Origin of the sequence: Inquilinus ginsengisoli (assembly GCF_050434925.1) — a bacterium.
Lineage (GTDB): Bacteria > Pseudomonadota > Alphaproteobacteria > DSM-16000 > Inquilinaceae > Inquilinus > Inquilinus ginsengisoli_B.
This window is the reverse complement of the sequence record NZ_JBNDJK010000001.1, coordinates 829,089-1,272,971: the sequence shown is the minus strand read 5'-3', so window position 1 is coordinate 1,272,971 and position 443,883 is coordinate 829,089. Positions and strand designations below refer to the sequence as shown.

435 protein-coding genes, 3 tRNA genes, 6 pseudogenes and 1 riboswitch (2 of these 445 running past the window's edge) are annotated in these 443,883 nt (G+C 69.5%); of the genes and pseudogenes, 229 read left to right on the top strand and 215 right to left on the bottom strand.

Annotated features, from left to right (window positions below; translation table 11 throughout):
• From QFZ27_RS06290 to QFZ27_RS06270, 5 genes are all read left to right on the top strand, one after another.
• Positions 1–152, top strand: the 3' portion of a protein-coding gene (locus QFZ27_RS06290) for a calcium-binding protein (RefSeq protein WP_429225236.1). The gene continues 1,567 nt to the left of window position 1, outside the view; the window shows 152 of its 1,719 coding nt (coding positions 1,568–1,719); its start codon lies off the left edge, out of view; it ends in the stop codon at positions 150–152.
• A 425-nt stretch (positions 153–577) separates the two neighbouring features.
• Positions 578–2,077 carry an L-asparagine permease gene (ansP, locus tag QFZ27_RS06285; RefSeq protein WP_429225235.1) on the top strand — a complete coding sequence of 500 codons (1,500 nt, stop codon included), beginning with the start codon at positions 578–580 and terminating at the stop codon, positions 2,075–2,077.
• Between the two features lie 78 nt (positions 2,078–2,155).
• The gene (locus QFZ27_RS06280) at positions 2,156–4,342 is read left to right on the top strand and encodes a heavy metal translocating P-type ATPase (RefSeq protein ID WP_429225234.1); all 2,187 of its coding nucleotides are present in this window, start codon (positions 2,156–2,158) and stop codon (positions 4,340–4,342) included.
• A gap of 87 nt (positions 4,343–4,429) precedes the next feature.
• Positions 4,430–4,849 (top strand): Cu(I)-responsive transcriptional regulator, encoded by a 420-nt coding sequence (gene cueR, locus QFZ27_RS06275; protein WP_429225233.1) that lies wholly within the window; start codon positions 4,430–4,432, stop codon positions 4,847–4,849.
• A gap of 264 nt (positions 4,850–5,113) precedes the next feature.
• Positions 5,114–6,016 (top strand): lipid kinase, encoded by a 903-nt coding sequence (locus tag QFZ27_RS06270; RefSeq protein WP_429225232.1) that lies wholly within the window; start codon positions 5,114–5,116, stop codon positions 6,014–6,016.
• Here the strand turns inward: QFZ27_RS06270 and nhaA are convergent.
• Entirely contained in the window at positions 5,970–7,202 is a 1,233-nt protein-coding gene (gene nhaA, locus QFZ27_RS06265) for a Na+/H+ antiporter NhaA (protein WP_429225231.1), read from the bottom strand. The genes QFZ27_RS06270 and nhaA overlap by 47 nt on opposite strands.
• Before the next feature lie 407 nt (positions 7,203–7,609).
• Here nhaA and QFZ27_RS06260 point away from each other — a divergent pair, with 407 nt between their 5' ends.
• The 7 genes from QFZ27_RS06260 (at position 7,610) to QFZ27_RS06230 (ending at position 15,626) form a co-directional block, all read left to right on the top strand.
• A complete protein-coding gene (locus QFZ27_RS06260; protein ID WP_429225230.1) occupies positions 7,610–8,173 on the top strand; it encodes a regulatory protein RecX in 564 nt (187 codons plus the stop codon).
• Between the two features lie 81 nt (positions 8,174–8,254).
• A complete protein-coding gene (glpK, locus tag QFZ27_RS06255; protein ID WP_429225229.1) occupies positions 8,255–9,751 on the top strand; it encodes a glycerol kinase GlpK in 1,497 nt (498 codons plus the stop codon).
• 134 nt (positions 9,752–9,885) lie between these two features.
• A complete protein-coding gene (gene ugpB / locus QFZ27_RS06250) occupies positions 9,886–11,187 on the top strand; it encodes a sn-glycerol-3-phosphate ABC transporter substrate-binding protein UgpB (RefSeq protein WP_429225228.1) in 1,302 nt (433 codons plus the stop codon).
• Positions 11,188–11,255: 68 nt separating this feature from the next.
• Positions 11,256–12,140, top strand: coding sequence for a sn-glycerol-3-phosphate ABC transporter permease UgpA (ugpA, locus tag QFZ27_RS06245; RefSeq protein ID WP_429225227.1), 885 nt, complete (start codon positions 11,256–11,258; stop codon positions 12,138–12,140).
• Complete coding sequence (gene ugpE, locus QFZ27_RS06240) at positions 12,137–12,985, top strand: sn-glycerol-3-phosphate ABC transporter permease UgpE (RefSeq protein ID WP_429225226.1); 849 nt, start codon at positions 12,137–12,139, stop codon at positions 12,983–12,985. The genes ugpA and ugpE overlap by 4 nt, the downstream gene beginning before the upstream one ends.
• Complete coding sequence (locus QFZ27_RS06235; RefSeq protein WP_429225225.1) at positions 12,985–14,067, top strand: sn-glycerol-3-phosphate import ATP-binding protein UgpC; 1,083 nt, start codon at positions 12,985–12,987, stop codon at positions 14,065–14,067. Before ugpE ends, QFZ27_RS06235 begins: the two co-directional genes overlap by 1 nt.
• A 212-nt stretch (positions 14,068–14,279) precedes the next feature.
• Positions 14,280–15,626: an IS4 family transposase gene (locus tag QFZ27_RS06230; protein ID WP_429225224.1), complete on the top strand. Its 1,347-nt coding sequence runs from the start codon at positions 14,280–14,282 to the stop codon at positions 15,624–15,626.
• A 195-nt stretch (positions 15,627–15,821) separates the two neighbouring features.
• Here the strand turns inward: QFZ27_RS06230 and QFZ27_RS06225 are convergent, their stop codons facing one another.
• The 3 genes from QFZ27_RS06225 to QFZ27_RS06215 form a co-directional block, all read right to left on the bottom strand.
• A complete protein-coding gene (locus QFZ27_RS06225; protein ID WP_429225223.1) occupies positions 15,822–17,420 on the bottom strand; it encodes a M28 family metallopeptidase in 1,599 nt (532 codons plus the stop codon).
• Between the two features lie 456 nt (positions 17,421–17,876).
• The gene (locus QFZ27_RS06220; protein WP_429225222.1) at positions 17,877–19,490 is read right to left on the bottom strand and encodes a M20/M25/M40 family metallo-hydrolase; all 1,614 of its coding nucleotides are present in this window, start codon (positions 19,488–19,490) and stop codon (positions 17,877–17,879) included.
• 272 nt (positions 19,491–19,762) lie between these two features.
• On the bottom strand, positions 19,763–20,377 hold the full coding sequence (locus QFZ27_RS06215; protein ID WP_429225221.1) for a glutathione S-transferase family protein: 615 nt from the start codon (positions 20,375–20,377) through the stop codon (positions 19,763–19,765).
• Positions 20,378–20,566: 189 nt separating this feature from the next.
• Between QFZ27_RS06215 and sucC the strand changes: the two genes are divergently transcribed.
• From sucC to QFZ27_RS06175, 8 genes are all read left to right on the top strand, one after another.
• Positions 20,567–21,763, top strand: a complete 1,197-nt coding sequence (gene sucC / locus QFZ27_RS06210) for an ADP-forming succinate--CoA ligase subunit beta (protein WP_429225220.1) — start codon at positions 20,567–20,569, stop codon at positions 21,761–21,763.
• The gene (gene sucD, locus QFZ27_RS06205; RefSeq protein WP_429232419.1) at positions 21,763–22,638 is read left to right on the top strand and encodes a succinate--CoA ligase subunit alpha; all 876 of its coding nucleotides are present in this window, start codon (positions 21,763–21,765) and stop codon (positions 22,636–22,638) included. Before sucC ends, sucD begins: the two co-directional genes overlap by 1 nt.
• 306 nt (positions 22,639–22,944) lie before the next feature.
• On the top strand, positions 22,945–25,854 hold the full coding sequence (locus QFZ27_RS06200; protein WP_429232418.1) for a 2-oxoglutarate dehydrogenase E1 component: 2,910 nt from the start codon (positions 22,945–22,947) through the stop codon (positions 25,852–25,854).
• Between the two features lie 46 nt (positions 25,855–25,900).
• A complete protein-coding gene (gene odhB / locus QFZ27_RS06195; RefSeq protein WP_429225219.1) occupies positions 25,901–27,151 on the top strand; it encodes a 2-oxoglutarate dehydrogenase complex dihydrolipoyllysine-residue succinyltransferase in 1,251 nt (416 codons plus the stop codon).
• Between the two features lie 51 nt (positions 27,152–27,202).
• On the top strand, positions 27,203–27,709 hold the full coding sequence (locus QFZ27_RS06190; protein WP_429225218.1) for a hypothetical protein: 507 nt from the start codon (positions 27,203–27,205) through the stop codon (positions 27,707–27,709).
• A gap of 440 nt (positions 27,710–28,149) precedes the next feature.
• On the top strand, positions 28,150–28,728 hold the full coding sequence (locus QFZ27_RS06185) for a TetR/AcrR family transcriptional regulator (RefSeq protein ID WP_429225217.1): 579 nt from the start codon (positions 28,150–28,152) through the stop codon (positions 28,726–28,728).
• Between the two features lie 128 nt (positions 28,729–28,856).
• Entirely contained in the window at positions 28,857–29,312 is a 456-nt protein-coding gene (locus tag QFZ27_RS06180; RefSeq protein ID WP_429225216.1) for a (2Fe-2S)-binding protein, read from the top strand.
• Positions 29,313–29,328: 16 nt separating this feature from the next.
• Positions 29,329–31,533, top strand: coding sequence for a xanthine dehydrogenase family protein molybdopterin-binding subunit (locus tag QFZ27_RS06175; RefSeq protein ID WP_429225215.1), 2,205 nt, complete (start codon positions 29,329–29,331; stop codon positions 31,531–31,533).
• Between the two features lie 286 nt (positions 31,534–31,819).
• On the opposite strand, the gene QFZ27_RS06170 is transcribed toward QFZ27_RS06175, so the two are convergent.
• Positions 31,820–32,764 carry a LysR family transcriptional regulator gene (locus QFZ27_RS06170; protein ID WP_429225214.1) on the bottom strand — a complete coding sequence of 315 codons (945 nt, stop codon included), beginning with the start codon at positions 32,762–32,764 and terminating at the stop codon, positions 31,820–31,822.
• 226 nt (positions 32,765–32,990) lie between these two features.
• Between QFZ27_RS06170 and QFZ27_RS06165 the strand changes: the two genes are divergently transcribed.
• The 4 genes from QFZ27_RS06165 (at position 32,991) to queC (ending at position 35,674) form a co-directional block, all read left to right on the top strand.
• Positions 32,991–33,848, top strand: coding sequence for an alpha/beta fold hydrolase (locus tag QFZ27_RS06165; RefSeq protein WP_429225213.1), 858 nt, complete (start codon positions 32,991–32,993; stop codon positions 33,846–33,848).
• Between the two features lie 95 nt (positions 33,849–33,943).
• On the top strand, positions 33,944–34,600 hold the full coding sequence (gene queE, locus QFZ27_RS06160; RefSeq protein ID WP_429225212.1) for a 7-carboxy-7-deazaguanine synthase: 657 nt from the start codon (positions 33,944–33,946) through the stop codon (positions 34,598–34,600).
• Positions 34,597–34,953 carry a 6-carboxytetrahydropterin synthase QueD gene (queD, locus tag QFZ27_RS06155; protein ID WP_429225211.1) on the top strand — a complete coding sequence of 119 codons (357 nt, stop codon included), beginning with the start codon at positions 34,597–34,599 and terminating at the stop codon, positions 34,951–34,953. The genes queE and queD overlap by 4 nt, the downstream gene beginning before the upstream one ends.
• Positions 34,943–35,674: a 7-cyano-7-deazaguanine synthase QueC gene (queC, locus tag QFZ27_RS06150; RefSeq protein WP_429225210.1), complete on the top strand. Its 732-nt coding sequence runs from the start codon at positions 34,943–34,945 to the stop codon at positions 35,672–35,674. Before queD ends, queC begins: the two co-directional genes overlap by 11 nt.
• Here queC and QFZ27_RS06145 read toward each other — a convergent pair.
• A complete protein-coding gene (locus QFZ27_RS06145) occupies positions 35,671–36,558 on the bottom strand; it encodes a choline sulfate utilization transcriptional regulator (RefSeq protein ID WP_429225209.1) in 888 nt (295 codons plus the stop codon). The genes queC and QFZ27_RS06145 overlap by 4 nt on opposite strands.
• 130 nt (positions 36,559–36,688) lie before the next feature.
• On the opposite strand from QFZ27_RS06145, the gene betC reads away from it, so the two are divergent.
• Positions 36,689–38,272, top strand: a complete 1,584-nt coding sequence (gene betC / locus QFZ27_RS06140) for a choline-sulfatase (protein ID WP_429225208.1) — start codon at positions 36,689–36,691, stop codon at positions 38,270–38,272.
• Positions 38,245–39,186, top strand: a complete 942-nt coding sequence (locus QFZ27_RS06135; protein WP_429225207.1) for a choline ABC transporter substrate-binding protein — start codon at positions 38,245–38,247, stop codon at positions 39,184–39,186. Before betC ends, QFZ27_RS06135 begins: the two co-directional genes overlap by 28 nt.
• A gap of 200 nt (positions 39,187–39,386) precedes the next feature.
• Here the strand turns inward: QFZ27_RS06135 and QFZ27_RS06130 are convergent, their stop codons facing one another.
• Entirely contained in the window at positions 39,387–40,226 is an 840-nt protein-coding gene (locus tag QFZ27_RS06130) for an alpha/beta fold hydrolase (RefSeq protein WP_429225206.1), read from the bottom strand.
• 316 nt (positions 40,227–40,542) lie between these two features.
• Here QFZ27_RS06130 and QFZ27_RS06125 point away from each other — a divergent pair, with 316 nt between their 5' ends.
• The 5 genes from QFZ27_RS06125 (at position 40,543) to QFZ27_RS06105 (ending at position 44,639) form a co-directional block, all read left to right on the top strand.
• Positions 40,543–41,001, top strand: a complete 459-nt coding sequence (locus QFZ27_RS06125; RefSeq protein WP_429225205.1) for a MarR family winged helix-turn-helix transcriptional regulator — start codon at positions 40,543–40,545, stop codon at positions 40,999–41,001.
• 103 nt (positions 41,002–41,104) lie between these two features.
• Positions 41,105–42,505, top strand: a complete 1,401-nt coding sequence (gene lpdA / locus QFZ27_RS06120; protein ID WP_429225204.1) for a dihydrolipoyl dehydrogenase — start codon at positions 41,105–41,107, stop codon at positions 42,503–42,505.
• Positions 42,506–42,671: 166 nt separating this feature from the next.
• Positions 42,672–43,631 (top strand): transcriptional regulator FtrA, encoded by a 960-nt coding sequence (gene ftrA / locus QFZ27_RS06115; RefSeq protein WP_429225203.1) that lies wholly within the window; start codon positions 42,672–42,674, stop codon positions 43,629–43,631.
• 13 nt (positions 43,632–43,644) lie between these two features.
• Positions 43,645–44,181 (top strand): RNA 2',3'-cyclic phosphodiesterase, encoded by a 537-nt coding sequence (gene thpR / locus QFZ27_RS06110; RefSeq protein ID WP_429225202.1) that lies wholly within the window; start codon positions 43,645–43,647, stop codon positions 44,179–44,181.
• 38 nt (positions 44,182–44,219) lie between these two features.
• Positions 44,220–44,639: a hypothetical protein gene (locus QFZ27_RS06105; RefSeq protein WP_429225201.1), complete on the top strand. Its 420-nt coding sequence runs from the start codon at positions 44,220–44,222 to the stop codon at positions 44,637–44,639.
• 18 nt (positions 44,640–44,657) lie between these two features.
• Here QFZ27_RS06105 and QFZ27_RS06100 read toward each other — a convergent pair whose 3' ends face one another.
• Entirely contained in the window at positions 44,658–45,887 is a 1,230-nt protein-coding gene (locus QFZ27_RS06100) for a UbiH/UbiF/VisC/COQ6 family ubiquinone biosynthesis hydroxylase (protein WP_429225200.1), read from the bottom strand.
• 504 nt (positions 45,888–46,391) lie between these two features.
• Here QFZ27_RS06100 and QFZ27_RS06095 point away from each other — a divergent pair.
• From QFZ27_RS06095 to QFZ27_RS06075, 5 genes and pseudogenes are all read left to right on the top strand, one after another.
• The gene (locus QFZ27_RS06095) at positions 46,392–47,612 is read left to right on the top strand and encodes an aminotransferase class I/II-fold pyridoxal phosphate-dependent enzyme (RefSeq protein WP_429225199.1); all 1,221 of its coding nucleotides are present in this window, start codon (positions 46,392–46,394) and stop codon (positions 47,610–47,612) included.
• A pseudogene (locus QFZ27_RS06090) lies at positions 47,609–48,136 on the top strand (DNA translocase FtsK 4TM domain-containing protein); the annotation flags it as partial. The gene QFZ27_RS06095 and the pseudogene QFZ27_RS06090, both read left to right, overlap by 4 nt.
• 304 nt (positions 48,137–48,440) lie before the next feature.
• A pseudogene (locus QFZ27_RS06085) lies at positions 48,441–50,261 on the top strand (DNA translocase FtsK); the annotation flags it as partial.
• Between the two features lie 242 nt (positions 50,262–50,503).
• On the top strand, positions 50,504–50,734 hold the full coding sequence (locus tag QFZ27_RS06080) for a hypothetical protein (protein ID WP_429225198.1): 231 nt from the start codon (positions 50,504–50,506) through the stop codon (positions 50,732–50,734).
• Positions 50,735–51,165: 431 nt separating this feature from the next.
• On the top strand, positions 51,166–51,618 hold the full coding sequence (locus QFZ27_RS06075) for a hypothetical protein (protein WP_429225197.1): 453 nt from the start codon (positions 51,166–51,168) through the stop codon (positions 51,616–51,618).
• Positions 51,619–51,672: 54 nt separating this feature from the next.
• On the opposite strand, the gene QFZ27_RS06070 is transcribed toward QFZ27_RS06075, so the two are convergent.
• Positions 51,673–52,587, bottom strand: coding sequence for a LysR family transcriptional regulator (locus QFZ27_RS06070; RefSeq protein WP_429225196.1), 915 nt, complete (start codon positions 52,585–52,587; stop codon positions 51,673–51,675).
• 106 nt (positions 52,588–52,693) lie between these two features.
• Between QFZ27_RS06070 and QFZ27_RS06065 the strand changes: the two genes are divergently transcribed.
• From QFZ27_RS06065 to QFZ27_RS06045, 5 genes are all read left to right on the top strand, one after another.
• Complete coding sequence (locus QFZ27_RS06065) at positions 52,694–53,983, top strand: CitMHS family transporter (RefSeq protein ID WP_429225195.1); 1,290 nt, start codon at positions 52,694–52,696, stop codon at positions 53,981–53,983.
• Positions 53,984–55,309 carry an acyclic terpene utilization AtuA family protein gene (locus tag QFZ27_RS06060; RefSeq protein WP_429225194.1) on the top strand — a complete coding sequence of 442 codons (1,326 nt, stop codon included), beginning with the start codon at positions 53,984–53,986 and terminating at the stop codon, positions 55,307–55,309. It abuts the gene before it with no gap.
• Positions 55,306–55,623, top strand: a complete 318-nt coding sequence (locus QFZ27_RS06055) for an AtuA-related protein (protein ID WP_429225193.1) — start codon at positions 55,306–55,308, stop codon at positions 55,621–55,623. The genes QFZ27_RS06060 and QFZ27_RS06055 overlap by 4 nt, the downstream gene beginning before the upstream one ends.
• A gap of 81 nt (positions 55,624–55,704) precedes the next feature.
• A complete protein-coding gene (locus QFZ27_RS06050; RefSeq protein WP_429225192.1) occupies positions 55,705–56,331 on the top strand; it encodes a LolA family protein in 627 nt (208 codons plus the stop codon).
• Between the two features lie 3 nt (positions 56,332–56,334).
• Positions 56,335–56,736, top strand: a complete 402-nt coding sequence (locus QFZ27_RS06045) for a GNAT family N-acetyltransferase (protein ID WP_429225191.1) — start codon at positions 56,335–56,337, stop codon at positions 56,734–56,736.
• A 117-nt stretch (positions 56,737–56,853) separates the two neighbouring features.
• On the opposite strand, the gene QFZ27_RS06040 is transcribed toward QFZ27_RS06045, so the two are convergent.
• The 3 genes from QFZ27_RS06040 to QFZ27_RS06030 form a co-directional block, all read right to left on the bottom strand.
• Positions 56,854–57,771: an MBL fold metallo-hydrolase gene (locus QFZ27_RS06040; protein WP_429225190.1), complete on the bottom strand. Its 918-nt coding sequence runs from the start codon at positions 57,769–57,771 to the stop codon at positions 56,854–56,856.
• A gap of 213 nt (positions 57,772–57,984) precedes the next feature.
• Entirely contained in the window at positions 57,985–58,479 is a 495-nt protein-coding gene (locus QFZ27_RS06035) for a GNAT family N-acetyltransferase (protein WP_429225189.1), read from the bottom strand.
• Positions 58,476–58,877, bottom strand: a complete 402-nt coding sequence (locus QFZ27_RS06030) for an SET domain-containing protein (protein ID WP_429225188.1) — start codon at positions 58,875–58,877, stop codon at positions 58,476–58,478. The genes QFZ27_RS06035 and QFZ27_RS06030 overlap by 4 nt, the downstream gene beginning before the upstream one ends.
• Before the next feature lie 198 nt (positions 58,878–59,075).
• Between QFZ27_RS06030 and QFZ27_RS06025 the strand changes: the two genes are divergently transcribed.
• Entirely contained in the window at positions 59,076–59,858 is a 783-nt protein-coding gene (locus QFZ27_RS06025) for a gamma-glutamyl-gamma-aminobutyrate hydrolase family protein (RefSeq protein ID WP_429225187.1), read from the top strand.
• Between the two features lie 49 nt (positions 59,859–59,907).
• Here QFZ27_RS06025 and QFZ27_RS06020 read toward each other — a convergent pair whose 3' ends face one another.
• Complete coding sequence (locus QFZ27_RS06020; RefSeq protein ID WP_429225186.1) at positions 59,908–61,728, bottom strand: chloride channel protein; 1,821 nt, start codon at positions 61,726–61,728, stop codon at positions 59,908–59,910.
• A gap of 245 nt (positions 61,729–61,973) precedes the next feature.
• Here QFZ27_RS06020 and QFZ27_RS06015 point away from each other — a divergent pair, with 245 nt between their 5' ends.
• The gene (locus QFZ27_RS06015) at positions 61,974–62,390 is read left to right on the top strand and encodes a MarR family winged helix-turn-helix transcriptional regulator (RefSeq protein WP_429225185.1); all 417 of its coding nucleotides are present in this window, start codon (positions 61,974–61,976) and stop codon (positions 62,388–62,390) included.
• Here QFZ27_RS06015 and QFZ27_RS06010 read toward each other — a convergent pair.
• Positions 62,387–62,926: a glutathione peroxidase gene (locus QFZ27_RS06010; protein ID WP_429225184.1), complete on the bottom strand. Its 540-nt coding sequence runs from the start codon at positions 62,924–62,926 to the stop codon at positions 62,387–62,389. The genes QFZ27_RS06015 and QFZ27_RS06010 overlap by 4 nt on opposite strands.
• A gap of 122 nt (positions 62,927–63,048) precedes the next feature.
• Here QFZ27_RS06010 and QFZ27_RS06005 point away from each other — a divergent pair, with 122 nt between their 5' ends.
• Positions 63,049–63,993, top strand: coding sequence for a 2-hydroxyacid dehydrogenase (locus tag QFZ27_RS06005; RefSeq protein ID WP_429225183.1), 945 nt, complete (start codon positions 63,049–63,051; stop codon positions 63,991–63,993).
• Positions 63,994–64,003: 10 nt separating this feature from the next.
• Here the strand turns inward: QFZ27_RS06005 and QFZ27_RS06000 are convergent, their stop codons facing one another.
• Both QFZ27_RS06000 and QFZ27_RS05995 read right to left on the bottom strand, forming a co-directional pair.
• On the bottom strand, positions 64,004–64,807 hold the full coding sequence (locus QFZ27_RS06000; RefSeq protein WP_429225182.1) for an SDR family oxidoreductase: 804 nt from the start codon (positions 64,805–64,807) through the stop codon (positions 64,004–64,006).
• A complete protein-coding gene (locus QFZ27_RS05995; RefSeq protein WP_429225181.1) occupies positions 64,804–65,133 on the bottom strand; it encodes a nuclear transport factor 2 family protein in 330 nt (109 codons plus the stop codon). The genes QFZ27_RS06000 and QFZ27_RS05995 overlap by 4 nt, the downstream gene beginning before the upstream one ends.
• 54 nt (positions 65,134–65,187) lie before the next feature.
• On the opposite strand from QFZ27_RS05995, the gene QFZ27_RS05990 reads away from it, so the two are divergent.
• Both QFZ27_RS05990 and QFZ27_RS05985 read left to right on the top strand, forming a co-directional pair.
• Complete coding sequence (locus QFZ27_RS05990) at positions 65,188–65,580, top strand: winged helix-turn-helix transcriptional regulator (RefSeq protein ID WP_429225180.1); 393 nt, start codon at positions 65,188–65,190, stop codon at positions 65,578–65,580.
• A 13-nt stretch (positions 65,581–65,593) separates the two neighbouring features.
• Positions 65,594–66,268, top strand: a complete 675-nt coding sequence (locus QFZ27_RS05985) for a haloacid dehalogenase type II (RefSeq protein WP_429225179.1) — start codon at positions 65,594–65,596, stop codon at positions 66,266–66,268.
• 7 nt (positions 66,269–66,275) lie between these two features.
• On the opposite strand, the gene QFZ27_RS05980 is transcribed toward QFZ27_RS05985, so the two are convergent.
• Both QFZ27_RS05980 and QFZ27_RS05975 read right to left on the bottom strand, forming a co-directional pair.
• Positions 66,276–66,587 carry a hypothetical protein gene (locus QFZ27_RS05980; RefSeq protein ID WP_429225178.1) on the bottom strand — a complete coding sequence of 104 codons (312 nt, stop codon included), beginning with the start codon at positions 66,585–66,587 and terminating at the stop codon, positions 66,276–66,278.
• Between the two features lie 96 nt (positions 66,588–66,683).
• Entirely contained in the window at positions 66,684–67,766 is a 1,083-nt protein-coding gene (locus QFZ27_RS05975; protein WP_429225177.1) for a LacI family DNA-binding transcriptional regulator, read from the bottom strand.
• 106 nt (positions 67,767–67,872) lie between these two features.
• Between QFZ27_RS05975 and QFZ27_RS05970 the strand changes: the two genes are divergently transcribed.
• On the top strand, positions 67,873–68,097 hold the full coding sequence (locus QFZ27_RS05970; protein ID WP_429225176.1) for a hypothetical protein: 225 nt from the start codon (positions 67,873–67,875) through the stop codon (positions 68,095–68,097).
• 19 nt (positions 68,098–68,116) lie between these two features.
• Here QFZ27_RS05970 and QFZ27_RS05965 read toward each other — a convergent pair whose 3' ends face one another.
• The 4 genes from QFZ27_RS05965 to QFZ27_RS05950 are packed head-to-tail and all read right to left on the bottom strand — an operon-like array spanning position 68,117 to position 73,060.
• A complete protein-coding gene (locus QFZ27_RS05965) occupies positions 68,117–69,163 on the bottom strand; it encodes an adenylate/guanylate cyclase domain-containing protein (RefSeq protein WP_429225175.1) in 1,047 nt (348 codons plus the stop codon).
• A complete protein-coding gene (locus QFZ27_RS05960) occupies positions 69,156–69,530 on the bottom strand; it encodes a response regulator (RefSeq protein ID WP_429225174.1) in 375 nt (124 codons plus the stop codon). Before QFZ27_RS05960 ends, QFZ27_RS05965 begins: the two co-directional genes overlap by 8 nt.
• A gap of 2 nt (positions 69,531–69,532) precedes the next feature.
• On the bottom strand, positions 69,533–72,292 hold the full coding sequence (locus QFZ27_RS05955; RefSeq protein ID WP_429225173.1) for an ATP-binding response regulator: 2,760 nt from the start codon (positions 72,290–72,292) through the stop codon (positions 69,533–69,535).
• Positions 72,293–72,331: 39 nt separating this feature from the next.
• Positions 72,332–73,060 carry a Tll0287-like domain-containing protein gene (locus QFZ27_RS05950; RefSeq protein ID WP_429225172.1) on the bottom strand — a complete coding sequence of 243 codons (729 nt, stop codon included), beginning with the start codon at positions 73,058–73,060 and terminating at the stop codon, positions 72,332–72,334.
• Positions 73,061–73,491: 431 nt separating this feature from the next.
• Between QFZ27_RS05950 and QFZ27_RS05945 the strand changes: the two genes are divergently transcribed.
• Together QFZ27_RS05945 and QFZ27_RS05940 are read left to right on the top strand one after the other, a co-directional pair.
• On the top strand, positions 73,492–74,712 hold the full coding sequence (locus QFZ27_RS05945) for an aminotransferase-like domain-containing protein (RefSeq protein WP_429225171.1): 1,221 nt from the start codon (positions 73,492–73,494) through the stop codon (positions 74,710–74,712).
• A gap of 89 nt (positions 74,713–74,801) precedes the next feature.
• Positions 74,802–75,215, top strand: a complete 414-nt coding sequence (locus QFZ27_RS05940) for a very short patch repair endonuclease (RefSeq protein ID WP_429225170.1) — start codon at positions 74,802–74,804, stop codon at positions 75,213–75,215.
• 25 nt (positions 75,216–75,240) lie between these two features.
• Here the strand turns inward: QFZ27_RS05940 and QFZ27_RS05935 are convergent, their stop codons facing one another.
• A complete protein-coding gene (locus tag QFZ27_RS05935) occupies positions 75,241–75,492 on the bottom strand; it encodes a DUF3297 family protein (RefSeq protein WP_429225169.1) in 252 nt (83 codons plus the stop codon).
• A 116-nt stretch (positions 75,493–75,608) separates the two neighbouring features.
• Between QFZ27_RS05935 and QFZ27_RS05930 the strand changes: the two genes are divergently transcribed.
• Complete coding sequence (locus tag QFZ27_RS05930; RefSeq protein ID WP_429225168.1) at positions 75,609–76,706, top strand: lactonase family protein; 1,098 nt, start codon at positions 75,609–75,611, stop codon at positions 76,704–76,706.
• Here the strand turns inward: QFZ27_RS05930 and QFZ27_RS05925 are convergent.
• Positions 76,703–77,695 (bottom strand): zinc-dependent alcohol dehydrogenase family protein, encoded by a 993-nt coding sequence (locus tag QFZ27_RS05925; protein WP_429225167.1) that lies wholly within the window; start codon positions 77,693–77,695, stop codon positions 76,703–76,705. The two genes, QFZ27_RS05930 and QFZ27_RS05925, sit on opposite strands and share 4 nt — an antisense overlap.
• 100 nt (positions 77,696–77,795) lie before the next feature.
• On the opposite strand from QFZ27_RS05925, the gene QFZ27_RS05920 reads away from it, so the two are divergent.
• The 3 genes from QFZ27_RS05920 (at position 77,796) to QFZ27_RS05910 (ending at position 80,570) form a co-directional block, all read left to right on the top strand.
• A complete protein-coding gene (locus QFZ27_RS05920; RefSeq protein WP_429225166.1) occupies positions 77,796–78,641 on the top strand; it encodes a LysR family transcriptional regulator in 846 nt (281 codons plus the stop codon).
• A 72-nt stretch (positions 78,642–78,713) separates the two neighbouring features.
• The gene (locus tag QFZ27_RS05915) at positions 78,714–79,640 is read left to right on the top strand and encodes an HNH endonuclease (protein ID WP_429225165.1); all 927 of its coding nucleotides are present in this window, start codon (positions 78,714–78,716) and stop codon (positions 79,638–79,640) included.
• 27 nt (positions 79,641–79,667) lie between these two features.
• Positions 79,668–80,570, top strand: a complete 903-nt coding sequence (locus QFZ27_RS05910; protein ID WP_429225164.1) for an HNH endonuclease — start codon at positions 79,668–79,670, stop codon at positions 80,568–80,570.
• A gap of 35 nt (positions 80,571–80,605) precedes the next feature.
• Here the strand turns inward: QFZ27_RS05910 and QFZ27_RS05905 are convergent, their stop codons facing one another.
• Positions 80,606–81,379, bottom strand: a complete 774-nt coding sequence (locus QFZ27_RS05905) for an SDR family NAD(P)-dependent oxidoreductase (protein WP_429225163.1) — start codon at positions 81,377–81,379, stop codon at positions 80,606–80,608.
• A gap of 132 nt (positions 81,380–81,511) precedes the next feature.
• Here QFZ27_RS05905 and QFZ27_RS05900 point away from each other — a divergent pair, with 132 nt between their 5' ends.
• The gene (locus tag QFZ27_RS05900; protein ID WP_429225162.1) at positions 81,512–82,090 is read left to right on the top strand and encodes a TetR/AcrR family transcriptional regulator; all 579 of its coding nucleotides are present in this window, start codon (positions 81,512–81,514) and stop codon (positions 82,088–82,090) included.
• Here QFZ27_RS05900 and QFZ27_RS05895 read toward each other — a convergent pair.
• Positions 82,050–83,057 (bottom strand): helix-turn-helix transcriptional regulator, encoded by a 1,008-nt coding sequence (locus QFZ27_RS05895; protein ID WP_429225161.1) that lies wholly within the window; start codon positions 83,055–83,057, stop codon positions 82,050–82,052. The two genes, QFZ27_RS05900 and QFZ27_RS05895, sit on opposite strands and share 41 nt — an antisense overlap.
• 164 nt (positions 83,058–83,221) lie before the next feature.
• Between QFZ27_RS05895 and QFZ27_RS05890 the strand changes: the two genes are divergently transcribed.
• From QFZ27_RS05890 to QFZ27_RS05880, 3 genes are read left to right on the top strand one after another with little or no spacing between them, the layout of a single operon-like run.
• Positions 83,222–84,319, top strand: a complete 1,098-nt coding sequence (locus QFZ27_RS05890) for a class II histone deacetylase (protein WP_429225160.1) — start codon at positions 83,222–83,224, stop codon at positions 84,317–84,319.
• A gap of 53 nt (positions 84,320–84,372) precedes the next feature.
• Positions 84,373–84,576 (top strand): hypothetical protein, encoded by a 204-nt coding sequence (locus tag QFZ27_RS05885; RefSeq protein WP_429225159.1) that lies wholly within the window; start codon positions 84,373–84,375, stop codon positions 84,574–84,576.
• 3 nt (positions 84,577–84,579) lie between these two features.
• Entirely contained in the window at positions 84,580–86,103 is a 1,524-nt protein-coding gene (locus QFZ27_RS05880; protein ID WP_429225158.1) for a sodium:solute symporter family protein, read from the top strand.
• Positions 86,104–86,118: 15 nt separating this feature from the next.
• Here QFZ27_RS05880 and QFZ27_RS05875 read toward each other — a convergent pair whose 3' ends face one another.
• On the bottom strand, positions 86,119–86,409 hold the full coding sequence (locus tag QFZ27_RS05875) for a BolA family protein (protein ID WP_429225157.1): 291 nt from the start codon (positions 86,407–86,409) through the stop codon (positions 86,119–86,121).
• A 218-nt stretch (positions 86,410–86,627) separates the two neighbouring features.
• Here QFZ27_RS05875 and QFZ27_RS05870 point away from each other — a divergent pair, with 218 nt between their 5' ends.
• The 7 genes from QFZ27_RS05870 (at position 86,628) to QFZ27_RS05840 (ending at position 94,835) form a co-directional block, all read left to right on the top strand.
• Positions 86,628–87,155 carry a J domain-containing protein gene (locus QFZ27_RS05870; RefSeq protein WP_429225156.1) on the top strand — a complete coding sequence of 176 codons (528 nt, stop codon included), beginning with the start codon at positions 86,628–86,630 and terminating at the stop codon, positions 87,153–87,155.
• Positions 87,156–87,188: 33 nt separating this feature from the next.
• A complete protein-coding gene (gene cobS / locus QFZ27_RS05865; RefSeq protein ID WP_429225155.1) occupies positions 87,189–88,169 on the top strand; it encodes a cobaltochelatase subunit CobS in 981 nt (326 codons plus the stop codon).
• A gap of 134 nt (positions 88,170–88,303) precedes the next feature.
• Complete coding sequence (cobT, locus tag QFZ27_RS05860) at positions 88,304–90,160, top strand: cobaltochelatase subunit CobT (RefSeq protein WP_429225154.1); 1,857 nt, start codon at positions 88,304–88,306, stop codon at positions 90,158–90,160.
• A 118-nt stretch (positions 90,161–90,278) separates the two neighbouring features.
• A complete protein-coding gene (locus QFZ27_RS05855) occupies positions 90,279–90,497 on the top strand; it encodes a hypothetical protein (RefSeq protein ID WP_429225153.1) in 219 nt (72 codons plus the stop codon).
• A complete protein-coding gene (locus tag QFZ27_RS05850) occupies positions 90,494–91,672 on the top strand; it encodes a helix-turn-helix transcriptional regulator (RefSeq protein ID WP_429225152.1) in 1,179 nt (392 codons plus the stop codon). Before QFZ27_RS05855 ends, QFZ27_RS05850 begins: the two co-directional genes overlap by 4 nt.
• A gap of 69 nt (positions 91,673–91,741) precedes the next feature.
• Entirely contained in the window at positions 91,742–92,311 is a 570-nt protein-coding gene (locus tag QFZ27_RS05845; RefSeq protein WP_429225151.1) for a GNAT family N-acetyltransferase, read from the top strand.
• Between the two features lie 58 nt (positions 92,312–92,369).
• The gene (locus QFZ27_RS05840; protein WP_429225150.1) at positions 92,370–94,835 is read left to right on the top strand and encodes a DEAD/DEAH box helicase; all 2,466 of its coding nucleotides are present in this window, start codon (positions 92,370–92,372) and stop codon (positions 94,833–94,835) included.
• 26 nt (positions 94,836–94,861) lie between these two features.
• On the opposite strand, the gene QFZ27_RS05835 is transcribed toward QFZ27_RS05840, so the two are convergent.
• Positions 94,862–95,347: a GNAT family N-acetyltransferase gene (locus tag QFZ27_RS05835; protein ID WP_429225149.1), complete on the bottom strand. Its 486-nt coding sequence runs from the start codon at positions 95,345–95,347 to the stop codon at positions 94,862–94,864.
• A gap of 160 nt (positions 95,348–95,507) precedes the next feature.
• The gene (locus QFZ27_RS05830; protein WP_429225148.1) at positions 95,508–96,011 is read right to left on the bottom strand and encodes a nucleoside/nucleotide kinase family protein; all 504 of its coding nucleotides are present in this window, start codon (positions 96,009–96,011) and stop codon (positions 95,508–95,510) included.
• A gap of 94 nt (positions 96,012–96,105) precedes the next feature.
• Between QFZ27_RS05830 and QFZ27_RS05825 the strand changes: the two genes are divergently transcribed.
• Positions 96,106–96,975, top strand: coding sequence for a glutamate racemase (locus QFZ27_RS05825; RefSeq protein WP_429225147.1), 870 nt, complete (start codon positions 96,106–96,108; stop codon positions 96,973–96,975).
• Between the two features lie 10 nt (positions 96,976–96,985).
• Here QFZ27_RS05825 and QFZ27_RS05820 read toward each other — a convergent pair whose 3' ends face one another.
• A complete protein-coding gene (locus QFZ27_RS05820) occupies positions 96,986–97,885 on the bottom strand; it encodes an SDR family oxidoreductase (protein ID WP_429225146.1) in 900 nt (299 codons plus the stop codon).
• A 28-nt stretch (positions 97,886–97,913) separates the two neighbouring features.
• Positions 97,914–98,654 (bottom strand): SDR family oxidoreductase, encoded by a 741-nt coding sequence (locus QFZ27_RS05815; RefSeq protein ID WP_429225145.1) that lies wholly within the window; start codon positions 98,652–98,654, stop codon positions 97,914–97,916.
• Positions 98,655–98,765: 111 nt separating this feature from the next.
• On the opposite strand from QFZ27_RS05815, the pseudogene QFZ27_RS05810 reads away from it, so the two are divergent.
• Positions 98,766–99,410, top strand: a pseudogene (locus tag QFZ27_RS05810) (LysR family transcriptional regulator); the annotation flags it as partial.
• A 61-nt stretch (positions 99,411–99,471) separates the two neighbouring features.
• A complete protein-coding gene (locus QFZ27_RS05805) occupies positions 99,472–99,675 on the top strand; it encodes a LysR substrate-binding domain-containing protein (protein WP_429225144.1) in 204 nt (67 codons plus the stop codon).
• Positions 99,676–99,692: 17 nt separating this feature from the next.
• Here QFZ27_RS05805 and QFZ27_RS05800 read toward each other — a convergent pair whose 3' ends face one another.
• The 4 genes from QFZ27_RS05800 to QFZ27_RS05785 all read right to left on the bottom strand — a co-directional run bounded on the left by QFZ27_RS05800 (position 99,693) and on the right by QFZ27_RS05785 (position 103,604).
• Positions 99,693–101,501: an ABC transporter ATP-binding protein gene (locus QFZ27_RS05800; RefSeq protein ID WP_429225143.1), complete on the bottom strand. Its 1,809-nt coding sequence runs from the start codon at positions 101,499–101,501 to the stop codon at positions 99,693–99,695.
• A gap of 431 nt (positions 101,502–101,932) precedes the next feature.
• Positions 101,933–102,553: a hypothetical protein gene (locus tag QFZ27_RS05795; protein WP_429225142.1), complete on the bottom strand. Its 621-nt coding sequence runs from the start codon at positions 102,551–102,553 to the stop codon at positions 101,933–101,935.
• Between the two features lie 142 nt (positions 102,554–102,695).
• Positions 102,696–102,941, bottom strand: coding sequence for a hypothetical protein (locus QFZ27_RS05790; protein ID WP_429225141.1), 246 nt, complete (start codon positions 102,939–102,941; stop codon positions 102,696–102,698).
• Positions 102,942–102,950: 9 nt separating this feature from the next.
• Positions 102,951–103,604: a peroxiredoxin gene (locus QFZ27_RS05785; RefSeq protein ID WP_429225140.1), complete on the bottom strand. Its 654-nt coding sequence runs from the start codon at positions 103,602–103,604 to the stop codon at positions 102,951–102,953.
• Between the two features lie 148 nt (positions 103,605–103,752).
• Between QFZ27_RS05785 and QFZ27_RS05780 the strand changes: the two genes are divergently transcribed.
• Complete coding sequence (locus tag QFZ27_RS05780; protein ID WP_429225139.1) at positions 103,753–104,313, top strand: ankyrin repeat domain-containing protein; 561 nt, start codon at positions 103,753–103,755, stop codon at positions 104,311–104,313.
• Between the two features lie 123 nt (positions 104,314–104,436).
• On the opposite strand, the gene QFZ27_RS05775 is transcribed toward QFZ27_RS05780, so the two are convergent.
• On the bottom strand, positions 104,437–107,583 hold the full coding sequence (locus tag QFZ27_RS05775) for an efflux RND transporter permease subunit (protein WP_429225138.1): 3,147 nt from the start codon (positions 107,581–107,583) through the stop codon (positions 104,437–104,439).
• Positions 107,580–108,746 (bottom strand): efflux RND transporter periplasmic adaptor subunit, encoded by a 1,167-nt coding sequence (locus QFZ27_RS05770; protein ID WP_429225137.1) that lies wholly within the window; start codon positions 108,744–108,746, stop codon positions 107,580–107,582. The genes QFZ27_RS05775 and QFZ27_RS05770 overlap by 4 nt, the downstream gene beginning before the upstream one ends.
• Before the next feature lie 444 nt (positions 108,747–109,190).
• On the opposite strand from QFZ27_RS05770, the gene QFZ27_RS05765 reads away from it, so the two are divergent.
• Positions 109,191–109,826, top strand: coding sequence for a TetR family transcriptional regulator (locus QFZ27_RS05765; protein WP_429225136.1), 636 nt, complete (start codon positions 109,191–109,193; stop codon positions 109,824–109,826).
• A gap of 19 nt (positions 109,827–109,845) precedes the next feature.
• Here QFZ27_RS05765 and QFZ27_RS05760 read toward each other — a convergent pair whose 3' ends face one another.
• The 4 genes and pseudogenes from QFZ27_RS05760 to QFZ27_RS05745 form a co-directional block, all read right to left on the bottom strand.
• Positions 109,846–110,961 (bottom strand): glycosyltransferase, encoded by a 1,116-nt coding sequence (locus QFZ27_RS05760; protein ID WP_429225135.1) that lies wholly within the window; start codon positions 110,959–110,961, stop codon positions 109,846–109,848.
• Positions 110,961–112,574: a glycosyltransferase family 39 protein gene (locus QFZ27_RS05755; RefSeq protein ID WP_429225134.1), complete on the bottom strand. Its 1,614-nt coding sequence runs from the start codon at positions 112,572–112,574 to the stop codon at positions 110,961–110,963. The genes QFZ27_RS05760 and QFZ27_RS05755 overlap by 1 nt, the downstream gene beginning before the upstream one ends.
• A 136-nt stretch (positions 112,575–112,710) precedes the next feature.
• A pseudogene (locus tag QFZ27_RS05750) lies at positions 112,711–113,575 on the bottom strand (4-(cytidine 5'-diphospho)-2-C-methyl-D-erythritol kinase).
• Entirely contained in the window at positions 113,572–115,278 is a 1,707-nt protein-coding gene (locus QFZ27_RS05745; protein WP_429225133.1) for a tetratricopeptide repeat protein, read from the bottom strand. The pseudogene QFZ27_RS05750 and the gene QFZ27_RS05745 overlap by 4 nt, the downstream one beginning before the upstream one ends.
• A 178-nt stretch (positions 115,279–115,456) precedes the next feature.
• Here QFZ27_RS05745 and fabA point away from each other — a divergent pair, with 178 nt between their 5' ends.
• From fabA to mug, 7 genes are all read left to right on the top strand, one after another.
• Complete coding sequence (gene fabA / locus QFZ27_RS05740; protein ID WP_429225132.1) at positions 115,457–115,993, top strand: 3-hydroxyacyl-[acyl-carrier-protein] dehydratase FabA; 537 nt, start codon at positions 115,457–115,459, stop codon at positions 115,991–115,993.
• Positions 115,994–116,012: 19 nt separating this feature from the next.
• On the top strand, positions 116,013–117,230 hold the full coding sequence (fabB, locus tag QFZ27_RS05735; protein WP_429225131.1) for a beta-ketoacyl-ACP synthase I: 1,218 nt from the start codon (positions 116,013–116,015) through the stop codon (positions 117,228–117,230).
• Positions 117,227–118,060 (top strand): enoyl-ACP reductase FabI, encoded by an 834-nt coding sequence (fabI, locus tag QFZ27_RS05730; protein WP_429225130.1) that lies wholly within the window; start codon positions 117,227–117,229, stop codon positions 118,058–118,060. The genes fabB and fabI overlap by 4 nt, the downstream gene beginning before the upstream one ends.
• Positions 118,061–118,090: 30 nt before the next feature.
• The gene (locus QFZ27_RS05725; RefSeq protein ID WP_429225129.1) at positions 118,091–118,666 is read left to right on the top strand and encodes a pyridoxamine 5'-phosphate oxidase family protein; all 576 of its coding nucleotides are present in this window, start codon (positions 118,091–118,093) and stop codon (positions 118,664–118,666) included.
• Between the two features lie 664 nt (positions 118,667–119,330).
• On the top strand, positions 119,331–120,497 hold the full coding sequence (locus tag QFZ27_RS05720) for an HlyD family secretion protein (protein ID WP_429225128.1): 1,167 nt from the start codon (positions 119,331–119,333) through the stop codon (positions 120,495–120,497).
• Positions 120,494–122,104 (top strand): MFS transporter, encoded by a 1,611-nt coding sequence (locus QFZ27_RS05715; RefSeq protein WP_429225127.1) that lies wholly within the window; start codon positions 120,494–120,496, stop codon positions 122,102–122,104. The genes QFZ27_RS05720 and QFZ27_RS05715 overlap by 4 nt, the downstream gene beginning before the upstream one ends.
• A gap of 6 nt (positions 122,105–122,110) precedes the next feature.
• Positions 122,111–122,656 carry a G/U mismatch-specific DNA glycosylase gene (gene mug / locus QFZ27_RS05710; protein WP_429225126.1) on the top strand — a complete coding sequence of 182 codons (546 nt, stop codon included), beginning with the start codon at positions 122,111–122,113 and terminating at the stop codon, positions 122,654–122,656.
• Positions 122,657–122,808: 152 nt separating this feature from the next.
• Here mug and QFZ27_RS05705 read toward each other — a convergent pair whose 3' ends face one another.
• Together QFZ27_RS05705 and QFZ27_RS05700 are read right to left on the bottom strand one after the other, a co-directional pair.
• On the bottom strand, positions 122,809–123,261 hold the full coding sequence (locus QFZ27_RS05705) for a chromate resistance protein ChrB domain-containing protein (RefSeq protein ID WP_429225125.1): 453 nt from the start codon (positions 123,259–123,261) through the stop codon (positions 122,809–122,811).
• A 2-nt stretch (positions 123,262–123,263) separates the two neighbouring features.
• Positions 123,264–124,223: a Fe-Mn family superoxide dismutase gene (locus QFZ27_RS05700; protein ID WP_429225124.1), complete on the bottom strand. Its 960-nt coding sequence runs from the start codon at positions 124,221–124,223 to the stop codon at positions 123,264–123,266.
• A gap of 96 nt (positions 124,224–124,319) precedes the next feature.
• Here QFZ27_RS05700 and QFZ27_RS05695 point away from each other — a divergent pair, with 96 nt between their 5' ends.
• The 3 genes from QFZ27_RS05695 to QFZ27_RS05685 all read left to right on the top strand — a co-directional run bounded on the left by QFZ27_RS05695 (position 124,320) and on the right by QFZ27_RS05685 (position 128,048).
• Positions 124,320–125,300 (top strand): chromate resistance protein ChrB domain-containing protein, encoded by a 981-nt coding sequence (locus QFZ27_RS05695; RefSeq protein ID WP_429225123.1) that lies wholly within the window; start codon positions 124,320–124,322, stop codon positions 125,298–125,300.
• A gap of 17 nt (positions 125,301–125,317) precedes the next feature.
• Positions 125,318–126,727, top strand: a complete 1,410-nt coding sequence (chrA, locus tag QFZ27_RS05690) for a chromate efflux transporter (protein ID WP_429225122.1) — start codon at positions 125,318–125,320, stop codon at positions 126,725–126,727.
• A gap of 139 nt (positions 126,728–126,866) precedes the next feature.
• Positions 126,867–128,048, top strand: coding sequence for an integrase core domain-containing protein (locus QFZ27_RS05685; RefSeq protein WP_429225121.1), 1,182 nt, complete (start codon positions 126,867–126,869; stop codon positions 128,046–128,048).
• A 434-nt stretch (positions 128,049–128,482) separates the two neighbouring features.
• On the opposite strand, the gene QFZ27_RS05680 is transcribed toward QFZ27_RS05685, so the two are convergent.
• From QFZ27_RS05680 to QFZ27_RS05670, 3 genes are read right to left on the bottom strand one after another with little or no spacing between them, the layout of a single operon-like run.
• Positions 128,483–130,750 carry a xanthine dehydrogenase family protein molybdopterin-binding subunit gene (locus QFZ27_RS05680; RefSeq protein WP_429225120.1) on the bottom strand — a complete coding sequence of 756 codons (2,268 nt, stop codon included), beginning with the start codon at positions 130,748–130,750 and terminating at the stop codon, positions 128,483–128,485.
• Positions 130,743–131,801: an FAD binding domain-containing protein gene (locus QFZ27_RS05675; RefSeq protein WP_429225119.1), complete on the bottom strand. Its 1,059-nt coding sequence runs from the start codon at positions 131,799–131,801 to the stop codon at positions 130,743–130,745. The genes QFZ27_RS05680 and QFZ27_RS05675 overlap by 8 nt, the downstream gene beginning before the upstream one ends.
• Positions 131,798–132,295, bottom strand: a complete 498-nt coding sequence (locus QFZ27_RS05670; RefSeq protein WP_429225118.1) for a (2Fe-2S)-binding protein — start codon at positions 132,293–132,295, stop codon at positions 131,798–131,800. Before QFZ27_RS05670 ends, QFZ27_RS05675 begins: the two co-directional genes overlap by 4 nt.
• Positions 132,296–132,498: 203 nt before the next feature.
• On the opposite strand from QFZ27_RS05670, the gene QFZ27_RS05665 reads away from it, so the two are divergent.
• Positions 132,499–133,131, top strand: a complete 633-nt coding sequence (locus tag QFZ27_RS05665; RefSeq protein WP_429225117.1) for a TetR/AcrR family transcriptional regulator — start codon at positions 132,499–132,501, stop codon at positions 133,129–133,131.
• 79 nt (positions 133,132–133,210) lie between these two features.
• Here QFZ27_RS05665 and QFZ27_RS05660 read toward each other — a convergent pair whose 3' ends face one another.
• The 12 genes from QFZ27_RS05660 to QFZ27_RS05605 form a co-directional block, all read right to left on the bottom strand.
• Positions 133,211–134,209 carry a quinone oxidoreductase family protein gene (locus tag QFZ27_RS05660; protein ID WP_429225116.1) on the bottom strand — a complete coding sequence of 333 codons (999 nt, stop codon included), beginning with the start codon at positions 134,207–134,209 and terminating at the stop codon, positions 133,211–133,213.
• Positions 134,210–134,426: 217 nt separating this feature from the next.
• Positions 134,427–134,936, bottom strand: coding sequence for a nuclear transport factor 2 family protein (locus tag QFZ27_RS05655; RefSeq protein WP_429225115.1), 510 nt, complete (start codon positions 134,934–134,936; stop codon positions 134,427–134,429).
• Positions 134,937–135,081: 145 nt separating this feature from the next.
• Positions 135,082–135,858 carry an SDR family NAD(P)-dependent oxidoreductase gene (locus QFZ27_RS05650; RefSeq protein ID WP_429225114.1) on the bottom strand — a complete coding sequence of 259 codons (777 nt, stop codon included), beginning with the start codon at positions 135,856–135,858 and terminating at the stop codon, positions 135,082–135,084.
• Between the two features lie 18 nt (positions 135,859–135,876).
• Entirely contained in the window at positions 135,877–136,770 is an 894-nt protein-coding gene (locus tag QFZ27_RS05645) for an NmrA family NAD(P)-binding protein (RefSeq protein WP_429225113.1), read from the bottom strand.
• Positions 136,771–136,894: 124 nt separating this feature from the next.
• Positions 136,895–137,863: an alpha/beta fold hydrolase gene (locus QFZ27_RS05640; RefSeq protein ID WP_429225112.1), complete on the bottom strand. Its 969-nt coding sequence runs from the start codon at positions 137,861–137,863 to the stop codon at positions 136,895–136,897.
• A gap of 104 nt (positions 137,864–137,967) precedes the next feature.
• Positions 137,968–138,654 (bottom strand): glutathione S-transferase, encoded by a 687-nt coding sequence (locus QFZ27_RS05635; protein ID WP_429225111.1) that lies wholly within the window; start codon positions 138,652–138,654, stop codon positions 137,968–137,970.
• A gap of 56 nt (positions 138,655–138,710) precedes the next feature.
• On the bottom strand, positions 138,711–141,881 hold the full coding sequence (locus tag QFZ27_RS05630; protein ID WP_429225110.1) for an efflux RND transporter permease subunit: 3,171 nt from the start codon (positions 141,879–141,881) through the stop codon (positions 138,711–138,713).
• A gap of 18 nt (positions 141,882–141,899) precedes the next feature.
• Positions 141,900–143,141: an efflux RND transporter periplasmic adaptor subunit gene (locus QFZ27_RS05625; protein ID WP_429225109.1), complete on the bottom strand. Its 1,242-nt coding sequence runs from the start codon at positions 143,139–143,141 to the stop codon at positions 141,900–141,902.
• Positions 143,142–143,430: 289 nt separating this feature from the next.
• On the bottom strand, positions 143,431–144,003 hold the full coding sequence (locus tag QFZ27_RS05620; RefSeq protein ID WP_429225108.1) for a TetR family transcriptional regulator: 573 nt from the start codon (positions 144,001–144,003) through the stop codon (positions 143,431–143,433).
• A gap of 188 nt (positions 144,004–144,191) precedes the next feature.
• The gene (locus QFZ27_RS05615) at positions 144,192–145,481 is read right to left on the bottom strand and encodes a cystathionine gamma-synthase family protein (protein ID WP_429225107.1); all 1,290 of its coding nucleotides are present in this window, start codon (positions 145,479–145,481) and stop codon (positions 144,192–144,194) included.
• Between the two features lie 76 nt (positions 145,482–145,557).
• Positions 145,558–146,586 (bottom strand): cytochrome d ubiquinol oxidase subunit II, encoded by a 1,029-nt coding sequence (gene cydB, locus QFZ27_RS05610; RefSeq protein ID WP_429225106.1) that lies wholly within the window; start codon positions 146,584–146,586, stop codon positions 145,558–145,560.
• A gap of 4 nt (positions 146,587–146,590) precedes the next feature.
• Positions 146,591–147,982: a cytochrome ubiquinol oxidase subunit I gene (locus tag QFZ27_RS05605; protein WP_429225105.1), complete on the bottom strand. Its 1,392-nt coding sequence runs from the start codon at positions 147,980–147,982 to the stop codon at positions 146,591–146,593.
• A gap of 202 nt (positions 147,983–148,184) precedes the next feature.
• Here QFZ27_RS05605 and QFZ27_RS05600 point away from each other — a divergent pair, with 202 nt between their 5' ends.
• Both QFZ27_RS05600 and QFZ27_RS05595 read left to right on the top strand, forming a co-directional pair.
• Entirely contained in the window at positions 148,185–148,979 is a 795-nt protein-coding gene (locus tag QFZ27_RS05600; protein ID WP_429225104.1) for a HesA/MoeB/ThiF family protein, read from the top strand.
• On the top strand, positions 148,972–149,379 hold the full coding sequence (locus tag QFZ27_RS05595; protein ID WP_429225103.1) for a DsrE/DsrF/DrsH-like family protein: 408 nt from the start codon (positions 148,972–148,974) through the stop codon (positions 149,377–149,379). Before QFZ27_RS05600 ends, QFZ27_RS05595 begins: the two co-directional genes overlap by 8 nt.
• An 11-nt stretch (positions 149,380–149,390) precedes the next feature.
• Here the strand turns inward: QFZ27_RS05595 and QFZ27_RS05590 are convergent, their stop codons facing one another.
• The gene (locus tag QFZ27_RS05590) at positions 149,391–150,011 is read right to left on the bottom strand and encodes a hypothetical protein (RefSeq protein WP_429225102.1); all 621 of its coding nucleotides are present in this window, start codon (positions 150,009–150,011) and stop codon (positions 149,391–149,393) included.
• Between the two features lie 293 nt (positions 150,012–150,304).
• Between QFZ27_RS05590 and QFZ27_RS05585 the strand changes: the two genes are divergently transcribed.
• Together QFZ27_RS05585 and QFZ27_RS05580 are read left to right on the top strand one after the other, a co-directional pair.
• Positions 150,305–151,360 (top strand): efflux RND transporter periplasmic adaptor subunit, encoded by a 1,056-nt coding sequence (locus QFZ27_RS05585; RefSeq protein WP_429225101.1) that lies wholly within the window; start codon positions 150,305–150,307, stop codon positions 151,358–151,360.
• A gap of 4 nt (positions 151,361–151,364) precedes the next feature.
• The gene (locus QFZ27_RS05580; protein ID WP_429225100.1) at positions 151,365–154,547 is read left to right on the top strand and encodes an efflux RND transporter permease subunit; all 3,183 of its coding nucleotides are present in this window, start codon (positions 151,365–151,367) and stop codon (positions 154,545–154,547) included.
• 41 nt (positions 154,548–154,588) lie between these two features.
• Here the strand turns inward: QFZ27_RS05580 and QFZ27_RS05575 are convergent, their stop codons facing one another.
• The 6 genes from QFZ27_RS05575 to QFZ27_RS05550 form a co-directional block, all read right to left on the bottom strand.
• Entirely contained in the window at positions 154,589–154,993 is a 405-nt protein-coding gene (locus QFZ27_RS05575; RefSeq protein WP_429225099.1) for an SH3 domain-containing protein, read from the bottom strand.
• 110 nt (positions 154,994–155,103) lie between these two features.
• Complete coding sequence (gene metZ / locus QFZ27_RS05570) at positions 155,104–156,312, bottom strand: O-succinylhomoserine sulfhydrylase (RefSeq protein ID WP_429225098.1); 1,209 nt, start codon at positions 156,310–156,312, stop codon at positions 155,104–155,106.
• Between the two features lie 42 nt (positions 156,313–156,354).
• Positions 156,355–156,431, bottom strand: a riboswitch (SAM riboswitch).
• Between the two features lie 70 nt (positions 156,432–156,501).
• A complete protein-coding gene (locus QFZ27_RS05565; protein WP_429225097.1) occupies positions 156,502–156,975 on the bottom strand; it encodes a GNAT family N-acetyltransferase in 474 nt (157 codons plus the stop codon).
• Between the two features lie 2 nt (positions 156,976–156,977).
• Positions 156,978–157,844: an ABC transporter permease gene (locus QFZ27_RS05560; protein WP_429225096.1), complete on the bottom strand. Its 867-nt coding sequence runs from the start codon at positions 157,842–157,844 to the stop codon at positions 156,978–156,980.
• Positions 157,841–158,791 (bottom strand): ABC transporter permease, encoded by a 951-nt coding sequence (locus tag QFZ27_RS05555; protein ID WP_429225095.1) that lies wholly within the window; start codon positions 158,789–158,791, stop codon positions 157,841–157,843. Before QFZ27_RS05555 ends, QFZ27_RS05560 begins: the two co-directional genes overlap by 4 nt.
• A gap of 156 nt (positions 158,792–158,947) precedes the next feature.
• Positions 158,948–160,459 (bottom strand): ABC transporter substrate-binding protein, encoded by a 1,512-nt coding sequence (locus QFZ27_RS05550; protein ID WP_429225094.1) that lies wholly within the window; start codon positions 160,457–160,459, stop codon positions 158,948–158,950.
• Positions 160,460–160,597: 138 nt separating this feature from the next.
• On the opposite strand from QFZ27_RS05550, the pseudogene QFZ27_RS05545 reads away from it, so the two are divergent.
• The 6 genes and pseudogenes from QFZ27_RS05545 to QFZ27_RS05520 form a co-directional block, all read left to right on the top strand.
• A pseudogene (locus tag QFZ27_RS05545) lies at positions 160,598–161,674 on the top strand (anhydro-N-acetylmuramic acid kinase); the annotation flags it as partial.
• A gap of 167 nt (positions 161,675–161,841) precedes the next feature.
• Positions 161,842–162,855, top strand: a complete 1,014-nt coding sequence (locus QFZ27_RS05540) for a serine hydrolase domain-containing protein (RefSeq protein ID WP_429225093.1) — start codon at positions 161,842–161,844, stop codon at positions 162,853–162,855.
• Positions 162,856–163,020: 165 nt separating this feature from the next.
• Positions 163,021–164,184 (top strand): GmrSD restriction endonuclease domain-containing protein, encoded by a 1,164-nt coding sequence (locus tag QFZ27_RS05535; protein ID WP_429225092.1) that lies wholly within the window; start codon positions 163,021–163,023, stop codon positions 164,182–164,184.
• Positions 164,181–165,314, top strand: a complete 1,134-nt coding sequence (locus QFZ27_RS05530; protein WP_429225091.1) for an AAA family ATPase — start codon at positions 164,181–164,183, stop codon at positions 165,312–165,314. Before QFZ27_RS05535 ends, QFZ27_RS05530 begins: the two co-directional genes overlap by 4 nt.
• A gap of 10 nt (positions 165,315–165,324) precedes the next feature.
• Positions 165,325–166,287: a hypothetical protein gene (locus QFZ27_RS05525; RefSeq protein ID WP_429225090.1), complete on the top strand. Its 963-nt coding sequence runs from the start codon at positions 165,325–165,327 to the stop codon at positions 166,285–166,287.
• Between the two features lie 261 nt (positions 166,288–166,548).
• On the top strand, positions 166,549–168,342 hold the full coding sequence (locus QFZ27_RS05520) for a M2 family metallopeptidase (protein ID WP_429225089.1): 1,794 nt from the start codon (positions 166,549–166,551) through the stop codon (positions 168,340–168,342).
• Positions 168,343–168,467: 125 nt separating this feature from the next.
• On the opposite strand, the gene QFZ27_RS05515 is transcribed toward QFZ27_RS05520, so the two are convergent.
• Both QFZ27_RS05515 and QFZ27_RS05510 read right to left on the bottom strand, forming a co-directional pair.
• A complete protein-coding gene (locus tag QFZ27_RS05515) occupies positions 168,468–169,829 on the bottom strand; it encodes a glutamine synthetase family protein (protein ID WP_429225088.1) in 1,362 nt (453 codons plus the stop codon).
• A gap of 111 nt (positions 169,830–169,940) precedes the next feature.
• Positions 169,941–170,014: transfer RNA gene (locus tag QFZ27_RS05510), tRNA-Gly, on the bottom strand.
• 139 nt (positions 170,015–170,153) lie between these two features.
• On the opposite strand from QFZ27_RS05510, the gene recR reads away from it, so the two are divergent.
• The gene (recR, locus tag QFZ27_RS05505; protein WP_429225087.1) at positions 170,154–170,744 is read left to right on the top strand and encodes a recombination mediator RecR; all 591 of its coding nucleotides are present in this window, start codon (positions 170,154–170,156) and stop codon (positions 170,742–170,744) included.
• 21 nt (positions 170,745–170,765) lie between these two features.
• Here the strand turns inward: recR and QFZ27_RS05500 are convergent, their stop codons facing one another.
• Entirely contained in the window at positions 170,766–171,230 is a 465-nt protein-coding gene (locus QFZ27_RS05500; RefSeq protein ID WP_429225086.1) for an Lrp/AsnC family transcriptional regulator, read from the bottom strand.
• Between the two features lie 99 nt (positions 171,231–171,329).
• Here QFZ27_RS05500 and QFZ27_RS05495 point away from each other — a divergent pair, with 99 nt between their 5' ends.
• The 3 genes from QFZ27_RS05495 (at position 171,330) to QFZ27_RS05485 (ending at position 177,167) form a co-directional block, all read left to right on the top strand.
• A complete protein-coding gene (locus tag QFZ27_RS05495) occupies positions 171,330–172,190 on the top strand; it encodes an EamA family transporter (RefSeq protein ID WP_429225085.1) in 861 nt (286 codons plus the stop codon).
• A 654-nt stretch (positions 172,191–172,844) separates the two neighbouring features.
• Complete coding sequence (locus tag QFZ27_RS05490) at positions 172,845–175,700, top strand: hypothetical protein (RefSeq protein WP_429225084.1); 2,856 nt, start codon at positions 172,845–172,847, stop codon at positions 175,698–175,700.
• Between the two features lie 63 nt (positions 175,701–175,763).
• Positions 175,764–177,167: a calcium-binding protein gene (locus tag QFZ27_RS05485; protein WP_429225083.1), complete on the top strand. Its 1,404-nt coding sequence runs from the start codon at positions 175,764–175,766 to the stop codon at positions 177,165–177,167.
• An 82-nt stretch (positions 177,168–177,249) separates the two neighbouring features.
• Here the strand turns inward: QFZ27_RS05485 and QFZ27_RS05480 are convergent, their stop codons facing one another.
• From QFZ27_RS05480 to QFZ27_RS05435, 10 genes are all read right to left on the bottom strand, one after another.
• Entirely contained in the window at positions 177,250–178,251 is a 1,002-nt protein-coding gene (locus QFZ27_RS05480) for an ABC transporter substrate-binding protein (protein ID WP_429225082.1), read from the bottom strand.
• A gap of 29 nt (positions 178,252–178,280) precedes the next feature.
• Positions 178,281–179,234, bottom strand: coding sequence for an ABC transporter permease (locus tag QFZ27_RS05475; RefSeq protein WP_429225081.1), 954 nt, complete (start codon positions 179,232–179,234; stop codon positions 178,281–178,283).
• A complete protein-coding gene (locus QFZ27_RS05470; protein WP_429225080.1) occupies positions 179,231–180,151 on the bottom strand; it encodes an ABC transporter permease in 921 nt (306 codons plus the stop codon). Before QFZ27_RS05470 ends, QFZ27_RS05475 begins: the two co-directional genes overlap by 4 nt.
• A gap of 13 nt (positions 180,152–180,164) precedes the next feature.
• On the bottom strand, positions 180,165–180,992 hold the full coding sequence (locus QFZ27_RS05465; protein ID WP_429225079.1) for an ABC transporter ATP-binding protein: 828 nt from the start codon (positions 180,990–180,992) through the stop codon (positions 180,165–180,167).
• A gap of 3 nt (positions 180,993–180,995) precedes the next feature.
• A complete protein-coding gene (locus QFZ27_RS05460) occupies positions 180,996–182,246 on the bottom strand; it encodes a Zn-dependent hydrolase (RefSeq protein ID WP_429225078.1) in 1,251 nt (416 codons plus the stop codon).
• 43 nt (positions 182,247–182,289) lie between these two features.
• Positions 182,290–182,811: a hypothetical protein gene (locus QFZ27_RS05455; RefSeq protein ID WP_429225077.1), complete on the bottom strand. Its 522-nt coding sequence runs from the start codon at positions 182,809–182,811 to the stop codon at positions 182,290–182,292.
• 98 nt (positions 182,812–182,909) lie between these two features.
• Positions 182,910–184,190 (bottom strand): NAD-dependent dihydropyrimidine dehydrogenase subunit PreA, encoded by a 1,281-nt coding sequence (gene preA / locus QFZ27_RS05450; RefSeq protein ID WP_429225076.1) that lies wholly within the window; start codon positions 184,188–184,190, stop codon positions 182,910–182,912.
• 67 nt (positions 184,191–184,257) lie between these two features.
• The gene (locus QFZ27_RS05445; protein WP_429225075.1) at positions 184,258–184,713 is read right to left on the bottom strand and encodes a PIN domain-containing protein; all 456 of its coding nucleotides are present in this window, start codon (positions 184,711–184,713) and stop codon (positions 184,258–184,260) included.
• A complete protein-coding gene (locus QFZ27_RS05440) occupies positions 184,710–185,018 on the bottom strand; it encodes a type II toxin-antitoxin system Phd/YefM family antitoxin (protein ID WP_429225074.1) in 309 nt (102 codons plus the stop codon). Before QFZ27_RS05440 ends, QFZ27_RS05445 begins: the two co-directional genes overlap by 4 nt.
• A gap of 38 nt (positions 185,019–185,056) precedes the next feature.
• The gene (locus QFZ27_RS05435) at positions 185,057–186,415 is read right to left on the bottom strand and encodes an NAD(P)-dependent oxidoreductase (protein WP_429225073.1); all 1,359 of its coding nucleotides are present in this window, start codon (positions 186,413–186,415) and stop codon (positions 185,057–185,059) included.
• Between the two features lie 253 nt (positions 186,416–186,668).
• Between QFZ27_RS05435 and QFZ27_RS05430 the strand changes: the two genes are divergently transcribed.
• Complete coding sequence (locus QFZ27_RS05430; RefSeq protein ID WP_429225072.1) at positions 186,669–187,235, top strand: putative glycolipid-binding domain-containing protein; 567 nt, start codon at positions 186,669–186,671, stop codon at positions 187,233–187,235.
• A 9-nt stretch (positions 187,236–187,244) separates the two neighbouring features.
• On the opposite strand, the gene QFZ27_RS05425 is transcribed toward QFZ27_RS05430, so the two are convergent.
• The gene (locus QFZ27_RS05425) at positions 187,245–187,826 is read right to left on the bottom strand and encodes a CGNR zinc finger domain-containing protein (RefSeq protein WP_429225071.1); all 582 of its coding nucleotides are present in this window, start codon (positions 187,824–187,826) and stop codon (positions 187,245–187,247) included.
• 76 nt (positions 187,827–187,902) lie between these two features.
• Here QFZ27_RS05425 and QFZ27_RS05420 point away from each other — a divergent pair, with 76 nt between their 5' ends.
• Both QFZ27_RS05420 and QFZ27_RS05415 read left to right on the top strand, forming a co-directional pair.
• A complete protein-coding gene (locus QFZ27_RS05420) occupies positions 187,903–188,784 on the top strand; it encodes a DMT family transporter (protein WP_429225070.1) in 882 nt (293 codons plus the stop codon).
• Positions 188,785–188,823: 39 nt separating this feature from the next.
• A complete protein-coding gene (locus QFZ27_RS05415; RefSeq protein WP_429225069.1) occupies positions 188,824–189,510 on the top strand; it encodes a TetR/AcrR family transcriptional regulator in 687 nt (228 codons plus the stop codon).
• Here QFZ27_RS05415 and QFZ27_RS05410 read toward each other — a convergent pair whose 3' ends face one another.
• Positions 189,511–189,768, bottom strand: coding sequence for a hypothetical protein (locus QFZ27_RS05410; RefSeq protein ID WP_429225068.1), 258 nt, complete (start codon positions 189,766–189,768; stop codon positions 189,511–189,513). It lies immediately after the preceding gene.
• Positions 189,769–189,862: 94 nt separating this feature from the next.
• Between QFZ27_RS05410 and QFZ27_RS05405 the strand changes: the two genes are divergently transcribed.
• Positions 189,863–190,468, top strand: coding sequence for a hypothetical protein (locus QFZ27_RS05405; RefSeq protein ID WP_429225067.1), 606 nt, complete (start codon positions 189,863–189,865; stop codon positions 190,466–190,468).
• Between the two features lie 13 nt (positions 190,469–190,481).
• On the opposite strand, the gene QFZ27_RS05400 is transcribed toward QFZ27_RS05405, so the two are convergent.
• The gene (locus QFZ27_RS05400) at positions 190,482–191,501 is read right to left on the bottom strand and encodes a S1C family serine protease (RefSeq protein ID WP_429225066.1); all 1,020 of its coding nucleotides are present in this window, start codon (positions 191,499–191,501) and stop codon (positions 190,482–190,484) included.
• 189 nt (positions 191,502–191,690) lie between these two features.
• Here QFZ27_RS05400 and QFZ27_RS05395 point away from each other — a divergent pair, with 189 nt between their 5' ends.
• From QFZ27_RS05395 to QFZ27_RS05385, 3 genes are all read left to right on the top strand, one after another.
• Positions 191,691–192,170: an Lrp/AsnC family transcriptional regulator gene (locus tag QFZ27_RS05395; RefSeq protein ID WP_429225065.1), complete on the top strand. Its 480-nt coding sequence runs from the start codon at positions 191,691–191,693 to the stop codon at positions 192,168–192,170.
• A gap of 55 nt (positions 192,171–192,225) precedes the next feature.
• On the top strand, positions 192,226–192,858 hold the full coding sequence (locus QFZ27_RS05390; protein WP_429225064.1) for a hypothetical protein: 633 nt from the start codon (positions 192,226–192,228) through the stop codon (positions 192,856–192,858).
• Between the two features lie 136 nt (positions 192,859–192,994).
• Positions 192,995–193,492, top strand: a complete 498-nt coding sequence (locus tag QFZ27_RS05385) for a peptidylprolyl isomerase (protein WP_429225063.1) — start codon at positions 192,995–192,997, stop codon at positions 193,490–193,492.
• 59 nt (positions 193,493–193,551) lie between these two features.
• Here the strand turns inward: QFZ27_RS05385 and QFZ27_RS05380 are convergent, their stop codons facing one another.
• The 4 genes from QFZ27_RS05380 to QFZ27_RS05365 form a co-directional block, all read right to left on the bottom strand.
• The gene (locus QFZ27_RS05380) at positions 193,552–194,253 is read right to left on the bottom strand and encodes a hypothetical protein (protein ID WP_429225062.1); all 702 of its coding nucleotides are present in this window, start codon (positions 194,251–194,253) and stop codon (positions 193,552–193,554) included.
• Positions 194,254–194,349: 96 nt separating this feature from the next.
• The gene (gene dmeF / locus QFZ27_RS05375; protein ID WP_429225061.1) at positions 194,350–195,339 is read right to left on the bottom strand and encodes a CDF family Co(II)/Ni(II) efflux transporter DmeF; all 990 of its coding nucleotides are present in this window, start codon (positions 195,337–195,339) and stop codon (positions 194,350–194,352) included.
• A 17-nt stretch (positions 195,340–195,356) separates the two neighbouring features.
• The gene (locus QFZ27_RS05370) at positions 195,357–195,542 is read right to left on the bottom strand and encodes a hypothetical protein (RefSeq protein ID WP_429225060.1); all 186 of its coding nucleotides are present in this window, start codon (positions 195,540–195,542) and stop codon (positions 195,357–195,359) included.
• Between the two features lie 16 nt (positions 195,543–195,558).
• Positions 195,559–195,822, bottom strand: a complete 264-nt coding sequence (locus QFZ27_RS05365) for a metal-sensing transcriptional repressor (RefSeq protein WP_088153075.1) — start codon at positions 195,820–195,822, stop codon at positions 195,559–195,561.
• Between the two features lie 228 nt (positions 195,823–196,050).
• Between QFZ27_RS05365 and QFZ27_RS05360 the strand changes: the two genes are divergently transcribed.
• From QFZ27_RS05360 to QFZ27_RS05350, 3 genes are read left to right on the top strand one after another with little or no spacing between them, the layout of a single operon-like run.
• Positions 196,051–196,746 (top strand): phosphatase PAP2 family protein, encoded by a 696-nt coding sequence (locus QFZ27_RS05360; RefSeq protein WP_429225059.1) that lies wholly within the window; start codon positions 196,051–196,053, stop codon positions 196,744–196,746.
• Positions 196,743–197,648, top strand: a complete 906-nt coding sequence (locus QFZ27_RS05355) for an AEC family transporter (RefSeq protein ID WP_429225058.1) — start codon at positions 196,743–196,745, stop codon at positions 197,646–197,648. Before QFZ27_RS05360 ends, QFZ27_RS05355 begins: the two co-directional genes overlap by 4 nt.
• 13 nt (positions 197,649–197,661) lie before the next feature.
• On the top strand, positions 197,662–198,288 hold the full coding sequence (locus tag QFZ27_RS05350) for a hypothetical protein (RefSeq protein WP_429225057.1): 627 nt from the start codon (positions 197,662–197,664) through the stop codon (positions 198,286–198,288).
• Positions 198,289–198,294: 6 nt separating this feature from the next.
• Here QFZ27_RS05350 and QFZ27_RS05345 read toward each other — a convergent pair whose 3' ends face one another.
• A complete protein-coding gene (locus tag QFZ27_RS05345) occupies positions 198,295–198,468 on the bottom strand; it encodes a hypothetical protein (protein WP_429225056.1) in 174 nt (57 codons plus the stop codon).
• 99 nt (positions 198,469–198,567) lie between these two features.
• Here QFZ27_RS05345 and QFZ27_RS05340 point away from each other — a divergent pair, with 99 nt between their 5' ends.
• The 8 genes from QFZ27_RS05340 to QFZ27_RS05305 all read left to right on the top strand — a co-directional run bounded on the left by QFZ27_RS05340 (position 198,568) and on the right by QFZ27_RS05305 (position 205,924).
• The gene (locus QFZ27_RS05340; RefSeq protein ID WP_429225055.1) at positions 198,568–199,164 is read left to right on the top strand and encodes an SCO family protein; all 597 of its coding nucleotides are present in this window, start codon (positions 198,568–198,570) and stop codon (positions 199,162–199,164) included.
• 78 nt (positions 199,165–199,242) lie between these two features.
• The gene (locus QFZ27_RS05335; protein ID WP_429225054.1) at positions 199,243–199,725 is read left to right on the top strand and encodes a hypothetical protein; all 483 of its coding nucleotides are present in this window, start codon (positions 199,243–199,245) and stop codon (positions 199,723–199,725) included.
• A gap of 171 nt (positions 199,726–199,896) precedes the next feature.
• The gene (locus QFZ27_RS05330) at positions 199,897–200,646 is read left to right on the top strand and encodes an electron transfer flavoprotein subunit beta/FixA family protein (protein ID WP_429225053.1); all 750 of its coding nucleotides are present in this window, start codon (positions 199,897–199,899) and stop codon (positions 200,644–200,646) included.
• Between the two features lie 17 nt (positions 200,647–200,663).
• Positions 200,664–201,602: an electron transfer flavoprotein subunit alpha/FixB family protein gene (locus tag QFZ27_RS05325; protein WP_429225052.1), complete on the top strand. Its 939-nt coding sequence runs from the start codon at positions 200,664–200,666 to the stop codon at positions 201,600–201,602.
• Between the two features lie 233 nt (positions 201,603–201,835).
• Positions 201,836–202,612, top strand: coding sequence for a GNAT family N-acetyltransferase (locus tag QFZ27_RS05320; protein WP_429225051.1), 777 nt, complete (start codon positions 201,836–201,838; stop codon positions 202,610–202,612).
• Positions 202,609–203,874 (top strand): aldo/keto reductase, encoded by a 1,266-nt coding sequence (locus QFZ27_RS05315; protein WP_429225050.1) that lies wholly within the window; start codon positions 202,609–202,611, stop codon positions 203,872–203,874. The genes QFZ27_RS05320 and QFZ27_RS05315 overlap by 4 nt, the downstream gene beginning before the upstream one ends.
• A complete protein-coding gene (locus tag QFZ27_RS05310; RefSeq protein ID WP_429225049.1) occupies positions 203,871–204,632 on the top strand; it encodes a cytidylyltransferase domain-containing protein in 762 nt (253 codons plus the stop codon). The genes QFZ27_RS05315 and QFZ27_RS05310 overlap by 4 nt, the downstream gene beginning before the upstream one ends.
• Positions 204,633–204,640: 8 nt before the next feature.
• Entirely contained in the window at positions 204,641–205,924 is a 1,284-nt protein-coding gene (locus QFZ27_RS05305) for an aminotransferase class III-fold pyridoxal phosphate-dependent enzyme (RefSeq protein ID WP_429225048.1), read from the top strand.
• A gap of 97 nt (positions 205,925–206,021) precedes the next feature.
• Here QFZ27_RS05305 and QFZ27_RS05300 read toward each other — a convergent pair whose 3' ends face one another.
• The 8 genes from QFZ27_RS05300 to QFZ27_RS05265 all read right to left on the bottom strand — a co-directional run bounded on the left by QFZ27_RS05300 (position 206,022) and on the right by QFZ27_RS05265 (position 216,141).
• Positions 206,022–206,543, bottom strand: a complete 522-nt coding sequence (locus QFZ27_RS05300) for a PRC-barrel domain-containing protein (protein WP_429225047.1) — start codon at positions 206,541–206,543, stop codon at positions 206,022–206,024.
• Between the two features lie 120 nt (positions 206,544–206,663).
• Positions 206,664–207,848 (bottom strand): DUF4167 domain-containing protein, encoded by a 1,185-nt coding sequence (locus tag QFZ27_RS05295; protein WP_429225046.1) that lies wholly within the window; start codon positions 207,846–207,848, stop codon positions 206,664–206,666.
• 147 nt (positions 207,849–207,995) lie between these two features.
• Positions 207,996–208,901 (bottom strand): peptide chain release factor N(5)-glutamine methyltransferase, encoded by a 906-nt coding sequence (gene prmC, locus QFZ27_RS05290; protein WP_429225045.1) that lies wholly within the window; start codon positions 208,899–208,901, stop codon positions 207,996–207,998.
• Positions 208,898–209,977 (bottom strand): peptide chain release factor 1, encoded by a 1,080-nt coding sequence (gene prfA, locus QFZ27_RS05285; protein WP_429225044.1) that lies wholly within the window; start codon positions 209,975–209,977, stop codon positions 208,898–208,900. The genes prmC and prfA overlap by 4 nt, the downstream gene beginning before the upstream one ends.
• 76 nt (positions 209,978–210,053) lie before the next feature.
• Positions 210,054–211,193 carry a flavodoxin-dependent (E)-4-hydroxy-3-methylbut-2-enyl-diphosphate synthase gene (ispG, locus tag QFZ27_RS05280; protein ID WP_429225043.1) on the bottom strand — a complete coding sequence of 380 codons (1,140 nt, stop codon included), beginning with the start codon at positions 211,191–211,193 and terminating at the stop codon, positions 210,054–210,056.
• A 106-nt stretch (positions 211,194–211,299) separates the two neighbouring features.
• Positions 211,300–212,472 carry a helix-turn-helix domain-containing protein gene (locus tag QFZ27_RS05275; protein ID WP_429225042.1) on the bottom strand — a complete coding sequence of 391 codons (1,173 nt, stop codon included), beginning with the start codon at positions 212,470–212,472 and terminating at the stop codon, positions 211,300–211,302.
• Positions 212,473–212,624: 152 nt separating this feature from the next.
• The gene (gene ptsP, locus QFZ27_RS05270; RefSeq protein WP_429225041.1) at positions 212,625–214,907 is read right to left on the bottom strand and encodes a phosphoenolpyruvate--protein phosphotransferase; all 2,283 of its coding nucleotides are present in this window, start codon (positions 214,905–214,907) and stop codon (positions 212,625–212,627) included.
• Positions 214,908–214,920: 13 nt separating this feature from the next.
• On the bottom strand, positions 214,921–216,141 hold the full coding sequence (locus tag QFZ27_RS05265; protein ID WP_429225040.1) for an aspartate kinase: 1,221 nt from the start codon (positions 216,139–216,141) through the stop codon (positions 214,921–214,923).
• Between the two features lie 161 nt (positions 216,142–216,302).
• On the opposite strand from QFZ27_RS05265, the gene ubiG reads away from it, so the two are divergent.
• The 4 genes from ubiG to QFZ27_RS05245 all read left to right on the top strand — a co-directional run bounded on the left by ubiG (position 216,303) and on the right by QFZ27_RS05245 (position 220,157).
• Complete coding sequence (ubiG, locus tag QFZ27_RS05260; protein ID WP_429225039.1) at positions 216,303–217,052, top strand: bifunctional 2-polyprenyl-6-hydroxyphenol methylase/3-demethylubiquinol 3-O-methyltransferase UbiG; 750 nt, start codon at positions 216,303–216,305, stop codon at positions 217,050–217,052.
• Entirely contained in the window at positions 217,049–217,951 is a 903-nt protein-coding gene (locus QFZ27_RS05255; protein WP_429225038.1) for an NAD-dependent epimerase/dehydratase family protein, read from the top strand. The genes ubiG and QFZ27_RS05255 overlap by 4 nt, the downstream gene beginning before the upstream one ends.
• A gap of 119 nt (positions 217,952–218,070) precedes the next feature.
• Positions 218,071–219,213 (top strand): glycosyltransferase family 4 protein, encoded by a 1,143-nt coding sequence (locus QFZ27_RS05250; RefSeq protein WP_429225037.1) that lies wholly within the window; start codon positions 218,071–218,073, stop codon positions 219,211–219,213.
• Positions 219,201–220,157 (top strand): NAD-dependent epimerase/dehydratase family protein, encoded by a 957-nt coding sequence (locus QFZ27_RS05245; protein ID WP_429225036.1) that lies wholly within the window; start codon positions 219,201–219,203, stop codon positions 220,155–220,157. Before QFZ27_RS05250 ends, QFZ27_RS05245 begins: the two co-directional genes overlap by 13 nt.
• Before the next feature lie 22 nt (positions 220,158–220,179).
• Here QFZ27_RS05245 and QFZ27_RS05240 read toward each other — a convergent pair whose 3' ends face one another.
• The 3 genes from QFZ27_RS05240 to QFZ27_RS05230 form a co-directional block, all read right to left on the bottom strand.
• Entirely contained in the window at positions 220,180–221,136 is a 957-nt protein-coding gene (locus QFZ27_RS05240) for a Wzz/FepE/Etk N-terminal domain-containing protein (RefSeq protein ID WP_429225035.1), read from the bottom strand.
• Positions 221,133–222,515, bottom strand: a complete 1,383-nt coding sequence (locus tag QFZ27_RS05235) for a hypothetical protein (RefSeq protein ID WP_429225034.1) — start codon at positions 222,513–222,515, stop codon at positions 221,133–221,135. The genes QFZ27_RS05240 and QFZ27_RS05235 overlap by 4 nt, the downstream gene beginning before the upstream one ends.
• A 218-nt stretch (positions 222,516–222,733) precedes the next feature.
• Positions 222,734–223,237 (bottom strand): DUF1178 family protein, encoded by a 504-nt coding sequence (locus QFZ27_RS05230; RefSeq protein ID WP_429225033.1) that lies wholly within the window; start codon positions 223,235–223,237, stop codon positions 222,734–222,736.
• Positions 223,238–223,262: 25 nt separating this feature from the next.
• Between QFZ27_RS05230 and QFZ27_RS05225 the strand changes: the two genes are divergently transcribed.
• The 4 genes from QFZ27_RS05225 (at position 223,263) to QFZ27_RS05210 (ending at position 226,429) form a co-directional block, all read left to right on the top strand.
• Positions 223,263–223,817, top strand: coding sequence for a class I SAM-dependent methyltransferase (locus tag QFZ27_RS05225; protein WP_429225032.1), 555 nt, complete (start codon positions 223,263–223,265; stop codon positions 223,815–223,817).
• Positions 223,818–223,880: 63 nt separating this feature from the next.
• The gene (locus QFZ27_RS05220; RefSeq protein ID WP_429225031.1) at positions 223,881–224,885 is read left to right on the top strand and encodes a Gfo/Idh/MocA family protein; all 1,005 of its coding nucleotides are present in this window, start codon (positions 223,881–223,883) and stop codon (positions 224,883–224,885) included.
• The gene (locus QFZ27_RS05215) at positions 224,882–225,577 is read left to right on the top strand and encodes a gamma-glutamylcyclotransferase (protein WP_429225030.1); all 696 of its coding nucleotides are present in this window, start codon (positions 224,882–224,884) and stop codon (positions 225,575–225,577) included. Before QFZ27_RS05220 ends, QFZ27_RS05215 begins: the two co-directional genes overlap by 4 nt.
• A 117-nt stretch (positions 225,578–225,694) precedes the next feature.
• A complete protein-coding gene (locus tag QFZ27_RS05210; RefSeq protein WP_429225029.1) occupies positions 225,695–226,429 on the top strand; it encodes a hypothetical protein in 735 nt (244 codons plus the stop codon).
• A gap of 66 nt (positions 226,430–226,495) precedes the next feature.
• On the opposite strand, the gene QFZ27_RS05205 is transcribed toward QFZ27_RS05210, so the two are convergent.
• From QFZ27_RS05205 to QFZ27_RS05170, 8 genes and pseudogenes are all read right to left on the bottom strand, one after another.
• On the bottom strand, positions 226,496–228,250 hold the full coding sequence (locus tag QFZ27_RS05205; protein WP_429225028.1) for an ABC transporter ATP-binding protein: 1,755 nt from the start codon (positions 228,248–228,250) through the stop codon (positions 226,496–226,498).
• 273 nt (positions 228,251–228,523) lie between these two features.
• The gene (locus QFZ27_RS05200; RefSeq protein ID WP_429225027.1) at positions 228,524–229,198 is read right to left on the bottom strand and encodes a DUF2278 family protein; all 675 of its coding nucleotides are present in this window, start codon (positions 229,196–229,198) and stop codon (positions 228,524–228,526) included.
• 9 nt (positions 229,199–229,207) lie between these two features.
• Positions 229,208–230,059 (bottom strand): carbon-nitrogen hydrolase family protein, encoded by an 852-nt coding sequence (locus QFZ27_RS05195; protein ID WP_429225026.1) that lies wholly within the window; start codon positions 230,057–230,059, stop codon positions 229,208–229,210.
• Between the two features lie 19 nt (positions 230,060–230,078).
• Positions 230,079–230,348, bottom strand: a complete 270-nt coding sequence (gene grxC, locus QFZ27_RS05190) for a glutaredoxin 3 (protein ID WP_429225025.1) — start codon at positions 230,346–230,348, stop codon at positions 230,079–230,081.
• 102 nt (positions 230,349–230,450) lie between these two features.
• Positions 230,451–231,209: a double zinc ribbon domain-containing protein gene (locus QFZ27_RS05185; protein WP_429225024.1), complete on the bottom strand. Its 759-nt coding sequence runs from the start codon at positions 231,207–231,209 to the stop codon at positions 230,451–230,453.
• 9 nt (positions 231,210–231,218) lie between these two features.
• On the bottom strand, positions 231,219–232,613 hold the full coding sequence (locus QFZ27_RS05180) for a gamma-glutamyltransferase family protein (protein WP_429225023.1): 1,395 nt from the start codon (positions 232,611–232,613) through the stop codon (positions 231,219–231,221).
• Positions 232,546–232,755: pseudogene (locus QFZ27_RS05175) on the bottom strand (gamma-glutamyltransferase); the annotation flags it as partial. The pseudogene QFZ27_RS05175 and the gene QFZ27_RS05180, both read right to left, overlap by 68 nt.
• A gap of 429 nt (positions 232,756–233,184) precedes the next feature.
• Positions 233,185–233,937, bottom strand: a complete 753-nt coding sequence (locus tag QFZ27_RS05170) for an SDR family NAD(P)-dependent oxidoreductase (RefSeq protein ID WP_429225022.1) — start codon at positions 233,935–233,937, stop codon at positions 233,185–233,187.
• 98 nt (positions 233,938–234,035) lie between these two features.
• On the opposite strand from QFZ27_RS05170, the gene QFZ27_RS05165 reads away from it, so the two are divergent.
• Complete coding sequence (locus QFZ27_RS05165) at positions 234,036–234,944, top strand: methyltransferase domain-containing protein (RefSeq protein ID WP_429225021.1); 909 nt, start codon at positions 234,036–234,038, stop codon at positions 234,942–234,944.
• 6 nt (positions 234,945–234,950) lie between these two features.
• On the opposite strand, the gene rimI is transcribed toward QFZ27_RS05165, so the two are convergent.
• Positions 234,951–235,418: a ribosomal protein S18-alanine N-acetyltransferase gene (gene rimI, locus QFZ27_RS05160; RefSeq protein WP_429225020.1), complete on the bottom strand. Its 468-nt coding sequence runs from the start codon at positions 235,416–235,418 to the stop codon at positions 234,951–234,953.
• Positions 235,415–236,086 (bottom strand): tRNA (adenosine(37)-N6)-threonylcarbamoyltransferase complex dimerization subunit type 1 TsaB, encoded by a 672-nt coding sequence (gene tsaB, locus QFZ27_RS05155; RefSeq protein WP_429225019.1) that lies wholly within the window; start codon positions 236,084–236,086, stop codon positions 235,415–235,417. Before tsaB ends, rimI begins: the two co-directional genes overlap by 4 nt.
• Positions 236,087–236,301: 215 nt before the next feature.
• Between tsaB and QFZ27_RS05150 the strand changes: the two genes are divergently transcribed.
• Both QFZ27_RS05150 and QFZ27_RS05145 read left to right on the top strand, forming a co-directional pair.
• A complete protein-coding gene (locus tag QFZ27_RS05150; protein ID WP_429225018.1) occupies positions 236,302–236,784 on the top strand; it encodes a hypothetical protein in 483 nt (160 codons plus the stop codon).
• A gap of 6 nt (positions 236,785–236,790) precedes the next feature.
• Positions 236,791–237,066 carry a type II toxin-antitoxin system RelE/ParE family toxin gene (locus tag QFZ27_RS05145; RefSeq protein ID WP_429225017.1) on the top strand — a complete coding sequence of 92 codons (276 nt, stop codon included), beginning with the start codon at positions 236,791–236,793 and terminating at the stop codon, positions 237,064–237,066.
• A gap of 4 nt (positions 237,067–237,070) precedes the next feature.
• On the opposite strand, the gene QFZ27_RS05140 is transcribed toward QFZ27_RS05145, so the two are convergent.
• The 4 genes from QFZ27_RS05140 to mutY form a co-directional block, all read right to left on the bottom strand.
• Entirely contained in the window at positions 237,071–237,658 is a 588-nt protein-coding gene (locus tag QFZ27_RS05140) for a malonic semialdehyde reductase (RefSeq protein WP_429225016.1), read from the bottom strand.
• A gap of 21 nt (positions 237,659–237,679) precedes the next feature.
• The gene (locus tag QFZ27_RS05135) at positions 237,680–238,627 is read right to left on the bottom strand and encodes a glucosaminidase domain-containing protein (RefSeq protein WP_429225015.1); all 948 of its coding nucleotides are present in this window, start codon (positions 238,625–238,627) and stop codon (positions 237,680–237,682) included.
• Positions 238,628–238,745: 118 nt separating this feature from the next.
• The gene (locus QFZ27_RS05130; RefSeq protein ID WP_429225014.1) at positions 238,746–239,297 is read right to left on the bottom strand and encodes a NifU family protein; all 552 of its coding nucleotides are present in this window, start codon (positions 239,295–239,297) and stop codon (positions 238,746–238,748) included.
• A gap of 210 nt (positions 239,298–239,507) precedes the next feature.
• Positions 239,508–240,587 carry an A/G-specific adenine glycosylase gene (mutY, locus tag QFZ27_RS05125; protein ID WP_429225013.1) on the bottom strand — a complete coding sequence of 360 codons (1,080 nt, stop codon included), beginning with the start codon at positions 240,585–240,587 and terminating at the stop codon, positions 239,508–239,510.
• An 84-nt stretch (positions 240,588–240,671) separates the two neighbouring features.
• On the opposite strand from mutY, the gene QFZ27_RS05120 reads away from it, so the two are divergent.
• Genes QFZ27_RS05120 through QFZ27_RS05110 form a run of 3 tightly spaced genes read left to right on the top strand, consistent with a single transcriptional unit; the run spans position 240,672 to position 245,323 of the window.
• Positions 240,672–241,136: a DUF721 domain-containing protein gene (locus QFZ27_RS05120; protein WP_429225012.1), complete on the top strand. Its 465-nt coding sequence runs from the start codon at positions 240,672–240,674 to the stop codon at positions 241,134–241,136.
• Between the two features lie 38 nt (positions 241,137–241,174).
• Complete coding sequence (locus QFZ27_RS05115) at positions 241,175–241,813, top strand: DsbA family protein (RefSeq protein ID WP_429225011.1); 639 nt, start codon at positions 241,175–241,177, stop codon at positions 241,811–241,813.
• 15 nt (positions 241,814–241,828) lie between these two features.
• Positions 241,829–245,323 (top strand): chromosome segregation SMC family protein, encoded by a 3,495-nt coding sequence (locus QFZ27_RS05110; RefSeq protein WP_429225010.1) that lies wholly within the window; start codon positions 241,829–241,831, stop codon positions 245,321–245,323.
• A gap of 168 nt (positions 245,324–245,491) precedes the next feature.
• Here QFZ27_RS05110 and QFZ27_RS05105 read toward each other — a convergent pair whose 3' ends face one another.
• From QFZ27_RS05105 to QFZ27_RS05090, 4 genes are all read right to left on the bottom strand, one after another.
• Positions 245,492–246,790 carry a hemolysin family protein gene (locus QFZ27_RS05105; protein ID WP_429225009.1) on the bottom strand — a complete coding sequence of 433 codons (1,299 nt, stop codon included), beginning with the start codon at positions 246,788–246,790 and terminating at the stop codon, positions 245,492–245,494.
• 160 nt (positions 246,791–246,950) lie between these two features.
• The gene (gene folE, locus QFZ27_RS05100; RefSeq protein ID WP_429225008.1) at positions 246,951–247,589 is read right to left on the bottom strand and encodes a GTP cyclohydrolase I FolE; all 639 of its coding nucleotides are present in this window, start codon (positions 247,587–247,589) and stop codon (positions 246,951–246,953) included.
• A gap of 66 nt (positions 247,590–247,655) precedes the next feature.
• Positions 247,656–248,048: a Co2+/Mg2+ efflux protein ApaG gene (apaG, locus tag QFZ27_RS05095; protein WP_429225007.1), complete on the bottom strand. Its 393-nt coding sequence runs from the start codon at positions 248,046–248,048 to the stop codon at positions 247,656–247,658.
• A 47-nt stretch (positions 248,049–248,095) separates the two neighbouring features.
• Positions 248,096–248,599 carry an OmpA family protein gene (locus tag QFZ27_RS05090; protein WP_429225006.1) on the bottom strand — a complete coding sequence of 168 codons (504 nt, stop codon included), beginning with the start codon at positions 248,597–248,599 and terminating at the stop codon, positions 248,096–248,098.
• Positions 248,600–248,752: 153 nt separating this feature from the next.
• Between QFZ27_RS05090 and QFZ27_RS05085 the strand changes: the two genes are divergently transcribed.
• The gene (locus tag QFZ27_RS05085; protein WP_429225005.1) at positions 248,753–250,132 is read left to right on the top strand and encodes an FAD/NAD(P)-binding protein; all 1,380 of its coding nucleotides are present in this window, start codon (positions 248,753–248,755) and stop codon (positions 250,130–250,132) included.
• Positions 250,133–250,269: 137 nt separating this feature from the next.
• On the opposite strand, the gene QFZ27_RS05080 is transcribed toward QFZ27_RS05085, so the two are convergent.
• The 7 genes from QFZ27_RS05080 to glpD all read right to left on the bottom strand — a co-directional run bounded on the left by QFZ27_RS05080 (position 250,270) and on the right by glpD (position 257,766).
• The gene (locus QFZ27_RS05080; RefSeq protein WP_429232417.1) at positions 250,270–251,967 is read right to left on the bottom strand and encodes an ABC transporter substrate-binding protein; all 1,698 of its coding nucleotides are present in this window, start codon (positions 251,965–251,967) and stop codon (positions 250,270–250,272) included.
• A 163-nt stretch (positions 251,968–252,130) separates the two neighbouring features.
• Positions 252,131–252,409, bottom strand: a complete 279-nt coding sequence (locus tag QFZ27_RS05075; RefSeq protein ID WP_429225004.1) for a DUF2160 domain-containing protein — start codon at positions 252,407–252,409, stop codon at positions 252,131–252,133.
• 10 nt (positions 252,410–252,419) lie between these two features.
• The gene (locus QFZ27_RS05070) at positions 252,420–253,223 is read right to left on the bottom strand and encodes a carbohydrate ABC transporter permease (protein ID WP_429225003.1); all 804 of its coding nucleotides are present in this window, start codon (positions 253,221–253,223) and stop codon (positions 252,420–252,422) included.
• Entirely contained in the window at positions 253,220–254,092 is an 873-nt protein-coding gene (locus tag QFZ27_RS05065) for a carbohydrate ABC transporter permease (protein WP_429225002.1), read from the bottom strand. Before QFZ27_RS05065 ends, QFZ27_RS05070 begins: the two co-directional genes overlap by 4 nt.
• A gap of 2 nt (positions 254,093–254,094) precedes the next feature.
• Entirely contained in the window at positions 254,095–255,168 is a 1,074-nt protein-coding gene (locus QFZ27_RS05060) for an ABC transporter ATP-binding protein (protein WP_429225001.1), read from the bottom strand.
• 4 nt (positions 255,169–255,172) lie between these two features.
• Positions 255,173–256,255, bottom strand: a complete 1,083-nt coding sequence (locus QFZ27_RS05055; RefSeq protein ID WP_429225000.1) for an ABC transporter ATP-binding protein — start codon at positions 256,253–256,255, stop codon at positions 255,173–255,175.
• The gene (glpD, locus tag QFZ27_RS05050) at positions 256,252–257,766 is read right to left on the bottom strand and encodes a glycerol-3-phosphate dehydrogenase (protein WP_429224999.1); all 1,515 of its coding nucleotides are present in this window, start codon (positions 257,764–257,766) and stop codon (positions 256,252–256,254) included. The genes QFZ27_RS05055 and glpD overlap by 4 nt, the downstream gene beginning before the upstream one ends.
• Positions 257,767–258,073: 307 nt before the next feature.
• Here glpD and QFZ27_RS05045 point away from each other — a divergent pair, with 307 nt between their 5' ends.
• From QFZ27_RS05045 to QFZ27_RS05030, 4 genes are read left to right on the top strand one after another with little or no spacing between them, the layout of a single operon-like run.
• Complete coding sequence (locus QFZ27_RS05045) at positions 258,074–259,078, top strand: sulfate ABC transporter substrate-binding protein (RefSeq protein WP_429224998.1); 1,005 nt, start codon at positions 258,074–258,076, stop codon at positions 259,076–259,078.
• Positions 259,079–259,112: 34 nt separating this feature from the next.
• The gene (gene cysT, locus QFZ27_RS05040; protein ID WP_429224997.1) at positions 259,113–259,916 is read left to right on the top strand and encodes a sulfate ABC transporter permease subunit CysT; all 804 of its coding nucleotides are present in this window, start codon (positions 259,113–259,115) and stop codon (positions 259,914–259,916) included.
• A complete protein-coding gene (gene cysW / locus QFZ27_RS05035; RefSeq protein ID WP_429224996.1) occupies positions 259,904–260,794 on the top strand; it encodes a sulfate ABC transporter permease subunit CysW in 891 nt (296 codons plus the stop codon). Before cysT ends, cysW begins: the two co-directional genes overlap by 13 nt.
• Positions 260,794–261,864, top strand: coding sequence for a sulfate/molybdate ABC transporter ATP-binding protein (locus QFZ27_RS05030; RefSeq protein ID WP_429224995.1), 1,071 nt, complete (start codon positions 260,794–260,796; stop codon positions 261,862–261,864). The genes cysW and QFZ27_RS05030 overlap by 1 nt, the downstream gene beginning before the upstream one ends.
• A 4-nt stretch (positions 261,865–261,868) precedes the next feature.
• Here the strand turns inward: QFZ27_RS05030 and QFZ27_RS05025 are convergent, their stop codons facing one another.
• Complete coding sequence (locus QFZ27_RS05025; protein ID WP_429224994.1) at positions 261,869–263,293, bottom strand: MFS transporter; 1,425 nt, start codon at positions 263,291–263,293, stop codon at positions 261,869–261,871.
• A gap of 222 nt (positions 263,294–263,515) precedes the next feature.
• Between QFZ27_RS05025 and QFZ27_RS05020 the strand changes: the two genes are divergently transcribed.
• Both QFZ27_RS05020 and QFZ27_RS05015 read left to right on the top strand, forming a co-directional pair.
• Complete coding sequence (locus tag QFZ27_RS05020) at positions 263,516–263,668, top strand: hypothetical protein (protein WP_429224993.1); 153 nt, start codon at positions 263,516–263,518, stop codon at positions 263,666–263,668.
• Positions 263,602–263,937: an ester cyclase gene (locus QFZ27_RS05015; RefSeq protein ID WP_429224992.1), complete on the top strand. Its 336-nt coding sequence runs from the start codon at positions 263,602–263,604 to the stop codon at positions 263,935–263,937. Before QFZ27_RS05020 ends, QFZ27_RS05015 begins: the two co-directional genes overlap by 67 nt.
• A gap of 152 nt (positions 263,938–264,089) precedes the next feature.
• Here QFZ27_RS05015 and QFZ27_RS05010 read toward each other — a convergent pair whose 3' ends face one another.
• From QFZ27_RS05010 to QFZ27_RS04975, 8 genes are all read right to left on the bottom strand, one after another.
• Positions 264,090–265,064 carry an MBL fold metallo-hydrolase gene (locus QFZ27_RS05010; RefSeq protein WP_429224991.1) on the bottom strand — a complete coding sequence of 325 codons (975 nt, stop codon included), beginning with the start codon at positions 265,062–265,064 and terminating at the stop codon, positions 264,090–264,092.
• Positions 265,065–265,154: 90 nt separating this feature from the next.
• On the bottom strand, positions 265,155–265,466 hold the full coding sequence (locus QFZ27_RS05005) for a hypothetical protein (RefSeq protein WP_429224990.1): 312 nt from the start codon (positions 265,464–265,466) through the stop codon (positions 265,155–265,157).
• Positions 265,467–265,553: 87 nt separating this feature from the next.
• Positions 265,554–267,362, bottom strand: a complete 1,809-nt coding sequence (gene lepA / locus QFZ27_RS05000) for a translation elongation factor 4 (RefSeq protein ID WP_429224989.1) — start codon at positions 267,360–267,362, stop codon at positions 265,554–265,556.
• 106 nt (positions 267,363–267,468) lie between these two features.
• The gene (locus QFZ27_RS04995) at positions 267,469–268,086 is read right to left on the bottom strand and encodes a F0F1 ATP synthase subunit B family protein (RefSeq protein WP_429224988.1); all 618 of its coding nucleotides are present in this window, start codon (positions 268,084–268,086) and stop codon (positions 267,469–267,471) included.
• A complete protein-coding gene (locus tag QFZ27_RS04990; protein WP_429224987.1) occupies positions 268,083–268,574 on the bottom strand; it encodes a F0F1 ATP synthase subunit B family protein in 492 nt (163 codons plus the stop codon). Before QFZ27_RS04990 ends, QFZ27_RS04995 begins: the two co-directional genes overlap by 4 nt.
• 68 nt (positions 268,575–268,642) lie before the next feature.
• Positions 268,643–268,867: a F0F1 ATP synthase subunit C gene (locus QFZ27_RS04985; protein WP_138885868.1), complete on the bottom strand. Its 225-nt coding sequence runs from the start codon at positions 268,865–268,867 to the stop codon at positions 268,643–268,645.
• A 65-nt stretch (positions 268,868–268,932) separates the two neighbouring features.
• A complete protein-coding gene (locus tag QFZ27_RS04980) occupies positions 268,933–269,655 on the bottom strand; it encodes a F0F1 ATP synthase subunit A (RefSeq protein WP_429224986.1) in 723 nt (240 codons plus the stop codon).
• A 3-nt stretch (positions 269,656–269,658) separates the two neighbouring features.
• Positions 269,659–270,042, bottom strand: coding sequence for an AtpZ/AtpI family protein (locus tag QFZ27_RS04975; RefSeq protein WP_429224985.1), 384 nt, complete (start codon positions 270,040–270,042; stop codon positions 269,659–269,661).
• Positions 270,043–270,220: 178 nt separating this feature from the next.
• Between QFZ27_RS04975 and QFZ27_RS04970 the strand changes: the two genes are divergently transcribed.
• Positions 270,221–271,501 (top strand): MFS transporter, encoded by a 1,281-nt coding sequence (locus tag QFZ27_RS04970; RefSeq protein WP_429224984.1) that lies wholly within the window; start codon positions 270,221–270,223, stop codon positions 271,499–271,501.
• 340 nt (positions 271,502–271,841) lie between these two features.
• Here QFZ27_RS04970 and QFZ27_RS04965 read toward each other — a convergent pair whose 3' ends face one another.
• Positions 271,842–272,396 (bottom strand): hypothetical protein, encoded by a 555-nt coding sequence (locus QFZ27_RS04965; RefSeq protein WP_429224983.1) that lies wholly within the window; start codon positions 272,394–272,396, stop codon positions 271,842–271,844.
• 239 nt (positions 272,397–272,635) lie between these two features.
• Between QFZ27_RS04965 and QFZ27_RS04960 the strand changes: the two genes are divergently transcribed.
• Positions 272,636–273,430, top strand: coding sequence for an exodeoxyribonuclease III (locus QFZ27_RS04960; protein ID WP_429224982.1), 795 nt, complete (start codon positions 272,636–272,638; stop codon positions 273,428–273,430).
• A gap of 331 nt (positions 273,431–273,761) precedes the next feature.
• Here the strand turns inward: QFZ27_RS04960 and QFZ27_RS04955 are convergent, their stop codons facing one another.
• Genes QFZ27_RS04955 through QFZ27_RS04945 form a run of 3 tightly spaced genes read right to left on the bottom strand, consistent with a single transcriptional unit; the run spans position 273,762 to position 277,375 of the window.
• On the bottom strand, positions 273,762–274,259 hold the full coding sequence (locus QFZ27_RS04955; RefSeq protein ID WP_429224981.1) for a class I SAM-dependent methyltransferase: 498 nt from the start codon (positions 274,257–274,259) through the stop codon (positions 273,762–273,764).
• Positions 274,260–274,267: 8 nt separating this feature from the next.
• Positions 274,268–274,717 (bottom strand): cyclic nucleotide-binding domain-containing protein, encoded by a 450-nt coding sequence (locus QFZ27_RS04950; RefSeq protein WP_429224980.1) that lies wholly within the window; start codon positions 274,715–274,717, stop codon positions 274,268–274,270.
• A 30-nt stretch (positions 274,718–274,747) separates the two neighbouring features.
• Positions 274,748–277,375 carry an ABC transporter transmembrane domain-containing protein gene (locus QFZ27_RS04945; RefSeq protein ID WP_429224979.1) on the bottom strand — a complete coding sequence of 876 codons (2,628 nt, stop codon included), beginning with the start codon at positions 277,373–277,375 and terminating at the stop codon, positions 274,748–274,750.
• 222 nt (positions 277,376–277,597) lie between these two features.
• Here QFZ27_RS04945 and QFZ27_RS04940 point away from each other — a divergent pair, with 222 nt between their 5' ends.
• From QFZ27_RS04940 to QFZ27_RS04880, 13 genes are all read left to right on the top strand, one after another.
• Positions 277,598–278,803 carry a glycosyltransferase family protein gene (locus tag QFZ27_RS04940; RefSeq protein ID WP_429224978.1) on the top strand — a complete coding sequence of 402 codons (1,206 nt, stop codon included), beginning with the start codon at positions 277,598–277,600 and terminating at the stop codon, positions 278,801–278,803.
• A gap of 7 nt (positions 278,804–278,810) precedes the next feature.
• Positions 278,811–280,061: a glycosyltransferase family 4 protein gene (locus tag QFZ27_RS04935; RefSeq protein WP_429224977.1), complete on the top strand. Its 1,251-nt coding sequence runs from the start codon at positions 278,811–278,813 to the stop codon at positions 280,059–280,061.
• Positions 280,058–281,167 carry a glycosyltransferase family 4 protein gene (locus QFZ27_RS04930; RefSeq protein WP_429224976.1) on the top strand — a complete coding sequence of 370 codons (1,110 nt, stop codon included), beginning with the start codon at positions 280,058–280,060 and terminating at the stop codon, positions 281,165–281,167. The genes QFZ27_RS04935 and QFZ27_RS04930 overlap by 4 nt, the downstream gene beginning before the upstream one ends.
• Positions 281,164–281,748, top strand: coding sequence for a histidine phosphatase family protein (locus tag QFZ27_RS04925; protein ID WP_429224975.1), 585 nt, complete (start codon positions 281,164–281,166; stop codon positions 281,746–281,748). The genes QFZ27_RS04930 and QFZ27_RS04925 overlap by 4 nt, the downstream gene beginning before the upstream one ends.
• The gene (locus QFZ27_RS04920; RefSeq protein ID WP_429224974.1) at positions 281,745–282,896 is read left to right on the top strand and encodes a glycosyltransferase family protein; all 1,152 of its coding nucleotides are present in this window, start codon (positions 281,745–281,747) and stop codon (positions 282,894–282,896) included. The genes QFZ27_RS04925 and QFZ27_RS04920 overlap by 4 nt, the downstream gene beginning before the upstream one ends.
• A 95-nt stretch (positions 282,897–282,991) precedes the next feature.
• Positions 282,992–283,774, top strand: a complete 783-nt coding sequence (locus QFZ27_RS04915; RefSeq protein WP_429224973.1) for a polysaccharide deacetylase family protein — start codon at positions 282,992–282,994, stop codon at positions 283,772–283,774.
• The gene (locus tag QFZ27_RS04910) at positions 283,771–284,337 is read left to right on the top strand and encodes a hypothetical protein (RefSeq protein ID WP_429224972.1); all 567 of its coding nucleotides are present in this window, start codon (positions 283,771–283,773) and stop codon (positions 284,335–284,337) included. Before QFZ27_RS04915 ends, QFZ27_RS04910 begins: the two co-directional genes overlap by 4 nt.
• A 13-nt stretch (positions 284,338–284,350) precedes the next feature.
• Entirely contained in the window at positions 284,351–286,240 is a 1,890-nt protein-coding gene (locus tag QFZ27_RS04905; protein ID WP_429224971.1) for an ABC transporter ATP-binding protein, read from the top strand.
• Positions 286,237–288,138, top strand: coding sequence for an ABC transporter substrate-binding protein (locus QFZ27_RS04900; protein WP_429224970.1), 1,902 nt, complete (start codon positions 286,237–286,239; stop codon positions 288,136–288,138). Before QFZ27_RS04905 ends, QFZ27_RS04900 begins: the two co-directional genes overlap by 4 nt.
• A gap of 34 nt (positions 288,139–288,172) precedes the next feature.
• Positions 288,173–289,171: an ABC transporter permease gene (locus QFZ27_RS04895; protein ID WP_429224969.1), complete on the top strand. Its 999-nt coding sequence runs from the start codon at positions 288,173–288,175 to the stop codon at positions 289,169–289,171.
• Positions 289,168–290,331 (top strand): ABC transporter permease, encoded by a 1,164-nt coding sequence (locus QFZ27_RS04890; protein ID WP_429224968.1) that lies wholly within the window; start codon positions 289,168–289,170, stop codon positions 290,329–290,331. The genes QFZ27_RS04895 and QFZ27_RS04890 overlap by 4 nt, the downstream gene beginning before the upstream one ends.
• A gap of 60 nt (positions 290,332–290,391) precedes the next feature.
• Positions 290,392–290,691, top strand: a complete 300-nt coding sequence (locus QFZ27_RS04885) for a type II toxin-antitoxin system TacA family antitoxin (protein WP_429224967.1) — start codon at positions 290,392–290,394, stop codon at positions 290,689–290,691.
• 3 nt (positions 290,692–290,694) lie between these two features.
• Positions 290,695–291,204: a GNAT family N-acetyltransferase gene (locus QFZ27_RS04880; RefSeq protein WP_429224966.1), complete on the top strand. Its 510-nt coding sequence runs from the start codon at positions 290,695–290,697 to the stop codon at positions 291,202–291,204.
• Positions 291,205–291,222: 18 nt separating this feature from the next.
• On the opposite strand, the gene QFZ27_RS04875 is transcribed toward QFZ27_RS04880, so the two are convergent.
• From QFZ27_RS04875 to QFZ27_RS04865, 3 genes are all read right to left on the bottom strand, one after another.
• Positions 291,223–292,113 carry a class I SAM-dependent methyltransferase gene (locus tag QFZ27_RS04875; protein WP_429224965.1) on the bottom strand — a complete coding sequence of 297 codons (891 nt, stop codon included), beginning with the start codon at positions 292,111–292,113 and terminating at the stop codon, positions 291,223–291,225.
• Positions 292,110–292,922, bottom strand: coding sequence for an MBL fold metallo-hydrolase (locus QFZ27_RS04870; protein ID WP_429224964.1), 813 nt, complete (start codon positions 292,920–292,922; stop codon positions 292,110–292,112). The genes QFZ27_RS04875 and QFZ27_RS04870 overlap by 4 nt, the downstream gene beginning before the upstream one ends.
• 204 nt (positions 292,923–293,126) lie before the next feature.
• On the bottom strand, positions 293,127–293,855 hold the full coding sequence (locus tag QFZ27_RS04865) for a winged helix-turn-helix domain-containing protein (protein ID WP_429224963.1): 729 nt from the start codon (positions 293,853–293,855) through the stop codon (positions 293,127–293,129).
• A gap of 54 nt (positions 293,856–293,909) precedes the next feature.
• Here QFZ27_RS04865 and QFZ27_RS04860 point away from each other — a divergent pair, with 54 nt between their 5' ends.
• Positions 293,910–294,410, top strand: coding sequence for a L,D-transpeptidase family protein (locus tag QFZ27_RS04860; protein ID WP_429224962.1), 501 nt, complete (start codon positions 293,910–293,912; stop codon positions 294,408–294,410).
• Here the strand turns inward: QFZ27_RS04860 and QFZ27_RS04855 are convergent.
• The gene (locus QFZ27_RS04855; protein WP_429224961.1) at positions 294,397–295,089 is read right to left on the bottom strand and encodes a YggS family pyridoxal phosphate-dependent enzyme; all 693 of its coding nucleotides are present in this window, start codon (positions 295,087–295,089) and stop codon (positions 294,397–294,399) included. The two genes, QFZ27_RS04860 and QFZ27_RS04855, sit on opposite strands and share 14 nt — an antisense overlap.
• A gap of 447 nt (positions 295,090–295,536) precedes the next feature.
• Between QFZ27_RS04855 and QFZ27_RS04850 the strand changes: the two genes are divergently transcribed.
• The 5 genes from QFZ27_RS04850 to holA all read left to right on the top strand — a co-directional run bounded on the left by QFZ27_RS04850 (position 295,537) and on the right by holA (position 301,535).
• Complete coding sequence (locus tag QFZ27_RS04850) at positions 295,537–296,712, top strand: porin (RefSeq protein WP_429224960.1); 1,176 nt, start codon at positions 295,537–295,539, stop codon at positions 296,710–296,712.
• Positions 296,713–296,787: 75 nt separating this feature from the next.
• The gene (locus QFZ27_RS04845) at positions 296,788–297,324 is read left to right on the top strand and encodes a DUF3576 domain-containing protein (protein ID WP_429224959.1); all 537 of its coding nucleotides are present in this window, start codon (positions 296,788–296,790) and stop codon (positions 297,322–297,324) included.
• A 107-nt stretch (positions 297,325–297,431) separates the two neighbouring features.
• A complete protein-coding gene (gene leuS, locus QFZ27_RS04840; RefSeq protein WP_429224958.1) occupies positions 297,432–300,011 on the top strand; it encodes a leucine--tRNA ligase in 2,580 nt (859 codons plus the stop codon).
• Entirely contained in the window at positions 299,998–300,513 is a 516-nt protein-coding gene (gene lptE, locus QFZ27_RS04835; RefSeq protein ID WP_429224957.1) for an LPS assembly lipoprotein LptE, read from the top strand. Before leuS ends, lptE begins: the two co-directional genes overlap by 14 nt.
• On the top strand, positions 300,510–301,535 hold the full coding sequence (gene holA / locus QFZ27_RS04830; protein ID WP_429224956.1) for a DNA polymerase III subunit delta: 1,026 nt from the start codon (positions 300,510–300,512) through the stop codon (positions 301,533–301,535). The genes lptE and holA overlap by 4 nt, the downstream gene beginning before the upstream one ends.
• 147 nt (positions 301,536–301,682) lie before the next feature.
• Here holA and QFZ27_RS04825 read toward each other — a convergent pair whose 3' ends face one another.
• The 4 genes from QFZ27_RS04825 to mnmG all read right to left on the bottom strand — a co-directional run bounded on the left by QFZ27_RS04825 (position 301,683) and on the right by mnmG (position 306,041).
• Complete coding sequence (locus tag QFZ27_RS04825) at positions 301,683–302,585, bottom strand: ParB/RepB/Spo0J family partition protein (RefSeq protein ID WP_429224955.1); 903 nt, start codon at positions 302,583–302,585, stop codon at positions 301,683–301,685.
• On the bottom strand, positions 302,582–303,388 hold the full coding sequence (locus QFZ27_RS04820; protein ID WP_429232416.1) for a ParA family protein: 807 nt from the start codon (positions 303,386–303,388) through the stop codon (positions 302,582–302,584). The genes QFZ27_RS04825 and QFZ27_RS04820 overlap by 4 nt, the downstream gene beginning before the upstream one ends.
• A gap of 19 nt (positions 303,389–303,407) precedes the next feature.
• Positions 303,408–304,034, bottom strand: a complete 627-nt coding sequence (gene rsmG, locus QFZ27_RS04815) for a 16S rRNA (guanine(527)-N(7))-methyltransferase RsmG (RefSeq protein ID WP_429224954.1) — start codon at positions 304,032–304,034, stop codon at positions 303,408–303,410.
• 135 nt (positions 304,035–304,169) lie between these two features.
• Positions 304,170–306,041 carry a tRNA uridine-5-carboxymethylaminomethyl(34) synthesis enzyme MnmG gene (gene mnmG / locus QFZ27_RS04810; protein ID WP_429224953.1) on the bottom strand — a complete coding sequence of 624 codons (1,872 nt, stop codon included), beginning with the start codon at positions 306,039–306,041 and terminating at the stop codon, positions 304,170–304,172.
• Positions 306,042–306,193: 152 nt separating this feature from the next.
• Here mnmG and QFZ27_RS04805 point away from each other — a divergent pair, with 152 nt between their 5' ends.
• The 4 genes from QFZ27_RS04805 (at position 306,194) to QFZ27_RS04790 (ending at position 307,966) form a co-directional block, all read left to right on the top strand.
• Complete coding sequence (locus QFZ27_RS04805) at positions 306,194–306,445, top strand: AbrB/MazE/SpoVT family DNA-binding domain-containing protein (RefSeq protein ID WP_429224952.1); 252 nt, start codon at positions 306,194–306,196, stop codon at positions 306,443–306,445.
• The gene (locus QFZ27_RS04800; protein WP_429224951.1) at positions 306,442–306,840 is read left to right on the top strand and encodes a type II toxin-antitoxin system VapC family toxin; all 399 of its coding nucleotides are present in this window, start codon (positions 306,442–306,444) and stop codon (positions 306,838–306,840) included. Before QFZ27_RS04805 ends, QFZ27_RS04800 begins: the two co-directional genes overlap by 4 nt.
• A gap of 67 nt (positions 306,841–306,907) precedes the next feature.
• Entirely contained in the window at positions 306,908–307,426 is a 519-nt protein-coding gene (locus QFZ27_RS04795) for a SecDF P1 head subdomain-containing protein (RefSeq protein WP_429224950.1), read from the top strand.
• A gap of 60 nt (positions 307,427–307,486) precedes the next feature.
• Positions 307,487–307,966, top strand: coding sequence for a preprotein translocase subunit SecD family protein (locus tag QFZ27_RS04790; protein ID WP_429224949.1), 480 nt, complete (start codon positions 307,487–307,489; stop codon positions 307,964–307,966).
• A 13-nt stretch (positions 307,967–307,979) separates the two neighbouring features.
• Here the strand turns inward: QFZ27_RS04790 and mnmE are convergent, their stop codons facing one another.
• Positions 307,980–309,299: a tRNA uridine-5-carboxymethylaminomethyl(34) synthesis GTPase MnmE gene (mnmE, locus tag QFZ27_RS04785; RefSeq protein WP_429224948.1), complete on the bottom strand. Its 1,320-nt coding sequence runs from the start codon at positions 309,297–309,299 to the stop codon at positions 307,980–307,982.
• A gap of 46 nt (positions 309,300–309,345) precedes the next feature.
• Positions 309,346–309,591: a DUF6489 family protein gene (locus tag QFZ27_RS04780; protein WP_429224947.1), complete on the bottom strand. Its 246-nt coding sequence runs from the start codon at positions 309,589–309,591 to the stop codon at positions 309,346–309,348.
• An 86-nt stretch (positions 309,592–309,677) separates the two neighbouring features.
• Between QFZ27_RS04780 and QFZ27_RS04775 the strand changes: the two genes are divergently transcribed.
• The 6 genes from QFZ27_RS04775 to QFZ27_RS04750 all read left to right on the top strand — a co-directional run bounded on the left by QFZ27_RS04775 (position 309,678) and on the right by QFZ27_RS04750 (position 316,943).
• Positions 309,678–311,690 carry a thioredoxin domain-containing protein gene (locus tag QFZ27_RS04775; protein WP_429224946.1) on the top strand — a complete coding sequence of 671 codons (2,013 nt, stop codon included), beginning with the start codon at positions 309,678–309,680 and terminating at the stop codon, positions 311,688–311,690.
• A complete protein-coding gene (locus QFZ27_RS04770; protein ID WP_429224945.1) occupies positions 311,687–312,190 on the top strand; it encodes a methylated-DNA--[protein]-cysteine S-methyltransferase in 504 nt (167 codons plus the stop codon). The genes QFZ27_RS04775 and QFZ27_RS04770 overlap by 4 nt, the downstream gene beginning before the upstream one ends.
• A 123-nt stretch (positions 312,191–312,313) precedes the next feature.
• Positions 312,314–313,009: a dienelactone hydrolase family protein gene (locus QFZ27_RS04765; protein WP_429224944.1), complete on the top strand. Its 696-nt coding sequence runs from the start codon at positions 312,314–312,316 to the stop codon at positions 313,007–313,009.
• A gap of 9 nt (positions 313,010–313,018) precedes the next feature.
• Positions 313,019–313,993 (top strand): quinone oxidoreductase family protein, encoded by a 975-nt coding sequence (locus QFZ27_RS04760; RefSeq protein ID WP_429224943.1) that lies wholly within the window; start codon positions 313,019–313,021, stop codon positions 313,991–313,993.
• A 274-nt stretch (positions 313,994–314,267) separates the two neighbouring features.
• Positions 314,268–315,611 carry a calcium-binding protein gene (locus QFZ27_RS04755; RefSeq protein ID WP_429224942.1) on the top strand — a complete coding sequence of 448 codons (1,344 nt, stop codon included), beginning with the start codon at positions 314,268–314,270 and terminating at the stop codon, positions 315,609–315,611.
• A 54-nt stretch (positions 315,612–315,665) separates the two neighbouring features.
• The gene (locus QFZ27_RS04750) at positions 315,666–316,943 is read left to right on the top strand and encodes a hypothetical protein (protein WP_429224941.1); all 1,278 of its coding nucleotides are present in this window, start codon (positions 315,666–315,668) and stop codon (positions 316,941–316,943) included.
• A 75-nt stretch (positions 316,944–317,018) separates the two neighbouring features.
• Here QFZ27_RS04750 and QFZ27_RS04745 read toward each other — a convergent pair whose 3' ends face one another.
• A complete protein-coding gene (locus tag QFZ27_RS04745) occupies positions 317,019–317,654 on the bottom strand; it encodes a TetR/AcrR family transcriptional regulator (protein ID WP_429224940.1) in 636 nt (211 codons plus the stop codon).
• Positions 317,655–317,774: 120 nt separating this feature from the next.
• Here QFZ27_RS04745 and QFZ27_RS04740 point away from each other — a divergent pair, with 120 nt between their 5' ends.
• Together QFZ27_RS04740 and QFZ27_RS04735 are read left to right on the top strand one after the other, a co-directional pair.
• Positions 317,775–318,863 (top strand): HlyD family secretion protein, encoded by a 1,089-nt coding sequence (locus QFZ27_RS04740; RefSeq protein ID WP_429224939.1) that lies wholly within the window; start codon positions 317,775–317,777, stop codon positions 318,861–318,863.
• Complete coding sequence (locus tag QFZ27_RS04735; RefSeq protein ID WP_429224938.1) at positions 318,860–320,458, top strand: DHA2 family efflux MFS transporter permease subunit; 1,599 nt, start codon at positions 318,860–318,862, stop codon at positions 320,456–320,458. Before QFZ27_RS04740 ends, QFZ27_RS04735 begins: the two co-directional genes overlap by 4 nt.
• A 15-nt stretch (positions 320,459–320,473) precedes the next feature.
• On the opposite strand, the gene QFZ27_RS04730 is transcribed toward QFZ27_RS04735, so the two are convergent.
• Positions 320,474–320,839: a hypothetical protein gene (locus QFZ27_RS04730; RefSeq protein ID WP_429224937.1), complete on the bottom strand. Its 366-nt coding sequence runs from the start codon at positions 320,837–320,839 to the stop codon at positions 320,474–320,476.
• Positions 320,840–320,981: 142 nt separating this feature from the next.
• The gene (gene rho / locus QFZ27_RS04725) at positions 320,982–322,238 is read right to left on the bottom strand and encodes a transcription termination factor Rho (protein WP_429224936.1); all 1,257 of its coding nucleotides are present in this window, start codon (positions 322,236–322,238) and stop codon (positions 320,982–320,984) included.
• Positions 322,239–322,515: 277 nt separating this feature from the next.
• Between rho and QFZ27_RS04720 the strand changes: the two genes are divergently transcribed.
• Complete coding sequence (locus tag QFZ27_RS04720; RefSeq protein WP_429224935.1) at positions 322,516–322,959, top strand: hypothetical protein; 444 nt, start codon at positions 322,516–322,518, stop codon at positions 322,957–322,959.
• A 12-nt stretch (positions 322,960–322,971) separates the two neighbouring features.
• Here QFZ27_RS04720 and hemJ read toward each other — a convergent pair whose 3' ends face one another.
• Genes hemJ through hemE form a run of 3 tightly spaced genes read right to left on the bottom strand, consistent with a single transcriptional unit; the run spans position 322,972 to position 325,528 of the window.
• On the bottom strand, positions 322,972–323,409 hold the full coding sequence (gene hemJ / locus QFZ27_RS04715) for a protoporphyrinogen oxidase HemJ (protein WP_429224934.1): 438 nt from the start codon (positions 323,407–323,409) through the stop codon (positions 322,972–322,974).
• 11 nt (positions 323,410–323,420) lie between these two features.
• Positions 323,421–324,458, bottom strand: a complete 1,038-nt coding sequence (gene hemH / locus QFZ27_RS04710) for a ferrochelatase (RefSeq protein ID WP_429224933.1) — start codon at positions 324,456–324,458, stop codon at positions 323,421–323,423.
• On the bottom strand, positions 324,455–325,528 hold the full coding sequence (hemE, locus tag QFZ27_RS04705) for a uroporphyrinogen decarboxylase (protein ID WP_429224932.1): 1,074 nt from the start codon (positions 325,526–325,528) through the stop codon (positions 324,455–324,457). The genes hemH and hemE overlap by 4 nt, the downstream gene beginning before the upstream one ends.
• Before the next feature lie 365 nt (positions 325,529–325,893).
• Here hemE and QFZ27_RS04700 point away from each other — a divergent pair, with 365 nt between their 5' ends.
• Genes QFZ27_RS04700 through dnaQ form a run of 5 tightly spaced genes read left to right on the top strand, consistent with a single transcriptional unit; the run spans position 325,894 to position 329,468 of the window.
• Positions 325,894–326,733 (top strand): pyruvate, water dikinase regulatory protein, encoded by an 840-nt coding sequence (locus QFZ27_RS04700; RefSeq protein ID WP_429224931.1) that lies wholly within the window; start codon positions 325,894–325,896, stop codon positions 326,731–326,733.
• Positions 326,730–327,326, top strand: coding sequence for a Maf family protein (locus tag QFZ27_RS04695; RefSeq protein ID WP_429224930.1), 597 nt, complete (start codon positions 326,730–326,732; stop codon positions 327,324–327,326). Before QFZ27_RS04700 ends, QFZ27_RS04695 begins: the two co-directional genes overlap by 4 nt.
• Positions 327,323–328,162 carry a shikimate dehydrogenase gene (locus QFZ27_RS04690; RefSeq protein ID WP_429224929.1) on the top strand — a complete coding sequence of 280 codons (840 nt, stop codon included), beginning with the start codon at positions 327,323–327,325 and terminating at the stop codon, positions 328,160–328,162. Before QFZ27_RS04695 ends, QFZ27_RS04690 begins: the two co-directional genes overlap by 4 nt.
• Positions 328,163–328,164: 2 nt before the next feature.
• Positions 328,165–328,791 (top strand): dephospho-CoA kinase, encoded by a 627-nt coding sequence (gene coaE, locus QFZ27_RS04685; RefSeq protein WP_429224928.1) that lies wholly within the window; start codon positions 328,165–328,167, stop codon positions 328,789–328,791.
• Positions 328,791–329,468, top strand: a complete 678-nt coding sequence (gene dnaQ / locus QFZ27_RS04680; protein WP_429224927.1) for a DNA polymerase III subunit epsilon — start codon at positions 328,791–328,793, stop codon at positions 329,466–329,468. Before coaE ends, dnaQ begins: the two co-directional genes overlap by 1 nt.
• Positions 329,469–329,582: 114 nt before the next feature.
• Here dnaQ and secB read toward each other — a convergent pair whose 3' ends face one another.
• Both secB and QFZ27_RS04670 read right to left on the bottom strand, forming a co-directional pair.
• Positions 329,583–330,080 carry a protein-export chaperone SecB gene (secB, locus tag QFZ27_RS04675; protein WP_429224926.1) on the bottom strand — a complete coding sequence of 166 codons (498 nt, stop codon included), beginning with the start codon at positions 330,078–330,080 and terminating at the stop codon, positions 329,583–329,585.
• Between the two features lie 242 nt (positions 330,081–330,322).
• Positions 330,323–330,847: an FxsA family protein gene (locus QFZ27_RS04670; RefSeq protein WP_429224925.1), complete on the bottom strand. Its 525-nt coding sequence runs from the start codon at positions 330,845–330,847 to the stop codon at positions 330,323–330,325.
• 201 nt (positions 330,848–331,048) lie between these two features.
• On the opposite strand from QFZ27_RS04670, the gene QFZ27_RS04665 reads away from it, so the two are divergent.
• Positions 331,049–331,714, top strand: a complete 666-nt coding sequence (locus QFZ27_RS04665; protein ID WP_429224924.1) for a Tim44/TimA family putative adaptor protein — start codon at positions 331,049–331,051, stop codon at positions 331,712–331,714.
• A gap of 262 nt (positions 331,715–331,976) precedes the next feature.
• Positions 331,977–332,366: a Smr/MutS family protein gene (locus tag QFZ27_RS04660; RefSeq protein ID WP_429224923.1), complete on the top strand. Its 390-nt coding sequence runs from the start codon at positions 331,977–331,979 to the stop codon at positions 332,364–332,366.
• Here the strand turns inward: QFZ27_RS04660 and QFZ27_RS04655 are convergent.
• On the bottom strand, positions 332,344–333,240 hold the full coding sequence (locus QFZ27_RS04655; protein WP_429224922.1) for a LysR substrate-binding domain-containing protein: 897 nt from the start codon (positions 333,238–333,240) through the stop codon (positions 332,344–332,346). The two genes, QFZ27_RS04660 and QFZ27_RS04655, sit on opposite strands and share 23 nt — an antisense overlap.
• A gap of 109 nt (positions 333,241–333,349) precedes the next feature.
• On the opposite strand from QFZ27_RS04655, the gene QFZ27_RS04650 reads away from it, so the two are divergent.
• From QFZ27_RS04650 to QFZ27_RS04640, 3 genes are all read left to right on the top strand, one after another.
• The gene (locus tag QFZ27_RS04650) at positions 333,350–334,006 is read left to right on the top strand and encodes an FMN-dependent NADH-azoreductase (RefSeq protein ID WP_429224921.1); all 657 of its coding nucleotides are present in this window, start codon (positions 333,350–333,352) and stop codon (positions 334,004–334,006) included.
• A 128-nt stretch (positions 334,007–334,134) separates the two neighbouring features.
• Positions 334,135–334,386, top strand: a complete 252-nt coding sequence (locus QFZ27_RS04645; RefSeq protein ID WP_429224920.1) for a hypothetical protein — start codon at positions 334,135–334,137, stop codon at positions 334,384–334,386.
• 89 nt (positions 334,387–334,475) lie between these two features.
• Positions 334,476–335,858 carry an esterase-like activity of phytase family protein gene (locus QFZ27_RS04640; RefSeq protein WP_429224919.1) on the top strand — a complete coding sequence of 461 codons (1,383 nt, stop codon included), beginning with the start codon at positions 334,476–334,478 and terminating at the stop codon, positions 335,856–335,858.
• Between the two features lie 136 nt (positions 335,859–335,994).
• On the opposite strand, the gene aidB is transcribed toward QFZ27_RS04640, so the two are convergent.
• The 4 genes from aidB to QFZ27_RS04620 all read right to left on the bottom strand — a co-directional run bounded on the left by aidB (position 335,995) and on the right by QFZ27_RS04620 (position 339,040).
• Positions 335,995–336,816, bottom strand: a complete 822-nt coding sequence (gene aidB, locus QFZ27_RS04635) for an AidB family quorum-quenching N-acyl homoserine lactonase (protein ID WP_429224918.1) — start codon at positions 336,814–336,816, stop codon at positions 335,995–335,997.
• A 23-nt stretch (positions 336,817–336,839) separates the two neighbouring features.
• On the bottom strand, positions 336,840–338,156 hold the full coding sequence (gene hslU / locus QFZ27_RS04630; protein ID WP_429224917.1) for an ATP-dependent protease ATPase subunit HslU: 1,317 nt from the start codon (positions 338,154–338,156) through the stop codon (positions 336,840–336,842).
• Between the two features lie 52 nt (positions 338,157–338,208).
• Positions 338,209–338,757 (bottom strand): ATP-dependent protease subunit HslV, encoded by a 549-nt coding sequence (gene hslV, locus QFZ27_RS04625; RefSeq protein ID WP_429224916.1) that lies wholly within the window; start codon positions 338,755–338,757, stop codon positions 338,209–338,211.
• A 106-nt stretch (positions 338,758–338,863) separates the two neighbouring features.
• Positions 338,864–339,040: a hypothetical protein gene (locus QFZ27_RS04620; protein WP_429224915.1), complete on the bottom strand. Its 177-nt coding sequence runs from the start codon at positions 339,038–339,040 to the stop codon at positions 338,864–338,866.
• A 165-nt stretch (positions 339,041–339,205) separates the two neighbouring features.
• Between QFZ27_RS04620 and hisB the strand changes: the two genes are divergently transcribed.
• The 9 genes from hisB to QFZ27_RS04575 all read left to right on the top strand — a co-directional run bounded on the left by hisB (position 339,206) and on the right by QFZ27_RS04575 (position 347,315).
• Positions 339,206–339,838, top strand: coding sequence for an imidazoleglycerol-phosphate dehydratase HisB (gene hisB, locus QFZ27_RS04615; protein WP_429224914.1), 633 nt, complete (start codon positions 339,206–339,208; stop codon positions 339,836–339,838).
• A gap of 15 nt (positions 339,839–339,853) precedes the next feature.
• Positions 339,854–340,492: an imidazole glycerol phosphate synthase subunit HisH gene (gene hisH, locus QFZ27_RS04610; protein WP_429224913.1), complete on the top strand. Its 639-nt coding sequence runs from the start codon at positions 339,854–339,856 to the stop codon at positions 340,490–340,492.
• On the top strand, positions 340,489–341,061 hold the full coding sequence (locus QFZ27_RS04605) for a GNAT family N-acetyltransferase (protein ID WP_429224912.1): 573 nt from the start codon (positions 340,489–340,491) through the stop codon (positions 341,059–341,061). The genes hisH and QFZ27_RS04605 overlap by 4 nt, the downstream gene beginning before the upstream one ends.
• Positions 341,058–341,801 (top strand): 1-(5-phosphoribosyl)-5-[(5-phosphoribosylamino)methylideneamino]imidazole-4-carboxamide isomerase, encoded by a 744-nt coding sequence (hisA, locus tag QFZ27_RS04600; protein WP_429224911.1) that lies wholly within the window; start codon positions 341,058–341,060, stop codon positions 341,799–341,801. Before QFZ27_RS04605 ends, hisA begins: the two co-directional genes overlap by 4 nt.
• A gap of 3 nt (positions 341,802–341,804) precedes the next feature.
• Positions 341,805–342,569 (top strand): imidazole glycerol phosphate synthase subunit HisF, encoded by a 765-nt coding sequence (gene hisF, locus QFZ27_RS04595; RefSeq protein WP_429224910.1) that lies wholly within the window; start codon positions 341,805–341,807, stop codon positions 342,567–342,569.
• Positions 342,566–342,907, top strand: a complete 342-nt coding sequence (locus QFZ27_RS04590) for a phosphoribosyl-ATP diphosphatase (RefSeq protein ID WP_429224909.1) — start codon at positions 342,566–342,568, stop codon at positions 342,905–342,907. The genes hisF and QFZ27_RS04590 overlap by 4 nt, the downstream gene beginning before the upstream one ends.
• 140 nt (positions 342,908–343,047) lie before the next feature.
• Positions 343,048–343,419, top strand: coding sequence for a histidine triad nucleotide-binding protein (locus tag QFZ27_RS04585; RefSeq protein ID WP_429224908.1), 372 nt, complete (start codon positions 343,048–343,050; stop codon positions 343,417–343,419).
• Complete coding sequence (locus QFZ27_RS04580; RefSeq protein ID WP_429224907.1) at positions 343,416–345,278, top strand: adenylate/guanylate cyclase domain-containing protein; 1,863 nt, start codon at positions 343,416–343,418, stop codon at positions 345,276–345,278. Before QFZ27_RS04585 ends, QFZ27_RS04580 begins: the two co-directional genes overlap by 4 nt.
• A gap of 75 nt (positions 345,279–345,353) precedes the next feature.
• Positions 345,354–347,315 carry an NAD(P)-binding protein gene (locus tag QFZ27_RS04575; protein WP_429224906.1) on the top strand — a complete coding sequence of 654 codons (1,962 nt, stop codon included), beginning with the start codon at positions 345,354–345,356 and terminating at the stop codon, positions 347,313–347,315.
• 1 nt (position 347,316) lies between these two features.
• Here QFZ27_RS04575 and QFZ27_RS04570 read toward each other — a convergent pair whose 3' ends face one another.
• Positions 347,317–348,237 (bottom strand): DMT family transporter, encoded by a 921-nt coding sequence (locus QFZ27_RS04570; RefSeq protein ID WP_429224905.1) that lies wholly within the window; start codon positions 348,235–348,237, stop codon positions 347,317–347,319.
• Positions 348,238–348,322: 85 nt separating this feature from the next.
• On the opposite strand from QFZ27_RS04570, the gene QFZ27_RS04565 reads away from it, so the two are divergent.
• On the top strand, positions 348,323–349,213 hold the full coding sequence (locus QFZ27_RS04565; RefSeq protein ID WP_429224904.1) for a LysR substrate-binding domain-containing protein: 891 nt from the start codon (positions 348,323–348,325) through the stop codon (positions 349,211–349,213).
• A 1-nt stretch (position 349,214) separates the two neighbouring features.
• Here the strand turns inward: QFZ27_RS04565 and QFZ27_RS04560 are convergent, their stop codons facing one another.
• The 3 genes from QFZ27_RS04560 to QFZ27_RS04550 form a co-directional block, all read right to left on the bottom strand.
• Positions 349,215–350,474, bottom strand: coding sequence for a lytic murein transglycosylase (locus QFZ27_RS04560; RefSeq protein WP_429224903.1), 1,260 nt, complete (start codon positions 350,472–350,474; stop codon positions 349,215–349,217).
• Between the two features lie 103 nt (positions 350,475–350,577).
• The gene (locus tag QFZ27_RS04555; RefSeq protein ID WP_429224902.1) at positions 350,578–351,495 is read right to left on the bottom strand and encodes an MBL fold metallo-hydrolase; all 918 of its coding nucleotides are present in this window, start codon (positions 351,493–351,495) and stop codon (positions 350,578–350,580) included.
• Between the two features lie 14 nt (positions 351,496–351,509).
• Entirely contained in the window at positions 351,510–352,178 is a 669-nt protein-coding gene (locus QFZ27_RS04550) for a peroxiredoxin (protein ID WP_429224901.1), read from the bottom strand.
• A 440-nt stretch (positions 352,179–352,618) separates the two neighbouring features.
• Here QFZ27_RS04550 and QFZ27_RS04545 point away from each other — a divergent pair, with 440 nt between their 5' ends.
• Both QFZ27_RS04545 and QFZ27_RS04540 read left to right on the top strand, forming a co-directional pair.
• Positions 352,619–353,098, top strand: coding sequence for a (2Fe-2S)-binding protein (locus QFZ27_RS04545; protein ID WP_429224900.1), 480 nt, complete (start codon positions 352,619–352,621; stop codon positions 353,096–353,098).
• Positions 353,098–355,305 (top strand): xanthine dehydrogenase family protein molybdopterin-binding subunit, encoded by a 2,208-nt coding sequence (locus tag QFZ27_RS04540; RefSeq protein WP_429224899.1) that lies wholly within the window; start codon positions 353,098–353,100, stop codon positions 355,303–355,305. The genes QFZ27_RS04545 and QFZ27_RS04540 overlap by 1 nt, the downstream gene beginning before the upstream one ends.
• A gap of 60 nt (positions 355,306–355,365) precedes the next feature.
• On the opposite strand, the gene pnp is transcribed toward QFZ27_RS04540, so the two are convergent.
• The 19 genes from pnp to QFZ27_RS04445 all read right to left on the bottom strand — a co-directional run bounded on the left by pnp (position 355,366) and on the right by QFZ27_RS04445 (position 375,564).
• Positions 355,366–357,501 (bottom strand): polyribonucleotide nucleotidyltransferase, encoded by a 2,136-nt coding sequence (pnp, locus tag QFZ27_RS04535; RefSeq protein ID WP_429224898.1) that lies wholly within the window; start codon positions 357,499–357,501, stop codon positions 355,366–355,368.
• A 246-nt stretch (positions 357,502–357,747) separates the two neighbouring features.
• Positions 357,748–358,017, bottom strand: coding sequence for a 30S ribosomal protein S15 (rpsO, locus tag QFZ27_RS04530; protein WP_395682772.1), 270 nt, complete (start codon positions 358,015–358,017; stop codon positions 357,748–357,750).
• A 14-nt stretch (positions 358,018–358,031) separates the two neighbouring features.
• Positions 358,032–358,988 (bottom strand): tRNA pseudouridine(55) synthase TruB, encoded by a 957-nt coding sequence (gene truB / locus QFZ27_RS04525; protein ID WP_429224897.1) that lies wholly within the window; start codon positions 358,986–358,988, stop codon positions 358,032–358,034.
• On the bottom strand, positions 358,978–359,409 hold the full coding sequence (gene rbfA / locus QFZ27_RS04520) for a 30S ribosome-binding factor RbfA (RefSeq protein WP_429224896.1): 432 nt from the start codon (positions 359,407–359,409) through the stop codon (positions 358,978–358,980). The genes truB and rbfA overlap by 11 nt, the downstream gene beginning before the upstream one ends.
• Positions 359,410–359,528: 119 nt before the next feature.
• Positions 359,529–362,219, bottom strand: a complete 2,691-nt coding sequence (gene infB, locus QFZ27_RS04515; protein ID WP_429224895.1) for a translation initiation factor IF-2 — start codon at positions 362,217–362,219, stop codon at positions 359,529–359,531.
• A 21-nt stretch (positions 362,220–362,240) separates the two neighbouring features.
• Positions 362,241–362,963 carry an RNA-binding protein gene (locus tag QFZ27_RS04510; protein WP_429224894.1) on the bottom strand — a complete coding sequence of 241 codons (723 nt, stop codon included), beginning with the start codon at positions 362,961–362,963 and terminating at the stop codon, positions 362,241–362,243.
• A complete protein-coding gene (gene nusA, locus QFZ27_RS04505; protein ID WP_429224893.1) occupies positions 362,936–364,426 on the bottom strand; it encodes a transcription termination factor NusA in 1,491 nt (496 codons plus the stop codon). The genes QFZ27_RS04510 and nusA overlap by 28 nt, the downstream gene beginning before the upstream one ends.
• 14 nt (positions 364,427–364,440) lie before the next feature.
• A complete protein-coding gene (gene rimP / locus QFZ27_RS04500; RefSeq protein ID WP_429224892.1) occupies positions 364,441–364,989 on the bottom strand; it encodes a ribosome maturation factor RimP in 549 nt (182 codons plus the stop codon).
• Between the two features lie 214 nt (positions 364,990–365,203).
• Positions 365,204–365,911, bottom strand: coding sequence for a tRNA (guanine(46)-N(7))-methyltransferase TrmB (gene trmB, locus QFZ27_RS04495; protein WP_429224891.1), 708 nt, complete (start codon positions 365,909–365,911; stop codon positions 365,204–365,206).
• Positions 365,912–365,915: 4 nt separating this feature from the next.
• Complete coding sequence (metK, locus tag QFZ27_RS04490; RefSeq protein ID WP_429224890.1) at positions 365,916–367,082, bottom strand: methionine adenosyltransferase; 1,167 nt, start codon at positions 367,080–367,082, stop codon at positions 365,916–365,918.
• Positions 367,083–367,182: 100 nt separating this feature from the next.
• Positions 367,183–367,656, bottom strand: coding sequence for a helix-turn-helix domain-containing protein (locus tag QFZ27_RS04485; protein WP_429224889.1), 474 nt, complete (start codon positions 367,654–367,656; stop codon positions 367,183–367,185).
• Positions 367,657–367,775: 119 nt separating this feature from the next.
• On the bottom strand, positions 367,776–369,407 hold the full coding sequence (gene lnt / locus QFZ27_RS04480) for an apolipoprotein N-acyltransferase (protein WP_429224888.1): 1,632 nt from the start codon (positions 369,405–369,407) through the stop codon (positions 367,776–367,778).
• Positions 369,343–370,248 (bottom strand): hemolysin family protein, encoded by a 906-nt coding sequence (locus QFZ27_RS04475; protein WP_429224887.1) that lies wholly within the window; start codon positions 370,246–370,248, stop codon positions 369,343–369,345. The genes lnt and QFZ27_RS04475 overlap by 65 nt, the downstream gene beginning before the upstream one ends.
• Positions 370,249–370,252: 4 nt before the next feature.
• Positions 370,253–370,777 carry an rRNA maturation RNase YbeY gene (ybeY, locus tag QFZ27_RS04470; protein WP_429224886.1) on the bottom strand — a complete coding sequence of 175 codons (525 nt, stop codon included), beginning with the start codon at positions 370,775–370,777 and terminating at the stop codon, positions 370,253–370,255.
• Positions 370,774–371,832 (bottom strand): PhoH family protein, encoded by a 1,059-nt coding sequence (locus tag QFZ27_RS04465; protein ID WP_429224885.1) that lies wholly within the window; start codon positions 371,830–371,832, stop codon positions 370,774–370,776. The genes ybeY and QFZ27_RS04465 overlap by 4 nt, the downstream gene beginning before the upstream one ends.
• Positions 371,829–373,196: a tRNA (N6-isopentenyl adenosine(37)-C2)-methylthiotransferase MiaB gene (miaB, locus tag QFZ27_RS04460; RefSeq protein ID WP_429224884.1), complete on the bottom strand. Its 1,368-nt coding sequence runs from the start codon at positions 373,194–373,196 to the stop codon at positions 371,829–371,831. The genes QFZ27_RS04465 and miaB overlap by 4 nt, the downstream gene beginning before the upstream one ends.
• 82 nt (positions 373,197–373,278) lie before the next feature.
• A complete protein-coding gene (locus QFZ27_RS04455) occupies positions 373,279–374,121 on the bottom strand; it encodes a lysophospholipid acyltransferase family protein (RefSeq protein ID WP_429224883.1) in 843 nt (280 codons plus the stop codon).
• Between the two features lie 8 nt (positions 374,122–374,129).
• A complete protein-coding gene (locus QFZ27_RS04450; protein WP_429224882.1) occupies positions 374,130–374,966 on the bottom strand; it encodes a GNAT family N-acetyltransferase in 837 nt (278 codons plus the stop codon).
• 187 nt (positions 374,967–375,153) lie between these two features.
• A complete protein-coding gene (locus QFZ27_RS04445) occupies positions 375,154–375,564 on the bottom strand; it encodes a Ros/MucR family transcriptional regulator (protein WP_429224881.1) in 411 nt (136 codons plus the stop codon).
• 89 nt (positions 375,565–375,653) lie between these two features.
• On the opposite strand from QFZ27_RS04445, the gene QFZ27_RS04440 reads away from it, so the two are divergent.
• From QFZ27_RS04440 to QFZ27_RS04410, 7 genes are all read left to right on the top strand, one after another.
• Positions 375,654–375,908: a sulfurtransferase TusA family protein gene (locus QFZ27_RS04440; RefSeq protein WP_429224880.1), complete on the top strand. Its 255-nt coding sequence runs from the start codon at positions 375,654–375,656 to the stop codon at positions 375,906–375,908.
• Between the two features lie 118 nt (positions 375,909–376,026).
• Positions 376,027–377,703 (top strand): ABC transporter substrate-binding protein, encoded by a 1,677-nt coding sequence (locus tag QFZ27_RS04435; protein ID WP_429224879.1) that lies wholly within the window; start codon positions 376,027–376,029, stop codon positions 377,701–377,703.
• 219 nt (positions 377,704–377,922) lie between these two features.
• On the top strand, positions 377,923–378,885 hold the full coding sequence (locus QFZ27_RS04430) for an ABC transporter permease (RefSeq protein WP_429224878.1): 963 nt from the start codon (positions 377,923–377,925) through the stop codon (positions 378,883–378,885).
• 2 nt (positions 378,886–378,887) lie between these two features.
• Entirely contained in the window at positions 378,888–379,841 is a 954-nt protein-coding gene (locus QFZ27_RS04425) for an ABC transporter permease (RefSeq protein ID WP_429224877.1), read from the top strand.
• A 4-nt stretch (positions 379,842–379,845) separates the two neighbouring features.
• Positions 379,846–380,817 (top strand): ABC transporter ATP-binding protein, encoded by a 972-nt coding sequence (locus tag QFZ27_RS04420; RefSeq protein ID WP_429224876.1) that lies wholly within the window; start codon positions 379,846–379,848, stop codon positions 380,815–380,817.
• Positions 380,814–381,782, top strand: a complete 969-nt coding sequence (locus QFZ27_RS04415; RefSeq protein ID WP_429224875.1) for an ABC transporter ATP-binding protein — start codon at positions 380,814–380,816, stop codon at positions 381,780–381,782. The genes QFZ27_RS04420 and QFZ27_RS04415 overlap by 4 nt, the downstream gene beginning before the upstream one ends.
• 81 nt (positions 381,783–381,863) lie before the next feature.
• Positions 381,864–382,241: a YciI family protein gene (locus QFZ27_RS04410; protein WP_429224874.1), complete on the top strand. Its 378-nt coding sequence runs from the start codon at positions 381,864–381,866 to the stop codon at positions 382,239–382,241.
• 2 nt (positions 382,242–382,243) lie between these two features.
• Here the strand turns inward: QFZ27_RS04410 and QFZ27_RS04405 are convergent, their stop codons facing one another.
• Entirely contained in the window at positions 382,244–383,146 is a 903-nt protein-coding gene (locus QFZ27_RS04405; protein WP_429224873.1) for a LysR substrate-binding domain-containing protein, read from the bottom strand.
• Positions 383,147–383,231: 85 nt separating this feature from the next.
• Between QFZ27_RS04405 and phnX the strand changes: the two genes are divergently transcribed.
• From phnX to QFZ27_RS04390, 3 genes are all read left to right on the top strand, one after another.
• A complete protein-coding gene (gene phnX, locus QFZ27_RS04400) occupies positions 383,232–384,062 on the top strand; it encodes a phosphonoacetaldehyde hydrolase (RefSeq protein ID WP_429224872.1) in 831 nt (276 codons plus the stop codon).
• The gene (locus QFZ27_RS04395; RefSeq protein WP_429224871.1) at positions 384,059–385,198 is read left to right on the top strand and encodes a TIGR03364 family FAD-dependent oxidoreductase; all 1,140 of its coding nucleotides are present in this window, start codon (positions 384,059–384,061) and stop codon (positions 385,196–385,198) included. The genes phnX and QFZ27_RS04395 overlap by 4 nt, the downstream gene beginning before the upstream one ends.
• Before the next feature lie 122 nt (positions 385,199–385,320).
• Complete coding sequence (locus QFZ27_RS04390) at positions 385,321–385,677, top strand: hypothetical protein (protein ID WP_429224870.1); 357 nt, start codon at positions 385,321–385,323, stop codon at positions 385,675–385,677.
• Positions 385,678–385,805: 128 nt separating this feature from the next.
• Here QFZ27_RS04390 and QFZ27_RS04385 read toward each other — a convergent pair.
• Positions 385,806–385,882, bottom strand: a tRNA-Arg gene (locus QFZ27_RS04385).
• Positions 385,883–386,005: 123 nt separating this feature from the next.
• Between QFZ27_RS04385 and QFZ27_RS04380 the strand changes: the two genes are divergently transcribed.
• Positions 386,006–386,758, top strand: coding sequence for a DUF1194 domain-containing protein (locus tag QFZ27_RS04380; RefSeq protein WP_429224869.1), 753 nt, complete (start codon positions 386,006–386,008; stop codon positions 386,756–386,758).
• Positions 386,759–386,815: 57 nt separating this feature from the next.
• A complete protein-coding gene (locus QFZ27_RS04375) occupies positions 386,816–387,235 on the top strand; it encodes an OsmC family protein (protein ID WP_429224868.1) in 420 nt (139 codons plus the stop codon).
• A gap of 20 nt (positions 387,236–387,255) precedes the next feature.
• Here QFZ27_RS04375 and QFZ27_RS04370 read toward each other — a convergent pair whose 3' ends face one another.
• The gene (locus QFZ27_RS04370; RefSeq protein WP_429224867.1) at positions 387,256–387,381 is read right to left on the bottom strand and encodes a hypothetical protein; all 126 of its coding nucleotides are present in this window, start codon (positions 387,379–387,381) and stop codon (positions 387,256–387,258) included.
• Positions 387,382–387,434: 53 nt separating this feature from the next.
• Here QFZ27_RS04370 and ade point away from each other — a divergent pair, with 53 nt between their 5' ends.
• A complete protein-coding gene (gene ade / locus QFZ27_RS04365) occupies positions 387,435–389,141 on the top strand; it encodes an adenine deaminase (RefSeq protein WP_429224866.1) in 1,707 nt (568 codons plus the stop codon).
• Positions 389,142–389,147: 6 nt separating this feature from the next.
• On the opposite strand, the gene QFZ27_RS04360 is transcribed toward ade, so the two are convergent.
• Together QFZ27_RS04360 and QFZ27_RS04355 are read right to left on the bottom strand one after the other, a co-directional pair.
• Complete coding sequence (locus QFZ27_RS04360; protein WP_429224865.1) at positions 389,148–389,471, bottom strand: cupin domain-containing protein; 324 nt, start codon at positions 389,469–389,471, stop codon at positions 389,148–389,150.
• Complete coding sequence (locus QFZ27_RS04355) at positions 389,468–390,610, bottom strand: DUF3095 domain-containing protein (RefSeq protein ID WP_429224864.1); 1,143 nt, start codon at positions 390,608–390,610, stop codon at positions 389,468–389,470. Before QFZ27_RS04355 ends, QFZ27_RS04360 begins: the two co-directional genes overlap by 4 nt.
• 105 nt (positions 390,611–390,715) lie before the next feature.
• On the opposite strand from QFZ27_RS04355, the gene QFZ27_RS04350 reads away from it, so the two are divergent.
• A complete protein-coding gene (locus QFZ27_RS04350; protein WP_429224863.1) occupies positions 390,716–390,940 on the top strand; it encodes a type II toxin-antitoxin system Phd/YefM family antitoxin in 225 nt (74 codons plus the stop codon).
• Positions 390,940–391,356, top strand: a complete 417-nt coding sequence (locus tag QFZ27_RS04345; RefSeq protein WP_429224862.1) for a secondary thiamine-phosphate synthase enzyme YjbQ — start codon at positions 390,940–390,942, stop codon at positions 391,354–391,356. Before QFZ27_RS04350 ends, QFZ27_RS04345 begins: the two co-directional genes overlap by 1 nt.
• Positions 391,357–391,365: 9 nt before the next feature.
• Here QFZ27_RS04345 and QFZ27_RS04340 read toward each other — a convergent pair whose 3' ends face one another.
• The 6 genes from QFZ27_RS04340 to QFZ27_RS04315 all read right to left on the bottom strand — a co-directional run bounded on the left by QFZ27_RS04340 (position 391,366) and on the right by QFZ27_RS04315 (position 396,779).
• On the bottom strand, positions 391,366–392,550 hold the full coding sequence (locus tag QFZ27_RS04340; protein ID WP_429224861.1) for an aminotransferase class V-fold PLP-dependent enzyme: 1,185 nt from the start codon (positions 392,548–392,550) through the stop codon (positions 391,366–391,368).
• Positions 392,550–393,500, bottom strand: coding sequence for a glucokinase (glk, locus tag QFZ27_RS04335; RefSeq protein ID WP_429224860.1), 951 nt, complete (start codon positions 393,498–393,500; stop codon positions 392,550–392,552). The genes QFZ27_RS04340 and glk overlap by 1 nt, the downstream gene beginning before the upstream one ends.
• Positions 393,501–394,001: 501 nt before the next feature.
• The gene (locus tag QFZ27_RS04330; RefSeq protein ID WP_429224859.1) at positions 394,002–394,550 is read right to left on the bottom strand and encodes a bactofilin family protein; all 549 of its coding nucleotides are present in this window, start codon (positions 394,548–394,550) and stop codon (positions 394,002–394,004) included.
• Positions 394,551–394,831: 281 nt separating this feature from the next.
• Complete coding sequence (locus QFZ27_RS04325) at positions 394,832–395,533, bottom strand: EI24 domain-containing protein (RefSeq protein ID WP_429224858.1); 702 nt, start codon at positions 395,531–395,533, stop codon at positions 394,832–394,834.
• 63 nt (positions 395,534–395,596) lie between these two features.
• Positions 395,597–396,034, bottom strand: coding sequence for a GFA family protein (locus QFZ27_RS04320; protein WP_429224857.1), 438 nt, complete (start codon positions 396,032–396,034; stop codon positions 395,597–395,599).
• A gap of 46 nt (positions 396,035–396,080) precedes the next feature.
• Entirely contained in the window at positions 396,081–396,779 is a 699-nt protein-coding gene (locus QFZ27_RS04315; protein WP_429224856.1) for an ArsR/SmtB family transcription factor, read from the bottom strand.
• Positions 396,780–396,862: 83 nt separating this feature from the next.
• Here QFZ27_RS04315 and QFZ27_RS04310 point away from each other — a divergent pair, with 83 nt between their 5' ends.
• Positions 396,863–397,615, top strand: a complete 753-nt coding sequence (locus QFZ27_RS04310; protein WP_429224855.1) for a DUF6058 family natural product biosynthesis protein — start codon at positions 396,863–396,865, stop codon at positions 397,613–397,615.
• 54 nt (positions 397,616–397,669) lie between these two features.
• On the top strand, positions 397,670–398,659 hold the full coding sequence (locus tag QFZ27_RS04305) for an adenosine kinase (RefSeq protein ID WP_429224854.1): 990 nt from the start codon (positions 397,670–397,672) through the stop codon (positions 398,657–398,659).
• A 42-nt stretch (positions 398,660–398,701) separates the two neighbouring features.
• Here the strand turns inward: QFZ27_RS04305 and QFZ27_RS04300 are convergent, their stop codons facing one another.
• Positions 398,702–399,994, bottom strand: coding sequence for a class I SAM-dependent RNA methyltransferase (locus QFZ27_RS04300; RefSeq protein ID WP_429224853.1), 1,293 nt, complete (start codon positions 399,992–399,994; stop codon positions 398,702–398,704).
• Positions 399,995–400,134: 140 nt separating this feature from the next.
• Between QFZ27_RS04300 and QFZ27_RS04295 the strand changes: the two genes are divergently transcribed.
• A complete protein-coding gene (locus QFZ27_RS04295; RefSeq protein WP_429224852.1) occupies positions 400,135–400,734 on the top strand; it encodes a YIP1 family protein in 600 nt (199 codons plus the stop codon).
• Positions 400,734–401,402: an SOS response-associated peptidase gene (locus QFZ27_RS04290; protein WP_429224851.1), complete on the top strand. Its 669-nt coding sequence runs from the start codon at positions 400,734–400,736 to the stop codon at positions 401,400–401,402. Before QFZ27_RS04295 ends, QFZ27_RS04290 begins: the two co-directional genes overlap by 1 nt.
• A 6-nt stretch (positions 401,403–401,408) precedes the next feature.
• On the opposite strand, the gene QFZ27_RS04285 is transcribed toward QFZ27_RS04290, so the two are convergent.
• From QFZ27_RS04285 to QFZ27_RS04260, 6 genes are all read right to left on the bottom strand, one after another.
• The gene (locus tag QFZ27_RS04285; protein ID WP_429224850.1) at positions 401,409–401,855 is read right to left on the bottom strand and encodes a PIN domain-containing protein; all 447 of its coding nucleotides are present in this window, start codon (positions 401,853–401,855) and stop codon (positions 401,409–401,411) included.
• On the bottom strand, positions 401,852–402,097 hold the full coding sequence (locus QFZ27_RS04280) for a type II toxin-antitoxin system Phd/YefM family antitoxin (RefSeq protein WP_429224849.1): 246 nt from the start codon (positions 402,095–402,097) through the stop codon (positions 401,852–401,854). Before QFZ27_RS04280 ends, QFZ27_RS04285 begins: the two co-directional genes overlap by 4 nt.
• Before the next feature lie 72 nt (positions 402,098–402,169).
• Complete coding sequence (locus QFZ27_RS04275) at positions 402,170–403,696, bottom strand: GH3 family acyl-acid amido synthetase (RefSeq protein WP_429224848.1); 1,527 nt, start codon at positions 403,694–403,696, stop codon at positions 402,170–402,172.
• A complete protein-coding gene (locus tag QFZ27_RS04270; protein ID WP_429232415.1) occupies positions 403,693–404,925 on the bottom strand; it encodes a penicillin acylase family protein in 1,233 nt (410 codons plus the stop codon). Before QFZ27_RS04270 ends, QFZ27_RS04275 begins: the two co-directional genes overlap by 4 nt.
• Positions 404,831–405,946 carry a penicillin acylase family protein gene (locus QFZ27_RS04265; RefSeq protein WP_429224847.1) on the bottom strand — a complete coding sequence of 372 codons (1,116 nt, stop codon included), beginning with the start codon at positions 405,944–405,946 and terminating at the stop codon, positions 404,831–404,833. The genes QFZ27_RS04270 and QFZ27_RS04265 overlap by 95 nt, the downstream gene beginning before the upstream one ends.
• On the bottom strand, positions 405,946–407,010 hold the full coding sequence (locus QFZ27_RS04260) for a dienelactone hydrolase family protein (protein ID WP_429224846.1): 1,065 nt from the start codon (positions 407,008–407,010) through the stop codon (positions 405,946–405,948). Before QFZ27_RS04260 ends, QFZ27_RS04265 begins: the two co-directional genes overlap by 1 nt.
• Before the next feature lie 465 nt (positions 407,011–407,475).
• On the opposite strand from QFZ27_RS04260, the gene QFZ27_RS04255 reads away from it, so the two are divergent.
• Complete coding sequence (locus tag QFZ27_RS04255) at positions 407,476–407,955, top strand: Ros/MucR family transcriptional regulator (protein ID WP_429224845.1); 480 nt, start codon at positions 407,476–407,478, stop codon at positions 407,953–407,955.
• 79 nt (positions 407,956–408,034) lie between these two features.
• Entirely contained in the window at positions 408,035–408,832 is a 798-nt protein-coding gene (gene ku, locus QFZ27_RS04250; protein ID WP_429224844.1) for a non-homologous end joining protein Ku, read from the top strand.
• A 231-nt stretch (positions 408,833–409,063) separates the two neighbouring features.
• Here ku (QFZ27_RS04250) and QFZ27_RS04245 read toward each other — a convergent pair whose 3' ends face one another.
• Both QFZ27_RS04245 and ku (QFZ27_RS04240) read right to left on the bottom strand, forming a co-directional pair.
• Positions 409,064–409,708 carry a hypothetical protein gene (locus QFZ27_RS04245; RefSeq protein ID WP_429224843.1) on the bottom strand — a complete coding sequence of 215 codons (645 nt, stop codon included), beginning with the start codon at positions 409,706–409,708 and terminating at the stop codon, positions 409,064–409,066.
• Positions 409,709–409,827: 119 nt separating this feature from the next.
• Positions 409,828–410,718 (bottom strand): non-homologous end joining protein Ku, encoded by an 891-nt coding sequence (gene ku / locus QFZ27_RS04240; RefSeq protein ID WP_429224842.1) that lies wholly within the window; start codon positions 410,716–410,718, stop codon positions 409,828–409,830.
• A gap of 90 nt (positions 410,719–410,808) precedes the next feature.
• Between ku (QFZ27_RS04240) and QFZ27_RS04235 the strand changes: the two genes are divergently transcribed.
• The 10 genes from QFZ27_RS04235 to rfaD all read left to right on the top strand — a co-directional run bounded on the left by QFZ27_RS04235 (position 410,809) and on the right by rfaD (position 425,192).
• Positions 410,809–411,507 (top strand): MgtC/SapB family protein, encoded by a 699-nt coding sequence (locus tag QFZ27_RS04235; RefSeq protein WP_429224841.1) that lies wholly within the window; start codon positions 410,809–410,811, stop codon positions 411,505–411,507.
• A 69-nt stretch (positions 411,508–411,576) separates the two neighbouring features.
• Positions 411,577–414,243, top strand: coding sequence for a DNA ligase D (gene ligD / locus QFZ27_RS04230; RefSeq protein WP_429224840.1), 2,667 nt, complete (start codon positions 411,577–411,579; stop codon positions 414,241–414,243).
• Between the two features lie 672 nt (positions 414,244–414,915).
• Positions 414,916–417,066: a polysaccharide pyruvyl transferase family protein gene (locus tag QFZ27_RS04225; protein ID WP_429224839.1), complete on the top strand. Its 2,151-nt coding sequence runs from the start codon at positions 414,916–414,918 to the stop codon at positions 417,064–417,066.
• Positions 417,059–418,876 (top strand): polysaccharide pyruvyl transferase family protein, encoded by a 1,818-nt coding sequence (locus tag QFZ27_RS04220; protein ID WP_429224838.1) that lies wholly within the window; start codon positions 417,059–417,061, stop codon positions 418,874–418,876. Before QFZ27_RS04225 ends, QFZ27_RS04220 begins: the two co-directional genes overlap by 8 nt.
• A gap of 1 nt (position 418,877) precedes the next feature.
• Entirely contained in the window at positions 418,878–419,663 is a 786-nt protein-coding gene (locus QFZ27_RS04215; RefSeq protein ID WP_429224837.1) for a class I SAM-dependent methyltransferase, read from the top strand.
• A gap of 126 nt (positions 419,664–419,789) precedes the next feature.
• Positions 419,790–420,845 carry a glycosyltransferase family 9 protein gene (locus QFZ27_RS04210; RefSeq protein ID WP_429224836.1) on the top strand — a complete coding sequence of 352 codons (1,056 nt, stop codon included), beginning with the start codon at positions 419,790–419,792 and terminating at the stop codon, positions 420,843–420,845.
• 61 nt (positions 420,846–420,906) lie between these two features.
• Positions 420,907–421,425, top strand: coding sequence for a D-glycero-alpha-D-manno-heptose-1,7-bisphosphate 7-phosphatase (locus QFZ27_RS04205; RefSeq protein ID WP_429224835.1), 519 nt, complete (start codon positions 420,907–420,909; stop codon positions 421,423–421,425).
• A gap of 111 nt (positions 421,426–421,536) precedes the next feature.
• Positions 421,537–422,712, top strand: a complete 1,176-nt coding sequence (locus tag QFZ27_RS04200) for an AGE family epimerase/isomerase (RefSeq protein ID WP_429224834.1) — start codon at positions 421,537–421,539, stop codon at positions 422,710–422,712.
• A gap of 21 nt (positions 422,713–422,733) precedes the next feature.
• Positions 422,734–424,215 carry a D-glycero-beta-D-manno-heptose-7-phosphate kinase gene (rfaE1, locus tag QFZ27_RS04195; protein WP_429224833.1) on the top strand — a complete coding sequence of 494 codons (1,482 nt, stop codon included), beginning with the start codon at positions 422,734–422,736 and terminating at the stop codon, positions 424,213–424,215.
• Entirely contained in the window at positions 424,212–425,192 is a 981-nt protein-coding gene (rfaD, locus tag QFZ27_RS04190) for an ADP-glyceromanno-heptose 6-epimerase (protein ID WP_429224832.1), read from the top strand. The genes rfaE1 and rfaD overlap by 4 nt, the downstream gene beginning before the upstream one ends.
• 238 nt (positions 425,193–425,430) lie before the next feature.
• Here the strand turns inward: rfaD and QFZ27_RS04185 are convergent, their stop codons facing one another.
• Complete coding sequence (locus QFZ27_RS04185; protein WP_429224831.1) at positions 425,431–425,640, bottom strand: pilus assembly protein HicB; 210 nt, start codon at positions 425,638–425,640, stop codon at positions 425,431–425,433.
• Between the two features lie 480 nt (positions 425,641–426,120).
• Between QFZ27_RS04185 and QFZ27_RS04180 the strand changes: the two genes are divergently transcribed.
• Positions 426,121–426,312: a hypothetical protein gene (locus QFZ27_RS04180; protein WP_429224830.1), complete on the top strand. Its 192-nt coding sequence runs from the start codon at positions 426,121–426,123 to the stop codon at positions 426,310–426,312.
• A 156-nt stretch (positions 426,313–426,468) separates the two neighbouring features.
• Here QFZ27_RS04180 and QFZ27_RS04175 read toward each other — a convergent pair.
• Positions 426,469–426,543: transfer RNA gene (locus QFZ27_RS04175), tRNA-Val, on the bottom strand.
• A gap of 151 nt (positions 426,544–426,694) precedes the next feature.
• Between QFZ27_RS04175 and QFZ27_RS04170 the strand changes: the two genes are divergently transcribed.
• The 3 genes from QFZ27_RS04170 (at position 426,695) to QFZ27_RS04160 (ending at position 429,051) form a co-directional block, all read left to right on the top strand.
• Positions 426,695–427,576 (top strand): N-formylglutamate amidohydrolase, encoded by an 882-nt coding sequence (locus QFZ27_RS04170; RefSeq protein WP_429224829.1) that lies wholly within the window; start codon positions 426,695–426,697, stop codon positions 427,574–427,576.
• A 31-nt stretch (positions 427,577–427,607) separates the two neighbouring features.
• Entirely contained in the window at positions 427,608–428,015 is a 408-nt protein-coding gene (locus QFZ27_RS04165; protein WP_429224828.1) for a VOC family protein, read from the top strand.
• 88 nt (positions 428,016–428,103) lie between these two features.
• On the top strand, positions 428,104–429,051 hold the full coding sequence (locus QFZ27_RS04160) for a hypothetical protein (protein ID WP_429224827.1): 948 nt from the start codon (positions 428,104–428,106) through the stop codon (positions 429,049–429,051).
• Here QFZ27_RS04160 and nth read toward each other — a convergent pair.
• Complete coding sequence (gene nth / locus QFZ27_RS04155; protein ID WP_429224826.1) at positions 429,048–429,686, bottom strand: endonuclease III; 639 nt, start codon at positions 429,684–429,686, stop codon at positions 429,048–429,050. The two genes, QFZ27_RS04160 and nth, sit on opposite strands and share 4 nt — an antisense overlap.
• Before the next feature lie 78 nt (positions 429,687–429,764).
• On the opposite strand from nth, the gene QFZ27_RS04150 reads away from it, so the two are divergent.
• The 3 genes from QFZ27_RS04150 (at position 429,765) to QFZ27_RS04140 (ending at position 432,173) form a co-directional block, all read left to right on the top strand.
• Positions 429,765–430,289, top strand: coding sequence for a DUF2244 domain-containing protein (locus QFZ27_RS04150; protein WP_429232414.1), 525 nt, complete (start codon positions 429,765–429,767; stop codon positions 430,287–430,289).
• A gap of 41 nt (positions 430,290–430,330) precedes the next feature.
• Positions 430,331–431,230 (top strand): creatininase family protein, encoded by a 900-nt coding sequence (locus tag QFZ27_RS04145; protein WP_429224825.1) that lies wholly within the window; start codon positions 430,331–430,333, stop codon positions 431,228–431,230.
• Positions 431,231–431,291: 61 nt separating this feature from the next.
• A complete protein-coding gene (locus QFZ27_RS04140) occupies positions 431,292–432,173 on the top strand; it encodes a bifunctional transcriptional activator/DNA repair enzyme AdaA (RefSeq protein ID WP_429224824.1) in 882 nt (293 codons plus the stop codon).
• On the opposite strand, the gene QFZ27_RS04135 is transcribed toward QFZ27_RS04140, so the two are convergent.
• Positions 432,170–433,081, bottom strand: a complete 912-nt coding sequence (locus tag QFZ27_RS04135; protein ID WP_429224823.1) for an ADP-ribosylglycohydrolase family protein — start codon at positions 433,079–433,081, stop codon at positions 432,170–432,172. The genes QFZ27_RS04140 and QFZ27_RS04135 overlap by 4 nt on opposite strands.
• Before the next feature lie 114 nt (positions 433,082–433,195).
• On the opposite strand from QFZ27_RS04135, the gene QFZ27_RS04130 reads away from it, so the two are divergent.
• Positions 433,196–434,641: an amidase gene (locus tag QFZ27_RS04130; RefSeq protein ID WP_429224822.1), complete on the top strand. Its 1,446-nt coding sequence runs from the start codon at positions 433,196–433,198 to the stop codon at positions 434,639–434,641.
• A 127-nt stretch (positions 434,642–434,768) separates the two neighbouring features.
• Here QFZ27_RS04130 and dapB read toward each other — a convergent pair whose 3' ends face one another.
• From dapB to QFZ27_RS04090, 8 genes are all read right to left on the bottom strand, one after another.
• Positions 434,769–435,605 (bottom strand): 4-hydroxy-tetrahydrodipicolinate reductase, encoded by an 837-nt coding sequence (gene dapB, locus QFZ27_RS04125; RefSeq protein WP_429224821.1) that lies wholly within the window; start codon positions 435,603–435,605, stop codon positions 434,769–434,771.
• Positions 435,606–435,758: 153 nt separating this feature from the next.
• Positions 435,759–436,883 (bottom strand): molecular chaperone DnaJ, encoded by a 1,125-nt coding sequence (dnaJ, locus tag QFZ27_RS04120; RefSeq protein WP_429224820.1) that lies wholly within the window; start codon positions 436,881–436,883, stop codon positions 435,759–435,761.
• A 133-nt stretch (positions 436,884–437,016) separates the two neighbouring features.
• On the bottom strand, positions 437,017–438,936 hold the full coding sequence (gene dnaK / locus QFZ27_RS04115; RefSeq protein WP_429224819.1) for a molecular chaperone DnaK: 1,920 nt from the start codon (positions 438,934–438,936) through the stop codon (positions 437,017–437,019).
• A 197-nt stretch (positions 438,937–439,133) separates the two neighbouring features.
• Complete coding sequence (locus QFZ27_RS04110) at positions 439,134–439,760, bottom strand: rhomboid family intramembrane serine protease (protein WP_429224818.1); 627 nt, start codon at positions 439,758–439,760, stop codon at positions 439,134–439,136.
• A gap of 73 nt (positions 439,761–439,833) precedes the next feature.
• Positions 439,834–440,640: a nucleotidyltransferase domain-containing protein gene (locus QFZ27_RS04105; protein WP_429224817.1), complete on the bottom strand. Its 807-nt coding sequence runs from the start codon at positions 440,638–440,640 to the stop codon at positions 439,834–439,836.
• A complete protein-coding gene (locus QFZ27_RS04100) occupies positions 440,637–441,620 on the bottom strand; it encodes a DNA polymerase beta superfamily protein (RefSeq protein ID WP_429224816.1) in 984 nt (327 codons plus the stop codon). Before QFZ27_RS04100 ends, QFZ27_RS04105 begins: the two co-directional genes overlap by 4 nt.
• A 1-nt stretch (position 441,621) precedes the next feature.
• Positions 441,622–441,975: an MmcQ/YjbR family DNA-binding protein gene (locus QFZ27_RS04095; protein ID WP_429224815.1), complete on the bottom strand. Its 354-nt coding sequence runs from the start codon at positions 441,973–441,975 to the stop codon at positions 441,622–441,624.
• 16 nt (positions 441,976–441,991) lie between these two features.
• Positions 441,992–442,183, bottom strand: coding sequence for a zinc-finger domain-containing protein (locus QFZ27_RS04090; RefSeq protein ID WP_429224814.1), 192 nt, complete (start codon positions 442,181–442,183; stop codon positions 441,992–441,994).
• Between the two features lie 102 nt (positions 442,184–442,285).
• On the opposite strand from QFZ27_RS04090, the gene QFZ27_RS04085 reads away from it, so the two are divergent.
• The gene (locus tag QFZ27_RS04085) at positions 442,286–443,269 is read left to right on the top strand and encodes an ABC transporter ATP-binding protein (protein WP_429224813.1); all 984 of its coding nucleotides are present in this window, start codon (positions 442,286–442,288) and stop codon (positions 443,267–443,269) included.
• Positions 443,270–443,275: 6 nt separating this feature from the next.
• Here the strand turns inward: QFZ27_RS04085 and QFZ27_RS04080 are convergent, their stop codons facing one another.
• Together QFZ27_RS04080 and QFZ27_RS04075 are read right to left on the bottom strand one after the other, a co-directional pair.
• A complete protein-coding gene (locus QFZ27_RS04080) occupies positions 443,276–443,518 on the bottom strand; it encodes a toxin-antitoxin system HicB family antitoxin (protein WP_429224812.1) in 243 nt (80 codons plus the stop codon).
• Between the two features lie 177 nt (positions 443,519–443,695).
• Positions 443,696–443,883, bottom strand: the end of a protein-coding gene (locus QFZ27_RS04075; protein WP_429224811.1) for an ABC transporter ATP-binding protein. 3,397 nt of this gene lie beyond the right edge of the window; only the last 188 of its 3,585 coding nucleotides appear in the window; its start codon lies off the right edge, out of view; it ends in the stop codon at positions 443,696–443,698.

Below are 443,883 nucleotides of genomic sequence, written 5' to 3'. Positions count from 1 at the left end.
GCGCCTTCACCGCCGCCGGCCAGATCCGGGTGCTGGATTTCGGCGGCGGCCGCTACGGCGTCTATCTCGAGACCACCGGCAACAATGTCGAAGACGCGCTGATCACCGTCTATTCCGACCATGCCCTGACCGCGGCGGATTTCGTCCTGTAGCGGGCGCGCCCCGGCCCAAGCCAGACCTTTTTCAGAATCCAGCCACCCGACTCGACCTATGCCTTTAATCCTCCCCCTCCCCTTGCGGGAGGGGGGGATAAAAAGTTTATGCCGGAAGGGCGGAAGCTGTTCTGAGACGGGCTCGCAAGCGGGAGAGGCAATTATTCACGGTCTTGGTGCTACGGGCGACCCGGCCCGATCTCACCTCATCGCACTCGAAGGTCGCCGGGATCGATTCGAGTCCGGAGCTTTCGACATAAAACCAAGTTTTCGTCCCGAAAACCCGCCGGTTCGCAAGGCCTCCGGCGCCGGCGAGCAGAGATCGCAGCAGCTGCGTTTGACAAGGACTTGCATCGCGTCCTAGCGTCCGCCCCCCCGCGGCCCACCGCGGCAGAATAAAAACAAGACCAAGAGCGGAAGAAACAGTGACCAAGATCGCCCCGCCGGCCTTCAGGGCCGCCCGCGACCCCGCCGCCGACCGTCGCGCCTGGCTCGACTCCCACGAACACGGTTACCACAAGGGCCTGAAATCCCGGCAGGTGCAGATGATCGCCATCGGCGGCGCCATCGGCACCGGGCTGTTCCTCGGCGCCGGCGGCCGGCTGCAGCTGGCCGGCCCGGCCCTGGCCCTGGTCTATCTGGTCTGCGGCTTCTTCTCCTTCCTGATCCTGCGGGCGCTGGGCGAGCTGGTGATGCACCGCCCGACCTCCGGCAGCTTCGTCTCCTATGCCCGCGAGTTCCTGGGCGAGCAGGCGTCCTTCGTCGCCGGCTGGATGTTTTTCCTGAACTGGGCGATGACCGGCATCGTCGATATCACCGCCGTGGCCCTGTACATGAAATACTGGCCGATGTTCGGCGACGTGCCGCAATGGCTGTTCGCGCTGGCCGCGCTGGGCGTCGTCACGGTGATGAACCTGGTCGGCGTCAAATGGTTCGGCGAGATGGAGTTCTGGTTCTCGCTGATCAAGGTGGCGGCGCTGGCGCTGTTCCTGGCCATCGGCACGCTGATCCTCGGCAGCGGCATGGAGGTGGCCGGCCACGCGCCCGGGCTGCAGCTGGTCTCCGACAATGGCGGCATCTTCCCGCACGGCCTGCTGCCCGCCGTGGTGATCGTCCAGGGCGTGGTCTTCGCCTATGCCGGGATCGAGCTGATCGGCACCGCCGCCGGCGAGACCGAGGAGGCGCGCAAGATCCTGCCGCGGGCGATCAACAGCGTGATCTGGCGCATCGCCCTGTTCTATGTCGGCTCGGTCGTCCTCTTGGTGCTGCTGCTGCCCTGGACCGCCTACCAGGCCGGCACCAGCCCCTTCGTCACCTTCTTCGGCGCGCTGGGCGTGCCCGGCATCGGCACGATCATGAACATCGTGGTGCTGACCGCGGCGCTGTCCAGCCTGAACTCCGGCCTCTACTCCACCGGGCGGGTGCTGCGGTCGCTGGCGATGGGCGGGTCGGCGCCCGACCTGCTGGCCCGCATGAACGCGCGCAAGGTGCCCTATGCCGGCATCCTGGTGACGGTCGCGATCTATGCCGTCGGCGTGGTGCTGAACTACGTGGTGCCGTCGCAGGTGTTCGAGATCGTGCTGAACATCGCCTCGCTGGGCATCATCAGCACCTGGGCCTTCATCCTGGTCTGCCAGCTGGCGCTGCGCCGGGCGATCCGGCGGGACGAGGCCGACCCGGTGTCGTTCCGCATGCCGGGGGCGCCGGTCAGCAGCTGGATCACGCTGCTGTTCCTGCTGGGCGTGCTGGTGCTGATGGCGCTGGACTACCCGGTCGGGTCGCTGACGGTGGCGGCGCTGCCGCTGATCGGCCTCGGCCTGCTGGTCGGCTGGATGCTGGCGCGGAAGAAGGTGCTGGCGCTGCGGCCCGGCAGCCCGATGGCCGAGCACGAGCCGCTGGTGCCGCAGCCCGAGAGCCTTTCCTGAGCCGGATTGCACCGGCTGCATGACCGGGATCCGATGGGGGCTTGACCTTCCAGCTTCTGGAAGCCCCATCTCCCGGTCATGACCACGACATCGACCGTCCGACTGGACATCACCGGCATGACCTGCGCGGCCTGCGCGACCCGGGTCGAACGCGCCCTGACCCGCACGCCCGGCGTGTTGCGGGCCACCGTCAACCTGGCGCTGGAGCGGGCGGACATCGCCATCGCCCCGGACGGGCCGGACCGCGCCGCGCTGGCCGAGACGGTGCGCGGCGCCGGCTATCAGGTGCGCGCGCCGGCCGCCGTTACCGAGGAGGCCGAGAGGCGGCCCTGGATCGAGACCGCGACGCTGGCCGCGGCGATCCTGCTGACCCTGCCCCTGGTGCTGAACATGGTGGCGATGACGCTGGGCCTGCCCTGGCACCTGTCGCCGATCACCGAGCTGGTGCTGGCGACGCCGGTGCAGGTCTGGGCCGGCGCCCGCTTCTACCGCGGCGCCTGGGCCTCGCTGCGTCACCGCAGCCCCGGCATGGACGTGCTGGTCGCGCTCGGCACCAGCGCCGCCTGGGGCTACAGCGCGGTGCAGGTGGCGCTGCACGGCAGCATGGCGATGGGCCACCTGTATTTCGAGGCCGCGGCGGTGGTGATCACGCTGGTGCTGCTGGGCAAGCGGCTGGAGGCGCGGGCCAAGCGCGGCGCCGGCGCCGCCCTGCGCGCGCTGATGGCACTGCGGCCGGAAACGGCGCGGGTGCTGACCGCGGACGGGCCGGTCGAGCGGCCGGTGGCGGACCTTGCGCCCGGCGACCGCATCCTGGTCCGCCCCGGCGAGCGCTTCCCGGTCGACGCCCGGGTCGAGGCGGGCGAGAGCGAGGTCGACGAATCGCTGGTGACCGGCGAAAGCCTGCCGGTGGCCAAGCGGCCGGGCGACTCGGTCGCCGCCGGCGCCCTGAACGGCACCGGCGCCCTGACCCTGGAAGCGACGGCGGTGGGCGAGGATTCGACCATCGCCCGCATCGTCCGTCTGGTCGAGGCGGCGCAGTCCGGCAAGGCGCCGATCCAGAAGCTGGTCGACCGCATCAGCGCCGTGTTCGTGCCGATCGTGCTGGTGCTCGCGGTCCTGACCTTCGCCGGCTGGCTGGTGGCCGGCGGCAGCCTCGACCAGGCGCTGGGCGCCGCCGTGGCGGTGCTGGTGATCGCCTGCCCCTGCGCCATGGGGCTGGCGACGCCGGCCGCGATCGTCACCGGCACCGGCGCCGCGGCCCGCGCCGGCATCCTGATCCGCGACATCGAGACGATCGAGCGGGCGCCGCAGATCGACACCGTGGTGTTCGACAAGACCGGCACCCTGACCGAGGGCCGGCCGGCGGTGACCGAGGTGGTCGCCCCCGCCGGCGACGCGGATGCGCTGCTGGCTTTGGCGGCCGCGGTGCAGGCCGGCAGCGAGCATCCGCTGGCCCGCGCGGTGGAGGCCGAGGCGGCGCGGCGCGGCCTGGCGGTTCCCGCGGCAAGCGGGGTCGCCGCCCGGCCCGGCCGCGGTGTCGTCGGCATGGTCGAGGGCCAGTCTGTCGCCATCGGCAACATCGCGCTGATGCGGGAGATCCAGGCGGACCTGCCCGAGGCGCTGGCGCAGGCGATCGGCGGGCATGAGGCCGCCGGCCGCACCACCATGCTGGTCGCGGTGTGGGACGAGGTGGGGGGCGAGGTGCGCGGCGCCATCGCCGTGGCCGACCCGTTGAAGCCCGGCGCGGCCGAGGCGGTGGCGCGGCTGGTCGCGGCGGGCATCGCCGTGCGGATGCTGAGCGGCGACGCCCGCGCCGTGGCCGACAGCGTCGCCGGCCGGGTCGGCATCACCGCGGTCGACGCCCCGGTACGGCCGGAGGAGAAGGCCGGCACCGTGGCCCGGCTGCGCGCCGGCGGCGCCAAGGTGGCGATGGTCGGCGACGGCATCAACGACGCCCCGGCCCTGGCCGAGGCCGATCTGGGCATCGCCATGGGCGGCGGCGCCGACGTGGCGATGGAGGCGGCGGCGATCACGCTGATGCGGCCCGACCCGCGGCTGGTGGCCGATGCGCTGGCGATCAGCCGGGCGACCTGGAACAAGGTGCGGCAGAACTTGTTCTGGGCCTTTGCGTACAACGTGGTCGGGCTGCCGCTGGCGGCGCTGGGCCTGCTCAACCCCGCCATCGCCGGCGCGGCGATGGCGCTGAGCAGCATCAGCGTCGTCGCCAATGCGCTGCTGCTGCGGCGCTGGCGGCCACGGGTGTGATGGAGCTGGCGGTTCGGGCCGCATCGGGCGCTTGCACAGCGGGCATCCGATGCGGTCCACTGCACCGGCGAGGGAGAGGCGACGGCGATGAACATCGGCGAGGCGGCACGGCATTCAGGCCTGCCGGCGAAGACCATCCGCTATTACGAGGAGATCGGGCTGGTCCGGCCGGACCGGCGCGACAACAATTATCGCGACTACGGCGCCCATGCGCTGGAGGTGCTGCGCTTCCTGCGCCGGTCGCGCGAGTTCGGCTTCACCATCGAGCAGTGCCGCGCCCTGCTGACGCTGTACGAGGACCCGACGCGCTGCTCGTCCCAGGTGAGGGAGCTGGCCTCGACCCGGATCGTCGAGATCGACGAGAAGATCCGCGAATTGGAGGCGCTGCGCGAGAGCCTGGGCAAGCTGGTGCACGAGTGCCCCGGCGACCACGATCCCGACTGCCCGATCATCGATGAGCTGGCCGGCGCGCCGGCGCAGCGCACGACGATCGCCGCGATGCGATGATCGGAAGCCCGCATTTCTCAAACCCCTTAAGCCCTGCGCCGTCGTCCCATGCCGGCAGGGCAGGAGCCGCGCGCCGCGCGATGCGGCACATCGGGCAAGCGCGGCGACATACCCTGCCGGCATGGGACGACGGCCCGGAGGGTCGCCTTGCGGCGGCCGCCTGCGGGCGCGGGCCACTCGACCGTATGACCCGATACGCTCTTCGTGGCCCGCGCCCTCATTCGACTCCCCGCAAGGCGACGCAGGGCCTAAGGGGTTTGAGAAATGCGGGCTATTAGGGCGCTGTTCCTGGTCAATCCGAAGGCCAGCCGGGCCGGGGCCGGCCTCGATGCCGTGATCAAGACGCTGATCGAGGGCGGGGTCGAGCCGGTGCGGCCGCTGGACGACGATGTCGACACGCTGATCCGGCGCCACGCCGCCGCGGTCGAATGCGTCATCATCGGCGGCGGCGACGGCACGCTGAACCGGGCCGCCCCGGCGCTGATGGAGACCGGGCTGCCGCTCGGCATCCTGCCGCTGGGCACCGCCAATGACCTGGCCCGGACCCTGGAGCTGCCGACCGACCCGGTGGAAGCGGCGCAGGTGATCGTCGACGGCCGGATGCGTGCCATCGACCTGGGCGAGGTCAACGGCCGGCCCTTCTTCAACGTCGCCAGCCTGGGCATGGGCGTGGAGCTGGCGAAGGCGCTGGACGGCGACACCAAGAAGCGCTGGGGCCGGTTCGGCTATGCCCTGGCCGCACTGCGGCTGCTGCGGCGGCTGGAGCGCTTCTCGGCCGAGATCCGCATCGATGACGGGCGGGTGATCCGCGGCAAGAGCATCCAGATCGCGGTCGGCAACGGCCGCTTCTACGGCGGCGGCATGACTGTCGCCCCGGACGCGGCGCCCGACGACGGCATGCTCGACGTCTATTCGATCGAGGTCGACCACTGGCTGTGGCTGGCGCTGATGTACCCGTCCTTCCGCGCCGGCCGGCACGGCCGCTGGGACGAGGTGCACGCCTTCCGCTGCCGGTCGGTCGAGATCCGCACCCGCCGGCCGCGCGACGTCAACACCGACGGCGAGGTCACGACCCACACCCCGGCGAATTTCCGGGTGCTGCCGAAGGCGGTGCGGGTGTTCAGTCCTCCGCTCGATCCCCGGCCGGCACCGCCCGCCGCCGGCTGACCGCGACCAGCCACAGGCTGCCCAGCGCCGCCGCGACCAGCGACCCGGCCAGCACACCCATCTTGGTCGCGTCCTGCAGCGCCGGGTCCTCGAAGGCCAGCGAGCCGATGAACAGGCTCATGGTGAAGCCGATCCCGGCCAGCACCGAGACGCCGGCGAGCTGGGCCGTGGTCGCCCCGGCCGGCAGGGCGGCGAAACCGAGGCGGATGGAGGCCCAGGCGGCGACGCCGACGCCGAGCGACTTGCCGACCACCAGCCCGGCGGCGATGCCGAGCGGCACCGGCTCGAGGAAGCTCGACAGGCTGGCCCCGGCGAAGGAGACGCCGGCATTGGCGAAGCCGAAGATCGGCACCACCAGGAAGGCGACGAAATCATGCAGGCTGTGCTCGAGCCGCAGCAGCGGCGGCTCGTCCTCGTCTTCGGCGGTGCGGTCGAGCGGCACCAGGAAGGCCAGCACCACCCCGGCCAGGGTGGCGTGCAGGCCGGATTTCAGCACGAACAGCCAGACCACGGCGCCGACCACCATATAGGGCCACAGCGCCTGCACCCGCAGCCAGTTGAACAGGCACAGCACGGCGACGCCGGCGACGGCCCAGGTGAGGTACGGCAGCGAGATGTCGCCGGTGTAGAACAGGGCGATGATCACCACCGCGGCGACGTCGTCGATGATCGCCAGCGCGGTCAGGAACACCTTCAGCGACACCGGCACCCGGCTGCCCAGCAGCGACAGCACGCCGAGGGCGAAGGCGATGTCGGTGGCGGCCGGGATCGCCCAGCCGCGCAGCGCCGTCGGGTCGCCGACATTGATCACGGCATAGATCAGCGCCGGCAGCACCACGCCGCCGATCGCGGCGATGCCGGGCAGCATCAGCGTCTCGCGCGACGACAGCTCGCCCTGCAGGATCTCGCGCTTGATCTCCAGCCCGACCAGCAGGAAGAACACCGCCATCAGCCCGTCATTGACCCAGTGCAGCAGCGTCTTCTCCAGCGCCAGGCTGCCGAAGCGCAGTCCGATCGGCAGGTGCAGCAGGCTGTCATAGGCGCCGGCCAGCGGCGAGTTGGCGGCTATCAGCGCCAGCACCGCCACCGCCATCAGCACGATGCCGCCCGCCGCCTCGATCTCGAGGAAGGAACGGATCGCCGAGATCGGCTTGCGGACCAGCCAGGTCTTCACGGTCTCGGGCATCGGCTCCTGTCCGGCGTCGTGTCGAGCACGCCAAGTTGGGCGATTGGCGTGGCGGGCTCAACCGGAATCGGGGGGCAGCTCACCTGTTCACTTGCCGCTTCGGGCCTTTTTCATCCTCCCCCTCCCCTTGCGTGAGGGGGCTAGGGGGAGGGGGGCTCTCGGCTCGAGCCGGCCCAGACTGTCGCAAGCCGGCATCGACCACGAGTTCGATGCCCTGCCCATTCGCGCGCGGACGCGCGCAGACCCCTCCCCCTGCCCCCCTCCCGCAAGGGGAGGGGGGACTTAAAAAAACTCAGCCCAAGGATGTGTGTATCCGGTAGTCCCCTTGCGGGAGGGGGAGAGTAGAAGGCAAGGACGGCTCACACGTCGGGCTTGGCACCAGCCGCCACGACAGGGCACCTTCGCGCATGGACCGACCGCCCCGCCGACCGCCCGCGCTCGACGATGCCGCCCTGGAGCGGGCGGCGCTGGATTATCTCGGCCGCTATGCCGCATCGACCGGGCAGCTGCGCCGGGTGCTGCAGCGCCGGATCCGGCGCGCCCGGCAGGCCGGGGCCGAGGTCGATGTCGAGGCGGTGGAGGCGCGGATCACGGCCCTGCTGGACCGCATGGCCAGGTCGAAGCTGCTGGACGACGCCCAATTCGCCGAGATGCGGATCGCCGGCCTGGCCCGGCGCGGCCGGTCGACCCGGGCGATCCGGGTCAAGCTGCGCGAGGCCGGCATCGACGAGACGGTTGCGGCCGAGGCGCTGTCCCTGTATGGCGGCGCGCCCGGGGTCGATCCGGACCGGGCGGCGGCGATCCGGCTGGCGCGACGGCGCCGGCTGGGACCGTTCCGGGCCGAGGCCGACCGGCCTGAGCACCGGATGCGCGACCTGGCGGCGCTGGCCCGGGCCGGCTTCACCCCCGGCCTGTGCCGGGCGGTGGTCGACGCCCCGGACGTGGCGGCGCTGGAGGCGTCAGAGGACTGACGCCTCCGGGTTGTTGGATTGACGTTCGGAAACGCGCTTCGGATAGTGCTTTGCGAACATGGTCGGGACAGGGGAAGCACGATGCGGCGACGCACATATGTCCTGGCGATCGACCAGGGGACGACATCGACCCGGGCGATCGTGTTCGACCCGCAGGGCCGGCCGGTGGCCAGCGCGCAGCGCGAGCTGCGCCAGATCTACCCGGCCGATGGCTGGGTCGAGCACGACCCGGAGGGGATCTGGTCCGACACCGTCTCGGCCTGCCGCGACGCCATCGCCCGGGCCCGGCTGACCGCCGACCACATCGCCGCGATCGGCATCACCAACCAGCGCGAGACCACGGTGCTGTGGGACCGCCAGACCGGCCGGGCATTGCACTACGCCATCGTCTGGCAGGACCGCCGCGCCGCCGGATTCTGCCGCGAACTGATTGCCGCCGGGCACGAGACGGCGGTGCAGGCCAAGACCGGGCTGATCATCGATTCCTACTTCTCCGCCACCAAGCTGGCCTGGCTCTTGGACAACGTCCCGGACGCGAGGCGGCGGGCCGAGGCCGGCGAGCTGGCCTTCGGCACGGTCGACAGCTTCCTGCTGTGGCGGCTGACCGGCGGGCGGGTGCACGCAACCGACGCCACCAACGCCAGCCGCACCATGCTGTTCAACATCCGGACCCAGGCCTGGGACGACGAGCTGCTGGCGCTGTTCCGGGTGCCGCGCGCGGTCCTGCCGGAGGTGCACGACAACGCGCACCACTTCGGCACCACCGACAAGATCCTGTTCGGCGCCGCCATCCCGATCACCGGCATGGCCGGCGACCAGCAGGCGGCGACCTTCGGCCAGGCCTGCTTCAAGCCGGGGATGATCAAGTCGACCTACGGCACCGGCTGCTTCGCCCTGCTGAACATCGGCGACAAGCCGAAGATCTCGCGGCACCGCCTGCTGACCACCACCGCCTACCGGGTCGACGGCAAGCCCACCTATGCCATCGAGGGCGCGATCTTCAGCGCCGGCGCCACCATCCAGTGGCTGCGCGACGGGCTGAAGATCATCAAGAACGCGGCCGAAAGCGAGACCCTGGCCCGGTCGGTCGAGGATTCCGCCGGGGTCTATCTGGTGCCGGCCTTCACCGGCCTGGGCGCGCCGCATTGGGACCCCGAGGCGCGCGGCACCATCATGGGCCTGACCCGGGATTCGACCTCGGCCCATATCGCCCGCGCGGCGCTGGAGGCGGTGGCCTTCCAGACCCGCGACCTGATGGAGGCGATGGCGGCCGATGGCGGCGCCCGGCCGCAGGCGCTGCGCGTCGACGGCGGCATGGTGGCCAACGATTGGCTGTGCCAGATGCTGGCCGACATGCTGGACACCCCGGTCGAGCGGCCGAAGGTGATCGAGACCACGGCGCTGGGCGCGGCCTACCTCGCCGGCCTGACCGCCGGGGTCTATCCCTCGGTCGACGCGGTGGCCGAGGCCTGGCAGCGCGACCGGCTGTTCGAGCCGTCGATGCCCGCCGGCACCCGCAGCCGGCTGTATGAGGGCTGGCAGAAGGCGGTCAAGCGGGCCCGGGGAACGCTGCGCTGACGGGCCCGACGGGGCGCGTTTGCGCGCCCCGATGCGCGGATGTGAAAATTGTCGCAAAAACACCGCCGCGCTGGCATGGTGCAGGGATGCGGCGCCCAGAGAGCGCCGAGCCAAGATATTCGGGGAGAGTCGCCATGAAACTGCGCCTTGCCACGGCCGCTGCCGCCGCGGCCCTGACCCTCAGCCTGCCCGCCCTCGCCGCCACCGAGATTCAGTGGTGGCACGCCATGACCGGCGCGAACAACGAGGTGGTCGAGACCCTGGCCAAGGAGTTCAACGAGAGCCAGGCCGAGTACAAGCTGGTGCCGGTGTTCAAGGGCACCTATCCGGAGACGCTGAACGCCGGCATCGCCGCCTATCGCGCCGGGCAGCCGCCGCACATCCTGCAGGTGTTCGACGCCGGCACCGGCACCATGATGGCGGCGTCCAGCGCCGTGGTCCCGGTGGCCAAGGTGCTGCAGGCCGACGGCGTCACCTTCGACAAGTCGCAATATCTCGGCGGCGTGGTCAGCTATTACAGCACCGCCGACGGCGAGCTGCTGTCCTTCCCCTACAACAGCTCCTCGCCGATCCTCTACTACAACAAGGACGCCTTCAAGAAGGCCGGGCTGGGCGAGAATTCGCCGCCCAAGACCTGGCCGGAGCTGTTCGACGCCGCCAGGAAGATCAAGGAGGCGGGCTGGCCCTGCGGCTTCACCTCGACCTGGCTGACCTGGATCCAGCAGGAGAACTTCGCCGCCTGGAACAACGTGCCCTATGCCACCTTGCAGAACGGCCTGGCCGGGCTGGACCCGCAGCTGCTGATCAACAGCGACCTCTACATCCGCCACTTCCAGACCCTGGCCGACCTGCAGAAGGCCGGCGTGTTCTCCTATGGCGGCCGCACCTCCGAGGCCAAGATCAAGTTCACCAGCGGCGAATGCGCCATGATGACCGAGTCCTCGGGCGGGCTGGGCGACGTGGTGAAATCGGGCATCAATTTCGGCAACGGCACCCTGCCCTATTATCCGGAGGCCGCGGGCGCGCCGCAGAACACCATCCCCGGCGGTGCGAGCCTGTGGGTCCTGGCCGGCCATCCGGACGCCGAATACAAGGGCGTGGCCAAGTTCTTCGAGTTCCTGTCGCAGACCCCGATCCAGGCCCGGCTGCACCAGAAGTCCGGCTACCTGCCGATCACCATGGCGGCCTATGAGGAGACCAAGAAGTCCGGCTTCTACGAGAAGAATCCGGCCCGCGAGATCCCGATCCTGCAGATGATGGGCAAGGCGCCGACCGAGAACTCGAAGGGCGTGCGGGTGATCAACCTGCCGCAAGTCCGCGACATCATCAACGAGGAGCTGGAGCTGATGCTGAACGGCCAGCAGGACGCCAAGACCGCGCTGAACAAGGCGGTCGAGCGCGCCAACGCCGCGATCAAGGAAGCGGCTGACCTGTAAGCCACGCATCATAGGTCGGGTTCGCGTGCCGCGAACCCGACCACCGCATCCACAATGACCCGCCCCGCATGAACCGACGCGCGATCTTCCCGAACACCGTCCTGCCCTATCTGCTGGTGGCGCCGCAGATCGCGATCACATTGGTGTTCTTCTTCTGGCCGGCCGCCCAGGCGATCCGCCAGTCGCTGCTGCGCGAGGATCCGTTCGGCCTGCGGACCCGCTTCGTCGGGCTGGACAATTTCGGCCGGGTGCTGGGCGACCCGGCCTATCTGAACTCGCTGCAGGTCACCGTGGTGTTCTCGCTGGCGGTCGCGGTCTCGGCCCTGGTGGTGGCGCTGCTGCTGGCGGTGATGGCCGACCGGGTGGTGCGCGGCCAGGGGCTCTACCGCACCCTGCTGCTGTCGCCCTACGCCATCGCCCCGGCCATCGCCGGCATGCTGTGGCTGTTCCTGTTCAACCCGTCGATGGGCACGCTGGCGGTGCTGCTGCGCCAGGCCGGCTTCGACTGGAACCCGCTGCTGAACGGCGGCCAGGCGATGACCCTGGTGGTGGCCGCGGCCGCCTGGAAGCAGATCAGCTACAACTTCCTGTTCTTCCTGGCCGGGCTGCAGGCGATCCCGAAGAGCCTGATCGAGGCCGCGGCGATCGACGGCGCCGGGCCGGTGCACCGCTTCCGCACCATCATCTTCCCGCTGATCTCGCCGGTGTCGTTCTTCCTGCTGGTGGTCAACACCGTCTACGCCTTCTTCGACACGTTCGGCATCATCCACGCCGTGACCGGCGGCGGCCCCGGCAAGTCGACCGAGATCCTGGTCTACAAGGTCTACAATGACGGCTTCGTGAACCAGCAGATGGGCGTCTCGTCCGCCCAGTCGGTGATTCTGATGGTGCTGGTGATCGCGCTGACCTTCGTCCAGTTCCGCTATGTCGAGCGCCGGGTGCATTACGCATGATCGAGAACCGGCCGCTGGGCACGCTGCTGGCCCATTTCGTCCTGATCGTCGGGATCGTGCTGGTCGCCTTCCCGGTCTACTACACCTTCATCGCCTCGACCTACCCGACCCAGGCGATCCTGTCGCCGCCACTGCCGATGGTGCCGGGCGGCGAGTTCCTGACCAATTACGGCGGCGCGCTGTTCGGCGGATCGGGCCGGATCGGCGGCGTCGACATGGTGCGGGTGCTGTGGAACACCACGGTGGTCGCGCTGGCGATCGCGGTCGGCAAGATCGTGATCTCGCTGCTGTCGGCCTATGCCATCGTGTTCTTCCGCTTCCCGCTGCGGATGGTGTTCTTCTGGATGATCTTCGTCACGCTGATGCTGCCGGTCGAGGTGCGCATCGTGCCGACCTACCAGGTGATCGTGGATCTCGGCCTGCTCGACAGCTATGCCGGGCTGACCGTGCCGCTGATGGCCTCGGCCACCGCCACCTTCCTGTTCCGCCAGTTCTTCCTGACCATCCCGGACGAGCTGGTGGAGGCGGCGCGGATCGACGGCGCCGGCCCCTTGCGCTTCCTGCGCGACATCCTGCTGCCGCTGTCCCGCACCAACATCGCGGCCTTGTTCGTGATCACCTTCATCTATGGCTGGACCCAGTATCTCTGGCCGCTGCTGGTGACCAACGACAACTCCATGAACACGATCATCATCGCGCTGCGCAAGATGATCTCCTTCACCGACGCCGACACCGAGTGGAATCTGGTGATGGCGACCACCATCCTGGCGATCATCCCGCCGGTGGTGATTGTCCTCGTCATGCAGCGCTGGTTCGTGAAGGGCCTGATCGAGAGCGAGAAATAATGGCCACCGTCGAGATCCGCCAGGTCCGCAAGACCTATCCCGGCGCCGCGCAGGAGACCATCAAGGGCATCGACTGCGCCATCGCCGACGGCGAGTTCCTGGTCATGCTGGGCCCGTCCGGCTGCGGCAAGTCGACCCTGCTGCGCATGGTGGCGGGGCTGGAGAGCATCGGCGGCGGCGACATCGCCATCGGCGGCCGGGTGGTGAACAAGCTGGAGCCGAAGGACCGGAACATCGCCATGGTGTTCCAGAACTACGCCCTGTACCCGCACATGTCGGTGTACGACAACATGGCGTATGGGCTGCGCATCCAAGGCCTGTCCAAGGCCGAGATCGACCGGCGGGTGCGCGAGGCGGCCGGGACGCTGGAGCTGTCGGCCCTGTTGGAGCGCAAGCCGCGGCAGCTGTCGGGCGGCCAGCGCCAGCGCGTCGCCATGGGCCGCGCCATCGTGCGTGAGCCGGCCGTGTTCCTGTTCGACGAGCCGCTGTCCAACCTGGACGCCAAGCTGCGCACCCAGATGCGGATCGAGATCAAGCGGCTGCAGTCGCGCCTCGGCGTCACCAGCCTGTACGTCACCCACGACCAGGTCGAGGCGATGACGCTGGCCGACCGGATCATGGTGATGAATGGCGGCGCAGCCGAGCAGATCGCCCCGCCGCTGGAGATCTATCTGCGGCCGGCCTCGGTCTTCGTCGCCGGCTTCATCGGCTCGCCGGCAATGAACTTCCTGCCGGCCACGGTGACGGCGGACGGCCGCGGCGTGGTGCTGCCCGGCGGCCAGCGCGTCGCCACGCCGCGGGCGGCGGGGCTGGGCGGACGGAGCGTGCTGGCCGGCATTCGGCCGGAGCATCTGACGCTGGACGGCCCGTCCGACCCGGAGCACCGGCTGGAGGTCGCGGTCGAGCTGGTCGAGGCGCTGGGCGCCGACACGGTGCTGCATGGCCGGCTGGGCGACGGCACGACGCTGCTGGCCCGGCTGCCCGGCGTGGCACCGGTGCGCGACGGCGACCGCCTGGCCTTCGCCGTGCCGGAGGACCAGCTACATTTGTTCGACCCGGAGACCGGCCGGGCGCTGGGGTGATACTGCGGAGCCCGTGATCGGGCTCTCTCGCCACAATCGGTGCAATTCGATTGCCTCGCCCGCTTGCGAGCCTTTTCAGAATTGGCTCACCTGAGCTGAGGCATGCTTTCCACTCTCCCCCTCCCCTTGCGGTCTACGGGATGCACGAAAGTGATTTGCGTGTGGAGGGAGGTGTGATTCAAGGCGAAGTCAAGCCGAGAGGAGACTTTGCCGTGACGTTTGGGCTGGGCGACATCCGGGTGGCAGCGCGAGCCGAGTGGTTGATCGAGCAGATCGTGGCGACGGGATCGCTGGTGGTGCGCGAGCTTGGCGGGACGCGGGCCGGAGAGATGGCGGTGCACCGGTTTTTGTCGTCGCCGTACAGCTCGGTGGAAGGGATCGTGGAGACGCTGGCGTCGCGGACAGCCCAGCAGTGTGTGGGGCGCCGGGTGGTGGCGATCCAGGATACGAGCGAGGTCAACTTCAAGGGTCGGGCGGCCAAGCGGCGCGGGCTGGATCCTGGGGGCAACGGGAAGGACCCCGGCTTCTTCCTGCATCCGGTGATTGCGGTGGATGTGGAGGAAGAGGCGGTGATCGGCCTGGTCGGGGCCCAGATCTGGACGCGAGGCTCGGTGCCGGTGGGCGAGCGGCGTGGCCGGGCCCTGGCGGAAAAGGAATCGATGCGCTGGCACGACGGCTGCACCACCGCGGCCCGGGTGCTGGCCGAGGCGGCGGCGGTGACGATGATCGCCGACCGCGAGAGCGACATCTGGGAGCTGTTCACCGAGCGCCCGGACAATCTCGACCTGATCCTCCGGTCGGCGCAGAACCGCAGCCTGGCCGGCGGCGGCCGGCTGTTCGCCGCCCTGGACGATGCCCCGGAGCTGACGCGCCGCCGCATCCTGGTGCCGCCGAGCCGACCGGGCGAGCGCAGCCGTGAAGCGACCCTCGCGATCAAGGCGGGCAGCGTGCAGATCGCCCGTCCGAAGAGCCGCAAGGCCGAACCGGGCGCGGTGCGCACCGTAACCCTGACGCTGGTCCAGGCCATCGAGATCGATCCGCCCGACCCGAAGCAGGCCATCGCCTGGCGCCTGCTCACCACCCATCCCGCCGACGGCGCCGACGCCGCCACCGAGATCATCGATCTCTATCGCCTGCGCTGGCGCATCGAGCAGGTCTTTCGTGCCCTCAAGAGCGATGGCCTGGGCCTCGAAGACACTCAACTCGCCGATGCCGAGCGGCTGTTCATCCTCGCCGCCATGGGCTTGGCCGCCGCAGTCCGCACCCTGCAACTCATCGATGCCCGCGACGGCAGCCCCAGGCCGGCCACCGACGTGGTCGATCCCGACCTCCTCGCTCCACTTGCCGCCATCTCTCGATCCCTCGAAGGCAACACCCCGCGCCAGAAGAACCCCCATGCCCCCACCAGCCTCGCCTTCCTCTCCTGGGTCACCGCTCGCCTCGGCGGATGGAACTGCTACGGCAAGCCACCGGGTCCCAAAACCATGCACAATGGATGGAAACGGCTCGCCCCTATGCTCCATGGCTATGCCCTCGCAACACAGGCAAAACTTCCGTGAATCCCGTAGCCCCCCGCGGGAGGGGGGAGGGGGAGAGCGGAAGTATGCGTCGGTTCAAGTGGTCGAATTCCGAAAAGGTCCCGCCAGGCGGGAGGGGCAACGCAATGGTCCGGATAGATCGTTGACAGGTTTCCTGGTCGGCAAAAAAGGGGCCGGGCGCGACGGCCCGGCCCCCGATCCTCAGACCACCGCCCGTCAGCGGATGGTCAGCGCACCCTTGAACAGCGGGCTACGCTTCGCCGCCGCGGCGCGCTTGGCGGCCGAGGCTGCGAATTCGAGGGTGTCGACCACCGGGTCGCGCCGTTGCGCGAACACGATCACCGAGTTCGCGATCGCGTCGCTGAACTGGTCCAGCGCGGTGTTGCTGATGTTGGCGATACCGTCGCAGGGCGCGTGGTAGCAGGCGTCGTAGGGCTGGCCCGCCGTGCCGCCGTAGATCCGCGCCTCGGCCTCCGACTTGACGTTCTCGGCGCCGCTGAACAGGCCGCCGGCCGGGATGCCCTCGGCGATGAACGGGCCGTAGTCGGACCGGCCGTCGAAGGCGGTGGGGCTGGTGGCCAGGTTCTTCTGGGCGAAATGCGCCAGGAACACGTTCTCGATCAGGCCCGAGCCGTCCGGGCCTGGATCCGGCGTGTCGGAGCCGTTGCCGTCATAGACGAAGCGCACGTAGTTCGGCGATCCGACCATGTCGAAGTTCAGGTTCAGCAGGATCTTCGCCTTCTCGGCGTCGCTCAGCGTCTCGACATAGTGGGTCGAGCCGAGCAGCCCGAGCTCCTCGGCGCCCCAGAAGGCGAAGCGCACCCGGTTACGCAGCAGCAGCTGGCGGCGGCCGACCTGCTCGGCGACCTCGAGATTGGCGGCGGTGCCGCTGCCGTTGTCGTTGATGCCCGGGCCGACCTGCACCGAATCGAGATGCGCCCCGACCGTGACGATCTTGTTGGGATTGCCGAAGCGGGTGTCGGCGATCACGTTCCAGGTCGTCCGCGGCTCGTTGATGGCCTCGACCTTGATGCGGACATTGACGGGGCCGGACTGGGCCTGGGTGTACAGCTCGTTGCCGACCTCGAAGGTGGTGAACACCCCCGGGTAGGGCCGGGGCGCGCCGAGGCCCACGCCCTCGACCACCTCGGTGCGGCCCGGCTGGCCCTCGTTCATGATGATGACGCCGATGGCGCCGGCCGCCTCCGCCATCTCCGCCTTCTGGGCGAAGGTGCAGGTGCCGCGCTGGATCAGCGCGATCGCCCCCGCCGTTTCGGGCGGATAGTCGGCGGCCTCGCAGCCGCTGGCCGAACTCGGCTCCGGCGTGGGCGGCAGGACGAGGTTGCTGGTCGGCACCACCCGGCCGGTGACCTCGGTCGAGGCGGAGTAGAGCGTGGTCGCGAAATCGGTGTTGGCCGTGTAGGTCCGCGGCGACGGCGACACCCGCGCGAATTCCGGCGTGCCGGTCTCCAGGAAGAAGTCGAACTGGAACGGCTGGAGCGTGACCTGATAGCCGGCCCGCTGCAGCCGCTGCTTCACGTAGTCGACCGAGGCCTTGTAGCCCGGCAGGCCGGCGGCGCGGTTGCCGCCATTGGCGGTGGCGATCGCCTGCAGCGCGGTCAGATGCTGGCGGATGCCGGTGACCGTGACCGCCCGCTGCAGGTCGGCGCTGATCAGCGCGGTGATCAGGTCGCCGATCAGGCCGCGCTGGGCGGCGGCCGACGGGGCGGCGTTGGTGGTGGCGGCCAGGGCCGAGGACGCAGGAATGGCGATGGCGGTCGCCAGCACGGCGGCCGCCAGATGACGCGTTTTCACGATGGTCCCCCTTCAAGTCGTTGCGGTGGGGCTTGTGGCCGCCCAGAGCGCAATCGATTGGCCTTGGTTCGGCCTGCCCCCACTTGGCCAGCACTGTCCAGCAGCGCTGCGAAAGGCGTCAACAGGATTTTTGAATCTGTTTTTGATCTATATTTGGCAAAATTTGGTCTCATAAAATTTAGTCTGACAACTTCTGCGCTGCACAAAAATTCTTTCGTGTTTTGCCTGACAAATTATACCAGTGCCTTTGATGTCAGCTCGTCGGCCCCTTACCCGTCATGGCGAGGAGCGAAGCGACGCGGCCATCCAGGGGCCGGTGCGAGCGGCCCTGGATGGCCACGCCCCTGCGGGGCTCGCCATGACGTCTGGTTCGGGCCGTTGGTCTTGCTGGAGCCGCCGAAACGGAAAGGGGTCCGGATGCGGGACGCCCGGCCCCCATATCCCGTCTGCCGCCTGTCAGCGGATCATCAGCGGGCCCTTGTAGAGCGCGCCGCGCGTCGCCGTCCGGGCGACCCGCTTGGCCGAGGCGGTCAGCCCGACCGGGTCGACCACCGGCTCACGCCGCTGGGCGAAGACGATGACCGAGTTCGCCACCGCGTCCGAGAACTGGTCGAGCACGGTGTTGTTGATGTTGGCGATGGTGTCGCAGGCCTCGTGGTAGCAGGAATCATAGGGCTGACCCGCGGTGCCGCCGTAGATCCGCGCCTCGGCCTCGGTCTTGATGCCTTCGGCGCCGGCGAAGATGCCGCCGGCCGGGATGCCGGCATCGGTGAAGGCGACGTAGTCGGAGCGGCCGTCGAAGGCGGTCGGCGTGGTCGCCAGGTTGCGCTGGGCGAAGAAGGCCAGGAACACGTTCTCGACCAGGCCGGAGCCGTTCGGCCCCGACGCGTCCGGGAAGGTGGAGCCGTTGCCGTCATAGACGAACCGGACATAGTTCGGCGACGCCAGCATGTCGAAATCCAGCATCACTTTGATCTTGGCCCGCTCGGCGTCGCTGAGCGTCTCGACATAGTGGTAGGAGCCGAGCAGCCCGAGCTCCTCGGCGCCGAAGAACAGGAACCGCACCTTGTTGCGCAGCAGCAGCTGGCGGCGGCCCAGCTGCTCGGCGACTTCGAGGTCGGTCGCGGTGCCGCTGCCGTCGTCGTTGATGCCCGGGCCGGCGGGCACCGAATCATTGTGGGCGCCGACCACCACGACCGAATCGGGCCGGCCGAACCAGGTCTCGCCGATGACGTTCGAGGTCGGCCGGTTCTCGGACAGCGTGTCGGTGGTGACGTGCACGGTCACCGGGCCGGCCTGGGTCTGGGCGTAGAGGTCGGCCCCGACCTGGAAGGTGGCCTTGAGCACCGGGATGTCGATCGGCACGTCCATGGCGGCGCTGGGGAACAGGTCGGTCCGGCCGGGCTGGCCTTCGTTGAAGATGACCACGCCCACCGCGCCGGCCGCCTTGGCGTTGGCCGCCTTGACGCTGAAATCGCAGGTGCCGCGCTGGACCAGCGCGATGTTGCCGGCCGTCGCGGCCGGGAAGTCCGCGGCCTCGCAGCCGCTGCTCGAATTCGGCGCCGGTGCGGGCGGGATCTCGATGTCGTTTGTCGGCACCAGCAGCCCGGTGACGTCGCCCGACCCCGAGAACGGCATCGTGGTGAAATCGGTGAGGTCGACAAAGGTCCGCGGCGTCGGCGTCAGCTCGGCGAAGGTGCCGGGCCCGAGCTCCTCATAGAACGGGATGTCGAAGTTCTGCACCGTCACCCGGTAGCCGGCGCGCTGCAGCCGCTGCTTGATGTAGTTGACTGTGGCGACGTTGCCCGGCGTGCCCGCGGCCCGGGTGCCGCCATTGGCGTCGGCGATCCGCTGCAGGGCGGCGAGGTGCAGGCGGATGCCGGGGACGGTGACCGCCCGTTGCAGGTCCAGGCTCATCAGCGACGTGATCAGGTCGCCGAGCGGATTGCCCAGCGACAGGGTGCTGGCGGAAACCTTTGTGGCCGCAGGCGCCGTCTGGGCCAGGGCGGAAGACACGGGAAGGGCGACGACGGACGCCAGCGCGGCGGCCGCCAGATGACTCAGTCTCACGATCGGTCCCCCTTAATGTTGCGGTGGGGCTTGTGGCCGCCCGGTTCGCAAATCATGGCCTGAGTCCGGCCGATCCCCACGTTGCAGCACTGTCCGGCAGCGTCGGGACAGACGTCAACATTACTGATTTAGGGCAATTTGTCTGAAACTCTTTGCAAAAGAATTCCGTTATACCTTAACATTTTCCGAAATCTTGGATCGCCGATATCTCGTCTGAGATTTTGCCGGACAAAACTTGAGAACAATGTTCGATACTATCTTATGGCGGGCGGTCAGCCGGAGAAGTAGGTGGCCCAGGCCTCCGCCACGACGGGATCGGCCAGGAGGCGGTCCCAGACGGTGCTGAGCGGCGTCATCTCTTCGCGAAAATCGTACCAGCTCAGCAGCAGCAGCAGGTACAGGTCGGCGGCCGACCGCCGCTCACCGAGCAGGAACGGGCCGGGCATCAGCGCGTCGGCGACCAGCGCCCAGTAGCGGTCGACGGCGCGGTCCGCCGCCTCCCGCACCGCCGGGGCTCCGGCGGGGTCGGCGGTGTAGCGCTCGGGATAGGCCTGGCGCAGCACGGCGCCATACAGGTTCACCGCCATGAACAGCAGCCAGCGGTCGAACTTGGCGCGGTCGGCGCTGCCCGGCGGCGGCGCAAGCCCGGCCGCGGGATGGGCGTCGACCAGGTGCAGGATCATCGCCGCCGATTCGGTCAGCACCGTGCCGTCCGGCAGCACCAGGGTCGGGAGTTCGCCCATCGGGTTGAGCCGGAGATAGTCAGGGTGGCGGTGCTCGCCGGCCTTGTGGTCGACGCGGACCCGCTCGCAGGGCACGCCGGCCAGGCGCAGCACGATGTCGGGCGCGAAGGCGCCGGTGTCCTTGTTCCAGTACAGCCTGTACATCGCCGCGCCCTTTCCCGGTTCTTGACCGCTGCGACCATGATGACGCGAAACCGCCGAGGATCAACGGCTTGCGTCCCGCGGCATGCTGCATTGCAGCGACTCGGTTGCCCCCTGAGATTCAGGTGCTATTGTGCCGCCCGTTTCGCGGGCGGCCTCAGGCGCCGCGCTCTCACCCAGGACGGACGGTCCATGAACATCCACGAATATCAGGCGAAGGGGCTGCTGGGGCGCTATGGCGTTCCGGTGCCGCGCGGCGGGGTGGCGTACACGCCGGAGGAGGCGGTGCGCGTGGCGGAGGGTCTCGGCGGCGCGGTGTATGTCGTCAAGGCGCAGATCCATGCGGGCGGCCGCGGCAAGGGCCATTTCAAGGAAGAGCCGCAGGGCAAGGGCGGCGTCCGGGTGGTGAAGTCGACCGCGGATGTCGCGACGGCGGCCGGGGCGATGCTGGGCCGGACGCTGGTGACGGTGCAGACCGGGCCTGCGGGCAAGGAGGTCGGCCGGATCTATGTCGAGGAAGGCTGCGACATCGCCCGCGAGCTGTATCTGTCGCTGCTGGTCGACCGCAAGAGCGGCCGGGTGACGATCATCGCCTCGACCGAGGGCGGCATGGCGATCGAGGAGGTCGCCGAGGCGACGCCGGAGAAGATCCAGACCATCGCCATCGACCCGGCGACGGGCCTGTCGGACTTCCACGCCCGCAAGGTCGCCTTCGGCCTCGGCCTGGAGGGCAAGCAGGTCAATGCGGCGGTCGGCTTCCTGAAGGCGCTGTACAAGGCCTTCAACGATCTCGACGCCGCGATGGTGGAGATCAACCCGCTGGTGGTGACCGGGGCCGGGCAGCTGATCGCGCTCGACGCCAAGATGGGCTTCGACGACAACGCCCTGTTCCGGCACAAGGAGGTCGAGGAGCTGCGCGACGAGAGCGAGCAGGACCCGACCGAGACCGAGGCGGAGAAGGCCTCGCTGAACTACGTCAAGCTGGACGGCAACATCGGCTGCATGGTCAACGGCGCCGGCCTGGCGATGGCGACCATGGACATCATCAAGCTGGAAGGCGGCGAGCCGGCCAACTTCCTGGATGTCGGCGGCGGCGCCACGCGCGAGCGGGTGACCACGGCGTTCAAGCTGATCCTGTCGGACCCGAATGTCGAAGGCATCCTGGTCAACATCTTCGGCGGCATCATGCGCTGCGACGTGATCGCCGAGGGCGTGGTCGAGGCCGCGCGGGAAGTCTCCCTGCACGTGCCGCTGGTGGTGCGTCTGGAAGGCACCAATGTCGAGCGCGGCAAGCAGATCCTGGCCGAGAGCGGGCTGCCGATCCTGTCGGCCGACGACCTCGGCGACGCCGCAGTGAAGATCGTCCGTGCCGTGAAGGAGGCCGCATGATGGCCGTGCTCGTCGACAAGAACACCAAGGTGCTCTGCCAGGGCTTCACCGGAGCCCAGGGCACCTTCCACTCCGAGCAGGCGATCGCCTACGGCACCCGCATGGTCGGCGGCGTCACCCCGGGCAAGGGCGGCACCCGCCACCTCGACCTGCCGGTGTTCGACACCGTGGCCCAGGCGGTGGACCAGACCGGGGCCAATGCTTCGGTGATCTACGTGCCGCCGCCCTTCGCCGCGGATGCGATCCTGGAGGCGATCGACGCCGAGATCCCGCTGGTGGTGTGCATCACCGAGGGCATCCCGGTCCTGGACATGGTCAAGGTCAAGCGGGCGCTGGCCGGCTCGGCCACCCGGCTGATCGGGCCGAACTGCCCGGGCGTGATCACGCCGGGCGAGTGCAAGATCGGCATCATGCCGGGGCACATCCACCGCCGCGGCAAGATCGGCATCGTCAGCCGCTCTGGCACGCTGACCTATGAGGCGGTGGCGCAGACCACGGCGGCGGGCCTGGGCCAGACCACCTGCATCGGCATCGGCGGCGACCCGGTGAACGGCACCAGCTTCGTCGACGCGCTGGAGCTGTTCCTGGGCGATCCGGAGACCGAGGGCATCATCATGATCGGCGAGATCGGCGGCGACGCCGAGGTGATGGGTGCCGAGTTCCTCAAGGCGTCCGGCACCACCAAGCCGGTGGTCGGCTTCATCGCCGGCCGCACCGCGCCGCCGGGCCGCCGCATGGGCCATGCCGGCGCCGTGATCTCCGGCGGCCATGACACCGCCGACCACAAGATCGAAGCGCTGAAGGCCGCCGGCATCGCCGTCGCCGACTCCCCCGCATCCCTCGGCAAGACCATGCTCGCGGCGATGAAGGGCTGACCTTCCCTCGCAGCCGAGATTCGGCCCCGACCGGTCCTGCCGGTCGGGGCTTTTTCATGTCCGGATCCCTCGATTCGGACCGTCCGTTGCCGGTCACGATGTCGCGTTTGCGTTCTTTGCGGGGGAGATCTGTCGTCATGGCGCCGGAAATTGCTCGTTCCGCGCCCGACATACCTTTCATCTCTTGGACTTTCGGCGTAGGTTGCGCGCCACTTAGAGCCCCGTCCCACCAGGGACCGCCCGGCCGCGGCGTCAACGCGGCCGCCGACCGCCAGGGAAACGGCCCAAGACCGGCCGTTGAGAATGATGGGTAGCCCGTCGGAACAGAGTTCTTTCCTGTTCGCCCCGAATGCCGATTTCATCGCCGAGCTGCATGAGCGCTATCGGGCCGATCCGGCCTCGGTGGACGAGAGCTGGCGCGCCTTCTTCGCCGGCCTCGGCGAGGGCGAGGCGGAAGCCGACACCGGACCATCCTGGAGCCCGCAAAACGGCGCCATCCCCGCGGTCAAGCTGAACGGCCTCGGCGAGGCCTTCGGGCTGGAAGCGCCGACCGAGGCGCCCGCCAAGGGTGCCAAGCCCGGCAAGACCGCGCCCGCCGCCGCCGCCCCGGATGCCGAAGCGATCCGCCGCGCCGCCCATGACACGTTGCGGGCGATGCAGCTGATCCGCGCCTACCGCGTGCGCGGCCACCTGCTGGCCGATCTCGACCCGCTGGGCCTGACCGCACACAACAAGCCGCACCCCGACCTCGACCCCGCCACCTACGGCTTCACCGAGGCCGACATGGAGCGGCCGATCTATGTCGCCGGCCAGTTGGGCCTCGACACGCCGACGCTGCGGCAGATCGTGACCCGGCTGCGCGCCACCTATTGCGGCCATATCGGCGTCGAGTACATGCACATCCAGGATCCGGCGGTGCGCGCCTGGATCCAGGAGCGGATCGAGACGATCGAGAACCGCACCGAGTTCACCCCGGCCGGCAAGCGCGCGATCTATGAGCGCCTGACCGCGGCCGAGACCTTCGAACGCTTCCTCAACGTCAAATACACCGGCACCAAGCGCTTCGGCCTGGACGGCGGCGAGGCGATGATCCCGGCGCTGGAGCAGGTGCTGAAGCGCGGCAGCCAGCTGGGGGTCGAGGACGTGGTCGTCGGCATGGCCCATCGCGGCCGCCTGAACACCCTGACCAATGTCATCGGCAAGCCGTTCACCGCGATCTTCTCGGAATTCCAGGGCAACCCGGCCAACCCCGAGGACGTGCAGGGGTCGGCCGACGTGAAGTACCATCTCGGCACCTCGTCCGACCGCGAGTTCGACGACAAGGTGGTGCACCTGTCGCTGACCGCGAACCCGTCGCATCTCGAATGCGTCAACCCGGTGGTGGTCGGCAAGGTCCGCGCCAAGCAGACCCAGCGCCGCGACGAGGACCGCACCGCCGTCCTGCCGCTGCTGATCCATGGCGACGCCGCCTTCGCCGGCCAGGGCGTGGTGGCCGAGACGCTGATGATGTCCGACCTGAAGGGCTATCGCGTCGGCGGCACCGTCCATTTCGTCATCAACAACCAGATCGGCTTCACCACCGCGCCGGTCTATTCCCGCTCGGGCCCCTACTGCACCGACGTGGCGCGGACGGTCCAGGCGCCGATCTTCCACGTCAATGGCGACGATGCCGAGGCGGTGGTGCATGTCTCGCGCATCGCCATCGAGTTCCGGCAGGAATTCGGCCATGACGTGGTGGTGGACATGTTCTGCTACCGCCGCTTCGGCCACAATGAGGGCGACGAGCCGGCCTTCACCCAGCCGCTGATGTACAAGACCATCGCCCAGCACGCCTCGGTGCGCGAGCTGTACGCCCGGCAGCTGGTCGAGGAGGGCCTGCTGACGGCCGAGAGCGCCGAGGGCGTCGTGCGCGACTTCCAGAAGCATCTGGAAGAGGCGTTCCAGGCCGCCACCTCCTACAAGCCGAACAAGGCCGACTGGCTGGGCGGTGCCTGGTCGGGCCTGACCGCGGCCGTGGGCGACGACCGCCGCGGCGCCACCGCGGCGCCGGACGCGCTGCTGCGCGAGGTCGGGCACGCCATCAGCAGCGTGCCGCAGGGCATCAACGTCAACCCCAAAGTCGCGCGCCAGCTCAAGGCCAAGGCGCAGATGATCGAGTCCGGCCGCGACATCGACTGGGCCACCGCCGAGGCGCTGGCCTTCGGCACGCTGGTGGCCGAGGGCATCCCGGTGCGCCTGTCCGGCCAGGATTCCGGCCGCGGCACCTTCAGCCAGCGCCATTCGGTGCTGGTCGACCAGGAGACCGAGGAGCGCTACGTCCCGCTGAATCACATCCGCGAGGGCCAGGCGACCTTCGAGGTGCATGACAGCCCGCTGTCGGAATTCGCGGTGCTGGGCTTCGAATACGGCTTCTCGCTGGCCGAGCCGCAGGCCTTGACGCTGTGGGAGGCGCAGTTCGGCGACTTCGCCAACGGCGCCCAGACCATCATCGACCAGTTCATCTCCTCCGGCGAGCAGAAGTGGCTGCGCATGTCCGGCCTGGTGATGCTGCTGCCGCACGGCTATGAGGGCCAGGGGCCGGAGCATTCCTCGGCCCGCATCGAGCGCTACCTGCAGCAATCGGCCGAGGACAACTGGCAGGTGGTCAACCTGACCACCCCGGCGAACTACTTCCACGCGCTGCGGCGGCAGATGCACCGCGACTTCCGCAAGCCGCTGGTGGTGTTCACGCCGAAGTCGCTGCTGCGCCACAAGGAGTGCGTCTCGACCCTGGCCGATTTCAGCAACGGCTCGGGCTTCCACCGCGTGCTGGGCGAGACCGCCGAGCTGGTGGCCGGCGAGTCGGTGCGGCGGGTCGTGATCTGCTCCGGCAAGGTCTATTACGACCTGCGCAAGGAACGCGAGGAGCGCGGCCTGAAGGACGTCGCCATCATCCGGCTGGAGCAGATGTTCCCGTTCCCGCGCAAGACGCTGGGCGCGGAGCTGGCGAAGTATCCCAACGCCGAGGTGGTGTGGTGCCAGGAGGAGCCCGAGAACCAGGGCGCCTGGTACTTCGTCGACCGCAAGATCGAGGCCGCGCTGGGCGAGATCAAGCATCGCAGCGCCCGGCCGCGCTATGCCGGCCGGCCGGAAGCCGCGGCCCCGGCCACCGGCCTGCTGCGCCGCCACAACCAGGAACAGGCCAAGCTGGTCGACGAGGCCCTGTCGGCCGGCTGATCCCGGAACGCTTGCGCCCGAACGGACCGGAAGGAATGGAGACTCTATGAGCGTCGAGATCAAGGTGCCCGCCCTGGGTGAATCGGTGTCCGAGGCCACCGTCGCCCGCTGGCTGAAGAAGCCGGGCGACGCCGTGGCCATGGATGAGCCGCTGGTCGAGCTCGAGACCGACAAGGTGACGCTCGAGGTCAACGCCACCGCCGCCGGCGTGCTGGAATCGGTGGCGGCCGAGGAAGGCGCCAATGTCGAGGTCGGCGCCCTGCTGGGCAGCATCGGCGAGGGCAGCGGCGCCCCGGCCGCCAAGCCGACGGCAAAGGCCGAGGCTCCGGCGGCCAAGCCCGCGGCGGCCCCGGCCCCTGCCAAGACCAATGGCGGCGAGGCGCCGATCGCCATGCCGTCGGCGGCCAAGATCATCGCCGAGAACAGCCTCGACGCCGGCGCCATCGCCGGCAGCGGCAAGGGCGGGCGCATCCTGAAGGAGGACGCGCAGGCCGCGGCCTCCGGCGGCGCCAGGCCGGCCGCCGCTGCCCCGGGTTCGGGCAGCGTGATCGAGGTCCCCGCCTTCACCCGTCCGGAAAGCGGCCCGCGGCCGAAGAAGGATCGGGAGGAGCGGGTGCGCATGACCAAGCTGCGCAAGACCATCGCCACCCGGCTGAAGCAGGCGCAGAACAACGCCGCCATGCTGACGACCTTCAACGAAGTCGACATGACGGCGCTGATGGCGCTGCGCAACCAGTACAAGGACAGCTTCGAGAAGAAGCACGGCGTGAAGCTGGGCTTCATGTCGTTCTTCGTGAAGGCCTGCATCGTCGCGCTGAAGGAGCTGCCGGCGGTCAACGGCGAGATCGACGGCGACGATCTGGTCTACAAGAACTACTACGACATCGGCGTCGCGGTCGGCACACCGAACGGGCTGGTCGTGCCGGTGGTGCGCGACGCCGACGGCCTGACCTTCGCCGAGGTCGAGAAGACCATCGGCGAGCTGGGCCGCAAGGCCCGCGACGGCAAGCTGTCGATGGCCGACCTGACCGGCGGCACCTTCACCATCTCCAACGGCGGCGTCTACGGCTCGCTGATGTCGACGCCGATCCTGAACCCGCCGCAGTCGGGCATCCTGGGCATGCACAAGATCCAGGAGCGGCCGATGGCTGTCGGCGGCAAGGTCGAGATCCGGCCGATGATGTACCTGGCGCTGTCCTACGACCACCGCATCATCGACGGGCGCGAGGCCGTGACCTTCCTGGTCCGGGTCAAGGAGTGCCTGGAGGATCCGCAGCGCATCCTGCTCGACATGTGACCAACTGGAAGGGCACGGTGACGTGCCCTTCTCCGTTTCAGGAGCCCTGGATTGATCCGCGCCCCTCTTCTCGCCCTGCCCGTCCTGCTTGCCATCGCAGCGCCGGTTTCGGCGCAGGATGCCGAGGGCTGGGGCACCGGCGCCCACATGGGCACCGCCTATGCCGGGCTGACCAATGCCGAGGGCGCCCATCTCGGCGTCTACTGCGCCGAGAACGTCGCGCCGCAGGGCGCCCAGGCGATCCGCACCGGCGCCTATGTGCTGTTCTCGCTGCCGCGCAAGCTGGCCCTGGAGGCGAAACCGGTGCCGGTGACCTTCACCGTCGACGGCAAGGCCACGGCGGTGCCGATGACGGTGCAGGCCGAGGAGGTCGCGACCAGCTTCGACTGGGCCCCGTCCAAGGCCTTCACCACCGACCAGATGAAAGCGTTGATCGAAAGCCTGCGCCGCGGCAAGACGCTGACCGTCAGCCTGGCCGAGCCGGCGGTGACTGAGCCCTTCACCCTCGCCGGCTCTGGCGCCGCGCTGGAGAATATCTTCGACTGCGCAAAACGGTAGCGGAGCAATCGCTGCATTGCCTCTCCCGCCTGGCGAGACCTTTTCAGAATTCGACCATTCGAACTGACCCATGCTTTCCACTCTCCCCTCCCCTTGCGGGAGGGGGTAGGGGGAGGGGGTTCTCTCGGCTTGAACCGCCCCAGACTACCGAAATCGGCATGGACGGCGAGTTCGGTGCCCTGCTCATTCGCGCACGGACGCGCGCAGACCCCTCCCCCTGGCCCCCTCCCGCAAGGGGAGGGGGAGGATAAAAGGCTGGACCGGATCAAACGGCGACATTCTGAAAAGGTCTCGCTAGCGGGAAAGGCAATCGCACGGACTGCGCTCTCTCGACTGCCGGAGGCGCTTCAAGCGATCACCTTGAGCCTCGACTCGCGTCTTGACGTGAGCCCGGCGAAGCGGCTAATCACTAGAACGAACGTTCGATCGAGTGCGATGTGTTGCCCGACACCGACAGCAAGCGGGATGCGATCCTGAAGGCGACGCTGGAGCTGGTGGCGGAGCGTGGCTTTCACGACACGCCGATGTCCCAGGTCGCCAAGCGGTCGGGCGCCAGCCCCGGGGTGATCTATCACTACTTCGCCAGCAAGGACGAGCTGATCCGCGAGCTCTACAAGGAGGTCAAGGCGGTGAAGGCCCGGGCCATGCTGCAGGGCGATCTCGATGGCGCCGCCCCCAAGCAGGCGTTCAAGCATACCTGGCGCAACGCCTATCACTTCTACCGGACGCACCGGCTGGAGGCGCGGTTCCTCGAGCAGTACGAGAACTCGCCCTATCACTGCCCGACCGACCTGCAGGAACTGGCGAAGGAGGACCAGAACTTCGCCATCCTGGCCCGGCGGCTGGGCTTCGTCGACGGCGGCAGCCCGTTCAAGCCGCTGCCGACGGACATCGTCTACGACCTGTCCTTCGGCCTCGCCGCGCGCCTCGCCCGGCGGGCCCCGGACGAGGCGCTGGACGATGCGACCCTGGACGACATTGCCGAGGGCTGCTGGCGCGCCGTTGCCCGCAACCCGTGAGTTTTTAGCCGTATTAGATCGAACGTTCGATCTAGAGACCTCCTACCTCAGATCCGCGGACAACGCGGACAGCCAGCCCCGGCGCGGTGCCCGGTTCCCCGCACCGCATCCAGATTGGGACATCGACCATGGTGAAGCTCAACATCAATGGCGCCGACCACGAGCTCGACATCGATCCGCAGATGCCGCTGCTGTGGGCCCTGCGCGACCATCTCGACATGATCGGCACCAAATTCGGCTGCGGCCAGGCGCTGTGCGGCGCCTGCACCGTGCATCTGGACGGCCAGCCGGTGCGGTCGTGCCAGACCTTCGTCGGCGATGTCGGCGAGGGCAAGATCACCACCATCGAGGGCGTGTCGGGCAAGGTCGCCGAGGCCGTGCGCGCCGCCTGGACCAAGCTCGACGTGGTGCAGTGCGGCTACTGCCAGTCCGGCCAGATCATGTCGGCCATCGGCCTCTTGAGCCAGACGCCGAAGCCGACCGACGACGACATCGTCTCGGCGATGGACGGCAACATCTGCCGCTGCGGCACCTACCAGCGCATCCGCGCGGCGATCCACGACGCCGCGGCGCAGCTGGCCTGAACCGGAGGGACGACCCATGTTTGCTCAGCCAATCGTCGCCCCGGCCGTGACCGGGGCTGCCGACGATCTCGCCAGGCCGAACCGCCGCTCCTTCCTAAGGGGCGCCAGCGCCCTCGGCGGCGCGCTGGTGATCGCGGCCCATCTGCCGCTCGCCCGCCGCGCCATGGCCGCGACCGGCGACCTGGCCCCCAACGCCTTCGTCCGCGTCGCGCCGGACAGCACGGTCACCGTGCTGATCAAGCAATGCGAGATGGGCCAGGGCGTGACCACCGGCCTGACCACCATCGTCGCCGAGGAGATCGACGCCGATTGGGGCCAGATGCGCTTCGAATTCGCCCCGGCCGACGCCAAGCTCTACAACAACCTCGCCTTCGGCCCGATCCAGGGCACCGGCGGGTCGACCTCGATCGCCAATTCCTGGGACCAGCTGCGCAAGGCCGGCGCCACCGCCCGCGCCATGCTGGTGCAGGCTGCCGCCGCGGAATGGCAGGTCCCGGCCGGTGAGATCACCGTGCAGAAGGGCGTCGTCGCCCACGCCTCCGGCAAGTCCGCCCGCTTCGGCGAGCTCGCCGGCAAGGCGGCCACGCTGACCCCGCCGGCGGACGTCACGCTGAAGGACCCGAAGACCTTCACCCTGGTCGGCGGGCACGTGCCGCGGCTGGACACCCCGGCCAAGATCACCGGCAAGGCCGGCTTCTCGATCGACGTCCGGCGCCCCGGCCAGCTGACCGCGCTGGTGGCCCATCCGCCGCGCTTTGGCGGCATGCCTAAGAGCGTCGACGCCGCCGCGGCCAAGCAGGTGCCGGGTGTGGTCGACGTGGTGACCATCCCGACCGGCGTGGCGGTCGTGGCCAAGGACACCTGGTCGGCGATGCAGGGCCGCGAGGCGCTGAAGATCGAGTGGGATGCGGCCGCTGGAGAAGGCCAGTCCACCGATGCGATCATGGCCGGGTACAAGACCATGGCGCAGACGCCCGGCCTGACCGCGGCCAAGCGCGGCGACGCCGCGGCGGCGCTGCAAAAGGCGGCCAAGCTGGTCGAGGTGGAGATCGAGTTCCCTTACCTGGCCCATGCGCCGATGGAACCGCTGAACGGCGTGCTGGAGCCCACCAAGGACGGCGCCGTGTGGTGGGCCGGGTCGCAGTTCCAGACCGTCGAGCAGGCGACGATCGCCGCCATCCTCGGGCTGAAGCCGGAGCAGGTGACGATCAATTCGACCTACACCGGCGGCTCCTTCGGCCGGCGCGCCACGCCGGACGCCGACTACGCGGCCGAGGCGGCGATGATCGTCAAGGCCACCGGCGCGAAGGCGCCGATCCACCTGATGCGGACCCGCGAGGACGACATGAAGGCCGGCTATTACCGGCCGATGGCGTATCACAAGGTCCGCGCCGGGCTGGATGCGGCCGGCAATGTCAGCGGCTGGGACCATGTCGTGGTCGCCAAGTCGATCATGATCGGCACCTCCTTCGAGGCCTTCGCGGTGAAGGACGGCATCGACGCCACCAGCATCGAGGGCGCGTCGGACACGGCCTATGCCGTGCCGGACCTGACCGCGACGGTGCACAACGCCAAGGAGGGCGTGCCGGTGCTGTGGTGGCGCTCGGTCGGCCATACCCACACCGCCCATGCGGTCGAGACCGTGGTCGACGAGCTGGCCCATGCCGCCGGCAAGGACCCGGTGGCCTTCCGCGCCGCGCTTTTGCGCGACCAGCCGCGCCATGCCGGCGTGCTGGCGCTGGTGGCGGAGAAGGCGGGCTGGGGCCAGCCCCTGCCCGCCGGATCGGGCCGCGGCGTCGCCGTGCACCAGTCCTTCGGCTCCTATGTCGCCACAGTGGCCGAGGTCTCGATCAAGGATGGTGCCTTGAAGGTGGACCGGGTGGTGGCGGCGGTCGATTGCGGCATCGCGGTCAACCCGGACGTGATCCGGGCCCAGGTCGAGGGGTCGGTCGGCTTCGCCCTGTCCGTCGTCCTGCGCAACAAGATCACGCTCAAGGACGGCGAGGTGGAGCAGGCCAATTTCGACACCTATGAGCCGACCCGGATGTCGGAGATGCCGAAGGTCGAGGTGCACATCATGCCTTCGGCCGAGGCGCCCACCGGCATCGGCGAGCCGGGCGTGCCCGGGCTAGCGCCGGCGATCGGCAACGCGGTCTTCGCCGCGACCGGCCAGCGCCTGCGCTCGCTGCCGCTCGACCTGTCGAAGCTGACCAGCACCTGATCCGTTCGATCCCGAAGTAGGATGCGAGGCCCGCCTGGTGCGGGCCTCGTTCGTTTCAGGGGGGTGCGCTGGGCATGCGCGAATTCTCGGCGCCCTGCCGAAAGCACAATGAGTCCCCCCTCGCGGGAGGGGGTTAGGGGGAGGGGTTCGCGCCGCCAGAACCGGCCCGAATTCCAGCGATCCGACCATGGCGAAGCCTGCTCATTGCGCATTCGCGCGCGGACGCGCGCAGACCCCTCCCCCTGCCCCCTCCCGCAAGGGGGGGGACTAAGAAAACGGGAATCGGCTACTCCGAACCGACCCCGAGCGCCGCCATCCGGGCCGAGATCGCCGCCAGCTCGGCCCGCAGCAGCGGCGTGGCGTGGTCGATGAACGCCCGCAGCGCGGCGTTGCGGCGCGGAATCGGGTGGAACACCAGATGGACCGGGGTCGGGTCCGGCTCGAACTCCGGCAGCAGCGCCACCAGCCGGCCGGCGGCCAGATGGTCGACCACCTGGTAGGACAGCACCCGGCAGATGCCGCTGCCGCGAAGGGCGGTGTCGATGGCCACGCCGGCGCTGTTGAGGACGATGCGCGGCTCCAGCGCGACCGGGACTGTGCGGGCGCGCCCCGCGGACCGGTCGGTGAAGCGCCACAGCTCGCGGCCGCCGCCCTCCTCCGCGCCGATGCAGATGTGCCGGGCCAGCGCCGTCGGCTGCTCCGGCGCCCCGCACCGCCCGACATAGGACGGGGCGGCACAGGTCAGCTTCCGCACCTCGCCGAGCCGGACTGCGACGATGCCGGAATCGGGCAGAGGCGCCAGCCGGACCGCGACATCCACGCCCTCGTCGACCAGATTCACCACCCGGTTCAGCAGCAAGAGCCGCGCCCGCACCGCGGGATGGCCGGCCAGGAACTGTTCCAGCACCGGCATCACCTTCAGCCGGCCGAACAGCTCGGGCGCGGTGATGCCGATCGTCCCCTCCAGCCGGCCGGCCTCCGCCGGCTTCCGTTCCGCCTCGTCCAGCTCGGCCAGGACGCTGCGATAGACGGCCACATGGCGCTCGCCGCTGTCGGTGAGGCGCAGGGTGCGGGCATTCCGGTGCAGCAGCCGCTCGCCCAGCCGGCCCTCCAGCGTCGCGATCGCCCGGGTGACGGTGGCGGGCGATCGCCCCAGGGCGCGGGCCGCGGCGGCCAGCGACCCCTGGTCCACGACGGCCAGGAAGATGGCCATGGCGTCGAGCCGGTCCATGATTTCAGATCCTGCAATCTCAGATTGCCACTATGCGGTCTTATTGCAGAAACCGAAATTCTTACATCCAGTGCGAACACAACCGCACGAGGCGATGATGACGGCGCACACCGGCCTGGGCAGGCGATCCCTGCTGGCTCTTCTCGGCGGGCTGGGCCTGCTTCCTGCCGCCGCACAGGCGGCCGATCGGCGCCCGGCGCTCCCTCATTCCGGAAAGGCGAGCATCATGACCGTGAGATACGGGACGAAGCAGGTCGGCGACGTGTCGGCCTTCTACCGCGAGGCCGGGCCGGCCGACGCGCCGGTGCTGCTGCTGCTGCACGGCTTCCCGACCGCCGGCCACATGTTCCGTGACCTGATCCCGCTGCTGGCCGACCGCTACCGGGTGATCGCGCCCGACCTGCCGGGCTTCGGCAACACGGTCGCCCCGCCGCGCGCGTCCTTCGACTACAGCTTCGACCGGCTGGCCGAGGTGATCGACGGCTTCACCGACGCCTTGGGGCTGACGCGCTATGCCCTCTACATCTTCGACTACGGCGCGCCGACCGGCCTGAGGCTGGCGCTGAAGCATCCGGAGCGGATCAGCGCCATCATCAGCCAGAACGGCAACGCCTATATCGAGGGGCTGAGCGCGGAATGGGGACCGTGGCAGGCCTATTGGCGCGAGCCCACGCCCGAGCATCGAGAGGCGTGCCGCGCCTCGCTGACCGACGAGGCGATCCGCTTCCAGTACCAGCACGGCGCGCCGGCCGACTGGCTGTCGCCCGATGGCTCCACCCTGGACAGCTTCTACATGCACCGGCCGGAGGCGCAGGAGATCCAGCTGGACCTGATCCTGAGCTACCGCACCAATGTGGCGCTGTATCCGGAGTTCCAGGCCTATTTCCGCGCCCACCGGCCGCCGCTGCTGGCGGTCTGGGGCCGGAACGACCCGTTCTTCATCCCGCCGGGGGCCGAGGCCTACAAGCGCGACCTGCCGGATGCCGAGGTCCACTTCCTGGATGCCGGCCATTTCGCGCTGGAGACCCATCACGCCGAGATCGCCGGGCTGATCCGCGACTTCCTGGGGCGGCAGACGATCTGACACGCTCCGGGCCCGCGGCAATTCGCACCTGACCCGCGCGGCGAAACCGGTTAAAACCGCGCCGCGCGGCAACGGCCCACCCCTGAGGCCGCCGGATGAGGCCGCGCCGGACCAGCGTGATGGGCTACGTCGTCAAAGAGATCTTCAAGACCCTGCAGGGCGAGGGCCGCCATGCCGGGCGCGCCTCGGTGTTCTGCCGCTTCGTCGGCTGCAACCTGTGGACCGGCCGCGAGCAGGACCGGGCCGAGGCGGTGTGCCGCTTCTGCGACACCGACTTCCTGGGCACCGACGGGCCGGGTGGCGGCCGCTTCGTCACCGCCGAGGCGCTGGCCGCGGCGATCGAGGCCTGCTGGGCCGGCCCCGAGGCGGACCGCTTCGTCGTCTTCACCGGCGGCGAGCCGCTGCTGCAGCTGGACCGCGCCTTGCTGGACGCGATCCATGCCCGCGGCTTCACCGCCGCGGTCGAGACCAACGGCACAATCGAACCGCCGGCGGAGCTGGACTGGGTCTGCGTCAGCCCCAAGGCCAGCGCGCCCCTGGCTGCCCGCCGCGGCGACGAGCTGAAGCTGGTCTATCCCCAGCCCGACCTGCTGCCCGAGATGGTGGCGGGCCTCGACTTCACCCATTTCTGGCTGCAGCCGATGGACGGGCCGGACCGCATCGCCAACACCGAGGCGGCGGTCGCCTATTGCCTGTCGCACCCGCAATGGCGGCTGAGCCTGCAGACCCACAAGCTGATCGGGATTCCATGAGGATCACCCAGGCCTTCACCTTCGAGGCGGCGCACCGTCTGCCCAATGTCCCGGCGACGCATCGCTGCCACCGGATGCACGGCCATTCCTATCGCGTCGAGCTGCGGCTGGAGGGGCCGGTCGATCCCGAAACCGGCTTCGTCGTCGACTTCTTCGACGTCGAGGCCGCCTTCGCGCCGATCCTGGCCCGGCTGGACCATTACTGCCTGAACGAGATCGAAGGGCTGGAGAACCCGACGGCCGAGCACATCGCGATCTGGATCTGGGACCGGGTGCGGCCGGCGCTGCCGCTGCTGGCCGCGGTCGCCGTCTACGAGACCCCGAATTGCTGGGCGGACTATGATGGCCGGTGACCAGGGCGAGAGGGCCGCGGCCGAGGGCGCGCTGGTGCTGTTCTCCGGCGGGCAGGATTCGGCCACCTGCCTGGCGTGGGCGCTGGAGCGCTTCGGCCGGGTCGAGACCGTCGGCTTCGATTACGGCCAGCGCCACCGGGTCGAGCTGGACGTCCGGCCCGTTGTCCTGGAGTCGATGCGCAGCCGCTTCCCGGAATGGGCCGGGCGGTTGGGCGACGACCATATGCTGGACCTGTCGGTGCTCGGCCAGGTCAGCGACACGGCGCTGACCCGCGACGTCGAGATCGCGATGCAGGACAACGGCCTGCCCAACACCTTCGTGCCCGGCCGCAACCTGGTGTTCGTGACCTTCGCCGCCGCTTTGGCCTATCGCCGGGGCCTGCGCCACCTGGTCGCCGGGGTCTGCGAGACCGATTATTCCGGCTATCCGGACTGCCGCGACGACACCATGAAGGCGATGCAGCTGGCGCTGAACCTGGGCATGGAGAGCCGCTTCGTGCTGCACACGCCGCTGATGTGGATCGACAAGGCCGAGACCTGGCGCCTGGCCGAGTCCCTGGGCGGCGAGGCGCTGGTCGGGCTGATCCGCGACCAGACGCACAGCTGCTATCGCGGCGACCGCAGCCAGCGGCACGACTGGGGTCACGGCTGTGGCGAATGCCCGGCCTGCGCCCTGCGCGCCGAGGGCTGGCGCCGGTTCCGGGGCCAAGCCCCCGCTTAGGGCCGGCCCCCCGCCGCCTCGGCCACCAGCCAGTCGCGGAAGGCGGCGCGCAGCGGGTCCGGCCGGTCGGCCAAAGGCTGCGCCAGGAAATAGCCGCGCTGGGTGCGGTAGGGGGCCGGCAGGCAGGCGACGAGTTGGCCGGCGGCCAGCAGGTCGTCGACCAGCGGCCGCCAGCCCAGCGCCACCCCCTGCCCGGCCAGCGCCGCCTGCAGCACCAGCGGGTAGTTGTTGAAGCGCAGCGACCGGCCGCGCGGCGTGCCGTCCACCCCCTGCCCCCGGAACCAGCCGGCCCAGTCGAGCCAGCGCGCCGGGTCCGGGCTGTCGAGATGCAGCAGCGGCTGTCCGAGAAGATCGGCCGGCGCGGCGAGGCGCGGCAACCGGGCCAGCATCGCCGGGCTGCAGATCGGCACGACGCTCTCCGGGAACAGCCGGTCGACGGTGCAGCCGGGCCAGCGCCCCGGCCCGAAGGCGACCACGGCGTCGACGGCGCGGTCGCGCGGGTCGAGCACATCCTGGCTGGCCAGGATGCGGATCTCGACCCCGCCCAGCGCCGTGCGCAGCCGCTCCAGCCGCGGCAGCAGCCAGTAGGTGGCGAAGGCGAAATCGGTGGCGACCGTCAGCCCGCCGGGGTCGCGCGCCTGCCGGATCTCCGCCGCCGTGTCGGCGATGGCGTCGAGCGACCGGGTCACCACCTGCAGCAGCCGCTCGCCCTCTGCGGTCAGGGCGACGCCGCGATGCAGCCGCCGGAACAGGGCGGTGCCCAGCCGCGCCTCCAATGCGGCGATCTGATGGGAGACGGCCGGCTGGGTGGCCCCGAGCTCGCGCGCCGCGGCACTGAAATTCGACAGTCGCCCCGCGGCCTCGAAGGCCAGGAGCGCCGGCATCGGCGGCAGATCGCGGCGACGGGTTGCCATAAGCAGGGATAATACCTCTATGAACGGCCGCGGTCTTCACGATCTTGCCGGCGGCCCTCACTCTCGCCCGACAATCCTAGAAAACAGGGAGAGGCCCATCGTGGCGGCGCGGCGACCGAACATCCTGATCCTGATGGCGGACCAGCTGACCCCCTTCGCCCTGCCGGCCTATGGCAACGCCGCGGTGCACGCACCGGTGATGGCGGGGCTGGCGCGGGACGGGGTGGTGTTCGACGCCGCCTATTGCAACAGCCCGCTGTGCGGCCCGTCGCGCGCGGTGTTCATGTCCGGCCGGCTGCCGTCGGCGATCGGCGCCTATGACAACGCCGCCGAGTTCCCCTCCGACATCCCGACCTTCGCCCACGCGCTGCGGGCCCTGGGCTACCGCACCATCCTGTCCGGCAAGATGCACTTCTGCGGCGCCGACCAGTTGCACGGCTTCGAGGAGCGGCTGACCACCGACATCTACCCGGCCGATTTCGGCTGGACCCCGGACTGGGACCGGCCCGAGGCGCGGCCGAGCTGGTACCACAACATGGCCTCGGTGATCGACGCCGGCCCCTGCATCCGCACCAACCAGCTGGATTTCGACGACGAGGTGGTGTTCGCGGCCGAGCGCCGGCTGTACGACCTGGCGCGGAAAGGCGACGGCCAGCCGTTCTGCATGACGGTGTCGCTGACCCATCCGCACGACCCCTTCGCCGTGCCGGAGCGGTACTGGAACCTGCATCGCGACGAGGACATCCCGCTGCCCGAGGACGCGCCGGCCGACGACCCGCATTCCCGCCGGCTGCGCGCGGTGTGCGAGCTGGACCGGACGCCGATCACGCCTGAGCAGACCCGCCGAGCCCGGCGCGCCTATTACGGCGCCATCGCCTATGTCGACGAGCAGTTTGGCCGGGTGATGGAGGCGCTGCGCCGCACCGGCCTGGCCGAGGACACGGTCACCATCATCCTGTCCGACCACGGCGAGTTCCTGGGCGAGCGCGGCCTCTGGTACAAGATGAGCTTCCTGGAGGGCGGCAGCCGCATCCCGCTGATCGTACACGCCCCCGGCCGCTTCGCCCCGCGCCGGGTCGGCGCCGCCGTGTCCTCCGCCGACCTGCTGCCGACGCTGGTCGATTTGGCAACGCCGGACGGCGCGCCAGCCCATCCGACCTCGCTGGACGGGCGCAGCCTGCTGCCGCATCTGGCCGGCACCGGCGGGCATGATCTGGTCCTGGGCGAATACCTGGCCGAGGGCGCAGTGGCGCCGATCGTGATGATCCGCCGCGGAAACTGGAAGTTCATCCACAGCCCGGCCGATCCCGACCAGCTCTACGACCTCACGGCCGATCCCGGCGAGCGGGTGAACCGCGCCGCCGACCCGGCCGAGGCGGCGCGCATCGCCGCCTTCCGGGCGGAGGTGGCGGCGCGGTGGGACCTGCCGCGGCTGCGCGAGCAGGTGCTGGAAAGCCAGCGGCGACGGCACTTCGTGGATGCGGCGCTGCGCCGGGGCGCCCTGCACGGCTGGGACTGGCAGCCCCGGCAGGACGCCACCCGGCAATACATCCGCAACCACATGGATCTCGACGACCTGGAAGCCGCCGCCCGGTTCCCGCGCGTCACGCGCGGCAATGCCCCCGATGGGGACGACAACAACAGGGAGACCGAATCATGGCGCGCCTCATTGCCCTTGCCCTGACCGGGCTGCTGCTGGCGGCGACCCCCGCCGCAGCAGCCGATCCCGACAGCTGCGCCACCGTGCGCATGTCGGATCCGGGCTGGACCGACATCACCTCGACCAACGGCGTGCTCGGCACGCTGCTGGAGCCGCTGGGCTACACCCAGAAGGTGGAGACACTGGCCCCGCCGGTCACCTTCGAAAGCCTGAAGAACAGCCAGATCGACGTCTTCCTCGGCAACTGGATGCCGGCGCAGAGTCGCTTCATCGAACCGCTGACGGCCGAGAAGGCGATCGAGGTGATCCGCCCGAATCTCGACGGCATCCGCTTCACCCTCGCAGTCCCGGCCTATGTCGCCGAGGCCGGGGTGAAGGATTTCGCCGACCTCGCAAAGCACGCCGACAAGTTCGACAAAAAGATCTACGGCATCGAGCCCGGAGCGCCGGCGAACCAGAACATCCAGAAGATGATCGACACCAAGGATTTCGGCCTGGACGGCTGGACTCTGGTCGAGTCGAGCGAGCAGGGCATGCTGAGCCAGGTGGACCGGGCGGCGCGGCGCCAGGAATGGATCGCCTTCCTGGCCTGGGAGCCGCACCCGATGAACGCGAAGTTCCCGATCACTTATCTCAGCGGCGGCGACGCGTATTTCGGTCCGAATTACGGCCGCGCCACCGTCTACACCGTGACGAGGCGAGACTTGTCGAAGAATTGCCCCAATCTCGCCCGGCTGCTGTCACAGCTGACATTCACGGTGGACATGGAAAACCAGATCATGGGGACGATCCTGGACGAGGGGGCGGACGGCAAGACGGCCGCCGCGAAGTACCTCAAGGCTCACCCCGACCTTCTCGCCGGCTGGCTGGCCGGCGTCACCACCCGCGACGGACAGGATGGCCTCGCCGCCGTCCGCGCCGCATTGAACAAGGGCTGAGGAGGCCCGCAGCGCATGTGGACCGTGGTCCGGGACTGGATCGAGCATCTGTTCAAGCCGCGCTATCGCCCGGAGCGGCACTACATGCGCGGCCGGCAGTCCGGCAACTCCTCGCGCTGAATAATCCGTCGCCCCGGCGGCGACGGTTCTCGAACGAACCTCGGGCGGCGGGTCGGTGATTCCGCCGCCCGATTCGATTCTCAGCCCTTGATGAAGGCCAGCAGGTCCGGGTTCAGCACATCGGCATGGGTGGTCAGCATGCCGTGCGGGAAGCCCTTGTAGACTTTCAGCGTGCCCTGCTTCAGCAGCTTGACCGAGAGCGGCGCCGAATCGGCGAATGGCACAATCTGGTCGTCGTCGCCATGCGCAACCAAGGTCGGGACCTCGATCGCCTTGAGGTCCTCGGTGAAGTCGGTCTCCGAGAACGCCTTGATGCAGTCGTAATGGGCCTTGGCGCCGCCGATCATGCCCTGGCGCCACCAATTGTCGATCACGCCCGGATAGACCTTCGCGCCCGGGCGGTTGAAGCCGTAGAACGGCCCTTCCGGCACGTCGCGGTAGAACTGGGCCCGGTTGTCGGCCAGGGCCTTGCGGAAGCCGTCGAACACCTCGAGCGGCAGGCCGCCGGGGTTCTTCTCCGACTTCACCATCACCGGCGGCACGGCGCTGACCAGCACCGCCTTGGCCACCCGGCCGTTGCCGCCATGCCTGGCGACGTAGCGCGCCACCTCGCCGCCGCCGGTCGAATGGCCGATATGGACGGCGTCCTTCAGGTCGAGATGGGCGACCAGCTGCGACACGTCGGAGGCGTAGGTGTCCATCTCGTTGCCGGTGTCGGTCTGGCTGGACCGGCCATGGCCGCGGCGATCATGCGCGATGACGCGGTAGCCCTGGCCCAGGAAGTACAGCATCTGGGCGTCCCAATCGTCGGCGCTGAGAGGCCAGCCATGGTGGAACACGATCGGCTGCGCGTCGCGCGGGCCCCAATCCTTGTAGAAGATGTTGGTGCCGTCCTTGGTCGCGAACAATCCGCTGCTCATGGTGCTGTCTCCCGGTGTTGGGCGTGAAGGTGCGGCGCCGGTCTGCGCCAGGGAAGAATGCGGCAGGGCCGCCGCGGCGGCGAGTCCGACTCCCGCCGCCAGAACGAGCCGGCGCGAAATTCCGTCCGTCCCATGCTCGCTGTGAACCATCTGCGGCTCCGTTGGTATCACTACAATGGCTAGGTGATATCACGATAATTATTATCGCGATAACCATCTGGTAGCCGATCGTCCCGACCGCGTCCATGAAAATCTTTATCGCGATATTATTTTTCGTGATAACTGTGATCGTGCATCAGGAACAGGAGGGCGCCGCATGCCCTTGCCGAAGGACCGCCCGCTCGCGCTCGACGAGCAGATCTGCTTCACGCTGTACCGCACCGCCATGTCCATCAACCGGACCTACAAGCCGATGCTGGACGAGATGGGGATCACCTATCCGCAATACCTCGTGCTCAACGTGCTGGGCGAGGAGGACGGCCGGACGATCGGCATCATCGCCGCCCGCCTCGCTCTCGATTCGAGCACGATCACGCCCCTGGTGAAGCGGATGGAGGCGGCCGGGCTGGTGCAGCGGCGGCGCAGCCCGGACAATGAACGCGAGGTCCAGGTCCGGCTGAACGAGGCGGGCCGTGCCCTGTTCGCCCGCAGCCAGTGCCTGGGCGAGGCGCTGCTGCGCCGCTCCGGCCTGACCCTGCCGCAGCTCGATGCCCTCAACCACCAGATCCAGGCGCTGGCCGCCGCCCTCGACGACCATCTCGCCCGGCCGGAGTGACCTGGGTCAGGCCGGACGATGGCAGCTGCCCGCTCGACGCAGTTGCGGTGCCGCGCCCGCTCATGCAGTTTGCGGCCACCTTCCGGCAAGCTGAGTGCGAGCGATGACCGAACCCGCAGCCACCTATGACCTGATCGTGATCGGCGCCGGCCCCGGCGGCTATGTCGCCGCCATCCGGGCCGCGCAGCTGGGGCTGAAGACCGCCTGCGTCGAGAAGATGCCGACCCTGGGCGGCACCTGCCTGAACATCGGCTGCATCCCGTCCAAGGCGCTGCTGCACGCGTCGGAGAAGTTCGAGGAGGCCGGGCACGCCTTGGCCGCCTTCGGCGTCAAGGTCTCCGGCGTCGAGCTCGACCTGGCCGGCATGATGGGCCACAAGACCAAGGTGGTGAAGGCGAATGTCGACGGCGTCGACTTCCTGTTCAAGAAGAACAAGATCGACCGCCTGCTCGGCACCGCCCGCTTCACCGCGAAGGACCGGATCGAGGTCGAGGGCAAGACCTACGCCGCCAAGAACTTCGTCATCGCCACCGGCTCCGACTCGACCCCGCTGAAGGGCGTCGAGGCCGACGAGACGCGCATCGTCACCTCGACCGGCGCGCTGTCGCTGCCGGAGGTGCCGAAGCATCTGGTGGTGATCGGCGGCGGCGTCATCGGGCTCGAGCTCGGCTCGGTCTGGTCCCGCCTTGGCGCCAAGGTGACGGTGGTGGAGTTCCTCGACCGCATCCTGCCGACCAATGACGGCGAGGTGTCGAAGCAGATGCAGCGCATCTTGGCCAAGCAGGGCATGACCTTCAAGCTGAGCTCGAAGGTCACCGGCGCGCAGAAGACCGACACCGGCGTCACCCTGACGGTCGAGCCGGCCAAGGGCGGCGCCGCCGAGACCATCGAGGCCGATTACGTGCTGCTGTCGATCGGCCGCCGGCCCTACACCGAGGGCCTCGGCCTGGACGCCGCCGGCGTGGAGCTGGACGAGCGCGGCCGGGTCAGGACCGACAAGCACTTCCGCACCAATGTCGAGGGCATCTACGCCATCGGCGACGTGATCGCCGGCCCGATGCTGGCGCACAAGGCCGAGGACGAGGGCGTGGCGGTGGCCGAGATCCTGGCCGGCCAGGCCGGCCATGTGAACTACGACGCGATCCCGAGCGTGGTCTACACCTGGCCCGAAGTGGCCTCGGTCGGCCGCAGCGAGGAGGAGCTGAAACAGGCCGGCATCGCCTACAAGGCCGGCAAGTTCCCGTTCCTGGCCAATGGCCGGGCGCGCGCCATGAACGCGACCGACGGCTTCGTCAAGATCCTGGCCGACGCCAAGACCGACCGGGTGCTGGGCGTCCACATCATCGGCGCCGAGGCCGGCACCATCATCGCCGAATGCGTGCTGGCGATGGAGTTCGGCGCCTCGGCCGAGGACATCGCCCGCACCTGCCACGCCCACCCGACCCTGAACGAGGTGGTCAAGGAAGCGGCGCTGGCGGTGGACGGGCGCGCGATCCACATTTGATCCCACTCCATCGTCATGGCGAGCCCGGAAGGGGCGTGGCCATCCAGACTGTCGCCGCCATGCCGTTGAGGCCGCAGGACTGGATGGCCACGCTTCGCTCGCCATGACGTGTCAGGGCATGCCGGGCATCCTTGACGCTCCGGCCGCGACGGCGTTCCCATCGCCTATGACCCGTCCGCCGAACCGCAGCGTCGCCGTGCTCGCCTATGACGGGCTGTGCACCTTCGAGTTCAGCGTGGCCGTGGAGGTGTTCGGCCTGCCGCGGCCGGAATTCGCCGACTGGTACCGCTTCACCGTCTGCGCCGCCGAGCCCGGGCCGCTGCGCGCCATCGGCGGCATCCAGGTCCAGGCCGAAGCCGGGCTGGAGGCGCTGGAGACGGCCGGCACCATCGTCGTGCCCGGCTGGCGCGGCATCCGCGAGACCCCGCCCGAGCCGCTGCTGGCGGCGCTGCGCCGGGCCTATGAGCGCGGCGCCCGGCTGGTCTCGATCTGCTCCGGCGTCTTCGTGCTGGCCGCCGCGGGCGTGCTGGCCGGCCGCCGCGCCACCACCCATTGGCGCTATGCCGAGGCCCTGGCCGCGCGGTATCCCGACATCCGGATCGTGCCGGACGTGCTGTATGTCGATGAGGGCCAGGTGCTGACCTCGGCCGGCAGCGCCGCCGGGCTGGATCTGTGCCTGCACATCGTGCGGCGCGACTGGGGGGCGCGGATCGCCAACCAAGTGGCGCGGCGCCTGGTGGTGCCGCCGCATCGCGAGGGCGGCCAGGCCCAGTATGTCGACCGGCCGGTGCAGAGCGAGGAGAGGCCGCGCCTGGCCGCGCTGTTCGACTGGGCCCGGCGCCACCTGGCCGAGGACCTGCCGCTGGAGCGGCTGGCCGGCGAGGCGGGGATGAGCCTGCGCACCTTCCTGCGCCGCTTCCGCGAGGCCACCGGCACCACCCCGGCGGAATGGCTGGTGAGCGAGCGCCTGGCGCTGGCCCGCGAGCTCTTGGAGACCACCACCCTGCCGGTCGAGCGCATCGCCACCGAATGCGGCTTCGGTTCGGCCGACACGCTGCGCCATCATTTCCGCCGCCGCCTCGCCACCAGCCCGGCGCGATACCGCGCCGGTTTCAGCCTGGCCTGACCAGGCAACGCCCATGCTCCGACTCTTCATCGCCATTGCCATTCCCGCCGCGCTGCGGCCCCGCCTGACCCTGCTGCAGGGCGGCGTGCCCGGGGCGCGCTGGACCAACCCGGCCGATTTCCACCTGACCCTGCGCTTCATCGGCGAGGTCGACGCGCTGGAGGCGGAGGAGATCGACGAGGCGCTGCACGCCATCGCCGCCCCCGGCTTCAGCCTGGCGCTGGACGGCGTCGGCCGGTTCGGCACGAAGCGCGCCGCCTCGATCCTGTGGGCCGGGGTGGCGGCGGAGCCGGCGCTGCACTTCCTGCATGCCAAGGTCGACCGCGCCCTGGTCGCCGCCGGCCAGCCGCCGGACGATCGCAGCTATGCCCCGCACGTCACCCTGGCCCGGCTGCGCCAGGCGCCGGCCGAGCGGGTCGAGCGCTGGCTGCTGGAGCACGGCCCGTTCCGCGCCGAGCCCTTCCCGGTCGACGCTTTCCATCTGTACCAGAGCCATGTCGGCCGCGAGGGCGCGGTCTATGAGATCTTGGAGAGCTATCCGCTGACATAGCCCTTCGGATCGAGTGCCGCGGGGACCGGAGGTTGGACATGGACGACGTCATCCGGCTTTCCGCCTACCTGCCGGAGTACTTCTTCTCCTCGATCCGATGGCCGTTCCTGCTGGGATCGTTCACGGCCGTTCCCGCCTTGGGCGTGATCTGCCTCGCCGTGGGATCGCTCGTCGGGGTCGTCCGACGGCAACCGCGCCTGCTGGTGTTCCTGATCCCGGTCGCGGCCAGCCAAGCCCTCGTCGTGGTCGCCGGACTCTTGGGAGAGCCGGGGTTCTGGGGGGCCGACGGGGGGATCTACACCATCTTCCTGGTGCTGCAGATCATCCTTGTCAGCGTGCTGTTTTCCCGCGCGCAGGGCGCTATGCCGGCCGCGGCGGCGCTGGCCGTGTTTTCATTCGCCTACGCCTTCGCCGCGGTCGTGATTGCAGCGACGGCCTTTCACGTTCCCACGCCGTAACGGACGTGGGGTGCCCCGTCAGGACCGCGACCGCGCGCCCAGCCCCATCGCCTGGCGCATGAAGAAGCGCTTGACCGGCGGCAGGCGGCCGACGGCGGCGAGGCCGAGGTCGCGGGCCAGCTGCACTGGGGCCAGGTCGGTCGAGAACAGCCGGTTCAGCCCGTCGGTCGCCAGGATCATGGCGACGTTGTCCGGCCGCCGCGCCTGCTCGTAGCGCCGCAGCATCGTGGGGTCGCCGAGGTCGAGGCCGAGGCGGCTGCGCTCGACCAGGAGCTCGGTCAGCACGGCGATGTCGCGCAGGCCGAGATTGAGGCCCTGGCCGGCGATCGGGTGGATGGCATGCGCCGCCTCGCCGATCAGCGCCGCCCGCCGGGCGCCGTAGCGCCGGGCATGGACGACGCCGAGCGGATAGGTGAAGCGCTTGCCCAGGGTCCGCACCGGCCCCAGCCAGTCGCCCACCGTGGCCTGCAGCGCCGCGTCGAAGGCGGCCACCGGCCGATGCACCAAGTCGTCGGCGGTGTCCGGATGCTCGGTCCAGACGATCGAGGAGCGGTGGTTGCCCTCGGCGTCGTCGGTCATCGGCAGCACGGCGAAGGGGCCGGCCGGCAGGAAATGCTCGACCGCCACACCCTCATGCGGCTCGGCATGCGCCATGACGCAGACCACCGCCTTCTGCCGGTAGGCGAAGCTGCGCGCCGGGATGCCGAGCTGCTGGCGGGTGAAGGAGCCGCGGCCGTCGGCGCCGATGACCAGGTCGGCCCGCACCACCCTTCCGTCGGCCAGGGCCACGGCAGCATGGCCGGTGCCGGTCTCGACCGCCACCACCTTGGCCGGGGCGACGTGGCGCACCGCCGGCAGGGCGTCCAGCCGCTCGAACTGCGCCAGCCGCAGCAGCCGGTTCTCGACGATGTGGCCGAATGGCGCGCCATCCGATTCGACGGCCATCTCCTGATGGTCGAAATGCAGGAACACCGGGGCGCGGCCATCGGCGATGCGGATGTCGAGGATCGGCTCGGCTTGGCCCGCCACCGCATCCCACAGCCCGGCTGAGGCGACGATCCGGCGTGAGCCGTAGGACAGCGCGGTGGTGCGGCCATCGAACTCCGGCAGGGTGCGGGCGGTCGCCGGTTCCTGGTCCAGGATCACGGTATCGATCCCGGCCTGGCCGAGGGCGGCCGCCATGGTCGCCCCGGCGAGACCGCCGCCGACCACCGCGACCTGGGCGCGCAAGGAGGTGCTATCGTTCATGGCGCGCAGCATCGGAGCGCGGTGCCGCGCTGTCCAGTGGCCGCGTGTCACATGACCGGGTGTCCGGCCGCGATTTCGTGGTAGCATTTCAGCATGGTCCGGATTCTTCTCCTATGTCTCCTGATGCTGGCCGCAGGGTGCTCCGAGCGGCGCGGAGTCGGAGTCGCCGCCGGCGGCAGCTGGGGCTCGTCCGGCGGCGCCGGCAGCCTGATGTCGCTGTCGATCCCGTTCGGTCCCTGACCCCGGCAATATCCCGTCGCTTGCCGATCCTGATTCGTTCGTGATTCGTCCGAGCGTTCTCCGACCGTGCCGGACCGGCCACAGCGTGGCCGGAAAAGCGCGCCGGACCGGCCGCCCGGCCACGCCGGATTTGACAGGAGAGGTCAGAAGATTGGATAAAGTGATTGGAATCTAAGAGCTGTTTCGCGGCGGCACCGGCCGCCGGAAGCGAGGAAAGAGGCCGGCGCAGCCGGTCCGACGCGGCAGAGGGTGTTGCAGAAGAGCATGCGGGGCGGCCGACTCAACGACGCACTGGAACGGCTAGCGGACTATCCGTTCGCGCGCCTCGCGACGCTCTTGTCCAGCGTCTCGCCGCCGGAAGGGGTGACGCCGCTGGCCATGTCGGTCGGCGAGCCGCAGCACCAGCCGCCGGCTTTCCTGGCCGAGATCCTGGCCGCCAATGCCGGCAGCTGGAACCGCTACCCGCCGGTGGCCGGCACCCCGGCCTTCCGCGAGGCCTGCGCCGGCTGGCTGCAGCGCCGGTTCAACCTGCCCGATGGCTTGGCCGACCCGGCCCATATTCTGCCGCTGTCCGGCACCCGCGAGGCGCTGTTCCTGGTTGCCGAGCTGGCGGTCGATCACCGCCCCGGCGCCAACCAGGTGCCGGCCGTGGCCCTGCCCGACCCGTTCTACGCCCCCTATGAGGGCGCCGCGGTGATGGCCGGGGCCGAGCCGGTGTTCCTGCCGGCCGGACCCGCCACCGGCTTCCTGCCCGACCTCGACGCGCTGGAGGCCGACACGGCGCTGCTGGCGCGGCTGAAGTTGCTCTACCTGTGCAACCCGACCAACCCGCAGGGCGCCGTCGCCAGCCGGGGCTATCTCGACCGCGCCATCGGCCTGGCCCGGACGCACGGCTTCATCCTGGCGGCCGACGAGTGCTACGCCGAGATCTACGACCGCGACCCGCCGGTGGGCGTGCTGGAGGTCGCGGCCGGCCGCGACGGCGGGTCGCTGGACAACCTGCTGGTGTTCCACTCGCTGTCGAAGCGGTCGAACGCGGCCGGGCTGCGCAGCGGCTTCGTCGCCGGCGACCCGGCGCTGGTGGCCACCTTCCTGCGGCTGCGCAGCCATTCCGCCGCCGGCATGCCGCTGCCGATCCAGGCCGCCTCTGCCGCGCTGTGGGCCGATGACGCCCATGTCGCCGAAAACCGGGCGCTGTACCGGGCCAAGTTCGATGCCGCCGAGGCGGCGCTGGGCGGTCGCTTCGGCTTCCGCCGGCCGGAGGGCGGCTTCTTCCTGTGGCTCGATGTCGGCGACGGCGAGGCCGCGGCGCGCCGGCTGTGGGCCGAGGCTGCGATCCGCACCCTGCCCGGCGGCTACATCACGCGCCTGGACCGGCCGGAGATCGGCCGACGCTGGCTGCGCATCGCCGTGGTCCATGACGCCGAGACGGTCGGGCGCGCCCTGACCCGGGTCGGCGAGATCCTAGCCGAGGCGGCAGAATGACGATGGCCGGAACCTCATCCCGCCGCACCGCGGTGACGCGCAGCTCCGGCCGCGCCGCCTCGAGCAAGCGCTCCTTCCTGCCCCCGGTGGTGCGGGAGTTCCTGCGCAACCGGGTGCGCGAGCTGAGCGGCCTGGGCATCGCCGTGTTCGGCTGCGGCCTGCTGGTCGCCCTGGTCAGCTATTCCCCGACCGACCCGTCCTGGAACACCGCCAAGGCGGGGCCCGCCGCCAACCTGCTGGGCCGGCCCGGCGCGCATGTCGCCGACCTCCTGATCCAGACGCTGGGCATCGGCGCCTTCCTGCTGGCCGTGCTGCCGCTGTTCTGGGCTTGGCGGCTGATGCGGCACCAGCCGCTGGACCGGGTGTGGTGGCGGGTCACCAGCCTGCTGTTCGGCGTGCTGTTCCTGGCCGCCGGCCTGTCGCCGCTGCCGGCGATCGAGGGCTGGGCCGAGCGCGGCTCGCTGGGCGGCGCCGTCGGGTCGATGATCCTGAAGCGGATCTCCGACACCGTGATTCTTTCGGCCGGGCCGGTCGCCACCTCGTGGCTGGCGCTGGCCACCGGCGCCGTCGGCCTGCTGCTGGTGCTGATCGCGCTGGGCCTGTCCTCGACCGAATGGCACCGGGTCGGATCGGTGACCGGCGCCGGCGCCCGCGCCGGCGCGTCGGTCACGGGAACCCTGATGCGCGCGATCGGCCGGGTGCTGCAATGGCTGGGCCTGCGCACGCTGCACGGCGCCGGCACCGTCGCCTCCAGCATGATGCGGCGCGAGCCCGCGCCGGCGGCCCCGGCGGCCTTCGCCATGCCCGGCGCCGGCCCGGCGGCGCGGCCGCGCTTCGCCCGCGCCAACCCGCCCGGGCCCGCGGATCGGCGATCCGGAAGACGGAGACGAGGAGGAGGAGCGCGCTCCGGCGCGCCCGCCGCTCATCATCGGCGGCGGCCGCACCGAACCCGAGGACATGCCCGAGGAGGAGGACGACGACCTGATCGACCTGCCCTCGCTGCGCCCGGTGGAAGAGCCGCCGCGCCGCCCCATTGCCCCGATGCCGTCACCGCAACGCGTCGCCCCCGCCGCGATCGAGCCGGCGCCCCGCCGTCCCGCCGCGCCGCCGCCGCGCCAGACCAGCTTCGAGCTGGCGCCGCCCGACACGTATGAGCTGCCGCCGCTCGACCTGCTGACCATGCCGGACCCGACCAAGCGCCCGGCCGTGACCGACCCGCGGGTGCTGGAGCAGAACGCCGCGGCGCTGGAGCAGGTGCTGAGCGATTTCGGCGTCCGCGGCTCGATCGTGAAGGTCAATCCCGGCCCGGTGGTCACTTTGTACGAGCTGGAGCCGGCGCCCGGCACCAAGTCCAGCCGCGTCATCGGCCTGGCCGACGACATCGCCCGGTCGATGAGCGCGGTGTCGGTCCGCGTCGCCGTGGTGCCCGGCCGCAACGTCATCGGCATCGAGCTGCCGAACCAGAAGCGCGAGATGGTGCTGCTGCGCGAGCTGCTCGGCTCCGACCAGATGGACAAGGCCGGCTCGAAGCTGGGCCTGGTGCTCGGCAAGGACATCGGCGGCGGCCCGATCATCGCCGATCTGGCCCGCATGCCCCATCTGCTGGTCGCCGGCACCACCGGCTCGGGCAAGTCGGTCGCGATCAACACCATGATCCTGTCGCTGCTGTTCCGGCTGCCGCCGGACAAGGTGCGCTTCATCATGGTCGACCCGAAGATGCTCGAGCTCTCGATCTACGAGGGCATCCCGCACCTGCTCGCCCCCGTCGTCACCGACCCGAAGAAGTCGGTGGTCGCCCTGAAATGGGCGGTGCGCGAGATGGAGGACCGCTACCGATCCATGTCCAAGGTCGGCGTCCGCAACATCGAGGGCTATAACCAGCGGCTGCGCGAGGCCAAGGCCAAGGGCGAGGTGCTGACCCGGCGGGTGCAGACCGGTTTCGACCCGGACACCGGCAAGCCGATCTTCGAAGACCAGCCGATCGACCTGACCGAGCTGCCCTACATCGTCATCATCGTCGACGAGATGGCCGACCTGATGCTGGTGGCGGGCAAGGACATCGAGGCGCTGATCCAGCGGCTGGCGCAGATGGCCCGCGCCGCCGGCATCCACCTGATCATGGCGACGCAGCGCCCCTCGGTCGACGTCATTACCGGCACGATCAAGGCCAACTTCCCGACCCGCATCAGCTTCCAGGTCACCTCCAAGATCGACAGCCGCACCATCCTCGGCGAGGGCGGGGCCGAGCAGCTGCTGGGCCAGGGCGACATGCTGTACATGGCCGGCGGCGGCCGCATCACCCGCGTGCACGGCCCCTTCGTCTCCGACGGAGAGGTCGAGGAGACGGTGCGCCACCTCAAGGCCCAGGGCGAGCCGTCCTACAACGACTCGGTGCTGGAGGACCAGGACGACGGCGGCAGCTTCGACGCGCTGGCGCTGGACGGCGAGGGCGGCTCGGGCGACGACCTGTACGACCAGGCGGTGGCCCTGGTGGCGCGCGAGCGCAAGGCGTCGACCAGCTTCATCCAGCGCCACCTGCAGATCGGCTACAACCGCGCCGCCCGGCTGATCGACCGGATGGAGCAGGAGGGCGTGGTCAGCCCGGCCAACCATGTCGGCAAGCGCGAAGTGCTGACCGGGAATCATTGATCCGGCGGTTCCCGACAGCAGGTGTCCTCCTGTTGCCTCTCCCGCCAGGCGGGAGAGGCAATCTGTGTTCACGACGGCGATCTCCCCCGCTTCGCTCGGCCCCGATCGTTACGTGGATTTCATCTTCCGCCCACCAGGGCGTTAGCTCCGGCGACGTAGGGTTCGTTCGTCGGAGCCAAGACGTGGCCTCCCGCCCCGCCTCTCCTCCGATCTTCGTTGTCCCCCCGATGGAGATCGTTCACATGCGCAGGAGCCTTCTGTTCGCCGTTCTCGCGGTGCCCGCCTTGGCCTTGGCCCCGGCCTTGGCGATGGCGCAGACCCCCGCGGCACCGGCCGCCGACGCACCGATGAAGATGAAGACCCACCACATGGCCGGGCCCCATCATCACAAGGCGTCGACGCATCGCAGCGCCAGCAGCGAGCAGGACCAGACCCGCAAGCTGAACCAGGAGCAGCTGAGCAAAACGCAGTAATCGGTTCGGGCTGCAACAGGCCCTCGCTTCCACCCCCCCTTCCGAGGCGAGGTCCGCGGCCCGCGAGGCCCGGCTGCTCAGGCAGCCGGGCCTTTTTTCGTGCACGCCAGGCAGCGGCCCATGCCCTTCATCCTCCCCCTCCCCGGTCCATACACCCAAGGGGAGGGGGAGAGTAGAAAGCGGATGTCGGTCCAGTGATCGAATTCTGACAACGCCTCGCTTGCCGAGAGAGACAACAACTTGGCGCCCCGTCCAGGATTTGCTTTTTGGCTTAGCCAGACGAAGCGCGGCCAACATGAAATATCGTTCATGAAAGCACTTTTCTCGGATCGGTATCGCTGCACTCCTCGTTAGGGAGTGGATCGGATCACGCGCCGCGGCCGTCTGTGCCTGTGGCCCCGATCATCAGGCATCCCTCGATGGAGACCTTTATGCGCAGGAGTTTTGTCTTTACCGCCCTCGCCGTGTCGGCACTGGCCGCCGCGCCCGCCCTGGCCCAGACCGGGACCGAGCCGGCGGTGCCCGGAACGGCGCCGTCGGTCGAGGCTCCCGCCGCGAACATGCCGTCGGAATCGACTCAGGGCACCCACCACCGCAAGCACATGCAGTCCTCTAGTGCCGAGGATCAGTCCCAGACGCCGCGCCGGCACCGCGGCAGCAAGAGCGCGCAGAACGCGGCGGAGCAGGAGCAGACCCGCAACCTCAACCAGCAGCAGCTGAGCGCCGGGGCCACGCCGCAGCAGATGATGCCCGGGCAGGCCATGCCCGGCGAGATGGCCCCGGCCCAGTCGATGCAGCCGGGGACGATGGATCAGGCCCCGTCAATGCAACAGGCTCCGACGGACCAGACCATGCCGTCGGACGAGGCGGCCCCAACCGAGTAATCGCCGCACCATCGGCGACGGAGAGGCCCGGCCGCACCAGCGGTCGGGCCTTTTTCATGCCCGCGATACGGGGTCGGTGCCGGAGGCGATGACCGTGTCGCGGAAGGCAGCGGCGGCGGGCGACAAGGTCCGGCCCGCCCGGGTCAGCACGCCGATGTCGCGGGTCACCTCCGGCCCCTGCAGCAGCCGCGTGGTCAGGGCCGGATGGGCCAGCACCGGCAGGGTCAGCACCGGCAGCGCCGTCACCCCGAGGCCGGCCGCCACCAGCGCCCCGGCGGTGGCGAGATGCGAGACCTCGAACTCCGGCTCCACCGCCACTCCGGCCTGGGCGAAGCCGCGGTCGGTCAGCGGGCGGACGCTGGTGATCCGCGACATGGCGACGAAGGGGAAGCCGGCCAGGTCGGCCCAGGTGACGGCCGAAGACCGCGCCAGTGGATGGTCCTGGCGCAGGATGGCGACGAAGCGGTCCGACAGGATCCTCGTGAACTCGATCTTGCCGTCGGCCGCCGGGCGGCCGGCGATGCCGAGATCGGCCTCGCCGCGCAGCACCGCGCCAACCACGCCGTCGAGCAGCGTGTCGATGACGCCGACCGACACGCCCGGATGGCCGCGGCGGAACCGGTCGATCACCGGCGGCAGCAGCCCGGCCGTGACCGAAGGCAGCCCGGCTACGGCGACGCGGCCGCGGGCCGAGCGGAAATAGTCGCCGAGATCGTCGAGCGAGCTGCGCAGGTCGCCGATCAGCCGGCCGGCGATGGCGGCGAATTCCCGGCCCTGCGGCGTCGGCTCCACCGTCCGGGTGTTGCGGTCGAACAGGCGGACACCCAGCCGCGTCTCGGCCCGCGCCACCGCCCGGCTGACCGCCGGCTGCGACATGCCCAGCGCCTCGGCCGCGGCGCGGAAGCTGCGCAGCCGGTCGACCTGCAGGAACACCTCGATCTCGAACAGCGACAGATTGATGCGCTTCATGCATCAATCGATGACATAAATTCACTTCTCGATCTATCGCCTGTCTGGCGTCCTGGGGCCGAGCGGTCGCCGACGGAAGGACGGCCGCCGCAACGGGAGGATGATCATGCTGGCGGCCCTGGGGTTCCTGACCATCGCGGCGTTCCTGGCGCTGATCCTGAGCGGCCGCGTCTCGGTGCTGGTCGCGCTGGTGCTGGTGCCGCTGGCCGGCGGCCTGCTCGGCGGCTTCGGCGCCGGCCTGGGCCCGATGATGCTGGACGGCCTGGTCAAGGTCGCGCCGGTCGGCATCATGATCATGTTCGCGGTGCTGTATTTCGGGCTGATGCTCGACACCGGCATCTTCGACCGGCCGGTCAGATTCCTGCTGTCCCTGGTACAGGGCGACCCGGTGCGGCTGTGCCTGATCACGGCGCTGCTGACCATGCTGGTGGCGCTGGACGGCGACGGCGCCACCACCTTCCTGATCACCGTCACGGCGCTGCTGCCGGTGCATCGCCGGCTGGGCATGAACCCGCTGGTGCTGCCCGGGATCATCTGCCTGGCCGCCGGCACCATGAACCTGCTGCCCTGGGGCGGCCCGACGGCGCGGGCGATGGCGGTGCTGAAGACCGATGCCCCGGCCCTGTTCAACCCGGTGATCCCGGCGATGGTCGCCGGCCTGGCCTGGGTGTTCGTCGCCGCCTGGCTGATCGGCCGCGGCGAGCGCAAGCGCCTGGGCATCGCCGATGGCGTCGATGCAGTCGCGCTGGTCGAGCCGACCGAGGCCGAGCGGGCGGCGCGCCGGCCGCGCCTGGCCTGGTTCAACGCCGCCCTGACCATCGCCCTGATCGTGGCGCTGCTGGCCGGTTTGTGGCCGCTGCCGGTGCTGTTCATCACCGCCTTCGCCATCGCGCTGCTGGTCAACTATCCGCGCTGGGAGCAGCAGCGCGGGCGGCTGGTGAAGCATGCCGACAGCGTCGTCACCGTCACCGCGATGATCTTCGCCGCCGGCATCTTCACCGGCATCCTGGGCGGCACCAGGATGATCGGCGCCATGGCCGAGGCGCTGGTGGCGGTGGTGCCGCCGGAACTCGCGCCGTACCTGTCGCAGATCGTGGCGGTGACCGGCATGCCGCTGAGCCTGGTGTTCACGCCGGACGCCTATTACTACGGCATCCTGCCGGTCTTCGCCGGCACCGCCGAGGCGCTGGGCCAGGACCCGCTGGCGATCGGCCGGGCCGCGATCCTGGGCCAGATGACCACCGGCTTCCCCTTGAGCCCGCTGACCGCCTCGACCTTCATCCTGGTCGGGCTGACCGGGGTGCAGCTCGGCGCGCATCAGCGCTTCATCTTCAAATGGGCCTTCGCCTCGACCCTCGTCATGACGGCCGTCGCCTGGGCCACGGGAGCCATCTGAATGCCGAAGGCGATGCGGATCGGGGCCGGCGCCGGCTTCGCCGGCGACCGGCTGGAGCCGGCGGCCGAGCTGGTGGGGCGCGGCAAGCTGGACGCGCTGGTGTTCGAATGCCTGGCCGAGCGCACCATCGCTTTGGCCCATCGCCGCCGCCGGGCCGACCCCGAGGCCGGGTTCGACCCGCTGCTGGAGCGCCGGCTGCGCCCCGTTCTGCCGGGCGTCGCCGCCCAGGGCATCCGGGTGTTGACCAATATGGGCGCGGCCGACCCGGCGGGCGCCGGCCGCCGCGCCGCCGCCTTGTGCCGGGAGCTCGGCGTGGCGATGCGGATCGCGGTGGTGACCGGCGACGACGTGCTGGACCGGATCGACCCGGCCGCCCCGGCGCTCGAGGACGGCCGGCCGCTGGCAGCGCATGGCCCGCTGATCGCCGCCAACGCCTATCTCGGCGCCGACGCCATGCTGCCGGCGCTGGAGGCCGGGGCGCAACTGGTGATCACCGGCCGGGTCGCCGACCCGTCGCTGTTCGTGGCACCGCTGGCCTGGCGCTTCGGCTGGGCGCTGGACGATGCCGGCCGCATCGCCACCGCCACCCTGGCCGGGCACCTGATGGAATGCGCCGGCCAGATCACCGGCGGCTATTTCGCCGATGCCGATGGCAGCGACGCGCCCGGCCTGGCGGATCTGGGCTTCCCGATCGCCGAGGTGACGGCGGCGGGCGGCATCACCGTGACCAAGCTGCCGGGCACCGGCGGGCTGGTCAGCCGGGCCACGGTGACCGAGCAGCTGCTGTACGAGGTCACCGACCCCGGCGCCTATGTCACTCCGGACGTGGTGCTGGACGTCACCGGCGTGTCGGTGACGGAGCGGGGCGCCGACCGCGTCGCCGTCACCGGCGCGCGCGGGCAGACGCGGCCGGCGTCGCTGAAGGTCAGCGTCGCCTATGAGGCGGGCTGGGAGGCGGAGGCCGGCATCTCCTATGGCGGCAGCGGCGCGGTCGAGCGCGGCCGGCGCGCCGCCGACATCGTGCGCGAGCGCCTGGCCCGCCGCAGCGACATCACCGACCTGCGGCTGGACCTGGTCGGCGTCAATGCGCTGCTGCCCGGTCGGCTGCTCGGGGGAACCCCATCCGAGGTCCGGCTGCGGCTGTGCGCCCGCGCCGCCACCGCCGAGGCCGCTGCCGACGCCGCACGCGAGGTCGAGAGCCTGTACACCAACGGCCCGGCGGCGGGGGGCGGCGTGCGCAGCGCCCTGCGCCCGGTCGTGGGCATCGTCTCGACCCTGATCGACCGGCGGGCCGTCAGCCCCGCGGTCGAGATCCTGGAGGCATGATGGTCCGCCTCGGCCAGCTCGCCCATGCCCGCGCCGGCGACAAGGGCGACACCACGACGCTGAGCGTGATCGCTCGTGGCCCCGCCGATTACGACCGGCTGCGCCGCGCGGTGACGGCGGAGCGGGTGGAGGCGCATCTGTGCGGCGACGTTGCCGGCCGCTTCAGCCGCTTCGAGCTGCCTGGGCTGGCGGCGCTGCATTTCGTCGGGCGCGGCGTACTGGGCAGCGGCGTCACCACCTCGCTGGCGCTGGACAGCCACGGCAAGTCGCTGTCCTCCGCCCTGCTCGACCTGGAGCTGCCGGAGGATGCTTGAGCACCGGCGGCAACTCGCCGCCCTGGATATCCGGGGGTCTTCGCCCTACTTGGAACACAGACCCTGAGTATCCGGACTGCCATGACCATGCTACGTCTCATCGCCGCGGCCCTGGCCGCCCTGCTGATCGCCGCCGGGCCGGCCATGGCCGCGGTGCAGCCCGCCCAGCTGACCGCCCAGGACCGGCAGGACCTGCAGCGGGTCGAGCAGTATCTGGGCAGCCTGACCACGGTGAAGGCGGATTTCGTCCAGACCACCAACAACACCGACCTCTACCGCGGCCATTTTTACCTGAAGCGGCCGGGCAAGATGCGGCTCGAATACGAGCCGCCGATCGCCTACATGTACATCGCCGACGGCACCTGGCTGACCTATTACGATGCCGATCTGCGGCAGCGGAAGGACGTGCCGCTGGGGTCGACCATCGCCGACTTCATCACCCGGGCGAATGTCCGGCTGTCGGGCGACGTCACCATCACCAAGGTCAGCCGCGGCAACAACCTGCTGAGCGTCCAGCTGGTGCAGACCGACAAGCCGGAGGACGGCGCCCTGACCCTGAACTTCAGCGCCAATCCGATGATCCTGCAGAGCTGGGTGTCGGTGGACCAGCAGGGCAACGTCACGCAGGTCGACCTGACCGGCATCCAGCCGGGGGTGCAGCTGGACAACAAGCTGTTCGTCGTGCCGCGCAAGAAGAGCGACCGCTGAGCGGTGGCGGACCCGGTGCTGGAATGGCGCGGCCCCTTCGCCAATGACGAGCTGAACGCCCTGCATGCCGAATGCTTCGAGCATGCAGTGCTGGCCGACGACTGGTGGCGCCAGGTCAACCGCTTCAGCCTGGGCTGGGTGTGCCTGCGCCTGGCCGGGCGGCTGGCCGGCTTCGTCAACGTCGCCTGGGACGGCGGCGTGCACGCCTTCCTGCTCGACACGGCGGTGACGCCGCCGCTGCGGCGCCGGGGCCATGCGACGCAGCTGGTCCGCGAGGCGATCGCGCAGGCCCGCGCCGCCGGCTGCGAATGGCTGCATGTCGACTTCGACCCGCATCTCCGCGGCTTCTACCGCGACGCCTGCGGCTTCCAGCCGACCGAAGCGGGGCTCGTCCGGCTGCGGTGACGGCCGGCCGGTTCCAGCGCAGGGGAGAGGCAACACCCGCTGCGATCCGTCGGTGCGGACGGCCAGTGAATTGCTTCCCCGGCGCGAGGCCGGGGCCGCAATGACGATGTCTGGAATTCAGTAATCCCAGTAGATCGGCACCCAACGGAAGGTATCGCCGCTCGCCGCCACCCGGCCGATGGACGGGAACGGCAGGTGCGTGGCCACCAGAAGCTCGCCGCTCGCCGCCAAGTCCCGCAGCAGGCCGACCCGGATTCGGGCCGCCTCCTCGGGGTCATGCTCGAAGCCGTTGTACCATTCGGGGTGGTCGAACCCGACCGTGAACACGAGATCGCCGGCGAAGACCAACCCTTCGCCGCCGGACGCCACCCGAACCACGCTGTGCCCGGGGGTGTGGCCGCCGGTGCGACGGACGACCACGCCCGGCGCCACCTCATGCTCATCCTCGAAGGTCCGCAGCTGGCCGCGGTACTCTTTCACGAAATGCTTGGCGGCCGACCGCAGCGCGTCCGGAAACCCCGGCGGCATGGAGACGTGGGAGAAATCGGGCGCTTCCCAGAACTTGACCTCGGCGGCGGACACGTGGATCCGCAGGTCCGGGCGCAGCCGCTCCTTCACCCCGTCGACCAGCAGCCCGCCGACATGATCCATGTGCATGTGGGTCAGCACCACGTCGGTCACGGATCCCAGATCGATGCCGGCGGCCTCCAGCCGCTTGATCAGTTGCCCGGCCCGCGGCAGGTGCAGGTCCGGGTCGGACCCCAGCCCGGCGTCGACCAGGATGGTCTGGTCGCCGCTGCGCACCACGACCACGTTCAGCGCCCAATCGAACGCGTCCGGCGGCAGGAACATCTCCTTCAGCCAGGCCGCGCGCACGGCCGGGTCGATGTTGTGGGCCAGCATCGCGGTCGGCAGCGGCAGCACCCCATCGCTGACCACCAGCACGTCGATCTCGCCGATCCGCAGCGCATAGCGCGACGGAACCAACTCGTCGGGCCTCGATCCGCCGGGGTGTGAGATGCTGTCCGGGCTCATGTCTGTCTCCTGCTGATCGACTTGCAAACGGCACCGACGACGCTACGGCGAGGCGTGTTTGCGGTCGATTGGGTCGAAGGAGAGGCCGAGCTATGCCACGGGATAGGTTTCGTCATTCAGGGTGCGGGGTCGAACAGCCGACGAACGCGGCATGACCGCGACGCCGAACTGCATTTGCTCAGGGTCGAATGCGGCCCCGGATCGACGCGGCGGTCAGCCCTTGACCATGATCACGGTCGGCAGGGCGACGCCGGCGGCCGTGGGCATCTCGCCCCGTTCGACCGGGCGGTAGCCAAGCTTGGCGTAGAAGATCTCGGCATTGGCGTTGGCGCGCACCCGGAAGCGGCGGAAGCCGGCGGCGCGGGCGGCGTCCTCCGCCGCCTCGCACATCCGGCGGCCGAGGCCCTGGCCGGCCCGGTCCGGAGCGACGAAGACCTTGCGCAGCCGGGCCGCCGCCGGATCGTCCGGCACCCGGCACCAGCCGGCGGTGGCCACCAGCGCGCCATCCGGCGCCTCGGCCACCAGGATGTTGTTGGACAGCAGCTCGCCGACATAGTCGGGCGCCATGATCAGCGCCACATGCGCCGCGATCTGCGCCGGGCTGTGGGTGTCGCCGGCGAGGGCCGCAAAGGAGTCGGCCTGCAGCTTGCGCACCGCGTCGAGATCGGCCTCGCAGATCGGCCGCAGGAGCAGGGTCTCGCCGCTCACGACTCCGCCGGTTCCAGCCGCCGCGCCAGCGGGCCGTCGCGCTCCTCCAGGCAGCAGACCAGGTAGTCGCAGGTGATCTCCTCGCCCGCCGCGATGTCGCGCGCGGCCAGGGTCACCGGCCCGGAATTGTCGGTGTTCGGGTCGTCATCATGGTTCAGGAAACGGGCGTCGTCGCCGTTCAGCACATAGCCGCCCGGGATGTCCGGCGACAGATAGGCGTAGGTCTCGAAGAAGCGGCGCGGCACCTCGGGCAACGACGCCACCACCTCCTCCGGCACCACCTTATCGACCGCCGGCTCGAACCGCCAGATCGGCGTGCCCTGGGCGATCGGCGCCGCGGCGAACACGCCCAGGCCGTGGATCGCGCTCTGCGCCACATAGGTCGGAACCAGGAACATGGGCCCCCCGCTCTCGCTCGTTGAATCGCTTATAACCACGGATTGCGGCCGGCCGGAAGGGGGCAAACAAGGCGTTGTTGCGGCACGCGGGGCGTGGCCCGAGCCATGCGCCCGCCGCAGGGCCATTCCCGCCCCTGCGGGGCTGGTCGAACCCGGCCCCCGCGGCGAAATATGGAGCATCGGTCCAGGAGCCTGCCCATGCCCGCCTCGTCTCGTCCCGTCGTCGGCATCCCGGCCTGCGTCAAGCCGCTTGGGGTCCATCCCTTCCACGCCGTCGGCGACAAGTACGTCCGCGCGGTGTCGGAGGGGGCGGATTGCCTGCCCTTCCTGATCCCGGCGCTGGGCGGCTGGCACGACATCGACGCGGTGCTGGACCGGCTGGATGGCCTGCTGATCACGGGCAGCCTGTCCAATGTCGAGCCGCTGCACTATGGCGGCGAGGCCAGCGAGGCCGGCACTCTGCACGACCCGGACCGTGACGCCACCACCCTGCCGCTGATCCGCCGGGCGATCGAGCGCGGCATCCCGGTGCTGGCGATCTGCCGCGGCCTGCAGGAGCTGAACGTGGTCTGCGGCGGCACCCTGCACCAGCATGTCGAGCGGGTGCCCGGCCGAGTGGACCACCGCGCCGACGAGAGCAGGCCGGTCGAGGTCCAGTACGGCCCGGCCCATCCGGTGGCGCTGGCCGAGGGCGGCGCGCTGGCGGCGCTGTTCGGCAAGGCCGAGACCATGGTCAACACCATCCACGCCCAGGGCATCGACCGGCTGGGCGTCGGCCTCACGGTCGAGGCGACGGCGCCGGACGGCCAGATCGAGGCGGTGCGGATCGAGGCCGCGCCCTATTTCGGCCTGGCCACCCAGTGGCACCCGGAGTGGAAGTTCCGCGACAACCCGGATTCGGTGGCGCTGTTCGCCGCCTTCGGCCAGGCCGTCCGCCGCTACGTCGCCGACCGCAATGGGCGCCGGGCGGCGGCGGAATAGGTCGGGCCAGCTCTGTCGTAGCAAAATCGGTGTTCTTGTCGGTATAGCTCTACCGCTGACCGCCCGGGCGCAGCAGCCGCGCCCGGTCGATCTCCTCAGTCCGCAGCCGCGCCCGCACCCGCAAAAGGTCCTTGCGGGCCAGGATGCCGACCAGCACGCCGTCCTCGCGCCGGGTGACCGGGACGCGGCCGGCATCACCCTCCGCCATCCGGTCCGCCACGCGGCCGACCATCTCGTCCGGATGGCCCAGCACCAGCGGCAGACCTGAGACGGCGTCGGCCAGGCTGGTGCCGCGCGGCCAGCCGGAGACCATCCAGCGCAGCACATCGGCCCGGGCCACCATGCCGATCGGACGGCCGGCTTCGTCCACCACCGGATAGCTCTTGTGCCGCGGGCCGCTTTCGTCGGTGAAGAAGGCGACGGCGTCGTCGACCGGCATCGCCGCCGGCAGCGTGTCGACCCGCGCCACCATGACGTCGCCGACGCGGGTCAGCTCGAACGGGTCGACGATGTATTCGCGCAGGATGTGATGGCCGCGCCGGGCGATCTTCTCGGTCAGGATCGACCGCTTCAGCAGCAGCACGGTGACGGCGTAGGCGGCGATGCAGGCGGCCAGCAGGGCCGGCAGCATGGCCAGGTTGCCGGTCAGCTCGACCGCGAACACCGCGGCGGTCAGCGGCGAGCGCATCGTGCCGCCCATCATCGCCGCCATGCCCAGCAGCGCCCAGACGCCGCTGCCGCCGGGCAGCACCGTGCCCTCCAGCGCGCCGAGCGCCCCGCCCATGATCAGCAGCGGCGCCAGCACGCCGCCGGAGGTGCCGGAGCCGAGCGCGATCGACCAGATCAGCGCCTTCACCACCAGGAGGCGCAGCACGTCGCCCGGCGGCAGGTGGCCGGCCAGCAGGTCGCGGATGGAGTCGTAGCCGACGCCGAGCGCCGCGGGCTCGATCAGCCCGCCGATGCCGATGGCGATGCCGCCCAGCACCGGCCACCACATCCAGTGGATCGGCAGCCGCTCGAACAGATCCTCGAAGCCATAGACCAGCGCGGTGAGGATGCCGGAGCCGAAACCGGCAGCAATGCCGACGCCGATCACCGCGAGCAGCGCCGGGCCGGACAGGTCGACCATGCCGCTGAAGGCGAACAGCGGCCCGGTCTCGAACAGCAGCGGGCGCCAGGCCGCGGCGACGATGGCGGCGGTGGCGACCGGGATCAGGCTGCGCGGCTTCCATTCGAACAGCAGCAGCTCGACCGCCAGCAGCACCGCGGCGACGGGCGTGCCGAAGATCGCGGTCATGCCGGCGGCGGCACCGGCCACCAGCAGGGTCTTCCGCTCCGCTGCCGTCAGGTTGAACAGCTGGGCGAACAGCGACCCCAGCGCGCCGCCGGTCATGATGATCGGGCCCTCGGCGCCGAACGGGCCGCCGGTGCCGATCGAGACGGCGGAGGACAGCGGCTTCAGCACCGCCACCTTGGGCTGGATCCGGCTGCTGCCGATCAGGATCGCCTCGATCGCCTCCGGAATGCCGTGGCCGCGGATCTTCTCCGATCCGTAGCGCGCCATCAGGCCGATGATCAGGCAACCGGCCGGCGGCACCAGCGCCGCGGCGATGCCCCAGGGCGACCGGCCGAGTTCGACCGTGGCGGTCGACAGCTGCCCGAAATAGGCCAGGTTGGTGACCAGCGCGATCAGCTGCAGCAGCGCCCAGGCGGCGGCGGTGCCGGCGGTGGCGACCACCGGCGCCATCGCGATCAGCCGGAGGGCGCCGCGGTCGAAGGTGAAGTCGCCGAGCTTCACCGAAGCCGGCTTGGCGGAACGGGTCGGAGGGACAGCGCGGGAAGGCGCCGCCGGGTCTGCGGGTCTCGACATCGGGCCAGTTCCGGAGGATCAAGGGCATCCGGCGCTGAGAGCGTCTGGAAATGCTACTGGTGCGGCCGTCTGACGACGGCTTCTGCGCTTCCGGTGCTCACGGACTCAAACGTCCGCTGCGCGCCGGTTCTCGAAGCCACCGCCAGCCGACTCACACCAGCGCATTTCCAAACGCTCTCTGAGCCCGGACGCCGGATAAATATCGCAATGCGATATAATTTCAAGTACGAGGATGCGCGGCGCCGATGACCCACGTCCTGAGCAAGGCGGATTACGAGGCGCTGGCGGCGTTCCGCCACGCGCTGCGGCGCTTCCTGGACTTCAGCGGCGAGGCGGCGAAGACGGCCGGGCTGACGCCGCAGCAGCACCAGGCGCTGCTGGCGATCAAGGGCTTCCCGGGCCGCGACCGGGTGACGATCGGCGAGCTGGCGGAGCAGTTGGTGCAGCGCCACCACAGCACGGTCGGGCTGGTCGACCGGCTGGAAGCGCTGGGCCTGGTGCGGCGCGAGGCCGACCCGGCGGACCGGCGCCGCGCCATGGTCGCCCTGACCGACCGCGCGGAGGAGGCGCTAGCCGGCCTGTCTGCCATCCACCGCGCCGAGCTGCGCCGCCTCAGCCCGTCCCTGGCGACGCTGCTGGAACGGCTGGGAACCGAGGATTAGCGCGCCAGCGCCGCGTCGACCGCCTTGGTCACCTCGGGCCCGGTCGGCTCGGCGCCGCTGGGGAAGGCGGCCAGCAGGGTGCCGTCGCGGCCGATCAGGAGCTTGTGGAAATTCCATTTCGGCACGGCCGCCGCGTCCTGCTGCGCCGCCCAGCGGTATAGCGGGTGGGCGTCGGCGCCGACCACCGGCTGCTTGGCCAGCATCGGGAAGTCGATGCCGAAGGTGGTCTCGCAGAAGGCCGCGATCTGGCCTTCCGAGCCCGGCTCCTGCGCGCCGAAATCATTCGACGGCACGCCGAGCAGCACGAAGCCGCCGTCGCGGTGCCGGGTCCACAGCTCCTCCAGCCCTGCATATTGCCTGGTGAAGCCGCAGAAGGAGGCGGTGTTGACCACCAGCACCACCTTGCCGGCGAAGGCGTCGGGGGCGAAGGCGCCGCCTTCCAGCTTCGGCAGCGGCACGGCGGACCAGTCGAGCGGCCGGGCCGCGGCGGGAGTCGCGATCATGATCAGCACCAAGGCAAGCAGTCGGGCCAGCATCGACAAGCCTCCGACGGGATGCCCCAGGCTGCGCCACAGCACCACGGGGCGCAAGACCCTGGTGCCCACCGCGGACGCCCGTGCTAGGACGGCGGGATCCCCCGGCGATGGAAACCCCGCCCGTGCCCGAAACGATCCTGCACCTCCACCCCGGCATGCCGGAGGCGTCGCTGCGCCCGATGCGCGAGCGCTTCGACCTGGTCGAGCATTCGCGGGCGAGCGCCGAGGCCGGCCCGCTGCCCCAGGCCGACCGCATCCGCGGCGTCATCACCATCGGCGTGATCGGCATCGACCGCGTGCTGATCGACCGGCTGCCGAACCTGGGCATCATCGCCTGCTACGGCTCGGGCTATGAGCGGATCGACGTGGCGGCCGCGCGGGAGCGGGGCATCGCCGTCACCAGCAACACCGGCGCCAATGCCGCCTGCGTCGCCGACATGGCGCTGACCCTGCTGCTGGCCACCGTGCGCCGGCTGGGCGAGGGCGACCGCTTCGTCCGCGCCGGGCAGTGGACCCGCCCGGCCGCGCCGCCGTCGCTGATCTCGACCGGCCTGGCCGGACGCCGCGTCGGCATCCTCGGCCTCGGCTCGATCGGCGAGAGGATCGCGCACCGCGCCGCCGCCTTCGACATGGAGGTCGGCTACCACAACCGCCGGCCGAAGCCGGGCGCGTCCTGGGCGTATCACGACAGCCTGGCGTCGCTGGCGGAATGGGCCGACATCCTGGTCGTCTCCTGCCGCTCCGACGCCAGCACCCGCGGCATCGTCGACCGGCCGGTGCTGCAGGCGCTGGGGCCGCGCGGCCACGTCATCAACATCGCCCGCGGCGAGGTGCTGGACGAGCCGGCGCTGATCGCGGCGCTGGAGACCGGCACCATCGCCGGCGCCGGGTTGGACGTGTTCGAGCACGAGCCCCAGGTGCCGGAGGCGCTGAAGCGGTTGGAGAACGTGGTGCTGGCACCGCACATCGCCAGCATGACCGAGGCCGCCCATCGCGAGATGTGCCGGATGACGATCGACGCCCTGGACAATTTTTTCGCCGGACGGCCGCTGACCAACGCGGTGTGACGCCGGCGGCTTACGCCACAGGGATGGTGCCGCCGTCGATCACATGCTCGCTGCCGTGGATCGCGGCGGCGCGATCGGAGGCCAGGAAGGCCACCAGCTCCGCCACCTCCTCCGGCCATGCCGGGCGGCCGATCGGGATGCCGCCGAGCGATGCCATCAGCAGCTTGCGGGCGCCATCGGCATCGATGCCGTTGCGGGCGGCCAGCTCCTCGATCAGGCCGGTGGCGCCGTCGGTCTGGACCCATCCGGGCGCCACCCGGACGACGCGCACGCCCTTCGGCCCGACCTCCTTCGACAGCGCCTTGCTGTAGGTCGACAGCGCAGCCTTGGCCGCGGCGTAGGCGATGGTGGCCTCGGGCAGCGGCAGCCGGCTCTGGATCGACCCGACATGGATGATCACGCCGGTACCGCGGTCGAGCATGCCGGGCAGCAGCGCCCGGTCCAGCCGCACCGCCGGCAGCAGATTCAGGTCGAGCGCGCGTTGCCATTCGCCGTCGTCCAGCACCGCGAAGCCGCCGGCCGGAGCCTTCGAGCCGCCCAGGACATGGACCAGGATGTCGGCGCCACCGAGCCGGTCGCGAACCGCCTCGGCCACGGTGGTGCAGCCCTCGATCCCGGTCAGGTCGGCGGTCACGAACGGTTCGGAGTCGTCCAGATCGCCCGGCCGGCTGCGGGCAACGGCCAGCACGCGGGCCCCGGCCCGGCGCAGCCGCGCCGCCACCGCGGCACCGATGCCGCGGCTGCCGCTGGTCACCAGGACGCGCTTGCCGGCGAGCTCGCGCGGATCGGCCGGGAAGACGGGACGCGCGGTCATCCGTGGATCTCCAGCGTCGCGATCCGGTCATCCTTCAGGCCGAAGACGTAGCGCAGATCGACCGGGCTGCCGGGGAACTGCCCCGAGACCCGGCCGGTGAGGACCGTCCCACCCGCCGCCTCGGCCACGGCGAGCGGCTCGACCGTATAGGCATATTTCCGCTTCGACTCGGCCTTCCAGACCAGGATGGCGTCAACGCCGCGGATGGTGCGGCCCTCGTCGCGAACCTCGGCATCGACGGCGAAGCAGGCGGCCAGCGCCGCATCGTCTCCGGCATTGTCGGCGGCGACGTAGGCGGCGATGGGCTCGGGAAGCGTGATCGTCATGGCGGATCCTCGGTGTCGGTTGCAGGACGCCGAGAATGGGAATAGGGTTTCACAATGGCAAGTACGCACGAAAAAGTAAGGTACTCACCCGAAGGTGAGCGCCCGGTCTACAGCCCCGGCTCCGCCGCCGCGGGCGTCGAGCAGGCGCTGAAGGTCCTGGAGGGGCGGTGGAAGCTGGTGATCCTGTTCCATCTGTTCGGCGGCAGGCTGCTGCGCTTCTCGGAGCTGGAGCGGGCCATTCCCGCGATCTCGCAGAAGATGCTGATCCAGCAGCTGCGGCAGATGGAGGCGGACGGCATCGTCCGCCGCATCGTCCATCCCCAGGTGCCGCCCAAGGTCGAGTACGCGCTGACCGAATGGGGCCAGGCGCTGTGCCCGGCGCTGGACGCGATCCTGACCTGGGCCGAGCAGCGGCCCGTCGCCGCGCCCGCCGAAGCCGACCGCTGAACAGGAGCAGACCATGGATGCGCTGACCGGGGTCAAGGCCTGCGTCTTCGACGCCTATGGCACGCTGTTCGACACCGCCTCGGCGGCGCAGCGCAGCGCCCAGCTGCTGGGCGACAAGGCAGGCCCGCTGGCCGCCCTGTGGCGCGAGAAGCAGCTGGCCTACACTTGGCTGCGGGCGGTGCAGGGCCGCCACGCCGATTTCTGGCAGGTCACCGGCGACGCGCTGGACTTCGCGCTGGAGGCGCTGGCGATCGACCGCCCCGGTCTGCGCGACCGGCTGATGCAGCTGTACCTGGCGCTCGACCCCTACCCGGAGGTGCCGGAGGTGCTGCGCCGGCTGCGCGCCGCCGGGCTGAGGACGGCGATCCTGTCGAACGGGACGCCGCGCATGATCGAGGCGCTGGTCGCCGGGGCCGGGCTGGAGTTCGACGCCCTGCTGTCGGTGGAGCAGGCCGGAATCTACAAGCCGCATGCGAGCGTGTATCAGCTGGCGCTCGATACGCTCGGCTTGCCGGCGCGGGCGATCGCCTTCCAATCATCGAACGGCTGGGACGCCTACGGCGCTTCGGCCTTCGGCCTGCAGGTGGTGTGGTGCAACCGCAGCCGGCAGCCGCGCGAGCGCCTGCCCGGCGCGCCGGACCGCGAGATCGACACGCTGGCGGCGCTGCCGGGCCTGGTCGGCGCTTAGCGACGGGTCAGGAGCCGCACTCCTCGGCGTAGCTCTTCTGCTCGTCGCCGATGGTGTTCTGGAAGTCCTGCAGGTCCGCATCGCTGAAGCGGAGATCGGCCTGGCAGGTCTTGTAGAGGTCGCCCAGCTTCGCATAGGCGTCGATCAGGCTCTTATGCGCGGCGCATTTCTCCGCCTGGGGCGCCATCAGGCTCTTCAGCCGGGCGGATTGCAGCGGCGGGATGGCCTTGGACTGCGCCATGAAATCCTCGCTGCAGCCGGCGAAGGCGGGCACGGCCAGCAGCGGCACCAGGGCAGCGGCAATCAGGAACTGCTTCACGGAACGCGTCTCCCCACGCTTCGGGATCCCGCGCCGGGCAATCGGGGCACGGGCGAGAGAAACCCGTCCCGCCGAAATTCGTTCCGCCCTCCGCCGCTAGCCCTTCGCCAGGCCGGTCGAGGCGCGCAGCACCAGCTCGGTGCCGAAATGGATCTCCTGGCGGCCGCGCGGGTCGATCAGCAGCTCCGCCGCCGCCCGCCCCTTCTCGACCAGCGGCTGGCGGATGGTGGTCAGCGGCGGCCGGGCGGTGGCGGCCGCGGCGATGTCGTCGAAACCGATCACCGAGACGTCGCCCGGCACCGACAGGCCCTGCCGCGCCAGCCAATCCATCGCCCACAGCGCCAGCCGGTCGCAAGTGGCGAGGATCGCGGTCATGCCCGGCTGGCGCCGCAGCAGCCGCGGCATGCTGCGCTCGATCGACTCGGCCTCGAACAGGCATTCCTCGATCGCCACCTGCCTCGCCGGGATGCCGGCCCCGGCCAGCACATCGAGATAGCCGTAGAGCCGCTGCTGGCAGGCGTCGTAGATCGAGTCGCGGATGCGGCGCAGCGACACCGCGCCCTCCCGCGAATCCGGCATCAGCTCCATCGACAGCACGCCGATGCGGCGGTGGCCGAGCTCGAGCAGATGCCGGGCCGAGGCCTCGGCGCCGCTGCGGTCGGCGACGGTGACGGTGCGGCAGCCCTCGACCAGCGGCTGGTCGACCGTCACGACCGGCAGGCCGCGGCTCTTGATGATGTCAAGGACGCCCGGCTCCTCCTCCATGCAGTACATGATGAAGCCGTCGACCGCGGCCGAGCCGAGAGCCTTGCGCGCCGCCTCGACATCCGCGGCGGCATAGACCGAGATGCCGCGCCCGGTCTCGTCGCAGACCGCGGCGACGCCCTGGATCAGGGCCAGCGCCGCCGGGTCCCCGAAGGCGTAGCCCAGCCCCTCCGGGATGATCACCGCGATGGTGCCGATATGGCCGGTGCGCAGCATCCGGGCTAGCGGGTCCGGCCCCTGGTAGCCGAGCGCCTCGGCCGCCTCCATCACCCTGGCGCGGATGGCGTCGCTGACCCGCTCGGGATGGTTGAAGACGTTGGAGACGGTGCCCTGCGCCACCCCTGCCGCAGTGGCGATGTCGCGCAGACGCGCTTTCGGCTTCGGGGCGTCGGGCGTCGGGGCGTCCTCGGGCATGCCCTACCCTAGCCGTGATCTTGAACCGATTCAAAAACTCCTTGACGGCCGGGCCGTGGAGAGTGATCATGAATCGATTCAAAAAATCGATTCAAAGGAGGCCGTCATGTCCCTCATGACCGGATTCCCGCTGGTAACCCATCTGATGCAGATCAGCCTGGGCGGCCGCTTCCGCCACCTGCCGCCGTCGCTGGCGGCGGAGCTGGAGGCGTTCGCCGCCGCCGAGCAGCAGGCCTCGCGGCCTGCCGCGCCCGAGCCGAAGCCGGCCATCCGGCGCAGCTCGTCGGTGCCGTCTCCGGCGCTCGCCTTCGCCCTGCGCAAGGCGTGTTGAGGGCGCGGCGCCACAGGCGTTAGTCAATCCCCTCGCACTCGACCAGCTCGAGTTGCCCCTTGCCCTTGAGCTCGTAGTGCCCCTGGCTGCGGGCGCGGCAGCGGCCGCGGATCGGCAACCACAGCGCGGCGCTCAGGAACACGGAATTGGGATTGGCGCAGGCGGTGATCCGCGCCGCCGTGTTCACCGTGTCGCCCCAGAGGTCGAACAGGAACTGCCGCCGGCCGATCACGCCTGCCACCACCGGGCCGTGATGGATGCCGACGCGGACGCCCCAGCCGGGTTTCGCCTGCCGGGCCGCCGCGACCAGGTCGAAGCCGCAGCGGATGCTGGCCGGCAGCGGCTCCTCGATCCCCTCCAGCAGCCCCGCCGTCGCCATCAGGGCGTCGCCGATAGTCTTGATCTTCTCCAGCCCATGGCCGGCGACGATGCCTTCAAACGCCTCCACCAGGCCCTGCAGTTCGGCGACCACCTGCTCCGGCGGATTGCGGTCACAATAGGCGGTGAAGTCGATGATGTCGCAGAACAGCACCGCCACATTCTCGTATCGCCGCGGCGCGACCCTGTCGGTCGCCTTGAGCTCGCTGATCGCGCCGGGAGGCAGGATGGCGTGCAGCAGCCGCTCGCTGCGCTCCTGTTCTCGCCGGATCTGGTCGAGATGGGCCGCCTCCTGGTCGCGCAGCCGCTTCTTGTCCAGCGACGCGCCGACGCGAGCCCGCAGCAGGGTGGGATTGAAGGGCTTGGGCAGGTAGTCCTCGGCACCCAGTTCAATGCAGCGCACGGCGCCGTCGACCGCATCGAGCGCCGAGATCATGATCACCGGGATGCCGCGCAGCGCCGGGTCCGACTTCAAGGTCCGCAGCACCTCATAGCCGTTCATGCCCGGCATCATCACGTCGAGCAGCACCAGGTCGAAGGGATGGCTGCGCAGCAGGGCCAGGGCGGTGAGGCCGTCCGCCGCCTCGGTCAGGTCCTGGTAGCCCTCGCGCCGCAGCCGGCGGGCCAGGGTGTAGCGGTTCATCTCGTCGTCATCGACGATCAGGATGGCGGCCGCCGGGTCAGCCATCGGGCCGCGCCTTGTCCAGCAGAACCTCGATCTTGCGCAGCAGCCGCGGCAGGTCGACCGGCTTGGTGTCGTAGTCGTCGCAGCCCGCCGCCAGGGCCTTCTCGCGGTCGCCCGCCATGGCGTGGGCCGACAGGGCGATCACCGGGGTGCCGCCGGCCGCGGCCTTGATCCGGCGCGTCGCCTCCCAGCCGTCGATCACCGGCAGGCTGAGATCCATCAGCACCAGGTCCGGGCGCTCGCGGCCGGCCATCTCGACCCCTTCCGCCCCGTCGCGGGCGACGATGACGTCGAAGCCACGGCGCTTCAGGCGGGAGGACAGCATGTAGACATTGTCCTCGTTGTCCTCGACATAGAGGATCGTCGCCATGGTCAGGCCCTCCGCAGGGTCGCGGCGGTGGCGTAGCGGCCGACCAGCTGCCGGATCTGCGCCAGCAGCTCGTGCTGCTCGAAGGCCGCCTTCTGCAGGATGTGCTCGACGCCGCCGTTCAACCGGCGGTGGTCGTGGGCGGTGAGGTCGGCGGCGGTGACGATGATCACCGGGATGCCGCCGAATTCGGGCATCTTCCGGCAGGCGGCGAGGAATTCGAAGCCGTCCATCTCCGGCATCATCAGGTCGAGCAGGATGAGATCCGGCCGCTCGCCGCCCATCCGGGCCAACGCCTCGCGGCCGTCGCGGGCCTCGGCGACCTGCCAGCCCTCGCCGATCAGCAGGCGGCGCATCATCATCCGGGTCTCGGTATCATCCTCGACCACCAGCGCCCGGCGTGTCGCCGCGACCACGGAGCGGTAGCGGGCCAGGATCGCGGCGAGCCGGCCACGGTCAATCGGCTTGTTGAGGTAGTCGGACGCGCCGAGGGCGATGCCCTTCTGCTTCTCGTCGACGATCGTGACCATGATCACCGGAATTCCCGCCAGCTCCGGATCCGCCTTCAGCTCCTGCAGCACGCTCCAGCCGTCCATGTCCGGCATCAGGACGTCGAGGGTGATGACCGACGGGCGCTGCGTCCGGGCGGCCGCCAGCGCCTCGGCGCCGCTCTCGGCGGTGACGACGTCGAAGCCCTCGCGGCTGAGAAAGCGGCGCATCAGGTCGCGCACCGTGGCGTCGTCGTCGACCACCAGGACCCGGTCGGCGACGGCGCGCGCGGCACCCGGCACCGTCGCGACGGTGCCGGCCGGCGCGGGGGCCGGCCCGGGGATCACCTCCGTCGTCACGACAGAGCCCGCCGGCAGGCGGACGGTGAAGCTGGTGCCGACGCCCGGCTCGCTCTCGACCGCGATGGTGCCGCCCATCAGCGCCGCGAGCCGTTGGCTGATCGCCAGTCCCAGCCCGGTGCCGCCGTATTTGCGGGTGGTCGAGCTGTCAGCCTGGGTGAATTCCTGGAACAGCCGGCCGAGCTGGTCCTTGGTCATGCCGATGCCGGTGTCCGAAACGCGGAACCGGACCCAGTCCTCGTCGGCCTCACGCGCCACCGCCAGCGTCACCGTTCCCGATTGGGTGAACTTGCAGGCATTGCTGAGCAGGTTAAGGATGATCTGCCGCAGGCGGGTCTGATCGGCCCGGATGGAGCCGAGCCCGGCCGGCCGCTCGACCACCAGGCGGTTGCCGTTGCGATCGGCCAGCGGCTGCGATGCACCGGCCAGATCGGCGACCAGGGCGGCGAGGTCGATCTCCTCCTCATGCAGATCGAGCCGCCCGGCCTCGATCTTCGACAGGTCCAGCACGTCGTTGATCAGCTCCAGCAGGTGCCGGCCGGCGCGCAGGATGCGGTCCAGCGGCTCGCGGAACTCCGTCAGCGCCTGGTCCTCGGCATCCTCCGCCAGCATCTCGGCCAGGCCGATGATGGCGTTGAGCGGGGTCCGCAGCTCGTGGCTCATATTCGCCAGGAAGCGGCTTTTTGCCAGCGTCGCCTGGGTCGCCTGGTCGCGCGCATCGGCTAGCCGGTCGACCAGCTCGCCCAGTTGCGCCTCCCGTGCCTTCAACTCGGTAATGTCGGTAAACACGCCGACGCAGCCACCATCGGCGGTGATGCGCTCGCTGATCTTCAGCCAGCGGCCGCCGGCCCGCCGCTGCTCATAGGCCCCGCCCGGATGGTGGTGACGGTCGAGCCGTGCCGTGAGCCAGGCGTCGAGATGGCCGTTGGCGTCCGGGATCATTCCGGCCTGTGCGGCCGCCTGGATCACCTCCTGATAGCGTATGCCCGGCTCGATCGCGAGATCGACCCCGGCATACATCTCGCGATAGCGGCTGTTGCAGATCACCAGCCGGTCCTCGGCATCGTACAGGGCGAAGCCCTCGGAGATCGTCTCGATCGCCTCGCCGAGCTGGCGCCGGGCCCGCTGCGCCTCGGCCTCCGCCTCGCGGTGCTGCCGCTCCAGCCGGTCGCGCTCGACCAGGCTGCGCTGCAGCAGCCCGAGGGTCCGGGTCATCTCGCCGATCTCGTCATGCCCGGCCGGCGGCAGCGCGACGTCGAGTCGGCCGCTGGTGATCGCGGCCATGGCGTGCTCGAGCTGGCGCAGCGGCCCGATGATCGAGCGGACGATTATCGCGGTCAGCACCGCCGCCAGGAGGAAGGCGAGGACGCCGGCCGCCAGCGACAGCTGCACCGCCGTCTCGGCGTTACCTGCTGCCGCGTCGCGCTTGGCCACGGCCTCGTCCTCGAGCCGGTCGACCATCCCGGCCAGGGCGGTGTCGATGGCCAGGATGTGGTTGCGGGTCTGCGACATCAACGCATTGCCGACGACGCGCTGGTCATCGGTGTAGGCCTCGACTGCCTTGAGTGCCTGGTCCATCAGCGGCCCGATCTCGGCCTGGATCGACCGGACGCCGTCGGGATCATAGGGGGCCAGGGCGGCGAGGTCGGCCGACAGCTGGTCCCGGGCGGCGCGGGCGTTCATCTCCGACCGGATGAGAAGGCTAACGGCCAAGTCGGTGAGCCAGTATTTGAGGTCGCCGAAATCTTTGTTCGCCTTGTTCGCCGTCTTCAGCACCGTAACCAGCCGCGCCTCGTCGGCCAGCGCCGCCGCTTCGATCGACACCTGTCGGTTCAGGTAGAGCGTGGTCAGGGTGAGGATCGCCAGCAGCAGAATTGCCAGCGAGACCAGCCGGGTACGGATCGAAAAATGCGACATGCCGCTCCTGGGCGACCGGCGATTCACCGCCGGCCGGGATCAGTCGAACAACGTGATGCTGACGACGCCGCCCAGATCTCCCAGGCTCGCGCCTTCCTTCGGATAGCCGGTGATGTCGATCTCGCCCTTGGGCATCCCGTGGCAGACGAGACAGTCGGCGCCGTAGTATTCCGGCACCAGGACGCGGGTGGCCGGGCGCCCGTCGACGGTGGTCGCCTCGGAATAGAAGGCGCCCTTGGCCCAGCCGGGCGACTGGAACTTGGCGCGGATGACGTCGGTCTCGAACGCGTCCGGCGACGCCTTGCGGTTGCGCACGAGTTCCGGCGGCGCCGTCACCTTGATCTCGGCCCGGCCGCTCTGATCGCGGCGGAACTGCTCGGTCACCAGTCGGGCGAACACGGCGGGGACGAAACCCTTGAAGCCCGTGCCCTTCTGATTGATCAGCCGCTGGTTCGAGTCCATCACCTCTTTGACCGCCAGCGCCATGGCCGCCAGCAGACGCCCCTTCTCGGTGCCGGGATCGACCTTGCGTGGGTCGTTGCCGGTCGCCTTGAGCATGGCCTGAGCCGCCCCTTCGACGACGGCGTCACCGGTCAGCCCCTTGTCGCCCAGGGCGGGATCGTTGAGCCGGGCCTGATTGGCCGAGATCACGGTGCGCGCGCCGCGAAGGAATTCGGCGACGCTGAGAGCCGTGTCCACATCGTCCTGCGTCGCGGCAAAGATCGGAGAGAGCCCCGCTGCGAGCATGCCCAGCAGGACGAGAGACATGACAGTCTTCCTCGCCCCGAAATCCTTAAGCGATAGACGGCCATTCCAACTCATTGCGAATCCTACGCAATATCCCAGTACTCATTCAGTATTGACCAAAGATAGGAAAAGAAACACCTTAATTATCAGGATATCGATATTACTTCCGGAGCGCAAGACTGACCAGATCGGCGGACACGAACATTCCAAGGCTGCTCATCGGGATGGTGCCTAAGGCTTTTGAAGGGCCCTCCATCCTGACGTCGGGACGGCCGTTCTCCTGTACGCGCGATAGCTGCGCAGCGTCCCGGAGGCAGAAACTAAATGTCTTTTGCCGAGCGTTGAACGCAACTCTGGCATGAGATAGGTCAGCTTCGTTGACATAAATCCATCGCGCATGGTTCGATTGGGGAACGGCGCCAGGACAGACGCCACGCCCAGGAAGAGACACCATGACCATCGGCGAGACCCACTACGCCACCCGTGCGACCCGGATGCGCGCCTCCGAGATCCGCGAGCTCCTGAAGCTGCTCGACCGGCCGGGCGTGATCTCCTTCGCCGGCGGCATCCCCGACCCGGCGCTGTTCCCGGCCGAGACCATCCGTGCCGGCTACGAGGCCGCGCTCGCCGCCGGAAACACCGCGCTGCAGTATTCGGTCAGCGAGGGCTATGGCCCGCTGCGGCAGTGGATCGCCCGGCACATGGCATCGATCGGCGTGCCCTGCGGCGCCGACAACATCGTGATCACCTCGGGCTCGCAGCAAGGGCTGGACTATCTCGGCAAGCTGTTCCTGTCGCCCGGCGACACCGCGCTGGTCGGCTGGCCGACCTATCTCGGCGCGCTGCAGGCCTTCAACGCCTATGAGCCGCGCTACGACCGGCTGGAGCCGGAGCACGGCAACGCCACGCCCGCGGCCTACCGGGCAGCGGCCGGAGCCGCCGGCAGCCGGGTGCGGCTGGCCTATCTGACGCCGGATTTCGCCAACCCCTCGGGCGAGACGCTGAGCCTGGCGGCGCGCGAGCGCGCCCTGGCCCTGGCGGACGAGCTGGACATCCCGCTGGTCGAGGATTCGGCCTACCAGGCGCTGCGCTACAACGGCGACGACGTGCCGCCGCTGCTGGCGCTGGACGTGGCGGCCAAGGGCGACATCGACCGCAGCCGGGTGATCCATTGCGGCAGCTTCTCGAAGACCCTGGCGCCGGGGCTGCGGATCGGCTGGATCTGCGCTGCGCGGAGCGTGGTGCAGAAGCTGGTGCTGACCAAGCAGGCGGCCGACCTGCACACGCCGACGATCAACCAGATGGTGATGCACCACGCCGCCGAGCACGCCTATCCGGCCCAGGTGGCGAAGATCCGCGCCGCCTATCGCGACCGGCGCGACCGCATGCTGGCGGCGTTGCAGCGGCACATGCCGGCGGGGGTGAGCTGGACCCGGCCGGAGGGCGGCATGTTCATCTGGGTGACCCTGCCCGAGGGGCTGGACGGCGCCGAGCTGCTGGCCCGGGCGGTCGACCAGGGCGTCGCCTTCGTCCCCGGCCGCGCCTTCCACGCCGACGGCAGCCACGGCAACACGCTGCGCCTGTCCTTCTCCCTGGCCGACGGCGAGGCGATCGAGCAGGGCATCGGCCGGCTGGGCCGGCTGGTCGCAGGGGCGGCGAAGACGGCGGCCTGAGGCGGAGCGCCCGCCACCAGCGCAAGAACCGGATTGGCCCGGCCGGGCCGGCGGCGGACAACGCGTCCCCCGCCACCAGGAGGTCCGGCATGGCCGACCGGCTGACGCCCGAACAGAGGTCCCGGCTGATGGCCCGGATCCGCGGCAAGGACACCGCGCCCGAGCGCCGCGTGCGCCGCACCGCCCACGCCCTGGGCCTGCGCTTCCGGCTGCACCGGCGCGACCTGCCGGGCACGCCCGACATGGTGCTGCCGAAACGGCGCGTGGCGCTGTTCGTGCATGGCTGCTTCTGGCACCAGCATGCCGGCTGCGGCAAGGCGCGGCGGCCGCGGACCCGGCCCGACTACTGGGCCGCGAAGTTCAAGGCCAACGCCGAGCGCGACGACCGGACCTCCGCGGCACTGGCGGCCGCGGGCTGGCGCGTCGTGGTGCTGTGGGAATGCGAGACCAAGGACGCCGACGGGCTGCGCCGGCTGATCGGCGAGCGGGTCGGGGGGCCGTAGAGCCCGGACACCAGGGCGCGGTCTCTCACGCCTCCGGCGCGTCGTCCCGGAAATACGGCTCGACCGTTCCGTTCATCTTCATCGTCAGCGGGTTGCCGCGGCGGTCCAGCGCCTTGCCCATCGACAGGCGGACCCAGCCCTCGCTGACGCAGTACTCCTCGACATTGGTGCGCTCGGCGCCGTTGAAGCGGATGCCGACGCCGCGGCGCAAGGCGGCCTCGTCGAAATGCGGGCTGTTCGGGTTGTTCGACAGGCGGTCGGGCGGGGTGTCGGCCATCGGTGGCTCCCGGCAAAGGCGGCGGATGGCGGGTGATAGCCGCGCGCGGCGGCGCTGACAATGCGCGAGACGGATGCTATCGGGTTCTCAACACCGGCAACAGGGTGGGCGAGGCGATGCTGTTCCATGTCTGCAGCTACACGGGCGCGTCCGGCAATGGCGAGGGCATCACCCTGGCGAGCCTGGACCCGGAGTCGGGCCGGCTGGAAGCGCTGGGCAGCGTCGCCGGGCCGAGCCCCTCCTGGCTCGCCTTCGCCCCGGACGGGCGGCACGCCTATGCCGTCAACGAGATCGACGAATTCGAGGGCGCGGCGCAGGGCGCCTGCACCGCCTACCGGGTCGACCGCGACAACGGCGCCCTGACGGCGCTGAACACCGTCGGCTCCAGCGGCACCGTGCCGTGCCATGCCAGCGTCCATCCCGGCGGCCGGCACCTGCTGGTGGCGAATTACGGCGACGGCCGGCTGGCCGTGCTGCCGATCGCGGCGGACGGGTCGCTGGGCGCCGCCACCGACGTGCAGGCCCCGGCAGGGCCGGTCGGCGCCGACCGGGCCGAGGCCGGGCCGCCCGGCAGCTTCGCCATCAGCGGCCATGACGGATCGCACGCCCATATCATCGAGACCGCGGGCCGCTTCGTGCTGAGCACCGATCTGGGCCAGGACCGGGTCTATGTCTGGACCCTCGACGAGAGCGCCGGGGTGCTGCGCCCGGCCGACTCGCCGTTCTCTCCGACCGCCTCGGCCGGCGCCGGGCCGCGGCACCTCGCCTTCCACCCGAGCGGCCGCCTCCTCTACACCACCTATGAGGAGGCGTCGCAGCTGGCGGTCCACAGCTGGGACCCGGCGACCGGCCGCGCCACCCTGCTGCAGCAGGTGGGGTCGCTGCCGCCCGGCTTCGCCGGCTCCAGCTTCGCCTCGGCGCTGGCGGTCAGCCGCGACGGCCGCTTCGTCTATTCCGGCAACCGGCTGCACAACAGCATCGCCATCTTCGCCGTCGAGCCCGCCGGCACGCTGCGCTGGCTGGACGCGGAATGGACCCGCGGCGACTACCCGAACCATGTCGCGCTGGACCCGACCGGGCAGTTCCTGTTCGCCTGCAACCGGCGCAGCGACAACGTCACCCTGTTCCGGGTCGATGCCGAGTCCGGCCGGCTGACCTTCACAGGCCGCTATCTGCCGATCGGCAGCCCGAACATGGTGGCGTTCGTGCCTTAGCCGATCTCGACCACGACCTTGCCGGCGGGCTTGGCTGCGACCGCCGCATGCGCGGCCTCGGCGGTGTCGAGGGCGAAGCGGCGCGGATCCAGGATCGGAGCGAGCTGCCCGGCCTCAGCCAGCGCGGCGGCCCGGCGCAGGATCTCGCCGTGATGCTCCCGGCCCTCGCCGGTCAGCAGCGGCAGCAGGGTGAAGACGCCGGAATAGCTGGCGGCGCGGAAGGACAGCGGCGCCAGGGCGTGGCTGCCCCAGCCGAGGGCGCTGACGACATGGCCGAAGCGGCGCACCGCCTGGAACGAGGCATCGAGCACCGGCCCGCCGACCGTGTCGTAGACCAGGTCGAAGCCGCGGCCGCCGGTGTGGGCGGCCACGATGGCGTCCACCGTCTCGTCCCGGTCGATCGGCGTCGCGCCGAGGCGCCGTAGCAGGTCGTGCTTCCCGGCCGAGGCGGTGGCGAAGACCCGGGCGCCGAAGGCGGCGGCCAGCTGCACCGCGATGTGACCGACGCCGCCGGCGCCGCCCTGGACCAGCACGGTCTGGCTCTCGCGCACCCCGGCGCGGTCGACCAGCCCTTCCCAGGCGGTGATCGTGATCAGCGGCAGCGCCGCAGCCTCTCGCATCGAGAGATTGGCCGGCTTCGGCGCCAGCAGCGCCGCATCGACCGCCGCATATTCGGCCAGCGAGCCCTGATGGCCGCCGACTCCACCCGCCATGCCATAGACCTCGTCGCCCGGGCGGAAGGCGGTGACGCCGGGACCGACCGCCACCACCGTGCCGGCCAGGTCGATGCCGAGCACCGCCGGCAGCATGTGCTTCGCATGGGCCGCGGCGCCGGCGCGGATCTTGAGGTCGAGCGGGTTGACGCCGCTGGCGGCGATCCGCGCCAGCGCCTGGCCCTCGGCCGGCACCGGCCGCGCCAGCTCGGCCGGGCGCAGCGGCCCGTCCGGCCGGTCGAGCACCAAAGCGCGCATCGTGGGGAGATCGGTCATGGCTCCGTCCTTTCGGTGATGGACCGAAGATGGGCCATGCCGATGCGTTTCGGAACGAACGAGAATGCTCGATATCCATGCAATTCTGTATGATGACTGCATGGAATGGAGCGACTTGAAGGTCTTCCTGGCGATCGCGCGGGCCGGCACGCTGGGCGCCGCGGCCCGGGCGCTGGACCAAACCCAGCCGACCATGGGCCGGCGGCTGCGGGCGCTGGAGCAGGCGGTCGGCCAGGCCCTGTTCCAGCGCACAAGCGACGGCTTCGTACTGACCGCCGAGGGCGCGGCGGTGCTGGCCCATGCCGAGCGGATCGAGGAGGAGGCGATCGCCTTCGAGCGCCGCCTGGCCGGCCAAGACGGTGCGCTGGAGGGAATGCTGCGCGTCTCCGCCTCCGACTGGTTCGGCGCCCGGGTGCTGGCGCCCATTCTCGCCGGCTTCTCCCGCGCCCACCCCGGAATCGTGGTCGAGCTGGTCACCGATGCCCGGCTGTTCAGCCTGGCCCGGCGCGAGACCGACCTGGTAGTCCGCATCCGGCCCTTCGACGAGCCGGAGGTGGTGCAGCGCCGGCTGACCCATGTGCCCTACGCGCTCTACGCCGCCGCGGGCACCCCGCCGCCGGGCGACGGCGCGGGCTGCGCCCTGGTCACCATGGACACCGCCTTCGAGGCGATGCCGGATGTCGGCTGGCTGACCCGGATGCTGCCGCGGGCACGCATCGCCTTCCGCAGCAACAACCGCGAGGCCCAGGCCCGAGCCTGCGCCGCCGGGGCCGGCTTCGCCGTGCTGCCCCGGCCGCTGGGCGACGCCGAGCCGGGGCTCGAGCGGGTGGACCTCGGCGAGGCCCCGCCGGGCCGCGACGTCTGGATCGGCTTCCACCGCGACCTGCGCCGCCTGGCCCGGCTGCGGGCTCTGCTGGATGCGCTGGTGGAGGGGGTGGCGGGGTAGAGAGGCATGCTGCCGCTTCCCACAGCTCACTGCGGGCTTGCCATGCGGCAGAGCACGTTAGAACCTAACTAAATGGTTCGCCTGTATATTGCGGTCACAGATAGATCATGGTTTGACACGTTGTCGGCCTTGTCGCCCGACGAGGTGAATTTCTGGCAGCCGAGCGGCAGCACTCAGTTTCGGGCAATCCGACCGGGCGAACTATTTTTGTTCAAGTTGCATGCTCCCAACAATTTTATCGTTGGCGGCGGCATATTCAGCCATGCATCCAATGTGCCACTCTCGATGGCCTGGGAGGCTTTCGGTCAGAAGAATGGGGTATCCTCGCTAAGCGAAATGCGTGATCGCATTGGGCGATATCGCCGAGATCAGAGCGTGCTTGATCCTCGACAGGATCCAATTGTTGGTTGCCGGGTGCTAACACAGCCATTCTTTTGGCCCAGAGACCTTTGGCTGGATGCGCCGGAAAGCTGGAAGCCGAATATCGTCTCAGGAAAGGGCTTCGATCTCGGTGAGGCTGAAGGCCTGGGCCTTTGGCAGGCCGTTACCGAACGCCTCGCCGAGCCAAAGCTACAGAGCCACTTGTACGAGGCACCCGTACGCTATGGCGCACCACACCTGATCGCGCCGCGGCTCGGGCAGGGTGCATTTCGGCTTGCGGTTACCGACGGGTATGAACGGCGCTGTGCTCTGACTGACGAGAAGACGTTGCCGATTCTTGATGCCACACACATTCGGTCCTACTCCGACGGTGGAGAGCACGAGCCATCCAACGGACTTCTTCTGCGCACTGATATCCATCGCCTATTTGATCTTGGCTATGTCACAGTGAGCTCAGATGGGCACTTTGTTGTAGGTCGTCGGCTTAAGGCCGATTTCGACAACGGTAGACATTATTATGAGCTTCACGGCCAAGCCATTCGGCCTCCACGCAATACAGATGCAGCCCCCTCACCCGCTGCGCTCGAATGGCACCGTGAAAACCGCTTCCTGGGCTGATTGGTGAGCCGCGACTCTCAGATCCGCATGGCGGCTGTCGAGCACGTCCAGCGAATAGCTGTCGGCGACGTCCTGACCTCGGAACAACTTCGCGCGGGCTTCACGTTCGAGGGTGAGCGGATACCGCTGATCAATCCACAGCGTGGCATCTTCAAGCCAAGGGTAATGGAGCATCTTCTAAGCATTCTCACTGCCTACCCGCGGACCGGAGCGCGCATTTGGTATGACGACCAGCGCCGCGTGCACGAGCAGATCGAACGTGGCGACGAGTTGATCGACTATGCCTTTATGGGCTCAGACCCGGCCGCCGCCGACAACCGCTGGCTTCGTGAGGCCTGGGAAGCGCAGACGCCGATCCTCTATTTCCTTGGGGTTGCGCCTACCCGCTACATGAAAATCTGGCCGACCTATGTTGCCGAATGGCGGCCTTTCGAACTGAAGGTGCAACTAGCTTTTTCAGCCGTTGCGGAGTCATCGGAAGCCAAGGCCGTCTGGGGTGTGAGCGAACCGCCAGCCCGGCGATATAGCTACCAGCTCATCCGTCAACGTCTGCATCAGGCCACGTTCCGAGAAGCTGTTCTGACCGCCTATGGCAACCGCTGTGCCATCTCCGGCTTACCGGAACCTCGGCTGCTCGACGCCGCCCACATCATCGCCGACGGCCACATCGACCTTGGACAGCCGATCGTTCCGAACGGTGTGCCGATGTCGAAAATCCATCACGCCGCATTTGACGCCAACCTGATCGGGATCGATCCGGACTTTCGGATCCACGTCAGCGAAGCCTTGTTGTCGATTGATGATGGCCCGATGCTGGAACACGGCTTCAAGGACATGGCCGGCCAAGCCATCCGGCTCCCTGGGAGACCTCGCGACTATCCCGACCGAGATCGATTGGCAGAGAGATTCGAACGCTTCATGGGCCGCTGACGACCCATGAAGTTTCGATAACACCTGCGTCCGAACTACCCCCGATAGATCGGCGCGCCCGATGGAGATCCGGTGGCGCCGCCGTCGACGAACAGGTCGACGCCCTGGATGTAGCTGGAGTCGTCCGAGGCCAGGAACAGCACGGTCTTCGCCACCTCATCGGCCTTGCCGAAGCGGCCGGCCGGGATGCCGCGGCTGATGTGCTGCACCAGCGCCGCGCGCCCCTCCGGTGTCGGCGCCACGGCCGACCAGATGTCGGTGTCGGTCGCGCCCGGCGAGACCACGTTCACGCGGATGCCGCGCGGCGCCAGCTCCGACGCCAGCACCTTGCCCATCGAGTGGATGCCGCCCTTGCTGGCGGCATAGGCCGACCAGCCGGCCGCGCCGAGCGCGCTGTGCACCGAGCTGGTGAGGATGATCGACGCGCCGTCCTTGAGATGCGGCAGCGCCGCCTGCACCGCGAAGAACACGCCGGTCAGGTTGATACGGATGATCTGCTCGAACGCCTCGAACGAGGTCTGGCCGAGCGGGGTGGTGCCGCCGATGCCGGCATTGGCGAAGACGATGTCGAGCTTGCCGAAGCGCTCGACCGCCTGGGCCGCCGCCCGCTCCATCGCCGCGGCATCGGCCGTGTCGGCCTGCAGCGCCAGCACGGCGTCGCCCAGCTCGCGCGCCGCGGCATCCAAGGTCTCGCGGTTGCGGCCGGTGATCACCACCTTCGCGCCCTCGGCCACGAACAGCCGGGCCGTCGCCAGGCCAATGCCGGCATTGCCGCCGGTGATCAACGCAACCTTGTCCTGCAATCTCATCTCGGTCTCCTGCGATCCGGGCTGGCGGCGACGGCCGACAGAGCCCATATTCTGGATGACGATCGTCATCTCAGCTCGAGAGATGATGACCATCATCCTGATTGTCAATGACCGGCCGAGGAGGATTTTGCGATGGGCCATTCGCGGCAGGACAAGGCGGCCAGCCACGACCGCATCGTGCGGATTGCCGCCGGCCGCGTCCGCGAGGCGGGGGCCGACGCCCTCGGCGTCGCCGAGCTGATGCAGGAGGCCGGGCTGACCCATGGCGGCTTCTATCGCCATTTCGGCTCGCGCGACGCGCTGGTGGCCGAGGCGCTGGAGGAAGCGCTGGCGCAGAGCCGGGCGACCGTCGCCGACGCACGGGAAGCCGGTGCCGGCTACGCCGAGATCGTCGCCGACTATCTGAGCCCGGCGCATCGCGACGCGCCGGCGGCGGGCTGCGCCGTTGCCGCCCTGGCCAGCGAGGCCGGGCGGCTGCAGGACCGGCCGCGCGAAGCCTTCACCCGGCATATCGAGGCCAGCGCGGAGACGTTCCTGGCGCTGTTGCGGGCGAAGAATCCGGCCGCCACCCGCCGCGACGCGCTGCTGGCGGTCAGCGCTCTGGCCGGCGCGGTGGCCCTGGCCCGCGCCGTGTCCGACCCGGCGCTGTCGGACGAGATCCTTCAGGGGGTCAGGGAAAGGCTCGTGGCGCTGGCCGGGTCTGGGCCGTGAGACCAGGGTCCCTGCCTGCCCTCCCCTGCAGCACCACTCCGGCCAACTCGGCGCGGGAGCGGATGCCGAGCTTCTCGTAGATCGCCTGAATCTGGTTGCGGATGGTGGCGGGGGCGGAGCCCAGCGCCTGCGCCGCCTGCTTGTGCGTCGCCCCGGCGGCGAGCAGCAGCGCGACCTCCCGCTCGCGCCGGGTCAGGCGGTCGAGATCGGCGATCGCGCTCAGCCGCAGCCGCACCAGCCCCGACGGATCGTCGCGCTCGCAGGAGACGACGACGCCCTCGCCCTTCAGCGTGACGGTCCCCGGGCGCTGCACCGCCCGGCGCAGCGCGCCCGGCAGCCGCTCACCGGTCCAGCCCGGCCAGACGGATTTCAGCAGACCCTCGCAGGCCTCGAGCCCGAGATAGGCGAAGCCGGAGGGATCGACCAGCAACGCGGCGGGCTCGGTGGCATCCCGCCGCTGCGACGCCTGCACCGCCAGGAAGATGTGGTCGACCGCGCCCTGCAGGAAGTGCAGGTCCTCGGTCTCCCATTCCGCCGGCCGGGCGTCGCCGCGATAGATCGAGGCGAAGAACACGGTGGTCCGGTTCGGCCGGCTGTGCATCGCACTGGCCCATTTGCGGATCCGGTAGCGCTCCGCCAGCTCGACCATGCCGTCGGTCTGCACCGGCTGGTTCCGGTCGTAGGTCCTGACCCCGCCGGGGGTCTCACGCAGGCTGCGGGCGACGAGGTCCTGACTCTCCATCGTCGTCCAGAAGCGGGCGAAGTCGCCCGGCAGGTTCAGGGTGGAGGAGGCCTGCACGATCGTCCGGCCCGGCTCGAACCGCGCCCAGCCGTACCAGGCGCAGTCGAAGCCGAGGATCGAGCGCAGGCGGTCGAAGCCACGAGCCGCGATGCTGCCGTCGTCCTCTCGGCCGATCCGGTGCAGGTCGGTGACGAACTGGGAGAACAGGGGAAGCTTCGAGCTCACACGCGCCATCCCGGGCGGTCTTGTGCCGGGAAGGCTAGCCTCGCCGCGAATGTCCGACAAGCGGCACGGAGAGCCTCGGACGGCGCCTTCCATAGTGCATCTGCACCATTCAGGGCCGCGGCCAAGCGATTAGAGTCGATCGACATCCACCAGGGAGGCCGGGAATGGCGACGGGTTGGCTGTGGCACGAGCGGTTCGGCTGGCACGATACGGGGACGGCCGGCGGCTTCCTGAAGGGCGAGTTCATCCAGCCGCTGCAGCACCTGGAATCGCCCGAATCCAAGGCCCGCTTCGCGTCGCTGGTCGAGGTCTCCGGCATCGCCAAGGCGCTGACACGCATCGACTGCGTCGCCGCGACGGAGGAGGACCTGCTGCGGATTCACACCCGCGACCATCTCGATGCCATGAGGGCGCTGAGCCGCGACATCCGCGGCGGCGACATGGGCGACGGCTCCTCGCCCTTCGGCTTCGGCGGCTTCGAGCTGGCCTGCCTGGCGGCCGGCGGCACCATCAGCGCGGTGCGGGCGGTGGTCGGCGGCGAGGTCCGCAACGCCTACGCGCTGGTGCGGCCTCCCGGCCACCATGCGCGGCCGGAGCGGGGCATGGGCTTCTGCATGTTCGCCAATGTCGCGGTGGCGATCGCCCATGCCCGGGCGAAGCTCGGCGTCGGGCGGGTCGCCGTGGTCGATTGGGACGTGCATCACGGCAACGGCACCGAGGCCTGCTTCGAGACCGACCCGGAGGTCCTGACCATCTCGCTGCACCAGGACGGCAACTTCCCGCCCGACACCGGCAAGATCACCGATCGCGGCACCGGCGCCGGCGACGGGTCGGCGATCAACATCCCGCTGCCGGCGGGGTCCGGCGAGGGCGCCTATCTGCATGCCCTCGACTGCGTCGTGCTGCCCGCCATCGAGCGGTTCCGGCCCGACCTGATCATGGTCGCCAGCGGCTTCGATTCCAGCAACGCCGACCCGCTGGGACGGATGCTGCTGGTCTCGACCTCCTACGCCGCGATGACTCGGCGGCTGATGGATCTCGCCGACGCGGTCTGCGGCGGCCGGCTGGTGATCAGCCACGAGGGCGGCTATTCGCCCTTCTACGTGCCGTTCTGCGGCCTGGCGGTGGTGGAGACGCTGAGCGGCGTCAGCACCGGCGTGACCGACCCCTATCTGGCATCCTGGGCCGGGCTGCCGGGGCAGGAGCTGCGGGACCATCAGAAATCCCTGGTGGCGCGGGTGGCGGAGGGCTTCGGCCTCTAGCACCCCGCCCCTCGGACAGGATTCGAACAACAACAACCAAACAGGGGGCGATGATGAAGGAACAAGCGTCCGGCAGGTCGCGGGGCACCCTGCTGATCTGGCTCAATCTGATCATTGCGCTGTTCCCGCCGATCCATCTGGCCTTCGCGGCGGGCAACCTGGCGATGGCGCTGGCGTTCTTCCTGGGCAGCGGCCTCCTGCTGACCGCCAGCGTGATCTATCTGAACCGCGCCAACCATGATGCCGGGGAGGAATAGGCGATGGACTTCCTCATCGGTTACGGCACCCTGGCGGTGTTCTTCATCGGCGTGATCCTGGTGCTCGAGCGCACCCGGCGGGCCGCCGGCGGCGACTTCACGGATTATGCGGTCGCCGGCCGGTCCTTCGGGTCCTGGTTCCAGGCCATGGCCTTCCTCAACACCTGGCTGCCCGGCACCATCTTCATCGCCTTCGCCGGCCTCGCGGCCTCGGCCGGGGTGATCGGCTACTACGTGGTCTCCTACTCGCTGCTCGCCGTGCTGTTCATGCTGTTCATGGCGCAGAAGGTGTTCGACTGGGGCCGGGCGTTCAACCTGCGCACCCAGGCCGATTTCGTCGGCATGCGCTACAATTCCAAGGCCGTGCGCGTCGTCGCGGCGCTGATCGGGGTGGTGGCCAGCTTCCCCTGGCTGATCCTGGGCTTCCAGTCGCTGGGGCTGGTCTTCTCCACCCTCTCCTTCGGCGCGGTCTCGCCGACGCTCGCGGTGTTCGCCGGCATCGCCGTGCTCGGCATCCGCCAGATCTGGACCGTCCGGCTGGGCATGCGGGGCATCGTCATCTCCGACATGGTCCAGGGCGTCTTCGCCTATGGCGTCGGCGGCCTGGTCGCGCTCGGCCTGATCGCCTGGCTGATGTCGCAGGGCCTGGGCTTCGCCGCCCTGCCGCCGGAATTCGCCGCCCTACCCGGACCCGGCAGCGGCCTCGGCCCGCTATACTATCTCTCGATCGTCGCCACCGGGGCGCTGGGGTCCTGGTGCTGGCCCGACATCTTCGTCCGGCTGTTCACGGCCAGGAGCGCCCAGGCCGTGCGCAACTCCGCCGTCAAGGCGGCGCCGATCATGTTCCTGTTCCTCGCCATCCTGCTGACCATGGCCATGCTGGCGCACCAGCTGCCGGAGGTCGCGGCCGCGCCGGACAATGTCTGGTTCCTGACCGCGGCGCATGGCGGGCCGTTCGTGCTGGCCCTGGCCGGGACCGCCGTGTTCGCCGCCACCGCCGGCAACGTCAACGCGCTGACCGCGGCGATCGGCACCCACACCGCGCAGGACGTGATCCATATCGGCGGCGCCGACGAGGCGACCACCACCCGCACCGCCCGGGCGGCGATCGTGGCCGCCACCGTGCTGGCCGTGATCGGCGCCATCCTGACGGTGAACACGACGGCCGGGCTGCTGACCCTGGCGCTGGCCTCCTACCAGGGCATCGTCCAACTGGCGCCGGCGCTGTATCTCGGCATCTTCTGGCGCCGGGGCAATGCCGCCGCCGCCCTGGCCGGGATGCTGACCGGCTTCGCCACCGCCGTGGTGCTGCAGCTGCTGTACCCGGTGTCGATCCGCGAGCTCGGTGGCCTGACCTCCGGCGTCGTCGGCCTCGCCGTCAACACGCTGGTCTATGTCGGCCTGTCCTTCGCCCTGCCGCAGGACGCGGCGGAGCGCGCCCGCATCGATCGGCTGTTCCGGGACCTCAGCCAGGCGGGGCCTGAGGGTGCGGCGGTGCCGGCCGGGCTGGCCCCGGCGCGCGACTAGACCGGGCGGCGGGCGTCAGCCGCGGGCGCCCGCCTTCTCCGCCTCCGCCGGGGTCCGGGTGGTCAGCGACAGGGCGTGCACCCGATCCTGCAGCTCGGCCGCCAGCAGGTCGTAGACCAGGCGCTGGCGCTCGACCCGCGAGCGGCCCTCGAAGGCGTCGGACACCACCAGCACCCGGAAATGGCTTTCGCCACCGCCGTCATGCCCGGCGTGGCCGGCATGCCGGTGGCTGTCATCGATGATCTCGAGCTGGGCCGGGGCCAGCGCCTCCTCGATCTTGCGGCGCATGCGGTCGGCGATCTGCATCGGTCCTCTCCTCGATCCGGCTCCTGGTGATAGCAGAGCCGGCGCCGCGGCGGTACGACCCGATATTGCGATATGACGCAAGCCCAGATGCTGCGACACGAGGGCAGGGCAGATTTCCGCCGCATCGACTTGTCAGGCGAAAACGCCCTCCCCATACTCGCAGCATGGCCACTGCAAACCGCAGAGAGTACCGGGCATTCGAGGAGCCGGCGCCGGCGATGCGCCGCTGCGACCGCCCGGACTGTGCCTGCGCCGGGGAGTTCCGGGCGCCGAAATCGCGGCAGCACCTGAACGACTACTGGTGGTTCTGCCTGGAGCATGTGCGGGAGTACAACCGCGCCTGGAACTATTACCAGGGCATGAGCGCCGACCAGATCGAGCGCGAGGCGCGGCGCGACACCGTTTGGGACCGGCCGACCTGGCCGATGGGCAGCTGGCGGGCCGAGCAGCGGCTGCGCGCCAAGATCTATCAGAGCTTCGCCGAGGGCGCCGGCGACAACCCGTTCCACGCCGGCCGCGAGGCGCAGGAGGAGGCCAAGCAGGGCCGCCCCCTGACCGAGCAGGAGAGCGCGATGAAGACGCTCGAGATCGCTCCTCCCTTCGACCTGAAAACCCTCAAGGCCCGCTACAAGACCCTTGTCAAACTGCATCACCCGGACGCCAATGGCGGAAGCCGCGACGCCGAGGAGAAGTTCAAGACCATCAACCACGCCTACAGCGTGCTGAAGGCCGGCTTCGCCTCCTGACCGATACTCTGGAACTTGGACTTCGACTGGATCATGAGCGCTGATACCTCCTCGACGCTGCCCGACATCAAGGTGTCCGTGCGGCAGACCTTCGGCATCGACAGCGACCTGCAGGTGCCCGCCTTCTCCGCCGCGACGCCGCATGTGCCGGATGTCGACACCGCCTACCGCTTCGACCGCGACACCACCATGGCCATCCTGGCCGGCTTCGCCCACAACCGGCGGGTGATGATCCAGGGCTATCACGGCACCGGCAAGTCGACCCATATCGAGCAGGTGGCGGCGCGCCTGAACTGGCCCTGCGTCCGGGTCAACCTGGACAGCCATATCAGCCGCATCGACCTGGTCGGCAAGGACGCCATCGTGCTGCGCGACGGCAAGCAGGTGACCGAGTTCCGCGAGGGCATCCTGCCCTGGGCGCTGCAGAACCCCTGTGCCATCGTGTTCGACGAGTACGACGCCGGCCGGCCGGACGTGATGTTCGTGATCCAGCGCGTGCTGGAGGTCGAGGGCAAGCTGACCCTGCTGGACCAGAACCGGGTGATCAAGCCGCACCCGGCCTTCCGCATCTTCTCCACCGCCAACACCGTCGGCCTGGGCGACACCACCGGCCTGTATCACGGCACCCAGCAGATCAACCAGGGCCAGATGGACCGCTGGTCGATCGTCGCCACGCTGAACTACCTGCCGCATGACGCCGAGGTCGAGATCGTGCTGGCCAAGGTGCCGGACTTCGACACCGAGGAAGGCCGCACCAAGATCAACGCCATGGTCCGCCTGGCCGACCTGACCCGCGCCGGCTTCATCGGCGGCGACATCTCCACCGTCATGTCGCCGCGCACGGTGATCACCTGGGCCGAGAATGCGCGCATCTTCGGCGATGTCGGCTTCGCCTTCCGCCTGACCTTCCTGAACAAATGCGACGAGGTCGAGCGGTCGACGGTGGCCGAGTACTACCAGCGCTGCTTCGGCACCGAGCTGCCGGAAAGCGGCGTCCGCGCCCATCTGGCGTAAGCGCGGTTCGTAGGTTTTGCTGTCATTGCCGGGCTTGACCCGGCAATCCAGGAGGTCTCGACAGCCTCTGGATGCCCGGGCCCGGGCATGACAGACAGGGAAGGACGGCGCAAGCCGTAGAGACGAAGCAGGCGATGCCCCAGGACGACAGCCCGATCGAGGTGTTCAAGCGCGCCACCACGGCGACGGTGCGGGCCATCGCCGAGCGGCCAGACATCACCGTGGCCTATTCCAGCGAGCCGGCCGGCGTTGCCGGCACCCGGGCGCGGCTGCCGCAGCCGTCGCGCCTGCTGACCTCGGCCGAGGTCGCCAAGGTGCGCGGCGCCGCCGACGCCGTGGCGCTGCGCCTGCGCCACCACAACGCCAAGACGCACGCCGCCCGCATGCCGCAGGGCGACGTCGCCCGCGCCGCCTTCGAGGCGCTGGAGCAGGCGCGCTGCGAGGCGATCGGCGCCACCCAGATGGCCGGCGTCGCCGGCAACCTGGCGGCGGCGCTGGACGACCGCTTCAAGCGCCAGGGGCTGGACCGCGTCACCGAGCGCGAGCAGGTGCCGCTGGCCGAGGCGGTGCGGCTGGCCGCGCGCGAGGCGATGACCGGCGAGAAGCCGCCGCCGAACGCCCGCCACGCCGCCGACCTGTGGCGGTCCTGGCTGGAGAGCCGTATCGGCCGCTCGCTGCACGAGCTGGCCGACGCCATGGACGACCAGGAGGCCTATGCCCGCTGCGCCAAGCACCTGCTGGCCGAACTCGACGTCGAGATCGGCCAGGAGGACGAGAGCCAGGAGGACGAGGACGGCGAGGACGACGACAAGGCCGACGGCGAGCAGCCTGAGGAGCAGGGCCGCGAGGGCGAGCAGGTCAGCGCCGAGGCCGATGACAGCGACAGCGACCCGGAGAGCGGCGACGAGACCGATGCCGAGGGCGCCCAGCAGGAGGAGTCGGCTGACGATTCCGACGAGTTCTCGACCGAGGACACCGAGTCGCCGGGCCAGCCCTGGCGCGACGACCAGACCGGCGCGCTGGACCCGAACGGGCTGAACTACAAGGCCTTCACCACCCAGTTCGACGAGATGGTGGCGGCCGAGGATCTGTGCGACACCGACGAGCTGGCGCGGCTGCGGCTGATGCTGGACCAGCAGCTGCAGCATCTGCAGGGCGTGATCGCCAAGCTGGCCAACCGGCTGCAACGCAAGCTGATGGCCAAGCAGACCCGGTCCTGGGATTTCGACCTGGAGGAGGGCATCCTCGACGCCGCCCGCCTCGCCCGCGTCGTGATCAACCCGCTGACGCCGCTGTCCTTCAAGATGGAGCAGGACACCGACTTCCGCGACACGGTGGTGACCCTGCTGATCGACAATTCCGGGTCGATGCGCGGCCGGCCGATCACCATCGCCGCGATCGCCGCCGACATCCTGGCGCGGACGCTGGAGCGCTGCGGCGTCAAGGTCGAGATCCTCGGCTTCACCACCCGCGCCTGGAAGGGCGGCATGGCGCGCGAGCGCTGGATCCAGCAGAGCAAGCCGCAGAATCCGGGCCGGCTGAACGACCTGCGCCACATCGTCTACAAATCCGCCGACGCGCCCTGGCGCCGGGCCCGCAAGAACCTGGGCCTGATGCTGCGCGAGGGCGTGCTGAAGGAGAACATCGACGGCGAGGCGCTGCTGTGGGCCCATAACCGCATCGTCGGGCGGCAGGAGCAGCGGCGCATCCTGATGGTGATCTCCGACGGCGCGCCGGTCGACGATTCGACCCTGTCGGTCAACCCCGGCAACTATCTCGAGCGACACCTGAAGCAGGTGATCGAGTACATCGAGCGCTGGTCGCCGGTGGAGCTGGTGGCGATCGGCATCGGCCATGACGTGACCCGCTACTACCGCCGCGCCGTCACCATCGTCGACGCCGAGCAGCTGGGCGGCACCATGATCGACAAGCTGGCCGAGCTGTTCGACGAGGAGCCGAAGAAGGCCGCCACGATGCGCCGGGCCAGCTGAGATCAGCCAGCCCAAGGGCTTTTCGTCGCCCCATGTGCGGACCGCCCCGGCTTTGCCGCCACGTCTCCACACCGATGCCATAATAAAAGTGCTCTGATGGCATCGAGAAAAACACGGTATGATCCTTCCGATCGAGGAAGACGTTCGCGGCATTGCCGCGATGTCGCCCTCGTGGATCGGCGTTGTTGAGGAATCGGACGGCTCATCTATCGGCGTATTTTCCTGTTCTAGGATATTTTGGAGCGCGGGAATGCCGGTGTTCCATGATCGACTTGCGGGCATGCAGGCGGCGGTTGGTTTCGATCCGGCGAACCACGGGAAAGGGTCGGCCGCGTGACCGCGGGCGCGCAGGTGATCCTCAGCACCGTGCAGCGGATCTACGACGCCGCGATGGAGCCGGAGGAGTGGCCGCACTGCCTCGACGCCGTGCGCGACCTGGTCGGCGGCTCGCATGCCGTGTTCACCACCAACACCCTCGACGGCGTCCAGCTTTCCACCTGCTCGCGGATGGATGCGCGGCAGCACGGCGACCGCTGCGACCAGATCCTGCACAGCGATTTCTGGACCGAGCAGATGCAGCGGTTCCCGGCCGGGGCCGCGCGCACCCAGTCGTCCCTGGTGCCGGTCCAGGACTATGAGCGGACGGATTTCTACCAGCAGCTGATCCGGCCGATCGGCGGCGGCCTGGCGGCGGTGGCGGTGCCGTGGCGCGGCTCGTCCGGCTGGTCGGCCGTGCGCGTCTGCCGCCCGCTGGCCGAGCGCGATTTCGGCGCCGAGGAGCTGAATCGGCTGCAGGCCCTGGTGCCGCATCTGGCCAAGGCCGGCAAGCTGAACCGCCGCCTGGCCGGCATCGACCCGCGCGCGACCGGCGCCCTGGCTGCGATCGACGCGCTGGGCCTGGGCCTGATCCTGCTGGACCGGCACGGCCGGCCGGTCTATCGCAGCGAGCGGGCCGAGGCGGTGATCGCGGAGCGTGACGGGCTGCTGGCCGACGCCTACGGCATCGCCACCACCCTGCCGGCACAGACCCGGGCGCTGCACCAGGCGATCGCCGCGGCGATGCTGCTGGCCGGCGGGCCGGACACGGCCGATGCCGCGCTGAGCCATGCCGCCGCCACGATGCTGCGCATCCCGGTGTCGCGGCGGCCGCCGAACGGGCCGCTGATCCTGAGCGTCATCCCGGCCCCCGCGGCCGACCGCGGCGCGGTCCCCGGCGAACCGGGCGCGGTGGCGGTGCTGATCTCCGACCCCGACCGCCGCTGCCGCATCGACACCGCCGGCCTGGCCAGCGCCTACGGCCTGACCCGGCGCGAATCCGACCTGGCGGCGCTGATCGCCGGCGGCCTCGGCCCGGCGGAGGCGGCGGAGAGCCTGGGCATCTCGATCGGCACCGCCCGCCACTACCTGAAACAGGTGTTCGAGAAGACCGAGACGCACCGGCAGGCCGAGCTGGTGCGCCTACTGCTGCACAGCTTCGCCGCCCCCGACCTGGGCACCGCGACGGAACGCTGAGCGGCCGGCAGCTTGACCGGCCGGCCGGGATCGGGCTTTGCTGCGCCTCCCCGATTCAGGAGACACCCGATGCCGACCCCGGAGCCCGCGCCGGTGCTGGAGACCGACCGGCTGATCCTGCGCCTGCCCCGAGCCGAGGATTTCGACAGCTGGGCCGAGTTGATGGCCGACCCGGAGGCCGCCCGCTTCATCGGCGGGGTGCAGCTGCGCACCGTGGCCTGGCGCGGCTTCCTCACCATGGCCGGCGCCTGGACGATCCAGGGCTTCGCCAACTTCTCGGTGATCGAGAAGGCGACCGGGCGCTGGATCGGCCGCCTCGGCCCCTGGCAGCCCGAGGGTTGGCCGGGCACCGAAATCGGCTGGACCCTGTGCCGCGCCGCCTGGGGCAAGGGCTACGCCACCGAAGGCGCCGCGGCCACGATCGACTGGGCCTTCGACCATCTCGGCTGGACCGAGGTGATCCACTGCATCGCGCCGGAGAACCAGCCGTCCAAGGCGGTGGCGCGCCGGCTCGGCTCACGCTTCCGCGGCCTCGGCCGGCTGCCGGCGCCGATCGACACCAAGGTCGAAATCTGGGGCCAGAGCCGGGAAGACTGGCGGGGCCGAGATCGGATAAGGTCTGCTCTCCCATCCGAATAGCGTCATCCTTCGCAGCGACCGGACATCCATGACCGCTAAGCGACGAGCCTCGAAGCCCGTGGCCAAGCCACGCAAGGAAATGAAACTCTCGCGCACCCTGCAGCCGGCAGATCTGTCCCCGGTGGAATGGCAGAGGGCCCTGCGCCGCCAATTCGGCCGCGAGCAAGCCTTCACGCTCGAAAACCTCACGGACGAGCCGTTCTTCTCCGAATTCCGGATCGGCAATCCGACGACGAAGTCGAGCTACCGCGTGGTCATCCGTGGCCCGGGTCCCGGCGGCAACTATTGCGCCTGCCCCGACTACACGACCAATGAATTGGGCACCTGCAAGCACATCGAGTTCACGCTGGCCCAACTGGAGAAGAAGCGCGGGGCGAAGACCGCCTTCGCGCGTGGCTATCGGCCGGCGTTTTCCGAGTTGTACCTGCGCAACGACGGCGGCCGCCGCATCTATTTCCGAGCCGGAACGGATTGTCCGCAGGAGTTGGCCGAGGCAGCGGAGGCCCTGTTCGACTCCCGACGCGGCGGGGGGCTTCGGGATGACCGCTTCGGCGACATCGAAGCCTTCCTAGCCGCCGCTTCGAACAGCGGGCACGAGCTGCGGGCCTACGATGATGCCCTCGATTTCATCGCCGGACGGCGCGATGCCGGGCGGCGCGCCCAACGGCTCGAACAGCTGTTCCCGGAAGGCGCCGCCGACCCCAGGCTCGCGAACCTGCTGCAGGTGCCGCTCTATCCCTATCAGGCCGAAGGCGCGCTGTTCGCCGTCCGTGCCGGGCGGGCGCTGATCGGCGACGAAATGGGATTGGGCAAGACGATCCAGGCGATCGCGGCCATGGAGATCCTGGCGCGCCATTTCGGCCTCACCAAGGTGCTGGTGGTCTGCCCGGCCTCGCTGAAATACCAATGGCAGAGCGAAATCCTGCGCTTCTCCGGACGGCGCGGCGAGGCCGCGGCCCGGGTCATCGGCGGCGGCCGGGCGCAACGTCGGAAGGACTATGCCCTCGATGATTTCTGCAAGATCACCAATTACGAGAGGCTCGCGCCCGATCTTGAGCTGATCGCCGCCTGGGAACCGGACCTCGTAATCGTCGATGAGGCGCAGCGGGTCAAGAACTGGAACACCGTTGCCGCCCGCGCCTTGAAGCGCGTCGACAGCCCCTATGCGATCGTGCTGACCGGCACGCCGCTCGAAAACAAGCTGGAAGAGCTGGTCTCGATCGTCCAGTTCGTCGATCAATACAGGCTGGGGCCGACCTGGAAGCTTCTCTACGAGCACCAGGACAAGGACGAGACCGGCCGGGTCACGGGCTATAGCGGGCTCGAGAAGATCGGCCAGACCCTGGCGCCGATCATGATCCGCCGGCGCAAATCCGAGGTGCTGCGGCAGTTGCCGAGCCGGACCGACCAGACTCTCCTGGTCCCGATGACCGAAGGTCAGATGGCCTATCACAAGGAGAATGCCGATGCGGTGGCCCGCATCGTCCATCGCTGGCGCCGGATGAAGTTTCTGTCGGACAAGGATCAACGGCGGCTGACCTGCGCCCTCCAGAATATGCGCATGTCGTGCAACAGCACCTATCTCCTCGACCGGGAAACCGATCACGGGGTCAAGGCCGACGAACTGGTGGCTCTGCTCACCGATCTTTTCGCGGACCCGGACGCCAAGGCGGTGGTGTTCTCGCAATGGACGGGCAGTCACGACATCGTCACCCGGCGCCTGGAAGCGCAGGGGATCGGCTACGTCAGCTTCCATGGCGGCGTGCCGTCGGAGAAGCGCCCCGCCCTGATCGAACGGTTCCGCGTTGACCCCGGGTGCCGGGTGTTCCTGTCAACCGACGCCGGCGCCTCCGGCCTCAATCTGCAGCACGCATCGACCCTCGTGAATCTCGACCTTCCCTGGAATCCGGCAATCCTCGAACAGCGCATCGCGCGGATCCACCGGATGGGCCAGACGCGGCCGGTTCGGGTGATCAATTTCGTGGCGAAGGGCACCATCGAGGAGGGCATGCTGTCGGTGCTGGCCTTCAAGAAGTCCCTGTCGGCCGGAATTCTCGACGGCGGCGCCAACACCATCTCGCTCGGCGGCTCGCGCCTGACCCGCTTCATGAAGGATGTGGAATCCGTCACCGGGCAGATGGGCCAGGGCGAAGCCGTAACGCCGGCCGAGGAGGCCGGAGCTGCGGATGGCGCGGACGGGGCCGGCACTGCCGAGGCCGCGGAGGAGACGGAGGCCGGGATCGCAGCCGCGCCTGCGACGGACGATGCGGCCCCGCCGCACGGATCGGGTGCCAACCCCTGGCAGGCCCTGGCGCAGATGGCGATGCAGCTCGTCACGGCGGTGGCGGCGCCGAGGGATGCGGATGCCCCGGCGCATCCCTGGATCGAGCGCGACCCGACGACGGGGAAGCAGAGCCTAAGATTGCCGCTGCCGCCGCCCGCGGTCGCGCGCCAGCTCGCCGACGCGCTTTCGGTCTTCGCGGAGGGATTGCGTGGCCGCCTCGGCGAACCGCCGTCGCGTTGACCCGAACAGTGGCCGGACGCCACCCGCTAAGGCGGCGCGACGGCCTTGCTGAGGCGGCGCGTGGTCGGCGCGAAGCCGGCCGCCTCGTAGCAGGCGACGGCCCCGGCGTTGAACTCCCAGACGCCGAGCTCGAGGCTGCCGATGCCGTGGCCGCGCGCCCAGTCCTCGGCCCGGCGCAGCAGCAGCCCGGCGATGCCGCGGCGGCGGTGGCCCGGCAGCACCACCAGGTTGTCGATCTCGGCGAAGCGGCGCTCCGGCCGGACCGGATTGGCCGGGATCGTCTTCTCGGCCAGCGTGGCCAGCCCGGCCAGGGCGCCGTTGTCCTCGGCGACCAGGATGGTGGTGCCGGGACCTTCGATCAGGCCGGCGATCAGCTCCGGGCTGCGCGCCGGGCCTTCCGGCTCGGCGAAGACATCGGGCCGGACCTCGCGGTGGAAGCGGTCAAGCTCGGCGAACAGGACGCAGAGCGCGGCGTGCTCGTCCGGCCGGGCCGGGCGGATGATGATGGGCATGTCGGGTCTCCTGGTGGCGCCGCGCGGCCCGGAGACCCCATATGGAAATGCCGCCGGAACCGGCGGCATGGAATGGGCATGAAAGATCGTCCCCGCCGCCTCAGAAGGACGGGGCACCGTATCGCGAAGCGGGGCGAGGACGACGGATCATGCCGGCAGGCTATCGGCGGGCCGGGCCGCGGTCAATCGCGCGCCGCAGCGCCTCGGCGAGAACGGCGGCCGTCTGTTCCGGTGTCAGCCCGGCATTGTCGAGGACGAGGTCGGAAAAGGCCGGGTCGGCATAGCCTTCCGCATACATCTCGACGATCCGGTCGCGCTCCGCCGCCGACAGGGGCCTGCCGCCGCGATCGGCCAGGGCGACGGCCATCGGCGGTGCCAGCGTGGCCACGAACAGCCGCGCCCCGCGCCGGCCCGCTGCCGAGGCCAGGCGGGCATAGTCCTGCGGCCGCAGCGGATAGGCGATCACCAGGTCGCCGCCGGCGGAAGCGATCAGCCCCTCTATCCTGGCCAAAGCGATGGCGATGACGGTGTCGAGGTCGGCCTCGTCCGGCGCGCCATGGTTGTCGCCCTCGACAAAAACGGCGCCCGGCAGCAGGCCGGCCAGGCGCCGGCCCACCGTCGACTTGCCGGAGTTGATCGGCCCGTTGATGCAGATGAGATCCACGGCCTCCGTCTTACTCGCTGCCGACCCGACGGCCAATTGCCTTGAGAATGCCCCCGAGATCCGCTACCGCGAGGACAGCGCCACGGGGATGCGGATGATTGGGGTTTTCGATTCGGGACATGGCGGGCTGACGGTGCTGCAGGCGCTGACCCGGCACCTGCCGCAGCAGCGCTTCCTGTATCTCGGCGACCACGGCCACGCCCCCTATGGCAACCGCGAGCCGGAGGAGATCTACCGCCTGACCGTGGCGGCGGTGGAGCGGCTGTTCGGCCTGGGCTGCCGGCTGGTGGTTCTGGCCTGCAACACCGCCGCGGCCACCGGGTTGCGCCGGCTGCAGCAGAGCTGGCTGCCGCAGCACCATCCCGACCGGCGGGTGATCGGCGTGCTGGTGCCGATGGTCGAGGCGATCACCGGCGTGCCCTGGATGGCCGACATCCGCACCGGCCGGCATCGCGGCGAGCCGCGCACCGTCGCCATCTTCGCCACCCGCCACACGGTCCGGACCGGCGCCTTCGTCGAGGAGATCGGCAAGCGGGCGCCGGAGATCACGGTGGTGCAGCAGGCCTGCCCGGTGCTGGTGACGCTGATCGAGCGGGCGGCGCCGGAGGCGGTGCTGCGCCGCGCCGTGCGGCGCTATGCGGCGCTGCTGATGCGGCAGCTGCGGGGCGTGGCGCCGGATGCGGTGATCCTGGGCTGCACCCATTATCCCCTGGTCGCCGACCTGTTCGCCGAGGCGCTGCCGCCAGGCGTCGAGATGTTGTCCCAGCCCGACATCACCGCCCGCAGCCTGAAGGCCTATCTGCAGCGCCACCCCGAATTCGACACCGCCGGCGGAGCCGAGGCGCCGCCGCTGTTCTTCACCACCGGCGATGCCGAACTGGTCTCCGCCCTCGCCACCCGTTTCCACGGCCGCCCGGCACCGTTCCGGCCGATCGGGACGGAGGCGCTGGCCGGGGTGCGATAGCCGGCCCGCCTCAGCCGATCGACCGCGGCGTCAGGATGTCCTCAAGCCCGATCCGCCGCAGCAGCTCGGCCCGCACCCGGTCGGCGACGCCGTTGACGATCTCGGCGCCGTCCTGCGACGGGTCGATATGGACCCGGAACGGGCGCTTGCCGAACCGGGTGTCGACCACTTTGACGATGGCGTCCGCGACCGCCTGCGGGTCGGCGTCGGCCGGTTCCAGCGCCGCGAGGCCCTTGAAGGCGACCTCGCCGAAATCGGCGGTCGGACCGCGGGCGTACTCCTCCGCCCGCGCCGAGTCGGCCGGAGTGCCGGAATGGGCGAAGTGGTTGGTGCCCTTGGTGAAGGCGCCCGGCACGATGATCGAGGTCTCGATGCCCCAGCGCGCCAGCTCGCCGGCATAGCTGACCGCCAGCGCGTCCATCCCGGCCTTGGCGGCGAAATAGGGCGCCAGATAGGGCGGGGTGCCGCCGCGCGTGCTGCTGGACGAGACCCAGACAAGCAGGCCCCTGCCCTGCTGGCGCAGCTGCGGCAGGGCCGCGCGGTTGACGCGCTGCGTGCTCAGCACGTTGATGTCGTAGAGCTGGGCCAGCTGCTCCGGCGTGAACGCCTCGGCCGGGCCGTAGACCATATGGCCGGCATTGTGCACGACGACGTCGAGTCGGCCGTTATCGGCGATGATCCGGGCGATCGCCGCATCGACCGAGGGCTGCGACGCGACGTCGAGCTCGACCGTGCGCAGATCGACGCCGTGCTCTTTCGCATAGCCCTGCACCTCGGCCGCCTGCGGCGCGTTGCGGCCGGCGGTGTCGCGCATGCTGGCATAGACGATGTGGCCGGCATGGGCCAAAGCGCGGGCGGCCATCAGGCCGAAGCCGCTGGACGCGCCGGTGACGACGATGACATGGCTCATGGGATGCGCTCCTGAAACACGGTTCCGGTCAGACCAGGCCGCCATTGGCACGCAGCACCTGGCCGTTGACCCAGCCGCCATCCGGGCCGGCCAGGAAGGACACGGCCGCGGCGACGTCCTGCGGCGTGCCCAGCCGCTCCAGCGGGGCGGCCTTGGCAAGGCGCTCGACCAGCTCGGGCGACTTGCCGTGGAAGAACAGCTCGGTGCCGACCGGCCCCGGGGCCACGGCGTTGACGGTGATGGACCGGCCGCGCAGCTCCTTCGCCAGGATGCCGGTCAGGGTCTCCACGGCCGCCTTGGTCGCGGTATAGACGCCGTAGGTCTCCAGCCTGGTGCCGACGACGCTGGTCGAGATGCTGACGATGCGGCCGCCGTCGCGTAGCCGCTTGGCGGCCTCGCGCAGCACGTTGAAGGTGCCCTTGAGGTTGATCGCGACCGTCTTGTCGAACAGCGCGTCGTCGGTGTCGGCGATCCGCGCCAGCTGCATGACGCCGGCATTGTTCACCACCACGTCGACACCGCCGAAGGCGGTCTCGGCCGCCTCGAAGATGCGGCGCACCGCGGCCGGGTCGGCGACGTCGGCCTGGGCGGTCAGAGCGCGGCCGCCCGCCTGCTCGATGCCGCCGGCCAGGGCCTCGGCGGCCTCGGCATTACCGGCATAGTTGACGACGACGGTCAAGCCGTCACGGCCGAGCCGCTCGGCGATCGCGGCGCCGATGCCGCGCGAGGCGCCGGTGACGATTGCGACCTTGTTGCTCCGTTCGCTCATCTTGTCCTCCAAACCCGAGCTTCATGTCGGTGAGGCAAAGATGGACCTTATCCTCTTCCGGATAATCTGCTCTGATTTGACATCATCATTCGGATTTCAGGAACAACCACCATGGACCGGCTGGATGCGATGCGGCTGTTCCTGCGGGTGGTCGAGCGGCGCAGCTTCTCACTCGCGGCGCAGGATCTCGGCCTGCCGCGCTCGACCGCCACCGAGGGGGTCAAGCAGCTGGAGGCGCGGCTGGGCGTGCGGCTGCTGCAGCGGACCACCCGGCAGGTCAGCCCGACTCTGGACGGCGAGGCCTATTACCAGCGCTGCCTGTCGATCCTGGCCGATATCGAGGAGGCCGAGGCCGCCTTCACCGGCGCCAAGCCCAAGGGGCTGCTGCGGGTGAACGTGCACGGCATCCTGGCCCGGTCCTTCATGATGCCGGGCCTGCCGCGGTTCCTGGAGGAATACCCGGAGATCCAGCTGCATTTCGGCGAGGGCGACCGATTCGTCGACCTGGTGCGCGAGGGCGTGGACTGCGTCCTGCGGGTCGGACAGCCCGCCGACAGCACGCTGATCGGCCGCCGGATCGCAGTGCTGGCGGAGGGCACCTTCGCCAGCCCGGACTATCTGGAACGGTTCGGCACGCCGCGGACGCCAGACGATCTCGAGGGCCACCGCATGGTCGGCTTCCTGTCCTCCGCCACCGGCGCCCTGTTGCCGCTGGAGTTCACGGTCGATGGCGCCCGGCGCGACGTGACGCTGCCGGTGACGGTGTCGGCGGCGGGCGCTGAGATCTATTTCGCCGCCGGCCGGCTGGGGCTGGGGCGTGATCCAGCTGCCGCGCTACCGGCTGGCGGAGGATATGGCGGCCGGCACCATGGTCGAGGTGCTGGCCGACATGCCGCCCGCCCCGTCACCGGTCTATGTGCTGTACCCGCACAGCCGACAGCTGTCGCCGCGGGTCCGGGTGTTCATCGACTGGCTGGCGACGGAGTTCGCCGCCCGCCTGCCATCGGCCGAGGGTGGCTAGAGTCGGGAGGAAGCGGCTTACGCCGCTTCCTGGCCGTCTATCAGCCCCATCGCCTGGTGCTCGAACAGCTCGCGATAATGGCCGCCCTCGCGCTTCACCAGCTCGGCATGGGTGCCCTGCTCGACGATACGGCCGCGATCGAACACCAGGATGCGGTCGACCTTCTGCACGGTCGACAGCCGGTGCGCGACGATGATCGTGGTGCGGCCGACGATCAGCTTCTCCACCGCCGCCTGGATCAGCGATTCCGACACACTGTCGAGGCTGGACGTCGCCTCGTCCAGGATCAGGACCGGGGCGTCGGCCAGGATGGCGCGGGCCAGGGCGACGCGCTGGCGCTCGCCGCCCGACAGCTTCACCCCGCGCTCGCCGACCAGCGTCTCGTAACCCTGCGGCAGGCGGGAAATGAAGTCATGGGCATAGGCCTGCGTCGCCGCGTCGACGATCTGCTCCATCGTCGCGTCGGGCCGGCCATAGGCGATGTTCTCCGACAGCGAGCGGTGGAACAGCACCGGCTCCTGCGGCACCAGCGCGATCTGGCGGCGCAGGCTCTCCTGCGTCACCCCGGCGATGTCCTGGCCATCGATGCGGATGGCGCCGCCGTTCAGGTCATAGAGGCGCTGCACCAGCTTGACGAAGGTGCTCTTGCCGCTGCCGGAATGGCCGACCAGGCCGATCCGCTCGCCCGGGGCGATGGCCAGGGTAAAGTCGTCATAGATCGGCTGCTTCTGCCCCTGGTAGCGGAAGGTGACGGCGTCGAAATCGATCCGGCCGGCCTCGACCTTGATCTCCGGCGCCGCCGGCCGGTCCTCGACCCCGAGCGGCTGGTCCATGAAGTCGACCAGCTCCTCCATGTCGTTGACCGCACGCTGCAGGTTGCGGACATGCATGCCGACGCCGCGCAGATAGCCGTGGATCAGGGCGTAGGTGCCGAGGATGTAGGTGATGTCGCCCGGCGTCGCCATGCCGCGGCCCCACAGCCACAGGCCGATGCCCAGCACCATGCCGTTCAGCCCCACCATCAGCAGGTTCTGGGTGGTGCCGGAGTTGGTGCCGCGATGCCAGGTGCGGATGGTGCGCTGGCGCCAGATCTCGACCGTGCGGGCGATGAAGCTGTCCTCGCGCCGCTCGGCGCCGAAGGTCTTCACCACCGCGTTGCAGCCGATCGAATCGGCCAGGTTGCCGCCCAGCTTCGAGTCCATCTCGTTGGCCAGCCGCGCCGCCGGGGCGACGTAGCGCAGCACCAGCACCAGGCTGATCAGCAGGAACACGGCGACGCCCGCCGCCACCGCGGCCCCCATCAGCGGCCAGCGCGCCGCCAAGAGCGCGGTGGCGCCGAGCAGGATCAGGATCGACGGCAGCAGCTCGACCAGGATCACGTCGTTCAGCAGGTCCATCGCCCAGGTGCCGCGGTTGATCTTGCGGACCGTGGCGCCGGCGAAGGCATTGGCATGCCAGTCGGTGGAGAAGCGCTGGACGCGCCAGAACGCCTCCTGCGTCATCGCCTGCATGACCCGGGTGGTCAGCCGGATGATGGCGCGGAACACCGTGTCGCGCAGCGCCACGTAGACGATGCCGAGGGCGACGATGGTCAGCAGCGCCTGCAGCGCCGCGTCATAGCCGCCGGGGCCGGAGGCGATGGCGTCGACCATATGGCCGGCGAACACCGGCAGCACGACGTCGATGCCGGTCGAGGCCACCACGGCGCCGATCGCGACCGTCACCGGCAGCGGATGGCGGCGCCAATGGCCGAAGCTGAAGCGCAGCACGCGCAGCAGAGGATTCTGATTGGTGGTCTGGTCTTTGGTGGTCTGGTCTGGCGCCACGGTCGTTCCGACACCGCCGAAGCGGCATCCTCCCGGCTGAACGGTTCAGGCGAGTCGGCGAGGGCGAGGCCCCGGCACCGACGGCGATCTGAGGGTTTCGAGTGGGGCGCCCGGGCGGTGTAGGCCCGTTGGGCGTCCTCGGCGGGATCCGGAGGCCCCCGGGGCCAGACCAGCCGGGAGCGCGGAAGCGGACCTACCTAGTGGCGGAGGTCCGGGGAGCTGACGATGCGTGGCGATGTCACTGCAACTCCCCTCTGCCGTTTTGTGGACACCGTTCAACCCGTCGAGACCGACGGGAGGTTCTTGATACCAGCGACAGAATGTTTCGGCAAGTCGCGATGGGAGATTATCGGGCTGATGTGGGTTAGAGACGAAAAAGGGCCGCTCGCGCGGCCCTTTCCGGATGGATCGGCAAAAGAGAAAACTGGTGCTTACGGCTTCTTCGGCTTGACGGCCGGAGCTGCCGCCTTGTCGGCCGGCGCCGCCGCCGTCTGGGTCTTCGACCCGACCTCGTTGTAGCGCGTGTGCAGCATCTCGTAGGTCTTGTTCAGATACTCGTCGAGCTGCTGCGGATTGTACTTCACCACCTCGGCGAACTGGTCCTGGCGCGCCAGGCAGTAGGCGGCCTGCGTCATCCGCTGCATGCGCTGGGATTCGTCGTTCGCCATCTTGGTGCGATAGGTGTCGAACAGGCGCTGGCCGTTGCCCTTGCCGTACTTGCCAAGCAGCCGGCCGAGCTTGTCCTGGGTCTCCAGGATGCGGTCGTCGTTGTTGACCACCCACTGGCTGAAGGTCCGGAAGATGATCGGATCCTTGAACTCTTCCTTGCAGCTCAGCCCGGTGACCATCATCTCGGTCTGCAGCTTGACCAGCAGGTCGTAGCGCACCTCGGTCGGCGTCAACTGTGCCTTCGCCGGCAGGTTCACCGGCTGGTAGTTGCCGACATCGGGGAACAGCCCCCCCGTCTGCGGCTTCGGCGGCGGCGCCTCCTGGCAAGCCGCCAACGCCATGGCGGCCAAAGCGGCCACCGCAAAACCCTTCATCATCCTCATCGGTACCCCCGCAGATCCATCGCCCGCACTTTAGCGCAGAAGCCCCGCCGACAGAATTCGAAATGCTCCGCCGCACCGGCTGGGCTCACAACGTGCTTCAACTCGAACCCATATCCCATTGTGATGCATCAGTAAAGCGTGATCAGTCCTGGCTTAATTCCAGCGCCTCGACGCCAAGCTCGGTGAGTTGCCAGGACGGATCGGCAGCATCGGGGTCGAGACAGGCGACCAGCTTGGCCCGGCCGGTCTCGCGCAGGGTGGCGCGCACCCGCCAGAGCGGCAGGCTGGCGGCCTCGGCCAGCCCTGCCACGGTGTGCGGGACGGCGAGGAGGGTGAGGCTGCGCTTCGCCACCTCGGTCAGCGTGCCGTCCGGGTTGATGCAGGCCATGGACCCGGATCAGCCCTTCACCTCGGTCTCGCAATACCAGAAGTCGGTGTAGGCATAGCCGCCCTTGGCCCGGGCGTCGGCATCCTCGATCGTGCGCGGCGCCGGCACGATCACCTTGCCGCCGGGGCGCCAGTCGGCCGGGGTCGCGACCTTGTGCTTGTCGGTGGTCTGCAGCGCGTCGACCAGGCGCAGGATCTCGTCGATGTTCCGGCCGGTGGTCAGCGGATAGTAGATCATCGCCCGCACCACCCCGGTGGGATCGATGACGAAGACGCAGCGGCTGGTCTCGGTGCCCGACTGCTCCGGCATGATCATGCCGTACAGCGTGGCCACCTTGCGGTCGCCGTCGGCGATCACCGGGAACGGGATCCTGGTGCCGAACAGCTCCTCGATCCGCTTGGTCCAGGCCAGATGGGCGTAGATGCTGTCGATCGAAAGGCCCAGCAGCTCGACCCCGCGCTCCTTCAGCGCCGGGGCGATCCGCGCGAAGGCGACGAATTCGGTGGTGCAGACCGGGGTGAAATCGGCCGGGTGCGAGAACAGCACGACCCAGCTGCCGCGGAAATCCTCGAGCGCCAGGCGCCCATGGGTGGTCTCGGCTTCGAAGGGCGGGGCGACCTGCCCGAGGCGGGGCAGGCTGGGAAGGGAGGATGTCTCGGTCATGGCGGAACTCACTGCTGACAGCGATTGCGGCGTCGGCAGAGGATAGTCCAGCCGGGCCGCGAGGGCCAACCGGCTGGTCCGGACGGCGCGGCGCGGTATAAGCTCGCGCCCGAGCCCGCCGGGCCGGCGGGCCAGCCGGAGGATCGAGATGAGACGAGGCATCCGTGCCGCAGTGGCGCTGCTTCTCACCCTCAGCGGCCCGGCCGTGGCCGAGATCGATGTGCTGCGCCGGGCGCCGGAGCTGATCCGGGCGGTCGACGCCAACGATGTCGACAAGGTCCGAACCCTGCTGCTGAGCGGCACGCCGCCGAACGCGACCGATGCCGGCGGCCGCACCCCGCTGGTGATCGCCGCCCGCGACGGCCGCACCCCCATGGTACGTGAACTGCTGCGATTCGGCGCCCAGCCGGACCAGCCGGATTCGCTCGGCAACACGCCGCTGTACTGGGCCGCCGACACCGGTGATATCGGCATCGTGCGGGCACTGCTGGACGGCAAGGCCAACCCGAACCGTGCCAACCGCCAGGGCATCACCCCGCTGATGGCGGCTGCCCGCGGCGGCAGCCTGCCGGTGGTGGAGGCGCTGCTGGCGGGCGGCGCCAAGCCGCAGCTGCGCGACTTTACCGGCCGCTCCGCCCTGGGCTGGGCCGAGACCAGCCGGTCCCGCTCGGTCGCGTCGCGACTGCGCAAGGCCGGAGTGTCGGACTGAACCGATGAGAGCTGACGGACGGGGCGCGGGTTGCGGTCCGCGCCCCGTCCGCTTAGGAGTCCCGGTCGTCGAGGGGCAGCAAGGACGACCGGGACCGAGACGGGGCCGTGGGGCGACCCCGTCTCACGGATGCTCCGCCTGGGGGAAGGCGGGCCCCGCTTCCGTTGCCGGCTGCTTGCGATCGCGCCAGGCGATCAGCCGGTAGAACATCGGAATGAAGAAGGTGGCGATGACGGTGGCGGCGAGCATGCCGCCGATCACGCCGGTGCCGATGGAGTGGCGGCTGGCCGAGCCGGCGCCGCTGGCGATGGCCAGCGGCAGACAGCCCAGGATGAACGCCAGCGAGGTCATGACGATCGGCCGGAAGCGCAGCTTTGCCGCCTCCAGCGCCGCGTCGAAGGCGCTCATCCCCTCCTCGCGCTTCAGCACCGCGAACTCGACGATCAGGATCGCGTTCTTGGCGGCGAGGCCGATCAGGGTGACCAGGCCGATCTGGAAGTAGACGTCGTTCTGCAGCCCGCGCAGCCAGACCGCGACCAGCGCCCCGAACAGGGCGAAGGGCACGGCGGTCAGCACCGCGATCGGCAGCGACCAGCGTTCGTACTGCGCCGCCAGGATCAGGAACACCATGACCAGGCCGAACAGCAGCGCCTGGTTGCCGGAGCCGCCGGTCGACTGCTCCTGGAAGGCCGAGCCGGTCCAGGCCAGGGCATAGCCCTGGGGCAGCACCTCTTTGGCCAGTTGCTCCATCGCCGCGATCGACTGGCCGGAGGAGAAGCCCGGGGCCGGGCCGCCCATGATCTTCGCCGCCGGGAAGATGTTGAAGCGCTCGACCTGGTCGGGGCCGACGACCCGCCGGCTCTTCACCAAGGCGTCGATCGGGATCATGGCGCCGCTGTCGGCGCGGACGAAGACCTGCTTCAGATCCTCCGGCCGCTGCCGGAAGCTGCCCTCCGACGCCAGGCTGACGCGGTAGTTGCGGCCGTACAGCGTGAAGTCGTTGACGTAGAGGCTGCCGAAAGTGGCCTGCATCGCGTCGAAGATCGACGAGATCGGCACGCCCAGCGCCCGCGCCTTCTCGCGGTCGACGTCGAGCTTGTACTGCGGGATGGCGATGTTGAACTGGGACCGCACCCCGGCCAGGTCCGGCCGCTTGGCGGCGGCGTCGACCAGCCTCTGCGTCGCCTCGGCCAGGGCCGGATAGCCGGCGCCGGTGCGGTCCTGGACGTAGGCCTCGAAACCGCCGGTGGTGCTCATGCCCATGATCGGCGGCGGGTTGAAGGCCAGCACCATGGCGTCCTTGATGCCGGCATTCATGCCCATGAACGGACCCGGCAGGTTGCGCGCGTCCAGCGCCGGGTCGGTGCGCTGCGACCAGTCCTTCAGCGGCACGAAGACGACGCCGCCATAGGTCTTCTGCGCCGCCGACAGCAGGTCGAAGCCGGGCACGTCGATGCTCTCGCTGACCGCCGGGTGCTTCAGGATGTTCCGGGTCGCCTCGGACAGTGCCTTCTCGGTCCGCTCCAGCGAGGCGGCGGGCGGCAGGAAGGCGGCGACGATCAGATAGCCCTGGTCCTCATCCGGCACCAGCGAGCCCGGGATCTTCTGGAACAGATAGCCCGCCACCCCGGCGAAGCCCGCGAACAGCAGCAGGCCGATGGCGAAGCGCTTGAGGAAGAAGCGCACCCCGGCGGTGTAGGCTGAGGTGATGCCGTCGAACACCCGGTTGAACCAGCGGAACGGCAGCGCCGGCTGGTGGTGGCCGGGCTTGAGGATGAGGGCGCACAGCGCCGGGGTCAGCGTCAGAGCGACGATGCCGGAGATGGTGACCGAGACCGCGATGGTGACGGCGAACTGGCGGTACATCTCGCCGGCAAGCCCGCCCATGAAGGCGACCGGCACGAACACGGCGCACAGCACCAGCACGATGGCGATGACCGGGCCCGAGACCTCGTCCATCGCCTTCCGCGCCGCTTCCTTCGGCGGCAGCTTCTCGGTGCGCATGATGCGCTCGACATTCTCGAGCACCACGATCGCGTCGTCGACGACGATGCCGATGGCGAGGATCAGGCCGAACAGAGTCAGGAGGTTGATCGAGAAGCCGAGGATGTACATCCCGGCGAAGGTGCCGAGGATCGAGATCGGCACGGCGATCACCGGGATCAGCGTCGCCCGCAGGTTCTGCAGGAAGACGAAGACCACCAGCACGACCAGGACCATCGCCTCGATGAAGGTCTTGATCACCTCGTCGATCGAGACCTGGACGAAGCGGGTGGTATCGTAGGGGATGGCGTAGGTGATGCCGTCGGGGAAGGCCTGCTTCAGCTCCTCCATCCGGGCCTTGACCCCCTCCGCCGTCTCCAGCGCGTTGGCGCCGGGCTGCAGGTAGATGCCGATCGCGGCGGCCGGCTTGCCGTTGTAGTTGGCGGCGGAGTTGTAGGCCTGGGCGCCGAGCTCGACCCGCGCCACGTCCTTCAGCCGCAGCGTCGCCGCGTTGCTGTCGGATTTCAGGATGATGTTCTCGAACGCCTCGGCGTTCGGCAGGCGGCCGTCGGTGGTGGCCGAATAGGTGAAGGCGAGGCCGCTCGCATCCGGCTCCTCGCCGAATCGGCCGGCGGCGAACTGGGCGTTCTGCTCCCGGATCGCGGCGGAGACGTCGCTGGGCGTCAGGCTGTACTGCGCCAGCTTGTCCGGCCGCAGCCAGATCCGCATCGAATAGTCCTTGCCGGCGCCGAACAGCGTGGCATCACCGACGCCGGGCACGCGCTTGAGATCGTCGATGACGTTCAGCAGCGCGTAGTTGTTCAGGTAGATCGGGTCGTACTGCCCGCTCTCGTCGTGCAGGATCACCGCCTGCAGGATCGAGCTCGACTTCTTGTCGACGCGGACGCCGGTGCGCTGCACCTCCTGCGGCAGGGTCGGCAGCACGCGCTGGACCCGGTTGTTGACGTTGATCGTCGCCTGATCGGGATCGGTGCCGATCTTGAAGGTGACGGTCAGCGTCATGGTGCCGTCGCCGGTGTTGGTCGACCGCATGTACAGCATGTTGTCGACGCCGTTGATCTGCTGCTCCAGCGGCGCGGCGACGGTCTGGGCCACGGTCTCGGCGCTGGCGCCGGAATAGCTGGCCGAGACCGTCACCTCGGGCGGCACGATCTCCGGATACTGCGCGATCGGCAGCACCCGCATCGCCACCAGCCCGGCCAGGGTGATGACGATCGAGAGGACGGCCGCGAAAACCGGCCGGTCGATGAAGAAGCGGGAGATCACGGGGCCACCTGCGCCACCTTGGCCCCGGACGGGCGCACCGGGCTGCCCGGCCGGACCTTGATCACGCCCTCGGTGATGATCCGGTCGCCCGCCTTCAGGCCGGCCTCGACCAGCCAGCCGCCCTCGACCTCGCGGCCGAGCGTCAGCGGCCGGGCCTCGGCCTTGTCGCCCTCGCCCAGCGCATAGGCGAAGGGACCCTGCGGGCCCTGCATCACCGCCACCTGCGGCACCACGATGCCCTGCTTCAGCGCCAGGCCGCCGACGGTGACCCGGACGAACTGGTTCGGCATCAGGATGCCCTGGGCGTTCGGCAGCATCGCCCGGGCGCGGATCGTGCCGGTCTGGTCGTCGACGATGCTGTCGGTGAAGTTGATGGTGCCGCCATGCTCATAGGTCCGCCCGTCGCCGAGCTTGACCGACACCGGGAAGCGGCGGTCCTTCGGTCCGTCGGCCTTGCCCTCGTCGAGCAACCGCCGGATCTCGGCGAAATCGGCGTCGCTGAAGGAGAAGCTGACATAGGCCGGGTCGAGCTGGGTGATCCGGGTCAGCAGGCCGTTGGCGCTGATCAGGCTGCCCTCCGGCACCTCCTCGATGCTGGTCATGCCGCCCAGCGGCGCCGTCACCGTCGTGTAGTCGAGGTTGAGCTGCGCCGTCTTCAGCTGCGCCTGGGTGGTGGCCACCGCCGCCTCGTCGGTGCGGACCTTGGCCGCGGCGTCGTCGCGGTCGCGCTCCGACCCTGCGCGGGCGGCGAACAGCTTGGCGGCGCGCTCGGCGTTGACGCGGTCGTTGGCAAGCTGGGCCTGGGACTGCTGCAGCTGAGCCTGGGCGCGCGCCACCTCGGCCTGGTAAGTGGCGGGGTCGATGCGGAACAGCTCCTGCCCTTCCGCCACCCGCTCGCCTTCGGTGTAGTCGCGCTTCAGCAGGATGCCGCCGACGCGGGCGCGCACCTCGATCTCGCGGAAGGCCGAGACCCGGGCGGCGTAGGTGTAGGTCAGCGGCACCGGACCGGCCTCCACCTCCTGCACCGTCACCTCCGGCGGCGGCGGCGCGGATTGCGTCTGGGCCTGGGCTTCACCGGTGTTTTCGTTGCAAGATGCAAGAATCGGCGCGGCGGCCAGGGTGACGGCCAATGCGACGGCGCGAATTGATGACGTCTTGCTCACGGTGACCGCACCTTTGCCTCAGAGTTTTTCGCACTGCACAATAAATTTGAACGACGGGCTGCAGCGCAGGATTGCTTTACATACATTCCAGAATGTATGTTTCAGAGATGCGCAAGATCCCCAAGACGTTTCATTCGACCCCCACACCGTCCTATCGGCGCATCCCCAGAATGCCTGCTCTTGGCCGCCCGGGCAATGGCGGAGGCCGAGCCGACATATTAAGAGTTGTTATCGGGAGAGACGCGGCAGCCGGTCTCCGGAAAGACGGAATAATGTCGGGGCGCACCCCGAATCCCGGATGGCTGAGCTCACGACAACCCCTTCCCGCTGCCGGAATCTTTTGCACCGCACACATCCCGGGGCCTCCGGGACATCATGCAGGGATGGACTTATATACATACTTGGACGTATGTAAAGAGAAAAAAGGGGGAGAGGAGTAGAGACATGGCACGCCGCACCAAGGCCGAGGCGGAAGAGACCCGGCAGAAAATCCTGGACGCAGCGGAGCGGCTGTTCTTCGTCGACGGGGTGTCGCGCACCTCGCTGGAGCTGATCGCCAACGCCGCCGGGGTGACCCGGGGCGCCATCTATTGGCACTTCAAGAACAAGGTCGAGCTGTTCGAGGCGCTGCACGAGCGGGTGAAGCTGCCGGCGGAGGACATCGTCGAGCGGGCGATGGCCGACGGCCATCCCGACCCGCTGGGTCTGGTCGAGCAGGCGATGGTCGAGAGCTTCATCGCCCTGACCGAGGACGAGCAGCGCCAGCGGGTGTTCACCATCCTGACCTGCCGCTGCGAGTATGTCGGCGAGATGCTGGCGGCGCTGGCCCGGCAGCGCGAGGCGCATGACCATATGCGGGCGACCATGAGCCAAGCCTTCACCATGGCGCGGGACTCCGGCCGGCTGAGCCCGGCCTGGCCGCCCGATGTGGCGGCCAGCACCCTCACCTGCCTGATGGTCGGGCTGATGGTCGACTGGATCCGCTTCGGCCGCCGCTTCGACCTGGTCGAGACCGGCACCCGCAGCGTCGGCGAGCTGTTCCGGTCGTTCCGGCGCGAGACCGAGCCGGCGATGTGCTGACCGCGCTCCCGGGCGACCGCTATTCCCCGGCCGCCTGGGTCCGCGTGCGGGCGCGCTTGCTCCAGGTGAAGGTCGAGGTGACGCCGAAGTTCCAGACAGAGGACAGGGCGGCGCCGAGGAAGCTGGCGAGCGCCCAGGGCAGGTGTTGTTCGTACAGGAACTCGGCCACCTGCAGGTTGATCACGGCACCGATCGCGCAGGCGGCGTAGAAGGACAAGAGGCCGCGCAGGAAGTCGCGGCCGCGCAGCTGCTTGTCGCGATAGGTGATGCGGTTGTTGAGAGCGAAGTTCGTGGACATCGCCACCACGGTCGCCACCGCCTGGGCCCAGTAGAAGTCCCAGTCGAAGGCGTGCAGGAACAGCCCGACCAGGGCCAGTTGCACCGCCACGCCGGACAGCCCGACCATGACGAACAGGATGAAGCGGGCCGGGATCGTCCCGCCCAGCACCTTGTCGAAGATCAGCATCAGGAATTCCAGGCTCACGGCGAAGTCGAGCTTGCTTTCGCCGCTGAGCCGGCTGCGGAAGACAAAGGGCAGCTCGGCGAAGCGCAGTGGGCGCCCGGCCGAGGCGAAGATGTCGAGCAGGATCTTGAAGCCCTGCCCGTTCAGCCGGTCCGCGACCTCTTCGATCAGCGGCCGGCGCAGCATGAAGAAGCCGCTGAGCGGGTCGCTCAGCTCGCGCGGCACCACCATGCGGGCGAGGCGGATGCCGAGGCCGGACAGGCGCTCGCGCTTCTCGGAGAAGGTGCCGAGGTCGCTGCCCGGCAGGAAGCGGCTGGCGACGACGATGTCGAGCGTGTCGGCCTTCAGCCGGGCCAGCATCTGCGGCAGCAGCGACTCGTCATGCTGCAGGTCGGCGTCCATCACCGCGAGATAGGGCGCACCGGTCGCCATCATGCCCTCGACCGTGGCCGAGGACAGGCCGCGCCGGCCGATCCGCTTCAGGCAGCGGACATTGTCCCGGGTCTCGGCGATCTTGTAGACCGCCTCGGCGGTGCCGTCGGTCGAATCATCGTCGACGAAGATCACCTCCCAGGCGATCCCGGTCAGGGCCGCGTCGAGCAGCTCGACGAGCCGCCCGACATTGCCGACCTCGTTCAGCGTCGGCACCACCACGGCAAGCTCGTAGCGCATCACTTCGCCGTTTCCCACGGTGCGTTCGGCGGCAGCGGCAGCGGCCAGGGCGCCTTGAAACCGCGCGCGGTGTAGACGTGCAGGGTCAGCTCGGCCCGGCCACCGCGATGGACGATGATGTCCGGCTGCGGCTCGACCGAGGCGAAATAGGGCCGCCAGCGCTCGTCGAACTTCTTCAGGAACTCGTCCTGGCCGATGATCACCGCGTCATGGCCGGCGAAATCCATCTGGTTCCAGCCGAAGGCCAGGTTGCGCGGGTCTTCGCACAGGCACAGCACCGGCAGCCGGTCGCCGAGCTGGACATCGATCTTGCCCGCCTGGTGCCATTGCGTGCCGACCGCGAACAGGCCGGGCCGGCCGAACCAGCCGCGCTCCTGCGCCGCTGCGCGCAGGTCGGTCCAGTCCAGCCCCTCCAGCGTCGGGTCCTTCTCGATCGTGGCCCGGTCGAGATAGGGCAGCGCCCGCATCCAGCCGGTGGCGGTGTGGCTGCCCAGCACCACCAGCACCACCACCGTGGCGATGGCCGACGCCTTGAGCCAGACCCGGGCGGGACGGCTGCCGGCTTCCAGCCACCGCGCCGTGGCGGCGCCGAGCAGCGGGAACAGCATCAGGTAGCCCGGCGCCTGCCAGTGGAAATGGGCGCCGACCTTGGCCCAGGAGGCGACCGCGGTGAACAGCACGATCGGGATGATGGCGAGGCTGACCAGGAACCAGGCCCGCAGGTCCTTCGGCCCGCGGAACAGCCCGGCGCCGAACACCCAGATCATCGGCAGCCAGATCCAGGGCAAGAGCCAGATCGCCTGGCCGCCGATGTTCTGGCCCAGCCAGTCGAGCCGGAAGCGCCCGCCGGAGCTGCGGCCGCTCTGGAACAGGAACGACACCCACTGGTTCTCGGCGTTCCAGATCAGCACCGGCGAGAAGATGGCGAAGGCGATGACGACCGCGATCCAGGGCGCCGGATGGGCCAGCCAGCGCCGCCGCCCCGGGGTGGTCAGCAGGAACAGCAGCAGCCCGGCCATCATCAGCGAGGCGTGGTATTTCGACAGCAGCGCCAGGCCGAAGCAGACCCCGGCGGCCAGCCACCAGCCCCAGGCGGCGCGCGGCGACAGCGTCTCCGGCTCCGGCACCACCACCCGGGCGGTGCAGTACGCCGCGGCGAGCAGGAACAGGAACAGCGGGCCGTCCGGCTGCACCCAGCTGCCGACGCTGAGGAAGAACACGGCCGACAGGTTCAGCAGCAGCGCCGCCCAGACCCCGGCCCAGGCGCCGAACAGGGTGGCGCCCAACCGGTACATCAGCCAGGTCGAGACGCCGAACATCAGCACATAGGGCAGGCGCAGCCACAGCTCGGCATCGCCGAAGCCGATCATGGCGTGGGTCAGCCACAGGAACAGCGGCGGCTGGTCGAAATAGCTGAGCGCCCAGAAGCGGGCGGTGGCGACGTAGTAGGATTCGCCGTTGCCGTAGCCGAGCGCCCAGGCCAAGGCGAGCCGCAGCAGCCCGCCCAGCAGGATCAGCCAGAATATCGCCCCCTGGGGGGTGTCGAGCCGCAGCCAGCCGGCGGATCGCGTGGATCCGGGCCGGGCGGACGCGGCGGAAAGAGCGTCGGTCATCCGCATTCCCAGCAGCCGCCGCGATGGCGGGCTGCACCTATAGATCCCGCGGATCGGTCGATCCCGCGCGACCGCGCTTCATACCAGCACGGGCTTCGGCCGGCCAGCGCGGATCATTCCGAGAGGCTGCGACCGGTTACAGCAGCGCCGCGGCCGCCGCCCACCAGCCGCGGCCGGCCAGCGCCGCCTCGGCGGCCTTCGCCGCCGCCGGGCCATCGAACAGGCCGAAGCAGGTGGCGCCGCTGCCCGACATCCGGGCCAGGCGGCAGCCCGGCTGCGCCGCCAGCGCCGACAGCACCTCGCCGACCACCGGCACCAGGGACGTTGCCGGCGTGGCGAGGTCGTTGCCGCGCCCGGCCAGAAGGGCACAGAGCCGCTCCAGCGTCGGCCGCGCCTCGGCGAAACGGGCCTCGGCCGAGAAGCCGCCGCTGCGGGCCCGGAACACGTCGGGCGTCGACAGCGGCACGCCGGGATTGACCAGGAGGATCGGCACGCCGGCCAGGTCCGGCCCCGGCTCCAGCCGCTCGCCGATGCCGCCGAGCCAGGCGGTGCGGCCAGCGAGGCAGACCGGGACGTCGGCGCCGAGCCCGGCCGCGACCTCGAGCAGGCGCGAGTCGTCCGGCGCCAGGTCCCAAAGCACGGCAAGGCCGCGCAGCACGGCCGCGGCATCGGCCGAGCCGCCTCCGATCCCGGCCGCCACCGGCAGGCGCTTGTCGAGGGTGACGGCGATGCCGTCCGGCCGCCCGGCCGCGGCGGCGAGGCGCCGGACCGCGCGCAGCGCCAGATTGTCGTCGCCCGGGGGGATGGCGCCGGCGAAGGGGCCGGTGACGGTCAGGCGTGGCGCCTCCGCCACTTCAAGGGTCAGCCCGTCGCCGACGTCGGCGAACACCACCAGGCTTGTCGAGCAGGTGGTAGCCGTCCGCGCGCTTGCCGACGACATGGAGGTAGAGATTGACCTTGGCCGGCGCGGTGCCGGACCAGACATCCTGCGCCACGGTCAGTTCGATTTGACCGGGGCCGAGGCCTCCTCGGCGGGCAGGCCGTTGGCCAGCTTGGCCTCGATCTTGTCCTTCGGCGGGTCGCCCTCGGTGGTGCGCAGCGCCGCCTCCCACTGGTAGCGGGCCTCGAGCTTGCGGCCGACCCGCCAATAGGCGTCGCCGAGATGGTCGTTGATGGTCGGGTCCTCGGGCTTCAGCGAGATCGCCTTCTCCAGCGTCTCCACCGCCTTTTCCATCTGGTTGGTGCGGTAATAGACCCAGCCCAGGCTGTCGATGATGTAGCCGTCGTTCGGCGACTGGTCGACCGCCTTGCGGATCAGATCCTCCGCCTCCCTCAGGTCCTTGCCGCGGTCGAGCAGCGAGTAGCCGAGATAGTTCAGCAGGTTGGCGTGGTCCGGGTTCAGCCCGATGGCGCGGCGCAGATCCTGCTCGGCCCGGTCGAAGCGGCCGCTGCGCTCGAGCGCGATGCCGCGGCGGTACAGGAAGGTCCAGTCGACCTCCTCCAGCCGCTTCTGCCGGCGCGCCGCGTCGTCATAGGCGACGACGGCTGAGGCGAAATCCTGCTTCGCCCGGTACAGGTCGGCGAGGCGGAGATAGCCGGCCGGGCTGTCCGGCCGCTCCGACACCAGGTCGGCGGCCAGGGCGATGCCCTTGTCGAACTGCTCCAGGCTTTCATAGGCCAGGGTCTCGCGCAGCCGTGCCATCCAGCCGGCCGGGGTGCCGTCCGGCAGCGCTTCATAGGCGGCGATCGCGTTCTGGTACTGGTCCTGCCCGGACAGCACGTCGCCCAGCAGGATCTGCGTCACTGGGAAGTCGGGCCGCAGATACAGGGCCAGGCGGGTGTAGATCAGGGCGGTGTCGCCGCCCTCGGCGTCGCGGTCCTGGCTGACGGCGCTGGCGATGTAGAACAGGGCCTCGGCCAGCCCTTCGGCCGGGCTGCCGATCAGCGGCTGCGGCCGGTCGCCCTTGTCCAGGCGCTGGATCGCCGGCTCCAGCAGCAGGTTGTCGCCGTTGCGGTCGGTGAAGCTGCGATAGAGCTGGCGCGCCTTGTCGCGCTGGCCCTGGCGCTGATAGACGCCGGCCAGCCCTTCGACCAGCCGCACCGTGCCGCCCATGTCGCCCAGCGCCTCATAGGCCTTCTGGGCGCCGTCGAGGTCGCCGAGATAGTCGAGCAGCAGCGCCTTCTGGATCGACGACAGCGCGTCCGGCCGCGGCGGCTGCAGCATCGGGTCGAGGCTGGACAGCGCCGCCTTGCCGTCGCCGGCGCCGACCCGGAGCCAGGCGGCGATGATCGGCGTGATCGATCTGGCGGTGCCCGCCGTCTCCATGGTCTTCAGCCGGGCCAGGGCGTCGCGCCACTTGCCGGCCTTGGCGTCGTGCAGGATCAGGGTGATGCGGACCAGCTGGTCGGCGGTGTCGGCCGTGTCCAGCCGCTGGGCCAGCTTGGCGGCGCCGTCGACGTCGCCGCCGGCCAGGGTCAGGGTGAAGCTGCGCCGCAGCAGCGCCAGGTTGTCCGGGTCGGTCGCCAGCACCTGGCTGAAGAACCGGCCGGCGGCGGCGAGGTCGCGGGCGACCAGCGCATGGGCGCCGGCGAGATAGGCGCCCGAGACGGTGCGCGGATCGGTGGCGGCCTCGGCGGCCGGCGGCCGCAGCATCGCCGTCGCCGCGACACAGGAGGCCAGGAGGGTCGTCCGCCAGACGGTCATGCGCGCGTCCACTTCGCCGAAAGGTGCCGTGATCCCCGAAGCTAGGGGGCCGGAGGGTCGCAGGCAATGCCTGTTCGCCGCGACCATTGGGCCCATCTATATTCACAGAGCCGCCGCCGCTGGGCTCGGACTTGTGCCCATCCGAAAAAACGCTACAGTCGCGCGCGTCGGTGAGACCATGGAAGGCGCCAACGCGGCCGTGACCGGTAAATCGAGCTACACCTACGAAGACCTGCTGTCCTGCGCGCATGGCGAGCTGTTCGGCCCCGGCAATGCCCGGCTGCCGCTGCCGCCCATGCTGATGATGGACCGGATCACCACCATCAACGACGACGGCGGCGCCCATGGCAAGGGCGAGGCCGTGGCCGAGTTCGAGATCCGGCCGGACCTGTGGTTCTTCGCCTGCCATTTCGAAGCCGACCCGGTGATGCCGGGCTGCCTGGGCCTCGACGCGCTGTGGCAGCTGCTGGGCTTCTACCTGGGCTGGACCGGGGCGCCGGGCAAGGGCCGGGCGCTGTCGACCGGCGAGGTCAAGTTCACCGGCCAGGTGCTGCCCGACGCCAAGCTGGTGACCTACCGCCTGGACCTGAAGCGGGTGATCAACCGCAAGCTGGTGCTGGGCATCGCCGATGGCAGCGTCGCCTGCGACGGCAAGATCATCTTCGAGGCCAAGGATCTGAGGGTCGGCCTGTTCACGTCGACCGAAGCCTTCTGACGAACCGCGGAGAACCACCATGCGTCGCGTCGTCGTCACCGGGCTCGGCATCGTGTCGAGCATCGGCAACAACCAGGACGAGGTCACCGCCAGCCTGCGCGAGGGCCGTTCCGGCATCGTCGCGGCGCCGGAATACAAGGAGCTCGGCTTCCGCTGCCATGTCCACGGCACGGTGAAGCTGGACCCGGCCGACCATGTCGACCGGCGCATCCTGCGCTTCATGGGGCCGGGTGCTGCCTACAACTACATCGCCATGGCCCAGGCCATCGCCGATGCCGGGCTGGAGGAGAGCGACGTCTCGAACGAGCGCTCCGGGCTGATCATGGGCTCCGGCGGGCCGTCGACCTCGAACCAGGTCGACGCGGCCGACATCACCCGCGAGAAGGGGCCGAAGCGGATCGGCCCCTATATGGTGCCGCGCTGCATGTCGTCGACCAACTCGGCGACGCTGGCGACGCCGTTCAAGATCAAGGGCGTCAACTACTCGATCTCCTCCGCCTGCTCGACCTCGGCGCATTGCATCGGCAACGGCGCCGAGCTGATCCAGTGGGGCAAGCAGGACATCGTCTTCGCCGGCGGCGGCGAGGAGCTGCACTGGACCCTGTCGGTGCTGTTCGATTCGATGGGCGCCTTCTCCTCGCGCTTCAACGACACGCCGGAGCGCGCGAGCCGCGCCTATGACCGCGACCGCGACGGCTTCGTCATCGCCGGCGGCGGCGGCACCGTGGTGCTGGAGGAGCTGGAGCACGCCAAGGCGCGCGGCGCCAGGATCTATGGCGAGCTGGTCGGCTACGGCGCCACCTCAGACGGCTACGACATGGTCGCGCCGTCGGGCGAGGGCGCGGTGCGCTGCATGCGCCAAGCACTGGCGACGGTGGAGGGGCCGGTCGACTACATCAACACCCACGGCACCTCGACCCCGGTCGGCGACGTCACCGAGCTGGGCGCGATCCGCGAGGTGTTCGGCGACAAGGCGCCCAAGATCAGCTCGACCAAGTCGCTGTCGGGCCATTCGCTCGGCGCCGCCGGGGTGCACGAGGCGATCTACAGCCTGCTGATGATGAAGCACGACTTCATCACCGCCAGCGCCAACATCGAGAATCTCGACCCGGCCGCGGAGGGTTTCCCGATCGTGCGGCAACGGATCGATAATGCCGGGCTGACCACAGTCCTCTCCAACAGCTTCGGCTTCGGCGGGACCAACGCGACGCTCGCCTTCAAGCGGTACGCTGCATGACCACCACTTCGACCGAACGCCGCGGCACCGGCCTGATGGCCGGCAAGCGCGGCCTGATCATGGGCGTCGCCAACAACCATTCGATCGCCTGGGGCATCGCCTCGGTGCTGGCGCGCGAGGGGGCCGAGCTGGCCTTCACCTATCAGGGCGACGCCTTCCGCAAGCGGGTCGAACCGCTGATCCAGTCGATCGGCGCCAGCTTCCTGGCGCCCTGCGACGTCGAGGACGAGGCGTCGATCGCCGCCCTGTTCGACCGGCTGGGCGCGGAATGGGGGTCGATCGACTTCCTGGTCCACGCCATCGCCTATTCCGACAAGGAAGAGCTGAAGGGCCGCTACCTCGACACCACGGCCGAGAACTTCAGCCGCACCATGCGGATCAGCTGCTACAGCTTCACCGCGCTGGCGAAGCGGGCGGCGGCGATCATGCCGGATGGCGGCAGCCTGCTGACGCTGACCTATCTCGGCGCCGAGCGGGTGATGCCGAACTACAACGTCATGGGCGTGGCCAAGGCGGCGCTGGAGGCCAGCGTACGCTACCTGGCGGCCGATCTGGGCCCGCAGGCGGTCCGGGTCAACGCGATCTCGGCCGGGCCGATGCGCACCCTGGCCGGCAGCGCCATCGGCGACGCGCGCTACGTGTTCCGCTTCAACCAGCAGAACAGCCCGCTGCGCAAGAACGTCACCCTGGACGAGGTCGGCGGCGCCGCCCTGTATCTGCTGGGGCCGCTGTCGACCGGCGTCACCGGCGAGGTGCACCATGTCGACGCCGGCTATCATGCCATCGGCATGCCGGCCGCGCCGCGCAACAGCGAGGCGGCGGAGGTATAGTCGCCCGCCCGTTCGCGGGAGAGAGGGGCCATGGCCAAGCAGTTCCCGGAGATCTCGCCGGCGCTGCAGGAGTTCATCCTGCGCCAGCGGGTGTTCTTCACCGCCTCCGCCGCCGCCACCGGGCGGGTCAATGTCTCGCCGCGCGGCACCGACATGCTGCGGGTGCTGGGGCCGAAGGCGGTGGTCTATCTCGACCTGACCGGCAGCGGCAACGAGACCGCGGCGCATCTGCGCGCCACCGGCCGGCTGACCCTGATGCTCTGCGCCTTCGAGGGCGCGCCGATGATTCTGCGGCTGTACGGCGCCGGCCGGGTGCTGCGCCGCGGCGGGGCGGACTATGCCCGCCTGCTGGCGGCGGAATATGGCGGCGTGGAACCGCTCGGCGCCCGGCAGATGATCCGGCTCGACATCGACCTGGTGCAGACCTCCTGCGGCTTCGGCGTGCCGCTGTTCGACCATGCCGGCGAACGCCCGACCCTGGCCCGCTGGGCCGAGGCGAAGGAGAGGCAGGAGGGGCTGGAGGCCTATCGCCGGCAGAAGAACACCCGCAGCATTGACGGGCTGCCGACCGGCCTGTTCGAGGACGACCCGATTTCTGCCGGGTGACGCCGGCTCGTCCTGGAGCAGCAGCGTCAAATCACGACGGCGGTCGGCGCGGTCTGCGAAAGACAGGCGGCCGCGGCTGTCCGGCACCTCACCCCATGCGCTCGACCCAGGCCGCCCGCGAAGGCCCGGCCTCGAACGGTCGGCGAAATACTGGGTCTCGCGCGCCACCTTGCCGTCCAGGAACTCCATGACGCTCACCGCAAAGGATGGCCGGCCGTCATAGGAGAGAACGAATTCGGTGACCCAGAGGTCGCCCGAACCAACGATGCGGCGCACCTTGAAGCGCTTCGCATTCGGCTGCGCGGCGCGGGAGGGCTGGATGTTGTGCCGGCCCCTGATACGCTCGCCCGATTGCGGGTATTCGAGCACCGCCTTCCCGGTAGATATCGTGCTCGGCAGCGAAGTCGCCGGCGTCCGAGGCGGCCCAGTGACGATCGAGAGCCTCGCGAATCCCGCTTTCGTCCATCCTGCTGCTCCCGCTCCTGAAGTTGCCGAGGAATCCGGCAGTCGGACCTAACCGTAGGTGTAGTCGACGGCGTAACGAGGCGTCGACTAAACTTGCCGGATTGAGACTGTGTTCGGCCGGCGGGTTGCACGGCGACCGCACGCAGCCTGGGCTCAGGACAATGAGCGTGCCCGTGGCCGGAATCCGAGGGAAATCGTGATGGATCAGCCGCCAGCGCCCTCGGCTCTCAGCCCTTCCGCACCGCCGCCCGCTGCCGGGCAGCCGCCTGCTGCCCCGGACCAGAGCACCGGCACCAGGCCGGCCGCACCGTCGCATCGGCTGGGCGCCTGGCTGCTCCGGCTGGTGATCCTCGTTATTGCGGGCAGCATCGTTGCCCTGTTCGTCATCCGCTGGGACGTCTGGGCCGGCCAGGCGAGCCGCCAGACCACGGACAACGCCTATGTCCGCGGCGACATCACCCCCCTCAGCGCCCAGGTCGACGGCTATGTCGAGCGCGTCGCCGTGACCGACTTCCAGCTGGTCAAGGCCGGGGACCTGCTGGTCGAGATCGATGACCAGGACTATCGGGCGCGGGTGGACCAGGCCGCGGCGGATGTGCTGGGCGCGGAGGCCGCGATCCAGAACCTGAAGGCGCGCAAGGACCTGCAGCATGCCGAGATCGACCAGGCGCAAAGTGTCATCGCCGCGACCCAGGCCGATGTCGATCGCACCAAGCTGGAGCTGAGCCGCCAGCAGACCTTGCTGGGGACCACCTTCGGCACGGCCCAGAGGGTGGAGCAGGCCGTCGCCGACGAAAAACGCTTCGAGGCCACCCTGACGCGCAACCAGGCCGAGTTCGAGGGCGCTCGCCGGCAGATGGGCGTGCTCGACACCCAGGAGCTGCAGCTCCGCGCCGATGCCAAGGCCAAGAACGCGGCGCTCGCGCTGGCCAAGACCAATCTCGGCTACACCCGGATCATCGCACCGGTGGACGGCATGGTCGGCGAGCGCGGGGTCCGTGCCGGACAATATATACGTCCTGGCACCCAGGTCATCTCCGTGGTCCCGCTGGACAATGTCTGGGTGATCGCGAACTACAAGGAGACCCAGCTGACCCGGGTGGCGATCGGCCAGAAGGCCGAGGTCACCTTCGACACCTTTCCCGGAACGACCGTGACCGGCCGGGTCGACAGCATCGCGCCGGCCAGCGGATCGCAGTTCAGCCTGCTGCCGCCGGACAACGCCACCGGCAATTTCACCAAGGTGGTGCAGCGCATCCCGGTCAAGATCCTGCTCGATCCCGGCAGCCCGCTGGCCGGCCGGCTGCGTCCCGGCATGTCGGCGGTCGCGACGATCCTGACCGACGGCGCGCCGGCGCGGCCGTGACCGTCACCCTCGAGGCTGCGGGCGCCCGTACGAGCCCCGCGGCGGCACCCTGCCTGCGTCCCGTGGCCGGCGTCGCGGCGGTGCTGCTGGGGGCCGTCATCTCGACGCTGAACACGCGGGTCACCAGCTTCGGCCTCGCCGACATCCGCGGCGGGCTCGGCCTCGGCTTCGATGAGGGGTCCTGGCTGACCACCGCCTTCTCCGCCAGCCAGATGGTGGTGGCGCCGTGCGCGGCCTGGCTCAGCATCGTCATCGGCACCCGGCGCTTCCTGCTCTGGGCCAGCGTGATCTTCATCCTGTCCTCGCTGCTGCTGCCGTTCATGGCCGGCTACGAGGCCGTCATCGCCCTGCAGATCGTCCGAGGCTTTGCGGTCGGCACCTTCATTCCCGCCTCCCTCGGCTTCATCCTGCGCAGCCTGGCGCCACGCTGGTGGATCTGGGGCATCGCCGCGTACGCCTTCCGCTTCACCTTCTCCCAGAACGTCGCCGCCTCGCTCGAGGCCTGGTATTCGGAGACCGGCCAGTGGCAATGGATCTTCTGGCAGAATGTCGTCCTGACCTCCGCCATGGCCCTGATCATCCTCTGGGCGGTGCCGCGCGAGGGCATCAATCGCGAGCTTTTGCGCCGCACCGATTGGGGCGCCATCATCTTCGCCGGGCTGGGCTTCGGGTTGCTCTATGTCGCGCTGGACCAGGGCAACCGCCTCGACTGGCTGAATTCCGGCGTCGTCATCGGCTGCCTGGCGGGAGGGCTGCTGCTGGTCGCCGCCTTCATCGTCAATGAGATGGTCGTCGAGCGCCCCCTGATTCACCTGCGGGTGCTGGGCCAGGCGAATGTCGCGATCCCGGCGCTGCTGATCTGCATCTACGGCTTCGGGGCCCAGGCCACGGCCTTTGTCCTGCCGGACTATCTGACGCGCATCCAGGGCCTGCGGGCGCTGCAGGTCGGCGACGTTCTCAACTGGATCGCCCTGCCGCAGTTCCTGATCATCCCGCTGGTGGTGCTGGCGCTGCGAAAGATCGATGCGCGCCTCCTCCTGGCCATCGGTTTCGCCCTGATCGCGATCGGCAGCTGGATGGACACGGGCCTGACCCATGACTGGGCCGGCGGCGACTTCCTGCCCTCCCAGATCGTCGAGGCCGTCGGCCTGGCCATCGGCCTGACGTCACTGGTCACCTTTGCCGTCTCGAACATCACGCCGCCCCAGGCCGCCGCCATCGCCGCGACGATCCAGATCTTCCGGCTGTTCGGCATCGAGCTGGGGACGGCCTTCATGCAGACCTTCGTGCGGGTGCGCGAACAGGTCTATTCGAACCTGACCGGGCAGCATCTCAGCTCGGGCTCCGACGTGGTGGACCGCGTCGTGACCGCGCTCTCGAATGTCTTCGCTCAGCGCGCCAACAATATCGGGCTGGAGACCAGCCAGGGGATCGCTCAGGCCGGCCGGTTCGTCCAGCGCGAAGCCTATGTGCTGGCCTATATCGACGGCTTCTGGATCGTCGCCTGGGTGCTGGCGCTGGCCTTGCTGCTGGTGCTGCTGCTGCGCCGCCCGCCACCCAACCCGATGACGCCGCCGCGCATCGATCTTCCCTCGACGCGCGGGTAACCCCCGATGGAGCTGTCCTATTTCGACATACTTGCGCCGGGTCTTCCGGTGGTCTTCTGCGGCATCAATCCCAGCGCCCGGGCGGCTGCCTCCGGCCACAATTTCGGATCGGCGTCCAACCGCTTCTGGCCCGTCCTGCACCTGTCCGGCTTCACGCCCGAGAGGATTTCGGCCCAGGACGATCGCCGTCTGCTCGAGTTCGGGTGCGGCATCACCGCCGCTGTTTCGCGGGCCACGCGCAGTGCCGGCGAGTTGCACGGTCACGAACTGCGGGATTCCGGAGGGGGGCTCCGCGCTAAGCTCGAACGCTTCCGCCCCGAGACCATCGCATTCCTGGGAAAGGCTGCTTATGAGGCGATCGCAGGCGAGCGGGTCGATTGGGGGCCGCAACCCTCCCGGTTCTGTGGTGCCGCCGTCTGGATCCTGCCGAACCCGAGCGGACTCAATCGCAGCTTCAGCCTTGCCGATCTTGTCGGGGCTTACACAGCCCTGAGAGTCGAGCGCTCGTCCTCCCTGACGCGTTGGATGACTCGAAGGTCTCGCGAAGGGTGACGGATGTTCCGCAAGCGGGCGGCAGAGCGTCAGTCTGCGCCGGCGGCCAGGGCTGACCTCGATCAGCGCGGCCACCTCTGGCCGCGACCCGCTGGCAGCAGTCCGATGCGCGGCGCACTCGGCTCCTTTTGCTGCGGTCCCGCCTTCGGAGTTCAGGCCTTCGGTTTCCAGTTGTGCGTCTCGCCCTTGAGGGTCCGGCACCAGGTGTAGAGCGCGTCGTAGACGACCAACCCGTGCTTCAGCATCTCGTGGTCGTCGGGGAAATTGGCGGACAGGCCGAGCGAGATGGCGAACAGCCCGGCCGATTGCGGCGTCAGGTCGTGCCGCGAGGTGTCGGCGCCGCGGACGATCACGGCGAGCTGCCGCAACGCCGGGTCGTCGAGCCGGTATTTCTCGAGGAAGGCGTCGAAGCTGCACTGCTCGCCGACATGGCTGAGCTCGACATCGGGCACGTCATAGGGGACGGCGCCGGTCTCCCGGGCCGTGTCCAGAACCCGGTCGGGCGGCACGTAGAGGAACTCAGGCTCCTTGTCGATGAACCGGGCGACCAGCCAGGGGCAGGCGATCCGGTCGATCTTCGGATGTTCGCGCGTGACCCATTTCATCGTCATCTCCCTTCGGTTGCGGTCAGCGGCACGGTCGGCCCGCCGATCGCATGCCAGGCGGCGATGCCGCCGGCGAGGTTGCGGGCGTCGAGGCCGCGGCGGCGCAGCTCGGCGACGGCATCGCCGCTGACCTGGAAGCCGTAGACGCAGTAGGCGATCACCGGCCTGTCCCGCGGCAGCTCGCCGGCCCATTCGGCGATCCGCTCCGGCGCCCGGATCTGCGCGCCCGGCAGCATGTCGCTGCGTTTCGCCATGTCGTCGGCAAGGCAGATGTCGAGCAGGACGAGCTCCTCGCCGCGCTCGAGCCGCGCCCGCAGGTCTTCGGGCGCGACGGCACCATCCTCGGCCCTCACGGGTTCGACAGGCATCCGATGCCCCGACGCACGGCCGAAGCGCGCGGCGACCCGCTGCCAGTGGATGTTCTTCATGAAGGCGTCGACATAGGCGCCGGCCTTGGCGCCGAAGTCGATGTGATAGGCGTGCTCGTACATGTCGAGCGCCAGGATCGGCACGCCCCCGGCGAGGCAGTTCGTGTGGTCGGCCGCCCACTGGATCACCAGCCGGCCGTGCCGCTCCGACCAGGTCAGCAGGGTCCAGCCGGAGCCCCCGGCCTGGGCCTTGGCGCAGGCGGCGAAGACCGAGCGCCAGCCGGCGACGCTGCCGAAGTCGCGCTCCAGCATGGCGGCGAGTTCGCCCTCGGCGTCGCCGAAGCCGCCGAGCCCGTCGAAATAGACCTCGTGCAGGATCATCGAGTTGGTGGCGACCAGCTCCTCCCGCTTCAGCCCGTTGATCTCGAACAGCGGCGCCGTCGTCCAGTCGAGGCCCTGGAGCCGGGTTTCGATCGCATTCAGGCGGCGGACCGCGCCGCCGTAGTTGTTCTCGTAATGGCTAGCCAGGAGCCGTTCGGACAGGCCGTCGAGGCGGGGCGGCTTGAACGGCAGAGGCACGATCCGGTGGGGCATGGCGTCCTCCAGTGCGGCACATCGTTCAGCTCCGGGACGCTACGCCCGATTCTGAAATGATACAAGTGTTGCAATTTATATAGTCGATGATACGGTATGGATATGATCGACGATGCGCGCCCGGCTGAGCAGCGGTGGCTGTTGCTGATCCACCAACTGCCGACCAAGCCGGCCTATTTCCGGGTGAAGATCTGGCGCCGGCTGCAGGGCATCGGCGCCGTGGCCGTGAAGAACACCGTCTACGCCCTGCCGGCGAATGCCGAGACGCAGGAGGATTTCGAGTGGCTGCTGAAGGAGATCGTCGAGGGCGGCGGCGAGGCGATGGTGTGCGAGGCACGGCTGGTCGACGGCTTGTCCGACGGCCAGGTGCGGTCGCTGTTCGACGCCGCGCGGGACGAGGACTACGAAGCGCTCATCAAGGAGGCGCGGGCCCTTTCGGCCAAGCTGGTCGCGACCACCGCCCAGGATGAAAGCGCTGAGCTGTCCGGGCAGGTCAGGCGCCTGCGCAAACGGCTGATGGAGATCGCGGCGATCGACTTCTTCGGCGCCACCGGCCGCCTCTCGGCAGAAAGCCTGATCGCGGGCCTCGAGGCCCGGATCGCGGAGGACAAGGACATGACCGAGGAACAGCCGCAGGCAGTGACGAATCTTGTCGGGCGGGTCTGGGTCACGCGCCAGGGGGTGCATGTCGACCGCATCGCCTGCGCCTGGCTGATCCGCCGCTTCATCGATCCCGACGCGGTGATCCGCTTCGTGCCGGGCAAGGGCTACGTCCCGAAGGCGGGCGAGCTGCGCTTCGACATGTTCGAGGGCGAGATCACCCATGAGGGCGATCGCTGCAGCTTCGAGGTGCTGCTGGGCCGCGCCGGGCTCATCGATCCGGCGCTGCAGCCGATCGCCGAGATCGTCCACGACATCGACCTGAAGGACGGCAAGTTCGGGCGCGAGGAAGCCACCGGCATCGGCCACCTGATCGCCGGCGTCGCCATGGCGAACAAGGACGACGAGCAGCGGATCGCCCAAGGCTCTCCCATCTTCGACAACCTCTACCAGTATTTCCGCACCAAGCGCGGGTGATCCGCGGGGAGCCGCCGATGGTCGAGAGAATGCTGGCGCCGGACCACGAAGCCGCGAGCGCGAAAGAGGCGACTGTCGGCAGCCCGGCCGCGATGCCGCCGCTACCGTCGCTCGGCGAGGCCACCCGAGTCTGGCTCAAGATCGGCTGCCTGTCCTTCGGCGGTCCGGCCGGCCAGATCGCGCTGCTGCATCGCGAGGTGGTCGACGAGCGCAACTGGGTGAGCGACCGGCGCTTCCTGCACGCCCTGAACTTCTGCAACCTGCTGCCCGGGCCCGAGGCGCAGCAGCTCGCCGTCTATCTCGGCTGGCTGATGCACGGGCCGATCGGCGGCATCATCGCCGGCCTGCTGTTCGTCATCCCGGGCGCCATGGTCATGCTGGCGCTGTCGGCGATCTACGCCACGCTCGGCGCGGTCCCGCTCATCGCCGCGCTGTTTTTCGGGTTGAAGAGCGCCGTCCTGCTGCTGGTCATCGAGGCCGTACTCCGGATCGGCCGACGGGCCCTGAAGGGGCGCGTGGCCTGGGCGCTCGCCGGCGCCTCGTTCCTCGCGCTGTTCCTGTTCAACGTGCCGTTTCCGATCGTCGTCTTGACAGCCGGCCTGATCGGGATCCTGGCTCCCGGCCACTTCGCCGGCGGGGCGCACGGGAAGGCCAAGGATGGGCCGCCGGCCCTGCTCGACGCCGTGCTCGCCGCCGATCCCGGCCGCGCCAACCGCCTGGCGCGAGGCGCGCTCGTGGCGGGCCTCGTATGCGCTGCGCTCTGGCTGCTGCCCGTGGCCGCCCTGCTGCCGGTCGGCGGCGTCTACGCCGATGTCGCGTGGTTCTTCTCGAAGATGGCGGTCGTGACCTTCGGCGGCGCCTATGCCGTCCTGGCCTATGTCGCCCAGGAGGCGGTCCAGAGCTACCACTGGCTGGGCGCGCCGGAGATGCTGACCGGACTGGGCCTCGCCGAGACGACGCCCGGGCCGCTGATCCTGGTGCTGCAGTTCGTCGGCTTCCTGGCCGGCTATCGCGCGCCCGGCAGCCTGTCGGGCATTCCCGGCGGCGTGATCGCATCGATGCTGACGGTATGGGTGACGTTCCTGCCGTGCTTCATGTTCGTCTTCCTGGGCGCACCCCTGATCGAGCGGCTCCAGGAGAACCGGAAGCTGTCCGGCGCCCTGTCGGCGGTCACGGCCGCCATCGTCGGGGTGGTGGCCAACCTGGCGGTCTGGTTCGCGCTGCATGTCCTGTTCCGCCAGACGGTCCCGGTGGAAGGCCTGGGAATGTCATTCGCCGCGCCGGTGCCGGGCAACCTCGACCTTTGGGCCTTGGCGCTGGCCGTGGTCGCGGGCCTCTGCGTGTTCCGGCTCAAGCTCGGCGTGATGTGGATCCTGGCGGTCTGCTCGGCCGCGAGCATCGCGCTGCATTTCGCCATGGGGGTCTGAAAAGGTCCCGCCTGGCGGGAGAGGCCGGGCGTCCGCAGTGTCCAGTCCGGATAGAGAGGTAACAGAATAGACCGGATGGATGGGTGACAGCTCTACTTCGGCAGGGAGGGCCTGCGGATGCCTTGAAGAGAGCTGTGCCATGGATCAGAGAGTGTCGTTGATCGGGGACTGGCTGGGCGGGGAGTGGACGGTGGTGGAACTGTCGGAGCGCTACGGGATCAGTCGGAAGACGGCGTACAAGTGGATTGATCGGTATCGGGCGGAGGGTTCGGCGGGGCTGTCGGAGCGGAGCCATGCGCCGCGAGTGCACGGCCGAGCGACGCCGGTGGAGTTGGCGGCGGCGATCATCGAGCAGAAGCTGGCGCGGCCGAGTTGGGGTCCGCGCAAGATCATCGCGAAGCTGGAGGAGCGCTATCCGGAGGCGGCCTGGCCGGTGCCGTCGACGGCTGGGGAGATCCTGAAGCGGGAGGGTCTGGTGCAGCCGCGGCGTCGGCGTCATCGGGTGCCGCCGACGCTGGGCGGTCTGACGGTGGCGGAGCGGCCGAACCAGGTCTGGGCGACAGACCACAAGGGCTGGTTTCGGCTGGGCAATGGCGAGCGGTGCGAGCCGCTGACGATCGGCGACGGCTATGCGCGGTATCTGCTGGGGCTGACGGCGGGCGACAGCACCCGGGGTGAGGAGGCGCGAGCGGAGTTCGAGCGGAGCTTCGAGGAGAATGGCCTGCCCGAGATCATGCGGTCGGACAACGGTTCGCCGTTCGCCTCGCCCGGAGTTACCGGGCTGACGCGGCTGAGCGCCTGGTGGGCGAAGCTGGGCATCCGGCACGAGCGGACGGCACCGGGCAAGCCGCAGCAGAATGGACGTCAGGAGCGGTTCCATCTGACCCTGCGGGAGGCGATTGAGCCGGCGGCGGCCGACCGGGCGGCCCAGGCTGCACGCTTCGCCGAATTCCGGGCGTATTACAACCACGAACGGCCGCATGAAGCCTTGGGGCAGACGCCGCCGGCGCGGCACTATCAGCCGTCGCCGCGGCCGTTGCCGAAGCGTCTGCCGGAGCCGGAGTATCCCCGGGAAGCCGATATCCGCCGGGTGCGTTCGAACGGCGAGATCAAGTGGGCGGGCGACTTCCTGTTCGTGTCCGAGGTTCTGGTCGGCGAATGGGTCGCCATCGAGGAACGCGAAACCGGCGAGCTGCGCATGCGCTTCTACAACACGCCGATCGGGGTGATCGACCCCCAACCCGACGCAGCTGTCACCCATCCATCCGGTCTAAAATGTCACCCATCTATCCGCTGGACATCGCGCAGCGAGACCGGGTGAGGGCAGCTCGGCTTCGACATCAGGATAAGCGTTTCAGCACCGGGCGGGTCATGCGCTCGCCCGCGGCAAAGCTGTGCTTTCGGTGAGGCCGCTATCCCTCACCCGGACATCCTTCGGATGTCCGACCTCTCCCGCAAGCGGGAGAGGTCATCTGTTCGTATACCGACCGCCGGTGTCTCAGGTCGATGTGTGAATGCCGCAGCTACCCGGGGAACGGCCGGGGCTTCCGAGTCCAAATCGGTCCGCGCCTTGTCCATAGAACCCGCAGCCATCCGATGCCGGATGCGAGCGTGTCCACGTCGGCAGTCGGCGGTTCCGGTCAACGTGATCCTGGAGACAGGCCGAGCGTGCCGGCGGGAGGCGCGAACCGGCCCGATCATCCGCGCCCCCTGCCGTCACCGACGCCACCGAGGTTCTTGCGCTTGCCCGGTGAGCTAGTCCGATGCCGGCGTCAGCAGGTCATGCAGCCTGATCGGGAAACGGCGGACGCGCGTTCCCGTGGCGTGCCAGACCGCGTTCGCCACGGCCCCGGCGGTGCCGGTGATGCCGATCTCCCCGACCCCCTTGATGCCCAGGGCGTTCACATGCGGATCGTGCTCCTCGATCATCAGAGCATCGATCGACGGCACGTCGGCATTCACCGGAACGTGGTACTCGGCAAGATCGGCGTTCAGGATTCGGCCGGAGCGCCGGTCCATCACCGCTTCCTCGTGCAGCGCGAAGGACACGCCCCAGATCATGCCGCCATAGTACTGGCTGCGCACGAGGCGAGGATTGATGACCCGTCCCGCCGCAAAGGCGCCGACAAGACGGGTGACGCGGATCTGGCCGAGATCGGGGTCGACCTTGACCTCGGCAAAGACCGCCCCGTGCGCATGCATCGCATAGGCCGACTGAGCCGCGGGGTCCGCGGCGCTCCTGCCGCGGCCCTCCAGCTCGGCCAGCCCGGCGCGGGCGAGAATGTCGACATAGCTCTCGCTCCGGCTTTCGTCGTCGCGGCGGAACAGGCGGCCGCTCCGCGCCAGCACCCCGGCATTCCCCGCCCCGAACAGGGGCGAACGCTCATCACCCATCGCCAGATCGGCCAGCTTGGCGATGACATCGGCGCCGGCGCCGTGGATCGCCATCCCGGCCGTGGCCGTATGGGCCGAGCCGCCGGCGATGCCGGCATCCGGAAGATCGGATGAGCCGGCCCTGAACTCCACCTGCTCGAGATCGAGCCCGAGGCCGTCGGCCGCGATTTGGGCCAGTGCGGTCCAGGCGCCCTGGCCCATGTCCTGGGCGCCGGTCTCCATCACGCCGGTTCCGTCGCGGCGCAGGATCGCACGGGCCTGGGCCTGGAACATCAGCGCCGGGAAGGTCGCGGTGCCCATGCCCCAGCCGGTGAGGAAGCCGGCCTCGTCCCGCATCTGTCGCGGCGCGAGCGGCCGTCCCGACCAGCCGAAGCGCGCCGCGCCCTCCGCATAGCATTCGCGCAGGGCCTTGGAAGAGAACGGTTTGCCGGAGATCGGCTCGACCTCGGCGTAGTTCTTCAGCCGGAACGCCAGCGGATCCATACCGGAGGCCCAGGCCGCCTCATCGATCGCGCTTTCCAGCGCGATCGAGCCCGTGGCTTCCCCGGGCGCCCGCATGAACAGCGGCGTGCCGGTGTCGACGCGGACCACCTCGTGCGAGGTGGCGATGGCCGGGCTGGCGTAGAGCGTGTGCGAGGCGTCGGCTGCCGGCTCGAAGAAATCGTCGAAGCTGCTCGACGTCACCTTCGCGTGATGGGCGAGCGCGGTGATCCGGCCCTCGACGTCGAGGCCGATCCGGAGCGTCTGGCGGGAGGGCGCGCGATGGCCGACCGGCCCGTACATCTGCTCGCGGCGCAGCACCAGCTTGACCGGCCGGCCGACCAGCCGGGCCGCGAGGATGCCGAGGACCTGCGGGCCGGAGACCAGGCCCTTGGAGCCGAAGCCGCCGCCGAGGAACGGGCTGCGGATGTGGATCTTCTCGGGCGGGATGCCGAACAGCCCCGCGATCCGGCCCTGCGCCATCGCCAGACCCTGACTCGGCGTGTCGATCGACAGGGCATCGCCGTCCCAGACGGCGACGATGGCGTGGGGCTCCATCGCATTGTGGTACTGGTCAGGCGTCTCGTAAGTCGCCTCGACGCGGTTCGGCGAACCGGCGAGGGCGGCCTCGACCTCGCCCCGTTCCACCTGGGCCGGATTGCCGACGCCGACGGCCGGCGGCACGAAGCTCTCGCCCCCGTCGAGCCCGGCCCGTGGCGGCAGGCTCTCGTATCGGGACGACAGCAGCGCCGCGCCCTCCGTCGCGGCCTCCAGCGTCTCGGCGATCACCACCGCAATCGGCTGGTTGGCGTAGCGCACCAAGTCGTTCTGCAGGACGTCGATCCGGAACATGAACGGGTTCGACTTCTCGTCCGGATCCATCGCCAGCGGCGGCCGGTTCCCGGGAGTCATGACCTCGATCACGCCCGGATGGGCCTTGGCCGCATCGACATCGAGAGACGTCACCCGGCCGCGGGCGATGCGGCTGACCGCGAGAACCGCGTACAGCATCCCCGCCGGGTGATTGTCGGCGGCGTAGCGCGCCGCCCCGGTCACCTTCAGGACGCCGTCACGGCGCGTCAGCGGCTGGCCGATGCTGGAGCCGTGGCGCGTATGGGCGGGACCGGCTGTGGGGCGGATCTCAGTCATCGTGGCGCGCTCCGCAAGCAGATGAGAACGGCGAGGCCGGAAGGGCGGGGAGGCGCTCGGGCGTGCCGGCCGCGGCCAGCGTCAGGGCGCGGACGAGGACCCGGCGCGCGAGCTCGATCTTGTAGGCGTTGTCGCCCGAGGGCCTGGCATCGGCCAAAGCGGCCTCCGCGGCCTGCCGGAAGGCGGCGGCGCCCGGCCTGGCGCCGGCGAGAACAGCCTCCGCTGCCCGGGCGCGCCATGGCTTGGCCGCTACTCCGCCAAGCGCGAGCCGGACCTCCCGGATCGTGCCGTCCTCGATCCGGAGCGCCGCCGCCGCCGAGACGACGGCGAAGGCATACGAGGTGCGTTCGCGCACCTTGAGATAGCGGGCATGAGCGGAGAATGCGGCGGCCGTCGCCGGCAGGCGGATGGCGACGATCAGGTCGCCCGGCTCGAGCGCGCTCTCGCGATCGGGCGTCGCACCCGGCAGCCGGTGGAGATCCTCGACGGCGATCTCGCGCCGGCCGCCCCTGCCCTCGATCTCCGCCACGGCATCCAGCGCGACGAGCGGCACGCAGAAGTCGGAAGGGTGGGTGGCGATGCAGCTGTCGCTCCAGCCGAGCACGGCATGCAGCCGGTTCTCGCCGTCGCGGGCGTCGCAGCCCGCGCCCGGCTCGCGCCTGTTGCAGGCGCTCGCGGTGTCATAGAAATACGCGCAGCGCGTCCGCTGCAGCAGGTTGCCGCCCACCGTCGCAGCATTGCGGAGCTGCGCCGAGGCGCCGGACAGCAGCGCCTCCGCCACCGCCGGATAGCTCCGGGCGAAATCCGGGTCGTGGGCGAGGTCGGCATTGCGGACCAGGGCGCCGATGCGAATCCCTCCGTCCGGCAAGGCTTCGATGCCGTCGAGCCCCGGCAGGCGCGTGATGTCGACCAGGCGGCCGGGGCGGGAGACGCCGCCCTTCATCAGGTCGAGCAGGTTCGTGCCGGCGGCGAAATAGGCGGCTCCCGGCTCGGCCGCAGCCGCGACGGCATCGGAGATCGTGGCGGGCCTGATGTATTCGAAGGTGTTCATGCGGCGTCTCTCCGGCCGGCTTCGGCCAGCGTCTTCTGCGCTTCCAGCACCGCTTCCGTGATCCCGGCATAGGCCGCGCATCGGCAGAGATTGCCGCTCATGCCTTCGCGGATGCGTTCGGGGTCGTCGCCGGCCTGGCCTTCCCCGATCAGGCCGATGGCGCTCATGATCTGGCCCGGCGTGCAGAACCCGCACTGGAAGCCGTCATGGGCGATGAAGGCCGCCTGGACCGGATGAAGCTCGTCGCCGCGGGCGACGCCCTCGATCGTGAGAAGGTCAGCCCCGTCATGGCTGACCGCGAGCGCCAGGCACGAATTGATGCGGCGGCCGTCGACCAGCACCGTGCAGGCACCGCATTGGCCGCGGTCGCACCCCTTCTTCGTGCCGGTCAGGTCGAGGCGTTCGCGCAGGAGATCGAGCAGGGTGATCCGCGGATCATCCAGCTCGATGTCATGCCGCGCACCATTCACGGTGAGGCTGATCGAGAAACTCATGCAGGACTCCGATCGGTGATATCGTCGAAGACATGGCGGCCGCACCAGACGCGCGGCTGGGGCCGGAACGGCCGGATTTGCGTGCTATGAGGACACCAGGCGCCCCGCCTTGATCGACAGGGCGTTTCGAAGGCGCGTCCGTTCGGATAATATACGGAGGGGCCCTCCGTTTTTCAAGCAGGAAGGATGCCCGGACGAGGAATATGGAAGAGAACTCGGCAAAGACCACCCGGAAGCCGCGCGCCGACGCGGCCCGCAATCGCGAGCGCGTGCTGGAAGCTGCGAAGGCCGTGTTCAGCGCCGGCGGACCGGACGCCAGCCTCGAGGCCGTGGCAAGGCAGGCCGGGGTCGGCATCGGCACCCTGTACCGGCACTTCCCGACCCGCGACGCCTTGTTCGAGGCGGTCTATCGACGCGAGGTGGAGCAGCTCGGGGCATTGGCCGAGCAGCTGAAGGGCGAGGCGGCGCCTGTCGATGCCCTGCGCTCCTGGCTCAGATCCAACGTCGAACTGGTCGCGACGAAGAAGGGCATGCTGGCGGCGCTGGCGCTGGCGACCCATGGCCGGTCGGAACTCTATGCTTACACGTTCGACCGCCTGACCAAGGCCGCCGGCACGCTGCTGGACCAGGCCGTCTCGGCCGGCGAGATCCGCCCCGACATCAGCGCCGAGGACCTCCTGCGCGCGCTCGTGGGCATGTGCTACATGCACGACCAGCCCGGCTGGCAGCAAACCGTGCTGAAGCTGTTGGATGTCTTCGTCGACGGCCTTCGCCTGCAGACGGGGCGAAGCCACCGGCGCCCTACCCCTCCCTCTTCCCCCCTCCCGCGAGGGTAGACGCTGGCGACCGGCCGGCGCCTGGTCCGAGGCGGTCAGAGCGCCCTTTGCACATTCGTGCGTGGCAAGCTGACGCCGGTCAGACGCTTGGGTCGAGCACGACGATGCCTTGTACCTCGCGCCGCTCCAGCAACCCGTGTGCATCGGCGGTGCGGCTGAGTGGCAGGACCGCGGCGACGTTCGCCTTGATGGACCCGTTGGCCATGCCGTCGGCGAGAAAGCGGAGCGCGCGTTGGATCAGTTCCGGCCGCTGGAAGAAGCTCGGCAGGTACATCCCCGAAAGCGACTGGGCCTTCGCCATGAGTCGCCGCGGCGCAAGCGGCTGACCCGGCCCGCGCGTCGACCCGACGACGACGCACCGGCCAAGCATCGCGAGACATTCGAAGTTCTGGTCGAAGACATCGCCGCCAATCGTCTCGAGGATGACGTCAACACCGCGCCCATCGGTGTGCTCGAGCATCTTCTGCGGCCAATCGGGCCTATCATAGGCGATCGCATGGTCGGCGCCGATGCTGCGCACGAACTCGCGGCGGGCGTCACTGCTGGCGGTGCCGATAACAGTGCCGGCGCCCAGCGCCTTGGCGATCTGGACAGCCAGGCTGCCGACGCCGCCGGCGGCGCCCTGAACCAGAACGCTTTCACCTTTGCGCAGCGTCGCGCAGGCCTGAAGAGCCAGAAATGCGGTGACGCCCTGGCAGGGCAAGCTGGCCATGGCGACGTCATCGGCATCCTCATCGAGCGCCACCACCATCTCGGCACGTGCAACGGCCTTCGCGGCATAGGCTCCCTTCGCCATCAGCGCCATCACCTTGCGGCCTTCGAGCGCAGAATCTGCCCCGGGCCCGGATCGCAGCACGCGCCCGACGACCTGCAGCCCCCCGACGTGCGGGAGGGTGACCCCGCCGACGCGAGTTTCCGCGCGATTGTAGACGCCGAGGCGCTCGCGAATGTCAGGGAAGTTGACGCCGATCGCCGACGTCTCGATCAGAACGTCGCCTGGACCCGGTTCGGGGTCGGGAAGCTCGACATATTCGAGCACCTCGGGACCGCCGAACGTCCGGTACCGGATAGCTTTCATGAGGGCCGCCTTCGACCGCCTCGCTCACCTGAGCGGGCTCTGGATTGACTGTGATCCGTCCGGCCGCACTCGCCCCGACCTGCTCCAGACCGAGACCCCGAGTTGGCCGGTCGGCGTCATGGACAGCATTGCGCCGGCGAGCGTCGGCCATTGCGTCGTGGGCGCGCCGGCGCCAGGGACGAGACCGCCGCGCAGGAGTTTGCGGTCCATAATTCCTCTAGAAATGAAACTCCTTGTCCTCGGACACGTTCTGGACCCGCTTGTGACGGACGCGCCAGTCGCCTCCTGTGATCCTGGTCAGCCGGTCGGTGACCATCGCGTAGGAAATCAGCTTCGGCAGGTGCTCGTCATATTCCATGATCTCCATCGGCGCGGTCTTGAGTCTGCCCGCCTGACTTGAAGGCGCGACGCGGATCAGCAGGATGTAATAGGTGACGATAACGTCCTCGCCCGGCCCGGCGTCGATCACATGGTTGCAGTTGTGCCGCCGCACGCCGTGCGTGATGGGCTCATAGGCCTTCAGGAACGTCGCCAGTTCTTCTTTCCCGGTGCTTCGGCCGAGCGGATGGTCGACGATCACATCATCCGAGAACGCGGCGAGCAGTTCCTCCGCCTGCCATCGGTCGAACAGGAAATTCACCCGGTTGACGAAATCGATGGCCTCGAACCGGGTGTCGGCGTCGATCCTCCGGTTCGAGGATGCCGGTGCTGAATCGCTGGCGCTCATGCCGAGCTCCTTTGGCAATGGGAATGTACCGAAGGCGCCGTGGGTAAGCGACTTCGCGCTAGAATGAAGCTGGCCCGCGGGCCCGCCGTTTGTCGGCGGCCGGGCCCGTACGAATGGGCCAGCGTGGAGATGTTGCGGTCGTGCGCTAGGCGATGGAGTCGACAACACCGCCGTCGACACGCAAGGCCGCACCGGTCGTCGCCGATGCCTGATTCGATGCGACGTAGACCACCATGTTCGCGACCTCCTCGACGGTCGCTGGCCGCCGGATGATGGAAGTTGGCCGATGCGTCCTAACAAAATCGATGCCGACCTCCTCGAAGGACCGATCGGCGGTGACTTGGTCCTTGAGCATCTCGGCTGCGCCCTCGGAAAAGGTCGGGCCCGGCAAGACCGAATTGACCGTCACACCGGTGCCGGCCATGCGCTTGGCAAGACCGCGCGCGACCGCCACGTCGGCGGTCTTGCTGACGCCGTAATGGATCATCTCGACCGGGATGTTGAAGGCGGATTCCGAGCCGAGGAAGATGAATCGCCCCCACGACTTCGCGGCCATTCTCGGAAGGTAGGCACGCGCGAGGCGAACCCCGGCCATGACGTTCACCTGCCAATGACGATCCCAGATGGCGTCATCGGTCTCGAAGAAATCGAGCGGCTGGAAGATGCCGAGATTGCTGACGACGATATCCGGCGCGGGCTCGGCCCGGATCAGTGCCGTGCACCCGTCCGACGTGGCGAGGTCGATGGCCTGGCCGCTCGCCCGATCGCCGAGCCGCGCCACGGCCGCCTCGACCTTCTGCCTGGTGCGGCCATTGATCACCACCGCGGCGCCTGCCTCGTGAAGCCCGCGGGCGATGGCGAATCCGATGCCCTCGGTAGAGCCGGTGACGAGGGCGACCTTGCCTGAAAGATCGATGTTCATCTGCTTCCCCCGCGACCGTCACGCCGCCGCATCGAGGCTGTCGAAGGCGGCCCGATGCGACGCGACGAACGCCTGCACCGTCATCGGCGGGGTGCCCGTGATCTCGGCGATGATCTTGTCGGCGCCCGAGAAGATACCGTTCTGATAATCGACGGCGATGGCGCAGAAATGCTGGATCAGGAACTCGGGCAGCCCGAACTTCTCGAGCCGCTCCCGATACTCGGGGATGGTCAGCGGCCGGTAGTTGATCGTCCGCCCGAGCACTTCGCTGATCGCCGCAGCGATGCCCGGCTGGTCCAGTTCGGTCGGGCCGTGGAGCGTGTAGGTCTTGCCGACATGCGCGGCCGGATCCACCAGGAGCGCGGCGATCAGGCGTGCCTGGTCCTCGGCCGCGATCGGGGCATGGCGTCCGGCGCCATAGGGCAGATCGATGATGCCCTGCTCAACGATCGTCTTGCGCGCGAACGGGTAGAGCAGCCATTGCGAGAAGAAGGTCGGCCGCAGGTGCACGGTCGGAACGCCCGACCAGTCGAAGATCCGCTCGGCGATCCAGTGATCGCGCGCCGCATGGCTCTTGGAATCTTCCCGCGCCGAAATCTGCGACATGTTGATCACGGCCTTGAGGCCGGCCCGCCTGGCCGCATCGGCGAAATATGCCGTGGTCTGGATGATGCCGGGACGAACGGGGTAGCAGAAGTAAGCGGCGGTGGTGTCGGCCGTGACGCGGATTGCGTCGTCGTGCTCGAAGAGGTCACCGACCACGACCTCGGCTCCCTCTCGCCGCAGCGCCTCGGCCCGTTCATCCTCTTTGCAGACCATCGCCCTGACGGCGTGACCATCGCCGAGAAGGCGTCGGACCGTGTAGCGGCCGGTCTCGCCGGTGGCCCCGGCAACCAGGAACTTGTCGGTCATCATTCATCTCCAAGGTGGGTGGAAAAGGTTCAAGCGAACCCGAACGTCCGGCTGGCTCGAACAGCGCTCGCCGGGTGGGGACGGATCCGGCTCCGTCCTCCACCTTCTGGAGCGAAGCGCGGCGTCAGCCTCGAAGGAACGCCAGCAGATCGGCGTTCAGCCGGTCCTTGTCGACATGCAGCAAGCCGTGGGACCCGCCCTCGTAAACCACAAGCCTGGCCTGCGGGATGAGCTTGGCGGTCAACGTCGCCGAGATCTCCAGCGGAACGATCTGATCGTCGCTGCCATGCACCACCAGCGCGGGAACGGTGATCTTCTTGAGATCCTCACGGAAATCGGTTTCCGAGAAAGCGCCGAGTGCGTGATAGGCGGCGAGGATGCCGGTCGCCTGCCCTTGCCGCCAATAGCTCTCCCGCAGCCCCTCCGAGACGTGAGCGCCCGGCCGGTTGAAGCTGTAGTACGGTGTGGTGACGTCGAGATTCCACTGCGACCGGTTGGCCTGGACGGCCGCGCGAAAGCCATCGAACAGTTCCTTCGGCGCACCTGTCGGATTGGTCGCGGTCTTGAGCAGGAACGGCGTCACCGAGGAGATGAAGGCGACCTTGGCGACGCGGCTCTGGCCATGACGGGCGACGTAGCGCGCGACCTCGCCGCCGCCCATCGAATGGCCGATGAAGGTCGCGTGGCGCAGATCGAGCGCATCGACCAATTGCGCCAGATCGTCGGCAAAGGTGTCGTAGTCGTATCCCGCGGCCGGCTGGCTCGACCGGCCGAAACCGCGACGGTCGTGGGCGATGACGCGATAGCCGTTCTGCAACAGGAAGAACATCTGGTCCTCCCAGGCGTCGGACGAGAGCGGATAGCCGTGACTGAACACCACGGCCGGCCCCGAGCCCCAATCCTTGAAGTAGAGGCTGGTGCCGTCTTTGGTGATGAGGCGATCCGCCGTCGGCTTGCCGGCGCTCGCCGGCGCCGCGGTTCTCGCATCGGCAGCGCCGGCGCCGGCAGCAGCGGCAAGACCGACGCCGGCGGCGGCGACCCCCTTGAGGAGGTTGCGCCGAGAAGCGCCATCAGGCGGTGAGATCGTGGACACGGTGAACTCCGCGGGAAAAGCGGCCGCTTGCGGCGGCGGGTTGTTGGGTGGCGGAAGCAACGAGCCTGTCCGGCCGGCTTCCGGCTGCGCGGCTCGCATCGGGATCAGAAGCCGAGCCGGCGCAGATCGTCGGCGACGAACATCTGGCCGCTGCGGTTCTTGACGCTCGGCAGTTCGGCGACCTTTGCGCGCCAGGCTCTCAGCGCAGAATGGTCCTCCGGAACGACAACGCCGGCGGCATCGGCGAACATCAGGCCCGCGAACACCGTGATATCGGCCATGGAAAAGGCGTCGCCTGCGACGAACGGATAGCTCTGCAACACGATGTCGAAATACGTCATGCCGGCCAGCGCCTTGTCGCGTTGGCGATGACCCCACTCCTGACGGCCGGCCCATTCGGGGCTCTTGTACGCCTGCAGCTCGGCGCCTAGGCCCGGCGTGGCGTGATGGAAGTACTCACCGACGGGATCGAGCAGCTCAGATTCAGCCCGCCTCTGCATCATGTGGATGACGGCTTTCTCCTTCGGAGTCCGGCCGGTCAGCCTGGGGGCGCCGTCGAGATTGTCGAGAAACTCGGTGATGGCCGTGCATTCGGCGATATAGGTGCCGTCGTCGAGTTGCAGTACCGGGACGACGCCGGAGGGGCTTTTCTCCAGGAAGGCAGGCTGCTTGTGCTCGGCGCCGATCAGGTCGACCGGCACGAACTCAATGTCGGAATCCAGCCCCTTCTCGGCCAGCACTATGCGGATGCGAGCCGGATTGGGAAAGCCCGCGCGATCGAAGATCTTCATGATAGTCCCTTGTCTATCGAAGGATGGATGCAATCGCGGATCGAGGCCCTGACACGTCAGAGGGCCGCGGCGGCGCGAGCCGCTCCGGCGGGATCTCGACGCCGGCCGCCGATCCTGCGGACTGCGGTGTAGAAGACGGGCGTGAACAGGAGGCCGAACACGGTGACGCCGAGCATGCCGGCGAACACGGCCGTTCCCAGCGACTGGCGCATCTCCGACCCCGCGCCGGTCGCGACCACTAGCGGCGCGACACCCAGGATGAAGGCGAAGGACGTCATCAGTATTGGGCGCAGCCGGGTGCGGGCCGCGCGCACCGCCGCCTCAGCCGCGGTGGCCCCCTCCTCCTCCGCCTGGCGCGCGAACTCGACGATCAGGATCGCGTTCTTGGCCGCCAGCCCGACCAGGACCACGAAGCCGATCTGGGCCAGGACGTCGATCGGCAGCCCGCGGAGGCCCAGCCCGGTGACCGACGCCAGCAGGCACATCGGGACGATCAGAACCACCGCGAGCGGCAAACGCCAGCTCTCGTACTGTGCGGCCAAGACCAGGAACACGAACAGGGCCGCGGCGCCGAACACCAGCAGGGTCGGCGTGCCCTGCAACTGCTGCTGGAAGGCAAGCTCGGTCCATTCGAAGCCGATCCCGTGCGGCAGGACCTCGCGGGCCAGTTCCTCCATCCGCTTCAGCGCGGTGCCGGTCGCGACGCCCGGCGCCGCGACGCCCTGGACCTCGGCCGCCGGGAACAGGTTGTAGCGCGGCACGCGATAGGGCGCGGTCTCGGCCCGCATTTGGGCCACCGTGCCGATCGGCACCATCTCGCCCGAGGCATTGCGCGCTTTGAGCCGCGAGATGTCCCCCGCGTCCTGGCGGAAGCCGCCATCGGCCTGGGCGATGACCTGGAAGGTCCGGCCGAGATAGTTGAAGTCGTTGACGTATTGCGAGCCGAGATAGACCTGCAGCGTGGTAAACACGTCCGTCGGCGTCAGCCCGACCTTCTGGGCCTTCACCCGGTCGATATCGGTGTAGATCGAGGGCGAGCGGGTGCTGAACAGGGTGAAGGCGCCGCCGATGGCCGGATCCTTGTTGGCAGCAGCGACGAGCGCCTGCGCCGAGCGGGCGAGCGTCTCCGAGCCGAGGCCCGCCTGGTCCTGCAACATCATCTTGAAACCCCCTGCGCTGCCGAGGCCTTGCACGGGGGGCGGCGGAATGGTCAGGACATAGGCGTCCTGGATCACCGAGAGGCGCCGGCGGAGGTCGGCGAGCACCGTGTTCGCGGTCACGCCGTCGATGTCGTGATTGTAGAGCGACGGCAGGCCCGAGAAGATCGTGCCGGCATTGGACGCCACCGTGAAGGTGGTGGCGTCGAGGCCGGCGAAGGGCGCGACATGCTCGATTCCCGGCGTCTTGAGGATGATGTCGATGGCCTTCTCGACAACAGCTTCGGTGCGGTCGAGGGTGGCGCCGGGCGGAAGCTGCACCACGGTGATGAGATAGCCCTGGTCCTGCTCCGGGATGAAGCCGGTTGGGGCGCGGGCGAACTGCACGCCGGTCAGGCCGACCAGGCCGAGATAGAGCACGAGCACCACGACCGTCGCCCGGATCAGACGACGCGCTAGCCTGCCATAGCCGTGCGACAGTCGGTCGAACCCCCGATTGAAGCGGCCGAAGCCTGCCTGCAGCAGGCGGCGGCCGAGGCCGGCGCGCGCGGATTGCCCCGGGTCGTGGGCCTTGAACAACACCGCGCAGAGCGCCGGGCTGAGCGTCAGCGACACGAAGCAGGAGATGACCGTCGAGGCCGAGATGGTGACGGCGAATTGGCGGAAGAATTCGCCCGAGATGCCGGAGAGGAAGGCCGACGGCACGAACACCGCGCAGAGGGTCAGCGCGATCGCGATCAGCGCGCCGCCGACCTCGTCCATCGTCTTGTGCGCCGCCGCCGCCGGCGACAGGCCGAGATGCAGGTTGCGCTCGACATTCTCGACCACAACGATCGCATCGTCGACCACGATGCCGACGGCGAGCACCAAGCCGAACAGCGACAGGTTGTTCAGAGAGATGCCGAGGGCGAACAGGATCGCGAAGGTCCCGACCAGCGACACCGGGATGGCGATAACCGGGATGATCGAGGCCCGCCAGCTCTGCAGGAACAGGAACACGACGGCGACGACCAGCAGGATCGCCTCGAAGATTGTCTCGATCACCTGCTTGACGGACTTCCCGATGAAGATCGTCGGGTTATAGATGATCTTGTAGTCGAGGCCGGGCGGGAACGCCTGCGCCAGCGTCTGCATCGTGGCGAGGACCTGCTCCTCGACGGCGAGCGAGTTCGCCCCCGGCTGCGCGAAGATCAGCAGCGGCAGGCCCGGGCCCCGGTCCATGTAGCTGGTCGACCCATAGTCCGCGGCGCCGATCTCGACGCGGCCGATGTCGCGGACACGGGTAACCCGTCCCGCGTCATCGGACTTCACCACGATGTCGGAGAACTGCTCGGGCGTCGACAGGCGACCGAGCGTCTGGACGTTGATCTGGTACGCCTCCTTCGACGGCACCGGCGGCTGGTTCAGGATGCCGGCCGAGACCTGCAGGTTCTGTGCCCGCAGGGCCGCAAGAACCTCGCTGGCGTTGAGGTTCCGGGCCGCGACCTTGTCCGGATCGAGCCAGATGCGCATCGCATATTCGCGGGCCCCCTGGAACTGCACGTCGCCGACGCCCGGCAGCCGCGCCAGCGCATCCTTCACATGCAGCGTCGCATAGTTCGACATGTAGAGCGTGTCGCGCGAGCTGTCCGGCGAATAGAGGTGGACGGCGAGCAGGATGTTCGGCGTCGCCTTTCGGACCTGCACGCCCAGCCGCTGCACATCCTCCGGCAGCCGCGGCAGCGCGTCCTGGACCCGGTTCTGGGTCAGCATCTGCGCCACGTTCAGATCGGTTCCGATCCGGAACGTCACCGTGATGGTCAGCTTGCCGTCACCCGTCGACTGGCTGCCCATGTAGAGCATGTTCTCGACGCCGTTGATCTGCTGTTCGAGCGGCGTCGCGACGGTCCGAGAGACGGTCTCGGCCGACGCGCCCGGATAGACCGTCGTGATCTGGACCGTCGGCGGCACGATCTCGGGATACTGCGCGACTGGCAGGATGGCGAGCGCGCCGAGCCCCACCAGGGTCACGAAGACGCTGAGGACGGTGGCGAAGATCGGCCGGTCGATGAAGAAGTGCGTCAGGCGCATGATCCTTCTCTCTCTCTCCTAGCCCCGGCCATCCGCGGCCGTGCTGTCGGCGATAGCGCCGTCCTGCGGCGCCACCTTGCCGCCGGGCACGGCCCGGACGATCCCGTCGATGATCACGCGGTCGTCAGGCGCGAGCCCAGAGCGGATGACGCGCAGCCCGCCGCGCAGGTCGCCGGTCTCGACCGGCTTCGGCACCACGGTGCCGTCGGCGGCGACGGTCATCACCACGTGCTGCGACTGGTCGAGCAGGACCGCTGTGTCCGGCACCATAAGGGCCGGTGCGGGCGGGGCGACCGCCAAGCGCAGCCGCGCAAAGGCCCCGGGCGTCAGGAACAGGTCCGGATTGGAAACCAGCGCCCGGGCGTGGATCGTGCCGCTCGAGCGATCGAGCGCGTTGTCGACGAATTCGAGCGTCCCCTGCCGGGTGAAGCGGGTCTCGTCGCTGAGGCTGATGTCGACCTTGTCGGCGAGCGGAGCCGCGAGACCCGCACGCTGGCGCGAGAAGGTCAGGAAGTCGGACTCGCTCATGTCGAAGTCGAGATGGATGGGATCGAGCGAGACGAGGGTCGCCAGCAGCGTCGTCGGGCTGCTGGCGAAGCGGCTGCCGGCGACCAGGCTGCCGATCGAGACCTGGTGCGCGCCGATGCGGCCGCTGAAGGGCGCGATGATGCGGCAATGCTCGATGTCGAATTGGGCATCGCGGATCTGAGCCTTGGCGTCGTCGATCGCGGCCTGCGCGGCACCGACATCGGCGGTGCGCTGGTCGACATTCTCCGCGGTTCCGAAATCGGTGCGCTTGAGAGCCTGCGCCCGGTAGAGCTGGCTGTTCGCCAGCGTCAGGCGCGACTCCGCGGCGGCCAGTTGGGCGGTCGCCTGGGCAAGCCTGATCTCGTATGGGCTCGGGTCGATGACGAAGAGCAGGTCGCCCTTCCTGACGATCTGCCCGTCCTCGAAATGGATCTCGGCCAGTGTCCCGCCGACCTGCGCGCGCAGCTCGACCCGGTCGACGGCCGAGAACTGGCCGAGGAAGCCGATCTGCGTGTCGACGTCCCGCTCGATCGGGCGGCTCACGGTCACCGGCGCCGGCGGAACGGCGGCCTGCGCGGCCGGGCCGCTGTCGCGGGGCGAGAACCCGAACCACCCGGCCGCGGCCAGTGCGGTCGCCGCCACTCCGGCTACCCAGGGCCAGCGCTTCGGGCGTTCGACCGCCGAAGATGATGGCGGCTCCTCCACCTCTGGCAACCTGCTGATCTCGTTCATCTGCTCGCCCCGCTGATCCTCGAAGGCCCTGGTGGCGGTGAGGTCTGCCGTTCGTCGAGTCCGCACCCGGCGAAGCAGCATCAGAAATAAGATGTCGATCGACATCTAAGTCGCGTATAGATGATGAACGTCATGCAAATCGTCAAGGGCTCTCGCCGAAGAGAATCCGGATCGGGAAGGCCAGCCGAAAGCCGTAAGCGAAATCCCTGGCGCGCCGCAGCATCAGCGTCACCGGCGCGATCGTTTCCGGGGCTGCGGTTCCGTTTGCGCGGCTAGGCGGAGAGCGTCTTCATCCTTGCAGGAGACGTCGCTTCGCCTGCCGCAGGATCTCGGCGGAGAGGTCGGGATCGTTGACCATGCGCGACATCGTCAGCGCTCCGATCATCGTGGCCAGGGCGCTCAGGGCCCGGCCCCTTGCGACATCGGCGTTCACCTCGGTGAACTGCCTGGCGACGACCCCCACCACCTCCCGGAAGCCGTCCGTCGCTTTCTCCCGGACCAGATCGTCGCCCCGCGTGAGCTCGCTTCCAAGCGCCGCAAACGGGCACCCCTCTGCAGGATTGTCCCGATGACCGGCCGAAAGATAGCCCTTCACGGTGGTCTCGAACGGGCTCTGGTCCGGATGGTCCGCCTGCTCCTTGCCAATCGAAGCGATCAGCATCTCCGCCGCGGACACGCAGACCTCGGCAACGAGGTCATCCTTCGAGTTGAAATGCCGGTAGAACCCGCCATGCGTGAGCCCGGCAGCGGCCATGAGATCTGAAAGGCCCGTCGCGCTGATCCCGTTGCGGCGAAACTCTTTCGAGGCGGCATCGACAATGCGCCTCCGGGTCTCGGCCGCTTCCTGCCTCGACTTCCTCATCTCCGCCCGATCCGGTGGTCAAGCAATTCCGATTGAACTTACCACCCGGCCGATGTCGGGCGACATCTAAAATCGATCATGCTCGGCCATTCGGCTCGCCCCCACAGATCCGGGCGCAATTCCGACGAGGTCCCACTCCTCCCCGGGCCAAGCCCGGGGAGGAGTGGAAACGCAAAGAGCGGCGGGGGTCAGCCTGCGCTGGCGGCCAGGGCCTGTGTCAGGTCGGCGACCAGGTCCTCGACATGCTCGATGCCGATCGAGACGCGGATGGTGGCGTCGGAGATGCCGATCCGCTCCCGCGTCTCCTTCGGCACGCCGGAATGCACCGTGGTGGCCGGGTGGCAGACCAGGGATTCGGTGCCGCCCAGGCTGACCGCCAGCTTGAAGATCCTGAGCGCGTTGAGGAAGCGGAAGGCCTCGGCCTCGCCACCCTTGATGTCGAAGGAGAAGGTGGTGCCGGCGCCGGTGCATTGCCGGTCGAACACCGCCCGCTCCGGGCTGCCTTCGGGCAGCAGCGCCGGGTAGTAGACCGCGGCGACCTGCGGATGCTCGGCCAGGAACCGGGTCACGGTCTCGGCGTTGCGGCAGGCCGCGGTCATGCGCAGCGACAGCGTCTCCAGCGACCGCGCGATCATCCAGGCCGAATGCGGGTCGAGCTGGGTGCCGATGGCGCCGCGCAGCAGCTTGACCTGGCGGATCTGGTCGCGCCGGCCGAGCACCGCGCCGGCCACCAGGTCGCTGTGGCCGCCGACATATTTGGTCAGGGAATAGACCACGATGTCGGTGCCGTGCCGGATCGGCTTCTGGAAGATCGGGCCGAGCAGGGTGTTGTCGCAGACCACCACCGGGGTGTGGCCCTGCTTCGCCCCGATCTCGTCGGCGACGGCGCGCACCAGCTCGAGGTCGACCAGGGTGTTGAGCGGGTTCGACGGCGATTCGACCAGGATCACCGAGACCCGGCCCTTGGCCATCGCGTCGTCCGCCGCCTTGCGGATCACGGCGCCGTCGACGCCGTCCGGGAACCCGACCGCGCCGATCTGGAACGGCGACAGGGTGCGCGCGATCAGCGTCTCGGTGCCGCCGTAGAGCGGCTGGCTGTGCAGGATCACGTCGCCCGGCCGGGCGAAGGCCAGGAGCGTCGTGGCGATCGCCGACATGCCGCTGGAGAAGATGCCCGCCGCCTCGGCGCCCTCGTAGATCGCCAGGCGGTCCTCGACGATCTCGCTGTTGGGATGGTTGAAGCGGGTGTAGACCAGCCCGGCATCGGCGCCCGGCTTCGGCTCGCGCCGGCCGGCGGTGTAGTCGAAGAAGTCGCGCCCGTCCTCGGCCGATTTGAACACAAAGGTCGAGGTCAGGAACACCGGCTGCTTGACCGCGCCCTCGGACAGGGTCGGGTCGTAGCCATAGCCGAGCATCAGCGTCTCGGGGTGCAGCTTGTGGTTGCCGATGCGGTCCTTGCGGTAGCCCGATCCGGCCATGGGAATCTCCTGGGAAAGTGTTGGCGCGGAGACTACCCCGGATCGCCCTGCCGCGCCCATCGCTCAGTGATGGCGCTCAGTGGTGATAGCCCTCGCCGGACCTCACTTTCCCGCGGAACACCCAATAGGCATAGACGGTGTAGACCAGGATCAGCGGGATCAGGAAGGCGACGCCGATCAGCAGGAACAGCTGCGACGAGGCCGGGGCGGCGACGTCCCAGATCGTCAGGTCGGGCGGCACCACAAGGGGCCACAGGCTGATCGCCAAGCCGGTGTAGCCGAGCACGAACAGCGCCATAGTGTAGAGGAACGGCCCGTAGTCGGAGCCGCGCTGCAGCGACAGCCACAGCCGCCAGGCGAACAGCACCACCAGGATCGGCACCGGCGCGAAATACGCGATGTTGGGCCAAGTGAACCAGCGCTGGGCGATCGACTGGTCCAGGAAGGGCACCCAGAGACTGACCACCGCCATGAAGAACAGCACGCCGAGCAGCAGGCGAAGGGTGGCGTCGCGGGCCCAGGCCTGCAGCGGCCCTTCGGTCTTCATTACCAGCCAGGCGGCGCCGAGCAGCCCGTAGCCCAGCACCAGCGCGACGCCGGTCATCAGGCTGAACGGCGAGACCCAGTGGAACGTCCCGCCGGTGTACTGGGTGCCGGAGACCGGGAAGCCCTGCACGAAGGTGCCCAGCACCACGCCCTGGAAGAAGGTGGCGAGCAGGCTGCCGCCGGCGAAGGCCACGGTCCACAGCCATTTGCTGGTATGGGCCTTGAACCGGAACTCGAAGGCGACGCCGCGGAAGATCAGCCCCATCACCATGAAGGTGATCGGCAAATATAGCGCCGGCAGGATGATCGAGAAGGCGACCGGAAACACGGCCAGCAGGACGACGCCGCCGAGCACCAGCCAGGTCTCGTTGCCGTCCCAGATCGGCGCGACCGAGTTCATCATCAGGTCGCGGTCCTCCTCGCTGTGTGCCCAGGGGAACAGGATGCCGACGCCGAGGTCGAACCCGTCCATCAGCACATACATGAACACCCCGGCGGCGGCGATCGCGGCCCAGATCAGGGGCAGGACGGTCGGAATCGTCCAGACATCCGGAATCATGGCTTCACTCCCGCGATTCGAAGGTGGCGTCGGGCAGAGAGAACGGCCGCGCCGGGGTCTTGAAGGTCTCCTCGCGATCGGATTCGGCGGCTTCCGGCCCGATCCGCACCAGCTTGACGATGTAGTAGACGGCCGAGCCGAGCAGGATCGCGTAGATCAGCACGAACAGGACCAGCGACAGCAGCACGCTGCCGCCGCCGACAGGGGACAGCGCATCCGCTGTGCGCAGGATGCCCTGCACCACCCAGGGCTGGCGGCCGATCTCGGTGGTGAACCAGCCGGCGATCACGGCGACGAAGCCGGAGGGCAGCATCATCACCATGAAGCGCTGGAACCAGCGGCTGTCGTAGAGCCGGCCGGTCGCCCGCAGCCACAGCCCGAGCAGGCCGGCGCCGAGCATCAGGAAGCCCAGGCCCACCATGATCCGGAAGGTCCAGAACACGATCGCGACCGGCGGCCGCTGGTCGGCTGGGAAGTCCTTCAGCCCCTGCACCGAGCCGTCCCAGCTGTGGGTCAGGATCAGCGAGCCGAGATGCGGGATCTCGAGCACGAAGTCGTTCTTCTCGCCGCTCTGGTCGGGCCAGGCGAACAGGATCAACGGCACGTCCGAGCCGGTTTCCCAATGCGCCTCGATCGCCGCCAGCTTGGCCGGCTGGTGCTCGCGCACCTCCAGCCCCGACTGGTCGCCGATGAAGATCTGCAGCGGCGCCAGCACCGCGATCAGCCACAGCGCCATCGAGAAGGCCTGGCGCGATTCCAGCACGGCGCGGCCGCGCAGCAGGTACCAGGCCGAGACGCCGCCGATGACGAAGGCCGTGGTCAGGTAGGCCGCCACCACCGTGTGCAGGAAGCGCACCGGGAAGGACGGGTTGAACACGATCGCCAGCCAGTCGGCCGGGACCAGGGTGCCGTCCGCCACCTCGAACCCCGCCGGGGTGTGCAGGAAGGAATTGGCCGACAGGATCCAGAAGGCGGAGATGGCGGTGCCGACCGCGACCGCGGCGGTGGCGCCGAAATGGACGATTCGCGGCACCTTGTCCCAGCCGAACAGCATGATGCCGAGGAAGCCGGCCTCGAGGAAGAAGGCGGTCACCACCTCATAGCCGAGCAGCGGCCCCAGGATGCTGCCGCCGGCCCGGGTCAGGCCCGCCCAGTTGGTGCCGAACTGGTAGGTCATGACGATGCCGGTGACGACGCCGACGCCGAAGGAGACGGCGAAGATCTTGATCCAGAACTTGTAGAGGGTCCGGAATTCCGTCCGCCCGGTCTTCAGATACAGCCCCTCCAGCACCGCCAGCCAGCTGGCGATGCCGATGGTGAAGGCCGGGAACAGGAAGTGGAACGAGATCACGAAGGCGAACTGGAACCGCGACAGGAGGACTGGATCGAGATCCATGACAAATCTCCTTCGGCGACCGACCCGACTTCGGTTGCCTTATTTCTTGGCCCGGAAAGAATATGCCACGATTCCATCGATCGCCCACGCACTTCCCGACGCGCCACAAGGTCCCAGCCGGGCGACACGTCGCAGCGCAGCGAAGCGGTGAGGCATGCTTCCCCGGCTGTTCAGGCCGCGGGCGTGGGGCTATGCTCCGGCCATGAGCTTCACCGACGCCCAGATCAAGCGCTATGCGCGCCACATCCTGCTGCCCGAGGTCGGGGGCAAGGGCCAGGAAAAGCTGCTGGCCGCGCGGGTGCTGGTGATCGGCGCCGGCGGCCTCGGCTCTCCCCTCCTGCTCTACCTCGCCGCCGCCGGCGTGGGCACCATCGGGCTGCATGACGACGACGTCGTCGAGCTGTCCAACCTGCAGCGCCAGGTGGTGCACGACACCACCACGCTGGGCCAGCTCAAGGTCGACAGCGCCACCGCCCGGCTGCGGGCGCTGAACCCGGAGGTCAGGGTCGAGCGCTTCGCCGACCGGCTGACCGCGGCCTCGGCGCTGGAGCGGGTGGCCGCCTTCGACATCGTGGTCGACGGCAGCGACAATTTCGCCACCCGCTACCTGCTGAACGACGCTTGCTACCTGGCGCGGCGGCCGCTGGTCTCGGCCGCGATGCTGCGCTTCGAGGCGCAGCTGTCGACCTTCAAGGCGCATCTCGGCGACCCGCACCCCTGCTATCGCTGCCTGTTCCCGGCGCCGCCCGATCCCGGCACGGTGCCGAGCTGCTCCGAGGCCGGTGTGTTCGGAGCGCTGCCGGGCGTGCTGGGGTCGATGCAGGCGATCGAGACGATCAAGGAGATCCTGGGCATCGGCGAAGGCCTGTCCGGCCGCCTGCTGCTGTACGACGCGCTGGAGGCGCGGCTGCGTGAGATCGCCCTGCCGCGCGACCCGGACTGCCCGCTGTGCGGCGACAACCCGACGATGACCGACCTGTCGCATCACCATGGCTGACGGGCCGGCCGGGATCGGCGCGCTGTCGATCGTGGTGTTCGACGGCCGTTTCGACCGGGTGCATTACGCCCTGGTGCTGGCCAGTGCCGCCGCCGCGACCAACCGCCGGGCGACGCTGTTCTTCACCGGCCCGGCGCTGCGGACGCTGCTGCCCGAGGGCTGGCGCCGGCTGGACGGCGAGCCGGAGGCGCAGGAGGCGGAGTTCGCGGCCCGCCGGGTGGCGACCTTCGCCGAGCTGCTGGAAGCCTGCCAGGCGCTGGGCGTGCGCTTCATCGCCTGCGAGATGGGGCTGCGCGCGCTCGGCCTCGCCGCTGCCGAGCTGGCGGTGCCGGCCGAGATCGCCGGCGTCGTCACCCTGCTGGCCGAATCGCCGCGCGACGGCCAGTTGCTGTTCATCTGACCCGCGGCGGGTCAGGACACCGGCACGCGGAACATGAAGGACGGCGCCGAGGTCAGCCGGTCGTTGCGGCTGCCCGTCGGGCCGTTGGTCGAGAGCTGCACCGATCGGGTGCCGCCGGTGAGCGGCCCGGCGAAGACGAAGTTGGCGGTCACTCGCGAGCGCGGGGCGACCTGCACCTCCGGGTTGTCGGCCGGGGGCACGAAGGGATGGCTGCGACCCTGGTCGTCCACCAGTGCCAGGCTGCCGCCGCGATTGAGCGAGACGGGCCGGTCGGACAGGTTGAGGACGCTGGCGGAGACGATGACGCTGTCGGCCCGGTAGGTGATGCCGGTCAGCATCATCGCCACGCCGCTCGGATGCGCCTGCTCCTGCTCGAGCCGGACGGTGCGTCCCGCATCCTGGACGGCCGGCGCCGCGGGGGCCGCCGGGAGCACCGCGGGCACCGTCGTCGCCATCGGCTGTTCCGGCCGCGACGGGATGCCCGGCTTGACCAGCGGCTGGGCCGGGGTGGGAGTCGACGCCGTCCGGCTGGGCAGCGTCAACGGGTCGTCGTTCAGCAGCGAGCTCTGGGCCTGAGCCGCCGTCGCAACCGCCGTCACCGCCAGCCCGATCAGAGTCGGCCAAAACCTCATCACAAATCCTCCCAACCTCATTGCTTGCTCAACCCGTGGTCGGCCTCACTGTTCCGCTCGCGAAATATCTGCAAGATGCTTTCCCGGCAACCAAACAATGATACCGTGCATGGGATTCGGCGCCTGCGGCGCGAAAGAACATACAAGCATAGTCTGATCAAACCGAAGGAGACGGGCCCATCATGTCGGGATCCTGGATTGCGCGCCGACATCGCGCCCCCGCCATCGCCTTTAGCCTTCTCCTTCTCGCCGGCTGCAACGAATCCTCCGAGAAACAGGCTCAAGCGCCGCAGATGCCGCCGCCGGCCGTGGGCGTCGTCACCGCCGCCAAGAAGCCGGTGACGGCGGGCGTCACCTTCGTCGGCCGGGTCCAGGCGGTGAACAAGGTCGACCTGGTGGCCCGGGTCGAGGGTTTCCTGCAGCAGCGCAACTACACCGAAGGCCAGGAGGTGAAGGCCGGCGAGCAGCTGTTCGTGCTGGAGAAGGACACCTACCAGGCCGCGGTCGACCAGGCCCAGGCCAACCTGGCCAGCGCCCAGGCCAATGCCGACAACGCCAAGCTGCAGGCCGACCGTGCCCGCGACCTGATCAGGAACCAGAACGTCTCGCAGGCGACGCTGGACGACCGCATCGCCGCCGAGAAGTCGGCGAACGCGTCGGTGCAGCAGAACCAGGCGGCGCTGGAGCAGGCGCAGATCAATTTCGGCTACACCGACATCAAGGCGCCGTTCGACGGCCGCGTCGGCATCTCGGCCTACAGCGTCGGCGCGCTGGTGGGGCCGAGCACCGGAACGCTGGCCACCATCGTCAGCCAGGACCCGATCTACGTCATCTTCCCGGTCAGCGACCGCTTCATCCAGGACGTGCAGCAGGCCAGTGGGTCCGGCAGGGTCGAGCCGCAGGACGTGGTGGTGAAGCTGACGCTGGCCAACGGGTCGGAGTACCCGCAGACCGGCAAGATCGACTTCACCGACGTCAAGGTCGACCAGAACACCGACACACTGATGGTGCGGGCGGTGTTCCAGAACCCGAACCGGATCCTGACCGACGGGCAGTACGCCCGGGTGACGGCGGAGCGGAAGGCCCCGGTCGAGGCGCTGGTGATCCCGCAGCGCGCGATCCTGACGGATCAGAGCGGCAGCTACGTGCTGGTGGTCGGCGAAGGCAAGAAGGCCGCCGCCAAGCACATCACCACCGGCGCCAACCAGGGCGCCGACGTGGTGGTGCAGCAGGGGCTGAACGACGGCGATGTCGTCATCGTCGACGGCGTGCAGAAGGTGCGGCCGGGCCAGGAGGTGAACCCCGCCCCGGTCGCCGAGGCGGCGCCGGCCAAGCCGGCGGGGAACTGACCCGATGCTGTCCTCGATCTTCGTCGATCGCCCGCGCTTCGCGATCGTCATCGCGATCGTCATCACCCTGGCCGGGCTGATCGCGATCCGCAGCATCCCGATCGCCCAGTTCCCCGACATCGTGCCGCCGCAGGTGTCGGTCAGCGGCGCCTATCCCGGCGCCAGCGCCGCGGTGGTCGAATCGACCGTGGCGCAGCCGATCGAGGCCCAGGTCAACGGCGTCGACAACATGCTGTACATGTCGTCGACCAGCGGCAGCGACGGCTCGTACTCGCTGACCATCAGCTTCGCGGTCGGCACCGACCCGGACATCAACACCGTCAACGTCCAGAACCGCGTCGCCCTGGCCGAGCCGAAGCTGCCGAGCGAGGTGACGGCCCAGGGCCTGACGGTGAAGAAGCAGTCCTCGGCGATCCTGCAGCTGGTCACCCTGTATTCGCCGGACAAGAGCCAGGACGCGCTGTTCCTGAACAACTACGCGATCATCAATGTGGTCGATTCGCTGGCCCGCGTCAGCGGCGTCGGCCAGGCGTCGCTGTTCGGCACCCTGAACTACGCGATGCGGATCTGGTACAGCACCGATCAGCTGACCAGCTTCGGCCTGACCCCGAACGACATCGTCACCGCGGTGCAGGGCCAGAACGTGCAGGCCGCCGTCGGCCGCCTGGGCGCCCAGCCGATGCCGGACAACCAGCAGATCCAGGTGACGCTGCAGACGCTGGGCCGGCTGACCGACGTCAAGCAGTTCGAGGACATCATCCTGCGCGCCAACCCGGACGGGTCGGTGGTGCGGCTGAAGGATGTGGCGCGGCTGGAGCTGAACGCCCAGTCCTACGACACCACCGCCCGGCTGAACGGCACGCCGGCCGCGGTGATCGGCATCTACCAGTCGCCCGGCTCCAACGCCGTCGCCGCCGCCGAGGGCGTGCGGGCGGAGATGGAGCGGCTAAAGGAGCGCTTCCCCGCCGGCGTCGACTACCGGATCACCTACGACACCACCGTCTTCGTCACCGAGACCATCGGCGAGGTGATCCACACCCTGCTGGAAGCCTTCGCGCTGGTCGCGATCGTGGTGTTCGTGTTCCTCGGCAACCTGCGCGCCACGCTGATCCCGATCATCGCCGTGCCGGTGTCGCTGATCGGCACCTTTGCCGTGCTGCTGGCCTTCGGCTTCTCCGCCAACACCATCTCGATGTTCGCCATGATCCTGGCGATCGGCATCGTCGTCGACGACGCCATCGTCGTGGTCGAGAATGTCGAGCGGGTGATGGCCGAGACCGGGCTGCCGGCCAAGGAGGCGACCAAACTGGCGATGCGCGAGATCACCGCGCCGATCATCGCCATCACCCTGGTGCTGCTGTCGGTGTTCGTGCCGGTCGGCTTCATCCCCGGCATCACCGGCGAGCTGTACTCGCAATTCGCCGTCACCGTTTCGGTGGCGATGCTGATCTCGGCCCTGAACGCGCTGACGCTGAGCCCGGCCCTGTGCGGCGTGTTCCTGAAGCCGCACCAGCCCGGCCACCGCCCCGGCCTGTACGGCCGGGTCATGGGCCGGGTGTCCGGCGGCATCGACAAGGTGCGCGACGGCTATGCCTGGATCGTCGCCCGGCTGGTGCGGATGGCGGTGCTGTCGATCGCGCTGATCGCGGCCTTCGGCGGCCTGGCCTGGCTGCTCAACAGTGCCACCCCGACCGGCTTCCTGCCGGACGAGGACCAGGGCCTGTTCTTCGTCGAGATGAAGCTGCCGGCCGCCGCCGCCATCAGCCGCACCACCGAGGTGACCGAGCAGGTCGAGGCGCTGGTCAGGGACATTCCCGGCGTCGCCGACATCACCGGCGTGGTCGGCCGCAGCTTCATCGACGGGCTGGCCGAGCCGAACGCCGCCTTCCTGGTGGTGGCGCTGAAACCGTTCGAGGAGCGGGTCAAGGAAGGGATCACGGTGTTCAACGTGATCCGCCAGGTGGCGATCCGCACCGCCGGGGTGCGTGACGCGCTGATCATCCCCCTGAACCTGCCGCCGATCATCGGCCTCGGCACCGCCGGCGGCTTTCAGTACCAGCTCGAGGATCTCGAGGGCAAAAGCCCGAATGAGCTTGCGGCAGTGGCCCAAGGGCTGGTGGTGGCGGCCAACCAGACGCCCGGCTTGGCCCAGGTCTTCACCTCCTACAACGCCAACACGCCGCAGATCTTCCTGAACCTGGACCGCGAGAAGGCGCAGAACCTCGGCGTCGGCGTCAGCGCCATCTTCAACGCGCTGCAGGCGACACTGGGCGGCTTCTACATCAACGACTTCAACCTGTTCGGCCGCACCTGGCAGGTGATCGCCCAGGGCGAGGCCAATGACCGGCGCACGGTCGACGACATCTACCGGATCTATGTCCGCTCCTCGACCGGCCAGATGGTGCCGATGCGGTCGCTGGTCGACGCGCAGCAGCAGCTGGGGCCGCTGTTCATCACCCGCTACAACAACTACCGGGCGGTGAACATCCTGGGCAGCGCCGCGCCGGGCTTCAGCTCGGGCGAATCGCTGGCGGCGATGACCAAGGCGTCGGCCGCCACCCTGCCGGCCGGCTACGGCTTCGAATGGACCGGCACCGCGCTGCAGGAGCTGGAGGCGGCCGGCCAGACCGGCTTCATCCTCGGCCTCGCCGTGCTGTTCGCCTATCTGTTCCTGGTGGCGCTGTATGAGAGCTGGTCGATCCCGATCGGCGTGCTGCTGTCGGTCGTCGTCGGCATCGTCGGCGGCCTGGCGGCGCTGTGGATCGCCGGCCTGTCGAACGACGTCTACGCCCAGATCGGCATCGTCGTGCTGATCGCGCTGGCCAGCAAGAACGGCATCCTGATCGTCGAATTCGCCAAGGCCAAGCGCGAGGAGGGGTCATCGATCGCCGACGCCGCGATCGAGGGCGCCCGGCTGCGCTTCCGGCCGGTGATGATGACCAGCTTCGCCTTCATCCTCGGCCTGGTGCCGCTGGTGACGGCGGCGGGCGCGGCCGCGGCCAGCCGGCGCGGCGTCGGCACCTCGGTGTTCGGCGGCATGATCGCGGCCTCGGCGATCGGCATCTTCCTGATCCCGATGCTGTACGTCACCCTGCAGCATGTCCGCGAATGGGTGCATGAGAAGCTGCTGGGCGGCTCGATCGCGCCGAAGCCACGAGCCGAGGCGCCAAGCACGCCGGCCGAATGAAACAGGGCGGCTCCTCCGGGAGCCGCCCTCTTCTTTGGCTGCTAATGCACCCAGCGGCCGCGGTCATGGTACCAGGGCCGGCCGCGGTAGTAGTTGTCCCAATAGGGGCCGGCGTCGAATCGGATGATCGGTACGCCGATCACCGGCGCGGCCTCGACGATGACCCGGCGGCGATGCTGGACATCCGCCGCCAGGAAGCGGCCATTCGCCCAGCCGCGATCGGGGCCGACGCCGATGTCGCACCACGCCCAGCCGTCGATGCAGCCGAAGATCTGCACCGGCACGCCCGGCCGCAACCGCGCCACCGTCGGATAGTCGGCCCCCGGGCCGGCGCGCAGCCGGGCCGGGGCGGTGGTGTAGCCCGGCGCGGCATCGGCGGCCGTCGCCGACAGGGCCGTCAGCGCCAGCCCGGCAAGCGCGGCCAGAGCGAGCTTCCATCTCATCATGCGAACTCCAGGGATCGAGATCCCCCTTCACCCGTCACAACGCGGCAGGGCCGGAGTCCGGTCGCCGGCATCAGGGGGCGCGGCGCCGTGCCTCACCCTCTGGCGTGCCTTCAGCCGACCCGCTTCGCCGCGTCCAAGGCGCGGGACAGGTCGCGCTCCAGGTCCTCGATGCCCTCGAGCCCGATCGACAGGCGCACCAGCCCGTCGGTGATGCCCATGGCGGCGCGGTCCGCCGCCTCCATCGCCCGGTGGGTGGTGGTGGTCGGGTGGGTGGCGAGCGATTTGGTGTCGCCGAGATTGTTCGAGATGTCGACCAGCCGCAGCGCGTCGAGGAAGGCGAAGGCCGCCGCCTTGCTGCCGAGGTCGAGCGAGACCAGCGTGCCGCCGTTCTTCATCTGGCGCTTGGCCAGCGCGTGATGCGGGTGGCTTGCCAGCCAGGGGTAGCGCACCGACTTCGCGGCCGGATGCGCCTCGACCAGCTGCGCCAGGCGATGGGCGCTGGCGACTTGGCGCTCGACCCGCAGGCCCAGCGTCTCCAGCCCCTTCACCAGCACCCAGGCGTTGAACGGCGACAGGGCCGGGCCGGTGTGCCGGTAATAGGGCAGGAAATCGTCGTTCAGGAACTTCTTGTCGGCAAGAACCGCGCCGCCCAGCACCCGGCCCTGGCCGTCGATGTGCTTGGTGGCGGAATAGATCACCACATCGGCGCCGAGCTCGAGCGGCTTCTGGCCGAGAGGCGTCGCGAAGACGTTGTCGATGAACACCTTGGCGCCGGCGGCATGGGCGATCTTGGCCACCGCGGCGACGTCGACCAGGTCCAAGGTCGGGTTGGCCGGCGTCTCCAGGAACACCGCCCGGGTGTTCGGCCGCATCGCCGCCTCCCAGGCCGCGAGGTCGGCGCCGTCGACGAAGGTGGTGGTGATGCCGTAGCGCGGCAGGATGGTGCCGAGGATGACGAAGCAGGAGCCGAACAGCGCCCGGCTGGCCACGACATGGTCGCCGCCGCGCAGATGGCAGAACAGGGCGGTGAACACGCCCGACATGCCGCTGGCGGTGACATGGCAGCCCTCGGCCCCTTCCAGCAGGGCCAGGCGCGTCTCCAGCACCTCCAGCGTCGGGTTGCCGTAGCGGGAATAGACGAAGCCGGGATCGTCGCCGGTGAAGCGCGCCTCGGCCGCCGCGGCGCTGTCATAGACGAAGCCCGAGGTCAGGAAGATCGCCTCGGAGGTCTCGCCATAGGGCGTTCGTCGGGTGCCGCCGCGGATCAGCGCGGTCTCGGGGCCGAATTCGTCTTCGCTGGGGGCTTCGTATCGATCCATCTCACCGACTCCTCGACCCGACCGGGAGGCGGTGCGTGCGGGACCCGCGCGCAACCGACCTTTTAGCGGAGATTAACGTGGCCGCAAGCCGGTCGGCTCAAATCACCACGGGTGCCGCTTCAGGAGCGGCGATCCAAGACTTATCGGCAAAACGGCGATCGGGCAATGCGTTTCCGGCAACGCTGCTGGTCACCCTTCGGCCAGGGCATAGAGCACGAAGGGCATCTCGATCCCCTCGTAGAGCCGGCGGTAGGAGCGGCAGAGCCGGAAGCCGCGGGCCTCGTAGAAGCCGCGGGCCAGCCGGTTGTGGGCGAAGCTCTCCAGCGTGCGGCAGCCGCGCTTGACGGCATCGGCGAGGAGGACGGTGCCGGCCGACCGGCCCTGCGCCGCCGGGTCGACGAACAGCATGTCGAGATGCGACCCGGTCATCAGCGAGAAGCCGAGCGGCGTGCCCCGGGCGTCGACCGCGATGCGCAGGTCGGGCAGGCGGGCGGCGAAGCGATGGGCGAAATCCTCCGGCCGCTTGCGGTCCAGGATCGCGGCCGGGAGGATGTGCTCGAAGGCGGCGCGGGTGCTGCGCCAGGCGACCTGCGCCACGGCCGGCAGGTCCGCCGCCGCCGGCGGCCGCACCGTCACCGCCGCCATCGTCTTGATGTCACCCATCGTCAACTGCCCCGCAGCCTGGGATCGAGCGCGTCGCGCAACCCGTCGCCGAGCAGGTTGAAGCCGAAAGACGCCAACAGGATGGCAAGGCCGGAGAAGATCGAATCCCAGGGCGACAGCAGCAGGTAGCCGCGCGCTTCGGCCAGCATGCGGCCGAGCGACGGCGTCGGCGGCTGGGTGCCGAGGCCGAGGAAGGACAGCGACGCCTCGACCAGGATCGCGGTGGACAGCGCCAGGCTGGCCTGCACCAGGATGACGCTGGCCAGGTTGGGCAGCACATGGCGCCACAGCACCCGCCCCTCCCCCGCCCCGATGGCACGGGCGCCGAGCACATATTGGCTGCCGGCCACCACCAGGGCCGGCCCGCGCAGCAGCCGGGCGAAGACCGGGATGTAGACGATGCCGATGGCCAGCGCCGTGGTGGTCGCCCCCGGCCCCAGCACGGCGACGATGCCGATCGCCAGCAGGATGATCGGGAAGGCGAACAGGATGTCCATCAGCCGCATGCCGGCACGGTCGAGCCAGCCGCCGCGCAAGGCCGCGGCCACGCCGAGGGTACCGCCGACCAGCAGCGCCAGCAGCACCGCGCTGGCCGACGCGGCGAGCGAGGCGCGGTAGCCGTAGAGAATGCGCGACAGCACGTCCCGGCCGAACTGGTCGGTGCCGAGCCAGGCCGCGGCGCCGGGCGGCTTCATCCGCCGGATCACATGCTGCGCCAGCGGGTCGTCCGGCGCGATCCAGGACGCCAGCAATGCGGCGCCAACCTGCAGCAGCACCAGTGCCCCGCCGATCCAGACCAGCGGGTGGCGTGGCGCCGGGATGCGGCGGCGCGAGGGCGGGGCCAGGGTTTCCGGCAGCGGCGCGGTCATCTGAGGCCGATCCGGGGGTCGAGGGCGGCGTAGAGCATGTCGGTGACGAAGTTCACGACCACGAATCCGGCGGTGACCAGCAGGATCGCCGCCTGGATCAGGGGATAGTTGCGCTCCGCGATCGCGCCCAGCATCAGTCGGCCGAGGCCCGGCAGGGCAAAGACCTGCTCGACCACGATGGCGCCGCCGAACAGGTAGCCGGCGGAGATGCCGAGCGCGGTGACGAAGGGGATCATGGCGTTGCGGAAGGCGTGGTGGAACACCACCGCCCGCTCGCTGACGCCCTTGGCCCGGGCGGTGCGGATGTAGTCCTGCCCCAGCGCGTCGAGCATGGCCGAGCGGACGATGCGCGACAGCGAGGCCAGCACCGGCACCGCCAGGGCGATGGTCGGCAGCAGCATGCGCTGCAGGTTGCCCAAGGGGTCGTCGGCCAAGGGCACGAAGCCGATCGCCGGGAAGGCCGGGAACACGCCGTGGAACAGGTAGATCAGCAGCGCCCCGAGCCAGAAGGAGGGCACGGTGACGCCGGCGATGGTGATCACCCGCACCAGATAGTCCCGCGCCGAGTTGCGGAAATAGGCCATCAGGCAGCCGGCCGGCACCGCCAGCGCCACCGAGACGGCCAGCGCCAGCAGCGTGACCTCGATGGTGACGCCGATCCGGGCCGTGATCTCCTCCAGCACCGGCCGGCCGGTCCACAGGCTGGTGCCAAGATCGCCGGTCAGGAGCCCGCCGAGCCAGGCGAGGTACTGGGTCACCAGCGGCTGGTCGAGGCCGAGACGCTGGCGCAGCGCCTCGATCCGGTCCGGCGTCACCTCGCTGTTGGCGCCGAGCATGATCTGCACCGCGTCGCCCGGGATCAGCCGGATCATCAGGAAGGCGACGACCGAGACCCCGAACAGCACCACCAGCAGGTCGAGCAGCCGCCCGGTCAGGAAACGGGCCATGGCGCCTTCTCTCGAACCCGGCGATGCATTTTTCCTTCTGTCATTGCCGGGCTTGACCCGGCAATCCAGGGCCCCCGGAGAGCCGCTCCAGCCGCCCCTGGATCCTCGGGTCAAGCCCGAGGATGACAAGGGAGGGACGGTCGCGCCGCTTCATCATCACTTCTGCAGCGCCGTCTGGCGCAGCGAGCGGGTGGAGCGGTTGCCGGTGATCTCATAGCCGGTGACGCCGTCGCGCACCGCGGTGAACAGCTGGCCGAAGGCGAGATGCGCCACCGGCCCGTCGCAGGCCAGGCGCTTCTGCAGGTCGGCGTAGATCGCCTTGCGCTTGCCCGGGTCCAGCGTCACCCGCCCCTCGTCGAGCAGCTTGTCGACCTCGGCGTCCGAATACTTGAACACATTGGTCGAGCCGCCGGTGCGGAAGGTCCGGTACAGATAGCCGTCCGGGTCGACATTGCCGCCGTTGATCGAGGCGAAGAGCTGGAAGTTCGAGTTGCGCCAGTCCTGGATGAAGGTGCCCTGCTCCTGCACGTTTAGCGCCACTTCGAAGCCGGCGGCGTTGAGCTGGGCCTGCACCACCTGGGACACATCGACCACCAGCTGGTTCGACCCCAGCACCTTCAGCTCGGCCTTCAGCGGCAGGGCCACGCCGGCCTCGGCCAGCAGCGCCTTCGCCTTCTCCGGATCGGCGGCGTAGCAGGGGAAGTCCGAGACCGGCACCGCCCAGTCCTTCAGGCCCGGCGACAGCGGCCCGCCGGGCTGGCCCTTGCCGAAATAGGCGGCCTCGACGATCTGGGACCGGTCGATCGCGGTGTTCAGCGCTTCGCGCACCTTCGGGTTGTCGAAGGGCGGCTTCGACACGTTCATGCCGACCAGGGTGTAGGACAGGTCGGTCGTCTCCAGGAGGGTGACGCCGGGCGTGCCCTGCAGCGTCGCCGCCGTGGCCGGATCGACATTCGGCAGCAGCTGGTAGGTGCCGCCGGACAGGCCGACCTGCCGGGTCGAGGCCTCGGGCACGATGTTGATCTTGACCGCGTCGAGCTTCGGCAGCCCGGCCTCCCAATAGCCGTCGACCTTCGCCAGCAGCAGATAGGTGTCGGGCACCCATTCCTTCAGCGTGAACGGGCCGGTGCCGTCGGTCTTGCGCTGCAGGTCGATGCCGCCGGTCGCCGCCGCGGCCGGCACGATCACGATCTGCGGCAGGTTGGCGAGGAAGGGGGCCGAAGGCGTCGACAGCGTCACCGTCACCTGCCGGTCGCCGGTCGGCGTCACCTCCTTCACCATGTCGATGCGGCTGGCATAGGGCGAGCCGGTCTTGGGGTCGCGCACCCGGGCGAAGCTGGCGGCGACATCGGCCGGCGTCACCGGCGACCCGTCATGGAACTTCGCGCCCTGGCGCAGGGTGAAGACATAGGTCAGCCCGTCGGGTGAGACGGTCCAGGATTCGGCCAGCTCCGGCACCACCTTCAGGTCGCGGTCGATCGAGGTCAGCCCCTCATAGACCGAGCCGTTGACCAGCACCGTGGCGAAGGAGGTGGCGACATGCGGGTCCAGCCCGACCGGCGACTGGTCGGTCGCGACCTCCAGCGTCTGCGCCCAGGCCATCGGCCCGGCAAGGGCTGCCATCACCGCCGCCGGCAGCGCCAGCGATGTCCGAATCACCCGTCCCATCTTCAGCCTCCCCCTGTCGATTTGCGGCCAGTAAGGCGCGTTCGCCGAACGAGGTCAACGCCGTTGGGAACCTTCCCCGCTTCGCGCACCGCCCGATTCGGCGCTATCGTCGGGGACGAATCGAGCGAGGAGGAAACCATGGCCGCAGCCCGGCGCACCGCCATCGGACTGATGAGCGGCACCTCGATGGACGGGGTCGATGTGGCGGTGATCGAGACCGACGGCGAGACCGTCTTCGCCTCCGGCGCGGCCTCGACCACGGCCTACACCGACGATGTGCGCAATGCCCTGCTGGCGGTGGCGCGCGACCCGGCGCGGGCCGAGAACGAGGCGCTGACCGATCTCTCCGCCGCCGTCACCGACCTGAACGCCGCCGCCGTCCGCCGCCTGCTGGACGAGGCCGGGCTGAAGCCGGACGCGGTCGACGTGGTCGGCATGCACGGCCAGACCGTCCTGCACCGGCCGGAGCGGCGCTTCACCCGGCAGCTCGGCGACGGTGCCCGGCTGGCCGCGGCGCTGGGCATCGCCTGCGTCAACGATTTCCGCTCCGCCGATGTCGCCGCCGGCGGCCAGGGCGCGCCCTTCGCGCCGCTGTACCATGCTGCCCTGGCGAAGGATCTGCCGCGGCCGCTGGCGGTGCTGAATCTCGGCGGCGTCGGCAACGTCACCATCATCGAAGGGGGCGCCATCACCGCCTTCGACACCGGCCCGGCCAGCGCCATGATCGACGACTGGGTGCAGCGCCACACCGGCGCCCGTTACGACGAGGATGGCCGCATCGCCGCCTCGGGGGCGGTGGCGCAGGACCGGCTGGCGGCGCTGCTGGCCAACCCCTATTTCGACGCGCCGCCGCCGAAATCGCTGGACCGCAACGACTTCCCGCTGGCGGCGGTGGACGGGCTGTCGCTGGCCGACGGCGCCGCCACCCTGGCCGCCTTCACCGTCGCCTCGGTCGCCGCCTCGCGCCGGCATTTCGCTGCCGCGCCCGGGCGCTGGCTGGTGACCGGTGGCGGCCGGCACAATGGGACCCTGATGGCCGGACTGCGGCAGGCGCTCGGCGTGCCGGTCGATCCGGTCGAGGCGGTGGGCTGGGACGGCGATGCGCTGGAAGCCCAGGCCTTCGCCTTCCTCGCCGTGCGCTCGCTGGACGGGCTGCCGCTGAGCCTGCCGACCACCACCGGCGTGCCCCGGCCGATGACCGGCGGCGTGCTGCACCGGCCCTGCCGCGGGCGGCGTGATGCTCCCTCATTCTGTCATCGCCGGGCTCGACCCGGCGATCCAGGGGCCACCACGGACAGGCCTTGCCAAGAAAACCCTGGATGCCCGGGTCAAGCCCGGGCATGACAATAGGGGTTGAGCAGTTTCGTCTTGGACTCCCTCGAATGACCCTTGCCGCCGCGGCCGATGCCGCCTTCGCCCTGGTCGATGAAGCGATCGATGCCGGCCGCATCCCCGGCGCCGTGCTGGGGCTGGTCACCCGCGACGGCGACCGCGCGATCCGCTTCGGCGGGCACGCCGCGCTGGTGCCGGAGCGCGCGGCCCTGGCCGAGGATGCGCAGTTCGACCTGGCCAGCCTGACCAAGGTGATCCTGACCACCACCGAAGTCCTGCGGCTGGTCGAGCAGGGGCGGATCGACCTGGCCGACCCGCTGGCGCTGCACCTGCCGGATCTGCGCCAGTACCAGCCCGAGCACTGGGTGCGGCAGGTCACCGTGCGGCAGCTGCTGTCGCACCGCTCCGGCCTGCCGGCGGTGGAGCCGCTCTACACCTGGGGCAGCGACCCGGAGACGCTGAAGGCGCTGGTGCTGCAGAAGGACTGGGCGGCGGGGCCCGAGACCTATTCCGACGTCAACTACGTGCTGCTGGGCATCCTGGTCGAGCGGCTGCGCGAGCGGCCGCTGCGCGACCTGCTGCCGCCCGGCGACTTCGCCGTCAGCCCCGGCCCGGCCCGTGCAGCCGCGACCGAGCGCTGCACCTGGCGCGGCCGGGTGGTGCGCGGCGAGGTCCATGACGAGAACGCCTATGCGCTGGGCGGCCTGGCCGGCCATGCCGGGCTGTTCGGCAGCGCCGCCGCGGTGCTGGGCTTCGCCCAGGCCTTCCTGGCCGGCGAGGTGCTGCGCCCGGCCACGGTGGCCGAGGTGCTGCGCGTCGAGGACCACACGCACGGCCTGGGCTGGCAGGTACGGCACGAGGGCTGGTCCGGCGGATCGCTGTGCTCGCCCGACACGATCGGCCACACCGGCTTCACCGGCACGGCGCTGTGGCTCGACCTGGAGCGCGGCCACGCCTGGACCCTGCTGACCAACCGGGTGCACCCGTCGCGCCATGTCGAGACCGGCATCCAGGCTCTACGGCGCGGGGTGTCGAACGCCGTGTCGGCGGGCTGGCCGTTCTGAGAGCCACCGGCTGTGGTACAGATGCCCCGACCGCAGCTCGGTTTACTCAATGCACCACAAGCGTAAAGTCGCTATCATCACGACTCCGTATGTCACGCGCTTCCACGTTGACCGAAGCTCTGCGACTTCTCATGGTGACAAACAAGCTTAAGTGAGCGAGCCAAAATGTCCGCCGACGACGCGACGGTACACGAACAACTGGACCTTCAAGGGCTCGCGACCGGCGTTGAACGCGAGGACACGGCGCCCGAAGACGTTGAAAAAATTGCTGAACCGTTCGATCCCGAGGACATTGACGTCGTCACCAAGACGATGACCGTCGATCTTCTCCTGTCGCGTACGCGCTCAGGCATGATCGATCTCCAACCCGATTTTCAGCGCCGCTGGGGAGTTTGGGACGCAAAACGCCAGAGTCGATTGATTGAATCTCTTCTGTTGAGAATCCCCCTGCCAGTGTTGTACGCCGCTGAGGACGAGGACGAGCGGTGGGAAGTCGTCGATGGAATTCAACGCCTATCGACTATTTCTAGATTTATAGATTCCACGATAATCAACGAAGAACCACTCGTTCTAACTGGTCTAGAATACCTCGGCGTTTACGATGGCAAAAAATTTGAAGAACTCAGCTCTCGGTTGCAGCTACGCCTTCGCGAAACAGAATTGGTAATTCACCTAATTCGAAAAGGCACGCCCGCTGAGGTGAAATTTAACATCTTTGCAAGAATAAACACGGGCGGGATAGCACTTTCTCCTCAAGAATTGCGACATGCAATAACTCCCGGATCGGCGCGCAGAGTGCTGGAAGAGTGGGCTGCTATGCCAGAATTTATTCGGGCGACTGATGGTAGTGTTCGACCTATACGTATGGATGACCGCGAGCTTGTTCTAAGATTTATTGCTTTCTTTGGCCTAGGGTTATCACAATACAAACAGCCGGATATGGACGGTTTCCTTATAAAGGCTATGAAGGCCGTCAACGAACTCAGCGCTGACCAGATAGAGTATATGAGGCTAATGTTCCGACGCTCTATGTTATCTGCCACAGCCATATTTGGAGATGACGCATTCAGAAAAAGATATTTCTCGAATGTCGGTCGCTTGCCAATTAATAAGGCACTTTTTGAGGCGATTTCTGTGAATCTTGCGAACACTAACGACGCTGCTATGGTGAAACTCATCCAAAATCGCGACGCTGTTCGGTCCGGCTTTATTGCACTCTGCGGTGATCGATCTTTCGACTCCGCGATTTCTCAAGGCACAGGCGATATCGCGAAAGTAAATCGGCGGTTTGCGAAAATTCACGAGCTATTCGTGGGCGCCCTACAATGATATATGCTCTTCGACTAAAGAATTTTAAGGCGTTTCGGGAAGTCACTATCCCGCTGTCGCAGCTTACACTTCTATCTGGATTGAATGGTAGCGGCAAAAGTACCGTTCTGCAGGCACTAGGATTGTTACGACAGTCCTGGGATGCTGGATTTTTATTGTCTGGCGATTTGATATTAAATGGAGATCTAGTTGAACTTGGCACTGGGGCCGATATTCTGTATCATCAATTCGATGAACCAGAAGTATCAATTGATATATACTTACAAAGCGTCCTTGGTGATACCACTCTTCGGTGGTCTGCGCCTATAGATACCAGCGCTGACGTTCTAAGTTGTACAACTAAACCCGGCCGCGACTCCATTTCTGGCCATGGTGAAATGCAAATTTTTAGTTTGCTAGATTTTGGATTTCAGTTTCTTCGAGCTGACCGAATTACGCCCTCGGTAACGTTCCCAAAATCACATCACGCCGTAAGGCATCAGAGATTTATTGGGCCGAGAGGTGATTTTACAGCGCATTATCTTCTTGAATTTGGCGCTTCAAAGATAGCCAATTTAAAATTGATCCATGCGTCTGAGCCTGAAGCGCACAGCCTATTGGCGCAGGTAAATGCCTGGTTGCAGGAGTTTAGCCCTGGAGTGCGCGTCGAGCCCCATCCGGTGCCCATGACTGATTTCGTTCGGCTCGCATTTTCCTGTCGTGGGCAAGGCGTTAGCTACGGAGCACCTCTGCGGCCGACGAATGTAGGTTTTGGTCTTACGCATTCATTGCCTGTCATCACGGCGTGCCTAGGCGCCGAGCCGGGGTCATTTATAGTTGTTGAAAATCCAGAAGCGCAACTTCACCCAAAAGGGCAAGTTGCCATTGGGCGGCTACTTGCGCTCACAGCAGCCGGTGGCGTACAGGTAATCGCAGAGAGCCATAGCGATCACGTACTCAACGGCATCAGGCTGGCTGTTAAAGAAGGCCATCTCGATCCAGGCAATACAATGTTCCATTTCTTTCATCGGGAACCAGGAAATCAAAGCACATTTGAGACGCCTGGCCTGACTAAGGACGGACGCCTCTCATACTGGCCTTCAGGGTTCTTCGATCAATGGGAACGCAGCCTCGATCAACTTCTCGATTGACTACTAGAAAATGTCTTTTGAAATTTTTCTTAACGATCTGTCTATCCCAGAAGGTGCAGTTGCGCTTGAACCAGCTTGCAACTACCTCAAGTCTATCGTTAGCGTGATACGAGAACTTAGGAAGATCAATCCCAGTGTCGTTTTAAATAGTGATATTCAGCTGAATGCGATATCAATAGGCGATACTTACTCTATCGCAGCGCTAAGGAACGCAAATAAATGCGTTGAGGAAAGTCAATTTCTTAAGCGTCTTCAAGACCGCTCTCCGTTTGACAGGGTCGTTGAAGTTCTAAAAGCTCCTGATTTTGCGGTGGTGGAGTACCAGATTGCGGTCGGGGAGCATGAATTCGCAGGAAAGATGGCGAAGGCATTTGGTTTAGCATGTTTGCTCGATGGCTTGGGTGTAAGCTTTGCTTCACACCCACTTTGGCATTCTACTTCTGTGGCCTTGAACAGGATTGAGCTCGATTCAGACAGCGAGGAAATCACTGAAACGCTTGTCTTCGCTAGAAATGTGGCTCAATCTGGCGACGTTGCTATTTTTGCAGAACTCCTACGCGCCTCAACAATACCTACATTCTCAGATGGCGCGGAGCTATGGGAACGTCGCGGAGCTATATTTCCCAACCTTCAATTTATCCCGAGAGTGAAGGCACAAATAGAGCATCTGAAATCTGGTGATCGCGTACTTTACGCCGCAGCAAGACGCCTGGGCGACATAGACGCCGATGTTGGCGATTGGTCGAGCCGCGATGCTGCGGTGCCAACATGGCGATGCTTCGTAAGACCTGAAAGCGCCACTCGGATCAACAAGGGTCTGGTTGACTTTAGCGACGCTCAAGGAGTCGTTCAAACTTTCAGTGACCACGCCGATTTCGGCCCTGCCGAAGGCCGAATTCATTTCAAGCTGCAAACCGAGCCGGTTCGCCACGCGTTAATTGGACACGTCGGCAGAAAACTTGGGATCGGCTAACCGAGCCGGCCCAAAGCTCCCTTCCGAGCGCTATGCGGTTCGACTAGACGGGACGCCGCGTAGGCTTGAAGCCATAGCGATGATCCTCTCTATGTCGAGAGACGCCGTGTCGGCCTCCTGGCCGTTCTGAAAGCAGGGCAACGGTCCTACGCGGCGATTGACAGGGGAGTCCCGGCCGCCTTCCATGGGCGCAATCGGTCCGGCCATGGGGAGAAGGCCGGCAATTTCTCATAAAATTCAATGCATAGGGGGACCGTCCCGATGAGATCCCGCCTGCTGGCCGCCGGCACCGCCGCGGCCGCCCTGCTGTGGAGCATCGCCGCCTCGGCCCAGACCGCGGAGGAAGCCCGCGCCTTCGTCGACAAGGCCGAGGCCGACCTGGCCGCCACCAGCGAATACCTCAACAAGGCCTCCTGGGTCCGTGCCACCTTCATCACCGACGACACCCAGTGGCTGGAGGCCAAGGCCAATGGCGAGTGGACCGAGAAGACCAGCGCCTATGCCAAGGAAGCCTCGCGCTTCGACGGGGTGCAGCTCGATCCCGTGACCCGGCGCAAGCTCGACATCCTCAAGCGCAACCTGGTGCTGCCGGCGCCGGACCGGCCGGGCGCGGCGCGCGAGCTGGCGACGCTGAGCACCAGGCTGGATTCCACCTACTCCACCGGCGAGTTCCAGCTGCGGGGCAAGACCCTGACCCTGAGCGATGCCGAGGACATCCTGGCCGCCTCGCGCGACCCGGCCGAGACCAAAGCGGTGTGGGAGGGCTGGCACGGCATCTCGCCGGTGATGAAGCCGGACTATGCCCGGCTGGTGGCGCTGGCCAACGAGGGATCGACGGCGCTGGGCTATGCCGACACCGGCGCGCTGTGGCGGTCCGGCTACGACATGCCGGCCGATGATTTCGCGGCCGAGACCGATCGGCTGTGGGGCCAGGTCGAGCCGTTCTACCAGAACCTGCACTGCTATGTCCGCGGCCGGCTGAACGCCCGGTACGGCGATGCGGTGCAGCCGAAGACCGGGCCGATCCGCGCCGATCTCCTCGGCAACATGTGGGCCCAGTCCTGGGGCAACATCTACGACCTGGTGGCACCGAAGGACGAGGCCGCGGGCTACAGCCTGGACAAGCTGCTGGTCAATGCCGGCTACGACGCGACCAGGATGGTGAAGATCGGCGAGGCCTTCTACACCTCGCTGGGCCTGGCGCCCCTGCCCGAGACGTTCTGGCAGCGGTCGCAGATCGTGCGGCCGGAGGGTCGGGACGTCGTCTGCCACGCCTCGGCCTGGGATCTGGACGACCGCGACGACGTCCGCATCAAGATGTGCACCAAGGTGAACGGCGAGGATTTCTACACCGTCCACCACGAGCTCGGGCACAACTACTATCAGCGTGCCTACAAGGACCAGCCCTACCTGTTCAAGAACGGCGCCAATGACGGTTTCCACGAGGCGATCGGCGATTTCGTCGGGCTGTCGGCGCTGACCCCGACCTATCTGAACCAGATCGGCCTCCTGAACACCGTGCCGGGCGCGGAGGGCGACATCCCCTTCCTGTTGAAGATGGCGCTCGACAAGATCGCCTTCCTGCCCTTCGGCCTGATGGTCGACCGCTGGCGCTGGGAGGTGTTCGCCGGGAAGGCGACGCCGGAGACCTACAACGACGCCTGGTGGGCGCTGCGGCTGAAATACCAGGGGCTGGTGCCGCCGGGGCCGCGCCCGGCCGATGCCTTCGACCCCGGCGCCAAGTACCACATCCCCGGCAACACGCCGTACACCCGGTATTTCCTGGCCCATATCTACCAGTTCCAGTTCCACCGCGCGGCGTGCAAGCAGGCCGGCTGGACCGGACCGCTGCACCGCTGCTCGGTCTATGGCGACAAGCAGGTCGGCCGGCGCTTCAACGCGATGCTGGAGATGGGCCAGTCCAAGCCCTGGCCGGACGAGCTGGAAGCCTTCACCGGCGAGCGGCAGACCGACGCCAGCGCCGTGGTCGAGTACTTCACGCCCCTGAACGACTGGCTGACCGAGCAGAACAAGGGCCAGAGCTGCGGGTGGTAGGAGCCGCTCCGTCCTATCCCCATTCCCTTTCTGTCATTGCCGGGCTTGACCCGGCAATCCAGAAGATGTCGACAGCCTCTGGATGCCCGGGTCAAGCCCGGGCATGACAGAAAAAGGGGAGCGCCTCACACCACCCTGGCGTACCAGTCGAAGTCCAGCGGCGGCACCTGGCTGTGGAAGCGGCGGTATTCGGCCAGCTTGATCTTGGCGAAGGCGTCGACGAACGCGTCGCCGAGATAGTCCCGCATCAGCGCCGAGGCGCGGAAGTCGCGGATCGAATCGAGCCAGTTCGGCGGGATGTCCGAGGCCGGGGTGCCGTAGCCGTTGCCGGTCACCGGCGGGCCAGGATCGCGCTTGTCCAGAATCCCGCGATGCATCCCGGCCAGTGCCGCCGCCAGCGCCAGATACGGGTTGGCGTCGGCGCCGGCCACCCGGTGCTCGACATGCTTCGCCGCCGGCGGGCCGATCGGCACGCGCAGCGCCACGGTGCGGTTGTTGACGCCCCAGCTCGGCGCCAACGGCGCGTAGCTGAGGGTCTGGAATCGGCGGTAGGAGTTGGCGTTCGGCGCGAACAGCAGCATGCCGTCGCGGATCGTCGCCCCCATGCCGCCGATGGCGTGGCGCAGCAGCTCGTCACCGCCCTCGGCCGCGAAACGGTTGCCGCCGTCGCCATCGGCCAGGCTGATGTGCAGATGGGTGCCGCTGCCGGTCTCGCCAGCATAGGGCTTGGCCATGAAGGTGGCCTCCATGCCGTGCCGCCTGGCCACGGCGCGGACCAGCCGCTTGTACAGGATGGCGTCGTCGGCCGCCCGGAGCGCGTCGGCCCGGTGCTTCAGGTTGATCTCGACCTGGCCCGGCGCGTATTCGCTGATCGCCGTGTCGGCCGGGAGGCCCTGGATCTCGCAGCAGGCGTAGAGATCGGCCAGGAAGTCGCCGAGCTCGTCGAGATCGGCCATGCCATAGGCCTGCTTGCCGGTGCTGGCGCCGCGCGGCGGGATCGGCCGCCCGGTCTCGCGCCAGGCCGCGTCGAAGACGTAGAACTCCAGCTCCACCGCCACCACCGGATGCAGGCCGTCGGCCGCCAGCCGCGACACCACCCGGGACAGCACCTGGCGCGGATCGTAGGCCGACGGCGTGCCGTCGAGCTCGAACAGGGTCAGCAGCAGCTGGGCCGAGGGCTCGGCCTTCCACGGCACCGGCACCAGCGTGCCGGGCACGGGGCGGGCGGTGCGGTCGGCGTCGCCGTCCTCCCACACCAGCCCGGTCTCCTCCACATCCGCCCCGGTGATGTCGAGGCTGATGATCGAGCCGGGCATGTAGCGGCCGTTGCGCCAGATCCGCTCCAGCTCGGCCCTCGGGATGCGCTTGCCGCGCTGCACGCCGCAGGCATCGGTCAGCAGGATGTCGACGAAGCGGATGTCGCGGTGCCGGGCCAGGAAGTCGAGGCATTCCTGCGCGGGATCGGCGGCCTTGGTCGCGTCAGGCATGGTTCCCCTTCGGTCGGTGCCGCCGGGAAGCTTAGGCGGAGGCGAAGGCGAGCGGAACCAGCCGCGGGCGCGGGACGGTCATGAAAGATCGGGCGGCGGTGATAAGAAGGCTGGAGCGGGTGAAGGGAATCGAACCCTCGTCGTAAGCTTGGGAAGCTTCTGCTCTACCATTGAGCTACACCCGCGCGCCGTCGGTTATAGGCGAAGCGGCGATGCCGTTCAAGGCGCCTCGGTGCGATCGCGACGGGTCCGGTTTCGCCTGCTGTGCTAGGAAAGCGCGTCGGATAGGATCGGTGCCGCGGACGGCGGCGGGATGGAGCACGGATGAGCGGCGAGATCGCCACCATGATGGACCTGCTGGCGCGGCTGCCGGGGCTGGGGCCGCGGTCGGCACGCCGGATCGCGCTGCACCTGCTGCGCCACCGCGACACCGTCATGCGCCCGCTGGCCGAGGCGTTGGACGCGGCGGCCACGGCGATCGTGCCGTGCTCGGTCTGCGGCAATCTCGACACCGTCGACCCCTGCCCGATCTGCAGCGACCCGACCCGCGACGCCGGGGTGATCTGCGTGGTCGAGCAGGTGGCCGACCTGTGGGCGCTGGAGCGGGCCCGCGCCTTCCGCGGCCGCTACCACGTGCTGGGCGGAACGCTGTCGGCGATCGACGGCGTCGGGCCGGAGGACCTGTCGGTCCCGCGCCTGCTGGCCCGCGCCCGCGAGCCGGGCGTCACCGAGGTGATCCTGGCCCTGAACGCCACGGTCGATGGCCAGACCACGGCGCATTACCTGGCGGAGAAGCTGGAGGGTATCGGCCCCAGCGTCACCCGCCTGGCCCATGGCGTGCCGGTGGGCGGCGAGCTGGACTATCTCGACGACGGCACGCTGGTGGCCGCCCTGCGCTCGCGCCGCGGACTGTAGCCCCCGCCGGCCCCCCGGGCCCTATCCCGGCAGCGGCGGGTCGCGCGGCGGCACCGGGGTGGACTGGACGATCGAGGTCGTGGTCTGGCCATGCGCCAGGAAGCGGTCGAGCAGCCGGTCCAGCGTCTCGATCGCCTCGACATGCACCTTCAGGATGAAGCAGTCCTCGCCGGTGATGCGGTGGCATTCCGCCACCTGCGGCATCGCCCGCGCCAGCTCGGCGATCTTCGGCAGCTGCCCCGGCATCGGCCGGATGCGGACGAACACGGTCAGCGGGTAGCCCAGCGCCCGCGGCTCCAGCTCCAGCCGCCAGCCGCGGATCACCCCCGCCTCCTCCAGCCGCAGCAGCCGCTCGCGCACCGCCGGGCCCGACATGCCGATGCGCCGCGCCAGCTCGGCCACGCCCAGCCGCGGCTCGGCCTGCAACAGGCGAAGCAGGGCGAGGTTGCGCTCATCGGCGAGCAGCGGCGAGACCTGGAAGGCCAAATCGACGGATCTCCTTCGAAGCGAAGGCAGATGACGGCACAGGGCTTCGACCGATCATGGGCCGGGCCGCCGGCGCATGCAAATCTTCCAGCCATGTCGATGCCCGAGACCTCCGCCGCTTTGCCGCTGGCGCAGCGGCTGCCGCCGCAGCTGTTCTTCATCGTCAGCGCCGTGTTCCACTATCTGGGGCCGGCCTGCGCCGTGCTGCTGTTCGGCGCGGTCGAGGTGCTGGGCGTCGCCTGGCTGCGCATCGCCACCGCCGCGCTGGTGTTCGCGCTGTGGCGCCGGCCCTGGCGGCTGTGGCAGCGCAGCAGCGCGGCCGACCGCCGGATTCTGCTGGCGCTGGGCCTGGTGCTGGCGGCGATGAATGCCTGCTTCTACCTGGCGATCGCCCGGCTGCCGCTGGCCACGGTCGGCGCCATCGAGTTCCTGGGGCCGATCGGCCTGGCGGCGGCCGGGCTGCGCAGCCGGCGCAACCTGGTGGCGCTGAGCGTGGCGGCCGCCGGCGTGGCGATGCTGACCCAGATCCGGCTGGAGGCCGACGCACTGGGCTATGCCCTGGCCTTCGCCAATGCCGCGCTGTTCATCGCCTATATCATGCTGGCCCACCGCATCGCCGGGGCCGACGGCATCGACGGGCTGGCGGCGGCGATGCTGATGGCGCTGGTGGCGATCACCCCGTTCGGGCTGGGCCCGGCCCTGCCGGCGCTGACCGACCCGGCGCTGCTGCTGGCGGGGATCGGGGTCGGCATCGCCTCCTCGGTCATCCCCTATGTCTGCGACCTGCTGGCGATGGCCCGGCTGCCGCGCGCCAGCTTCGCGCTGATGCTGTCGCTGCTGCCGGCCACCGCCACCGGGATCGGAATCCTGGTACTGGGACAGATCCCCTCGACCCGCGACCTGGCCGGCATCGCCCTGGTGATGGCCGGCGTCGCCCTGCACCGGGCCGGCCGGGCCTGAAGCTCAGGGCTGCGATAAAGATCCGACGATGTCGGCTAAAATGTCGGATTAGGACGTCAATCTGACCTTGGCGACACATTCGCGCCACCATCTGCCGATATCCAGGTTGATAAGCACGGTGACGACGCAGCCCGATCCCGTATCGCTGGCCACGTCGTCACGGGCAGCCTGCCGGCGGCATGTCCGGCCCGGTCGGCCATCGCATCGCGCGTCGGTGGCCCTCTGCCGATGAGGCTCGGCAGGCCCGTTGCCGGTGGATTGCCGGGATCGAGACAGCCGCGGTACAGTCCAATTGCATCAAATTTTATAAGTGGTGGGGAGCAACTTGGATGTCGTTCACGAATCCGGAGCAGGATGCGTCGCAGCGCGGGATCTGCCGGCCATGCCCGGCGCGCTGACGGCAACCGCATTCCTATCGCCGGCGGGCCGAAGCCAGGCACGCCCGAGGTCCTTCCACCTCCTGCTGTGACCATTCGCGGCCGGTAATCCGGCCGCCCATCCAGGACAACCGAATTCCCTCGCTCCCGCGATCGGGAGCGAGCGACGGGGCGGCCTTCGATGAAGGGCGCCCGACGGCACCGTCATGCCCGGCTTCCAACGCCGAAGCCGCGCAACGGGCCTGCGATCCAACCGTGCAAGAAGGGGAACGAAGCAATGGCTGTTATCAATGGCACCAGTGGCCAGGACGAGATCACCGGCACCAGCGGTGACGACACGATCGACGGTTTCGGCAGCGGTGACACCCTTATCGGCGGCGGCGGCAACGACCGGCTTATCGGCGGCACCGGCGGCGACTCCCTGACCGGCGGCGCCGGCAACGATGCCTTCGTCTACAACGCCCGCGAATTCGGCAACGACACCATCACCGACCTCCTGAGCGGCGACAAGATCGACCTGCAGGCCATCGGGGTCGGCGACCTCGCCAGCCTCCAGCCCTTCATGGAGCAGGTCGGCGAGGATGTCGTCATCACCCTCGGCTACGGCTTCACCGACGAGAGCACCCGCATCAAGAACATCACCATCGATGCGCTGACCGCCGGCAATTACTTCATCTTCAACACCTCCGCGACGGTGCGCGATCTCACCGGCACCAGCGGGGCCGACCATCTGTTCGGCGCCGGCGCCAACGACAAGCTGAACGGCGGCTCCGACTTCGACACCCTGGTCGGCGGTGCCGGCAGCGATACCCTCATCGGCGGCACCGGCGGCGACCAGCTTTACGGCGGCACCGGCAACGACGCCTTCGTCTACAATGCCCGCGAGTTCGGCAACGACACCGTCTTCGACCTCCAGCCCGGCGACAAGATCGACCTGCAGGCCATCGGGGTCGGCGACCTCGCCAGCATCCGGCCCTTCATGGAGCAGGTCGGCGAGGATGTCGTCATCACCCTCGGCTACGGCTTCACCGACGAGAGCATCCGCATCAAGAACATCACCATCGATGCGCTGACCGCCGGCAATTACTTCATCTTCAACACCTCCGCGACGGTGCGCGATCTCACCGGCACCAGCGGGGCCGACCATCTGTTCGGCGCCGGCGCCAACGACAAGCTGAACGGCGGCTCCGACTTCGACACCCTGGTCGGCGGTGCCGGCAGCGATACCCTCATCGGCGGCACCGGCGGCGACCAGCTTTACGGCGGCACCGGCAACGACGCCTTCGTCTACAACGCCCGCGAGTTCGGCAACGACACCGTCTTCGACCTCCAGCCCGGCGACAAGATCGACCTGCAGGCCATCGGGGTCGGCGACCTCGCCAGCATCCGGCCCTTCATGGAGCAGGTCGGCGAGGATGTCGTCATCACCCTCGGCTACGGCTTCACCGACGAGAGCATCCGCATCAAGAACATCACCATCGATACTCTGACCGCCGGCAACTACTTCACCTTCAACACCTCTCCGACGGTGCGCGATCTCACCGGCACCAGCGGAGCCGACCACCTGTTCGGCGCCGGCGCCAACGACAAGCTGAACGGCGGCTCCGACTTCGACACCCTGGTCGGCGGTGCCGGCAGCGACACCCTCATCGGCGGCACCGGCGGCGACCAGCTTTACGGCGGCACCGGCAACGATGCCTTCGTCTACAACGCCCGCGAGTTCGGCAACGACACCATCTTCGACCTCCAGCCCGGCGACAAGATCGACCTGCAGGCGATTGGGGTCGGCGACCTGGCCAGCATCGTCCCCTTCATGCAGCAGGTCGGCACGGACGTCGTCATCACCCTCGGCTACGGCTTCACCGACGAGAGCATCCGGATCAAGAACATCACCGTCGATGTGCTGCGCACCGGCAACTACTTCACCTTCAACAGCTCGGCCACGCCGCGCGACCTCACCGGCACCAGCGGGGCCGACCACCTGTTCGGCGCCGGCGCCAACGACAAGCTGAACGGCGGCTCCGACAGCGACACCCTGGTCGGTGGCGCCGGCAACGATTCGCTCCGCGGCGGCAGCGGCAGCGACCGGTTCTACGGCGGCAGCGGCAGCGACACCGTGACCTATTCCGGCACGGCGGGGCCGGTGACGGTGAACCTGTCCAGCGGCGTCGGCAGCGGCGGCGAGGCGCAGGGCGACCGCTATACCGGCATCGAGAACGCCATCGGCAGCCTGGGCGGCGACAGCCTGGTCGGCAACGCCTTCGCCAACACGCTGCAGGGGCTGGACGGCAACGACGTGCTTCGCGGCGGCGCCGGGGCCGATGTGATCGACGGCGGCGCCGGCATCGACACCGCCAGCTACTACTACGCCACCACCGGCGTCTCGATCGACCTGGGCGCCCACACCGCCGGCGGCGGCGAAGCCCAGGGCGACGTCCTGACCGGGATCGAGAACCTCACCGGCGGCCAGGGCAACGACACCCTCGCCGGCGACGCCGGGGCGAACACGCTGGCCGGCTGGAACGGCAACGACGTGCTCCGCGGCGGGGCCGGGGCCGACCGTCTCGACGGCGGCGTCGGCACCGACACCGCCAGCTATTACAGCGCCACCACCGGAGTCGTGGTCAGCCTGGCCAGCGGCCTCGGCAGCGCCGGCGAAGCCCAGGGCGACGTCCTGGTCTCAATCGAGAACCTCTCCGGCGGTCAGGGCTGGGACAGCCTGTACGGCAATGCCGGCGCCAATGTGCTGCAAGGGTGGAACGGCAACGACCTCCTCGTCGGCCGGGCCGGCCAGGACACCCTCACCGGCGGCGCCGGGGCGGACCGGTTCCAGTTCACCGCCGTCGGCGACAGCGTGGTCGGGGCCAATGCCGACCGGATCACCGATTTCAGCCGGGCCCAGGCCGACCGCATCGACCTGGCGGGGATCGACGCCAGCACCGCGGCTGCCGGTGACCAGGGCTTCAGCTTCATCGGCTCCGGCCTGTTCACCCACCATGCTGGCGAACTGCGGTTCGCCGTCGTCGACAGCGTCACCACCATCGCCGGCGACATCAACGGCGACGGCGTCTCCGACTTCCACATCCAGCTGACCGGCGCCTTTCCACTGCAGGCGTCCGACTTCGTACTGTAGCATTCAGGAAACCGGTGCCGGCCCACCGGCACCGGTCTACCCACAGCAAACAGGCGAGGAAACATGCCAGGACGCATCGACGGGGACGCCGGCGACAACACCATCCACGGCTCGGACGATGCCGAGCAGATCTATGGCTATTCAGGGTACGACCAGCTGTACGGCTATGGGGGCGACGACCTCCTCGACAGCGGCACCGGTAGCGGTATCCTCTATGGGGGAGACGGGAACGATACCCTTTCCGGCGGCACCGGCTTTGATAGCCTCCTCGGCGGAGCCGGAAACGACAGCCTTTCCGGCGGAGACAGCGACGACTATCTCTATGGCGGGGCCGGGGCCGACACGCTGTCCGGCGGCGCCGGGGCCGACATAATCTGGTATAATGAGAGCGGCGCTGCCGTCACGGTGATCCTCGGCGGCACCGGTTCCGGCGGCGATGCCCAAGGCGATCTCATCGCCGGTGACATTGAAAACGTAACCGGTTCGAACTACGGCGACATCCTCACCGGCAACGAGGCGGACAACAAGCTCTCGGGCCTGGATGGCAACGATGTGCTCTCCGGAGGCGGCGGGGACGACCAGTTGGAAGGCCTGGGAGGCGACGATACGCTTTCGGGCGGCGCCGGGGACGACCGGCTGGTCGGCGGGGCCGGGGCCGATGCGCTCTCCGGCGGCGATGGAGAGGATATCCTCAGTTACGTGGACGGCCTTGTCGGGGTGATCGTGACCCTCGGTGGACTGGCGTGGAGCGGCGCGGCCCAGGGCGACACCCTTGTCGGCGATATCGAAAACCTGGAAGGGTCCGGGGGTGCCGACAGGCTGACCGGCGACGCCGGCGACAATGAGCTCTACGGCGGGAACGGTTACGACATCCTTCGCGGCGAGGGCGGGGCCGACCTCCTCGATGGCGGCAATGATACCGACCTGGTCACCTATTGGGGGTCGGCCATCGCCGTCACGGTCGATCTTGCGACCGGCGCGACCGCTGGCGGCGCCGCGGGCGATGTCCTCATATCGATCGAGAGCGTCAATGGCAGCATGGCCGGCGACACCCTTTACGGCGATTTCTTCAACAATGGGCTGAACGGCTTCGAGGGCGACGACGTGCTGGGCGGCGGCATGGGCGTTGACACGCTGACCGGCGGCGCCGGAGCCGATCGCTTCATCTTCGCCAGTATCGACGACAGCTATAGCGGTGTCCCCGACCGGATCGCTGACTTCAGCCACGCCCAGGGCGACAAGATCGACCTGTCGGCGATCGACGCCGACGCCGGCGTCGCCGGCAACCAAGCCTTCACCTTCATCGGCAGCGCCCTCTATTCGGGCGTTGCCGGCCAACTGCGCGCCGCCGTCACCAGCCCCGGCGTCACCACCATCGGCGGCGACATCAACGGCGACGGCGTCTCGGACTTCCACATCCAGCTTAATGGCGCCTTTGCACTGCAGGCGGCCGACTTCGTACTGTAGTAATCGAAAAGGCCGGGCGCGCGCCCGGAAGGATCGGAAAGGGCCGGCGAAAGCCGGCCCTTTTTGTCGAAGGACGCCTTGCCTACTTGGCCATCGCCTTGTCCCAGGCGGCGTGGGTCCAGGCCGCGTCGCCCGGGTCCTTGGTGATCACCGGGTCGCTCTTGCTCGACAGCAGCACCTGCACCGTGCGCTTGTACGCCTCGGGGTCGAGCCAGCCGATCTTGTCGTCCGACACGGTGATCAGCTTGGCGATGTTCTCGGCCATGCGGGTCTGCACCGCGTCGGTGGTGGCGCCCGACGCGTCGGCCTCGGCCACGATCTTGCCGGCTTCGTCCGGATGCGCCTTAGCATAGGCCCAGCCCTTGGCCGACGCCTTGATGAACTTGCCCAGCCGATCGACGAAGGCCGGGTCCTTCAGCTTGGAGTCGAGGGCGTACAGCCCGTCCTCCAAGGTCGCGACGCCCTGGTCCTCGTAATAGAAGGTGATCAGGTCCTTCTCCGGCACGCCGGCGTCGATCACCTGCCAGTATTCGTTGTAGATCATGGTCGAGATGCAGGCCGCCTGGTTCTGCAGCAGCGGGTCGACGTTGAAGCCCTGGCGCAGCACCGTGACGTCCGGGTTGGAGCCCGAGGTCGACAGGCCCAGCTTGCCCATCCAGGACAGGAACGGATATTCGTTGCCGGCAAACCAGACGCCCAGGGTCTTGCCCTTGAAATCGGCCGGCGACGTGATCCCGCTTTCTTTCTTGCAGGTCAGCATCATGCCGGAGCGGTTGAAGACCTGCGCCACATTGACCAGCGGCACGCCCTTCTCGCGCGCCGCCAGCGCCGCCGGCATCCATTCGACGATGACGTCGGCGCCGCCAGCCGCGATCACCTGCGGCGGCGCGATGTCCGGCCCGCCCGGCTTGATCGTGACCTCCAGCCCCTCATCGGCGTAGAAGCCCTTCTCGGCGGCGACGTAATAGCCGCCGAACTGCGCCTGGGTGACCCATTTCAGCTGGATGGTGAAGGGATCCGCCGCCTGCGCCGGGCCGAAGCCCAGCACTGCGATCGCGGCCAGTCCCAGAATGATTTTTTTCATAATGATGCCTCTCCCGTTCGTTGGATCTTTCAGCGTTCCGCTTGCCGCATCGAAGGGTGCCAGAAGGTGGTCGCCCGCTCCACCAGCGCGAGCAGCCCGTAGGAGGCGGAGCCGGCGATCGCCGCGACCAGGATGGTGGCCCAGACCATGTCGACATTCAGCCGCGCCACCTCGGTCGAGATGCGGAAGCCCATGCCGTAGATCGGGGTGCCGAAGAACTCGGCCACGATGGCGCCGATCAGGGCCAGGGTGGCGTTCAGCTTCAGGGCGTTGAAGATAAAGGGCAGCGCGCCCGGCAGCCGCAGCTTGCGCAGCGTCTGCCAATAGCTGGCGGCGTAGGAGCGCATCAGGTCGCGCTCCATCGCCCCGGCGGCCTCGAGGCCCGCCAGCGCGTTCACCAGCATCGGGAAGAAGGTCATGACCACGACCACCGCGGCCTTGGAGTGCCAGTCGAAGCCGAACCACATGATCATGATGGGCGCGATGCCGACGATCGGCATGGCCGAGACGGCGGAGCCGAGCGGCAGCAGGCCGCGCTGCAGGAAGGGCGACCGGTCGATCGCGACCGCGGTCAGGAAGCCGGCGCCGGAGCCGATCAGGAAGCCCGGTATGGCCGAGCGGATGAAGGTCTGGACGAAATCGACCCACAGCGTGTCGGTGCTGGCGGCGAAGCGCGCCCCGATCTGCGACGGCGCCGGCAGCAGGATCTGCGGCACCTGGAAACCGGTGACCAGCACCTGCCACAGCCAAAGCAGCACGGTGCCGAACAGGATCGGCACGGCAATGCCGGCGGCCCGGCCGGGCACCGGCGACAGGCCGTGCAGCGCCATCCAGGACGCGGCCACCGCCGCGACGATCGGCAGGGCGATCCACGCGGTGGCGGACGCGAACACGCCGCCGTCGGCGATCCACTGGAGCACGAATCCGGCGAGGATCACCGCCAGGAGCAGCCAGCCCAGGCTGCGCAGCACCCGCGCGCTCATCCCCGGCCTCCGCGGCTGGCGATCACGGCGCGCTCGGTGAGGGTGACGGCGAAGACGCAGAGCAGGGCCAGCAGCGCCGCTATCACCAGCGCCGACCACAGCTGGATCATCTGGCCGAAATACGAGCCGGTGAGGAGCCGCGCGCCGATGCCGGCCTGGGCGCCGGTCGGCAACTCGCCGACAATCGCACCGACCAGGGCCAGCGAGATGCCGATCTTCAGGCTGGGGAACAGGAACGGCACCGCCGCCGGCCAGCGCAGCTTCCAGAACACCTGGGCGCCCCTGGCGGAATAGGTGCGCATCAGGTCGAGCTGCAGCGAGTCGGGCGAGCGCAGGCCCTTGACCATGCCGATGGTGACCGGGAAGAAGCTGAGATACGCCGAGATGATCGATTTCGGCACCACGCCGGTGAGGCCGATATTGCCGAGCACGACAACGATCATCGGCGCGATCGCCAGGATCGGCACGGTCTGGCTGGCGATCACCCAAGGCATCAGCGACCGGTCGAGCGTCGGCACATGGACGATGCCGACGGCGAGGAGGATGCCGAGCAGCGTGCCGAGCACGAAGCCGACCAGGGTCGAGCTCATCGTCACCCAGGCGTGGTAGACGAGGCTGCGGTTGCTGGTCACCGGCCGGCCGACGGTGCTGCCCCACAGGTCGGTCGCGACCTGGTCCGGCGTCGGCAGCAGCGGCCGGTCCAGCTTCCAGATCGCGTCGAAGAACTGCGCCGTGGTCCAGTCCGGCCCGGCACGGTTCAGCCGCTCCACCGCCTGCGGCGCGTTCAGCCAGAACGAGCCGAGATACCAGAGGACCAGGAACGCGCCGAGCACGGTCGCCAGCGGCAACGCCCTCCCGCCTTTCAGCCGCGCCCAGGTGCCGGGGCGGGCGGGCAGGGATTCGGCGAGTGCGGTCATGCGCGCCTCACCCTCATTCGTAGGAATGCCCGGCCCGGAGGCCTTCGCGGACCTGCTGGGCGATGGCGAGGAACTCCGGGGTCTCGCGGATGTCGAGGTCGCGCTGGCGCGGCAGGTCGCTGTCAATCACGTCGAGGATCCGGCCGGGCCGCGGCGACATCACCACGATCTTGGAGGACAGGAACACCGCCTCCGGGATCGAATGGGTGACGAAGATCACGGTCAGGTTGCTGCGGTTCCACAGGTCCAGCAGATGGACGTTGAGGTTGTCGCGGGTGATCTCATCGAGCGCGCCGAACGGCTCGTCCATCAGCAGCAGCTTCGGCTGGAAGCCCAGCGCGCGGGCGATCGAGACGCGCTGCTGCATGCCGCCCGAAAGCTGCCAGGGGAACTTCTTCTCGAACGGACCGAGCCCGACGGTGGCGAGCGCGGCCCGCGCCCGCTCCTGCCGCTCCGCCGCCGGCACGCCCATGATCTCGAGCGGCAGCTCGACGTTGCGGCGGACATTGCGCCAGGGGTAGAGCGCCGGCGCCTGGAACACATAGCCATAGGCGCGGGCCAGCCGCGCCTGCTCCGGCGTCATCCCGTTGACCGTGACCGAGCCGGCGGTCGGCCGCACCAGGTCGGCCACCACCCGCATCAGCGTGGTCTTGCCGCAGCCGGACGGGCCAATCAGCGACACGAACTCGCCCTCGCCGATGGTCAGATCGACATCCTGCAGAGCCACCACCGGCGCATCGGCGGTCTGGAAGGTCAGGCCGAGGCGCCGGGCCTCGACCACCGGCGGGGCGCTAGACGCCGTGCGTGGAGGCTGCTCGGGCCTGACCGCCGACACCGCCATGCCTCAGCCCGCCTTCTGTTCGAGCGAGCGGTCGTAATCGAGCACGGCGCGCAGCAGCACATTGGCTCCGGCGGCGGCGTGGTCGAACTCGATGCTCTCCTCCTCATTGTGGCTGATGCCCTCGCGGCACGGCACGAAGATCATCGCGGTCGGCGCCACCCGGGCGATGTAGGCCGAGTCATGCCCGGGGCCGGAGACGATGCGGCGATGGGCGAAGCCGTTCGACCGGGCGGCGTTCTCCACCGCGTCGATGCAGGCCGGGTCGAACTTCACCGCCGGCGAATCCCAGATCGCCTCGACCTTGACCTCGAGCTTCAGCTCGGCCGCGATCCGCTCGATCGCCGCCCGTGCCGCCGCCTCCATTACCCCGATCTTCGCATCGTCGGGGTTGCGGTAGTCGATGGTGAAGAAGACCTCGCCGGGGATCACGTTACGGCTGTTCGGCCGGACCTCGACCAGGCCGACCGTGGCGACCGCATCGGCGGTGGCGTCGCCGACCGCGATCACCGCCTCGATCATCCGCGCGGCGCCGCGCAGCGCGTCGCGCCGCAGCCGCATCGGGGTCGAGCCGGCATGGCTCTCGCGGCCGGTCACCGTCACCTCGTACCAGCGCATGCCCTGCACGCCGGTGACGACGCCGATCACCTTCTCCTCGGCCTCGAGGATCGGCCCCTGCTCGATGTGCAGCTCGAAATGGGCGCCGAGCCTGCGCTGCCCGACCGGGACCGGGCCGCGATAGCCGATCCGGTCCAGCTCGTCGCCGAAGCGCAGGCCGTCGCGGTCCTCGCGGCTGTAGGCGTACTCCTTGGTGAACACCCCGGCGAAGACGCCGGAGGCCAGCATCGCCGGGGCGAAGCGGGAGCCCTCCTCATTGGTCCAGTTGATGACCTCGATCGGCGCGTTGGTCTCGTAGCCGGTGTCGTGCAGCGTGCGCAGCAGCTCCAGCCCCGACAGCACGCCGAGGATGCCGTCGAACTTGCCGCCCGTCGGCTGGGTGTCGAGATGGCTGCCGACGCAGATCGGCGGCAGCGACTCATCCCGGCCCGGCCGGCGGGCGAACATGTTGCCGACCTCGTCGACGGTGACGGTGCAGCCGACCGCTTCGCACTGCGTCCTGAACCAGTCCCGCACCTGCTTGTCCAGGTCGGTCAGGGTCAGGCGCTTGACCCCGCCCTTCGGGGTGCGGCCGAGCTCGGCGGTCTCCATGATCGCGTCCCAGAGGCGCTGCGGATCGATCTGGATATTCTGCTGCATCGTCACGTCCTCGGGCGGAGTCGTCGATCAGGTGGGCCTTCGATCAGGCCGGCTTGCGGATGAACTCGCCCTCGATGGTGGAGGCCGGCTGGCCCGCCACCTCGCGGGTATAGGCCAGCTTCAGATGGGTGGTGTCGACCAGGGTGCGGCGGTAGAGCTGGCGCTCGACCTTGCCTTCCTTGGTGGTGCCGACGACCTCGACCGTCAGGGTCGGGCCCGACAGGCTGGCGGTGGCATAGGCGCGGTCGGCCGGGACCGTGGCGGTCCAGAAGTTCGGCCGGGTCGAGGACTGGAAGACCAGCTCGCGCTCGCGGAACTCCAGCCCGTCGGTGCCGTCGCCCGCCTGGACGTTGCGCCAGAACAGCCGGAAGCCGCCATCGGTCCGCGGCTCGACGATCACCGCCGAGGCGCGCTGCACCTCCTGCTGGCTCGAGCCGATCCAGGAGCCGGCGAAATCGTCGATCTTCGCCTCCGCCACCGGTCCGGATGCCGGCTCCTTGCCGGCGCATCCGGCGAGCACCGCGGCCACGATCCCCACCAGCACCGCGCGTCGCATGACAGCCATTGTACCCCTCGCTTCTTTTCGTATCGGATGATCGGAAGGGCGCCATCATGACCGATCGCTCCCGAGCCGACGATGCCAAATTGCAGCAAAGTAAGGGGTTATTCGGCGGCGTCCTTGCGCATCGGGTTGTTGGGGTGGTGCTGCCAGTTCAGATAGGGCCGGCCGGTGTCGACCGCCTCCATGGTGATGCAGTTGTCGACCGGGCAGACATGCATGCACAGGTTGCAGCCGACGCACTCCGCCTCGTTGATCTCATAGCGCCGCGCGCCCTCGGGCGTGCGCAGCTTGAAGATCGACTGGTGCGAGGTGTCTTCGCAGGCGATGTAGCACTTGCCGCACTGGATGCAGGCGTCCTGGTTGATATTGGCGACCGACTTGAAGTTGATGTTCAGGTCCTGCCATTCGACGAAGTTCGGCACCGCCAGCCCCTGGAAGGCACGGGTGCCGGCATAGCCCTTCTGGTCCATCCAGTTGGCCAGGCCGGACGACATGTCCTCGACGATCTTGAAGCCGTGGGTCATCGCCGCGGTGCAGACCTGGACGTTGGTGGCGCCCAGCGCCATGAACTCCGCCGCGTCGCGCCAGGTCGAGATGCCGCCGATCGCAGAGATCGCCATGCCCTGGCATTCCGGGTCGCGCGCGATCTGCCCGACCATGCGCAGCGCGATCGGCTTCACCGCCGGGCCGCAATAGCCGCCATGGGTGCCGAGGCCGTCGACGGTCGGCGTCGGCGCCATCAGGTCGAGGTCGATCGACACGATCGATTGGATGGTGTTGATCAGCGACACCGCGTCGGCGCCGCCACGCTTGGCCGCCCGGGCCGGGCCGAGGATGTTGGTGATGTTCGGCGTCAGCTTCACGATCACCGGCATGCGCGTGTACTGCTTGCACCAGCGGGCGACCATCTCGACATATTCCGGCACCTGGCCGACGGCGGAGCCCATGCCGCGCTCCGACATGCCGTGCGGGCAGCCGAAGTTCAGCTCGATGCCGTCGGCACCGGTGTCCTCGACCAGCGGCAGGATCGACTTCCAGCTCTGCTCCTCGCACGGCACCATCAGCGACACGATCATCGCCCGGTCCGGCCAGTCGCGCTTGACCTGCTTGATCTCGCGCAGGTTGAGCTCCAGCGGCCGGTCGGTGATCAGCTCGATGTTGTTCAGGCCGGCGACGCGGGTGCCGTTGTAGCTGACGGCGCCGTAGCGGGAGGAGACGTTGACCACGGGCGGATCCTCGCCCAGCGTCTTCCACACCACCCCGCCCCAGCCGGCGCGGAAGGCGCGGACGACGTTGTACTCCTTGTCCGTCGGCGGCGCCGAGGCCAGCCAGTACGGGTTCGGGGAGCGGATCCCCAGGAAGTCGTTGCTCAGATCGGCCATCAAAGCCTCCTGCCAAAATCCAACGGCTCTGCGGCCGCTTTCCGTCCGACCGGCGGCGCCGGCCGGGTCAAACCGTCAACAGCGCCTCGATCTCGTCCGGCAGCCGGTCGCCGCGGAACGGGTTGCGCACGGTGACGCCGCCCAGCGCCACGCCATCCGCCATGTCCTCGCTCAGCAGCGTGGTGCAGCCGGCTTCAGCCACGGTCGCCACCAGCATTGCGTCCCAGAACGACACTTGGCCCTGCTCGGCCAGTTGCAGCGCCTGGGGCAGCAGCTTCGGCGTCGACGAGACGACCGGGAACAGCTCCAGCCAATCCCGGGTCTGTTCGGCCATGACGGTGCGTTCGCGCGGCCGCTTGCGCGAGCTCGAGTGGAAGAACTCTCCCAGCACCTGAAGCGTCATGACGCAATCCGCATCCGCCGAGCGGTCGACGATATCGGTCGCGCGGCGGTGTTTGACCGGATCGGTCTGGTCCATCGCGTAGAACAGGATGTTGGCGTCGATCGAAAAGCGACGGCTCATTTATCGCCACGCCTGCTCTCGGCACGCCTGCGCGCCAGCTCATCGTCTCGTTCATCGTAGATGGCGTTGCGGCCAGGCCAACCGCCCAGATCGAATCCCTGCGCCATCCTTTCGCGCGTCCGTTCCAGCGCCGCCTGCTGCGAGGGGGTCAGGACGCGCCGGCGCGACACCGGCACGACCCGGGCCACCGGCTCGCCACGGCGGGTGATGACGAATTCCTGGCCGGATTCGACCGCACGGATCATCTCGGCGAAGCCCTGATTGGCTTCGCGCAGGGTGATGGTGGTGCTGGACCCGTCGCTCATGGCGTCACTCCTCCGAATGCACTACCTATGTAGCACATTCAGCGCCGCAGCGCCCGGTCGATCGACAGCGCCGCCAGCTTGCCGTCCTGCACGGCGCTGACGGTGAGGTCCTGGCCCGGCACGCAGTCACCGCCGGCCCAGACGCCGGCCAGCGAGGTCTGCCGGTCCTCGTTCACGGCGATGCGGTTGCCGGCCATGTCCAGCGTCTCCGCCTCATTGGCGAAAGCGGAGGGCACGAGGTACTGGCCGATGGCGGTGAAGACCTGGTCGGCCAGCACGGTGAAGCGGTCGCCGGTGCCGGTCAGGCGGCCCTGGGCGTCGAGCTGGGTGTGCTCGAATTCGACCTCCTTGACCGACGGGCCGCGGCCGTTGGCCGGCCAGCCCAGGATGCGGCGCGGCTGGGCCCAGTGCCGGACGGTGACGCCGTTGACCTGGGTCCAGTCCTGCTCCTTCCAGGTGGCCGACATCTGTTCGGCGCCGCGGCGGTAGACCAGCGTCACCTCCTCCGCCCCCAGCCGCTTGGCCTGGGTGGCGGCGTCGATCGCGGTGTTGCCGCCGCCGATCACGACCACGCGGCGGCCGATCGGCACCGATCCCTTGTCCGCGGCCTGGCGCAACCGGGCGATGAAGTCGACCGCGCTTTCCACCCCGGCCAGGGCCTCGCCGTCGCAGCCCAGCGCGTTGACGGCGTTGTGGCCGAGGCCGAGGAACACGGCGTCGTAGTCGCGGCGCAGCTCGCTCAAGGAGATGTCGCGGCCCAGCGCCATGCCGGTGCGGATCTCGATGCCGCCGATCTCGAGGATATAGGCCAGCTCGGCCTGGGCGAAGCCGTCCGCCATCTTGTAGGCGGCGAGGCCGTATTCGTTCAGCCCACCGCCCTTTGCCTTGGCCTCGAACACCACCACGTCGTGGCCGAGCACGGCGAGGCGGTGGGCGCAGGCGAGGCCGGCCGGGCCGGCGCCGATAACGGCGACGCGCCGGCCGGTCAAGGGCGCGCGGCTGAACAGCTGTTCGTTGCGCAGAAAGACATGGTCGGTGGCGTAGCGCTGCAGGGCGCTGATCGCCACCGGCTTCTCCTCCTGGTGGTTGCGGACGCAGGCGTCCTCGCACAGCTCCTCGACCGGGCAGACCCGGGCGCACATGCCGCCCATGATGTTGGCGGTCAGGATGGCCTGGGCCGCGCCCTTCACATTGTCGGTGGCGATGCCCTTGATGAAGGCCGGGATGTCGATCCCGGTCGGGCAGGCCTCGATGCAGGGCGCGTCGTAGCAGAAATAGCAGCGGCTGGATTCGATCAGCGCGGTGCGCCGGTCGAGCGGCGGATGGATCTCCGCGAAGTCCTCGGCGATGCGGTCGGCGCCGAGGCGCCCGGCCGCGATGTCGGATCCCGTCGTCATTCCCAGCCTCCGATGGCCGGCCCGACCGGCCCTCCGCCCGTCGATCCCGTCCGTCATGCCTGAAGCCGCGCCCGGATTTCCCGGATTCCACTGCGGCCCCGCGCCTCACCTGGCGAGACGGTATCGAGAACCTGACCAAACGGTCAACTCTATTTTGAATTGAGAATCAGTCTCAATCTCGTTTGTTGCGAGGGACCGAATCATGCTAGGAACGTTTCGAGAACGATAGGAACAGGCGCACGGGAGACGGCGCATGGATCGACATGTCCGGTGGGTCCCGGCCGAAGGCATCGGCCTGGAGCATCTGCGGCTGCACCGCAGCGGTGCCTGGATCCAGGCCGACAGCGTGGTGATCGGCGGCGATGCCAATCATGAGTCGGGGGGCATCGAGTGGGCGTTGAGCTACGCCATGGTGATGGACGCCGAATGGCGGGTGCGGTCGGTGGCGGTGACCGATCATGCCGGAGACCGGCGGCTGCGGCTGCTGGCCGATGGCGGCGGCGCCTGGACCACCGGCGACGGCACGCCGCTGCCGCAGCTGGACGGCTGCATCGATGTCGACCTGGTGGCGACGCCCTTCACCAACACCCTGCCGATCCGGCGGCTGGGTCTGGGGCCTGGCGAATCGGCCGAGATCAAGGTGGCCTATCTGCCGCTGCCGGATCTGACGCCCTTCGCCGCCTCGCAGCGCTACACCGCCCTGGCGCTGCGGCGCTGGCGCTACGAATCGCTAGACGGCAGCGGCTTCACCGCCGAAATCAGCACCGACGCCAACGAGCTGGTGCTGGACTATCCCGGCCTGTACCGCCGGGTGGGGTGACAGCCGGTCTCACGCCCCCGATCGCTGCCGCTGGCGGAAGCGGCGGACCTTGTCGGTAGTGCCGCAGTCGCTCATCAGGCACCAGCGCCGGCTGGCGTTCTTGCTGCGGTCGTAGAACAGCCAGGCGCATTCATGGCCGGCGCAGCGCTTCAGCCGCGCCGGCTCGCCCCGGAGCAGCAGGTCGAGCGCGTCCATCGCCAGACGATGCCGCACCGCCGCGCCGTCGACGGGCGGCTCATCCCGCCAGGCGCCGCCGGCCGCGGTGACGGTCAGCCGCCGGCGGGACGCCGCCTCCGCCACCTCCTGCTGCAGCGACACGACCGCCTCCGCAGGCGGCTCGACCCGGACCGCGATGGCGTCGAACACCGCGTGCAGCGTCGCGCGCAGCCGGATCAGCCGCGACCACTCCTCCCGGTCGATTTGGGGCGTCTCGCCGAAGGCCTGCGCACACCAAGCGGCCAGCGCGGCAGGGTCGCCGGCGCGTTCCCGCGGCCCCGGCCCACCCCAGCCGGACAGGGTGTTGCAGTAGTCCAGGCAGGCGAAGCCGCCGACCAGGGGCAGCTCGGGAGGCGTCGGCTGGTCCGATGACATGAAACCAGCATAGCCACTTTGACAGGTTTCAGCGAGACCTATATCGTTACCAGCAAACGCGAGAAAGGTGGTTACGATGCGCTGGAACGCCCTCGGCCAGCTCTATGCCGGCGTCGGCCTGTCGGGGATCGGTCCGATCCTGATCCGCCTGAGTCCGGTCGACCCCGCCGCCACCGCCTTCTGGCGCCTGACGCTGAGCTGCGTTCCGGCCGCGATCCTGGCCTGGCGGTCGCCTTCCATGCCGGCGCGGGACATCGGCCTGGCCCTGCTGGCCGGGGTGATGCTGGCCGCCGACCTGGTGCTGTGGAACGCCTCGATCGTGCGCACCAGCGTGCTCGAGGCGACGCTGCTGGTGATGATCTACCCGCTGCTGGTGGCGCTGCTGCCGGCGCTGTGGTGGCGGCGCCGGCCGGACGGGCGGGTGGTCGGCGGTGGACTGATCGCCTTTCTCGGCATCGCCGTCCTGGCCGGGGCCCGCGGCGCCGCCGGCGGCGACCTGCTGGGCAACGGCATGGCGCTGCTGGCCGCCCTGTTCTACGCCGTCTGCTTCCTGATCTCGGCGGCGCTGTGCCGACGGCAGGACGCCGCCACCGTCACCTTCTGGACCCTGGTCGGCGCCGCGCTGGGCGCCCTGCCGGTGGCGCTGCTGCAGGACCGGATCCTGCCGGCGGAGGCGTCCGGCTGGCTCAATCTGACGGCCCAGGCGCTGATCGCCTTCGCCGCCCAGATCCTGGTCGCCCGCGCGCTGCGGACGCTCGACGCCGGCTTCTCCGCCATCGCCGGCTACGGCCAGCCGGTGGTAGCGACGCTGCTGGCCTGGCCGATCCTGGGCCAGGTGCCGCAGGCCGCCGCCCTGGTCGGCAGCGTCTTCATCATCGCCGGCATCGCGCTGGCCGGGCGGGGCGAGTCAGAACCGGCTGCGCCGCCCCGCCCGGGGGCCGCGGAGCCGGCACGCTGACCTATCGACGGCGCCGGCCATCCGGCCGATGATGCCGGCATGACCGATGCCGAGATGCTGGATTCGCCGGACGACACCGGCCTGGACTCGCCGCGGCCGAACGCGGGCAGCCGCCTGCGCCGGGCCCGCGAGGCGCAGATCCTGGACGCCGCCGAGGGCGTGTTCGCCGAGGCCGGCTTCTCCGGCGCCACCATGCAGGGCATCGCCGAGCGCGCCGGCCTGCCCAAGGCCAATGTCCATTACTATTTCGGCACCAAGGAGGCGCTGTACCGCGCCGTGCTGGCCCGCATCCTCGACCTGTGGGTCGACGCCTTCGACCATCTGGTGCCCGAGCGCGACCCGGCCGAGGCGCTGGCCGCCTATATCCGCGACAAGATGCGCTGGTCGCGCAGCCGGCCGCTGGCGTCGAAGGTGTTCGCCAACGAGATCATCCATGGCGCGCCGCAGGTCGCCGACTACCTGTCGGGCAAGCTGAAGCGGACGATCGACGAGAAGGCGCGGGTGATCGAGGGCTGGATCGCCGCCGGCCGGATGGCGCCGGTCGACCCCCGGCACCTGGTCTTCACCCTGTGGGCCGTGACCCAGACCTATGCCGATTTCGAGGCCCAGATCCGGGCCGTGCTGGGGCGCGAAACGATGGACGACGACGTCTTCCTGATCGCCGGCCGGCACGTCACCGGGCTGATCCTGCGCGGCTGCGGCCTGAAGCCGCCGCGCGGCGGTTGATCAGTCGCAGCCGCCCCCGCCACCATCTCCACCGCCCGAATCGCCGCAGCTGCCCGCGTTGGAGCCGTTCGAATCGGGGCCGCAAGTGACCTCCGCGCCCGCCTGGCCCCCTATAGAGGCGCCGCCGCCGAGCACCCAGGCCGGAACGCTGGCGGAGCCCGCCCCGCCGGCCCCGGCGCGCGGTCGGGAGGGCGCCAGGACGCGATAGACGATGAAGCCGAAGAGCAGAACCAGCAGGATCGGGATCGCGAAGCTCATCCGTACCATCCTTACAGTCCGGCCCCATTCTATCACAGGCCGTCGTCGCGACGCGTGCGTGGCGGCGCGCGCCGGTTTGCGCTAAGGATGGACCATGAATCTGCGCCTCCTTACCCCGCTGGCCCTGTTCGCCCTCGCCGCCTGCGCCGCCGAGCCGTATCAGCCGGCCTTGCCGCCGACAGTGCTGCAGAGCGGCGCCGTCCAGGGCGAAGCCGCTTTCGACCAGAGCCGCGGCGAGGCGCTGCTGGCCCAGGCCAAGGCCGCCGAGGCCAGTAACCCCGGCGAGGCCAAGAGCCTCTACCGCCAGGCCGGCATGGCCTGGCCGGACCTCGCCGACGCCTGGGACGGGCTGAAGCGGGTGTCGGCGAAGCAGAACGACGCCGCGGAGGCCAAGGCCGCCGGCTTCATGGCCGAGCGGGTGAAGCTGTATCCCGGCACGGCCATCGCCTCACAGCGCGAGGTCAATGTCGCGCTGCAGAGCTACATCCAGGAACAAGCCAAGCAGCCGACCGACGGCCCGGAGCAGCTGGCCTATGCCAAGCGGCTGGGCGAGTACTATGACGCGCAATATGCCCGCGCCGGCTTCTACACCCGCGAGAAGGACTTCGGGAACATCGAGGCCCACGACATCCCGGCGGTGGCGCTGACCGGCGGCGGCATCATCGGCTACGGCGCCAGCATGGCGACCAAGTTCGAGTAGCCGGCGACCGGGATCAACCCACCCGTTCGCGCGGCGTCACCGATACCTCCCGCACCCGGCCGTCGCGCAACAGGCGCAGGGCGGTGGCAACGCCGACCCGATCCACTCCGAGCAGCCGATGCAGCGCGTCGACGCCGTCGACCGGATGCCCGTCGATCGCCAGGATCACGTCGCCGACGCGCAGCGTCGCGGCCCCGGCGCCGCTTTGCAGCAGCTCCGCCACCCGCACGCCACCCGCGGCCGGCAGGCCGAGCGCCAGCTGTGTCGGCCGCGGCAGCCGGATGGTCTGTGCGGCGATGCCGAGCGAGGCGCGCCGCACCCGGCCATGGCGGATGATCTCCGACGCCACCAGCAGGGCGGTGTCGCTGCCGATGGCGAAGCACAGGCCCTGAGCGCCGGCGATCATCGCGGTGTTGATGCCGACCACCCGGCCCAGCGCGTCGACCAGCGGGCCGCCGCTGTTGCCGGGATTCAGCGCCGCATCGGTCTGCAGCACACCGTCGATCAGCCGGCCGGACCGGCCGCGCAGCGACCGGCCGAGGGCGCTGACCACGCCGGCCGTCACCGTCGCCTCGAAACCCAGCGGGTTGCCGATGGCGACCACCAGCTGGCCGACCTGCAGCGCGGCGGAGGAGCCCAGCGGCGCCCAGCCCGGCACGCTGTCATGCAGGCGCAGCACCGCGAGATCGGTGTCCGGGTCCTCGCCGACCGGCCAGGCGACGACGCTGCGGCCGTCGCTGAGCGTCGCGGTGATCGAGACCGCGCCGTGCACCACATGGCTGTTGGTCAGGACGAAGCCGTCCGGGGTGAAGATCACGCCGGAGCCGCTGCCCTGCGGCACCGGCGCACCGTCCGGCCCCTTGCCGGAGACACGGAGATGCACGACCGAGGGCGCGGCGGCGCGCACGGCGTCGATCACGGTACGGGAATAGGCGTCGAGCGCGGCGGCCTCCGTAGAAGCAGCGGATGGCGTCGAGGCCTCGGGCCCCGGCGCCGAGGCGTCGAGGAGGAAGCGGGTTTCGTAGCCGGGCATGGCAGGACCTTGGGAGCGGAAGGGACGGCACCGGCCGGCGCGTCCCGTTCCGAAGATGTAGGCATGCCGGGAGGAGAACCCAAGGGGAACAGAACCATGCCGAGCCGCCGGGCTGACGAGGATGGCGGCCCGGCGTATGGTCCGCGGCATGCGCGATTCGCGCATCAGTCACGGCAAGGATGCCCGGAGATGGCGATGGACGCGCTGGACGGCTTCGACTGGCGGATCCTGGCGGCGCTGCAGGACGACGCCCGGATGAGCAACATCGCTTTGGCCGAGCGTGTGCTGCTGTCGCCGTCGCAATGCGCCCGGCGGCTGCAGCGGCTGGAGGAGGCCGGGGTGATCCGCGGCTACGCGGCATTGCTGGATCCCGACCGCATCGGCCTGTCGGTCGCCGCCTACATCTCGATCACGCTGGAGAAGCATGGCGCCTTCACCGCCGAGGCTTTCCGCGAGGCGGTGCAGCGCCACCCCGAGATCGTCGAATGCTGCGCCGTGACCGGCGACGCCGATTACGAGCTGCGCGTGGTGGCGCCCGACCTGAAGGACCTGTCGCGCTTCATCATGGACAGCCTGATGCGGATCGACGGCGTGTCGGCCATCCGCTCGCGCATCGTGCTCGACACCATCAAGGACAGCCGCCGCCTGCCGCTGCCGCCGATGCCCTGAGGACGCCGCATTCGCCACCCCATCCTCCACCCCTGCGATTCAGACGAGACCGACCATGACCTTCCGCCCGCTGCTGGCCGCCCTTCTCGCCCTCGGCATGGCTGGACCGGCTGCGGCCGCCGAACCGGCGAAGCACCGCTTCACTGACCTGGTGCCGATCCCGCTGAAGCCGGGGTCGAACACGATCGAGCGCTTCGCGCCGGACGGCCGCAGCGCCATCGTCACCCTGGGCTGGCGCGAGAATGGCAACGCCCACGGCTATGACCTGTACTTGGTGCTGATGGCGGGCAACAGCGGCGTGCCGGAGGTGGTGGGCTTCGACACCTTGACCCGGGACGGCGGCGGCTTCGAGGATACCATCCGCGACGACCCGCACACCGGCGAGGACGTGGTGCGCAGCGTGCGCTTCGTCCGCGGCAAGATCGACAGCCAGCCCGGCACCTTCGTCTTCGTCGCCCAGCGCGGCTTCGATCCGGAGGAGGGCATCCCCGGCCCGAGCCTGGTCGACTATACCGTATTCAAGCTGGTGCCGGGCGAGGAGGTCGGGACCACGAGCGACATGTTCCAGCCGGTCGAGACGGTCCAGTCCACCACCAGGTTCTGCCATGCCGAGAAGGCTCTGCTGAAGCAATACGGCCTGCCGTTGACCAGGAGCTACGGCGGGCCTGACACGGCTGACGGTTGCTGATCCGCCGGGGCCGCATGCCGCACCGGGTTGCCCCGAAGCGCGACCCGTGCTTGTTTCTGGCCACCTTTCGCGACCCGTCCGGAGCGCCCAGCGCATGACGCGTTTCTTGCAACTTCTCGGGAGTCTTCTCCTCGCCATGGCCATCACCCAAGGGGCTTCGGCCCGCGACCTCGAAAACACCCTCTATCTCGACCTGGATCAGGCCGGTAAGGAGCGGGTGGTGATCGAGATGCGCCCCGACCTCGCGCCCAAGCATGTCGCCCGGATCAAGGAGCTGGTGCGGCAGGGCTTCTACAACGGCATCGTCTTCCACCGCGTGATCGAGGGCTTCATGGCCCAGACCGGCGACCCGACCGGGACCGGCATGGGCGGCTCCGGCCAGAAGATCGACGCCGAGTTCAGCCAGACGCCGTTCAAGCGCGGCACCCTCGGCATGGCCCGGGCGCAGAGCCCAAACAGCGCCGACAGCCAGTTCTTCATCATGTTCGCCGACGGCAGCTTCCTGAACGGCCAGTACACGGTCTGGGGCCAGGTGGTCGAGGGCATGGAGTTCGTCGACAAGATCAAGCGCGGCGAGCCGCCGGCCAACCCGGACAAGATCGTCAAGCTGCAGGTCGCCGCCGACGTCAAGTAAGGCACGGCTACCGATAGATCGAAGCGAAGCCCGGCTCCTTATGGCCGGGCTTCTGCGTTTCAGCGGAAGCGGAAGGCGATCAGCGGCATCTTGTAGGTCTCGCGCACCTCGGAGATCGGCTTGCCGTCCTGGCGCAGCACGATCGCCCGGTTCTCGAACAGCGAGGCCGCCGGGTCATAGGCCGGGGCCGGCGCCGCGGCGGCCCAGCCGGCCAACGCCACCGACGGCATCCGCTCCCACCCCTCCGGCAGGGCCTGCCACAGCACGGCCGAGGACAGGGTCCGGCGCGACGGCCCGAGCGGCCGGATGGCGCGGCCGAAGGGCGTGTCGCTGCCGGTCAGCGTCGCGTTGATCTCCGGCGTCAGCCGGTTCGGCAGGTACCAGTTGTCGGCCTCGGACAGCACCTGGTCGCCGCAGACCAGCTGGACCCGGCGATAGACCACCGGCTCGGCCGTGTCGGTGATCTCCAACTCCTGGCGTTGCGCCTCGGTCAGCGGCACTTCGCCGGGCACCCGCCTGGCGACGATCTTGGCCGTCGGCGCCAAGCCGTAGCGGCCGCACCAATCCTCCAGGAACAGGGTCGCGCTGTCGGTGGCGCCGAGCCCGGCGCGCAGCGACTGCACCAGCGCAGTCAGCGCCAGCCGGTCGGACAGGGCGGCGACGCCGGCCTCCTGGTTGCTCGCCACCTCGGCCCGGACCAAAGCGAGCGGCGCGGTCAGCACCAAAGCGGCAGCAGCGGCGACGATCGGCAGGCGGCGCACCTTTGGTCTCCTGGTTTCAGCCGGCCGAATCCGGCGCCGCGCAGGATGGCTGCAGCGCGTCCGGAAGGCGCCACGGCAATCCGCCGCAGGGCCGCTTCACGCCGCCACGTGGTCGCAGCGATTCACCTCGACCGTGACATGCGACAGGCCGGGCAGGCCGCCGAGCCGGGCCTTGTACTGGGCCGGCGGAAGCGGCCGGTCGCTGACCAGGGCGACGATGGCGGCGGCATGGCCGGGGCCGACGCGCCAAAGATGCAGGTCGGCGATGCGGTCGCCGCCGGTCTCGAGCCGGTCGCGGATCGAGTCGGCCAAGCCCGGATCGGGCACGGTGTCGAGCAGCACCGCCCCCGAATCGCGCAAGAGCCCCCAGGACCAGCGCGCTATCATGATGCCGCCGACGATGCCCATGACCGCGTCCATCCAGGCCCAACCGTAGAAGCGGCCGGCAAGCAGGCCGACGATGGCGCCAACCGAGGTCACGGCATCGGCCAAGACATGGAAATAAGCCGCGCGCAGATTGTGATCGCGGTCGTGGTGCCCGTGTTCGTGGCGGGAGTGGCCGTGATCATGGGCATCGTGATGCCCGTGGTCGTGATGGTGATGGTCGTGATGTCCGTGGCCGTGGTGGTCACCATCGTGCAGCAGCCAGGCGCTGGCGATGTTGACGGCGAGGCCGACGACCGCGATGACGATCGCCTCGTCATAGGCGATGGCGACCGGGTTCAAGAGGCGCACCACCGATTCCCAACCGATGCCGACCGACACCACCGCCAGCACCAGGGCGCTGGCGAAGCCGGCGAGGTCGCTCAGCTTGCCGGTGCCGAAGGCGAAGCGCGGGTCGCGGGCATGGCGGCGGGCGTAGCGATAGGCCAGCGCGGCGACGCCGAGCGCGCCGGCATGAGTCGCCATATGCAGCCCGTCGGCGAGCAGCGCCATCGAGCCGAAGGCGAGGCCGCCGAGGATCTCGACCAGCATCATCGCCGCGGTCAGCGCCACCACCCAGCGGGTGCGGCGCTCGTTGCGGGCGTGGTCGGCACCGAGGAACAGGTGGTCGTGCCGCCAGTCGTCGAGGGAATGGCTGTGCATCGCCGCCTCCCGGGGGTTCAATGGAGCAGGAGCATGGCCGGGTGGCCGGTCCAGTCGCAGACATCGCGCGTGGCCACTGCGACCGGCACCTCGGGATGGTTGTGGCGATACAGGGTCAGGGCGGCCTCGAAGGCCCATTCCGGCGGTTCGGCCCGGGCACAGAGCTCGCGATAGACCCGTTCGACGGCGACGCGACAGCACATGATGGTCTCGATGCCCTCACAGATACTTGGTGATCTCGCGCAGCGAGGCGAGCCGGGCGTCACGGCCCTCGGCTCCATTCGCCAGATGCGCGACGCAGTGATCGACATGGTCGAGGATCAGCATTGTCTTCGCCTTCTCCACCGCCTTGACCACGGCCTGGAGCTGCTGGGCGATGGCGAGGCCGTCCTCGCCGGCCTCGACCATGCGCAGCGTGGCGGCGAGATGCCCTTGGGCCCGCTTCAGCCGGCCGAGGATCTCGGGATTGTTGGCATGGCTCATGAAATTAACCTATCCCCCTGGAGGGGATAGCGCAAGCGACAGCTGGTCGCAGGCAGCACCCAAACGACGGTGTGATATCTGCCTGCGGTTAAATACATGTCTCTTCGGATCAATGCTGCTAAATGGCGTGCACAGCCAGTCATTGCAGATCCGCGACTCTCGGATGCCCGGAATGCCGTTTCTCGGCACCTCGGTTCCGTCGTAAACGACGGACATATCGGAGGGACAGTGGATCGATCGGAGACCATCGCGGCGCAGGACACCGCACCAGGCTGGGTGCACCGGCCCGTGCTGGCCAGCGGCATCGCCGTCGCCGTGCTCTGCGCCGTGCTGGTCGTCCTCGCCGACCGGCCTGCGGCGCTGTGGTTCGAGGCGCATCGCGGCTCCGAGATCATCGCCGCGGTGAAGGTGTTCACCGATATCGGCCTTGGCATCTGGTGGTACGCGGTGGCGATCCTGGGCTGGCTCGGCTTTCGCTTCGCCGCCTTCCTGGCCGCCTACGGCGATGTCCGGGCGCAGCGGCTGAAGCGGGCCCGCGGCTTCGGCTTCATGCTGGCCGCACTGGTCGGCACGACCCTGAGCAACTGGCTGCTGAAGGCGGTGATCGGCCGGCCGCGGCCGCGCCACCTGTTCCGCCAGGACGCCTTTGCGCCGCACCCCTTCGGCTGGGACCTGTTCTCGAACAGCTTCCCGTCCGGCCACGCCCAGACCATGGCCACGGCGATGGCCGCGCTGTGGATCCTGTTCCCGCGCTGGGGCTGGGCCTTCGCCCTGCTGGGCGGGCTGGTGGCGCTGAGCCGGGTGGTCGTGACCTCGCACTACCCGGCCGACATCGTCGCCGGCGCTTGGCTGGGCGTGGTGGTGGCGCTGGCCGTGCGCCGCTGCCTGGAGGCGACCGGCGGCCCGATTGCGATCGTGCGATGACCGCAATGATCGCGCTGATCGCCGCCCTGGTCCCGGTGCTGGCGCCGGTGGTGGCCGCCGCCGGGGTCGGCTATGTCTGGGCCCGGTCGCGCCACCCCTTCGACCTCGGCTTCGTCACCCGGCTGGTAACCTATGTCGGCTCGCCTTGCCTGGTGTTCTCGACGCTGACCAAATTCCATGTCCCGGCCGGCGAGATCATCGGCCAGGCCGGGCTGGCCATGCTGTCGGTGTTCGCCTGCGGCCTGGTCGGCGGCTTCGCGCTGTACCTGTCCGGCCGGACGGTGCGGCCGCTGCTGCCGACGGTGATGCTGCCGAATGCCGGCAATCTCGGCCTGCCGATCGCCTATTTCGCCTTCGGCGACGAGGGGCTGGCTCTGGCCCTGCCCTTCTCCGCCGCCATGACCCTGCTGCAGTTCACCGTCGGCGTCTCCTGCGCCTCCGGCCACAGCCGCTGGACCGAGATCCTCAGGACGCCGACGATCTACGCCATCCTGCTGGCGATCGTCTTCGCCGCCGGCGACATCGACACGCCGCGCTGGCTGGCCAATGCCACCGAGCTCTTGGGCGGCGTTACCCTGCCGCTGATGCTGATCGCGCTGGGTGTGTCGCTGGCCAGCCTGCGCATCGCCAATCTCGGGCATGCGCTGTGGCTGGCCGGGCTGCGGCTGGTGTTGGGCCTGGCCGCCGGATACGGCGTGGCCTGGCTGTTCAGCATCCCGCACCCGACCGCGGCGATCCTGATCCTGCAATCGGCGATGCCGCCGGCGGTGTTCAACTACCTGTTCGCCGCCCGCTATGGCGGCCCGGTGGAGGAGGTGGCCGGCGCCGTCGTCGTCGGCACCATCATCAGCCTGCTGACCCTGCCGGTGCTGCTGGCCGTCCTGATGGCCCAGCCCGGCTGATCGGAGAGACGCGATGACCCTTGATGCCGCCCTGATCGCCCGCATCGACGATGCCCGCCGCGCCCTCGGCTTTCTCCCGCTCGCCGACACCATGGCGCTGGCCGATCGCGGCAACCTGATCCTCGACCCGTTCTCGGTGCTGATCGCCTGCCGGGCCGAGATCGGGCGCGACAACGTCTTCCATCCCGGCGTCACCTTGAGCTGCGAGCCAGAGGCCGCGCTGGCGCTGGCCGACGGCAATATCCTCCGTAGCGGGACGCTGATTGCGGCCGAGACCGGCGCGATCCGCATCGGCAGCGGCAACCGCTTCGGCGAGGGCGGCTTTACCGCCAGGGCGAACCGGCCCGGCGCCGCGATCGCCATCGGCGATAGCGGGCGCTACCTCTCCGGCTCCACGATCCAGGGTCGCAGCACGCTGGGGTCCGGCAGCCAGGTGCTCGGTGCGATCACCGTCGACGACTGCAGCCTCGGTGCGGGCGCGCCGTTCTCCGACCCCGATCCCGATGCCCGCGGTGCCGTCCTGAAGGGCGCCGGCACGGCGCGGGGGCTGACCCTCGATGCCGGCCAGGTGATCGCTGGATCGGGTGTCTTCCGGATCGAGGACCTCAAGCCGCAATCCTTCTTCCATCCGAAGCCCTGATCGCCGTCAGCCCGCCTCGATCTCCCGCTTGCGCGCCTCATAGGTGGCCGGGTCGATCAGGCCGCGACGGCGCATGATCTCCAGCGCCACCAGGGCCCGGCCGCGGTTGTCGTCGCCGACCGAGCCGCTTTCCGCATCCGCATCGCCGCCGGCCGCTCCGGGCTGCGCCCTGTCCGCCATGAGTTGCTCCATCCGTTCTGCGACGCCGCGCGCGCTTCCGTCGGAAGGACGCAGGGCCTATGACGGCGGACAATGACTCACGGGGGAAGGCCGGTCGAGATGTGGACGAAGCGGATCCTGCGGATCCTGGCACTGGCGGTGCCGGCGATCGCCATCGCGGCGGCCGTGACCTTCTGGCTCGGCCCTCCCGGCAGCCGCGGCGTTGTCGGCCAGGGCTTCGGCTCGGTCGGCGGCCCGATCGCACTGGTCGACCAGGCCGGCAAGCCGGTCACCGAGAAGGATTTCGCCGGCAAGGATGCGCTGGTCTTCTTCGGCTTCACCAACTGCCCCGATGTCTGCCCGACCGAGCTGTCGACCATGGCGGCGGCGCTGGATGCGCTGGGGCCGAAGGCCGAGGGGGTGGTGCCGGTGTTCGTCACCGTCGACCCGGAGCGCGACACGCCCGAAGTGGTCGGCCAATACGCCCAGGCTTTCCACCCGCGCATGGTCGGCCTGACCGGCTCGGCCGACCAGATCGCCCAGGCGGCCAAAGCCTTCCGCGTCTACTACAAGAAGGCGCCGCAAAAGGACGGCGCCTATTCGATGGACCATTCCGCCTTCGTCTACATGATGGGGCCGGACTGGCAGGTGCTGGACATCCTGCCGCCGCAGCTGTCGCCGCAGGACATGGCCCAGAGAATCTCGAAACAGCTCTGACCGGCACGAACGGGGTTGCGATCCTGCCTGGCGTGCTATCGTGGCCGCACCCTGTCGCTCGTTCTCGGGAGTTGCCTCATGACCCTTCGCTACGCCGTCCTGGCCGGGATCGCCTTCCTCGTCCTCAACGGCTGCTCAGACCGCGAGGCCCGGCAGCAGCAGGCGCTGACGGCCCAGAGCGACCTGGTCGGGCTGAGCGAGGCCCGCCTCCTGTCCTGCGCCGGCGCGCCGTCGCGCAGCCGCAGCACCGGCAACACCCACTACCTGACCTATCAGAGCGCCGGCATGGCCGCGGACGAGGCTGCCAGCATCGGCGCCTTCGGCGGCTCGGCCGGAAGCGGCATGGGCATCGAGCCGGTCAATTCCGGCGTCGGCCAGAAGATCGGCACCAGCGCGCTGGACCCGAACTACTGCGAGGCCACCTTCACCCTGGTCGACGGCCGGGTCGCCGAGGTCCGCTACCGCACCTCGGGCGGCTATCTCCGCACCGCCCAATGCTCCGACATCGTCGCGCCCTGCATGGGCGGGCCGACCTTCGACCCCGGCCAGCCGAAGCCGTAATCGGCCCGCCGTCGGCGGCGGAGCACAAACCGTCGCGGACCGGATGGACCCCGGGCCCGGAAATCGGGCCTCTGTTCGCTATCTGCCCCGGGCCGGTTGCCGATCCCGCCCGCGGGCTCTAAAAGCGTCTTTCTGCAGCGCGAAAAGCGCCGTCCGATGGAGTGCGAGCCGATGAAGATCCTGGTCCCGGTGAAACGGGTGATCGACTTCAACGTCAAGGTCCGGGTCAAGGCCGACGGGTCCGGCGTCGACCTGGCCAACGTCAAGATGTCGATGAACCCCTTCGACGAGATCTCGGTCGAGGAGGCGATCCGCGCCAAGGAGGCCGGCAAGGCGACCGAGGTCGTGGCCGTGTCGATCGGCCCGGCCCAGGCGCAGGAGACGATCCGCACCGCCCTGGCCATGGGCGCCGACCGCGGCATCCTGGTGCAGACCGATGTCGAGCTGCAGCCGCTGGCCGTGGCCAAGCTGCTGAAGGCGCTGGTCGACAAGGAGCAGCCGCAGCTGGTGATCCTGGGCAAGCAGGCGATCGACGACGACGCCAACCAGACCGGCCAGGCGCTGGCGGCCCTGCTGGGCTGGGGCCAGGCGACCTTCGCCTCGAAGCTGGTGCTGGAGGACGGCGCCGCGCTGGTGACCCGCGAGGTCGATGGCGGGCTGGAGACCATCCGGGTCAAGCTGCCGGCGATCATCACCACCGATCTGCGCCTGAACGAGCCGCGCTACGCCTCGCTGCCGAACATCATGAAGGCGAAGAAGAAGCAGCTGGACACCGTGATCCCGGCCGACCTGGCCGTCGATCCGGCGCCGCGGCTGAAGACGCTGAAGGTGGTCGAGCCGGCGAAGCGCAAGGGCGGCGTCAAGGTCGCCAGCGTGCAGGAGCTGGTGGCCAAGCTGAAGACCGAAGCGCGCGTGATCTGAGGGGCGGGGACAAAGACATGTCGATCCTGATCGTTGCCGACCACGACAACGCCACGCTGAAAGCCGCCACGCTACACGCCGTCACCGCGGCGCAGAAGATCGGCGGCGACATCCATGTGCTGGTCGCCGGCGCCAATGCCCGCCCGGCGGCGGAGGCCGCGGCCAAGGTGGCCGGCGTCGCCAAGGTGCTGCTGGCCGAGGCTCCCGCGCTGGAGCACCAGTTGGCCGAGACCGTCGCCCCGCTGGTGGCCGACCTGGCCAAGGGCTACAGCCATGTGCTGGCGACCGCGACCAGCGCCGGCAAGAACCTGCTGCCGCGCGTTGCAGCACTGCTCGACGTGCAGCAGATCTCCGAGATCACCTCGGTCGATTCGCCGGACACCTTCGAGCGGCCGATCTATGCCGGCAACGCCATCGCCACGGTGCAGTCGAGCGACTCGATCAAGGTGATCACGGTGCGCGGCACGGCCTTCGAGGCGGCGGCGGCCGAGGGCGGCTCGGCCGCGATCGAGGCGGTCGAGGCCAAGCCCGATGCCGGCCTGTCGAGCTTCGTCGGCCAGGAGCTGAGCAAGTCCGAGCGGCCGGAGCTGACCTCGGCCCGGATCATCATCTCCGGCGGCCGCGCCATGGGCTCGTCCGAGAACTTCAAGATCCTCGAGGGCATCGCCGACCATCTCGGTGCCGCCATCGGCGCCAGCCGCGCCGCGGTCGACGCCGGCTACGTGCCGAACGACTACCAGGTCGGCCAGACCGGCAAGGTGGTGGCCCCGGACCTGTACATCGCCGTCGGCATCTCCGGCGCGATCCAGCACCTGGCGGGCATGAAGGATTCGAAGGTCATCGTCGCCATCAACAAGGACGAGGAGGCGCCGATCTTCCAGGTCGCCGACTACGGCCTGGTCGGCGACCTGTTCAAGCTGATCCCGGAGCTCGAGGCCGAGCTGAAGAAGGGCTGAGGCGGCCGCCCGGCCGCCGTTCGCGGCACAAGGCGCATCCTTCGGGATGCGCCTTTTTGCTGCCGGTTCCGCTTGACAGGACCGGCCGGTTGTTCGCTGCTGTTAGCCAAGTTTCGACCACCGATTGCGGATCGCCGATTTGCAGAATGTGCTGCGCCAGGGCAAAGGGATTTCCGGCAGGCGCCGGGCCGGCCCCCGCGCGCGACCGCAGAGCAGCAGGAGGATTCGGCCGTATGCCGGATGAGACGCCGTGCTATTCCGTCTTCATCGAGGGCGAGACCGTCGATCTCTGCGTCCCGTCCGAGCAGGCGATCACCGATGGCTGGGCCGACTGGTTCAACGATGCCCGGACGACGCGCTGGCTGTCCCAGGGCATCTACCCGAACCATGTCGAGGACCAGCGCAGCTTCCTCGAATCGATCCGCAAGCGCGACCGTTTCGCCGTGCTGATCTGCGGCAAGGGCGGCGGGCCGCTCTACGGCATCATCTCGCTGTCGGCGATCGACTGGATCGCCCGCTCGGCCCAGATCTCGCTGGTGGTCGGCAAAGCGCCGCCGGGACGCCAGCTGATGCAATTGGAGGCCATGGCACGGGTGACCGAGCACGCCTTCCAGCGCATGGGGCTGGACCGGATCTGGGCCGGCCAGGCCCATCCCGGACTGGCACGCTGGAACCAGTGGCTGGAGCTGCTTGGCTATTTCACCGACGGGGTGATGCGGCGCGGTTTCGTGAAGGGGCGCGAGACCGTCGACAACGCGGTGATGATCAGCTGCCTGTACGAGGATTACGAGGCGGTGAGAGCCCGGCGCGGCGGCCAGCTCTGGCCCGGCAACGACGCCATGCTGCGGCTGCTCAAGGCGATGCCGAAGCACGGCTTTGCCAGTCGGCTCGCCGAGTTCCTGGACCGCGAGCTGCCGCTGTACAAGGCCGAGATCGAGGCGGTTGAGCGCGGCGTCCTCGAAGGGAATGGCGCCGAGGCCGCGCCGAGACGCCGCCTGGCCGGATCTTGAGCGCCGCACCGCACGCCTCGCCACCTTGGCGCGGTGCCGCGGCGCTCGGCCTCGGTACCGCCCAGTTCGGGCTCGACTACGGCATCGCCAACGACCGCGGCATCTGCCCGCCGGAGGATGTGGCGGCGATCCTGGAGGCGGCGGCCGCGGCCGGCATCGGCGTGCTCGACACCGCTCCGGCCTACGGCACCGCCGAGCAGGTGCTGGGCGAGGTGCTGCCGGCGGCGCACCGCTTCCGCATCGTCACCAAGACGCCGCATCTGGCCGGCCTGCGTGAGGGAGGAGATATCCGGCGCGCCGTGCTGGACGCCTTCGCCCAGTCGCGGCTGAAGCTTCGCCGCGACCGGCTGGCCGGCCTTTTGACCCACAACGCAAACGACCTGATGCGGCCCGGCGGCCCGGCACTGTGGGCGGCGATGGAGGATCTGAAGCGGGCCGGCGAGGTCGAGCGTATCGGCGCCTCGATCTACAGCGCCGGGCAGCTCGCCGCCGTGCTGAACCGCTATCCGCTCGACATCGTGCAACTGCCCTGGAACGCGGTCGACGGCCGCATCGGCCCGCCGCGACTGGCGGCGCTGGCCGCGCTGGGGATCGAGCTCCACGCCCGGTCGGTCTTCCTGCAGGGGCTGCTGCTGGCCCCGCCCGGCCGTGCCGCCGGCGTCTCGCCACAGGCCGCGGCGCTGGTCGGGCGTTGGCGTGATGCTGTCGCCGCTGCAGGCGCCGATCCGCTGGCCGCGGCGCTGGGCGCAGCGATCGGGCGGCCGGAGATCGGCACCGTCCTGGTCGGCGTGACCCGGCCGAAGGAGCTGGCCGGCCTCATTCGCGCCGCGGCCGCGGCCCCGCCGCCGGTGGCGCCGGTGCAATCGACCGACGACTTGGTGCTGAACCCGGCCCTGTGGCCGTCCGGCGGCCGCCCGGCCGCGATCCTGACCGGCACGGCCGTGGCGCTGCGGCCGGCGGCCTCCGGCGAGACCACGGTGCTGGCGGTCCAGCCGAAGGAGGGCGGCGATTCCCGCGGTGCCGTCCGGATCGGCCCGGTCGACCCGGCCGCGGGCGAGGCCGTGCTGACCCTGCAGGACGCGGGAGACATGCCAGCCGCCTGGCAAGACGAGGCGGTGTCGCTGACCGCGCGGCTGGCCTTCGAGCAGTTCGGGCTGCGCCGCCTGACCGCGGCCGAGGCGGAGCCCTTCGCGCGCGCCGGCTGGACCCGGGCGGAGGGGCGCTTCATCCTGGACGACAAGAGCTATTGGGAGCGGGCATGACGGTGCTGGCGATCCTGCAGGCGCGGATGTCCTCGTCGCGGCTGCCCGGCAAGGTGATGGCCGACCTGCTCGGCAAACCGATGCTGGCGCGGCAGATCGAGCGGCTGCGGCGCTGCCGGACGATCGACCGGCTGCTGCTGGCGACCAGCATCGACCCCGCCGACGATGCGCTGGCCGAGCTGGCCGCCCGGATCGGCATCGAGTGCTTCCGCGGCAGCCTGGACGACGTGCTGGATCGGTTCCACGCCGCCATGGCCGGCCGGGGCGTTGACCAAGTCGCGCGCCTGACCGGCGACTGCCCGCTGATCGACCCGGGGTTGATCGACCGGCTGGTCGAGATGCATGTCGCCGGCGGCTACGACCATTCCTGCAATACGCTGACGCCGCGCTGGCCCGACGGGCTTGACGCCGAGGTGATGCGCGCCGAGGTGCTGGAGGCGGCGTGGCGCGAGGCGACCCTGCCGTCCGAGCGCGAGCACGTCACCCGTTTCATCTACACCCGGCCGGAGCGGTTCCGCCTGGGCAGCCTGGTCGGCGACACCGACCTGTCCGACCAGCGCTGGACCGTCGACACGCCGGAGGACCTGGCCATGGTGCGGGCAGTCTACGCCGCGCTGTACCCGGCCAACCCGGCCTTCGGCACCGAGGACATCCTGGCTTTCCTGGCGGCGCATCCCGAGATCGCCGCGCTCAACCGCGCCCACCGGCGGAACGAGGGCCTGGAGCGCTCGCTCGCCCGGGACGCCGCCAAACCGTGAGGACCACAGTGGCAGAACGCTATGCGGCATCCGAGGCGATGCTCGACCGGGCCCGGCAGACCATCCCGCTGGGCGCCCAGACCTTCAGCAAGAGCGTCACGCAGTATCCGCTCGGCGTGTCGCCCTATTTCGCTGCCCGCGGCCAGGGCAGCAAGCTGTGGGACGTCGACGGCAATGAATACATCGACTTCATCAACGGCCTGGCCTCGGTGACGCTGGGCTACAACGACGCGGACGTCACCGCCGCGGTCAAGGCGCAGGTCGACCACGGCACCATCTTCAGCCTGTCGAGCCCGCTGGAGGCCGAGGTGGCCGAGCGGCTGGTGGCGATCGTGCCGTCGGCCGAGATGGTGCGCTTCGGCAAGAACGGGTCGGACGCCACTGCCGGCGCGGTCCGGGTGGCGCGGGCTTACACCGGCCGCGACCACATCCTGGTCTGCGGCTATCACGGCTGGCAGGACTGGTATATCGGCGCCACCGCCCGCAACCGTGGCGTGCCGGAATCGACCCGCGCCCTGACCCACACCTTCCCCTACAACGATTTGGCGGCGCTGGACCGGCTGCTGGACGAGCATGCCGTGGCCGCGATCGTGATGGAGCCGATGAACGTCGCCTTCCCGGCCGCGGGCTATCTGCAAGGGGTGCGTGAGCGGGCGACCAGGCACGGCGCGGTGCTGGTGTTCGACGAGACCATCACCGGCTTCCGCGTCGCCAATGGCGGGGCGCAGGAGCTGTTCGGCGTCACCCCCGACCTGACCACCTTGGGCAAAGGCATCGCCAACGGCTATCCGCTGTCGGCGGTGTGCGGCCGGCGCGATCTGATGATGGAGATGGAGGAGATCTTCTTCTCCTTCACCATGGGCGGCGAGACGCTGTCGCTGGCGGCCGCCCGGGCGACGCTGGACAAGGTAGTGCGCGAGCCGGTCACCCGGCACATGGCCGAACTGGGCACCAGCCTGCGCGACGGCACCGCGGCGCTGATCGAGCGGCACAAGCTGGGCGAGGTGCTGTCGCTGTCCGGCCATCCGTCCTGGACCTTCCTCCTGATCAAGGACCAAGCGGACGCCAGCGCCTTCGAGATCAAGACCCTATGGCTGCAGGAGATCTTCGCCCGCGGCCTGCTCTCGCTCGGCAGCCACAATATGAGCTATGCCCACAGCCGGGCCGATGTCGACCGCGTGCTGACCATCTATGACGAGGTGTTCGCCCTGTTGTCGGCAGCGATCGGCCAGCAACGGGTGCGGGCCGAACTGCGCTGCGAGCCGCTGGTGCCACTGTTCCGCGTCCGGTAAGGGCACCCAAAACGAGACCACCCCGCCGCCGGGATCTCTCCCGGACCGACGGGGTGGCTCTTTCACCGCCCCTGCCGGCGGTGAATCAGCCGGGCGTTTAGCCGCCCGAACCGGTGGTACCGGTGGTCCCGCCCGTGGTGCCGGTGGCCGGCGCCGCCGGCGGCGGCTCTTCGGCCTTGCGGCCCTCGAAAGCGGGCAGAGCTTCCAGCTGCTCCTTGGTCATGGCCGTTTTCACGCCCTCATCGGGCCGGGCGCCGATGGTCAGCTTGTCGAGCGGAATGGCCACGGATTTCGAGCCGATGCCGAGGAAGCCCCCGACATCGATGACCACGGCATCCACGGCCTTGCTGTTCTTGGAGACCAGCACGTCCGAGGTCTTGCCGATCGAATCGCCATTGGCGTTGGTGACGCTGGCGCCGATCAGGTCGGAGCCGAGCATATGTGTGTCCGGGAGCTGCTGCTGCCCCTCCGGGACCGTGGTGGAGGTGGCGGCCGCTGACGGAGCGCTGGTGGCCGGAGCGGTCGTATCGGCGGGGGGCTGCTGCGTCGTCGTCTGCGCCAGTGCCGGCAGGGCCAGCAGGGCGACGGCGGAGGCGGCTGCCATCAAGGTCTTGCGCATGATCGGTCCTCCTCGAGGATCTCATGGAGATACCTCAGCAACAGGAGGTCCGGCTGGGCGGTTCCCCCGAAACGACGAAAGCCCGGCGGAGCGCCGGGCTTTCGATTCGGATCGGAAACTTTACTCGCCGCTGGACGGCTCGGCGGGGGTGTCCTCCACCTTCACCTTGCGCGGCCGGCCGGGCCGGCGCTTCGGCGGCGCGGCCGGGGCCTCATCCGCCGCAACGCCGGGCAGGCCCGGCTGCGCCGAGGCCTCGGGCTGCGGCGGCTGGACCGGCGCAGGCGCCGCAGCCACCGGAGCGGCGGGGGCCGGCTGCTGGTCCGACGGCATCGCGTCGGCCGCGGCCGGCGTCCGCGGCGGACGGCCACGTCGGGGCCGGGCGACGATCGAGGCCGGCAAGGCAAGCTCGGTGTCGAGGCCGCTGTCTTCCTGGTCCCGTGGGTCGGCGCCGAAGCTGGCCGAAGCCGGGTTGTCGATCGGGGCCGGATCGAGCGGGCTCGGGATGTGCGGCTGCGGCGCGTTCAGATCCGGCGGCTGCGGCCGGTCGCCACGATAGTCCGGACGGCCTCCTTCGCGCGGGCCGCGGAACCGGTCGCGCTGCCCTTCCTCGCGGCCCTGCCCCTGGTCGCGATTCTGGTCGCGGAAGCCCTGGTCGCGATCGCGCGGCGGACGATTTTCGCGGTTCTCGCGGAACCCCTGCTCCCGGTTCCGGAAGCCCTGGTCGCGATTCTGGCGGTCGTCGCCGCGGCCCTCGAACTCGCGGCGCTGCGGCCGGTCGCCCTCGCCGCGCGGCTCGAAGTCACGGCCCTGCTGACGGTCGCCGCCCTCGTTGCGCGGCTCGTAGTCCCGCCGCTGTTGCCGGTCGCCGCCGTCGTTGCGCGCCTCGAACTCGCGGCGCTGCGGCTGCTGCTGCGGCGGCGGGCTGGTCAGCGGATCGTAGTCGGAATCGACGCCCGGCTGGTCGCGGCCGTTGTCCTGGCTCGGCTGATGTTGCGGCGCGCCGTAGGCTTCGTTCATGGCGTTGATGATGCGGACATAGTGCTCCGCATGCTGCTGGTAGTTCTCCGCCATGACGCGGTCGCCCGATGCCTGGGCGTCGCGCGCCAGCCCCATGTACTTGTCATAGACCTGGAAGACATTGCCGCGGATGCGGATGTCCGGTCCATTGCTGTCGATGGTCTGGTTGCGGTTGGGCAGTGCGTTCGGCCGGCGCTGCTGGCCACCGCCACCACCGCTGCTGCCCCCGCCGCCACCACCGCCGCCGTTCCTGCCGCGCGCACGCCGCGAATTCGGTCCTGGTCTCATCAGCCTTGCTTCTGCAGATCGCTGTTTGCCGCGCTGCCGTCCCTCGCCGCCGCCTGATGCGGCCGGGCCCAGCGTCATCGTCGCTTCCGGCGCCGGAATGGCGGCCGCCTCAAGCGGTCAAGCCCGGAAATGACGGAATAAGGGACCCTAACGGCAATCCGGCGTCGGGCCAAATGCTTTTTTCGTCCCCAACGTTGCAACCAAGCAACGCGGTATGCCTGCGAGATCGTGCGGCGTACCGGCGATGTCAAGCCCCGCGCCGCGGAACAGCGCCGCCACCTCGGCCGCCTGGCCGATGCCCAGCTCGATCACCGCCGTGCCGCCGGGCGCCAGCAGATCCGGCAGCGCCGCCGCCAGGGAGCGGTAGGCGTCGAGCCCGTCGGCCCCGCCGGACAGGGCCAGGCGCGGGTCGTGCTCGCGCACCTCGGGCTCCAGCGCCGCGATGTCGGAATCCGGGATATAGGGCGGATTGGACAGGACGAGGTCGAAGCGGCCGGCCAGGGCCGTCGCCCAGTCGCCGACCAGAAAGCCGGCGCGGTCCGCCAGGCCCAGGGCGCGCGCATTGTCCCGCGCCACCCGCGCCGCGGCCTCGCTGCGGTCGACGCCGATGCCGAAGGCGGCGGCGCGGTCGTGCAGCACGGCCAGGAGCAGGCAGCCGGTGCCGGTGCCGAGATCGAGCACGCGCAGCGGTCGATTGGAGGGGGGCCGGTCCGGCACGGCTGCCAGCGCCGCCTCGACCAGGGTCTCGCTGTCCGGCCGTGGGTCCAGCGTCGCCGGGCCGAGCACGAAATCGAGGCTCCAGAACTCGCGATGCCCAAGGATGCGCGACACCGGCTCGCGCGCGGCCCGGCGGGCCAGGTATCCGGCATAGTGCGCGGCCGACGCCGGCGGCAGCGGCTCGGCGGCACGCAACAGCAGGCCGGTGCGGTCGATGCCGAGGGCGTGCATCAGCAGGAGGCGGGCGTCGGACATGGCGCTGTCGATGCCGGCGGCGGCCAGCCGGGCGGTGCCGTCGCGCAGCGCCTCGGCGATCTTCGGGGCGCGAGAGCTCACGGCCGGTCGGCAAGGGCGGCGAGGCGGGCGGCCTCGTCCTCGGCGATCAGCGCCTCGACCAGCTCGTCCAGCGCCTCGCCCGCCAGCACCTTCTCGATCTTGTACAGCGTCAGGTTGATACGGTGGTCGGTGACCCGACCCTGCGGGAAGTTGTAGGTGCGGATCCGTTCCGACCGGTCGCCGGAGCCGACCTGGCTCTTGCGGTCGGCGGCGCGCACCGCGTCCTTGGCCGCGCGCTCGGTCTCGTACAGGCGGGCGCGCAGGATCTTCATCGCCTTGGCGCGGTTCTTGTGCTGCGATTTCTCGTCCTGCATCACCACCACGATGCCGGTGGCGAGATGGGTGATGCGGACCGCGCTCTCTGTCTTGTTGACGTGCTGGCCGCCGGCACCCTGGGCCCGGAACACGTCGACCCGCAGGTCCTTGTCGTCGATCTGAATGTCGACCTCCTCCGCCTCCGGCAGCACCGCCACGGTGGCGGCGGAGGTGTGGATGCGGCCCTGGGTCTCGGTCTCCGGCACGCGCTGAACGCGGTGGGCGCCGCTCTCGAACTTCAGCCGGGCGAAGACGCTGCGGCCGTTGATTTCGGCCGACGCCTCCTTGTAGCCGCCCAGCGGCGTCTCGGCGATGTCGAGCACCTCGAAGCGCCAGCCGCGGATCGCGGCATAGCGCTGGTACATCCGGAACAGGTCGGCGGCGAACAGCGCCGCCTCGTCGCCGCCGGTGCCGGCGCGGACCTCGAGGATGGCGTTGCGGTCGTCGGCCTCGTCCTTCGGCAGCAGCTGCACCTGCACCCGCCGCTCCAGCGCCGGCAGGCTGTCGCGCAGGGCGAACAGCTCCTCCTGCGCCAGCGCCTTCATCTCCGGATCGGTCTCGGCCGCGGCCATGGCCTCGAGCTCGGCCAGCTCGGCCCGGCCGCGATGCAGCGCCGCGATCTCCTCGGCGAGCGGCTCGAGCTCGGAATATTCCTTAGAATAGGCGGTGAACTGCTCCGGCGTCAGCTTGCCGGTGCCCATGCCGTCGCGCAGCTCGGCCACGCGGGACAGGACGCGGTTCAGGTTTTCGTCGAGATGCACGGAAGGCTCAAATCAAGGGAACGGGCCGGTCGATCAGTCGGACGACAGGCCCGCTAGCGCTCTCGCAGACGCAGGATCATTCCGCCGCCTGGGCCGAGGCCGCCTCGGCGGCGGCGCGCTCGGCCTCGATCTGCTTGGCCTTGTCCTCGACCAGCGACACCAGGTGGTCGACGATGCCTTCGTCCTTCAGCCGGTGGTTCGGCAGGCCGTTGATGTAGACCTGATGCGTGCCCTTGCCGCCGCCGGTGAAGCCGATATCGGTCATCGTCGCCTCGCCCGGGCCGTTGACCACGCAGCCGATCACCGAGACGGTCATCGGCGTGGTGATGTGGGCCAGCCGCTGCTCCAGCACCTCGACGGTCTTGATCACGTCGAATTGCTGCCGGGCGCAGGACGGGCAGGAGATGATGTTGACGCCGCGGTGGCGCAGGCCGAGCGACTTCAGGAGGTCGAAACCGACCTTGACCTCCTCCACCGGATCGGCGGAGAGCGAGACGCGGACCGTGTCGCCGATGCCGGACCACAGCAGCATGCCCAGGCCCACCGACGACTTCACCGTGCCGCTGCGCAGGCCGCCGGCCTCGGTGACGCCGATGTGCAGCGGGTAGTCGCAAGCCTCGGCCAGCGCCTGGTAGGCGGCGACGGCGAGGAATACGTCCGACGCCTTGCACGAGATCTTGAAGTTGAAGAAGTCGTGGTCCTCGAGGATGCGGATGTGGTTGAGCGCCGACTCGACCATCGCCTCGGGGCAGGGCTCGCCGTACTTCTCCAAGAGCTCACGCTCCAGCGAGCCGGCATTGACGCCGATCCGCATCGAGCAGCCATGGTCCTTGGCCGCCCGCACCACCTCGGCCACCCGCTCCTTCGAGCCGATGTTGCCGGGGTTGATGCGCAGGCAGGCGGCGCCGTTCTGGGCCGCCTCGATGCCGCGCTTGTAGTGGAAATGGATGTCCGCGACGATCGGCACGGTCACTTCCGGCACGATGTATTTCAGCGCCGCGCTCGATTCCTCGTCCGGGCAGGAGACGCGGACGATGTCGGCACCGGCGATCTCGAGCGCCCGGATCTGGTCGATCGTGCCCTGGATGTCCGTGGTCCGGGTGTTGGTCATCGACTGGACGGTGATCGGCGAATCGCCGCCGACCGGGACCTTGCCGACATGGATCAGGCGGGACTTCCGGCGTTGAATCTGGCGATAGGCGCGGACGGCGCTCATGACGTGACCTTAGGTGATGCGGCGTTCGTTGCGCGACAACATGGCCCTTTCACGCCGATCCCGCAATCCGGCAGGCGGCAATGCGACCATGTGCAGCCGGCCCCGCTCAATTGGCTGCGGCCGGCGCGCCCCGCAGCTTCTGCGGGTCGAGTGCAATGTTGCGCACGACCTGACCGGGGCCGCCGAGCGACGCCACCGGCGTGCCGTCGACCTCGACCTGCAGCCCGCCGGCATTGCCGGTGGTCAGGCGCTGGCCGTCCTGCGGCGGCACGGCATAGGTCTCGCCCGCCGCCATCACCCGGGTCATCACCAGCCCACCCTGGCGGTCGCGGATCTGGACCCAGCTGTCGGCGCTGGCGCGCAGCATGATGCGGCTGTCGCCGGGGCCGGGGATCTGCGGCGCCGGCGGCTCATTCGCCAAGGCAGCGCCGAGCGGCCGGTCGGCCAGGGCCATGGTGGCCGGCAGCTGGGTCGCCGGCACAGGCTGGCTGGGCTGCTGCGCGATCTGGGGCGCGGCCGTAACTGCAGTGGCGGGCGGCACCGCCGCGGTCTGGACCGGCGCGGCCGGCGGCAGCGGCAGGGCCGGGGTGCCGGCCGGCGCGGTCGGGCCGGGCACGATCGGGCCGGCGGTCATGCGCTCGCCGGGGCCGGGTTCGGCCGCGGGGGCTGCCGCCTGCAGGCTGGGACCGCTGTTCGGGGCGGCCGGCTGCACCACCGGGCCGGGATTCGGCTCGGTGGTGGTGCCGCCGTCGAGCAGCGCCGCGAAGCGCGACGGCAAGGCCGCGATCTCGGCCGCCACGTCGCGGTTGGCTGAGGACAGGTAGTACCAGCCGGCATAGGCAAGGCCACCGATCAGCACCGCGATCATCAGGATCGCGCCGCCGGGGATGCGGCTGCCTTCCGGCACCGGCGCCGGGAACACCAGGTCGGGCTTCTTCTCGACCGTGGTGGATTCGCGCTTGAAACGGGCCACCACCTGGTCGCCGTCGAAGCCGAGGAACTCGGCATAGGTGCGGACGAAGCCGATGGCATAGACCGGACCGGGCAGGTCCTGGTGCCGGCCGTCCTCGATCGCCTGCAGCAGCCCGTGCCGGATGCGCAGCGCCGCGGCCACGTCGTACAGGCTGTAGCCGGCGATCTCGCGCGCCTGGGCGAGGATCTGGCCGACCGGTGCGTTCATGTCGATCACGTGATCCACCGCCCCGGCAGCGACAGGGTTGTCTGGGGAGTCCGCGGCCTCATGCACCACGGCGAGATGTTTCCGATTGCTCTGGGCCATCTTGTTCGAGCCGCTTTGTGCTGAGCGAATTGTTACAAATGAAAGTACGTCGCCCTGTCATGATGTCGAGGCCCACTCCCCCACGACCGAGGCGACAATCTTTATTAAGACGATTCCGGCGGCACAGCAAAACGAATCCGAGACTCGCCGCACTATATTGCGACGCCATGGTCTAGGGCGTAGGCGCGAATGGCGGGGCGCAGCGAACCGCGAGCATTGGCGCGGACCTGGGACAACCAGCGCGAGAAGTCGCCGAGATCCAGGCTGCGGACCATAGTCCTGACTGCGCCGATCGAGGTCGCCGGCATCGACAGGGTGCGGAATCCCAGGCCGAGCAGCGTCATCGCCTCGATCGGCCGCGACGCCATCTCGCCGCACAGGCTGATCCGCCGCCCGGCGGCGTTGCAGCGTGCCGCCGCCTCGGCCAGGGCGGCGATTAGCCCCGGCGACAGCGTGTCGAAGCGCTGTGCCACCCGGGTGTTGGTGCGGTCGGCGGCGTAGAGGTACTGCATCAGGTCGTTCGAGCCGACGGAGACGAAATCGGCCGCGCGCAGCACCTGGTCGAGCTGCCACAGCAGCGACGGCACCTCGAGCATCACCCCGACGGTGATCTCGTCCGACACCGGCGTGCCCTGCGCCGTGGCGCGTGCCACCTCGCGGTCGAACAGCGCCCGGGCGGCGTCCAGCTCGGTGACCTCGGACACCATCGGGAACATCACCCCGAAGGGACGCCCGGCCGCGCCCTGGATCAGGGCGCGGAGCTGCTGGCGCAGCATCGCCGGCCGGTCGAGGCCGATGCGGATGGCGCGCCAGCCCAGCGCCGGATTGTCCTCGTCGATCTCGGCGAAATAGGGCAGCCGCTTGTCGCCGCCGACATCGAGGGTGCGGAACACCACCGGCCGGCCCTCGGCCAGGTCGATCACCCGGGCGTAGAGGTCGGTCTGGGTGGCCACGCTGGGGTATTCCGACCGCACCATGAACGGGATCTCGGTGCGGTACAGGCCGATGCCGTCGGCGCCGACCGCGTCGAGATGCGGCATGTCGGACAGCAGGCCCGCGTTCAGCATCAGCGACACGGCGGTGCCGTCGCGCGTCACCGCCGGCAGCCGCGCCTCCTCGGCGTAGACCTTGCGCTGCCCGGCCTGGACCTGGATCGCCTTGGTGATGGTCTCGATCACGTCCTCGGACGGGCGGACGAAGACGTTGCCGTGGTCGCCGTCGACCACGATCGGGTCGAGCGGCTCGATCAGCCGCATCGCCTCGACGCAGCGGCCGACCACCGGGATGTCGAGGGCGCGGGCGATGATCGCGACATGGCTGGTGGCCGACCCCTCCTCCAGCACCAGTCCGCGCAGCTTGCGCCGGTCGTAGTCGAGCAGTTCGGCCGGGCCGATGGCGCGGGCGATCAGCACCATGTCGTCCGGCAGGGTGCCGAGCGCCGCGGCCGAGCTGTGGCCGGCCAGATGCAGCAGCAGGCGGTTGGCGAGGTCGTCGAAATCGACCAGGCGCTCGCGCAGATAGGGGTCGGTGACCCGGGCCATGCGCGCCGCCATGTCGTTCTGCACGCGCTGCACCGCCGCCTCGGCCGACAGGCCGGTGTCGATCGCTTCGTGGATCCGGCTGAGCCAGCCGCGATCCTCGGCGAACATGCGGTAGGTCTCGAGGATCTCGCCGCCCTCGCCGATGCCGACGGCGCGGTGGTCGGCCACCAGGTCGTCGATCGAGCGGTGCATGTGCTCGACCGCCTGGCGGAAGCGCTCGAGCTCCACCACCGGGTCGTCGGCGACCATCTGGCGCACGGTGATCTGGGTCCGGTGCAGCACGGCCAGGCCCTGGGCCAGCCCGCCGCTGAGGGCGACGCCGTGCAGCCGGGCCGGCAGCGACACCGCGGTCGGGCTGGCCACCTCGCCCGGCCGTGCGATCTCGCCGCCGACGATCAGCTCGGCCACCACCATGGCGATGGTCTCGAGCGTCTCGACCTCGTCCTCGGAGTAGTTGCGCTTCATCTGGTTCTGGATGACCAGCACGCCGCGCACCTTGCCGCCGCGCAGGATCGGCACGCCCATCAGCGATTCGTAGGGGTCTTCGCCAGTCTCCGGGCGATAGGCGAATTTCGGATGGGTCGGCGCATTGGCGATGGCCAGCGGCCGCGCCGTCGCCGCGATCTCGCCGACCAGGCCTTCGCCGACCCGAAGGCGGGTGCGGTGCACCGCGTCGGGGTTGAGGCCGATGGTGGCGAACAGCTCCAGCACGTCGCCTGGGCGGGAGACGTAGCAGGAGCAGACCTCGGCCACCACCTCGGCGGCGATCAGCTTGACGATCTTGTCGAGTCGCGACTGCGCGGTCCCGGACCCCGCCATGACGTCGCGCAGGCGGGCGAGGAGGCGGCGCGACGGCCCGATGCCCGGGGCGGGCCCGCCCGCCGGCCGGGTCATCAGGCCCGCTCCATCAGGCCTTGTCCAGGCCGTAGGCGGTGTGCAGGGCGCGAACCGCCAGCTCGGTGTACTGCTCGGCCACCAGCACGCTGATCTTGATCTCCGAGGTCGAGATCACCTGGATGTTGATGCCGTTCTCGGCCAGCGCCTTGAACATGCGCTGGGCGACGCCGGCATGGCTGCGCATGCCGACGCCGATCACCGAGATCTTGACCACGTTCTCGTCCGGGATCAGGTGGCTGTAGCCCAGCGTGTCCTTGTGCTGCGACAGCACCTTGACCGCGCGCTCCAGATCCGCCTTGCCGACGGTGAAGGTCAGGTCCGTCGCCTGGCCGTCCTCGGAGATGTTCTGGACGATCATGTCGACATTGATGTTGGCATCGGTCAGCGGCCCAAAGATCGCCGCCGCCACGCCGGGCCGGTCCGGCACGCGGACCACGGTGATCTTCGCCTCGTCCCGGCTGTACGCGATCCCGCTGACGACCTCTTTCTCCACGATCTCGTCCTCGTCCACCACCAGGGTTCCCGGCACATCTTCGAAGCTGGACAGCACCTGCACCCGGACCCGATGGTTCATCGCCATCTCGACCGAGCGGGTCTGCAGCACCTTGGCGCCGAGCGATGCCATCTCCAGCATCTCTTCATACGTGATCTTATCGAGCTTGCGCGCCTTGCGCACGATCCGCGGATCGCAGGTGTAGACGCCGTCGACGTCGGTGTAGATGTCGCAGCGGTCCGCCTTCAGCGCGGCGGCCAGCGCCACCGCCGAGGTGTCGGACCCGCCGCGGCCCAGCGTGGTGATGCGGCCGGCATCGGAGACGCCCTGGAAGCCGGCGATCACCGGCACCTCGCCGCGCGCCAGCGACTCTTCGAGCAGCCGGGCGTCGATGTCGAGGATGCGGGCCTTGGCGTGCGAGCCGTCGGTGTGCACCGCCACCTGCCAGCCCTGGAACGACCGCGCCGGCAGGCCGATCTCCTGCAGCGCCAGCGCCAGGAGGCCTGAGGTGACCTGCTCGCCCGAGGCCACGACCGCATCGTATTCGCGCGGATCATGCAAGGGCGAGATGTCGTTGCAGTGCTTCACCAGCTGGTTGGTGACGCCGGACATCGCCGACACCACGACCGAGACCTGGTTGCCGCGCGCGACCTCCGCCTGCACCCGACGGGCGACGTTCTTGATCCGCTCGACATCGGCGACCGACGTGCCGCCAAACTTCTGAACAATGCGCGCCATCGGCCGCCGCGGGTTTGAAGTGACAGGGGCGCCGCGGGCCGGAATGCCGGCATTGCGGCCGCGAGGCCCGCTACCCATACTGCGTCGCCGAGACCGACGCAACGTCCCCCGTGCGGCGGCGCTGTCGGCGATGCAAGGTTTAGAGACGAGGACCCTTCTTCATGGCGCAAAGCCCGGCGGCGACGATCGATTCCGCCGAGATCGCCCGCTTCGAGTCGATGGCGGCGGACTGGTGGGACCCGGACGGCAAGTTCCGCCCGCTGCACCGGATGAACCCGCTGCGCATCGGCTATATCCGCGACCGGATCTGCGCCCGGCTGGGCCGCGACCCGCTGGCGCCGAAGCCACTGTCCGGCCTCAGGATCCTGGACATCGGCTGCGGCGGCGGCCTGCTGTCCGAACCGATGGCCCGGCTGGGCGCCACGGTCACCGCAGTCGATGCCGGGGCCGAGGCGATCGGCGTCGCCCGCACCCATGCCGCCGAATCCGGCCTCGCCATCGACTACCGCTGCAGCAGCGCCGAGGATCTCGCGGCGTCCGGCGTCCGTTTCGACGCGGTGCTGGCGCTGGAGATCGTCGAGCATGTCGCCGATGTCGATGCCTTCTGCCAGGCCCTGGCGACGCTGCTGCGGCCGGGCGGCACGCTGGTGATGTCGACCCTGAACCGCACCCGCCGCAGCTGGGCCGTCGCCATCCTGGGGGCCGAGCACCTGCTGCGGGTCATCCCGCGCGGCACCCATGAGTGGCGCAAGTTCCTGAAGCCGCACGAGCTGGCGGCGGCGCTGCGCCGGGCCGGGCTGGAGGTCAGCGACATCGCCGGCATGGTACCGGACCCGCGCGGCGGCGGCTGGCGGCTGGCGCCGCACCATCTGGCGGTGAACTACATCCTGACCGCGGCCAGGCCGGGATGATCGTCGTCACGGGTAGCGCCGGCTATCTCGGCTCCCGCATCGTCACCTCGCTGCTCTGCGGTTCCATTGCAGGGACCGGGCCGGTGGCGGGAATCGACCGGGCCGAGGCGCCGACCGTGACGCATCGCGCCGACATCCTGGACGGGGTGACCCTGCGCCGGGCCTTTCGCGGCGCCCGCGCCGTGATCCACACGGCCGGGCTGAACGGCGGGCCGGCGGCGCCCACCGTGGCTGGAGAGATCCGGCGGATCAATGTCGGCGGCACCGAGGCGGTGATCGCCGCAGCGCGCGACGCCGGGGTGCGGCGGCTGGTGCTGACCAGCACCACCGCGTTGTATGGCGGCGCGATTCGGTCCGCGGACGCCGCGACCTGGGTGACCGAGGCGCTGCCGGCGGCACCGGAGACGCCCTATGAGGAGAGCAAGCGCGACGCCGAAGCCCTGGTTCTGGCGGTTGCTGAATCCTTCCCGGACGGCTGCCTGATCCTGCGCTGCGGCCGGTTCTTCCCGGCGCCGGCGAACGCGACGGTGAACGACCGGCTGTATCGCGGCGTCGACCTGCGCGACGTCGCGGCGGCGCACATCCTGGCGGCGGAACGGCCTGGCGGCGACACCGCCGTGCTGAACATCGCTGCCGCCAGCCCATTCACGCCGGAGGATTGCGGACAGCTGCGCCGGGACCCGTTGCTGGCGCTGCGCCGGCACCACCCCTTCGTCGAAGGGGCCTACCGGCAGCTCGGCTGGCGGCTGCCGGCCGCGATCGACCGGGTCTACGCAATCGACGCGGCACGACGGACGATCGGCTATGCCCCGCAGCATAATTTCCGCGAGGCCCTGGCTGAGCAGCTGTGGCTCGATGCTTGGCCGCGCCGATCCGAAGCCGAGCCGAAAGGAGGCTGACGGCGCCTCTGCCGTGGAATTTGTTGTTGCCGCCAGTCCGCCCTGTGCTATCTAATTCTTGTTCATGAGTTCAAAAATTTAGCACATGCTATATTGTGCGCCTTCGCTGGTGAGCAGGGATGAATATCGGGATTTTTACCGAATTGTATCCTCCGAGCATTGGCGGGCAGGAAATTCGCTTTGCCGAACTTGCGCAAGTCTTTCGGGAGCGCGGCCACAATGTCTCGGTATATTGTATCGCGCATCGGCGAGATCTGCTGGAACGGGAAACTCTGGGCGGCATTGAAGTCCATCGCTTTCCGGTGGACGAGCACTATCAACGGCCGCTATCCCGTGTATTGCCTCGAAATCCGATCACCATACTAAAATATGCAACCTGGGTGCGAAGCGTTCTCAAGACGCGCAGCTTCGACCTCAGCCTGTTCAACCAATGGCCATTGGCCCACATCGCCTTCGCGCCGCGCAGCGCCCGAAAGCGCGCCATCGTCGACTGGTGCGAGGTGCGCGACGCCCGTTTCTATCATTTCATGCAGTGGATGCTGCCGCGCCTGAGCGGGCAGAACATGGGCGTAGGCTTGGCCGTGTGCGACCACATCGGCGCCCTCTCCGGCCGGCCGGTGTTCTACCTGCCAAGCGGCATCCGCCGGTCCGCCTATCGCAGCCTGCCGGCCGCGGAGCGCCGCGACATCCTGTATCTGGGCCGCATCACCGCGCATAAGAACCTGGCCTTCCTGATCGACGCCTTCGCCCGGCTGAAGACGGCCGGTCACAACCAAGCCGGGGCGCTGGGCGGCGACGCGCTGGTGATCGCCGGGGATGGCCCCGACATGCCGGCGCTGCGCGCCCATGCGGCGGCCTCGCCGGCCGCGGGGCAGATCCGGATCCTGGGCCCGGTCAGCGAGCAGCAGAAGATCGACCTGCTGGGCGGGGCCAGGCTGCTGGCGATCCCGAGCCGGCGCGAGGGCTTTCCCCGCGTTGTCGCCGAGGCCATGGCCAGCGGCCTGCCGACAGTGACCGCGCGCTTCCCGGAGAACGGCACCAGTGACGTCGTCGACCATTACGGCTGCGGCGTCGTCACCGAGCCGGAGATCGAGGCTTTCGCCGGCGGGCTGATCAGCGCCGCCGACCGATGGGAGGAACTGTCCCGGCACGGACTTGATCGCGCCGACGAGCTGGATTGGCAGGTGCTCGCGGAAGAGATCGAGGCCCGGACCGTGGCCGGAATTTCAAAGGTTAAGGTTCAGGGTTCATGCGCATTCTGATCACGGGCGCGGCCGGGTTCATCGGCAGTCAGATCACCCGGCGCCTGGCGCGCGACGGTCACGAGATCCTGGCGGTCGACAACCTGTCCTTCGGCCGCGAGAGCTCGTTGCCCGAGGAGGCGGTGCTCAAGCGCCTCAACCTCGGCACCTGCAGCAGCGCCGAGCTCATGGAGGTGGCCGAGGAATTCCAACCGGACGGCGCCATCCATTTCGCCGCGATCCATTTCATCCCGTATTGCATGAGCCACCCGGACGAGACCTTCGCCACCAATGTCCGGGGCACCGAGCTGGTGCTGCGCGCGCTCGAGCGCACCCCGGCGCGCAAGATCGTCTTCGCCTCGACCATGGACGTCTACGCCGCGGTCGACCGGGTCCATCGCGAGACCGACCAGCCCGCCCCGGTCAACGCATACGGCCTGTCGAAGCTGCTGGGCGAGCACCTGCTGGCCTATGCCACCCGCACCAACGACCGGCTGTCCGGCGTGGCCCTGCGCTTCGCCAATGCCTTCGGCCCGGGCGAGACCAACCCGCATCTGATCCCCGACGCCCTGGCACGCATGCGCGACCGGTCGGAGCCGGAGATCCGCATGGGCTATCTCGGCGCCACCCGCGACTTCATCCACATCGCCGACATCGCCGACGCCGCCATCGCCGCGCTGTTCCAGGACACCGGCCGATTCGAGGTGTTCAACGTCGCCTCGTCGGTGCCGACGCCGGTGCGCGACGTGGTCGAGATCATCCGGCGCCTGGTCGGCGACCCCCGGCCGGTGGTCGAGGACAAGAAGCAGTTCCGCAAGTTCGACCGCCCGTCGCTGTCCGCCGACACCGGCAAGATCCGCTCGGCGCTGGGCTGGACCCCGAAATGGTCGCTCGAGGACGGGCTGCGCGACCTGGTGCAGCAGACCCTCGGAACCGAGCCCCTCCCCGTCAGTCAGATCGCTTAGTCGCGACGGTCCGGTGCCAGCCTCAGACCCGGCGCCTGCGGTCGACGCGATAGGCGAAGAAGGTGCCGAGCGCGAGGCCGAGCAGCCCGGCCACGGCTAGGATGCGGGCCTTCTTCGGTGAGGTCGGCTCCGACAGGATTTCCGGCGGCTCCAGCGCCTCGGCGGCGAAGGGCAGGTTCGGCTGGATCAGCATCAGGATCTTCTCCTGGTCCAGGATCAGACCGATCAGGGTCTGCCGATAGTCGTTGACGGTGACGTTCTGCAGCCGCCGCTGCAGGTATTCGAGCTTGCTCTGGGTCTGCTGATAGATCGCCTGCTTGATCCGATCGTCGCTGTACTGGTGCAGATAGCCCAGGGTCCGGCGCGCCACCTCGGCGTCGGTGGCGTCGAGCGACAGGGTGGTGATCGGCGAATCCCGGTCCTGCTCCTGGGTGAGGTTCTTGCGCAGGAACTCGGCGACCGCCTGGGCGCTGGTGTCGACATCGGTGTCGAGGCCGACATAGGCCTTGACCGGAGTCAGGAACGAATCCGGCTCCCAGAACTTCTTCTGGTCGTTCCAGCGCAGGCTCATCAGGCTTTCGATCAGCCCGGCATGCTCCTTCAGCGCCGTCGCCGTATTCACCGAGGTGAGCTGCTTGGAGAAGCGGTCGAAATAGGTGATCTGCTCGTTGCCGGTCAGGCTGGTGAGGGAATTGGCGATCACCGAGGAGCCGGCATTGCGCAGCAGATCGGACAGCTGCTGCGACGCCTCGGTCGGCATGATGACGAGCCGCGAGGTGTAGCGCTTCGGCGCCATCACGACCCAGGCCACGCCGAGGCCGATCGTCACCACGGTGATAAAAGCGACCAACCATTTATGACGCCAGGCCGAACCGATCAGCTCCTGGGCGATGGTTTCGGTCGGGCGCTGGCGGTCGGGCGCGATGTCGGCGGTGCTGGGCACGGGGCTGAGGCGATGATGCTCGGTGGCGAGGGTCATGCCGCGCTCGCATCCAGTTGCCGACGTGCCTCGACGGTCCGGAGCAACGTCATGAATCCATCGATCACGATCGCGACATTCTCCTCGGTCATGCTGCCGGGATCGTGGATCGGATCCCCGACCCGGCCGGGGAAGGACTGGGCGTAGAGCCAGCTCAGGAAGGCGGCCGGCTCGGCCCGGCCGTCGTGGGCGTCGCGCTGCAGCAGCCGCTCGAAGCCGGCGCGGGTCAGCGCCGACAGGTCGATCGTGCCGGGCGACATCACCGGGGCGAAGTACATCGGCGCGAAGGTCCCGGCCTTGAGGCCGAGCAGGCCGGCCTCGAGGCAGACCGTGCCGGAGGGCGACAGCACCAGCTTCGCCGCCTCCATCAGCCGGAAGGTGTCGGCATGGGGATCGGCCAGGCGGACGCCCGGAATCCGCCGCAGCTCGTCATAGTAGCGCGGCGGGCGGAAGCCGAGCGCGTTCGAGTGCTCCTTGACGTAGATCTCCCAGCCATGCGGGATCACCCGCGACAGGGCCCGGACATTCTCGATCTGGTTCGCCTTGCGGTGGACGACGACGTCGATCGACGCCTCCGGCTGCATATGCATTGTCACCAGAACGAAGGGACGCGTGCCCGGGATGCCGTCGCGCTCGAACGGCTTCTGCCAGCGGACCCGGTAGGTGTTGACGATCCGGCTGAAGCGCCAGCGCGAGCGGTGCGCCAGGGTCGGCAGGGTCTCGTCGCCGTCCGTCGCCTTGGAGAAGGTCTGCACCACGGATTCGCCGAGCCAGTGGCTGCGGAAGAACCGGATCTTGTTGTTGATGTGAAAATAATAGGGCCGGTAGGTGCGGCCGCGCAGCGCCTCGAGGATGGCGTCGGCGGCCTCGCGGTCCGACCGGTCGGGCTTGCGGACCTCATAGATCCCGGTCTGGCTGTGGTCGGTGAAGAAGCCGAAGCGGTCGGACGGCACCCGCACCGTGGCCGGGACGAAATAGCCCCGTCCCTGAGCCTTGCACAGCAGTCTCGTGGCCAGCTCGAAGGCCCAGGTCTGCTCGCCGAACGCGGCCCGGATGTCATGGGCCTGCAGGAAGCGCGAAATTTCCCGGGCGGCCACGGCCAGATAGGCCTTGCCATAGGGCCGCTTGCACAGCTCCCGGTCCATCAGCACGACTTCGTTGGCGGCCAGACCGCCGGTCTCGAGCTCGGTCAGCCCGGGATCGTCCGGGTCCGGCGGCGGCGCCGCGCGCCATTCATCCTTGAAATCGGCGAGGCAGAGGATCCGATCGCGGCGCCAGCCTTTCTGAATCAGCGCGTCCGCCCACCGCCGGCTGGCCGCGATCCAGAAGACCCCGACCCCGTTCCGCTCGAGGCCGCGCCCGATCCTTTCGAAGAACATCGTCCGGTAATTGTTGGACAAAAGACATATATTCATTAGCCCGCGCCATAGAATCAGGGGCACGCCGTGGAGACGCGACGGCGTGAACCGACGGCTCCCAGCATACATCCCACTAACCCGTAAGGAGAGGTGGTGACAAGCGCGACGCACGGAACGCGAGAAGAAATCGCCGTTCCGGTCAAATGATGGTGATGGCGGGGCTGCCCGTCCGGCGCCGATCAGGAATCGGTGCGCGACACCCAGGGAATACGGGCGACGCCGATGCCTTCTTCCTCGAGCTCGCGCGCCTCGGCCTCGGTCGCCTCGCCGTAAATGTCGCGGTGCCCGGTTTCTTCATGGTGGATCTTGCGCGCTTCCTCGGCGAAACGGTCGCCGACATACTCGCAGTTTTCCTCGATCCGGCGGCGCAGGCCCTCCAGCTCGCGGCGGGCCTCGGCCATGGTGGTGTGGGTCCGATTCCCGTCTTCCGGCGAGCGCTTGGCCGCCGACCGCTTGGCGATCGCCGGCGCCATCAATGCCTTCTCGACCGAGCCGCTGCCGCAGATCGGGCAATTGACCTCGCCCGCAGCGACCTGCGTGTCATAGGTGTCGCTGTTGCGGAACCAGGCCTCGAAGCCGTGGCCGCCCTCACATCGCAATTCGTACAGGATCATCGCATTCCATGCTCCGCTTTTGTCATACGATGGTCCGTCACGGGCCGCAAAGAAAATGACGCCACACATCCCACCGATGCCGCATATCCCCCCTGTGTCCGCATGGGTCGCGCGCTTCGCGCCGCTGGTGCCGAAGAGCGCGCCGGTGCTCGACCTCGCCTGCGGCAGCGGCCGCCATCTGCGGCATTTCCGGGCCTGCGGCCATGCCGTGGCCGGTGTCGACATCGAGCTGCAGGGCGTGGCGGATCTGGCCGGCACGGAGGGGGTCGAGATCGTGCAGGCCGACATCGAGGCCGGGCCCTGGCCTTTCGCCGGGCGCCGCTTCGCCGGCATCGTCGTCGCCAACTACCTGCACCGGCCGCTGCTGCCGGTGATCGTCGAAGCGCTGGCCCCGGGCGGGGTGCTGATCTACGAGACCTTCGCCCAGGGCAACCAGCGCTTCGGCCGCCCGTCCACCCCCGCCTATCTACTGAAGGCGGGAGAGCTGCTGGAGGCGGTGGCCGGACGGCTGCAGGTGGTGGCCTATGAGCATGGCGAGGTCGCCTCTCCCCGCGCCGGGGTGGTGCAGCGGCTCTGCGCCGTCGCCGACCGGACGCCGGTGCCGGCGCTGGACGGGTCGCCCGAACCGCATCCCCTGCCCGCGCCCTGAACGCTCCTCATCATCTGGCGGAGCGGCTACGATCGCCGGAATTTGCAGTCGAAGGAGACAGGCGTGGCCGAAGGAACGATCGTCTGGGGCGTGCTGGGCGCCGCCAAGATCAACGACAAGGTCGTCCCGCCGATGACCACGGCCCGGCACTGCCGGGTCAAGGCGATCGCCTCGCGCTCGGCGGAGAAATCCGCGGCTGCGGCGGCGAAATACGGGCTGCCTGTGGCCTATGACAGCTACGAGGCGCTGCTGGCCGACCCGGAGATCGACGCGGTCTACATCCCGCTGCCGAACCACCTGCATGTCGAATGGACCATCAAGGCCGCCGAGGCGGGCAAGCATGTGCTGTGCGAGAAGCCGATCGGGCTGAACGCCGAGGAGGCGCGGCGGCTGATCACGGCGCGCGACAAGACCGGCCGGCGCATCCAGGAAGCCTTCATGGTGCGCACCCATCCGCAATGGATGAAGGTGCGGGAGCTGGTGCAGGAGGGCGCGATCGGCGAGCTGCGGGCGGTGACCGGCGCCTTCACCTACCGCAACATCGACCCCAACAACATCCGCAACAAGGCCGATATCGGCGGCGGCGGCCTCTTGGACATCGGCTGCTATCCGATCACCACCTCGCGCTTCGTCACCGGGCGGGAGCCGCGGCGGGTGGTGTCGCTGCTGGACCGCGATCCGGTGTTCAAGGTCGACCGGCTGGGCAGCGTCCTGCTGGACTTTGACGGGATCCAGGCCAGCTTCGTCTACTCGACCCAGCTGCCCGGCTACCAGCGCATGCAGTTCCTGGGCACCAAGGGACGGATCGAGGTGGAGATCCCGTTCAACGCCCCCAGCGACCGGCCCTGCCGCCTCCTCCTGGACGACGGGTCCAGCCTGTTCGGCGACGGCATCAAGCCGATCGAGGTCCTGGCCTGCGACCAGTACGGCGTCGCCGCCGCGGCCTTCGCCGAGGCGATCCTGAAGGGCGGCGAGCAGCCGGTGCCGCTGGAGAACACGCTGGCCAACATGCTGGTGATCGACGCGGTCTTCCGCTCCGCCCACACCGGCCGGTGGGAGACGCCGTGAGCGAAGTGCCGACGGTCGCCGAGCCGACCGCCATCACCCGCGAATCGCTGAAGGACGGCGTGCTGCAGCGCATGATCGCGGCCGCCGACCCGGCGGCGGAGATCCTGTCCTTCGAGGCGCTGGCCGAATCGCGCCGGGCGATCCTGGCGACGGAGCCGGCCGCTGGCGGCGACGTCTGGGTGTTCGGCTACGGCTCGCTGATCTGGAACCCGGCCTTCCACTTCGTCGAGCGGCGCACCGGGCTGATCCATGGCTGGCACCGCCGCTTCTGCCTGTGGACGGAGCTCGGCCGCGGCACGCCCGACCGGCCGGGCCTGGTGCTGGGCCTGGACCGCGGCGGCACCTGCCGCGGCGTGGTGTTCCGCATCGCCGCCGCGGCGGTGGAGGAGGAGCTTGACCTGATCTGGCGCCGCGAGATGGTGACCGCGTCCTACACCCCGCGCTGGGTCACGGCGGCGACGCCGGACGGCCCGGTGCGGGCGATCGCCTTCACCATCAACCGCACCCAGCCGCGCTATGCCGGCCGGCTGAGCGAGGAGGAGACGGCGCAGGTGCTGGCCCGGGCCTGCGGCCAGCTCGGCAGCTGCCAGGAGTATTTCCGCTCGACCCTCGACCATCTGGTGGCGCTGGGCATCCGCGACCACGGGCTGGAGGCGCTGCGGCGCCGGATCGCGGCGATCGGGCTGGGCTGAGCCGGTGGCTCCGCAGGAGTCCTTCTGCAGATATCGGGAATTTTCCTCGGCTCCCGATCGTCCTGGGTTGTGAGACGGGTGGTTCAGGCCATCCGCACCATCATCCTGGAGATCTCCATGCGCTATTCCTCTCGCGCGACGCTTCCCTTCGCCGTGGCCCTCGGTCTGCTCTACGCGTCCGGTGCGACGGCGGCGACGTGGACCATGGCCGGCCCGTCGGACACGAACCCGATGCTGATCACCGTCAAGGACGGGAATGGCGGCGGGCACGGCGGCGGCAATGGTGGGGGGAACGGCGGCGGCGGCGGCAATGGGGGCGGGAACAGCGACGGCGGGAATGCCGGCGGCAATGGTGGCGGAAAGAGCGATGCCGGCGACAGCCGCGGCAAGAGCGCCGACCGAGGCTCCGTCGACCGGGCATCGGGTGCACCGGCCGACACCAGTCTCGACGACGACACCGATGTCGCCGTGAGCGGCCCGGGCCGAGCGCGGCAACTCGATGACGGAACATTCCGGAATCACGGCGCCCGCGTTTCCACCTCGGTCGCACTGTCCAAGGAGCTGGGCTACGGCGCGCGTGTCGGCGCCATGCAGGGCAATTTCGGCACGCCGCAGGAAACCGGCATCCGGGCCCTGGAGGATCGGATCGCGGCGCTCGAGGCCGACCCGACCACCGATCCGCGCGTCATCGACGCCCTGGAGGCCGAGTTGGCCGAGCGGACCGCGGCGGTGAAGCCCGGCACCGGCCCGACCGGGGGCTGGGAGTCGACCAATCTGGATGTCGACGGCGACGGCGTGGTCGACGAGCACGATCTCTCCCTCGCCCGGCAGGGCTTCCGCCCGTTCGACTGAACGCGGCGGCAGGCTCGATCTGCAGCGGATCGGGGCGCGACGGCATCGTCGCGCCCCGATGCCGTTCTAGAAGCTGGCCTGCACCCGGTAGAGGCCGGCATAGGCGCCGCCGGCGGCCAGCAGCTGCTCATGCGTGCCCTGCTCGGCGATGCCCTGGTCGGTCAGGACCAGGATCCGGTCGGCGTGGCGCACCGTCGACAGCCGGTGGGCGATCACCAGCGTCGTGCGGTCCCGCGCCAGGTCCAGCAGCGCTTCCTGCACCGCCCGCTCGCTCTCATTGTCGAGCGCGCTGGTGGCCTCGTCGAAGATCAGCACCGCCGGGTCCTTCAGGAAGGCCCGGGCGATGGTCAGGCGCTGCTTCTGGCCGCCGGACAGCTTGACGCCGCGCTGGCCGACATCGGTGTCGTAGCCGTCCGGCAGCGCCATGATGAAGTCATGCGCATTGGCCGCCCGGGCCGCCGCGACGATCTCTTCCTCGGTCGCGTCCGGCCGGCCGTAGCGCAGGTTCTCCGCGACGGTCCCGGCGAACAGGTAGACGTCCTGCTGCACCACGCCGACGGCCCGCCGCAGCGACGCCAGGGTGACGTCGCGGATGTCGGTGCCGTCGATCAGGATCCGGCCCTCCGTCGCCTCGTAGAACCGTGGGATCAGGGCGCAGAGCGTGCTCTTACCGCCGCCCGAGGCGCCGACCAGGGCGACGAACTCGCCGGGCCGGATGTCGAGCGACAGGTCGCGGAACACCAGCGGCCGGTCATCCTCGTAGCGGAAGCCGACGTCCCGGAAGCTGATCGCACCGCGCGGCCGGGCAAGCTCGACCGCGCCGGGCCGGTCGCGGATGTCGGGATCGACCTCCAGGATCTCCATCATCCGGCTGAAGCCGGTGTAGCCCTCCTGCCAGAGCCGGGCGAAGTTCGCCAGCCGCTTCACCGGGTCGACCAGCGCCGCGACGCAGAGCAGGAAGGTCAGCATGTCGGCGACGGCGAGCTGCCCCTCGGCGACCCGGACCGCGCCGGCGACGATGATGATCACCGTGATCAGCTGCGGAAACGTCTCCGTCCCCATCGAGAAGAAGGCCTCGCTGCGATAGCCGGCGCGGCGGCTGTCCAGGAAGGCGGCGTTCTGCGCCTCGAAGCGGCGGGTCTCCACCGCCTCATTGGCGAAGGACTGCACCACCCGGATGCCGGCGAGCGAATCCTCCACCCGCTCATTGACCGCGGCGATCCGCTCGCGGCTGAGCAGCAGCGCCCGGTTCATGCGGCGGTTGAAGTGCAGCGCATAGGCGACGGCGAAGGGCAGCACCGCCAGGATCATCAGCGCCAGCGGCAGGTCGAGCCAGGCCAGGATGGCGATCGCCCCGGCGAATTTCAACACCGCGATCGCCAGGTCCTCCGGCCCGTGATGGTAGAGTTCGCCGAGGGAGAACAGGTCGTTGGTGATCCGGCTCATCAACTGGCCGGTGCGCTGGCGGTCGTAGAAGCCGAAGGACAGCTTCTGCAGATGCTCGAACAGCTCGCGGCGCAGGGCGCTTTCCATCTTCGCGCCCATGACATGGCCCTGGTAGTCGACGAACAGGTTGCCGAGCGCCTGCAGCAGGACCACGGCGAGCATCGCCGCGCCCAGGGTATAGACCTCGTCGAGCGCCCCGGGCACGTCGTCCAGGCCGGTGAGCCGCTTGGTGACGATGTTGGCGCCGAGCGGCAGTATCAGCGCCGTGGCCGAGACCACGACGGCGCAGAATAGGTCGGCCGCCAGCAATGGGAGATGCGGCCGGTAGGCGGACAGGAACTTGCGCAGCCGCGCCCAGGCCACGGCGCGCGGCACGTCGCGTGAGGTCGGCGGAGAGGCAGGCTGGAAGTTGGAAGCGTCGACCGCGGCAGCCGGGCTGCGCGGCGGGAGAGCGAGGCGGCTAGGTGCGGCGTCTCGAGGCGCCGGCGACCTCCGAATTCGGGACAACATGAAGCATCATGTCCTTGCGAGGGGCGGGAACTCCTTTCTGCTGGGACATGAACGTCGTCATCTTGCTCTCCTTGGACCGGTCGGCGGCGCACCATACGGCAGCCGCGGCCGTCAGGCAACCCGGCGGGCCACCGAGCGTCAGGCCTGCATCCGCCGCCGCCGGGCCTGCGCCGGCTGGCGGGGGTGGCCGGTGGCGTCGTCGGTCTGCCAGGACTGGGACTGGAACTTCAGGAACAGCGCCGCCCAGCGGCCCTGCGGGAAGGCGATCAGCAGGGCACCATCCTGGCCGACGCCGTTGTCGCCGCGGAACCGCTCCTCCGGGCTGCCCTGGTTCATGTGGATGTTGTGCATGCCGCGCGACGGGGCGAAGCCGAAGCCGTGATCGGCCACCGGGTCCGGCCCGAACGGCTCGCCGAAGGCATAGAGCATAGCGTCCGGCTCATGGATCGCCCGGGCGACGATGCGGTCGATCTTCTCGTTCAGGTCGTTGTCCGGTCCCGGCCGCGTGGCCGGCAGCGGCCGCATGTGGGAGCGGTCGAACAGCCCGTCGCGGACATAGTCCAGCCCCTGCCCCTTGGGGATCGCGGTCAGGCCCGGGGCCAGCGCCGCCAGCCGCGCGGTCACCGCATGGTCGAAATCGGGGTCGAGCACGTATTCCACCAGCGACGGCCAGGCCGAGCCCTGGACGTTGACCGCCACCCGGTGGTCGCGGCCGCCGTCGTCGACGCGAATATGGTAGTGGGTCGACCGCTCGGCGGCGAGGCGGCGGTCGGTCGGGCGCCCCTTCAGCACCACATAGCGCTCGAGCGCCATGCTTCCGGGCTATTCCCCGGCCGCGCGCAGCGGCGGGCCGGGCGGGGCGACGCGGCGATCGTGGCGCAGCGCCGGCACGGCGTCGCGCGCCTCCACCACCCGCGCCAGGTCGATCTCGGCGGTCACGAAGCCGACCTCCTCGCCGGCATCGGCCAGGATCTCGCCCCAGGGCGCCACGATCAGCGAGTGGCCATAGGTCTGGCGGCCCTTGTCATGGGTGCCGGTCTGGGCCGGGGCGATGACGAAGCTTCCGGTCTCGATCGCCCGGGCGCGCAGCAGCACGTGCCAATGGGCCTGGCCGGTCTTGCGTGTGAAGGCGGCTGGCACACTGAGGATGTCGGCGCCAGCCTGGGCCAGGGCCCGGTGCAGATAGGCGAAGCGCAGGTCGTAGCAGACGGTCATTCCGAGCACGCCGCCGGTGGGCAGCGGCGCCAGCACGGCCTGATCGCCCGGCCCGAAGGTGGCGCTCTCGCGGTAGCGCTCGCCGCCGGCCAGGTCGACGTCGAACATGTGGATCTTGTCGTAGCGCGCCAGGATCTCGCCTGAGGGTGCGAACAGGTAGGAGCGGTTGGCGGCCTTGCCGTCCGGGAGGCCGATCGAGAGCGACCCGATCAGCAGCGTCGTTTCGGTCTCGCGCGCCAACTCGGCGAAGTAAGGCAGGCCGGGGTGCCGCTCCTCCGGCAGGGCGCGCGCGAGCACGGCCTCACGGCCCTGGACCATGAAGCCGGTGTTCTCGGGCGTGGCGATCAGCGTCGCCCCGGCGTCGCGGGCCCGCCGGATCAGCGCCCCCGCATCCTGCAGATTCGGCTTGATCTCGGTGCCGACATTGAGCTGGACGCAGGCGGCGGTGAAGCGGGTCATCCTTCGCCTCGAAGCGAGATCAGGCCGGCGCGGATTCGGCCAGCAGCGGGTCGAGCCTGCCGGCACGCTCCAGCGCCTGGAGGTCGTCATTGCCGCCGACATGGGTGGCGCCGATGAAGATCTGCGGCACGGTGTTGCGGCCGTTGGCGCGCTGCCGCATCTCCTCCCGCCGCGACGGCTCGGCCACCACATCGATCTCCTCGAAGCTCACGCCCTTCTGGGTCAGCAGCTTCTTGGCCATATAGCAGTAAGGGCAGAACGGGCTGGAATAGACGATGACGGACGGCATGCGGATCCTCCGAAGAGTCCATCGAATATGAGGTCATTCACCTGACGATGCCAGGGGTCTGCGTTCGACGAATGGCGCCCATGTCCTGAGCGCGCCTCAGCGTCACGGAGGCGGAACCCGGGCCAGGGTGACGACGTCGACGCCGGCGGCACCCTTGCGCCGCAGCGCCCGGGCGCATTCGTCGATGGTGGCGCCGGTGGTCAGCACGTCGTCGACCAGCAGGACGCGCCTTCCTTCGACCAGCCCTTCACGGCCCGGCCGCACGGCGAAGGCGCCGGCGACGTTGCGCCGCCGCGCACGGCGGTCCTGACCGCCCTGGCTGGGCGTCGGCCGGCGCCGTACCAGCAGGTCAGTCGTCACCGGCCGGCCGGCTTCGCGGCCGAGCGCCAGCGCCAGCAGCGCCGCCTGGTTGTAGCGCCGGCGCAGCAGGCGCCAGCGGTGCAGCGGCACCGGCGCGATCACGTCGGCCTCGGCCAGGAACGGCGCCGCCGCCCGCTGCAGCATGCGGCCGAAGGCGGGCGCCGCATGGGTCTGGTCGCCATGCTTGAAGGCCAGGACAAGCTTGCGGCTGAGATCGTCGTAGAGGAAGGCGGCGCGTGCCCGGTCCCACAGCGGCGGAAAGGCGAGGCAGTTGGCGCAGACCGGGTCGTCGCCGGCCCCTTCCGCCGCGCCATGGTCGAAGGGCAGGCCGCAGCGCCGGCATTGCGGCGGGCCGAGGAAGGCGAGCTGCCCCCAACAGGCGGCGCACAGCGCCCCCGGCGCCACGATCTCGGCGCCGCAGGACAGGCAGCGCTGCGGCAGCACGGCATCGAGCAGGGCGGTGCCGGCGCGGCCGAGCCAGGGGGTGAGTGCCGCACGCACCACAGCCGGCTACCGGCCGATGGCGACGCCCCCGCGCCGCGGATCGGAGCCGCCGACCAACCCGTCCGGGCCGATCTGGATGCCCTGCAGCCCGCTGGGCTGCTCCATCACCACCACATCGTGACCGCGCGCCGCCAGGGCGTCCTGCAGCCCCTCGACGGCCGTTCCCGCCTCCAGCTCGGTCCGGCCGTTGAGATTGACGACATGGCCCAGATCAATCGCCTGCTGCACGTCCAGCCCCCAATCCAGCACGCCGATGATAGCCTGGGCGACATAGGGGATGATACGGGCGCCGCCGGGCGACCCGATCACCAGCACCGGCCGGCCGGCGCGGTTCAGCACGATGGTCGGCGCCATCGAGCTGCGCGGCCGCTTGCCGGGCTCGACCCGGTTCGCCACCGAGTGGCCGCCGGCAAAGGGCACGAAGGAGAAGTCGGCCAGCCCGTTGTTGAGCAGGAAGCCGCGCACCATCAGATGCGAGCCGAAGGCGCCCTCGATCGAGCTGGTCAGCGACACGACGCTGCCATCGGCGTCGACGATCGAGACATGGCTGGTGTTGGACGGCTCGGCCGCGGAATTGACACTGCGCTCCTGCCCCACGCGCCGCGGCGGGTTGCCCGGCGGCACCGGCACGGGTGCCGCCCGGTCGGCCAGGATCATCCGGGCCCGCGCCGTCGTGTAGCCGCTGTCGATCAGGCTCGTTGTCGGGACCAGGATGAAATCCGGATCCGCGACATAGCGGTCGCGATCGGCCATGGCCAGCTTGCCGGCCTCGGCGAACAGGTGCCAGGCATCGCCCGCGCCGGGGTCGATCGTGGGCATCTTCACGTGCTCGAGCATGCCGAGGATCTGGCCGATCCCGATGCCGCCGGCGCTCGGCGGCCCCATGCCGCAGACCCGCCAGGCACGGTAGGGGACGCAGACGGGCTGGCGTTCGACCACCCGGTAGACCTCCAGGTCGATCGGCGCAAGCCGGCCGGCATTGCCGGATGCGCCCCGGGCCGCGGCGACGATGTCGGCGCCGATCGGGCCGAGATAGAAGGGCGCGTCGCCGTTGCTCAGGATGAAGCGCAAAGTGTCGGCGAAGGCCAGGTTGCGCAGGGTCTCGCCGGCTTGCAGCGTCCGGCCGCCGGGGAAGAAATAGTCGCGCGCCCGGGGATCCCGTTTCAGCCGCTCCGCTGCGTCGCCGGTCAGCAGGCCGGCCAGCTGGGGCGACAGGGTGAAGCCCTTCTCGGCCAGGTCGATCGCCGGCCGGAACAGCCGCGGCCAGCGGCAGCCTGCCCCAGCGCTTGTGTGCCTCGAGCAGCAGCCGCAGCGTGCCCGGCGCGCCGACCGAGCGGCCGCCGGCGGTCGCGGCGGCAAACGACATCGGCTGGCCGTCCGGCCCGAGGAACATGCTGCCATCGGCATCCCGCGGCGCCGTCTCCAGCCCGTCGAGCGAGGTCAGCCGGCCCGACCGCCCGTCGAAATGCAGCAGCAGCGCCCCGCCGCCGATGCCGCCCGACTGCGGCTCGACCAGATTGAGCACCAGCTGCACCGCGATCATGGCGTCGATCGCGGTGCCGTTCTCCGCCAGCACGTCGTAGCCGGCCCTGGCCGCCACCGGATCGCCGGCAGCCACCATGAACTGCTTGGCGCGGACGGCGGGTTCGTCGGCGCGGACGGGGGCAGCCTGGCTCGCGACGGTGGGGGTCGTGCCGGCCGGCGGCGGCGAGTCCGCCCGAACGGCGGGTTCGGCGGGGCGGCTGGCCGCATCCTGGTTCGCGACGACAGGGGGGCCGCCGGCTGGCGGCGCCGGGTCCGGCCAGATCGCGTCGGAGACCGCGAACAGCAGGCCGGCGCCGACCGCGCCGCATAGAAGCAAGGCCCCCCAGCCGGTCCGCCGCATTCTCGCCCTCACAAATCACATCAAATATGCATAAGCGAGTATTCCACGACTGCGGCCCATTCCCAATCCCCCGTCTGGGGCAGCCGGTCAGGTCAGGCTGAGGCCACCATCCAGCATCACGATCTCGCCGGTCACGTAGTCCGAGCGGATCAGGCCGAAGACCACCTCCGCCACATCGGCCGGCTGTGCCGGACGCCGCATCGGCGCCGTGGTGGCCCAGAGCTGCTGCGCCTCGGTCCAGCTGGCGGTCATCGGCGTGTCGACCAGCCCGGGGGCGACGGCGTTGACCCGGATCGCCGGCGCCAGCGACTTGGCCAGCAGGCGGGTGACGTGGTGCAGCGCCGCCTTGGAGGCGGCATAGGGCACCGAGGCGCCGCGTGGTCGGGCCCCGGCATGGGAGCCGATATTGACCACCGCCGCCGGCCGCCCCCGCGCCGCCGCCGACTGCCGCAACGCGGCCTCGGCCTCGGCCACCAGCAGCCAAGGTGCGATGACGTTGACCTGGTGCAGCCGGCGCCAGAGGTCGGGCGTCGCCCCTTTGAGGTCGGAATGCGGCACCGTGGCAGTGATGCCGGCGCTGTTGACCAGCGCGTCGATCCGCCCGTGCCGCGCCAGCACCGCCCGGACCAGGGCCGGCGGGCCGTCATCGGTCGCCAGGTCGGTGGCGGTGTAGCCGGCGCCGCCGCCGAGCTCGGCCGCCAGCGCCTCGCCGGCCGCGACCGAAGCGCGGGAATGCAGGGCTATAATCCAACCCTCGGCCACCAACCGCCGGGCCACCGCCGCGCCGATCCCCGAGGTCGATCCCGTCACCAGCGCCACCGGCCGGTCGGATGCGGTCATGATCCGTCTCCTCGCTCGTCCTTCCCTCCGGGCTACAGGACGGCGCTGCGACGGTCGAGTCCTCGCCGAGCACAGGCGCTGCCCCTATAGTGCGCGCCATGACGCAGTCCGACGAGATGATGGTGTTCGACCGGGCGCTGGTGCGCCGGCGGCGCGACCGCGCGGCGCCGGGCCTGGCCGGGCACAATTTCCTGTTCGAGCATGTGGCGGCGATGCTGGCCGACCGGCTGCTCGACATCACCCATTGCTTCCCGGTGGCGCTGGACCTCGGCTGCCATGACGGCGCCGTGGCCCGGGCGCTGGCGGACAGCGGCCGGATCGATACGCTGGTCCAGGCCGACCTGTCCCCGGCCCTGGCCCGCCTGGCGGCCGCGAACGGCCGGCCGACGCTGGCCTGCGACGAGGAGCTGCTGCCCTTCGGCGAGGGCACGCTGGACCTGGTGCTGAGCAACCTGTCGCTGCACTGGGTCAACGACCTGCCGGGCGCGCTGCTGCAGATCCGACGGGCGCTGCGGCCGGACGGGCTGTTCCTGGCGGCGATGCTGGGCGCCGGCACGCTGGCCGAGCTGCGCACCGCCCTGGTCGAGGCCGAGACCGAGCTGATCGGCGGCGCCAGCGCACGCCTGTCGCCCTTCGCCGACCTGCGCGACGCCGCCGGCCTGCTGCAGCGCGCCGGCTTCGCCCTGCCAGTGGCCGACGCGGAGACAGTGACGGTCAGCTACGACAACGCCTTCCGCCTGTTCGCCGACCTGCGCGGCATGGGCGAGACCAATGCCGGGCTGAACCGCAACCCGGCGCCGCCGCCACGGGCGTTCTGGCCGACCGTCGCCGCCCGCTACGCCGAGCGCTTCGCCGAGCCGGACGGCCGCATCCCGGCCAACTTCGAGGTGCTGTTCCTGGCCGGCTGGGCCCCGCATGACAGCCAGCAGAAGCCCCGCCCCCGCGGCAGCGCCACCCGCTCCCTGGCCGAGGCCCTGGGCACGGTCGAGCGGCCGGTGCGGCAGTAGGGCCTCTTAGCCCACGTCGCCCAGCGCCCGCCTCATGACGATGGCGTCGACCGCGGCAGCACCGACCTTGTGGTAGTAGCCTTTGCGGAGGCCCGCCTCGTGGAAGCCGGCGCCGCGGTAGAGCCCCAGCGCCGCCATATTGTCGGTCGCCACCTCGAGGAACAGCATCGCGGCACCGGCTGCCGTGCAGCGCTCCATCAGAGCGTCAAGCAGCAGGCGCCCGCCGCCCCGGCGCCGCCGGTCCGGCAGCAGCGCGATCGACAGCAGCTCGCCCTCACCCGCCGCCACCCGGCCGAGGGCGTAGCCGACCGGCTCGCCGGCGTCATCCAGGGCGATCAGTGCGAACACACCGGGGCCGGCCAACAGCTGCGCCAGCTGGTCCGGCGCCCAGGCCTCGCCGAAGGCGGATTCGTACAGGGCCGACAGCACCGCGGCCTCGGCCGGGCCGGCTTCGACGATGCGCAACGCGGTCACGGCTTCGGCGCTCGGTCCGCCAATGGCACCGCGTCGGGCGGGCGGACGTAGAGCGGCGGCGGCGGGCCCTCGCGCGCTTGATCCGCGCGCTCCTCGGCCAGCCGGGCCACGGTGGCCGGGTCGATCGCGGCGGGGCCGGCCTGGCGGACATCCGGCCGGCCAGCCAGCGCCGGCAGCACCAGGTGGGCGCCATCGCCGGCGAGGGTCAGGGGCCCGGACGGGACCAGCGCGACGAGATCGGCGGCCTGCAGACACAGCGGCTCGCCCAGCGGGGTGCCGGCGGCATCGAACAGCCGGGCGAAAGGCTCGGTCCGCCGCCCGTCCAGCGCCACCAGAATGTTGCCTGAGGCGACCCGGCCGAGATCGGCCAGCACGGCATCGAAGCTGGGGATGCCGACGATCTTCCTGCCGGCACCGAGCGCCAGCCCGCCGACCGCGGCCAGCCCGACGCGAAGCCCGGTGAAGGAGCCGGGGCCGGTGGTGACGCCGAACAGGTCGATCTCGCCGGGCGCGACCGCGGCCTCGGCCAGCACCTCCAGCACCAGCGGCATCAGCCGCACGGCATGGCCCTGGGCCATCGGCTCGGTCCGCGCCGAGACCACGTGTCCGTCGCGCCGCACCGCCACGCCGCAACCGGCGCCGGCCGCATCGAGGCCGAGCACGATCATGCGCCGGCTCCCGTGCCGCGTATGGGTGCGGCCGGTCTATCGCGCGTTGCTGTCTTCGAATCCATCATGGTGCTCGTAGATTCCTGGCGACCCGCCGAGCACACCATCTACCGCCCGACGGCCATGCTCACCACTCCGAACGGCGAAGAGCTGGACGGCCTTGCAGATTTATTAGATAATTCTGCGTTAGATTTCTAATCTGAGGAAAACCAGCCATGGGAAGCACCGCGATCCTGCCCGACATCGTCGATGGAAAGACGGCGGAACGCCTCGCCGAGGGCCAGGTTATCCAGGCCGCGACCATCCTGGGGCGGCCGGGCGGCTGGGCCGTCCGCATCCGCTATGGCAGCACGGAGCGCGTGATCGCGGCACAACGAACGCAGCATCCGCGTCTGTGGCGCAACCTGAACACCGCCGCCGCCTATGTCCGGGACACGCTCGGCATGGCCCGCTTCGACGTCGATGCAACGGCACACGATCCCGGCGCGGTCAACCGAAGCCGCCCCGACACGGCGGAGCGGCAGCGGCGCGCCCATGAGGCGGCCGAGCATGACCGCTGGTTCCGTGCCGAAGTACAGAAGACCCTGGACGGGATCGCAGACGGCTCGGTCCGATTGATCGAGGAGGAAGAGTGGCGGCGTATCGCCGAAGCCAAGCGGGCCGAGCTGCTGCGATCCATCGCCAAGCGGCCGAGCTGAGCTGGAATGCGGCTGCATCGCAGCGACGATTATCGTGCCGATCTCGCCGGCATCGCCGAACACATCGCCCAGAGCAATCCGACCGCAGCGTTGGCGATGTGGGATACCATCGAAAGGAGGGTCGAACGGCTGGTCGACCATCCCCGATCCGGGCGCCCTGGCCGCGTCCCTGAGACCCGCGAATTGGTGGTCGCCGGCACGCTTTACATCGTCGTCTACCGTATCGGCCGTAGCGTGGAATTGCTGCGCATCCTGCACGGTGCCCGCCGGTGGCCGCCCTGAGGGCTCACACGATCCGGCAGGCTTCCTCGAAGGCCAGGCGCGGGCGGCGGGGGAATTCCTTGCTGCGGTCGACATAGCCGATATCGACCAGGAGGCTGGAGCGCCAGCGGGTGCCGGAGAGGAAGGCGGCATCGACCTTGCCGCGGTCGAACTCGCCCACCAGCCAGCAGCCGAGGCCGAGGCCGCGCGCCGCCATGATCAGATAGGCGGCCTGCATCGCCGCGTCGCGATGCGCCGTCTCCTGCGCCAGCTCGGGCCGGGCAGCGAAGCGGATCGCCGTCTCCGGCTCGTCCGGCAGCAGCCTCGGCAGATGCTCGTGAAAGGCCGAGTCATAGGCCACGATCGCGGTCACCGGCGCCTGCAGCGTCGCGCCCAGCACCTCGTGGTCGACCGAGGGACGCAGCGCCGCCTTGCCCTCCTCCGAGGTGACGAAGACGATTCGCGCCGGACAGGAATTGGCGCTGGTCGGCCCCCGCTTCATCAGGTCGTAGACCGCGCGGAGCGTCGCCTCCGGGATCGCCTCGTCGAGGAAGGCGCACCGGTTGCGCGCCTCCCGGAACAGCGTGTCGAGCGCGATCTTGTCGAGCGCCATGGCCATTTGCCGCAGAAAGTCTCAGCTCGCGGCAGGTAAGCTCATCGCGCGATCCGCGGCAAGCCGCGCGGAATCGAGCTCGACGAGATCGTTCCCACGGATCATGGCTCGAACATCGCGGATATAGGCGCTCCTGCGCGTCGAATAGCGCATGAGGGTCGACGCCAGATCATAGCCGTCAAGCTCCAGCCGCGCAGCTCGAAGCTCGGCGCGGCGGGCGCGGAAGCCGGCATAGGCCGGGTGGGTGTTGAGGTTGCGGATATAGGAGGCGACGCCGTCGATCAGCCGGTCGAAGGCGGCGTAGCGCGCCGCCGATCCCGCGGTCTGGCCGAACAGGGCGTTGCGCCGCTGGGCGCTGTAGGAGGTGCCCCAGCCCGATTCGACCGCGGCCTGGGCCAGGGCGAGGGAGGGCGGCACCACGTCGACCCGCAGCAGCAGCGCGTCGATGTCGCCGTCGGCCACCTCGTAGCGCTCGCTCAGCTCGGCCAGCCAGGCCCGCGAGTCCGCGGAGGGCGCCAGGCCGAGATGCTGCAGCCCCTGCAGCGCCAGCAACCGGTCGCGGTCGTGGCGGATATCCTCGTTGACCCGCAGCACCAGCGGCAGCAGGGCGTTGAAGAACACGTCCTTGCGCAGATCGGTCGAACCGAGCCGGCGCAGATCGCCCGGCATCGCCTCGACCAGCAGGCGCGGCACCTCGGCCCCGCCGTCCCGCACATCGGCCAGGGCGTAGTCGGCGCTGTCGAAGATCTCGCTGAGCTTGCCGGCGCTGTCGACCTTGAGGACGAGGTCCGAGGTCTTGTCGATCGGCGGCACCGCCGAGGCCGGCAGGGCCAGCTCTTGCGGCGGCAGGTCGGCGACCTGAATCTCGGGTTGACCGGTGGGGGCCGCCGGCTCAGCCAGGGCGGCAAGGGGCACGATCAGCAAAAGGCCGGCCAAGGCGGCGGCCGGTCGAAACACACGGAACTGCATGGACCTCGTTCTTGGTTGCGCCCGGGCCAGCGACCCCGGGCGCCCCGCCTATCGGCACGACCGGGTCCGCGGACGCCTCTACAATCAGAGGCGCCGCCGGGGGGAGCGCAGCCCGCCGTCAGGCGACGGCGCGCACCTCCGTCACTTCGGGGATGTAGTGGCGCAGCATGTTCTCGATGCCGGCCTTCAGCGTCATGGTCGAGCTGGGGCAACCGGAGCAGGAGCCCTGCATGTGCAGGTACACCACGCCCTGGTCGTAGCCCTGGAAGATGATGTCGCCCCCGTCCTGGGCCACGGCGGGCCGGACGCGGGTGTCGATCAGCTCCCGGATCTGGGCTTCGATCTCGGAGTCCTCGCCCGACTGGGCGCCCTCCGCCGCCGTCTCGGCCAGGATGACCGGCCGGCCTGCGGTGAAATGCTCCATGATCACGCCCAGGATCGAAGGCTTCAGCACGTACCAGTCGAGGGTGTCGGCCTTGCTCACGGTCACGAAATCGGTGCCGAGAAACACGCCGGTGACCCCCTCGATCTCGAACAGGCGCTGCGCCAGGGGCGACCGCGCCGCCGTATCCGGCGACGGGAAGTTGGCGGTGCCCGCATCCATCACCGCGCGGCCCGGCAGAAACTTCAGGCTCGCCGGGTTGGGTGTCTGCTCGGTCTGGATGAACATGGACACGGTTCCTTCGATATGCCCGGCCTCGGGGCCGGACGCCGGCAGGGTGAAGACCACGGCCCGGAAGATCAAGACGAAACCTGGCGCCACAGAGTCGCACGCCAATCGCCGCTGACCGTCCCGGACCGGTTACTTGCGCAACCTCACCGTCCCGACGAGGTCGGATAGGGGACGGTGATCAGGGCTGATTTGAGGCGGCGGGCCCGGTCATTCAAGATGTCGCAGGGCATGGCGGGCGATCTTCCACATCGCGGTCGGCAGCCCGGCCTCGCCCAGCTGGTCCGGCGACACCAGGATTCCGCCCTCCACCGGCGCCTTGAGGCGGCCGGCCGCGACCGTCAGCTCGAAGTCGAAATGGGTGAAGCCGTGCCGCACCAGGCCGGGCAGCAGGCGCCAGCCGATGCCGCCCGGCGCCTCGGCCAGCACCGCGGCGAGGCCCGGCATCGGCTGCTCGATCCAGGCCGAGGACGGGAACTCCATCATCCCGCCCAGCATGCCCTTCGGCGGGCGGCGGCGCAGCAGCACATGGCCGCGCCCGTCGGTCAGCCAGAAGGCCACCGCCCGGCGGGTCGGCTTGGGCGCCTTGGCCAGCTTGGCCGGCAGGTCCTCGGCGATGCCGCGCTTGCGGGCCCGGCAGGGGGCGGACCAGGGGCACAGGATGCATTTCGGGCTGCGCGGGGTGCAGATGGTGGCGCCGAGATCCATCACCGCCTGGGCATAGTCGCCCGGCCGCCGACGCGGCGTCAGGGCCGTGGCATGGGTCTTCAGGATCGGCTTCGCCGGCGGCAGCGGCGTCGTCACTGCGAAGATCCGGGCCATCACCCGCTCGACATTGCCGTCCATCACCGCGGCCGGCCGGTCGAAGGCGATCGCCGCGATCGCCGCCGCGGTGTAGTCGCCGATCCCCGGCAGCTGCCGCAATTCCGCCTCCTCGGACGGGAAAACTCCGCCATGGCGTTCAACCAGCAGGACGGCGCAGCGATGCATGTTCCGGGCCCGGGCGTAATAGCCGAGCCCAGCCCAGGCACCCAGCACCTCCTCCACCGGCGCCGCGGCGAGGTCGGCCACGGTCGGCCAGCGCCGTGTGAAGTCGAGGAAATAGTCCTTCACCGCCGCCACGGTGGTCTGCTGCAGCATGATCTCGCTCAGCCAGACCCGGTACGGGTCCGCGCGTTTGCCCGGCAGGGCGCGCCACGGCAGGACGCGACGATGCCGGTCGTACCAGGCCAGCAGCGCCGGAGCGAAGTCGGCGGGGACAAATTCGGCGGACGTGGCTGTATCGGGCATGGCTCGCGTTGCCGCTCGGGGGTGGGTTGGGCCACTATAGGGACCCGAGTCCCGCAATTCGATCATGCAGTCGCATCCCCGCCGATGAGCTATCCCAGATCCATGGCCGCCCTGGTTCCCGCCCTCGCCCGCAAGGCGCTGGGCGGCGGGCGCAGCGCCGTCGGCAGCCTGTTCGCCGACTGGCCGGCGGTGGTCGGCGACCATTGGGCCGACCGGGCGGTGCCGGAGAAGCTGAGCTTCCCGGCCGGCAAGCGCGACGGCGGCACCCTGGCGCTGCGGGTCGACCCGGCCGATGCGATCCTGCTGCAACACGACCAGGACCGGCTGATCGAGCGGATCAACGGCCATTTCGGCTATGCCGCGATCGTCCGGATCAAGCTGCTGCAGGCGCCGCTGGCCCGCCGGCCCGCGACACCGCGCCGCCGTTCCCTGACCCCGGCCGAAGAGGCGATGCTGGAGGCGCCGCTCGAATCGGTCGACGACCCCGAGTGGAAATCCCGACTTGCGGCCTTCGGCCGGGCGCTCTATGCCCGGACGCCACCGCGATGACACTTGGGCACGAGGCCCGGACCCATGGAGACCATCGGATGCTGAAGACCCTGCTCGCCGGCCTGGCCCTGGCCGCCGCGACGTTCATGAGCGGATCGGCCTCGGCCCAGGATGCCGGGAAGGCCTGGGACCCGAAGATCACCGACACCGACTACGTGCTCGGCAAGGCCGACGCGCCGGTGACGATGCTGGAATTCGCCTCCTTCACCTGCCCGCACTGCGCCGCCTTCACCAACGACGTGCTGCCGCAGCTCGAGAAGGCCTATGTCGACACCGGCAAGGTCAAGATCGTGTTCCGCCAGTTCCCGCTGAACGGGCTGGACCTGCGGGCCGGGATGATGGCGCGCTGCGCCCCGCGCGAGCAGTATTTCAACATCGCCAAGGTGCTGTTCCAGACACAGCAGAGCTGGGCCACCGCCGGCGACCCGATCGGCGCCCTGGCGCAGATCGGCGGCATGGCCGGGCTGCCGAAGGACAAGTTCGACGCCTGCCTGGCCGACAACGCCGTCGCCGACGCCATCATCAAGCTGGGCCAGGAGGCGCAGGCCGACTACAAGGTCAACGCCACCCCGACCTTCGTGGTCGAGGGCGAGAAGCTCGAGGGCGAGGCCAGCTTCGACACCTTCAAGGCGATCTTCGACCGGAAGCTCGCCGAGAAGGGCGTCGCCACCAACTGACCGGAGCGCGCCACCGTGCATTTCGCCCGGCTCCGCCTGTCGGGCTTCAAATCCTTCGTCGATGCGACCGACGTGGCGATCGAGCCCGGCCTGACCGGCGTGGTCGGGCCGAATGGCTGCGGCAAGTCGAACCTGGTCGAGGCACTGCGCTGGGCGATGGGCGAGAACTCCGCCCGGCGCATGCGCGGCCAGGAGATGGACGACGTCATCTTCGGCGGCACCACCGGCCGGGCCGCGAGAAACCTGGCCGAGGTGACGATCACGCTGGACAACAGCGACCGCACCGCGCCCGGCTGGGACCACGCCGACATCATCGAGATCGTCCGGCGGATCGAGCGCGGCACCGGCTCCGAGTACCGGGTCAACGGCAAGCCGGTGCGCGCCCGCGACGTGCAGCTGCTGTTCCAGGACAACGCCTCCGGCCCGGCCTCGCCCGCTCTGGTCAGCCAGGGCCGGATCGCGGCCATGATCTCCGCCCGCCCGGCGGAGCGGCGGCAGATTTTGGAGGAGGCGGCCGGCATCACCGGCCTGCACAGCCGCCGGCACGAGGCCGAGCTGCGGCTGCGTTCGGCCGACGAGAACTTGGTCCGCCTGGACGACGTGCTGGTGCAACTCGACGCCCAGCTGGGCGGCCTGCGCAAGCAGGCGCGGCAGGCGGCGCGTTACCGCACCGTCTCGGAGCAGATCCGCCAGGTCGAGGCGACGCTGCTGCACCTGCAATGGAGCGCGGCGGGTACGGCCCTGGCCGAGGCCCGGCGCGCCTATGACGTCAATGAGCAGGTGGTGCGCGAGCGCATGATCGCGGCGACCCGCGGCACCAGCGAGCAGGCCGAGGCCGCCGCCGCCCTGCCGGCCCTGCGCAAGGCCGATAGCGATTCAGCCACGGTGCTGCAACGTCTCCTGGTCGAGCGCGAGACGCTGGAGGCCGAGGCCGGCCGGCTGAGCCAGTCGATCCTCGACACCAACCGGCGGCTGGAGCAGGTGACAGGCGACCTGGTGCGGGAGCGCTCGCTGGGCGCCGATGCCGCCCAGGCCCTGGCCAAGCTGCAGGAGGAGCGCGAGCGGATCGAGCGCCAGAGCGCCGGCGAGGCTGATGCCGAGGACCAGGCACGGCAGGCGATCGACGCCCAGCGCGAGATCGTCGACCAGTTGGATGGCCAGCTGACCGCGCTGACCGAGGCCGCTGCCGGCGACGAGGCCCGGCGCCAGAGCCTGGCCAAGCGCCAGCGCGAGCTGGAAGGCCGACTGCTGGACCTGGCCCGCCGGCACGAGGACGCGCTGCGCCAGACCGCCCAGGTCGAGACCGAGCTGGCCGGCGCCGACGGTGCCGAGGCCGCCGCCCTGGTTCTGGCCGAGGCCGAGGCGCGGCTGGAGGCGGCGCAAGAGGCGGTCGAGACGGCGGAGAGCCGCCGCCAGGCCGCCGATTCGGCCTTCTCCGGCACCCGCGAGGCCGCCCAGGCGGCCGAAGGTGCCGCCACCCGGCTGAAGGCCGAGGCCGACGGCCTGCGCGCCGCACTGGAGGGTGGTAAGGGCGGCAGCGGCAAGGGTGATGCCGCCCGGATGCCGATCCTGGACCAGCTCAAGGTCGAGCCCGGCTGGGAGGCGGCGATGGGCGCCGCGCTCGGGGACGAGGGCTCGGTGCCGGCCGACCGCTCGGCGCCGCTGCACTGGGCCGAGCTGCCCGGCTACGACAACGCGGCCCCGTTGCCGGCCGGCGCCGAGCCCCTGGCCGGCCATGTCACCGCCCCCGCGGCCCTGGCGCGCCGGCTGGCCCATATCGGCGTGGCCGCCGATGCCGCGGCGGCCGAGGCGCTGCAGCCGGCCCTCAGGCCCGGCCAGGCGCTGGTGACCAGGGCTGGCGGGCGCTGGCGCTGGGACGGGCTGGTGGCCCGGCCGGGCGCGCCCTCCCCCGCCGCGGCGCGGCTGCAGCAGCGCAACCGGCTGGAGCAGCTGGAGGCGCAGCTCTCGACCGCGGCCGAGGCCGCCGAGACGGCGCGGCGGGCGGCAGACGCAGCGCGCCAGGCGGCGCAGTCGGCGCAGGACGCCGACCGGGCGGCCCGGCGCGGCCAGCAGGACGCCGTCGCCGCCGTCGGCCGGGCCCGCGAGGCGCAGAGCAAGGCGGCCCAGGCCGAGGCGGCGCGGCGCAGCCGGCTGGCGGCGCTGATCGCCCAGGGCGAGCGCCTGGCCGCCGACCGCGACGAGTCCATGCGCGAGCGCGAGGAGGTGGCGGCCGAGATTGCGGCGCTGCCCGACGGCGAGGCCCAGCGCCGGGCCGTCAGCGAGATTCGCTCGGCCCTGGCCGAGGCGCGGTCCGGGCTGGGCGCCCGGCAATCGGCGCTGGAGCGGCTGCAGCGCGAGGCCGGCGGCCGGCGCGGCCGGATGCGCGCGATCGAGAGCGAGGTGCAGGGCTGGGACAGCCGCGCGAGAGGCAGCGCCGACCGGCTGGCCGAGCTGGAGGCGCGGCTGGAGGAGAGCCAGGCGACGCTGCTGGAGCTGGACGCCCGGCCGGCTGAGATCGCCGCCCGCCGCGAGACCCTGATTGGCCAGATCGACGAGGCCGAGCGCCGCCGCCGCATGGCCGCCGACGCGCTGGCGGTCGGCGAGCAGCGCCAGGAGGCCGCGGACCGCGCCCTGCGCGCCGCCGAATCGGCCCTGGCCGAATCGCGCGAGGCCCGGGTGCGTGGCGAGGCGGCGGTGGTCGCCGCCCAGACCGCGGTCGAAGGGCTGCGCAGCCGCATCACCGAGCGGCTGGACTGCGCGCCCGAGGCGGTGGCCGGCCTGGCCGGCCTCACTCCGGAATCACCGCTGCCGGATCAAGAGGACATCGCCCGCAAGCTCGACCGGCTGAACCGCGAGCGCGAGAGCATGGGCCCGGTCAATCTGCGGGCCGAGGTCGAGATCGTCGAGATCGAGTCCCAGCACACCCGGCTGTCGGCGGAGAAGGAGGACCTGACCGCCGCCATCGCCAAGCTGCGCCAGGGTATCGCCTCGCTGAACCGCGAGGCGCGGGAGCGGCTGGTGGCCAGCTTCGACGTGGTCGACGGCCATTTCCGGGCGCTGTTCACCCGGCTGTTCGGCGGCGGCAAGGCGCAGCTGGCGCTGACCGACACCGAGGACCCGCTGGAGGCCGGGCTGGAGATCTTCGCCAGCCCGCCGGGCAAGAAGCTGCAGCACCTGTCGCTGCTGTCAGGCGGCGAGCAGGCGCTGACGGCGGCGGCGCTGATCTTCGCCGTGTTCCTGACCAACCCGGCGCCGATCTGCGTGCTGGACGAGGTCGACGCGCCGCTTGACGACGCCAATGTCGACCGCCTGTGCACCCTGCTGGGCGAGCTGGCGGAGGGCGGCCGCACCCGTTTCCTGATCATCACCCACCACCGCATGACCATGGCGCGGGTGAACCGTCTCTACGGTGTCACCATGATCGAGCGTGGAGTCAGCCAACTGGTCTCGGTCGACCTCGAGCAGGCCATCCGCCACGCCCAGCCGCACCAGCAGGAGCTGGCGATCTGAGAATCGCGACTGCGATCCTGGTGCCAGCGATCTTCTTTTCTGTCATTGCCGGGCTTGACCCGGCAATCCAGAGGCTGTCGACATTCTCTGGATGCCCGGGTCAAGCCCGGGCATGACAGTGAAGGAATTGGTCCACAGCAGTGACGGCCCAAACCGCCATCCCCCGCCCTACGGCTCCGTCTGGTCCACCTTGACCAGCACCTTGTCGATGCGGTTGCCGTCGAGGTCGATGACCTCGTAGCGCACGCCGTTCTCGACGAAGCTTTCCGCCACCTTCGGCAGATGGCCGAGGTGCCAGAGCACGAAGCCGGCCAGGGTCTGGTAGTCACCGTCCTCCGAGCGCAGGCCCCGCAGGCGCAGCAGCCGCTCGACCTCGTCGATCGGTGTCATCGCGTCGACCAGCCAGCTGCCGTCGTCGCGCCGCACGATCGAATAGCCGGCGGCGTCGATGGTGAGGTCGCCGACCTCGCCGGCGATGGCGGACAGGATGTCGGTCGGCGTCACCACGCCCTCGACGCTGCCGTACTCGTCGACCACGACGGCGAGATGGATCGGCGCGCTGCGGAAGGTCTGCAGCAGCTTCAGCGCCGGGGTGCCGTCCGGCACCACCAGCGGCGGCCGCATGGTCTCGGCCACATCGAACGGGCCGCCGCCGAGCAGGCGGTCGAGCAGGTCCTTGGTCTGGATCACGCCTTCCAGCTCATCCAGCGAGCCGCGGGCGACGGGGAACCGGCTGCAGCCGCTCGCGGCGATGGTCTTGCGGATCTCGTCCGCGCTGTCCTCGAGATCGACCCAGACCACCTCGTGCCGCGGCGTCATGATCGACCGCGCCGACCGGTCGGCCAGGCGCAGCACGCCCTCGATCATCTCGCGCTCGGCCTCGACGAAGACACCGGCCTCGGTGCCCTCGGCGATCATCGACTTCACCTCTTCCTCCGTCACCGTCTGGGCGGGAACGGCGGAGACGCCGAGCAGGCGCAGCACCAGCTCGGTCGAGCGCTGCAGCAGCCAGACGATCGGGGCGCCGACCGCCGCCACCGTCTGCATCGGCCGGGCGACGCGGGCTGCGATGCCCTCGGCGTGGTTCAGCGCGATCCGCTTCGGCACCAGCTCGCCGATGATCAGCGAGAAATAGGTGATGGCGACCACCACCAGGGCGAAGGACAGCCCGTCGGCCCAGGGGCCGACCACCGGCAGGGTCCGCATCCAGTCGCGCAGCGGCACCGACAGGGTGGCGCCGCCGAAGGCCCCGGCGAAGATGCCGACCAGGGTGATGCCGACCTGCACGGTCGACAGCAGGCGGTTCGGATCCTCGGCCAGGGCGAGGGCGGCGCGGGCGCCGCGATGGCCCTGTTCGGCCATGCCCTGCAGCCGGGCGCGGCGGGCGGAGACCAGCGCCAGTTCCGACATCGCGAAAAAGGCGTTGATCAGGATGAGAAGCACGACGATGACGAGTTCGACGATCATCGGCGGCCGCTAGACGGAGGTTCGTCCGTCTCTTCGCTGTGGGAAGCTGGCATAATGCCGGCTGAGATACCCGGTCGGGCGCCCCCGCGTCCACCGTCATGCCGATAATATTCGGCGGAACGGCAGTCGGCCGGGGGAAAATCTGCCCGGATCAGAGCCGTTACACCGGCATCCCGATCATCATCTGGAACTCGCGGCGCAGCTGCGGCTCGTCGCGGAAGGCGCCGATCATGCAGCTGGTCACCATCTGGGTGCCGTGCTTGTGCACGCCGCGCGTGGTCATGCAATGGTGCTGCGACGACACCATGATCGCCACGCCGCGCGGCTTCAGCACCTGGTCGATCGCCGAGGCGATCTGAGCCGTCAGCCGCTCCTGGATCTGCAGCCGCTTGGCGTAGGCGTCGACCACCCGCGCCAGCTTGGAGATGCCGACCACCCGCCGGTCCGGCAGATAGGCGACATGCGCCTTGCCGATGATCGGCACCATGTGGTGCTCGCAATGCGACTCGAAATCGATGTCGCGCAGCAGCACCATCTCGTCGTAGCCCTCGACCTCCTCGAAGGTGCGGGACAACAGCTCGACCGGGTCCTGGGCGTAGCCGCGGAAGAATTCCTCGTAAGACTTCACCACCCGCTTCGGCGTGTCGCGCAGCCCCTCGCGCCCGATATCCTCGCCGGCCCACCGCAGCAGCACGCGCACCGCGTCCTCGGCCTCTGACCGGCTCGGGCGATGCTCAGCCGCGCGCGTCGGTTGCGCTGCGACGTTGGCCGCCACGGGGGTGAAGGGGTTGCGGGTCATGATGCCGGCTTCTCCGGGCGGTTGTCGTTGTCGGTGCTGGTCCAATTAGGACTTTGGTCTGCCACATCAGTTCAATCGGATCGTACGATGCGGGCTGTCCAGCGAAAAAGCGGGGATCGCCACGTCGAAGCGCTCGCCCGACGGGGTCTCCATCTGATAGGTGCCGACCATGATGCCCGACGGCGTCGCGATCGGCGCACCGCTGGTGTACTGGAACGCCTTGCCCGGCTCGATCACCGGCTCGACCCCGACCACGCCGGGGCCCCGCACCTCCTGCACCCGGCCGAACTCGTCGGTGATCTGCCAGTAGCGGCTGCGCAGTTGCACCCGCTCGCGCCCGTGATTGACGATGCGGACGTGATAGGCCCAGACGTAGTGATTCTCGTCGGGCGAGGATTGGTCCTCGAGATAGGTCGGCTCGACCGACACCTCGATCGCCCGGGTTTCCGCAGTGTACATGTCGTCGATCCGCTGGCGGGCGCGTCGGCGCCGTGATCCTGATCTGACTATATGGGACGCTGCGGCGTCGCGTCCAATTGCGACGCGACCGGCGACTCGAATCCGATCTCGACCCGGTCATTGGCCGGCTCCGCCTGGCCCGGCGGGGCGGGCAGCAGCGGATCGGCCGCGCCGGCGCCGGCGACCGCGATCCGATCCGGCGCGATTCCGGCCGCGCGCAGCCGCGCCGCCACCAGCCTGGCCCGCTGCAGCGACAGGCGCTGGGCGGCTGCCGGGTCGCCGCCGGCATCGGCATGGCCGGTGACGATCAGGCGCGGCGCCGGCCCCTTGGCGCGGCGCCGGGCATCCTCGACCACCGCGGCGGCGACGGCGGTGGTACCGTCCGGCGCCATCCCGGTCTTGCCGGGCAGGAAAAAGACGTAGCGGATATCGGCCGAAAGCGCCCGGTCCACCGGCACCGAATCGGGCAGCTCGACCCGGTCGCTGCGCGACGGTACGCACCCCGCCAAGCCTGCCAGAGCCACACACGCCAGTACCGCAACGATCCGCATTGTCCCCGTCTGTCCTGTTTGGTCCCACGTCCAGCATAGGGCGTCGCCGTGGCGGCGGCGAGGCAGCATTCCCGCCTCGCCTCGATCGACGGTTGGCCGGAGCGGACCGAGGTGGCTACCATGCCCGCCGTCGAAGCAGCGCCAATGAGGATCATGCGCATCGCCATCATCGGGGCCGGGTTCACCGGCTGCCTGCTCGCGGTCCAGCTCCTGCGCCGCTCGGCCGGGGCGGCGAAGGTCGTGCTGATCGAGCGCGGCGGCCCGCCCGGCCGCGGCATGGCCTATGGTACGCCGCACCCGGCGCATCTGCTGAACGTCCGCACCGCCAACATGAGCGCGTTCCCGGACCAGCCGGAGGATTTCCAGAGCTGGGCCCGGGCGCATGGCGCCGGCGACCAGCCCTATCTGCCGCGCCGCTTCTATGGCGACTACCTGGGCGAGACCCTGGCCGCCGCCGGGCGCGACTTCCCCGGCGGGCTGACCATGCTGGCGGACGCCGCGGTCGGGCTGGACCGCGACGCCAACGGGGTGACGGTGCGCCTCGCCTCCGGCCGCACCGAGCCGGCCGACATCGCGGCGCTGTGCACCGGCAACGCGGCGCCCTCGGCCCCGGTGGCGCTGCCGGATGCGCCTGGGCGGATCCTGGTCGGGCCGGAGGATGCCTGCCTGCCCTCGATCCTGCCGGACGAGGCCGTGCTGATCCTCGGCACCGGCCTGACCATGATCGACATCGCCGCCGGCCTGGCGGCGCAGGAGCATCGCGGCCGCGTCCTGGCGCTGTCGCGGCGCGGCCTGCTGCCCCGGCCGCATCGCGACCTCGCCAGCAAGCCGGCGACGCTTGATTCGGCGGAGTTCGTCGGCCGGCCGGCGCTGGCGGTGCTGCGCCGGCTCCGCGCCCTGAGCCGAGAGGCCGAGGCGGCGGGCGGCGACTGGCGCGCGGTGATCGACGGGCTGCGCCCCTTCACCCAGACGCTGTGGCAGGGCTGGGACGAGACCGAGGCGGGGCGCTTCCTGCGCCATCTGCGGCCCTGGTGGGACGTGCACCGGCACCGGGTTGCGCCGGCCATCGCCGAACGCGTCGGGGCGATGATCGCCTCGGGCCAGCTGCAGGTGCTGGCCGGACGGCTGCGCACCGTCGCGCCGACGGCGGACGGGCTGTCGGTGACGCTGCGACGGCGCGGCGCCGCGGCCGACGAGACCCGGGATATCTGCCGCCTGGTCCTGGCCAGCGGGCCCGAGACCGACCCGGGGCGGACCGATGATCCACTGTTGCGGTCGCTGATCGCCGGCGGCGCGGTGCGGCCGGACCGGCTGCGGCTCGGCCTCGATGTCGATGCCGGCGGCCGGCTGATCGGCCATGACGGCGAGCCCTCGCCCCGGCTCTACGCGCTCGGCCCGCCGACCCGCGGCGCCTTCTGGGAGATCACGGCGGTGCCGGACATCCGCAAGCAATGCGCCGAAGTGGCGGCGGCGATCCTCGCCGGCGACACCGTCCCGCCGCCGGCAAAGCCGGGCTTCGATCCGGGGATCTGACGGAGGCGATCGGTTGGGGATTCGCTCCCCAACCCCCAAAACTGTCATGCCCGGGCTTGACCCGGGCATCCAGAAGATGTCGACGCTCTCTGGATCGTCGGGTCAAGCCCGGCAATGACAGTCAGGGGAACGGTCCCTTACCGCACCTTCCCTTCCTTCCAGGCCTGCAGCAGGCTGTCATAGGCCACGGTCTGGCCCTTCTCCTTTTCGTTCTCCAGCTTCGGCTTCGGCGCGCCGGGCGCGTCGAACCACTCCTGGGCGGTCTTCTCCTCGTTCAGCTTCGGCCCGCAATCGCCGAGATTGCCGGCCCGCTCCAGCCGCGCCAGCACCTGGTCCTGCTGCTTGGCCAGGTTGTCCATGGCCTGCTGCGGCGTGACCTCGCCGGTCACCGCCTCGGCCACGTTCTGCCACCACAGCTGCGCCAGCCGGGGATAGTCGGGAACGTTGGTGCCGGTGGGCGTCCACGCCACCCGCGCGGGACTGCGGTAGAACTCGACCAGCCCGCCCAGCTTCGGCGCCATCTCGTCCATCGCCTTGGAGCGGATGTCGCTGTCGCGGATCGGGGTCAGGCCGACCTGCAGCTTCTTCAGCGAGGTCGATTTGCAGATGCAGAACTGGGCGTACAGCCAGGCCGCCTGCTGCCGCTCCTTCGGCGTGCTCTTCATCAGGGTCCAGGAGCCGCAATCCTGGTAGCCCAGCTTCATCCCCTCTTCCCAGTACGGGCCATGCGGCGAGGGCGCCATGCGCCATTTCGGCGTGCCGTCCTCGTTCACCACCGGCAGGCCGGGCTTGGACAGGTCGGCGGTGAAGGCGGTGTACCAGAAGATCTGCTGGGCGATGTTGCCCTGGCCCGGCACCGGACCGGCCTCGGAGAAGGTCATGCCGGCCGCCTCGGGCGGGGCGTACGCCTTCAGCCACTCGATGTACTTGCTCAAGGCGTACACCGCGGCCGGGCCGTTGGTGTCGCCGCCGCGGGTGACGCTGGAGCCGGCCGGGCGGCAGCCTTCGACCCGGATGCCCCATTCGTCGACCGGCAGGCCGTTCGGGATGCCCTTGTCGCCGGCGCCGGCCATCGACAGCCAGGCGTCGGTGAAGCGCCAGCCCAGCGACGGGTCCTTCTTGCCGTAGTCCATATGGCCCCAGACGCGGACGCCGTTGATCTCCTTCACCTTGTTGGTGAAGAAGTCGGCGATGTCCTCGTAGGCCGACCAGTTCACCGGCACGCCCAGGTCGTAGCCATATGCGGCCTTGAACTGCTCCTGCAGCTTCGGGTCGGTGAACCAGTCGTAGCGGAACCAGTACAGGTTCGCGAACTGCTGGTCCGGGATCTGATAGAGCTTGCCGTCCGGACCGGTGGTGAAGCTCTTGCCCATGAAGTCGTCGACGTCGAGCGTCGGCAGGGTGAAATCCTTGCCGTCGCCGGCCATGAAGTCGGACAGCGGCACGGCCTGGCCGTAGCGGAAATGCGTGCCGATCAGGTCGCTGTCGTTGACATACGCGTCATAGATGTTCTGGCCGGACTGCATCTGGGTCTGCAGCTTCTCGATCACGTCGCCTTCCTGAATCAGGTCGTGCTTCAGGTTGATGCCGGTGATCTCGGAGAAGGCGCGGGCCAGCGTCTTCGACTCGTACTCATGGGTGGTGATCGTCTCCGACACCACGTTGATGTCCATGCCGCGGAACGGCTCGGCCGCCTTGATGAAGAACTCCATCTCCTTCAACTGCTCGTCCTTGGACAGCGTCGAAGGCTGGAACTCGGTGTCGATCCACTTCTTGGCGTTGGCCGTCAGCTGTTCGGCGCCCTGGGCAAAGGCCCGGCGAGCAAAGCCCGGCATGGCGATGGCGGCGCCGAGCGCGGAGGCGCCGCGCAGCAGGTCACGGCGATGGACCGGGAACCCGCCCGGCCCGTGCAGCATCTTGGTCATGATCTCTCCCCGTCTCTACGTCTGTTGAAACCAGCACTTCCTGCCCCGGAGGCCGGGGCAGGTCCGGACAAAATCATCCGAACCGCATCACCGCGATCATCCAAGCGACGGCGATCGCGAAGCCGTACCAGAGACTGCCCGAGGCCAGCCCGACCCAGGCGAGATGAATGTAGGCGGCACCGAGCAGGCCGATGAACAGCCGGTCGCCGCGAGTGGTCGTCAACGGCAGCAGGCCCCGCCGGGGCACCGAGGGCGAGGCCAGCTGCCATGCCGTCATGGCTATGAGCAGCGCCGCAATGCCGACGAAGAACCAGGCCGTCGGCGGCGTCCACACCATCCAGTCGAGGGTCATGGCGGCCTCCTCACACCCGGCCCAGGGCGAAGCCCTTGGCGATGTAGTTGCGGACGAACCAGATCACGATCGCGCCGGGCACGATGGTCAGCACGCCGGCGGCGGCCAGCAGCGACCAGTCCATGCCGGATGCGCTGACCGTGCGGGTCATGGTGGCGGCGATCGGCTTGGCGTTGACCGAGGTCAGGGTCCGCGCCAGCAGCAGCTCGACCCAGGAGAACATGAAGCAGAAGAAGGCGGTGACGCCGATGCCGCCGCGGATCAGCGGCATGAAGATGGTCAGGAAGAAGCGCGGGAAGGAGTAGCCGTCGATATAGGCGGTCTCGTCGATCTCCTTCGGCACGCCGGACATGAAGCCTTCCAGGATCCACACCGCCAGCGGCACGTTGAACAGGCAGTGCGCCAGGGCGACGGCGTAGGTCGTGTCGGTCAGGCCGATCGCGGAATAGAGCTGGAAGAAGGGCAGCAGGAACACCGCCGGCGGCGACATCCGGTTCGACAGCAGCCAGAAGAACATGTGGGTGTCGCCGAGGAAGCGGTACCGGCTGAAGGCATAGGCAGCCGGCAGCGCCACCAGCACCGAGAGCACCATGTTCATCAGCACGTAGCTGATCGAGTTGAGGTAACCCCAGTACCAGGACGGATCGGTCAGGATCCTGGCATAGTTGGCGACGGTCACCTTGTGCGGGAACAGGGTGAAGCCGGACAAGATCTCCTGGTTCTCCTTCAGCGACATGCTGACCAGCCAGTAGATCGGCAGCAGCAGGAACAGCATGTACAGGATCAGGATGACGGCGCGGGTGCGCGGGCTCATGACGCGTCGCCTTTCCCGAGATTGGTGATGACCGTGTAGAACAGCCAGGAGAACAAGAGGATGATCAGGAAGTAGATGATCGAGAACGCCGCCGCCGGGCCGAGGTCGAACTGGCCGACCGCCATCTTGGTCAGCTCCTGGCTCAGGAAGGTGGTGGCGTTGCCGGGCCCGCCGCCGGTCAGGACGAAGGGCTCGGTGTAGATCATGAAGCTGTCCATGAAGCGCAGCAGCACCGCGATCAGCAGAACGCCCATCATTTTCGGCAGCTGGATGTAGCGGAACACCGCCCAGCGCGAGGCACCGTCGATCCGCGCCGCCTGGTAGAAGGCGTCCGGGATCGAGCGCAGGCCGGCATAGCCGAGCAGGGCGACCAGCGAGGTCCAGTGCCAGATGTCCATCACCAGCACCGTGATCCAGGCGTCGAACGGGTCGCCGGTGTAGTTGTAGTCGAGGCCGAGGCGGTTGATCAGCACGCCGGCCAGGCCGATGTCGGGCCGGGCGAAGATCTGCCAGATGGTGCCGACCACGTTCCAGGGAATCAGCAGCGGCAGCGCCAGCACGACCAGGGTGACCGAGACGGTCCAGCCGCGCGCCGGCATGCACAGCGCCACCAGCACGCCGAGCGGGATCTCGATCAGCAGCACGCAGAAGCTGAAGATCAGCTGCCGGCCCAGCGCCGCCTGCAGCCGGTCGTCCTGCAGCACCTGCTCGAACCACTCGGTGCCGACGAAGACGCCCTGGCCGGGGCCGAAGATGTCCTGCACCGAATAGTTCACGACCGTCATCAGCGGGATGATGGCGCTGAACGCGACCAGCAGCACGACCGGGACGACCAGGAACCAGGCGGCGTTGTTCGGGGTCTTGTCCATGATCAGCCCACCAGCCTGCCGTCGGCATAGAGAAGGGTGCGCTCCGGCGGGAAGCGCAGATACGCGGCGTCGGCCGGGACACCGCGGCCTTCGCCCACCTTGGCCTTCACCGAGGCAGTGCCGAGCCGGAGCGTGACGATCAGATGGGTGCCGAGGTCCTCGACCGCGGTCACCGTAGCCGGGATGCCGCTGTCGGCGATCTCCAGGAACTCCGGCCGGATGCCGAGCTCGAGCTTGCCGGTGGCCTGTTCGATCCCGGCGAGCGCCGAATTCGACAGCGGGATGCGGGCACCGTCGACCACCGCCGCGCCCTGATCGACGGTGCAGGGCAGCAGGTTGATGCCGGGGCTGCCGATGAAGTAGCCGACGAAGGTGTGGGCCGGCCGCTCGAACAGCGCCTGCGGGGTGCCCAGCTGCACCACCTGGCCGTCATACATCACGATCACCTCGTCGGCGAAGGTCAGCGCCTCGAGCTGGTCGTGGGTGACGTAGATCAGGCTGGTCCGCACCTGCTCGTGCACCTCCTTCAGCTTGCGCCGGAGCTGCCATTTCAGATGCGGGTCGATGACGGTCAGCGGCTCGTCGAACAGGATGGCGGCGACGTCCTTGCGCACCAGGCCGCGGCCGAGCGAGATCTTCTGCTTCTCGTCGGCGTCCAGGCCGCGGGCGCGGCGCTTCAGCACCGGCGTCAGCTCCAGCATCTCGGCGACCTCGGCGACGCGGGCGTCGATCTCCGGCTTCGGCAGCTTGCGGTTGCGCAGCGGGAAGGCCAGGTTCTCGGCCACCGTCATGGTGTCGTAGACCACCGGGAACTGGAACACCTGGGCGATGTTGCGCTGCTCCGGCGACGCCTTGGTGACGTCGCGGCCGTCGAACAGGATCTGGCCCTGGCTCGGCGTCACCAGGCCGGAGATGATGTTCAGCAGGGTGGTCTTGCCGCAGCCGGACGGGCCGAGCAGGGCATAGGCGCGGCCGCTCTGCCAGACCATGTCCATCGGCCGCAGCGCATAATCCGCCGGATCCGTCGGGTTCGGCTTGTAGCTGTGCGCCAGGGCCTTGAGGTCGATGCGGGCCATGCTGTCACCTGATCCGGGCAGGGGCGGCGGCGAGCCGCCCGGCCGGGTCGAAGACGTAGATCCGGGCGGGATCGATCGCGACCGTCAGCGGCTCGCCCAGCGGGTGCTTGTGCACCCCGGTCTGCTGCGCCACCCAGGGCCGGTCGCCAAAATGGAAATGGACATAGGTCTCGGAGCCGCTGATCTCGGCCAGCTCGACCCGGGTGGTCACCGAAGCCTCGCCCGGGCCGCCGGCGCCGAGGCGGAGATGGCCCGGCCGCACGCCGACGGTGCAGGGCCCTGCCGCCAGCCCGGCCAGGTGCCCGGCCAGCGGCACGGCGACGCCGTCGGCCAGGCGCAGGGCGCCATCCGCGACCTCGGCCGGGCCGATGTTCATCGGCGGGTCGCTGAACACCTCGGCCACCCTGGTCGAGGCCGGGTGCTGGAACACCTCGACCGTCGGCCCGATCTGCAGCAGCCGGCCCTCGTCCAGCACCGCGGTGCGGCCGCCCAGGATCAGCGCCTCGGCCGGCTCGGTGGTGGCGTAGACCACGATCGCCTTGCCGCGGCGGAAGATCTCCGACAGTTCGGCCCGCAGCTCCTCGCGCAGCTTGTAGTCGAGATTGACCAGCGGCTCGTCCAGCAGCAGCAGGCCGGCGTCCTTGACCAGGGCACGGGCGATTGCGGTGCGCTGCTGCTGGCCGCCCGACAGCTCGCCCGGCAGGCGGGTCAGGAACCGGTCGATCCGCAGCATCGCCGCGGTCTCGCGCACCCGGCGGTCGATCTCGGCCCGGCCGAGACCCTTGAGGCGCAGCGGCGAGGCGATGTTGTCGTAGACCGTCTTCGACGGGTAGTTGATGAACTGCTGGTAGACCATGGCGACGTCGCGGTTCCGCACCGAGGTGCCGGTGACGTCGCGGCCGTCGACCAGGACGCGGCCGCGGCCCGGCCGCTCCAGCCCCGCCATCAGCCGCATCAGCGTGGTCTTGCCGGCCTGGGTGCGGCCCAGCAGCACGGTCAGCGTGCCGGGCTCCAGTGCCAGGTCGAGCGGATGGATATGGGTCTCCGCCCCGACCTCCCGGGTCACGCTTTCGAGAACGAGCGTCACGACGCGGCCCTTTCCTCGGTACGGGAGTTGCGCGCCCTGAGCCAGTCGTCGATCAAGCCATGCGCTTCGGCCGGTATGTGCAGCCCCAGCTTGGACCGGCGCCACAGCACGTCGGCGGCGGTGCGCGCCCATTCCTGGTCGACCAGATAATCCAACTCGGCCTCGGTCAGCCCGGCGCCGAAGTCGCGGCCGAGATCTTCCAGGCTCTCGGCCGATCCCAGCAGCCGGTCGACCCTGGTGCCGTAAGCGCGGGCCAGGCGGCGGGCCAGCGGCTCCGGCAGCCAGGGCCGGGCGGCGCGCAGCTTGGCCAGGAAGCCCTCGAAATCGGCATCCGCGATGTCGCCGCCGGGCAGCGGCGCCGCCGCGGTCCAGGACGCCCCCTTGATGCCCAGCACCGGCGCCAGCTTCTCCAGCGCGTGCTCGGACAGGCGGCGGAAGGTGGTGATCTTGCCGCCGAACACCGACAGGGCCGGCGCCTGGCCCTCCGGCGCGTCCAGCTCCAGCACATAGTCGCGCGTCGCCTCGGAGGCGCTGGAGGAACCGTCGTCATAGAGCGGCCGCACGCCGGCATAGCTCCAGACCACGTCGTCCGGCGTCGGGCCGGCGGTGAAGCAGCGGCCGACCGCCTCGCACAGATAGGCCGTCTCCTCCGGCGTGATGCCGACGCCGGCCGGGTCGCCCTGGTAGTCGAGGTCGGTGGTGCCGATCAGCGAGAACTTCCCTTCATAAGGGATGACGAAGACGATGCGCCGGTCGGCATTCTGCAGGATGAAGGCCTCGGGCCCGTCATACAGCCGCGGCACCACGATGTGGCTGCCCTTGACCAGCCGCACGCTGGACGCGCCGGGCAGGCCGACCGTGTCGTTCAGCACATGCTTGACCCAGGGGCCGCCGGCATTGACCAGGCCGCGGGCCGCGACCTGCCGCTCGCCGCCCTCGGCGCTGCGCAGCGTCGCGGTCCAGCGGCCGTCCTCGCGCTTCGCCGCGACGCATTCGGTGCGGGTCAGGATCTCGGCGCCGCGCTCCTTCGCGTCCAGCGCCGCCAGCGTCACCATGCGGGCGTCGTCGACCCAGCAGTCGGAATATTCGAAACCGCGCGTCAGATGCGGCCGCAGCACCCGGCCGATGGCGCCGCCGCGCAGCTTCAGGCCGTGGCTGGCCGGCAGCTTCTTGCGGCCGCCGAGATGATCGTACAGGAACAGCCCGAGCCGGACCATCCAGGCCGGCCGCATCGACCGGTCATGCGGCAGCACGAATCGCAGCGGCCAGATGATGTGCGGCGCCGCCCGCAGCAGCACCTCGCGTTCCATCAGCGCCTCGCGGACCAGGCGGAACTCGTAATATTCGAGATAGCGCAGCCCGCCATGGATCAGCTTGGTCGAGGCCGAGGAGGTGGCCCCGGCCAGGTCGGCCTTCTCGCACAGCAGGACGGACAGGCCGCGCCCGGCCGCATCGCGGGCGATGCCCACGCCGTTGACGCCGCCGCCGATGACCAGGAGGTCGTACAGCACCTCAGCCACATTTCCTGCCTTTGTTTGCAGCTGCGCCGCTTCTGATATTCGCAAACGAAAATCTGCATCGGCGATCGTTGCGATGCAATCGGAATTCGTGGCGGATGCGCAGGAATTTATCGCACGTCGCGTTCGCATGTGCGAAAGCGAAGGCAAACACCTGTTCGATTGTCTATTTTGCATGTGTGAAATAAGAGGCAGATCGATGGAATTTTATGTGAAATAGAGATTGCGTTCGTCGCGGTTCCCCGCCTTACTGTCCCCGACGCCGCCACACACCAACCAACCGAACATCGGAGGTCGAGTCATGCGGTTCATGACCACTCGGCTGCTGGCCGCGGCGGCCATCGCGCTGGCTGCGGCCACGGCGCATGCGGCCGACATCAAGCTGCTCAACGTCTCCTACGACCCGACGCGCGAGCTGTACAAGCAGGTCAACGCCGCCTTTGCCGAGCAGTGGAAGGCGAAGTCCGGCGACACTCTCACCATCGAGGCCTCGCATAGCGGCTCCGGCGCCCAGGCGCGCTCGGTGATCGACGGGCTGCAGGCCGACGTCGTCACCCTGGCGCTGGCCTACGACGTCGACGCGATCGCCAACAAGGGGCTGATCGACAAAGCCTGGCAGACGCGGCTGCCGGACAACAGCGCGCCCTACACCTCGACCATCGTGTTCCTGGTGCGCAAGGGCAACCCGCTGGGGATCAAGGACTGGCCCGACCTGGCCAAGGAAGGCGTCCAGGTGATCACCCCGAACCCGAAGACGTCGGGCGGGGCGCGCTGGAACTACCTCGCCGCCTGGGGCTACGCCCTGAAGCAGCCCGGCGGCACCGACCAGACGGCCCAGGACTTCGTGCGGAAGATCTTCGCCAATGTCCCGGTGCTGGACACCGGCGCCCGTGGCTCGACCACCACCTTCGTCCAGCGCGGCATCGGCGACGTGCTGATCGCCTGGGAGAACGAGGCCTTCCTGGCGGTGAAGGAGCTGGGGCCGGACGAGTTCGACATCGTCGTGCCGTCGGTCTCGATCCTGGCCGAGCCCACGGTCGCGGTGGTCGACAAGGTGGTCGACGCCCGTGGCACCCGCGCCGTGGCCCAGGCCTATCTCGAATTCCTGTACTCGCCCGAAGGGCAGGAGCTGGCGGCCAAGAATTTCTACCGGCCGCGGTCGCCTGACGTGGCGGCGAAGTACAAGGACAGCTTCCCGGCCATCAACCTGTTCACCATCGATGATCTCTTCGGTGGCTGGCAGAAGGCCCAACAGGCACACTTCTCGGATGGCGGCACCTTCGATCAGATCTACCGAAAGGGCTAGGGACACCCCTCTACCGGCAGCGCGCCATGTCGGCGTGCTGCCGGGATTCGGGCTGACCCTGGGCTTCTCCCTCGCCTATCTCGCGCTCCTGGTTCTGCTGCCGCTGGCGGCGCTGGTCATCCGGCCCTGGGAGCTCGGGGTCGAGGGCGTCTGGCGGGTGGTGACCTCGGAACGCACCCTGGCGGCGCTCAAGGTCAGCTTCGGCCTGGCGCTGGCGGCGGCGGCGGTGAATGTCGTGTTCGGCACCCTGGTCGCCTGGGTGGTGACGCGCTACCGCTTCTGGGGCCGGCCCTTGATGAACGCGCTGATCGACCTGCCCTTCGCCCTGCCGACGGCGGTGGCGGGCATCGCGCTCGCCGCGCTGTACTCGCCCAAGGGCTGGCTCGGCGGACCCTTGATGCAGGTCGGCATAAAGGCCGCCTTCGGCCCGCCCGGGATCTTCATCGCGCTCGTGTTCATCGGCCTGCCCTTCGTGGTGCGGACGGTGGAGCCGGTGCTGGAGGACCTCGACCGCGAGATCGAGGAGGCGGCCGCCACCCTCGGCGCCCGGCGCTGGCAGGTGGTGTGGCGGGTGGTGCTGCCGCTGCTGTCGCCGGCGATCCTGACCGGCTTCATCCTGGCCTTCGCCCGCGCGGTCGGCGAATACGGCTCGGTCATCTTCATCGCCGGCAACATCCCCGGCGTGTCGGAGATCGCGCCGCTGCTGATCGTGATCCGGCTGGAGGAGTACGACTATGCCGGCGCCGCCACGATCGGCGCGGTGATGCTGGCCGCTTCCTTCGTCATCATCCTGGTCGTCAACCTGCTGCAGCGCTGGAGCCGCAAATGGGCGGACTGACCCGCACGCTGGCGGCCGCGCGCACCCGGCTGAAGCCCGCCGAGAGGCCTTGGGAGGAGCCGTTCGGCATCCGCCTGGTCCTGATCGCCATCGCCGTGATCTTCCTCGGCGTGTTCCTGGTGCTGCCCCTGGCCGTGGTGCTGACCGAGGCGATGCGCAAGGGCATCGACGCCTATCTCGAGGGCATCGGCAGCGACGATTCGCTGGCGGCGATCCGACTGACCCTGACCGTCGCCGCCATCGCCGTGCCGCTGAACACCGTGTTCGGCCTGGCCACCGCCTGGGCGATCGCCAAGTTCGAGTTCCCGGGCAAGAGCCTGCTGACCACCTTCGTCGACCTGCCCTTCTCGGTCTCGCCGGTGATCTCCGGCCTGATCTACGTGCTGCTGTTCGGGGCGAATGGCTGGTTCGGGCCGTTCCTGGAGGCGCACGGCATCCGGGTGATCTTCACCGTCACCGGCCTGGTCATCGCCACCATCTTCGTCACCCTGCCCTTCGTGGCGCGCGAGCTGATCCCGCTGATGCAGGAGCAGGGCACCGACGAGGAGGAGGCGGCCGTGCTGCTGGGCGCCAGCGGCTGGCAGACCTTCTTCCGGGTCACCCTGCCCAACGTCAAATGGGCGCTGCTGTATGGCGTGCTGCTGTGCAACGCCCGGGCGATGGGCGAGTTCGGCGCCGTCTCGGTCGTCTCCGGCCATATCCGCGGCCAGACCAACACCATGCCGCTGCAGGTCGAGATCCTCTACAACGAGTATAATTTCGTCGGCGCCTTCGCCGTCGCCTCGCTGCTCGCCGGCCTCGCTTTGGTGACGCTGGTGCTGAAGACCCTGCTCGAATGGCGGTTCCGGTCGGACCGCTTCGACTCCGCGGAGAGCTGATGCCGATCGCCATCCAAGGCCTGACCAAGCGCTTCGGCCCGGTCTATGCGCTCAACGGCATCGAGCTGGAGGTGCCGGACCGCGCCTTCGTCGCCCTGCTCGGCCCGTCCGGCTCGGGCAAGACCACGCTGCTGCGCATCGTGGCCGGGCTGGAGCGCGCCGATGCCGGGCAGATCCTGGTCGACGGCGCCGACATCGCCGCGGTCAAGCCGCGCCAGCGCCGCATCGGCTTCGTATTCCAGCACTATGCCCTGTTCCGGCACATGACCGTGTTCGGCAACATCGCCTTCGGCCTGCAGGTGCGGCCCGGCGCCACCCGCCCGCCGAAGGCCGAGATCGCGCGAAGGGTCGAGGAGCTGCTGGAGCTGGTGCAGCTGCCCGGCCTCGGGCGGCGCTATCCGCGCCAGCTGTCGGGCGGGCAGCGCCAGCGAGTCGCCCTGGCCCGGGCGCTGGCGATCGAGCCCAAGCTGCTGCTGCTGGACGAGCCGTTCGGCGCGCTCGACGCCAAGGTGCGAAAGGAGCTGCGGGTGTGGCTGCGCGAGCTGCACGACCGCACCGGCCTGACCAGCCTGTTCGTCACCCATGACCAGGAGGAGGCGCTGGAGCTGGCCGACCAGGTGGTGGTGCTGCGCGACGGGCGGATCGAGCAGCAGGGAAATCCGGCCGCGCTGGTCGACGCCCCGGCCACCGCCTTCGTCTCCAGCTTCCTCGGCGACGTCAACCGGTTGCCCTGCACGGTGGTGGAGCCGAATGTGGTCGAGGTCACGGGCCTGCGCCTGCCGGGCGATACGCGGGGCCTCGCGATCGGCAGCCGAGCGATCGCCGACATCCGGCCGCGCGCCATCCGGCTGCTGCCGGGCGGCACGACGGGAGACGGGCTGGTGCCCGGCACCGCCCGGCGGGTGCTGCACAGCGCCACCACGGTGACGGTGGAGGCGGAGACGCCGCTGTCCCCGAACCCGATCCGGATCGAGGCCGACCGCTACAGTCCGGACCTGCCGGCGCTGTCGATCGGCGATTCGGTGACGCTGCGCCTGCCGCCGCCCTTCGTCTTCGCGGCGGAGCAGTAGGGCCTCAGTCGAAATCCACGGAGTCGACCCGCTGCGGCCGGCGGCTGGGATCGTCATGCATCAGGCGCAGGAAGCTGGCGATGCTGGCCAGGCCGGCGAAGCCGGCGCCGATCGCGAGGCCCAGCACGGGCCCGCCCGCGCCGGCCAGGCTGAAGCACAGCGCCACCAGCGCGGCGCCGACGGTCTGGCCCAGCAGGCGGGCCTGGGCGACGATGCCGCTGGCACCGCCAGCGCGGTGCGGCGGGGCCGAGGCCAGCAGCGCCTTCTGGTTCGGCGCCTGGAAGAAGCCGAAGCCCCAGCCGCACAGCGCCATGCGCCAGCAGATGTCCGGCACGCTCGGGTCCGGCGGCAGCAGGGCCAGCAGCGCCATGCCGGCGCACAGGATGGCCAGGCCGATGCCGCCCAGGCTGCCGGCGGAGTAGCGGTCCGACAGCCGGCCGGCGATCGGCGCCATCACCGCCACCACCAGCGGCCAGGGCGTCATCAGCAGGCCGGTCTCGACCTCGCTGCGGCCGAGCACGGTCTGGAAGTAGAAGGGCAGGGCGACGAAGGCCAGGCCCTGGGTGGCGAAGGAGCAGGCGGCGGTCAGCGCCGACAGGGCGAAGATCGGCCGCCGGAACAGGTCGAGCGGCAGCATCGGCGCCGGATGCCTGGCCTGGCGGCACAGCAGCAGCCAGCCGAAGGCCAGGGCGGCGGCGAGCTCCAGCCCGACCTCCAGCACCGAGGCCTGATGCGCGGCCTCGCCGATGGCGATGATCAGCAGGCCGAAGGCGCCGGCGTTCAGCAGCGCGCTGACCGCGTCGAAGCGATGGCCCGAGCGTGCGGTGTGCGGCAGGGACGGCACCGCAACCACCAGGGCGATCAGGCCGAGCGGCAGGTTGATCGCGAACAGCCATTGCCAGGAGGCGACGGCCAGGATGCCGGCCGCGACCGTCGGGCCGAGGGCGGAGAAGATGGCGACGATCAAGGTGTTGAAGCCGATGCCGCGGCCCAGCAGCCGGGTCGGGTAGATGAAGCGGATCAGCGCCGCGTTCACGCTCATGATGCCGCTGGCGCCGAAGCCCTGCAGCACCCGCGCCGCCGTCAGGCTGGGCAGCGACCAGGCCATGGCGCAAACCACCGAGGCGACGGTGAACAGCACCAGTCCGCCGATATAGATGGTGCGGTAGCCGATGATCTCGCCCAGCGCCGCCAGCGGCAGCAGCGAGATCACCAGCGCCAGCTGGTAGGCGTTGACCACCCAGACCGAGGCCGCCGGGCTGGCCTGCAGGTCGGCGGCGATGGTCGGCAGCGCGGTGTTGGCGATGGCGATGTCCAGCACCGACACGGCGATGGCGATCGACATGGTCAGCATCGCGCCATAGCGGCGCGGCACCGGCAGCCCGTCCGGATGCACCACCGGCGCCGCGCGCGCGGGCTTCGTCGTCATCATATCCATGTCGGCACCTTTCCGGATCGGCTCCCTCCGGCGGGCGCATCATCGCGGCCAAGGGCGGCGGCGACCAATGCCGTGACGGCGTATCAGCCGGGACGGAGCAATCGGCCGCAGCCATGACCTCGGCGGGCTGCCCGGCCGGGCCCTGCCGGAACCGCCGGGCCGGCCAGGCCCCGCCGGCGCTACACTGGCGGCGGGATGGATTCCGGGGAGGCCATGATGCATCCGAACGAGATGCTGGTCCGCCGCTGGTTTCAGGAGGTCTGGAACGAGCGGCGGCTGGAGGTGGCGGACGAGATCCTGTGCGAAGGCTGCGCCGCGACCGACCTGCACAGCGGCACCGGCCGGTCGCGGGCGGAGATGAAGTAGCTCGTCGCCAAGCTGCAGCATGCGATCCCGGCATCGCCTTCATGGTCGAGGAGGTGCTGGCCGCCGACGACCGGGTGGCGCTGCGCTGGCGGACGCGGGGCTCCGCGGCCGGCCCGGCCGGACCGCTGCCGGTCGAAATCGGCGGCCTGTCGATCGCCCATATCGAGGACGGCCAGGCGACGCGGATCTGGGATGCCTGGGACAAGCTCGGCCTGCTGCAGCAGCTGGGCCACGTCCCGCGCGAGCTGGATCCGGCGGCAATGCGCTAATGCCAGCGGGCCGAAGTATGACCCGTCATGGCGAGCCCCGAAGGGCATGGCCATCCAGCGGAACCGGCGCCTGGATGGCCACGTCGCTTCGCTCCTCGCCATGACGAGGAAGGGGCGGAAGAGTCGATCTCAAAGGCCGCCGGTATAATCCCTCAGGACTGCCAGAAAGCGGGCACGAACTCATAGCCTTCGCCGGCCCGGCCGACATGGCCGATGCCGGGGAAGGCCAGATGGGCGCCGGCGATCAGCACCCGGTCGGCCGCGACCTGGTCCAGCACCCGCTTGCGGCTGGCGATCGCGACCTGCTGGTCGACGTCGAAATTGATCGCCCAGTCCGGCTTGGCGAATTGCAGCGAGGCGGCGTGCACGATGTCGCCCCAGATCAGCAGCCGGTCGCTGCCGGACGTCACCTCGACCATGCTGTGGCCCGGGGTGTGGCCCGGCGCGGCCAGGACGCGGATGCCGGGCACGATCTCGGCCTCCTTGCCGAAACGGGTCAGGCGGTCCGGCCCGGCATAAGGCTTCACCGCCGCCCGGGCCATGTGGAAGAAGGGCTGCACCCCGGCCGGCGCCTGGGACAGGATACCGTCATCGGTCCAGAAGCCGTATTCCGCCTCCGCCACCGCCAGCTGGGCCTTGCCGAAGACGGCGGCTCCGGCGGGGTCGACCAGGCCGTTGGCGTGGTCCGGATGCATATGGGTCAGCACCACCAGGTCGACATCGGCGGGATCGATTCCGGCGGCCTTGAGATTGGCGCCGACCTTGCCCAGCGACGGCCCCATCGCCGTGGCAGTGCCGGTGTCGATCAGCACCAGCCGGTCGCCGGTGTTGACCAGATAGGCGTTGACCGCGGTCGGGATGGCCGCGGGCGCTTGGAAGGCGCGCTGCAGCAGCGCCTCGGCCCCGGTGCGGTCGGCGGCGGGGAACTGGTCGAGCGCGAGGTTCATCATCCCGTCATTGATGCTGGTCACCTCGAAGGTGCCGACCTTGAAACGGTACAGGCCGGCGACCGGTCCGGCGGGCGGAACGGCCCGGGCCAGAGCGGGACGCGGCAGGGCACTGAGCAGCGGCACCACGGCCGGGGCGGCGAGGGCCGAGGCCAGGAAACGGCGGCGGTCGAGCGGCATGGCAGGTCTCCGGGTGAGTCGGGTTGGACCGGACCCGGAGAGGCTAACCGAAACGCAGCACGAACGCAGCGGAAACGAATTGGCGACGAATCAGGGGAGCTTGCCGGTCGGCGGATGCACGGTGCGGAAGGCGGCGACCAGGCCGGCGGCCTCGGTCCGTCTCGCCGGGCTGATCCGCGGCTTGCCGGCGGCGATGTCGCCCTTGAGGGCGGCCAGCAGCGCGTCGATCTCGCCGAGCAGCTCCTCGCGCTTCATCCCGGCCCGTTCATGTTCGAGGCTGCGGTCGTCGGAGACGGTCTGGAACAGGGAGCCGAGCCAGTCCACCAGCGCGTCGGCGCGGCTGAACAGCTTCTGCTGCCCGTCCTCCTCATAGACGATCACCGGCTCGATCTCGGTCGCCATGGCGGGCCCCTCCCGGAGTTGCGGTGCGCATCGCGAGGGATGCCTGAATGCAACAGCGGGGCGGCAGAACGGTTCCGTGTCCGGCCCTTACTGGTCGCCCATCTTCAGGGCGGCGATGAAGGCGCTCTGCGGGATTTCGACCTCGCCGAACTGGCGCATCCGCTTCTTGCCTTCCTTCTGCTTGTCCAGCAGCTTGCGCTTGCGGCTGATGTCGCCGCCATAGCATTTGGCCAGCACGTCCTTGCGCAGCGCCGCCAGCGATTCGCGGGCGATCACCTTGCCGCCGATCGCCGCCTGGATGGCGATCTTGAACAGCTGCTTCGGGATCAGGTCCTTCAGCCGCTCGCACAAATGGCGGCCGCGGCGGTCGGCCTGGCTGCGGTGCACGATCATCGCCAGGGCGTCGACCGGCTCCTGGTTGACCAGGATCGACAGCTTCACCAGGTCGCCCTCGCGATAGCTGTCGATCTGGTAGTCGAAGCTGGCATAGCCGCGGCTGATCGACTTCAGCCGGTCGTAGAAGTCGAACACCACCTCGTTCAGCGGCAGGCGATAGACCAGCATGGCCCGGCCGCCGACATAGGTCAGCTCGACCTGCTCGCCGCGCCGCTCGGTGCACAGCTGCAGGATGCCGCCGAGATACTCGTCCGGCAGCATGATCGTGGCCTTGATCCAGGGCTCGTCGATTCGGTCGATCTTCATCACGTCCGGCATGTCGGACGGGTTGTGCAGGTCCATGACCGACCCGTCGGTCATGAGCAGCTTGTAGACCACCGACGGCGCCGTGGTGATCAGGTCGAGGTCGAATTCGCGCTCCAGCCGCTCCTGGATGATCTCCAGGTGCAGCAGGCCCAGAAAGCCGCAGCGGAAGCCGAAGCCCAGCGCCGCCGAGGTCTCGGCCTCGAAATGGAAGCTGGCGTCGTTCAGGGCCAGCTTGCCCAAGGAATCGCGCAGCCGCTCGAAGTCGTTGGCGTCGGTCGGGAACAGGCCGCACCAGACCACCGGGACCGAGGGCTTGAAGCCCGGCAGCGGCTTCGCGGCCGGGCGGCGGTCCTCTGTGATGGTGTCGCCGACCTTGGTCTCGGCGATCTCCTTGATGCCGGCGGTGATGAAGCCGACCTCGCCGGGGCCGAGCTCGCGCACCTGCACCGCCTTGGGCGTGAAATAGCCGACGCGGTCCAACTCGCGCGCCGCACCGGTCGCCATGAAGCGCACCTTCTGGCCGACCTTCAGCGTGCCCTCGACCACCCGCACCAGGATGACGACGCCGAGATAGGGGTCGTACCAGCTGTCGATCAGCAGCGCCTTCAGCGGCGCCTCGGGGTCGGCCTGCTTCGGCGCCGGCAGGCGGTGGACGATCGCCTCCAGCACGTCGTCGATGCCGATGCCGGTCTTGGCCGAGATCAGCACGGCGTCCGACGCGTCGATGCCGATCACGTCCTCGATCTGCTGACGGATGCGCTCCGGCTCCGCCGCCGGCAGGTCGATCTTGTTGAGGACCGGGACGACCTCGTGATTGGCGTCGATCGCCTGGTAGACATTGGCCAGGGTCTGCGCCTCGACACCCTGCGAGGCGTCGACGATCAGCAGCGAGCCCTCGCAGGCGGCGAGCGACCGGCTGACCTCATAGGCGAAGTCGACATGGCCGGGCGTGTCCATCAGGTTCAGCTGATAGGCCTCGCCGTTCTTGGCGGTGTAGCCCAGGCGCACGGTCTGCGCCTTGATGGTGATGCCGCGCTCGCGCTCGATATCCATCGAATCCAGCAGCTGCGCCTTCATCTCGCGCAGCTCGATGCCGCCGCAGCGCTCGATCAGCCGATCCGCCAGGGTCGATTTGCCATGGTCGATATGGGCGATGATCGAGAAGTTGCGGATATGGTCCTGGGGAGAGCTCATCGGGTGCGCCTGGAGACGTGATCGGCCCGGACCATAAGGGCACCGGGCCCAAAGCGAAAGGGCCCGGTCGAAACCGGGCCCGTCCGTGTCGGTGATACAATAGGGATCAGTGCAGCTTGCCGCCGAGATCCGCGATCGCCGCGTCGAGCAGCGCCGAGCCCTTGGCCGGGTCGGCGGCGATCTGCCGGCCGACCAACTCGCGGGCCGCCGAGACGGCGACATTGACGGCAGTCGACCGCACCTCGGCCAGCGCCTGGGCCTCGGCCTGGGCGATGCGCTCGAGCGCCATGGCCTCGCGCCGCTTCATCGCCTCCTCGATGTCCACCGCCGCCTTCTCGCGATGGCGCTGGGCATCGTGCTTGGCGCGCTCGATGATCGCCGCGGCCTCGGCCACGGCCTCACGCTCGCGCGCCTGGGCCTGGGCGAGATGGCCTTCGGCTTCGCTGCGCAGCCGCTCCGCCTCGGCCAGATCCTCGCGGATCCGGTCGGTGCGTTTGTCCAGCACGCCGAGGATGGCGCCGCGGGCCTTGACCGCCAGCAGCACCAGAAGGATGAGCAGCGCCGCAGCCAGCACCAGCTCGACCGAGCCGTGGGTGTCAGCCTCGGCATGCTCGATATGCTCGAGGTTGGCCTCGGTGTGCGCCGCGTCGGCCTGGACCGTGTCCTGGGCGGCGTGGGCGGTGCCGATGAAGAGCTGGTTCGCGATGGTGTCGAGAACGCTCATCGGGCCCCTCCCAGCGCACCGTCGACCGCGGCGGTCACCGCGGCCTGGTCCGGTGCCGTGCCGGTCAGCTTGGCGGCCAGCACGCCGGCCACCTCGGCAGCGATGTCGCGGGCGTCGGCCTTGAGGTCGGCGCGGATCTTGCCGATCCGGGCCTCGGCCTCGGCGGTCCGCGCCGCGAGCTCGGCGGCGAAGGCGGCCTGGCGGCGCGCCGTCAGCTCCGCGATCTGCTGATTCGCGGCCGCGACGGCAGCCTGGGCCTCGCCGCGGGCCTTGGCCAGCGCGGCCTCATAGGTCTTGGCCACCGCCTCGGTCTCGCCGCGCGCAGCCTCGGCCCGCTCCAGATCGCCGGCGATCTTCGCGGCGCGCTGGTCGATGGTCTCCGCCAGCCGCGGCAGCAGCCGCCGTGACAAGAGCCAGTACAGAGCGATGAAGACGATCGCGAGCCAGAACAGCTGCGACGCAAACCACTCGGGATTGAACTGTGGCATCCGACTCCCCCCTGCCGGGCCAGGCCGCTAGGGCTGCGGCCGGCCCATGACGTTAGGCAGCGAGATCGTCAGGCGAACAGCGCGATCAGCGCGACGATCAGCGCGAACAGCGCGATGGCTTCCGTCACGGCGAAGCCGATCCAGATGCTGGCGCCGATCTCTTCCTTGGCCGCCGGGTTGCGGGCGAGCGCGCCGATGTAGCTGGCCCACACGTTGCCCACGCCGATGCCGGCGCCGATCATGCCGATCGCAGCGAGGCCCGCGCCGATGAACTTTGCAGCTTCGACTTCCATTTTCTCTTCCTTCGTGGATGGGGTCTGGATGGTTGGGACCGGAACGGTTCGCGGGCAGCGATCCGTCAGTGGAGGTGCAGCGCGTCGTGCAGGTAGACGCAGCTGAGAATGGCGAAGATGTACGCCTGCAGCACGGCGATGAAGAGCTCGAGCATCGTCAGCGGGATCAGGAAGGCGAAGGGGATGACGCCGCCGACGCCGAGCGCGATGACGAAGCCGCCGATGACCTTCAGCAGCACGTGGCCGACCGTCATGTTGGCGAACAGACGGACGGAGAGGCTGATCGGCCGCGACAGGTAGGAGATCAGCTCGACCGGCACCAGGATCACCGCGGTCCACAGGGGCGCGCCATGCGGGAAGAACATCCGCAGGTAGCCGGCGCCGTGCCGCGCGAAGCCGATCACCGTCACGCCCAGGAAGACCACGAAGGCCAGGGCGAAGGTGACGATGATGTGGCTGGTGAAGGTGAAGGTGCCGGGAATGATCCCGATCACGTTGCCGAACAGGATGAAGATGAACAGCGTGAAGATGAAGGGGAAGTACTTCAACCCTTCCTTGCCGGCATTGTCGCGTATCATGTTGGCGACAAGCTCGTACAACATCTCGGCGAAGGATTGCAGCCGGCCCGGCACCAGGGCCCGGCGGCTGCCGCCGAGGAACAGGACCGCCGACGCGACGACCGCGGCGATCACCATGTACAGCGACGAATTGGTGAAGGAGAGATCCAGGCCGCCGATGTCGACGTGGAGGATCTTTTCGATCTGGAATTGCTCGGTTGGCGATGCCACGCCTTATCTCCCGCCCCGGTTTCGCTCCGCCTGATCGGCAGCCCGCTTCGCCTTCGCCGCCCGGTCCAGCTCCATGCCGGTCCGGTAGACATTCATCAAGCCGGCCACCGCACCCAGGATGAAGAACAGAATCAACAACCAGGGCCGTGTACCGAGCCATCGGTCGAGACCCCAGCCGATTCCGGCACCGACCACGATCGCGGCGAGCAGCTCGACCGCGATGCGAAAGCCGGCGGCCATGCCAGCACGGCCGACATCGCGCCCATCATCTCCGCCCTTCGCCGCGCGCCCCGCCCCCGGCAGCTTCGCCTTCGCCTCTCGCAGGCGACGGTCGAAATCCGAAGGCGGCAGCGGGTTCTGGTCGTTCTGAGTCACGTTGTCGGACACCCTTTCGGGCGGCGGCCACCCCCACCTCAAGCGGCGCGCACCTTAGTGACGCCCCGGGGTCCCGTCAAGGCGACAAAACCGGCCGCCGCCGCGGCATTCGCGCCCGGCGTCCAGCCCCGCGTCCCGATCGGCACCGCCGGCGCTGGCGGCGGCCCGCTCCGGCGGGCTAGTCTCGGTCATGCTCAGCCCGCTCCTGGCCGTCGCGGCGATCCTCGCCGGCATCACCATCGTCTCGCTCGGCCAGGGCGTCTTCGCCATCCTGGTGCCGATCCGGCTGACCGAGGCCGGGCTGTCCGCCGACCGGGTCGGGCTGGTGGTCGCCGCCAGCGCCGTCGGCTTCCTGGCCGGCTGCCTGGTGGTCGGCCGGCTGATCCGGCTGGTTGGCCATATCCGCGCCTTCTCCGCCTTCGCCGCCGCCTCCTGCCTGGCCGGGCTGGCGCTGCCCTGGACCATCGGCCTGCCCGGCTGGGTGCTGCTGCGGCTGGCCATGGGCTTCTGCTCGGCCGGGCTGTTCATGGTGGCCGAGAGCTGGCTGAACGAGCTGACGCCGCGGCATCTGCGCGGCCGCATCCTGACCAGCTACGTCATCGTCATCATGCTGGCGCTCGGCGCCGGCCAGCTCCTGCTGACCGTGGTCGACACCAGCGACGTGCTGCCCTTCGTGCTGGCCTCGGCCGCCTTCACTTTGGCGCTGATCCCGGTGACGCTGACCCGGTCGCGCCACCCCAGCGTGCCGCACCGGATCCGGCCGATCCTGGGCAAGGCCTATCGCAACTCGCCGGTCGGCGCGGTCGGCTGCGTCGTGGTCGGGCTGGTGGCGGCGACGCTGCAGGGTGTGGCGCCGGTCTGGGGCGTGCAGCGCGGCTTCTCCACCGCCGAGATCGCGACGCTGATGGCCGCGACCCAGATCGGCGGCCTGCTGTGCCAGTGGCCGCTGGGCTGGCTGTCCGACCGGATCGACCGGCGCTGGGTAATCCTGGGCGCGGCCCTGTGCACCGTCGTCGCCGCGGTCGGCAGCGTCGCCGCCGGCAGCTTCGGCATGCTGGTCGCGCTGTTCGCGCTGTGGGGCGGCATGGCCGAGGCGATCTACCCGCTGTCGGTGGCCCATGCCAACGACCACGCCAAGCCGCAGGACTATGTGCCGCTGGCCGGGACGCTCCTGATCCTGTGGTCGATCGGCTCCTCCGCCGGGCCGCTGGCGGCGACCGTGGCGATGGACCGGTTCGGGCCGGACGCCCTGTTCGTCTATGTCGCGGTGCTGGTCGGGGCCTTCGCCGGCTTCGTGCTGTGGCGCATGGCCTGCCGCGGCCGGGTCGCCGCCGCGGAGGCCGAGCAGTTCGTCGGCCTGGCCGCCGGATCGAGCCCTGCCCCGGCCGAGCTGGACCCCCGCATCCGGCCCGAGGACGAGGTGGAGTGCGAGCCGGGCTACGACGACTGCGAGGACGTGCCGGCGCGGTAGATCGTCAGGGCATCCGGGCGGGGGCTGGGAGGCCTGGGGCCGGCCTCGACAAAGGGCCCTCACCCGGAGGGCGGGACCTCTTCAGGATACCGCCGTTCGAGCCGACCCGTCCCTTCTACTCTCCCCCTCCCCTCGCGGGAGGGGGCAGGGGGAGGGGGTTCTCGCCATCAGGCCGGCCTGAACTCTGACGCTTGGGCCACGAGGCCGAGACCCCTCCTCCGCGCATTCGCGCGCGGACGCGCGCAGACCCCTCCCCCAACCCCCTCCCGCAAGGGAGGGAGGGTAGAAGGCTGCGCTTGCGGATGCTGAAGGTTGGTGAAGTGGGTGAGTTCGCAGGAGCCTACCCGGTGTCCGGCGGCCTGGGCTTGCGGCCGGAGGTCGGGCGAGGCTTGGGCGGGTCCGCAGGCGGATCGTCCTCGCCATCCTTCGACGGGATGAAGCCCAGCTGCTCCATGGCCTCGTCGGCCATCTCCAGCCAGCGCTCCACCCGCACCGGCAAGCCCCAGCGCCGGCACAAGGCCGCCACTGCGACCGGAGCCCGGCTGGCTTCGATCAGCTCCACCACCTCCGGCCGCTCCAGCCGCTCGCGCATCTCGGCGACGCGGCGGGCGATCTCCTCATTGTCCTTCGACACCTCGTAAGCGGCCGCCAGCATCGCCAGCTTCACCCGCAGGTCGTGAAAATCCTCCTGCGCCGCCTCGCGCTTCGCCTCGGCCTTGCGCTTCTCCTTGTGCTCCTGGGACAGCTTGCCCTTGAGCAGCAGGGTCAGCCGCACCGAGCGCGCGACCGTGGCGATCCGCTGGCAGTAATCCACGCCGGGCTGCGGCGCCTGCAGCGCCTCCTGCTGCGTCGCCCGGGCGATCGACATCTGGATCTCGACCAGCTCCGCCAGCACGTGCAGATCCGACTCCCCCGCTTCCGCCGAAGCGGACGGGGCTTCCGAGTTCGGAGCGGTCTGCGCCTTGTCCATAGAACATAACATGAACGCAGTCGCCAATTAATACAACTGCACATTGTGTTTACAGCGGGATGATGTCGATCGGATCACGTCGAAGCGATCGCGCGCTCCAGCAGCAGGCTGGGCAACCCAACCGGGCTTCGCTAGGGTCGCGGGCCGCATCGCAGAGAGGGCCCATGCGCATCGCCACCTGGAACATCAACTCCGTCCGCCTGCGCCAGGAGCTGGTGCTGCGCCTGATCGACGAGACCGCGGCCGACATCATCTGCCTGCAGGAGACCAAGACCCCGGACCACCACTTCCCGCACCAGCCCTTCGTCGACCTCGGCTATCGGCACATCGCGATCGCCGGGATGAAGGGCTACAACGGCGTCGCCGTGATCTCGCGCCTGCCCTTCGAGAGCCATGAGATCCGGCACTGGTGCGGCAAGGAGGATTGCCGCCACATCGCCATCCGCCTGCCCGACGGGGTCGAGGTGCACAACCTGTACATCCCGGCCGGCGGCGACATCCCGGACCCGGCGGTGAACGAGAAGTTCAAGCACAAGCTGCAGTTCCTGGATGAGATGACGGCCTGGTGGCCGCAGAACCGGACTCGCGACCACAAGATGATCCTGGTCGGCGACCTGAACATCGCGCCGCTGGAGCACGACGTCTGGTCGCACAAGCAGCTGCTGGACGTGGTCAGCCACACCCCGATCGAGGTCGAGAAGCTGGCGGCGATGCAGTCGACGCTGGGCTGGGTCGACAGCGCCCGCACCTTCGTGCCGCCGGACCAGAAGCTGTACACGTGGTGGAGCTACCGCGCCGCCGACTGGCAGCTGTCCGACCGCGGCCGGCGGCTCGATCACATCTGGGTCACCCCGCCTTTGGCCGGCGGGCTGAAGGCCCACCGCACCCTGCGCGAGGCCCGCGGCTGGGAGCCGAAGCCGAGCGATCACGTGCCGGTGGTGGTCGACGTCGAGGTGTGAGGACGGGCCGGGCTACTGGGCCGGGCAACCCCCTTTTCTGTCATTGCCCACGGGTGTCCGGTTGAAGTTAAGCAACAACCGGTGGAAGACGTTCAGAGCAGAGGGTTCTATTTTTAACTGTCATGCCCGGGCTTGACCCGGGCATCCAGAGATGTCGAACCCACTCTGGGTGGCCCCTGGATCCTCGGGTCAAGCCCGAGGATGACAATAAAAAAATGAACTCCACCCCTCTCCCACACCCCGGCAACCCTCAACCGGACACCCGTGGGTCGCGCCCGGGCATGACAGTTGAGGCTTCTCGGTTCGCTCTCACGAACTCAACCCACGGCAGTCATCCCGCCAGCGGCCGCCGGTACAGATAGTACCGCCCGGGCGAGACGCCGTCGGGCTCGGGCAGTTCCTCCCAGCCGGTGCCGGCGAAGCCGATATTGGCGACGACCATGCCGCCCGGCGCCAGCACCGGGCCGAGCAGCGGGGTCAGCGCCGCCGCCAGGGCCCGGTTGGCCATGTCGTCGCCGGTGCCGAGATCGGCATGGATCAGGGCCATGCCCTGCGGATGCGCCGCGACGAAGCCCGGCATCGTCTCCAGGACTTCGCCCAGCACCATGCGGTCGCGCGGCGGGATGCAGCCGGGATGGGCGGCGATGTGGCGGTCGAACACCCAGATCGCGCGGTCCGGCAGCACCTCGCGCAGGTGGTCGTAGGTGCGGCCGTTGCCGAGGCCGAGTTCCATGACGTCGCCGGGCAGGCCGGCGATGGCGCGCGCGGCCCAGTCGATGCAGGCGCGCTGCGCCTGCATCCGGCGGATGAAGCTGTCGAGGCGGCTCACGATCCGGGTCAGGCCGTCTGGCGGGCGCGGGCCGCTTCCTTGGTGGTCCGCTCAAGACGCAGCGCCAGCACGCGCATGATCTCGATCGCCATCTGCGGGAATTCGGTGATCATGCGGAAAAACTGGTCCTTGGCGATGACGAGGGCGGTGACGTCGCTGCGCGCCTGCACCGTGGCGGTGCGCGGCACGTCGCAGAGGATGGCGATCTCGCCGACGAAGTCGTTGCGGCCGACCGAGGCCACGGTCAGGGGGCCGGTCTCGGCATCGACGATCACGTCGGCCTCACCGTCGATGATGATGAAGGCGGCGCGGCCCATCTCCCCCTGCCGGCACAGCACCTGCCCCGCGGGGAAGCGGACGCGCTCGCTGGTAAAGGCCAGCAGCTTCAGCTTCGACGTGTCGATATTGGCGAAAAGCGGAATCCGCTTCAGCAACTCGACTTCTTCCGCAAGGCTCACCGATCGGTCCTCCAGCTCCCTGTCCGCATTCTACTCCGCTTCCAGCAATTCGTGCAGCACGCTGCCGTCGCGGTTGAGCGTCTGGAAATCGCCGCGCTCGACGATGCGGCCATGCCGCACCACGACGATGTCGGCGAACTCCCGGGCCATGCTGGGCCGATGCACGCCCCAGATCAAGCCGCGGTGCTCCCGCAGCTCCCGGATCGCGCGGTGGACCCGGCTCTGCGCCACCCCGTCGAGCGAAGAGGTGGCCTCATTCAGCAGCAGGAGGTCGGCGTTTTTGAGCAACGCCCGGCCGAGCCCGACCTTCTGCCGCTGCACCGCGGACAGCCGGCTGCCGGCGACGCCGACCGAGAAGTCGAGCCCGACCGCGATCACGCTGTCGCGCAGATCGACCTCGTCGACCACGGTCTGGATCAGGGTCTGCACCCGCTCCGCCGCGTCCGGCCGGCCGTAGCGGATCTTGCCGAACAGGATGTTGTCCTGCAGCGACGCCGCCTCGTTGAACCGCTCGGCATCGAAGAACTCGATATGCTGCCGCAGGTCCTCCGGCAGCTCGGCGGCGAACACCTTGCGGGCCTCGAGCAGCCGTTCCTGCAGGTCGGCTTCGAACACGCCCAGGCGGTGGCGGGACGGCACCAGCTTGAACGGCAGCGACAGCAGGCGGGTGCGGTCGGCCGGCCGCAGCGCCGCGGTGCCCTCCTTCTTCGCCCGCAGCACGATCGGCTGGAATTCAGGCAGGTCCTCCGAGCCGATGAAGCTGAACTGCTCGAAGAACTCGTGGCCGGGCGGCAGGTCGGCGAACAGCTCGACCATGGTCTCGGCCATCTGGGCGCCGACCTTGATGAACTCCTCCATCAGGCCGGTGCGCTGCAGCACCGACAGCACATAGTCGTTCTCGGCCAGCGCGTCATAGGCGAAGACCGGCCCGACCGGGGTGCCGAACAGCAGGTTCTCGGCGACCGAGGCGGAGCTGTTGAAGCGGTCGGAATCGTACAGCTCGACCAGGTCGCCGAGATCGGTCTCGGCCAAGGTCTTGCGCACCGACACGCGGGCCGCCAGCACCCGGTCGGCGATCTCGGGCGCCTTGTCGGCGTCGATCGTGCCGTTCAGCCCGATGCGGTAGACATCCTGCTCCATGTCGACCGCCTGCAGGATCTCCAGCGCCTTGTCCTGCAGCGCCTCCGGCCCGTCGACCCCGGCCGCCTGATAGTCGATCCAGTCGGCGTTGATGTCGAAATCGGTGTTGCCGGCCACCTGCGCCTCCGACGCCCGCCGGGCCCGGCGGCGCTTCGCGGTGTCGTCGTCGTACTGCGCCTCGCGCAGCGGCCGGTGGCATAGCCCGTAATACAGGTTCTGGCGCAGCGTGCCGGTGAACATGTAGCTGTGGGCGCCGACATAGGCGAAGCGGCGGCCGATCACCGCCTCGCCCAGCGTCTCGTAATCGTGCTCGCCGAGCCGGATCTTGCCGCTGGTCGGCGAGATCAGCCGCGCCATCATCAGCATCAGCTCGTCCTTGCCGACCCCGGCGCCGACCAACGCGACCTGGCCATCGGTCGGGAAGGTGCAGGTCAGCCCCTCGATCACCGTCATGCCGCTGTCGTCGACCAGCGAGACGGCTGAGAAGCTGAGCTCCTTCGGCAGCGGCCCCTCGATCGCCTGGTCGCCGGTGATGCGCTCCAGCGGCAGCAGCTCGGGCGGCTGGAACTGCTCCACCACCTGCTCGTACTTGATCCGGGTGTCGGCCTGGGTCTGGTAGTAGTCGAGCAGGTCCTTCCACGGCGCCGCCAGGTCCTTGTAGGCGGCCAGCACCGCCACCAGCGCGCCGAGCTGGATGTCGCCGCGGATCACCAGCCAGCCGCCGATCGCGTAGAAGAAGAACGGCGTCAGCTGGTTGATGAAGTTGTTCAGGAACTTGATGAAGAACTTGCGGTTGTAGATCTCGAACCGGATGTCGTAGATCGTCCCCAGCCGGTCGGAGAAATCCGCCAGATGCACCGCGGTGGCGTCGTTGGCATGCATGTCGGTGATGCCGGAGACGGATTCGCCGATCCGGTCGGCCAGCTTGCGCACCGTGCGCACCCGCTCCTTGCCCAGCTGGTTCACCCGCTTCTGCAGCCGCGGGATCAGCCAGCCCTGCAGCGGGTACAGCGCCACCGCCGCCGCCCCCAGGATCGGGTCCTGGACGAAGATGAAGTAGATGTAGACCAGCAGCGTCCCGGCCGACCAGATCGGCTGGACGAAGGCGTCGCCGATGAAGCCGCCCAGCGGCTCGACCTCCGAGGTGATCATCGGGATCATCTCGCCCTGCGAGGTCTTGCGGAAATGCGGCAGCGGGAAGCGCAGGATGCGGCAGTACAGGTCGTAGCGCAGCCGGCGCAGCATCCGCTCGCCCAGCTTGCCCTTGTAGATGTTGATGTAGAGCTTGAAGCCGCCGTTGACGAACACCAGCACCAGGAACAGGAACGATAGCAGCAGCAGATATTCGATCCGGTCGAACTGGTAGCCGAAGATCGCCTTCGGGAAATCCTTGGCCGAGCCGTCGTCAATGGCGCCGTTGACGATCTGCTTCGGCAGATCCAGCGAATAATAGACAAAAGGAAACGAAATCAGCGTGATGATGAGGATATAGACCTGCTCGCGACGGCTGTGCCGCAAGATAAACTTGAAGATATTGGAATCCATCGCAATCCAGGTCCAGCCTCGCCGGGCACGGGCTGGACCATAGCGTGAACTTTCCGCGGCGCAAAGCATGTGACGGCGGTCACGGCCGGCATACGCGAAGGGTGCGGGTGACGGGTCAGAAGCCTTCGTGCTAAAAGCGCGCCGGGCGGCAGGGGTCGCCCGCGTGCCCGTTCCGGTCCCAGGTGACAAGGCTGCATGGCGAAGCGCACTGCCCAGGCCCGCGTCCTGATCTACAGCCACGACAGCTTCGGCCTCGGCCATCTGCGCCGCTGCCGCACCATCGCGCACGCCCTGGTGGCGCGGCACAGCGACCTGTCGGTGCTGATCCTGTCGGGCTCGCCGATCATCGGCAGCTTCGACTTCCGCAGCCGGGTCGATTTCGTCCGCATCCCCGGGGTGATCAAGCTGCGCAACGGCGATTACACCTCGCTGTCGCTGCACATCGACATCGAGGAGACGCTGGCCATGCGCGCCTCGATCATCGAGCACACCGCCGCGATCTTCGATCCCGACCTGTTCATCGTCGACAAGGAGCCGCTGGGCCTGCGCGGCGAGGTCAAGCAGACGCTGGAGATGCTGCGCGACCGCGGCACCCGCACCGTGCTGGGCCTGCGCGACGTGATGGACGAGCCGTCGCTGCTGGCCCCGGAGTGGGAGCGCAAGAACGTCGTGCCGGCGCTGGAGAGCCTGTACGACCAGCTGTGGATCTACGGCCTGCCGGAGATCTGCGACCCGCTGCAGGACATCGAGCTGCCGGATTCGGTGCGCGCCCGGATGACCTATACCGGCTATCTGCGCCGGCGGGCGCCGACCAACGTACCGGCCGACGCGGCGCCGCTGGCCGATCCCTACATCCTGGTCACGCCCGGCGGCGGCGGCGACGGCGAGGACCTGGTCGACTGGGTGCTGTCGGCCTATGAGCTCGACCGCACAATGCCCTGCGCCGCGCTGATCGTGCTGGGGCCGTTCATGCAGCGCGAGCGCCAGGCCGAGTTCATGGCACGCGCCGCCAAACTGGACGATGTCGAGGTCATCACCTTCGACGCCCGGATCGAGCATCTGATGATCCGCGCCGCCGGCGTCGTCGCCATGGGCGGCTACAACACCTTCTGCGAGATCCTGTCCTTCGACAAACGGGCGCTCCTGGTGCCGCGGGTAAGACCGCGGCTCGAACAACATATCCGGGCCTCCCGCGCGGCCGAGCTCGGCCTGGTCAGCATGCTCGACCAGGACGGGCCGGGCGATCCGGCGGTGATGGTGCGGGCGCTGCGCGCCCTGCCCGGCCAGCCGCTGCCCTCGACCCGCTTCATCCCCGGCCTGCTCGACGGGCTCGACGCCGTCGACCGGCTGGCGATGGACGCGATCGACCCGCCCGCCTCCTCGATCCGCGCGACAGCCTGAGCACAGCATGACCGAGAGAGTTCAGAGCGACGGCCTGACCGCCATCGTGGTCAAGGGCTATCCGCGGCTGTCGGAGACCTTCATCGCCCAGGAGATCCTGGGGCTGCAGCAGCTCGGCCAGCGCCAGCTGATCGTGTCGCTGCGCCATCCGACCGACACCAAGGTGCACGACCTCAACCGCCGCATCGCCGCGCCGGTGCTGTACCTGCCGGAGTACCTGTACCAGGAGCAGCCGCGGGTGGCGGCGGCGCGCGACTGGGCCCGGCGCCAGCCCGGCTATGCCGCCGCCTATGCCGCCTTCCGCCGCGACTACCGGCGCGACCCGACGCCGAACCGCTGGCGCCGCTTCGGCCAGGCCTGCGTGCTGGCGCAGGAGCTGCCGCCGGAGACGTCCTGGATCTACGTCCACTACCTGCACACCCCGGCCTCGGTCGGCCGCTACGCCGCGCTGATCCGCGGCCTGCCCTGGAGCGTCTCGGCCCACGCCAAGGACATCTGGACCACGCCGGAGTGGGAGCTGCGCGAGAAGCTGGCCGAGGCCCGCTGGGCCGCCACCTGCACCGCCGTGAACCACAAGTATCTGGCGAAGCTGGCGCCGGAACCGGCGCGGGTGTCGCTGGTGCATCACGGCCTCGATTTCGGCCGCTTCCCCGACCCGATCGCCCGGCCGCGACGGGACGGGCGCGACCCGAACGATCCGGTGCGGCTGATCTCGGTCGGCCGCGCGGTCGAGAAGAAGGGCTTCGACCGGCTGCTCGACGCCTTCGCGGCGCTGCCGGGCCGCCAGGCCTGGCACTGGACCCATATCGGCGGCGGCGCCCTGTTGTCGGAGCTGCGGGCCCAGGCGACGCGGCTGGGTCTTGCCGACCGGATCGAATGGCGCGGCGCCCTGACCCAGGATGCGGTGCTTGCGGCGCTGCTCGATGCCGACCTGTTCGTGCTGACCGCGCGGATCGCCGCCGACGGCGACCGCGACGGGCTGCCGAACGTGCTGATGGAGGCGCAGGCCACCGGACTGTGCTGCCTCGCCACCTCGGTCTCGGCGATCCCGGAGCTGATCCTGCACGGCGAGACCGGGGTCCTGGTACCGCCGGACGACGTGCCCGCGGCCGCCGACGCGCTGTCGGGGCTGATCGCCGACCCGGCCCGCCGCGCCAAGCTGGGCGCCGCCGGGGCTGCGCGGGTGCGGCGCGACTTCGGCTTCGCCATCGGCCTGGGCAAGCTGGCCCGCCGCTTCGGGTTGCCGGCGCCCGGATGAGGGTCGCCTTCTACGCGCCGATGAAGCCGCCCGGGCATCCAGTGCCGTCCGGCGACCGGCGCATGGCGCGGCTGCTGATCGAGGCGCTGCGGCGCGGCGGTCACGAGGTCCGCCTGGCCAGCCGGCTGCGCAGCTGGGATCCGGGTCTGGACCGGGCCCGGCCGGCCCGGATCGAGGCGCTGGGCGCCCGCGTCGCCGACCGGCTGGTCCGGCGCTGGCGCGGGGCATCGGACCGGCCGGATGTCTGGTTCACCTACCATCTGTACCACAAGGCGCCGGACTGGCTCGGGCCGCCGGTGGCCGCGGCGCTGGGCATCCCTTATGTCGCGGCCGAGGCCTCGCATGCGCCGCGCCGGGCCGAGGGACCATGGGCCGCCGGTCACCACGCCGCAGCCGCTGCGATCCGCCAAGCCGTGGCGCTGATCACCTTCAGCGAGCGGGATGCGGCCGGGCTGGCGTCCCTGGTGCCGGCCGCGCGAATCGTGCGGCTGCCGCCCTTCCTTGACGCCGCACCCTTCGCCGCCGTGATCCACCGCCCGGCCGACCCGCCGCGCCTTCTCGCCATCGGCATGATGCGGGAGGGCGACAAGGAGCGGTCCTACGTCCTGTTGGCGGACGCTCTAAGGCGCCTCGATGACCGGCGCTGGACCCTGACCGTGGTCGGCGACGGCCCGGCCCGGCCGCGGATCGAGCCGCTGTTCGACCCGGCCCGTACCGTGTTCCGAGGCGCGGTGCCGCCCGAATCGCTGCCGCAGGTGCTGGCGGAGGCCGACCTGTTCGTCTGGCCGGCGATCAACGAGGCCTTCGGCATGGCCTTGCTCGAGGCCCAGGCCGCCGGCCTGCCCGCGGTGGCAGGAGCCGCCGGAGGCGAAGGCGGCGGCGTGGCCGAGATCCTGCGCCAGGGCAAGACCGGGTTGCTTGTGTCGCCGGACGATGCCGGCGCCTTCGCCGAGGCCGTCGCGACCCTGCTGGACGACCCGGTCCGGCGGCATGCTATGGGCGAGGCCGCCCGCGCCAACATCCTGGCCCGGCACGACATCGCCGCCGCCGCCGCGATCCTCGACCGGACGCTGGCACGGGTCGCCGCCGGGCAGGCTCCGGCATGACCCGCCTCCTCGTCCTGCGCCATGCCCCAACCGATTGGAACGCCGAGCGCCGCATCCAGGGCCGGGCCGACATCCCGCTGTCGGAGGCGGGGCGCGCCGCCGCCGCGCGATGGCGCCTGCCGGACTGGACCGCCGGCTGGCAGGCGCTGGCGAGCCCGCTGTCCCGCGCCATGGAGACGGCACGGCTGCTGGACCTGAACCCGGTGGCCGAACCGGCGCTGACCGAGCTGGACTGGGGTGGCTGGGAAGGCCGGCGCCTGTCCGACAGGACCCGGATCGACCCGGCGGAGCTGGCCCGCCGCGAGGCGCTGGGCCTGGACTTCCGGGCCCCGGGCGGCGAGTCCTACCGTGAGCTGCAGGCCCGGCTGGCGCCGCTGCTGCTGCGGCTGGCCGCCGCGGGGCGCGACACCATTGCCGTTTGTCATCGCGGCGTCATCCTGGCGCTCTATGCCTGCGCCGCCGATTGGACCATGATCGGCGACGCGCCGGACGGGCTGCAGTGGGGCTGCGCACACCTGTTCCGGCTGGACAATTCGGGGGCGCCGGTGATCGAGCGGCTGAACATTTCTTTGGCAGCATGAAGGTTCTGTTCCACGTTCAGCATCTGCTCGGCATCGGCCATGTCCGGCGGGCCGCGGCGATCGCCCGTGCCCTGACTGAGTCCGGCTTCGCCGTGATCGTGGCCCAAGGCGGTTTTGATGTTCCCGGCACCGACTGGGGCGGCGCCGAATTGGTGAAGCTGCCGCCGGTGCGGTCGGCCGACACCGGCTTCCGCACCCTGCTCGACGCCGAGGACCGGCCGATCGACACCGGCTGGAAGAAGCGCCGCGCCGCCGATCTGCTGGCCCTGCTGGCCCGGACCAGGCCCGACATCCTGCTGGTCGAGACCTTTCCCTTCGGCCGCCGCGCCTTCGCCTTCGAGCTGGTGCCGATGCTGGAGATCGCGCGCCGCGCCAACCCGCGACCGCTGATCGCCTGCTCGGTCCGCGACATCCTGGTGGACAAGCAGGACCCGGCGAAGGTCGAGGCCATGGCCGACACGGCGCTTGCCCTGTTCGACCTGGTGCTGGTGCATGGCGACCCGGCGGTGATCCCGTTCGAGGCCAGCTTCCCGCCCGCCCCGCGGGTGGCCGGGCTGATCCGCTACACCGGCTATGTCGGCGCGCCCTCGACCCGCGAGGCGCCGCCGGGCGACGGCGTCGACGAGGTGGTCGTGTCGGTCGGCGGCGGCGCGGTCGGCGCCGAGCTGCTGCGCACCGCCCTCGCCGCCCGCGCCCTTTCCGGCCAGAGCCGCACGCGCTGGCGGCTGCTGGCCGGGCCGGACCTGCCCACCGGCGCGGTGGCCGGGCTGACCGCAGCGGCGCCTGACGGCGTGATCGTCGAGCCGGCGCGGCCGGATTTTCCGAGCCTGCTGGCGCGCTGCCGGCTGTCGGTCAGCCAAGCCGGCTACAACACCGTGATGGATGTGATGCGGGCCGGCTGCCGCGCCGTGTTCGTGCCCTTCGCCGCCGCCGGCGAGACCGAGCAGACCCGCCGCGCGGAACTGCTGGCCGCCCGCGGTCATTGTCTCGTGGTGCCGGAGGCCGGGCTGACGCCGGAGCGGCTGGCCCGGGCGGTCGACGACGCCGTGGCCGCGCCCCCGCCGCCGCGGGCGGCGCTGGCCCTGGATGGCGCCCGAACCGCGGCCGCCCTCCTGCGCGACGCCGCGGAAAGACGGAGCGCCGCGTGAGGAGGATGGCGGATCAGGACATCGGGGATGCAGGACTTGCCGCCCGGCCGCGGGCTGCGGCTATAGTGCCGCTTTCGTCCGTATCATTCCGATTCATGACCGAGCCCCCCGCCCCGCCCCTGCCCGATTCCTGGACCGAGCTGCGGGCCGAGCTGGACCGGTGGGCCGCGTCCGGCCGCCATGCCACCTTCTGGTGGCGCGACGACGACGCGGTGGCGCCGAGCCCGGCGCTGGACCGGCTGCTGGCCTTGGCCGCGCGCCATGGCCGCTGGGTCGCGCTGGCCGTCATCCCCGCAGGGGCCGAGCCGGCACTGGCCGACCGCCTGGCCGGCACGCCCGCGGTGGTGATCCAGCATGGCTGGGTGCACCGGTCGCATGCCCCGGCCGACGAGAAGACCGCCGAGTTGGGCGACCATCGCCCGGCCGAGACCGTCCTGGCCGAGCTGACCGCCGGCCGAGAGCGGCTGCAGGCGCTGTTCGACGACCGCTTCCGCCCGGTGCTGGCGCCGCCCTGGAACCGCATCGGCCCGCAACTGCGCGCCCGGCTGGGCGAAGCCGGCCTCAACATCCTGTCCGGCTTCGGCGCCCGCGACGCGGCACCCGGCCCGGCGCAGCTCAACACCCATGCCGATCCGATCGACTGGCGCGGCGGCCGCGGCTTTGCCGGCATCGACCGGGCGCTGGCGCCGATCCTGCGCCACCTGGCCGACCGCCGGAACGGCATCGCCGACCCCGAGGAGCCGACCGGCCTCCTGACCCACCACCTGGCGCATGACGACGAAGGATGGATCTTTCTCGACGGCCTGCTGACCCTTCTGGCCCGGCATCCGGCCGTGGCCTGGCCAGCCCCCGACAGCCTGTTCGGAGCCCGGACATGACCGCCCACCGCTACGACATGGCCGAGCTGGGGGGCGACTATGCGCGCGGCGCGGCCGGCGTGGCGCTGACCGCGCTGCCGCTGATCCTGCTGCCGATGCACTGGATCGTCGCCGTCGCCTTCGGCGCCGCGGCGCTGGTGTTCCTGGCCTTCCTGCTGCGCACCTGGCTGCGGCACCGCAGCGTGATCGAGGTCGACGGCCAGGGCATCGTCGCCCACGGCCCGCTCGGCACCCGCATCGCCTGGCGCGACCTGTCCAGCTTCCGGCTGCGTTACTTCTCGGTCCGGCGCGACCGCCAGCGCGGCTGGATGCAGTTGGACCTGCGCGGCAGCGGCCGGCGCCTCAGGGTCGAATCCACCATCAGCGGCTTCGACGAGATCGTGTCGCAGGCGCATGACGCGGCGATCGCCAAAGCGCTGCCGATCGACGATTCGAGCCAGGCCAACCTGATGTCGCTCGGCGTCGTCGCGCCCCAGGCCGGGCTGGCCGAGCGCTGGGGCGTGCGTCCCCCCGCCGATGGGGCCGCAGCCGACGAGCCTGCCTCCGATGGGCCCAAGGAATGAGGGGTCCGCCGCGGTGACCGATATCCTACGACTGGACGATCTGCGCATCGGCTTCGCCGTGCCCGGCGGCACGCTCGAAGCCGTGCGCGGCGTGTCGCTGCGGGTGCCGGCCGGCAAGACTGTCGCCGTGGTCGGCGAAAGCGGCTCCGGCAAATCGGTGCTGGCCCAGTCGGTGATGGGCATCCTGCCCGGCAACGGCCGGGTCACCGGCGGCAAGATCCTGTTCAGCGACCCGGACAAGCCGGGCGCGGTCGTCGACCTGGCCAAGCTGCCGCAGGAAAGCCCGGAATACCGCGACATCCGCGGCGGCCGGATCTCGATGATCTTCCAGGAGCCGATGACCTCGCTGTCGCCGCTGCACACGGTGGGCAACCAGATCGTCGAGGCGGTGCGGCTGCACCGGCCGGTCGGCCCGGCCGAGGCGCGCGACTTGGCCCGCGAGATGCTGCGGCTGGTCGGCTTTCCCAACCCGGCCCGGGCGCTGAAGACCTATCCGTTCGAGCTGTCGGGCGGCTTGCGCCAGCGCGCCATGATCGCCATGGCCCTGGTCTGCCGCCCCGCCCTCTTGATCGCCGACGAGCCGACCACCGCGCTGGACGTCACCATCCAGGCCCAGATCCTGAAGCTGATGCAGGACCTGCAGGCCGAGCTGGGGATGGCGATCATGATCATCACCCACGACCTCGGCATCGTCGCCAACATCGCCGACGAGGTGGTGGTGATGTATCGCGGCGAGGTGATGGAATCCGGCCCGCTGGGCCCGATCTTCACCGATCCCCGCCACCCCTATCTGAAGGCGCTGCTGCGGGCGGTGCCGCGCTTCGACATGGGACATGAGCGGCTGATGCCGATCCGCGAGATCCGGCAGGCCGACGGCCACATGCTGGGGACCGGCAAGAAGGCCTGGACCGAGGCGGCGGAAGCGGCCGGCCCGCTGCTGACGGTCGATGGCATCTCGAAGACCTTCGCCATCCGCAACAGCGGCCTGTTCGGCGGCGGCCAGGAGGAGCGGATCAAGGCGGTCGACGACGTCTCCTTCACCATCCGCCGGGGCGAGTGCGTGGGCCTGGTCGGCGAATCCGGCTGCGGCAAGACCACCCTGTCGAAGATCCTGATGCGGGCGCTGAGCCCGGACGAGGGCAGCATCCGCTTCAACGACCACGGCAAGCCGGTCGACGTGCTGGCGCTGGAGGGTGAGGACCTGAAGGCCTTCCGCCCGCGCATGCAGTTCATCTTCCAGGACCCGTTCAGTTCGCTGAACCCGCGGATGACGGTGTTCGACATCCTGACCGAGCCCTTGACCATCCATGGCATCGGCACCCCGGCCAAGCGCAAGGCGATCGCCAAGGAGCTGATGGAGCTGGTCGGGCTCGACATCCGCCACCTGCAGCGCTACCCGCACAGCTTCTCCGGCGGCCAGCGGCAGCGCATCGGCATCGCCCGGGCGCTGGCGCTGCGCCCCGACCTGATCATTTGCGACGAGCCGGTCTCGGCGCTGGACGTCTCGATCCAGGCCCAGATCCTGAACCTGCTGAAGGACCTGAAGGCCCGGCTGGGCCTGACCTATCTGTTCATCAGCCACAATCTGGCGGTGGTCGACTACATCGCCGACCGGATCATGGTGATGTGCCGCGGCCGGGTGGTGGAGCTGGCGCCGCGCGCCTCGCTGTTCGCCCGGCCGGTGCACCCCTATACCAAGACGCTGCTGGCCGCGGTGCCGGCCCCCGACCCGTCGCGGCGGCTGGATTTCGCGGCGCTGATGGACGGCCGGGCCTCCGACCCCGGGGCGTGGCCAGCGCCGTTCACCCTGGGGCCGGACAAGCCGGGCCGGCTGGTCGAGGTCCATAAGGGCCATTTCGTCCGCGCCACCGAGATGCCCGCACTGGAGCTGGTGGCGTCATGACCCGTTGGCCCGCTCTCCTCGCGATCCTGCTCGGCCTGGCCCAGGCCCTGCCGGCCGCCGCCGGCCCGGCGCTGGTCGAGACGCCGATGTATGAGCCGGATGTGGCCGGCGGCAAGCTGCCGCCGGTGGCTGAGCGCGTGCCGCAGGCGCCGTCGGTCGTCGACATGGCGGCGGAGGGCAAGGAGCCGGGCAAGCCGGGCGGCGAGATCGCCTGGATGGTCGCCCGCGCCCGCGACATCCGGATCATGAACACCTACGCCTATGCCCGGCTGGTCGGCTACGGCACGGACTTCAAGCTGCATCCGGACCTGCTGGCCTCGGTCGATGTCGACGGCGAGAAGGTGTTCACCCTGCATCTGCGGCCGGGTCACAGATGGTCCGACGGCCAGCCCTTCACCAGCGAGGATTTCCGCTTCTCCTGGGAGGACATGGAGCTGGACAAGGAGCTGTCGCCCTACGGCCCGGATACCCGGCTGCTGGTCGAGGGCGAGCTGCCGAAGGTCGAGTATCCGGACGCGCAGACCGTCCGCTTCTCCTGGTCCAGGCCGAACCCGGAATTCCTGCCGGCGCTGGCCGGTCCCGCGCCGCTCTACATCTACGCACCGGCGCATTACCTGAAGCAGTTCCACAAGAAATACGCCGACGCCAAGGCCCTGGAGGCGCTGGTCAAGCAGGCGGGCATGCGCAACTGGGTGGCGCTGTTCAACCTGCGCAGCAAGCTGATCGATTCGGCCAACCCCGACCTGCCGGTGCTGGAGCCCTGGGTCGTCACCACCAAGGCACCGGCCGACCGCTTCGTCTTCGTCCGCAACCCCTACTACCACCGCGTCGACAGCCAGGGCCGGCAGTTGCCCTATCTCGACCGCGTCATCGTCAACGTGGTCGAGGGTTCGCTGATCCCGGCCAAGGCCGGCGCCGGCGATTCCGACCTGCAGCAGCGCGGCCTGCGCTTCGACAACATCAGCTTCCTCAAGGCCGGCCAGGCCGCCGGCGACTACAAGGTGCGGCTGTGGACCACGGCGCTGGGGTCCGAGGTCGCGCTGTATCCGAACCTGAACTGCAACGACAAGGACTGGCGGGCGCTGAACCGCGACGTCCGCTTCCGCCGCGCCTTATCGCTGGCGATCAACCGCGACGAGATCAACCAGGTGGTGTTCTTCGGCCTGGCCCGGCCGAGCCAGAACACGGTGCTGCCGGAATCGCCTTTCTACGACGCCGCGCTGGCCACGGCGTGGACCCAGTTCGACCTGGCCAAGGCCAACGCCCTGCTGGACGAGGCCGGCCTGACCCAGCGCGACAGCGACGGCATCCGGCTGATGCCGAACGGCCGCCGGCTGGAGATCGTGGTCGAGAGCAACGGCGAGCGCAGCCTCGAGGCCGACATCCTGCAGTTGATCCGGGACAGCTGGGCCAAGATCGGCGTCGCCCTGTTCACCACCCAGTCGCAGCGCGACGTGTTCCTGCAGCGGATCTTCTCCGGCGACACGGTGATGTCGGTGTGGACCGGCATCGACAACGCCCTGGTGACGCCGACGACGGTGCCGTCGGGGCTGGCGCCGGTCGACCAGAACTGGCTGCAATATCCGAAATGGGGCCAGTATGTGCAGACCCGCGGCACCGCCGGGGAGAAGCCGGACGAGCCTTTCGCCGAGCAGCTGATGGCGCTGTACGACGAATGGCGCACCACCGCCGACAAGGGCCGCCGCGACGCCATCATCCGCGACATGATCCGGATCCAGTCGGACCAGGTCACCTCGATCGGCACGGTGCAGGGGGTGCTGGCCCCGGTGGTGGTCAAGAACCGGCTGCACAACGTGCCGGAGAAGGGGATCCTGTCCTGGGACCCGGGCGCGCATTTCGGCATCTACCACCCCGACACCTTCTGGGTGGACCCATGACGGCGGGGACGGCCATGGCACGGGCGAGGATGACATGCTGAGCTACATCGCCCGGCGCATCCTGGTGATGATCCCGACCCTGCTCGCGATCAGCTTCATCAGCTTCGCCATCATCCAGCTGCCGCCCGGCGACTACCTGACCACCATGGTCAACGAGCTGCGCAGCCGCGGCGAATCGCTGGACCCCAACCAGATGCAGTTCCTGCGGGAGAACTACGGGCTCGACCAGCCCTTCCTGCTGCAGTACCTGGCCTGGCTGGGCAACTGCCTGCGCGGCGATTTCGGCTGGTCGTTCGAGTACAACATGCAGGTGACCGCCGTGGTCGGCGACCGCATGTTCCTGACCATCCTGCTGACCCTCGCCACCACGATCTTCATCTGGGTGGTGTCGTTCCCGATCGGGATCTATTCGGCCACCCACCAGTACAGCGTCGGCGACTACGGACTGACCTTCCTGGGGTTCCTCGGCCTGGCGACGCCGAACTTCCTGCTGGCCCTGGTGCTGCTGTACCTGGCCAACCAGTGGTTCGGCATCTCGATCGGCGGGCTGATGGATCCAAAATACCTGGACCAGCCGATGAGCTGGGCCAAGTTCGTCTCGGTGCTCGAGCATCTCTGGGTGCCGGTGATCGTGATCGGCACCTCCGGCACTGCGGCGATGATCCGGCGGCTGCGCGCCAACCTGCTGGACGAGCTGCAGAAGCAGTACTACGTCACCGCCCTGGCCAAGGGCATGAGGCGGCGCCGGGCGCTGTTGAAATACCCGCTGCGCATGGCGCTGAACCCGTTCATCGCCGATATCGGCAACATCCTGCCGCACCTCATCTCCGGCGCCACCATCGTTTCGGTGGTGCTGAGCCTGCCGACCGCAGGCCCGCTGCTGCTGTCGGCGCTGCAGAGCCAGGACATGTACCTCGCCGGCTCCTTCGTGCTGTGGCTGGCGGTGCTGACGGTGATCGGCACGCTGGTCTCGGACCTGGCGCTGGCGGTGCTGGATCCGCGCATCCGGCTGTCGGGAGGAGCCGTGAAATGAGCGACATCCCCCGCGAGCCCCAGCACTACGTCAACCCGGCACCCTGGGATCCCTACCTGGAGGCGCCGCTGACGCCGCAGCAGGAGCGCTATTTCCTTGCGTCGCAGTGGCGGATCATGTGGTGGAAGCTGAAGCGCCACCGCCTGGCCGCGATCTCCGGCGTGGTGCTGCTGCTGGCCTATCTCTCGATCCTGGTCAGCGAGTTCCTGGCGCCTTACGGGCTGGACAGCCGGCACACCGGCCACATCTACGCGCCGCCGCAGCAGGTGCGGTTCTTCCACGAGGGCAGCTTCGTCGGCCCCTATGTCTACAGCTACCAGTACTCGCTCGACATGGAATCGATGCGGCGGGTCTACACCGAGGACCGGTCGCAGCCGCAGCCGCTGCGCTTCTTCTGCCGCGGCGACGGCTACCGGTTCTGGGGGATGTTCGAGGCCGACCTGCACCTGGTCTGCCCGCCCGAGCACGGCACCTTCTTCCTGTTCGGCACCGACCGGCTGGGCCGCGACATGCTGAGCCGCATCCTCTACGGCGCCCGGATCTCGCTGACCGTCGGGCTGATCGGCATCACCGTCAGCTTCATCCTCGGCATCACCATCGGCGGCCTGGCCGGCTATTACGGCGGCTGGATCGACAACGTCGTCAACCGGCTGATCGAGGTGATCCAGAGCTTCCCGCAACTGCCGCTGTGGATGGCCCTGTCGGCGTCCCTGCCGGTGACCTGGAGCCCGATCCTGGTGTTCCTGGGCATCACCATCATCCTCGGCCTGGTGGAATGGACCGGCCTGGCCCGGTCGGTGAGGTCGAAGCTGCTGGCGTTGCGCGAGGAGGATTTCTGCGTCGCGGCCCAGCTGATGGGCGCGCGGCCGCGGCGGATCATCTTCCGCCACCTGCTGCCGAGCTTCATGAGCCACCTGATCGCCTCGGCCACCCTGACCATCCCGGGCATGATCCTGGGCGAGACGGCGCTGAGCTTCCTCAATCTCGGCCTCAGGCCCCCGGTCACCAGCTGGGGCGTGCTGCTGAACGAGGCGCAGAACATCAACGTCGTCGCGCTCTACCCCTGGCTGCTGATGCCGGTGCTGCCGGTGATCATCGTGGTGCTGGCCTTCCAGTTCTTCGGCGACGGCCTGCGCGACGCCGCGGACCCGTATCGGTAGGCCGAACAGCTTGTATTGCAATTTGCGCTACAGACGGCTAGATTGTGGCAGGAGATGCCGATGACGAACAAAGCCGAGCGCAAGGAACACCCGATCTCGATGCGCCTGCCGGAGGCCGACATCGCGATGATCGATCGCGCCGCCGGCCTTCGCGGCCGGTCGCGCACGGATTTCGTGCGCGATGCAGCCGTCCGCGCCGCCGAGGATGTGCTGATGGAGAACCGGCTGATCCGCATGACGCCGGAGGGTTTCACCGATTTCATGGCGGCTCTGTCCGCGCCGGCCGGCCCGGTGCCCGAGATGGTGGAGCTGATGAGGCGACCCGCGCCGTGGGAGCCGGGCGACGTCGCGAAGCGCTGACCCTTGCCCCTCTCGGCCCCCGAACCGCTGACCGCCGTCCACGACCTATCCGAATTCTCCTGCGGCAAGCCCGGGCTCGACCATTGGCTCAGGACCCGGGCGCTCGCCAATCAGGAGAAGGGCTTCACCGCCGTCATGGTGGTCCACGAGGCGGGCCGGGTCGTCGGCTATTACGGCCTCGCGCCGACTGCGGTCGTTCCAAACCTGCTGCCCCGATCCATCCGCACCGGCCAGCCGCCCGATCCCGTGCCGTGCTTGCTGCTCGGCCAACTCGCGACCGACACCGGCTGGGCCGGACGCGGCATCGGCACGGGCCTGTTGAAGCATGCCCTCGAACGCTGCGTGGCGGCAGCGGCGCTCATCGGAGGCCGCGCGCTCATGGTCAGGGCCATCGACGATGAAGCCGCGGCTTTCTGGCGACGACGGGGCTTCCTGCCCTCGAGAGACGACCCGCTCGTACTGTTCCGATCGATCGCCGATATCGCCGCGTCGTTGGCTGAATCGCGACGCTGAAAGGTCCCGCGGATGCGCTCAGAGATACGCCAACGGCTGTGAGGCCTTCTCCAGCCACAGGCTGGTCTCGGGCGTGCCGTCGCGCAACGGCAGCTGGCCGATCACGGTGCGGGACACCGCCTCGGCCATGCGCGTCGCCGCGTAGTGGCTGGCGAAGACCGGCTTGAAGCCGGCGCCGGTCAGCAGCGCCGCCACCACCTGCTGCTCGTTGTAGCCGCGCCAGCCCCATTCATCGGGATATGGGTCGGGCAGGCAGATGTCGTGGATGTGCACCAGCACGCCCGGCGCCAGGCAAGGCAGCACCTGGTTGACCAGGAAGTCCACATCCGTGCCGGGCATGGCGATGTGGCTTGAATCGATGAACAGGATGTCGCCTTCGGCCAGGTCGCGATACGGCTCGACCCCGGCCTCCTGCACCGTCTGCTCGAGATGGGTGATGCCGAGCTCGGCAATGCTGGCCCGCGGTGCCGGGTCGATGGCGGTGAACTCCATCGCCAGGTCGCCGTCGACCGCCGCCCGGATCATGAAACGGGTGGAATGGCCGGACCCGACCTCGACGATCCGCGCGGGCTGCCGCGCCCGCACCATGGCATAGGCCGCGGCGGCGTCGAGGCGGGCGAACCAGCCCTGGTTCCAGCGCGGCTGCGGCGGCGGCGAGTCGCGCTCGGTCGCGCCGATCGCCAGCAGCCCGTCGCGATAGCCGTCGATGACGTCGAGCACGGCCTGGAACACCGGCTCGGAGGCGCGAAACAGCGCCTCGTGCCCGGCATAGGGCAGGAGCGTGTCCGGCACCTCGTCGGCATAGCTGCAGGGGATGAAGAAGCCCTTCGGCTGGCGGCCGAACAGCGTGGCGAGGCCGAGGCGCCAGCGTCGCAGGCGGCGGCCGAAATCAGGAGGTACGGTACTCAAGGGTGCAACGTCATGCCTTCATGCGCGACCAGCGTCCCGGGACGCCGGCGGTCCGCGGCATCCGCGATCCGGTCCAGGAACGCGTCATCGTGATTGGGATCGTGGTGGAACAGCACGACCCGGCCGACATCAGCCGCATCCGCGAGCTTGAGTGCCTCCTGCCAGGTCGAATGGCCCCAGCCGACAAATCTCGGATACTCCTCATCCGTGAACATGGCGTCATACACCATGATGTCGGCGCCGCGAACGAAATCGGCGATGACCTGGTCCACCCCCTCCGGCCGATGCTCGGTGTCGGTGATGATGCAGATGCTCTTGCCCCCGACATCGATGCGGTAGCCGCAGGCGAGGTTCGGGTGGTTGAGCCAGCAGGTGCTGAGCTTGATGCCCGGGAAGGGCTCCATCGGGGTGCCACAGTCGAAATCGTGATACTCGCAGTCCTGGAAAACGCCGATCGGCACCGGGAACAGCGGCGCCATCATCGTCTCGCACAACACCGAATAGATCGATTTGTTCTGCGGTTTCAGGTGGCCGGCCCAAAAACGCACCTTGCGGCCCTTGGCATAGGCCGGCTTGAAGAACGGCACGCCGCAGACATGGTCCCAATGGGTGTGGGTGAAGAAGACGTCGACATCCGGCCGCCCCTCCTCCATCAGCCGGTGGCCGAGATCGCGCAGACCGGTGCCGCCGTCGATGACCAGGAGGTCGTCGCCGCGCCGGATCTCGATGCAGCTGGTGTTGCCGCCATAGCGCATGTTGCAGGAGGCCGGGCAGGCGATGCTGCCGCGAACACCCCAGAACCGGAGCATGAGGTCGCTCGTTTTCGCCATCGGCGCGTCAGTCTGACTCTCGGCGCGCGGGAAACCATCCGTCACGTCCGAGGACGCCGGCGGAGGGAACATTCGCGCACCGAGTCGCACGAGTCGAGAAAAAAGGTCTTTTCGACATATTGATGGTGAAACACGGCCGGGACCCCGTGTCTGTGTCGCCCGTCACAGGATGCATCACCGGACTCACCGCCCTTTCTCCTCGCCCGGCGTCTGCCCGCCCAGGGCATAGCCCCCGGGGACGGTCAGCAGCAGCACCGGCCGCGCCGGGTCGGCCTCGATCTTGCGCCGCAGACGATAGATATGGGTCTCCACCGTATGTGTGGCGACTCCGGACGCATATCCCCAGACGGCGTCGAGCAGGGCGTCCCGCGGCACGATGGCGCCGTCCTGCCGGCGCAGATGGCGCAGGATCGCCGCCTCCTTGGCGGTCAGCCGGATCTCCCGCCCGTCGGCCGTGTGGGTCAGGCGCAGGCCGGTGGGGTCGAAGCGGTAGGGGCCGAGATCGGGGTCCGGCCGGGCCTGGCCGCGCCGGGCCAGGGCGGCGCGCAGGCTGTTCAGCAGCACGCCGATCCGGATCGGCGGGCGCAGCGTCGCATCGGCATCAGCGAAGCGCTCGGCCCGGTCGCCGATCGCCAGGATCGGCCCGGCAAGGCCGGAATCGCGCAGCCGGCCGCACAGCGTCTCGGGCGCCGGACCGCCCGCCTCATCATCGACGATCGCGTCGTCGATGACCGCAGCGGCGAAATCGCCGCCGGCGACCGCCGCCTCGGCCGCCGCCGCCTCCGCCACCGCCGTGGCTGCGAAATCGGCCGACGCCGCGAACTGCTCGCCCAGCAGCGCGCGCAGCGAACTGTTGCCGCAGGCGAGAAGAAGCCGCTTCCTGGTGTCGGGCGTATCGGATGCGATGGCCATGGGTGGGCAATCTAGCACGGTCGGCGGCGATGGCGACCGAGAGGAGGCGAAGCGGTGGAGGTGGTGGTCTCGGCGGCGGGATGGATCGACTGGGGCGCCGGCCGCAGGGCCTGCGCCCTGGGCAAGGGCGGCGTGCGGCCGGACAAGCGCGAAGGCGACGGGGCGACGCCGACCGGGCGGTTCCCGCTGCGCCGGGTGCTGTACCGGCCGGACCGCGGCCCCGCCCCCACGACCGCCCTGCCCTGCGCCGCGATCGCGCCCGAGGACGGCTGGTGCGACGAACCCGCCGACCCGGCCTACAACCGCCCGGTCCGCCTGCCCCATCCCGCCCGGCACGAGCGGATGTGGCGCGACGACGCGCTCTACGACCTGGTGATCGTGATCGGCCACAATGACGACCCGCCGGTCGCCGGCCTGGGCAGCGCCGTGTTCGTCCATCTGGCCCGGCCCGACTGGGGCCCGACCGATGGCTGCGTCGCCCTCGCCCGGGCCGACCTGCTCGAGCTGCTGGCAGCGGCTGCGCCCGGCGACACGCTGGTGCTCAGGCAACCCTAGGCTGGGGCAGGACCCGGGTGCCGAACAGGGCGGTGCCGACCCGAACATGGGTGGCGCCATAGCGCACCGCGGTCTCGAAATCGTCGCTCATCCCCATGCTCAGCACCGGCAGGCCGAGCCGCGCGGCCAGGTCGGCCAGCAGCGCGAAGTGCAGCGCCGGCGGCTCCTCCACCGGCGGGATGCACATCAGGCCACGGACCGTCAGGCCGCATTCCCCGGTGCACAGCCGGTAGAGGCCCTCGGTCTCGCGCGGCAGCACGCCGGCCTTCTGCGGCTCCTCGCCGGTGTTGACCTGGATCAGGCAGTCGAGCGTGCGGCCGGTCGCCGCCATCGCCTCGGCCAGGCCGCGCGCCAGCTTCGGGCGGTCGACCGTCTCGATCACGTCGAACAGCCGCACCGCATCCTTGGCCTTGTTGGTCTGCAGCGGCCCGACCAGCCGCAGCTGCAGATCCGGCCGAGCCGCGCGGCGCTCGGCCCAGCGGGCATGCGCCTCCTGCACCCGGTTCTCGCCGAACACAAGCTGGCCGGCGGCGAGCGCGGCCTCGATGCGGTCCTCCGGCTGGACCTTGGAGACGGCGACGAGGGTGACCGCGGCGGGATCGCGGCCGGCGGCCCGGGCGGCGGCCGCGATCCGCGATCGGAGCGATGCGATCGAATCTGCGAGTGGGTTGGTCGTCATGCCGCCAGAATCCGGCACAATGATGGGAGATTGCAACGCCCGCGGCACGGGCGGACGGCAAGGTCCGCAGGTGTGATGGCCGTCATAGTGCGACAATCCGGCACGCCGATGCGCAATTGCAACGCCACGAGCCGGAGCGCGGCTTGGCGCCGCAGGGGCTTAACAGGCGCAGGGTGTCGCGCCGCGGTGCCGGACAATCCCCAATGTACCTGGGTTCTAGCGAATCGCTCACCGCCGCTTCGTTTCCCGCGGGACTGTTCCGGCGGCATGTTGCAATGGAACCACACGTCCCAGCTTTTGTGACTTCTGTGCAACTTGCGGATTGTCGGGCGGCATGGCTGCCCCGTATAACCTGCAGATCGACGCCATTCGCACCCTGGCTGTGGTGTCGTCTTCGAGGGGACATCTAAGGGACATCCGGCCGCTCGGCCGCGTTAGGAGGTAGGAATGAAGAAGATTCTGCTGGGTGGGACGGCGCTGGCCGCTGCCGCTCTGGTGGCGATGCCGGCGTTCGCGGAAGATGTTCCGGTGACGTCCGGTCTGAGCCTGAAGATCAGCGGTTTCGTCGCCTGGGAAGCGGGCCTGATCATCGGCTCCACCGACGACCAGCGTGACCGCGAATACGACTTCAACTCGAACGGCCGTCTGCAGTTCGATTTCAAGAACGTCACCGACAGCGGGCTGGAATACGGCGCCCGCATCCGTATGAACAACGTCAACCGGCGCCAGGACGTCACGGTCGACCGCCAATATATCTATTTGAAGGGTGAGTTCGGTACCGTCACCCTCGGCGACTCGCCGCAGGTGGCCGGCGACTTCGGCTACTTCTTCGCGCCCGACGACATCCTGAACGCGCAGGGCGGCTACGGCGACGGCCTGGACGGCAACTACCGCTACGGCGGCGGCAACTTCTTCTCGCTCGACCCGACCTACCAGTCGGGCCTGGATAAGAGCACCAGCATCAAGTACTCGTCGCCGAGCATCGGCGGCTTCATCTTCGCCGTCGGCTTCACCCCGGTGATCTCCGACGACAAGAACCTCAGCAACGGCACCCAGGGCCGCGCCGACCTGTTCGACGGCGGCCAGATCTACGAGAACGCCATCAGCGGCGGCGTCGGCTACGAGGGCGAGTTCGACGGCACCAGCGTCAAGGTCCGCGGCACGGCCAGCTATGCCAACGGCATCGACCAGCATTGGGATCTTGAGACCTACAGTGCCGGCGCTCAGGTCGGCTTCGGCGGCATCGTCGCCAGCCTCGTCTGGGTCGGCACGCCAAGCGGCTTCGGCGCGGGTGCGACCGACAAGAACTTCGACACCATCGGGCTTGGCCTCGGCTACAGCCTGGGTGCGCTGAACTTCGGTCTCGGCTATGCCTATACCTGGGCCGACAAGAACAACAACATGACCCAGGATGCGGCCGGCGATGCCTTCGACCTGAAGGACAACCACATTGCCACCGCGACCGTGAACTACACCCTGGCGCCGGGCCTGAACACCTATGCCGAGGTGATCTACGAGATCCAGAACTTCCGCAAGCAGAATCTCGGCGGGGGCAACTTCATCAACGACGACAAGTCGTGGGAACAGGCGACGTTCCTGACCGGCGTCTCGGTCGCGTTCTGATCGAACCGATAAAAAGCTAGCCTTCGAGAAGGGAGCGGCTATCATGCCGCTCCCTTTTTCTATCTGGCCCCGCCCATGCCGCCGAGAGTCCTGATCGCCCTGGCGACGGTTGCCCTGTCGCTCGCCGCCTGCTCCTCCGACGATGGGGTCAAGGTCGGACCGACCCCGGAGCTGGGCCCGTCCCGCGAGCGGACCCCGACCCAGAGCGTCTTCGGCGAGGGCGGCCTGAGCTTCGGCGGCGGCGCCGACCAGAACAAGGATCTCGGCGAGGGCGCGGTGCTCGGCGTCAACGCCTATCTATGGCGCGCCAGCCTCGACACCGTGTCCTTCATGCCGATCACCAGCGCCGACCCGTTCGGCGGCACCATCGTCACCGACTGGTACACGGCGCCGAACGCACCCGGTGAGCGCTACAAGCTGAACGTCTACATCCTGGGCCGAGAGCTCCGCTCCGACGGCGTCCGGGTCAGCGTGTTCCGCCAGGTCCAGGGCCGGGGCGGCTGGGCGGATTCGCCGGCGCCGACGACCATGGCCAGCGCGCTCGAGGACACCATCCTGACCAAGGCGCGGCAGCTGCGCATCACCGGCCTGCAGACCGAGACGGCGCAGTAGGCCGCTTCCGACCGGCGGCGGGCAGATTCATTTGGCGGGGCGCCGCGGGATTGATCCCCGGCGCCCTTTCCCTGTAAATGCCTGGGTTCGCAGGCACAGAGACCGAAATGTCCCGCTACAACCACCGAGAGACCGAAGCGCAGTGGCAGGCCGTGTGGCGGGAGCGCGGCACCTTCCGGCTCGAGACGCTCGGCGACCGGCCGAAATACTATGTGCTGGAGATGTTCCCCTACCCGTCGGGGCGCATCCATATGGGCCATGTCCGCAACTACACGCTGGGCGACGTGGTGGCGCGGCACCGCCGGGCGCTGGGCTTCGACGTGCTGCACCCGATGGGCTGGGACGCCTTCGGCCTGCCGGCGGAGAACGCGGCGATCGAGCGCGGCGCCCATCCGGCCGCCTGGACCTATGAGAACATCGCGGCGATGCGCGGCCAGCTGCAGTCGATGGGGCTGTCGCTGGACTGGGACCGCGAGATCGCGACCTGCCATCCGGACTACTACCGCCACGAACAGAAGATGTTCCTCGACTTCCTGGCGGCGGGCCTGGCCTATCGCAAGGACTCCTGGGTCAACTGGGACCCGGTCGAGAACACCGTCCTGGCCAATGAGCAGGTGATCGACGGCCGCGGCTGGCGCTCCGGCGCCCCGGTCGAGCGGCGCCGCCTGAACCAGTGGTTCCTGCGCATCACCGAATTCGCCGACGACCTGCTGGCGGCGCTGCCGACGCTGGAGCGCTGGCCCGAGCGCGTGCGGCTGATGCAGGAGAACTGGATCGGCCGGTCGGTCGGCGCCCGGGTGACCTTCCCGCTGCAGGGCAGGGACGACGGGCTGGAGATCTTCACCACCCGGCCGGACACGCTGTTCGGCGCCAGCTTCTGCGCCGTGTCGCCCGACCACCCGCTGGCCGAGGAGATCGGCCGCGCCAGCCCGGCGGTGGCCGAGTTCGTCGCCGAATGCCGCCGCAGCGGCACCAGCGAGGCGGCGATCGAGACGCAGGAGAAGCGCGGCATCGACACCGGGCTGCGCGCGGTCCACCCGCTGGACCCGAACCTCACGGTCCCGGTCTATGTCGCCAATTTCGTGCTGATGGAATACGGCACCGGCGCCATCTTCGGCTGCCCGGCGCATGACCAGCGCGACTTCGACTTCGCCCGCGCCTATGGCCTGCCGATCATCCCGGTGCTGTGGCCGGCCGGCGCGGACCGGCCCGACGGCGCGACCATGGCCGAGGCGATGGTCGCCGCCGATGGCGCCTTCGCCTACGAGCTGGGCCCGCTGACGCCCGATCGCCCGGTGTCGGTGGACGAGGCCAAGGACATCGCCATCGCCGCCCTGCAGCAGCGCAAGGCGGGCGAGGGGACGGTGCGCTATCGGCTGCGCGACTGGGGCGTGTCGCGCCAGCGCTACTGGGGCTGCCCGATCCCGATCATCCATTGCGAGCATTGCGGCATCGTGCCGGTGCCGGAGGACCAGCTGCCGGTGACCCTGCCGGAGGACGTGACCTTCGACCAGCCGGGCAACCCGCTGGACCGGCACCCGACCTGGAAGCACGTCGCCTGCCCGAGCTGCGGCGGCGAGGCCCGGCGTGAGACCGACACCTTCGACACCTTCTTCGAATCCTCCTGGTACTTCGCACGCTTCTGCTCGCCACGGGCCGAGGGCGCCTTCGACCGGGCCGCGGTCGACCGCTGGCTGCCCGTGGACCAGTATGTCGGCGGCATCGAGCATGCGGTGCTGCACCTGCTGTATTCGCGCTTCTTCGTGCGGGCGCTGAAGCGCTGCGGCTATCTGGGCATCGACGAGCCCTTCGCCGGGCTGTTCACCCAGGGCATGGTCACGCACCAGACCTATCGCGACGCCCACGGCGCCTGGCTGTACCCGACCGAGGTCAGCCGCGACGACCAGGGCGTATGGACGACACTGGCCGCCGGCGCGCCGGTCACCGCCGGCCGCATCGAGAAGATGTCGAAGTCCAAGCGCAACACGGTCGATCCGCAGGTGATCATCGACACCTACGGCGCTGATGCGGCGCGGCTGTTCATCCTGTCGGACAGCCCGCCGGAGCGCGACATGGAGTGGACCGAGGCCGGCATCGAGGGCGCCTGGCGCTATCTGCAGCAGCTGTGGCGGCTGGTCACCGAGGCCCCGGTGGCGCTGCCCGCGGCCGGGTCGCCGCCGCCGAACGGCTTCAGCCCGGCGGCCGAAGGGCTGCGCAGGGCGCTGCACAAGACCATTGCCGGCGTCGGCGACGATCTGGAGCGGTTCCACTTCAACAAGGCCGTGGCCCGCATCCGCGAGCTGACCAACCTGGTCGCGAAGATCGACGGGTCGGGGCAGGGCGAGGCCTGGGCCCTGCGCGAGGTCTTCGACGGCGTGGTCCGGCTGATCGGCCCGATGGTGCCGCATGTCGGCGAGGCGCTGTGGCAGCATCTGGGCCATGACGGGCTCCTGGCCGACGCGCCCTGGCCGAAGGCCGACCCGGCGCTGCTGGTCGACGACACCGCCAAGGTCGCGGTCCAGGTCAACGGCAAGCTGCGCGCCACCATCGTGCTGCCGCGCGACGTGGACGAGGCGACGGCGCGCGAGGCCGCGCTGGCCGACGCCAATGTTGCCCGGGCCCTGGAGGGCCGCACCGTTCGCAAGGTCATCGTCGTCCCGAACAGGATCGTCAATGTCGTCGGCTAAGTCCTGGGCTCAACGCGCAGCGCCGCTGCTCCTGGTCCTCGCGCTCGGGGCCTGCGGGCTCAGGCCGCTCTACGGCACCAACTCGGTCGGCGCGGCGATGTCCGACCGGTTGGGGCAGGTCAATGTCGGCATCATCGGCGAGCGGTCAGGCCAGATCCTGCGGACCGAGCTGATCCGCATGCTCAACCCGCAGGGGCGGCCGGCCCAGCCGGCCTATGATCTCGGCGTGTCTCTCGCCGAATCGCAGCAGGACGTGAACCTGATCAGCGATCTGACCACCACCCGCAAGAACCTGACCATGACGGCCAGCTTCGTGCTGACCGACCGCAAGACCGGCCAGCCGGTCTTCTCCGATTCGGTCAGCGAGATCACCAGCTTCAACATCCTGGCCGACCAGTACACGACCCTGGTCGGCGAGCGCGATGCCCGCGAGCGGGCGCTGCGTTCGGTCGGCGAGGACATCCGCACCCGCCTCGCGCTCTATTTCGACCGGCATCCGTGAAGCTGCCGCCGAACCGGATCGACAGCTTCGTCCGGCGGCCCGACCCCGGCATCCGCGCGGTGTTGCTGTACGGCCCGGATGCCGGCGCCGTTCGCGACCATGCCGACACGCTGGCCCGCGGCGTGATCGACCCGCCGACCGACCCGTTCCGCGTCGCCGAGCTGGCCTCGGCCGAGATCGGCCGCGACCCGGCGCGGCTGGTCGACGAGGTTTTCGCCCTGTCGCTGATCGGCGGCCGCCGCCTGGTGCGGGTGCGTGACGCGTCCGATGCCGTCGCGCCGGCGCTGGAAGCCGTGCTGAAGGGCGGCGAGACCGACACGCTGGTGGTGCTGGAGGCGGACGAGCTGACGCCGCGCTCGGCCCTGCGCAAGCTGGCGGAGGGGGCGGACGGCGCCGCCGCGATCGCCTGCTACATGCCCGACGAGGAGGCGATCGGCCGCTTCATCCACCGCCTGCTGGCCGAGGCCAAGGTCTCGGCCGATGGCGAGGCCGAGCAGCTGCTGGCCGCGTCGTTGGTCGGCGACCGTCAGATCGCCCGTCGCGAGGTCGAGAAGCTGATCGCCTATGTCGGAGAGGGTGGCCGCGTCGATCTCGACGCGGTGCGTGCCTGCATCGGCGACGCCACCGAGCGGTCGCTGGACGACCTGGCCATGGCGGTGGCGGATGGCGACCTGCCGACCCTCGACCGCGCCCTCAACCGGCTGCTGTCCGAGGGCGGCGAGGCGATCGGCATCCTGCGCGCGGTGCAGCGCCACTTCCTGCGGCTGCACCAGCTGGCGGTGATGATCGACAGCGGCGACGCGCCGGACGCGGCCATGGCGGCGTTGCGGCCGCCGGTGTTCTTCAAGGCCAAGGCAGCGATCCGCGGCCAGGCCCGGCGCTGGAATCAGGGCCAGATCGGCGAGGCGCTGCGCCGCCTGATCGAGGCCGAGGCCGAATGCAAGCGCACCGGCCGTCCGCCGGAAACCGTCTGCGCCGCCACGCTGCTGCGCATCGCCCGGGCCGTGGCGCGGAAAAACTGATATATTTCAAAGGGTTGAGTATAGACGCCAACCCCCTTTCTGTCATTGCCGGGCTTGACCCGGCAATCCAGAGGGTCTCGACAGCCTCTGGATGCCCGGGTCAAGCCCGGGCATGACAATCCGGAGGGAAGGGATCCGTGAACCGCCTTACCCCTTCGTCCCGCGCAGCCGCATCAGCAGAGCGCCGAACTGGTCGAGGTTGCTGTACTGGATGTGGATCGTGCCGCTGGTGTTGTCGCGGGTGTCGATCTTCACCTTGAAGCCCAGCCGGGTCTCGATGTCCTGCTCCACCGCCACGATGTTCGGGTCTCGCGCGGCCGGGCGGGACGGGGCAGGGGGCTGCTCGCGGGCGTCGCGGGCCAGCTGCTCGGTCTGGCGGACGTTCAGCCCCTTGGCGATCACCGTTCGCGCGGCCGCCTCCGGGTCCGGGCAGCCCAGCAGCGCCCGGGCGTGGCCGGCCGTCAGCAGGCCCTCCTGGAGCTGCGCCAGCACCGTGTCCGGCAGGTCGAGCAGGCGCAGCGTGTTGGCGATGTGGCTGCGGCTCTTGCCCACCGCCTGAGCCACATCCTCCTGGGTCAGGCTGAATTCGGCGAGCAGCCGCTGATAGCCCTCGGCCTCCTCCAGCGCCGTCAGGTCCTGGCGCTGGACGTTCTCGATGATCGCGATCTGCAGCGCTTCACGGTCCGACATCGGCCGGACCACCACGGGCACCTCGTGCAGCTTGGCCTTCTGCGCCGCGCGCCAGCGGCGCTCGCCGGCGATGATGTGGTAGCGGTCGGCCTTGCCTTCGACCGGCCGTACCAGGAGGGGCTGCAGGACGCCCTGGGTGCGGATCGATTCGACCAGCCGGTCCATTTCCGCCTCGTCGAACTTCCGTCGGGGCTGGAACGGGCCGGGGCTCAGGAACTCGACCGGCAGGCTGCGCGGCGCCCGCGGCTCTCCACCTGCGCTGGCGGCAGCGATGTCGGCCTCCTCGGCCTCGCCGAACAGGGCATCGAGGCCCCGGCCCAGGCTGGGGCGGCGGCGATGGCTGCTCTCGGCCGCGCTCATGCCGCGCTCCTCTGCTCTTCGCGTTTCAGCATCTCGGAGGCGAGATGGACATAGGCCTGGGCGCCGGAGGAGGCGAGGTCGTAGACCAGGACCGGCTTGCCATGCGACGGCGCCTCGGAGACGCGGACGTTCCGCGGGATCACCGTCTCGTACACCTTGGCTCCGAGATGCTGGCGCACGTCGCGCGCCACCATGTCGGAAAGGTTGTTCCGCCGGTCATACATGGTCAGCACGATTCCCTGCATCTCGAGCGCCGGGTTGAAGGCCTTGCGGACGCGCTCGATCGTCCGCATCAGGTGGCTGAGCCCCTCCAGCGCGTAGAACTCGCATTGCAGCGGCACCAGCACGGCATCGGCCGCGGTCAGCGCGTTGAGGGTGAGGAGGCCGAGCGAGGGCGGGCAGTCGATCAGCACATAGTCGTAGCCGTCGGCATGGGGCCTGAGCGCACTGCGCAGCCGGTATTCGCGCCGCACCGCCTCGACCAGCTGGACCTCGGCGCCGGCGAGGTCGACCGAGGCCGGGATCAGGTCGAGGCCCGGCACCTCGGTCGACACCGCCGAATCGGCTACATTGGTGGTGCCGAACAGCAGGTCGTAGGAACCGACGCCGCGCTTGGCCCGTGGCAGGCCCAGGCCGGTGGAGGCATTGCCCTGCGGATCGAGGTCGATCACCAACACCCGCTTGCGCACGGCGGCCAGCGCGGTGGCCAGGTTGATCGCCGTGGTGGTCTTGCCGACGCCGCCCTTCTGGTTGGCGACGGCGATGGTGCGGGTGAGCCGGGGCGTGTCGGCCGCCAGGCTCATGGTGGTCATGTGGGCGTCGTCAGCCACGGGCGAACCCCTCGATGCGGATGAGCACGGCGTCGGGATCGGTCCGGCTCGGATGGAGGTCTATGGTCATCTTCGATGATGCAGGCAGGGTGGTCAATTCGGCCTCGGCACCACGGCCCTTGGGAAAGAGCGCGACGGTGTGCGGACCGGCGAATCGGGAGGCGTAGCCAAGCAGGACGGGCAGGGCGGCCAGGGCGCGGGCGGTCACCACATCCGCCGGAAAGGGCGTGACCTGTTCGACCCGCTTGGCATGGACCGTCACCGGCACCCGTGTTTCACGTGAAACGGCGCGCAGGAATTCGGCCTTGCGCTGATCGCTCTCGATCAGATGGGTCTCCAGCCCGGTCGCCAGCGCCAGCACCATCCCTGGGAAACCGGCGCCGCTGCCGAGATCGACCAGCACCTTGGCGCCTGCCGGGATCAGCGGCACCAGCTGCAGTGAATCCTCGAAATGCCGGCGCCGCAGCTCGGGCAGGGTCGAAGGCGCAACCAGATTGATCGCCCCCTGCCACTTCCGCAGCAGCGCCTCGTAGCGGTCGAGTTTTTCCGAGAGATCCGGGGGAAGTGGGCCGGACGCGAAGGCCTCCGTCATGACGCGGAGCGGCAAGGCATAGCGCACTGCCTCTCCCGCTTCCCAATGCCGTCATTGCGAGGAGGCGAAGCCGACGAAGCAATCCAGAGGCCGGTTCGTGGCGCCTCTGGATTGCTTCGCTGCACTCGCAATGACGACGTGGGATGGGAAAAGCGGCTCTGATCAGGCGATGGCACGCCGGTCCTCCCCTTCGCGCCGGACATGCTTCAGCAGGGCCACCAGCGCCGCCGGGGTCACGCCGGGCAGCCGGGCCGCGGCGCCAAGGGTCGGCGGCCGCGATCGCTTCAGAATCTGCCGGGTCTCGGCCGACAGGCTGCCGATGGCGTCGAAATCCAGCTCCGCCGGCAAAGCCAGCCCCTCATCGCGTCGGAAGGCGCGGATGTCGGCCTCCTGCCGGTCGAGATAGCCGGCGTATTTCGCCTCGGTCTCGATCTGCTCCGCCACCGACTCCGGCCACTCCGCCAGTTCCGGCCAGATGCGGGCGAGGGCTGGCAGGTCGACGCCGGGATAGCGCAGCAGGTCCATGCCGTCGCGGCGCACGCCGTCCTGGTTGACGGCGAGACCGTGCCGCCGCGCCTCGGTCGGGGTCAGCGACAGCGCCCGGATCCGCTGCCGCGCCGTCTCCAGCGCCGCGGACTTGCGAGCGAACAGATCCTGCCGGTCCGCCCCGACGCAGCCGGCGGCGATGCCGCGGGCGGTCAGGCGCTGGTCGGCATTGTCGGCGCGCAGCACCAGCCGGTATTCGGCGCGCGAGGTGAACATGCGGTAGGGCTCGGGCGCGCCGCGGGTGACCAGGTCGTCGATCATCACCCCGGTATAGGCCTCGGCCCGGTCGAGCAGCAGCGGGTCGTCGCCGGCCACGGCGCGGGCGGCGTTCAGCCCGGCCATCAGCCCCTGGGCCGCTGCCTCCTCATAGCCGGTGGTGCCGTTGATCTGCCCGGCCAGGAACAGCCGCGGCACCGCCCGCAGCGTCAGCGACCGGTCGAGCTGCCGCGGATCGACGAAATCGTATTCGATGGCATAGCCGGGGCGCAGGACAACGGCCTTCTCCAGCCCCGGAATGCCGCGCACCAGCCCCTCCTGCACGTCGCGGGGCAGGGAGGTGGAGATGCCGTTGGGGTAGACCGTCGGATCGTCCAGCCCCTCCGGCTCCAGGAAGATCTGGTGCCGCTCCTTGTCGGCGAACCGCACCACCTTGTCCTCGATCGAGGGGCAGTAGCGCGGGCCGACGCTGTCGATCTGTCCGGAATACATCGGCGCCCGGTGCAGGTTGGCGCGGATCAGCGCATGCGCCGCCGGCGTCGTGTAGGTGATGAAGCAGGAGACCTGCGGCACGGTGATGCGGTCGGTGAGGTCGGAGAACGGCACCGGCGGGTCGTCGCCCTTCTGCTCCTCCAGCGCCGCCCAGTCGATGGTGCGGCCGTCGAGCCGCGGCGGCGTGCCGGTCTTGAGCCGGCCGAGGGTGAGGCCGAGCCGCTGCAGCGTCCCGGCCAGGCCGATCGACGGCGCGTCGCCGACCCGGCCCGCCGGACGCTGCTCCTCGCCAATATGGATCAGCCCGTTGAGGAAGGTGCCGGTGGTCAGCACCACGGCCCCGGCCGCCAGGGTGCGGCCGTCGGCCATCACCACGCCGGAGACGGCGCACGCCGAATCGAACACCAGATCCTCGACCGAGCCGGCGACGAGGTCGAGATCCGACTGCTCGGCCAGCACTGCCTGCATCGCCTGGCGGTACAGCTTGCGGTCGGCCTGGGCGCGGGGTCCGCGCACGGCCGGCCCCTTGCTGCGGTTGAGGATGCGGAACTGGATGCCGGCGCGATCGATCACCCGGCCCATGACGCCGTCCAGCGCATCGATCTCGCGCACCAGATGGCCCTTGCCCAGGCCGCCGATGGCCGGGTTGCAGGACATCTCGCCGATCGACTCTCGCCGCTGGGTGACCAGCGCCGTGCGCGCGCCGAACCGCGCCGCGGCCGCCGCCGCCTCGCATCCGGCATGGCCGCCGCCGACCACGATGACATCGTACTGTTCCATGGCGGCGGACTTTACGGAGGCGACGCCGCAGGGTCAAATGCGGGCACGCGAAAGCGGTGGTGTTTCACGTGAAACATGCGGGCTGGAGTTGCAGGCTTGAAGGTAAGGCGTTTTGGCATTACCTGTGAGCAGGACTGCCTCATGAGGCTGCAATGACGACATTGACGATTACCGCAAAGGGGCAGGTCACCCTCCGAAAAGACCTGCTGCGGCACCTCGGCGTGGAGCCCGGCCAGAAGATCGAGGTCGACAAGCTGCCCGACGGACGAATCGAGGTGAAGGCGGCCCGAACCACGGGAAGCATCGACGACTTCATCGGGCTTCTCGCCGGCAAGACCAGGAAGGTCGCGACCATCGAGGAGATCGACCGGGCTGCCGCTGCCGGATGGGCTGGCGAGGAATGAAGATCACTGCCGACACCAATATCCTCATCCGCAGCGTCGTCGGTGACGATGCAGGGCAAGCCCGCACTGCCGCAAAGGTGCTGAAAGACGCCGAACTGATCGCGGTCGCAATCGCAAGTCTGTGTGAGTTCGTCTGGGTGCTCCGGAAGGTCTATGGCCTGAGTCGATCCGATATCGCCGCTGCCCTGCGCGCCCTCATCGGCACCAGGAACCTGGTCGTCAACCGGCCCGCGGCCGAGGCCGGCCTAGCCACATTTGAAGCCGGCGGCGACTTCGCCGATGGCGTGATCGCCTTCGAGGGAAACTGGCTCGGCGGCGAGACCTTCGTGTCCTTCGACAGGAAGGCCGTCGCGGTGCTGACCGAACAGGGCCGATCGGCCAACCTGCTCGCCTGATCCCGTCCGGGCATCGTCTGGCTGCGCTGTTTCGCGTGGAACGCCAGGGTCAAGGGAGACATTGCCCATGCTGTCCATCCTCTCCACCCTTGCCGTCGCGATCACAAGCCTCGTTGCCGCGCTGGCGGCTCCGATCGAGGGTCCGTCGGCGGCACGGGTCGCCGCGCCGGATGTGCAGCTACGCTTCGCTGAGACCAATCCGGCGCCAGGCCTGACTCGAATCGAGGGCAACGGCCGGATCCTCTACCTGCAGCCCGAAGCCGTATTGTCGACCTCGGACATCGCCTCGGCCGCCCTCGGCACTGATCCATTCTCAGCAAGCCCGGTCGTCGAGCTAACTCTGACACCGATTGGCCGCGACCGTCTGGCCCGGGCCACCACCGCCAATGTCGGCCGGATCCTGGCCGTTCTGGTCGACGACACGCTGATCACGGCGCCGATCATCCGCGAGCCGATCCTTGGCGGCCGGGTGCAGATCAGCGGCCTGATGACGGTCGCCGAGGCCACGGATCTCGCGCGACTATTGGGTGTCGGACCCCGCAGCCGCTCCCTCGCTGATGCGCTGCAGGGCGGCCTATTCCGATAGACCCCCCGGCGCTTCAAGGGGGCGAGTTCGCAAGATCACCAATGTGGGAGAGTGTTTCACGTGAAACAGGTCGCTGCACTGACGCGCCGGGCGGCAATCCACACGATCCTTGGGGTCTCCGCCGGGGCTATGATCGGCGGGTGCGTGCCGGGCCCTTCACCAAGCAGGCGGACCTTTCCAGCCGGTCTGTCGGTTCACCTCGCAGAACAGTCTTCCGGGCCCGGCTTGCAGCCACTCTCGTCACCCGCGGCCACTGTCTATCTGCATCCCGAGCCGCTGATCACCAGCGCGGATACGTCTCTGAGCCGTGTCCTCGCATCGCCATTCGGTGACTATCGAGTCGTGGTCCAGCTCAAGGACGGCGTTCCCGACCGCCTCGCTCCCATCCTGCGGGAGCATCAAGGCGGCATGCTGGCCATCAGTGTCGATGGCCGGCTCGTCTCAACGCAACCTATCGACGATTCCTCCTTCCGCGGCCGCCTGACCATCGCCAACAATTTCTCGAAGGAGGACGCCGAGACGGTTGCGAGGGCGATCTGAGCCCAGGCTCCGTTCACTTGCCGATGCAGAAGCTGCCGAACAGCAGGTCGAGCATATCCTCGACATCGACCCGGCCGGTGATGCGGCCGATCGCGCGCAGGGCCAGGCGCAGGTCCTCCGCCGCCAGCTCCGGCAGCGGCGCGGACGGAACCCGGACGAGGGCGTCGCGCGCATCCTCCAGCGCCGCGCGGTGGCGAGCGCGGGTGAGGGCCGGGGAGCCGTCGCCGGTCAGCCGCCGCTCTACCGCCTGCGCCAGGACATCGAGCAGCCGATCGAGGCCGGCACCGGTGCGGACCGAGAGGGCGATCTCGTCCGCCGCCCGAGGCGCATCGGGCATGCAGTCGATCTTGTTGACGACGCGGATCGTGTCCGGCCCGGGACCGAGCGCCGGGTCGGCGGATATCGGCTCGCCGACATCGCGGATGACCAGTCGCAGGTCGGCCTCGGCAGCGCGGCGGTGGGAGCGGCGGATGCCCTCGGCCTCGATCTCGTCGGCCGTGTCGCGCAGCCCGGCGGTGTCAGCCAGCACCACGGGAAAGCCACGCAGGTCCAATGCGACCTCGACCACGTCTCGCGTCGTGCCCGGCCGGTCGGAGACGATGGCGGCGTCGCGCCGGGCCAACGCGTTCAGCAGGCTGGACTTGCCGGCATTGACCGGACCGAGGATGGCGATGTGCACGCCCTCGCGCAGCCGCTCGCCGCGGTCGGCATCGTCGAGATGGGCGGCGACCGCGGCGAAGACCTCGGCCACGATCCGCTCAGCCTCCGCGGCCAGATTCGGCGGCAGACCTTCATCGGGGAAGTCGAGCGCCGCCTCGGTCATCGCCAGGGCCCGCATCAGCGCCGACCGCCAGCCCTCATAGAGCTGGCCGAGCGCACCGCCGAGCTGGCGCAGCGCCTGCAGCCGCTGAGCCCGGGTCTCGGCGTCGACCAGGTCGGCCACCGCCTCGGCCTCGGTCAGGTCGAGCTTGCCAGCCAGGAAGGCGCGCTTGGTGAACTCGCCGGGTTCGGCCGGGCGCAGCCCTGCGATCCGGGACAGTGCTTCGACCACGCCACGGGTCACCGCCCGGCCGCCATGGAGATGCAGCTCGACGACGTCCTCGCCGGTGTAGCTGGCCGGACCCGAGAACCAGAGGGCGAGCCCGCGGTCCAGCGGAGCGCCGTCAGCCGGGTCGCGCAGCTCCGCCAGCGTCGCCAGGCGAGGGGTGGGCAGGGGGCGGCCGGTCAGAGCCGACAGCGCCGGCCCGGCGCCAGGGCCGGAGATCCGCAGCACCGCCACCCCGCCACGCCCGGTAGGGGTCGCCGGGGCGAAGATGGTGTCGCGGGTGGTCATCGACCGGCCTGCGCTCCTGCCGGTGTTTCACGTGAAACACGCACGCTCAGGACTTGCCTCCCTTGCCGCCGGTCATGCTCTGCCAGAAGGCGCGCTGCAGCGTCTCAAAACCCTCCATGCTGGCCGGCAGCCAGGTCTTGAACAGCGCCTCCGGCTCCATCGCCGCGAGATTGGCGCGCATCCGGTCCTCCAGATCCTTCATCAGGGCCTGCTGCATCGGGCCGACATCCGGCAGGCCGAAGAAGGCCCGCGCCTCCTCCGGCGTGCATTCGATATCGATCGAAACCTTCACGGGATCCTCCGGCGGTGTTGGCGGCGTTATCCTGGCAGGAGAGTATAGCGTCCGGCGCCAGCGCCGTAACACAGCAGGATATCGACATGCCGAACCGCCTCGCCCAGGAGACCAGCCCCTATCTGCTGCAGCACGCCGACAACCCGGTGGACTGGCAGCCCTGGGGTCTGGAGGCCTTCGCCCGGGCCCGGGCCGAGAACAAGCCGGTGCTGCTGTCGGTCGGCTACGCCGCCTGCCACTGGTGCCATGTGATGGCGCATGAGAGCTTCGAAGACCCCGCCACCGCCGCAGTCATGAACGAGCTGTTCGTGTCGATCAAGGTCGACCGCGAGGAACGGCCGGATGTCGACACCATCTACCAGTCGGCACTGGCGATGCTGGGCCAGCAGGGCGGCTGGCCGCTGACCATGTTCCTGACCCCGGACGGTGCGCCCTTCTGGGGCGGCACCTATTTCCCGCCGACCAGCCGTTGGGGCCGGCCCGGCTTCACCGACGTGCTGCGCGGCCTGTCCGCCGCCTATGCCACCGAGCCGGAGAAGGTGACCAGCAACGTCGCCGCGCTGGCCGAAGCGCTGGCCAAGCAGTCCGAGAATCAGCCCGGGGCCGGGCTGAGCCTGGAGGTGCTGGACCAGGTGGCGAAGCAGCTGGCCGGGCAGTTCGACCCGGTCTGGGGCGGGCTGCGCGGCGCCCCGAAATTCCCGCAGCCAGGGCTACTTGAGCTGCTGTGGCGCGGATGGCGCCGGTCGCGGCAGCCGGCTTGGCGTGATGCCGTTCTGCGCAGCCTGACGGCGATGAGCCAGGGCGGGATCTACGACCATCTCGGCGGCGGCTTCGCCCGCTATTCCACCGACGAGGAATGGCTGGCGCCGCATTTCGAGAAGATGCTGTACGACAACGCCCAGCTGATCGACCTGCTGACCCTGGCCTGGCAGGAGACGCGCGATCCCCTGTACGCGTCCCGGGTCGAGGAGACGGTCGCCTGGATCGAGCGCGAGATGATCGCCGAGGGCGGCACCTTCGCCGCCACGCTCGACGCCGACAGCGAGGGCGAGGAGGGCCGCTTCTACGTCTGGAGCGAGCCCGAGATCGACGCCGTACTCGGCGAGCGCTCGGCCGCGTTCAAGCAGGCGTACGACGTGACTCCCGACGGCAATTGGGAAGGCAAATCCATTCTCAACCGCCGACACGATCCAGCGCTGCGAGATGCCGAAACCGAAGCCGCGCTCACCGCGGATCGTGCCGTACTCCTCGACCGTCGCGGTGTACGCGTACGGCCGGGCTGGGACGACAAGGTGCTGGCCGACTGGAACGGGCTGATGATCGCGGCGCTAGCCCGGGCGGCCCAAGCTTTCGACCGGCCGGAGTGGATCGGGCTGGCCGAGACCGCCTTCGCCGCCGTGGTCCGACAGCTCGGGCAGGGCGATCGCCTCGCCCATGCCTGGCGCCGCGGCAAGGCCACCGCGCCCGGGCTGCTGGAAGACTATGCCGATATGGCTGCGGCGGCGCTGGCGCTGCACGAGGAGACCGAGACCCCGGCCTATCTCGAGCATGCCAAGATGTGGACCGCGGTGCTCGATCGACATTTCTGGGATGGCGGCCGCAGCGGGTACTTCCTGACCGCGGATGACGGCGAGGCGCTGATCGTGCGCACCAAGAGCGCGTACGACGCCGCAGTCCCGTCCGGCAACGGCACCATGCTCGGCGTGCTGACGCGGCTGCATCACCTGACCGGCGACCGGCTGTACGCCTTGCGCGCCGATTCCCTGATCGCGGCCTTCACCGGCGAGCTGCAGCGCAACTTCATCCCGCTCGCCACCTGGCTGAACCGGGCCGAGGACCGGATGGAGCCGCTGCAGATCGTGGTCATCGGCGCGAAGGACGATCCCGCCACGCAGGCGCTGCTGCGGGCGGTGCACGGCCGGTCGCTGCCGGGCCGGATGCTGCTCCGGCTCGACTCGGGCGCTGTGCTGCCGGAAGATCATCCCGCCGCCGGCAAGACGATGCTGAACGGCAACCCGACCGCCTATCTCTGCCGCGGGCCGGTGTGCCAGGCACCGGTCACCGAGCCGCAGGCGCTGTTGGAGCTTATCGGATCGTGACTGCTCGAAGCCGGACGCCCGCCGACCGGGCCGCCGCCACGATCGACACCCCGGTCGGGCCGGTGCGGATCACCGTCGCCGGCGGCGTGGTGGCCGCGGTCGACCATGTCCAGGATCCGGCCGACGATACGCCGCCGACGGACAAGCTGCTGCGCCGGGCGATCCGGCAGATCGAGGAATACTTCGCCGGCAGGCGGCGCCGCTTCGACTTGCCGATGGCGCCGGCCGCCAGCCTGTTCCAGCAGCGGGTGCGGCAGGCGATCATCGACATCCCGTATGGCGAGGCCGCGTCCTATGGCGGCGTCGCCCATATCCTGAACAGCGGCCCGCGCGCCGTCGGCCAGGCCTGCGGCCGCAACGACCTGGTGCTGCTGGTGCCTTGCCACCGCGTCATCGGCGCCGGCGGCACCCTCGGCGGCTACGGCAGCACCTCCGGCCTGGAGCGCAAACGACGGCTGCTCGAATTTGAGGGCTATCCGGGCAAATTCTCAGCGAATTGACTCGAAGCGAGGCCGCGTCGTCGAGCTGTTCGGCCGCCGTGACAAGGCCGGCATGGTCCGGCTATCGTCCTCCCCTTGCTTCGATTGCCTCGTCCACCGCAACGCTCGAGGGAGAGCGATTCCATGGCGACAGTCACCATCACCGCTGCCGATGGCGGCCGCTTCAACGCGTATCTGGCGCGGCCGGCCTCGGGCTCGGGGCCGGGCATCCTCGTGATCCAGGAGATCTTCGGCGTCAACGCGGTGATGCGCCAGATCTGCGACGACCTCGCCGCCCAGGGTTATGTCGCCCTGTGCCCCGACCTGTTCTGGCGGCAGGAACCGGGCGTCGACATCACCGACAAGTCGCAGGCGGAGTGGGACAAGGCCTTCGCCTTGTTCAACGGCTTCAACGAGACTGCCGGCGTCGAGGACCTGATCGCCTCGCTGGCGGCGCTGCGCGACCTGCCGGAATGCTCCGGCCGCGCCGGCGCGCTGGGCTATTGCCTGGGCGGCCGCCTGGCCTTCCTGATGGCCACCCGGTCCGACGCCGACTGTGCCGTCAGCTATTACGGCGTCGGCATCGACAAGCTGCTCGGCGAGGCCAGCGCCATCACCCGGCCGCTGATGCTGCACATCGCCGAAAAGGACCGCTTCGTGCCGCCGGAGGCGCAAGCCGAGATCCGCGCCCGCATGGCGTCGCTGCCGACGGTCACGGTGCACGCCTATCCCGGTCTCGACCACGCCTTCGCCCGCGTCGGCGGCGAGCATTACGACGCGGCCGGCGCCACCCTGGCGAACGACCGCACCGCCGCCTTCCTGCAAACCCATCTCGGCTGAGGGAACCCCATGGTCCACGCCATCCGCATCCATGAGAACGGCGGCCCGGAGACGATGCGCTGGGAGCCGGTCGACGTGCCGGCGCCAGGCCCGGGCGAGGTCCGGATCCGCCACACCGCGGTCGGCCTCAACTACATCGACACCTATATCCGCGCCGGCCTCTACAAGGCGCAGTTGCCGCTGGTGCTGGGCCAGGAGGCGGCCGGCGAGGTCGTCGCCGCCGGCCCGGACGTCACCGGCTTCAAGCCCGGCGACCGCGTCGGCTACGGCAACGGCCCGACCGGCAGCTATGCCGAGGAGCGGGTGATCCCGGCCGAGAAGGTGGTGAAGATCCCGGACGGGGTCACCGACCGCACCGCAGCCGCGATCCTGCTGAAGGGGCTGACCGCCTGGTACCTGCTGCGCCGGACCTTCCCGGTGCAGCCCGGCCAGACCATCCTGTTCCACGCCGCCGCCGGCGGCGTCGGGCAGATCGCCTGCCAATGGGCCAAGCATCTCGGCGCCACGGTGATCGGCACCGCCGGCGGGCCGGAGAAGGTGGCACTGGCCCGCGCCGCCGGCTGCGATCACGTGATCGACTATTCGACCGAGGATTTCGTCGCTCGCGTCCGCGCCATCACCGGCGGCAAGGGCGTGCCGGTGGTCTATGACGGCGTCGGCAAGACCACCTTCGACGGCTCGCTCGACTGCCTGTCGCCGCGCGGCATGATGGTGACCTTCGGCAACGCCTCCGGCCCGGTGGCGCCGATCAGCCCGCTGCTGCTGTCGCAGAAGGGCTCGCTGTTCCTGACCCGGCCGACGCTCGGCAGCTACATCGCCACAAGGCCGGAATACGAGGCCGCGGCGGCGGAGCTGTTCGACGTGGTGGCGAAAGGCGCGGTGAAGATCTCGATCGCCCAGACCTACCCGCTGCGCGAGGCCGCCCAGGCCCATCGCGACCTGGAGGCGCGGAAGACCACCGGGTCGACGGTGCTGCTGCCGTAACGCGGCAAGTCCGAATTCGGAAAGACGCAGGGCCGGGTGGCGGAGATCGCCATCCGGCCCTTTTTTTGCCGGCAGGCCGGACCCGCGCGCCATCAGCAAAATTTTTCCCCTTTCCCCTCCCATATGGGCCTGCCCGGCAGCAGCGAAGACGGGATACAGCGATCTAACCGGCGGGTTCCTTGGAGCGCTGCGTTCCTCCCGACGGAGACAAGACAGTCCCGGCCGCTCCTTGGCGCCCGGCAGAGGTCCGTCCATCAGCTCATGAGGCAAGCCCATGGCGATCATCAATGGCACCCCGGGTGACGACGTCTTCGCCGGTGGCGACGAGAATGACACGATCAATGGTCTCGGGGGCAATGACGTGCTCCTCGGCAACGGCGGCGACGACGAGCTCATCGGTGGCGACGGCAATGACGAACTCTATGGCGGCGGCGGCAGCAACACCCTGAACGGTGGCGGCGGCGACGATCTGGTCACCGTCACCCGGACATTCAGCGACCCGGCCAGCGTCGACGTCGCCGACGGCGGGGCCGGGGCCGACACCCTGATCGTGGATTTCGCCGGCTCCGGCCTTCAGCTCACCTTTACGCTGAACGGGGTGAGCGGCGATGGCTCGATCAGCTCCTCGAATTTCGAGGCGCTGGCTTACTCCGGCGGGAGCGGGAACGACATCGTCACCGGCGCGGCGGGCAGCGACCAGCTGTTCGGCTACGCCGGCAGCGACACGCTGGCCGGGGCAGCCGGAGCGGATCAGCTCGACGGCGGCGACGGCAACGACGTGCTCCGTGGCGGCGCCGGGGCGGATGCGATCGACGGCGGCGCCGGCATCGACACCGCCAGCTACTACTACGCCGTCACCGGCGTCTCGATCGACCTGGGGGGCCACACCGCCAGCGGCGGCGAGGCCCAGGGCGACGCTCTGACCGGCATCGAAAACCTCACTGGCGGCCAAGCCAACGACACCCTCGCCGGCGACGCCGGGGCCAACACGCTGGCCGGCTGGAACGGCAACGACGTTCTCCGCGGCGGGGCCGGTGCCGACCGTCTCGACGGCGGCGTCGGCACCGACACGGCCAGCTATTACAACGCCGTCACCGGGGTCGTGGTCAGCTTGGCCAGCGGCCTCGGCAGCGGCAGCGAAGCCCAAGGCGATACCCTCTCCGGCATCGAGAACCTCTCCGGCGGCCAGGGCTGGGACAGCCTGTACGGCAATGCCGGCGCCAATGTGCTGCAAGGGTGGAACGGCAACGACCTTCTCGTCGGACGGGCCGGCAAGGACACCCTCACCGGCGGCGCCGGGGCGGACCGGTTCCAGTTCACCGCCGTCGGCGACAGCGTCGTCGGTGCCAATGCCGACCGGATCACCGACTTCAGCCGGGCGCAGGGCGACAAGATCGACCTGTCGGGGATCGACGCCAACACCGGCGCGGCAGGCAACCAGGCCTTCAGCTTCATCGGCTCCGGCCTGTTCACCGACAATGCCAGCGAGCTGCGCGCCGTGATCACCAGCCCCGGCGTCACCACGGTCGCCGGCGACGTCAACGGCGACGGCGTCTCCGACTTCCATATCACCCTCACCGGCAGCCTCAGCCTCGTCGCCGCCGACTTCGTCCTCTAGCGCCCCCGGCGCGACAGAGCGACCTCAACTCCCGACCCGCATCGGAGAACAGACATGAGCCAGGGTCTCAAAACTGCAGCCGCCGGCCTGATCGCAACCCTCCTCCTGACCATGCCGCCGGCAGAGGCGGCGCAGAGCCAGTCGGCAACCGTCAACGGCGTGACCGTCGACCGGGTGACATGGCGGGGTTCGGATGGCGGGATACGCACCGCTTCGCTCAAGCGCCAGGGCAACGGCAACACGGGCAATGGCGGCTATGCGATCCAGCTGACCTATCCCTATCTGTTGAACGGCGTCTCCACCACGATGACCGTCAATGCCAGCAGTGCCGGAGACGGCTTCGGCTATTTCGTGGCGCATGAGCGCTACCGGCTATTCTCCGACGGCACGGAATCGCCGATCGCCCAAAAGATCTTCGGGGCCGACGATTCGCCGCTGGGCCTCGGCTTCGCCGTCACGGGCCGGATCGTGCCGAGCACGAGGAATCGCGTCATCGTCGAATACAAGACGACCTACCCGAAATATGGCACCATCGCCCCGAACGGCATCGATCCCAACACCGGCCAGGACAGCCCGCCGCTCGGCACCAGCCCGGCGCTGTTCAAGCGCTATGACCTGCCGGTCACGATCACCTGGTACTTCCAGGACGGGGCCAACTGGCCGCTGATCGTGACGAAGGTCAGCCTCGCGCCCCTGCCGGGCGCCGACCGGGTCAGCTTCGACGTGCGCGGTCCCTACGGAAAGCTGAACTTCGACGGCGGCAACAACCCCATTCGCCAAGTGATGTGGGCGGATCGCTACCACTTCACCACGACCACCGACCCGCTGACGCGCAACGCCACCTGGACCTGGACCGGGGCCAATACGGGCGCGCGGTTCTCGGCCCTGCTGGCCGGCCAGTTCGAGATGGGGCTGCTCGAGCCGACGCTGTATTCCACGTCCGCCCTGCGCGACGGCTATTCCGAAGGGCGCGGCAAGACCTCGGCGACATACAATGGCGGCAATGGCTGTCCCTTCCAGATGCAGAAGCTGCCCTGCGACTACGAATGGCCATATCAGTCGTCGCAATACGAGCTGCCCTACGACAATCCCAACGGCACCACGGTGTCGGAAAAGATGGCCTGGGGCTCGACGCCCTATTACGGCACCAGCCTCGCTTCCGTGTTTGATGGCGTCCAGTCGGTGCCGTTCAACGGCTTCCCGCAGAACCGGATCATCGAATACCGGGTCTGCCTGATCCTGGGCCCGCGGACGGCCGGCGGCCTGACCAAAGCCATCGCTGCGCGGACACCGGGCAGCTACGACTGCGCGGTAAAGCCGTCCGGCCTCTGACCCGCTGAACGTCGGACACCGCCGGCCGCTTCGGCGGCGGTGTCCGATGTCCTCACCCGGCCTGCCGAAGTCTGGTCAGGGCGTCGGCGCCGCGTAGGCGCGCAGAAAGGCGTCGACGCCGCTCTTCAGGCCACGCTCGATCCGCTCCTCGCTCGGCATCTCAATGCCGAGCTCCATTCGCATCTTCATATGGCCGAGGATCATGGCGCCGAACTGCTCGGCCGCCAGTTCCGGGTCCGGCACCGCCAGCACGCCGCGCGCATTCGCGGCGGCGAAAAAGGTCGTCAGGTGAGCCTTGCCCTGGCCCGGCCCGGCCTCGTACATCGCCCGCCCGAGCTCCGGGAAACGGCCCGCCTCCGCCAGCACGTTGCGGTACACTTTGATCACGTCCGGGTTCAGGATGAAGCGCAGCAACGTGCCGCCGGCCTCCATCAGCGCGGCCCGCAGGTCATCCGGCGGCGGCGACATCGCCGCCAGCCGCTCGAACGCCAGGCAGGCGCTGCCGACGATGGCCGCGAACAGCTCCTCCTTGCTGGTGAAATGGGCGTACAGGGTGGCCTTGGACACGCCGGCCTCGCGTGCGATCGCGTCCATGCTGGCCGCGCCATAGCCCTGTTCCAGGAAGATGCTGTACGCCGCCTTGAGGATCTGGCTCGGCTTCCGGCTGGCTGCGGCTGGCGGCGGAAGCGTGTCGGTGAACGGGCAGGTCATCGGCCTAGGATACGTGGAGATTGCGCTAAACTGAACCGTTCAGTTTCGTCTTGACAGGAGATAGGGCAAACAGCAACTTTCCGCAACAAGACTGAACGGTTCAGTTCACCCCGGTGCCCCATGCGCAAGCCCATCATCGTCGTCGCGGCCCTGGCCGCCATCACTGCCGTCGGCTTTTTCGGCTACCGGTGGTGGACCGTCGACCGGTTCTTCGAGACCACCGACAATGCCTATGTGCAGAGCGACACCACCACGCTGAGCCCGCAGGTCGAGGGCGCGGTGACGGCGGTGCTGGTCACCGACAATCAGATGGTGAAGGCCGGCGACCCGCTGGTCCGGATCGACGACCGCGACTACCGCGCCCAGCTGGCGCAGGCGAAGGCGGAGTTGTCGGCCCAAGCTGCGACGCTGGCGTCGATCGAGCAGCAGCTGGCGCTGCAGGATTCGATGATCGCCCAGGCCAAGGCCAGCGTCGACCAGGCAACCGCCACCCTGGCCCAGACCGGCAACGATCTGGAGCGGGCGCGCCGGCTGTGGGAGACCCGCAACGGCAGCCAGCAGGCCTTCGAGACCGCCGACACCGAGCACAAGCGCGCCGACGCGGCCCTCGCTAGCGCCCAGGCGGCGCTGACCAACCAGCAGGGCCAGACCGCGATCCTGCAGGCCTCGCACCGCCAGGCCCAGGCCCAGATCGAGCGGCTGACAGCGTCGGTCGACCTGGCCCAGATCAGCCTCGACCGCACCGTGATCCACGCGCCGGTCGATGGCGTCGTCGGCAACAAGGGGGTCGAGGTCGGGCAGTATGTGAGGGCCGGCACGCAGGTGATGTCCATCGTGCCGCTGCCTAGCGTCTATATCGTCGCCAACTTCAAGGAGACCCAGCTGGCGGAGATGCGGGTCGGCCAGACGGTAACGATGTCGATCGACGCTTTTCCGGGCAGGTCGCTGACCGGCAAGGTCGAGAGCTTCGCCCCGGCCAGCGGCGCCGAGTTCAGCCTGCTGCCGGCGGAGAACGCGACCGGCAACTTCACCAAGATCGTGCAGCGCGTGCCGGTGCGGATCGCGGTGCCGGCCGACAACCAGCTCAGCGGCCTGCTGCGGCCCGGCCTGTCGGTCGGCGTCGCGGTCGACACGCGCGAGGAGGGCACCGGTCCGCTGCTGGCCAGCGGCATCTTCGGCGCCGCCATGGCCGCCGAGTTCCGGCGGTGAGCTCGACGACGGTTGACGCGCTGCCGGCCCCTGCCCCGGCGGCGCCGAAACGTGCCGGCGCCAGCACGCGCGAGACGATCGGGTTCTTCACCATGGTCGTCGGCATGTTCATGGCGATCCTGGACATCCAGATCGTCTCCAGTTCGATCAGCGAGATCCAGGCCGGCCTTGCGGCCAGCCCCGATGAGATCAGCTGGGTGCAGACCGCCTATCTGATCGCCGAGGTGGTGATGATCCCGCTGTCGGGGTTCCTCTCCCGCCTGCTGTCGACCCGGATCCTCTACGTCATCTCCGCGGCCAGCTTCACCCTCGCCAGCCTGGCCTGTGCCGTGGCCTGGAACATCGAATCGATGATCGTGTTCCGGGCGCTGCAGGGCTTCCTCGGCGGGGCGATGATCCCGACCGTCTTCGCCGCCTCCTTTATCCTGTTTCCGCCGGAGCGGCGGGCCGGCATCTCGGTGCTGATCGGCCTGGTCGCGACCATGGCTCCGACCATCGGGCCGACGCTCGGCGGCTATCTGACCCAGGCCTTCTCCTGGCACTGGCTGTTCCTGATCAACGTCATCCCCGGCGTGCTGGTGACCACCGGTGTGTGGTTCCTGGTCAAGTTCGACAAGCCGAATCTGGAGCTGCTCAAGGGCTTCGATTTCGCCGGCCTGGGGCTGATGGCGCTGTTCCTCGGCAGCCTGGAATATGTGTTCGAGGAAGGGCCGCGCTGGGACTGGTTCGAGGACCGGTCGATCTTCACCTTCGCCGTGATCGGGACGCTGGCCGGGATCGCCTTCTTCGCCCGGGTGCTGAGCGCCAGGAACCCGATCGTCGATCTGCGCGCCTTCGCCGACCGCAACTTCTCGCTCGGCTGCCTGTACAGCCTGATCATCGGCGTCGGCCTGTATGGCGCGGTCTACATCGTGCCCCTGTTCCTGGGCCGGGTGCGCGGCCTGAACAGCCTGCAGATCGGCGAGATCATGTTCGTCACCGGCGTGTTCCAGTTCATCTCGGCGCCGGTCGCCGGCATGCTGTCGAAGAAGCTGGATCTGCGGCTGATGCTCGGCATCGGCCTCGTCGCCTTCGGCACCGGGGTCTACATGATGACCTGGATCACCGCCGATTGGAGCTTCTGGGAGCTGTTCTGGCCGCAAGCGATCCGCGGCATGTCGCTGATGCTGCTGTTCCTGCCGATCAACACCCTGGCACTCGGCACCCTGCCCCCCGACAAGATCAAGAACGCATCTGGCCTCTACAACCTGATGCGCAATATGGGCGGCGCCTTCGGCCTGGCCGGGATCAACACAGTGATGATCGACCGGGCGGCGCTGCACGGCTCGCGCATCGCCGAGCACATGACCTTGACCAACCCGCAGGTGCAGGCGACGGTCGACAGTTTCAGCCAGAAGTTCTCGGCGGCCGGCCTCGGCAACCCGGATCTCGCCGCGGTGAAGATGCTGGACAACATGGTGCTGCAGCAAGCGCAGGTGCTGACCTTCGCCGACTGCTTCTTGCTGATGGCGCTGCTGTTCTACGCCGGGCTGCTGCTGATGCCGCTGCTGCGCGCGCCGAAGCCCGCGCCCGGCGGCGGTGGCGGCGGGCACTGAGACGGCGCTTGGGCCTCAGACCGGCGGGAGCGTCGCCCCGTTTCGGGCATAGACCTGGGCGATCCGACAGCTCAGCGGGTCGTATTGAACTACGATCGCGCCCGGCCGGCCAGGCTGCTTAACCCAGGCTTGGCGCGCCGCCAGGCTGTACTCGGTCGGAGAGCCGGGCGTGAATGGCGCGATCTCAATGCTGGAGATGCCGCCCGCCGTGAGATGATAAGCCGCGAGCGCGCCGGCGACGCGGCCGGAGCAGGCGTCGCCCCCCATCAGGCTGCGGACCTTTTCAGCCAGCGCCGGATCGGGCGTCGCCGACGGTGGGACCAGACCGGCGCAGCCCGACAGCGCCAGGACGAGGGCGAGGCTGGAGCGGAGCTTGGCCATACTGATCCCCACAGCTGGTTTCGCCAGCGAAATGGTGATGCCAACATGTCCGGTCAACCGGGACGCAGCGCAACGCTGACCCGAAAATGGAAAGGCCGCCGGTCCTGCGACCGGCGGCCCTTTCGTCGTCCCGAGCGGGACGTTACTGGTTCATGCTCTCGAAGAAATCCGCGTTCGACTTGCTGTGCTTCAGCTTGTCCATCAGGAACTCCATCGCATCCGTCGGGCCCATCGGCATCAGGATGCGGCGCAGCACCCACATCTTCGACATCGTGGCCTTGTCGACCAGCAGCTCTTCCTTGCGGGTGCCGGACTTGCCGATGTCGATCGCCGGGAAGGTGCGGCGGTCGGACAGCTTGCGATCGAGGATGATCTCGGAGTTGCCGGTGCCCTTGAACTCTTCGAAGATCACCTCGTCCATCCGGCTGCCGGTGTCGATCAGCGCGGTGGCGATGATGGTCAGGCTGCCGCCTTCCTCGATGTTGCGGGCGGCACCGAAGAAGCGCTTCGGCCGCTGCAGCGCGTTGGCGTCGACACCGCCGGTCAGCACCTTGCCGGAGGACGGCACCACGGTGTTGTAGGCGCGGGCCAGACGGGTGATCGAATCGAGCAGGATGACGACATCCTTCTTGTGCTCGACCAGGCGCTTGGCCTTCTCGATCACCATCTCGGCCACCTGGACGTGGCGCGTCGCCGGCTCGTCGAAGGTCGAGGAGATGACCTCACCCTTCACCGACCGGTCCATGTCGGTCACTTCCTCCGGCCGCTCATCGATCAGCAGCACGATCAGGAAGGCGTCCGGGTGGTTCTCGGCGATCGAATTGGCGATGTTCTGTAGCATCACCGTCTTGCCGGTGCGCGGCGGCGCCACAATCAGGGCGCGCTGGCCCTTGCCGAGGGGCGAGACCAGATCGATGATCCGGCCGGTCATGTTCTTCTTGGTCGGGTCGATCAGCTCCATCCGCAGCGCATCGTCGGGATAGAGCGGGGTCAGGTTGTCGAAGGTGACCCGGTGCCGGACGTTGTCCGGCTCCTCGAAATTGATCTTGTTGACCTTGGTGAGCGCGAAATAGTGCTCGTTTTCCTTCGGGGCGCGGATCTCGCCCTCGATGGTGTCGCCGGTGCGCACGCCGAAGCGGCGGATCTGCTGCGGCGATATGTAGATGTCGTCCGGGCCGGGAAGATAATTCGATTCCGGGGAGCGCAGAAATCCGAAGCCGTCAGGCAGGGCTTCGAGCACGCCCGATCCAAATATAGCGACGTCGTTATCGGCGAGCTGCTTGAGGATGGCGAACATCATGTCCTGCTTGCGCAGCATGCTCGCGTTTTCGACCTCGAGCTCTTCGGCATAGGCGAGAAGCTCGCTGGGAGTCTTCTCTTTCAGTTCTTGCAGATGCATGGGGACCCTGATGGGCGTGGACAGATCGCCGGCGGCGCGGCGTCTTTGGATTGATGTCTCGCTGGAAGCCTCGGTCCACGGCGCGAAGGGCTCGACCGTGCCGGCCCCTCTGACGAGGGCCGGAAGACCGCTGAGAACAGCAGATGGTTATCGAATGACTTGCCGCAAGTCAATCGTGCTGCCGCGTCCGGCGGCATATTGCGCCGGCGTGGCAGAAGCGGGAGGATCTCTCTAGGGAGAGGACATAGTCGATTGATTGTCGGGAGAGGGGATTTTGATGAGGAACACCGTCATTCTGGTGGTCGCCGTAGCCGCCTTGGGGTTGGCCAGTTGCAGCACCACGCCGCGTCAGGCGCCGACTGCGCCGGCAAGTCCGGCGGCCCTGGACCGGTCGGCTTCACTGCCGGTGGCCAGCTTCACTCCGGCCCAATGTTACGTGCCGCGTCCGAGGGGCGGCGACTACCGCTATTCGGGCGGGCCGGGCGATCGTCCGGAGACAGCGATCCTCATCCAAGGGGTCCAGAACGGCCTCGCAGGCGTTGATGCCGAATACGCGTATGTCAGCCGGCACCTGCGCGGGTGGAAAGTCTGCGGCCAAGCCCTTCTGAACCCGGGCAATCGGATCTATGACCAGCTGCTGCTGCAGGATCCGTCCGGGACGCCCCGGTCGATCCATTTCGACATCACCGAGTGGTTCGGGAAGGGGATGGGCCTGCCCTGATCGATCCGCCGCTCAGAACGGCCGAACGATCACCATCACCAGGATGACCAGCAGCAGCAGCGCCGGCACTTCGTTGACGATGCGGTAGAAGCGCTCGCTGTGGGGATTGCGGCCCTCGGCGAAACCCCGGCGCCAGCGGATGCACATGTGGTGCAGCACGGTCAGGATGACAACCCCCGTCAGCTTCACATGCAGCCAGCCCTCGGCGAAGAAGGCCCAGTCGGTCAGCCACAGCATGGTGATGCCGAACACCCAGGTCAGCACCGCCGAGGGTAGCATGATGCCGCGCATCAGGCGCCGCTCCATCACCCCGAAGCGCTCGTATTCCGGCGTCCCGGGCGTGGTCTGGGAATGGTAGACGAACAGCCGCGGCAGGTAGAGCATCCCCGCCATCCAGGAGATCACGAAGAAGACGTGGAGCGCCTTGATCCAGGGATAGAGCTCTGCCATTCGGTCCTCGCTCAAGCCGCCTTGCTGGGACACCCCGAGAACGCCGCCGGGCAGATCCGGCCGCCATCCCCGGCCTCACAGGCGGTGCCGCGGCGATGGCCGGCCCGCACCAGATCCGCCAGGCCGGCGATGAAGCCCTCATCCGCACCGACAGTGGGTACCCGCAGGTAGCACGGCGCGCCCGATTCGTCAGCCAGCTTGCGGTATTCGATGTCGAGCTCGACCAGCGTCTCGGAATGCTCGGAGACGAAGGCGATCGGCACCACCACGATCGGCCGCTTGGCATGCGCCGCCTCATGGATCACCGCCTCGGTCGACGGCTCGATCCATTTCAGCCGGCCGACCCGGCTCTGATAGGTCGAGACCCAGTCGAGATCCGGGATGCCGGAGGCCTCGGCGAGGGCCGCCGCGGTCCGCTCGCACTGCCATTGATAGGGGTCGCCGGCCTTGACGATCTTCTCCGGCAGGCCGTGGGCGGAGAACAGCACCCGCGGCCGGCCGTGGCGCGCCGCGTCCTCATGCGCCGTGCGCAGCCCGGCGGCCATGGCGGCGATGAAGCGGTGCTCGGTCGGATAGCAGCACACGGCCCGCGTCGGCACATCCAGCCGGGCGATCTTGCAGGCGTCCCGCCACACCCGTAGCGACGACGCGGTCGTGGTCGTCGAGAATTGCGGGTACAGCGGCAGCAGGATCACCTCGTCCGGGGCGAAGTCCTTTACCAGCATCGCCGTCTCCTGGCTCATCGGGTGCCAGTAGCGCATGGCGATGAATGTCTTCACCTCGCCGAGGTCGGCCAGTTCCGCCTCCAGCGCCCGGGCCTGGGCCTCGGTGTTGGGCAGCAGCGGCGAGCCGCCGCCGATCTCGGCATAGATGTCCTTGGCCAGACGGGTCCGTTTTTTGGCGATCGCCCAGGCCAGGATGACCCGCGCCGGGTTCGGGATGCGGATGATCGCCGGGTCGGCGAACAGGTTGAACAGGAAGGGCCGGATCGCGTCCGGATTGTCGGGACCGCCCAGGTTGAACAGGACGACGGCGATCCGACGGCTCATCCCCGGTCTCCCCGCAGATGCCGGACCAGGGCGGCGACATGCTCCGGCGGCGTCTTCTGCAGCACGCCATGGCCGAGATTGAACACGAAGGGGCCGCCGTCCAGCGCCGCCGTGATCGCATCGGCGGCCCTGATCATCGGTTCGCCGCCGGTCAGCAGCAGGACCGGGTCGAGATTGCCCTGCACCGCGGCCTTGGGCTGCAGCGCCTTCGCCGCCCAGCCCGGCGGCACGGTGGTGTCCAGCCCGACCGCATCCACGCCGGTGCCGGCGAGATAGCGCTCATACAGCAGCCCGGCGCCGCGCGGGAAGCCGATGATCGGCACCCCGGGCGCCGCGGCCCGCACCGCATCGACGATGCGCCTGGTCGGCGCGATCACCCAGCGCTCGAACTCCGCCTCCGGCAGCACCCCGGCCCAGCTGTCGAACAACTGCACGGCGTGAACCCCGGCGGCGACCTGGCGCAGCAGATAAGCGACGGTGGCCTCGACCAGCAGGTCGATCAGCCGGCCGAAGGTCTCGGGTTCGCCATAGGCCAGGCGCTTGACCACACCGTATTCCTTGCTGCCGCCGCCTTCGACCATATAGGTCGCCACGGTCCAGGGGGCGCCCGCGAAGCCGATCAGCGCGGTCTCGGGGGGGAGGGCCGCAGCCACCCGCCCGACGGTCTCGTAGACCGGCCCCAGCACCTCGTGCAGCCTGCCGGCGGACAGGCGGGCGATGCCGGCCGCGTCGGTCACCGGCTCCAGCTTCGGGCCTTCACCCTCGACATAGTCCAGCGCCTGGCCCAGCGCGTGCGGCACCACCAGGATGTCCGAGAACAGGATCGCCGCGTCCAGCCCATAGCGGCGGATCGGCTGCAGCGTCACCTCGGCGGCCAGCTCGGGGTTGTAGCAGAGGTCGAGAAAGCTGCCGGCCTGAGCCCGGAGTGCGCGGTACTCGGGCAGATAGCGCCCGGCCTGGCGCATCAGCCAGACCGGCGGCCGGGCCAGGGTCTCGCCAGCCAGGGCGCGCAGGAACGGCTTTGCCGGCGTCGCGGACGGTGTTTCCCGGCTCTGCCCATCCTTATCCATTAGAAAGAATCCTTAGTATTTGAGGATGTAGTGGATGCCTGTGGATAACGGGGATTGTGACTCTTCCCCAATCCATCCACAGGTTTTGCCGGCCGGCGCGCTCCTCCCTGTGGAAAGCGGGGAAGACGCGCCCGACTCGCTACACCCTCGCCATCGCCCCTGTCCATAACGGGCGGGAGGACTCGGGGTCGCATCGTCCGGCCTCGCCGCTGACACGCGGAGGCCGGGAGTCTCGTCCCCAGCCGGATGGAAGAGTCGACGACTCATCGGCAAGCGGGCACAGATCGCGTCAAGCCTCATGAATCCGGGTTCCATCCCCAATTTGCCCACAGACAATCCCCATGCCTCCGGGATAAAAGAGGGACATGGCGCAGACGAAGACGTTCCACCTACATCTCGTTTCGGACTCGACCGGCGACACCATTCATAGCGTCGCCCGGGCCTGCCTCGCGCAGTTCGAGGGCGCCGAGCCGATCGAGCACTTCTGGAACCTGGTGCGAACCAACCGTCAGCTCGACATGGTGGTGGAGGAGATCCGCGACCATCCCGGCGTCGTCGTCTTCACCCTGGTCGATGACGGGCTGCGCCACCGGCTGATGGATGTGTGCGGCACGCTCGGCGTGCCCTGCATCTCGGTGCTCGACCCGATCATGGGGGCGCTGGCGCAGCAGCTCGGCATGGCGGGGCACGGTCGGCCGGGCCGGCAGCACGCGATGGACGCCGCCTATTTCCACCGCATCGAGGCGATGGACTACGCGCTGGCGCATGATGACGGCCACCTGACGGTCGACTTTCACCAGGCCGACGTCATCCTGGTCGGCGTTTCGCGCACCTCAAAGACGCCGACCTGCCTCTATCTGGCCAATCGCGGGGTGAAGGCGGCGAATGTCCCCTTCGTCCCCGGCCTGCCGCTGCCGGACGACCTGCACAAGGTCAGCCGGCCGCTGATCGTCGGACTGACCAAGGACCCGGAGCGGCTGATCCAGCTGCGCCGCAACCGCATGCAGATGCTGAACCAGGCCCAGACCACCGATTATGTCGACCCCGAGCAGGTGCGGTCGGAGGTGGCGGAGGCCCGGCGCTATTTCGCCAAGCACCGCTGGCCGGTGCTGGACGTCACCCGCCGTGCGATCGAGGAGACGGCGGCGGAGATCCTGTCGCTGCTGGCCCGCCGGGGGCGCAGCGCGGGGATTCCCGGAGAATGAGCACGGTGGTCCTGGCCTCCGGCAGCGCCACGCGCCGGGCGATGCTCGAGGCCGCCGGCGTTGCTGTCACCGTCAGTCCTGCCGCGATCGACGAAGGCGAGGTCAAGGCCTCGATGCGGGCCGAGGGCGCGTCCCCTGCGGATGTGGCCGAGGCGCTGGCGGTGCTGAAGGCGCAGCGGGCGTCGCGGCGTCATCCAGGGGCCCTGGTGATCGGCGCCGACCAGATGCTGGATTGCGAGGGCGTCTGGTACGACAAGCCGGTGGACCGGGCAGCGGCCCGCGACCAGCTGCTGGCGCTGCGCGGGCGGGTCCACACCCTGACCTCGACCGCGGTGGCAGTGCGCGATGGCCAGAGGGTGTGGCACGCGACCGACCGGGCGAAGCTGACCATGCGGTCGTTCAGCCACCTCTTCCTCGAGACCTATCTCGACGCCGTCGGCGACACGGTGCTGTCCTCGGTCGGCGGCTATCAGCTGGAGGGCCGCGGCGCGCAGCTCTTCGCCAAGGTCGAAGGCGACCATTTCACCGTGCTGGGCCTGCCGCTGCTGCCGCTGCTCGGCTTCCTGCGCGACCACGGGGTGCTGCCGTCGTGACCTTGACCGCGAAAGGCCGCCTGGCCGGGGTGATCGGCTGGCCGGTCGGGCATTCCCGCTCGCCCCAGCTGCATGGCCACTGGCTGGCCCGTTACCGGATCGACGGCGCCTATGTGCCGATGGCGGTGGCGCCGGAGCGGCTGGAGGCGGCCTTGCGCGGCCTCGCGGCGTTGGGCTTCCGCGGCTGCAATGTCACCGTGCCGCACAAGGAGGCGGCGATGGCGCTGGTCGACGAGCTCGACCCGCTGGCCCGGCGCATCGCCGCGGTCAACACCATCGTGGTGCGCGAGGATGGCAGCCTGTTCGGCACCAACACCGACGGCTTCGGCTTCCTGGCCAATCTCCAGGCCGGTGCGCCCGGCTGGTCGGCTGGCCGCGGCCCGGCGGTGGTGGTCGGCGCGGGCGGCGCGGCCCGGGCCGTGATCATCGCTCTTACAGATGCCGGCGCGCCCGAAATCCGCCTGGCCAACCGCACCCGGGCGCGGGCCGAGACCCTGGCGGCGGAGCTGGGCGGCCCGATCACCGTGGTCGACTGGGACGACCGGGCCGTAGCGCTGGACGGCGCCGCCCTGCTGGTCAACACCACGACCGAGGGCATGGTCGGCCGCCCGGCGCTGGACCTGGCGCTCGACGCGCTGCCGGCGGATGCGCTGGTCAACGACATCGTCTATGTGCCGCTGGAGACGCCGCTGCTGGCCGCAGCAAAGGCTCGGGGCAATCCGGTGGTCGATGGCGTCGGCATGCTGCTGCACCAGGCCCGGCCGGGCTTCGAGGCCTGGTTCGGGGTGGCACCGGTGGTCGATTCCGCGCTGCGGGCCGCGGTGCTGGGAGCCTGAGCGTGAGGATTCTGGGCCTGACCGGCTCGATCGGCATGGGCAAGTCGACAGCGGCGGCAATGTTTCGGCGCGACGGCATCGCCGTGCACGACGCCGACGCCGCGGTGCACGACCTGATGCGTCGCGGCGGCGCCGCTGTGCCGGCGGTGGCGCAGGCCTTCCCGGAGGCGGTGCGCGACGGTGCCGTCGACCGCAAGGCGCTGGGCGCGCTGGTGTTCGGACAGCCGCAGGCGCTGCGCCGGCTGGAGGCGATCCTGCACCCGCTGGTGCGGCGCCGCATGCGCCGTTTCCTGCAGCAGGCCGGGCGGCGCGGCGACAAGCTGGTGGTGCTCGACATCCCGCTGTTGTTCGAGACCGGCGGCGAGCGCTTCTGCGACGCCGTCGCAGTGGTCAGCGCGCCGCGGCTGATCCAGCGCCAGCGGGTGCTGTCCCGGCCTGGGATGACGCCTGGGAAATTCGCCGCCATCCTGGCGGCGCAGATGCCCGACCGCGAGAAGCGGCGCCGGGCGGATTGGGTGGTGCCGACCGGCCTGGGCCGCCGGCCGACGCGGCTGGCCCTGCGGGCGCTGCGGCGGCGGACGCTGGCCCGGCCGGGGCGGCGCTGGCGGCCCTCATTGAAGGTGGTGTGATGCGCGAGATCGTCCTGGACACCGAAACCACCGGCCTGAATGCGCTGGGCGGCGACCGCCTGGTCGAGATCGGCGGGGTCGAGATGATCAACCACGTGCCGACCGGCCGGCACCATCATGTCTACATCAACCCCGAGCGGCTGGTGCCGATGGAGGCCCAGCGGATACACGGGCTGACTGACGAGTTCCTGGCCGACAAGCCGGTCTTCGCCGAGGTCGCCGGCGCGTTCCTGGACTTCATCGGCGACGCCAAGCTGGTGATCCACAACGCCCAATTCGACATGAGCTTCCTGAACATGGAGCTCGGCCGGCTCGGCCTGCCGCCGATCCCGATGGCGCGGTCGATCGACACGGTGGCACTGGCCCGGCGGCGCTGGCCCGGCGCCCAGGCCTCGCTCGACGCGCTGTGCCGCCGCTTCGGCATCGACAATTCCGGCCGCACGCTGCACGGGGCGCTGCTGGACGCCCAGCTGCTGGCCGAGGTCTGGCTGGAGATGTGCGGCGGCCGCGAGCCGGGCTTGGCCATCACCACGACGGTCGAGATCACCGAGACCACCGTGGTGGTCGAGCGGATCGCCCGGCCGGCCCGGCCGCACGCCCCGACGGCGGAGGAGCTGGCCGCCCATCTCGCCTTCATCCAGGGACTGACCGACCCGTTGTGGCTGAAGGAAGTGTGAAGGCCTCATCCCTAAAAATGTCATGCCCGGGCTTGACCCGGGCATCCAGAGACTGTCGAGACCTTCTGGATTGCCGGGTCAAGCCCGGCAATGACAGACAGAGAGGGCGAACCCTTAGTTCACGCTGGGCTGGCCCTCGGCATCGGAGCGGGCGCGCAGGGCGGCCAGCTGGCGGCGGAACAGCTCGGTGAAGTCGATCGGCTGGATCAGCAGCGGCGGGAAGCCGCCGTTGCGGGTCGCCTCGGCGATGACCGACCGGGCGAAGGGGAACAGCAGGCGCGGCGCCTCGATCAGCAGCAGCGGTGCCGTCTGCTCCTTGGTCACATTGGCCAGCGTGACCACGCCGCCATAGCTCAGCTCGCACAGGAAGGTGGCGGCGTCGCCGGTCTTGGCCTCGGCCTTGATGTGCAGCACCACCTCGAAGGCGTTCTCAGCCAGCTGCTGGGTGCGGACGTCGACATTGACCGTGACCTGCGGCGGCGTCGCCTGCTGGGTCAGGCTGCGCGGCGCGTTCGGATTCTCGAAGGACAGGTCCTTGACGTACTGCGCCGAGATCTGCAGCGAGGGCTGCAGCTGCTGGGCGTCGTCGGGCTGCTGGTTGACGTCCGACATGAAAACTCTCCCTGGAAACTCTGGCTCGGCTGGCCGGCTAATGACGCGGGTCTCGCTAGCACGGAACCCGTTGCGGCTACAACCCAGGGGTGCCGGTCAGAGACCATCTGTAAATGCTACTGGTGCGGCCGTCTGACGGCGGTTTCTCCGCTTCCGGTGCTCACGGACCCAAACGTCCGCTGCGCGCCGGTTCTCGAAGCCACCGCCATCCGACTCACGCCAGCGCATTTCCAAACGGTCCCTCAGGATCGGCGTTGTCCATCCCCGTCGTCCGGGCCGCGCCAGCGCGATTCCTCGATCTTCGGCAAGGATGGGTCGCGGCCGCCCTCGGGCTTCACCTCGGTGTAGTCGGCGTCGATCACCGTGCCCTGTCCGCCGGGGCCGCGCCCGCCGGGCCAGACGGTGAAGCCGCCGCGCCGCTTGGCCTGTACGCCGAGCCAGCGGATCAGCATGCGCCGGACCGGCGGCAGCAGCAGCGGCAGCGCCATCAGGTCGCTGAGGAAGCCGGGGAAGATCAGCAGCAGCGCTGCCAGCACCAGCAGGGCGGCATGCGCGACCGGCTCGGCCGGCGGCTCGCCGCGGGCCAGCGCCGCCTGCATCTCGCGCAGCGCGCGCATCCCCTGCCGCTTCAGCAGCAGTGAGCCGATGATGCCGATGGCGACGAACAGCACCAGGGTGGCGAGCACGCCGATCCAGCGGCCGACCACGATGAACACCGTGATCTCGGCCAGGAGCGGGACAAGAAGCAGCAGGGCGAGGAGGGGCATCGGTTTCCCTTGCCGTTTGGGGGTCGGCAGCCTATCTGTCGGGGCAGGCGTCGTTCCTGACCGCGCATCCTGGCCTGGACGGCTGTCCGCCGAATGTTTGCTTCATCCGGACGGGCCGACCAAGAGGTAGTGTCGCGCGGCGCCCGGGTCCAGAGCGATGCATTCGGCGCCGGCGTGGGCGCGCGACAAGTGAAGGGAGCGATGGGCGAAGGCTCTTTCCTCGATATCCTGGTTCTGGCGGTGATCGCCGGGTTCCTGATTCTGCGGCTGCGCAGCGTGCTCGGCCGGCGGACGGGGACCGAGCAGCGGCGCCCGAACCCGATCGCCCAGCAGCCGACGCGGCCCGAGGCCCGCAACCCCGACAACGTCGTCAGCATGCCGGAGCGGCCGCGCGCCGCCGGCAATGGCGAGGCCGGCCCTGCCAGCGGGCTGACCCAGATCAAGATCGCCGACCGCAGCTTCAGCGAGAGCAGCTTCGTCGGAGGCTCCCGTGCGGCCTTCAAGATGATCGTCGAGGCGTTCGCCCGCGGCGACACCGCGACGCTGCGGCCGCTGCTGTCCGACGAGCTGTATGACGAGTTCAGCGCCGCGATCCGCGATCGCCTGGCCGCTGGCCACACGCTGGAGGAGACGGTGGAATCGGTCGACCGGGCCGAGATCGTCGATGCCCGGATGGACGGCCGCACCGCCTTCGTCACCGTGCGCTTGGCCTCGCGCCAGAAGACCGTGCTGCGTGACGCCGATGGCAAGGTGATCGAGGGCAGCCCGGACCAGACCGTCGAGGTCACCGACATCTGGACCTTCGCCCGCAACACTCGTGCCACCGACCCGAACTGGGCGCTGGTCGAGACCCGCGAACCCAACTGACCCGCCGATGCTGGCGATCCTGACCTGTCCGGCCCGGCCCTGTCCGGGCCGCGGCCGTTCGGCCGAGGGTGGCGACCGCTGATCCGGCATGGCCAAGACCCGCAAACCGAGCGAGGAAGAGCGCCGCCTGTGGCGACTCGTGACGCAGGATGTTGCGCCGCTGCGGCCGCACGACACTGCATCCCCTCCGCCACCTCCGCCTGAACCAGCTCCGTCCCCGCCGCCGCGGCCGGCACCGCCCGGCCAGCGCCCGGCTGCGGCCGTGCCGAAGCCGACCGGGCCTGCGGCCGCGCCGAAGCGGCTGCGATCCGGCGACCTGACCGGCATCGATGGCCACCGGGCCGACCGGCTGCGCCGCGGCAAGCAGGAGATCGAGGGCCGGCTCGACCTGCACGGCATGCGCCAGATCGAGGCGCATGACGCGCTGATCGGCTTCGTCGCCGCGGCCCAGCGGGCCGGCAAGAAGACGCTGCTGGTGATCACCGGCAAGGGCAGCTTCTCGAACGGCGACAGCGTGCTGCGGGCCAATGTGCCGTTGTGGCTGAACGAGCGGCCGCTGCGCGACAAGATCCTGGCCATCACCCCGGCCCATCCCCGCGACGGCGGATCCGGCGCACTCTACGTCGTGCTCAAGCGCCGGCGCGAGGAATAGGCGTCCCGAACTCCGCCAGGATCCACTCCCGGACCGCTGCCACCGCCTCATCCTCCGGGCCAGGCCGGCGGACCAGGTGGAAGCCCATGCCCTCGATCGCGGGGCCGAAGGGCTGGACCAGCGTGTCGGCTGCCAGTTCCGCCGCCACCAGGGTCAGGCTCAGCAGGCCGACGCCGGCGCCGGCCGCGACCGCCTGGATGGCGTGGCTCTCATCGGTGCAGTGCAAGGCCGAGGCGCTCTGCTCCGGCAGGCCCGCGGCGGCGAACCAGCGCGGCCAGGACGGCTTCTCCGGATGCGGCACGCGCCACTCGAAATGCACCAGCCGGTGCTGCGCCAGCTGTTCCGGCGCGGTGAGGCCGAGCGAGGGGTGTGCCACCGGCGCCAGCCGGTCGGTGCCGAGAAGTTCCGACCGCAGCCCCGGATAGGCGCCGCCGCCATAGCGGATGGCCAGGTCGGCGGTACCGGCGGCCAGGTCCACCGGCTCATCAGCGGCCAGCAGGCGCAGCGTGACGTCCGGCCGCCGCTCCTGGAGCGACGCCACGCGGGGCACCAGCAGCCGGGCGGTGAAGGCGCGGGTGGCCGTGAGGGTCACGGTGCTCGGCCGGGATCTGGCCGACAGCCCGTCGATGGTGCGGGCGAAGGTGTCGAAGCCGTCGCGCAGCACTGGATACAGGCGCTGCGCCGCCTCGGTCATCACCACCTGCCGGGTGCGCCTCTCGAACAGCCGCAGCCCCATCGTCTCCTCCAGCAGGCGGATCTGATGGCTCACGGCCGTCGGGGTCACCAGCAGCTCCTCGGCGGCGCGCTTGAAGCTGAGATGGCGGGAGGCGGCCTCGAAGGCACGCAGGGCGGCGAGCGGGGGCAGGCGGCGCATGGCAATCCGAACAGATGAATTCACCTCAGCCATAGGATGAGGGATTCGCCTTTGTCCGCAAGCTGGAAAGCGCACATCTCCTGGCTCGAAGACAGCCCGGAGCTCAGCCATGACCACGATCCTGCACATCGATTCCAGCGCCCGTCTCAGCCGCTCGCACACGCGCTGCCTGTCGGCCCGTTTCATAGGGACCTGGCTGGCCCGCCGGCCGGGTGACACGGTGATCCGCCGCGATGTCGGGCTGGAGCCGCCGCCGCCGGTGACCGAGGCCTGGATTGCCGCTGCGTTCACGAAGCCGGAGCGGCGGACGCCGGAGATGCGCGCGATCCTGGCGGTCAGCGATGCGCTGGTCGACGAGCTGGAGCGCGCCGACCTGATCGTCGCCGGGGTGCCGATGTACAATTTCGGCCTGCCGGCGCAGATGAAGGCCTGGGTCGACAACATCGTCCGGGTCGGCCGCACTTTCGGCTTCGACCGCAGCCGGCAGGGCGAGCCGTACTGGCCGATGTTGTCGGGCAAGCGTGCGGTGCTGTTCAGCGCGCGCGGCGACTGGGGCTACGGGCCGGGGGAACGCATCGCCGGCCTGAACCATGTCGAGCCGCACCTGCAGACGGTGTTCCGCTATCTCGGCGTCACCGACGCGGTGTCGATCGCCGCGGAATACGACGAGTTCGCCGACGAGCGGATCCAGCAATCGCTGCGGGCCGCCGAGGCCGAGATCGACCGGCTGGTGGCGCGGATGACGGAGGAGGCACAGGCGGCTTGACGACACGGGCGGGGGGAGGTGAACTGAGGCGCCGCCCCTCATCCGTCGGAACTCCGATGACAGCATCTTTCGGCACCGAGGTGAGACACCGTCTTGGCACCGTTCTGGAGGGCGCCGGATTCCGCTGGGTGGCTGGGCGCGATGATCCGCAGAGCTTCGGCGACGGGCATGCCGATGCCTGTTCGCCGACGGCCTGCCTGCGCGTGGTCCGCGACCGGGGGCAGGTATTCCTGCAGGCCCGGCCCGCCGATGCCGAGGATTGGATCGCGGTCGAGCGCCTTCTGCCCGCTTTGCCCGGCCCGGCGCCCACGCTGGACGCCGCTTCGAGCTACCTCGAGGCGCATCTCGGCGCCCTTCTCGCGGCGGTAGCCGGCCCATAGCGGACGACCCGAGACTTTCATACAGCCGTCATCCGGCCGTCATCGGCGGCCCCCACTCTCCCGCCGCTTTCCGTTCGAGAGGGGGATACATGCTTCCGTTCCGCAGTGCCGCCGCGTCGTTGCTTGTCCTGGCCTTTTCCGCCGCCGGTTCCCTGGCGGGCGACGACCCGGCGCCGCCGGCCTATCCGGCGGTGCTGGAAGGCCATGCCGTGCTGCCGGCGATGACCTTCGCCGCGCCGCCGGCCGATGCGCCGGCGATGTTCGCCACCTCGGCCAAGTTCGCCGGCCCGACCCTGGCCCGGATCGACCGGCCGTTCAGCGTCATGGGCACCACCGGAGCCAAGGGCGCCGTGCGCGAGACCGACGTGCTGTTCCCCTTCGTCGGCCAAGCGGTGCAGGGCTTCAGCGGCATCAAGCCGGTCGGCAACGGCGAATACGTCGTCATCACCGACAACGGCTTCGGCGCCAAGGCCAACTCGCCGGACGCGATGCTGATGGTGCACCGGGTGAAGCCGGACTGGCAGACCGGCCGCGTGTCGGTGCTGAACACGCTGTTCCTGTCCGACCCGGACCGGAAGGTCCCGTTCCGCATCGTCACCGAAGCGACCAGGGAGCGCTACCTGACCGGCGCCGATTTCGACATCGAATCGGTGCAGCTGGTCGGCGACCACTATTGGTTCGGCGACGAGCTCGGGCCCTTCCTGATCGAGATCGACGCGGCCGGCCGGGTGCTGACCGTGGTCGACACGGTGGTCGACGGCAAGCCGGTGCGCTCGCCCGACAACCCGTACATCAGCATGCCGGCCGCCCCCGGCCCGGTCGCCTTCGAATCGCGCCGCAGCAAGGGCTTCGAGGGCATGGCGGCGTCCGAGGACGGCAAGACCCTGTACCCGTTGCTCGAAGGCGGGCTGTGGGACGCGGCGAAGGCCACGCCGGAGGCCGACGCCCAGGGCCGCGAGGTGCTCCGCGTGCTGGAATTCGACGTCGCTTCGAAGACGTTCACCGGCAAGTCCTGGAAGTACCGGCTCGAGACCAACGGCAACTCGATCGGCGACTTCAACCTGATCGGCGGCACCCGCGGCCTGATCATCGAGCGTGACCAGGGCGAGGGCGACGCCGCCCAGGCCTGCCAGGGCGAGCCGAAGCCGGACTGCTTCGCCACCCCGGCCAAGCTGAAGCGGGTCTATGTGGTCGACCTGGCGGATGCCGATGCCGACGGCGTCCTGCGCAAGATCGGCTCGATCGACCTGCTGGCGATCCAGGACCCGGAGCACAACGCGCGCCAGGGCGGGCATGACGGGATGCTGAGCTTCCCCTTCGTCACCATCGAGAACGTGGCGCGGGTCGATGCCGACCACATCATCGTCGCCAACGACAACAACCTGCCCTTCTCCTCCGGCCGCGCCGTCGACCGGCAGGACGACGAGGAGTTCGTGCTGCTCAAGGTCACCGAGCTGCTGAACGCGAAGTAGGCGCGATCCGTAGTCCCCCCGCTGTCATCGCCGGGCTTGACCCGGCGATCCAGGGGCCACCCAGAGCGGCATCGACAGTCCCTGGATGCCCGGGTCAAGCCCGGGTATGACAGGAGAGGGGGTATCCAGGCGCGCTTCAGCCTTCGACAAACCGCCAGCCCCGGTCGCCGGCCTCGATCCGGCCGATCGGGCTGACATGGCTGCCGGTGACCCGCCAGCCATGCTTCGCCGCCTCTTCCAACAGGAAGCGGCGGCTTCGCACGGCCAGCGCCGGATCGAGGTCGTATTCGAGGCCGGCCTCCGGGTCTTCGACCTGCAGGGCGCCAAGGTGGAAGGCATCGGCCCAGATCAGCAGGGCGTCCCGGCCCTCGCCGATCACGTAGCCGCTGTGCCCAGGCGTGTGGCCGGGCAGCGGCACGGCCGCGACGCCCGGCATGCCGTCGACCGGCCCCGGCGCGACGGTGCGGAGGCGGCCGGCATAGGCCCGGGCCAGGGTGGCGACGGTCTTGAAGTTGCCGCGCCGGGCCGGCGGAAAGGTCTCGGCGACGGCCGGATCGCTGAAGAAGGCGAAATCCCCTTCCGGGAACAGGATCTCGGCTCGCGGCAGCCAGGCCTGGTCGCCGTCGAGCAGGCCGAGGGCGTGGTCGCCGTGAGGATGGGTCAGCAGCACGCGGTCGACCTCTTCCGGGCGCACCCCGGCCGCCGCCAGGGCCGCGCGCGCCTTGCCGAGCGCCGAGCCCCAATGGTCGCCGGTGCCGGCATCGATCAGCGAGACGCCGTTCTCTCCCCGCAGCAGATAGCAGTTGACGTCGATGCTGATCTTGTCGCCGGGCCAGCCGTCGATCAGGCGCCGGCGCGAGTCCTCGCCGGCGGCATGGATCAGCACGGCTTTCGGGGCCTCGAAGATGCCGTCGAGGAGCACGGTCAGGTCATAGGGGCCGAAGCGCCTCGCGGACATGTCGATCCCCCTCTTGCCGGCGCCTACAGGATGAACTTGCTCAGATCGGCATTCTTCGTCAGCGCCCCGACCTTGTCGTGGACATAGGCCGCGTCGATCCTGACGGTCTCGCCGGACCGGTCGGAGGCGGTGAAGCTGACCTCGTCCAACAGGCGCTCCAGCACCGTGTGCAGCCGCCGGGCGCCGATGTTTTCGACCGCGCGGTTGACCTCCGCCGCCAGGTCGGCGAGGGCGTCGATCGCATCCTCGGTGAAGTCCAGCGTCACCTCCTCGGTGCCCAGCAGCGCCGTGTATTGCTTGACCAGGCTGTGCTCCGGCTCGGTCAGGATGCGGCGGAAATCGTCGCGGGTCAGGGCCTGCAGCTCGACCCGGATCGGCAGGCGGCCCTGCAGCTCCGGCAGCAGGTCGGACGGCTTGGCCAGCTGGAAGGCGCCCGAGGCGATGAACAGGATGTAGTCGGTGCGCACCGTGCCGTATTTGGTCGCCACCTGGGTGCCCTCGATCAGCGGCAGCAGGTCGCGCTGAACGCCCTCGCGGCTGACATCGGCGCCGCCGCGTTCCGACCGCGCCGTGATCTTGTCGATCTCGTCGAGGAAGACGATGCCGTTCTGCTCGACCAGGTGGATCGCCTCGGCGGTCACCTTCTCCTGGTCCAGCAGCTTGTCCGATTCCTCGGCCAGCAGGACGGCGTGGCTCTCCACCACGGTCATGCGGCGCGGCTTGGTGCGGTTGCCGAAGGCCTTGCCGAACATGTCGTTGAGGTTGAGCATGCCCATCTGGGCGCCCGGCATGCCCGGGATGTCGAAGGTCGGCAGCCCGCCGCCGGTGTCGGCGACCTGGATCTCGATCTCGCGGTCGTTCAGCTGGCCCTCGCGCAGCATCTTGCGGAACTTCTGCCGGGTCTCGGCCGAGGCGCTGTCGCCCACCAGCGCGTCCAGCACCCGCTCCTCGGCGCGGATCTCGGCCTTGGCCGCGACCTCCTTGCGCAGCGTCTCGCGGGTCATCTTGATCGCGATCTCCAGCAGGTCGCGGATGATCTGCTCGACATCGCGGCCGACATAGCCGACCTCGGTGAACTTGGTCGCCTCGACCTTCAGGAACGGGGCGTTGGCCAGCTTCGCCAGGCGGCGCGCGATCTCGGTCTTGCCGACGCCGGTCGGCCCGATCATCAGGATGTTCTTCGGCAGCACCTCCTCGCGCAGCACCTCGGGCAGCTGCTGGCGGCGCCAGCGGTTGCGCAGGGCGATGGCGACGGCGCGCTTGGCGTCGTGCTGGCCGACGATGAAGCGGTCGAGCTCGGAGACGATCTCGCGCGGGCTGAAATTGGCGGTGTCGGTCATGTCGGGTCCTTCGCGGCTCGGGCCTTGGGTCGGAAGGCGGGCAGGGCCGCGATCACAGGCTTTCCAGAGTGACGTTGTGGTTGGTGTAGATGCAGATGTCGCCGGCGATCTTCATCGCCTTGCGCGCCACCGTCTCGGCGTCCAGCTCGGCGCTCTCCATGAAGGCGCGGGCGGCGGCCAGGGCGAAGGGCCCGCCGGAGCCGATGCCGATCAGCCCGTCATCGGGCTCCAGCACGTCGCCGGTGCCGGTCAGGATCAGCGACACTCGGGCGTCGCACACCGCCATCATCGCCTCCAGCCGGCGCAGATAGCGGTCGGTGCGCCAGTCCTTGGCCAGCTCGACGCAAGCGCGGGCCAGCTGGCCGGGGTGCTTCTCCAGCTTGGCCTCCAGCCGCTCGAACAGCGCCATGGCGTCGGCGGTCGCCCCGGCGAAGCCGGCGATGACGCTGCCGTCGCCCAGGCGGCGCACCTTGCGGGCGGTGCCCTTCATCACGGTGTTGCCGGCGGTCACCTGACCGTCGCCGGCGATGACGACGCGATCGTTCTTGCGCACGGCGAGGATGGTGGTGCCGTGCCAGGCGGCACTCTCGGAAGACGACATGCAGGAATCCGGAAACGCTGAGGATAGGACAGGCCGTCCGGCCCGCACCGCCTAGATTGGACCGTCGGGCGGGGGGATCAAGTCTCGGCGACCGTCCGGCAGGGGATCAGGCGGGTGGCAGGCCGCACGCCCAGCCGTGCTTTGCGGCGATCTCTGCAAACACGACATCAGCAGGGCGCACGCGACCTTCGCGCGCTGCGGCAAGGCCATCCTCGATGCGCTGGACTTGCCATGCCTCGGTCGTGTGGATCGCGGTGGCGTCAGTAGGCCGAATCTCGCTCATCAGTCATTCCTGTGCTCTCGCCATCATAGAGTGACCGCCGTTCGGCGAGAAGACGCAGACCGGCGGTCATGCCTTCCTTTCCGCGCACTGCCGGGAGGCCCCCTGCTTTCCCGGCATGGCTCGGCGGCTGGCGATGCACCGGGCTTCCTGTTAAGACACCAAGCCATGGACGGAACCGCTTCCACCCCCGCCGCCTCTGCCCGCTCCGCGACCGTCGACCGCGTCACCCGCGAGACGCGGATCAGCGCCACGGTCGATCTCGACGGCACCGGCCGCTCCGACATCCAGACCGGTGTCGGCTTCCTCGACCACATGCTGGACCAGCTGGCCCGGCACGGGTTGTTCGACCTGACGGTGCGGGCCGAGGGCGACCTCCATATCGATTTCCACCACACCACCGAGGATGTCGGCATCACCCTCGGCCAGGCCTTCGCCAAGGCGCTGGGCGATCGCCGCGGCATCCAGCGCTACGGCGAGGCGCATGTGCCGATGGACGAGGCGTTGTCCCGCGTCGCCGTCGACATCTCGGCCCGGCCCTATCTGGTCTGGGACGTCCGCTTCACCCGCGACAAGCTGGGCGAGATGGACACCGAGCTGTTCCGCGAATGGTTCCACGCCTTCGCCCAGAACGCCGGGCTGACGCTGCATGTCGCCAACCTGTATGGCGAGAACAACCACCACATCGTCGAAAGCTGCTTCAAGGCGCTGGCCCGCGCCTTGCGCGCCGCGACCGCGATCGACAGCCGCCGCCCGGACGCCGTGCCCTCGACCAAGGGCACGCTCGGCGGCTCCCTCTAGCTCCGGGGCTCCCGCATGGCCATCGCCGTGATCGATTATGGTTCCGGCAACCTCCGCTCGGCCGCCAAGGCGCTGGAACGCGCCGCGGCGGAGCGCAGGACGGCGCAGGAGATCGTCGTCACCGCCGATGCCGAGGTGGTGCGCCGGGCCGACCGGCTGGTGCTGCCGGGCGTCGGCGCCTTCGGCGACTGCAGCCAGGCCCTCGCCACGATTCCGGGTTTGCGCGAGGTGCTGGACGAGCGCGTGAAGAAGGCCGGCATTCCCTTTCTCGGCATCTGCGTCGGCATGCAGGTGATGGCCGGCGTCGGCCACGAGCATGGCGATTTCCTTGGCCTCGACTGGATCCATGGAGCGGTGGTGCCGCTGGCTCCGGCCGACCCCGACCTGGTGGTGCCGCAGATGGGCTGGAACACCCTGGCGGTGGAGGAGGCGCATCCGGTGCTGGATGGGCTGGCTGGCCAGGACGTCTATTTCGCCCATTCCTATGTCATGGTGCCGGCCGACCCGGCCGAGGTGCTGGCGACGGTCGACTATGGCGGGCCGCAGACCGCCGCGGTCGGCTGCGACAACTGGATCGGCGTGCAGTTCCATCCGGAAAAGAGCCAGGCGGCCGGGCTGAGGCTGCTCGGCAATTTCGTGACCTGGACGCCATGAGCGAAGCGACGGCCTCGGTGCCGGAGGTGTCCGTCGGCCGGCTCGACCGGGTCCGCAGCAGCGACCTGCATGATCTGTGCGACGCGGCCGAGCTGGCCATCCTCGAGGGCGGCGGCTTCGGCTGGGTCAAGCCGCCGCCGCGCGAGACCATGGAGCGCTACTGGGGCGGCGTCGTGGCGATGCCGGGCCGGCACCTGTTCGTCGGCCGGCTCGACGAGGTCATCGCCGGCGCCATCCAGCTGGTGGAGCCGCCGGTGAACAACGAGGCGCAGGCCTTCGCCGCCGGGCTGACCGGGATCTTCGTCGCCCCCTGGGCCCGCGGCCACGGCCTGGCCCGGATGCTGGCCGAGGCGGCGGAGGCCGAGGCGCGCGCTCGCGGCTACCGCCTGCTGACGCTCGACGTGCGCGAGACCCAGACCGCGGCGATCCACCTGTTCGAGAGCTTGGGATTCGTCCGTTGGGCGACGAACCCGTATTATGCCCGCGTGAACGGTCGCCTGATCGGCGGCTGCTACTTCCACAAACCACTGATCCCGCTGTCCGAGGCGGGGCTGGACCCGACGCCATGATCCTCTATCCGGCCATCGATCTGAAGGACGGCCACTGCGTCCGTCTCGTCCGCGGCGAGATGAGCGAAGCCACCGTATTCAACCTGGACCCCGCCGAGCAGGCCAGGGCCTTCGCCGAGCAGGGGTTCAGCTGGATCCATGTGGTCGATCTGAACGGCGCCATCGCCGGCCATCCGGTGAATGCCGAGGCGATCGGCGGCATCCTCAAGGCCACTTCGCTGCCGGTGCAGCTGGGCGGCGGCATCCGCGACCTGGAGCGGATCGAGTTCTGGCTCGAGCGCGGCGTCGCCCGGGTGGTGCTGGGCACGGTCGCGGTGCGCGACCCGGATCTGGTGCGCGAGGCCTGCCGCCGCTGGCCCGGCCGGATCGCCGTCGGCATCGATGCGCGGGAAGGCTTCGTGGCGATCGAAGGCTGGGTCAAGACCTCGACCGTCAAGGTGCTGGACCTGGCGCTGCGCTTCGAGGATTCCGGCGTCGCCGCGATCATCTACACCGATATCAACCGTGACGGCGCCATGGGCGGACTGAATGTCGAGGCCACGGCCGACCTGGCCTTCGCCCTGACCACGCCGGTGATCGCCTCGGGCGGCGCCTCCTCGCTCGATGACCTGCGGGTGATCAAGCGCGAGGAGCGCTCGGGCATCGCCGGGGTGATCTGCGGCCGCGCGCTCTATGACGGCCGGATCGACCCGAAGCAGGCGCTGGCGATCCTGTCCGGTCCGGTGCCGGTGGAGGCCTGAGGCATGCTCAAGGTCCGGGTCATCCCCTGCCTCGACGTCAAGGACGGCCGGGTGGTCAAGGGCGTCAACTTCGAGAACCTGGTCGATGCCGGGGATCCGGTGGAGCAGGCCCGGCATTATGACCGCGAGGGCGCGGACGAGCTGGTCTATCTCGACATCGCCGCGACCAATGAGAATCGCGGCGTGCTGTTCGACGTGGTCCGCCGCACGGCCGAACAGGTGTTCATGCCGCTGACCGTGGGCGGCGGCGTGCGCAGCGTCGACGACGTCCGGGCGCTGCTGCTGGCCGGGGCCGACAAGGTGTCGATCAACTCCGCCGCCGTGGCCCGGCCGGAGCTGGTGTCCGAAGCGGCGATCAAGTTCGGCCGCCAATGCGTGGTGGTGGCGATCGACGCCAAGCAGGTGTCCGACGGCAAATGGGAGATCTTCACCCATGGCGGCCGCAAGGGCACCGGCATCGACGCGGTCGACTGGGCCGACCGGATGGCCGCTGCCGGCGCCGGCGAGCTGCTGGTGACCTCGATGGATCGCGACGGCACCAAGGAAGGCTTCGACATCGGGCTGCTGCAGCGGATCCGCAAGGTGGTCGGCATCCCGATCATCGCCTCGGGCGGGGTCGGCACGCTCGACCATCTCGCCGACGGGGCGCTGTCCGGCGGCGCCACCGGCCTGCTCGCCGCCTCGATCTTCCATTTCGGCACCTATTCGATCGCCCAGGCCAAGCAGCATCTGGCCGCGGCCGGGCTGCCGGTGCGGATGGCGGCATGAGCGGGGGGCAGTCCGTCGACGCCCGGGTGCTGGATCGGCTGGCCGCCGTGATCCGGTCGCGGCAAGGCGCCGACCCCGCCTCCAGCTACACCGCCAAGCTGTTCGCCCGCGGCCGGCCGAAGATCGCCCAGAAGCTGGGCGAGGAGGCGGTCGAGACGGTGATCGAGGCGATGCGGGGCGACCCCGACGCCATCGCCGCCGAAAGCGCCGACCTGCTCTACCACCTGCTGGTGCTGTGGGCCGATGCCGGGGTGGCGCCGGAGACGGTCTGGGCGGTGCTGGAGGCGCGGGAAGGCGTCAGCGGCATCACGGAGAAGGCGGCGCGGCCGACGGAGTGACGGCGCCCACCCGTGCGGAAAGGGCCGGCCGGGACCGCGACAACACGTCGCCGCCGGCATGACAATTGTCGCTGGCTGGCGGCTGAATTTCGCCGCGATTCAGCAGCATGTGTCATCATCAGCGAGATCGAGGACGACCGATGGCCTATGATCCGAACAACGTCTTCGCCCGTATCCTGCGCGGCGAGCTTCCGTGCAGGAAGGTCTATGAGGACGACCATGTCCTGGCCTTCCACGACATCGGCCCGAAGGCGCCGGTGCATGTGCTGGTGATCCCCAAGGGCGCTTATGTCTCGATGGACGATTTCTCGGAGCGCGCCAGCGACGCCGAGATCGCGGCCCTGACCCGGGCGGTCGGCCGGGTCGCCCGCGATCTCGGCCTGGCCGCGCCCGGCTACCGCATCCTGTCGAACATCGGCGAAGACGGGCACCAGGAGGTGCCGCACCTGCACATCCACATCTTCGGCGGCCGGCCACTGGGCCGCATGCTGGATCCCGCCATCGCCCCATGACCCTGCCGCTCTCCGCCGAGGCCTCGGCGCCGGCCGCCCGTTTCGGCAGGCCGCGCCGGCGCACCATCACCCTGGCCCGGACGCTCGCAGTTGCCATCGGCGGCCTGGTGGCGATCGCGGTCGCGGCAGTGCTGGCGATCTACTGGACCACGGCGGCGCGCACCACCTTCGACCTCCTGACCAACCAGGCCGAGATCGGCGTCGCCTCGGTCGAGGCGCAGCTGCGCCAGCATCTCGAGCCGGTGTCGAACGAGCTCGGCAGCCTCGCCTTGCTGCTGCAGCGGGGGCGGCTCGACGCCGGCAACATGGACCAGTTCTCGACCATGCTGACCGGCGCGCTGGCAGCGTCGCCGCAGGTGCGCTCGATCGCCTATCTGACCGAGGATCTGCGCATCCGCGGCGTCACCCATGAGCTGGACGGCAACTACGACACGTTCGACGAGCAGAACGAGGCCGAGCAGAGCCGTGAGGCGCTGGCCGAGGCGGCCGGCAAGGTCGACGCCTATTGGGGCGAGATCCTGTATCTGAAGGACGGGCCGCACGCGACGGTGATGAATCTGCGCCAGCCGGTGCGGCGCGACGGCAAGCTGGTCGGCGTGCTGTTCGCGGTGGTCACGGTGCAGGACCTGTCGAAGTTCCTGGCCCGGGTGTCCAGCGACCCGTCGCAGGTGCCCTTCATCCTCTATGGCGAGGACCGGGTGCTGGCCCATCCGCGCATGGCCACCGACCCGCCGCCGGCCTCGGTGGAGGAGCCGCTGCCGCGGCTCGACCAGGTCGGCGATCAGCTGCTGGCGGCGCTGTGGACCAAGGGCGAGCCGGTCACCGTGCGCAACCCGCGGGTGCGGATCCGCGAGGTCGAGATCGGCGACCAGGACGAGATCTTCCTGTACCGCACCATCTACGGCTTCGGCCCGACCCAGCTGATCCTCGGCATCCATGTGCCGGGCGACGCGATCGGCGCCGAGGTTTGGCGGGTGATCCGCGCCGGCCTGGCCGGTCTGGCGGTGATGGTGCTGGCGATCATCGTCGGCGTCTTCGTCGGCCGCATGATCGCACGGCCGGTGCGCGCCTTCTCCGATCAGGCGAGGGCGGTGGGAACGCTGGAGTTCAGCCAGCTCAGGCCGCTGCCCGGCAGCGTGTTCAAGGAGCTGAACGAAGGCGCCCAGGCCTTCAACACCATGCTGGTCGGGCTGCGCTGGCTCGAGACGTATGTGCCGAAAAGCCTGGTCCGCCGCCTGATCACCAAGGGCGACGGCGAGGACGTGGTCTCGATCGAGCGCGTCATGACGGTGATGTTCACCGACATCGCCAATTTCAGCGGTGCGGCGGAGCGGCTGCCGGCGGCGCGGATCGCGGCCTATCTGAACGAGCATTTCGCCATGCTGGGGCGCTGCGTCGAGGCCGAATCCGGCACCATCGACAAGTTCATCGGCGACTGCCTGATGGCGTTCTGGGGCGCGCCGGAAAAGCTGAAGGACCATGCGCCGCGGGCCGCCCGCGCCGCACTGGCCATCGCCGGGGTGATGCGGGACGAGAACGACCGCCGCGCCGGCACCGGCCGGCCGCGGCTGAAGCTGCGCATCGGGCTGCACAGCGGCCCGGTGGTGGTCGGCAACATCGGCGCGCCGGGACGCACCAGCTACACTATCGTCGGCGACACGGTGAACATCGGCAACCGGCTGGAGCAGCTGGGCAAGGTGCTGTCGGGCGACGAGGAGACGACGATCCTGATCAGCGCCGAGACCGCGGCCCTGCTGGGCCCGGAATTCGAGATGAAGAGCCTGGGCCCGCGCCGCGTCCGCGGCCGCAACGGCGAGGTCGAGATCTTCCGGCTGACCGGGGTCAAGCCCACGGCCTGAGCCGCCGCGCCTCGCACCGCAATTCCGCCACCTTGGTCCCTCTGAATCGGCTCCAGCCAGGGAGGGGGAACAGCCATGTCATCCGATCGCGATCTGGGAATGGGCCGGCCGATCAGCCGGCGAGATTTTCTCGACGGTGTCGCCCTGACGGTGGGTGCGGCCGCGCTGGGCGGGCCGCTGACCCGCAGCGCCTTCGCCGCCGGGCCGGCCGCCGCCTATCCGCCGAAGCTGACCGGCCTGCGCGGCCATCACGAAGGCTCCTACAACGTCATGCATTCGGTGCGCGACGGCACCTTCTGGGACAAGGCGGGGGCGCCGGCGGCGACCGGCGAGCGCTATGACCTGGTGGTGGTGGGCGGCGGCATCTCCGGCCTCGCCGCGGCGGTGCAGTACCGCAAGCAGGCGGGGGCGGGCGCCCGCATCCTGGTGCTCGAGAACCACGATGATTTCGGCGGGCATGCCAAGCGCAACGAATTCACCAGCGCCGGCGGCCGCATGATCCTCGGCTATGGCGGGTCGCAGTCGCTGCAGACGCCGAGCTATTTCAGCCCGGCGGTGAATGCGCTGCTGGCCGATATCGGGGTCGAGCCGAAGCGGTTCGAGCAGTATTACGACCAGGGCTGGGCCGAAACGCGCGGCCTCGGCCGTGCCGTGTTCTTCCCGAAGGAGGTGTTCGGCGCCGACGCGCTGGTGAAGGAGGCCGAGGCCGCCGCCGACTGGGTGCCGCAGTCGCCGCTGACCGACAAGGCGAAGCAGGACCTGATCGCCCTGATCGATGAGCCGGCCGACTACCTGCCCGGCCTGTCGCGGTCGGAGAAGCTGGAGCGGCTGTCGAAGACCACCTACGCGCAGTTCCTGACCGAGCTGGTGAAGGCCGACCCGCAGCTGGTCGCGTATTTCCAGAGCTCGACCGAGGCCTATTTCGGCGCCGGCATCGACGCCGTCACCTGCATCGACGCCTGGGCCAACGGCAATCCCGGCTTCGACGGCATGGATCTGGGCGACGAGGTCTACCCGACCATGAGCCCCAGCGGCCGCCTGGCCCGCACCGACCCGGACGAGTACATCTACCACTTCCCCGACGGCAATGCCGGAATCGCCCGGGCGCTGGTGCGGTCGCTGATCCCGGCTGCCATCCCCGGCAGCACCATGGAGGACCTGGTCCTCGCCCAGGCCGATTACGGCAAGCTGGATGTCGATGGCCAGCCGGTGCGGATCCGGCTGGGCTCGACCGTGGTGCGGGTGAAGCACCAGGGAGACCCGGCCTCGGCCAAGGCGGTCGACGTGGCCTATGTTCAGGCTGGCAAGCTGCGCACGGTTCAGGCCGGCCATGTGGTGCTGGCCTGCTGGCACCGAGTGATCCCGTTCCTGACCGACGAGCTGGCCGAGGGGCAGGTGACGGCGCTGCAGGACCAGCAGAAGGTGCCGCTGATCTACACCAATGTGCTGATCCGCAACTGGAGCGCCTTCGCCAAGCTCGGCATCGAGGGCTTCGAGTCGCCGGGCCATTTCTGGTCGGGCGCGGAGATCGACTACCCGGTCAGCATGGGCGGCTACAGCTTCGCCGACAAGCCGGAGGACCCGGTGCTGCTGCATCTCAGCAAGGTGCCGCTGCAGCCGGGGCTGTCGTCGCGCGAGCAGTCCCTGTCCGGGCGCCTGCAGCTGACTCAGCTGACCTTCGAGACGATGGAGCGCGAGATCCGCGACCTGCTGGGCCGGGCCCTGTCGGGCGGCGGCTTCGACCCGGCGCGCGACATCGAGGCGATCACCGCGAACCGCTGGTCGCATGGCTATGCCTACGAATACATGCGGCCCTGGGACAGCTTCTGGCCGGACGGCCCGCTGCCGATCGTGGCGGCGCGCAAGCCCTGGGGCCGGGTCGCGATCGCCAACGCCGATTCCGGCGCCTACGCCTATGTCCACTCGGCGATCGACCAAGCCACAAGGGCGGTGCGCGAGCTGCTGGGCACGCCCGATGGCGCCCCGGCCTTCGCCGACTTCCCCGGCCCGCCGCGGGACAAGCTCGGGCTGCTCTGAGTCAGGACGGCAGGCGCGGTGTCGCGGGCTCGGCGGAGGCCGACGCCCGCGGCGTCCCGCGTCCGCGGGTGTTGACCAGGACCACCCCCATGATGGCGATCGCGCCACCCAGCAGCGTCTGCGGTCCCGGCGCCTCGCCCAGCAGCGGCATGGCGATCGCGGTCGCGACCGGCGGCACGAGGTAGAGGAAGTTGGTCGCCCGCGCCGCGCCGAAATGGCCGAGAGCATAGGTCCAGGTGGCGTAGCCGATGGCGGCCGGCAGCACGCCGAGGCCGATCACCGTGGCGATCGTCGTGGTGCCGGCACCGGGCATCTCGCCGGCCGCCTCCGGCAGCCAGGGCGACAGCCACAGCGCGCCGGCCAGCAGCGTCCAGGCGGTGCTGGCCAGGGCGCCGTGCCGGGCCACCAAGGGCTTCTGCAGCACGACGTAGCAGGCCATGCACAGCGCCGAGCCCAGTATCAGGCTGGCGCCGGCGCCGAAGGCCAGGCCGCCGGGCTGGGCCGCGGCAATCAGGGCGATGCCGGCGAAGCTGACCAGCGTGCCGGCCCAGCCGCGGGCGCCGAAGCGCTCGCCCAGCACCAGCCGGGCCAAGAGCGCGGTCAGGATCGGCGCGGTGTTGACGATGAAGCTGGCGGCGCCGGCCGCGACGCTGCGCTGCCCGGTGTTCAGCAGGATGTTGTAGGCGGCGATGCCGACCAGCCCGCACAGGGCAAAGCGCAGCAGGTCGGGCAGGGCCGGCCGCGGCGGCCGGCGCCAGGCCAGCCACGCCAGCACCAGCAGGGCCGCCACGGCGAAGCGGGCGGCGGCCAGCGGCACCGGCAGCAGCTCGCGCAGCGCCAGGCGGATCGCCGGGAAGGCCGAGGCCCAGGACAGGATGGTGACGGCCACGGCGGTATAGGCAAGGCGGGCGCGGCTGGACACGGATGCACCTCGTATGAAGCGGGCTTCCGTTCTGGCACCGGCCGTGCTGTTGACATACGGCACCGATCGAGCGTGAGCTGTGTGCATGGATCACAGCGCGACACCGGGCCGGCCGCCGCTCGACAGCCTCGACACGATCTGCGTCGCCGCCCGGCATGAGTCCTTCAGCGCCGCCGCCGAGGCGCTGGGCCTGACCCATGGCGCGGTCAGCCGGCGCGTCGCCGCGGTCGAGGCCTGGCTCGGCACCGCCCTGTTCGAACGCCATGGCCGCGGCGTGCGGCTGACGCCGGACGGGCAGCGCTTCGTGTCGCGGGTCGAGGCGGCATTCCGGCTGATCGACGAGGCCGCGGTGCGATGGCGCCGCCGGCGCGGGCCGGAGGTGGTGCGGATCAGCGTGGTGCCGGGCTTCGCCAAACTGTGGCTGTTCGAGCGGCTGGCGGCGCTGGAGCAGGGCGACCCGGCGCTCAGGATCGAGGTTGCGGTCGAGGGCCGCAACGCCGATGTCGAAGGCGGCGAGGTCGATTTTGCGGTGCGCTACGGTGCCGGCAGCTGGCCCGGACTCCAGGCCGTCCGGCTACTGCCGGAGCGGCTATATCCGGTGGCACATCCCGATCTGGCGCGGCGGCTCGGCCTCTCGCCGGACGGGCTGCTGCGGGCGCCGCTGCTGCATGATTCCGACGCGACCGGCTGGCGCGCCTGGTTCGCCGCCCATGGCGTCGCGCTGAAGCCGCGGCCGCAGGACCGGCGTTTCGAGGACTACACGCTGGTCCTGGCGGCGGCGGAGGCCGGGCTCGGCATCGCCCTGGCCCGGGCGCCCTTTTCCGACCGCGCGATCCGGGCGGGCGGCCTGGTGCGGCTGGGCGAGCATGAGGTGCCGAGCCCCCTCACCTACCATCTGCTGACCCGCACCGGCGGCGTCCGGTCGGCCGTCGCCGCGCCGGTGGCGCGGATGACGGCGCTGGCCGGGGCGATGTGATCTACCCCGCCCGCACCGCCTGCAGCAGGGTCGTTGTCGCGAAGCCGTCCGGGACCAGTCCCTTGGAGGTCTGCCAGGCCCGGATCGCGCCGCGCGTCGCCGGCCCGATCAGCCCGTCCGGCGCGCCGCCGATGGAAAAGCCCCTGGCCGTCAGCAGCGACTGCAGCTCCAGCACTTCGCTGCGCGACAGCGGCTGCTCGTCTCGTGGCCAGGACCCGACGATCGGGCCGCCGCCGGCCAGCCGGTCGGACAGCGTGGCGACCGCCAGCGCGTAATTGGTCGAGTTGTTGTACTTCATGATGACGCTGAAGTTCGGGCCGACCAGGAAGGCCGGGCCGCGGGCGCCGGCCGGGGTGATCACCGAGCTGTCGCCCAGCGCCGGCAGGCTGCGGCCGGAGACCGGCTTCACCCCCAGCGCCACCCACTGCGCCACCGGGCGTTTGGTGCTCAGCTCCGCCACCGAATAGTCGAAGCCGGGCGGCAGGGTGACCTCGACGCCCCAGGGCTGGCCGCGCTGCCAGCCCGACTGGGCCAGGTAGTTGGCGGTCGAGGCCATGACGTCGGGGATGCTGCCCCAGATATCGCGGCGGCCGTCGCCATCGGCGTCGACGGCGGAGCTCAGGAACACCGTGGGCAGGAACTGGGTGTTGCCCATGGCGCCGGCCCAGGAGCCGAGCATGCGGTCACGGCTGATGTCGCCCTGCTGCAGGATCTGCAGCGCGGCGAACAGCTGTTCCTTGAAGAAGTCCTGGCGGCGGCCTTCATAGCCGAGCGTGGCCAGGGCGTCGATCACCTCGGTCGAGCCGAAGTTCTGGCCGTAATTGCTCTCGATGCCCCAGATCGCGGTGACGATCTCCTTCGGCACGCCGTAGCGCTGCTCCGACGCGTTGGCGGTCGACCCCCACTGCGCCAGCATCGCCTGGCCGTTGCGGATGCGGTCGGGCGAGACGGCGCTGTCGAGATAGGTCCAGATCGCCTTGGTGAACTCCGATTGCGACTGGTCGGAATCGATCACCTTGGGCAGGAACTGCACGGTGTCGAAGGCGGTGGCCAGCGTCGCCTCGCTGATGCCGCGCGCCGCGGCTTCGGCCCGGAACGCCGCCACCCATTGCTGGAAGCCCTGCGCCTCGGACTGGGCCGGGAAGGTCGCCGAGGCGCCGGGCGTCGGGGTCGGCACCACCGGCTGGCCCTGGCCCGAGCTCTGGCAGGCCGCCAGCAGCGCCACCCCGGCCAGCACCGCCATCCGCGTGGTCATCGACATGGGCCCTCTCCGCGATTTCCGAATCAGTCGGTGAACGTCGCGGCAAAGTGCCCCGAGATCAAGGCCGGACCGCGGCAGGACCGCTGCAAACGCCCCGCGGGGGTCACCCCTGCGGCGCGCCGGGGAAGGCGTCGAGCGGGATCTTCAGGTAGCGCCGGCCGTTCGCCTCGGGCTCCGGCAGCCTGCCGCCGCGGATGTTCACCTGCAGCGCCGCCAGCATCAGCGCCGGCAGCGGCAGCGTCCGGTCGCGGTCCTGGCGCAGCGCCACGAACTCGGCCTCCGACACCGCGGCGACATGGATGTTGCGCTCCTTCTGGTCGGCGACGGTGCTCTGCCAGCGCGGCTCGCGCCCGTCCGGCTGGTAGTCGTGGCCGGTGAACAGGCGCGTGTCGTCCGGCAGGGCCAGGATGCGCTGGATCGAGGCCCAGAGCTGGCGGGCGTCAGCGCCGGGGAAATCGGCCCGCGCCGTGCCACCATCGGGCATGAACAGGGTGTCGTGGATGAAGGCGGCGTCGCCGACGAGATAGGTGATCGAGGCCATGGTGTGGCCGGGGCAGAACATCACCCGGGCCTGCAACGACCCGATCTGAAAGCGGTCGCCGTCGCGGAACAGCCGGTCCCAGCCCGTCCCGTCGGTCGGCTGGTCCGGCAGGTTGTAGATCTCCTGCCACAGCGCCTGGACGCCGGCGACCTTCTCGCCGATCGCCGTCGGCGCGCCGGTCTTCTCTTTGAGATAAGCGGCGGCGGAGAAGTGGTCGGCGTGCGGATGGGTGTCGAGGATCCAGGCGACCCGCAGCCCGGACCGCGCGACATGGTCGAGGATCAGGTCGGCATTGCGGGTGGAGACGGTGCCGGATTTCAGGTCGAAGTCCAGCACCGGGTCGATGATCGCGCAGTCGCCGGTTCCAGGGTCGGCGACGATGTACTGCACGCTGCCGGTCCGCGGGTCGAAGATGGCGTGGACGGCGGGGGAGGCAACCCCCGCCGGCATGGCCGCGATGGGTCGGGCGGCATCGTTCATGGGGCGCTGCCGGGTCAGTCCTTGGGCTGGGCGACGGTGCGGAGGTAGGGTTTGAGGGTCTTGAAGCCGGCCGGGAATTTCTGCCTGGCCTCCTCGTCCGAGACCGAGGTGACGATAATGACGTCCTCGCCGTTCTTCCAGTCGGCCGGGGTCGCCACCTTGTGCTTGGCGGTCAGCTGCAGCGAATCGATCACCCGCAGCACCTCGTCGAAGTTGCGGCCGGTGGTCATCGGGTAGGAGATCACCAGCTTGATCTTCTTGTCCGGCCCGACGACGTAGACGTTGCGAACCGTCTGGTTGTTGACCGCAGTGCGCCCCTCCGAGGTGGTGCCGGCATCGGCCGGCAGCATGCCGTAGAGCTTGGAGACGACCAGCTCGGAATCGGCGATCACCGGGAAGTTCGGGGCAGCGCCTTGCGTTTCCTTGATGTCCTGGGCCCAGCTCGCATGCCGGTCGACCGGGTCGGCGCTGAGGCCGATCACCTTGACGTCGCGCTTGTCGAATTCCGGCTTCAACTTGGCCACGGCGCCGAGCTCGGTGGTGCACACCGGGGTGAAGTCCTTCGGGTGAGAGAACAGCACGCCCCAGGACGAGCCGAGCCAGTCGTGGAAGCGGATCCGCCCCTCGGTGGTCTCGACTTCGAAATCGGGCGCGTCCTCACCAATCGCGAGCGGTCCGGCCATTTTTACCTCCATCACGACAAATCGTCTGCCCGAGGCCATCGGGCACCAATATCAACCTGAAAGCGAATCACTACGGCGCCATTTCAGGCTACGGTGAACAAGCTTCAATAGTAACAGACAAAAGCGGCGATCGATATGTAGTGGCTATACAGTATTTTGTGAGCATTGACATTGGCGCGGCGTTCAATACTCGGCTAAACACGCGACCGCATCACCCATCGATGCCAAGAACACGGCGAGCATGCAAATTGCCAACCCGGCTGTGTTATTTTCGTCTCCGGATGAGACTGGATGCCGCAGCAATGCGGTGTAAGGGGACGCGGGTCGGCGTCCCTGGCACAGTTGTACGACAACGGATCGTATCCTCACTCTCCCGAACACCGGACCCGGCTCGCAGCGGCGGCCGCCGCGCGTGCCCGGTCGCAGAGACGGAGCTGTCCATGGCTGTCGAACTGAACATCAATGGCCGGACCGAGCGGATCGACGCGCCGCCGGAGATGCCCCTGCTGTGGGCGCTGCGCGACGAGCTCGGGCTGGTCGGCACCAAATTCGGCTGCGGCGCCGGGCTGTGCGGCGCCTGCACCGTGCATCTCGACGGTGCCGCCGTGCGCGCCTGCCAGACCGCGATCGGCGATGTCGGTGGCGCCAAGATCGTGACCATCGAGGCGATCGGCGCCACCGATATCGGCGTCCGGCTGCAGCAGGCCTGGCTGGCCTTCGACGTGATGCAATGCGGCTACTGCCAGGCCGGGCAGATCATGTCCGCCGCGGCGCTGCTGGCGACCACCCCGGCGCCCGGCGACGACGACATCGACTCCGCCATGGCCGGCAATCTCTGCCGCTGCGGCACCTACACCCGGATCCGTGCCGCCATCCACAAGGCGGCCGAACGGAAGGCGGCGGAAGGGAGTGCCGGCTGATGGGATACCTCCTTCCTGAGGCCGGCCTGGGCCGGCGCGCTTTCCTCAAGGCCTCGCTGCTGGTCGGCGGCGGGCTCTTGATCGATGCCGCCCTGCCGCTTGCGGCGGCTGCCGCCGGTGGAGACGGCACGCTCGGCGCCTTCATCGTCATTGCCCCGGACGGGCGGGTGACGATCACCGGCAAGAATCCGGAGATCGGCCAGGGCATCAAGACATCGCTGCCGATGATCATCGCCGACGAGCTGGACGTCGACTGGGACCAGGTCACCGTCACCCAGGCGATGGTGAACGAGGCCGCCTATGGCCCGCAGACCGCCGGCGGCAGCCGGGCGACGCCGGCCAACTGGATGCCGCTGCGCCAGGTCGGCGCCGCGGCGCGGGCGCTGCTGGTCGACGCCGCGGCCAAGCGCTGGGGCGTGCCGGCCGACAGCATCACCACCCGCTCCGGCCGGCTGCTGCACGAAGCCACCGGGCGCAGCCTGGGATATGGCGAGGTGGCGGCCGAGGCCGCGGCGCTGCCGATGCCGGATCCAGGCAAGGTCCGGCTGAAGGACCCGGCGGAGTTCCGCATCATCGGCAAGCCGATCGGCGGTTGCGACAGCCCGAAGGTGGTACGCGGCGAGCCGATCTTCGGCATCGACACCCTGCTGCCCGGCATGCTGTACGCGGTGTTCGAGCGCTGCCCGGTGTTCGGCGGCACGCTGAAATCCGCCGATCTCGACGCCGCCCGCGGCCAACCCGGCGTGCGCCAGGCGTTCACGGTCAAGGGCAACGGCCGGCCGGAAAGCCTGGTCGACGGCGTCGCGATCCTGGCCACCAACTGGTGGCTGGCCAACCAGGCGCGGCAGGCGCTCAAGGTCGAATGGGACGAGGGCCCTGGTGCCGCCCAGAGCACCGAAGGCTACGACGCCCGGGCCAAGACCCTGTTCGACGGCACGCCGCAGGCCGAGCTGTTCCGCGCCGGTGACGTCGAGGGCGCGCTGGCCGGGGCCGCGAAGCGGATCACGGCGGACTACGCCTATCCGTATCTGTCGCACGCGCCGCTGGAGCCGCAGAACTGCACCGCCCTGTATCGCGAGGACGGCACGCTGGAGCTGTGGGCGCCGAGCCAGATGCCGCAGCGCGGCCGCGACCTGGTTGCCGAGGCGCTGGGGCTGAAGCCCGAGGCGATCACTATGCATATGCCGCGCATCGGCGGCGGCTTCGGCCGGCGGCTGATGAACGACTATGTGGTGCAGGCGGCGGCGATCGCGCGGCAGGTGCCGGGCACGCCGGTCAAGCTGCTCTGGACCCGGACCGAGGACATCCAGCACGATTTCTACCGTCCGGCCGGCTGGCACCGCTTCACCGCCGGTTTCGACGCGGCCGGCAAGCCGACCGTGTTCACCAGCCATTTCGTCACCCTGACCCGGGGCGGCAAGCCGGTGTCGGGCGGCGAGTTCGACTTCCAGGAGCTGCCGGCGCTGCTGACGCCGAACCTGCTGTTCGCCCAATCCGGCATCGACAGCGTGGTGCCGACCGGGCCGATGCGGGCGCCGCGGTCGAACGGCCTGGCCTGGGCCTACCAGTCCTTCCTGGACGAGGTGGCGCAGGCGGCCGGCACCGACCTGCCGACGCTGCTGCTCGGGCTGCTCGGCGAGCCCCGGGCGCTGCCGACGCGGCAGGGGTCGCAGGTGCAGTTCCACACCGGCCGGGCCCGCGGCGTGATCGAGAAGGTGCTGGCGATGTCCGGCTGGCCGGCCAAGCCGATGGCCGGCAGCGCCAAGGGCTTCGCCTTCTATTTCTGCCATCTCGGCTATTTCGCCGAGGTGGTGGAGGCGGCGGTGGCGCAAGACGGCACGGTGCGGGTGCCGCGGGTCTGGGTGGCCGGCGACATCGGCAGCCAGGTCGTCAACCCGTCGGGCGCCGAGAACCAGGTGCGCGGATCGGTGATCGACGGGCTCGGCCAGGCGCTGGGCGGCCTCGCGATCAAGCTGACCGGTGGGCGGATCGAGCAGGAGAACTTCGACACCTACCCGCTGCCGCGGATCCCGGGCACGCCGGACATCGCGGTCGAGTTCGTGCGAAGCGACTTCCCGCCGACCGGCCTGGGCGAGCCGGCGCTGCCGCCGGTGATCCCGGCGCTGTGCAACGCCGTCTTCGCCGTCACCGGCAAGCGGGTCCGGCAGCTGCCGCTGGACACCGCCGGCTTCACCCGGCCGGCCTAGGCGCAAACGAAAAGGGGCGGCCCGAAGGCCGCCCCCTGTCGTCTCCACTGAGGCGAAGCCTCAGAACGTCGTCTCCGGCTGCGACCGCGACTGCTCGTCGCGCGGCAGCTCGGCGCCGGTCTGCTGGTCGATGAACTTCATCGACAGCTTGATCTTGCCGCGGTCGTCGAAGCCCAGGACCTTGACCTTGACCTCGTCGCCGACCTTCAGCACGTCCGCCACCTTGGCAACGCGGCCGGGCCGCATCTCCGAGATGTGGACCAGGCCGTCGCGGCTGCCCAGGAAGTTGACGAAGGCGCCGAAATCGACCGCCTTCACCACCTTGCCGCTATAGACCTTGCCGACCTCGGGCTCGGCGACGATGCCCTTGATCCAGTTGATCGCCGCCTCGGCCGCCGTCTCGTCGACCGCCGCCACCTTGATGGTGCCGTCGTCCTCGATGTCGATCTTGGCGCCGGTGGTCTCGGTGATCTCGCGGATCACCTTGCCGCCGGTGCCGATGACTTCGCGGATCTTGTCCTTCGGGATCTGGAAGGTGGTGATGCGCGGGGCGTTCTTGTTGACCTCGCCGCGAGCCGCCGACAGCGCCTTGGACATCTCGCCCAGGATGTGGACGCGGCCTTCGCGCGCCTGCTCCAGCGCGATCTTCATGATCTCCTCGGTGATCGAGGTGATCTTGATGTCCATCTGCAGGCTGGTGATGCCGCGCTCGGTGCCGGCGACCTTGAAGTCCATGTCGCCGAGATGGTCCTCGTCGCCCAGGATGTCGGTCAGGACGGCGAAGCGGTCGCCCTCCTTGATCAGGCCCATGGCGATGCCGGCCACCGGGTTGGACAGCGGCACGCCGCCATCCATCAGCGCCAGCGACGAGCCGCAGACCGTGGCCATCGAGGACGAACCGTTCGACTCGGTGATCTCCGACACCACGCGGATGGTGTAGGGGAACTGCTCCTTGGACGGCAGCACCGGGTGGATCGACCGCCAGGCCAGCTTGCCGTGGCCGATCTCGCGACGGCCCGGGCTGCCCATGCGCCCCGCTTCACCGACCGAATACGGCGGGAAGTTGTAGTGCAGCATGAAGTTCTCGCGGTACTCGCCCTCGAGCGCGTCGATGATCTGCTCGTCCTGGCCGGTGCCCAGCGTGGTGACCACCAGCGCCTGGGTCTCGCCGCGGGTGAACAGGGCCGAGCCATGGGCCCGCTTCAGCACGCCGACTTCGGCGACGATCGGGCGGACCGTCTTGGTGTCGCGGCCGTCGATGCGCAGGCCGGTGTCCAGGACGTTGCCGCGGACGATGTCGCTCTCGAAATCCTTGAACACCTTGGCGCCGACGGCCAGCTCGGCCTCGTTGCCCTCGAGCAGGGCCAGCGCCTTCTGCTTGACCGCGTCGACCGCGGCGTAACGGTCCTGCTTGCGCACGATCTTGTAGGCGTCGCGCAACTCGCCAGCGACGGCCTGGAACTTGCCGCGGACGGCGGCGACCTCGGCCGGCTCCTCGGTCAGGGCCCAGGGCTCCTTGGCGCACAGCTCGGCCAGCTCGATGATCGCCTGGATCACCTGCTTGGCGGCGGCATGGCCGAAGGCGACGGCGCCGAGCATGATCTCCTCGGTCAGCTCATGCGCCTCGGATTCGACCATCAGCACGCCTTCGTCGGTGCCGGCGACCACGAGGTCGAGCTGGCTCTCGGCGGTCTGGGCGATCGTCGGGTTCAGCACGTACTGGCCGTCGATGTAGCCGACGCGGGCGGCGCCGATCGGGCCCAGGAACGGGATGCCCGAGATGGTCAGGGCGGCGGAGGCGCCGACCAGGGCCGCGATGTCCGGATCATTCTCCAGATCGTGGCTCAGCACCGTGGCGACGACCTGGGTCTCGTTGCGGTAGCTCGGGTGGAACAGCGGGCGGATCGGGCGGTCGATCAGGCGGCTGACCAGCGTCTCGTTCTCGGACGGGCGGCCTTCGCGCTTGAAGAAGCCGCCCGGGATCTTGCCGGCGGCGAACGCCTTCTCCTGATAGTTCACGGTCAGCGGGAAGAAGTCGAACTTCGACTTCTGCTTCGACCCGACCGCGGTGCAGAGCACGACGCTCTCACCATAGGTGACGAGTACGGCGCCGTCGGCCTGACGGGCGATCTTGCCCGTCTCGAGGACCAGCTTGCGGCCGCCCCAGTTGATCTCTTTGCGATAGATGTTGAACATCGCCTTTTTCCTTCATCGGACACCCCGTGCCGCAGCGGCCTATCGGGGTCGGGCCGCTCCATGCCGGGCCCGGGGGCTAAAAACGACAAGCGCCGCCGGCAGGGTTGCCGGCGGCGCCGATGTCACGAAATCAGAGACTCTCTTCCGATCGTCATCCCCGCGAAAGCGGGGATCTCGTCACGTCCAAAGCGGATGGAGATTCCCGCTTTCGCGGGAATGACGTGGAAAGGAGGGTGCATGCGTCTGTTAGCGACGCAGGCCGAGACGCTTGATGACCTCGTCGTAGCGCGCGACGCTCTTGCGCTTGAGATAGTCGAGCAGGCGGCGGCGGCGGCCGACCATGATCAGAAGACCCCGACGGCTGTGGAAGTCCTTCGAATGGGTCTTCAGGTGTTCGGTCAGGTTGGCAATGCGCTCGGACAGGATCGCGACCTGCACCTCCGGCGAACCGGTGTCCCCGGCCTTGGGGGCGTAGGCGCCAATGACTTCCTGCTTGCGCTCCGGCGTAATCGACATCGTGGTCTCCTGAATCAGAGGTTGAGGATGCGCACCGGCCGGATCTCGCCGCCGTCGATACGGGCCAGGGCCACGGGGGCGTCCCCGCAGGTGGCCAGAACGATGGCGTCCGGGTTGTCCGGATCGAGATCGAGGGCGGCGATCCGCTCCCGATCCGAGCGCCGTAGCAGCGTGACCGACTGGCCGTGCCGCATCCGTTGCGCTTCAGCTTCCGTCAGGGCCACCGCCGGGATGTCGTCCAGCGGGGTCTCGACCGGAAGCAGAATGCCGTCGAGGGCCGATTGCTCGGCCCCCGGGTGCTTGGCTAGCGCGTCGATATGCTCCAAGGGGATCGCGTCGTCAAGGCCGAAGGGCCCGACTCGCGTGCGGCGCAATGCGACGATGTGTCCCACCGTGCCGAGGGCGAGGGCGATGTCGCGGGCCAGGCCGCGCATATAGGCGCCCTTGCCGGACTGCACGTCGAAGGTGGCGTGGTCGCAGTCGGGGATCTCGGCCAGGCGCAGGTCGTCGATCCGGATCAGCCGCGGCGCCAGCTGCACCGCCTCGCCGGCGCGGGCCAGGTCGTAGGCGCGCTCGCCATCGACCTTGATCGCGGAGAAGGCCGGCGGCACCTGGCTGATCTCGCCGATGAAGCGCGGGATGATCGCGGCGATGGCGTCGGGGTCGGGGCGCATGTCGCTGGTCGCGGTGACCCGGCCTTCGGTGTCGTCGGTGTCGCGCGCCTCGCCCCAGCGCACGGTGAAGCGGTAGGTCTTCTCGCCGTCCATGGCGTAGGGCACGGTCTTGGTCGCCTCGCCCAGCGCGATCGGCAGGATGCCGCTGGCCAGCGGGTCCAGCGTGCCGGCGTGGCCTGCCTTCTCGGCGTCGAACAGCCGGCGGATGCGGCCGACCACCTGGGTCGAGGTGACGCCGACCGGCTTGTCGACCACCACCCAGCCATGGACTGGGCGGCCGCGCTTCCTACGCGCCATTGGTGTCGTCCGCCCTGTCGTCCGACGGCTCTTCGTCGTCGGACAGGTCGCGGGCGATCACGTCCTGGTGCAGCAGCGTGTTGATCTTCTGCGCATAGTCGAACGAGGTGTCGGCCTGGAAGCTGAGCTGGGGCGTGTGGCGCAGCCGGACGGTCTTCGCGACCAGGCCGCGCAGGAAGGATGCGGCACGGCGCAGCGCCGGCAGCACGACGTCCATCTTGTCGCCGTTCAGCGTGGTGACGAAGACGGTGGCGTGCTTCATGTCCGGGCTGGGCCGGACCTCGGAGACGGTGATCGAGACGCCGGCGAGGTCGGGGTCATGCATCTCGCCGCGCAGCAGGATGGCGGCCAGGGCGTGGCGCAGTTCCTCACCAACGCGCAGCTGGCGTTGGCTCGGGCCGTTGGCAGTGGTGTGTCGCATGGGGTCGTTCTCAAAACGCCGCGGTCCGGCATAGCCGGACCGGGGGAAGGATCCATCCGCCGCCGATCGAGGATAGTCCCGATCGGCGGCGGTGGTGCAGGAAATCAGGAAGTCCGGCTTTAGAGCTGCCGGATTTCCTCGACCAGCTCGAAGCACTCGATCACGTCGCCGGTGCGCATGTCGTCGTAATTCTCGAAGGCCATGCCGCATTCGTAGCCCTCGCGCACTTCGCGGACTTCGTCCTTGAAGCGCTTCAGGGTCTTCAGCGTGCCCTCGTGGATCACGACGTTGTCGCGCAGCAGGCGGACACCAGAACCGCGCTTGACCACACCGTTGGTGATCATGCAGCCGGCGACCTTGCCAACCTTGGTGATGTTGAACACCTCGCGGATCTCGGCATTGCCGATGTAGTTCTCGCGCATCTTCGGCGCCAGCAGGCCGGTCAGGGCCGCCTTCACGTCGTCGATCACGTTGTAGATGATCGAGTAGTAGCGGATCTCCACACCGTCGCGCTTGGCCATCTCCCTCGCCTGCGGGTTGGCGCGGACGTTGAAGCCGATCAGCATGGCGCCGGTCGAGGCGGCGAGGGTGACGTCGCTCTCGGTGATGGCGCCGACCGCGGAGTGCAGCACCCGCACCTTGACCTCGACATTGTCGCCCGCGGCCTTCTCCAGCGAACCGGCGATGGCTTCGACCGAACCCTGCACGTCACCCTTGATGATGACCGGCAGCTCCTTCGCCTCGCCTTCACGGATCTTCTCGAACATCTGCTCGAGCGAACCGCGCGCGGTGGCGACATGGGACGCCTCACGGCGCTTGCGGGTACGGAACTCGGTGATCTCGCGGGCCCGGCTTTCGCTGTCGACGACCACGAAGTCGTCGCCGGCGAGCGGCGTGCCGTTGAGACCCAGGACCTCGACCGGCTGGGCCGGGCCCGCCGATTTCAGGTTCTGGCCGCGATCGTCCAGCAGGGCACGCACGCGGCCCCATTCGCCGCCGGTGACGAAGATGTCGCCGACCTTGACGGTGCCGCGCTGGACCAGGACGGTCGCGACCGAACCGCGGCCGCGCTCCAGCTTCGCCTCGATCACCGAGCCTTCGGCCGGACGATCCGGATTGGCCTTGAGGTCGAGCACCTCGGCCTGCAGCAGGATCGCCTCGACCAGCTTGTCGAGACCGGCGCCGGTCTTGGCCGAAACCGGGACGTCGAGCGTTTCGCCGCCCATGTCCTCGACCACGATCTCGTGCTGCAGCAGCTCGGTGCGCACGCGTTCCGGCTTGGCGTCGGGCAGGTCGATCTTGTTGATCGCGACGATGATCGGCACCCCTGCCGCGCGGGCGTGGCGGATGGCTTCGACCGTCTGCGGCATGACGCCGTCATTGGCGGCCACCACCAGCACGACGATGTCCGTGGTGTTGGCGCCGCGGGCCCGCATCTCGGTAAAGGCGGCGTGGCCCGGAGTGTCGATGAAGGTGACGCGCTGGCCCGATTCGACCTGCACCTGGTAGGCGCCGATGTGCTGGGTGATGCCGCCGGCCTCGCCGGACACCACATTGGTGTGCCGCAGCGCATCCAGCAGCGAGGTCTTGCCGTGGTCGACATGGCCCATGATGGTCACGACCGGGGGCCGCGGCTGCAGGTTCTCTGCCTCGTCCTCGTCGCCGCGCAGGCCGATCTCGACGTCGGATTCGGCCACGCGCTTTACCTTATGTCCAAATTCCGCGACCACCAGTTCGGCGGTATCGGCATCGATCGACTGGGTGATGGTGGCCATCACGCCCATGCGCATCAGTGACTTGACCACGTCGCCGCCGCGCTCGGCCATGCGGTTGGCCAGCTCCTGCACGGTGATCACCTCGGGGATGATCACCTCGCGGGAGAACTTCTCCTGGTTCTGGCTCAGCTGGGCCAGGCGCTCGCGTTCGCGGGCCCGGCGCATCGCCGCCAGGCTGCGGCCGCGAGTCTCGCCGTCGTCGCTGAGGGCCTGAACCACCGTCATCTTGCCGGAGCGGCGCTTCGGCTCGGACTTGCCGGGGCCGGGGGCGCGCCGGGGCGGGCTGGCCGGCGCACCGCGACCAGGCAAGGCGCCGCGGCCGGCAGGGGCACCGCGACCAGGGCCGCTGCTGCGACGGCGGCTGTCCTCTTCATCATCGGCCGTGGCGGGGACACCGCGCACCGGCTCGGCCGGGGCCCGGGCCGCAGCGGCCTGACCGGAACGGTCGGCCGCCGCCTTGCGGCGCGCGTCCTCGGTGGCGCGCTCGGCGTCACGGCGCTTCTGCTCCTCGTCGAGCAGGAAGCGCTCCTCGTCGATCTTGCGCTTGGCCTCGCTCTCGATGGCGTTGAGCTCTTCCAGCTCGCGCCGGCGCAGAGACGCGGGATCGAGCGGGGCGGCCGGCTCCGGCGCAACCTCGACGACCTCGGACTCCTCTGCCTCGAAGGCCTCGGGCTCCGGCAGGTGCCGGCGGGCCTCCTCCTCGCGCAGGGCGACCTGCAGGGCGCGCTGCCGCGCCTCGCGCTCGGCCTGCGAGAGGACCCGTCCACCCAGCATGCCACCACCGCCGCCACCACCACGGGCGCTGCGGCCGGGCTGGCCTTCGGCCGCCCGCCGTGCCGCCGCGCCGCCATCGGCGAGGGCCGTGTTGGTGCCGCCGCGCTGGCGCTTGACCTCGACGGTCACCGCCTTGGAGCGGCCGTGGCTGAATTGCTGGCGCACCTGGCCCCCATCACCCGGCTTTCCACCGAGGGTGAGCTTGGGCTTCGCACTGCCCAGCGACAGCGTCTTGCGATCCTGTTCCTTGCTATCCGTCATATCGTCCAGCGTGATCCGCCGCTATCCCTGCACAGAGAAGGCCGGCGCGGCATTCGATGCCTCGTCGACCACACCACGTCCAGCCGGTCCGTCGGCTCGACCACGAATTCCGTTCAGCCGCGCCGCTTCCGCGACCAGCCGCTTCGCCAGCCCGCCGCGAGCAATCGCAGCGTGTACCATGCGGTCCCGGGCAAAGGCCATCCCGAGTGCGTCGGCGGAGAAGATCTCCACAATTGCCGGCACCGGCCGGACCGCGGCGGCCAGGGCTGCCAGCTTGGCTCGCCCGTCCGCCGCACCGTCCGATGCTGCCAGCAGCACCGCGGCGCGGCCCTCGGCCAGCCACGCGTGCACTTTCTCATATCCGGCCACCGCCTGTCCCGCCCGGCGTGCCATCCCGATAAGATCGATGCAGCTCCGATGCAAGAGCGCTTCGATCCGGTCGATCAGATCATCCGGGGCGCGGACCGACTGGCGCGCCGCCTTGGCGAACAGGCCCTTGGCCTGGGCCCGCCGCAGCGCCTCGCGCTCGGCGGACACCCACAGGCCGCGGCCCGGCAACCGTTCCGCCAGGTCGGGCACAACCTCGCCGTCCGGGCCGACGACGAAGCGAATCAGCTCCACCTTCGGCCGCACGGTTCCGGTCGCGATGCAGCGCCGCTCGGGCCCTTCGGCCTCGGGCAGGTCTGCGTCCTCGGGGAAAATGGCGGTCGGGTCGCTCAGGCCTTCTCCTCCTCCTCGAACCAATGCGCCCGCGCCTGCATGATCAGGGCGTTGGCATCGTCGAGGGAAATCGTCTTTTCGCCGAGAATCTCGACCAGCTCGTCGCCGGCCAGATCCGCCAAATCGTCCAGGGTCTTGACCCCGTTCTCGCCGAGCTTGACCAGGATCGCCGGAGTCAATGCCTCCAGCGCCGCCAGGTCGTCGGCCACGCCGAGCTCCTTATACCGCAAGGTCAGCAGCCGGTCGCGCTCCTCGAGCCAGCGCAGCGCGCGCTCCTGCAGCTCGCCGGCCACGCCCTCGTCGAAGCCTTCGATCTCCGCCAGCTCGTCGAGCGGCGTGTAGGCGATCTCTTCGACCTGGCGGAAGCCCTCGGCCACCAGGAGATGGGCGATGACATCGTCGACGTCCAGGGCCTCCATGAACAATTCGCTGCGCAGCTTGGTCTCTTCCTGGCGGCGCTCGCTCTCCTCGGCCTCGGTCAGGATGTCGATGTCCCAGCCGGTCAGCATCGAGGCGAGGCGGACATTCTGGCCGCGGCGGCCGATCGCCAGCGACAGCTGGTCGTCCGGCACCACCACCTCGATCCGGTTCTGGGTGTCGTCGAGCACGACCTTGGCCACCTCGGCCGGGGCCAGGGCGTTGACCACGAAGGTGGCGGCGTCCCCGGACCAGGGGATGATGTCGATCTTCTCGCCCTGCAGCTCGCCGACCACGGCCTGGACGCGGCTGCCGCGCATGCCGACGCAGGCACCGACCGGGTCGATCGAGCTGTCCTTGGAGATCACCGCGATCTTGGCGCGGCTGCCCGGGTCGCGGGCCACCGACTTGATCTCGATGATGCCGTCATAGATCTCCGGCACTTCCATGGCGAACAGCTTGGCCATGAACTGGCCATGGGTGCGCGACAGGAAGATCTGCGGCCCGCGCGGCTCCTCGCGCACGTCGTAGATGAAGGCGCGGACACGGTCGCCGACCTTGAAATGCTCGCGCGGCAGCAGCTCGTCGCGGCGGATGACACCCTCGGCCCGGCCGAGGTCGACCGTGACGTTGCCGTATTCGACACGCTTGACCGAGCCGTTGACGATCTCGTCGACGCGGTCCTTGTATTCCTCGAACTGGCGGTGGCGCTCGGCCTCCCGCACCTTCTGCACGATCACCTGCTTCGCCGTCTGGGCGGCGATGCGGCCGAAATCGATCGGCGGCAGGTCGTCGACGATGAAGTCGCCGACCTTCTTGTCCGGCCAGCGCTTGGCCGCATCCTTGGCGTCCAGCTGCGTGGCCTCGTCCTCGACCGTCTCGACGATCTGGCGGTAGCGGCGCAGCTCGATATCGCCCGACTTGCGGTTGATATAGGCGCGGATGTCATGCTCATGGCCGTATTTGGAGCGGCCGGCCTTCTGGATGGCCTGCTCCATCGCGGTCAGCACCTCGTCGCGATCGATGCTCTTCTCGCGGGCCACGACATCGGCAACGTGCAGCAGTTCCATAGCCTTGGGCGTTCCTATGCGTCTTGGGTGTCGGGCTGGGCGGCAGCTGCGGCGGCCTCGGCCTGCTCGACCTCTGCGGCAGCGGCGTCGATCAAGGCGTCGGTGAGGAGCAGCTTCGCCCGCTGGATCTCGGCAAAGGGCAGCCGCACCGGCTCCTCCCCGATCTCCTCGGACCGCAGCAGCACCGTCTCGCCCTCGATCCCGGCCAGGACACCGCGGAAGCGCTTGCGGCCGTCGACCGGAACCCGCGTCTCGAGCCGCGCCTCGTGGCCGAGGAAGCGCTCATAGTCGACGGGCCGGGTCAGCGGACGGTCGATGCCGGGGGAGGAGACCTCGAGCGTATAGGCGGTCTTGATCGGATCCTCGACATCGAGGATGGCCGACACCGCGCGGCTGATCTCGGCGCAGTCTTCCACGGTCATGCCGCGGCGGTCGATCCGCTCCGCCATGATCTGAAGCTGCGGCCTGTGCTCGCCGCCGGTCATGAGAACACGCACGACCTCATAGCCCATCGCTTCGAGCGACGGCGCCACGATCGTGCGCACCTGATCCACTTGCGTCATCCTCTCCGGCATTCCCCGCGTCCAGAGCCTTGGAAAGCCGTCACCACAACGAAAAAAGGCGGGCCGCAGCCCACCCTCTCATTCGTTTGACCGAACCATAGTCAAGTCAAACGCTATGGGTAACTGGGGTGATATATAGCGATCCACGACAAATACGCAACCTGATTCGGCTGGGAAGACGCGATCGGGATCCCACGGCCCGGCGGAAGGGCCGCTAGTCCCGCGGCCGGCGGCGGAAGCGCAGGTAATAGGGCCGGCCGTGCAGGGCCTTCTCCTCGTAGCGGGTCGGCGGCCAGTCGGCCGGCCGTTCGCGCCAGTCGGCCGGCCCCTCGGCGGTCCAGGCGAAGGCGGGGTTGCGGCGGACGCGCTCCAGCGACCAGTCCAGCAGCGGCGCGTCGTCGGTGGCGATGCGCAGCTCGCCGCCGTCCTGCAGCAGCCGGGCGAGGTCGGCCACGATGTCGTCCTGGATGAAGCGGCGATTGTGGTGGCGCAGCTTCGGCCAGGGGTCGGCGAACAGCAGGAACAGGCGGCCGACCGAGCCGTCCGGCAGCCGGTCCAGCAGCGGCCGCGCGTCATCGGCCCAGACCCTGACCATGTCCAGGCCGTCGCGCTCCACCGCCGCCAGCAGCGTCGACATGCCGTTGATGAAGGGCTCGCAGCCGACGAAGCCGACATCCGGATGATGCGCCGCCTGCCAGGCCAGGTGCTCGCCGGCGCCGAAGCCGATCTCGACCCACAGCTCGCGCGGCGGGCGCGGGAACAGGGCGGCCGGGTCCAGCGCGCCGCCGTCCTCGGGCAACGCCACCGTCAGCCGCGGCAGCAGGGTGTCGATCAAAGCAGCGCGGCCGGCGCGGAGCTTTCGCCCCTGGCGCCGGCCGTGGAAGTGGCGGCGCCTCTCAGCGCCGCCGTCGGGCTCGGTCATCGGATCAGAAGGCGGAGCGCAGGTCGTCCACCAGGTCCGTCCGCTCCCACGAGAAGCCGCCATCGGCCTCCGGGTTACGGCCGAAATGGCCGTAGGAGGAGGTGCGGGCGTAGATCGGCCGGTTCAGGCCGAGATGGGTGCGGATGCCGCGCGGGCTGAGATTGACCAGCTGCTGCAGCACGTCCGACAGCTTGTCCTCGTCGACCCGGCCGGTGCCCTGGGTGTCGATGTAGACCGACAGCGGATGGGCGACGCCGATGGCGTAGCTGAGCTGGATCACGCAGCGCTCGGCCAGCTCGGCCGCGACCACGTTCTTGGCCAGGTAGCGCGCGGCATAGGCGGCCGAGCGGTCGACCTTGGTCGGGTCCTTGCCAGAGAACGCGCCGCCGCCATGCGGGGCCGCACCGCCATAGGTGTCGACGATGATCTTGCGGCCGGTCAGGCCGGCGTCACCGTCCGGGCCGCCGATGACGAAGCGGCCGGTCGGGTTGACGTAGAAATGCGGCTCGTCGCACATCCAGCCATCCGGCAGGACCGACAGCACATAGGGGCGCACGATCTCGCGCACCTCGTTCTGGTCCAGGCCTTCGGCATGCTGGGTCGAGACCACCACCGAGGTGGCGGCGACCGGACGGCCGTTCTCATAGCGCAGCGAGACCTGCGCCTTGGCGTCGGGGCCGAACTGCGGCGCCTTGCCGGAGTGGCGGGCGTCGGCCAGGGACTTCAGGATCTGGTGCGAGAACTGGATCGGCGCCGGCATCAGCGCTTCGGTCTCGCGGCAGGCGTAGCCGAACATGATGCCCTGGTCGCCGGCGCCCTCGTCCTTGTTGCCGGCTGCGTCGACGCCGACGGCGATGTCGGCCGACTGCTGGTGCACCAGCACGTCGACCTGGGCGTTGCGCCAGTGGAAGCCGTCCTGCTCATAGCCGATGTCGCGCACCGCCTGGCGGGCCGCGTTCTCCAGCAGATCGGGGGTGATCGAAGCCGGGCCCCGAACCTCGCCGGCGATCACCACCCTGTTGGTCGTTGCCAGCGTCTCGACCGCGACCCGGGCCTCGGGATCGGCACCGAGATAAAGATCGACGATGGAATCCGAAATGCGGTCGCAAACCTTGTCGGGGTGCCCTTCCGAGACCGATTCGCTGGTGAAGATGTAGTTGCCTTTGGCCACGTCGAACCCCTGGCTGCCATGAATGATGGGTGTGAAAACGTCGTACGGCGGCGACCGGGCTTTTTCGCAGGGGCCACGGGCGCGGTCAAGTGCAGGAGATTCAGCTGTCCTCGCCGCCGGTCTCGTCGGCCCGGGCCCCGGACATGGCCTTGAGCAGGTCCAGCACGCGCCGGCGGGTCGCATGGTCCTCCACCCGGTAATAGGCGCGGATCAGCTCCAGCGTCTCGCGGCGCTGCATCGGGTCGGGTCCGGCGTCGTAGGGCTCGGCCTCCTCGGCCAGGCCCGGCACCGAAGCTCCGGCCAGCGGCGGCGCGTCCTCGAAGAAGAAATCGACCGGCACCTCCAGCACCCGGCTGAGCTGGTGCAGGCGGCTGGCGCCGATGCGGTTGGAGCCGTGCTCGTATTTCTGAATCTGCTGGAAGGTCAGGCCGATCGCCGTCGCCAGCCTGGCCTGGCTGAATCCCAGCAGGGTCCGCCGGAGGCGGATGCGGCCGCCGATATGCATGTCGAGCGGGCTGGGTTCGTCATTCCGCGGACGACCACGGGGCCGTTTCGGGGCGTCGGGTGCGGCCACGCACTACTCCGCAGCAATTTGCAAGGGGCCGGGTGCGATCGTTTCGCGAGGCGCGCATCCTAATGCGCGAAGCCGGGCAACATCAAGGCAGTCTGGGGGGCGGCCGGGAGTACGATCGATCAAGCCCGCCGTCCGATGCGGCCGGCCAGCAGCCCCAGGAGCAGCAGCAGCCAGAAGCCGGCGTCGCCCCAGCGGACATAGGGCGTCGCCGGCAGCGCTGCCGGCAGGGCGGCGTCGAGGATGCCGGCCTGACCCAGGGCGAGCTCGTCCTTGACCCGGCCATAGGCGTCGACCACGCCGCTGATGCCGGTGTTGGCGGCGCGCACCAGCGGCAGCCCTTCCTCCACCGCGCGGGTCTGGGCGATGGCGAAATGCTGGTGCGGCCCGCTGGTGTGCCCGTACCAGCCGTCATTGGTGACGTTCAGCATCCAGCCCGGCCGCTGGGCGGCCGGATCCACCACGGCGCCGGGGAAGATCGCCTCGTAGCAGATCTGCGGGCTGACCGGCGGCAGGCCGGGCAGGTCGATGGTGCGCGGCCCCGGCCCGGGCGAGAAATCGACCGACCCGGCGGTGATCTTCTCGATGCCGAAGGGCGCCAGCAGCGCGCGCAGCGGCACATACTCGCCGAATGGCACCAGATGCGCCTTGTCATAGGTGGCCAGGATCGTGCCGGCGCGGTCGACCGCGTAGATGCTGTTCCAGGCCTCCAGCGGCTCGGTGCCGTAGGGCGTGGCCCGGGTGGCACCGACCAGGGCCAGGGCCCCGGGCGGCAGGATCGCGCCGAGCGCCTTCTGCGCCTCGGGCTCCCAGGACAGGGTGAAGGGCACCGCGGTCTCGGACCAGATCAGGGCGGAGACATGCTCGATCCCCGGCGCAGCTGACATCGCCAGCTGCTTGTTGAAGTTCTCGATCCGCTTCTCGCCGGACCATTTGTCGGCCTGGGAGATGTTTGGCTGCACCAGGCGCAGGGTCACGCCGGGCACCACGGCGCCGTCATCGCCCGCCAGGCGCCAGTCGCCCCAGCCGGCGATCGCCGCGAACAGGGCGATGCCGGCGGCGGTGGCCGCGAAGCCCTGCCGCCGCGGGCCGGCCAGCGTCGCCGGCAGGGTGGCGGCGGCCACGGTCAGGAGGCTCAGCCCGTAGATGCCGATCACCGAGGCGCCCTGCAGCACCGGCAGCCAGCCGACCCAGGTGTAGCCGATCAGGTTCCAGGGGAAGCCGGTCAGGACATGGCCGCGCAGCCATTCCGCCAGGCCCCAGGCGACGGCCAGGGCCAGCGGCCCGCCCCAGCCGGCGCGGCGCAGCCCGTAAAAGCCGAGCCCGGCCAGGCCGGTGAAAATCCCGAGCAGCGCCGGCAGGCCGGCCATGGCGAAAGGGATCATCCAGAAGAAGCGTGGGTCGACGGTCAGCGCCCAGGACACCCAGTACAGGCCGGGCACGAAGAAGCCGAAGCCGAAGGCCCAGCCGGTCAGGAAGGCGGACCAGCCGCCGCGGGCGCCGGCCAGCAGCCAGAACAGGCCGGGAAAGGCCAGCCACAGCAGCGGCGCGGCGTAAAGCGGCGGCACCGACAGGCTGGCCACGACGCCGAGGCCGACAGCGGTCCCGAAGCGGCGCCAGCGGCCGAGCCCGGCGATGCGGGCGGCGAGGCGTTCGATACCAGGACCGGGCCGCGGCCCGGCCGTGACCTCACGCAGCGTCGGCGCCGTCCTTGCGGCGGATGCGGAGGCGCTTGATCCGGCGCGGATCGGCATCGATCACCTCGAACTCGAACCCCTTGGGGTGGGTCAACAGCTCCCCCCGCGCCGGAATCCGGCCGGCGAGGGCGAAGACGAGGCCGCCGAGCGTGTCGATGTCGTCGCGCTCATCCTCCTCCAGCATCGCGCCGACCTTGGCCTCGAAGGCCTCGATCGGCAGGCGGGCATCGGCGATCAGCGTGCCGTCCGGCTTCTCGACCAGCTGCGGCGGCTCGTCGATATCGTGCTCGTCCTCGATCTCGCCGACGATCTCCTCGACCAGATCCTCGATCGTGACCAGCCCGTCGATGCCGCCGAACTCATCAATCACCAGCGCCATGTGCTGGCGCTTCTCGCGCATCTGCAGCAGCAGGTCGAGCACCGGCATCGACGGTGCGACGATCTGGACCGGTCGCAGGATCTCGGTCAGCGACTTCGGCGCGTCGACGTCGCCGGCCCCGGTCCGGCTCAGTGCCGCGACCACGTCCTTGACGTGGATCATGCCCAGCGCGTCATCCAGGTTGTCGCGATAGACCGGCATCCGGCTGTGCGCCTCGCGCGCCAGGATGTCGAGCACGCCGGGCAGGGGCGTGCCGACCTCGACCCCGACGATGTCGGCCCGCGGCACCATCACGTCGATGGCGGTGCGGCCGCGCAGCCGCAGGATGTTGCCCAGCAGCATCCGCTCATGCCGGGCGATCGGGGCCTCGTCCTCGCCCTCGTCGCCGTCCTCGATCAGCTCCTCGATGGTCTCGCGCCAATCCTCCTCGCTCTTGCCGCGCAGCAGGCCACGCAGCCAGCTGCGCAGCGGAGTCGCGTCGGAGGAGCGGGAAGGTCGGCCGGAAGAGGTGTCGGACATGGCCTCAGGCAGGTGGGTCGGAATAGGGATCGGCAATGCCGAAGCGGGCCAGGATCGCGGTCTCGATCCGCTCCATCGCCTCGGCCTCGGCATCGGTCATGTGGTCGTGGCCCAGCAGGTGCAGGATACCATGGACCACCAGGTGGCGGGCATGGTCCGCGGGGGCCTTGCTGTCCCGCGTCGCCTCGGCCAGCACCGTCTCCAGCGCCAGCACGACATCGCCCAGCACCAGCGGGGCGCCCGGAAAGTCGGGCTCGTCCGCCTCGGTCAGGGCGAAGGACAGCACGTTGGTCGGGGCGTCCTTGCCGCGATAGTCTCGGTTCAGCCGCTGCACCGTGGCGTCGTCGGCGAACACCACCGACAGCTCGGCCGGGCGGCCGGGCTCGATCGCGGCGCCGGGACCGGTCCCGGCGGCGACCGTGGCCTCGACGAGGGGCTCAAGGGCGGCAGTGAGGGTGTCCTCGTCGGCGAAGTCGGGGCCGAGCGCCGACCAGCCGGACGCGTCGATGCCGACGGCGAGGTCGATCATGGCTGCGGCTTCCGGGCGCGGTCCGCCGCCTCATAGGCGCGCACGATGCGGGCCACCAGCGGATGGCGCACCACGTCGCGGTCGGTGAAGCGGACGACGCGGATGCCTTCGGTCCCGTCCAGAATCTCCAGCGCGTCGACCAGGCCGGATTTGTCGCCGGGGCGCAGGTCGATCTGGCTGATGTCGCCGGTGATCACCATGCGGCTGGCCTCGCCCATGCGGGTCAGGGCCATCCGCATCTGCATCACCGTGGTGTTCTGCGCCTCGTCCAGGATGACGAAGGCATGGGCCAGGGTGCGGCCGCGCATGAAGGCCAGCGGCGCGATCTCGATCACGCCGGTCTCCATGTGCTTGGCCACCTGCTCGGCCGGCAGCAGGTCGTAGAGCGCGTCGTAGAGCGGGCGGAGATAGGGGTCGACCTTCTCCTTCATGTCGCCGGGCAGGAAGCCCAGCCGCTCGCCGGCCTCGACCGCCGGGCGCGACAGCACGATGCGGTCGACCCGTCCGGCGATCAGCATCGACACCGCCTGGGCGACGGCGAGATAGGTCTTGCCGGTGCCGGCCGGGCCGACGCCGAATACCATCTCGCTCTGCGCCAGCGCCTCGATGTACTCCGCCTGGGTCGGCGAGCGCGGGCCGATGCGCTTGCGCCGGGTGACGATGGCGCCGTCGGATTTCAGCAGGGCGTCGCGCAGCGGCGCCCCGTCGCCGGCCGGCGCGTCGCGCACCAGCCGGATCACGCCGTCGATGTCGGCGCCGGTGACGCCCTGGCCTTGGGACAGGCGCTGCCACAGCGTCTCCAGCACCAGCCGTGCCTGCTCCACCGGCTCGGCCGGTCCCTTGATGGTGACGGTGTTGCCGCGCGAGGCCAGCGATACGCCGAGCTGGTGCTCGATCCGCAGCAGATGGGTGTCGTGCTCGCCATACAGCAGCGGCAGCAGCCGGTTGTCGTCGAAGCTGATCTCAGAGCGCTGGGTCGCGGGCTTGGCCCCGGGCTTGGTCCCGGTCCTCGACTGGGCCGGCATCAGCCCGGAATTCTCTAAGTCGCGCGTCACGCCGCCTCCTCCGCATCGGCCAGCACGACGGTGCCGGCCAGGCTCAGCAGCTTGCCCTCGGTGATGCGGACCGGCTGGACGGTTCCGAGCAGCCGGGCCGGCGCGTCGAGATGCACCGACTGCATCCACGGGCTGCGGCCCTGCAGCTGGCCGGGCCGGCGGCCCTGGCGGTCCAGCAGCACCGGCATCACGTGCCCGGCCATGCCCTGGTTGAAGGCGGCCTGCTGCGCCCACAGCAGCTGCTGCAGCGCCTGCAGCCGCTCGTCCTTCGCCGCCTCGGGCAGTTGATCGTCCAGCGCCGCGGCCGGGGTGCCGGGGCGGGCGCTGTACTTGAAGCTGTAGGCCTGGGCGAAGCCGATCTCGGTCACCAGCTTCAGCGTGTCGGCGAAGTCGCGGTCGGTCTCGCCCGGGAAGCCGACAATGAAGTCGGAGGACAGGGCCAGGTCCGGCCGCGCGGCGCGCAGCCGGTCGACGGTGCGGCGGTACATGTCGCCGTCATGCTTGCGGTTCATCACCGCCAGGATGCGGTCCGATCCGCTCTGCACCGGCAGGTGCAGGAACGGCATCAGCTGCGGCACGTCGCGATGGGCGGCGATCAGGTCGTCGTCCATGTCGCGCGGATGGCTGGTGGTGTAGCGGATGCGGTCGAGGCCGTCGATCTCGGCCAAAGCGCGGATCAGTCGGCTCAAGCCCCAGACCGACCCGCCCGGCCCGTCGCCATGAAAGGCGTTGACGTTCTGGCCCAGCAGGGTGATCTCGCGGGCGCCGGCGGTAACCAGGCGGCGCGCCTCGCCCAGGACGCCGGCGACATCCCGCGAATATTCGGCCCCGCGGGTGTAGGGCACGACGCAGAAGGTGCAGAACTTGTCGCAGCCCTCCTGCACCGACAGGAAGGCCGATGCGCCCTGCACGCCTTGCTCGCCGGGCAAGTGGTCGAACTTGCTCTCGACCGGGAAGTCGGTGTTGACCAGCGGCTTGCCGGCCTGGCGGTGGGCGCGGGCCACCATCTCCGGCAACTGGTGGTAGGTCTGCGGCCCGAACACCATGTCGACCCACGGGGCGCGGCGGGCGATCTCCTCGCCCTCGGCCTGGGCGACGCAGCCGGCGACGGCAACGATCATCGGCTCCTCCCCGGTCTTCGCCTGCTTGTGCGGGCGCAAGCGGCCGAGGTCGGAGAACACCTTCTCCGTCGCCTTCTCGCGGATGTGGCAGGTGTTGAGGATGACCATGTCGGCCCCCTCCGGGCTGTCGGCCAGGGCATAGCCGAGCGGGGCCAGGATGTCCGCCATACGACCGCTGTCGTAGACGTTCATCTGGCAGCCCCAGGTCTTGATGAACAGCTTCTTGCTGGCTGCGGTGGTCACGCGCGCGGGTCCGATCCGGTCCAGATCTCGATGGAATTGCGATGATAGATCACGGCGGCGCCGTCGAAAATCAAGCGTTGCCTCATGCGGCGCGGCGCTGATCGGGTATGTCGTCGTCCGCCGCATCCGGCAGCCGGCCGGCATTGGCGTCGGACACGCCGGCCGCGATGGCGCGCCAGCAATGGTCCGCCAGCGCCTTGCGCGACCGCACGGTCTCCAGCGTCACCGGCGGATGGAAGATCACGATGATCCTGAGCTGCCCCTGCTTCACCACGTTCCACAGATGCGGCACCAGATCCATGTCGCCGTACCAGGCGTAGATCGGGCGCAGCCGCCGGCCCAGCGGGATGCCGTCCAGCGTGGTGCAGGCCAGCGACACCGGCTGCACCGTCAGCGGCTTGCCGTCGATGCGCAGCCCGGCGGCGGCGAACAGGGCGCTCTTGAACGGCAGGGTGCGGTTGCCGTCGCTCGAAGTGCCTTCCGGGAACAGCACCAGGTTGTCGCCGGCCTCGAGCCGCGACTGCAGGCTGTCGCGCTGCGCATCGGCCGACCCCCGCCGGTTGCGGTCGACGAAGACGGTGCGCTGCAGCCGCGCCAGGGCGCCGAAGAACGGCCAGGTACCGACCTCGGTCTTGGCAACGAAGCTACCGGGGATCAGCGATCCCAGCACCTCGATGTCGAGATAGGACAGGTGGTTGGAAACGAACAGCGTCGGCGCCGCGGTCGACATCGTGCCCCGGATCTCGACGCCGAGGCCGAGGATGCGGCAGCAGGTCCGGTGGTAGAACACCGGTAGGCTGGTCTGCAGCCGCCAGCCGAAGCGCACGGCCAGGGCCTGCACCGGCATCAGCATGACGGTCCAGGGCACATAGACGGCCAGCCGGGCCAGCGCCCGGAGCTTCGACCCGAGACGGGTGCCCGCCATCGCTCCGGTCAGTCCTTGCGGAAGGCCAGGATCGGCCGCTGCTCGCGCTTCAGCTCATAGTGCTTGAAGTACTTCTCGGTCACCAGGTCGGTCTTGACGATGATGGCCACGTCGGTGGTGCCGAACTGCTCGTCGATCACCGCGCCGTCGCCGACGTGGCCGCCGAGGCGGAGATAGCCCTTGATCAGCGGCGGCAGGGCGGCGATCGCCTCGCGCTGGTCGATCTCCGCCAGCGGCAGCAGCCGCATGTCGGTGTAGCGTTCCGGCAGAGCCTTGGGCCGCAGCGCCGGCGGCGCCAGATGATAGTGATAGAGGTAGGACAGCGGCAGCTTCAGCGCCTCGGCGTCGGTCCCGGGCAGGCTGGCGCAGCCGAACATGATCTCGATGTCATGCTGGAACAGATAGGCGGCGATGCCGCGCCACAGCAGCTGCATGGTGCCGCCCGAGCGATAGGGGCCGGCGACGCACGACCGCCCGAGCTCCAGGATCCGGCCGGGATGGGCCTCGATCTTGGTGATGTCGTATTCGCTGGCGGAGTAGAAGGCGCCGATCCTGGCCGCCCCGTCGCGCTGGATCAGCCGATAGGTGCCGACGACGCCCTGGGCGCCCTTGCCGCGTGCATGGTCGATCACCAGCAGGTGGTCGGCCACGTCGTCATAGGCGTCGAAGTCCCGGCCGGCGGCAGCCATCTCGACCGAGGGCTTGGCCGCCATCTCCTGGTAGAAGACGGCATAGCGCAGCTCCTGGGCCGCCCAAATCTCCTCCTCCGTCTCGGCCAGCCGGACCTCGAGATTGCCTGCACGCAGGCTGAATCCGTGGTCATCGACGAAGGTTGTGACTGCCATGCTGCTTCCGTCCGCTCAAATTCCCCCGGGGCGCCGCGGCGATTCTCGTGTCACCGCACAAGGCGCTCGCCCAATTATAAAGCAGAACGATTACAAATGTGCGCTGATTTCTCGGCAGGGCCGCAGCCCTTGGTCGGGAGCCGGAAACCGGGCGGTCCGCCGGGCGACGGACCGCCGCGATTTGAGGTCAGTCCCGCCGGGCGCGGGTGCCGAGGCCGATCTGCTTGGCCAGCCTGCTGCGCTGTTTGGCGTAGTTCGGCGCCACCATCGGATAGTCTGCCGCCAGGCCCCAGCGCTCGCGATACTCGTCCGGGCTCATGTTGTAGGCCGTCTTCAGATGCCGCTTCAGCATCTTCAGCTGCTTGCCGTCCTCGAGGCAGATGATGTAGTCCGGCGTCACCGACTTCTTGATCGGAACCGCCGGCTGCGGCTTCTCCGCCACCGGCGTCGGCTCAGTCCCCAGGCCGTTCAGCGCACGAAAGACTTGTTCGATCAGGCCCGGCAGGTCGGAGATCGCAACGGTATTGTTTCCTACATGTGCCGCGACGATTTGGCTCGTAAGGTTCATCAAATCGTTGGACGGCGTTTCATTGCTCATGTTCATACTCCCGCGGCACGAGTGTTGGGTATATAAGTCGCCCACTATTGGACTGCAACACGAATCGCCATGAAAATCGAGAAAGCGTCATGAGCAATCAGCCACCGGTCCGGACTCTCGATGTAACGGCGGAGGTCTGCCCTTTCACTTTCGTCAAAACCAAGCTGCTGCTGGAAGATATGAAGCCCGGCGAAGTGGCGGAAATACGGCTGAACGCGGGTGAGCCGCTGATCAATGTTCCGCGCTCGGCGACGGAAAGCGGCCATCGCGTGCTGTCGGTGGAACCCGAGGATACCGGCGAGACCCGCTGGCTGGTGCGGATCGAGCGCGGCCCGAAGGGCTGATCGCGGACGATCCCCACCCGGGGTTTCTCTACACAATCGTGTAGTTGACTTTCATTTCACGCCCTGTCACGCCCGGTGGCATGCCTTAAGGCTTCCCGCCCGAGGAGGATTCCCGTCGATGCGCTCTCATCGCACACCCGGTCTGGCCGCGCTGGCCCTGATGCTCGCTTTCGCCGGCGGTCCGCCGGCCCTGGCCCAGGACACGCTGCCGGACGGCATCACCCCGGCCGCCGATCCGTCGGCGATCCCGGCCACGGCCAAGGCCCGCAAGGACACCGTCGTGGCCTCGATCAGCGCGCCGCAGGGCGTGTTCAACCCCTACTTCTTCACCAATGGCTGGGACGAGAACGTCACCAACGTGATCTTCGGCCGGCTGATCAACTATGACAGCCAGGGCAAGCTGATCCCGGAGCAGGCGGAGTCCTGGACTGTCAGCCCGGACAACCTCGTCTACACCATCAAGCTGCGGCCCGGCTTGACCTTCAGCGACGGGTCGCCGCTGACCGCCGAGGACGTCGCCTTCACCCTGGCCGTGTTGCACGACCCGACGCTGGAGAGCGAGACCGACATCACGCCGGCCGCCATCGCCGGTGGCGCGGAGTACAAGGCCGGCAAGGCCGACGGCATCGCCGGCATCAAGGTGATCGATCCGCAGACCATCGAGATCACCACCACCCGGCCCGGGGCCAAGACGCTGTCCCTGCTGGGCGGCCCGGTGCTGTCCAAGGCGCATTACGGGAAGGGCTTCGCCCGCGGCCAGTTCGACGGCATCCGCGCTTTGGGCGGCGATCCGCTCGGTGCTGGCCCCTATGTCTTCGACAAGTTCATTCCCGGCCAGGAGGTGCGGTTCCACGCCAACCCGCACTATTACGGCGGCAAGCCGGCGGTGGAGCATTTCATCTACCGGATCACTTCGGACGCCACCAAGCTGCAGCTGTTCCAGACCGGCGAGACCGACTATGACGGCTTCACGGTCAGCCAGGATAATGTCGATGCGCTGCAGAGCCTGGGCTTCGCCACGATCAACCTGTACGGCTCCAGCGACTACAGCATGATCGAGTTCAACCCGAAGGATCCGCTGCTGCAGGACCCGCGGGTGCGGCATGCCCTGACCTACGGGCTCGACCGCCAGACGCTGGTGACGGTGGTCTACCAGGGCTACGGCCAGGTCGCGACCCAGCCGGTGGCGCCGATCTCCTGGGCCTACGACGCCAACGCCGTCGACCCTTACGCCTATGATCCGGCCAAGGCCGCGGCGCTGCTCGACGAGGCCGGCTGGAAGGTCGGTGCGGACGGCGTCCGGGCCAAGGACGGCCAGCGCCTGTCGCTGCGCCTGCTGGCCACCAAGTCGCTGTTCAACGACGCGCTGATCCCGATCGCCCAGGAGAACTGGAAGGCGATCGGCGTCGACCTGGTGCCCGAGGTATCGGACTTCAACGCCCTGCTCGCCAAGCGCAAATCCGGCGACTACAACCTCGCCACCTTCCGCACCTCGACCATCAACGACCCGCATGAAGGGGTCGAGGACTTCCTGTCGACCGGCGATGTCGGCCGGCTCGGCTACCATGACGATGAAGTCGAGCGGCTGATCCTGGCGGGCAACGCCACGCTGGACCCGGAGAAGCGCAAGCCGATCTACCACCAGCTGTACAAGGCGCTGGCCGACAACCCGCCGGTGATCTTCCTGGCCTACCGCAAGATCCTGTCGGCCACCAATGCCCGGGTCGAAGGCTTCAAGCCGGACATCTACAACGGCATCGTCGCCAGCCTGCCGAACCTGAAGATCGTGCAGTGAGGGTTCTCGCCCGGCCTTGCCCAGATTTTCCTCCCCCTCCCCTTGCGGGAGGGGGTAGGGGGAGGGGGCTCTTTCGGCGAGCGCCGGCATCGGTCCATAGGCCGCGGTGATGACGGATACGACCCTGACCCATACGCGCGCGGACGCGCGCGGACCCCTCCCCCTGCCCCCCTCCCGCAAGGGGAGGGGGAGGCCAGGAGAGACGGCGGTGCGGGGCAGATGAGAAACTTCATCATCCGCCGCCTGCTGCTGGCGGTGCCGATGCTGCTGGGAGCGTCGGCGCTGATCTTCTTCATCTTCGCCCTGACCCCTGGCGACTTCATCGACGGCAACATCAACCTGACGCCGGAGCGGGCGGCGGAGCTGAAGTCGCTGTACGGGCTCGACCGGCCGGTGCTGGACCGTTATTTCGATTGGCTGGGCCGCCTGCTGACCGGCGATCTCGGCTATTCGATGCAGTACCAGACCCCGGTCGGCACCCTGCTGAACCAGTATGTCTGGAATTCCTTCCTCCTGGCCGGCACGGCCATGCTGCTGTACTGGACCCTGTCGCTGCTGGCCGGGGTGACGGCGGCGGTGAAGCCGTATTCCTGGTACGACCGGCTGGTGACGCTGGCGGTGTTCGCCGCCATGTCCTTCCCGGTCTTCTTCCTGTGCCTGCTGCTGATCAAATGGTTCGCGGTCGATCTGCGCTGGCTGCCGGTAGGCGGCATGATCAGCACCGGCAGCGAGGCGACGGGCTGGCCGCTGGTGGTCGAGATCGCCGGGCACATGGTGCTGCCGGTCCTGGTGCTGACCGCGCTGCAGGCCGGCAGCCTGACCCGCTACATCCGCGCCAGCATGCTGGAAGCGCTGTCGATGGACTTCGTCCGCACCGCCCGGGCCAAGGGGCTGAAGGAGCGCACGGTGGTGCTGAAGCACGCGCTGCGCAATGCCCTGCTGCCGATCATCACCCTGCTGGGCTTCGAGCTGCCGGGCCTGTTCTCCGGCGCCATCGTCACCGAGAAGATCTTCAACTGGCCCGGCGCCGGGCACATCCAGATCGACACGCTGGCGGCGCGCGACTATCCGGTGCTGATGGGCTTCACCATGGCGCTGGCGGCGCTGACCATCCTCGGCAACCTGATCGCCGACATCGCCTATGCCGCGGCCGACCCGCGCATCCGGCTGCGGCGGAGATAGAATTGGGCGCTGTCTCGCTGAACCCGTTCCGCCGCCGCCGGGCGCGCGAGGCCGAGCTGGTGGAGCTCGCCGGCCGCCTCGCCGTCACCCGCTCGCTGCTCGGCGACGCGCTGTGGCGGCTGCGCCGCAACCGCACCGCCCTGGTCGCGGCGGCGGTGCTGCTGCTGATCGTCCTGATCTGCGTCGTCGGGCCCTGGATCAGCCCCTGGGACCTGAACGCAACCGACGCGCTCAGCCCCAACCGCCCGCCCAGCCTGCGGCACTGGCTGGGCACCGATTTCCTCGGCCGCGACATCCTGGCCCGGCTGATGGCCGCCGGCCGGATCTCGCTGACCGTGGGTCTCGCTTCGGTGCTGCTGTCGGTGGTGGTCGGCTACATCGCCGGGGCCGTGGCCGGCTATCTCGGCGGCGTGGTCGACGCCGTGATCATGCGCGCTGCCGACATCGTGATGACGATCCCGACCCTGCCGCTGCTGATCATTCTCGGCGCCGTGCTGTCCGAGCTGAAGGTGCCGCCGGACCAGCGGATCTACCTGGTCGTCCTCATGCTCAGCCTGCCGAACTGGATCCGCGTGGCCCGGCTGGTGCGGTCGCAGATCCTGTCGCTGCGCGAGCGCGACTTCATGGTGGCGACCGAGGTGCTGGGCCTGCCGTTGTATCGCCGGCTGTTCCACCATCTGCTGCCGAACACCGTGCCGATCCTGATCGTGGTCGGCACCGTCGGCGTCGCCGATGCGATCCTGAACGAGGCCTATCTCAGCTATCTCGGCCTCGGCGTGGTGCCGCCGACCCCGTCCTGGGGCAACATGATGGACACCGCCAACAGCTTCGTCGACTTCCAGCGCCGGCCCTGGCTGTGGGTGCCGCCCGGGGTGGCGATCTTCCTGACCGTGGTCGCCATCAATGTCCTGGGCGACGGGCTGCGCGACGCGCTCGACCCCAAGATGAAGCGCTAGCGCGATGCTGGTCGAGTTCCAGGACCTGTCGGTCCAGTTCCGCACCGAGGAGGGCATCGCCCGGGCGGTGACCCAGGTCTCGTTCGGCATCGCCGAAGGCGAGACCGTCGGCGTGGTCGGCGAATCCGGCTGCGGCAAGAGCGTCACCGCCCTGTCGCTGATGGGGCTGCTGCGGCGCCCGGCCGGCCGGGTCGCCGGCGGCCGCATCGTCTACCGCGGCCGCGACCTGCTGGCGTTGAAGCCGGAGGAGATGCGCGGCCTGCGCGGCAACGAGATCGCCATGATCTTTCAGGAGCCGATGAGCGCGCTGAACCCGGTGCTGACCATCGGCGAGCAGATCGTTGAGCCGCTGATCGAGCATCGCGGCCTGGCGCCGAAGGCGGCGTGGGAGGAGGCGATCGCGCTGCTGGACCGGGTCGGCATCGCCCGGGCGGACAGGATCGTCGAGGGCTATCCGCACCAGCTGTCGGGCGGGATGCTGCAGCGGGTGATGATCGCGATCGCGCTCAGCTGCGGCCCGAAGCTCCTGATCGCGGACGAGCCGACCACGGCGCTCGACGTCACCATCCAGGCCCAGATCCTGGAGCTGCTGGGCCGGCTGAAGCGCGAGCAGGGCACGGCGCTGATGCTGATCACTCATGACCTCGGCATGGTGGCGGAGCTCGCCGACCGGGTGGTGGTGATGTATGCCGGGCGGGTGGTCGAGACCGGGCCGGTGCGCGACATCCTGCTGCGGCCGAAGCACCCCTACACCCGCGGCTTGCTGGCCTCGCGCCCGGTGCCGGGACAGCGCCGCCGCCGGCTCGACTCGATCCCGGGCCAGGTGCCCAGCCCGGCGCATCTCCCCGCCTGGTGCGCCTTCGCCGACCGCTGCTTCGCCGCGGCTGATGTCTGCCGCACCGGCCTCCCGGCGCTGGAACCGGCCGGGGAGCCCCATCGCGCCGCCTGCTTCCTGGCGCAGTCGGGGGCGATATGACCGAGACGCCGCTGCTCGAGGTCGAGGGCCTCAAGACGCATTTCCCGATCCGCGACGGGGTGTTCGGCCATGTCACCGGCCATGTCCGCGCCGTCGACGGGGTCGATCTCCGCATCCGCCGCGGCACCAGCTTCGGCCTGGTCGGCGAATCCGGCAGCGGCAAGTCGACGCTCGGCCGCACCGTGCTGGGTCTGTACCAGCCGACGGCCGGCACGGTGCGCTTCGAGGGGCGGGACATCAACGCGATCGGCCGCCGCGGCCGGCGGGCGCTGCGGCCGAAGATGCAGCTGGTGTTCCAGGACCCCTACGGATCGCTCAACCCGCGGGTCCGGATCGGCGACGCGATCGGCGAGGCGCTGCTGGCGCATGGCCTGGTCCGCCGGGCCGAGCTGCGCGACGCGGTGCTGGAGGTGATGCGGATCTGCGGCCTGGCGCCGTACCAGTATGCCCGCTACCCGCATGAATTCTCCGGCGGCCAGCGCCAGCGCATCGGCATCGCCCGGGCCCTGGCGCTGAAGCCGGAGCTGATCGTGGCCGATGAACCGGTCTCGGCCCTCGACGTCTCGATCCAGGCGCAGATCATCAACCTGTTCTCCGACCTGAAGGAGCAGCGGGGCGTCACCTTCCTGTTCATCTCGCACGATCTGGCGGTGGTCGAGCATCTCTGCGACGAGATCGCGGTGATGTATCTCGGCGTGATCGTCGAGACCGCCGGCCGCGACGCGCTGTTCGACCGGCCGCTGCACCCCTACACCCAGGCGCTGCTGTCGGCGATCCCGGCAATCGACCCGGACGCGCCGCGCGACCGTGCGGTGCTGAAGGGGGAGCTGCCCAGCCCCGCCAACCCGCCGGCCGGCTGCCGCTTCCACACCCGCTGCCCGCTGGCGACCGACCGCTGCCGGGCTGAGGTGCCGGAGATGCGGGAGCTGGAGGATGGCCATAAGGTCGCCTGCCACCTGGCGTAGCGGAAAAAAATCGGAGGCGTGTCGAATCCAGTTCGGGACGGACGATTAGGGGCATTCAAGCGCAAGCAGAAGGAACCGGTCATGCGCTATGCCTGCCTCATCTACTACGATCCGCAGTCGCTGTTCGGCGGCAGCCTCGAGGCCAATGCGGCGCTCGAGGGCTGCGCCACCCATGACGAGACGCTGAAGGCCAGCGGCCATTTCGTGGCCGGCGAGGCGCTGGAGCTGCCCGACGGCGCCCGCACCGTGAAGGTGCGCGAGGGCAAGACCTCGGCCGTCGACGGCCCGTTCATGGAGACCAAGGAGATCCTCGGCGGCTTCGTCGTGATCGAGGCGCGCGACCTCGACGAGGCGGCGCAGGTTGCCGCCACGCACCCCCTGGCCCGGATCGGCTTCGTCGAGGTGCGGCCGCTGGTCGATTTCAGCACGCCGCCGCCGGATTTCAGCCAGCGCGCCTGACCCTACCCGGGCGCGGCGGCCTCGCGCCGCGCCCGGCTGGCCTCGGCGGCGATGTCGAGGAAGGCGCGGACGATGGCCAGGCGCTGGCGCTCGCGCAAACACACCACATATTCGTCCATCTCCACCCGGCAGCCGGCGATCGGGCGGCTGACGAAGCGCGGGTCCGGCGTCAGCTCGGCCGCCGACATGAAGCCGATGCCCAGGCCGGCGGCGATCGCCTCGCGCGACGCCTCCCGCCCCTCCACCTCCATCCACGGCGTCAGCGGCAGGTCGACCGCGGCGAAGGCGCGCTCCACCGTCTCCCGCGTCATCGACCCGGCCTCGCGCATCACCAGCCGCTCCCGCGCGATCAGCGGCGCCGGCACGCTGCGCATCCGGGCCAGGGGGTGGTCGCGCGGCAGCAGAACATGCACCGGGTCGTGCCACAGCGGCAGGGCGTGCAGCTGCGGGTCGCCCGGCACCCGCGCCAGCAGCGCCACGTCGAGCCGGATGTCGACCAGGTCGGCCAGCACCCGCTGGGCATTGCCGACCGTCATCCGCACCCGCGCCCCGGCGTGCCGCGCGGTGAAGGCGGCGACCAGCGGCATGGCGTGGAACGGCCCATCCGCGCCCAGGCGCAGCGTGCCGGTCGGCACCCGGCTGGTGCCCTGCAGCAGTTCCACCGCCTCGGCCTGGGCGGTGAAGGCGCGGTTGGTAAAGGTCATCAGCTCGGCGCCCAGCAAGGTCAGCTCGATCGTCCGGCCGGAGCGGCGGAACAGCTGCACGCCGTAGCGCTGCTCCAGCGCCTTGACCTCGATCGACAGGGTCGATTGCGACACGCCGATGGCCCGCGCCGCCTTGGTGAAGCTGCCCTCGGTCGCGACCGCATGGAAGGCGCGGAGTTGCACCGCCAGAGTTGAGCTCATCAATGATCTGCATGGATAATATGAATTGGATCAATATTAGACTCTCTGGCTTCCTCCCGCCATCCACGCTGTCCGGGAGCGCGCCATGAGCTTCATCCATCGCCTCCGCTATGACGGCCCGATCCGGGCCGCGATCTTCGACTGGGCGGGCACCACGGTCGATTTCGGCTGCCGGGCGCCGATCACCTCGCTGGTCGAGGCCTTCGCCGCGATGGGCGTCGAGGTGCCATTGGCTACCGCCCGGCTGCCGATGGGCATGGCCAAGTGGGACCACATCCGGGCGCTGCTGGCCATGCCGCAGGTGGCGGCGGCCTGGGAGCGGGCGCAGGGCCGGGCGCCGGCGCCGGCCGATATCGACGAGCTGTATGAGCGCTTCCTGCCGCTGCAGATCGCGGCGGTGCAGCGGCACGCCGTGCTGATCCCAGGCACGGTCGAGACCATGGCGGCGCTGCAGGTCCGCGGCATCCGCATCGGCACCACCACCGGCTTCCCGCGCCCGGTGATGCAGGTGGTGATCCCCGAGGCGGCCCGGCAGGGCTATGAACCCGAGGTGATCGTCTGCGCCGGCGAGACCCCGTCCGGCCGCCCCGGCCCGGCGATGGCGCTGAAGGCGCTGATCGAGCTCGACCTCCATCCGGTCCAGGCCGCGGTCAAGGTCGGCGACACCGTGGTCGACGTGGCCGAGGGTCTGAACGCCGGGATGTGGACCATCGCCCTGGCCGTCACCGGCAACGAGGTCGGGCTGACCGAGGCGGAATGGGCGGCCCTGCCGGCGGAGCGGCAGGCGGAGCTGCGCCGGGCCGCCACCAACCGGCTTCGGGCCGCCGGCGCGCATGAGGTGGTGGACGGTATCGCCGACGTCCCGGCCGCGATCGGGCGGATCGAGGCTCGCATCGCCGTCGGGGACGCGCCGTGAACCGCTACGATCTCGCCATCGTCGGCGCCGGCATTCTCGGCCTCGCCCATGCCCTGACCGCGGTGCGGCAGGGGCTGCGGGTGGTGGTGATCGACCGCGAGGCGCGCGCCATCGGCGCCTCGATCCGCAATTTCGGCTTCGTCACCGTCAGCGGCCAGTCGGCCGGCCCGACCTGGCGCCGGGCGATGCGCAGCCGCGACATCTGGGCCGAGGTGGCGCCGCAGGCCGGCATCCCGGTGCTGCATCGCGGCACTGCGCTCTTGGCTCGATCCGCCGAGGGGGTAGGCGTGCTGGAGGCCTTCGCCCGCACCGGGATGGGCGAGAGCTGCACCCTGCTGCCGGCCGCCGCCATGGTGGCGCGGCTACCGATGGCGCGGACCGAGGGGCTGCGCGCCGGGCTGTGGAGCCCGCATGAGCTGCGGATCGAGCCGCGCGAGGCGATCCCGCGCCTGGCCGCCTGGCTGGAATCGGCGTATGGTGTCGTCTTCCGCCGCGGCGTCCAGGTCCGCGCGGTGCAGGCGCCGCGGGTCGAGACCAGCGAGGGGGTGGTGCTGGCCGATTTCATCGTGGTCTGCCCGGGCCCGGATCTGCGGTCGCTGTTCCCGGAGATCATGGCCCGCCGCCGCACCACCCTGTGCAAGCTGCAGATGTTGCGGCTGGCCGCGCCGGGCTGGCGGCTGCCGGCGGCGGTGATGGGCGACCTCAGCCTCGCCCGCTACCACGGCTTCGCCGACCTGCCGGAGGCGGCGCCCCTGAAGGCCCGGCTGGCGGCCGAGGTGCCGGAGACGCTGGCCAACGGCATCCATCTGATCGTGGTGCAGTCGGCCGACGGCTCGCTGGTGGTCGGCGATTCTCACCATTACGACGACTCGCCCGACCCCTTCGCGCCGCAGGCGGTGGACGGGCTGATCCTGCGCCACATGGCCGAGCTGCTGCAGGTCCCCGACCCGGTGGTGACCGAGCGCTGGGTCGGCATCTACCCCGCCGGCCCGGCCGAGGCCTTCGCCGAGGCGCCGGATGAGGCGACGCGGGTGGTCCAGGTCACCAGCGGCACCGGCATGAGCACCGGCTTCGCCATCGCCGAGGAGGTGGTGGCCGGGCTGGTCGGCGCTGCGGCCCCGCGCCACGCCGCCTGATCCGCCCTCGGGTCACCCGACCGATGGACCGCCGCCTTGCGGGGCCGGACTCCTGGCGCGACGGAATTCCGCCACAAACTCGCGTGTTGATCTGGGGAGCACGAACGACGAAGGAGAGCGTCGTGGCATATGGCAGTGATCTGTTCCGGACGGGGCTGGTCGCGGTCGCCATCGCAGCGTCCGCCCCGCTCATGGCGTCGTGTCAGACGGGGCCGGGATATGGCGGCGGCTACTACGGCGACAGCTATTCCAGCTGGTATGACAACGACAATCGCGACTGGGGCTATGACCGTGACCGGTATCGCTACCGCTATCGCGACCGGGACGACGACGATCGGTATCGCTACCGGCGTCGCGACCGGGACCGGGACGATGACGACGATGACCGGCGCGATCGGCGGCGCAGCAGTAGCGACGGCGATGCCGAGCAACGGTTCTGGAAGCTGTTCGGGAAGGACGGGCGGAGGCCGGACAATTAAGCGCAACCGCAACAACTCGGAAAACGGCCGCCGCCGCTCACACGACGGCGACACGGGTCGCGGCACCAACGACGCGGAGAACCGATTCCGGCAGTTGTTCCGCCAAGTCTGAATTGATCCGGGAGGGATGGCGCACTCGACAGGATTCGAACCTGTGACCTCCGCCTCCGGAGGGCGGCGCTCTATCCAGCTGAGCTACGAGTGCAGACCATGGACTCGGGCCCGAGGACCCGAAGCGGCGCGGACCATACTGCAAAGCGGCGGCGATGCAAAGCCCGGATTCGGGGGTGCGTCCCGCTGGCATTTGACAGACCAGACCCCGGCCGGAATGCTGAGGACTGCCATCGAAGCGGAGGCGCGGGTGCTGCATCGCGGTCTTGCCCTGGCCCTGGCGTTGTCCGCGGTCCCCGCCGCGGCGCAGGAGGCCGACGTCGATGTCGAGCTGGTCTTCGCCACCGACGGCTCCGGCTCGATCGATGACGAGGAGTTGCGGCTGCAGCGCGAGGGCTATGCCAAGGCCCTGGCCGATCCGCGGGTGCAGCAGGCGATCCGCGGCGGCATCACCGGCCGGATCGCGGTCGCCTTCGTCGAATGGGGCGGGGCGGAGTCGCAGCATGTCATCGTCGACTGGACCGTGATCGACGGGCCGGCCAGCGCCGCCGCCTTCGGTGCCGCACTCGCGGCGGCACCGCGGCGCGCAGTCGGCTGGAACTCGATCAGCAACGCCATCGACCTGTCGCAACGGCTGATCGAGGGCAACAGCCATCAGGGGCTGAGGAAGGTGATCGACGTCTCGGCCGATGCCGGCCAGCGCGGCGGACGGCCGCTGCCGGAGGTGCGGGCCGAGGCGCTGGCCGCCGGCATCACCATCAACGGCCTCGCCGTGCTGTCGCGCAGCGGCCGGCCGGGCTGGGCCGGGGGCTCGCTGGAGGATTTCTTCCGCGATCAGGTGATCGGTGGCCCCGGCGCCTTCGTCATCACCGCCGACGCCGATGCCCGCTTCACCGACGCGGTGGTGCGCAAGCTGATCCTGGAGATCGCCGACCGGCCGACCGAGGCGGCGCCGATGCCGCCCGGCTGACGAGGGCCCGGGCCCCTGCTACGGTGCCGGCTCGAATCGGTTCCTGGAGCAGATCACATGAAAGCCCGCATCACCTGGGTCGAAGGCCGCACCTTCGTCGGCGAATCCGGCAGCGGCCATGCCGTGGTCATGGACGGCGCGCCGGAGAGCGGGGGGCGCAATCTCGGCGTCCGACCGATGGAGATGCTGCTGCTCGGCCTCGGCGGCTGCACCGCCTTCGACGTGGTGATGATCCTGGAGAAGGCGCGCGAGCCGGTGGCCGATTGCCGGGTCGAGGTCGAGGCCGAGCGCGCCGAGACCGACCCCAAGGTCTTCACCAGGATCCATATGCGCTACATCGTCTCCGGCCGGGGCCTCGACCGGGCCAAGGTCGAGCGCGCCGTGGCGCTGTCGAAGGAGAAGTACTGCTCGGCCTCGATCATGCTCGGCAAGGTGGCCGAGATCACCGCCGAGATCGAGGTGGTGGAGACGGCCTGAGACCGCTCGGGCGGCTGCCTTCACCGCCCGGCCGCGAACTTCGCCCGCAGCCGGTCGAGATGAGCCTGCAGCACCGGCTCCCACGGCATGCGGGCGTTGATCGTCTCCCAAGAGGTCGAGGCCGGAGCCGTCGGGCAGCCCGACATCGCATGATCGGCCTCGATCCTGCTACGCTGCCCGCCCGAGAGGAGAGGACGGCATGGGCGGCACGGCGGATCTGAGGCGGCGAATCGACCAGGCGCTGGGTCATGCGCCCGCCGATCTGGTGATCAAGGGCGCGCGCACCCTCGACGTGATCAGCGGCGCGCTGCTGGAGGGCGACGTGGCGGTCTGCGGCGACCGCATCGTCGGCACCTGCGACGACTACTCCGGCGCGGTCGAGATCGACGGCCGCGGCAAGGTGCTGGTGCCCGGCTTCATCGACACCCATGTGCATTGCGAATCGACCCTGGTGACGCCGGCGGAGTTCGACCGCTGCGTGCTGCCGCGCGGCACCACCACCGCGATCTGCGATCCGCACGAGATCTGCAACGTGCTGGGCGAGGCGGGGCTGCGCTATTTCCTCGACGGCGCCCTCGGCACCGCGATGGACCTGCGGGTCCAGCTCTCCTCCTGCGTGCCGGCGACGGAGCTCGAGACCGCCGGCGCCCGGCTCGACGCCGCCGACCTGGTGCGGCACCGCGGCCATCCCAAGGTGATCGGCCTGGCCGAGTTCATGAACTTCCCCGGCCTGCTGGCCAAGGACGAGGGGGTGCTGGAGAAGCTGGCCACGTTCCAGGACGGCCATATCGACGGCCATTCGCCGCTGCTGCGCGGCAAGCCGCTCAACGCCTATCTCGCCTGCGGCATCCGCAACTGCCACGAGACGACGGGGCCGGAGGAGGCGCTGGAGAAGCTGCACAAGGGCATGCAGATCCTGATCCGCGACGGTTCGGTCAGCAAGGACATGCACGCGCTGGCGCCGATCATCTCGGCCGAGACCTCGCCGCTGCTCGGCCTGTGCACCGACGACCGCAACCCGCTCGACATCGCCGAGGAAGGTCATCTCGACCATCTGATCCGGGCCGCGATCCGGCAGGGCGCGCCGGTGGCCCATGTCTATCGCGCCGCCACCTGGTCGGCGGCCCAGGGCTTTGGCCTGCGCGACCGCGGCTTGGTCGCGCCCGGCCGCCGCGCCGATCTGGTGCTGCTGGATGACCTCGAGACCTGCGCCGTGGCGCAGGTGATCAGCGCCGGGCGTGTGGTCGGGCCGGACATCTTCGCGGGGCGCGCCGCCCCGGCGCCGGTCGGCCTCGGCTCGGTCAGGCTCGACCCGGTGGCGGTGGAGGATTTCCGGGCCCCGACGGGCGGCCCGACCGGCCCGGTGATCGGGCTGATCCCGGGCAAGATCATCACCGACGCGCTGACCGCGACCCTGCCCTGGCGCGACGGCTGCCGCCACCCAGACCCGGACCAGGACATCCTCAAAATTTGCGTCTTCGCCCGGCACGGGGTGAACCGCAACGTCGGCCGCGCCTTCGTCAGGGGCTTCGGCTTCCGCGGCGGGGCACTGGCCTCCTCGGTCGGGCATGACAGCCACAATATCTGCGTGGTCGGCGACAACGACGCCGACATGGCGGTGGCGGTGAACCGGCTGATCGAGCTGCAGGGCGGCTTCGTCGCTGTCCGCAACGGCCAGGTGGCCGGCGAGATCGCCCTGCCCCTGGCGGGTCTGATGAGCCTGCGGCCCTTCGAGCGGGTGGCGGATGACCTGCGGGCGCTGCGCCGGTCAGTGAAGGCGATGGGCTGCCCGCTGCCGGAGCCCTTCATCCAGCTCGCCTTCCTGCCGCTGCCGGTGATCCCGCACCTCAAGATCACCGACCGTGGCCTGGTCGATGTCGACCGGTTCGAGCTGATCGCGGCTTAGCCGCGGCTAGTCGTGATGCAGCGCCAGCCACACGGTCGGCTGGTCCTGGTCGGTCCAGGCGACGCGGTGGCGGGCATGGGCCGGGAGATGCACCCAGTCGCCGGGCCGCAGCACGCGCGGCGCCGGCTCCCCCTCGATCTCTAGCCCGGCAGAGCCGCGCAGCAGCACCACCCATTCCGCCCGCGCTTGGTCGTACCAGAAGCCGGGCGGGCTGGCCTGGCCGGCGGAGACGATGCGCTCCAGCACCAAGCCCGCGCCCTGCAGCAGGGTGGTGAACTGCTCCTCCGCCGCCTCCCGCGGCAGAGCGTCGAACAGGTTGCCGGCCTTCACGGCAGCTTCAGCCGCGATGCGGCCGCGGCATAACCGCCGGCGGCGCCATCGACGAAATGGACATGGTCGCTGCGCAGCGGCGACGGCGTGAAGCAGGTGACGATCGCCGAATCCTGCCGGTGCAGGCCGAAGCGGGCGATGCCGGCCTGCTCGGCGGCCAGCAGGCGCGCCTCCAGCCGGTCGGCCAGGGCCGGGGTGCAGTCCAGCGTCATGCGCAGCCCGTCATCGTATTTGCGGTAGTCCGCATTGGCGACCATCTCGCGCATGTAGCGCCCGGGCTGGAAGCCGCCGAGCGGGATGCCGAAGCGGAACAGCGTCCAGCCGGCCAGGCTCTGCAGCCCCAGTGCCAGCTTGCGCAGCAGAAGCGGCTGGTTGGCGCCCCGCGAGGCCCGCGCCTCGACATCCAGCCCCGGCGGCGGCCAGACCAGGCCGCGCGCGAGATCGGCGATCGGGTGCTCGGCCTCGCTCTCGCGCCCGGTCATGCGCAGGATGTCGCCGACCAGCTCGCGGAAGCCGGCCTCGCTCTCGGCCACCGTCGGGGCGGCGATCAGCGACACCACCACGCCGTGCCGGGCCGGGAACTCCTGCCAGCGACAGGACAGGCCGGTCAGGTCGGGGCGGGTGCCCGCCGGCGCCGGCTCGACCGCGAAGGTGCCGGCCTTCAGCTCGCGCTCGGCCCAGGCCAGGCCGCCGCCCATGAACATGGCGTAGGCGACGTTCGGCGACGGGGCGTAGCGGGCGACGCGGACGTCCCAGCCGGCGGTGCGGATCGACGCCACCGGCACCAGCCCGACCCGCAGGGTCAGGCCCAGCTCGTCGCGCACCCAGGCGGCGGTGGCGGCCAGCGCGGCGCGGGCGGTGTCGGCGTCGCCGGGCGGAAGGGCGAAGCTGGCGCCGTCGCCGCCGAAGGCGAAGGGGTAGTCGCGCTGCGCCAGGGCGTTGGACACGGCGGCGATCAGCGCCGCGCCGGCGATGTTGACGCTCTTATACTGCCCGTCCCGGATCGCGGCGGTGGAGGAGACGACGTCGGACAGGCCGATCACCCAGTCCTCCGGCAGCGGCCGGTACAGCGAGGCGTCGGTCAGCCGGGCAAAGCCGTCGAACACCGGCACCTGGAGGTAGAACTCGTCTTCGGCCATGGGTGCATTCTCGCCGATCGGGCGGGGATGGGGAAGGCAGTGTGGTTTGGGCGGGAAGCGACAGGCGTTGTGGATGGGCTTAGCTATCGTCTGAAGGAGGACCAGATGATCCGAGTCAGCATGCGCGAGGCAAAGACCGGTCTGCCGGACTTGGCGGAACGGGCGCGAGCCGGAGAGCGCGTGGTCATTGAGCGCGACGGCACGCCATGGGTAGAACTCAAGCCATATGCCGGCGAGCGGCGTCGACCCGGCGGCTACGAGGGGCAGATCGCCATCCCGGATGTCGGCGTGGAAGACGAGACGATCGCGGATCTGTTCGAAGGCAGGTGATGCGGCAATTCCTCCACAGCCTCCAGGTGACCACCCGTGGCAAGGGGCTGGTCGAGATCACGCCGCAGATCCGGCCCTGGGTCGAGGTGCAGCGGATCGGGACCGGCCTGCTGACCGTGTTCTGCCGGCACACTTCCGCCTCGCTGCTGATCCAGGAGAATGCCGACCCGGATGTCCGGGCGGATCTGGAGGCCTATTTCGAGCGGATCGCGCCGGAGGGCGACGGCTACATCCACGATGCCGAGGGGCCGGACGACATGCCGGCCCATATCCGCACGGCGCTGACCCAGGTGCAACTGTCGATCCCGGTCGCCTCCGGCCGGCTGGCGCTCGGCACCTGGCAGGGGATCTACCTGTTCGAGCACCGCCGCCGGCCGCACCGGCGCGAGATCGTGCTGCATCTGCTCGGGGAATAGCGCCGGCCGTCAGCCCCGGCCGACCGTCTCCACGAACCGGTCGATCTCGGTCTCACTGTTGTAGTAGTGCGGCGAGGCCCGCAGCATCGCGTCCAGGCCGCGGTCGGTCATGTCGAACATGGTCGAGCGGCGGCGGGTGACACTGGTGTTGATGCCGGCCGCGCGCAGCCGCTGGTGAAGCGCCTCGGCCGGCTCGTCGGCCTTGGTGAAGCTGACGATCGCCGAGCGCTCGGCGCCCTTGTCGCGCACGGCGACGCCGGGCAGGGCCGAGAGCCCGTCGCGCAGCCGCGCCGCCAGGGCCCGGGCGCGGTCGCGGATGGCGTCGAGGCCGAGGGCGAGGGCGTAGTCGACCGCGGCGCCCATGCCGAGGATGCCAACGAAGTTGCGCTCGAAATTCTCGAAGCGGCGGGCGTCCGGGCGGACCACGTAGCGGTCAGGCGCCACCATCTCCGCCGCATAGAGATCGAGGAAAGGTGAATCGATCCGCTCCAGCATCGACTGCCGGACATAGAGGAAGCCGACCGCACGCGGCCCGCGCAGGAACTTGCGGGCGGTGGCCGACAGCATGTCGCAGCCGATCGCCTCGACATCGACCGGCATCTGGCCGATCGCCTGACAGGCGTCGAGCAGATAGGGAATGCTATGCGCGCGTGCGACCCGCCCGATCGCCGCCGCCGGGTTGACCAGCCCGCCATTGGTCGGGATGTGGCTGACCGCGATCAGCCGGGCCGGGCCGCGATCGGTCGCCGTCACCGCCTGCTCCAGCGCCGCGATGTCGAGCTGGCCGGTGGCGTCGTCGGGCACGACCTCGACCACCGCGCCGGTGCGCTGCGCCACCTGCAGGTAGGAGATGGTGTTGGAGGCGTATTCGGCCTTGGCGGTCAGGATACGGTCGCCCGGCCGGAACGGCAGGCCGTAGAACACCATGTCCCAGGCCCGCGTCGCGTTCTCCATCATCGCGATCTCGGCGGGATCGGCGCCGATCAGCCGGGCGATCGAGACATAGGCGGCCTCCAGCCGCGGCTCGGCCTCGGCCGCGGCGGCATAGCCGCCGATCTCAGCCTCCCGCCGCAGATGGTCCAGCATCGCGTCCAGCACCGGGGCCGGCGGCAGGGCCGAGCCGGCATTGTCGAGATGCAGCACCCGGGCGCAGCCCGGCGTGTCGGCGCGCAGCCGGTCGAGATCGAGCGTCATCAGGTCAGGCCCAGCACCGAGCGCAATCCGAGGAAGGCCGGCAGCGGGTGGGTGACGAGATAGGTCGGAATGCCGACGACGAAGCTGCGCATCCGGCCCTTGGCCTCGAAGCGCTGGCGGAACAGCGCGTCGTCGAACAAGGGCCCGAGCTTCGGCACGATGCCGCCGGCGATGTAGATGCCGCCGCGCGACCCCAGCGTCAGCGCCAAGTTGCCGGCGACGGTGCCGAGCATCGAGGCGAACATCGCCACCGCCTCGGCACAGAGCGGGTCGCCGGTCTTGGCGCCCTCAGTGACGGCGGCGGCATCGCGCTGCACCGGGTCGATCCCGTCCAGCTGCGCCAGCGTCTCGTACAGATTGACCAGCCCCATGCCGGACAGAACGCGCTCGGCCGAGACGTGCTGGTGGCGGTGGCGCAGCCGGTCCAGCACCGCCGCCTCGCGCTCGGTCGCGGCCGCCATGGTGACGTGCCCGCCCTCGCCGGCCAGGGCGGTCCAGCGCCCGCCGCTCGGTACCAGGCCGGAGACGCCGAGCCCGGTGCCGGGGCCGAGCACGCCGATCGGCTCGCCCGCCACCGGCGTGCCGCCGCCGATCGGGCTGCGGTCGTCCTCCTCGAGATAAGGAACCGCGAGCGCAACGGCAGTGAAGTCGTTGATCACCTCCAGCCGCTCCAGCCCCAGATCCTTCTTCAGGGCCGAGATCGAGAACGACCAGGCGGCGTTGGTCAGCGTCACCTGGTCGCCGGTGACCGGGCTGGCCACGTCGATCGCGGCTTGGCGCGGCGGGGTCGCAGGCTTGATCATGTCGAGATAGGCGTGGGCGGCGTCGGCCAGGGTCGGATAGTCCGCCCCGTGCAGGATCTGGGTGTCGCGGGTGCCGCCGGCATTGGCCAGGGCGAAGCGGGCGTTGGTGCCGCCGAGATCGGCGATGAGGGCGAGGGGCTCAGGCATGGCGGGCCGGCTGGTGCGGGATGGCCATGGTTCCCTCATGCGGCGGCCGGGGGCAAGCCCGAAGCGACGGGCCGCCGGCCGCGAGTCGACGCAGATTGCCGGGCCGGAGTCGGTGTCGAAGTGTGCACTGCAGCACAAACTTGATGCTATCTGCACATATCTTAGGCACGAATTGGTTCTAAGTCTATGTTCCGAAAGCGGAATTCATTTTCCTCTTGATTTGTCCGGCGAACTGCCTAAATTGTGCATTGCGACATGCAGCGATGAGTTGCTGTCGTAACGCACTTCTTGGGCGTTTCCTCCCTAAACTCGGGCCGCAGTTCGCTGCGGCCCTTTTTCTTGTGCGCCGGCCGAGCAACGCGTCGGCGGCCGCGAGGGTTCAGCCTCCGCCTCCTTCAGATCCCGGTGATGCCCCGAGTCGCTGTGCAAGATTGGCGCAGATAGCGAAACGGCCGGGTCGCCCCGGCCGCTCGCGGTCTGATCTGTCCGATCCGGCTGGGCTCAGCGCTCGCCGCCGGCCTCGGCCTTGTCGTCGAACAGCGGGGTCGGGGCAGGCTGCGGGGCGGCCGCCGCCGCTGCCGGGACCGTCGCCGCTCCGGCGTCGCCGCCCAGCGGCTGCAGCGTGCCGATCAGCTTGCCGCCGGTCTCGACCTGCAGTTCGCCGTACTTGATGGTGCCGGTGACCACGCCGCTGGCGCGCAGGCGCAGCAGGCCGGAGACCGACAGGTCGCCCTCGAAGCGGCCGGCGATGTCGCCGTCGCTGATCTCGGCCGAACCCTTGAACACGCCCTGCTCGGCGATCTCGATGGTCTGGCAGTCCTTGATCTTGGCCTCGATCCGGCCTTCGACCACCAGGTGGTCGCAGGCGGTGATCTCGCCGGCCAGCGAGATCTCGCTGCCGACGATCAGCTTGCGCGGCGATTCGCGGCCGGTCGGTCCCGACGACTCCGCCGGGCGGCGGACGCCGCCGATCGCCCCGGTGCCGGGCAGGTCGACCCGGCGCGGCAGCTCGGTCTTGTAGCCGGTGGCGGGCTTGGCGGTGGACGACATGGGCTCTCCTTGAGGCGCGGTCGGGGCGGTGGGCCGAACTAAGGGTGTGTCCGTGGCGGCCGGATGGCCTTGCCGCTCGGCACCGCCATCCGATCCTCCGCCAGCGGGGTTGCGTCGACGAAACACGCGGGTGTCCCCCTGCTTGTTGTGGTTCCGGGCTGGATGCCCCCATCGGGCGATGGGGTCGGGACTGTAGCTGGATGCTTATCCGCCGATCAACCCGTGGCGGCCAGCCCCATTCCCGGCAGAGGAGCCACCATGCCGCATTTCGGTCAAATGAATTATCCGGCCATCCGTCCCGCCGGGGCCCGGGCGGTGGCGGCGCCGACGGCGCGGTGGAAGACATGGGTCATGAAGGCGGCCCCCAGCACCGGCACCACCAGGTTGACCACCGGAATCAGCAGGATCGCGGCCAGCACCAGTCCGGCGACGATGAAGCGGCCCTGGCGTTCGCGCCACAGCGCCCGCGCTGCCGCGGGCTCGCAGCGGCGCGCCGCCACCAGCTCGAAATATTCGCGGCCGAGCAGGTAGCCGTTCACCAGCCAGAACACCAGCAGGTTGACGCCCGGCACCACCAGCACGATGCCGACCGCGACCAGGTTGAACGCGACCAGCGCCAGGAAGAAGCGGGCGGACCCCCACACGATCTCGCCGATCCGCTGCCGCCGCGGCGGCGGCAGGGCGGGGTAGTGGCGGGCCTCGACCGCCTCGGCGACATCGTCGAGGAACAGCCCGGCCACCAGGCCGATGATGGCGGGGAACAGCAGGATGCCGAGCGCCAGCACGGCGACGCCGCCCAGCACGTCGAGCGTGGTGTCGACCCAGGTCCAGTTGGCGATGTGCACGAAGGACAGGCCCCAGCCGGCGAGGGCCGGCAGGGTCAGCACCAGGGCGATGGTGGCGGCGAAGCTGACCCACAGCACCCGGCGGATCGCCGGGTCGGACGTGATCTGCTGCAGGGCGAGGCGGAGGGCGTTCGGCATCGGACTCGGCACGGTTGATGTCGCGGCCGTTCACCTGGGGCGGCAGGGGACGCCGCGCAAGGGCTACTCGTCCTCCGTCATCGGACCGCCCTCGCCCGCGGTGGTGCGGTAGCGCGGCAGCCCGTCGGCGAGGCGCACCCAGGGCAGCTTCTGGCCGACATAGACATGCCCCCGCGGCGGCAGGGCGCTGGGATCGTCGAGCGTCGTCACCAGCAGATGCACCTCGTCCGGCCAGCGCTCGCCCTCATAGGCCAGCGGCGTGCCGCAGCGGCCGCAGAAGCAGCGCTCGGCGCCGGGCGAGGATTGGAAGTGCCGCGGGGCCTCGCCGCTCCAGCTCGCCTGCGCGCGCTCGAAGCCGGCATAGATGGAGTAGGGCGCGCCGGTGAGGCGGCGGCAGTCGCGGCAGTGGCAAGCCGCCACCCAGCGCGGCGCGCCCACCGCGGCGTAGCGCACCGCGCCGCAGCCACATCCCCCGGTGAGGCGATCAGTGGTCTCCGACATCAAATTTCTCCGCCATGGTCTCACCTCGCGGAAACGGTGGCGGCCCTCAGGCGGCGGTCGCCTCCGCCAGCACCCTCGGTCCGAAGATCCGGGCCAGCGCGGCGCGGCCGTCCTCGGTGAGGGCCACGGCGCGGCTGTCGCGCTCGCGCCGGATCCAGCCGCGGTCGACGAAGCGCTCGGCGATGGCGGCGCCCAGCGCGCCGGCCAGATGCGGCCGGCGTTCGCTCCAGTCGATGCAGTGCCGGGCGAAGGACCGGCGGCCGTCGCGCAGCGCCGCCGCGTCGATGCCCAGCGTCGCCAGCCAGGCCGTTCCGGTTTCGGTCAGCACAAAGGCATCGTCGCCTCGGTCCAGCGTGCCCTGCGCCACCAGCGCGTCGGTCACCGCCACGCCCAGCCGGCCGGCGAGGTGGTCGTAGCACATGCGCCCGTCGCGCAGCGGTGCCGGCACGCGCGACCGCTCGACCGCCGGGGCCCAGGCAACCGCCATCATCTTCTCCAGGAGAGAGCCGATCTCCGGCCCCGACAGCCGGTAGTAGCGGTGCCGTCCCATGCGTTCGACCGCGACCAGCCCGGCCTCGGTCAGCTTGGCCAGATGGCTCGAGGCGGTCTGCGGCGTGACCCGGGCGTGGAACGCCAGCTCGCCCGCCGGCAGCGCCTCCCCGCCGAACAGGGCCGACAGGATCAGTGCCCGGCTGGGATCGCCGATCAGGGACGATAATCTAGCCAGATCAAGTCCTTCCTTCATGCTTCGATGGTGATCGATTTATCTTTGCTGGTCAAGAGCGGGATGCGGATGTGGAGTGGTGGCGACCAACAGGAGACCCGACCATGACCGACACCTTCGCCATTCTCGACTATGTCCGCCGCCATTGCCTGACGCCGCCGGCGCTGGCGCAGGCCGCCGGGCTGACCGAGGACCGGCTGCGCGCGCTGATCGCCGCCCGCTGCCTGCCGCAGCCGACCTATGTGCTGGACCCATCCCTGATGGCGCGCAGCGCCATCCGCAGCGAAACGCTGGCGCCGCAGCCGGAGGAATGGTTCGGCGCCGCGGTGCTGCCCTGGGCTCGCCGCGCCGCCGAATCGACGCTGCCGCTGCCCGCTCTGGCGGACCGGCTGCGGCAGGATTTTGCCGCCGGTTTCCGCCAGGCATTGCTCGCTTCCGAAGGCCGAACCCATGGCTGGACCGAGCTGTTCGACGCCGCCGGCGCGATCGACGAGGCCGCTTTCGCCAAGGCGCTCGATGAGATCTGGCAGGAGAACTGGCTCGGCGGCGCCTATGGCGTCTGCCTGCGCCGCTTCGACGGCCATCACCTGGTGACCAAGCTGGTCGAGCGCAGCCGCATCCGCGCGCTGACGGAGGAGGGCGCCAAGCCGGCGTTGGGTCCGGCCGAGGCGGAGCAGGTCACCGCGGCGATGGCCCGGCTCGACGCCGTGATCACGCCCTTCGCCCCGCATGAGCGGCCGCACGGCACGCCGGGGCTGTGGATCGACCAGATCGTGGACCGTTATGGCTTGCGCCATCCAATGGAACCGGACCGTTCCCCGGCGGCACCCGTTGACTCGGCGGCGGCCGCAGCCTAGAGGGTCAGGGACCCCTTGCGGGTCGCATCCCTGGCCGCAATTTCAGCGAGACCCATGAGCGCCCGCTACGACACCACCTGCATCGGCAACGCCATCGTCGATGTCATCACCAAGAACGACGAAGCCTTCATCACCCGGCATGGCCTGGTGAAGGGGGCGATGACGTTGATCGATGCGGAACGGGCCGAGGCGCTTTACGCCGCCATGGGGCCGGGCCTCGAGGCCTCGGGCGGCTCCGCCGGCAACACCGCGGCGGGGCTGGCCTCGCTGGGCGGCAAGGCCGCCTTCATCGGCAAGGTGACGGCCGACCAGCTCGGCGGCGTCTACCGCCACGACATCCGCGCCGTCGGCGTCGACTTCGATTCGAAGCCGCTCGACCCCGCGGTGCCGGGCACGCCGCCGACCGCGCGCAGCCTGATCATCGTCACGCCGGACGCGCAGCGGACGATGAACACTTATCTCGGCGCCTGCGTCGAGCTGACGCCCGACGATGTCGACGAAGCGGTGATCTCCGGCTCGCAGGTGACCTATCTCGAAGGCTATCTGTGGGACCGGCCGACGGCGAAGGAAGCCTTCATCAAGGCCGCCCGGGTGGCGCATGCCGCCGGCCGCAAGGTGTCGCTGACCCTGTCGGACAGCTTCTGCGTCGAGCGGCACCGCGACAGCTTCCTGTCGCTGATCGAAGGCCATGTCGACGTGTTGTTCGCCAATGAGGCGGAGATCAAGGCGCTGTACCAGGTCGACGATTTCGACGCCGCCGTCGCCGCGGTGCGCGGCCGCTGCGAGGTCGCGGCGATCACCCGCAGCGAGAAGGGCTCGGTGATCGTGACCGAAAGCGAGACCGTCCTGGTCGAGGCCGCGCCGCTGGTCCAACTGGTCGACACCACCGGCGCCGGCGACCTCTACGCCTCCGGCTTCCTCTACGGCTTCACCCGCGGGCTCGGCTTGGCCGAGAGCGGTCGGATCGGCAGCATCGCCGCCGCCGAGGTGATCGGCCATGTCGGCCCGCGTCCTCTTGTGCCGCTGCGCAGCCTGATCGGCTGATCAGCGCCGGCTGGGTTCGCGGACGCGAACCCAGCACGACCGCTATCGTCGGAACACCGCCACCGCTTCCAGATGCGGCGACCATAGGAACTGGTCGACCGGCGTCGCCCGCTCCAGCCGGTAGCCGCCATCGACCAGGGTCCGGGCGTCGCGCGCCAGGCTGGACGGGTTGCAGGATACGGCGACCACCACCGGCACGGTCGAGGCTGCCAGGGCCTGGGCCTGGTCGCGGGCGCCGGCCCGCGGCGGGTCGAACACCACGGCGTCGAAGCCGCGCAATTCCGCCGCCGTCAGCGGCTGGCGGAACAGGTCGCGCCGCTGCGCCGTGATCCGCTCGCCCCTTCCGCCGCGCCGGGCGGCGGTTGCCAGCGCCTCGACCGCCGGGCCTTCACCGTCGATCGCGGTCACCTGAGCGCCGCGGGCCAGCGGCAGGGCGAAGGTGCCGGCACCGCAGAACAGGTCGGCGATGCGCTTTGCCGGGCCGACGCCGTCGTGCACCAGCCGGGTCAGCGCCGCCTCGCCCTCGGCGCTGGCCTGCAGGAAGCCGCCGGGCGGGATCGTCACCGGCACTTCGTCGAAATGCACCACCCCGGCCCGGCGATGCGCCACGGGATCGGTGAAGCCGTCGGGGCCGCGCCAGGACAGCCGCGCCAGGTCCTGCGTCGCGGCGAACTCGGCCAGCATCTCCCTTCGCTTCAGGTCCAGCCCCGCCTCGGCCACGACCACCAGGTCGATGCCGTCATCCAGTGTTGTGACGGCGAGGTCGGCGCCGCCATTCTCCGGCAGGATCGCGGCCAGCACCGCGCGCAGCGGCGGCAGCAGGGCCGTGACCTCCGGCCGCAGCACCACGCAGTCGGTCAGGTCGACGATCCGGCTCGACCCCGCCTCGTTGAAGCCCAGAAACACGCCGGACCGGCCACGCCGGGCGGCCAGGCTGGCCCGGCGGCGGCTGCGCGGCGGCGTCTCGACCAGCGCCGCCACCTCGGTCTCCAGCCCGGCGCGGGCCAAGGCGCCGGCCAGCAGGCCGTGCTTCCACTCGATGTAGACCGGCGGCGCCAGATGCTGCACCTGGCAGCCGCCGCAGGGGCCGAAATGCGGGCAGGGCGGCTCGCGGTGATTCGGGCCGGGCTGCACCAGCTCGATGAACTCGCCGCGATAGGCCTGGCCGTCCGGCCGGCCCAGCCGGGCGCGCACCCGGTCGCCGGGGGCGGCGAAGGGCACGTAGACGCGCAGGTCGTCGACCGTGCCGATGCCGTCGCCACCGCCGCCCAGGCGGTCGACCACCAGTTCGATCTCACGCCGCGACCCGGGGGCCGCGGGCTTGCTCCGTCGCATCTGCCGCTTCATCGTGGCAGGCATGGCATGCGCGGCCCGGCCTTGCAAGGCGCGGGGTTGCATGCGCTCCGGGGGCAGGGCCATATCCCCTCGCATAGGGGGGCGGTCCTGCGGGCCGCGACGATGTGCTGGAGACGGCTTTGGATCTCGCCGCTGTAATGGGCCGCGTGCGCGGCATGCTGTTCGAACCCGATGCCACGCTGGCCGCCCATGGGGTGCCGGCGCCGGGCTGGCGCATCGTGGTGCGCGAGCATGCCCTGCCGGTGCTGATCCTGACCTCGATCGGCGCCTTCTTGCTGCTGGCGCTGCTGCTCTCGGTCTCCGACGTGGAGACGCCGATCGGCCTGCTGGTGCTGTTCCTGGCGGTACGGGTGGCGGTCAACCTGGCGGGGCTGTTCGTCATGGCCGCCGTGATCCGCTTCTATGCCGGCATGTTCGGCGCCGTCGCCAATTTCGATGCCGCCTTCGTCCTGGTGGCGCTGGCGATGACGCCGGTCTATGTCGCGGAGATGCTGGGCCCCGGCGTACAGCTGCTTCTGTCTGGCCCGGCCGCGGTGCTGCTGGTGCTGCTGGCGATCGGCTATGCCCTGACCATCCTCTATCGCGGCACCGGCCTGGTGCTGCGCGTGCCGCAGGACCAGCGCGGCGCCCATTTCGGCCTGACCCTGGTGACGCTGGTGGTGCTGATGCTGCTGTTCGGCCTGCTGCTCGGGCCTTATGTGCTGCCGGTGCCGGCCTGATGTGCGGACGGTTCGTCCATAAGCTGCCGCCGGAGGAGCTGGCCGCGATCGTCGGCGCCGAAGGCCCGATCCCGAACATCCCGGCACGCTACAACGCGGCGCCGACCCAGGATCTCGCGGTGGTCCGATTCAACCCCAAGACCGGGCGGCGGGCGATCGACCTGCTGCGCTGGGGCTTGGTGCCGAGCTGGGAGAAGGAGCTGAAGGGCGGCGCCAAGCTGATCAACGCCCGATCGGAAACCCTGGCCGAGCGGCGCAGCTTCGCCAAGGCCTTCCAGGCCCGGCGCTGCCTGGTCCCGGCCGACGGCTTCTACGAATGGGCGCCGGACCGAACGCCGCATTTCGTCCACCGTCTGGACGGCCGGCTGATGGTCTTCGCCGGGCTGTGGGAGGGCTGGAAGGATCCGGACTCGGAGGAATGGGTGCGGACCTTCACCATCGTCACCGCCGAAGCGATCGAGCGGCTGCGGCCGATCCACCACCGCATGCCGGTGATGCTGGCGCAGGAGCAATGGCCGGCCTGGCTCGGCGAGGAAGCAGCATCGCCGGCGCAGCTGCAGGCCCTGCTGGCGCCGCCCGCCGACCTGCCGGTCGAGGCCTATCCGGTCTCGGTGCGGGTCAACGCCGTGCGCAACGACGACCCGACGCTGATGGACCGGGCGGCCTGAGAGCCATCAATCCGCCAGGAACGCCACCAGCAGGGGATGCCTGGTTGGAGCGAACGGGTTGGCGACGGTGACGCCGCGCCAGGTGAAACCGTCCTGGAGGTCTTCCGACAGCAGCAACCGACAGCCGCCATCGGCCGCCGCGGCGAGCATCACGGCATCCCAGATGCTCAGCTGATGGTCATGGGCCAGATCGGCGGCGGCCGCCATGATCACCATCGACGTGTCGATGACGGCGAAGGTGTCATGCCAGCTGAGAATGGCTGTACGGGCGGCATCCGGCGTCCTCTTGGCCTTGCGGACCAGGACATTGAACAGCTCGCACAGGACCTGGACCGGCAGGACCACCGCATCGGGTGGCAGTCTCTGGACAAGACCCCTCGCCGCGGCCGCCCGGTCGGCTCCGTTCACGCCTTCGGCATAGGCCAGGATGTTGGTGTCGAGCGCGATCTTCACCGATCGCGCTCGTAGAGTTCGTCGCGCGACCAGCGGCCGACATCCACCGGCGTCTGTGTCGCGAGGCGCGCCAGAAGGGCGGCCCGGGCTCCCGCCGCTACGGCCGAGGGACCAGCCGCCGGGACGATCCGGGCCACCGGCTTGCCATGGGCCGTGACGACATAGCTCCGGCCCTCGCGGACATCGCGCAAGAGCCGTGAGAAGTTCCGATTGGCCTCTGCGGCTGAAACGGCCTTGTCCATTTCGTCACCCTCGAAAGTAGGTATTTTGCCTACTATAGCTGGTTTTGACATCGAGCCACATCAAGACTGGCCTTATGACCTTGCCATGAACGCCGCCAGCTCGGCCGCCAATCCGGGATCGGCGATCAGCCGCGGCACCTTGTTCTGACCGCCCAGCCGGCCGCGGGATTTCATCCAGGCGGCGAAGCAGCCGGGCGGCACGGCCACCACCTCCGGCGGCCCCATGCCGGTGCCGCCGGCACGGTGGGCGGCGTAGTCGTCGTTCAGGGCCGACAGCCTCGTGTCGAGCGTGGCGGCGAAGCGCGCGGCCGCGGCCTCGCCGGGCCTCTCGGCGAATTCGACGAACCAGCGGTGGCGGCCGACCGGGCTGGCCTCGTCCGGGAACACCGCCATCACCGCGAAATCGGCGATGTCGGCGCCGATCGCGGCGGCGGCATCGGCCACGGCGCGCTCCACCTCCTCGGCAATCAGGTGCTCGCCGAAGGCCGACAGGCCGTAGCTGGTGCGGCCGGTGATCAGCACCCGGGTCGGGTCGCGCCCGACCAGGCGCACCGTGTCGCCGAGGACATAGGCCCACAGGCCGGCGCAGCTGGTCACCACGACCGCGTAGTTCACGCCCGGCTCGGCATCGGCGATCCAGTGCCGGGTGGGGGCGGCGGAGCCGAGCTCCTCGACCGGCACGAGCTCGAGGAACAGCCCGTGGTCGAGGCTCAGGCGCAGCCCCTCTCCCACCCCGCCATCCTGCAGCGCGATGAAGCCCTCGCTGGCGGCATAGGCCTCGCGGATCTCGGCGTCGGTGCCGGCGATCAGCCGCTCCAGCCGCGGCCGGTAAGGCGCCAGGGCGACGCCGCCGGGCACCAGCAGGTCGAGCGACGGATAGGGCGGGTCGGGCGCGTCGCCGCGGGCGCGGCGCAGCGCGCGCACCCGCTCCAGCAGGGGCAGGAGCCAGCTGGTGGTGCCGGAGACGCTGCGGATCGGCAGCTCCAGCGACCCGCGGGCGATGCGGTCCAGCTTCTCCTCCCAGTCGGTCAGCAGGGCCAGCTCCGGCCCCGGGAAGACGAAGGGCCGGGCCCAGGGCGGCAGGGTGCGGGCGGCGATGCCGCTGAGGTCGCCGCTGAAGATGCCGGGGGCGTGCTCGGTCAGCGTGGTGCTGCCGCCCAGCATCAGGCTGCGGCCGCCGAACATCCGGCTGCCGGGCCGGGCGCCGAGGTGCCAGGCGGCCAGGTCGAAGGCGGCGCGGGTGTTGGACCGGCGCATCGCGTCGCTGACCGGCACGTATTTGCTGGTGCCGCTGGTGGTGCCGGAGGACAGGGCGAAGTACGGGATGCGGCCGGGCCAGGACACATCCTGCAGCACCGGGAAAGCCGGCTGCCAGTAGTCGCGCCACATCTCCTCATAGCGGCGCAATGGCACCGCCGCCTGGAAGGCCACGACATCGCCAATGCGGTCGAAGCCGTGGTCGCGGCCGAAGCGGGTGCCGGCCGCCCGACGCAGGAGCTGCAGCAGAGCGCGGCGCTGGCTCTCCACCGGATCCAGCCGCTGCAGCCGCCGGCGCCGCAGCGCCGCCGCCAGCCGGAAGGCCGGGGTGGCGTCGATCATGTCCGGGACAGGCGGATGAGGGTCGGGAACTCCCGCGCCACCGTCTCCGGCCGCAGCGGCAGGCGGATCGATCGGCGCTCGCGCCACAGCGGGATCTGGTCGGTCAGGCCCTCGCTGCCCAGCCAGCCATCCTGGCCGCCGAACAGCGTGATCCAGCTGGCATCGGGGTCGGACATGTCGGCGACATGCCGGGCCATCGAGCCATAGGTGGCGTTGTGCCGACCGCGCACCAGCCCATGCGCGGTCTTCATCGGCGTCTCGCGCGACCCGCCGGTCGGGTAGTCGCCGAACACGAAGAAGCGGCCGAGCACCGGCAGGGCGGCCAGGATATGCGCCACCCGCATCCGGTGCATGTCGCCCCAGACCGGGATCGGGACAGCATCGATCGCGGCCAGCCCGACCGCCTCGGCCAGCACCTGCCGGCGGCGGTCCGGCGCCAGGGCGGCCAGGTCGTCGGCCAAGAAGGCGGTGATGGCGTTCCATTGCGCCATCAGCCGCGGCATGGCCTCGGCCGTCTCGGCGCCATAGACCCGCGGCACCAGGTGGTGCAGCAGCGCCTCGAAGGCCGGGGCGCCGGACGACCCGGCGGCATAGTCGCCCTCCCATCCGGCCAGCCGGTCGAGGAAGCCGGACTGGTCGCCGCCGATCCCGGCCGTGCGGATCGCCTCAACCAGATGCCGGGCCAGGGCGCCTGAGTCCGGCGACACCGTGTCGGCCTGCAGCGCCGCGAGATCCTCCGGCGCCAGCCGGTCCTTGGCGTGCAGCAGGGCGTAGAGGCGCCGCACCCGCTCATCGGCGGAGAAGAAGAAGCCGACCGGCAGGGCGGTGTCGGTCGGCCGGTTGTTGGCGGTGGCCAGCACCCCGTCCGGCGGGTCGGCAATCCAGGGCAGGTCCGGGGCGTCGACCAGCCCGTGCCAATGGGTGTCCGGGTCGCCGGCGTCCAGCACCGGGTCCGCCGGCGGGAAACGGGTGCGAACCGGCAGGGTCGCGGCCATGATCTGGCCGATCCGCCCGTCCGCCCCGGCCACCAGCATGTTCTGGGCCGAGACGCCGAAGCCGGCGAAGGCGGCGCGGAACCCCTCCGGCGTGGTGGCGCGGCTGGCGCGCAGCAGGGCGGTGACCTCGTCGGTCGCCTCATGCCCGATCCAGCGCAGGGCGATGGTGTCGCCGGGCCGGCTGCGCGCCACCTTGGCGTCGCTGACGATCGGGCCGAAGCGGCTGCGTCGGATCTTGCGCCGCGCCCGCCGCCAGAAGCGGGTGCGGATCACCGTCTCGCGCGGTCTCGATCTCCGCGGCCGGCAGCGCGCCGACGTCGTACAGGTCGCTCGACGCCGCCCGCATGTTGGTGCCGCCCCAGGCCAGATGCAGGCTGCGGCCGACCGCGACGAAGGGCAGGCCCGGCACCATCAGCCCGGCCATGTGGTAGCCGGGCGAGCGCATGCCGGCGACGAGCCAGAGGTTCGGCAGCGACAGCGCCAGATGCGGATCGCTGGCGATCATCGCCCCGCCGCTGGCGCTGTGGGCGGCGGCCACGGCGACGCTGTTGCTGCCCGTGCGGCCGGTCGCGGTCAGCAGGGTGGCCAGTGCCACCTGCCGGCTGTCGAGGGTAAAGCTGGTGACGGCGTTGGCGCCGGCCTTCAGGGTGCGGGCCCAGGCCTCGGCGAAGCCGGGCGTGCCGCGCTCGCGCAGCAGGCCGAAATAGGCCACCCAGTTGATGTCGCTGCCGGCCAGCCGGCCGATCGTCCACAGGTCGCGCAGCGTGTAGGGCTCGTGCCGCAGCCCCAGCAGGGCGAATTCCGGCGGCGGCGCCCGCTCCAGCGCGTGATAGGCGTTGACCCCGGTGACGAAGGCCTCGGCGAAGGCGCGGCTGTCGTCCGGCATGCGGTCGATCACCGTGTCGGCGGCATGGCCGTAGTCGAGGATGCGCAGCGCGTGGTCGATGTCGCGCGCCACCGGGCCGGCGATCTCCGACAGCCGGCCCTGGGCCACCCGCTTCATCAGCGCGATCTGGCCGCCGCGCAGATGGGCGTGGACCAGGCCCAGCGCCACCGCCAGGTCGCCGTCGGTCTCGGCCTCGACGAAGGGGATCTGGTGGCCGTTCCAGCGGATGTCGACCGGGCGTGACAGCGGCAGGCCGCGTGTCGGGAAGGCGGCCAGCCGCTCCGCCGCCGTCACCGGCTGCGGCGCCAAGGCGCGCAGCGCCGGCATCAGCGGGGCCAATGCTGCGATCAGCCGGTGCAGTGCGGGCATCAGCTGGGTTCGGCGAGGCCGAAGGCGGCCGACAGGAAGGCGGCCACATCGCGGTCCGACCGGGCCCGCACGGCGTCGTCGCGGCCGATCAGATAGCCCTCGCTGCCGACGCAATTGGCCAGGATCAGCTTGCGGCTGAAGGAACCGCCCATGGCGAGGCCGGGATTGCCGTCGCGCACCGTCAGGTCGCGCTCGACCTGGAAGTCGCAATCGTTCAGCAGCCGGCCGATCGGCCGCGGCCCCGGGCGGCTGCCGTCCCACTGATGCACGGCGCCGGGATAGACGATGGTCTGCACCCGCGACCCGCCCTGGCGCAGCGTGGCCGCCGTGGCCCGGCAGTCGGCCGGGTCCATGATCGCGTCGCGGTCGCCCCAGGCCATCAGCACCGGCGCGCCGGTGGTGCGCGGCTCCTCGAAGCCGATGATGCAGGGGCCGTAGAAGGCGACATGGGCGGCGAAGCGGGTGTCGCCCAGCCGGTACAGCGCCGCGAAGCGGTCGGCGATCGCGGCGTTGGTGGCGACGATGCTGGCCATGGCGCCGTAGGAGAAGCCCCAGACGGCCACCCGGCTGCCGTCGATCTCCGGCCGCGCCTTCAGCCAGGCCAAGGTGGCGTAGGCATCGGCCAGGGCCATGGTCTCGGTGATCCGGATCACCCGGTCGGTGAAGCTGGTGGCGATGTCGCGGCGCGCACCGAACACGTCGACCACAGCGGCGCCGATGCCCATCGCCGCCAGCTGCCGGGCGTAGGTCGGCTCGCGGTTCTCGTCCACGCCGGCGGCTCCGTGCAGCAGCACCACGGCCGGCGCCTTCCGCGTCGCGTCGGCGCCGGCGGGCGGGTACCAGGTGACGCGCGCCGGGGTGGCCGGGGCGTCGGGCCCGATCTCGGACGGCACGAAGGGGCTGTGGCTCGGCACCGCCACGATCCGCCCGGCGGCGTCGCCGACCGCGGGCCAGGGATCGGTGAAGGCCGGCTCCGCCCGGGCCGCTGACAGCAGGCCGAGCAGCAGCGCGGCGGCGAGGGCGGCGCTGCGCCGGATGCCTGGGGTTCGACCGTGCTGCACCATGGATCGGATCCTGTCGTGTCGAGCGGGCCGGGACGATCTTAACCGGGTTTGCGGCCGCGGCCAGCCCGGCCGTCCGGGCCATGGCGTCGCAGCGATGCCGTTCCCGAGGTCACAAGTCGCCGGCTACCGACGGCGCCGTCCCCACCATCGCCGGCGATCTCAATGGCGATAGCGTCTCTGACGTCCACATCCGGCTGACCGGCGCCATCGGCTCAGTCGCCGCCGATTTCGTGCTGTGAAACCGAGGCGGTGCCGGGCGCGGCAAACCGCCGCCCAGCGCCGCATTCCTCGGTTTCCGCCCCCTTGATAGGGCTGGCGAGCCGCGCCGATCTTGCATTTCCCGGGCCGAAACCTGCGCGCTCAACGAAACTGTTCGAGCGTTAATCGTCTCGACTTGTACAAATAAGTCTGGACCTATCTCTGGAATGAGATATCTATTTCGAATCCATTCACAGGAGAGATTAGATGGGTGCGGACGTCGCCGATGATTTGAAGCCGACAGATGAGTTGCGGAAGCACACCGTTCAGATCGTGGCTGCTCATGTCTCGCACAACAGTGTCGCCCCGAACGACCTGCCGGCGCTGATCGAGCAGGTCTATGGCGCGCTGACCGGACTGGGCAAGCCGTCGACACCAGTGCAGAGCCGGCCGGAGCCGGCGGTGCCGATCCGCAAATCGGTGACGCCGGACTACATCGTCTGTCTCGAGGACGGCAAGAAGCTGAAGATGCTGAAGCGGCATCTTCAGGCGGCCTACAACATGAGCCCGGACGAGTATCGCGAGCGCTGGGGACTGGCGGCCGATTATCCGATGGTCGCGCCGAACTACGCCAAGCAGCGCAGCACGCTGGCGAAGAGCATCGGCCTCGGCACCCGCCGCGCGGTCGAGCCGCCGGCGCCGCCGCCGGCACCGGCGAAGCGGGGCCGCAAGGCGGCGGCCAAGTAAGGCCAAGCCGGGCCGGCGGGGAACCGCCGGCCGGCCTCGGCGCTTTCTCCGGCAGGGGAAATCGTCGCGGAGACGGTCGATGGCAGCCCGCAGCTTCTGGTCCGGCTATCTCAAGCTCAGCCTTGTGACCTGCCCGGTGGAGATGACGCCGGCGGTCACCCAGGCGGAGCGGGTGCGCTTCCACACGCTGAACGAGGCGACCGGCAACCGCGTCGTCAGCCAGTATGTCGACAGCGTCTCCGGCAAGCCGGTGGCCGATGACGACCAGGTGCGCGGCTATCCGGTCGGCGAGGACGACTATGTCGTCCTGACCGATGACGAGTTCTCCGCCGTCGCCCTCGAGACCACCCGGACGCTCGATATCGAACGCTTCGTTCCGCGCGCCGAGGTCGGCTTGGTGTGGCGCGACCGGCCGCATTACCTGTCGCCGAGCGAGCCGGTCGGCGAGGAGGCGTTCAGCGTCATCCGCGAGGCGATGGCCGCGACCAAGACGGTCGGGCTGTCGAAGCTGGTGCTGTACCGCCGCGAGCGGCCGGTCATGATCGAGCCGCGCGGCAAGGGCATGATCGTCTGGACCCTGCGCCAGGCCGACGAGGTTCGGGACGAGAAGGACGTCTTCGGCGGCATCAAGCCGGCCACGCCGCCGAAGGACGCGATGACGCTGGCCCTGTCGGTGATCAAGGAGCGGACGGTCGACTGGAGCGAGGACCTGCTCGGCGACCGGGTCCAGGCCTCGTTGCGGAAGATCATCGCCCGCAAGAAGAAGGGCAAGACCGTCGAGGCGCCGAAGCCGAAAGCCGAGGGCGAGACCGGCAAGGTCATCGACCTGATGGCCGCCCTGCGCAAGAGCCTGGAGTCCGACAAGCGGAAGCGGTGAGGGGCGGGATCGTTTCAAAGTGACCTCCGCCCTTCCGGAATAGATTTTCCCCAATTTCCCTGCGGGGGCCGCAGCCCGGACCGGCGGGTCCGCGTTTGGCCCCGCCTTCCTTCCAGCCATTTGCGCGCAGACGCGCGCAGACCCCTCCCCCAACCCCCTCCCGCAAGGGGAGGGGGAGAATGGAAGGCTGGGCGGGCTGGTGATCGGCAAACACGGCGGGTGACGCAGCGCTCAGCTGCTGTCCGGTTTCGATGGCTTCGGCAGGGGCCAGCCGACGGCGGACTCGTCCGGCGCCAGGGGCCAATCCTCCGCGGGCTCGCGATCGGCGAGGCCTTCGGCGGCCTCCGCCTCTGCGACGTCGTCCGAATCATGCGGCTGGCGGATCGGGGGCGGCGGGCGGCCGATCTTGCGGCACACCGCCTGCAGGAACGCCTCCGGAGACAGCGTGTCGATCTGCACGTCCAGGATCTCGTCCTCGACCAGCGTCTCCCGCACCAGCTTCCGCACATGCTCGACGTCGTCGGCCTCGTCGGGCCGCGTCACCGCCTGGACCACCGCCTCGACGGCCTGCTCCCGGCGCTGCCGCCGGCGCTCCTGCTCGCCCGATGCCTTGCGCTCCGTCTTGCGCACCAGATAGTCGGTCCGGATCCGCTCGGTCATCGCCAGCGACAGCCGCACCGACCGGGACAGCCGCGACTGCGTCAGCCCGAAATCCGGTGTGTCCGGCCCCGCGGGCGTCCTGTCATGCTGCCGCTCGATCATCCGCTTGGTGCGCAGGTCGGACTGGACCAGCTCGCGCAGCGCGTCCAACGCCCATCCCGTCCAATGCATGTCGGGATCGGTCGGCTTGATCTCTTCGATCTGCGCTATGTCCATGGAACACAGCATGAACGGAGGCGGCCGGTAATACTACCGCGATTGCATTTCTGGTGCTGAATCAACGTATTACCTCTCCCGCCTGGCGGGAGAGGCAACGCATTGGTTCTTTCCGACAATCAGCTCGCCTTCCGGCGCGTGGTGCTGGCAGTGCTGGCCTTGCGCTTCGTCTTGGCGGCGGTCTTGGACTTCGCCGCGGTCTTGGATTTCGCCGCAGCCTTGCGGCCGGACTTCGCGGCGACCCCCGCGCTCTCGCGCAGGGCCGCCATCAGGTCGATCACCTGGCCGCGCTTCGGTGCCGCCGGAGCCTTGATCGTCTCGCCGCGCTGCTTGGCCCGGATCAGCTCCATCAGCGCCGTCTCGTAACGGTCCTCGAACGTGTCGGGCTCGAACTTGCCCTTCTTCTGGCCGATGATGTGCTTGGCCAGGTCCAGCATCTCGCCGGCGATCTTGGCGTTCGGGATGTCGTCGAAGGCTTGGGCCTCGTCGCGCATCTCGTATTCGAAGTGCAGCAGATTGGCCAGGAAGCCCGGCCCCTCCGGGCACAGCATCACCACCCGGTCGCGCCGGAACAGCACGGTGCGGCCGATGCCGACCGTCCCGGCCTTCTCGCAAGCCGCCCGGATCACGGCGAAGGCCTCGGCCCCCACCGCATCGGTCGGCGCCAGGTAGTAGGGCCGGTCGATGGCGACACGGTCGACCTGGTCGTGCGGCACGAAGGCCTCGATCTCGATGGTCTTGGTGCTGTCCGGGATCGCCGCCTCGATCTCCTCCTCGGTCAGCACGACATAGCGGTCGGTGTCGACCTCGTAGCCCTTCACCTGCTGGTCGCGCTCCACCGGCTTACCGGTCCCGGAATCGACAAACAGGCGCCGCAGCCGGTGGCCGCTGCGCCGGTTGACCATGTTGAAGTGGATCTCGTCGCCCTCGCCGACGGCGGTGTACAGCCCCACCGGGCAGGACAGGAAGCCCAGCTTCAGCGTGCCTTTCCAGGTTGCGCGCGGCGCCATCTCGTCCTCGTCGGCGGATCGGGTCCCGGAAGGAACGGCCGGGCGTCGCGTCAGGTTCCTGAATCGCTCGCTTTCCGGAGGGCTTCACCAATGCCGCTGTATCCGACCTGGACCGACCTTCTGCTGCGGCTTGCGCTCGCCACCCTCGCCGGCGCGATCATCGGCTGGAACCGCAGCAGCCACGGCCGCCCGGCTGGGCTGCGCACCCATCTGCTGGTCTGCCTTGCCGCCGCCTTCTCCATGGTGCTGGCCAACCTGCTTCTCCCCACCACCGGCAAGGCCGACGACTCCTTCATCCGGATGGATGTGATGCGCCTGCCGCTCGGCATCCTGTCCGGCATCGGCTTCATCGGCGGCGGCGCGATCCTGCAGCGCGGCGACCTGGTGATGGGGGTGACCACCGCGGCGACGCTGTGGTTCGTCACGGTGATGGGGCTGTGCTTCGGTGCCGGGGAGCTGGTCCTGGGCGGCATCGCCTTTGCCGCGGGACTGGCCGTGCTGTCGGGGCTGAAATGGCTGGAGGATCGGGTGAAGCACGAGCGCAAGGCGCGGCTGAGCCTGACCGTGGAGCAGGACCGGCTGGGGGCCTGCGACATCGAGACGGTGCTGGCGCAGGCGGGGTTCCGCATCGTGACCAGCTCGATCACGGTCCAGCCGGCGGCCGGGCAACGGACCCTGCGCTACGACCTGCGGTGGCGCGGATATCTGGGCGACAACGGCCTGCCGTCCGCCGTGGACAGGCTGTTCGCCGCGCCGGGTGTGCAGGAGGGGGTCTGGACGCCGCGATAACCGGCCCTTCCGGAACCGCTGTGTTGCGCGCATCGTTCCCGAAGCAGCAGATCCTTTGAGGCGAAGGCGATGGCCAAGAACAGCCTGTCGACCTATTGGCGCAAACGCGACTTCGAGAAGACCTCCGAACCCAGCGACGCCACCGGCGTCGCCGCTTCGGACAAGCTGCGCTTCGTCATCCAGAAGCACGCGGCGACGCGGCTGCATTACGACCTGCGGCTGGAGCTCGACGGCGTGTTCAAATCCTGGGCGGTGACCAAGGGGCCGTCGCTCGATCCGCATGACAAGCGCCTGGCGGTGGAGGTCGAGGACCATCCGCTGGCCTATGGCGATTTCGAGGGCACGATTCCCAAGGGGCAATATGGCGGCGGTTCGGTCCAGCTGTGGGACCGCGGCTTCTGGCAACCGGAGGGCCGGGCGTCGCCGCAGCAGCAGCTGGCGAAAGGCGAGCTGAAGTTCACGCTGGAGGGCGACCGGCTGCATGGCAGCTGGGTGCTGGTGCGGCTGAAGCGGGACCGCACCGGCGGCAAGCGCAGCAACTGGCTGCTGATCAAGCATCGCGACGAGCATGCGGTCGAGTCCGACGGCGATGCGGTCCTGGCCGAGGACCGGTCCGTCGCCTCCGGCCGCGCCATGGCCGAGATCGCGGCCGGGCGGGGCCGCGGCCCGAAGCCCTTCATGCTGGGCGGCAGGAAGACGGTGCGGGCGGATGCGGTCTGGGACTCCGCCGCCAAGCCGGAGGCGGCGGCGGCCAAGACGCTCGCGCCGCGCCGCCGGAAGGCGAAGGCCGCCGCGGCGATGCCGGACTTCATCCCGCCGGAGCTCTGCATCTCGGTCGACCGGCCGCCCGGCGGCGCCGGTTGGGGCCATGAGATCAAGTTCGACGGCTATCGCCTGCAGCTGCGGATCGCAGGCGGCAAGGCGACGCTGAAGACCCGCAAGGGCCTCGACTGGACCCATCGCTTCCAGGCCATGGCCGATGCGGCCAAGGGCTGGCCCGACGGCATCGTCGACGGCGAGGCGGTGGCGCTGGACGAGCGCGGCCATCCCGATTTCGCGGCGCTGCAGGTGGCGCTGTCGGAAGGGAACAGCCGCGATCTGATCTACTTCGCCTTCGACCTGCTGGCGGAGGGCGACCGAGACTGGCGGCCGGAGCCGCTGTCGCAGCGCAAGACGCGGCTGCGCGAGCTGCTGGAGGCGCAGGGCTGCGACGCCACCTCGACCATCCGCTATGTCGACCATTTCGAGGAGGCGGGCGACGCGGTGCTGCGCTCCGCCTGCAGCCTGAAGCTCGAAGGCATCATCTCGAAGCGGCTCGACGCCGCCTATCAATCCGGCCGCAGCGATCGCTGGACCAAGGCCAAGTGCCGCGGCGGCGAAGAGGTCGTGATCGGCGGCTGGTCGACCACCGGCAACCGGTTCCGCTCGCTGCTGGTCGGCGTCCATCGCGGCGACCACCTGGTCCATATCGGCCGGGTCGGCACCGGCTACGGCGCCGCCAAGGTGGAGCGGCTGCTGCCGCGGCTGAAAGCGGTCGAGGCGGATAAATCGCCCTTCACCGGCCCCGGCGCGCCGCGCAATCAGCGCGGCGTCCACTGGGCTCGGCCTGAGCTGGTGGCCGAGATCGAGTTCGCCGGCTGGACCGGCTCCGGCATGGTCCGCCAGGCCTCGTTCAAGGGGCTGCGCGAGGACAAGCCGGCCGAGGAGGTCGAGGCCGAGGCTCCGGCTGCCGGGACCGAGCTGGTGGAGCCTGCGCCGGCCAAGGCGAAGACGGCGGCCAAGCCGGCGCGGCGCAGCGGTGCGGCGGGCAAGGCGACGACCAGGGCGACGGTGATGGGCGTGGCCCTGTCCAAGGCCGACAAGGCGCTGTGGCCCGATGCCGGCGACGGCGAGCCGGTGACCAAGCACGACCTGGCGCTGTATCTGGAGGCGGTCGGCCCGTGGATGCTGCCGCACATCAAGGGCCGCCCCTGTTCGGTCCTGCGCGCGCCGGACGGGATCGGCGGCCAGATCTTCTTCCAGCGCCATGCCATGCCCGGCACCTCCAGCCTGATCTCGCTGGCCAAGGTGGCGGGCGACCGCAAGCCCTATATCCAGATCGACCGGATCGAAGGGCTGGCGGCGGTGGCCCAGTCGGGCGGGCTGGAGCTGCACCCCTGGAACTGCTGGCCCGGGGTGCCCGACCGCCCGGGGCGGCTGGTGTTCGACCTCGACCCCGGCCCCGGCCTCGGCTTCGATGCGGTGATCGAGGCGGCGCGCGAGCTGAAGGACCGGCTGGAGGCGGTGGGCCTGGTCCCGTTCTGCAAGACCACCGGCGGCAAGGGGCTGCATGTGGTGACGCCGCTGGCCGCGGCCCGCGCCGGCGGGTCGGACTGGGCCGAGGCCAAGGGCTTCGCCAAGGAGGTCTGCGTGCGCATGGCCGCCGACGCGCCGGACCGCTATCTCGTCAACATGGCCAAGGCCAAGCGCCAGGGCCGGATCTTCCTGGACTATCTGCGCAACGACCGGATGTCGACCGCGGTGGCGCCGCTGTCGCCGCGGGCCCGGCCGGGCGCCACGGTGTCGATGCCGCTGATCTGGGACCAGGTGCGCAAGGGGCTCGACCCCAAGCGCTACACCCTGCGCACCGCGCCCGGCCTGCTGGCGAAAGGCTCCGCCTGGGACGGCTATGACGACGCCGCCCGGCCGCTCGCCGACGCGATCCGGCGGCTGGAGCGGCGTAAGGCGGCGGCCTGAGGCGGCAGATGCGGCAGATTTCGGCGGAGATCTGTCGGCATTTTCGCGCTGAAACCAGGATTTATGGCTTTCGCGGCGGTGGATTTGTCATGCAAGATTGCTAAATCTGTCAGACGGTCCTAAGGTAGAGATAGAAGTCCTGTATCTAAATATAGAATGCATAAAATGCCGTATTCAGAGCCAATGATTATGAATAAATAATATAAATTACAATCTTTATTGGGGTAAAAAGAGAAGACGAATTACAGATTGCGCTGCAACATGAACAATGTCAGAAAGACCTGTGGCCTGCGGCCGACGAACCCTATCGCAAGGCGTTCAGCCTGCGGGGTGAATGGCGCTTCGGCGCCATTGTGCCTGATCTGGAGCCCAATCCAGGGGAAGGCGGTCGCGACTATCGGCTGGTGCCGGCTTGTCCGGACGGCCGCTGGCGGCCGCGCACCTCAGTGAAGGGGGATCAGATGGAATCGAGCGACCACCGGCGTCCCAGAGCGAGACCCGACGCCCCGTAGCGCCGATATCCGGGCGTTCCAGCGATGACAGCCACCGCCTGCCGGCCGCACGCCGGCGGGCTCCGGCCCGTCATGCCGCGACTCCGGAAGAGGCCCTTCCGGAGTCGCGGAAAGCTGGTCGCGCCACCCTCCCCCTTTCAACGGTTTCTCGGAGGGGACAGTGGATAAGCACCATAAGGACATGATCTCGTCGCTGAAGCTTGCGCCGGGCGACGAGGTTCTGGTTCCAGACTATCTGTTCGAAACCTTGACGAAGGATCTCGCCAACGCCCGGATCATCCCCTACAGCGCGGCGGCGCAGCTGAAATCGCCGGTTCCCGATCGCGCGATCGTGCATAAGGGGCTGATGCCCCGCCTGCCGCGGCAGAGCCTGCAGGCGCTGGTGATCCATGGCGATATCGTGCACGCCAACGAGGTCTTCGTGGTGTTCGCCCGGCACGGCGGCGGCACCAAGCCGTCGGTGCTCGACGTCGCCCGGCGCCGCCACAGCCAGCCGGTGCTGGACTACGTCAAGCGCGACATCCGCGTGCGGTCCCGCTCTTCCGACCGGCGGGCGGTGGTGGTCTCGGCCTTCGGCGTCGGCAATGTCGGCGACGACGCGGTCAGCTTCGGCGCCCGCGAGGTGCTGTACCGCAACGGCTTCGACCAGGTCGATCTGGTCGGTCCCAACCCCGACTACTCCGTGATCGACACTGCCGACCTGATCGTGGTCGGCGGCGGCGGACTGCTCTACGACAGCAGCTTCAGCAACGTCTCGAACTACACCGCGCCGATCCGCTACGCCTACGAGCGCGGCGTCCCCTCCGCCGTGCTCGGCGTCGGCGCCCAGGGCATCCGCACCACGCTCGGCGCCGCCGCCTACAAGGACGCGCTGTCCCTGGCGCGGCTGGTCACGGTGCGCGAGCACAGCGACGCCAAGACCCTGACCGAGACGGTGGGGCTGAAGAACGTCCACACCACCGGCGACCTGGCCCTGCTGCTGGCCGACGGGCCGCGGCCGGTGCCGGTCCGGCGCGACCCGAACCTCGCCGTGCTGTCGCTCAGCCACAGCCTGGAAAGCTGGCTGGCCAAGCGCGACAGCACGATCGACGCCTATCTCGACGAGACGATCGATTCCCTCGGCAAGGGCTACACCACGGTGGTCGGCGTGGTGCATTCGGTCGATGACGAGGCGATCTACGAGCGGCTGCGGCAGCGGCGCGAGATCCATGTGGTCAAGGCGGCCGAGTTCGACGTCTCGGCGATCATGGACCTCTATGCCTCGGCCGGCCTGGCCGTGAGCTCCCGCTTCCACGGGCTGCTGTTCTCGGTGATGGGGCGGACGCCGCTGGTCCAGGTCTGCGGCCCGACCAGCAAGAGCGGCCGGGCGCTGGCCGAGCGCTTCCCGTCGCTGACCCGCGCCGCGGTCCTGCTCGACCACGCCAACCGCAACCTGCGGATCGGCGACGCGATCGAGTTCGTGCAGCCGGTCGGCGAGGAGGAGCGATCGGCGGCGATCGCGGGCGCGCGGGACAATGTCGAGCAGTTCGCGGCCGCCTTCGACCGCAAGCCGGTCGTCGCGGTCCAGGCCATTGCGATCGATCCGGCCCCGGCCCCCGCGGCCAAGGCGCCCGAGCCTGCGGTAACGGCCGCGGCCGAGGAGCCATCGAAGAACCAGGAGATCGTGCTGCCGGACCATGTCGTGGTCACCACGGCCGATGCCATCCAGCTGGCCGTGCCGGCCGACGGCATCGAGGCCGAGCTGTCGGAGATCGAGGCCCGGCGGTGGCGCAACAGCACGCTGGCCTGCGCCGCCAAGGTGCTGAAGCCGGGCGACAAGGTGGTCGATCTCGACCCCGGCTTCCTCTACTTCGCCTCGGCCTTCGGCGCCCTGGTCTCCAAGGCCGGATCGGTGTCGGTGGCCTATGAGAAGAGCAAGGGCGAGCCGATCCTGAAGCAGTACCGCGCCCTCAACGGCAAGGGCGGCGGGGCGGCGATCAAGCTGTGCGATACGGCCGATGCGAAGCAGCTGTCCAAGGCCTGCGACGACGCCAGCCTGGTGCGGCTGCGCCTGTCGGGCCAGGCCGCCAAGGACCGGGCCGACTGCATCCGGGCGATCCGCTCGCGCTCGCCGCATGTCATCGTCGAGGCGGCCGACCTGCCGGCGGTGCGCAACGCGATCGAGAGCTTCCTCGGCTCCGAGATCGCCCGCGAGGGCCGGCGGATCTTCACCTTCGGCGAGTCCGACCTGGTCGAGCGGCCGATCTACGAGATCGCCCAGCTCGACGAAACCACCCTGCTGCTCCAGCTCGAAGAGGCGCGCCATGGATAAGGAAGCCGTCGTCGTCAGCTTCTACGGCGGGAAGCAATACTACTACGACTCCGCCTACCATCTGGCCGAGGACTGCAAGAAGCTCGACATCGAGTATGATTTCGAGGAGGTCAAGCTGGGGCCCGACGCCAACTGGGCCGACATCTGCCGCTACAAGGTCAACTACTACTCCCGCAAGCTGGAGGAGCATAAGCGGCCGATCATCTGGGTCGACATCGACACCCGCATCATCAAGCGGCCGGACCCGTTCCTGCGCAGCGAGAGCGACTTCGCGGCGTTCCTGCGGAACTTCAAGTACTTCCGGGAATACGATCCGTTCATCTTCGCGCGGACGTTCCATCCCGGGTTCCTGTTCTTCAACTACACGGCCCCGACCCGGCGGCTGCTGGAGCAGCTGGTGGAGCTGGAGAAGGGCAGCAAGGAGCGCGGCACCGACGACTATTTCTTCGAGGAGGCCTGGCGGGCGCATTCCGAGCAGCTGCAGGTGACGCTGCTGCCGCCGAAGCGGATCGCCTGGGGCGACAAGCTGGGGGCCGCGGATGCCTGGTTCTCGTTCGGCGACAGCGGCAATGTCCGCGACTTCGTCAAGGAGGTGGCGCAGCACGACGCGCCGATCCTGGAGCCGTCGCGCCAGTACCGGGTGCTGAAGGCGATCTCCGAGCAGGAGCTGAAGGCCGGCAAACTGCAGAACGCCGCGGTCTATCTGAAGAAGATGACCGATCTCGACCCGTCGCAGGACGACCCGCTGAACACCCTGGCCCGGCTGGCCCGCCGGCAGGAGGGCGAGCAGGCGGCGCTGGCGCTCTACGAGGGCCGGGTCGCCCAGCTGCGGCAGGAGGGCGAGTACAGCGACCGCCTGTCGGCGCTGCTGCAGCGGGTGGTGGATTTCTGCATCGAGTTCCACCTGCCGGAGGAGGGGCTGCGCTACGCCGGCGAGCTGGCCGAGCACGGCACCGTCAAGGGCAGGGCCTTCGCCCAGGGCCGGATGCTGCGGCTGGGGCTGGAGCAGCGGGCCAAGGCGGCGGAGCTGCCGCTGAAGCAGCGGCCGCAGCTGTGGTGGATGGAGCAGCCCTATCCCGGCAATTTCGGCGACATCCTGAACCCCTACATCGTCGAGAAGCTGACCGGGCGGCCGCCGCGCTGGGTGGCGGCGGGCAGCGGCGCCCTCGTCATCGGCTCGGTGATCAAATTCGCCAAGAAGGGCACGCCGGTCTGGGGCACGGGCAGCCCGCGCCTGACCGACAAGCTGCATCCGCAGGCGGTGTACAAGGCGGTGCGCGGCCCGCTGACCCGGCGCCTGGTGCTCGACAGCGGCGGCAAGTGCCCGCAGGTCTATGGCGACGTCGCCCTGCTGCTGCCGCAGCTGTACCAGCCGAAGGGCACGAAGAAGCACAAGCTCGGCCTGATCCGCCACTTCACCCATGTGGCGGCGCCGCTGGAGGTGCATCCGGACGTCAAGGTGATCGACATCATGCGCGGCTCCTATGACGGCATCGAGGCCTTCCTCGACGAGATCTCGGAATGCGAGCACATCATCTCGACCTCGCTGCACGGGCTGATCGTGGCCCAGGCCTACGGCATCCCGGTCGGCTGGGCGGTGATGTCGACCAGCGAGACCCAGATCCCGGGCGGCAACACCAAGTTCGAGGACTATTTCGCCTCGGTCGGGCTGAAGGATGTCGAGCCCTTCGACCTGGCCGGGCTGGGCACGGTCACGCCCGACCATGCGCGGCTGTGCCGGTACATTCCCGAGCGGATGCCGGACCTCGCCGCGCTGCGCGAGGCCTGCCCGTTCCCGCTCGCGGCCTAGGATGGGGGAACCGGCACAGGCGCCGCTGGCGGTGATCCGCCGGCGGCGCGCCACGGCCTTCCTGAGCGAGGAGGTGGTGGCGGAGCTGATCCGCCCCCGCCCCTTCGCCAAGGAGCGGCTGATCGCCGAGCGTGCCCGGCTGACGCAGGAGATGGGCCCGCAGGAGCTGTGGGAGGGCTATCGCGACTTCGCCGCGCCCGACGACAGCTTCAAGCGGTCCAGCAACAGCGTCCGCACCAGCCACAAATACGGCCGGGTCTATGTCGAGCTGGTACGCCGGTTCCGGCCCTGGACGGTGGTCGAGATCGGCACCGCCTTCGGCGTCTCCGGCATGTACTGGCTGGCCGGCTTGGCGGCGAACCGCCGCGGCCGGCTGGTCACCTTCGACCCGAACCGGCAGTGGCAGGAGATCGCCCGCGCCAACCTGGCCGCAATCAGCCCGCGCTTCACCGCGGTGGCCGACACCTTCGAGGCCGGGCTCGAGGCGGCGCAGATCCGCTTCGGCCGGCCGGGCATCGCCTTCATCGACGGCATCCATGTCGGCGAGATCGTCAAAGCCCAGGCCGAGCTGCTGCTGCCGCGCCTGGCCGGCCGCTGGATCCTGGTGTTCGACGACATCCGCTTCAACGACGGCATGTATCGCTGCTTCCGCGAGATCGAGCAGGCGGAGGGGGTGGTGTCGGCGGTGGAGATCGAGACGCGGGTGGGGATCCTGGAGGTGGAGGCAGGTGGCCCGTCCTCAAGGGCGGCCATGCGGCGTTCGCTGTCGCCAACCCAAGGGCATTGACGGCAGGGTGATCAGGACGCCGGCAGATCCCCGCAGCGGCACCTTCCAATTGATTTTTCGAGCGCGAACGGCATAGTCGGTGCCTTGCCGCCGCCGATTGACCAAGGTCCCGATAGAAAAATTAGCATGGCCAAAAAGCGTATTCTTGTTATCCAAGCCCGCAATCTGGGAGATGCGGTCGTCCAGACCGGCTTGATCGAAGCGCTTGGGCGCTCGGAGCCGGAAGTGGAGATTTCCGTCCTCACTCGTCCGCAGTTCCGTGAGCTCTATTCCAACAACCCCTTGGTTTCGGAGATCTTCTACGCGTCGTTTCCGATGGGCACGGCCAAGAATTTCGGATTCAAGGCCGCGATGAAACTCGCTTGGACCGTGGCAGCGCTCCGGCTGAAGCGCTTCGACCGGGTGGTCAACGTCGTGGGCGATTTTCGGGAAAACCTGCTCGGATGGGCGATCTCTCCCTCCGGAAATACCAGCATCACCTGGGGGCAGGGCCATCCTCTGGCAAAGATAATCCGGACCGGCGGCGAGAGATTCGTCCAGCACCGGATCATGACGCCTGCCAATGACCACAGCAGCTATTCGGCGATCCAGCGTGTCGCGACGGCTCTGGGCGCTACGGTGCCGGCTCATTCCCGATTGTACGATGCGTCCGGCAAGCCGTATGCCCATCGCCCGGGCAGCGACCGGATCGGCATTCAGCCGACGGCAAGCCAGGAGTGCAAGCTATGGCCCCAGGAGCACTGGCGCGCGTTGATCGCCATGATCCGCGCCAGCGGCCTGAGGGTGGTGGTATTCGGTGCGCCGTCGGATCGAAGCTATCTGCAGGGCTGTCTGCCGGACGCCGACGATCCGGGCATCGAGATCGTCGCGGGGCCGCTGGCCGGATTTTTTCGCAGCCTGGAAGATGTCAGGGTTCTGATCGGCCTCGACAGTTTCGGGGTCCATACCGCCCACGCGATCGGAACGCCGGCGATCATGATCTATGGTTCGAATATTACAACTGTCTGGACTCCCCCCGGGACGATCGTCGTAAGCAACGCCAATCCACCGCCCTGCTATCCATGCCTTAACATCCCGACTTGTACTGGACAGAGCAATCCCTATTCCTGCATCCGGGAAATACCGATTGCTGCAGTTGCAAAGAATTTGAAAGCTTTTGGCGTGGCGGCTGATGGTTCGTGAGCCTGATCAACTCATATTCGGGAAGTCCCCGGAGGCGGACGACGGATTCGCAACTCGGCCGATGGCGCTGCTCGACCGCGACGGCGTGCTGAACCAGGACAGCGGCTACCCGTTCAGGCCGGTGGATATCGTCTGGATCGAAGGGGCGCTCGACGCCCTCGTCCGCCTGCGCCAGGCCGGCTATCGCGTCGTCGTTGTCACCAACCAGTCGGGGATCGCCCGCGGCTTTTATCGCGAGGCCGATGTCCTGGCCCTGCACCGTTGGATGGGCGAGGTGATTCGCGCCCATGGCGGCGCGATCGCGTCCTTTTACTATTGCCCTTTCCTTCCCGAAGCCACCGTCCAGGCCTATCGTCGAGACCATCCGGACCGCAAGCCGAGACCGGGGATGCTCCTGAAAGCGCTTTCCGACTATCCGACCGAGATCGAACGATCGCTGATGATCGGCGATCGAGACAGTGACATGGAGGCTGCCGCCGCGGCGGGCGTGTGGGGCTTCAAATTCACCGGGGGCAATCTTGACCACTTCGTTGCCCAGTGTCTTGACATCCGCCAATCGCACCCGATCGGGGACGACTGACGGCACCGCCGCCTCCGGCGCGCGGTTGCGAGCAAGCCATGGCGCTCGCCTACCCTGCCCGACTCGGCTAGAACGTCCCGCCGGGGGACATCTCAGATCGGATATCGGGCAGTGATCGATTCGCCGCTCTCGCGTTACGCAGACCTCATGCGTGGGGTTCTTCTGCCGTTCTGGTCGGCGGAGGGCTTCGCAGCCGGACGGGGGATGTTCTGCGAGCGGCTTGATTTCGCCGGCCGCCCGATGGACGACGTGCCGCACCGTGCCATGGTGCAGGCGCGACAGATCTTCGTCTTCAGCCATGCGGCCCTTGTCGGGGTGTTTCCCGCCGGCGCCGAACCGGCGATGCGAGCGCTCGACGGGCTGCTGAAGCGGTTCTGCGACGGTGGCGATCTGCGGGACGGCGTGTCGTTCTCGGTCTCGTCCTCCGGGCATGTGATCTCGGCAACCCGGGACAGCTACACCCACGCGTTCGTGCTGTTTGCGCTGGCGGCGGCGTATCGCCTGACCGGCGAGGCGCGGCTGCGGCGTGCAATCGACCAGACGGTGGCGTTCGTCGATCGACGGCTGATCGACGAACGCCATTTCGGCCTTCATGACCGTCATCCGGATCCGAGCGGATCGAAATCGCAGAATCCGCTGATGCATCTGCTCGAAGCCTATCTTGCACTCCACGAGGCCCTGCCGGATGGCCCGTTCCTCGACCGGGCGGGGGCCATCGTGGCGCATTTCGGCGCCAAGCTGTTTCAGGACGAGCCGGGCATCCTGCTGGAGCACTACGACGCTGACTGGTCGATGCTGCCGGACGAGCCCGCGGGCCAGTTCTTCGAACCCGGTCACCAGTTCGAATGGGCCTGGCTGTTGCAGTGGTACGGCGCCCTCTCAGGAACGGATCAGAGTATACCCGTCGACCGGCTGTGGCAGGCTGCCTGCCGCCACGGCATGACCGGAGACGGCCTGTGCTTCGACGAGGTCGGCCTCGACCTCAGGCCGCGCAAGCCTTCGCACCGCCTCTGGCCTCATGCCGAAGCGGCCAAGGCGGCTGCCATTCGTCATGCTTCAGGTGATCCCCGAGCCGCAGACGTCGCTGCGACGATGGCTGGCGTCCTTATTGAAACGTTCCTCAATCGCCCGTTCCCCGCCGGCTGGATCGACCGCGTCGACCCGGACGGCCGGGCGCTGCTCGACTTCGTTCCGGCGAGCAGTCTGTATCATCTCTATTCGGCCTTTTCCGAATTGTCCCGTCACGGCAGAGATGACAGTACCTCCGGCGACCGGACCAGGCCTTGAGCGTGTGGGAGCAGGCGAGGGATGCAGGGTATCAGTGAGAGGTTCGCGGCCGCCCGGGTTGCAGTGGTCGGAGACCTCATGCTCGACGTCTACATCGAGGGCGAGGTTCACCGCGTTTCGCCGGAAGCACCCGTGCCGGTGGTTCGGCTCACGTCGGAGCGCGTGGTTCCGGGCGGTGCCGCCAACGTCGCCGCCAATATCGCCTCGCTCGGCGGAACGGTCACCCTGGTCGGTGTCGCCGGCCGAGACAGCGCCTTCGCTCAGCTTTCCGAAGAGCTCCAGCGGGTCGGACGGGTCGATCTTTCGACGACGGTCTTCGATGACAGCCGCGGCACGACAACGAAGACGCGTCTTCTCGGCCATCGCCAGCAGATCGCCCGGATCGATCGAGAGACTCTCCGGCCGATCGCGCCGGAGATCGAGACGCAGCTGATCGAGCGCGCCTGCACAGCCATCGACGGCTGCGACATCGTCATCTTGTCGGACTATGGCAAGGGTGTGCTCACGGATCTGGTACTGCAGCGCACGCTCGCCTATGCCCAGGCCGTCGGCAAGCGCGTGCTGGTCGACCCCAAGCGGCGCGATCTTTCGGCCTATCGCGGCGCCTCGATCATCACGCCGAACCGCGCCGAGCTCGCGCTCGCCACCGGGCGACCCTGCGAAACCGACGAGGAGGCCGAAGAGGCCGCCCGGCTGGCCCACGAGATCTGCGGCGCCGACGTGCTTCTGACGCGCTCGGAGAAGGGCATGTCTTATTTTGCGCGATCGGGCGACTCGCTCCACTTCGCGACGATCGCTCGTGAGGTGTTCGACGTATCGGGCGCAGGTGACACCGTGGTCGCCGTGCTCGGTGCCGCACTCGCAGCGGGTTTCCCGCTGGTGGAGGCGATGAAGGCCTCGAACCACGCCGCCGGTCTCGTCGTGGCCAAGGTCGGCACTGCCACGGTGTCGTGCGAGGAACTCGTCATGGCGCTGCACGGCGGCGCCCAGGCCCTCGACGTCGAGGACGGCCGCCTGGTCACGCTGGACGAGTTGATGCGGATACGCGCGTTCTGGCGTGCCAACGGCCTTACCGTCGGCATCGCCAACGGCTGTTTCGATCTGATCCATCCCGGCCACGTCTCGCTGATCCGCCAGGCCGCCGCGGCCTCCGACCGGCTGGTGATGGCGCTCAACACCGACGCTTCGGTGCGCCGCCTCAAGGGGCCGACCAGGCCGGTTCAGACCGAGACCGCGCGGGCGGAGGTGATGGGCGCGCTCAAGGGGGTCGCCGCGGTGGTGCTGTTCGACGAGGACACACCCTACGACCTCATCAAGGCGCTGCAGCCGGACGTGCTGGTCAAGGGAGCGGACTATACGGAGGAACTGGTGGTCGGCGCGGACATCGTGCGGGCGCGCGGCGGCACGGTGCTCCTGGCGGTGCTGACCCCCGGCCAGTCGACCACAAGGCTGATATCGCAACAGCCCGCGACGGTGGCCACCCACGGAGACAAGTCATCATGATCATCTTGACCGGCGGGGCGGGCTTCATCGGCTCCAACATCGCCGCCGACCTCAACGAAGCCGGCCGGACCGACATCGTCATTGCCGACGCGCTCGGGACCGATGCCAAGTGGCGCAACATCGCCAAGCGACGCTTCGCCGACATCGTCTTCCCGGACGAGATCGAGCCGTTCCTGGCCGGGCGCTCCGGCGTCGCGGCGGTGATCCATATGGGGGCGAATTCGTCGACCACCGCGACCGATGCCGATGAGATCGTGCGCTCGAACTTCAGGCTCTCGACCAGGCTTTGGGACTGGTGCACCCGGACCCGTACCCCGCTGATCTACGCCTCCTCGGCGGCGACCTATGGCGACGGCTCGGCCGGCTTCGTCGACGACGACAGCGAGGCGGCGCTCGAGCGGCTGCAGCCCATGAACCTCTACGGTTGGTCCAAGCACGCCTTCGACCGGTGGGCGCTCGAGCGCGCCCGCCGTGGCGATGCTCCTCCGCAATGGGCCGGGCTCAAATTCTTCAACGTCTATGGCCCGAACGAGACTCACAAGGGCGACATGCAGAGCCTCGTCGCGAAGAACACCCAGCCGATCGCGGAGGGGAAGACCATCCGGATGTTCAAGTCACACAAGGAGGGCTTCGGCGACGGCGAGCAGTCTCGGGATTTCGTCTATGTCAAGGACTGCACGGCGGTGATTTCCTGGCTTCTGGCCAACCCGATGGTGTCCGGGCTGTTCAATCTCGGCACCGGCAAGGCGCGCTCGTTCCAGGATCTGATGCTTGCCGTCGGTGGTGCGCTCGGGCAGCCGGTCGCATTCGACTATGTCGATATGCCGGTGGCGATCCGGGCACAGTACCAGTACTTCACCCAGGCCGAGATGACGAAGCTGCGCCGAGCCGGCTACCAGGCGCCGTTTCACACGCTCGAGGATGGCGTGCGAGACTACGTGCAGGGCTACCTGACGAAGGCCGACCGGTACCGCTGAGGCGTGAGCGGTGTGTGGAAGCCACGGCAGACGGCCTGCCGGGGTGACGATTAGAACGGGCGGGAGACCATTCCAAGATGCCCGCCCCGGCACCGGAACCGGCGGCGGAGCCGGGTTCAGGGGACACATCGATCACCTCATGGCCGGCCTGCCCGACGACGTGAGTGGTTCGTGCTCCTGTCGGCGACAGGAGCACTCCCCGAATCGAATCATGGCCTGCAGTCGGCAATGCGTCGGATCAGTGACCCGGCTCGTTCCCGGCCGAGGGCGGCTCGTCCTTGGCGGCGTCCAGGAACGGCAGCAGGTCCGAAGGCCTGGCGTCGCCGGCGCGTCGGCTCAGGAATTCGGCCGCCGTCTCCGCGGCGCCGATCTTCTCCGCGACCGCGGACGCGATCCACTGGTTGAGCGACACCCCGTCCTCGCGTGCGATCACTGGGGTCGGCTGCACAGGGCATTATCGCTGCAGCGCTACGGGCATACATTAGGAGCCAGGGATGATCTCGAACCCGCACTATCGGCTCGCCCCGGATCTGCTTCGCAGGCTGAATGAAGCGGTTCAGGCCGACGTCACGGGCAGCCCCTCGCCATTCACGCCGCACGAACGGAAGCGGATCTCCGCGCAGATCGGGCTGGATGCGGTGGATGCCCTGCTGAAGCCCTGCAAGGGTCGCATCGAGGTGGTCGACGCCACCTATCGCCGGCAGCGGAACAACATCCATTACGACTTCCTGCTCGATGGCCGGATCAGGGTGGAGGCGAAGTGCGGGACCTATGTCGAATCGATCGGCTGGACGCAGGAGGAGGATCCGGATGGACCCGACCTTGATTTCGATGTCCTGGTCGTCGTCGACGCCGGGATCACGCTGTCATCCTCCGTGGGCAGGCTCGCCAGCTATGCGATCCCGATGCGGGAGACGGTGACTACTACGTGCTGCTGCCCCAGCCCGTCGTCCGGCGCTGGATCATGGAGCGCCGCTACGTCAACGGCAAGGGCGTGCAAATCTATCTCTACAAGCGCCCGTTCGGCCGGCCGGGCACGGCCGAGGAGAAGGGCCAGACCCGGGAACTGGCTGAGTTCCGCAACAGGTTCGATCCGCTCAACGAGGCGATCGGCGTGTGACATCCGCGCTGGTGGCGGCCGGTCACGTGACGTCGGCGATGAACCATGCTCGTGGCCACGAGGCACCCTCCCCTCCAATTCCTGGAGTTGTCGCACAGCGACGCACCGGATGCCAGCCGGCGTCCCGATGTCGGGGATGAATTTCTGGAGGTCCGGTGGTGGGCGCGACAGGGATTGAACCTGTGACCCCTACGATGTCAACGTAGTGCTCTCCCGCTGAGCTACGCGCCCGGCACCGGGAAGGACGACCGAAGCCGGTCGTCCGCGGGAGCGCCGATGTAGCATCATCGATCGGGGGGTGCAAGCGTCAAACCGATCGCACCCGCCAGCTCCGCCGACAGCCGCCGTCGACAGTCCCGGGGCGCTGCGATATGACGGTGATATGGATGGTCAAGTCGCCTCGCAGTCGCCGGCGTCCGACGCGGTGGCGATCGCCCTGCCGCAGGATCGGCGCCTCCCGGTCGTGGTCGCCTCGCCGCATAGCGGCCGCGACTACCCGCCGTCGTTCCTGGCTGCGGCGAAGCTCGACCCGCACACGCTGCGCCGCTCCGAGGACGGCTTCGTCGACGAGATCTTCGGCCGGGTGCCGGAGCGCGGGGTGCCGTTGCTGCGCGCCCTGTTCCCGCGCGCCTTCCTCGACGCCAACCGCGAGGCCTATGAGCTCGATCCCGAGATGTTCGACGACGCGCTGCCGGGCTGGGTCAACACCCGCTCGCCGCGGGTCGTCGCCGGGCTCGGCACCATCGCCCGCATCGTCGCCCAGGGGAAGGACATCTACCGCGGCAAGCTGCGCTTCGCCGAGGCGGTGGAGCGGGTCGAGCGCTGCTATACCCCCTATCATGCGGCGCTGCGCCGGCTGGTCGACGAGACCCGCGCCGAATTCGGCCACGCCATCCTGATCGACGCCCATTCGATGCCGTCGCAGGGTGCCTCGCGAACTCCCGGCGGCCGCGCCGTCGACGTCGTGCTGGGCGACTGCTATGGCAGTTCCTGCGCCCCGGCGGTGACCGAGGCGGCGGAGCAGTGGCTGGCCGGCCGCGGCTATGTCGTCACCCGCAACACCCCCTATGCCGGCGGCTTCACCACCCGGCATTACGGCCGGCCGCGCGCCGGCATCCATGCCCTGCAGATCGAGCTGAACCGCGCCCTGTACATGGACGAGGCGACGTTGTCGCCGACCAAGGGCCTGGCCCGGCTGACCGGCGACATGACCGATTTCGCCGCCGCCCTCGGCGCGCTCGAGCCGGAGGCGCTGTCGAGATAGGGCGGCTGCGGGCGAGGGAGGGGAGATCGCCATGAGCCTGCTGGTCAATATCGACGTGCCCGATCTCGAGGCCGGGGTCGCGTTCTACACCGCTGCCTTCGGCCTCGCCGTCGGGCGCCGCTTCGGCGGCGAGGTGGTGGAGCTGACCGGCTGGCCCGCGCCGCTGTATCTGCTGCGCAAGCCGGCCGGAACGGTCGGTGCCGGCGACAGCCGCCGCGGCTATGCCCGGCACTGGACGCCGGTGCATCTCGACGTGGTGGTGGACGACGTCGCGGCGGCGCTGGCGCGGGCGGTCGCGGCCGGCGCCGTGGCCGAGGGCGAGGTCCGCACCGCGGTCTGGGGCCGGCTGGCGCCGCTGGCCGATCCGTTCGGCCACGGCCTGTGCCTGATCCAGTTCCTCAACCGCGGCTATGACGAGATCGCCGATCCGCCGGCCTGAGCCGGCGGGCAACAGAACGGTTCAGCCTTTCTTTACTTTCCTGTAAGGATAGCCCCGCCACCCACACCGAGGGAGAGCGGGACGCGGGATGAGTCTCGAATTCATCAACGTCATATCGACCAAGCGATCCGGCCACCACGCCTTCGTCCGCTGGCTGCGCCAGCACCGGGACAAGCCGGCCGCCTTCGTCAACAACGTCGTGATCGGCGAGCCGATCCGGTCGCATCTCCGCTCCGTCACCGGCCCGGGGGCGCAGGGCAAGGGCGCGCACGGCACCACGATCTTCAACCATGAGGGCGTGACCCGGCTGGGGCTCGAGGCCGCCTGGCGGATGCAGCGCGCGGCCGGCGGCCGGACGGTCGACCTCCTGTTCCTGCGCGACCCGCTGAACCTCACCGCCAGCCTGATGCACCGCAAGCGGATGGTCCGGCTGGACCTGGTGATGATCCTGCGCCAGCTCTTCGCCCAGCGCGACTGGCTGCAGGCCTATGCCGAAGGCGCCGTGCCGGACCTCTCGCTGATCGGCTACAACGCCTGGGTCCTGGATGCGGATTACCGGCAGCGCGTGGCAGACCGGCTCGGGCTGCGGTCGAGCGAGCGCGTCGCCGCGGTCACCCGGCATGGCGGCGGCAGCTCGTTCAAGGACCTCGCCAGCGTCGGCGACGACGAGGCCCGGCGCCTGACCACGCGCTGGCACCGCTACCGCGACGATGCGCTGTTCGGGGTGCTGCTGACCCATCCCCGGCTGCTGCCGTGGTTCGAGGCCGCGCTGGCCGGCGAGATCAGGGACAGCTTCGACGCCGACCTGGCCGATCCGGACGGGCTGGCGCATCTGCGGGCGGTCGCCCGTGCCCGGCCCCGGCAGCCCTATGTCGATCGCATGATCGACGCGCTGTCGGACCGGCAGGACCTGTTCCACCGCATCGAATGCGGCACGTCCTTCGAGAAGAAGCTGGGGATCGCCCGGGCCCATCTGGCGATGCTGGTCGGGGCGGCAGGCCGGCGGACCGACGCGCGGGTGGGGGCGCCGCTCTAAGCCGGCACGCTCTTCTCCGGCCATTCGCACAGGTCGGCGACGGGGCAGGCGGGGCACAATGGTTTGCGCGCCTTGCAGGTGTAGCGGCCGTGCAGGATCAGCCAGTGATGCGCGTGCAGCTTCCAGCGATCCGGCGTCACCCGCTCCAGCACCTTTTCGACCGCGTCCGGGGTCTTGCCCTTCGCCAGGCCGGTGCGGTTGCCGACCCGGAAGATGTGGGTGTCGACGGCGATGGTCGGCTCGCCGAAGGCGACGTTCAGCACGACATTGGCGGTCTTGCGGCCGACCCCCGGCAGCGCCTCCAGCGCCGCCCGGTCGCGCGGCACCTCGCCGCCATGCTGCTGCAGCAAGATGTTCGACAGGGCGACGACGTTCTTCGCCTTCATGTTGTAGAGGCCGATGGTGCGGATGTAGCGCGACAGCCCCTCCACCCCCAGCGCCGCGATCTTCGCCGGGGTGTCGGCCACGGCGAACAGCGGCCCGGTGGCCTTGTTGACCCCGACATCGGTGGCCTGGGCCGAAAGCACCACCGCGACCAGCAGGGTGAAGGGGCTGCTGTACTGCAGCTCGGTCCGCGGCTCCGGCATGCGGGCGGCGAGTCGGGCGTAGAAGGTGTCGATCGCGGCTGGCTTCATGCGCCGCAGCCTAGCGAGGCCTCACGGGCGGCGCCATCGGCCATTGCCATGCGTTTTTCGAGGATTATGCTCGTGGACATGCGCAGCAGCAGCCTCACCCGGATCGGCACCCACGGCCCCGCCGCGGAGGACCCGGTCCTGTTCGAGCGGCTGCTGCGACCGAAGCGCAGCCTGGGCCCGATCGGCTTCTGGCTGGTGGTCGGCGTGGTCGGCGTCACCAGCCTGTTCAACGGCGTCTTGTTCCTGATGCTCGGCGCCTGGCCGGTGCTCGGCTTCTACGGGCTCGACGCCCTGCTGCTGTTTGCCCTGATGCGGTCGAATCTGCGCCGGGCCGGGCGCAGCTGGGAAAGCCTGCGCCTGACTGCCGCCCGACTGGTGATCGAGCATGGCGACCATCGCGGCGTGTCGCACCGGATCGAGCTGCAGCCCTACTGGCTGCGGGTCGATGTCGACCGCAGCGAGGTCGGCCAGAACCGGGTCACCCTGACCAGCCACGGCCAGCGCTTTGCCATCGGCGGCTTCCTGGCGCCGTCCGACCGCGCCCATCTGGCGCGTGACCTGGCGGCGGCGCTCGACCGGCTGCGCGGTGGCGCCGAGACTTGACCGACCGCCCCGCCGTCGCGGGCCGCGAACGGAGGGATGCGATGGACGAGGTCCGCTGGGAGCGGATGTTCCCCGATCAGCTGGAGCGCCGCTTCGCCGAGGCGCCGGTGCTGTACCTGACCTACGGCCTGTGCGAGCCGCACGGGCCGCACAACGCGGTCGGGCTGGACGCGCTGAAGGCGCATGGCATTGCCTGCGCTGCGGCCCGGCGCGGCGGCGGCATCGTCGCGCCGCCGGACTACTGGCACATCCATGAGGTCGGCGACTACGCCATCTGGTCCCGCACCCATGTCGGCGAGGTGGCGCGCGACTGGCTGACGGCGCTGCCGCCCTGGCAGCATTTCAAGAACATCTGCTACCAGCTGCGCGCTGCCGACCGGATCGGCTTCAAGGCGGTGATCCTGCTGACCGGCCATTACGGCCAGAACTACCGCGACCTGAAGACCATGGTCGGGCTGGTGCAGCCCTTCATCGGCGCCCGGCTGCTGTCGCTGCCGGATTTCGAGGCCGACCGCGAGGGCATCGACGGGCAGGGGCCGTCGCGCGGCGACCATGCCGGCCGGATCGAGACCTCGCAGCTGTGGGCGATCGAGCCGGATTGCGTCGACAGCTCGCGCCTGCCGCCGGAAGGGGCGCCGGGGCCGCATTTTGCCATGGGGCCGGATGCAGCGCTTTCCAGCCGGCGCGACGGCGAGGCGATGGTGGAGCGCCAGGCAGACTGGCTGGTGGATCGGGCACGGGAGCTGCTGGCCGCTTATGACGAGGCCCCGTCCGCCGCCCGGCTGATGAGCTTCCGCGATGTCGAGCGGCTGTGGGAGTCGGTGGTGGCGCCGGCCCTGCCGGGCTTCCTGACCATGCAGCGCGACGGCACCGGCCTTGGCCGGACCGTGCCGCCGGACAGCCGCTGGCATCTGAACTGGCTGGCGGCCGAAGAAGGCTGAGGCCGGCCGGAACCGCAACTTCCGGGTTGTCCGCCGGGGCCGGCGGCGGGACAGTGGCGGCATGAACAGGCTTCCCGATCTGACCGCAGCCGAGGACGAGCCGCGCCATGAGGCGGTGGCGCGGGCCATCGCCCTGCTGGTGGAGCGGCGCGACGACCCGCCGGATCTGGCGACGCTGGCCGCCGAGGCCGGCCTCCATCCGCATCATTTCCAGCGCGTGTTCTCGCGTTGGGTCGGGATCAGCCCGAAGCGCTTCGCCCAGTATCTGCGGCTGGACCATGCCCGCCGGCTGCTCAGCGCCCCGACCAGCCTGCTCGACGCCGCGCTCGACACCGGCCTGTCCGGGCCGTCGCGGCTGCACGACCTGTTCGTGACCTGCGAGGCGATGACCCCGGGCGACTGGAAGGCGCGCGGCGCCGGCCTGGTGATCCGCTGGGGCCTGCATTCCAGCCCGTTCGGCCGCTGCATCGTCGGCACCACCGACCGCGGCGTCTGCTGGTTCAGCTTCGTGAGAGGGGATGAGACCGCGGCGGTGACCGAGTTCGCCGGCGAATGGCCGGGGGCGGAGCTGGTGCGCGACCAGGCCGCCACCGCCGCGGTGGTGGCGCGGATGTTCGCGCCGGTGACGGCCCCGACGGCGGACAACCCGCCGCTGCCGGTGCTGCTGCGCGGCACCAACTTCCAGGTCAAGGTGTGGGAGGCGCTGTTGTCGATCCCGCCCGGCCGGGTGGCGAGCTATGGCGACGTCGCCGCCGCGATCGGCCGGCCGACCGCCAGCCGCGCGGTGGGCGGGGCGGTCGGGTCGAACCCGGTCTCGGTGCTGATCCCCTGCCACCGCGTGATCCGGGCCAGCGGCATCATCCACAACTACCGCTGGGGGCCCACCAAGAAGCAGGCCCTGCTGGCCTGGGAAGCCGGCCTGGCCGATGCCGAGGCGGCTTAGGCGCGGGCGATCAGCGCGTCCGCCATCTCCACGATCTGCTCCCGCCAGGCCAGCGGTTCCAGCCAGCGCTGAGGGATGCCGGACAGGCCGTACAGGGCGCCGGCCAACTGGCCGGTGACGGCGCCGACCGAATCCGAGTCGTCGGCGAGGTTCACGGCCAGGACCAACGCATCCTCGAAGCTGCCGGTGCGGTCCACTGCCCACAGGGCTGCTTCGAGCGTGTGGACGACATAGCCGGAGGATTCGATCAGCGCCCGCGGCTGGCTGCGCCAATCGCCATGGGCGATGCTCTGGATCCTGGCGGCACCGTCCCATGCCCGGGGCGCCAGCGTCTCAGCCTTGCCGGCGCCCAGGATCGCCGATCGCAGCATCTCCCCGAAGAAGACACAGGCTTCCGTTGCCTCCCGCGCGCCATGGGTGGTGCGGCTCTGCTCGGCGGCGATGCGGCGGCAGGCCTCGGCGTCGCGGAGGGTGTGCAGCACGGCGGGGGCCAGCCGCATCAGCGATCCGTTGCCGGCCGTGGTCGGGTCGGTTGCCCCCGCGAAGGGGCCGCCACCATGCAGGTAGTGATCGAGCGCCTGTCGTGTCGCATTGCCGATGTCGAAGCATGCGCCGGTGCAGGAGTAGCGGCCCTCCTGCCACCAGGCGACGAAGCGGTTCATCAGGTCGGTCGCGTCGAAGCCGCCGCGGGTGGCCAGGCTGTCGGCCAGGGCCAGCGCCATGCTGGTGTCGTCGGTCCATTGGCCGGGCTGCAGTCCGAACGGACCGCCACCGGTCATCTCCCGGTGGTGGGGCCGGCTATCTCGGCTGCTGAACTCGAGCGTGGTGCCGAGCGCGTCGCCAACCGCGAGGCCGACCAGGGCGCCACGCGCCCGGTCGATCACGGCGTCTGTCAGGATATCGTCCATGTGCGCACCATACCATGGGGCGTGGCGCGGTGATGGCAGCCTTGCGGCGGGTCGTCGTTGCCGCCGGCAGTACCCATGCTAGCCTTCCCGCAAAGCAGAGGGAGGGGAAAGCGCATGGCGATCGTCACCGAGGCCCTGATCCGCGACTATGCGGCGCGCGACGGGCTGGGCCTGGCCGAATGGGTGCGTAGCGGCGCGGTTTCGGCGGCCGAGCTGGCCGAGACCGCGATCACCGTGATCGACCGGCTGAACCCGCGGCTCAACGCCGTCACCCGCAAGGCCTACGACATCGGCCGCGACCTGGCGGCGCGGGCGCCGGCCGACGGGCCCTTCGCCGGGGTGCCGTTCCTGATGAAGGATCTCGCCTCGCAATGGCAGGGCGTGCCGGCGACCTGGAGCTGCCCCTATTTCAGCGACCTGCCGGCGGCGAGCGACAGCGAGCTGACGCAGCGGATCAAGCGCGCGGGGCTGGTCCCGCTCGGCCGCACCAACGTGCCGGAGGGCGGCTGGTGCATCTCGACCGAGCCGAAGCTGTATGGCCGCACCCACAACCCCTGGCGCGAGGACGTAACCCCCGGCGGCTCCAGCGGCGGGTCGGCCGCAGCCGTGGCGGCGCGGATGGTGCCGCTGGCCGAGGCCAGCGACGGCGCCGGGTCGATCCGCGTGCCGGCGGCGAATTGCGGCCTGGTCGGGCTGAAGCCGTCGCGCGGCCGCATCAGCTTTGCCCCGGATGCGGTCGATATCTGGTACGGCGGCGTGTACATGCTCTGCGTCTCGCGCACGGTGCGGGACACTGCCGCCTATCTCGACGCCGTGGCCGGCGGCACGCCCGGCGACCCCTATACCCCGCAGTCGCCGGCGGAAGGCTGGGCCGCCGCGGCGCGGCAGCCGGCCCGGGGCCTGCGCATCGGCCTGGTTACCCGGGCGCCGGATGGCGGCCCGGTCCATCCCGAAAATCTGGCGGCGGTGCGCGGCACCGCAAAGGTGCTGGAGAGCCTGGGCCATGTGGTCGAGGAGCACACTCTCGACTTCGATGCGCGGCGCGCCTGGGCGGTCTACACCAACATGCTTGCGGTCGAGACGGCGGCGATGTTCGCGGCGCTGGAGCCGCTGGTCGGCCGGCCGGTGACGCCGGCGGAGGTCGAGCCGCTGACCTGGGCCGCGATCGAGCGCGGCCGGTCGATCAGCGGCATCCGGCACGCCAATGATGTCGAGGCGCTGCGCCACTTCGCCCGCGGCCTGGTCGGGCAGTTGCTGCCCTTCGACGCCGTCCTGACCCCGACCCTGACCCAGCCGCCGCGGCCCTTCGGCCATTGGGACATGAGCATGACCGACTTCGACGCCTACAACGCGCTGTGGTCGGATGCGGTGTTCATGTTCCCGTTCAACCTGTCCGGCCTGCCGGCGATGTCGCTGCCGATGCACTGGACGCCGGACGGGCTGCCGGTCGGGGTGCAGCTGGTCGGCCGCACCGGCGACGAGGCGACGCTGCTGCGCCTGGCGACCCAACTGGAGGCGGCGCAGCCCTGGATCGACCGGAAGCCGCCGGTGTGTGCGTGATTCTCCTATCTGTCATGCCCGGGCTTGACCCGGGCATCCAGAGGGTCTCGACAGCTCCTGGATTGCCGGGTCAAGCCCGGCAATGACAGGGGAAGAAAGCCGAATAGCTTGCTGAGTTATGCGGCGCTCAGCTCAGCCCCAGCACGTCGTTCATCGAATAGAGACCGGGGGCGCGGCCGCGGCCCCACAGGGCGGCCTTGAGCGCGCCGCGGGCGAAGATGCCGCGGTCGGTCGCCTTGTGCGCCAGCTCGATGCGCTCGCCGGCGCCGGCCAGGATCACCGCATGCTCGCCGACCACGTCGCCGCCGCGCAGCGTGGCGAAGCCAATGGCACCTTCGACGCGCTTGCCGTCGCGGTCGATCGCCTTCACCGCGTCGAAATCGACGCCGCGGCCCTCGGCGGCGGCGCGCCCCAGCAGGATGGCGGTGCCGGAGGGGGCGTCGATCTTGTGGCGGTGATGCATCTCCACCACCTCGAGGTCCCAGCCGGCGTCGAGCGCGCGGGCGGCCTGGCGCACCAGCGCCGCCAGCAGGGTCACGCCCAGGCTCATATTGTAGGATTGGATGATCGGGGTGTGGCGCGCGGCGCGGCCCAGTGCCGCGAGGTCCTCGGCCGAAAAGCCGGTGGTGCCGGTGACCAGCACCGCCTTGCCCTGCGCCGCCAGCGCGGCGAAGCGGACCGAGCCCTCGGGCCGGGTGAAGTCGATCACCGCATCGGCGGTGGCGAACAGCTGCACCGGGTCGTCGCTGACGATGACGCCGCAGGGCGGGCGCCCGGCGAGCAGGCCGGCATCCTGGCCGATCGCGGCGCTGCCTTCGTGCTCGACCGCGCCGTGCAGCGACACCGAGCCGTCGGTCGCGTCGAGCACGGTCTGGATCAGCATCCGGCCCATCCGGCCGGCGGCGCCGGTGACGCCGATTCTGACGGGGCCCACGTCGGGGCGGGGGGTGTCGCCGGCGGTCATGCGGCAGGGTCCTTCGATGGTCCGTCCCTCTTCCTGTCATGCCCGGGCTTGACCCGGGCATCCAGGTTGGATGCATCGGCTCTTTGCGGCCCCTGGATCACCGGGTCAAGCCCGGTGATGACAGATAGGGGGAAGACCAGGCGATCCGCGCCGCTACTCCTTGAAGAACTCCTTCACCTTGGCGAAGAAGCCCTGGCTCTCGGGGCTGGTGCCGCCGCCGCCCTCGCGCTCGAATTCCTCGAGCAGCTCGCGCTGGCGCTTGCTCAGATTGACCGGAGTCTCGACCTGCAGCTCGACATACATGTCGCCGCGGCCGGCCGAGCGCAGCACCGACATGCCCTTGCCGCGCAGGCGGAAGCGGGCGCCGGACTGGGTGCCGGCCGGCACCGTGATCTTGGCCCGGCCGCCGTCGATCGCCGGGATCTCGATCGGGCCGCCCAGCGCCGCCGTGGTCATCGGGATCGGCGCCTTGCAGAACAGGTCGGCGCCGTCGCGCTGAAACAGGGCGTGCGGCCGCACCGACAGGAAGATGTACAGGTCGCCCGGCGGGGCGCCGCGCATGCCGCTCTCGCCCTCGTTCGACAGGCGGATGCGGGTGCCGTCATCCACCCCCGGCGGGATGTCGACCTTCAGCGTCTTGTCCTTGCGCACGCGGCCGGCGCCGCCGCAGTTCCGGCACGGATTCTTGATCACCCGGCCCTGGCCGGCGCAGCCGGGGCAGGTGCGCTCGACCGTGAAGAAGCCCTGGGAGGCGCGGACGCGGCCGGCGCCGCCGCAGGTCGGGCAGGTCACCGGCTGGCTGCCGGGCTCGGCGCCCGAGCCGTCGCAGACCTCGCAGCCGACCGAGGACGGTACCTTGACCGTGGCCTGCTTGCCGACGAAGGCCTCTTCGAGCGTGATCTCGAGGTTGAAGCGGACATCGGCGCCGCGCCCGGCCTGGGCGCGCTGGCCGCCGCGGCGGCCGCCCATGAAGTCGCCGAACATCTCCTCGAAGATGTCGGCGAAGCCGCCGGAGAAGTCGGCCCCGCCCGGCCCCCGCGGCCCGGCGCCGCCGTCGAAGGCGGCGTGGCCGAAACGGTCATAGGCGGCGCGCTTCTGCTCGTCCTTCAGGACGTCGTAGGCCTCGTTGATTTCCTTGAACTTGTGCTCGGCGGTCTGGTCGCCCGGGTTGCGGTCCGGGTGATACTGCATCGCCAGCTTGCGGTAGGCCTTCTTGATCTCGTCCGCGCCGGCGCCGCGCGCGACCCCCAACAGATCGTAAAAATCCTGCTTCGCCATGCCGATCCTCGTGCCGAACCGGGAGAGCCCTGGCGGCCCCGGCCCGGATGAAAACCGCCCCCGCGCGGCCCGTCACGGGCCCTCGCGGGGGCGGTGTGCCCCTTATCGATGTACCGTGGTCATGCGACCGCGGTCACGCCGACTTCTTCTTCTTGTCGTCGTCGACTTCCTCGAAATCGGCATCGACCACGCCGTCATCCGGCTTCGCCGAAGCCTGCTCGCCGCCTTCCGGCGCCGCGCCCGACTCCTGGCTGGCCTTGTACATGGCCTCGCCTATCTTCATCGCCGCCTGGGCCAGGGCTTCGGTCTTGGCCTTGATCTGGTCGGCGTCCTCGCTCGACAGCACCGACTTCAGGTCGGCGATCGCAGCCTCGACCGCCGCCTTGTCGGCGGCGTCGACCTTGTCGCCGAACTCGGCCAGCTGCTTCTCGGTCGAATGGACCAGCGCATCGCCGTGATTGCGCGCCTCGACCGCCTCGCGGCGCTTCTTGTCGCCGGCGGCGTTGGCCTCGGCGTCCTTGACCATCTTGTCGATGTCGCCGTCCGACAGGCCGCCCGACGCCTGGATGCGGATCGCCTGCTCCTTGCCGGTCGCCTTGTCCTTGGCGCTGACATTGACCAGGCCGTTGGCGTCGATGTCGAAGGTGACCTCGACCTGCGGCATGCCGCGCGGGGCCGGCGGGATGCCGACCAGGTCGAACTGGCCGAGAATCTTGTTGTCGGCCGCCATCTCGCGCTCGCCCTGGAACACGCGGATGGTCACCGCGGTCTGGTTGTCCTCGGCGGTCGAGAAGGTCTGGCTCTTCTTGGTCGGGATCGTGGTGTTGCGCTCGATCAGCCGGGTGAACACGCCGCCCAGCGTCTCGATGCCCAGCGACAGCGGGGTGACGTCGAGCAGCAGGACGTCCTTGACCTCGCCCTTCAGCACGCCGCCCTGGATGGCGGCGCCGACGGCCACGACCTCATCCGGGTTGACGCCGCGATGCGGCTCCTTGCCGAAGAACTGCTTCACCGTCTCGATGACCTTGGGCATGCGGGTCATGCCGCCGACCAGGATCACCTCGTCGATCTCGCTGGCCTTCAGGCCGGCATCCTTCAGCGCGGCGCGGCACGGCTCGACCGTGCGCTGGATCAGGTCGTCGACCAGCGCCTCGAGCTTGGCCCGGGTCAGCTTGATGTTCAGGTGCTTCGGGCCGGACGCGTCGGCGGTGATGAAGGGCAGGTTCACCTCGGTCTGGACCGAGGAGGACAGCTCGATCTTCGCCTTCTCGGCCGCTTCCTTCAGGCGCTGCAGGGCCAGCTTGTCGCGGCGCAGGTCGATGCCCTGCTCCTTTTTGAACTCCTCGGCCAGGTAGTCGATGATCTTGGCGTCGAAATCCTCACCGCCCAGGAAGGTGTCGCCGTTGGTCGACTTCACCTCGAACACGCCGTCGCCGATCTCCAGCACCGAGATGTCGAAGGTGCCGCCGCCGAGGTCGTAGACCGCGATCGTGCCGCTGGCCTTCTTGTCCAGGCCGTAGGCCAGGGCGGCCGCCGTCGGCTCGTTGATGATGCGCAGCACCTCGAGCCCGGCGATCCTGCCGGCATCCTTGGTGGCCTGGCGCTGGCTGTCGTTGAAATAGGCCGGGACGGTGATGACGGCCTGCGTCACCTTCTCGCCCAGGAAATTCTCGGCCGTCTCCTTCATCTTCATCAGGGTGAAGGCGGAGATCTGGCTGGGGGCATATTTCTGGCCGCGCGACTCGACCCAGGCATCGCCGTTGTCGCCGGACACGATCTGGTACGGGACCAGGCCCTTGTCCTTCTGCGTCATCGGGTCGTCGTAGCGGCGGCCGATCAGGCGCTTGACCGCGAAGATGGTGTTCTCGGGATTGGTCACCGCCTGGCGCTTCGCCGCCTGGCCGACCAGCCGCTCACCCGATTCGGTGAAGGCGACGATCGACGGCGTGGTGCGCGCGCCTTCCGCATTCTCGATCACCCGGCCCTGGGCCCCATCCATGATGGCGACGCAGGAATTGGTCGTGCCGAGGTCGATACCGATGACTTTGCTCATCTCTTCCTCATTCCTTCAGCAGGTCGCGGCTGGCCCTCGGTGAGGCACCGCCGGGACCCCCAATGATTCCATGCCGCCCGGGAAGGCGGCTCTTGCTTCACCGTGCATATAGGCGGGGCGTCCTCGCGCTGCAACGTGGAGTCTGCAGGATTGTGACCGCCCCGGACGGCTGTGGCCGCCGCGTCACGCCCGGCCCATCAAACCCGGCGGGGCGCGCCGAGGAGGAGACCGGCCAGGAAGCCGCCGATATGGGCCTGCCAGGCGATCTGGGCGTCCAGGCCCATGAAGCCGCCGCCCATCAGCGCGAACAGGCCGTTGGCGATGATGGTGAAGCCGATCAGGTTCAGCGCCAGGCGCCGCCCGGCCGGGTCGTGCCGGGCCAGGGCCAGCCGGCAGAAGGCGGCGATGCAGCCCGACACCGCGCCGGAGGCGCCGATCAGCGTGGTCTCGGCGCCCCAGCTGGCGGCGACCTGCACCAGGGCCGCGGCCACGGTGGTGCCCAGCAGCAGCACGGTGTATCGGCGCGGGCCGAAATGCCGCTCGCAGACGCTGCCGAAGGCCAGGAAGAAGCCGAGATTGGCGATCAGGTGGATCGGCTCGTAATGGATCAGCGCGTAGAACACCAGCGACGCGACCACCGTCAACGCGTCGAGCGGGGGCAACTGGTCGAGATAGCCGAAGAAGGCCGGGATCACGGCCATGCGGTAGACGACCGGCGCCCAGATCGATTCCGGCAGCAGATGGATGATCGCGAAGACCGCGACCATCGCGCCGCTCAGCCACAGCGTGATCGGCGGGACGTTGAAGATCGGCTGGCGCGGCATGGCCCCTCGGGCGGTCGGAGACGGGTCCCGGCCTCTTACAGGAGTGCCGGTCGGATCGGAAGCCCGCGATCCGTCACGCCGGGCCCGGGATCTCCGCCCCTGCCGGCAGCAGCAGCGCCCGGAATGCCTCGTCCGCCGCCCTGATGGCCGGGGCATGGTCCCAGATGCCCGGCCGCGGCGCCATCTCGGAGAGTGCGGCGGTGAGATAGGCCTCCAGCGACGGGACGCGGGCGGCCATGTCGGACTCGGTGGCCGCCCGCTTGCGAAGCAGCAGCATGGCCACGTCCTCGCGCAGACCCTCCGGCAACGGAGCTCCTTCCATCAGGCTGGGCAGGTCCATCGGCGGCGGCTCCGCCTTGCGGCGGATCCAATCCAGGGCCAGCGCCGGCCGCAACGCATAGAAGTAGGATTTGAGCCTGACCGGATCGTCCCCCGGCGCCCAGGCGCGGCGGGCCGAGCGGTCGTAATGATAGATCAGCGCCGGCAGATGCACGCACGCCCTGGCCAAGCCGTGCAGGAGGGCGGCGGTGTCGTCGTCGCGCCGATAGACCACCGGCGAGCTCAGCCACTCGGTCACGACGGCGTTCGACTTGGCGATCAGGCCGAGGGCCTTGCGCAGATCCCAGCCGTTCACGTCCAGCGTGCCGTCAACCGGCAGCTCGATCACGTCGCGCCGGGTCTCGACCGAAAGGTAATCCGCGACCGGCCGGATATAGACGAAGCGGACGTCGTAATCGCTGTCGCGCGACGCGAAACGCCAGGCGCGGCTGCCCGATTCCACCGCGACCAGGATGCGCACGCCCTCGCTCCGCTCGATCTCGTCCAGGATCGGGCCGATGCGCTCCCGCATCCCCTGGTCGATCATCGGATCCTGCGTCATGTCTCGTCTTCCAGGATCTGCCGGCGATGCGCCTCGATGATCACGGTCTCGGCCGTGGCCAGGTCCGGCTCCGCCGGGAGGACCGATGCCGCGGCGGCCGCTTCGGCCCGTTCCATCAACAGCTCGATCTCCTCGGCGACAGCGGTATAAGGCAGCTCGCCGCGCCTGATCCGCAACAGATGGCTGGCCGTGGCCAGGGGAAACCGCAGGCGGCCGGTCGTGAACAGCTCCAGCGCCTCGTGCCCGACCCGCACGGCATGCGACAGCGCCTTCCAATCGATGCCCTGCTGCCGTTCCGCCTCCAGCGCCCGCTGTCCGTATTCGGCCACCAGCCGTGCCGCCAGCTCCCGCGCCGTCTTGATCGCGGCATGGAACGGCGCCTTGCGACCGCAGATGTCGAGATGCCGCGCCAAGCGCCCGGGCTGGACCTCGATGTCGACCAGGGCGACATACTCGGCCGCGGCGGCCAGCGTCTCCAACATGGCCTCGGCCTCGTCCAGGCGGCTGCCGGCGCCATAGGCACGCTCCGCGGCCTCCAGCACGGCCAAGGCCTGCCGAGCGGTGGCGGCGCGCGAGCCCTTGATGCCGTATTTGTTGGCCTGCTGCCGGCAATAGCGGACGAAGGACGCGGCCCGCCGGCTGACCAGCCGCGGCGCTGCGGCCTGAAGCTCGCGCCAGATCCCATCGGGCGGGACGGTCATCACGCTGTCCGGCGCGAACAGCATTTCGATCGCCAGGGGCTGCCCGCCGACCAGCAGGTCCAGATAGCGCTGCAGGCTGAACACCTCCCGGTCGACATCGCCGGGCCGGTTGCGCTCGCCATGAGCCTTCGGGCGGGACTCAACGATGGTGGCGGGGGACCGCTGCAGCAGCAGATCGCGCGCCGACGGCAGGTAGACGGCCTTCAGGTCGATGTCGGAATCGGGCGTCGCGGTGCCGTACAGATGCGACCCGCACCGCATCTCGACCAGGATGCGCATCTCACCCCGCCCCCAGGATCTCCGCCCGGGCAGCCCTGGTCAGCTTGGCCAGGACCAGGCGATGCGCCTCGCGCAGATAGGCCTGCAGGTCGTCGGCCGGCAGGGCGTCGAGCGCCGCCGCCACCCATTTGGCGCGGGCCAGATAGGGCGCCGGGCGGATGCCCGGCTGCTCGACCAGCAGGATGTAGGAGAACTCCGACGCCTTGAACCACGCCTCGGGCGCGCCGCGCGACACCCCGGCCAGGATGGCGAAGATCTTGCCACCGACCTTGAGCACATGGGCGCCGCCCCACTGCACGCTCATCGCCGCGCCGGGCAGGGTCAGGCAGAACTCCTCGACCGAGGCGGGCGTCACCGCACGCTCGGCGAGGTCAGTGGCCGTGGCGGTTGGCCTTGCGGACGAAGCGGCGGCCGCAATAGTTGCACACCACCTCGTGCTCATGCCCGATCGGGTAATAGACCATCGGGTGGCCCAGCGGCGCGCCGCCGCCGTCGCACCCGACGGTCTCGACATCGCGGTCGACCTCGATCACCTCGGACGGCTGAAGGGCGGGGGGCTGCATGGCTGGGGTTCCTGGCGGCAAAGGCATGTCGGGCGATGATTGCCCGGATTCCGGCCGGATGATACCCATGGCGCCCGGCCGATCAACTGTTTCACGATAATCATGAATGCCGCGCCGAACGCCGTACCCGAGAGCGCCATCCGCCTGCGCGGCCTGACCAAGACCTATCGCGGGCGCAACAAGCAGCCGGACAAGCTGGCGCTGCACCCGATCGACCTCGACATCCCGGCCGGCTCGATCTTCGGCCTCCTGGGCCCGAACGGCGCCGGCAAGTCGACCCTGATCAACATCCTGGCCGGGCTGGTCACCAAGACCGCGGGCGACGCCTGGATCTGGGGCTTCGACATCGGCCGGGCGACGCGCCAGGCGCGGGCCGCGATCGGCGTGGTGCCGCAGGAGCTGAACATCGACCCGTTCTTCACTCCGCGCGAGCTGCTGGACCTGCAGGCCGGGCTGTACGGCGTGCCGAAGAAGGAGCGGATCACCGCGGAGCTGCTGGCGGCGGTCGGGCTGGCCGACAAGGCCGACGCCTATGCCCGGACGCTGTCGGGCGGCATGCGGCGGCGGCTGATGGTGGCCAAGGCGATGGTGCATTCGCCGCCGGTGCTGGTGCTGGACGAGCCGACCGCCGGCGTCGACATCGAGTTGCGCCGCAGCCTGTGGGCCCATGTCCGGGCGCTGAACCGGGCCGGCACCACCATCGTCCTGACCACGCATTACCTGGAGGAGGCGGAGGAGCTGTGCGACCGGATCGCGATCATCGATCAGGGCCGCATCGTCGCCTGCGACAGCACCGCCAACCTGCTGTCCAGCGTCGACAGCAAGACCCTGGTGGTGACCCTGAGCGAGCCGCTGGACGCGCTGCCGCCGGCCCTGGCGGCGCGGGGCATGGAGCTGACGGGCCCGGCCCGGCTGGTGGTGCGCTACCGGCCCAGCGAGACCCGGCTGGGCGACCTGCTCAACCTGATGGACCAGGCCGGCGTGCGCATCGCCGACCTGACCACCGAGGAGACCGACCTGGAGGACATCTTCCTGCAGCTGACCGGCGAGGGCGCCGCCGCGGCCCGGCGGGCGGCGGGGGAGTAGGGTGCCTCAGCCGGCGTCCCCGTCGGCCGGCGGCTCGTCACCGGCCTCGTCGAGAAAGCGCAGGAACGCAGCCCGGTCTCCCGCGGCCGCCCGCTTCCGGAAGAATTCCTCCGTTTCGAGCACCGACAGCTTTTCGGCCACAGCAACGTTGATGAACTGATTCAAGCTGGTGCCTTCCGCCGCTGCCAAGCGCTCTGCCGCGCTCTTGAGCGAAGGCTGAAGCCGCAGCGCATAATTGGCCTTGCTCATCCGATCCTCCTCAGCAGCTCTGCAGGCGCGACAACTGGATCTTGATCATATCGCAGACGCTTCCAAGATCGTCATGGCGAGGCGCGCAGCGCGGTGGCCATCCAGAGATCGAGCCCGCTGGATGGCCACGCCCCTTCGGGGCTCGCCATGACGGGTCAATATTTCAGGCCATGGGTATCACTGGGCCGCCTGGGCCGAGGCGAGCTGGCGCGAGACCAGCTGGGCGTAGAGGCCGCCGCGGGCCAGCAGCGCCGCATGGGTCCCGGTCTCGGCCACCCGGCCCTCGTCCAGCACCACGATCAGGTCGGCGTCGCGCACGGTCGACAGGCGGTGGGCGATGACGATGGTGGTGCGGTCGGCCTGCA

Bases quoted from the DNA above. Each gene is read 5' to 3' on its own strand.
- QFZ27_RS06280 (WP_429225234.1), top strand. From the start codon at position 2,156: ATGACCACGACATCGACCGTCCGACTGGACATCACCGGCATGACCTGC.
- cueR (WP_429225233.1), top strand. From the start codon at position 4,430: ATGAACATCGGCGAGGCGGCACGGCATTCAGGCCTGCCGGCGAAGACC.
- QFZ27_RS06270 (WP_429225232.1), top strand. From the start codon at position 5,114: ATGCGGGCTATTAGGGCGCTGTTCCTGGTCAATCCGAAGGCCAGCCGG.
- nhaA (WP_429225231.1), bottom strand. From the start codon at position 7,202: ATGCCCGAGACCGTGAAGACCTGGCTGGTCCGCAAGCCGATCTCGGCG.
- QFZ27_RS06260 (WP_429225230.1), top strand. From the start codon at position 7,610: ATGGACCGACCGCCCCGCCGACCGCCCGCGCTCGACGATGCCGCCCTG.
- glpK (WP_429225229.1), top strand. From the start codon at position 8,255: ATGCGGCGACGCACATATGTCCTGGCGATCGACCAGGGGACGACATCG.
- ugpB (WP_429225228.1), top strand. From the start codon at position 9,886: ATGAAACTGCGCCTTGCCACGGCCGCTGCCGCCGCGGCCCTGACCCTC.
- ugpA (WP_429225227.1), top strand. From the start codon at position 11,256: ATGAACCGACGCGCGATCTTCCCGAACACCGTCCTGCCCTATCTGCTG.
- ugpE (WP_429225226.1), top strand. From the start codon at position 12,137: ATGATCGAGAACCGGCCGCTGGGCACGCTGCTGGCCCATTTCGTCCTG.
- QFZ27_RS06235 (WP_429225225.1), top strand. From the start codon at position 12,985: ATGGCCACCGTCGAGATCCGCCAGGTCCGCAAGACCTATCCCGGCGCC.
- QFZ27_RS06215 (WP_429225221.1), bottom strand. From the start codon at position 20,377: ATGTACAGGCTGTACTGGAACAAGGACACCGGCGCCTTCGCGCCCGAC.
- sucC (WP_429225220.1), top strand. From the start codon at position 20,567: ATGAACATCCACGAATATCAGGCGAAGGGGCTGCTGGGGCGCTATGGC.
- sucD (WP_429232419.1), top strand. From the start codon at position 21,763: ATGGCCGTGCTCGTCGACAAGAACACCAAGGTGCTCTGCCAGGGCTTC.
- QFZ27_RS06200 (WP_429232418.1), top strand. From the start codon at position 22,945: ATGGGTAGCCCGTCGGAACAGAGTTCTTTCCTGTTCGCCCCGAATGCC.
- odhB (WP_429225219.1), top strand. From the start codon at position 25,901: ATGAGCGTCGAGATCAAGGTGCCCGCCCTGGGTGAATCGGTGTCCGAG.
- QFZ27_RS06180 (WP_429225216.1), top strand. From the start codon at position 28,857: ATGGTGAAGCTCAACATCAATGGCGCCGACCACGAGCTCGACATCGAT.
- QFZ27_RS06175 (WP_429225215.1), top strand. From the start codon at position 29,329: ATGTTTGCTCAGCCAATCGTCGCCCCGGCCGTGACCGGGGCTGCCGAC.
- QFZ27_RS06170 (WP_429225214.1), bottom strand. From the start codon at position 32,764: ATGGACCGGCTCGACGCCATGGCCATCTTCCTGGCCGTCGTGGACCAG.
- QFZ27_RS06165 (WP_429225213.1), top strand. From the start codon at position 32,991: ATGACCGTGAGATACGGGACGAAGCAGGTCGGCGACGTGTCGGCCTTC.
- queE (WP_429225212.1), top strand. From the start codon at position 33,944: ATGAGGCCGCGCCGGACCAGCGTGATGGGCTACGTCGTCAAAGAGATC.
- queD (WP_429225211.1), top strand. From the start codon at position 34,597: ATGAGGATCACCCAGGCCTTCACCTTCGAGGCGGCGCACCGTCTGCCC.
- queC (WP_429225210.1), top strand. From the start codon at position 34,943: ATGGCCGGTGACCAGGGCGAGAGGGCCGCGGCCGAGGGCGCGCTGGTG.
- QFZ27_RS06145 (WP_429225209.1), bottom strand. From the start codon at position 36,558: ATGCCGGCGCTCCTGGCCTTCGAGGCCGCGGGGCGACTGTCGAATTTC.
- QFZ27_RS06135 (WP_429225207.1), top strand. From the start codon at position 38,245: ATGGCGCGCCTCATTGCCCTTGCCCTGACCGGGCTGCTGCTGGCGGCG.
- QFZ27_RS06130 (WP_429225206.1), bottom strand. From the start codon at position 40,226: ATGAGCAGCGGATTGTTCGCGACCAAGGACGGCACCAACATCTTCTAC.
- QFZ27_RS06125 (WP_429225205.1), top strand. From the start codon at position 40,543: ATGCCCTTGCCGAAGGACCGCCCGCTCGCGCTCGACGAGCAGATCTGC.
- lpdA (WP_429225204.1), top strand. From the start codon at position 41,105: ATGACCGAACCCGCAGCCACCTATGACCTGATCGTGATCGGCGCCGGC.
- ftrA (WP_429225203.1), top strand. From the start codon at position 42,672: ATGACCCGTCCGCCGAACCGCAGCGTCGCCGTGCTCGCCTATGACGGG.
- thpR (WP_429225202.1), top strand. From the start codon at position 43,645: ATGCTCCGACTCTTCATCGCCATTGCCATTCCCGCCGCGCTGCGGCCC.
- QFZ27_RS06105 (WP_429225201.1), top strand. From the start codon at position 44,220: ATGGACGACGTCATCCGGCTTTCCGCCTACCTGCCGGAGTACTTCTTC.
- QFZ27_RS06100 (WP_429225200.1), bottom strand. From the start codon at position 45,887: ATGAACGATAGCACCTCCTTGCGCGCCCAGGTCGCGGTGGTCGGCGGC.
- QFZ27_RS06095 (WP_429225199.1), top strand. From the start codon at position 46,392: ATGCGGGGCGGCCGACTCAACGACGCACTGGAACGGCTAGCGGACTAT.
- QFZ27_RS06080 (WP_429225198.1), top strand. From the start codon at position 50,504: ATGCGCAGGAGCCTTCTGTTCGCCGTTCTCGCGGTGCCCGCCTTGGCC.
- QFZ27_RS06075 (WP_429225197.1), top strand. From the start codon at position 51,166: ATGCGCAGGAGTTTTGTCTTTACCGCCCTCGCCGTGTCGGCACTGGCC.
- QFZ27_RS06070 (WP_429225196.1), bottom strand. From the start codon at position 52,587: ATGAAGCGCATCAATCTGTCGCTGTTCGAGATCGAGGTGTTCCTGCAG.
- QFZ27_RS06065 (WP_429225195.1), top strand. From the start codon at position 52,694: ATGCTGGCGGCCCTGGGGTTCCTGACCATCGCGGCGTTCCTGGCGCTG.
- QFZ27_RS06060 (WP_429225194.1), top strand. From the start codon at position 53,984: ATGCCGAAGGCGATGCGGATCGGGGCCGGCGCCGGCTTCGCCGGCGAC.
- QFZ27_RS06055 (WP_429225193.1), top strand. From the start codon at position 55,306: ATGATGGTCCGCCTCGGCCAGCTCGCCCATGCCCGCGCCGGCGACAAG.
- QFZ27_RS06050 (WP_429225192.1), top strand. From the start codon at position 55,705: ATGACCATGCTACGTCTCATCGCCGCGGCCCTGGCCGCCCTGCTGATC.
- QFZ27_RS06040 (WP_429225190.1), bottom strand. From the start codon at position 57,771: ATGAGCCCGGACAGCATCTCACACCCCGGCGGATCGAGGCCCGACGAG.
- QFZ27_RS06030 (WP_429225188.1), bottom strand. From the start codon at position 58,877: ATGTTCCTGGTTCCGACCTATGTGGCGCAGAGCGCGATCCACGGCCTG.
- QFZ27_RS06025 (WP_429225187.1), top strand. From the start codon at position 59,076: ATGCCCGCCTCGTCTCGTCCCGTCGTCGGCATCCCGGCCTGCGTCAAG.
- QFZ27_RS06020 (WP_429225186.1), bottom strand. From the start codon at position 61,728: ATGTCGAGACCCGCAGACCCGGCGGCGCCTTCCCGCGCTGTCCCTCCG.
- QFZ27_RS06015 (WP_429225185.1), top strand. From the start codon at position 61,974: ATGACCCACGTCCTGAGCAAGGCGGATTACGAGGCGCTGGCGGCGTTC.
- QFZ27_RS06010 (WP_429225184.1), bottom strand. From the start codon at position 62,926: ATGCTGGCCCGACTGCTTGCCTTGGTGCTGATCATGATCGCGACTCCC.
- QFZ27_RS06000 (WP_429225182.1), bottom strand. From the start codon at position 64,807: ATGACCGCGCGTCCCGTCTTCCCGGCCGATCCGCGCGAGCTCGCCGGC.
- QFZ27_RS05995 (WP_429225181.1), bottom strand. From the start codon at position 65,133: ATGACGATCACGCTTCCCGAGCCCATCGCCGCCTACGTCGCCGCCGAC.
- QFZ27_RS05990 (WP_429225180.1), top strand. From the start codon at position 65,188: ATGGCAAGTACGCACGAAAAAGTAAGGTACTCACCCGAAGGTGAGCGC.
- QFZ27_RS05985 (WP_429225179.1), top strand. From the start codon at position 65,594: ATGGATGCGCTGACCGGGGTCAAGGCCTGCGTCTTCGACGCCTATGGC.
- QFZ27_RS05975 (WP_429225177.1), bottom strand. From the start codon at position 67,766: ATGCCCGAGGACGCCCCGACGCCCGACGCCCCGAAGCCGAAAGCGCGT.
- QFZ27_RS05970 (WP_429225176.1), top strand. From the start codon at position 67,873: ATGTCCCTCATGACCGGATTCCCGCTGGTAACCCATCTGATGCAGATC.
- QFZ27_RS05965 (WP_429225175.1), bottom strand. From the start codon at position 69,163: ATGGCTGACCCGGCGGCCGCCATCCTGATCGTCGATGACGACGAGATG.
- QFZ27_RS05960 (WP_429225174.1), bottom strand. From the start codon at position 69,530: ATGGCGACGATCCTCTATGTCGAGGACAACGAGGACAATGTCTACATG.
- QFZ27_RS05955 (WP_429225173.1), bottom strand. From the start codon at position 72,292: ATGTCGCATTTTTCGATCCGTACCCGGCTGGTCTCGCTGGCAATTCTG.
- QFZ27_RS05950 (WP_429225172.1), bottom strand. From the start codon at position 73,060: ATGTCTCTCGTCCTGCTGGGCATGCTCGCAGCGGGGCTCTCTCCGATC.
- QFZ27_RS05945 (WP_429225171.1), top strand. From the start codon at position 73,492: ATGACCATCGGCGAGACCCACTACGCCACCCGTGCGACCCGGATGCGC.
- QFZ27_RS05940 (WP_429225170.1), top strand. From the start codon at position 74,802: ATGGCCGACCGGCTGACGCCCGAACAGAGGTCCCGGCTGATGGCCCGG.
- QFZ27_RS05935 (WP_429225169.1), bottom strand. From the start codon at position 75,492: ATGGCCGACACCCCGCCCGACCGCCTGTCGAACAACCCGAACAGCCCG.
- QFZ27_RS05930 (WP_429225168.1), top strand. From the start codon at position 75,609: ATGCTGTTCCATGTCTGCAGCTACACGGGCGCGTCCGGCAATGGCGAG.
- QFZ27_RS05925 (WP_429225167.1), bottom strand. From the start codon at position 77,695: ATGACCGATCTCCCCACGATGCGCGCTTTGGTGCTCGACCGGCCGGAC.
- QFZ27_RS05920 (WP_429225166.1), top strand. From the start codon at position 77,796: ATGGAATGGAGCGACTTGAAGGTCTTCCTGGCGATCGCGCGGGCCGGC.
- QFZ27_RS05915 (WP_429225165.1), top strand. From the start codon at position 78,714: ATGGTTCGCCTGTATATTGCGGTCACAGATAGATCATGGTTTGACACG.
- QFZ27_RS05910 (WP_429225164.1), top strand. From the start codon at position 79,668: ATGGCGGCTGTCGAGCACGTCCAGCGAATAGCTGTCGGCGACGTCCTG.
- QFZ27_RS05905 (WP_429225163.1), bottom strand. From the start codon at position 81,379: ATGAGATTGCAGGACAAGGTTGCGTTGATCACCGGCGGCAATGCCGGC.
- QFZ27_RS05900 (WP_429225162.1), top strand. From the start codon at position 81,512: ATGGGCCATTCGCGGCAGGACAAGGCGGCCAGCCACGACCGCATCGTG.
- QFZ27_RS05890 (WP_429225160.1), top strand. From the start codon at position 83,222: ATGGCGACGGGTTGGCTGTGGCACGAGCGGTTCGGCTGGCACGATACG.
- QFZ27_RS05885 (WP_429225159.1), top strand. From the start codon at position 84,373: ATGAAGGAACAAGCGTCCGGCAGGTCGCGGGGCACCCTGCTGATCTGG.
- QFZ27_RS05880 (WP_429225158.1), top strand. From the start codon at position 84,580: ATGGACTTCCTCATCGGTTACGGCACCCTGGCGGTGTTCTTCATCGGC.
- QFZ27_RS05875 (WP_429225157.1), bottom strand. From the start codon at position 86,409: ATGCAGATCGCCGACCGCATGCGCCGCAAGATCGAGGAGGCGCTGGCC.
- QFZ27_RS05870 (WP_429225156.1), top strand. From the start codon at position 86,628: ATGCGCCGCTGCGACCGCCCGGACTGTGCCTGCGCCGGGGAGTTCCGG.
- cobS (WP_429225155.1), top strand. From the start codon at position 87,189: ATGAGCGCTGATACCTCCTCGACGCTGCCCGACATCAAGGTGTCCGTG.
- cobT (WP_429225154.1), top strand. From the start codon at position 88,304: ATGCCCCAGGACGACAGCCCGATCGAGGTGTTCAAGCGCGCCACCACG.
- QFZ27_RS05855 (WP_429225153.1), top strand. From the start codon at position 90,279: ATGATCCTTCCGATCGAGGAAGACGTTCGCGGCATTGCCGCGATGTCG.
- QFZ27_RS05845 (WP_429225151.1), top strand. From the start codon at position 91,742: ATGCCGACCCCGGAGCCCGCGCCGGTGCTGGAGACCGACCGGCTGATC.
- QFZ27_RS05835 (WP_429225149.1), bottom strand. From the start codon at position 95,347: ATGCCCATCATCATCCGCCCGGCCCGGCCGGACGAGCACGCCGCGCTC.
- QFZ27_RS05825 (WP_429225147.1), top strand. From the start codon at position 96,106: ATGATTGGGGTTTTCGATTCGGGACATGGCGGGCTGACGGTGCTGCAG.
- QFZ27_RS05820 (WP_429225146.1), bottom strand. From the start codon at position 97,885: ATGAGCCATGTCATCGTCGTCACCGGCGCGTCCAGCGGCTTCGGCCTG.
- QFZ27_RS05815 (WP_429225145.1), bottom strand. From the start codon at position 98,654: ATGAGCGAACGGAGCAACAAGGTCGCAATCGTCACCGGCGCCTCGCGC.
- QFZ27_RS05795 (WP_429225142.1), bottom strand. From the start codon at position 102,553: ATGAGGATGATGAAGGGTTTTGCGGTGGCCGCTTTGGCCGCCATGGCG.
- QFZ27_RS05790 (WP_429225141.1), bottom strand. From the start codon at position 102,941: ATGGCCTGCATCAACCCGGACGGCACGCTGACCGAGGTGGCGAAGCGC.
- QFZ27_RS05785 (WP_429225140.1), bottom strand. From the start codon at position 103,604: ATGACCGAGACATCCTCCCTTCCCAGCCTGCCCCGCCTCGGGCAGGTC.
- QFZ27_RS05780 (WP_429225139.1), top strand. From the start codon at position 103,753: ATGAGACGAGGCATCCGTGCCGCAGTGGCGCTGCTTCTCACCCTCAGC.
- QFZ27_RS05765 (WP_429225136.1), top strand. From the start codon at position 109,191: ATGGCACGCCGCACCAAGGCCGAGGCGGAAGAGACCCGGCAGAAAATC.
- QFZ27_RS05760 (WP_429225135.1), bottom strand. From the start codon at position 110,961: ATGCGCTACGAGCTTGCCGTGGTGGTGCCGACGCTGAACGAGGTCGGC.
- QFZ27_RS05755 (WP_429225134.1), bottom strand. From the start codon at position 112,574: ATGACCGACGCTCTTTCCGCCGCGTCCGCCCGGCCCGGATCCACGCGA.
- QFZ27_RS05745 (WP_429225133.1), bottom strand. From the start codon at position 115,278: ATGACCGTCTGGCGGACGACCCTCCTGGCCTCCTGTGTCGCGGCGACG.
- fabA (WP_429225132.1), top strand. From the start codon at position 115,457: ATGGAAGGCGCCAACGCGGCCGTGACCGGTAAATCGAGCTACACCTAC.
- fabB (WP_429225131.1), top strand. From the start codon at position 116,013: ATGCGTCGCGTCGTCGTCACCGGGCTCGGCATCGTGTCGAGCATCGGC.
- fabI (WP_429225130.1), top strand. From the start codon at position 117,227: ATGACCACCACTTCGACCGAACGCCGCGGCACCGGCCTGATGGCCGGC.
- QFZ27_RS05725 (WP_429225129.1), top strand. From the start codon at position 118,091: ATGGCCAAGCAGTTCCCGGAGATCTCGCCGGCGCTGCAGGAGTTCATC.
- QFZ27_RS05720 (WP_429225128.1), top strand. From the start codon at position 119,331: ATGGATCAGCCGCCAGCGCCCTCGGCTCTCAGCCCTTCCGCACCGCCG.
- mug (WP_429225126.1), top strand. From the start codon at position 122,111: ATGGAGCTGTCCTATTTCGACATACTTGCGCCGGGTCTTCCGGTGGTC.
- QFZ27_RS05705 (WP_429225125.1), bottom strand. From the start codon at position 123,261: ATGAAATGGGTCACGCGCGAACATCCGAAGATCGACCGGATCGCCTGC.
- QFZ27_RS05700 (WP_429225124.1), bottom strand. From the start codon at position 124,223: ATGCCCCACCGGATCGTGCCTCTGCCGTTCAAGCCGCCCCGCCTCGAC.
- QFZ27_RS05695 (WP_429225123.1), top strand. From the start codon at position 124,320: ATGGATATGATCGACGATGCGCGCCCGGCTGAGCAGCGGTGGCTGTTG.
- chrA (WP_429225122.1), top strand. From the start codon at position 125,318: ATGGTCGAGAGAATGCTGGCGCCGGACCACGAAGCCGCGAGCGCGAAA.
- QFZ27_RS05685 (WP_429225121.1), top strand. From the start codon at position 126,867: ATGGATCAGAGAGTGTCGTTGATCGGGGACTGGCTGGGCGGGGAGTGG.
- QFZ27_RS05680 (WP_429225120.1), bottom strand. From the start codon at position 130,750: ATGACTGAGATCCGCCCCACAGCCGGTCCCGCCCATACGCGCCACGGC.
- QFZ27_RS05675 (WP_429225119.1), bottom strand. From the start codon at position 131,801: ATGAACACCTTCGAATACATCAGGCCCGCCACGATCTCCGATGCCGTC.
- QFZ27_RS05670 (WP_429225118.1), bottom strand. From the start codon at position 132,295: ATGAGTTTCTCGATCAGCCTCACCGTGAATGGTGCGCGGCATGACATC.
- QFZ27_RS05665 (WP_429225117.1), top strand. From the start codon at position 132,499: ATGGAAGAGAACTCGGCAAAGACCACCCGGAAGCCGCGCGCCGACGCG.
- QFZ27_RS05660 (WP_429225116.1), bottom strand. From the start codon at position 134,209: ATGAAAGCTATCCGGTACCGGACGTTCGGCGGTCCCGAGGTGCTCGAA.
- QFZ27_RS05655 (WP_429225115.1), bottom strand. From the start codon at position 134,936: ATGAGCGCCAGCGATTCAGCACCGGCATCCTCGAACCGGAGGATCGAC.
- QFZ27_RS05650 (WP_429225114.1), bottom strand. From the start codon at position 135,858: ATGAACATCGATCTTTCAGGCAAGGTCGCCCTCGTCACCGGCTCTACC.
- QFZ27_RS05645 (WP_429225113.1), bottom strand. From the start codon at position 136,770: ATGACCGACAAGTTCCTGGTTGCCGGGGCCACCGGCGAGACCGGCCGC.
- QFZ27_RS05635 (WP_429225111.1), bottom strand. From the start codon at position 138,654: ATGAAGATCTTCGATCGCGCGGGCTTTCCCAATCCGGCTCGCATCCGC.
- QFZ27_RS05630 (WP_429225110.1), bottom strand. From the start codon at position 141,881: ATGCGCCTGACGCACTTCTTCATCGACCGGCCGATCTTCGCCACCGTC.
- QFZ27_RS05625 (WP_429225109.1), bottom strand. From the start codon at position 143,141: ATGAACGAGATCAGCAGGTTGCCAGAGGTGGAGGAGCCGCCATCATCT.
- QFZ27_RS05620 (WP_429225108.1), bottom strand. From the start codon at position 144,003: ATGAGGAAGTCGAGGCAGGAAGCGGCCGAGACCCGGAGGCGCATTGTC.
- QFZ27_RS05615 (WP_429225107.1), bottom strand. From the start codon at position 145,481: ATGGCCGGATCGGGCTACCGCAAGGACCGCATCGGCAACCACAAGCTG.
- cydB (WP_429225106.1), bottom strand. From the start codon at position 146,586: ATGATTCCGGATGTCTGGACGATTCCGACCGTCCTGCCCCTGATCTGG.
- QFZ27_RS05605 (WP_429225105.1), bottom strand. From the start codon at position 147,982: ATGGATCTCGATCCAGTCCTCCTGTCGCGGTTCCAGTTCGCCTTCGTG.
- QFZ27_RS05600 (WP_429225104.1), top strand. From the start codon at position 148,185: ATGAGCTTCACCGACGCCCAGATCAAGCGCTATGCGCGCCACATCCTG.
- QFZ27_RS05595 (WP_429225103.1), top strand. From the start codon at position 148,972: ATGGCTGACGGGCCGGCCGGGATCGGCGCGCTGTCGATCGTGGTGTTC.
- QFZ27_RS05590 (WP_429225102.1), bottom strand. From the start codon at position 150,011: ATGAGGTTTTGGCCGACTCTGATCGGGCTGGCGGTGACGGCGGTTGCG.
- QFZ27_RS05585 (WP_429225101.1), top strand. From the start codon at position 150,305: ATGCCGCCGCCGGCCGTGGGCGTCGTCACCGCCGCCAAGAAGCCGGTG.
- QFZ27_RS05580 (WP_429225100.1), top strand. From the start codon at position 151,365: ATGCTGTCCTCGATCTTCGTCGATCGCCCGCGCTTCGCGATCGTCATC.
- QFZ27_RS05575 (WP_429225099.1), bottom strand. From the start codon at position 154,993: ATGATGAGATGGAAGCTCGCTCTGGCCGCGCTTGCCGGGCTGGCGCTG.
- metZ (WP_429225098.1), bottom strand. From the start codon at position 156,312: ATGGATCGATACGAAGCCCCCAGCGAAGACGAATTCGGCCCCGAGACC.
- QFZ27_RS05565 (WP_429225097.1), bottom strand. From the start codon at position 156,975: ATGGGTGACATCAAGACGATGGCGGCGGTGACGGTGCGGCCGCCGGCG.
- QFZ27_RS05560 (WP_429225096.1), bottom strand. From the start codon at position 157,844: ATGACCGCGCCGCTGCCGGAAACCCTGGCCCCGCCCTCGCGCCGCCGC.
- QFZ27_RS05555 (WP_429225095.1), bottom strand. From the start codon at position 158,791: ATGGCCCGTTTCCTGACCGGGCGGCTGCTCGACCTGCTGGTGGTGCTG.
- QFZ27_RS05550 (WP_429225094.1), bottom strand. From the start codon at position 160,459: ATGGGACGGGTGATTCGGACATCGCTGGCGCTGCCGGCGGCGGTGATG.
- QFZ27_RS05540 (WP_429225093.1), top strand. From the start codon at position 161,842: ATGACCCTTGCCGCCGCGGCCGATGCCGCCTTCGCCCTGGTCGATGAA.
- QFZ27_RS05535 (WP_429225092.1), top strand. From the start codon at position 163,021: ATGTCCGCCGACGACGCGACGGTACACGAACAACTGGACCTTCAAGGG.
- QFZ27_RS05530 (WP_429225091.1), top strand. From the start codon at position 164,181: ATGATATATGCTCTTCGACTAAAGAATTTTAAGGCGTTTCGGGAAGTC.
- QFZ27_RS05525 (WP_429225090.1), top strand. From the start codon at position 165,325: ATGTCTTTTGAAATTTTTCTTAACGATCTGTCTATCCCAGAAGGTGCA.
- QFZ27_RS05520 (WP_429225089.1), top strand. From the start codon at position 166,549: ATGAGATCCCGCCTGCTGGCCGCCGGCACCGCCGCGGCCGCCCTGCTG.
- QFZ27_RS05515 (WP_429225088.1), bottom strand. From the start codon at position 169,829: ATGCCTGACGCGACCAAGGCCGCCGATCCCGCGCAGGAATGCCTCGAC.
- recR (WP_429225087.1), top strand. From the start codon at position 170,154: ATGAGCGGCGAGATCGCCACCATGATGGACCTGCTGGCGCGGCTGCCG.
- QFZ27_RS05495 (WP_429225085.1), top strand. From the start codon at position 171,330: ATGCCCGAGACCTCCGCCGCTTTGCCGCTGGCGCAGCGGCTGCCGCCG.
- QFZ27_RS05490 (WP_429225084.1), top strand. From the start codon at position 172,845: ATGGCTGTTATCAATGGCACCAGTGGCCAGGACGAGATCACCGGCACC.
- QFZ27_RS05485 (WP_429225083.1), top strand. From the start codon at position 175,764: ATGCCAGGACGCATCGACGGGGACGCCGGCGACAACACCATCCACGGC.
- QFZ27_RS05480 (WP_429225082.1), bottom strand. From the start codon at position 178,251: ATGAAAAAAATCATTCTGGGACTGGCCGCGATCGCAGTGCTGGGCTTC.
- QFZ27_RS05475 (WP_429225081.1), bottom strand. From the start codon at position 179,234: ATGAGCGCGCGGGTGCTGCGCAGCCTGGGCTGGCTGCTCCTGGCGGTG.
- QFZ27_RS05470 (WP_429225080.1), bottom strand. From the start codon at position 180,151: ATGACCGCACTCGCCGAATCCCTGCCCGCCCGCCCCGGCACCTGGGCG.
- QFZ27_RS05465 (WP_429225079.1), bottom strand. From the start codon at position 180,992: ATGGCGGTGTCGGCGGTCAGGCCCGAGCAGCCTCCACGCACGGCGTCT.
- QFZ27_RS05460 (WP_429225078.1), bottom strand. From the start codon at position 182,246: ATGCAGCAGAATATCCAGATCGATCCGCAGCGCCTCTGGGACGCGATC.
- QFZ27_RS05455 (WP_429225077.1), bottom strand. From the start codon at position 182,811: ATGGCTGTCATGCGACGCGCGGTGCTGGTGGGGATCGTGGCCGCGGTG.
- preA (WP_429225076.1), bottom strand. From the start codon at position 184,190: ATGGCCGATCTGAGCAACGACTTCCTGGGGATCCGCTCCCCGAACCCG.
- QFZ27_RS05445 (WP_429225075.1), bottom strand. From the start codon at position 184,713: ATGAGCCGTCGCTTTTCGATCGACGCCAACATCCTGTTCTACGCGATG.
- QFZ27_RS05440 (WP_429225074.1), bottom strand. From the start codon at position 185,018: ATGAGCGACGGGTCCAGCACCACCATCACCCTGCGCGAAGCCAATCAG.
- QFZ27_RS05435 (WP_429225073.1), bottom strand. From the start codon at position 186,415: ATGACGACGGGATCCGACATCGCGGCCGGGCGCCTCGGCGCCGACCGC.
- QFZ27_RS05430 (WP_429225072.1), top strand. From the start codon at position 186,669: ATGGATCGACATGTCCGGTGGGTCCCGGCCGAAGGCATCGGCCTGGAG.
- QFZ27_RS05425 (WP_429225071.1), bottom strand. From the start codon at position 187,826: ATGTCATCGGACCAGCCGACGCCTCCCGAGCTGCCCCTGGTCGGCGGC.
- QFZ27_RS05420 (WP_429225070.1), top strand. From the start codon at position 187,903: ATGCGCTGGAACGCCCTCGGCCAGCTCTATGCCGGCGTCGGCCTGTCG.
- QFZ27_RS05415 (WP_429225069.1), top strand. From the start codon at position 188,824: ATGACCGATGCCGAGATGCTGGATTCGCCGGACGACACCGGCCTGGAC.
- QFZ27_RS05410 (WP_429225068.1), bottom strand. From the start codon at position 189,768: ATGAGCTTCGCGATCCCGATCCTGCTGGTTCTGCTCTTCGGCTTCATC.
- QFZ27_RS05405 (WP_429225067.1), top strand. From the start codon at position 189,863: ATGAATCTGCGCCTCCTTACCCCGCTGGCCCTGTTCGCCCTCGCCGCC.
- QFZ27_RS05400 (WP_429225066.1), bottom strand. From the start codon at position 191,501: ATGCCCGGCTACGAAACCCGCTTCCTCCTCGACGCCTCGGCGCCGGGG.
- QFZ27_RS05395 (WP_429225065.1), top strand. From the start codon at position 191,691: ATGGCGATGGACGCGCTGGACGGCTTCGACTGGCGGATCCTGGCGGCG.
- QFZ27_RS05390 (WP_429225064.1), top strand. From the start codon at position 192,226: ATGACCTTCCGCCCGCTGCTGGCCGCCCTTCTCGCCCTCGGCATGGCT.
- QFZ27_RS05385 (WP_429225063.1), top strand. From the start codon at position 192,995: ATGGCCATCACCCAAGGGGCTTCGGCCCGCGACCTCGAAAACACCCTC.
- dmeF (WP_429225061.1), bottom strand. From the start codon at position 195,339: ATGCACAGCCATTCCCTCGACGACTGGCGGCACGACCACCTGTTCCTC.
- QFZ27_RS05370 (WP_429225060.1), bottom strand. From the start codon at position 195,542: ATGTGCTGTCGCGTCGCCGTCGAACGGGTCTATCGCGAGCTCTGTGCC.
- QFZ27_RS05365 (WP_088153075.1), bottom strand. From the start codon at position 195,822: ATGAGCCATGCCAACAATCCCGAGATCCTCGGCCGGCTGAAGCGGGCC.
- QFZ27_RS05355 (WP_429225058.1), top strand. From the start codon at position 196,743: ATGACCGCAATGATCGCGCTGATCGCCGCCCTGGTCCCGGTGCTGGCG.
- QFZ27_RS05350 (WP_429225057.1), top strand. From the start codon at position 197,662: ATGACCCTTGATGCCGCCCTGATCGCCCGCATCGACGATGCCCGCCGC.
- QFZ27_RS05345 (WP_429225056.1), bottom strand. From the start codon at position 198,468: ATGGCGGACAGGGCGCAGCCCGGAGCGGCCGGCGGCGATGCGGATGCG.
- QFZ27_RS05340 (WP_429225055.1), top strand. From the start codon at position 198,568: ATGTGGACGAAGCGGATCCTGCGGATCCTGGCACTGGCGGTGCCGGCG.
- QFZ27_RS05335 (WP_429225054.1), top strand. From the start codon at position 199,243: ATGACCCTTCGCTACGCCGTCCTGGCCGGGATCGCCTTCCTCGTCCTC.
- QFZ27_RS05330 (WP_429225053.1), top strand. From the start codon at position 199,897: ATGAAGATCCTGGTCCCGGTGAAACGGGTGATCGACTTCAACGTCAAG.
- QFZ27_RS05325 (WP_429225052.1), top strand. From the start codon at position 200,664: ATGTCGATCCTGATCGTTGCCGACCACGACAACGCCACGCTGAAAGCC.
- QFZ27_RS05320 (WP_429225051.1), top strand. From the start codon at position 201,836: ATGCCGGATGAGACGCCGTGCTATTCCGTCTTCATCGAGGGCGAGACC.
- QFZ27_RS05310 (WP_429225049.1), top strand. From the start codon at position 203,871: ATGACGGTGCTGGCGATCCTGCAGGCGCGGATGTCCTCGTCGCGGCTG.
- QFZ27_RS05300 (WP_429225047.1), bottom strand. From the start codon at position 206,543: ATGCGCAAGACCTTGATGGCAGCCGCCTCCGCCGTCGCCCTGCTGGCC.
- QFZ27_RS05295 (WP_429225046.1), bottom strand. From the start codon at position 207,848: ATGAGACCAGGACCGAATTCGCGGCGTGCGCGCGGCAGGAACGGCGGC.
- ispG (WP_429225043.1), bottom strand. From the start codon at position 211,193: ATGAGCGCCGTCCGCGCCTATCGCCAGATTCAACGCCGGAAGTCCCGC.
- QFZ27_RS05275 (WP_429225042.1), bottom strand. From the start codon at position 212,472: ATGGCCCAGAGCAATCGGAAACATCTCGCCGTGGTGCATGAGGCCGCG.
- ptsP (WP_429225041.1), bottom strand. From the start codon at position 214,907: ATGACCCGGCCGGCGGGCGGGCCCGCCCCGGGCATCGGGCCGTCGCGC.
- QFZ27_RS05265 (WP_429225040.1), bottom strand. From the start codon at position 216,141: ATGGCGCGCATTGTTCAGAAGTTTGGCGGCACGTCGGTCGCCGATGTC.
- ubiG (WP_429225039.1), top strand. From the start codon at position 216,303: ATGGCGCAAAGCCCGGCGGCGACGATCGATTCCGCCGAGATCGCCCGC.
- QFZ27_RS05255 (WP_429225038.1), top strand. From the start codon at position 217,049: ATGATCGTCGTCACGGGTAGCGCCGGCTATCTCGGCTCCCGCATCGTC.
- QFZ27_RS05250 (WP_429225037.1), top strand. From the start codon at position 218,071: ATGAATATCGGGATTTTTACCGAATTGTATCCTCCGAGCATTGGCGGG.
- QFZ27_RS05245 (WP_429225036.1), top strand. From the start codon at position 219,201: ATGCGCATTCTGATCACGGGCGCGGCCGGGTTCATCGGCAGTCAGATC.
- QFZ27_RS05240 (WP_429225035.1), bottom strand. From the start codon at position 221,136: ATGACCCTCGCCACCGAGCATCATCGCCTCAGCCCCGTGCCCAGCACC.
- QFZ27_RS05235 (WP_429225034.1), bottom strand. From the start codon at position 222,515: ATGTTCTTCGAAAGGATCGGGCGCGGCCTCGAGCGGAACGGGGTCGGG.
- QFZ27_RS05230 (WP_429225033.1), bottom strand. From the start codon at position 223,237: ATGTGTGGCGTCATTTTCTTTGCGGCCCGTGACGGACCATCGTATGAC.
- QFZ27_RS05210 (WP_429225029.1), top strand. From the start codon at position 225,695: ATGCGCTATTCCTCTCGCGCGACGCTTCCCTTCGCCGTGGCCCTCGGT.
- QFZ27_RS05200 (WP_429225027.1), bottom strand. From the start codon at position 229,198: ATGGCGCTCGAGCGCTATGTGGTGCTGAAGGGGCGCCCGACCGACCGC.
- QFZ27_RS05195 (WP_429225026.1), bottom strand. From the start codon at position 230,059: ATGACCCGCTTCACCGCCGCCTGCGTCCAGCTCAATGTCGGCACCGAG.
- grxC (WP_429225025.1), bottom strand. From the start codon at position 230,348: ATGCCGTCCGTCATCGTCTATTCCAGCCCGTTCTGCCCTTACTGCTAT.
- QFZ27_RS05180 (WP_429225023.1), bottom strand. From the start codon at position 232,613: ATGGCAGCATGTTCCTCGGGCCGGACGGCCAGCCGATGTCGTTTGCCG.
- QFZ27_RS05170 (WP_429225022.1), bottom strand. From the start codon at position 233,937: ATGACCGCATCCGACCGGCCGGTGGCGCTGGTGACGGGATCGACCTCG.
- QFZ27_RS05165 (WP_429225021.1), top strand. From the start codon at position 234,036: ATGACGCAGTCCGACGAGATGATGGTGTTCGACCGGGCGCTGGTGCGC.
- tsaB (WP_429225019.1), bottom strand. From the start codon at position 236,086: ATGATCGTGCTCGGCCTCGATGCGGCCGGCGCCGGTTGCGGCGTGGCG.
- QFZ27_RS05150 (WP_429225018.1), top strand. From the start codon at position 236,302: ATGGGAAGCACCGCGATCCTGCCCGACATCGTCGATGGAAAGACGGCG.
- QFZ27_RS05145 (WP_429225017.1), top strand. From the start codon at position 236,791: ATGCGGCTGCATCGCAGCGACGATTATCGTGCCGATCTCGCCGGCATC.
- QFZ27_RS05140 (WP_429225016.1), bottom strand. From the start codon at position 237,658: ATGGCGCTCGACAAGATCGCGCTCGACACGCTGTTCCGGGAGGCGCGC.
- QFZ27_RS05135 (WP_429225015.1), bottom strand. From the start codon at position 238,627: ATGCAGTTCCGTGTGTTTCGACCGGCCGCCGCCTTGGCCGGCCTTTTG.
- QFZ27_RS05130 (WP_429225014.1), bottom strand. From the start codon at position 239,297: ATGTTCATCCAGACCGAGCAGACACCCAACCCGGCGAGCCTGAAGTTT.
- mutY (WP_429225013.1), bottom strand. From the start codon at position 240,587: ATGCCCGATACAGCCACGTCCGCCGAATTTGTCCCCGCCGACTTCGCT.
- QFZ27_RS05120 (WP_429225012.1), top strand. From the start codon at position 240,672: ATGAGCTATCCCAGATCCATGGCCGCCCTGGTTCCCGCCCTCGCCCGC.
- QFZ27_RS05115 (WP_429225011.1), top strand. From the start codon at position 241,175: ATGCTGAAGACCCTGCTCGCCGGCCTGGCCCTGGCCGCCGCGACGTTC.
- QFZ27_RS05105 (WP_429225009.1), bottom strand. From the start codon at position 246,790: ATGATCGTCGAACTCGTCATCGTCGTGCTTCTCATCCTGATCAACGCC.
- folE (WP_429225008.1), bottom strand. From the start codon at position 247,589: ATGACCCGCAACCCCTTCACCCCCGTGGCGGCCAACGTCGCAGCGCAA.
- apaG (WP_429225007.1), bottom strand. From the start codon at position 248,048: ATGTACACTGCGGAAACCCGGGCGATCGAGGTGTCGGTCGAGCCGACC.
- QFZ27_RS05090 (WP_429225006.1), bottom strand. From the start codon at position 248,599: ATGCGGATCGTTGCGGTACTGGCGTGTGTGGCTCTGGCAGGCTTGGCG.
- QFZ27_RS05085 (WP_429225005.1), top strand. From the start codon at position 248,753: ATGCGCATCGCCATCATCGGGGCCGGGTTCACCGGCTGCCTGCTCGCG.
- QFZ27_RS05080 (WP_429232417.1), bottom strand. From the start codon at position 251,967: ATGCCGGGCTTTGCTCGCCGGGCCTTTGCCCAGGGCGCCGAACAGCTG.
- QFZ27_RS05075 (WP_429225004.1), bottom strand. From the start codon at position 252,409: ATGACCCTCGACTGGATGGTGTGGACGCCGCCGACGGCCTGGTTCTTC.
- QFZ27_RS05070 (WP_429225003.1), bottom strand. From the start codon at position 253,223: ATGAGCCCGCGCACCCGCGCCGTCATCCTGATCCTGTACATGCTGTTC.
- QFZ27_RS05065 (WP_429225002.1), bottom strand. From the start codon at position 254,092: ATGGACAAGACCCCGAACAACGCCGCCTGGTTCCTGGTCGTCCCGGTC.
- QFZ27_RS05060 (WP_429225001.1), bottom strand. From the start codon at position 255,168: ATGGCCCGCATCGACCTCAAGGCCCTGGCGCACAGCTACAAGCCGAAC.
- QFZ27_RS05045 (WP_429224998.1), top strand. From the start codon at position 258,074: ATGCGGTTCATGACCACTCGGCTGCTGGCCGCGGCGGCCATCGCGCTG.
- cysW (WP_429224996.1), top strand. From the start codon at position 259,904: ATGGGCGGACTGACCCGCACGCTGGCGGCCGCGCGCACCCGGCTGAAG.
- QFZ27_RS05030 (WP_429224995.1), top strand. From the start codon at position 260,794: ATGCCGATCGCCATCCAAGGCCTGACCAAGCGCTTCGGCCCGGTCTAT.
- QFZ27_RS05025 (WP_429224994.1), bottom strand. From the start codon at position 263,293: ATGACGACGAAGCCCGCGCGCGCGGCGCCGGTGGTGCATCCGGACGGG.
- QFZ27_RS05020 (WP_429224993.1), top strand. From the start codon at position 263,516: ATGATGCATCCGAACGAGATGCTGGTCCGCCGCTGGTTTCAGGAGGTC.
- QFZ27_RS05010 (WP_429224991.1), bottom strand. From the start codon at position 265,064: ATGCCGCTCGACCGCCGCCGTTTCCTGGCCTCGGCCCTCGCCGCCCCG.
- QFZ27_RS05005 (WP_429224990.1), bottom strand. From the start codon at position 265,466: ATGGCGACCGAGATCGAGCCGGTGATCGTCTATGAGGAGGACGGGCAG.
- lepA (WP_429224989.1), bottom strand. From the start codon at position 267,362: ATGAGCTCTCCCCAGGACCATATCCGCAACTTCTCGATCATCGCCCAT.
- QFZ27_RS04995 (WP_429224988.1), bottom strand. From the start codon at position 268,086: ATGAGCGTTCTCGACACCATCGCGAACCAGCTCTTCATCGGCACCGCC.
- QFZ27_RS04990 (WP_429224987.1), bottom strand. From the start codon at position 268,574: ATGCCACAGTTCAATCCCGAGTGGTTTGCGTCGCAGCTGTTCTGGCTC.
- QFZ27_RS04985 (WP_138885868.1), bottom strand. From the start codon at position 268,867: ATGGAAGTCGAAGCTGCAAAGTTCATCGGCGCGGGCCTCGCTGCGATC.
- QFZ27_RS04970 (WP_429224984.1), top strand. From the start codon at position 270,221: ATGCTCAGCCCGCTCCTGGCCGTCGCGGCGATCCTCGCCGGCATCACC.
- QFZ27_RS04960 (WP_429224982.1), top strand. From the start codon at position 272,636: ATGCGCATCGCCACCTGGAACATCAACTCCGTCCGCCTGCGCCAGGAG.
- QFZ27_RS04940 (WP_429224978.1), top strand. From the start codon at position 277,598: ATGGCGAAGCGCACTGCCCAGGCCCGCGTCCTGATCTACAGCCACGAC.
- QFZ27_RS04935 (WP_429224977.1), top strand. From the start codon at position 278,811: ATGACCGAGAGAGTTCAGAGCGACGGCCTGACCGCCATCGTGGTCAAG.
- QFZ27_RS04930 (WP_429224976.1), top strand. From the start codon at position 280,058: ATGAGGGTCGCCTTCTACGCGCCGATGAAGCCGCCCGGGCATCCAGTG.
- QFZ27_RS04925 (WP_429224975.1), top strand. From the start codon at position 281,164: ATGACCCGCCTCCTCGTCCTGCGCCATGCCCCAACCGATTGGAACGCC.
- QFZ27_RS04920 (WP_429224974.1), top strand. From the start codon at position 281,745: ATGAAGGTTCTGTTCCACGTTCAGCATCTGCTCGGCATCGGCCATGTC.
- QFZ27_RS04915 (WP_429224973.1), top strand. From the start codon at position 282,992: ATGACCGAGCCCCCCGCCCCGCCCCTGCCCGATTCCTGGACCGAGCTG.
- QFZ27_RS04910 (WP_429224972.1), top strand. From the start codon at position 283,771: ATGACCGCCCACCGCTACGACATGGCCGAGCTGGGGGGCGACTATGCG.
- QFZ27_RS04900 (WP_429224970.1), top strand. From the start codon at position 286,237: ATGACCCGTTGGCCCGCTCTCCTCGCGATCCTGCTCGGCCTGGCCCAG.
- QFZ27_RS04895 (WP_429224969.1), top strand. From the start codon at position 288,173: ATGCTGAGCTACATCGCCCGGCGCATCCTGGTGATGATCCCGACCCTG.
- QFZ27_RS04890 (WP_429224968.1), top strand. From the start codon at position 289,168: ATGAGCGACATCCCCCGCGAGCCCCAGCACTACGTCAACCCGGCACCC.
- QFZ27_RS04885 (WP_429224967.1), top strand. From the start codon at position 290,392: ATGACGAACAAAGCCGAGCGCAAGGAACACCCGATCTCGATGCGCCTG.
- QFZ27_RS04870 (WP_429224964.1), bottom strand. From the start codon at position 292,922: ATGCTCCGGTTCTGGGGTGTTCGCGGCAGCATCGCCTGCCCGGCCTCC.
- QFZ27_RS04865 (WP_429224963.1), bottom strand. From the start codon at position 293,855: ATGGCCATCGCATCCGATACGCCCGACACCAGGAAGCGGCTTCTTCTC.
- QFZ27_RS04855 (WP_429224961.1), bottom strand. From the start codon at position 295,089: ATGACGACCAACCCACTCGCAGATTCGATCGCATCGCTCCGATCGCGG.
- QFZ27_RS04850 (WP_429224960.1), top strand. From the start codon at position 295,537: ATGAAGAAGATTCTGCTGGGTGGGACGGCGCTGGCCGCTGCCGCTCTG.
- QFZ27_RS04845 (WP_429224959.1), top strand. From the start codon at position 296,788: ATGCCGCCGAGAGTCCTGATCGCCCTGGCGACGGTTGCCCTGTCGCTC.
- leuS (WP_429224958.1), top strand. From the start codon at position 297,432: ATGTCCCGCTACAACCACCGAGAGACCGAAGCGCAGTGGCAGGCCGTG.
- lptE (WP_429224957.1), top strand. From the start codon at position 299,998: ATGTCGTCGGCTAAGTCCTGGGCTCAACGCGCAGCGCCGCTGCTCCTG.
- QFZ27_RS04825 (WP_429224955.1), bottom strand. From the start codon at position 302,585: ATGAGCGCGGCCGAGAGCAGCCATCGCCGCCGCCCCAGCCTGGGCCGG.
- QFZ27_RS04820 (WP_429232416.1), bottom strand. From the start codon at position 303,388: ATGAGCCTGGCGGCCGACACGCCCCGGCTCACCCGCACCATCGCCGTC.
- mnmG (WP_429224953.1), bottom strand. From the start codon at position 306,041: ATGGAACAGTACGATGTCATCGTGGTCGGCGGCGGCCATGCCGGATGC.
- QFZ27_RS04805 (WP_429224952.1), top strand. From the start codon at position 306,194: ATGACGACATTGACGATTACCGCAAAGGGGCAGGTCACCCTCCGAAAA.
- QFZ27_RS04800 (WP_429224951.1), top strand. From the start codon at position 306,442: ATGAAGATCACTGCCGACACCAATATCCTCATCCGCAGCGTCGTCGGT.
- QFZ27_RS04795 (WP_429224950.1), top strand. From the start codon at position 306,908: ATGCTGTCCATCCTCTCCACCCTTGCCGTCGCGATCACAAGCCTCGTT.
- mnmE (WP_429224948.1), bottom strand. From the start codon at position 309,299: ATGACCACCCGCGACACCATCTTCGCCCCGGCGACCCCTACCGGGCGT.
- QFZ27_RS04775 (WP_429224946.1), top strand. From the start codon at position 309,678: ATGCCGAACCGCCTCGCCCAGGAGACCAGCCCCTATCTGCTGCAGCAC.
- QFZ27_RS04765 (WP_429224944.1), top strand. From the start codon at position 312,314: ATGGCGACAGTCACCATCACCGCTGCCGATGGCGGCCGCTTCAACGCG.
- QFZ27_RS04760 (WP_429224943.1), top strand. From the start codon at position 313,019: ATGGTCCACGCCATCCGCATCCATGAGAACGGCGGCCCGGAGACGATG.
- QFZ27_RS04755 (WP_429224942.1), top strand. From the start codon at position 314,268: ATGGCGATCATCAATGGCACCCCGGGTGACGACGTCTTCGCCGGTGGC.
- QFZ27_RS04750 (WP_429224941.1), top strand. From the start codon at position 315,666: ATGAGCCAGGGTCTCAAAACTGCAGCCGCCGGCCTGATCGCAACCCTC.
- QFZ27_RS04745 (WP_429224940.1), bottom strand. From the start codon at position 317,654: ATGACCTGCCCGTTCACCGACACGCTTCCGCCGCCAGCCGCAGCCAGC.
- QFZ27_RS04740 (WP_429224939.1), top strand. From the start codon at position 317,775: ATGCGCAAGCCCATCATCGTCGTCGCGGCCCTGGCCGCCATCACTGCC.
- QFZ27_RS04730 (WP_429224937.1), bottom strand. From the start codon at position 320,839: ATGGCCAAGCTCCGCTCCAGCCTCGCCCTCGTCCTGGCGCTGTCGGGC.
- rho (WP_429224936.1), bottom strand. From the start codon at position 322,238: ATGCATCTGCAAGAACTGAAAGAGAAGACTCCCAGCGAGCTTCTCGCC.
- QFZ27_RS04720 (WP_429224935.1), top strand. From the start codon at position 322,516: ATGAGGAACACCGTCATTCTGGTGGTCGCCGTAGCCGCCTTGGGGTTG.
- hemJ (WP_429224934.1), bottom strand. From the start codon at position 323,409: ATGGCAGAGCTCTATCCCTGGATCAAGGCGCTCCACGTCTTCTTCGTG.
- hemH (WP_429224933.1), bottom strand. From the start codon at position 324,458: ATGAGCCGTCGGATCGCCGTCGTCCTGTTCAACCTGGGCGGTCCCGAC.
- hemE (WP_429224932.1), bottom strand. From the start codon at position 325,528: ATGGATAAGGATGGGCAGAGCCGGGAAACACCGTCCGCGACGCCGGCA.
- QFZ27_RS04700 (WP_429224931.1), top strand. From the start codon at position 325,894: ATGGCGCAGACGAAGACGTTCCACCTACATCTCGTTTCGGACTCGACC.
- QFZ27_RS04695 (WP_429224930.1), top strand. From the start codon at position 326,730: ATGAGCACGGTGGTCCTGGCCTCCGGCAGCGCCACGCGCCGGGCGATG.
- dnaQ (WP_429224927.1), top strand. From the start codon at position 328,791: ATGCGCGAGATCGTCCTGGACACCGAAACCACCGGCCTGAATGCGCTG.
- secB (WP_429224926.1), bottom strand. From the start codon at position 330,080: ATGTCGGACGTCAACCAGCAGCCCGACGACGCCCAGCAGCTGCAGCCC.
- QFZ27_RS04670 (WP_429224925.1), bottom strand. From the start codon at position 330,847: ATGCCCCTCCTCGCCCTGCTGCTTCTTGTCCCGCTCCTGGCCGAGATC.
- QFZ27_RS04665 (WP_429224924.1), top strand. From the start codon at position 331,049: ATGGGCGAAGGCTCTTTCCTCGATATCCTGGTTCTGGCGGTGATCGCC.
- QFZ27_RS04655 (WP_429224922.1), bottom strand. From the start codon at position 333,240: ATGCGCCGCCTGCCCCCGCTCGCCGCCCTGCGTGCCTTCGAGGCCGCC.
- QFZ27_RS04650 (WP_429224921.1), top strand. From the start codon at position 333,350: ATGACCACGATCCTGCACATCGATTCCAGCGCCCGTCTCAGCCGCTCG.
- QFZ27_RS04640 (WP_429224919.1), top strand. From the start codon at position 334,476: ATGCTTCCGTTCCGCAGTGCCGCCGCGTCGTTGCTTGTCCTGGCCTTT.
- aidB (WP_429224918.1), bottom strand. From the start codon at position 336,816: ATGTCCGCGAGGCGCTTCGGCCCCTATGACCTGACCGTGCTCCTCGAC.
- hslU (WP_429224917.1), bottom strand. From the start codon at position 338,156: ATGACCGACACCGCCAATTTCAGCCCGCGCGAGATCGTCTCCGAGCTC.
- hslV (WP_429224916.1), bottom strand. From the start codon at position 338,757: ATGTCGTCTTCCGAGAGTGCCGCCTGGCACGGCACCACCATCCTCGCC.
- QFZ27_RS04620 (WP_429224915.1), bottom strand. From the start codon at position 339,040: ATGAGCGAGATTCGGCCTACTGACGCCACCGCGATCCACACGACCGAG.
- hisB (WP_429224914.1), top strand. From the start codon at position 339,206: ATGGACGGAACCGCTTCCACCCCCGCCGCCTCTGCCCGCTCCGCGACC.
- hisH (WP_429224913.1), top strand. From the start codon at position 339,854: ATGGCCATCGCCGTGATCGATTATGGTTCCGGCAACCTCCGCTCGGCC.
- QFZ27_RS04605 (WP_429224912.1), top strand. From the start codon at position 340,489: ATGAGCGAAGCGACGGCCTCGGTGCCGGAGGTGTCCGTCGGCCGGCTC.
- hisA (WP_429224911.1), top strand. From the start codon at position 341,058: ATGATCCTCTATCCGGCCATCGATCTGAAGGACGGCCACTGCGTCCGT.
- hisF (WP_429224910.1), top strand. From the start codon at position 341,805: ATGCTCAAGGTCCGGGTCATCCCCTGCCTCGACGTCAAGGACGGCCGG.
- QFZ27_RS04590 (WP_429224909.1), top strand. From the start codon at position 342,566: ATGAGCGGGGGGCAGTCCGTCGACGCCCGGGTGCTGGATCGGCTGGCC.
- QFZ27_RS04585 (WP_429224908.1), top strand. From the start codon at position 343,048: ATGGCCTATGATCCGAACAACGTCTTCGCCCGTATCCTGCGCGGCGAG.
- QFZ27_RS04580 (WP_429224907.1), top strand. From the start codon at position 343,416: ATGACCCTGCCGCTCTCCGCCGAGGCCTCGGCGCCGGCCGCCCGTTTC.
- QFZ27_RS04575 (WP_429224906.1), top strand. From the start codon at position 345,354: ATGTCATCCGATCGCGATCTGGGAATGGGCCGGCCGATCAGCCGGCGA.
- QFZ27_RS04565 (WP_429224904.1), top strand. From the start codon at position 348,323: ATGGATCACAGCGCGACACCGGGCCGGCCGCCGCTCGACAGCCTCGAC.
- QFZ27_RS04560 (WP_429224903.1), bottom strand. From the start codon at position 350,474: ATGTCGATGACCACGCGGATGGCGGTGCTGGCCGGGGTGGCGCTGCTG.
- QFZ27_RS04555 (WP_429224902.1), bottom strand. From the start codon at position 351,495: ATGAACGATGCCGCCCGACCCATCGCGGCCATGCCGGCGGGGGTTGCC.
- QFZ27_RS04550 (WP_429224901.1), bottom strand. From the start codon at position 352,178: ATGGCCGGACCGCTCGCGATTGGTGAGGACGCGCCCGATTTCGAAGTC.
- QFZ27_RS04545 (WP_429224900.1), top strand. From the start codon at position 352,619: ATGGCTGTCGAACTGAACATCAATGGCCGGACCGAGCGGATCGACGCG.
- QFZ27_RS04540 (WP_429224899.1), top strand. From the start codon at position 353,098: ATGGGATACCTCCTTCCTGAGGCCGGCCTGGGCCGGCGCGCTTTCCTC.
- pnp (WP_429224898.1), bottom strand. From the start codon at position 357,501: ATGTTCAACATCTATCGCAAAGAGATCAACTGGGGCGGCCGCAAGCTG.
- rpsO (WP_395682772.1), bottom strand. From the start codon at position 358,017: ATGTCGATTACGCCGGAGCGCAAGCAGGAAGTCATTGGCGCCTACGCC.
- truB (WP_429224897.1), bottom strand. From the start codon at position 358,988: ATGGCGCGTAGGAAGCGCGGCCGCCCAGTCCATGGCTGGGTGGTGGTC.
- rbfA (WP_429224896.1), bottom strand. From the start codon at position 359,409: ATGCGACACACCACTGCCAACGGCCCGAGCCAACGCCAGCTGCGCGTT.
- infB (WP_429224895.1), bottom strand. From the start codon at position 362,219: ATGACGGATAGCAAGGAACAGGATCGCAAGACGCTGTCGCTGGGCAGT.
- nusA (WP_429224893.1), bottom strand. From the start codon at position 364,426: ATGGAACTGCTGCACGTTGCCGATGTCGTGGCCCGCGAGAAGAGCATC.
- rimP (WP_429224892.1), bottom strand. From the start codon at position 364,989: ATGACGCAAGTGGATCAGGTGCGCACGATCGTGGCGCCGTCGCTCGAA.
- trmB (WP_429224891.1), bottom strand. From the start codon at position 365,911: ATGACCGAGCCCGACGGCGGCGCTGAGAGGCGCCGCCACTTCCACGGC.
- lnt (WP_429224888.1), bottom strand. From the start codon at position 369,407: ATGCCGATCCGCGCCGGATCAAGCGCCTCCGCATCCGCCGCAAGGACG.
- QFZ27_RS04475 (WP_429224887.1), bottom strand. From the start codon at position 370,248: ATGTCCGACACCTCTTCCGGCCGACCTTCCCGCTCCTCCGACGCGACT.
- ybeY (WP_429224886.1), bottom strand. From the start codon at position 370,777: ATGATCGACCTCGCCGTCGGCATCGACGCGTCCGGCTGGTCGGCGCTC.
- QFZ27_RS04455 (WP_429224883.1), bottom strand. From the start codon at position 374,121: ATGGCGGGCACCCGTCTCGGGTCGAAGCTCCGGGCGCTGGCCCGGCTG.
- QFZ27_RS04450 (WP_429224882.1), bottom strand. From the start codon at position 374,966: ATGGCAGTCACAACCTTCGTCGATGACCACGGATTCAGCCTGCGTGCA.
- QFZ27_RS04445 (WP_429224881.1), bottom strand. From the start codon at position 375,564: ATGAGCAATGAAACGCCGTCCAACGATTTGATGAACCTTACGAGCCAA.
- QFZ27_RS04440 (WP_429224880.1), top strand. From the start codon at position 375,654: ATGAGCAATCAGCCACCGGTCCGGACTCTCGATGTAACGGCGGAGGTC.
- QFZ27_RS04435 (WP_429224879.1), top strand. From the start codon at position 376,027: ATGCGCTCTCATCGCACACCCGGTCTGGCCGCGCTGGCCCTGATGCTC.
- QFZ27_RS04430 (WP_429224878.1), top strand. From the start codon at position 377,923: ATGAGAAACTTCATCATCCGCCGCCTGCTGCTGGCGGTGCCGATGCTG.
- QFZ27_RS04420 (WP_429224876.1), top strand. From the start codon at position 379,846: ATGCTGGTCGAGTTCCAGGACCTGTCGGTCCAGTTCCGCACCGAGGAG.
- QFZ27_RS04415 (WP_429224875.1), top strand. From the start codon at position 380,814: ATGACCGAGACGCCGCTGCTCGAGGTCGAGGGCCTCAAGACGCATTTC.
- QFZ27_RS04410 (WP_429224874.1), top strand. From the start codon at position 381,864: ATGCGCTATGCCTGCCTCATCTACTACGATCCGCAGTCGCTGTTCGGC.
- QFZ27_RS04405 (WP_429224873.1), bottom strand. From the start codon at position 383,146: ATGAGCTCAACTCTGGCGGTGCAACTCCGCGCCTTCCATGCGGTCGCG.
- phnX (WP_429224872.1), top strand. From the start codon at position 383,232: ATGAGCTTCATCCATCGCCTCCGCTATGACGGCCCGATCCGGGCCGCG.
- QFZ27_RS04380 (WP_429224869.1), top strand. From the start codon at position 386,006: ATGCTGAGGACTGCCATCGAAGCGGAGGCGCGGGTGCTGCATCGCGGT.
- QFZ27_RS04375 (WP_429224868.1), top strand. From the start codon at position 386,816: ATGAAAGCCCGCATCACCTGGGTCGAAGGCCGCACCTTCGTCGGCGAA.
- QFZ27_RS04370 (WP_429224867.1), bottom strand. From the start codon at position 387,381: ATGTCGGGCTGCCCGACGGCTCCGGCCTCGACCTCTTGGGAGACGATC.
- ade (WP_429224866.1), top strand. From the start codon at position 387,435: ATGGGCGGCACGGCGGATCTGAGGCGGCGAATCGACCAGGCGCTGGGT.
- QFZ27_RS04355 (WP_429224864.1), bottom strand. From the start codon at position 390,610: ATGGCCGAAGACGAGTTCTACCTCCAGGTGCCGGTGTTCGACGGCTTT.
- QFZ27_RS04350 (WP_429224863.1), top strand. From the start codon at position 390,716: ATGATCCGAGTCAGCATGCGCGAGGCAAAGACCGGTCTGCCGGACTTG.
- QFZ27_RS04345 (WP_429224862.1), top strand. From the start codon at position 390,940: ATGCGGCAATTCCTCCACAGCCTCCAGGTGACCACCCGTGGCAAGGGG.
- QFZ27_RS04340 (WP_429224861.1), bottom strand. From the start codon at position 392,550: ATGACGCTCGATCTCGACCGGCTGCGCGCCGACACGCCGGGCTGCGCC.
- glk (WP_429224860.1), bottom strand. From the start codon at position 393,500: ATGCCTGAGCCCCTCGCCCTCATCGCCGATCTCGGCGGCACCAACGCC.
- QFZ27_RS04330 (WP_429224859.1), bottom strand. From the start codon at position 394,550: ATGTCGTCCACCGCCAAGCCCGCCACCGGCTACAAGACCGAGCTGCCG.
- QFZ27_RS04325 (WP_429224858.1), bottom strand. From the start codon at position 395,533: ATGCCGAACGCCCTCCGCCTCGCCCTGCAGCAGATCACGTCCGACCCG.
- QFZ27_RS04320 (WP_429224857.1), bottom strand. From the start codon at position 396,034: ATGTCGGAGACCACTGATCGCCTCACCGGGGGATGTGGCTGCGGCGCG.
- QFZ27_RS04315 (WP_429224856.1), bottom strand. From the start codon at position 396,779: ATGAAGGAAGGACTTGATCTGGCTAGATTATCGTCCCTGATCGGCGAT.
- QFZ27_RS04310 (WP_429224855.1), top strand. From the start codon at position 396,863: ATGACCGACACCTTCGCCATTCTCGACTATGTCCGCCGCCATTGCCTG.
- QFZ27_RS04305 (WP_429224854.1), top strand. From the start codon at position 397,670: ATGAGCGCCCGCTACGACACCACCTGCATCGGCAACGCCATCGTCGAT.
- QFZ27_RS04300 (WP_429224853.1), bottom strand. From the start codon at position 399,994: ATGCGACGGAGCAAGCCCGCGGCCCCCGGGTCGCGGCGTGAGATCGAA.
- QFZ27_RS04290 (WP_429224851.1), top strand. From the start codon at position 400,734: ATGTGCGGACGGTTCGTCCATAAGCTGCCGCCGGAGGAGCTGGCCGCG.
- QFZ27_RS04280 (WP_429224849.1), bottom strand. From the start codon at position 402,097: ATGGACAAGGCCGTTTCAGCCGCAGAGGCCAATCGGAACTTCTCACGG.
- QFZ27_RS04275 (WP_429224848.1), bottom strand. From the start codon at position 403,696: ATGATCGACGCCACCCCGGCCTTCCGGCTGGCGGCGGCGCTGCGGCGC.
- QFZ27_RS04265 (WP_429224847.1), bottom strand. From the start codon at position 405,946: ATGCCCGCACTGCACCGGCTGATCGCAGCATTGGCCCCGCTGATGCCG.
- QFZ27_RS04260 (WP_429224846.1), bottom strand. From the start codon at position 407,010: ATGGTGCAGCACGGTCGAACCCCAGGCATCCGGCGCAGCGCCGCCCTC.
- QFZ27_RS04255 (WP_429224845.1), top strand. From the start codon at position 407,476: ATGGGTGCGGACGTCGCCGATGATTTGAAGCCGACAGATGAGTTGCGG.
- ku (WP_429224844.1), top strand. From the start codon at position 408,035: ATGGCAGCCCGCAGCTTCTGGTCCGGCTATCTCAAGCTCAGCCTTGTG.
- QFZ27_RS04245 (WP_429224843.1), bottom strand. From the start codon at position 409,708: ATGGACATAGCGCAGATCGAAGAGATCAAGCCGACCGATCCCGACATG.
- ku (WP_429224842.1), bottom strand. From the start codon at position 410,718: ATGGCGCCGCGCGCAACCTGGAAAGGCACGCTGAAGCTGGGCTTCCTG.
- QFZ27_RS04235 (WP_429224841.1), top strand. From the start codon at position 410,809: ATGCCGCTGTATCCGACCTGGACCGACCTTCTGCTGCGGCTTGCGCTC.
- ligD (WP_429224840.1), top strand. From the start codon at position 411,577: ATGGCCAAGAACAGCCTGTCGACCTATTGGCGCAAACGCGACTTCGAG.
- QFZ27_RS04220 (WP_429224838.1), top strand. From the start codon at position 417,059: ATGGATAAGGAAGCCGTCGTCGTCAGCTTCTACGGCGGGAAGCAATAC.
- QFZ27_RS04215 (WP_429224837.1), top strand. From the start codon at position 418,878: ATGGGGGAACCGGCACAGGCGCCGCTGGCGGTGATCCGCCGGCGGCGC.
- QFZ27_RS04210 (WP_429224836.1), top strand. From the start codon at position 419,790: ATGGCCAAAAAGCGTATTCTTGTTATCCAAGCCCGCAATCTGGGAGAT.
- QFZ27_RS04205 (WP_429224835.1), top strand. From the start codon at position 420,907: ATGGCGCTGCTCGACCGCGACGGCGTGCTGAACCAGGACAGCGGCTAC.
- rfaE1 (WP_429224833.1), top strand. From the start codon at position 422,734: ATGCAGGGTATCAGTGAGAGGTTCGCGGCCGCCCGGGTTGCAGTGGTC.
- rfaD (WP_429224832.1), top strand. From the start codon at position 424,212: ATGATCATCTTGACCGGCGGGGCGGGCTTCATCGGCTCCAACATCGCC.
- QFZ27_RS04170 (WP_429224829.1), top strand. From the start codon at position 426,695: ATGGATGGTCAAGTCGCCTCGCAGTCGCCGGCGTCCGACGCGGTGGCG.
- QFZ27_RS04165 (WP_429224828.1), top strand. From the start codon at position 427,608: ATGAGCCTGCTGGTCAATATCGACGTGCCCGATCTCGAGGCCGGGGTC.
- QFZ27_RS04160 (WP_429224827.1), top strand. From the start codon at position 428,104: ATGAGTCTCGAATTCATCAACGTCATATCGACCAAGCGATCCGGCCAC.
- nth (WP_429224826.1), bottom strand. From the start codon at position 429,686: ATGAAGCCAGCCGCGATCGACACCTTCTACGCCCGACTCGCCGCCCGC.
- QFZ27_RS04150 (WP_429232414.1), top strand. From the start codon at position 429,765: ATGCGCAGCAGCAGCCTCACCCGGATCGGCACCCACGGCCCCGCCGCG.
- QFZ27_RS04145 (WP_429224825.1), top strand. From the start codon at position 430,331: ATGGACGAGGTCCGCTGGGAGCGGATGTTCCCCGATCAGCTGGAGCGC.
- QFZ27_RS04140 (WP_429224824.1), top strand. From the start codon at position 431,292: ATGAACAGGCTTCCCGATCTGACCGCAGCCGAGGACGAGCCGCGCCAT.
- QFZ27_RS04135 (WP_429224823.1), bottom strand. From the start codon at position 433,081: ATGGACGATATCCTGACAGACGCCGTGATCGACCGGGCGCGTGGCGCC.
- QFZ27_RS04130 (WP_429224822.1), top strand. From the start codon at position 433,196: ATGGCGATCGTCACCGAGGCCCTGATCCGCGACTATGCGGCGCGCGAC.
- dapB (WP_429224821.1), bottom strand. From the start codon at position 435,605: ATGACCGCCGGCGACACCCCCCGCCCCGACGTGGGCCCCGTCAGAATC.
- dnaJ (WP_429224820.1), bottom strand. From the start codon at position 436,883: ATGGCGAAGCAGGATTTTTACGATCTGTTGGGGGTCGCGCGCGGCGCC.
- dnaK (WP_429224819.1), bottom strand. From the start codon at position 438,936: ATGAGCAAAGTCATCGGTATCGACCTCGGCACGACCAATTCCTGCGTC.
- QFZ27_RS04110 (WP_429224818.1), bottom strand. From the start codon at position 439,760: ATGCCGCGCCAGCCGATCTTCAACGTCCCGCCGATCACGCTGTGGCTG.
- QFZ27_RS04105 (WP_429224817.1), bottom strand. From the start codon at position 440,640: ATGACGCAGGATCCGATGATCGACCAGGGGATGCGGGAGCGCATCGGC.
- QFZ27_RS04100 (WP_429224816.1), bottom strand. From the start codon at position 441,620: ATGCGCATCCTGGTCGAGATGCGGTGCGGGTCGCATCTGTACGGCACC.
- QFZ27_RS04090 (WP_429224814.1), bottom strand. From the start codon at position 442,183: ATGCAGCCCCCCGCCCTTCAGCCGTCCGAGGTGATCGAGGTCGACCGC.
- QFZ27_RS04085 (WP_429224813.1), top strand. From the start codon at position 442,286: ATGAATGCCGCGCCGAACGCCGTACCCGAGAGCGCCATCCGCCTGCGC.
- QFZ27_RS04080 (WP_429224812.1), bottom strand. From the start codon at position 443,518: ATGAGCAAGGCCAATTATGCGCTGCGGCTTCAGCCTTCGCTCAAGAGC.